Source organism: Planctopirus limnophila DSM 3776 (assembly GCF_000092105.1).
Classification (GTDB): Bacteria; Planctomycetota; Planctomycetia; order Planctomycetales; family Planctomycetaceae; genus Planctopirus; species Planctopirus limnophila.
The window spans coordinates 4,948,159-5,409,531 of the sequence record NC_014148.1 but is presented as its reverse complement, the minus strand read 5'-3'; the positions used below and the strand labels follow the sequence as shown (position 1 = coordinate 5,409,531).

The following is a 461,373-nucleotide window of genomic DNA, read 5'->3' as shown; positions in this document are numbered from 1 at the left end:
GAAGCATTGTCCTGCTGAATGCCGCCGGGACGGCTTACAACGGTCACGGTTGGACGTGGCATGCCAGCCTGCTGCCGTTCATTGATCAGGCACCCATGTACAACGAAGTCCAGGGTGTGAATGGTATGGGGACTGAAGGTGGTGGCGTAGGCGATTCCAAGCAGGATCTGGTGGGTAAAGCACCATTAACGGTCTTCTGGTGTCCTTCGCAGCCCGATGTCACGCTGGGTGTTCAAAAGAATGGCTACGCACCATCCAACTACAATGCCAACATGGGAACATTGATTGGAAACGATGGCGACGACTGCCTGAGTGGTGGTCGCACATTCGCCACGATGACACAGGCCGGTGGCTGCATGAATTGCGATGGGATTTTCTTCATCAGCAGCAGCATTCGCTTCCGGGATGTCACCGATGGACTTTCCAACACGATCTTCATCAGTGAAGTGGTCGATTCGGGGGGAGATGCCGACAGGCTGGGCGGTGGTGGCAGTGACCGCAAGCATGGTTTTTCGGGTGGTGCCGACAGCAATCCTCCCACAGAAATGTCGGAATATCTGATTGCCGCCGAAGGTAACGACCCCATCAATTCCTACACCGAAGAAGCTGCCGGAAGTTATCACACCGGTGGTGCCCACTTTCTGATGGGTGATGGCAGTGTCCGTTTCCTTTCTGAAAACATGCACATGCCCACCTATCAGGCCATCAGCACCCGCGGCAAAAACGAAACTGTGGGTGAATTCTAAAGCCCAAGACGAAATGTGCCGGGGCTGATTTCTCTATCTCACAAAGGGAATCAGCCCCGACTCTTCGATGATCGATTCTTCGACTCGACGATCATCATGTGGCCCCTCAGAGATCCATCTGCACCTGTTTTGTGGGAGTTGAGAAGATGAGCTTCTTTGCCACTGGTCGCAAGCTCCTGTTGTGTTTGTGCCTAATCGCTTCTGCTGCGAATACGGGTTGCCTGGGTGTATCTGATGCTCCCGCTCTGGGACTCGTTTCTGGCACGATTCTCATGGAAGGCGAACCCGTCAGTGGTGTTCGAGTCACCTTTCATCCGGATCAGGGGCGACCGGCATTTGGAATCACCAATGCCAGTGGCCAGTACGAACTCACCTACATTCGGGAAACCCGTGGTTGTAAAGTGGGCCATTGCCGAGTGGTGCTAGGGTCAGGAGAAGAGGGGCTGGATAACACGGCTGCCGAAGGAGATGGCACAGCTCAGTTTGAAACAGCCGCCGATGAAAAAGGGTTACCGGCCAAGTACACCACGGCATCAACACTCGAGGCCGAAGTCAAACCCGGCAAGAACGTCATCAATTTTAATCTGACGAAATAGCTGCATTTTGCGTCCTTTTGCCGTACGACGCCTTTGGGTAGTTTGGATCGGATACCTGCATCTGCGACATGTTTTCCTGACTTGCGAGCATGCTCGCCATAAGCGATCGGAGTCCAATGAACTGGGGGCAAACGAGGACGTTTGACCCCAGCCACCCCCGCCTGAATCATTGAGACCGTCCTGTGAAGCGCCCGCATTCTTGTCATGCAGTGAAAGATGGTGCATTCCGTCGGAACTTCATGACACCCTGCAAAACTGGGCTGAGCATGAATTCCTCTCATGACCCATCATCTCCCTCCTGTATGCTGTATCGATTCACAAATGATTGAATCCATACGATAAATCGAGGGAGGCATCTCAATGTCCGATCGCCAGCAATTCACGACAACATCTCCGGCATGTGAACTCGCCTCAAACAAATCCGTTCTGGCGGAATCGCTGCTGGCGAAAAAATGCCTCCCCTGTGAAGGAGGCATTCCTCGACTGGAACCTGCTGAGATTGCCACCCATTTGCTGCTTGTACCGGGCTGGCAGGTCTCGGGTGACAACAAGCTGATCAGTCGCTCGTGGCGAGCCCGCAACTTTGTCTCGGCGATGGAGCAACTGAATGCGCTGGCCGAATTGGCCGAGGCTGAGCAACATCACCCTGATCTGCACCTGACGAGCTATCGTCACATCCGTGTCGATCTCTGGACGCATGCGATTGATGGGCTTTCCGAGAACGACTTTATTCTGGCAGCAAAAATCAATCAGTGGCTGCAGAAGCAATCGATCACCTAAACCAAAACCCGATCATGCTCGCTTCGATCCTGCCTGTCTGCTGCTGGATCATCACCAGGCGTTCATCTCATACTCTGCCAGGTAAGATCGCAGCAGATTCTCCATCACAGCGATTAATGGGAGTGGCCGTTCGACTTCCAGAGTGATCGCTCGGGGTGAACGCACAATGGTCGCTCGCCCCGGTTGGACATAAGGCAGAATTGCCGCTGCGGAGGGAAAATCAATCGCCTGGATCCGACTGGACTCTTCTTCCCCAAATCCATCATTCACCAGACCGCTGTAATCAAGCCAGGTGGACCATAACGAAATCATGGGAGTTAAGATGGTCGCACTGTCCATCCACACGTAACCCAGCACCTGCCCTTCCTTAGACAACGACTTTTTTCCTGTCATCGTCGTATTGAAACCTGGTTGGCCACTTTGCAGAAAGCGCAGATACGCCTTGATCGCTTGAGGATGCGAGGCCACGACCAGATGTCGATCGGTCAGGCACAGCGACCACGTGGTGCGCAGAATCGAGTAACTTGGCGTCTCGATGGTATAGATGGTGCGATCCATGAACTCGGTCTGCTGGACTTTGGCACCATCTTCAACGCTCACACTATTCGCTACAACTTTCATGATCTCGGCAAAGGCAGCAACCGCTGTGCGCGGATCACGCACTTCCCAGCTACCAATCAGACCACCGTCGAGCATGGCCCCCTGCTCACTCGAAGCAAAGAGTATCCATGTGTCGCCGAAAGCCGAAAAGATATCTTCTTCAACCATGACGCCCAGTTCGGTATTCATCTGCTGAATCGTTTCATCCAGCAAAGCCTGACTCCCGGGGACGGATTCCTTCATTGTTTTACGGAAAGTTTTGAGCCACTGAGCCGGGCTGAGTTTGAGTGCCGCCACGAGTTCAGCTTTGGCAGGCACACGTTCAAAGTCTTTTTCTGTGAGTGCCGGCGTATCGAGCATGTGCCACAGGCCTTGGGGTTCCTGATTGAACACGATCTGGCCGCGCATGGTGAGTGTTCCTTGAGAAACACCCGTGGCACTGGCACAGCTTTGTACGGAACTGAAACCCGCGAGATCCGCCAGTAAAAGCTGTGCTTGAACCGCAGGATCGGGGATCTTTCGCAGCAGGTCACGCAGACCCTCGACATCTACGAAATGAGTCGCACCGATCCGGCTGATCCCCATTCGGGAAATGGCCTGCTCGTATCGAATCGCCTTTTCTGCCTTGATCTCTGGTGACTGGCGAGTGCGCTCGAGGGCTTGTCTCAGTGCCGATTCGCCAATCGCCACCCAGAGATCGTTCTCCTGGCGATGCATGATGACAGGGACAGCCATCAGATTCGCATGGCGGAATTCGTGGGCCTGGTTGCCGGTGGCCTCTTCGAGACCCAGGCAAAGTTCGAGCACCTTCTGAACTCGATCGGCCTCATCGCCTGCCCGAATCAGCAGGATCATCGAGCTCACTCGCCAGAAAGGAGGGATAGCCTCCAGAGTTCCCGGAAATGAGGCGTCACCATTCTCGTTGGCATCGCTACCTTCCAGTTTTTTCTGCGCTCGGGCAATGACGGCTTCGTCAAAGGCAGGTGTCGGCTCAATCCAGAGGCTGCCGGCATGGCGAACCAGGACATGCTTCAGAAATTTCATACGGAAGAGATTCGCTTCGGCATGATCCCAATCGGCGAGCGTCACGCCAAAGTCGTGATCCAGCTCATTAGAAAAATCACGATGAGCACGATCGAGCGCCTGCCGGAAATTGCTGATTTCGACGTCGGCAAAAAAGCCATCAATCCCCGGGGCACCGGGGTCACCTTGGCCCGGTGCCGTCCAGTCACTGCGATAGACCGCCGTGGCAGGTGCTGCTCGCTGGACAACAAGATCGGGTTCCCCGGGAGGTAACCCCGCCTGATCGACGCCAAAGAGCATCAGCAGGAGTTGCAGCAAATGCATCGTTGTCGATTGTGCTTCCATTGGCCTGCTTCCCCTGGTGAAAACGATTTTTCCATATTGCATGCTAATCATGCAGGAGCTGGCTTACCAATTCAGTGGAGTTTCTGGCGTGTTTCTCAGTCAACAACTGATTGCAGCCAACTCAGTTAAAGCCTACCTTCAATGAGAATCGTGGATCAGCCAGCGCGACCTGCTGACTTATACAGAATCAGCTCAATTCAGAAGCAGCACCATTTGAGACGGAGTCAGGCAACATGTTGAAAGAATGGCACAGAAAGATTTGCTGCGGGCTCCCTCTGGTGTTACTTAATGCCATGATGTTTGTGGCTTTAGGACATGTGAAATCGGCCCTGGCCGCCGATGCGATTGATTTTTCCAAAACACCCGCAGCAGGGGAACAGGTCGCGCAGAAGCTGGTTCTTGAAAATCTGCCAGCACAGGCCATTCAATATTGGATTTATCTGCCCAAGAATTACACCGCCAGCGACACTTCGAAAAAGTGGCCCGTGATGCTGTTCTTGCATGGCGCTGGGGAAAGTGGTTCTGATCTGGAGAAGGTCAAAAAGCATGGCCCCCCCAAGCTCGTGGGAACCTTGCCTGAACTCGAACAATTCATCGTGGTTTCACCTCAAGCCACGGAAACACAGCGGCCTGTGTTTGAGCGATGGGATGCTGGTGAATTGCTGGCTTTGGTTGAGCACATTCTCAAGACCACACATTCAGACAAAGATCGCGTTTATCTCACAGGGCTGAGCATGGGTGGTTTTGGTTCATGGCGACTGGCAGCAAAACAACCGACGCTGTTTGCAGCCGTCGTGCCTATTTGTGGAGGTGGGAAGGCCGAGTATGCAGAATCATTGAAATCGCTTCCCATCTGGACGTTTCATGGTGATGCAGATTCCGTCGTACCACTCAAAGCAACCACAGAGATGGTGGAGGCGATTCGTGCTGCCGGTGGCCAGCCAAAGTTGACCGTCTATCCAGGTGTCGGCCATGACAGCTGGACGACCACTTACAACAACCCTGAACTTTACAAGTGGCTCCTCGAACAGCACCGCTGAAGATTTTCACGCTGATCGCTTTCATTCTGAGACTGAGTCAAAGCCAGGCCAATTCGAAAGTCATCTCGAATCTCAGGAACTCATCCTCACCAGAAGATGACCACTGGTCAAAGGTTCGAAACAAGGAACGTAACTGATGAATGGACTCGGTGCACGGGCGTTAGAACTGGCGATGCAACTGATTCGCATCCCGACGGTCAGCCGAGACAGTAATCATGCCGCGACGTTGTTTCTAGAAAACTGGTTGAAAGAGCATGGCTTTATCACGGAAGTTCTCACATACCACGATTTTAAAGGTGTTTTGAAATCGAGTGTGATCGGACGAAGAGGCCCCGCAAAATCGACGGGTGGCGTGGCCTACTTCTGCCACACCGATGTGGTTCCTGCCGAAGGATGGGTGGGCCTTAAAGAGAGTGATTCTCTACAGGGCCCGACTCAACCACAACAACCTTTTACACCCGTCGTCATGGGTGACCGCCTGTATGGGCGTGGTGCCTGTGATATGAAAGGTTCAGCCGCCGCTTTTCTCGCAGCGATTGAGCAATGCCCTGTCGAGGAACAGGCAGCACCGATTTATGTGGTCGCCACAGCTGATGAAGAAGTGGGATTCTATGGAGCCGCCGATGTGGCTGCTCGATCACAACTTTATCGACAACTCGTGGACGAAAAAGTGGCTGGCATTATTGGTGAACCCACCGAGCTGAGTGTGGTTCACGCACATAAGGGGATGTACGTTCTCAAGGCAACCTCTTCAGGCAGAGCCGCCCATTCGAGCACACGCGAAGGTCTCAATGCCAATCTGGCGATGATCGATTTTCTGTATGAAATGAAGCGATTGCATGACCAGACACTGACTGATCCAGCCTGGCTCGATGCACGCTTCGATCCACCCTGGATCAGTTGGAACATAGGGATTAACGACTTCACGCATGTGGTGAATATGACGCCCGCACAAAGTGTCTGTACGGTCTCGTTTCGTCCCATGCCGGATCAGCAGCCGGATGAACTGGTGGCGCAGGTCGAACAGATTGCGGCTGCCTGTGGACTGACGTTTGAAGTCATTCGCCGCGGACAACCACTCTATCTCGACCCGGAATCGCCCTTTGTCAAAACGATGTGCGAGCTTTCGGGGTCAGGATCATCGCAGACAGTCAGTTACGGTACTGATGGCACGATGTTTACAGAAATCGAACAGATGATCGTCCTGGGCCCGGGTTCGATTCGACAGGCACATACTGCCGATGAATTTATCACTTTAGAGCAACTACAAAGCGGGGCCGAACTTTACAGCCGAATTATCCGGCAACTGGTCTCAAACCAGAGTGAGTGATTCACTCAGACCAAAGCTGGATGGGCAAGAACTTACTGATCGTAAGGTTGCAGAGCAGCCGGTGGCGACACTCCGGGAACTGGTGGAATGGCTGGCTGCGCAGGACTCACTGATTGAGCTGGTGAAGGTGGGACTGGCATTGGGGTCACACCACCGGCTGGCGGCACTTCCTGCCACTGCGTCCGCTGCAAGGCGTCATTCGGGTAAACGTAGGGATAAGCCTGCGGGTATGGGTGACAGCGGCAAGGAGGTGTATAAGAACCTTCTTCCTGGCACCGCTCTTTGCAGCCGCCGCAAACCACGCACTTTGTCCCGCACCAGTCGGCTTTACCAATGCGAGTCAGATCCCAACGGGGAGACCAGAAGACCTGGGCATTTCCTTCGTGATCGGAAACATCGTCAATCACATCGGCATAAGGGTTATACAGACGGCAGCACTGGCAACCACTCAGCCCGAATAAAATCAGGCTGCTCATGGCAGGCAACAGCATGACGCTGAACACAGTGTGACGCACTTTGAACCCCCGTACGGAAACATCTCCAGAAGTGGTTATCGGCGGCAACGAGTTTCAACCTTGACGAATTTGCCGAATCTGACGGCTTTGCCACCATGGCCGAAATCTGGTGAGTCTTAAGCTCGCTGAACGACTGGATCACACGCGAAGGGACGCAAGGCGTCGATTATGTCGGATTACGCCCGTCAATCTGTAACGGTTGTAATGATTGTAGTGCCGCACAGGGGGTATCCTCGCTGGATTCTTCGGCAGGGCCGGTTGTTGCGGCTGATTCCACACAAGCGTCATAACCGATACCCCAAGTGATGGTGCCGGAGAAGGCGTCCATCGCTGAGAAAGAACTGCCGGGTCAGAAGAGTCATTAACGGCTCTTGCACAACTCACCCGGCGAATTTGATCTCGCGAATGCAGGTTGAACTTAGAAATTCCAGCGGCAAATGAATGGCTGTTTCTCTGCCAAACCCGGTTGAGAGCAGTTGCCAGATCATTTGTCGGTCAATGAATGTTGGGCCAACTCATCAAGGACAGCCGGAGAGCATTGAACAACTTTTCTGGCTCAACACTTCAGTAGGCGGGCTTCACAACGGAAGGTGAAGAAACATGGTTAAGTGGTATCTTCTGCGAAATGTTTTGCTCGCCGCTGTATTGGCCAGTGTGGGATCGGGCTGTGCTCGTTCGAGTCAGACGTTGACAGGCTGGTTCGACCGGGAACCCAAAGTTGATGCTCAAGGGAAGCCGCTTTCGAAGGAGGAAGCTGGTAAAGAATCCCTCGCCTCCAAAGAGAATGCTTCCAAGAAGTCGACGGCTGAAAAAGAACAGCTTGCCGACGCTGACGAAGCGGGTGAAGGGGTAAAGAAAGCCAGTTGGTTCTCGTGGGGTAAGGACGACGACAAAGTGTCGTCTTCATCAAAAGACGATAAGAACAAGTCCCCCGTGGCTTCTCAAGAATCCAAAGAGAAGTCCACCACTTCGAAGTCATCGGCAGATAAACAAGTCGCCAAGAACGATTCCAAAGCCGGCACAGCGGCGAAGAGTCCTGCTTCGACAGACAGCAATCCGACCAAACCCACCAAGGGTCTCTCCAGCACAAAGGCCTTTGAAGGGACAGCACTGGCCGACACCAAGTCTGACAGCACTTTGAAAGATACCTCCAGTAGCGAAAAGAAAGCGGTCAAGCCGACACGCGGGCCTTCTCGTGATTTGATTCCTGCGGATGAAGATCCCTTCCTGGCGGAAGCGTTGGCAGATATTGCCGCCGGTCGTGGTAACGGGCCGGAGCGTGTGCAGAACAAAGCTGAATCCGGGCAGGTCGCCAAATCAGATCCTGCCAAGGCTGCCTCCGCGAAATCTGCCACATCAAAGGAAACGACAGCGAGTAAGCCGGCCGCAGATCTCGTGGCAGGTAAATCTCCAGAGAAAGAGAAAGCCGCTCCAGCCGGCACACAGACTCAAGTTTCTTCCAAGCCAACTTCGGAAGTGACTGGTGACGAAGATTTTGCGGCCTGGATCTCGAAGATCGAAGGGCGAAGCGAGGCCGAAGCTAAGCTGGAAAAGCCCTCCCAGGAGACCACATCCAAGTCTGAACAGCTTGTGGCCGCTGTGAAATCGGGTGGAAAGATTCCAGAAGCTAAAGCGACGAAGCAACCGACCAAAACTTTCGATTGGGCGACGGAGACTCCTGAACCTCAGGTGGCTCAGGCTGCATCGAAAAAGGGAGAGACGTTTGCCGAGTTGCAAACAGATTCTGCCAAAAAGATCGAAAGCCTGAGCCGCTCTCTGAAAAGCACGGCCAGCAATGCTCGCGACAAAGCCGCCGATGAGTTGATGGAATCGAAGGCCATCGCCAGCACCGAATGGGCCAATACCACAAACTCTCTGCGAGACAAGGGAGAGAATCTTTCCAGCGAATTGCGGAAGGAAGTCAAAGATCAGGCGGTTCAATTTGCTGATCTCGCCACGGAAACTTCCGAAGCTGCTGCCGATATGGCCTGGGCTCAGGTCGAAAATGAGAAGAGCCGACTGGTCGCTTCGACAGCCAATGCCACAACTGAGGCTGCGAATCGAATTCAGGATGCCTTTGATTGGGAAAAAGAGACGACTGTCACCCCCACAGCTATTGCCAAAAAGACGGGGGCAACTGCTCCTGTCATCAAAGGGCTGATTGAGAAGTGTGGTGCGATCAGTGAAGAAGTTAAACCCCTGGTGCAGGGGCTGGAAACCAGCAGTGTTGATGCGATTCGTCATAACGTTCATCGGTTAGGTCAAATGGATGCAAAAGGCCAGGAAGCTGTTCCTGCCCTGAATGCTCTGCTCGACCACGAAGATCCTTATGTGAAGGTTCACTCAGCTCTCGCTTTGAGCCGCCTGGGAGCAGAATCGCCCAAGGTTCTGAAGACATTGGTCGGTGGACTGAAATCGCAGGATGCGGGAGTACGCAGCTTTTCGGCGGCTGTGATCGGCGAACTGGGTCCGCTGGGGGCAGAGGCTTTGCCAGCCTTGGCCACGTCGCTCGATGATCCCGACGGTTACGTTCGTCTGCATGCGGCTGAAGTTCTGGTGCGGAATGATCGCTTTGCCGGTCGGGCTCTCGATACGTTACAGAACTGCCTGAAGGATTCAGATGAGAACATCCGCTGGCTGGCCACATACTCACTGGCTGAGCTGGCACCACAAAGACCCGACACAGTGCTGTGCCTGATGAAGGTTCTGAATGATCCTGCAAAGCGAGTCCGTGTGGGAGCGATCTATGCACTGGGTGAGATTGGTGCCTTGTCGCGAGTAGCGATTCCAGAACTCGAACAGGCCGCCACTGATCCTGATCAAGAGTTGCGGGCTGCTGCTCAGTACGCCTTGCAGCAGATCAAATCCTGAGTGACCTGCGGATCATTCGTAGAGACTTTGTGATGTATTCAATTACGAACCTCACTCGCCTGTCGCGTGTGAGGTTCGTACTTTTCGATTCTAGGGATTCCAATAATCAACTGGGCTCCTCGGAATGGGGTGCCTGGGGTTGAGCGTCCTCACGAACCCCAGTTCGTGCCGAAGATAGCTGGGGGTTCGAAGACTCAACCCCAGCCACACGCCGCGCAGTTATTCATGGGACTCCAAATCATAATGCGCGCCAGGAATTGGACGCGATGGGCTGTTGGGGCAGGGAATGATCGGCGAGGGAATACGTCCACGCCCACGTCCAGGAGTGTTCCTCAAGATTGAGCCGATCCTGTGGTGCGACTTTGATAATCGTACGGTGGTACATGGCATAGGCACCATTTGCCAGAGCGGGATAACCAGGAAACTCTTCCACAGGATCGAGAACCGGCCAGTCATGGGCTGGATCTTGCAGCTCAAAGAGCTCGCCCGGAATTTTTTGCTCCGGCGTGATCGATGATCTTTGTCTCTCCGACGATGAGGTTGCAGGGAGGATCATTGCGGGGAATGTTCCCAGATTGACGAGGCTGCCGCTTGTGATGCGTGGGCCCACCAACCGGCTGCCCACCTCTTTCAGAAAGGGATGGCGACATTCGCCCTGCATTAACGTGCCGTAAACAAAGAGCTGCCTGATGAGTGAGGGAGGAGTTTTGCCTGCAGCGACTTGATCAAGGACATCACTGGCGGTTGGGCCCACGAGACCATCGTTCAAGGCAAAGCGATCATATCCTTGTCGAACAATGGCGACATAATCAGGGTGAGGTTCGACATAGGCTTGTTTGAAGGTCGGTTTGGCGGTGTAGGTTTCAACCTGTTGAGGCACTCCGGCAGCATTGATGACGAATGTTGGGTACCTCTGATAGCCACTTTTTGTAGCATGCAGCCCCTCTTTGCGATCCATCGCGTCCCAGGCTGTTTCGTCCATCTGGAAGATTACGCCCGGGACGACATGGCCTGACGCTGGTTCGACATCGAGCACACCTCCGTGGCGGCGCTTGGAGTGAAGGCTGAAGACCAGTCGATGATCTGGCAGCCACGCCCGGCCCAAAGGAGTCATGGCTCCCAAAGAAACATTTTGTTCGAGAGCCCACTCCTCTTGGTCAGTCTGGTTTAGATTGGAGCCATACGCGAAGTAAAGTTTTGAGGACATGGTCACAACGAGAAACCTGATGTTGGGGCGAAGAGAGTGTGCGAAAATTTCTGTTGATCAACGATTGAACCGCAAACGATTCACCGGTGTCCAGAATCTGCAGAGAGAGTTTTTGTGATTGTTCAAGCAGGCAATCCCTCACAAGACCTGACGTAACAGTCTGATATGAAACGAGTTGCCTCCAGATCCATGGAAACAGCCCGGAGACGGCATGCAGAATTCATGAAAATTGTCGCTGCCTTGCGAGCAGGGAGGGAATTGGAATAACATTCGCAAAGTTGTGGTGCGAAATCATTCTGATTTCTCATTGCGGCGAGATCTTGGCGATGTAGCTCAGTCGGTTAGAGCAGCGGCTTCATAAGCCGTGTGTCGTGGGTTCGAGTCCCTCCATCGCCATTGGAGTTTTTTGCTATCTGTTCTCAGCTGGCTGCAAAACTCGCGACTGAATAACACAGGCCCGACCATGAATCATGGTCGGGCCTGTTGTGTTTAGTGCGGTCTCAAGGCTTGCCTGTCACCGGATGACAGCCAAGCACTTCGTGATGAGTATCCATCCGGAGAATTAGTTCTTCGCTGCTGGGCCCACATACTTGGCGCTTCCAAAGCCCAAGAGGGGGATAAAGATGAATGGCAGGAGAACTAAACCAATCCCCCATGCCACATCTTTGCCAAAGGACTTCGCGAGGTCAATGTAAATGATGACGGCAAAGATAATGCCTACGCACGGGACAAGGAGCAGGAGAAACCACCAAATGGGGCGCCCAACGATCTCCAGGAGCACAATCATATTGTAGATCGGAATAATGGCTGCCCAACCGGGCTTACCAGCTTTGGTGAACACCTTCCAAAGGCCAGCAATCAATAGAACGATCAGCGCTAGTTCGATGACCAGGATGACCATCGCGATGCCACCGGCAGCCGCTGCTCCTGCATCACCGCCGAAGTCATCTTGTGCCAGCATTGCGAAACGAAACAGATCCATTGCGTTCTCCCCACCTGAATGTTGTGTGAACAAATCCCCATTAGGGCGGCAGACTAATGTTCAGACATTTGCAGGTCAAATGCGAACTTTGAAGATTTGCCTGACCAACACAAAATTCTTTTCCGTTGGCTGCAAATGGTGCCCTCGTTGACCACCACAGTCATGGCAATCAAAGTTCATGAGGGATTGGCAGGGAGAGCACGGGGATTCGTTAAACCCTCGGGACGCAGAGTCTCTGATAAGGTTTTGACCGGCTCGCGCATTTCCTTCTCACCTGCCTTCATTTCCTGAAAGAACATGAAATGCGGATAGGAATCGAGCTTGAGTTTGTCCTGCAAGGCGGGGAACAGATAATCGCGCGAGCAATAGATCATCCGCCGCAAAGCCTCTCGCTGACTTGATGCAATCGTCTCCAGTTCAGCAGTGATTTTCTCAAGCTGTTGCCGGGATCTGGTCAGATGTTGATCCCAGTCTTGATCACGCGGGTTGGCGTCGAGCAGCTGTCGGCTCTCGCGGTAAATCCCCAGCAGTTGATCGTGATAATGATGATCGAGATTTCTGCGGGGCCAGTACCACCAGGCAGCCCCCAGGCAACCCAGCAGGACTACTGGAAAGCTGCGCCTCCCAAACTGCACCAGGTGAGCGGAAAACGGGCGACTGGCAATGGTCGAGAGGGCCTTATTCCGCGACGGAAATACTTCCCAGATCGAATCGACTTTCATGATCCGCAGCACATCCAGCATTTCGGTTGAGGGATTGGCCAAGGCCACGCGGCCCCCCTGACTCTTCACTTTCTGGCTGAATACAATCAATTGCCCAAGGATCTGCGAACCGAAGTATCTCGCCCTGCTCAGGTCAAACACGAGGTGCTTTAACTCAGATTTGTCAAAATAGTCGGTGGCAGCAGCCATCTCGGCATGCACATGGGGCAGATGAAATCCAGCAGCATCACCAGTGGGTGTAATGATCAGGGTATCGCCATACTCTTCCAGCGGAAAAATCTGATGCAGATGTGTCCGATCCGAGCGCGACATGGCAACTGGCCTTTGACGTGAGCCTGTGAATCTCGATATGGCAGTCCGCAAGAGACTTCAGCAGCAGCGTAAGACAAGCCGGGAGTCTTCGCCAGTACTGATGGTTCACAGGCGACGCCGTGCTTGGATGCGAATGATTAATGAGCTCTGGGAGTGGTCGCGGGTCCAAGTCGGCGGCGATTGGGTTCCTGTTTTTTGGCGGCCGCGTTACCGACCTCGAGATCCTGAGGGGTTGCCGACTCTGCGACCGTGATTGTCAGGGGAGATTCCGTCGACAGGAACAACGGACCAAAACCGACTTTGGGGCCTTCGCCGTGTCCTGCATCCGGGGTGTGCCCTGCTGAAATCGAAACAAAGTGCCTCCCCAGGGGGGCTTGTCCTTCGAAGGTTCCTTCTTTGGAAACAGGGATCGTGACGGCCGCCGATTGATCAGCGGGCATTAGCACCAAAGCGACTCCTTCGACCTGAATGGGTTTGCCATCAACGAGGACGCGACCGGTGACAGGTCCTTTGGCGCGCGAATCGACAGCCACTCTGCTGCCGCAACCTGCGACAAAGATTGCCAGTAAAAAAACACAAATCCATGGTGTAAAACTCAAAGCGAGATCGTGGGGAAGCCGCGTGGAGATCGCAGCAGGTGGTGTGGCTTTGTTTCGATGGGGTTTGACTCTGAGACACATAGGAAATCTTTCAAAAATTGGTGGAAACACCATAGAGAGGGGTAGTTTTGGAGGTGACATTCCCGATGATATCAGTATACTTTAATACGATCGTGGAAATCCAGACAAACCTGAAGAGTTTGTCCAGAATACATCGGGTTGGCTGGCTGATCACGCTCATCACCGTAAAGCTGCAAGTTCCTATCGATAAAAAACTCAATTCACTGATAAGAATCTCAATATCTCTGCCAGTGACTTTTCGGCTGGCTTCATGAAACTGCATGTCGTACTGGTTGATTTCGCTCTGACTCAATATGTCTAATTTCAGGTTCTTCGGGCCTTTGCTACCTAATCTTGTTTGCATGTCTTGAGCCACATTCTGTGGCATTCACTTCCTGCCAGTTCTGGCAATGTTCTTTTTGGAGCTCTTTATGTACCGCTTGACTCTTCCCACTGCACGTCCTGGGCGAGTTGCTCGTCGTCCGGGATTCACACTGATCGAGCTGCTGGTGGTCATTGCGATCATCGCTATTTTGATTGCCCTGCTGCTCCCGGCTGTGCAGCAGGCGCGCGAGGCGGCCCGGCGGACTCAGTGCCGCAATAACCTCAAGCAATTGGGGATTGCGATGCACAATTACCACGACACGTTCCGCGTCTTTCCGCCAGCGGGTGTCGATGGGATGAAAGGGACATCGGGCCGTCGGTATTCCTTCGCGATCAGCATTCTGCCGTATGTCGATCAGACACCACTGTATAACACGATCATGGCCAATACCGGGGCGGGAATGGCTGATCCCTGGAATCGACCCGCTTACTTTACCGTCGATGTTCCCGGCTTCATCTGCCCCTCCGATGTACCACCCGGCAATCGAAATGAAAGCCCCAGCCTGCTCAACTATCGCGTGAGTGTGGGAGATACTCTCAACGACAACAACGGCACCAATACTCGCGGCATGTTCGCCTACCGCAGCAATACAGGCATGCGTGATGTGACAGACGGTACCAGCAATACCATCATGATGGCCGAAGCTGTCATGGGTGGTGTCGATACCACCGCGATCCTGGGTGGTGTGGCTGTGGGTGTGACAACCAGCACTCCTCAGGCCTGTCTCAGCCTGATTGATCCTGCCACCCGTACTTTGACTGGTGCTGTGCGGACAGATTTCCGACCACCGGGGGGACGTGCCTGGGATGGACGGCCATACTTCGCCTTTGTGGCCACTGCTGTTCGGCCCAACGGTCCTTCCTGCCAAAGCTCAACGGTCGATGGTGGCTGGGGCCACGCCACGGCTTCCAGTCGGCATACAGGGGGCATTCATGCGTTGATGGGTGATGGCGCTGTGCGATTCATCAGCGAAAACATCAGTGCCGGTGATCCCAATGCGACCTCGCCTGGCAGCGGCCCATCTCCTTATGGTGTGTGGGGTGCAATAGGAACTCGTGCCTCGGGAGAGACGGTCAACGAGTTCTAACAAGACCCTCTGTTTCTTGCTCCACTTCAACGTCACAGGCAGTACGGGAACTTCTTCTCGTGCTGCCTGTGTCGCTTTGAATCAGAGTTGTTCCGGATGTCGAGATGTCGTGTTATTCCTGCCTTTCAGCCCTTAAAAACGGGTGTTTTTCCCATGTCGTGGACAGGAAGGAATGGTTGGTTCCGGGATGTGGTTTTCTCGCAACAGCAAAAACGGATCACCCTCCGATTTTCGACTGGCGAATGCTCTTTTTCTGCGGCAAGCTCTACTACCTGCGAATGATGATCTGAGATGTCGATCGATGATTCATGGCCGACGATGAGGTAGAGCGAAGCTTGAATTCCACCGGGTATCGAGAATTGCTGGGGTCATTATTCCGCTGGACGCTGTTGCCATCAGCTCAGCGCCGGCTGATGACTGACAATATCTGGCTGCCACTGAAGCAGGCTCAGAAAACCCTGGGTACGGAGCTGGTGCGCACGACAGCCAGTGAGCATACTTTGAGCCAGTACGCGTCAGCAGCTCATCTCCCCACGACTGACCTGCTGATGCACGTGCTGATGTTGGATGGCATCATGCGTGTCTGGTCATCCATCACGGTGGCCGATCATCAATCAGTGTTGAGTGATGATCTGATTGCTGTCGAGCGACTCGTCCTCTCGTTATCTCAGTCACAACAGCAACTGATGGTCTGGGCCTACCGGACCTTACAAAAAGAGGATCGAACCTCTGGTTTTTCCGAGATCAATCTCTTCCGGAAACGCTATGAGCGATGGGTCGATATTCTGATTTCCTGCACCTGTTCCAAGCATGAAACCGCTTTGGAATGGGGTTACGACAGCGACAGTGTGGCCGACTTTCTCGACAGCTTTGCTGCCAGGCCACATCCTCTGGCGACGGTTCTGAGTGCCGGCTGGGAAAATTTCCTGGAGAGTGTAGAGAAGCTGACCCCCACTTTGATGGCTCCGTTGCCTCGTCTCGCGACGGCATTTTCAGGGATTTCGCAGGAAATGTCCCGACCGAGAAGCAGTCTGCTCAGCAGCGCTCTGCACAGAATCTACAACTCGTCAAATCGTTCGTGAGCCGACCATACCACAGGCTGTGAATTTTCGGGTACTGCCTCTCTAATGGTCAATGCCTGCAAGTCGAGCTTTGTCGGACAGAAATATCCATCGACTTCTTACGGAATTCATGAATTCACATTCCGTTTGCCCCTCTATTGACTACGATAACTGATGTAGGTGAACTAAGCCGTCTGATGCGTGAGCAGGATGACTTGACTTCATTGGGATTCGATGGCTTAGCTGGTCCTGCCTCTCTAGTGCTCTTTTGATCACATCTCCTGGGCAGGTTTGCTCTGTCATCAGCCTTCAGAATTGGATTAAGATACAAATCTGTCGATTTTAGTAATGCATTGGCATGGCAAACGCTGTGTGATAGATAAGTCTCTCAAATTATTGATGCTTTATAACTGTGCCAAGGCAGGCTTTTGAATTGTGGATATGGAATCCGGCAGGATCGTTTTGTTCAAAGACAATTTTGAAGAGATCCCTCGGAAGGTGGATCGTTGAATCAAATTGTCCTGTCCGCAGTGACAAGGTAATGCCATGCCAGCTTTCCTGATTCCTCTCGATGCCGGTGGTACAGTGATTCCACTGGAGAAGTCGATTGTCCTTGTGGGACGTCAGGCTGATTGTGATGTCGTGCTGACTCACAGTCGCAAAGTCTCCCGCAAGCATTGCTGCTTCGCTCAGGTGAATGATCGCTGGGTGATTCGCGATCTGGGAAGCACTAACGGTGTTTCCATTAACGGAGCCCGTATCCGTAAAGAACATCGGCTGCGACTGGGCGATGAGATTCTGATCGGGGATATTGGTTTCAAACTGCACAACAAGCCACAGCTTGTCGACAACAAGATTGTGGAGACGGCAGGCTTCACACCAGCGCTGAGAGCCTCTGCCACATCTCCAGTCAGCTCTGAACTGCCACTGGCGATTGCTGATAGTGATGCGGATATACCAGGCTATTCACTTCCATCCACAGCATTTCCGGGAAACGGCTCCCCAGCCAGTGAGAGTGGGATTTCTCGTCGGAAATTCAGTGAACACTCCTCGGTCAATGAGCCACCGCGCGGATCGCAGCCTTTGAACGATTCGCCTCGTTTTGACGACCTGTTTTCGGCCCCTAATGATGATTCCGGGGTCGATCTCAATGGTCATCACGGAAAACGCCGCGATGACAGTCACGAGATGCTCGCCGTTGGTTCTGACAGCTTTGGTTAATCGTGTCAGATCACTCACAAGGGAGTGAGTATCGTGATCAGGTGCATCTTCGACTTTTGTCATGCATCGACTGCGTGCGAGCAGCCTGACCAGTCGATTTCCATGACCTGATAATGGGTTTTGCACCATCCCAGAGTCTGATAGACCTGTTTTGCCGACTGATTGTCGCCATCGACGTACAGCCTCAGACCTGTGCATAAGCTGTCTTGCCTGGCGGCTTGTTCCACATGCTGCATGAGCTGGCGAAAAACTCCCTGCCGGCGATCTTCAGGCCGCACGTAGACACTCTGAATCCACCAGAACTCACCGGCTCTCCAGTCACTCCACTCCCGGGTGATCAATAACTGGCCAACGAGCTGTTTTGTCGCGCATTCTTCTACCACAAAATAGGCTCCACGCTGCTCATCAGCCAGCAACATTTGCACACCACGCAGGAGCGTCGGCCCGTCCAGTTGTCGCCCTTCGGTCTCCAGCGCCATGGCCGCATTAAAGGCGGCAAGAACGTCAGCATCAGCAGAATTCCCCCGCCTGATGCTGTATCGACCAAAGGCCTGCGTCATGGCTAACTCCTTATTCAGCGACAATTTGGAAAAGACGAGCCCCGATCATACGCCATCGCCTCCTCGTAGACTCATCGCAGCTTTTGGGATGGTTGTAATTGTTAATCTTTGAGCAGGCTGCCCAAACCATCAACCGAGCGGCGAAAAGTGCCGATAGAACTCACAGCAAAAAGATTGGCTGTGGATTGGCAGATGCTCCCAGTTGCAGCCCCAACATCAAATGATCGGAGAAATCATTGTGTATATGTCGGAACAGGGAAAACTCAGAGCGATGGAACAACAGATTCAGGATCAGCAGCGTTTGGCCTGGGCCATGCTGATTGTGGGAGTGGCAGCCGGTCTGTTAGGGATGCACTTTCTTGTCGCTCGGCCTATGAATGCCGAGATTGCCTCACTGAGGCAGAATTTGAAGACAGTCAATTCGCAGGTTGAAGTGCTGATTCAGGAATCTGTGGACAGTGGCTATACCACCAGCCTGCTTTCGGAACTCAGGTCGCAACGCGAACACCTGACAGAAGCCAAAGTCGCTTTGCGTCAGTGGGAAAATCTCAACAAGGCGATGCTGGTCGAATCGAATCAGACAGCTCAGTTGGCTCAAAGCCTCACAAAATTGCAGAAGTTGACGAAAGATCTCGTGGCAATCTCTCCTGCTGCTGAGCAGGCTCAGGTGGCTTATGACCGGCTCGATCAAATGCAATCCGAACTGATTGAACTCGGAAAAACGACCGCTTCGGCTCAGCAGGCTTTAGAGCAATCACAGTCCCTGCAGCGTACCGCCATTGCTCAGAAACCTTTGATTGCCTCTGCCCGGGAAATTCTTGCTCAACAGGAAAATCTGTATCAATCGCTTTCTGGTCAGACAGAAATGCTGCATGTCGCCAGGGGAACTGTCGGTCAGTTTGCTCAATTGAACAAGTCGCTCATCGATGCCGCCAGCCAGCTGGATGTGGCTCAGCGGGTCAGTGACGTGCTCGTGCAGATCGAGCAGACCTTGCATGATCGTCCTGTGTCGGCTGAAGCGACACTTGAAGAAGCTCAGCAACTGGTGGCCGTCTCGAAAAAGCTGCATGAGATGCAACAACTTCCTCTCGCTGAAGCCAATGTTGATCGAGCCGCCCGATTGGTTGGCGATCTGGCTGGGCGAACCGATTCACTGGCCGATGCTGCTGAGAATCTGGAGTTGATCGTCGATTTCCAGCAGGAACTTGGCAGTCAGATCCGTAGTCTCACAAGCCTTCGCGAGCAGTTCTTCCAGTTATCTCTGCTGGAGAAGTCGATTGGGAACACCGTCCAAATTCTTCAGCCACTCTTTGAACTGACGAATCTCAAGCGGCTCGATGGTGAAGAGCTGCGCACAGCGGCCCGTTCGATTCTCGAACAGCGTTCTCACCAGGATCGCACTCAACTGGTTGACCAGAGCCGGCAAGCGATCCATGGAGTCACCATTTCGACGGGAACTGAAAACAAAATCGATGGACAGAAAAACGACTCGGTCCCACAGCCACTCGACTAGTTCGAGCAGGTGAGCGACTTGGCAAAGCGATTGTGTCAGATGCTCTGACCATCTAGCTGTGGCTTGCAGGCACACACATATCAACACCCGGATTCGACATCGAGTCCGGGTATTGATGTTTTTGAGGCATACACAATGTTGATTGGGATGCATTGATCTGGTCTTCAAGCAGCCTTCGAAGATCTTGTGGAGCTGTGACCAGACCATTGATCCGTGTCAGAGAATTTGTGAACCAGATCTGGTTGTGCGACAACATTGTAGACGCGAAGAAAATCTTCCTCGGTGATGTTGTTCAGGATGGGCTTGAGCTTGGAGTAGAGATAACTTCCATCATGCACCAGACGCGGATACTTGATCAAAGTGACCGGAATATTGGCATCAGCGAGGGCCAGAACTAACTGGTAGAGATGAGCGAGCAGCACCTGCTCCTGGGCCCCTGCCTTCAGACTGCTCGAATTCCACAATCCTCCTGCCAACTCTCGCGAGTGAAAAAACCGCTTGGCACGTTTGAGGAGTGGCATTTTCGCGACAGCCGATCGAGTCACATGCCGACGGCTTTCTGCCGCAGCAGCCAGATCTCGCATGGGGATGAAGACATGCTCGATGACAATGTTCGCATCGGCAAGAACGTCGGCAGCATACTCGGCAAACTTGGGATTCTTGACCAAGTAAGGCGCGGAGGGTTCACGGATGTCATATTCCAGACCGGCCCGGGCGACGTCGTTCTTCAGTCGAGAAAGGTCTTCCGGGCGAAACCCCGTATTGATTCCCAGATGAGTCAAAAGCTCGATAAGAAAGGTCGTCCCGGTGCGTCCTGTACCGGTAATGACCACATGGTGACGGGGGGCCATACGCCATCCTTTGTCCTTGAATTCCGTTTCCATCTTTAGACCATTCCATTGGTCACTGATTCGTCATTGTCAATCAGCGAAGGAACCGATGGCTGTCGTGCGGGCCCGCAGGCACGGCAGACTTCAGCTCAAACCTTGCCAATCAACCTGACGACTTCGTACCTTCTGAACTTTCATCAAGCCACATCGACGCGCGCACACACTTGGAGACGGATCAATCTCGCCTCACTCTGGTCTGCCCACGCACTGATAATGTTTCTCGATGAGTTCAAGAGGTTACGATCATCGCCTGAATTTCTGGTGAAGCCCTTTTGCGGAACTGAGACGCGAAGTCCGCAAGCCATCAACAATGTTCATTAATGATCGTAAGCGCTACATACGATTTGCGAGTCTGGCTGACAAGGGCGATGTTCTTCAGGTCTGTTGGTTGTATGGGCATGATTTGCCGGTCGCTTGATCCTTGGCCGGCGATCAAACATCTATCGATGCCAAGGCCTCACAAATCACCAGGCACAGAACAGCAATCTGTTTGACAATTTGCGTTGACACCGGCAGATTGAATTTGACGAGAAACATCACCTGATATCGGAAAGACGATGAACCACCGCTCGATCACCCACCATGTTCTTTCACACAAAGCTGCTTTGTTGGTGGGCAACTCCCTGCGAGCCCTGGCCGTCATGGGTGCCGCTGGCTTGATGATGGCAGTCTGTGCGGGAAACAGCCTGGCGAGTGATCCGATTGCACCTGCGGCTGTTGCAACTCCCCCTCTCTCGGCAGAACAACCGAGCCCAGCTGACATGGCCAAGGCTGCCGGAGTGAAATTGCCTTCACTCCCTTGGCATACCGCCAATATCTGGTGGGAACTGGCCAGTGAAACCGAGAATTTCGAAATGCTGGAACAGACCGTCACCATTGATCGTGATGTTCCCTCCACCATGAATCTGTATATCGCCCCCATGGGAATCGCCATGATCAGCGGCATGCAGTGTTATGGTGGCATTCAAACCAATATCAATGGCTGGGCAAACAAAGAGAGTCGCGAGCGGGTCTTTCGTGGAAAGGGTGCCATCTTCTCCCGCTGGTCGAATGACAAAAAGACCCCCATCGGCCTCGATCATGTACTCACTGCAGGCGAAGACTGCCTCGTTGAAAGTGCCGGCTACGAGGGAGAATTTGCCAGCGTCCGCAGACCTTTCGAATGGACGAAAGGGACCTACACTTATCGGATCCGCAAAGACAAAACCGAACAGATCGATGGCCAGCCTCATACCTGGTTTACCTGTGAGGTCGAAACCAAAGACTGCTGCCAGATCACCGTCGGCAGCCTGCGCTTTGAAGGTGAAACATTCAAATTCTGGCCGAAACAATCCGCCTTTGTTGAAGTCTACAGCACCCGGCAGATTCCCCGTTCCCACATACCGGCTGTCGAAGTCACCTTTGGCTGGCCAAAGATTAATGGGCAACCTGTTAAACTCAAAAGAGCACATGCCTACTATCCTGACAAATCCACACAGGCAAGTCCTGATTGTGCTGTGGTCACTGCGGAAGGAAGCAACTGTGTGGTGAAAGTGGGGCCCATCTTCGTGCGCGACGAAGCCACCCGCCGACATGAACTTCTCATTGTTCCTCCAGCGGAATGAGGCATGAATAAGCAGCCGCTGTGAGGATCAAAGAGATCGTCTGGCTCATCGAATGTTATGTGCATAGGTGCTGATTTGAGGTGTGGCTGGAGACTGGGTCGTTGAGGTCGAACGACCTCTTTTGCCCCCAGGCTTTTTGACTCTCATAGCTGACGGCGAACACGCTCTTAAGTCAGGAAAACATGCCGCGGATGCATTTGTGCCGGCAGCTCCATGGAACTGGGGGCGGATGAAGACACCGGACTCCAACCTTCCTGCAGAACATGAAGTGTGAGGTCGAAGTGCGTAAAGACCACGCCCTTCCGCAAAGCCTTCAGGGGCGTGCCACCCTGCGGGGATGATGACATCAAAGTGATGTTCCATTTTAGCGGCACCGAGCAAGCATGCTTAACGGCCTCCAGCATCAAGACCTCAGAAACCGGGTCAGATTGATTTCTGGAGGAAGGGGTTGGCCTGCCATCGCGTCGAGTAACCAGTCGGCCAGCAGTGGAGCCCATAGAGCACCACGTGAACCCAGTCCGTTGATCACCCCGCAGTTCTTTTCCCGTGGCCAGGTTACCTCTGAGATTCTCCCGAGAATGGATTCTGGCAGGCTCCAGCCAATCGCTGGCATCTGACCAGGGAGAGCGGGCCTGATGGCGGCGTGCTGAGAGCAGATTTTTGGATTTCTGATTCCCCACTGTGCGAGACCCAGGCTTAACTCCAGACGAGCCTCAGATGTGATTTCCTGATCCAGATGCAATGGGTCGTAGGTTGCGCCGACCAGCCAGCGATCCTGCTCTTGTGGTGTCATCCAGATCCCTCCATGCCAGGAATAATCCTGGCGAGCCCCCGGAAGGTCGATTTCCATTAACTCCCCTTTGGCAGCGAGAAATGGCAGCCGGATCAATTGTGGAGTGTAGCCAGTGCAAAAGACGATGTGCCGGGCGGTCATCGATCTCCATTTCCAATGACGCGCCACGTCATCCCAGATCAGATCGAGAGGCTTGAATTCCGCTCGTGAAAGACAGGATGTTTCCGTCAGCCACCTCTTTGTTGCCTCCAGAAAGACAGGCATGAGCACCCGGGCCGCCTCTGGCATGACATAAGGTTTTGAACCAGCTGGCCCATGGATGCCATGTTCTCGCGAAGTGACGAGATCCGGTTCGACGGGTTGGAGATAGTTGGCTGATGCGGGAAACTTCTGGCAGCGCGATAACCACAGTTCTTCGTCGGCGATCGTCAACCAGCGCAGGGCGGGTCGATTTCGCCAGCAGTCTCGTTTGGTCTCGTGGGCCACAAAACGATAAAGATCCAAAGCCGACGATCGAAATTCTGCAAAACGCCAGGCCAGTGCTAACCTGGAGCCGGTGATCGGTGTGATCAGTCCTGCTCCCACTTGAGAGGCCGAAGGTGGCCATTCAGTCGGTGAACTGATGACATGAATTTTCAGATGGCGACGCAGTGCCTGCCAGGCGAGAGCCGATCCTGCGACACCTTGACCAACAATCAGCAGATCAACGGTCGTTTCACTCACACTCTTCACACTCTGGCACGAGAACACATTTTCGATCAGGTGAGCTATGTGAACCTGAAAACCCCCTATCCACGAAGAGGGATTACTCTCGAAGTTCAACAGCGGGGGAACTCTTCGCTTGACCGGAGTTTACTTCGCTGGCCCATCGTTGCGGGGTGGTCGTTGACCTGGGCCACGTTCACCGGAATTTCTCTCATTGGTGTTTCTCTCACCGGGAGGTCGATCACCAGGTGGGCCATTTCCTGGCGGGCCACCATTCCCCATACCACCTGAGCCACCTCCCGGGCCAAACCCGCCCAATGGAAAGCCCAGATCGCGACGCATTTCAAAGAGAGACTTCAGTTCGGGAGATTTTTCCTGAATGAAAAGATACGTCAGCCGTTTACGGGCATCCTCAGGTGGCAGACGCATCAGTTCATCTCGGCGAGTGCTGTCCATCTCGCTGAAGAATGTCTGCAGATCCTGCTCGGCGGGTAAATTGCGCTCAATCTCGGCTCCGACCAGATTTCCCAATCCGCGGTAGAACATGCTCAGAAATGAGATCCGCTGCTCGGTCCCTTTTTTGGACTCCAACTGCTTCTTCAATTCGGGATCCTGAATCGCATCAATGAGCCGCACCAGCTGTGGTTCAGCAGGCCAGCGCAAACGGCCACCCGCCTGCCGGAAAGACGATTCCAGAATCCGCCGTGAGCGGGAAAGTCCCGTTTGTGTCTGAGCATCCCGCTGAAGATCCACGGGCAAATCTTTGAAGCAAATTTCTATTAGTCCCTGCAGATCCTGGGATGATAAGGCCGGCCCGCGACTGGCGGATCGATTGCGACGTTCATTCCACGACCCCACATACATCGCCTGCGCTTCGTTGCGGGCATCCTGCTCTTCTTTGAATTTCTTGACGAGTTGCATCTTCTTGAGGGCATCGGTCTCGCGACGAAGATCGTCTCGCTGTCCAGGAGTCAGCGTCTTCAGCCACATGCTGTAAGTTTCCATGATGGCATGCAGGTCTCCACCGCTTTTCGTATCGGCCTGCAATTCATTGTTCAGTTGCCGCAAATGCTGGCGGCGTTCCTCAGGAAGAGCTTCAAAATTCTCGAAGTTGCGTTCGATTCGATCACGTTCGATGGCATTCATACCGGCGACCTTCTGATAGGCACGCTCGATATCTGCTTCAGCCGCAAACGTGGCCAAACACCCCACGCAACACGACCATGTGATGCTGGCAATACGCAAAAGTAGAGTCTGGTGAGCGGTCATTCGCTGCCCCCCTGAGCTGCGGGTGCATTGGGTTTACCGCCAGCCGACGAATTGCCACTCGTTCCTGCATCAAATAACCCGCTGGCTCGAAGCTCCTTCAGAAACTGGATCGAATCGACTTCAATCAGTTCATCGTAATCCTGCACCAGTGGTAATTCAGAAAGCAGTCGTCGCGAACGATCCGGCACCCAGTCATGAGCCGCCAGATAGCCTACAGCGGCGGTCACCACCACCAGCACTCCGCTGGCGACCCAGGGTAAGGATTGCATCAGCTTCTGCTGACCGAGCATGAGCCACGGAGTCAGCTTGGGTTGCTCTGCCAATCGAATATGTGTGATGGTCTTTTCAGAAAAATCCGCAGACGCTTTTGTCGCGGGGAGCAGATCCAGTAATTCCCAGGTTCGGGCCAGGACCTCGACCTCGTGACGAGCTGTCTCATTGTGCGATAGCAAAGTATCCACGTTCTGGGCGGCTTCTTCCTCGAGTTCACCATCGAGATAAGCCACCAGATCTTCACGCACTTCAGAGGTCAATCGTGTCGGACGATTCATGATTTATGCCAGAACAAACGCAGTTTTCGGAATTGCCGCATGATCCTTGACGGGCTGTTCCTCGTTTGCAAGTTTAACTGTCGGTAAGTCGAACTCATGATGCTCAAAAGTAATCAGCAGATTGAAGGTGCAGTGTACCAGAACTCATGAAGCAAGAGTTGAAGACTTTCATTTCCACTTTAGGGAAGGCTCTCTTTGAACCCCACTGAAGTCGTACAGGGTTCGCACGAACCCGAAAAGTCTACCAAAAGTTCTGCTCAACCTGCGGGACATGATCCTTCACTTCCACCAACCAATCCAACCACGACAATTTTTTCAGGAACGACATCTTCCGCGTTTTCAGATTCGGACAAACACACACAACCGCTTATCAGCCAGCGGGTTATGTCGTCAACCAAAGTGAAAAACAGTGGCTCCATCCCGGATTACCGGAGTCTGGCTGCCCATCGAATTGTCGAAACGGCCGAACGCCTGGAACGTCGAATTCAGGAGCGATTTGGACAGATCGGGTTATCCAGAGTTGCTCACGAGGTGACGCTCCTCAGTCGGGAAGCGATGGCTAAGGGCGCCCGCATGGCGCGACCAAATCTGCTGCTCCGGCTCGGGATCTGGCTGACTCTGGGAGTGATCGCGTTTCCCATTGTGAGATTAATGCAATCCACGCGTTACCATGTCGATGGGCTCGAATTCACCGAAATGGTGCAGATCTTTGATTCCTCCTCGCAGAGCCTGATCTTTCTCGCTCTGGCGGGGGCATTTCTTTTCAGTCTCGAAACCCGGTTCAAGCGCAGAAAACTGCTGACAGCCCTGCACGAATTGCGTTCGCTGGCTCACATTGTCGATATGCACCAGTTGACCAAAGACCCGGAAGCTGTCATTCGCGGCGGAGACAAAACGCTCTCCTCACCCGAGCGAATTCTCGACAGATTCAAGCTGGGCCGATATCTCGATTATTGCAGCGAGCTGCTCTCTCTCATCAGCAAAATCGGGGCGATCTATGTCCAGCATTTCCCCGACTCAGTGGCTCTGGCCGCAGCCGATCAACTTTCCGGATTGACAAATGATCTCTCTCGAAATGTCTGGCAGAAGATCATGATTCTCGATCAGGTCGCCTCCCGGGAAGATCCCGTCGAAGAACCACCAGGAACCAGCCAGACTGGCCATTAACTGCTGAACGGCTAGGATCTTTTCGATAGACTCGATCGTCTGGATCCCACTCAACTGTCTATATTTCACTCACTGCCTCTCGGAAAGGTTTGTGCTCATGTCTGCTGTTCCTGAAGTCGGGAGTAAAGCCCCTGCCTTTGATCTCCCTGCATTTCCCAAAGGCCGATACAAGCTCAGCGGCCTCAAAGGGAAGTATGTCGTGCTCTACTTCTACCCTCGCGACAACACGCCCGGCTGCACCACCGAAGCCTGTGATTTCCGTGATCGGCATGAGGCTATAGCAGCAGCGAATACGGTGGTTCTAGGTGTCAGTACCGATAGTGTTGATTCCCATCAGAAGTTTATTGAGAAGTTTGAACTTCCCTTTCCGCTTCTGGCCGACGAAGACCATGCCCTTGCCGAGAAGTACGGCGTGTGGGTCGAAAAAAACATGTATGGCAAGAAGAGTATGGGAATACAGCGGGCTACATTTCTGATCGATCCAGCCGGAAAAATTGCGGCTGTCTGGCCTAAGGTCAAAGTGGATGGCCATGCCGAGGCTGTGATGGCGAAGATACAGGAACTCCAGGCCGCCGGCTGATTGTGGTTGGAATTCAGGATTTCACAGCGCGGGGTGTTCCACTGCTGGCTCGCCAGCAGTGTTTTTCCCACGATGGACTCGATTTCAACCTTCGTGGCCTTCGTGACCTTCGTGACCTTCGTGGTGAACTCAAATTTCGTGCAACAGCAAGTGCCCTTCTATAACCTTCGCTTGTTCGCGTAAGAGAGGGCCGAGCATCCAGAACACCCCACGATGGGGTCGTTCATTCATTGTTTGCCCAATACGTTCGAGTTCGCCCTCATCCCGGCCTTCTCCCGTCGGAACGGGAGAAGGAGAAATACCCTCGCCTAATTCTTCATAGCATCACTTAGCAGGCTGCGACTTGTTGAGGACTTCGAGAGCCCGTGCATTCTTGGCATCAAGTGCCAGGGCGGTTTCGGCCTTTTGGCGGGCTTCTTGTACCTGGCCGCGCGTTTGCAGCAGAACCGCCCAGCCGGCCCACGCTTCGGCCAGTTCATCATCGAGTTTGCAGGCGATCGAAAACTCTTCGAGAGCTTCCTCCGGCTTGACGCCAGATAACCCTTCGGCCAGCAGCCAATGAGCTTTCGGTTCTGTCACATCGATTTCCAGCACCATGGCGGCATACCGGGCCACGTTCGGCAAATCGCTCTCTTTCCAGGCAATTTCTGCTCGCTGGAGCCGGTACTCAGATTCATCATTCTCATACATAGACAGCTTTTCGAGAACAGCTTTATATCTGGGCAGATCCATGAAATGTGGCAGAATTTCAGCCAGCGCTACCGTTGATGAAATGTCACTCGGAAACGTTGTCTCCGCCAGAGACGCATACTTGAGGGCTTCGTCCCATCGCTTGGTTTGAATCAATAATGGGAGAAGTCGCTGCAGGAGCTGATGATCTGGCTGAGTGTTATCCAGAGCCGACGCGAGCTTCTGAATGGCTTTCTCGGGTGCTTCTCCGCGAAGATCCAGTTCTGCCAGGGCGATGGCGGCTGTCGCACAATGTGGATCGATCTCCAAAGCTTCGCGAGCCAGCTTACGGGCTTCATCCCGGCGACGATCCTTGGCTTTCAACATCGCGGCCCGGCCCAGCCACTCGGCATTCCGAGGTTCTTTCTCTAAAGCCGCCTCCACCTCACTTTTTGAATATTCAATACTTGCCTCAGCCTGCCCCGGAAGCTGTGCCACGATCCTGTCGAGGTAATCCAGGTATCCCGCTTCAAAGTCTTTGATGTCGGTCTGAAACAGTTCCTTCAGAGCCACCTCAGTCGTTTTGCCGGCTCGATAGGCCAACAAAAGTTTCTCCAGTGCAGGCTCACCAAACCGCTCGACGAGATAGTTCGCATAGAGATCGCTCTGGCAATACGCAAAATTCCAGTCATCGCCATTTTTGGCACTGATGAACCCCAGGTTCAGATTGGAAAGATTCCGCAGATCCCGCCGGGGAACTCGCTTGCGAAGCATGTCATTCCATTCGGCTGGACGAGGATAACCTTCGTTCCTCACTGCCAGAGCCTCGGTATACCAGTGGGGGATGTTGAACTGTGTCTGCTGCAATGTCAGCACATGCACATACTCATGCCGAATGACGCGTGACCAGTTATAGGGTTCATTCAGCCCGTTCGGTGAAGCCAGGGCAATCATCATCCCCGTGGAGGCACCAATCGTCTGTACCCAGGGCAAACCGACCATCCGGGCACTGAACCATTCATGAGCCGTCTGACCATTCCCTTTGCTGTAAATCTCGATGGTGGTTCGTGTGGATGGTTCGTATCCGAACTGTTTCACCAGTTGCGGATAGACTTCGTTTTCCAGAAACTTCGACATATAGCGTGCGAGCAACTCGTCCTGCGCGTTGTCATAGCGAATTACAAAGTGATCAGTCGAAAGTGTCGCGTAGCCATCCAGTTGACGAATGACCTTACGCATATTGCTCACACGCATGTGGTACGGATCGCTCTTGAATGCCTGATCGAGCATGGTGCGGGCTTCATCCACCCGCGCCATCTGCAGCGTCAGCATCCCCAGGTTATTCCTGGCAGCAGTGAGTTGAGGCATGACGGCGAGTGCCGCCCGATAAAACTTTTCGGCCAGTTCAAACTTGCGATGCATTTCGAGAGCTTCGCCCGTTGTGGCTAAAACTTCACCGCAGGCACTGTTGATCTTCGCTGCGGCAATCAACGTGGTCTCGTAGGCCTCGGGAGCATCTGCCGCTGCCGGAAGATCAGCAATATGATCAATTGATTCGAGAAGTAGCTGCAGGCGGGGCAATGAACGAATGCCGTCACGTTGAATCTGGGCCGCGACAATCAGGCCCGTCGTGGTGGGATCGGTCGGACAGATCGCTTTTGCCAGTTGCAGCTGTTCGAGAGCTGCCTCGGGCTGATTCGAGAACAGCAAGGATCTTGCCAGAAGCGTATGTGCCAGGGGTTCGCCAGGGGCATTTTTCAGCACTTCTTTGGCCAGTCGATTCGATTCATCCCAGTCGTAATCCTGGGCCGCAGCTTGTGCCCTGCCCAGCAACACAGTCACAGCCCGCGGGTTAATCGCGAGAGCAGCCTGGAACTCCTGTTGAGCCTGCGGCTTGTTGTACTTCTCCAGCAAGAGCCGGCCACTCAATTCATGAGCCTGCCAGAAAAGTGGATCGGCTTTGAGAGCATCGATGCACAGCGTATTCAGCACGAAATCAAAAATCTGTTTCCCGGTATGCCAGCGGGCATACGCCAACGAACCTTCAGCAGCAAGCAACAGCTCTTCCGCTTTTTCTGGCTGAACGCGATTGTAATACCTCACGAAATACCGCCAGCCTTCGTCCGCCTGCTTTAATCGACCGGTCGCCTGATAAACTTCTGCCAGCGTTCGACGTGCCCAGAGTTCATCCGCTTCTATCCGAATGGCTTCTTGTGCGCTTGTTTCTGCGACATCCAGTTTGCCATTCAAAAAGGCATACCACGCGAGCAACCCGAGAATCCGCGGTTGTTCGGAATGCAATTTCTTGAGTGCTTCCAACCGCTCGTAGGCCCGGGCTCGATGTCCGGTTTCGAGATCAATGCGCGCCAGCGCGATCTCGGCATACTGTGGCCCTGTGAGTGGATGTGGGCTATTGGCGAATTCGCCGGGGAGATCATCCTTTGTGGCCGACTGCTTTTTCAGGAACTCATACGCTTCTTCGACCTCTTCGTAGCGACCTTTCTGAAGATGCTCGTAGGCCTCGCGCCATGTGACAGTCGGGGATGGTTCATCGGCCGCGCACAGATTCCGACTGGCAACTCCTCCCACACAGAAAAGAGCCAGTAGAAGACAGAAGAAAAACTTCGCGGAGATCAACCCGACATCCAAGACAACACGCATCACTCAGCACCTGACCAGCAGAACCGGAAATAGGCCAGCGAGCAGCATGACTTCTCATGAAGTCATCACTGCTCGCCGCGCAAAGACGCTGATTCCAGTCTGTTCGTTACGATGTGCGAATGCTATGGGAAAACGGGCCGAAAAACGGCTGCTCAACGGATCGAAGCTGAGTCTGGCTGCGGATGTGCGATGAACACGGCGTTCTTGGAGAATCTGTTAGAGCAGGCTTTCCAGCAGCATGCGCATCTTCCGGAGTTCCAGCGAACGATCTGAATCGGTAATCAATTCCGGATACATCTCGACGGAAAGAGCCCTCGTGTAGTTGCAGCGCTGCAACTGACTGATGATCCGGTTGTAATCGACTTCCCCCAGACCGACGGGAATCTGCAATTGTGTGGGAGAGGTATCCCTCAAATGCGTGTGATAAGTGTAAGGAAAGACGGGATCAATCGATTGATTCGAGAATGGCCCACAGATGACGGCACTCGGATCGAGAGTAATCCCCAATCCTTGAACTGACTGACAAAGCTCGACAGCCGTTCGTGGATCTTCTGTCAGTGTCGAAGTCTTCATCTTTAAGGAGAGACGAATTCCCGAGGTGCTGGCAATCGCCTGGCGACTACGCAGGCGATCAATCTCTTCATTAAAAGGTGTACCCAAAGCACCCGCTGGAATCGTGATCTGGGTGATCTTGAGGATCTTGGCCAGTTTACAAATGGATTCAAATGGGCCGGGCGGAAGATCTTGCTCGAGGCTGATCGCCACAGGTGTCAACCGGGTCGCTTCCCGATACTGCTTGACGAATCGCTCGGGATTTTCGGCCACATAAGACGACTTCAAATGTTCCGAGGCGTCGTCCATCCACAATTCGAGCTTGTCGTAATGCAGATCTGCGATCTGCGAGCAGGCTTCTGCGAACGAAACATCCGAAAAACATCGAGAAGAAATTGCAACGAACATCAGCCCCTCCCTGACAATCACATCCTGATCAAACCCGTCTTCGAATGACCGGATCAACCGGTACCGATCAGGGGCAAGGTGTATCCATCGAAAGCTAAATCAATATCTGAGATAGACTTCTGTCGATAATGAGTCCTGGATCCCTCCAGTTGACAGTCTGTGAATTTATCCGGATTAGGCTGACCCTGCAAGGCGTTCCGTCCGCGCGGATCATGCCGAAAAGACTTGGCACACCAATTGTTCGTGTTTTGCTGCGAAATGGTCGATAACCCTTTTGAGAGCCTGGAGAAGTCTTCTCTGGCATGGGGCATCGTATTGACGGTGGGGGAATGGCGAGAATGAACTCGACATCAACGCTCGGAATCCTGGCACTTGGAATTGCAGCTTTGTTTTCAGGCTGTTCCGTGACTGATCAGACAGTTCGCGGACAGTCTCCTTACGTTCTGGCCGATGGTTCACCTGTTGATCAGGCCGCCATTCTGAATCAGGAACGCACACAGGCTCCACTGATGGGTTCTGCACCCGGATATGGCCAGCACGCGAAAGCACACGCCAAACACCACGATTACACGTTGGTGCCCGGGGCTCGTAATCACAATTACGGCTTTGAGGGTGGCTACTACGCCGGGAATGAAGGTTACTTCACCGGCAACCAGGGCCAGGTTTACACCAACCATCCCACCTACGGTCAAGGCTTAGGCCAAGGTCGTGGAGATGGCTGCCCACATTGTCAGTATGGCAATGCCTGCCCACCGGATGGCTGCAAACGCTGCGGCAAAGGTTGCGGCTACCCACACAGTCACCACACTTACCGGCATGTCTGGCCGCAAAACCTCAGCTATCCCACCGGCCCAGTCCCGGCTGGCATGGTGCAGTACCCCTATTACACACACCGCGGCCCAACAGATTTCTTCATGAAGTAGTTGATGGTTGGCTCAACTCCGCTCAAAGCGTGATAAACCCCATAGCGATATGGGGTTTTTTCGTTTTTCCAGTGGTCCCCATGACTCAATTCGAGTCAGCCCAGATAATTGCCGGCGTGAACCTTCTTCACTGGAAATTCCTCTATGGCCGGGACGGACAAATTTTCCCGGTTCTTGTAAGCTGTGAAGGGATGTCGAGAGGTCTTCAACCTGCCCAGAAAGCGACTCGCCCGGCGGGAAGAACTTCTCAGAATAATCAGACTCGATCGCGAGTCGTATTTTTCAAGTCAGACTGGTGTTGAGCGACAGCAACCTTCCGGCGGAGTCGGCCGGGGAGAGCGTCTGTCGTCAGGCTGGTCAGGATGCATTTCAACATGATTGCTTCAGGTTCTGCCCCCTCTGTTGTCCAAATTCAGTTGCCCGATGGATCGGTCAAAGAATTCCCGGGTGATGTCACTCCGCTGGCGATTGCCGAATCGATCAGCCCTCGATTGGCGCAAGCCGCCATTGCCGCCCGCGTGGGCGAGAAGGTCACCGACCTCAAGCGGCCCGTGAGTGAAACCACAGACGTTCAACCTGTTCCCGTGCAGATCCTCACCGAGAAGGACGCCGCGTCGCTGGGCGTGCTGCGGCATTCGTGCGCCCATCTCATGGCGCGGGCCATCATGCGCGTCTTCCCCGGCGTGCAGCTCGCCTTCGGCCCTGTCAAAGACCAAGGCTACTACTACGACCTCGACCTGCCCCACAAGCTGAGCGAGGACGACTTCGCCCGCATTGAAGCTGAAATGCAGAAGCTCGTCGAAATGGCCGAGCCGTTCGAGCGTTTTATCACCAATCGCGATGAAGCTCTGGCCATGCTCGAAGGGATGGGCCAGAAGCTCAAGTGCGAACACATTCAGATAGGTCTCGCCAGCGAAGCGACTGTCAGCTTCTACCGGCAAGGGGAGTTCGTTGATTTGTGCCGGGGGCCGCACATTCCCGACGCCGGGCGGATCAAAGCCTTCCGGCTGCTCAGCGTGGCGGGGGCTTACTGGAAAGGCGATGCCAGCGGGCAACAGCTCCAGCGCGTCTATGGAACCGCGTGGTTCTCGCAGAAGGATCTCGATGCCCACCTCGAACAGGTGAACGAAGCCAAGCGGCGTGATCACCGCGTGCTGGGGAAGCAGCTCAACCTCTTTTCGATCAGCCCCGAAGTCGGGGCCGGCCTCTGTTTGTGGCTCCCCAAGGGGGCCACTGTGCGGGCACTCCTCGAAGAGTTCATCAAGGGAGAACTGCTCAAGCGCGGCTACCAGCCGGTCTACACCCCGCATATCGGCCGGGTGGAACTCTACGAAACCAGCGGCCACTTCCCCTACTACCGCGATTCGCAATTCACCCCGCTCTATGGCCACGACGGCGGGCAACTCATCGACTTCTGGATCCGCAAACTACAAGACAACGCGATCAGTGAAGCCGACGAAAAGTCGCTCCTCGCTTCGGCAAAGATTCTGGGGGTCGAGATTCCCGAATACGCTGCCGCCAGCGGCAATCCAGCGAAGATCGAAGTGCTGCGCACCTGGGAGAAGCAGCAGGAACGATATCTACTCAAGCCGATGAACTGCCCGCACCACGCCCAAATCTACAAGTCGATGCAGCGCAGCTATCGCGATCTGCCCGTCCGGTTGGCCGAGTTCGGCACCGTTTATCGCCACGAACAATCGGGCGAGCTCAACGGAATGCTCCGCGTCCGGGGCCTGACCCAGGACGACGCGCACCTCTTCTGCACACCCGAACAAGTCGAAGAGGAGTTCCGCGCGACCTTGCAGCTGGTGCAGTTTGTGCTGGCAAGCGTGGGGCTGGAGGATTACCGCGTCCAGCTTTCGCTGCGCGACCCCAAGAGCGACAAGTATGTCGGGAGCGAAGAGAACTGGCAGCGGGCCGAAGCGAGCCTGCGAGGCGTCCTCACCGAACTCAACCTGCCGTTCACCGCCCGCGAGGGGGAAGCCGCGTTCTACGGCCCGAAAGCCGACTTCATGGTCAAGGATTGCATTGGCCGCGAGTGGCAATTGGGAACCGTGCAGCTCGATTACAACCTGCCCGAGCGTTTTCAGTTGGAATATGTGGGAGCGGATAATCAGGCCCACCGGCCAGTGATGATTCACCGCGCACCGTTCGGTTCGATGGAGCGATTCACCGGCATGCTGATCGAGCACTTCGCGGGTGCGTTCCCGTTATGGCTGGCCCCGGAACAGGTGCGCGTGCTGTCGATCAGCGATAAGTTCGAAGGCTATGCCCGCGAAGTGGAGCGCGAGTTCCGGGCCGCGGGCTTCCGCGTGACCACCGATCTGCGGGGGGCGAAAATCAACGGCAAGATCCGCGATGCGCAGATCGAGCTGATCCCGTACATGCTGGTGGTGGGGGGGAAGGATCAGGAGAATCGCACCGTTTCGATTCGTGATCGGATCGAGGGAGATCTCGGTGCGGTCCCCCTGGCCGAAGCCATCACCCGCCTGCAGCAGGAAGTGACTGAAAAACGCATCCGCAGTATCGCCAAACCCGCACCTGCTCCCGCAACGAGCAATGAGGGAGAGAACTACGCGGATTGATTGGGGAGGCGATGGTTGTGGATTGTGGGAAGCGAATTGCCACTTGGCTTCTCCTCGCCATGATGGGGTCAGGGTGCGGTGCGATGATCGATCGCATGCTGGCACCCGCTCCCCCATCGCAGTCCACGACAATCTACTACAAGCCGCGAGACTGAATTTCGCCCTGGTCACATGAAGAAAACTTCCAGACCTTGCCGGTGGATCTGGAAATCTGTTCGATCCTTCATCGCGGTCGGGCGGAAGATGCCCTGCCAATCATTGAAGAGACGCTCGGTGCAGCGGACATCAATGCCGATCAGCGGCAGAGACTGTTGTTTCTCAAAGCGATCGCTTTGGCAGAAACTCATGAGACAAAAGGTGCTATTCAGATTCTTGATCAATTGATTGCAAGTACTCCCGATCAATGGGAGTTCTACTTCCACCGCTGGCAATTGCGCCTGATGGCGTTAGATAAACAGGGGGCAAAGGAAGATCGTGAGACTGGTATGAAGCTGAATCCGAAGCAGTTCTCACAGGATTTTTCGCCAACAAGTGGCGTCTTCTGATGGGATTTCCGAGCTGAACTGCTTGTTGAGAGATCTTTAAAGCATGCTTGCTCCGAGCCGCAAGCATGGCACTTAGCCATCAACAAAGAGGTTCGACGCGGCCATTGTGGTTGTCGCTAGGGCAAGACCACGCCCTTTCGCAATGCCTTCAGGGTCGTGCCACCCAAGGCCGAGTGAAAGGTTGTGGCAGGGAACACGCATGGAGCGGCAGCTTGTCGTCGCGCGAAGTATGACAACCCGGCCATAAGTTGGCCGGGTCGTCTATTACCAAGCGAGTGTGTGTCACCTGGCGATTGGTCTCAGTTCCCGGGCAACCAGAGTCCACCACCGCTTGAACTGGCCGTGGTTTGTGGCTGATCGGGAGTCCAGAGGCCGCCGGATGTGGCCGTGTCGGTCTGTGTGACAATCCCTGAAGCCGAGATGCCAGGAAGTGGTTTGCGCGAGATGGCTGAGACGGACTCCAGAAACTCGAGGAGTTGCGGCAGCTTGGGAAGATAGTAGTTGACGAATTTTTGAATCAGTTCGTCGTAGCCGGTAACTTCCGGTGCCATGGCGCGCAGATTCAACTCGTACATATCGTGCTGGAGCGTGAACGAAAACTCGGTGGTGCCTTGAGGAGCCGGGAGTTTGCGTTCTTCGCCAATCCAGTGAAGTGCACCCTGGAAGTTGTTCCGCAGAAGTTCCATTTCACCCAGAGAGCGATAGAGCTTGACCTTATCGACCTTGTCGAGAGGCTCGGGTCGGCGGGTGATTTCAATTTCGACGTCATAGAGGAACTGCGGATGCTGAATGAGCAGTGCACGATTGAACGCCAGCTTGAGCTGCTCATCAGAGAGTTGAGAGACGGGCAATCGCTGGAAATCGATCACCGATAGATTGGCCAGGGGTGTCTCGGGGGTCACTTCCAGCAGTGGGAGTGGTTCCACTTGAAGCTGCTGGAAAATCTTCCGGATATCGAGCAGTTTGCGAACCTGAGCAGCAAACGAATCGAGAACGAAAATCGCTGCTGTGACGGCGATGTTCATCGCAGGATCTTTGGCAGCTTCCTCTGGCGATTTGCCTGCCAACCCGGCGGCAGGTGTCTTGGCCCACTTCTCATTGAGCTTCCAGTTAAAGAGCTGGTCTTCCAGCTCGCGAATCTGCGAAGGTGTCAATCGGGAAGGGAAATAATGCTGCCTTTGCAACTCGATCCACTGCTCGGGAACACCCGCGATGGGCTGATTCGTTTCGCTGGTATCGCCCAATAGGTCGCCGGCGGCTTCTTTGAGAAGAGCAATCGCGGTTTCCATTTCATTACCGGCGTAAGCCACCAGGCCAGCCAGTGCCTGTGCTGAGCCATCCGGCGCTGCATCGAAGATATGCACTTCACCCAAGGACGAAGGGAGCTGATCTGGCGCAGGGAGACCTTCACCAAGGACCAGGTCTTTCAGGCTGCGATCATAAATCTGGTAAACGGCCACCGGAGCGACTGGCAACCGCGAGAAGTCGCGCTCTTCGCGGTTGAGACGATCGTGCTGATCGAAAGCTGTGAGCAGACGCGAGACTGAAGAGACCGAAAACTCGTGACGAACGAGATTCGGCTCATCGGAGCTGGCACTGATCTGCAGGAGTTGAGCCAGCGTCTCGCATTCGACGGCCTTCGATCGATCGGTGTAGAGACGAGCGGCCTGATGGAAGCCAGCGGCGGCTTCGGCTTCGTTTCCATCCCAGGCCCGGCACAAAGCGGCCGCATGGGCGACAGCGGGAGCATCCGGAAGCTGGCGGGACAGCGCTGCAAAAGTATCGGCAGCCGCTTCGAAGCAGCCGATCTGCACAAACTTCTGACCCTTTTTGAATTCCTTCTCGTGCTCTTCGCTCCCGGTGAACTCGGGGAGATGATGCGCTCCGCGCAGTGGCCAGGGAATCTGCGGATTGTTATCGACCTGCAGCAGCCGGAGGAAGACATCCTGACGTTCGTCTTCTGCGGCAAAGCGAAGTGCGAGTGACATCGCTTCGCGAGTGGCCATCCAGGCATTGCGCGACATCATGACGGTTGCGATACCAATGGCCAGATGACTGCACATGGCGGGGTATTTGCGGGTGCAGCGGAAGAATGCCTTCTGGATGATTTTGCGAGACGGTTCGTAGCTGTCTGTCGCGAGCGAAGCCATCGCATAGAGGCAGAAAGCGTAGTCGTTGTCGGTATGAGTCTCGAGCAGTTTTTTGAGCAGATCGCGAGCGAGATCTGGCCGTTCCATCTGCAAATGGACGGTGGATGTCGTGGTCACAATCCAGGCATGGCTGGACGTATCGGGAGTCACTTTGCGGTCGAGAGCTTCGAGGGCCGTTAATGCAGGGCGTAACTGGCCATCTGCGATCAACCGGTCGACACGCGACATTTCGTCGGAGATCGGTGCACAGCAGAATTTGAGTTTCTTCCCACTGCCACACGGGCAGGGCTGGTAAAGATCGACGGCCATTCCTGTTTCCTTCCCTGTCGGCCGCGATGACCTGAGGTCGTCACCGGCACTGGAGTCTATCGTTTGTCGAATGTGGATCTGACAGACTGAATGATTGACAACCTCATCCAATCCAACAGCTTATCTATCGAAGAAAAACTAATCCTCTGGCGGCGATCTTCACGAGACATCGCCTCAGAGTGAGTCACGCCTGATGGATGGTTGGCAGCGACCCGATGAATGTGCAAACTGTGAAATGACTTTAGTTTAGAGTAAATGCTGTCGAGTCTGGCAAGCACAGCATCCGACATTTGACGGATTGCATGACGCCCTACCACAACCTGCAAATTTAACACGATCTGCCCAAAGTTCCTATGCAAAGAAGGGTTGAATCAACCCCTCGTCCCCCGGGAATTCTGATCAATCATCGAAAGTCGATCGATTTCCACACGCCCGGATGTGCTCTCCTGTTCATGCTGGAATGATGAGAAAAAGCGACATTTAGGAAAATTGGGTAAAATAATTAAAAAGAGATCTATTGCGAGAATAGGCAAATCTGATATTCTCTGAATGGACTCAGGTCTCATCACATTGGACGCCCTCAAAACAACACGCGCCACAAGTTGTGTTTGAGTTGCTCGTCTTCGATTCATTGGGCTAATGAAGAGAAGGACGAAGGACATGTTCTATCCGTCAGATAATCAACCTGCCGAAGGTTCGCCTTTCGGCGACGATGAAGTGGCGCGCTCCGGCAACGATTCCACCAATCGCCACGGCCAGAACGATCACGATCATGGTGGTCTGAATGAGAGCGAGTCGATTGAATCCGAGAGCTGGATTCACGGAGTTCTCGACGACATCTCCCAGTCGATTCTGCAGGGTCAACTGGATGATGCCGACCTGCTGTTAAATCGTCTTTGCGATGCTGAAGTGGCGCCACGCGAATGCCTGGAGTTGTTTACGATTCTCTCCCTCCGGCGTGGTCATCTGCGTGATGCCATGGGTTATGCCTGTCAACTTCAAGATTTTGCCAGCGAATTGGGCTGTCGCCAGACGCAATCGCGAGCGTCATCGATGATTGCCCGGGTGTACCGCCAGATTGGCGACTTCACGAGTGCCCGGCGCTTTCAGCAACTGGCCCTTTATTCCAGTGAATCGTCAGACGCTTTCGATCTTTCAAATCTCGCACTCGATGCCTTGATGGCTTCACGAGTGACTTTAGCCGATCAACTTGCGCAGGCTGCTTTAAGCCTGGAATGTGACGACGAGAGTGCTGAGTTCTCCGAGTTACCCGATCAATCGGGTGCTGATTGGGGAACTTTGGCTCTCGTCGCGATGCTCAATGGCGATGCGGATGAAACCTTCTCCCGGCTCCGTCTGGCATGGCGACATCATCGTCAAGCGGGTGACCAACTGGGGATGGGGCTCGATCAACTGCATGTGGCCCAGCTGTGCGAAGTGCATGGTGAATACAAACGGGCGGGCAGACGTTTGAAAAAAGCCATCTCGCATTTCGAGAAAGCTCAGGCTCAGCCGCAACTTGAGGAAGCCCAACAGCGGATGTCACGGCTCCAGCGCATCATCGGCCGGCTGGAACATCCCGTGGAATGGAACTGATCGTCGCCAGTTCCAGAATGAACTAGCTGCGCATGGCTTCTGCCATGTTGACCAATCGTGTCTGGGGCATCTGCGGCGGCTGCCAGACCTGTTGTGGTAGCTCCCCCGGATTCACTTCGATTTTGTCGAAGTTCAGGACCATATTCATTTGTGCCAAGGGCCAGTCGAGTGTCATCTGGCGAGGGAGAACTGCCCCGGAGTGCTGGTCACGAAAATGATTTTTGAGCCGACCTTGAGCCACTACTCGTCCCTTTGGATCGTAGAGGCCATGCTCCAGCACCAGGCCATGACAGGCATCGACAGTGATGACCTTGCGAATGGGGATTCCGGCAGGAGAAAGGTGCGAACTGGTTAAAGCCACCGTGCGACCATCACCCGCTCGATTGAGTGTCATCGTACTGGCATCGAAAGGCGCCACACCCAGCGCTTCCATCAACCAGCCCGGCTCAAAAGGAATGGGCATATTCTGTTGAACTTCGGCCATTTCCTCATGGCGCACAAACATCAGATCGGGGGGATCATTTCGCTTGGCCCAGAACCAGAAAATCTCTTCGTTCGATCCCAGATCGACTTCCTGACCCAGTGCGCTGGTCACGGAAATTCTCAGCAACTGCGATTTCTGCACCGCAATTTCCGCTGTGAGTGGAATATGGTTGGCGCGAATATGGACACGCCCGGCACGCCAGCCTTCGATCCGATCCACATTCTGATTGAGATGCGCGACGTAATCATCAGCCGTGGCGGCATTGCCTAACGGACAGTTGGATCGCTTGGCAAACTCATCGGTTTTTTGCCAGTTTCGAAGTGAATTACACCCCTGCAAACTGCCAAAAGCCAGCATTCCCAGGGCAGCTCGTCTGCTGCAAACAGGTTCTGCCCGATCCTTTGTTGAAGTATTGGCTGCTGGTATGGAGCTCATCATGTCGAGACCTCCGTCGCCAGACGTTGTTTCAGCTTCTGAATGATCGCATGGATCTCTTCATCTTTCAGTCGCAGATTGACCAGTTCAAATGGGCCTTCTCCCCGGCTGCCCAACAGCCGCAAGGTTTCGACACCTTGGCGCGAGACCGCGTCGTCGAGTTTGAGTTTTCTTCTTTGGAGCAGGAACAGAGCCGCCACATAACGAATGGCTTCGGCTTCTGAGTATCCCGCTAGTTCCTGCTGATCGTGCTGTGATTCGTGCAGATCATCGGAAAACTCAGGGACTGGTTCTTCGAGTAACTCCAGCAGTCGATCCGAGTCAAGATGCACAGCATCCGGATTGAGTGGTGGAGGAACGACTGTCTTCCAGACAGCGAGTTGATTCGGGACAGGTCCGGGCCAGGCATCGTGTCGATAATCGAGACGAAGAGTCTGCCCATTCTGCTCAACAAGAACGCACCGACAGACAGTTCCCGGAGACAGCGGAGATCCTGTCGCCGCACAGATCTTGCCGAGCGGTTTGAGCGAGTATTCCAAGGCGTCCCTGCCCCATCGAACGTATCGCGAGAAGAGTTCATTCATCCACAGGTATGAACCTCTGAATTCACCAGGCGATGAACCTGAAGAGCGTCTTGTAGTTCAAATGGCCGTTTGTCGGCAAGATCAGCCGAAGTACGCTGGCGGGCCACAAACCGACGATTGGTCTATATTGTAAAATAATACAAATAAACGACTTATGACCCGCGAGTTGCGCCAAATCAAACACAGCGCGCATTTGCCCGGGTGGTGCAGTATGATGAGGGTATGTCCCGCGACGATCTTTCATTGTTGATGGTCTCTTCGAACTTCCAGTTTCGGGGGAGTTCGGTCTACACCCTCAGGCTGGCCGAACGATTGCCTGAATACGGGTTTGTTCAGAGTATTGTCTGCCCCGGTGCCTCGACGGTTGATCTGGCGCGTCGCAAGGCGTTGGGCATTGAAGTGCTCCCTTATCTTGAAGCACCCGCCTGGAAGTGGGTTGTGCTGGAGCTTTATTGCCGCAAACTTCTGGCCCATCCCCCTGATCTGATTCATATTCAATCACGCACAGCGATGTGGCATGGTGAATGGATTGCCCGCCGGCTCAATCGACCTTATGTGCTCACAGTTCACGATTACATGCAGAGTCATGAATTTCTGCAGCCTGATCTCGCTTTATGCCGGCGGATAATCACTGTGAGTGAATCGGTCAAAGCGGCACTTGTCGAGCGATCGGGGCTGCCGGAAGATCTCTTTGTGGTCATTCCCTGTGGTGTGCCTCGGGCCAGTGATGAAGATAAATCGCTGGTCTTGAAATCAGGGAAAGTTCCCGTGGTTGGTACGGCAGGCCCCCTGGAGGCTGTCAAAGGGTTTCCGTTTTTTCTCGCTGCGGCAGCCCACGTGCTCGGGACACATCGCGACGTCGAATTTTTGATTGCGGGGGCCGGGCCGGAAGAGACCAGTTTACGCAAGTTAGCCCGCACGCTGGGTATTCATGAACATGTGACATTTGTGCCAAATCTGCTCGATTTTTCTGATGCGTTAAGTGCCATGGATATCTTTTGCCTCCCTTCGCTGCAGCAGGGGATTGGCACCATCATGCTCGAAGCGATGGCCATGGGCCGTCCGGTGATTGCGACGAGTGTGGGAGGCGTCTTCAACGTCGTTCGCGACAATCAGACAGGGCTGCTGGTCCCTCCATCAGACAGTGTCCGTCTGGCCGAAAGAATCATTGAACTGCTTACCAATCCCGAATTAGCCCGCAGAATTGGTGCTGCTGCCATGCTCGAAGCCGAGACCGAGTTCAATGTTGAACATATGGTGGAAGCGACAGTCGAGGTCTACCGTGAAGTTCTCGACGAGCGCATGGCGGGTTTGACCACCGTTGCCATCCCCCAGCTCTCGAAACGATAGACTGACTTTGAAGTCTTGTGAGAACCTGAAAGAGGTTGGGCGAGCACGCGCATGGCGCGTGCATCTTGCTGTCGTGGTGATGCACGACAATCCGGCTACAAGTTGGCCGGGCCACCCCAGGGTGATAGTTTTGTGGCGAAGACGAGTTGTTGAGGCATACTTGCTACGTATTCTCAGAAGACAAGCTGCGAGCCAGGCGCACACATCACAGTTGAATTCTGATACCCGACTTCATGCTCGAGTTCGGGCTGACATTCATTGATTGTCGAACCTCGCGCCTTTTATGGTTTCAACTTCCATGATTTAACTTTCAGTCGTTGTCTCGTGACTGAAGCCGCGTCGGGATGTGTTTTCTGTCACATTGACTGGCACCATGAACTGTGGCAGGTAATCTGGCCCGCCCGTTTTGCTGCCAATCCCGGAGAGTTTGAAGCCACCGAAAGGTTGCCGGGCGACGAGACCGGTCGTGACCGGAGTATTCAGATAGAGATTTCCTGCCAGAAATTGCTGTTTGGCCCGTTTAAGATTCGCCGGGCTGCGACTATACAAACCACCTGCCAGAGCATAAGGCACGCTGTTGGCCATCCCCAAGGCTTCCGAAAGATCGGCGGCTTTGTAGACGAGGAGAATCGGGCCGCAGATCTCTTCTTTATTTAGGCGTGACTCACTCGGAATATTCGCAAAGATGTGCGGGCCGACGAAGTATCCCTTCTTAGCCAGTGAGCCCGTTTCCATCGCAAGAATCACTTCGCAGGTCTGCTTAGCATCTTCGATGAGTGCCAGAAGTCGCTTGCAAGATTCTTCATCAATCACGGGCCCTATCTGGCAGGCGGGATCTTCTGCACGGGCCAGCTTCAAATCAGAAGTGGCGGCCACGAGTCGTTTGATGAACTCGTCGTAGATTTCACCAATCACAACGACTCGCGAGCACGATGAGCACTTCTGCCCGGCATAACTGAAGGCACTTTCAATCACACCCGTGACGGCATCATCCAGGTCGGCATCGGCATCGACGATGATAGCATTGTGACCACTCAAGGTCGTAATGACCCGCTTGATCGATTGTGCAGCCGCATGGACCTGTGCTGCCGACTGATTCACTGTCAGTCCGACTTCCGTGGAACCGGTAAAGGCCACAAGATCGACATCAGGGCTCCCAGCGAGAACCGGGCCAATCTCTTCCCCAATACCGGGCAGGAAGGTGATGACACCATCCGGAATACCACAGGCCTGGAGGATTTCCATCAGTTTCGCAGCCGTGACCGAAGCCTGTTCAGCAGGCTTGATGATGACGGTGTTTCCAGCCACCAGGGCAGCAGCGACCATCCCGGTCAGGACAGCCATGGGGAAATTCCAGGGAGAGATCACCACCACCACACCACGCGGACGGTAGAAGTAAGCGTTCTCTTCGTCGGCAATATCGAACCTTTGGGGTTCCGCTAGTTCGCGCATCTGCATCGCGTAGTAATTGCAGAAGTCGATGGCTTCGGCCACGTCAGCATCGGCTTCCGCCCAGGGCTTGCCACATTCAAAGATCTGCCAGGCAGCCAGTTCAAATCGGCGCTGCCTGAGTTCACGCGCAATCAGTTCGAGATATTCAGCTCGATAACTGGCTTCAATCACTGACCACCGCACGAAAGCCCGTCGGGCCGAATCAATGGCTGCCAGAGCCTGCTCCGGACTTGCTGAAGCGACCAGTCCCAGCACTTTCGACTTATCGGAAGGGGAACGAACTGTCAGATTCTGCCGAGTATCTTCCCGGCGACCATTGATGATCAACGAGTAGGTTTGCCCGAATTGATGTTCGACCTTTTCAATTGCCCCCTGCATCGCTTCACGGTGAGCAGGCATTGAAAAATCAGTCACTGGTTCATTCACGAAGCCCTGGGGTGGAACGGTCCACATCTTCGAGGTTTTTCGGACCCGGGCCGTCTGGCCGGCGACGGTGGGATTCATAAGCAGATCCTCGATGGAGACTTCGGCGGAATAGCCTTGCCTGAGAAACGAATCATTCGCAGAGTTTTCCAGGAAGTGACGCGCCAGGCGGGCCATTCCTTTCACATGATGACCGACCGGCGTATCAATGCGGACCCGGCAACCCAGTTCGGCAAATGCCTGGGCCTGCTCATCGGCCAAACCGTATCGCAATTGCAGTTCAACTCGGGAGCGGGGCAAATTGCGGGCCTGTGCATAGGCCAGAACGTAACAGAGGCTTCTTAAACTCTGGCCTGCAAATACGGGCTTGAATAACTCCGGCTGATCGATCAAAGCTCGGGAGAGTTTTTCGTAGTTCTCGTCGATCTGCCATTCTTCTTCAAAAACAGCCACTGGCCAGCTTTTTGACTGAGCCAGAGCGATTTCCTGATTCCAATACTCTCCCTTGGTCAGGCAGATGCGAATCGGTGTACCGCGTTTTTGAACCCAGGTTGCCAGTGCCGTCAGATCGCTTTCCGCAGTTTTTAGATAGGCCGGCAAAGTGATGCCGCAATCGGCCCAGCTCTGGAATTCTTTTTCCGAGAGAACCTGCTGAACAATATCGAGAATCAATCGATTCGTCGTCGAATGCTCCAGCTCGATCTGCACAATCGCCTGCTGCTCGATGGCCAGACGGAGAATGGGCCGCAATCGCTCCAGCACCACACGCATGGTCCCTTGGGCATCGAGTGGGCGAAAGTCGCTGGTTAACGACGACAGTTTGAGCGAAAGCTGCAGTTGAGGAATCTCCGCAGTCGCAGCTGACTTACCCTCGACCGCAGCAGCATGGGCATATGACGTATGGGCTGGCCAGTTGCTGACCTCCGCGCCCAATGACGAAAGCATGTCGAGATATCGCTGCTGGTACTGATCTGCCTCGGCCTGACTGACAACTTTCGAGCTCAGGTAATTGAGCGAGAAGAGATAGCCTTGTCGATAAAGTTTATGAATCGTCTTGAGAACATCATCGGTCGATTCACCACCCATCAGACGCTTGGCAATCCGTTGAGCGTTATTCCGGGCATTAAATGCGAGTGTTCGGGATAAAATCGAATTAGGAGCGACCTGCTCCACACCAAATCCGACCAGTTGGATCGCCCACGGAAGATGCTCACGAATCTCGTCAAAGTATTCCTGAAGATGACGCGTCATCGATTGATGCGTTTTCAGTCGCGGCAACACATCCACAAACCGGAACATCTGCACCTTGAGAGATTCATCATTCATGGCGGCTGCCAGAATGCGATCATCCCACCAGCGCTGTTCAAAGAATGATGGTTGTCTGGCAGCGAGTCGTCGCCAGATCAATTCACCCAGTTGAGTTGTTTCCGCTTCAATTCGAGCATCATCAACCCCAGGGATTGGTTGTGGTTGAGCAAGAGTGGAGGCAGATTTACGTTTGGCCATGCACAGCAGTCCTTTTGGCCTATTGTGACTGAGTGCGTCGTTATGAACAAGTTAGCGGGCGAAGCGACGATTTTTCCTGTGGCGGCTGCAGGAGAGGCCGCACTTGATCCCAGACTCGTCATGCCAGTTTCGTCGCAGAGTGCCTATTTCGTAGCGGATTTGCTTGAAGCCGCCAGATGAATCAGCAGACGGAACTCGGCATCTTCGCGAATTGGATCAAAATCCGTTTCCTCAGGAACGAGCTTCAAAAGTTCACGATTCATCCGCAAAGCCCGGCCCAGCCAGCTCAAAGCCTGTTCACGCTGCCCTACCAGTGCGTAATAGCACGAAAGATTGTAAAGGACGACTGGTTCTTCCGCATGCGAGGCGTATGCCGAATGCATCGTGTCAATCGCCCGCAGTAACTGGCTGGTGCGTTTGAAGCACCAGGCCATCCCCATGAGGACATCGAGATCGCTGGGATGCAGATGGTGGGCTTCTTCAAACTCGCTTAACGCTTCCTCGTGTCGTTTTAGAGCACGGAAGCATTCGCCTTTCAGCAGATGGAATTCAAACTTCTGCGGGCCGGGATCTTGAATTTGTGCCAGCTCGGCAAGGGCTGGCTGAGGCATTTCCAGCAACAGATACCCTCGGGCTGCATCGAGCCTGCGTTCTCGAATTCGTCGCGGGTTGTAGACCATATCCTCCCCCGAAATACGTCTGAGCTCCCGTTTTTAGCATGAAAAGCTGGCAGGTTCCAGCATCTCACAATTGTCATCGTTCGTCAGCAGTCAACTCCAGAGTCAGCTCACGCAATCGCACGAGTTGATGGATGACCCCCGGCAGATCGGCGAGAGCCACCTGATTGGGCCCATCACTTAAGGCGCGATCAGGATCAGGATGCGTTTCAAGGAAAACGGCATCAACCCCACAGGCCACAGCAGCTCGCGCCAGGAAAGGAACCAGCGCGCGATTGCCACCAGTCGTACTTCCCCCTGGCATCTGCACACTGTGCGTGGCGTCGAACATCACCGGGACACCAAAGCCGTGCATGACCGGCACACAGCGAAAATCGTTGACCAGCCGTCCGTAGCCGAACATCGTGCCGCGATCTGTCAGAATCACTTTGTGGCAACCGACCGATTTGCACTTTTTGACTGCATGCACCATATCTTCGGGTGCCACGAACTGAGGCTTTTTAACGTTGATCACCCGGCCAAACTTGGCGGCCGCCTGAGCAGAGGCTTCGACCAGATCAGTCTGCCGGGCCAGAAAAGCGGGGATCTGCAGAATATCACACACCTTGGCGACAGGTTCGGCCTGAGACGGCTCATGCAGATCGGTTGTAATCGGCAAACCTGTGGCTTCGCGGGCTCTGGCCAGAATTTCGAGCCCTCGCTCCATCCCTGGCCCGCGAAAACTATCGCCACTGGTGCGATTCGCTTTATCGAAGCTCGATTTGAAGACAATCTGCAGATTCTTCTTAGCGGCCAGTTCGGCCAGTTCACCAGAAACTTTCGTAATCAAATCATGTGATTCAATCACACAAGGGCCGATTACAAACAGCAGTGGTTGTCCCTTTCCACAGCGGTAAGAGCCGATTTCGATCGGGTTATCAAGACTTGGCAACATCGCGTGCATCCCTGCGAAAATGATTCAGTAAACAGTCAGTCGATCGTCAGTCAAAAGGCCTCTTCGAACCAGAAAATCACTATAGCGAAGTGTCAGACAGGATTGCAGGGACTGATAAGCTTGCAATCTCCGGAAGTTTTTCCGCATGTGTGTGTACCCGGCTGTGCCGTGCTGCGATTGACGGGCATCGCAGCCACACTTTTGGAACTCTGGGCCGAACGAGTATCGATCAGCTTTAACCCGCGTGGAGAAATCGTCAAATGCATGGGTGTCTCTCCGGCTGGGTCTCCATCGACCTCGAAAGGAATGGTTGCATCCCGCGAAGAAGTGATGATCAACTCGGTTGCCTGCAGCCTGACTCCTGAAGTTTTTCCCAAAAACATCCAGCCCAGCACCCACAGCAGTGCCCCGATATGGCTGATCGAAATCAGTTCGACTTCCAGCAGACCATCGGCTTCATCGCCACCCCGACCAACCGGCAGTTGCATGGCGTAACGAGGGACATTGCTGACAAACAATTGCGTAGCGGAATGTTTCTCCACTCCCCGCGAAGAGTGCACGGTCACGTCCATAACGGGAAAACGATACGAGAACAGATGTCTGAGAAACGAGAAAAAATAGCTCCAGCGGTTCGCATGCCCCGAGCGGCGGGAGTGCACGTCGCGCACAATCGACGCATCAAAACCCGCGCTGGCCACAGTGCAGAACAGACGCCCATTCGCCCGGGCCAGATCCATTTCCCGCACATGGCCCAGGGCGATGATCTTTGCCAGCCAACTTCCGTCAAGCCGAAACCCCAGATAGCGAGCCAGCAGATTCTCGGTTCCTAAAGGAAGTATGGCCAATGGTAACTCGGGATGTCTGTTGAGCAGATCATCAACTGTCCCATCACCACCAGCCGCCACCATCGCCACCAAATCTCCGGCTGTTTGATGGCGCAGGACAAACTCATCGAGCCGAGATCGATTGGAAAATAGTCGCGGCTTAAGCCCCGCTCTTTTCAACCCGGCGATCAGATCCAGAAGAACATGCGAGCGGCGATGCGTTCCCGAATGAGGATTTCGCTGAATCACAACGTACCCGCTCACACAAGCCTCTCTTGATCAACTGGCCATGCTTCAGGAATCAGTCACTCATCAATAAGTTTTCACCAATGGCCCGGTCTGCTGATTGTGCCAAGGCGTGGTGGACTTCGCTATTGTCGGCCGGAATTGCCCATCCGGGATTCAGCCGTTCTTCAGATAGCTCTGGCAGAAGCCCCCGTCGTGCTGAGGATTTTTTTACTCAGCCAACGATTTGTTTCTGTGAGAGTTCATGTCCATCGAGATCCCCCTGGTCAATTTCAGGCTGGCGATTTTCACTCTGGCTAATCGGGAGTGATCTCAGGCACAATCCAGTCGATGACCAGAATCCACTCATCAGAGCGGCTCGAATCTGACAGGGCGGCTTGAAAAGAACTTTTGCAGGGAAACGCATGTCTTCTTCCTCAATTGATGTGGCTGCTGCATCTATACCGGCAAATTCACGTAAGGGGGAAATTCGCAGACGCTGGTTTCGCCGGCGGACGGCGGTCGGGCTTCAGCCGGGGACGATTACACCTCACGAGCAGCGGCCCGCCCGCATGGAACTCATTTCCTATTCCCTTAGCGATTATCGCGAAGCCGCTGATTTCTCGATCGAACAGCTTCCCAGCCTGCTGATTCCTGATCGCGTACACTGGCTGAATATCGATGGTTATGGCGATGCCGAACTCCTCAAATCGCTCGCTAACGATTTCAAAATCCACCCGCTCGCCATGGAAGATGTGGTCAATACCCATCAGCGAGCAAAGGTCGATAACTACGACGACCAGTTATTCATTGTCGCCCGGCGAGTGCTGGGGCCACCCTTTCGAAGTGAGCAGATCAGCTTTGTCCTGGTGGGGAGTATCCTGCTCACATTTCAGGAGGATCTCGAAGGCGACTGTTTCGACAATGTGCGCGAACGCCTGAAATCAGGCCGTGGACGCACGCGGACACTCGGCGTCGATTATCTGCTTTACGAACTTCTCGATGCGGTCATTGACAGCTACTTTCCGGTGATCGAAGGGATGGGTGAAGATCTCGACCGGATCGAAGAGGCGGTTCAAGGTCAGCCCAATCCTGAATCTTTGCGTCGCATTCACGATCATCGGATCGACCTCCTGCAATTGCGCAGGGCGGCCTGGCCCTTGCGGGAAGCGATTCAACATCTCTTACGCGGAGAATTCCAGCAGATTGGTCGGGAAACCTTGCTGTACTTGCGTGATGGCTATGACCACGTGGTGCAGATCATGGATATTCTTGACATCTACCGCGAAACGTGTGGTGATCTCCGCGACTACTACTACAACATTGTCAGCAGCCGCACGAATGACGTGATGCGAACGCTCACGATTATTTCGACATTGTTTCTTCCGGTCACTTTCGTGGCGGGTGTGTATGGGATGAATTTCGAGCACATGCCGGAAGTGAAAGATCCCTGGGGGTACCCGCTCTGCCTGTTGGCGATGGCTCTGATTGCAGGTGGATTTTTAGTCTTTTTCTGGCGGAAAGGCTGGCTGAGAAGCTTTGATAAGCAAGGCGGCAGTCGCCACGCAGAATGAGGCAGCATGGGTGAGTTCGTTTGTCGTCTCCGACATCCCGTTCACGGCCCGGATCTGTCTATTTGAGCATATTTTGAACTGATCGCGCGCGAAGCCGTAGTTTCCGAACAGTCGATTCTTTTTCTGAGACGAGAATAGTGGTTTTCTAGGAAACGCTCCATCTCCCAGAGATCGAAATAATTGTAAAAATATACACAGTAATCAGTTACATGATTTTTTGCCGTCTCAGGCGAGGCCTCTCGCGGGCAGGAGTCGCCAAAATATCGACGCTACAATCGGAAAAGACAACTTAAGGTTCGCTATCGTATGCAAATTATCCTTGTTGCCTAGACCATCGAAAACTCCATCTGCCGAAAAAATGGAGGGTTTTACCGAAACTTCACTCCCCTGGCGAAGGTTTGAATCAGTATGGGGCGGCAGTCTGAGTGATCCGGCCTTCCCGCGTTTTGACTATTAAATAGTATTTGTTTAGTAATTTTTGAGACCGCTCTGGTGATTCTCTGGCTGCGTTCTTGCAAGAAAAGAACGAGCTCGTTCTGCAGAGGATGCCCGGGCAAAGGATGTGGCATGGACGGGAAGTGCTCCCTGAAATCTTCTGAGCAGTCATCAATCACCTCTTATGGAGTTTTTGGGACACTCGGATTTATGGCGGCTTGCCGACTGGTTGCGGGCTGTGTGCTGACGGCATTTCTTCCTGCGCTGCTAACCAGTGCCGATGATGTCGGTCGAGCCGTTCCTCTCACTGCCCTGCCATGGTCAGTGGCAGCTTTCGCTCAGGAAACGGCCAGTCCCGCTCCAACAGGGACAGCAGTCACCGAAACCAGCGACGATCAACCGAAAAGTTCCACAGAGTCCACGCAGCCAGGCAAGCTCGAACCGCAGGGGACTGAGGCTGCTTCTTCGGCACCCTCAACTCCCGCTGCTGAAGCCACGAAACCGGCTGCAACCCCTGGAGCACCTACTGCATCTGGAGCACCCACGACATCCGGATCACAATCGCCAACAGGTCCATCGACCACGCCCGCAACCGGCACTGCTCCTGCAGCAACTCCGACAGCACCCACAACGCCGGCAGCACCCAATGCCCTGCCCAAGCCGGTCATTGCTCCCAAGATCGAAGCCAGCTTCAATCCTCAGCCCGCCTCGATCTCACCGGCTGTCGACCCCGAGCGGCCATTCTCATTCAGCTTTCGTTATGCCCCCTGGGCCGATGTCTTGCAGTTGTTCGCCACGAAGGCCGGGCTTACTCTTGATCTCACAGAGATTCCGCCGGGCACATTCAACTATCTCGACGGTCGTCGCTACACGCCGATCGAAGCTCTCGACATCCTCAATGGCTATTTGCTCCCCAAGGGCTTTGTGCTGGTGCGTCGCGATCAGTTTCTTGTGGTGGCCAACATCTCGTCTGGTATTCCACCCAATCTGGTTCCCGATGTGCTTCCTGAAGAACTCGATAACCGGGGCAAAAACGAACTGATGTCCGTTGTAATTCCCCTCTCCGGGCTCGATGCCGAAGTGGCTGCTAACGAAATTCGCGAACTGGTGGGCCCGCAGGGGAAAGTCTCGGCTCTCAAAAACACCAACTCGGTGGTCGTCACTGATATTGGTTCGAATCTTCGTCGTATCTATCGCTTACTTACCAGCGATGGAGCCACTGGCAACCGCGACCTGACCTTCAAATCGATTGCCCTGAAGCACATTTCTTCGCAGGAAGCGGAACGAACTGTCCGCAGACTCTTTGGCCTCCCCACGAACTCTGCCACCACAACGACTTCATCATCGTCTTCTTCCAGCGATCGCAGCCGATGGGATGATCGCGGCCGGGATGACCGCAGTCGCGATCCTCGTGAACAACAGCCGCCACCCCGCACGACGTCGACCACGAACAGTCTCGCCGCGAAACTGCAGGTCACTGCCGATCCTCGGACCAACTCGCTTCTGGTGGCTGCTCCTGCCACGTTACTGCCCACGGTCGAAGATCTCATCAAGTCGATTGATGTGGACCGTGGTGCTGATGGCCGCCCCCTGGCCGAAGATTCTCCTGTCTCGTTGCGGGTCTATCAGGTGACCTCGAGTGATCTGGCACAGGTGGTGAAAACCATCAGCACACTTATGCCCGGCACCGTAGTGGGCGAAGATACCCGCTACGGGAAAATCTTCATTCAGGCCAACGAAAACGAGCATGGCGAAATTGACCGTCTGGTGAAGCAACTGGCGGGTAATGCCTCGTCTTCGGTGGCGGTGGTTAACCTTGTGAAACTTGATCCAGTCGCTGCCTCGAACACACTCCGTTCGCTCTTCTCGAACGAAGGCCGTGAAGCCCCCAGTATTGAACCCGATGCTTATGGCAATCGCCTGATGATTCGTGGCACCCCCGAGCAATTGTCTCAGGTGAAGTCGCTTCTTTCAGAACTGGGCGAAGATGGGACTGGGCAAGCCAAACGGGCCACCGGCCAGGGCATGGTTCGATCACTCACTTTGGGTGGCCGCGATCCTGAAGAAGTGATGCAGATGATGCAGAAGGTCTGGGCCGCTTCTGAAGAAAGCCCCATTCGTGTCGTTGTGCCTTCGGCTCGAAACCCTGTGCGTGAACTGAAGACACCTGGTGCCCGCCGGATTGAACCCACGTCCGTTCCAGAAAGTCCACCAGTCGAGCGTTCACCCGTCACACGGGAACTCCCCGTCACACAGCAGATTCAGCCTTCCCGCGAGATCGCTTCGACAGTCCCACAAAATCGCTTACTCACCGTTTCCCGCACTTCCACACTGCAGGATGCTACTCAGCAGGAAGCTGAGGCTGTCGTTCTCGAAGAAGAGTCTGCCAGCAATCAGCAAAGCAAAAATACGCCCGCGCTATCAGCTGAAATTCCCTCTGCTAAAGACTCGAATTCCCAGCCAGCCACGAAAGCGTCACCGGGCGTTTCCATGACTGTGAATGGCGATGAAATCATCATGACTTCGCCCGATACAAATGCACTCGATCGACTCGAAGAACTCTTTAGTGCACTCTCCGAAACCATTCCCGCCCGTACCCGTTGGACGATCTTTTATCTCCGCTCAGCCGATGCCACCGAAACCGCCACCATGCTCGAAAGGCTCTTCCCTCAAAGCAGTGTGACCGCTTCCTCTGCGGCTGATTCTGGTGGAATGTTCGGCGGCTTTACCAGCGGGTTTTCATCGATGAGCCGGGGGATGCTCAGTGCGACGGGTCTGGATTCGCTGGGTTCTGCGTCGCAGCCAGTGCGGATCATTACCGATACCCGGGCCAATGCCCTGTTTGTCTCTGGCCCCGCCGATAAAGTGCGAGAAATCGAGCAGATGCTGGAGATTCTCGATGCTGAAGAGCTTCCGCAAAACGCCCGCGATCGCCTGCCTCGCTCGATCCCGGTCAACTATGCCGATGTGGAAGAAGTCGCCTCGATCGTGAACGAAGTCTTTAAAGATAAGCTCGAATCACCGCAGGCCATGCCAGGTGGTGGACGAAGTGGCCGCGGCGGTGGAGACTTCAACCCGCTGGCCATGCTGATGGGGCAACAAGGTGGTCAGCAGGGACGTGGTGCCCAGCGTGGGCCGGAAATGACGATTGGTGTCGATACCCGCACCAGTCATCTCATCGTTTCGGCCAATGACACCCTCTTTCAACAGGTTTCGGAACTGGTTCTCGATCTCGATCAGCGTGCTAAAGACGCCCGGCAAACGATTCGTGTCATCACACTTGATAAGGCTGACCCCACGATTCTTTCACAGTCGATTTCATCGCTCATGCCTAAAGTCAGTGTCAGTGGTTCATCGAGGAGCCGACCTTCGCGCAGTGGTTCCAGTTCGACAGGGAATAACAACAATCAGAATCCACCTCAGCCCGAACAGCAGCAACCCAATCAGGATGACATCCGTCGGATCATGGAGCAGCGGATGCGGGAACGCATGGGGAGTGGTGGTAGCAGCAGTGGCTTTGGTGGCTTCGGCGGCGGAAGCAATAGTAGTGGTGGTCGCCCGAGTGGAGGATTTGGCAGTGGAGGCTTTGGCGGCAGTGGTCGCGGGAGCGGTTCAGGACGTGGTGGCCGCTGATGAATGTTTCTGCGGGCTTCAAGAAACCCTGTGAATCCTGCGGAGAACTCTTTTCACAGCCCTGTCCCATCGGGAAGATGATGATAGGTATAAGTATTCCTGACTGATCAGAGCCCAACTCTCTGCGCTTCCAACCTGCGATACGACTGAAATGAGATTATGAACATCGGGGCGACACTGGTCCGTAAAGGAGTCATTACTCCTGATCAGCTCAAAGAACTGGGTGTCCCCAGCGGTGCGCGCGTTGATCGACTGGTGATCGACAAAGGCTGGGCCGACGAAGGTCAAGTTCTGCAGACCATTGCCCAGGAACTGGGGATGCGCTTCGTCGATATCAAGCACGAAGCAATTGATCGCGATCTGCTGATGCAGTTCCCCACGAACGCTGTCTTCCGGCACTCTCTGCTGCCCATTGGTCGAAACAACGGCAGTGTCATTGTCGCCACATCAGACCCGTTCAACCTCGAAGCGCTCGAAGAGCTTTCCAGCGTCAGTGGCTTTCATCTCGAGCCAGTTCTGGCGCGCAAGCTCGACGTGATTGAGATGATTAAGGATCATCTCGGTGTCGGGGGCGATACACTCAACCAACTGGTGGCCCAAAGGGCTGCTGATGGTGTCGAACTTCTCAGTGAACCACTCGAACAGACTGGTGATCTCGAAGATGCCGCTGAAGCGGCCTCGGTCATCAAGCTGGTCAACGAGTTGCTGGTCGAAGCTCTCGAAATGCAGGCCAGTGATGTGCATATCGAGCCACAGGAAAATGGCCTGATCATCCGCTTCCGCGTCGATGGTTTGCTGCGTGTTCAGCCATTGCCTCCTTCGATCAATCAGTTCCAGCAGGCCATTGTCACCCGGCTCAAGATCATGTCCCGGCTGAATATTGCTGAGAAACGATTGCCACAGGACGGCCGCATCAAGCTCAAGATTAAGGGCCGCGAGATCGACGTACGCGTATCGATTATCCCGATGCTGTATGGCGAAGGGGTCGTGATGCGTCTGTTGGATAAAGGCCGTATGGTCTTTAATCTGAAAAACGTGGGCATGCCGCCCATGGTCGATGTCCCCTTCCGCCAGTTGATCACACTCCCCCACGGAATTGTGCTGGTCACTGGCCCGACTGGTAGTGGTAAAACGTCGACGCTGTACAGTGCCCTCCACGAGATCAAAGACCCGTCGGTCAAAATCATCACGGTCGAAGATCCTGTTGAATACCAGATGCCGGGCATCAGCCAGATTCAGGTCCATTCGAAAATCGGCCTGACGTTTGCCGCCGGTTTGCGCAGTATTCTACGTCATGACCCGGATGTGATTCTCATCGGGGAAATTCGCGATAGCGAGACGGCTGAAGCCGCCATTCAGGCTTCGCTCACGGGTCACCTGGTCTTCAGTACGTTGCACACCAACGATGCCCCGTCGGCTTTTGCACGACTGGTCGATATGGGTGTGGAACCTTATCTCGTTTCGAGTACGGTGGCGGGTGTGCTGGCTCAGCGACTGGTCCGCCGACTTTGCAAACATTGCAAGGTGCCTGTCCAGGTGAAGCCCGGAATGCTTCCGGACGATTTTCCCGATCCGGATTGTGAATTCATCTACGAACCGGGAAGTTGCCGGGAATGTCGCAATACGGGGTACACGGGTCGTCAGGCAATCTTTGAACTGCTGCTGACCGATGCTGAAATTGGCCGGCTATGTATTCGCCGGGCCGCTGCGACAGAAATCCGCTCTTACGCGCTCACTGCCGGTATGGTCACATTACGAGAATCAGGACTTTTGCGCGTCGCCGACGGCACAACCACTCTCGAAGAAGTTGATCGTCTCGCCAAACGAGAATAATCGCTCTTACTTTGAGTTCCTGTCAAAGCGAGAGAGTTGTCTTTACCGGCCCGATCTTCATCAGTATGCAGTCGAGTGACTCGATAACCGGGTGGCTGGGGTCAAACGTCCTCGTTTGCCCCCAGATCGAATGACGTGAATTCCTCATGGCAATTCTGCTGGGGAGTTATGAGGAAGTTTACAGATGCACTTGTACTGGTGAACTCGATTGATCTGGGGGCGGATGCAGACATCCGACCCCAGCCACCCGCTGCCAAACGGGAATAATCGCTCTTGCTTTGAGTTCCTGTCAAAGCGAAAGAGTGTCTTTAATGGCCTGATTTCATCTCGTCCGATGTTTATTTCTGTGTTCTATTTCTGGGCGGATTTCTCAAAGACGATGACATGCTGCCGGGGCAGGTCTTTATGAGTGGCCTTCCATTTGAGGCCAAACTCAGGTTGCTCCGCTTCTTTGCGAACCTGCGCTTCAGACATCTTGTGAATCAGCTTGATCGGGACTTCCGGATCTTCCCGGCGGTACTCGACAAAGACGAGTCGACCACCAGGTTTGAGTGAGGCTGCCATTTCCTTCATCATCTCGTAAGGAAATTCCAGCTCGTGATAAACGTCGACCATCAATGCCAGGTCGAGTGTGCCCGGTGCGATTTTCGGTGATTTCTCTGTCCCCAGTACCAGATCGACATTGAGCAGATTACGGCGGTTCAGTTTATCGGCCAGCAGATCGAGCATTTCCTGCTGAATATCAACAGCGAGCACCTTCCCTTTGGGCCCGACTTGATCGGCCATCATCATCGTGATCACTCCTGAGCCGGCACCAATATCAGCCGCTACCTGATTGGGCTTCAGATCGAGGAGTTGTACCAGTTTCGAGAGCCGCTCTTCTTCTTCACGCTCGGGTCGTTCCAGCCAGGGTGCTCCGTGAAAACTCATCACCAGAGCAATCTCACGTCCCATGTAGAACTTGCCAGTTCCGTTGGGGTCATGATCTTCGCGAAAGGTATAGCGAGGTGCCGGTTCGAGTGCGACTGGCGGCTCATTTGCCATTCCCGGCGAGCCAGCAGCAGCGAAAAGTATCACGAATCCCACAGACCACACGGACAGCCGGCGCGATGATTTTTTGCTTGCTTCCGCGTGAGTGAAAATCGCTCGCAATGCCGCAGGACAAAACTGATTGATGATATGCCGCATTGCCTCACCTGATTTCGATTTGGGCAGACGCAGAGAAATTGAACTTCACGACGTTCAATCTGTGAGTTCATTCACGATTCAGATACACAAATCCCGCATTTAGATACGTCGCATATCCCACCCATGCCAGATAGGGCAGCAATAGGTTCGCCGCCAGTGGGGAATTTCGGCGAAAGATCAGCAGCATGGCCAGAATCGAGAGCCATAAGAACCCGATATTGATCAGTGCCAGACCAATCCAGTGCCAGCCAAAAAAGAGCTGGCTCCACAACGCATTGGCGACCAGTTGCGCCACAAAGACCGCCGCACCAAGTCGAAAAATCTGTTTGGAAGTGGGTGGCTTTGCATCAGCCTGTTCCCAGAACCACCAGAAGGAAATGGCCAGTAGCGCATACAGCACAGACCACACGGGAGGAAAGATCCAGTTCGGTGGCGTCCCTACCGGGGATTGTAACGTGCGATACCATGGGCCAGGTGTGAAGCTCGATGCATAACCAGCGGCGGCAAAGACCACCACCGCACAGACAGCAAACCGCAGCATCGATGTGGCAGGACTGGGCTGTGAAACTTCCTGTGAGAGATTCACTTCAGCTCTGGAAAGTCCGGACATTGCGTTCCCCTGACCAGGCCAAAGGTACCATCGATCAATAATTGGTATTCCACGAATGGTCATTAGGACATATTGAGCCGAAAAGTACCACTCCCAAACATTGCGCGAATGGAAAACCTCACTTCAGCAATTGTTCCAAAGATTTCCTGGCTTCTTCCGCACAACCTTCATCTTCATCCTGAGTAGCCGCTTTCAGCGCCTCCACAATTTCTGCCGCTTGCGAGCCAATCAAAGCCAGACTATGAGCGGCACGCTCGCGCACAAAAGGGTCTTCATCGTCCAGCAGCTTCAAAAGAATGCTGGCAAAAGGCCTGCCTTCCGACCCCAATAAGCCAATCGATTCCGCCACCGCTTCTCGAAGATCTTCCTTTTCATGATCCGCCAGCAGCTTGAAAGAGACCTTTAGTTGATCGACAGGCCCGTGGGCCTTGGCAAAAGTCTTCAAAACCGGGCCCAGCATCAGTGGCTGTGTTTCCGAATCATTTAACAACTCATGCAGTAGCCGATGCACAACGCGTGCATCGAAAGGAAAATGAACCCACGCCCTGGCCGCTTCAAACTTGACATCCGGATCCTCATGCTGGAGGCATGCTTCCAGTCGCCCCTTCAGTTCTGCGGCCTGCTCCTCAGAAAACACACTTGATCTGCGAGCGACCTGCTTACAGGCATAAGCCACCAGTGAAGCGTCAGCATCCCCCATCGCCTCGAGCAGATCTGCATGAGCAGCTTCCTGATCCAGCAGTGCACACAACCCGACCATGGCCCGAAACCTCGTCTCAGGAGTTGTCGTTGTCTTCATCCGGTCTCGAAGCTCATCAACCGTCATGCCGTCAAATCGATCCAGTTGTGTCATGAGCCTTCCTCCCCGCTGCGAATTGACAAAGCGATCTCTCAGGGATCAACTTTGAAGCAGCATACCGCCGTTCTGCCACCGGAGAAATATGATGTCACGTTTAGGTTTGATCAATTCTGCCTGGGGACAGGCTGGCCGCGAAACCGTCTGGGGCCTTCAGAAAACGAAAGAGATCGGGTTTGACACGGTCGATCTGCTCGTCGATCCCCTCGACCTGCCCGTGACAGAAAAGCGCGCGATCCAGCGGGAACTCGATCGACTCGAATTGCCGCTGGTCTCCATCTGCTGCGTTTCAGCAGGCTTGATCGATCCGTTCCCCAGCGTCCGCAAGTTTCATCTTGATCGAGCCGTCCAACATCTCGACCTGGTCTACGAACTGGGAGGCGAAAATCTGCTGCTGGTTCTGGGCGAATATATCTGGAATCAGGAAGTCATTCCCCCCGAAGAACAGTGGCAGAGTGCCGTCGAGGCCTGTCAGGCACTCGGGGCTTATGCCGGTGAACTCGGCCTCAAAATCGCCCTCGAACTGGAACCCTTCCACCTTTCGCTGCTCAATAGCGTCGATGCCATGGATCGCTTCTTGAACGATGTGGGCGAGCCAGCCGTCGGTGCCAACATCGATATCTCGCATCTCTGCTTAGCCCATGTTCCCGCCGAAGAGCTTAAAAAACTCAAAGGCCGGGCCTTCCATGTTCATATCAGCGATTGCGACGGAAAAATTCACGGCGATCTTCCGCCAGGTCGCGGCGTCGTCCAATTCGCCCCGTATCTGGAAGCCATTCGCGAGATGGAAATCCCCGGTGCCATTTCCATTGAACTCGAATACAGCCCCGACCCCGATGCCATTGAAGCCTGGGTCAAAGAAGCCTATCAATCGACCAGAAAACTCCTGCAACAATCCGGCCTGTCGTGAGCATCCACCAGCCAAGGTGATTACGTTATGACCGATCTCAGTCCAGAGATTGTTTTCAATCCCGATGCATCTGGCAAAAGCCAGCAGCATTCAAACTCTGTGTTCGCATCAGCCAACGATGATTTTGTTGTTGAAGACGAATACTGGAAGCTCATCGCCCGCATGACACCGGCTGAGAAAGTCGAACGCTCCATACGCATGCTGATCTGGGCCCGACAGATGGCCGCCAGAAATCTGCTTGCTGAAAGGCCTGACCTCACCACCGAAGAACTCAAATGGGAAGTCGCCCTCCAGCACTACGGCGACAACCCGATCCTCCGCGAAATCATCGAAAGGAATCTCTCTCGTGTTCGCTCCTGAAGAATACCGCGACACACTTTTGAAAATCTCCCAGTTACTGAACCATCTGAATATTCGTTTTCACCTGACAGGCGGAATCATTTCGGCAGCCTACCTCGATCCAAGGATGACACAAGATGTCGATCTGGTGCTCGATCGGCAGCAACTCATCCACTCATGTGAAGACTTCATCAACCAATTAGCATCCACTTCGTTTCAACACTCTCCAAAATCAATTCGTGACGCGATTTCGCACAATAAACCATTCCAGCTACTCGATAGCCATGCCATTGTGAAACTCGACCTTTACCCTCGCGAACTCATTGAAGGCGAACTGAACCGATCTATCATGTTCGAGATGATTACCGATCTGTCGTTACCGATTGTGAGTCGTCCCGATTTCACACTGGCAAAACTTGTCTGGATCTCCAAAGGGAGCCACAAAAGCCGGCGTGACCTTCGCAAGCTCTATCAGGGTTTGAAGGAAAGCGAAATCACGGTTGTCGAACAGAAAGCCGTTCAACTTCAACTGAATGAACTACTGATCGAGGTGCTTTGCGAATCTGATGAAATCATCTAGCAGTAGTTGTAGTAGTTAATCTATCGATATTTATTTAGATGCTTCTTATGTTCGGTCGCGCTCGATCTTGGAGGTTCAGGATGTGAAAGGATGCCAGGATGGCACAGTCGAATCAGAATATTGAAGTGGTTTTCGAGGACGACCAGCGAACAGAGTTAGTTCGCCTGGTTCGTTCGGGGACAGCATCTGCGTGCCATCCGTACAAACCATCAATTTCTATGCTCGCATCAGCACGCGATGATTTTGTCGTTGAAGACGAATACTGGAAGCTTATCGCCAATCAACGTTGCTGAACTTTGCGTCCTGAACAATCGCAGAGAGAATTCCGCCGGCTGATCTCAGGTCGCTGAATCGGCCTTACAATGTCGATACCTCCTGTTCAAAATCCTCGTCTGACATCCAGCGACCGAGTTTGTGATGGAAGGTACTATAGAAGTCTCGCAAAAAGTCGCGGCCGGTCTGTTCGCGGTCGTAAATCATCTGGCCGAGTTCTCCGAAAGTGCGGCGATGATGCGTCATCTGGCGCAGTGTCTGTTCGCGAATCTGCTGCGGGGGGATCTTCTCCTTTGCCAGTTCGAGCGTCGCACGGGCGATGCTGTCTGGATCGGTCGCGACGATCCGGCAGAAGTCAGCGTGCAGCCATTCGTTTCGTCCGCCTTGATTCGCTGTCGAGACGATCGGGCGGCCGCATAGCAGATACTCCACAGCCGCGTACATCGCCCCTTCGACCTGCGACAGACACAACCCCACTGCTGCACTCGAAACGGCCCGGGCAACTTGCCGCTCGTTCAACCACCGACCAAAGCGATCTTCAGAAAAGACTGCATGCGACAGTTCCTGCTTGACACGAGCGGCGTAAGCGGCGTCATCCCCCTCCGCCACGATTGTTCCCAACAACAGCAAACGTGGGATACTCCGTGCTAAAACATGCCGCTTGAATGGCGCGAAACGGGCGTTATAAACCGCGTCGAACTCGATGTTGGCTTCCGGAACAATATGGAACAGTTCCTCGTCAAGAAAGGCATTGTGGGGCAGGTAGCACGAAGGGATGCCAGCCGACCAGAGTGCCCCGTGCAGCGATTGCTCGTTGCAGCAGTGGATGATCGCGTCGCCAGGCCGCCAGGTTGTCAGTTGCTCGTTTTGCCTTGCGGCGTCTTCAAGTGTCGTCAACCATGCTTGTTTGATGAAATGGGTGATTCTTTCCTTCGGCAAGAGCGACGCCTGCCGCTCTGACAAGGGCGTGTGGTACAAAATGTGGGGATGACGGCTGATCCAGCCGCAGAAAATACTCATCGCTGATCCTCCCGGCGTTCTTGAAAGTAGGTCTTCACGGCCACTGCGAGGGGACTGTCAGGAGTCGTCCATTCCCAGCATTCGTCGATGTTTTGTACGAGTTCTGCGGCGGGATCGAAGTTATGCTCGCGAAGGATCTGTTCCCGCACTGCGTAGGCTCTCTTTCGAAGCGAGCCATGCCAGAGATGCCTTACAATGCCGGAGATATCACCGATGCGTCCCCTCACATCGTCATAAAATGGTTCGGCCCACTTCAGATAATCACGGCGCATCCCAGAGGGAAATTGGGCCACAAGGGGATGCCCCCACGAACCGGTCATCGCCAGCACCATCAGAGTGTCGTTGCTCCCTAAAGGATGCCGGTCGTAGAGCCCATGCCGAGCGAGGATCTCACGACGAGCACCCCACGCAAAACCTGGATGTGCCCAGCCGAAGTCCTCGGATCGCGCAGGGTGCGACCTTCGCGCATGCGCGATGCTCACCATCGCCTTGGTTTCATGTGAGGTTGTATTGGCCTCCAACTCACCGGCGTCACAGGCCAGGTGCATCGCTTCGCGGAACGGTTGAATCACCGGAAACTCGTCCAGCGCTGCTGCTCCTCGCATCAGCCAGGTCGAATCGTCGAATAACAAATCAGCATCAACCCAGAACACCTTCTCGATCGAGGGAGGCAACTCTTCGATGAGGCGGTTCAACAGCCGTTCCTTATGCCAGAGCACACTCTGCGAGCGAACCTGACGCACGCGTTGGCCAGGGGGAGCTTCCGCTTCGCCACTGGCGACCAGCTCAATCGTCCAGACAGGCAGTGCATCCTGTTCCATCCGCTGCAGGAACCGCTGGAGATTCCGCACCGGCGCCCGGTAAGCACAAGGGTTGAAGTGGCACGTCACGACGGCGACATTCGCCAGTGAATTGTCACCAGCCAATACAGGCGGCCAGATATCACCAGGCCGCCAGACATCACCTGGTGACAAAAACAAAGGTTCTATTGGCGGGGGATCAACAATCAGCGGCATGGCATTCCCTGGCGAAAGACGATGGCGGCGTGCGGGCTGCTCCACTTTCGCGCAGCCCTCTATCCGAACGGAATCTGGTGCGCTGTAAGCTTCGCCGTTTTATAGACGCCAACCGCCAGCCTCCTTTCAGGTTCTTGACATTCGCTGCCTCACCCCCGCGCAACAACTCCTGCTGAGATGAGGGGACGCATTGCGGCCCCATGATGTCCTTCGTCTCAGGAATTGCCCCATGCGTTTCTCGATCTGTATCGCCGCCCACAATGAAGCCCACCTGTTGAGCCGAACATTCCATGCCGTCCGCACTTCGCTGCTCGCCACGAGCCTCTCCAGTCCCGCGTTCCCCGGCGATACCAACAGCGAGAGAGCGAATCCCGGTGACGCCTTATGCGAGATCATTGTCGTCGATGACGCCTCGACCGATGGCTCCATCGCCGCCGCTCTTGCCAACTTCCCGAACTCGGCGGAACTCCCTCTCCGGGTCGAACGCTTCGAAACCCGCCAGGGGGCTTCCCCAGCCAAGCATCGCGCTGCCGAGTTAGCGCGGGGAGGCGTACTGGTCTTCCTCGATGCCCACGTCTTGCCCGAACCTGGAGCTCTGGAGCGGCTGGTGGCCGGTGTCGAGGCATCTCAGGGCCGCGATCTTCTCACCCCCGCCCTCCCCGCGCTGGATGAATCGACCTTCACTGTGATCCCCGGCCGCACGGGACTGGGCTATGGCCTCGATCTTGCCGACCTTTCCTGCCGCTGGCTCCCGCTGTCCAATCTGCAGCTCGACGAGGAAACCCGCCTCTATCATCAGCCCGCTCTCATTGGCTGTGTCCTGGCCGTCTCTCGGGAAACCTACTTCGCACTGGGTGGCTTCGATACGGGGATGAAGGTCTGGGGCGTCGAAGATATCGACTTCGGACTCAAGGCCTGGAGTCTGGGCTATGGCCTCAAGCTGGATGTCCTCTCCCGCGTTGCCCACCGTTTCCAGCGGGCCTTCGACCATTATGAAGTCCCCGCTCCCCACGTCCTCCACAACAAACTGCGCCTGGCGGCCAAACACTTCTCCCCCCACCATCTCCAGCGGTGGCTCGCCAGAAACACCCCCCTCACACTCGAACAGCTTCTTGCTCCCGCGCCCGACCTGCCGGGAGAACCCCTTCTTACTCCCTCGCCCGGTCTGCCGGGAGAGGGCCGGGGTGAGGGTGTATTCCTCCCTTCACCCGCATCCACCGATCACCTCCCTCCCCTCTGGCGTGCTGCCCTCGATCTCTTCCACGAGCACCTCGCCAGTCTCCAGGCAGAGCGTACGCTGGTTCAAAGCCGCCGCCTGCGGGATGAACTCGACTATGCCCACACCTTCCAGCTTGACTGGCCCGGCCACGAATCAAATCCACCCCAACTCATGGCCCTGGCCATGACCCTCCCCACCAGCGAAGCAACCGGCTCTGAACCCAGCCCCTGGCCCAGCCCAGAACCATCCCCGGAACCATCCCCGGAACCGTCTCCCGCACCCTGCCAGTGTGCTGTCAGCGGCATCTCCGCCCCCGAAACCTGCTTCGTGGGCGATGAAGACGACATCACCATCACCGGCACCTGTCTGGACGGTCTCTCCATCAACATCCCCGGCGGCGAATTCATCCCTCTATCATCGGAAAAGAACGCCGCAGGCCACATCGTCGCCATCAAACTCCGCGTCCAATGGATCACCCCAGGCGAACACACCCTCTCCGCCACCTGCGGCCAGTCCTCCGCCACGACCACGGTCAAAGTCTATAAAGTCCAGATCTTCGCCAATAGCCAGGATGTGACTGGTGGATCGGTCGCGACAGTCGTCGGCAGACCCATCGCACTGGAATGCCGCGTGACCCCCAAGATGGAATTCACGAACGAGTGGGTAATTCCAGGTATTTACGTCAAGAAATACAGCATATTATACAAACCAACTGGTGAACAAGATCGGTTTGGCAGGCTCTACACATCCGTGAATACAAGCGGTGTTGTCGAGACGTTTCAGGAAAAAAATGAGACCTGCTTGCCCGCGATCCGACTGTATTGGATTAAGCCGCTATTTCGAGGTGAAATCAGCGTAATGGTAACTATTGCTGGTCGGAGTAAATCGGCGAGTGCCAAACCAGAAATCAGCGCGCCGATTGTTAACATCGTCCCGCAAACGACTACTGACGTACCTCCAGTTTTTGTTGACGAAAATGTTCTGAAGTTTGGTAAAATCTCGAAAGGTATCACTGTCTCGGCATTATGTGCAACGGGTTCTGACGGAGCCGGCGAATTTCGATTTCTGCAAAGAGTTACGTTTGATCGAACTGTGACACGTCGGCAAGAGTTTGCAACTCAAATCAGAGATTCGACGGAGAGGACGCGAACGACCGAGCGGGTGTTGGATCGGAAAGATGAAATCCAGGACGCCTGGCATTTCCAGAATCGATCCTTGCATCTCAACAACATCGATGCAGGAGGGATCACCATGACCGATTCACCCGAGATCACGACATTAAGAACCGCTATCTCAGCATCCGTTGCGGATGAAACATTCGATCTTCGTCTAATGTATCGCCCCGATGGCGAGGATAGCATTTGGGTTTCCCTCAAGACCATCACATGGGGCTGGTCGGCAATGGCCTCAGGGGTTCCGGCATTTTCACTCGCCATCATCGGAAATCCCGTCATCAAGTCAATCAATGTCGAAGATTCAGTGGACTTACCAATTTGGTCAATGCGAGCATTGGACGTACCGTTGGAACGAAGCACAGTCACAACATCGAGATAATTATGTCCAGCCAAACCGGAACTCGACAAAGAAGATTTCTCCGCAAAACATCACTTTTCGCGACCCTTGCCACCATCTTTTTGCTTGGAAGTACCGTTACTGGCTATTTCATCTGGCAAACGTTAGAGCCTTCATTTGTTGCGGCTAGGGCCGATCAATTCCTGAGCGACTCCCATCAACTCGAATCCCATCTGATTGGTGGTCGATATGGTTCCCAATTACAGATGACGACAACGCCGTTCCATCTGAGGTTGCTCGAACGTGTGGGCTTGCGGGCCAGTCGAGAAGATTTTTCAAATCATTGTGTTCAAGAACTTGTGCTCAACTATGATCCCACACTGATCCTACCAGGACCGTGCCCAGCGTTGGTCAGATTGCCAGGTTACGATACCGTCAGCCGTATCGTCGGGGGTTATCCGGCCAAATCAAAGGTCAAGACTGTCCATATAGAATCTATGGCATGTCACCCTCCCTATCGAGATATGGCAGAGTTGTTGACATGGCCTGGACTTAAGAATTTCGAATTGCATGCGCCTTCAATCCCAAGGATTAAACTATCCGAACCCGACTTCTTGGTATTGAGAAATCTCTTACTGACTTTGATTGACGAATCGGACGCAACCAAGGCAGAGCAAGCTCGTTCGGAACTTCGCTCATTTCTTGCAAAGCATTCGGCTCTCGAAGGAGAAAAATAATCAATGAATAAGTCGGCTGTGTACTCTTAAATAGGAGGAGGCGAAGCCGTGTTGAAATCCACTCATTAAATAATCGAAGGCCACATCGTGGCCATCAAGCTCCGCGTCAAGTGGACCACTCCCGGCGAACACACTCTCTCCGCCACCTGCGGCCAGTCCTCCGACGAAAAGAAAATCAAAGTCTACAAAGTCCAGATCTTCGCTAACGACCAGGATGTCACAGGTGGTTCCTTCTCGACCGTCGTGGGCAAACGCGTCAAACTCGAATGCCGGGTGACTCCCGAAGTCGAGTTTACCAATGAATGGGATCTGCCTAGTGCATTCGTACGGGATTACAAAATCACCTATAATCCGACAAATACTCAACACCCGCATAATTCGAGTTATAATGTTGTTGACACAGTAGCTGTGGTTCATCTCTTTTTTGACTCAGATTTTCAAACAGCGGCGATCTCGCCATGCTGGATCCGAAAAGTCGTGAATGGACGGTTGACTGCCGAGGTCACAATTGCTGACAGAACGCACAATTCATCCGCCTCGATCACGGTAGAAGCGCCCGACGTTGTTATCACCGCGAATTCAACGACAGACAATCCGAAGATTACACTTACCAATGTCGAAGTAACTTTAGGCAAGAACTCCAAAGGGATCACTATCGCAGCGTCTTGTGAAACCGCTGCCGGGCAGGCGGGAACATTCCAGTTCCTACAAAAAACACGATTCGATCGATCGACGACAACGCAACAAAGCTTTTCTGGTGTCACACGACTAACAACAACACGAACGCATTCCGGAGGACTGTTTGTTCTCGATCGAAAACCGGAGACTCCGAATGCATGGAATTTTCAAGACAAATCACTTCATCTAAATGACAACGACTGCGGGAACCTGACAATTACCGATTCGCCCGGACTCCTGATCAGTGGTATCACCCTTGATCTCTCTGCCTTGAATGAACAATTCACAACTCACTTAATGTATCAACCTGATGGCGCTGATAGCATCTGGGTGTCACTTGAGGTTGTCCACTGGGGATGGCATGCTCGTGTGGCCAAGAATCCGTCGGGCGTGTACTTTTTCGCGGAGCCCGAGCGGGTGGATTCACCTCGAATCTCCGCTCCAATAGCATTACCACTCTGGAATGGTCGGGCCTTGGACGCTGTCGTGGAGAAAAACACCACAATTATCCCCGATTGAGATACATCTAGCTAGGAACCTACCGACCATGCTTGGATCTAAACGCCTCAGTCGGAAAACTAGAATTCTCCTCACAGTCGCGACGATCCTCGTGTTGACACTGGTCATTATCGGGTGGGTGACTGTTCGCGAGACTTTCGCCCGTCTGCGTGTGGCGCGGCATTGCGCCACCAACCAGTCGACGGATCCCCACATCTGTTTAATTTACGATGCGCGCAAGTTGTTACCCCAGAAAAGGACACGGATCGGCCAGTTCCAGGATACCACGCTGGCGATCTTGGGTGATACTCGTATGTGTGACGAACTATTAATCTCGTATGCAGATATTTCGCCATCGCAATCAAGTTTGACAAGCAGCTATGCATTTCCGGGGTATCAACAGCCCAGTCATTCGATTCACAACTTCCCGGAAAAGTCGCTTGTGACGCATGTGGAGATCGCGTTTCCGACCGGCAATCTGCCCTACGCCGACATCGTGGAGGTATTGGGTTGGCCCAATCTCGAATCATTCCGGTGCAATGCACTTTTTTTCCCAGGAGAGAACCTTTCCCGCGAACATTTCCCCGGCCTCAGGGAGCGCCTGCTGAATGTCATGAATTCAAAAGCCTCTAACGACTCCTTAGCCGAAGCACATCGAGAGGTGAGAAGATACATCGAATTAAACTCTCCCCCAGCGAGAACTGAGTTCTAACCGAGAGGACAATCGCAGGCAGCTTGTCGATTTACAAGATTATCCAAGCTTCTTAATGGATTCTAAATACTGTGCAGATCAAAAGACTTTTGCCTTGAGCCATTGCTTTATTCAAGAAAACACAGGTGTGCGATGTCAGGGAATCGGAAACGATGGATATGGATCACTCTGGCATCGCTTGCCTGTCTCCTGCTGTTGTCGTTCTGCTATTCCGTCATTGATTCCTACGGCCGCTACCGAATGACCAGAGAGTATCTCAAGCAATGGTCGTTCAGCTCGCGAACTAAAACTGAGGACTCGCCATGACGACTTCCCGTGATCATATCATGCGGTACGTGGTGACAGGACTGTTTCTGGTGGCACTTGTCTTGATCGTCAAGCAAACGTATGAACGGGCTGTCCTATGGAGATACATTCACACGTCTCGCCAAAATGGTTTACATGTCACCACTAAACAGGGGAGCTATCTGCCAGCCGCACTGCGGCAGCAACTTCCCTTACAATTCGTGGCATGGTTCGACACCAATCCAACCGAAGTGGATTTCTTCGTCGAACCGGAGTTGCCCTACACGGGGATTGAACGGGTGGTACGGGTTCTGCCAATCATCGACAGCTTCCCTCTGAAAAATGGCGTGACTCACACTGTGTTGTCTGGATCTGTCGAACAGTCCGAGATCCCCGCCGTCTTTTTCCATCTGACCAAATGGCCGCACAACAAGGTCACGATCGAAAGCGACGGATGTTTGCAAAATGTTCCTGGCGAGGAGTTTGAACGCGTGATTTCTATTTTGTTTTCGATTGAACAGGCACAGATAAACGAAAGGCATGGCCGTAATCTTAAAAAGTATGTCGAGCTGCTTTGGCAAGAACTTGGAACTATCGCGAAGAAGCGAAAAGATCCTTTGTCAATGTGAGCCTTGTTTATTGAACGCGGAGTATTGCCGCGTCCCCGGGCCGACTGCCCCTCCCAACCGAATGGATCGGTCTCCCCCGCGCTGGCCATGACGCCCGATGTGCCCGAGTGGTCTGGACGAATTCTTGATATTGTGGAAACGGAAGAAGTCCTACCTTGATGGATTCTTTACTTTCAAAAAGGCAGGTGTGCGATGTCACGAAATCGGAAACGATGGATATGGATTACTCTGGCATCGCTTGCCTGTCTCCTGCTGTTGTCGTTCAGCTATTCCGTCATCGATTCCTACGGCCGCTACCGGATGACCAGAGAGTATCTCAAGCAATGGTCGTTCAGCTCGATCAATGGTGATGTGGACTGGCCATTGATCGACAGCAAGGCATGGCGGAGCCCCATTCAACAACTGTCAGGGTCTCGCATCGAACGACTAACTCTCTATTACGATCGAACAGGAGATAGTTCGAAGCCGGGTTGCCTTGAGCCCAGCCAACTGATCCAGAATTTTCCCAACAAGGACAGAGTGCTGCGCGTCTATATGCTTTCAGACTCCTGTAGCTACATCCCATATGCGGATCTTCTGGAAGTGATGACATGGCCCGCCGTCGAATGGGTCAGCTTTGAATCATCGGCATATCATAGACATCGAACGCTTCTTGAGGGAATGCTTCGAGAGCGGTTTCCAGAGGTGAGGGAGCAGATCCTGATTCTCCAGAAGACAGAGGGTGATAAGGCGGAAAGCGCTCAACTCGCCCGAAAAAAATGCCTGGAAGGAGTTGGAAAGACTCCATCAATTCAAGGTTGATTTGGTGGTCACGCGGTCACCCACATCCCTATTGCCCAGTGAAACGAAATATGAGCCGTTAGACGAGTAAAGGCGGTTTTCTTTTCAAAATGTTTGCCAAGTAAGTTTCTGCATTGAAGAATTTCAGGAATGATGATCGGAGATTGAACCCACGAAGGTGACAGCCATGCGGATGTTCGTCGCGATGATATTACTTGCCTTGATCGGTTCCATTCGTGCTCAAGCCCAATCCAATCAAGTAGCCGCGCCTGCCCCAGAATGGATCGCCACGGAGAATGGATACGAGATCCACATCGCTTCTCCGAAAAGAGGCCGGGAGTATCTCGCTGGCGAACCGGTTAAGGTCACAATTCATTATCGCCGCACACCTCAAGCCAAAGCCATTCAAGGCCAATGGCAACATCAGCTCTTCCGATTCACCGTAAAGGGGGAGAATGGCACGTCGATTCCTCATGTTGCGCTCCACGATTTTCTCATATCAAACGTGTGGAATCCCAAGTTAGGAATCCGCGATTTCGAGTTCGCCGACACCTTCGACCCGCACCTCAAGGCCTTCACAAGAACCGCCCTGTTGAACGAGCGCCATGATTTGACCGCCAGCGGAAAGTACTCGGTCGACATCGATTGCGGCACCAGGATTGTCAATATCCCTTTCACGATCGTAGAAACGCGTCCGGCTGAGGAGACGCAGCCCTCCGAATCGGCAGTCTCCTGGAAGACAGGCAATCTCGATCTGGAGATCACCGGGAATATTGCTACTTCCACCGGCGAGACGGAGACCCCACCAGACTTCGCCACGCGGATCTCCATCGAAAACAAGTCGGCCCAACCGATACAGTTCAAGATCACCTCACTCCAGGTCGTGACGGCGTTCCCGAACGGATCACTTGCCTATACCCCCGAGAAGGAACTCCACGCGGTGGTGAAAACCCGCTTCGGGAAAAGCCTAAAGGACGAAGCGGGCTTAACGACGATCCTCATCCCCGCCAAGACCACGCATCGTCTGACGTTGCCCCTCGGCAGGATCTTCGATTGCAGCCGACCTATAGCCTATCGAATGATCCTTGCGGGCGAATACGGAATCGACGGGGGCCGCCAAGACAAGAGGATCGCCTCCACGTGCGAATTCCAGTGGAGGTTGCCCGTCGAGAAGGCGGAATTGAAGCGGGAGCAGTTGTTACTGGAAAATTACCTAAATGAGCTGAAGCATTAATTATATGTAATCAGAGATAAACGATCATTCGATGTGTGGTATGACAATAATGTTCACTGACATCCACCCAACGATTCTACTGGCAGCCTATTAAGGAACATTCCATGAATACTTGGAACATCTTGAGATCCATGGATATCCGCTGTTTTCTGATCATGTGTCTGGTGCTGTTGCCATGCGGGTGTTCCATCGAGACGGACAGAACGGATCTTTGGAAGGTCTCCTATCAGGAAGCAGTGAAACACCCCTGTTATCAGAAGATACTCCAGATCACCCGGAATGTCGGAGTGCCGACATCAGCCACGGAAATCTCTTTCCACACCTATGGCTTCCAGGATGTGGACAAATTCCTCATTTTCAAGGCGGAGAAAGCTGATATCGAAAAGTTCGGAGATCTCATGGAATTTCATCCCGATATGAATATGAAGTATAAGAACTGGCCGTCCAAACCCACCAGCCCTCCACCCTCAACCATGTCGATAACTGCGAGAAAGTCGACAAAAGCATTCGGCAGGCTCCTGCAGAGTGTCGATCAAATCAAGAACGGCAAATACTACGAGGATCACACTGGACTTCAGATCGCCGTTGATATCGACAAAAACATCGTCTATCTCATGCATCTCTGATAGTGGCATGCTTCTGTTCTTCAAGTAACAGCTCAAGATAGCCCCCGACCAGGCCCGAAACAGGGAGTGTCGCGGGCTATCTGTGTTTCCACAAAGATCAATTGAACCCAGCCCCGAGCCCAGTCCCGAACCGTCTCCAGAACCCTGCCAGTGTGCTGTCAGCGGCATCTCCGCCCCCGAGACCTGCTTCGTGGGCGATGAAGACGACATCACCATCACCGGCTCCTGCCTGGAACATCTCTCACCTCCGGTCATCCCCTTCAGCGTCAAACTCCACTCAACAAAAGGTGCTGGGTAACAAAACCGGGTAGAGCCTTTCCGCCGATGATCGAACCAGATAAAATTCATTCATGCGAGATCGGGGCGGTAGCTCAGTTGGGAGAGCGCAGCGTTCGCAATGCTGAGGTCGGGGGTTCGACTCCCCTCCGCTCCATTCAAATTGTTCCTGAAAATTAAGGCCGGCTCATGCCCGGCCTTCAGTAAGTTCACGCCTGAATTCAACAGGAAATGTTCTCGCTGATTGTCAGCTGCTGCTGCGAACCCAAGGCGCGAGTCGTTTGTCATTCGGTGGCCACCATCTGTGGTAATCTCTCAGAGTCTGAATTTCTGAGAAGTTTCCGAGGCAGTAACACCTGGTTGCCAAATCATGCTTGCCCAGAGCTGCAAGCATGGCACATTGATGTTTTTCAAAGTCTGAAACTCGTCAGGCCAGTTTTCTGTTAACGACCGGTCGGTAAGTTCTGGCCAGCGCGTGGCGCTCGGGAGCAGATCTGTTACGATGCCGATGAAATCAGAACTTACCGGTCGAGTGAGCTGAACCGGTCTTGAGAACTAATCAGAATGTTTCGCCAATGTCGCGATGTTCGCCAGGAGTGCGCTGCAGCGGCTCTGGCAAGGAATTGGGGTTATGGGTTTCTTCGACAAGCTAAAAGCCGGGCTGAAAAAGACATCTCAGCTACTGCGGACAGATATTCGCGATCTCTTCAAATCGGGAGAGATTCTGTCTGAGAAACATCTTGAGCAGTTCGAAGCCCGACTGATTCAGACCGATATGGGGGTGGCTGCCACTACGCGGATTGTGAGTGATCTGAGGCAGGAGCATCTGGGCCGCACGATGAAAGTCGATGAACTGTGGGCCACAGTGCGAGCGACCGTCAAATCGATACTCAAGGGGACTTCTACAACAACTTACGATCCGGAACAGCCACTTTCGCCGCTGAATTTTTCAGAAAGCCGACCAACGGTCATTCTTGTAGCCGGTGTGAATGGAACCGGGAAGACAACCACCATTGCCAAACTGGCCCGGCTGCTAACTTCGCAAGGGAAAACCGTGTTACTGGCCGCAGGAGACACTTTTCGAGCAGCCGCCGTCGAGCAGTTGACACTCTGGAGCCAGAGGCTGGGCTGTGACATTGTCACCAAACCAGCCGGAACAGATCCAGCGGCTGTGGCCTTTGCCGGTTGTGAAGCCGCCGTCAAAGCGGGTGTCGATGTCCTGATTATCGATACAGCAGGACGACTGCACAATCAGCAGAACCTGATGCAGGAACTGGAGAAGATTCGCCGGGTGATTGCCAAACAGATTCCTGATGCGCCACATGAATCCCTCCTGGTGATCGATGCGACGACAGGTCAAAATGGACTCAATCAGGCCCAGGCCTTCTCGAAAGCTGTCAGCACGACGGGCCTTATTCTCAGCAAACTCGACGGGACAGCCCGTGGTGGTGTGGCTGTCGCCATTCGACAGCAGATGGGTATTCCCGTTAAATATGTGGGAGTCGGTGAAGCAATTGATGATCTGGAAGTTTTTGATCCCGATCAGTTCGCGGAAGCGTTGTTTGCAGAATAGGTGCCTGGTGTTGGCAAAGGTTCGATACGTTTTCACCCCAGAACACTCTGAAGTGAAGACGTTGGTGCTGGCGAGTATTGAAGCCAGGTCAGGTTAAGTCAGATGGCTGCAAAATCAAAACCAGAAGACGATAAGCCGAACAATATCTCGGTCTGCCGGAATCGTCGTGCGCGGCATGAATACGAACTGATGGATCAGTTGGATTGCGGCATCGTTTTAATGGGAAGTGAAGTTAAAAGTATTCGTGCCGGGAAGGTATCGATTGAAGAAGCCTGGGTGCGAGTCCAGGACGGCGAGTTGTATCTGGTCGGCTGCGATATCAACGAATACCCTCAGGCTTCATGGCTGAATCATGAAACGAAGCGAACGCGAAAGCTGCTGGCACACCGGCGGGAACTGAAGAAGTTTTGCGGCAGAACCAGCGAACGATCCATTACGATTGTGCCGCTGGAAATGTATCTGCAAAGAGGGTTCGTCAAAATCAAAATTGCACTCGCCAAAGGGCGCAAGCTGCACGACAAGCGGGAGAAGCTTAAGGCACAGGATGCTCGTCGAGAGATCCGGCAGGTGACTCGGCGGGGCTGAGATTCTGTGATGAGACTGGTAGCGAGATCGCCTTCCCAGCCTCTAAATCCATCGAACCTGTGATGTCGTCTGCTACCAATGCTTCTGGTGACATCGCTTCGGGATTCACGACCACTTCATAGGTTGTGCGTCCACCGAATGAGACCAGATCGCCAACTTCCAGCAAGGCGGCATGGCAAGCCTCTCCATTCACATGCACTGGGGCCAGATGGTTCAGTGAGACAATTCCCAATGCCGACGCATCCCGAATGATCAGGGCTTGCCACGGACTCAGAAAATGAGCCATGGGCGTCGTTCGAGCAGAGCAAGGGAGCTGCCAGTCGCACTGTGGATCACTCCCGACAATCGTCAGGTGTTTGTTGATAACGAAAGTGTCGGCGTGCGATGTCGATGAATTGTCGTTTTGAGAACCGGGGCTGGTTGAACTCGCTGGATTCATACGGGAGTTGCAAAGCACGAATGCGAGTCTGGGGCCACTCTTGAGGAACGAACGATCCACAGAGGTTTTTATGGCCTTGATGTCAAGAGAATTCAATGCGGGAACAGGGACTGATTTTTTCAGGAATGGGAACAGCAATTCCATGCGGCCACACGGGTGGCTGGCCCGAGTTTGCCACCAGCGGGGTGACAACCAATGCTGTGTCAGTGTGGGAGCCGATTGATCAAGACCTTTTGAAGGCTGTGGGCGAAATTCGAAAAGTGCCACACCGGCGGATGTCCAGACAATCAGGTTCTCAAAGTGAGCACGAGCTTCATCGACGAGTCGAATATCCGATTGAACCGAAGTGCCGATCCAGGCAAACGGTCTCTCGATCATGACATCGATCGAGGCATCGCAGGCGAAAGAGTCTCGACCACGAATAGTGAGAGTGACCGAACCTGGCCAGTTGGGATGCCAGTAAGCGCCTGAAATCCGTGCCCGTGAAACGACTTTCTGGGGTCTTTCAACGGACGACCTGAAGTTCTTGAGCAGGCGGGATGAACGCACCTGAAGCCTGTTTTCAATCTGCAGGCGATGCCAACCCCTCAACAGAAAATGACGGCGGCGATTCCTCCGCTCCGTAACCATCTTCAATTCCCGCCCGTCCCGAAGTTTATCCCTGGTCAACCCATCGTCGGTCAACCGGTCGTCAGCGCAATCTCGCCTTGCCGGTATTCCAGGAAATGATCTTCCACCACGGAACAAGCCGAAGTCAAACAGGAATTCGCTGATCAACAGAGAACTTTCGCCTCTGAACAGGCTTTAAGCCGCTTTGCGAGTGGGCTGGCTGATGTGCTCGGAAGATGTCCCCTCATCAATTGCCACGAACTCAGCCGTGATCTCACGCAAAGTCGCAGCGGCAGCTTCCCGGGAAAGTTCGACGGCTGACTGCAGACGAGCGAGAGCTTCCTTCACCAGACGAGGTGAAATCGGAGCCCGGTGGGCCATGAAAATCTTTTCGTGGATCTTCTCGGCCGAGACTTCGGATTCATAGAAGAGTTCTTCGTAGAGCTTTTCGCCGGGTCTAAGACCAGTAAAGACAATGTCGATATCGTCCGGGTACTTGAGCCCGGAAAGATAGATCATATCGCGGGCCAGATCGAGAATTTTCACCGGGTCGCCCATATCCAGAATCATGACGCCGCCGGTTTGTCCGATGGCCCCTGCCTGCAGCACGAGTTGAACGGCTTCAGGAATCGTCATGAAGAACCGCACCATCTCGGGATGCGTGACAGTGATCGGGCCACCTTCGAGAATCTGTCGGCGGAATGTCGGTACCACACTGCCAGCCGAGTTGAGCACATTCCCGAAGCGAACCGTCATGAATTCGGTTTTGGATTTCTGGGCAGTCGCCTGCAGATATTTCTCGGCAAAGAGTTTTGTAGAGCCCATGATGTTGGTGGGACGCACAGCTTTATCGGTCGAAATCAACACAAAGCGATCCACGCCAAATTGATCAGCAGCATCGACCAGTGCCTTTGTACCGAAGATGTTGTTACGGATCGCTTCCTGCGGATTGGCTTCCATAAGAGGAACATGCTTATATGCCGCTGCATGGAAAACCAGTTGGGGCTTGTAGGTATCGAAGATCTGTTCGAGCGTGGGTTGATCGCGCATATCGGCGATCTCGTAAACCAGTCGAGTGCCACCCGTCGTACGCGTCTGGAACTCCTGTTCCATGGCAAAAATGCCAGGCTCGGATTGATCGAGCAGAATCAGACTTTCCGGATTCAGAGCCAGAATTTGTCGGCACAGCTCTGAGCCAATACTTCCCGCAGCTCCCGTGACCAGCACACGGCGACGAGAGATGTAACTCCGCATACTTTCAAAATCGAGCTTTGTCGGTTCGCGGCGTAACAGGTCGGAGATGGTCACTTCCCGCGTCGCCAGCCGAATGCGTCCATTGACGATTTCATCGACACCCGGGATCACATGGGCCAGAAGATGTTGGTCATCACATTGCACGAGTAACTCTCGCACGATTCGCCCGGGCGTCGATGCCGGTATGAGCAACATTTCCGCTCGGACTTTTTTAGCGATTTTTGCAAGATCGATCTGGCCACTGAAGACTTCGGCTTCGCCAATAATGCTCGACTGAGAGAAACCTTCAGGATCGATAAAACCACAGATGCGATACTCTTCGTTGCCGCTTTTGAGTGCGCGGAAAATTGCCACTGCACTGGCATCTGCACCGTAGATCAAAGCCCGGCGTGGAGTCAGTTGCGACATACCACCCAGCCTGCGGTGGAGCTTAGGATGAATCACCTCACAATAGCTGCGAATCATCGAACGCAGGCCGGCAATTGCCAGAACTGTGAGCATCAGATCGATCAACACAATCGATCGCGGAATCACGATTCCCGAGGGCAGAAAGGCATTGATGGCCAAAAGTAATGTCGCTGCAAAAAAGGCATCTCCGGTGACGTAGATGACATCAACCAGCGAGGTGTAACGGTGCTTCCTGCGCCATTGACGAGTCAATAGATTCACCAGCGACTTGGTGGCAATCACCAGTGGAAAAGTGGCTAGAAATCTCCCCCAGACCTCACTGGGAACTTCGAAATCGAAGCGCAGAGAGTAGGCCAGAAGATATGTGAATCCGTACAGGATAATGTAGATCGGTGGAATGATCAGTTGTCGAAATGGCATACGAACGGTTCCTCACGATGTCTGTCGCCTGATGGCTTCAGACAGCATCCATGCTGTGTTCGTGGGGTGAAATCTGGACATTTCTGCCGGTGGTTCATCATGAAACCGGCTTGACGAGCGGAAGTGTTAGTTGATTGTGAACAGCCTGTCGAGACTGTTTCGTTACACGAGGCAACGATCCTGTGCTCAAGTGAATAGATCGACTCAGGAAATGCCGTTAAGCCGTAAAAAACTGAGCAGTCCACACAACGCGGGGCATTATCGTGAAACAATCGCTCGATTGGGTCTTCAGGCAGATTCAGGGAGCGTGGCGACAAGATCGTTTCCCAGACGAACAATCTGCTCGATCCCGAGTTCCAGCGGTTGTCGCGAACGGGATTGCCCCGGAACAGCCTCGTATCGACCGAGAATAAAACGTCCTTGGCCGAGTGTTGTCAGTCGAATCTCGTAGTATCGCTTGGCCGAAGTGAGCGAACTGGGAGGGATTGATCGAATCAGGACTTCCTGACCATCCTGATCGAATTCCAGAGGCCCCAGACTTTCGAGCAGATAGGTCACTTTCTGGCAGAGAGCATTGGCCCATTTCTTCAACACGTCCATCGAGGCATTGGTGAGATGACTGGCCTGAAGTTCGATTTCTTCCAGCGCGCAGCCAAAAGGCTGAGAGGCAATCACCTGGGCTGTGATGGAAATGTCACGGGGTGGAGTTGCCGGGGTGGAGTTTTGGCTGACATCCGGGATTGTCCACGAGATCGAGATTGGTATCGCGGGAGAGTAGGGCCCACCCTGCTGCAGCAACAGTTCCTGTTTCAGCAATTCTCCCGGAGAAGTGATGGAGGAACTGCTCGTCGGATGTGTTGCTGAACTTGGGGGTAAAGCTCCGGAAGACATTTTTGACCGATCCTTCGTCAACTGCCTGTGTTCCCCGGGCAAAGTCGGGGCGAGCGATCAGAAACGAGGATGGCAGGATCACTGCCAGAAATATCTGCGTTTCTGGTGACAGTTGAATTTTAGTCGTCTGACGCGGTTTGCGTCATGACGAGTTTGCTCCCCATGAAGAAGTTCTGCAGATTTGTGGCAGAAAATCTGACGGGTACAAAGCGGTGGAGGATGCGCTTCAGCCCGATAACGCGTGGATCTGGAAGGCAGCCCCGCTGCTACTTGTGAAGAATCAACTTTCCGTTTCGTGTGATTCGGAGGCGGTAAATTTCGCCCAGATGATTGATAAGGAGCTCTTTTTGCCCCTTCATCAAACTGGATGAGTCGACGGCAGAAGTCGTACCGGAAGTGAAATTGGTGCGAGTTTCGAGACTCTCGCCCGCTGCATTCTGGTGGCTAGGTTCCGAGGATGGGTTTAGCTCAGGCATTTCCCGACTCAATGGTCCAGTGAAGTACGTCTCCACAAGTATAATGCTGACATTGAGACTCAGTGTCAATTACGAGAAGAGGTTTCTTGCCAATTTGTAGAACAATCAACGGCATTAAACTCTGTAAAAGACTACTGAGGAAGGAGTTCTGGATTCCTTTGCAACACGGATCGCAACACCTGATCCAGCGACATATCGGTCGAAATCGGGAAGAAATCGATCTTCATTTCATGGCAGGCCGAGTTCAACTGCTGCTGGAATGACTGGTACTCCGCCAGATAGCCTTCGCGAATCGATGGCGCATTGGTCGTGCGATCGGGCCACTCTTCCAGTCCGATAAACTGCGTCCAACCCGTCATCGGAAAGGTTCTCTCCCAGCGATCCATCACTTGCAGCAGGAGGACATCGTGCCGGCCATAGCGCAATTGACGCAGGCCGGAGATCAATTCCTGAAGATCACTCAGCCCATCGGTCACAATCACCATGACGGCTCGACGTCGATTCTGATTCCCCAGCGAAATGAGGCATTGACCAGGGTTCCCCTTCCCCTCGGGTTGAATCTGTTCAATTTCGGCCAGCATCTGGCGATACGCGGGCCAACTCCTGGCAAAGCCGCCCGCTTGTGCGGCAGACTCAGCCAGCACATGGAGTTTCACATGATCCTGCTGCTGGAGAATCACCAATCCCAGCGAAGCACCCAGGAGCCGAGCATATTCAAACTTACTGCACGGCACTGCCGGAGAACGAAAAGCCATCGATTCACTGGAATCGATCAGAATCTGACAGCCAAAGCTGGTTTCATCATCAAATTGTTTGACATACAGCCGGTCGGACTTGCCAAAGACTTTCCAATCCACATACCGCAGATCATCGCCGGGCGTATATTCGCGATACTGGGCGAATTCGATGGAAAATCCGCGAGAGGAACTCGCATGCCTCCCCTGAGCCAGGCTGTCAACCACAGCACGCACTTGCAGTTCGAGTGTACCAAGCCGTTCAACGACCGAGAGATCGAGCACGCACTGAACTCCTTCTGCCAAACCGGGAAAACACGTTCACTTCAGCCTGACAATACCGCTTTCGTTCGGCAATGCTTAAACTGAGGTTTCAGACATCAGCAGGTGATTGTCGCCTGCCGGAACACCTTGCCTCAACTGGGATTTCTCTCCCGAGTTGAAGCAGGTGATCTGCCCAGTTCAACGAAACCCATTCACAACGCTGTTTTCAGCCGAATGGGAAAAGAATCTGTTACGGAGCATCGGCAATGCCCAGTTGTGTGCTGGCTTATTCGGGTGGATTAGATACATCGGTCATCCTCGGCTGGTTGCAGGATGAAGGTTATGACGTACATTGCGTCTACGTCGATGTGGGGCAACCTTGCGAAGACCGCGAAGCCATTCTGAAGAAGGCTCACGATTGCGGGGCCAAGTCGGCTCGGATTGTCGACGCCCAGGAAGAGATGTGCCGCGACTTCGCCTTCCCCGTCCTCCAGTGGCAGGCCAAGTACGAGAACATTTACCTGCTGGGCACCTCCATCGCCCGGCCATTGATCAGCAAGGTCTGCCTCCAGGTTTGCCGCGAAGTCGGTGCCGATGCCTACGCTCACGGTGCGACCGGCAAGGGGAACGACCAGTGCCGGTTCCAATTGGCTGCGGAAGCACTCAACCCGGATATCAAGATCATCGCTCCCTGGCGAATCGAAAAGTTCCGCAAGGCGTTCCCTGGCCGTACAGAACTGATCGCTTATTGCGAACAGAAGGGCATTCCCGTCAAAGCGTCCGCTGCCAAGCCCTACAGCTCTGACGAGAACTGCCTCCATATCAGTTACGAAGCGGGCAAGCTGGAAGATCCCAACGTTTGCGGCGTCGATATTGTCGATTTCGGCATGACGGTTTCGCCGCAAGCCGCCCCTGATGCTGTGGAATCGGTTTCGATTCAATTCGAAAAGGGGATTCCTGTCGGAGTGAACGGCAAGAAGCTCTCGCCACTGCAGATTGTGCTGGAACTCAACAAGATTGCCGGCCGCAATGGTGTCGGCCGGATTGATATTGTCGAGAACCGTTTTGTCGGCATGAAGAGCCGGGGCGTGTATGAAGCACCAGCCATGACTGTGCTGTACCATGCTCATCAAACGCTGGAACAACTCACCCTCGACCGCGATCTGGTCAACTTGCGCGATCGGCTCTCGCCAGAAGTCGCTCAGATGGTCTATTACGGCTTCTGGTACGTCTCCAAGATGGATGCCTTGCTCGCGTTCATCAAGGAAGCTCAACAGCCTGTGACAGGTGAAGTGGTGCTGGGCCTCTACAAGGGAAACATCATCAATCAGGGCCGCACCAGCCCGAACAGCCTCTACGACGAAGCGATTGCCAGCATGGAAGGTGGCGGTTCGTACAACCAGACCGATGCCGAAGGCTTCCTGCGAATCATGGGCCTCCCCAGCCGCGTCCAGGCCCGCGCTCGCGCCAGAAAGTATTAAAGTAGGGCAGGCTCCCGCCTGCCGATTCAGCGAACCGATCGCGACAATTATCAAAATGAAGGACACGCCAAGTCATGGAAGTGTCCTTCATTTTTACCTTATATAGATAATACTGGTGCATTCCGAGGACTCCATGCACCCTACCTGAATCACGCACCCCACCCAACAACTGTGCGATAAAGCTGGCTCCGTATGCATACAATGCACTTCATCACTCGATTGATTGTCGGCGGTGCGCAGGAGAATACCGTTTCGAATGTCGAGGATCAGGTGCAGCTTTTCGGCGACGAGGTCACACTTGTCACCGGGCCGGGCCTGGGGCCGGAAGGTTCGCTCGAAGAGCGGGCGGCGAAATCGGGTGCCCGCTTGATTGTCATGCCCGAACTGCATCGTGCCATTCGCCCCTGGCAAGACTGGCGAGCGTACCAGGAACTCAGGCGGCTCATTCGCACCTTGAAGCCCGACGTGATTCATACCCATGCCTCGAAGGCGGGGATCATCGGCAGGCAGGCAGGGTTTGTGGAAGGTGTCCCCGTTGTGCATACCATTCATGGAGCCTCGTTTCATTACGGGCAGTCAGCTCCCGCCTATCGTCTCTATCGTTTTCTCGAACAACGGGCAGGCCGGCAGACGGCTCACTTTATCAGCGTTTCCGATGCGATGACCGAGCAATACGTGGCTGCTCGAGTGGCCCCGCGAGAGAAATTCACGACCATCCGCAGCGGCTTCGATGTCCAACCCTATTTGTCGCCAGTCAAGAGTCGGGCCGAAATCCGCGCTCAACTCGGCCTGAGCGAGAGCGATCTTGTCGTCGGCAAGATCGCCCGGCTGTTCCACCTCAAAGGGCATCAGTACCTCATTGCCGCCGCTCCCGAAATCGTCCGGCAACAACCTCAGGTGAAGTTTCTTCTCGTTGGTGATGGTATTCTCCGGGAGCAGTATCAGGCGGAGATCGCGAGGCTCGGTCTGACGGATCACTTCGTCTTCACCGGCCTCGTGCCACCCAGCCAGATCCCGGAGCTCATTCATGCGATGGATGTCGTGGTCCATTGCAGCGAATGGGAAGGGTTAGCCCGCGTCTTGCCGCAGGGCTTGCTGGCAGGCAAGCCCGTCATCAGCTACGACATCGACGGTGCCAGCGAGATCGTCCGCCCGGGTGAAACTGGCTATCTGTTGCCGCGAGGTGATGTGCCAGGGTTGGCTAAAGCGACCATCGAGTTGCTGGCAAATCCGCTCCTTCGCCAGCAATACGGCCAGCGGGGGCGAGAATTATTTCAGGACGTCTTTCGTCATGAGTATATGACTCAGAAAATTCGTGAGATCTACGCGACAGTCGCTCATCCTGCGAAAGCCATCCAGGCCCTGCAATGAACATCCGATTGCCTTACTCCATGGTGCAAACAGGTCAATCGACATTCTTTAGCCATTACTCCAGGTGGTAAACCCTTGGAAAAGTGATACCTGTTCGCCAAGCGATCTTCCAGGCAGGCGATTCATGGAAAGTTCTGCCGACGGATCGGCAACCAAATCGAGATTTTACTTGTCTTCAAAAACAAACAGTTGAGGTAAATACCTCACAATGGCGGCACGAGCAACCTTCGCCCGCAGCGCGACTGGATGAATACCACCAATGAGCACGCGTTAATCCCCTGGTAGAGCTGGCTGGCATTCGTGCCTGCGCCATCAACGCCGGCGTGTCTCTCTGACAACGGGAGCCCGGGCCAGAGTAAAAATCACAATCTCTTCACCAGTCTTGGTGCTGATATCGTGATGCAGGCTGATTGACGCCACTCCAGTGGTTTGTTCAACCATCTCTTCCAACTGCGACCGAGCTGTCTCAATCAGTTGAGTGCGCACTTCTTTAAGCAGATCACGACCTTTTCCCGGGGGTAAGGTCTTGATCAATTGTTGTTCCGCAGCTGTCAAAACACCCTGGAGTCGAACAATCAGCAGATCCCCCACCAGATGCGCATGGATGTCTTTAGGTCCGCGGCCCATGAAATCCTGCTCAAAACGGGCCATGGCAATACATACGGAAGAAGCAATCTCTCCCGCGGTTTTTGGCTCAATGATTGGTTTGGTCATCTGAACTCACCTTGCATATCCATTCAAATCATTCACAAGCAACGTGTCATCTATTGCTGTACGGAAGGGGATCTATTGTCAGAACACTCATCCTTCATAACCTAAAGAAATGAAAAAAGGAATGAATCGATTTTCCACAATCTCAGAAAATGTGACCATTGTCCCTGTTCATCATCATGCCACAGGGTACCATGAAGCATGACTTGGCTGAAGAATTCATAGTACCTATATTTTTCACGGCCAGTCATTATCGCAGAACGGTCTCGTCTATCAGCGACATTGAAAATATCCCTCGGAAGACAAGAGAAAATGCAGGCCGGGTCATCCCGGAAGGCATGATCATCTGTAAGCCGACATAAAGAGTTCCCTGCCCGGGATCTTTTTATGTCGGTTTTTGTTTTTCAGGTATTAGATACCGACGCTTGATGATCTTAAGTTGCATGCACGATGTCATATGACGTCATCGTGGATCTCATCATACGAACTGAGGGAATCCACTTAGTGACATCGATCACAGCTATTTCTCCGTCATCACGCGATAAGCCACATCCTGAGAGTTTCACCATCTATTGATAGCAGAATGGAAATATCAATGAATCGGCAGTCCGAATGCCAGAGCGAGAGAGCGATAGCGTCAATGGTACCCATCGACCTCCCGGAGTTGACTGATCTTGTCACTCGCAGACTTTACGGAAGTGTTCGCGGCATTCGAGTGCTGCGTTCGTCAACACACTTACTGATCCATGGACGAACGGATTCGTATTACATCAAACAATTAGCACAATCAGTGCTGCTGGAGTACGCCGACGGCGTACCTGTAATTAACAAGATTCGAGTGTTTTAGATCCGGTTCACTGTTGGCATGCCTGCGCTTGTGCAATGTTTGCTCACAGGAGCACCAGGATTCCTCCGCTCGGGCATAAGCCTTTCAAAAAACAGCCTGCGGCGAACCCCCAGAGAAGAATGGCAAGGATATCGTTATGCCCCCAAAAACCAAGTCGATGGAGCAACAAGTCAAGGATGTCATCACCAGGTTTCAATTGGAAATGTCGGGACATGCGCCAACCAAAGTCACAGTCACGCTTGATCAGGCGACATTAATCGTGACTCTCATCGATGCGTTGTCACCCGTCGAGGTGACATTATCGCAGACTGAAACGGGCGCTGCTCAGGTTCAAGAATACCACAACCGACTCTTCATGTGCTCTCTTCCCGCCTTGAGAGAGGAACTTCAGCGTGTAACAGGCGTAGCGATTCAAGATGCCGCTGTGGAGTTTGAGACCGACAATGGTGTCGTAACTCATACATTTGTTAATGGAACAGTGATTCAACTCTTCCGACTAGCAAGTGGAATTCCAGCCTCCAAATGGACCGGCGAGATCTCTTCCAGTTAGAGAGACGTGGCAGCGCTTATTGCCTGCTTGCAGCCACATCACACTATGGAACAACCTCGTGTTCCAAGACTGAGCTTTCCTTATTGATAGAAAGGAGTCTCTGCATGCTGACAACTGTACTGATTGTATTGCTCATACTCATGATGATCGGTGCGATGCCCACCTGGGGTTATAGTCGCAACTGGGGGGCGTATCCAAGCGGAGGGATTGGGCTCATTGTCGTGATCCTGATCGTTCTCCTTCTGATGCAACGCATCTGAGATGTGAATCTGGCCGCATTTGCAGCCAACTGTATGAATCCAAGGATTAAGAAAGTATCAATCATGTGCTCTTTATGGAAGTATGTCTTGGGAACCATGATTACGGGTTTTACCCTGTTTATGGGATGTCCTGACGCAGAAGCGCAGCTGTTTCGGGTGGGTTATGGAAACGCATCCAATCGATACTATGGAAATCAGTACTACGGAAACGGATGGAATGGTGGCTACCGCCAGCAGGCGGTTTACGGATATGGTAGCGGATACAACCAACCCGGATGGTCTGGCTATCGGTATCAGAATGGTTATACCTATGGGCCGAACACCTACGATCGTGGACGGCGTGGAAGATACTATCGACCGCAAGTGCAATATAGTTGTGTCGCTTATCAGCAACCTGTCGCCGCCTGCCAGACAATAGGAGTTGTTATGGCTGGCTATACGACACAAGTCGCAGCCTGTTGCGTTCCACAACCTTCCTGTTGCACCACCACTTCGACAGCAGCAGTCGTTTCGGCAATCCCTGGGCAGGCAAGTGAGCCTACTCTGGCCACACTGCCAGCGGACGACTCACAGACAGTGCGCAGGGATGATGAACAGGTCAGTGATCGGTAACTGTCATCTGTATCCAGAAGCTCTCGTACTTTTCGTGAGATGATCCGTTTTCTTCATTTTGCAGAATGTCCGGCGAACCAGATGGATCGCCGGACATTTTTCTTAACGTTACGCTCAGATTTCATATTCCTGTGGCAGCCAATTTATGAATTGTTTGCTCAATAAAATACTGGTTATTACGCCGCCACGACCAAATAACCTGGGAAGTCGGTCCTTGAATCCAATCCAATATCTGGGCATGTAGCATACGATGTGAATTCGAGAGAGATTCTACAGGCCTTAACGAATGTCTATTTCTTGCCTCGAAATGGAAGGCAATGCTTTTTCAGGCTGCTGCAAAGGAGAATCGTTATCGGCTGGAAGATCAGCAGGGGGCATGGGTAACTTCCAATTCATCATGCTCAATGGAGAAGGTCGGTCGCCATCGGAGAAGGGACGGTGGCTCTTCATCTCGATTGGATTCTTGCTGTTCCACAGTTGGAACTGTCGATGCCAGATCTTTTCGTGAGTCAATCTGGATCGCATGATAAGTCTGGGTCGTATGAAGTCGGCACATGCAGACTTCTCCGGTACTTTGAATCGTGAATTCAAAGGGGCCGCTTTTGTTGACCGAATGCCCTTCCGGAGTTTCCATCCAGCATCGACCGGGGATTTTTGCTCCCTGGTGAAAAAGGAAACTTTGGATGACAAGGATTATTGAAGGCTCTCCTTCCGAGTTAACAACAGAAATCTGATCCACGAGCATGGATTCAATGCGTGCCATGGAATTCTCCGAAAATCAATGATGTCATGGGAGCGTGGAGTGAATGAGTTTGTTGCGAAATGAGAACTGTTCCTGATGACAAGTCTCTCTCATGCCAACTTGTTTGCTTGATGCGATTCCGGATCTCTGTGGTGCCGGTTAAGCAACGGTTTTTGCCAATGTGGGCTTCTAAATACGCCCCAAGGTTCCGCTGTTGTGGAAGTTGAACGAGAATCCGGCATGAATTCAGACAGATTCTCAATCACCACAAACGAAAAAGGCCGACGCAGACCAGCCCATGAAGAGAGCTGTTCTGCGTCGGCCTTCAGTGAAGCTTGCTTTCCGGCAAATACCGGACTGCACTCTTTCCTATCTGCCGTTATAACTGTTTACTGTTTTTCTGATGTCAAATGCGTTACTGGCTCAAGAACCTTGGCAGATGGAAGTTCAGTCTCCTGCCAACCGCGCAGTGATAATACTTCGAAGACTCTCATTGAACAGGAGGAATCAGCAACCTTTCGAAAACTTAACCAAGTTTTTTCTGAAGTGGACAGTGAGCTCGATCCCACCCAAAGCTGTCGATTCGAAGGAAACAGTCAGAGATGGCTGCACACATCGGGATGGATCCTTGTCAGGCATCGCCGACCTCTGACTTCTAAACGGCTGATTGCTTCTGCCAATCGAGAGATGAGGTTCATCAGCCCAGATACGGCGTTAAGCGGGCGACGGCGTCGGAAGAACCAAGCTCGTCTTTGCCAAAGCCATAGGCTGCACCAATCGCGACGGCTTCCTGCTGGTACTCAGGATAGTTCGTAATCAGCATCACCGGGATCTTCTGGAACCGCTCATCAGATTTCATCTGGCGGATAATATCCATGCCGTCGGTGTAGTCGGCATCGAGCTTGCGATTGATCAGTACCAAGTCATAGCTCGACTTACCCAGGAGATCGATTGTCTCCGGAGCAGTGGCTGAAGGAATGATCTCCACATCGAAGCTCGACTTCAGAAAATTCGTAATCTTTATCGTATCCGGCACACACTGGCCGACATTCAGTACGCGACGTGTCATAGGTCAAATCTTTAAGTGTTTGATGTTGGGTATTTGTGAAATACTGGCCAAGCTCATCTGGATTTTGAGAGTCAGCACAGAACAGACTCAGGATTGATACGGATCGTAGGGAGCACCGGCTAGACCTTCATCAGCACGAGGGTCTACCGAACCGGGAGGTCGCGGGCCAATGTACTGATAATACTGGCACTGAATGCGGCCATTATAGAGCTTCCGACGACGATCTGCCCGGCGGCGGAAAAAGCGTTCAAAGCCCACATCGGCAGTTAAGACATAGATCGACCACGTCTTCAGCGGTGAAAAGGCATCGGCCATATCATCGTAAATGGCTTCTGCTGATTCTCGATCACCCAAACGCTCGCCATAAGGGGGGTTGGTGACAATTACGCCGTAATCCCGGGAATCTTTCAGTTCGAGCACATCCATTTGTGTGACATGCAGCATGCCCGCCACACCGGCCGCCCGGGCATGATCTTCTGTCAATTGGACAGCCTGGGGACTGATATCCGAGGCAAACAGCGGGTATGTCGTCGGTTTGGAAATCTGCAGATCGCGCGCTTCCTCACGGGCTTTGAGCCAGTTTTCGACGGGCAGACGTTCCCAGCGTTCCGCCTGGAAGTTTCGATCCAATCCCGGGGCCCGGTTTTTGGCAATCAATGCTGCTTCGATAGGAATCGTTCCACTGCCACAAAAAGGATCGAGAAAAGGGCGTTCGCGATTCCAGAAACTGAGCTGTACCAGTGCCGCTGCCAGAGTTTCCTTGAGAGGAGCTGCGCCCCCTTGCTTGCGATAGCCTCGCTTGTGCAGACCAGGGCCTGAAGTATCAATGGTCAACGTGACAACATCGCGCAGGATCGAGACATCGATGGGATATTCAAAGCCGGTTTCTTGAAACCAGTGCCGCTGACTGTTTTGCTTGCGGCTTTCCACAATCGCCTTTTTGACGAGACTTTGAACCGCTGGTGGATTGTGCAACAGCGATCGCACACAACTCCCTGTGACAGGAAAGGCAGCATCTTCCGGGAGCCATTCGCTCCAGGGGAGTTCTTTGGTCTGATCGAAGAGTTCGTCGAAATCCTTGGCGACGAACTTTCCGATTTGTAGCAGAACGCGATCTGCAGAGCGCAGCCAGAGGTTGGTTCGCGCCACAGCGAGCGCATCACCTTTGAAGGTAATTTTTCCATCTTCAATTTGCTGCTCGTGGTAGCCCATGGCAGCCAGTTCTCGCGAGACAACAGCTTCGAGTCCGAAAGCCGTCGTGGCGATTAAATCCAGCGAATTCATAAAACTCTCAAAGAACATGTGTCAAAAAGTCGGGGGCCATGATCGACCCAAACAGCCAGTCTAGCAGATGAAGTCGGAGATGGGAATTTTGGGGAGTGTGGGATTTGATATTGGGTGTTGGGTATTGGGTGTTGGGTGTTTGGTGTTTGGTGTTTGGGAGTTGGGAGTTGCGTCAAAACTGCTGGTGAAAGGCTCTTCTTCCTCAAATACCAAATACCCAAAACCAAATACCCAATCCATCACTCCACATCCTGCTCAATCACCACCTCATACTCCCCCGAATTATTGGCGAGATCGTAGAAATGGTCGTTGATGCGCAGAAAGAGCACTGCCTCGCGAGGGGCGGTCAGTCGGGCGATTTGACCTGCGGGAATGACTTCTGTGAATTCCGCACCGTGGGCTGTGAGTGGCAGGTCAGGAATCCCCCACCAGGCCATGAGCCGTCCCAGTTTCTGGCCATTCGCATAATCCACCGAGATCCCTTGTGGTTGCGAAATCCACGGGCGAGTGGTGCGATTCAGCTCGACTTGTCCTTTGGCACGCAGACGAATCGTGGTGCCTTGAGGAACCAGCAGGCCCGTCGATTGCCAGCCCGCCTTCGCTGCAATCGAGCGTGTGACCGGTTGAACCGCCAGGGGTTCCATGGGGCGATGTAACGTCGCAGCCAAAGCGGTATCATAACCAAAACAAATATCTGTCGAGAGCCGTAACCAATCGCTGGAAAGCCATGTCGTCGATGTCTGATCAGCTCGGCGGGCCGATTGGAGGAATTCCTCCAATGTTCGAGATGTTCGTAGCTTGGCGAAATCCGGCCCATAGGTGGGATGCTGGCTGCAGAACTGAATCCAGAGCCAGGCCCAGGCATAGTCGTCGTTCGTAGAAAATTCGTGGGCGTCAATTGTCAGTAAATCAGCAAACGAACGTCCTTTTCCTGTAGCAAGATCTTCCTGAATCAGGCCAATCCGCCCCCAGCCAGCGAAATCTTCGGGCCTGCCGGGAAGCACTCCAAAATAGGGCTTGCCCGCTTCGTCTATAAAGTTTGTGGCGTACCACTCGGCAATCCCTTCCTTAAATCCCACAGGCAAATCTTCACGCACTCCAATCAAAGTCACCACGTGAGTAAGCTCATGCAGGAATAGATGCCTCAAGTAGTAAGGCGTGGCCTGCATTTTCATCCAGAACTCACTCCCCCGATGTCGACCATGCAGAAAGCCCGGCAAATCTTCTGGCAACAGCCCTGTCTCGCGGAAGCTCGTCATGTCAGACATGACATAGCCCGTCAATTGCTGATTCTCGGGCCACTTGATGTGGAAATCGCTCTGCAGTCGCTGGAGCAGCGCTTCCCCCAGTTCGGGAAGTTTGGCAACTTCGGCTAGTGGAAGATCGGTCACGATGACGATGTGCGGCGAAGTGATCACCCGAAACCCCAGCGCTTCGAGTTCTGCTGGAGTTTTCGCTGGAGCGGGAAGAGTGGCCAGTTCTGGCCCGGCAGGCCGTGCAGCCATTTGCGCACGGGGGTTCGATTCTCCGCCCGTCTGCGATGAAGCAAACGCCTGAGGATCCGCATCCGGGACGACCATCTCCGGCTCATCCTGCATATTGCTGGCAATCTCTGCCACTCGTCGCTGGGCGGCTTGACTCGTTCTGGAAGTCGTTGAGTCCTGGCTGTTTGAAGTTACCTGTGATGACGCAGGGCTGGCCACCTGACGATCTGCATTTTGATCGCCCGCAGGTTGACTGACGGCTGGCCGATCGCCGCAGCCCGAAATCATCAGTGAACAGCCTGCCAGCAAAAACAACAGATACCGGGAGGGCCGACCAAATCGAAGCCATAAGCCAGCTGAAAAAACATCGGCACGACTAGACATGGTGGATTTCCATCGGCAGCGCGCTGGATGTATCAGCAGTGTTCATGTCGGCGTTCATCTCGTCACAATTCATGTCACTTGAGTCGAACCATTCGTCGGCTGGGTCAAAAGGGGGTGAAACGATATTGATGATCGTGGCCTCACCCACAATTCGATGCCTCACCAGGGGCGGAATGGAAATCGCCAGCAGTTTCGTCAAAGGATAGCTCTGGCCATTCAGTTCAATCGTGGCGTGAGCCGCATGGTCGAGGACAACATAAATCTCCTGGTGTTCTCGATGGTAATGCGTACGGGCAGCTTTGGTGATTTGTGTGTAATGCACACTGACGCTGGTTCCTGCATCATGGCCAAAGGCCCTTTGGGCCCAGCCGCACGGACAGGCGACAGCTTCGATTTCACTCAGCGAAATCATCTGAGGCATGGCGGCTGATGGTGAATCCTTTGTTGATTCAGTCATGCCCGTACTTTCTTCGTTTGGGAAGTTGTGGAGCCCCTGGCGAAGTTTCCTGACTGGCATTGCGACCATGACTTGCCGGCACCCAGCGGGCAAACGTTTCTTTCGCTTCCCGTAAAGCTTCGGCAGTGGGAGGCTGCCTCGGCCCGGTGGATTCCGGAGTGATGCGATGCATCTTTTTCAACTCGTAAGTGACTTTGGCTTTTTGCGAACGATAAATCCACAACGATGACAACATCCGCTCACTCACCGGACGATCCGTCGCCACCACAAACCGATAACACATCCAGCCGATCAGCGAAAAGACAAACAAACAGATCCCCAGCGGAATCAGTACTTGATCGGAAGAGGTGAGCACAATGGTCGAACAGGCGACCAATCCACAGATGATGACAAAAGTGACGGCCAGCAAAGAGACCGCACTTCGTGCCGCCGACGAATCACGCTGGATCGGTTTCATAGGTAGTCACTTTCTGCAGGCACATCCCACGTGAGAGACCAATGAATTCGACCGAAATTACAGGACAAATACCAGAGGAAGTTCACCACAGACCAGAATCTGTGATCTGGTGCTCATTGGAGCAACGTATGAAACGAGCTCACTCGATTCAGATTGTATCGTTCAAACCGTCCATGTTCGAGGCCTGCTAACGACCACGCTTGAGGGTGTAGAGCGGGCCATAGCCAAAAGGTTTCTGACACTTGGGGCACTTGGCGGATTTGATCGACGCCGGCGTTTTGTCGCCAATTTTCTCTTTTTTGCGACCATTCTCCGAGACGACCAGACCACAACTCTGGCAGCGGTAGCCCGAGAGTTCGAGAGTGAAGTTTTTGTCGGTCTGATAATACGCCAGGTGCTGAAGTTCAAAGACCGGCGTCTCGAGATAATGGCACGCCAAAGTGGACTGTTCACTCTGGAGAGGAATGCCAGATCCTTCGGCAAAGTTCGTCCAACTAGTCCCTTCCCTTATCGCCTTAGCCAGAGTGCGAAACTGACTTAATGAAAACGAGAGAAACTTTTGCGGCGTACCTTCTTCACCCGAGATCAGTTCGAGGGCAATGCGTCCTTCACCAAAGACAGCCAAACTCTGGAGCGATTCATTTCCTCCGGCAATCGTGGGTTGGACAATCGCCATCGACTCAGCAGCAACGGGCACGATGGTGATCGTGGCAGGGCTGAGATCGGTCTCGTCTTTTTTGGCCATCAGTCGAGATTTGAGAGCTGCTCGAAACTCGGGGATCTTCTTCGCTGTTGGCTTGAGCAAAGTCCCCTTGGGCCATTCCAGGAGCACCAGTGCCTGTGGATCAATCGCCAGATCAATCAGCGAAAAGTCTTTGGCATGTGCGGCTGCTTTGAGCTTCAGTTTCCCCTTGGCAATCGTGTGCAGTGCCACATCCTGAATGATGTGGACGAACTTGCCCACTGCTTCCAGATTGATGGGCGGATCAAGCGGAATTTCTTCTTCAGCACCGGCATTCGTCGTTTTGCGTAAGGGAACAACCAGCTTCGCACCGCATTTGGGGCACTTGCCAACTTTGCCGCGATGATGATCCATCACACGGACTTTACAGCCAGCCTCACAAGTGGTCAGGAAACCTTTCTTGCGCGGTTTGAGTGCCAGTTCCTGCTCTTCCTTCTCTTCAGAAAGAGCAATGTGCAGGAGGAGATCATCTTCGGACATCTCTTCAGCGGGATGACTGGCATCGCTCACTTCGGGCGTTCCAATCAGTTCTTCCTGTGGAGAAGTTTCAGCCCCACTCCCATCGAGTGACATCATGGGAATCGTTTCGATCGACTCTTCCATCGTCGATCCATCGACCGATTCCGGCTCCAGGCGCGGAATTTCGCTCAGTGCAAAAGTATCCCCTGAGGTCTCATTCACCTGGGGGAAAGCCATTGGTGGCGGCTCAATGGCCATCGTGGCTTCAGTGAGGAAAATATCCCCAGAAAGTTCGAAATCGTCCTCTTCATCCTCGGCACTCTGATCCACCCCGCTGGCTTCTACGAGGGGTTGATCCGAAATGAGTGGACTGGCTCCGGGCTCTAAGCCATGCCCATTCCTTTGAGCGTAGTAAGCTGCTAACTGAGCGTTTTTATCGATCTCGGAAAGCGAAGCCGGCGTGTGAGGTTCGGCCTTCAGCATGGAGCGTGACTGCGGATTACGATCCGTTGGCGTTGCCGGCGAGCGTTGATCGCTCTGTCGTTCATCAAAGGCGGCTTGAATATCCGCTCGCAGGAAGACTCCACAATTCCAGCACCGCACCAGGCCACTACGAACCGCTTCACCGCAATTGTGGCAACTCCCCAGATCTTCAATCACAGCCTCGTCGGTCGGCAAAGGCTGAATCGCCAGCTCTTCAGCCCGCTCTCGATCAAACACATGATGGCAGCGATGGCACTCAACGGTGTCATCGAGCAGCAATGTGCCACAGCCGGGACAGGGAGAAATTCCAATCGACATAAGCGACTCGCAGATCTTGCGTGCCAAGTAGATTGACAGGCAATCGACCCAGAGAGGGAACTGAAAGGTGAACACATCAATATGCGTACAATAAGCGATGCACAAATCCCCAAAATACCCGCAATGTGCTTCGCTTCCCACTCCAGATTATCGAGTGCAGCGGCTTTTTCGGGTTTTTCAGGCAGGTTAAGCAGTCCATTCCGGAGATGACGAAATGGATTCGCATTTACCGAAAATGTCGTTCTCGCCACGAAATTGAGATTGATGGCAGAAAGAATCTGGCAGCACGCCCTTCAGTCAAAAAGATAACTGACAGATTCATTTCTATGAATTCGGCGAATGGCTTCACCCAGCAGTGGTGCCACAGAAACCTGCCTGAGATTCGGGAGCTTCTGCTCAGGGGTCAGCGGCAGGCTGTTCGTAACGACAATTTCTTTGATCGGTGCTTCGACCAGCCTCTGAGCGGCCTGACCGCACATAATCGCATGTGTCGCTCCCACATAGATCTCGGCGGCCTCATGCTGGGCCACAACCTTCACGGCGCCCACCATCGAGCCAGCCGTGGTAATCATATCGTCGAAAATAATGCAGGTTTTCCCGGCAATCGGGCCACCAATCAGGTTCTCCTGACGAGTTTCAAAGGCGTTCGAGCGACGCTTATCCACAATCGCAAACGAGCCACCCAGGTGCTCGACATGCTGCAAAGACCGCTTAATGCTCCCCTCGTCCGGGCTCACGATCACCAGATTCGACTTCGGTAAATTCAGTGAACGAAAGTATTCATCAAGAATCGGTGCTGCGTAAAGGTGATCGACGGGGCAGTCGAAGAATCCCTGAATCTGAGCCGCATGGAGATCCATGGTCAGAACACGATCAGCCCCGGCTTTCGTAATGAGATTGGCGACCAGTTTTGCCGTAATGGGAACACGCCCCATATCTTTGCGGTCTTGCCGGGCATAGCCAAAATAAGGGATCACAGCCGTCACACGGGCAGCACTCGCCCGTTTGCAGGTGTCAATCAGAACGAGCAGTTCCATGAGATTGTCATTGACTGCGGGCCCCGTGGGCTGGACGAGAAAGACATCCGCCCCGCGGACGTTCTGGTACAGCCGGCAAGAGATTTCACCATCCGGAAAGTTACTGAGCTCGACAGCCCCCAGGTTGATTCCCAGATAGCTGGCGATTTCGTGGCCGAGTTTCGGGTGAGCTCTGCCACTGAGCAGGCAGAGTTGGTCGTACATCGCCACAGATCAGTCCTCGGTGAAGCCTCGGGATGGAACAACTCAGATTTCAACGTTCGTCAGCACTGGTTGCAAGTGGACGACCACCAGCCTGCCCGCCTAAGAGACTTCAAAATTTGCCTCGTCTCTTTTCGAGACACCTTACTCAGCATTTTCTGCAGATGAATCGACAGGAGCCGGCGCGATGGGAGCCTCTGCTTCAGACGATGTTTTCCTGGCAAGGTAAGCCGCTTCCGCCTCTGCGTCTTCCTCAGCCTGTTTCAGACGATCAAGAATCTCGATGATCTGTTTGGTCAGTACGGGAAGTCCTTTACCTGTCATCGCTGAAATCTGCAGGACGGGTTTGCCAATCCGCTCTTCAAGCAGCTCTTTAGCAGCATCGGCATCCAGCAGTTCCGACTTGCTGATGACGACAATTTCAGGTCTTTGGGCCAGATCGTCATCGTAAAGCCGCAACTCTTCGCGGATCTGCAGATAGTTCTCGATCGGGTCCGTCTGGTCATCCGGATTGGGTTCAACGAGATGTACGAGCACGCGAGTCCGCTCGACGTGCCTTAAAAATTCATGACCTAGCCCCACTCCCGCATGGGCTCCTTCAATCAGCCCGGGAATATCAGCCATCACGAATTGCCGCTCGTAACCGACGCGGACAATCCCGAGATTCGGGTGTTTCGTCGTGAACGGGTAGTTGGCAATTTCCGGAGTCGCCCGTGTCATCCGCGAAAGAAGCGTCGATTTACCGGCATTGGGTTTTCCAATCAGTCCCACATCGGCGACGACTTTCAACTCCAGCAGCAGCTCACGTTTTTCACCAGGTTCACCCGGCCCGAATTCGCGCGGGGCGCGGTTCGTCGATGACATGAAACGCGTGTTGCCATAGCCCCCTTCGCCCCCTTTGGCGACGATCACCGTATCGCCATGATCTGTCAGATCACGCAGGACGAAGCCACGCTGAGAATCACGCAGAATGGTTCCCATCGGCACACGAATGACGAGATCTTCGCCATCTTTACCCGTCTTGAGCGAACTGGTCCCGGGATTCCCATTGCTGGCAAACCAATGACGAATCCCGACCAGGTGCACGAGGCTGTCAACATTTTCATCAGCGATAATGACGACGTGCCCGCCGCGACCACCATCACCACCATCGGGGCCGCCTCGAGGGACGTGCGCTTCCCGCCGGAAGCTGGAACATCCGGGGCCACCATCGCCCCCTTTGCAGGTAATTTCAATTTGATCGACAAACATGAGAGAAAACTGCCATTCTGGACGCGGAAGCGAATTCGATTAGAGGTCACCAGCGGGATATTGGGTAACGAGTTGAAATTTAAGGATGATTTTCAAAGATCAGTTCGCGAGCTTCGAAGACGGGCCCTTCGACACAAGTGCGTCGGTAATCCCAGCTTTCCTCACCCGAAGGAGTCGTTTCCCGGATTTTGGCGACACAACTGAAGCAGGCTCCAAAGCCGCACGCCATTGGGGTTTCTAACGATAACCAGCAGGTGACGTTGTACGACAGTGCCAGTTTCTGCACAGCTTTGAGCATCGGTTCTGGCCCGCAGGCATAGATGGTCACGGGCTCACCGGGAGCCTTGAGATGTTCTTCCAGTAATTGAGTGACATAGCTATGGTGCCCCAGTGAACCATCATCGGTGGCCAGTTCAACCTTCAGGCCGGGAACACTTTGGAAGTCTTCGACACCCGCCAGAAACTCAGCATTCCTCGCTCCGTAACAAAGTGTGACGGAACTGGGCGTAACCACTTTTCGCGGATTCTGCTGGGGATAACTCTGTACTCCAAGAGCTTCGCGGGCGAGTGCCAGAAAGGGCGTTTGCCCAATCCCACCAGCGACGAAAACCAGCCGCCCGCCCGGTGATGCCGGAAAGCCGTTGCCAAGTGGCCCCCAGATTTCCACTTCATCTCCCGCCTGAAGCTGAGCCAGGCGACCGGTCATTTTACCCACGACAACGTAGCCGAACTCCAGCCCGGCAACACGTCCTTCTTCATCCCTGCAGATATCAAACAGCGCAAACGGTCGGCCCAGAAGCGGATCGTTCTCTCCCGGGATTTTCACCATGAAGAACTGCCCCGGAGTGATCTTGGTCGCCAGCTCAACACAATCGAGCCGCAGGCGAAATGTATTTTTCGCCATGGCCTCGTGCAGCAGCACGCGTGCCTTCTGCTGGACGGCAGACATCACCTGTCCAGGCAGCCCAAGGGAAGGGATGTGACAAGCCGAAGCAGAGGTTTCAGTAGGGCTGGAGGGCATGCTCGGGACGTCTGATTTCTAGGGCTTCTGAATGATTGAAAAACTCAAGATGCTGCGGGTGAGTATTGGCCACGGCTCGCGTTTGCTCCACGCACGCTCCCCGCCTAATCACTCCGCTTGCGACTCGATGAACTCGACGACTTCTTGTTTCGAGCGCTGGTTGATGAGCGCCCCGCCGTTGTCGCTTTTCGAGATCCTGGAAACTTGGCAGAGGTCTTCTTGCGAACAACTTTTTCGGGAGTCGCTTCAGCAGCGGTCTCTTTATTGGCCGATCGATGTGCGATGACGTGATCCTTCGTCCGCGGGACTCGTCGGCCACTCTTCAGCAGGCTCAGTGGTGGTGAATTGAGAGCTTCGTCTCCATCGGCAGCGTCGTTGCCCCGTACATTCTGCGGGAAGTTCAGGCGCGGTGCTGCCCCTCTGAGCTTTTTGCTCGAAATCACCGAACCTTCACCATCCAGCACACGCCGCTTCAATCGCGTGCTGCCATCGTCCATCACTGGCGGATTGTCGTTAAGGGCCAGATTGCGATCCGTCGTCCTGCTGCCCGGACGGCCCTTGGAAAAGCCTCCCGAAGTGCGCGAGGCGGGCTTCTGCCGAGCTTCCGGAGCCATTGAGCCTTTCCCGGTACGACGCGCTGGTGATCCTTCTGAAGAACGAGATCCACCGGACGAGCGGGAATCTTCGCGACGCTTGGGGTTAGCCTCAGGTGAGTTCAATACCTGTGATTTCAACGCTTTTGAGCTTCCCAGGCGTTTGAGTTTCGAGCCCGGAATGGTCAGTGGTTCCAGTCCCGTCGCTGGTAATGCCGTGCGCTCCAGCCTGGCGCGAGGCGTGGCACCTGCACTTCCTGCACGAGACGACGAGGCTCTGGTTACCCCTCCCGCTGAAGTCGCTTTACCAGCATCGCGGGTACGCTGCGGCTTGCGGGGAGCCGGTTCCTTCCACTTGCCCGTGATAACATCCTGCAGTTTGCTGAGTTCTTCTTCCGAGAGTTTGCGATGAGCTCCGCGTTCGAGATCACCCAGTTTGATCGGGCCAAAATGAGTCCGCTTGAGCTTCATCACTTTATGCCCCACGCGAGCCAGCAACCGGCGGATTTCCCGGTTCTGTCCTTCCCGCATGGTAATTTCGAGCACAGTCGCAGACCCCTGCGACTTCACTCGATTAACGCTCGACATGCGGAAGCGGCCTTCCGCGAAGTACAGCCCTTCAAGAAGCTGATTGATTGCCTCCGTCGAAGGATTACCCGCCACGACAGCACGATAAATCCGCGGAATACCAAACTTGGGATGTGTAAGTCTCTCGGCAAGATCGCCATCGTTGGTCACGATCAGCAAACCTTCAGTCCCATCGTCCAACCGGCCCACCGTAAAGAGCCGACCGACATTCGGCGGGAAGCAATCGATCACACGAGTTCGACCCGCAGGATCAGAATTTGTGCACAGCACACCTGCTGGCTTATGAAAGAGAAAGTAACGCTTTTCTTCCACACGCAGCTTTTCGCCATCGACAGCGACCTTCTGGCGGGAAAGATCAACACGCACCCCCAATTCCTTCGCCACCACACCATCAATCGTCACGCGGCCCATTTCGATGTATTCTTCACAGGCTCGGCGTGATCCATACCCGGCACTTGCCAGAACCTTCTGCAGACGTTCGCCCGCAGAGGCCTCGCCCGGTTGATCCGGATGGGCTGATTTGGAACCCTGATTTCGTGAAGAAGTGACCAGAGATGTTGTGCGGCGGGGAGGTCGAGAACGTTTCATTTGGTATCTGCCAGTATTGAGAAGTCCCCCAGTTTAGCAGACGACATCGCGAAAGAGTAACCAGTTTCTCGATTGTTCCCGCCCATCACTGCTCCAGTCCATGGCGATCACACAACCCGCCAGACAATCGCTGGAGCGATCGGGAACCTCACAAGGCCAGCAAAAACAGGATTCAGTGGTGCAAAACTTTGTGGTGGCTAGACTTTTGAGAAGTTCAAGCCGAAGCGTGTTATGCTCTCGTGGCTGATTCGTCTCATGTCATCCGCCGAAGGATGTGAGCCGGAGCATCCCACAGGCTGGGTCTTCCCTAGCCTCCATACGACCGACTGAACTTCGCTGATTAATCTGCCATAACACATTATTTGCATAAGGTTTAAGTAAATGGAAGCCGTTGACATCCTCTCCCGCTGGACACATATCGGAACTGCCGTCGTGATTATCGGGGGGAGTGTCTTTTTGCGATTTGTGATCTATCCCGTGGTGAGCAAGCTGCCTGAAGATCAGCATCTCGCCTTACGATCCGCCATTATTTCCCGATGGAAGATGTTTGTACACATCGGGATTGTGCTCTTCCTGGTGAGTGGTTTTTATAACTACTTCCAGGCGATGCCCAAACATAAAGGACAGCCGATCTATCATGCCCTGATTGGCACCAAGATGCTGCTGGCCTTTGGCCTGTTCTTCCTCTCGTCGCTGCTCGTGGGACGCTCTGGACTGGCCGAAAAAGTACGCACGCGCATGGCTTACTGGCAGACAGTGGGCATCGTTCTGGGGGCCATCATCATTGGCATTTCGGGCTATGTGAAAGTCGCCGTCCCTGCCAAACTACCAGCCCCAACACCCAGCACAGCCGAAGTTCAAGCCACCAAGTCGAATGCAGTGGATGCCCAGCCCGCAACCATCCCTGCCACTCCCATTGAACCAACCAAGTCAGAATAATTCCGATTCAAGGATTTCCAAGTTTCAGTGCGCCTCATCCCATGCGTGCTGTGTACTCCCAACTCCCAACTCCCAACTTCCAACTCCCGTTAAAAGATTCGAAAATTTGCAATGATCTGAGATCGTGGACTTCTCGTTCCAGAGGGCAGGTTCGATAAAGAGCTTCCCCAAATTCTGGAAATGGCGATGTCCACGACTCAACCTTCAAGTCGATATTCAGAACCTTCTGCCGAAACCGCTGGCATGATGGAACTGGGGCTGATCATTGCAGCCTCGGTCATCTTTCCGCCCATTCTGCTCTTCGGGTTCATCATTGTGGGCCCGCGCGAAGAAGTCGTGGTCTTGCGGTTTGGCAAATATCTGACGACGCTGCGCAGCGAAGGGATCCGCTGGATTCATCCCGTGGGCCGATCACTCCAGAGAATCTCCACCCGTGATACGACCTACAATCTGACGACCGAAACCGTGGTGGAAAAAAATGGCAACCCGGTGCTGATCAGTGCGGTGGTCGTTTATCGTGTCGAAGACACCATCAAGGCCGCTCTGCATGTGACCGATTACCACCGCTTTCTGGGAGATCAGGCCGGGGCCGTAGTCAAGCGGGTCAGTTCGCTCTTCCCTTACGAATCGAGCGATCCCGCCATCCCGTGCCTCAAAAAAGAGAGCGAAATTGTCAGTCAGGCTTTTGTGGCCGAACTGCAGGATGCCGTAAATCCAGCGGGAATTCGCGTGCTGATGGTGCGACTCAACGATCTGACTTACGCTCCCGAAATTGCTCAATCGATGCTGATGCGTCAGCAGGCCATGGCTCTGATCGATGCCCGCAAGACGATTGTCGAAGGGGCCGTCGAAATTGTTAAAGATGCCGTAACAAGACTGCGAGACAGCGGCTTCGAACTCTCGGAATCCGACCGGGATCAGCTCATCTCGAACCTACTGGTCGTGCTTTGCAGTGGCGAGCGAACTCAACCCGTACTCGCTGTGCATGCCGGCGGCAGAAAACATGCTCCCGGCACAGGCTCCTCCACCACCGAGTCGTGATAACAACAGAACTCCCGTATTACATGGTGGCCCGGTCTCAGGTGGCACGTCCCAGGGGTGGCACGACCCTGGAGGCTCTGCGGAAGGGCGTGGTCTTTACCGGGGTGGTTGGGGTCGGATGTCTTCATCCGCCCCCAGTTCCAGGACGCTGCCGGCACAAATGCATCCGCGATATGCATTCACGACTTGAGCACATCCTCCATAAACAATCAGATTCAAACAATCTGGGGGCAAACGAGGACGTTTGACCCCAGCCAGACGTCAAACATGCAACTTCGAGCCAGCATGCTTTTCTGAACTTTCAACGTGCTGTTGATTTCTGATTAGCGTAGAATTCTTTTTAGCCTGCAGGTTTTGGACTCGTTCCAGCCCGCACGATCTCGTGGCGATACCATTCGCCATGCTGGCTATCGACTTCCTGTGAAATGATCCCTGACGATGAATCAACCACTCCCGAAATCTGATGGGCCTAACCTCAGTGCGATGGCTCGCCGCCAGTGGCTGGCCCAGGCTGGGAATGGATGCGGAAGTCTGGCCCTGGCTCATCTACTGACAGGCTCGACATCAGGTTTATCGTTTGGGGCAGAACCCACTGCAACACGTCAGCCACATTTCGCCCCCAAAGCCAAACGAGTCATTTACCTGTTTCAAAGTGGTGGGCCTTCGCAACTGGAAACCTTCGACTATAAGCCCCTCCTCAACGATCGCTTTGGAGAAGCCTTGCCAGATTCTGTCCGACAAGGCCAGCGATTGACCGGGATGTCGGCCAATCAATCCTCTTTGATCATGGTGGGATCGAAGTTTGGTTTTCAGCAGCATGGTGCCGCACAGGCGTGGGTCAGCGATTTACTGCCACATACGGCCAAAATCGTCGATGACCTCTGCATCGTCCGCTCCATCTACACAGAAGCGATCAACCATGATCCAGCCATTACGTTCCTGCAGACCGGTTCTCAGATTGCCGGTAGACCCAGTATTGGTGCCTGGCTCAACTATGGTTTAGGAAGTGATAACGAGAATCTCCCCGCGTTCGTGGTGTTGATTACTCGTGGAAAAACCGATCAGCCGCTCTATTCTCGCTTGTGGGGCTCTGGCTTTCTTCCATCGCAGCATCAGGGAGTTCAGTTCCGCTCGGGTAAAGATGCGGTTCTTTATCTGAACAATCCGCCGGGAGTCAGTCGCGAGCAAAGACGTGCTGCTCTCGAAACATTGGCACAACTGCAGAAAGAGCGTGAAGTCGAGACGCACGACCCTGAGTTATCTCAGCGGATTGCCCAGTATGAAATGGCATTTCGTATGCAGGCCAGCGTGCCAGAAGCCACCGATCTTTCGGGCGAGACCGAAGCCACTTTCGAGATGTATGGGCCCGACAGCCGCAAGCCCGGCACATTTGCCGCCAATTGTCTCTTGGCAAGACGCCTGGCAGAGCGTGGTGTCAAGTTTATCCAGTTGTATCACCAGGGCTGGGATCAACATGGCGGCTTACCGGGAGGAATTTCGACGCAGTGCCGGGAGACCGATCAGCCTTCCGCTGCCCTGGTGGCTGATCTGAAACAGCGTGGTTTGCTGGAGGACACCCTGGTCGTGTGGGGTGGAGAGTTTGGCCGGACAAGTTATTCGCAGGGCCGCCCGTCACCGCAGAACTACGGCCGGGATCACCATCCCCGGTGTTTCTCGATGTGGTTTGCGGGTGGTGGGATCAAGCCCGCGACGGTGGTCGGCCGGACCTGCGATTTTGGTTACAACATTGAAGATCGTCCAGTGCACGTCCACGATCTGCATGCCACCATGCTGCATCTACTGGGTATGGATCACGAACGCCTGACCTACCGCTTCCAGGGCCGCGACTTCCGCCTAACCGACGTCCACGGGCACGTGATTCCGGAAATGCTGGCTTGAAACAATGCGATTGGCTCCACTTTTTTGTAGCATTCGCCAGTTGTGGGGAATTCAACTTTTATTTGCGGCGATATGCTCCTCGGAGAGGTGTTCAACACACTGAAAGTGAGTTTGCTTTATCCCATGGAAACGTCATCGACGTGGCTTCTGTTTTATAAGGAGGGGCACCGGCAGCTCTTCATTCTAGTTACTAGTCAGCCAGAGAAGTTTCCAGGAATGCCCCGAGCAGCTTCGCAAACATAATTCCCATAAACATTAAGCAAGGGGCTGCAAAAAGACAGGCAACCCATGTGTAGCGAACATATCTGGAGCGAAGCTGACCCTCTAATGTATAAACTTCATGAATCAGATATGCCGTATAAAACTGCAACGGGATAAACAGCAAACCTATGGTTGCAGACCTCAACGCGTAACCCGCCTTTTGCTCACGCAATGAAAGAGTTTCTTCATATCGACGGGCAGCATCGTCGGAGAGTTGATACCTATCGGGCAGCTCATCCTCATCCCAGTTTGATTCATGGTCATCAGCCTTGTCTGGATTGCCAGAGCCATTCTCTTCGGTTCGTGCCTGTAAGGTGTCGGCATCTTCGCTGACAGCAAGTTCGAGAAGTTCTTCCGATCTTTCCACATCTTGTTCAGCGACTTGAAGACGAATCCCTCCAATAGCGTTGGCGAGAGTCCAATCCATCGACGCAATTTCGCCACCACTCAGATAGACCTTGATGTTTTCTCTTCGTAAGATTGACGCCGCGATGTTGGCCTCGACTTCGTTCCAGAAAACGCGCAGCGTCACGAGATCGTGGCTCATTCCTGCAATTCCATAAAGTGATGAGTTTCTGAGAAGACCTTAACGAATCACTGGCTTTCTTTGAAACATTGTATCACAGGTGATGTGCTCAACAGATGGACTTGATAAAGCGGATTCGTTTTGTACGTTCATTTGTACTATATAAATGAGCGGGTTCTTAAAAAAATCCGTATAGATAATTGTTATCGTGCAGGTTCATCCGTGACAATGTCGCCAATCAGCAGGATGGAGCCCACGATCCACTTGTGGTCGGCATACTTTTCGGGGTGGTCATCGTAATCTTTGCGGTTGTGTTCGAAGAGAATCTCCCGCTTATTGAGCTTTTCCGGCGTGAGTTCAATCCGCACGTGATGTCGCCCTGCGGGCCGCTCGCTGGCAATCGCCGTCTTTCCCATGCGGTGATAAGTACAATACGGGTCAATCCGGTTCTGATAAGTTGGCGGCAGATCATCCCACATGATCTTTAACCGCCCACCGTCCGGCCCCAGCAGGTCAAAGATCGCCAGTGTGGAACCTTCAATCGTGAATTCGAGTGCACCGCCTGGAGCTTCCGCTTCATAAAGCTCGGGCATGTTCCGGGCAAATCGCCGCGACAGCGTGTGATCAGCAGGCAGCTTTTTCCAGGTCCCTTTGAGCATGTTTGCCGTGATCGGAATCTGCTGGGCCCGCTCGAAGTTATCGGTCCGTAATGGCTGATCGAGTGCATGGTCAGCCGGCTTCCCACTGGCCTCCATAATGGCCGGCCAGCAGCGGGCAATCGTGGCGGCATAGACTTCGTGGCCTGTCTCCACATGGGGATGGACACCATCCGTCGAAAAGACAAGTGGCCTCGCCTCGCGAATGTCGGCTGGTCGGGGAGCTTTGAAAACCAGCTCACCATCTTTCTCCAGTTGAACGACTTTTACACCCAAATGAATCGAAGGAATCTTGTAGTGTTCAGCAACATCTTCCATCGTACTGGCTGATCGCTGCATCTTGCCATTGCGAAGCTGTTCCAGAAATGGCTCGCTGACCGTGTAGACGAAGACAATGTCGGTCGTGGGGTTCGCCCTCCAGGTCTGGCGGACAATTCCTTCCATCGCCTTATGAATCTGTTCCGGGGGAGCACCCCCATCGTTCACAGCAAACTCAACAAAAAGCAGATCGGGCCCGTGACGGAGAACATCATTCTTCAGCCGGAATACCCCCAGATCGGAACCCGTGCCACCAATGGCGGCATCAATCTGCTCGAATGGAACGCCCGGGTATTGCTTCGTCAGCCATTCACGGGAAAGCACACGCCAGCCGGCTGCAGCCGTAATGCTGCCCCCCAGATAGGCAACCTTCACAGGCTGTCCAGCTTCGATCTTCGCTCGAACATTGGGCAAACCTCCTCGCGGATGGCATTCCACCGCCTCTTTGAAGGCCGGAGCGTCCGCTGCGATGATCGCAACACTGGCAAGTTGCCAGGCCAGCCAAGTCATCACGAGCAGCAAGAAAGCAGAGATTTGGCGAATGGGCCGGGATGGCGGCATCGTGCGACAACTCATGGAAAGCCTCTCTCAGGGAGGGATCGGGGCAAGTGGCCAGTCATGGCATGAGTCTATCGATGGGAAAGTCGCAATCACACTTTAAGGACGATCCCAAGCGAACTGTCGCTGGAAATCACGGACCGGTCGGCGAACTGATCACCAGCGCTTCATAATCTCGGTGGTCGTATCCTGACGACAGCAGGAAGCCGCATGTTTCGCGTGTGCTGCCGCTATTCTTTTCACGCGTTGTGTGGCACGAACCTGATGGCCCGGAAAACTGAACAGTGCGGAAGGGCGTGGTCATCAGCCACAATGACGATCAGCCGTTGGCAGAGGCTTTGGCGGCGGCAGCAGCAGCGACAGCCAGCACATCGCAGCGCTCATTCTCCGCATGACCGGCATGCCCCTTGATCAGCTTAAACTGCACCTGATGCCTTGCGAGTAGTTGATCAAGAGCTTGCCAGTATTCAACGTTTTTGACCGGCTTGAAGGATTTGCCCTCTTTGCGTTGCCAGCCATTACGCTTCCAACCGGGCAACCACTCGCAGGACCCTTTGGCGACGTAGCTGCTATCGGTCACCACTTCCACCCGAGAACGGCTTTTGAGGGCTTTAAGACCTTCAATAACAGCCTGCAGTTCCATCTGGTTGTTGGTGGTCTCAGCCAGGCCACCACTGGCCTCTTTCTCTTTGCCAGAGGCGGGATGCCGGAGAATGTAACCCCAACCACCCGGGCCAGGATTGCCACTGCATGCCCCGTCTGTAAAGAGCTGCACAAAAGGAAGTGCAGACTGTTCCTGATCCACAACGCTGGCAGAGGTAGCAGTTGACCCGGCCTGATGAGCTGACATGGTCTGGCAAACCTCTGGATGAACCAGTCGTAAAATTTGGAACGAGACGTTCACTCACACTCAGGCGAACATCTCCAGCCCTGGGGATGAAAACCGCCCGGGCTGAGAGCGAACGCCACATCGCTGAAGGTGAGCGGATCTCCGCTCAGCAGCATGATTTGCACAGGTAACCTGCGCATGCGATACCTTGCGCATTGACAGCGATGGCCAGCACAGGGCAGACCGCGATCTGTTAACGCTCGCGGAAGATAATTCGCCCACGATTGAGATCGTAAGGACTCACTTCCACCTTCACTTTGTCACCCGGCACAATACGGATGAAGTGTTTACGCATTTTTCCCGCGACGTGAGCTAGAACTTCATGTCCATTCGAGAGCAATACTCGAAATTGCGTGTTGGCCAGAGCCTCCACGACGTCGCCATCCACTTCGATGGCTTCTTCTTTCGCCATAACTCGTTGCCTGTTCTTTCGTTGAAAAGGATAAATCTGCTACGTTGTTGATACAGACTCTCCCGGATTCTAACGAGTTGTCCAGAACTCTGCCACCACCTGATTCGGAACGAGTTCCCGGGAATTTCGCCAAGCAGACTGAAATCTCATCGTAGTAGAATCCAGCGGACTGACATCAGTATTCAGCACCACTTGCTTTTCACAACTGCCTTATAAATAACGATTTGTGTTGTTCTTTGATTGCTCGCGTCGTCTGCTATGCCTTCGTCCCGACCTGGAGAATCCTCAGGATGTCGCGATTGATCTACCGCTATGGCCCAGGGTTACTCTTCGTACTCCCCCTGATCGGTGCGATGATCGCTGGCATTCTCGACTGGATCTGGCGACCACTCCTCAGTGCTTTCACAGGCTATACCTCAGTCCTGGCTCTCCTGTGCTGGTCATTCGCTTTACTGCTGCTCCGCCAATGGATCCTGAGTAAAAAACTCTTTCCTCACCCGCCGATCGTCATGCCCACAGGAGTCTCCCGGCAGGATCAAGCAGCCTACGAGATTGTCCAGAAAGCCGAGCTCGAGCTCGAACACCAGCTACAACAAACACCCGCGCCTCAGGCTCGATTTCAACTTCTCGTCGATGCACTGGGGAGCATGGCCCGTACGATTGCGCAGATTTACCGGCCCGGTGTCGCTCAACCCTACAGCGATCGCACTGTGATTGAACTGGTCGCCATGGCAAGTCTGGCTGCCCGATCACTCCGCCATTGGCTGACAAGTGCCATTCCCGGGATCGAAATCATCTCCGCACGTGAAGGCCTGCTCCTCATGGGAGCTTCCAATATCTATCGGAGGCGCCAGATTCAGATTGATCGCATTGCAGCAGGCGTCGGTGGTCTCCTGCTACTGATCTCTGCCCTCGCCGCGACCGTTTTTGAATCGGAAACCGGCTTGGTACTCGCTCGTGGGATGATAAGTTTTTTACTGCTGGTGATCATTCCCCGATTGATCTGGAGGCGTTGTCAGGACGGGCTTTCCCGAGAGTTTCTCCAGGCGGCTTTACTACAGATCGCTGGTGAAGCCGGAACATTGATGATCTCGTTATCGAATGGAGCCTTGCGCAAGGGAAGCAAGGCATACACCGAACTCGAACGAAAACTGGCAAAGACTACCCCGGCTGTTCGCCGCCCGATACTTCCCATCACCTGGCGTGTCTGGCTGATTTACACCTTGCTGCTGATCCCTTATCTCTGGCTGGCGCTGATTGGCATTTACGCAATGATTGTGGATGAATGGTGGCTGCCACTGGGAATCGTCACAGCCCTCTGCTGGAGCCTCTCCTTCTACTGGTGGTCTTCCCAGAAAAGAGCCCCCATCAGCCAGTCCACACGCATGGCGATCGATGAAACCATCGGCTCGTTTGCCAAAGAGCGACCCTGGCCTCCCGCTCAAACATTCGATCCTTACCGCAAGGATCTTCAGTTGTTGATGAGCAAGATCGGGAACTCACTTGGTGCTCGCGGTCGATTGCATCTGGAAGATCTCACTGTCCCCGAAGGCTTGATGGTTGTGGAATCTCTGGCGATCGATCTTGAGCCCATGATGGCTGCCTGGCCCCTTTCCACAGTACTAACCATCGGACAGGTCGAAACCTGGCTACAGCGAGCCACTCAGGCCAGAGAGACTTATGAGCAAACGAGGCCCATGCTCGACACCCTTGGCAAAACATGGAATCTGACACGCTGGATTCGCGCCTTAACACCGGCAGAGATCGTCAAGAATATCGGCTGGACCATTGCTGCCGAACTGGCAGGTAATCTCGTCTCCATCTCCAAAGATCAGTTCAACGACTGGTTACGCAACGAGTACTCCCGCTGCTGGAGGCTGGCGGGAATTCGTCTGGCCGATGCCCAAATGAAAAGCTGGCATCCCGCTCCACTGATCATCGACGAAAACTTCTCTCTGGCAGCCGCCACCCCTGTAGCGTCTTCACACAAATCCGATTCTCAACCTGAGGTTCCCGTTGAACGTGAGGCCGAAGACTCATTAAGCCCGCTGGTCAAACTGGCCGTTGTCGGGCAGGTAAAAGCAGGAAAATCGAGCCTGATCAATGCCATCCTCAGGCAGCAGGCCGCCTTTGTCGATGTCCTCCCCGCCACTTCAGGTGTGGCGGAATATCACTGCCTCCTGCCCATGTCCGCAGGCGAAGTGGTTCTCCTCGATACTCCCGGCTACACCGATGCCACACTCTCTCCCAGGCAGTTTGCAGCGATTCTTGAAGCAGCCCGGCAAGCCGAAGTCGTCCTGCTCGTCATGGCTGCCAACAATCCCGCTAAAGATCCAGATGTGCAATTGATGCATCGACTGCAGGAATACTTCCAGCAGCATCCCCAGGAGCGACCGCCACTTCTCGTGGGTGTCATTTCCAAAGTCGATCTGCTGAGACCGACTCTCGAATGGTCACCCCCTTATCAATTCCTCAATCCAGCAGCGACAAGCGCCAAAGAAGTGTCCGTTCGCGAAGTCGTTCAATACCATCAGGAGGTCTTTCACTCGACGATCAGGCACTGGGTGCCGGTCGCCACTCGACTGGAAGCACGTACCACAACTCTTGAATCGGGCACACCAGAGACACCTAACAGGCTCTATGGAATCGATGAATACCTGATCCCCCTGCTCATTGCCCAGCTTCCTGAGGCCCAGGGATTGCTATTACTCAATGCACATCACGCGCGTCAGGATCACTGGGAAGCGTGGTGGCAAACCGCAAGAGACGAAGGCCGCAAACTCCTCAAGATGATTGAAGGGACGTTGAAGTGATCGTAAATCATCGCTAACAATGCTTCTGCCGTGAACCTGTCAATCATATACTGCCTATAATGCGTACATAGAAATTGGTAACAGCAACAGAGAATAGAACCATAATCCTTCTCTCGCTCATCGCAATTCAATATCTCATTCACTATTGTTCCATCTGTGTGTAGTATCCATCCAGAACTTGTACAGATCATATTTATTCTGCGTCACTGACAGACAACATCAGTCGAGTTCACTGCGTTATGTCTCAGGCAATCCGCAAGAATGCCATCTCACTGATATGCCAATATCCCTGCAACCTGGTTGTGATTCTGTTGCTGCTGGGACTTTCGGCTCTTGCGGGATTCCGTTTGCGAGATGAAGTGCTCGCAGATCGGATTTCATTGCAAATGGTCGTCAAAATCCCAGACGACTTGCCAGAAACATTCGTTTGGCAAACCATTGGTAACCAAACGGTCGAATGGAATCTAAAGCGTGACTATCCGGGTTGTTATCAACAAGGGTGGTCTGAGTGCCTTGTAGAGTTTCTTCGGTCACATCGATTGTTCGCAGAATCACCGATGAATCCTTTTGACCAGAGCCTCGGGCCTTCCCTGAAGCAACTTCCCGGCTTGTACACGGATTGTCAAAAAGATGGTTGGGGAGATTGCCAGAAGCAGTTAGCAGGCTTTTCGGAAATGTATGGCACCTCAACGGTTCGTCGCATACTTCGTCGCAAGTACGGTGTCACAAGAGGGGAAGTGCGTGACAACATCAACAGGCTTCACGGAACCAAATTCTCCGTTCGTAGTGAAGACGATTCTTAGTAAGGTGCATGAAGTCCTCGGAATGCACCATTTTTGATCGACATAACATTCATGCCGGCTGAGGAATTAGCAGATATCCCTGAATTCGTGATGGATCTAAAAAATCCCGTAAACAGTCTGTAATCTCCGAGCCACCACCGTGTATTCACTTTGGTCGCCAGAGATCTGCCAGCATTAAATTGGCACCACCAGATTCGCATCTCGCGCCAGTTGCCACTCTCCAAACATAGACCTGCGAAAGATCGACATCGCATGGCCGGCCAGTTCGCGCACTGCACCTCCGCTGCGCGGTGTCACCTTGATGTGCAGATGCGTCCGCGTGTAGGCCATTGGCTCGACAATCACGATTTCCTCAAAGGTCGCCGACGCTTCAATGATCACCCGCTGGTCGTTCTGCTCGCAAGCCGCCAGAAACTCTTCCTTTCCGAAAGGCAGGCGCCCTGGCGTGAGGAACACCACGTCATCTGTCATGAGCGAACTGAGCACCTGCCGATCGAACTTCCTCGTCGCTTCCAGCCAGCGATACTGGACCGTCCGAATGGCCAGCTCATCGGCATGACGACCAGCGCCCACATTTCCTGACATGGCGTTGGCTTTCTGCTGGAACTTCCGTTCGCATGAATAAATAAATGGATGAATGAAGTGCGACCTGCCGAACCTCCTCTGGAAATCGCACAGAAGGTCCGGCAGCGTCCTAAGGCCAAACAGCCAGAGCTAAACCCCGACTGCTGAGGAAAGTGTGCTGATCATCCAGTGATCGACATCGCGGAGCATTCGCTGAGTCAGTTTTCGAGCGGTGGGCTGATAATAGCACGAACGGACATCAAGTCCGAGATGTTCCAGATGACGATCAAACTCGACGAGGTCAATCAGATGAGTCGGGCTGCCACTCAGTTGAGAAGCGACCAGCACTTTGCGCCCGCGGGCCAGGCGTGTCATTTCTGCGGGAAGTGACAGTGACTTCATCAGTGGGCAAAGGACAGCCGCTCCACAGTAAGTGGCCGGGCTGGCCAGGAGGAGTTGCAGTGCCAGATTCGCTCCCGATTCATACCCACCAATAAAGATGCGATCTGTATGAATGCGATGCTGGACAGACAGACTCAAGATCAGCGCATCGATAAAGCTCGCCAGAGCCAGCGGATCAGCATTCCAGGCATAGCCCCCGCGAACGGTGGTATCGCCACGCAGTGCAATGCCAATCATGTTCTGGTCACTGGCGCGATGAATGGCCGCAATCCCGTCTGCTTCATTCTGGCCATCACCATGCAACCAGATGAGAACAGGGTACGCATAGGCGGGCTCGTGCTTCTCAGGCAGCACAACTTCTGCTTGCCAGACGTGATTTGTTCCCGAACCTTTCGAGAACTCACCCTGATCGGGTTTGGCATCGATCTCGGGATAAACCGGATAGTGCACCGGTTGATGCCGATCATGAGTAAAAAACTGATCGTCGGAGGAATGCGACTGTGAATTGCCGTTCATTGCGAATTGCTTCCCTTCGTGCGACGGGGAGTCGCTGCCGCAGTTTTTCCGGGCGGTGTGGCATGCGGTGGCTCGGCATCAGGCTGGCCTTCATGACCAATCCCGAGACCCTTCTTGACAACATCCATAGGAAAGTAGCGACCAGGGCATTCCGTAGCCCTGACCGTCCCATGGCCAATAATGCAGGAACTCTCGATCACGAACTCATTAGCTAAATCAGAAACGAGGCGTTTGGTAGCGCTGACTTGAGCTTCTGTGGGTGGTTTTTTCGCAAAGTTTCCGACCAGCACGATGCCAATCCCGCAGTCGTTAAACTCTTTGTTTCCGGCATGGGCTCCCGGCAGTTGCTGATGCCACCGAAAAGTCGGGGCAATCTCACCATCGGGCATGCCATCACCATTGCCAATCACAAAGTGATAACCAATCCCCAGCCAGCGATTGCCCGATCGATCTTTGTTCTTCAAGTGACTCTGATGAATGCTCTCGACATCTCCCGATGTCGTTGCCGTGTGATGCAGCACAAGGTATTTCCACGGCTTGAGCGGGCTTTTCGCCGGCTGATGAATGAATGGCAAAGACTTGACCACCGATCCGTTGGCAGCCTGTTCTCGTGGTGAGTCGATCTCAGGTTGAATGGCAAAGAGTGCCTGCGCCAGCCGCATCGATTCGTGGGCGGTTGATTCGTGTCTCACCTGAATGACGAGACCTGTCGAGCCAGGTGTTTCATCGAGATGGCGGACATCATCGATCACAGGTTTGGCCGCTTGATGAGCCATTCGTTGTGGCTCTTGAGCGTCTAAAGTTGCAGCACTGTTCGAGGCGTTGGCTGACTCGATGTGGGAAACGTCAATCATCTCGCTGGAACTCTCGCCAATCACGATCACGACAGGCTCAGGCCAGGGGCCCAGTTGATGATCTTCAGTGCCAGACCACAGGCCATCAGCACAGCCGCTAAGCATCAGGAAACAGCTCGACGCAAGCCACAGCACCGGGCAATGAAGGCTCTTCAGGATGTGGCTGATCGTCGACACGCGACGCCTCCTTGCCCAAACACTGCAAACCACCCAAAGGCCGGAATCCTGCCCGGCGAGGTCGTCGGGAGTGTAAAAATGGCCTCCGAAAGTGTCAACGCAAAGTCTGTCGTGACCAGCAGTTGACGCCGATCCTGAGCGACGATGATTGGTGACTTCGGCATTCTGCATGGAGTTTGCGGGCATAAACGTACTCCTGAAAGATCACGCAGATTATGCAGAATACCCACAACTCGCCTTGCATCCCTTTTCATGAGTTTTACGAGGGAATCTGAATTCTCATTGAAGTGGGATGAATCACACAACGCTCACCGAGAATACCGATCACGACACCTGGTGCGATCATGCGGGAAATCGGAGCAACAAGTGCCCGTGATGGGATGCGTGATGTTTCATTCAGGCAACAGTGAGATGGCACTTTCTCCAGTGCCGCGCCGCAGAGATTGTGAGTCGAACATCCCGTCATCACACCTCTGAAGGTTTCGAGGCCTGAGCCTTGGCAAGTCCAGCCTATGTTATTCGATCCCATTTTGTTTTACCGTGTCGCTGGATTCGAAAACCTGGTCGGCCGCAGAGGGCATGGCAGATGAGACTTCCTTTTGTGATGACTTTTTGGCTGAGCTTCGCAACAGTCGCGGCCGGACAAACACCGGCCAACCCGCCCGAAAATGGTACACCCTTTCGATCCGCCTCGACTGTCAGTACAGCTTTCGGCGGACAAGCTGAAACCCCGTCTCACATTCGTCCGGCAGCACCACTTAGCAGGGTCCAACTGAGATTGCGGCCGTTTCGCGAAACGGTCGTCCATGCGGTCCATTCCGGATGCGTGGATTCCGTTTCGGTGAAGCCGGGGGCGCGTGCGGCCGCCTTTGTGACGCTTGTGTCGTTGGATGATCGTCATCAGCGACTTCTGGTCGAGAAGGCGCGGGCGGTCGAGAGGGAGTATGAAATCCTGCGGGATTCAGCCCCGGACGATCTTGAGCGAGCCATCCGCACAGAGCGATACGAAGGCGCCAGACTGGCGCGAATCGCTGCCGAGGCGGAGTGGGCTGAGATGACGTACCGGGCTCCGTTTTCCGGCCAGATCGCCCGCCTGCATGTTTCAGACGGTCAATATGTCCGCGCGGGCGAAACACTCCTGACAATTGTGGATGATTCGCGGTTTCTGTTTGCGTTTCCGTTCGCCAAAAACCTGGTTCAGACGGGGACTCGCGTCTCGGTGTCGATTGCCGGCGAGAGCCATATCGCCCGGGTTCTGACGACTAGACCATTGGCAGAAGCTTTGCCGTTATTGGAGAAGCTTTTGCCCGGCGGAGGGCTGGCTTACGCGGTCGTGTCCAATCCGCAACGCAGCATTCAAGTAGGGGATCGGGTTGCGATACCCGCCAGTCCGCCTCTGACCGACACCGGGACTGTGCAAACGCTCGCGGAGGCCAACAGCCGATCGGAAAAAGTTCCCGAAGCGCATCGCCCGACAACAGGTGGAGAACGAGATGCTGCTGTCGCGATTTCGCCTGCGGCGAATGCTCAGCCCGTCGCGTCTGACGGCGTTCCGCCGACGAATGGCAGCCCGACGACGGGGGCGGAAACTTCGCCGAACTTGGGTGGAACTGGCGGGAGTTCGGCGACAGCCACTGGGGACACGTCGGGGATCAACGCCGCACCTCTTCCACTGGACTCTGAAATCCAGCGGCTGCTTGCGGCAGCTGACATGACTCCAGAAGACATGCAAGCGGCTTTAGACAATCTGGAGGTCCAACTCCCACCGGAGGCCGCATCGCAACTTGGTGCCGTTCCCGAGGGCTTGTTGCAAACTCTGAAGATTGAAGGTTTTCCTCTCGATGAGCTGCTGGCGGCTCAGGGGGCGCTGGGGATTACACCCGAGCAATTGGGGGAGATCGAAGCTCTGCTGACCTCCTATCGTGAGGAACTGGAACGTGAAGGCCTCTTGGATTTCGCGTCGCTGGGTGAACTCGCCGATGAAGCGCTGCTGAAGGATCTGGCCGAAATCGAAGGCATGTCCGAGTATCTGGCGTTCGCGGCTGCCTGCCGGTCCATCAGCGAGCACTTCCAGACGGACGTGCAGTCGATTCTTGATGAACGTCAGTTGGCTCAGGTGCAAACACTCGTGAGCGAAGTTTCAGGCAGTGAACCGGGAGCGATTAACCCGCTGGCACGTATGTCGCTGAGTGAAGAACAGCGGCAGGAACTGGCGAAGACACTGAAGTCGAATTTGTCTGAGGCGAGTAGCGTCTTGAAGGATTTGGCACTCAAGTCGATTAAGGGAGATACTGGCAAAAAACTCCTTCGAAAGATCCGCGATCAGCACCGTGAGCGTGTTTATGCGGCTTTGCCGCCGGATGTGCGGGACGAACTGGCAAAAACCACCCGCCTGCCCAGACGAGCAACGCCGGAGCCAACGAAAGAGGCATCGACATCGGCCATTGAAGAAAAGACACCACCGCGAAAGCCGCCAACGCGTCCCGCGGCTCCTCCTCCACTACCGCCGGAACCGATTGGTCTGCCCATCTGGATCGCAGGAGGCGTGGCTGTGGTTGTAGTCGCTGGGGGTGGAGTGTGGTTTCTGCGACGTCGGGGATCACCAGAGACAGTGGTGAAGCCCTCAAAGGAGAAGGCGAAACCATCTTTGGCATTGAGTGTCGGGCCGGAACAACAACACACGACGATCTCTTCAGCAATCACGCTGGCCGGTGAACGACTCCGGCAGACTTACGCGGATCAGTTGAAATCCACTGAAGTGACAATCGAAGTTGCCGAGGGAACTTACGTCGAGGAACTTCTGATTGACGAGACATTCGCGGGTAAGCTGACGATTCGCGCTGCCGCCGATGCGCTGGTGGTCATTCGCCCGCGCGGAAAACTCCCTGCATTGACAGTCCGCAGCCCGGGAAAAATCCAGCTGGAGCGGCTGTTTTTTGATGCAGCCGCCCAGGCGACCTGCCTGTCATTGGGGTTGGTCGGCCGTTCCGTGGAATTGATTGGTTTGAGATGTTCGGGATTTCAGCGATCGGGATTGGAAGTTCTGGGTGCTGTCACGAACGAGCCGGCGAAACTCCAACTGGAGAATTGCGTGTTTCAAGCGAACCGGCGATTGACGACGGCAGTGTCAGTGGGGGCAACCGGTGGAGAGGCGATGTCGCGGTTGGAACTCACAATATCCCGTTGCGACTTCCCGGGACCAATGCAGCAGGGGATCGACCTGCGTGTTGCTGTCGCAGAACTGTCGGTGAAGGGCTCTGTTTTCAACGATACGAGGTTGCCGGTTCGCATCACCGGCCCCGCCACGGTTTGGAACAAGATCGAGGTCATCAACAACACATTCCAGGCAAGCGAGGCGGGCATTTCGTTCGTCGAGGTCGGTCAATGTGATCGCCGACGCCGTATCTGCGTCTATCAGAACCTGTTCATCTCCCCGACGGGACCTGAGTGTCACGTCGACCCTGCGGTCGGCGCGGCGAACTTTGGTCCAATGTCCGACGCCATGTGCAACAACTGGAGCACACGTCCGGCCGACTTCCGAGTCCCGGGAGAGTACTTTATTTTCCAGGACGGCATGCGGGGTGTGGGCGACCTCGAGTTCGAATCCGGGTTGCCCGGAGAACCAGGGTACTTTGTCCCCCTAGAGGGCAGTTCGCCCACCAGATCGTGGCGCTATCGCGAATCTGAAGCATGGATCGGTGCTCGCGGCCCCCTGTCGTCCCCTGATCATCCAGCGGGAGGGCGATGAGCAAGAAGACTCTGGATTTTTGCCATCGCACCCGTTGCGTCCATGTTTCTGTCATACTTCAGGAGCGTGGGTTTCCCAAAGGCAGTGTAGCCCAGCGAAGGATGAGAGATCTGAGTTCGCCAATAAACCCTGGTTGAATCGAGACCCCTTGAGACGCTCGCTTGCCCGAAGGTGACTGTAGCGATTGGTGTGTGGCGTCAGTGATTACGCGGCGTCAGTGGATGTGCGGCAATCACACGGTACATGGGCTTGCCCGTCTTATCACGTTGATTGGGGTCCACCACACCCTCGACCTGCACCAAAGAACGGTCTGAGAGTTTCGTCGTGTTCGGATCCACCACGAGAGCCACACTGCCACCCAGGTCGTCATCTTTGCCCGGGGTCAGGTTGTAGATGATGTGCCACGTCTGATCCGAAGGATCAAAATCGACAACACCTCTCAGCCAGGCATAATTGCTGCGGTCGTAGTCGTAAGGATTGGGGCGGGTCGGATCGACCACTGGTTGCGGGATCGATCGCGTATTACTGGTGGCCCGCATAGCCGAATCTGTCGTGCTGGCCAGCGCAGGAGTTTCCCGGCGAGTTTCAATCAACGGGTCGAGCGTGACCGGAGGGTTCGCTGGTGGAAAAGGATCCGATGGTCGATTCAAACCTGTTTTCGGGAATGGATCCTTATTCGCCCCAGGCGAGACATCAAAGGGAGTATCCAGTGGATTCGGAACCGTCCGATCATTCGGGGGGGCACCGAATGTTGAGGGTGGGTTGTTGTTGAAGGGCTGTGCACTGCCACCCGAATTCGGGTCTGGTCGCCAATTGGGAGATGTCGGGTTGTTCGGTGTCGGTGTGGGAGTCAACAGCGTCGGGCCATTGCTGGGAACGGTCCCTTCCGGCACGTATGTTCCTCCTTGAGGTACATAAGTACCACCAGGAGGCGCATAGGTGCCACCGGGTGCACCATAGGTTGTGCCAGGCTGCACAAAACCCGAAGAGGGCGACCCCATACCGGGGCTGCCGAAGTATTGCGGCTGACCGTAATAGGGAGAGGAGTGACAGCCCACCAGCAGTGTGAGGCACCCCCCGGCGATCATGCAGAGTGTTTTTTGCATAGGTGGTCTGGTCCAGGAAAGCGAAGTCAGCTTCCGGACAGGACCGGCCGCGACTCAAGGAGACATCGCCACCAACAGGGCGACTCGCGGCGGATTCTTAATGAAGTCGCAAAATGTGTCCAGCCCGATTTCTCCACATCTCCTATTTCCGATAAGAGCCTGATTTTCGACTCATTTCTGGCAGAATTTGCGAGTCAAACCAGGCTCCCGCCACCCGTCAAACTTTACGTTCGCGATAAACCGCGTAGTTTTTGGCCGTTTCCCACAGTCCTACTTGAATGACAGGTAATCCCACTTCCACTGTCTTCTCATAAATCAACTTGGCAATATTTTCGGCAGTCGGGTTTTCAGGAATCAGATACAAAGGTTCGCCAGCATCGCGAAGAATTTTGACCATCGGGTCACGTTCGCAGAGTACCATCCGATGATCCAAATGATCATCAATCCACTGGGAAACCGTCCGCTTCAGATCGCCAAAGTCCACCAGCATGCCTCGTTCATCCAGGCTTTCACCAGCCAGTGTGATAATGGCCTTCCCATTATGCCCATGGAGATGCCGGCATTTTCCACTGTAATTCAGCAGCCGATGTCCATAGCAGAACTGGATTTCGGAAGAAACTTCAAACATCAGTGTGCATTCCCAAAGATGGATCTCACTTCGACAACCTATGAATTTTAGACAGGATGACGGTCAAATTCATCCCGCTCGTCGAACGACAGCCTGCGCATCCCAAGCCACATCACAGCTTCAGGAATGACGTTTCGCCGCAACTCCCGAACCCAGAACGCTGCAGCTCTCATTCCGATCCAGATCCTCATGAACTCTGGAAACTATGGACATTGTGTTCGCCAAGCAGCATTACTCAGCATTTTGAAGAAGCCGGGCATGTGATGTGCACTCATGCATGACCCATCATCTGAATTCCTGGAAAGTTACTCATCAGCCGCAATGACCCACAAAATCACAACCTCAGCTTCGTGACAAATTTTACCCAGTCATCTCAGCTCACTTGTTTTCCGCCGAGTGCGTAACTGAATGATTGGGGATGAACGATCTATTAAGGATTAACGATCCATGACTTTGAGAAAGAGGCTCCCCTCTCAAACTGCCGATTCTCTTTTCATGAACAAAAGGGTAGTCTTTGATGAGAGACGATTTGGGGTGTTTCTACGGGCCTTGAAAACCTGACTCCGGGAACTAAGAAACCCGGGCCATCATTTCAACGGGCAGGCGGACGTTCATGCACCGGCCGCCGGAAAACACCCAGATGACTTTCGAATCACCTCTCTGAGATTTGCTGCAAAGTGCTTCGCTTCGAAGTGTTTTGCTTCAGGGAACTTTGTTTCGGGCCAGCTTCACATCGGGTTCAATGCGAGTTTCTAAACCGCTGGAAGAGATTCCCACTATGGAACTGCCATCGAATTTCAGACCGTTGAATTCACAAGCATCCCGACTGGCAAAACTCTGCTCGAGTTCACTTCTACGCCGTGTGACGACACAGAGCTTAGTGGGTGTATTACTTTTCGGAGCAGCGACCACTTCTGCCGAAGCAGCCGGGCCCAGAGCAGAGGCTCGCCGGCAGGCCAGATTAGCCAACCAACAGGCCTGGAATGCCCCCGCGCCCTGGGGCACACCAGTTCCTCAATACATTGATCCCTACACCGGTTTGCCAATTCCATACATCACACAACCCTTGCCATACCCTGGGAGCGGTACGCCCGTCTTCAACCCTGGCCTATCAAATCCCGGTGGATATCCCGGCACACCATCAATTGGCAGCCAGCCAGCAGGGTCTGGCCCATCGCCAGGGATCTCTTCCTATCAACCCCAGCCAGCGAATCAACCCCAGCCACTAAATCAACCTCTGGCAGTACCGGGTTATCCATTTCCTCCGCAGTACGGCATACCGAGTTATCAAGCACCCGTGGTGATTGATCCTTACACCGGGCTCCCCATTTCCAATCAGGTTATTCCGGTCCAGAATCAGGTACCAGCCCCCCGGACACCAGCGACCAGTGGCTCGAATAACACTCCTGCCAATAACAAACCCAGTGGCCTCGGAGGCACCATCCCCGCCATCCCACCGGGCAGTGGCTCCCCTGTCACTGTCTATTCAGGCCCCGGCTCTGCCTCAACGGCGAATCCTTCTCCAGGGAATCCACCCAATTCAGGGGCCGCCAACACTCCTAACAATCGCTCTCTCACCCCTGCACAAAGACGCCGGTTGGAGCGGTCTGGCAATGGCAGTACTGCCGACATTGCCTCTCGTTCACGTAGCGATCAACCCCCGTCCCTGGGTAACGATCCAGGGCTCAACCCGAATCTCTCGGGAGGCAACAGCGCGTTTGATGGGCCAGAACTCCCTGGAATGAAGGCCGAATTTGCCCCTTCATCAACAGGCGATGCTTTACCTCCGCTCACACCCATTCCCGCCACAGGCTCGATTCCATCGCCTGGCTCGAATCCGGGCCAGGGGCCCATGTTCGCACCCTTGCCAGATGGTGTTCAGGATGTCAACGTCCCCCTGGGCCCATCGGTGGCAGCTCCATTTCAGATCTACGTCACCTCTCAGGAAAAATTCATCAATCGTTTCGTGGCCACGACTCGCCGCGAACCAGGCGAAGTGCGGGATTTTGTTCTCGGCGCCAATGTAGTTGGCGAGCGCGATACCACCTCTCATGCGTGGCTGAATCTGCTTCCTTCGACCGATACTGCCCGAGGACAATTTGTCCTCGAAGGACGCGGCCAGACTCGCACAACGGGCTACACCTCTCAGGCCGCGATCAACACACAAGGGATTCAAGAATTCCGTGGCACCAAAGACGTCCTTTTTGATGGCTTCAAGCTCGCCACCAGGGCGGCTGTCATTCAGGCCCGCGCTCAGAACACACCCGTCAGTGCCCAAACAGTTTACTCCGGACGTCCCTTCATCGGGCCGATTGCCGAACGCATTGCCATGAGTGTCGCCCAGAGGCAACAACCTCAGGCCGAAATCATTGCCCGTGACCGTGTGGCAGAAACTGTCTTTGCGAGCTTCAATCGGGAAGTCGATCGCGAGCTCGGCAATGCCAACGTCGATCTCAAGCGTCTCCAGGAACAGTTGGAAGATCTGACACTGATGCCATCCGTTCAAAGATGGTCATCCACACATGCCCATCTGCAGTTTGCCGGTCAGTTTGGAGCCGACGCTCCCATTCTGCAGCCCATGCCTGCCGAAGCCAGACAAGATCATGCCGTCACGTTATTTCTGCACGAGACGGTTTTGAATCGAGCCGCAGATCGTGCCAATCTGCGCGGCAAAGTCACCAGCGACCGAGAACTCAAAGAACTCTCGAATTGGCTCAAAGGGCTTGTCCCGGGGGCTGGCGAAGTCCCCGCACCAGCCGGAGCCGCATTCAAAGTCCCGAATATCGAAACGAAAATTGTCTTTGACGATGTTGAACCATTGAGGTTCCGCATTGATGGAGACGAACTGCTGATCATTCTCAAGGCTCAGTTCCAGCCCGGAGGTCAAGCCGTCCTCCCGCAAATGGAAGTCACGATCCCCGCAAAACTGGTGATCGATCAGCAGACCGTCCATCTCACCTTCGATAACATTCGTGTCAAATCCTTGACCGATGACCGCACAGCTACTCTTGGCATGGCCGAAGGGATTGTACGGCAATCGATTCAAGCAAACTTCCCCCGGCTGTCACTTCCGCGCCAACTCCCACAAGAGCTCTGGAACCGCGAAGGCCAACCCCCCGTCTTCAATTACGCCCGCGCTGCCGACGGCTGGCTGGGCGTCGGCATCGACTGATCACCCATCTGCAACCCTCGCCCGCGTCTTCGTGAGAGAGGGAAGGGTGAGGGTCTTCTTTTCGCATTTCTCCCGACGTCTTGACGTATGGCGCAAGAATTTCTTTCGGATGGCACCACCTCCCCTTGCCCGCAAAATCCCTGCAATCACTTCAACCGGCCACGTTGCTCGTTGCGTCATCCGCGATGAAACAATCTCTGCTCTTCATCCACACCCACTCACATTTTCTGACGTAGCGTTTTCAGACTGAGTGTTTTCAAAGTGTGTCTGGCCATCAATTCCCCATGATTGCCTGTCATTCATCACTTTCTCGGTTGTCGAGTGAAAACCTCCCTTGAGTTCTTCGATCAGGTCAGCACATCGACGTGATCGAGCCGAGCGTCTGTAATGATTGGGGAACAGCACGTGAAGACGAGATTGCGCCATTCATCGGGGCGCCGCTCCAGCCGACTCGGCGCTGCCACGGTCGAATTGGCCATCTGCCTCCCCATCATCATTCTGGTGGTCTTCGGCTCGATTGAATCCGCCAACGCGATCTTTCTCAAAACCACACTCACACAAGCCAGTTATGAAGCGGCCCGCACCGTCACTTCAACAGGCGGCACCATGGCTGCGGCCCGCGCTCGCGGAGAAGAAGTTCTGGCGAGCCGCAATGTCTCCGGAGCCACAATCACCTTCACTCCCAACGTGACTGCCAACACGCCCACAGGGACACTCGTCACTGTGGAAGTCAGTTCGCCCGCCACGAGCCTTTCGGGAATCTTCGACTGGTTTACCCGTCTGTCAAACATCAAAGCCAGTACCTCGATGGTACGCACTTGAGCAACGCTCCTCATAAGTTATTTACTATGCAGCACGTTCAGCCATCTCCCAATCGTTCATTACTCAAGGAGGCTCTTTTGCCTGCCTTGCAGCTCGGTCATCAACCACATCGCCAGGGGGCCATGCTGGTCCTGGTCGCCGTTGTGATTGTGGCACTTCTGGCCATGACGATGTTCACCGTCGATGTGGCCTACATGCAATTGGTGCGTACTGAACTCCGTGCTGCGACCGATGCCTCTGCCAAAGCCGGGATGGAAGCGCTGCGTCGTACTCAGGATACCGAAGCAGCCATTGACGCTGCCATTGCCACTGCTGCTGCTAACAAAGTCGGTGGACGATCTTTGACCCTCACTGCCGATCAGATCGAGTTTGGACTGGCTTTTCGAAATGTGGATAACTCCGTTTCATTCAATGCGGGGCAGTTGCCATATACTGCTGTCCGCGTGAACTCAGCGATGACTGAATCCTCTGCCGCCGGGGCTGTCCCCCTGTTTTTTGGCAGTATTTTCGGGACGGGCCAGTTCGAGCCGACTCGATCCGCCGTCTCAGCGAGTACTGAAGTTGAAATCTGCTTTGCGATCGACCGGTCACACTCAATGTGTTTCGACCTGACGGGTGTCGATTGGTCTTATCCTCCCGGGACTCCACGCAATCCAGATCCCGTCGCATTTCCTCCGCATCCCACACTCAGTCGCTGGGCCTCACTCTCTCGAGCCATGCAGACATTTGTGAGCATTACCGCTTCTCAGGAACCAAAACCGCGTGTGGCAATGGTGACCTGGGCCTCCAAAATCACTCAGTCGAACTACGAAGGCAAACTCACCAAAACCAACAGTCCGGAAGTTTTTGTTGATGTTCCTCTTACAACCAATCTGGCCGACCTCAATCAGGCCATCAAAGGGCGCTCGGAAAAGGTCATGCTCGGTGCCACCAATATGGCTGCCGGAATCGACGAAGCTCGCAAAATCCTCAATGCGACAAAAAGTACGCGCCCTTATGCTCATCGGATCATCATTCTCATGACCGATGGTCTCTGGAATCAGGGGCGTAATCCGCTACTGGCCGCACAGGATGCCGCTAACGAAGGAATTGTGATTCATTCCGTCAGTCTGTTGCCGCGAAGTGGAGATATCACACCACAGGTCTCCAGCACCACCGGTGGTGTCAATTACCCTGCTACCAACAGTGCCGCTCTCGAAGCCGCCTTCGCTGATATTGCTCGAACTTTGCCCATTGTTCTCACGGAATAACATCGTCCTGCCCTTGGGCCGCTCTATTCGTCCAAACAAATCCAGGCACTTCGAATCGTCTGTCTACAGAGAGAACTTTCGAGACCATGCAGGCCAGATCCATCCAGCACAATCCTTCACGATGGCATCATCGATCCACTTCCCGCCGGGGTGCGCTATCGGTCGAACTTTCACTGACGATCCCGGTGCTGTTTGCGATCTTCTTCGGCGCTGTCGAAGTGACTCGTCTGAATATGCTCAGGCATACCATTGAAAATGCCGCCTACGAAGGGGCCCGGCAAGGAATCATTCCCGGCGCCACGGCAGATTCCGCACGAAATGCGGCTCTGGCAGCTTTGAATGCCGTCGATGTGCGGGATGCCGTCGTGCGCGTCTCCCCGACTGTCATCGTGCCATCCACGTCCCGGGTCTCGGTCGAAATCGAAGTCCCCGTCGCCAGTAACAGTTGGGGAACCTCCTCATTTGTGGGTCTCGACAACTTAACCCGCTCTTGCACACTCACCCGCGAACTTCTGGCTTTTTGAGATTACAAGAATCAAAGCACCGTGCCATGCTTGCGGCTCTGAGCAAGCATGTTCTTGTATTCTTCAACGCGATATTTCATGTTGCGATTCGTATCACTCTTCAAGTAACGATTCCTGTCGGAAACACCAACGCAAACACCCGGAGGATGCGTCTCGCCAAAGAGCATGCTCCGGGTGCTGTTGTTGGGTCTCATACCAATCGAAGTGAGTACCTGCGACAGGGTAATCCACGTCATTTGATCGGTACTGGGACAAGTCGGTCACGCGTCATCGCTATCACGCAACTTGGCGAGAATCGAGAGATCTTCCAGAGTCGTCGTGTCCTGAACCGACTCCCGCCCAGCCGCAATATCTCGCAGGAGCCTGCGCATGATCTTGCCACTGCGAGTTTTCGGAAGTGCTGCCGTGTAGCGGATCTTGTCAGGTGTCGCGAGAGCACCAATCTGCTTGCGGACATGCTGAATCAGATCTGCAGTGAGTGAGTCTGAACCCTCGGAATCAGCTGTCTTCAACGTCACAAAACAGCAGATCCCTTCCCCTTTAATTTCATGCGGGAAGCCCACGACAGCCGCCTCAGCCACTGCCGGATGAGCCACCAGTGAACTTTCCACTTCCATGGTACTCAAGCGATGCCCCGAAACATTGAGCACATCGTCCACTCGGCCCATCACCCAGATGTCGCCATCAGCATCACGTCGGGCCCCATCACCGGCAAAGTAAGCTCCTTCAATCGTGCTGAAGTAAGTCTGCTTGAATCGCTCATGATCCCCATAGAGCGTGCGCAGCATACTGGGCCACGGTTGCTTCATCACCAGCAGACCACCTTCGTTGGCTTCCAGTGGCGTTCCCTCTTTACTGACAATCTCTGGCACCACACCAGGTAGCGGTCGAGTACAGCTACCGGGTTTGGTTGCCGAGATACCTGGCAGCGGGCTGATCATGATCGCTCCGGTTTCGGTCTGCCACCAGGTATCGACAATCGGGCAGCGTTCCTGACCTATCATGCGGTGATACCACATCCAGGCTTCCGGATTGATGGGCTCACCCACCGAACCCAGCAGTCTCAAACTCGAAAGATCCCGGCTTTGCGGCCAATGATCGCCCCACTTGATAAAGGCTCGAATGGCAGTGGGTGCGGTGTAGAAGATACTGACTCGGTACTTCTCGATAATTTCCCAGAAGCGGCCCTCATCCGGCCAGTTCGGAGCTCCTTCGTACATCACGACTGTCGAGCCATTCGAGAGCGGCCCGTAGACCACATAGCTATGCCCCGTAATCCAGCCAATATCGGCAGTACACCAGTAAGTGTCTTCTTCCTTCAGGTCAAAGACCCAGCGGCTGGTCATGGTGGTACCCAGCAGATAACCCGCTGTCGTATGCATTACACCTTTGGGTTTGCCAGTACTGCCTGAGGTATACAGAATAAATAGCGGATGCTCACTGTCGAGTGGTACCACATCGCAATGCGGATCCACATCACTCATCAGATCATGCCACCAGTAGTCGCGGTCGGTCTGCATATGAACCTGCTGACCCGTCCGCCGGACGACCACCACCTTCTGCACGGTGTGGCTCTTGGTCAGACTTTCGTCAACGGCCGACTTCAGTGGAACTTCCTTGCCACGCCGCCAGCCACCATCTGCCGTCACGATAATTTTGGCTTGAGCATCGTTGTTTCGATCAGCGACCGCATCGGCACTGAAGCCACCAAAGATAATCGAGTGAGTCGCGCCAATTCTGGCGCAGGCCAGCATCGCAATGGCCAGTTCGGGAATCATGGGCATGTAGAGCGTGACTCGATCACCCGTATTGACACCCAGTTTTTTGAGCACATTCGCGAACTTGCTCACTTCCCGGTGCAGATCGTTGTACGTCAGCACGCGCGTGTCGCCTGGTTCGCCTTCCCACAGAATCGCTGCCTTATTGCGCCGCCAACTGGTGAGATGTCGATCAACACAGTTTTCGCAGGCGTTGATCTGCCCTCCCGTGAACCAGCGTGTTTCGGGCATTTCTCCCGAAATGACTTCCGTCCACGGTTTGATCCACTGCAATTCCTGTGAAAGCTCTCCCCAGAAACCGGCTGGGTCGTCTTTGGCCTTCTGCCACATCGACTGATATTGCTCTTCACTCGAAATGTGTGCCTGTGCCGAGAATTCACTCGCAGGCAGAAACTTTCGCGTTTCCTGGAGCGTACTTTGAATACTGCCAGAGTTCGTCATGCGGTCGCTCCGTGATGTCTGTCGAGAAGTGAGTGCTTGCGATTGGAGTTTTTTCTGTCTCAGCAAAATGACCGGTTCAAACTCAATTCTGATGAAAAGTGAGACCGGGACTTTGGTCGAGATGGCTGATCAGAATATTCACATATAAACCACTGGCCCAGAGTTTAGGTCGATTTTTGACGCAGTGTCAATCGCCGCCATTTCGGTAAGTCGGTCTTCAGACAAAACAGCGGCTAAGGAAGCGACCACACGATCTTGCGAGCCGCCGCGTTGACCTCTGTTCTGGGTTGAGCATCCGCAGGAATTCCTGTGGCCGATGTTCTCAATTTGCCAAGCTTCTCGGCAAAGTCAGCCAGATCATTCACCGGGCCAATCTCCACAATCGTCTGACCTCCCAGAGTACTGGTCACATATTCAGTTTCATTGGGTTTCGGGCAGATCGAAACCATCTGATCCAGTACCTGAGTTAACTGCTCTCCTCCCAATGGCCGATTGATCAGAATCGTCACTTTTTGAGGCGGGCCCACTTGTGGTAGCGACCGGGCCGATTCCGGGCTCAGCCTCTCAGCGATCCTGGCCAACTCTTCCCCAATCGAACCCAACGCCGGGAGCATACCACTGGCATCGGTCGCTGCATCAATCCGCAGAATTTGTGCTTCGATTGCCGCCAGGTTCGCCATGACATCAGGCCTCAATTCTTCCCAGTCAATCCGGCCAAACTGTCGCCCCCATTCTCGAGTCTCCTCCAGAAAATCGGGCCAGGCTTGCGCCATCGATCGCGGCACAAAAGCATCTTCCACCTGAACAAACTCAATGCGCTGTGATTGCCCCGTCAGAGGATCCTTGAGCACCACAATCGAAACGCCTTCTTCCTGAGAAGTTTCCGTGCTGGTTTCCAACCGGCACAGAAGCTCAAAAGGCGTCTCTCCACGCAGTTCGGCTTCATAAGCCATGCGGCCCATCACCCGCCGACCGGATTCGCGGAGAATCTCTTCAACAGTTCCTCGACGCAATTGATCGAGTTCTGTCACTCTCGAAAACGCCAGAAGATTGATCACTTCAATCAACTCCTGAAAGTTTTGTTCAATCATCAAAGGGGCTGATTTCCCATCGCTTGCGGAACGGGATGGAAGATTCCCAGAAACGCTTCCATCAGTTTTTTCTGTTTGCTGGCGTTCCAATTCAGTAGCAAATGTGTTGAGCGAATCCTTCATGAGCGGGAACTTTGCCTTCATCGTAAGGCCAAACCGCCCCAACACATAAAACGATCGACTCCAGATCATGGTATCCATCGACCAGGCGGCTTCATGCATCGCTTCGTTCAGATCGTTTCGCCACGACTTCGGAAGAAACAGTACAAATCGCTCGGGTTGCCGCTTTCTGATGCCTTCGAGGAGAAAATCAACCGTCTCTTTGGCGTTGGTTCGAGGCGGTTCCGCCGGTGGTTCTGTCAGGTCGGCACTGATCGTCGGATCGGGCTGAGGTCTCGGTGGCCTGACAAACTTCTTGAAACTGTGTGTGGGAAGATCTTTCTGCTCTTCGAGGTACTCTTCCGCTTCGCTCTGGCAACCCGCCAGGCACAACAGGCTGCACCACAACATGCTGCCCATCCACACGTTCCACATGACGCCAGTCCAATCAAGCAGCGTTCGCTTCTCACCAGGTCGCTTAGTACTTGACCAACGCATCACGACTCTGCTGCCAGGCTCTGATGTTCGAGAATCGCAGATCGACAGATTCATGCCGGACATCCTGCACAGAAGTTTGAAACCGCCAGAAGACAACGCGATGAGCGCTAAAAAACGACAACTTGAGCTTACTCATTCCGGGGCGAGGTTTCGAACTCTGTTTCGATCAACTCCTGTTCAACTGGCATTTCATCACTATTGATGGCATCGCTTGTTGGCGGGCCTGAGCCGGATAAGCGACTCCCCAAAACTAGTAGGCTTCGACGGGAACTGGTTGATCTTTCCGGGCCGAGAGCAGGCAGGCTTCGAGAACCAGTTGCGTCTTCAGGGCCATCTCTGGCCAGTAACTATCGAGCCTATTCGTCAATACGTTGTTCGAGAAAGTGCGGAACATATTCGTCTCTTGCGCCGTTGACCCACCTGTCGCGATTTCATCGACGGCATGATATCGCTCATGGTTTTCCATCCGCATGAAGCAGCCTTCCGCCACGACCTGTGCCTGATGAGATGACCACCGACTGGCAGTTCCAAACCAGGGGAGCACAAAATCATCCAGACAGACATATCCCTTCTCACCACTGAAGTGGGCCCACTGCTGGGTTTCCGTATGGAATGAACAATAAAAACTGGCGGTTGTGCCTCCCTCAAAATCAAGTTCCGCCGAGAATTCGGTCGGCACGCCATTCCCGGTTGTTTGCAGACATCGGGCGCGAGCCGTATGCGGCATCTGACCGTGCAAACCACAAAGTGTCATACGAATGTTGTACCAGCCAAGATCACCCAGGCAGCCCAGTGGTTCGAGCTCATCACTGGCACGAATATTCTCCTTGAAGAAACTCTCCGGGGCATGGAAAGAAAAGTGAGAGCAGATTCGCCGCACACGCCCCACTCGCTCGCTATCCATGATCTGCGCCACCATCGGTTCCAGCCGGGCACTGTGCATGAACATCACCCCATCCATAAACTGGAGGTTTGCCTTTCGGGCAGCAGCCACAATCTCCCGGAGATCACGAACGGAAACTGTCACCGGCTTCTCTGATAAGACATGCTTCCCCGCAGCAATCGCTCGAAGAATCCACTCTTTCCGCACTCCCGTCGGCAAAGGAATGTAAACCGCATCCACCTCGGGATGTGCCAGCAATTCTTCATAGCTTCCCAGGGCCTCAACCTCATGAGGTTGAGGCACACTCCCCTGGCACTCTCGAATAAAACTCTGGCTGCGTTCCAGGCTCCGGCTGGCGACGGCGATTAAACGCGAATTCTCGGCCCAGCGCAACCCCTGCCAGTTCTTTCGCGCAATGGCAGCAGCACCCATGATCCCCCAGCGACAGGGCTTGCCCGCAATCGAGGCCGACGATGCTTGAACGGACATGATGACGACCTTCTCAGTGCATATTCAAAAGGAGTGAATTGTATTCTCAGAGAGCCGACACAAAGACCGGCTTTTCGCGAACGCGAACGATTGGAAACATGACAGACTTTCCTGTTGTTCTAGCGGCCACAAGCCCGTATCGACAAGCGCACAAACCACAGGCTCGTCAACGATCTCAGTTTCCAGCCAAACAATCTCAGTGATTCGCTGATCAATACGATCGATCTCTGCAAATGTTCTCAGCGGTTCATACCTCAGGAATTTTCAAAAAGCTCTGTCAGTGAAGAAATCTGTGAGGGGAGGAGATCCACCTGAGCAGGATCACGGCAGATCTGGATGGCGCTGAATCCTGCTCTTCTGGCAGCTTCAACATCATGCTCATAGTCATCGCCCACCATGAAAATTTGTGCCGGGCTGATCGATGGGCTCTTCGTTCCCGCGGCTTCAAAGACGGCACGATAAAATTCTGCTGCAGGTTTTCGCCAACCCACCTGGCTCGAAATCAAGAGTTCGTCAAATCGATCAAGCAGCGAAAACCCCCTGAGAATCTCGATCAGTCGATCATCGAAATTACTGGCCAGCAGAACCTTGATCCCAGAGGCTTTCAACGCATCGAGTGCGGGAACCACATCCGGGAAGAGTCGCCAGGAGCCCAGGTCAGCAAACTTATGCCAGAGCTCGTCAAAGCAGTCGTCGATCTTTTGTGGTGGCAATTCCTGGAAAACATTTGCCACAACTTCGCGCCAGAATCTGATCTCTTCACCGTGAGATGTTTGTGTTCCTGTCTGCCGGGATCGATAGGCCATTCGAAATCGCGAACCGACCTCGACTTCCGAAAGTGTGCTTCCCCTTTGAAGACCTGCTCGATGATAAATGGTGACAATCGATTCGCCGGGCGTGATGATCGTTCCAAAAGCATCCAAGGCCACACAACGAATCGATCTGTCTCTCAGAAATCGATGAGTCATGACGACTTACCGCCAGGTGTTGTTCGATCGACTTCGCCCACACGTTAACAGGAAACCCAGTCTCAATCTCGACTCCGGATTAAACTTGCGTCATCGCGCGGAATCGAACATATCCCGCCGTGAAAAACGCGAGCGAAAAACCCAGAAGCACGGCACAACTCTGCAAAACCACAGGGGTATCAACGACTCGACGAGTCAGGATCACATCGAATCCAATCAGTGACCACGCATGCGGAGTCGCGAGACTGATCGTCTGCATGACAGGTGGCAGCCAATCGCGCGGCATAAAACAACCACTGATCGAGGCCAACAGAATCACGAGTGAAGTTCCATAGGCAGCCACCTGCTGATCAGTCTGCACAATCGTCGCCAGCAGCAACCCCAGTGATGTCGCTGCCAGTGAAGTACAGATCATCATCGGGATCAGCCAGACAGGATCCGGGCCCCACGACATCTGAAAGAACAACTTACCCGCCACAAACAACAGACAAACCTGCGTGAGCGACACCAGAAAGAATGGCAACGTCTTGCCAATCAGAATCCCCGATGCCGGAATCGGAGCAATCCGCAGTCGGTCCAATGTCCCCCGGTCGCGCTCCGCCAGAAAAGAACGGGCCATGATATTGACCACGAAAAAAACGAACATCACCGTGAAGCCCGGCACCAGAATCAGATAAACATTGGCAGCGGCATTTTCCTTTGGCTTAGCAACCACTGGTTGAGCCGCAGTCGGTATCGCTGAATCAACAGCGCCACTGGCAGTCGATTCCACTTTTTTACGTGTGGCATCGGCAGGCGATGTCTCGTTAGTAGGAGCTTCCGTGGAAGATGGCGCCTCGTTGTCGACATCCTCGGGAGTCGTGGCGCTGTCAATGAAGAATCGACGCGTCAAGGCATTGCGGCGGCCCACGATCGGTGCAATGACTTTGAGAAGATCCGAGAGCAGCGCCGCTCGGAACATCTCGGCATCGACCAGCCCGGGACGCAAATCGAGCGACAGATCAATGGCACTTAATCCCCCCGAAAGCTGACCATGATCGGGATCGAGCACATCCCGTAATCCCAGTTCATCAACTTTCGCAGTGAACTCCGGGCCAATCATCAACGCTCCATCCACCCGGCCCAGATCGACGAGGCTTTGAGCTTGCCCCGCATTCGTCGCAATCTGAACATCGAGATTAGGACGGCTCTGATACCTCTCGACCAGCATATTGCCATACTCGCTGGTATCGGCATTGGAAATCGCCAGTCGCGGCGCCTTGCGAGTATCTCCGCCCGTGAGAAGCTGGCCTGTGGACATCCCCACAATCGCAATGAAAACCATTGGCAGCACCAATAGCGTCACCAGTGGCCGGCGATCTTTGAGAAGAAGTTTCAGATCCTTGATGGTCATCAGCAGGAACAATCCGAAGCTCCTTGTCCACATCGATTCAAACTGAAAATGTTCATCCATTGCCGTTCATCACCAATCGAGGTTTCCCCCGCATCGTTTTTTGAACGACTCAGGTGCTCACTCGACTGGCTTCACCATCCACTTTTCCGCGTCTGTGTCTACAATGAAGAGATTCACTGTTCTACGGAATCTCCAGTAATGTCCGAAAACTCAGAAAGTTCTGATAATCCCGAGTTTGACGAGGGTGCACCCTTGGCAGCAATGCCCGAGGATCGTCTTTTTTCCGGTGAACGACCTTTACCACGTGAGAAAGTGAAAACTTTCCCTACGACACCCGGCGTCTATCTCATGAAAGATGCTCGCGGTCGCGTGATCTATGTCGGAAAAGCGGTCAACCTAAGAAGTCGCGCTGGAAGTTATTTTACCAAGCAGGCTGCCATCGACCGGCGGACGGCAGACCTCATCCCGGAAATTCACGATATCGACTTCCTCCATGCCGATTCAGAAGTCGATGCCCTGCTGCTGGAATCGCGATTGATTAAGGATATTCAGCCGCGATTCAATTCCGATTTAAAAGACGACAAGACATTCCCTTATCTGCAGATCACCACGCGCGAGCCCTTTCCACGAATTGAGTTCACCCGCAGGCCGAAATCTCGCGGGGTGAAACTCTTCGGGCCATTTACCAGTGCTCGAAAACTTCGCGGAGCCATCGCGGTTCTGCAAAAGATTTTCCGCTTTCGCAATTGCTCGCTCGATATCGACCCGAATGAAGAGAAATGGCGCTGGTTTCGCCCTTGTCTGCTGGCCAGTCTCGGACAATGCACCGCTCCCTGCAATCTCAGGATCTCCAAAGAAGATTACCGGCGGGATGTGCGCCGGTTGATCATGTTCCTCGAAGGAAAGAAAGAGCGTTTGCTCAAGGTGATGAACCGCGAGATGCTGGAGGCTTCGAAGGAACTCAAGTTCGAGAAAGCTGCCCGGCTGCGTGATCAGATCAAAGCTTTGATGACCTTGCAGGAACGCGGCGATCTGGCATCCCACGCACAACCCGAAGCATTCTACGTCGATCCCAAAAAAGGACTCCTGGGGCTCAAGAAGGTCTTTGGTCTCTCAACTTTGCCACGCAGAATTGAAGGTGTCGATATTGCTCATCTGCAAGGTGGGGAGACCGTCGCCAGCCTGGTGCAGTTTATTGATGGAGTCCCCTTCAAGCAGGGATACAAACGATTTAAGATTCGCACTGTCGATGGTGTCGATGACTTTGCTTCGATGAGAGAAGTTGTGAGCCGCCGCTTTCGCAGGCTCGATCAGGAAGGGGAGAATTTCCCGGATATTCTGCTGATCGATGGAGGCAAGGGCCAACTGGGTGCAGCCATGGAAGCGCTCAAATCCATCGAAGTCAAACTTCCACTGGTGATCTCGTTGGCCAAACGCGAAGAAGAGATTTTCCTGCCAGGCGAGAGCGAGCCGAAGGTTCTAAGTCGCCACTCGTATGCACTGCGGCTATTGCAATCCGTCCGCGATGAATCGCACCGCTTCGCCCAGCAGTACCATCATCTTCTCAGACGAAAGTCCACCTTTGGAGAAGAGTAACCACGAGAAGAGAAACCCCGTTCTCAATATCATTTTGGGGCATACTGTCGAGGAGAGACACTGTTCCATCCAAATTCACTGTTCTCACGCCACTCAGAATCAGAGCCTGTACTCCCGGCGAATTGGGTGAAGTAAGTCGTCTGTGCTGCTTTTGGTGAATTGATGCACTTCGGATCTTTAAGTGGTTTGGGGTTCCTGTGGTGTCTTACTGTCGCGAATCATCGGCAATTATCGCCGATGAAGAAAATCGTGTCGGCAGAGTGCGATGTGAACTTGAGGGAAAATCTTTCCGGGTTGACCAATTTTTCAGCATGACCTATATCGGACGCTGAGAAGGCAGGATGCCATCTCGAATTGAATCGCCGCGCTATCATTTGCCGCAATGGAACTGCGACATGAGGCCCCCACAAACACCACGGATGAAACCTCCACAACCAACGGTGGTGATGTTCTGTGTATTGCTGTTTGGCGCCCTCGGATATTCCGGTTGCAGCTCTCCCAACCATTTCTCTACGCGAACATTGCCCCCGCAACTGGTCGCCAAAAAAGCGGAGAATGCCCAGACTCTTGACCTCTCCAAGTTAGCCACACAGTACCCCAGTAATGAATTGATCGGCACTGGCGACGTCGTCGAAGTCACCATTGCGGCTGGCCTGGGAGCCACTGAAGCCGTAATTTTTCCCACACGCGTCGGTGAAGATGGCACTGCCAATATTCCCGTCGTTGGCCCGGTGGAACTCGCCGGGATGGAGCTTTCGGATGCTGAAGGGGCCATTGCTTCCGTTGCCGTCAGTCGTGGTTTGTATCGCCAGCCCCATGTGACCGTAACGATGAAACGCCGCCGCTTGAACAGAATTACGGTTCTGGGTGCCGTCAACAAACCGGGTGTCGTCGAATTGCCTCGCGATGCCAGCGATCTCCTCGCTGCGATTGTGGCTGCTGGAAATCTTTCACCCACTGCCGGCACCCATGTTGAAATTCGCAACCCGGATAAAGGGGCTCCCTCACCCACGCGGAACAGTGACCCCATTGCCCGGGTCAGTGGTCAGACCGAGACAGGTAACCCCAATGACATCAAGGCCGGCGTGGGAGCGAAGAAAACCTTACAGATCGATCTCGTCTCCGCTGTGAAAGAAGGGCGAGGTACGGAATATCGACTGGAAGATGGTGCCGTCATCAACGTGGAAAGGCACGATTACCAGCCATTGCAAGTCATTGGTCTGGTGACCAAGCCCGGAAAGTTCGACTTCCCCGTAGGAAAAGACATTCACGTTCTCGACGCCATTGCGATCGCAGGTGGTGTCTCTTCCAAAGCGGCCAATAAGATCTACGTCATCCGCCAGCGAACAGACAGCAGCGATCCCGCCGTCGTCACCGTAAGTATGCAGAAGGCCAAGTCCAACGGACAGGAAAATCTCTTACTGCAACCAGGCGATGTCGTTTCGGTCGAACAGACCGCCGCCACCGTCATGCTCGACACGATCACCCAGGTGATTCGCTTCACCATCGGTGGCAGTGCCGCCATTTTCTAAGGCCAGACAAGTTCACTTAAAGCCCTGATTGACCAGAAATTCAGCCAACCTGAAGTCGTGATTCAACTCCCAATGAAGTAGCGAGAAAGTCTTTCGCCAATGTCTGTATCGCCCGAATATGAATCCGGTTTGCCAGGGTCAAGTACCCTGATGATGCCGGAGGCGAACACCATGCAAACGCTCATGCGTTTCTGGCGAAGCGTACAGTATCGCAAAGGGCTGATTATTCTCGCCGTCCTGGCAGCCAGTGCTCTAGGTGCTGCTTACTACATCGTTTCGACTAGATACTACGAGTCGAAAGCCGAACTTCTCATCCTGCAGACAGGTAGCAAAGTCCTGGATGGTGCTCCCGAAGGAGCTGCCATGAAAGACCTCATGCCCACTTATGAACGCATCATGCAGGGCGATATCGTTCTGGCAGATGCGGCTCAAAAGCTGCCAGTGAAATACCGCACCGATTTTCGAGGAGTCGCCCCTGCCGACTGGCCGGGCGTCCTCAAGAAAATGGTAACTGTCCGCTCTGCCCGGCAGACCAACGTGCTCGAACTGACTTGCCGCTCGCGGGATCCCAAAGCCGCCGCTGCCATTTTGTATGCCGTTCTCAGTGCCTCCATCGATTTTCTCAATAAGAACCACCAGGGAACTTCGCAGGAAATCCTGCAGATCCTCTCGAAAGAAAAAGTCGAACTCGAACAGAAACTGGCCACTAGAGAGGCCGAACTCATCGAGCTGCGCGGGCGCTCATTGACCTTCGTCAGCAACGGTACAGATAACGCCACAAACGTGGCCGTGGCGCGTGTCGTCAGACTCAACGAAGAGTTCATGAAGGCCAAAGAAGAAACTTTGCGAGCGACGGCTCAACTGGCAGCTCTCGAACAGGCCATTTCCCGCGGTGAAGACGTCCTGCAGTTTGCTATGGCCAGTCTCGATGTCGTGGGCAAACAGTTCATGATGGGAGAACTGGGCCTCGATTCCCAGGAAGGCATGGCCATCAGTCGTATGACGGAACAACTGCTGCAAGAGCAGGCCAAAATGCGGACGGCTCTCGAAAGCTATGGCCCCAATCATCCCAAAGTCATGGAACTTCGCGATGCCATTCAGGCCAAAGAGCAGTGGATGGCCAGCCGCAGGCAAGTCACCATCGACCGGCTCAAACAACTCCGCATGGAAGAACTCACGCCGCGTCTGCTGCAAATGGCCAGACAACGCGTGCAGCATTCCCAGCAGCACGAGGCCTCTGTCAGTGCTCAATTCGATATTGAAAGGCAGAATGCACTTTCACTCAACGGTGAACTCGCCAAGCTCGAAATTCTGCAGATGGATACCAAGCGTTTGCGCGCTTTTTACGATCTCGTCCTTGAGCGAATTCGTGGCATTGATCTTGGTAAAGACAAAGGCATTCGTACGGCTGTCGTCGGAGAACCCAAGGTCAATCCAAGGCCCGTGCATCCCAAATTGTCACTGACAGTCGCTGTCTCTTTGATGGCCGGGATTTCTCTGGGCCTGGCATTGGTGTATCTCGCCGATCTCCTGGATGATCGTTTTCGCTCGCCAGAAGAGACCAGCTTGCAACTGGGGGCTCCCGTCCTTTCGTTTATCCCATCGCTTCCTACATACGATGGGAACGGCCTCGACTCTGTCCATGCCTTTGTCGCTCCTCACGAATCTTCGACAGAAGCTTTCCGCACCTTACGTACGGCGATTCAGTTTGCCGGAGACGATATCCGCCGTCTGGTCATCACGAGTACCGAACCTGGCGATGGTAAGACCACTGTCTCGACAAACCTGGCTGTGGCTTATGCTCAATCCGGCCGACGTACGATCATCATCGACTGCGATATGCGCCGCCCGGGCCTTTCCAAAACCATGAAGCTGCGCGGATCGTATGGCCTCTCGACAATCCTGCGAAACGACGATTCGATTGAGAATTCTCTACGCAACAATGTGGTGGTTTCTGATCTCGCAGGACTCGATATCATCCCAGCCGGGCCCAGGCCGGCGAATCCTCTTGAACTCCTTTCCTCAACCCGCTTCAGTGAACTTCTAGCCTATGTGGAATCTCAATACGACCAGGTTCTGATCGACGCTCCTCCCATTCTGGCAGTCAGCGATGCTGGCGTGTTAGGACGCATGGTCGATGGCGTGGTGCTCGTTGTCAGACCCGATAAAAATCAGCGGCGGTCAGTCATCCGTGCTGCCGAAACACTGCGGATGTGGGGCAATAACCTGCTCGGTCTGGCCCTCAATAACATGTCCAGCGATCGGGCTGGTGGGTATGGCTACGGCTACGGTTATGGCTATGGCTACGGTCATACCGATACCGATGGTGATCACGATGACTTGCTCGATGATCATGCTTCGTCACATTCGAGTTATTCTTCCAGGACGGCCGCCTGATGGACGCGACGCATGCCGAACATCGCTCGCACCGTTCCTCGAGGCGATCCTCCAGCCGCCATCGCGAGAGTCATGCTCGCACCGCACTTAATGAGCACTCTTCAGTCAGGCATTGGACGCTGCTCGATGTGGCACTGGTGCTCCTGGCTTTCGCGATTCCTTTCATCATGGGCGGTCGCGAGCCTTATGGCTGGATTGCCCTGGCCATACTGGGCCCGCTGGCCGCTGGGTTGTGGTGTTTACGCCAGATCGTGACCGATGAACCCACGCCTCTGGTCTGGTCGTGGATGTATCTACCAATGGCGTTTGTGGCCGGTGTCATGTTTCTACAACTGACACCCCTTCCCGAAGCCACTTTGAAATCGATCTCGCCTCAACTGACCACTCTGGTATCACTTTCACCGGGCACAGGAGCCGCCTCGACGTGGAAGCTGCTCACGGTTGCTCCCCACGAATCGCAGCAGGGATTGATTCTCTTCCTCTCGACCGCGCTGGTCTTTGCCATGACTTATCAGCATCAGAGGCAAACCAGCGATGCCTGGCGTGTCCTGGGGATTATCGCCTGTGCGATCATCGCCATGGCTTTGTTTGCCCTGTTGCAGTTTTTTGCAGGCACTAATCTGTTTTTTGGCTTCTACGAACATCACTTTGGCACAGCAAAAGATGTCGTCAAAGGGGCCTTCACCAATCGTAATAACTTCGCCCATTTTATGGCCATCGGGATCGGCCCTGTCCTGGCCTGGATGTGCTACTGGCACATGCAGCATCAACAACCAGCAGATCAACCGTCGACGGGCGGATTCTCTTCACCAGGCTTTGGCAAAACTTCGGGAATCTCGATCGCCCTGATAATGGCCGGATTATTAGCTGTCAGTGCAATTGTCATCAGTTTTGCTTCGTTGCGATCACTCTCCCGCATGGGCTCCATTGTGACGATCCTGGCCATTCTGACCTTCATGATTTCTGGCAGCTTCGCCAGATTAATCTCCTTTCGAATGCTCATGGGTGGTCTGCTGGCCTGTGCTCTCGTGGCTGGTGGCCTGGTCATTTTCAAGCCGGAATTTATGAGTCTGGATGAAAAAGTCGAAGTCGCCATCAGTGGTGGCATTGAAGAAATGGATGGAGAAGACGGTCGGCGAAAACTGTGGCAGGCCCTCACAGTGATGATCAAAGACTTCCCTCTCGTCGGTAGTGGCCTGGGAAGTCATCGCGAAATTTATCCGGTCTATCTCCCTAAAAAAGATGGTGAGACCGAATACACCCATGCAGAAAATGGCTATCTGCAGATTGCCGTCGAACTGGGGCTCCCGGCACTCGCCTGTGCGATCCTCGCTCTGGTCATCGTCTTTGCAGCATCGATCCGGCTGCACCTGGCCAAAGATCAGGAGCTTCGGCTCATTGGTGTCGCCATTCTCTCTGCGGCTGTGGCGACGACCATACATTCCGTGACGGATTTTGCATGGTATGCACCGGGAAACACCGTCATTCTGGCCATGCTCGCAGCTGTCGCCTGCCGTTGTGATGCATTTGCCCGCTTGCAACCCAAAGGGACTTCCTCAGAAGTTTCATCCGCAGTCCCAGCTTTGCCCGGGCTGCAGTTACCACAATGGTTTTATGCAGCCCCACTGGCACTGACAATTCTCGCGGGAACCTGGTGGACTCTCGAACTCACACCCGTGGTGAAGGCCTACACACAATTCCGTCAGTTTCAACTCCTCGTTTTTCGACCGCGCCCCGATATCGAACCTCAAGAGATCAATACTCTCAAACTGAAGCATATTCTGGCAGCCACCAAACTCGATCCGGCTGATGGACGCTACGCCATTCTGGCCTCTTTGCAGCTCAAGAACTTCTTTATCGAACTGCAGGAACGCGATCCCGAAAATGCCATTCCTCTGGCTCAATTGCAGCAGACAGCAGGCTCGGGTGGATTTGAATCGAACGCCCAACTCCGCGAATGGTTGCAACGGGTGGTTGGCCCATCATTGAAATACATCGATGCCTCCCATCAACTCGCCCGCCGATCGGTTCGTTCGCTGCCATTAACAGGAACCGCTTACCTGCAGATGTATGAACTCGGGTTTCTGCAAGGTTCATCAGCAGAACAATCCCGCAATATGCTCGAACAGGGACTCGTTGTCAGACCGTATGCCTCGAACCTCTTGCTGGCGAAGGGAACCGCACTGATTACCTCAGGGGAAGCAGAAGCGGGGATGGCATTGTGGAAGCAGGTCTTTGTCGATTACTCAAGTGCCAGACGACAGATTATCAATCTCCTTGCACCATCGATTCCTGCTCAGGAATTGATCGCTCAGTTCGAACCCGACAGCAAAGCGGCCAGTGATATTCTCGCTGCCTACACCAAACTCAAAAAGGAAGCAGACGTCGTTCTCGCTGCCGATGCACTCGGGAAAATTCTCACCAGAGAATCCGATCAGGCAGCACCAGAAATTGCCCGCGGCAAGCTGATCTCAGCGGCCTATCAGTTCTGGAATGCGAAAAATCTGGCGGCTCTCCGTGAGACTCTGGCAAAGGTCGAAGAACTCCATCCCGAAACCGTAGCTCAACATCGCGATCTGGGTGGTTTATACATGCGACTTCAAGAGTGGGATTCTGCCGAAAGGCATTTGAAGCGTTGTGTCGATCTGCAGCCCGCAAATCCCGCTTACGCCAAAATGTACGAATCTGTGCTCCGCTCCAGACAATCCGCTCAACGTTCACTTTCTCCCCGCACATCACTCGTGATACCGGCTGGTCATCAGACTTCGCCATCATTATCTCCCCTCCGATAAACCTCCCTGATCAACCCTTCCTCGAATCTCATTCCCTTCCCTTCATCGAATTCGCTTAGTCACTTTTTGCGAGGCGAATTCTTTCTCAAGTTCAACGCGGAATCATCGCCATGAACAGTTCCCAATATCGCGACTTCAGTCAGTCTTCAGTTCGAGCGACCCATTCAAAGCACGCACCGCGAAAGCCCGGCATGTTCATCGTCCCGGGTGCGTGGGTGATTGTGCTGATCATCACATGCACGCTGGGTTGTGAATCGATCACCAAACTCAATATCCCCGGTATGCAGTATTATCGGCACGATGCCGAGTTCGAAGCGAAGAAGGCGAAACATCAGGCCAACTGGCGCGAGCATCAGAGTGCCGAATCTCTCACCTGGCTCCTGCGCAATACCATCGATAACGGCATGTCTGTCAACGAGGTTAACCAGGCAATCTCCACCGAAGCTGAGCCTGCGGGTGATCGAGCCGAAAGTTACAAGACCGGTGCCAATTACCTGGTGACCGATGACGGCTATCGCTGGGGCCCCGATTCCAATGGCCGGGTGATTGTGCTCTTCTTCCGCAACAATCAGCTGGTCAATTTTGATCCTCATGAAATTCAGTGAACGACGATCTATCGAAGGATTATTCTGCCCCGGAGGCATGACCATCTGGATGAAGGATTTCGATGCCGTAGCTGGGGGCAATTTCGATCAACTTCTGAATATCCTCCAAAGTTGCCGGCACGGGAATTGTCGAACCTTCTTCCAAGGGATGCCCGACGGCAAAGAACATCTCTTCAAGTCCTGCCGGCGCCAGAGTGATCAGCAGGCGGGCGGGTGCATCACTTTCATTGCGGAAGCAATGCTTCACGCCGCGTGGAACATTCGCAAACATCCCCGGCCCTGCAACAATCGTCTCGTCATTGATCTGGAACGTCACTTCCCCTTCAATCACGAAAAAGCCTTCCTCCTCACGACTATGAATATGCAGTGGCGGTCCTCCCCCAGGTGGAACAGTGGCTTCAAACTGGGTGTAAGTTCCGCCCGTCTCCTGTGCAGTGACCAGGAAGCGGTAGACATCGCCGACGACACTGATGGTGCGGCCTTCCCAGACATGTTTGCGTGTTGGTTCTCGATGCATGATCAGTCTCTGTATGGGTGAAGGAGCAAAAGTTTGATTGTTCGAGTCGCAGACCGTGAGCTGCCATAGAGTGATCATGTCACCGCATCGGCACGACGTACCCACCAGCGGTAATGTGGGACTTTCCCTTTTTCGATCACAAAGCCAGGAGAGCGGGAGAATGTTTCAAACACTTTCGCAGCTTTCTCAGGCTGATGATTTCCCGTGTGAGCGTGCAGCAGATAGCGGAGCTTGAGTGGCTGAGCCTGGGTAATGAGGCGCGGGCCAGCGAAGCAGAGCGAGGCACCCATCCAGCCATCATTACGCACATGCCAATGCGTTGGATGATCGGGATTGGAAGGGTGATCGAAAAACGTAATCCCTTCTTCCAGATCGGGCTGTGTGGCATCAGGAGCAGGCATGATCGGCCCGGAATAATCCATCCAGCGGGCTTTCTTCCCGAAGATGTTTTTTTCGTTTTCAAGACCTTCGCTGCTGCTCAGTCGGCCACCGCCAAACACCGCGGAAATGCTTTTCGCCACCCGCACCGCCATCAGGCCGAAGTTGGTTTTTCCCAGTTCAAGCTGCTCGGAGACAGGCGTGAGTTTTGTTTCCACTTCAACCAGAGTTTCCCCCACTGGCAATTGATTCGGATCTTCACTTTCCGCAGCGTCATGCGGACGCACGGAGACAATCAGTTCCTGCTCGAGCAAAGGAGCCGGGTTGTGGCCATCGAACCAGTCGAGTCGTACAGCCATGATCGCTTCGTCATCACTGTCGATATAAGCCAGCCATTCTCTCTGGCGAACAAACGGACCTTTGCCATTCAGCCAGAAGTCGAGGCCAGTCACATTCATATGTGAGAACCAGATCGACTGATGATGATCGTGATCAGGTGCTCCCGGATGCCCCATGCGTGTGAGGCTCAGGCCTGAAGGGCCAATCAGCGGATCCAGATAGGGCCTGGGGTAATCCGTCCCGTAATGCCACGACAATCGATGCCAGCCATCCACGACAAACTTGACTTCGTACCCACTGACGGGAATGGCCTGACAACGCGGAAAGAGTTTCGACATGGCAGCCTCATGCAGTCATCTCAATGGTGATCTTGATCTGCATGCAGCGTACCAGATCAAGATCCTCCCCTGACTCAGAAAATCAGGCAGAGACCATCAAACTCCCGAGGAGATTCAAAAAGATAAGCCAGCGAATCCATCAATCCTGTGGCTGAGTGAGAGCACGGTTCTCGCGGTCAACGAGAATCACCTTGGGCTTCAATTCCTGACCGGCGGCTGTTTCCATCTGGACGTATGAGCAGATGATAATCAGATCCCCGGGCTGTACCAGCCGGGCACCTGCTCCATTGACGCAGATCACTCCCGAATTGGGCGGGCCTTCAATCGCGTAAGTAATGAATCGCTCACCGTTAGTAATATTGTAAATGTGAACCTGCTCGTGCACGAGGATATCGGCCAGTTCGAGCAGAACTCGATCCACCGTAATGCTTCCCTCATAGTGCAGAAGAGCTTCGGTAATCGTCGCCCGGTGAATCTTCGATTTCAGGAATGTGCGTTGCATCAATCTCAGCCCCAATGGCTCGCCAGGAACCAGGCACGCAAAAGTTGAGTCGTCCGACCGAGTGGCTTCGAATCGAGAACGTTTATCGACAGTCCACCAGCATCTCAAATGCCATTCTCGCGAGTGGACTCCCCATCGAAAAGGGAGGCAGGCAAAAAACTTCCAGCGTCTCACTCGGAAAATGGAAGTATCAACAACAGTTGGTGCGTGCGGCAAAAATCGAGAACTGATCTGGACTTCTGCAAAAACCAAGACATTTCCGGTCGGTCTTTTGATCTTTTCCTCGCCAGATCACGTATTTTTCAAATGAGCGCGAAATTTGCAGTCATGGGTTCAAAGACCATGGTGACTGCAATTTTTGCAGTCGAACTGGTCGGGAATCGGGCAGACCAAGGCCCTGTGGACCTTGCTGGAAAGGAAAAGGAGAGTAAGAACATGCTGGGTTTCGATCCGGTTTATTTTGTGTTTGTGATCCCTGCGTTTCTGTTGTCGATGTGGGCTCAGTACCGCGTAAAGGCGGCCTATGCCGCCGGTATGCAGGAACCTTCCACGATTTCTGGCGCGACAGCTGCCCGGCAGATGCTCGATGACGCCGGTCTTTCAGATGTCGTCATCGAAGAAACACCCGGCGAGCTTTCCGATCACTACGACCCCTCCACGAGGGTCGTGAGGTTAAGCACCGATGTGTACCGCTCCAGAACACTGGCCGCTGTCGGAATTGCTGCCCACGAAGTCGGGCACGCCATTCAACATGCTCGCCACTACGCTCCGCTGGTCATTCGCAATGCAGCAGTGCCGGCAGCGACCGTAGGCCCCATGTTGTCGTTTGGACTGCTGATGCTGGGAGCTTTGTTTGCTGCTCAAGGATCGCCTTTGGGCAAACTGATGATCATCGGCGGGATTGCGGCCTTTGGTGGCATTGTCTTCTTCCAACTGGTCAACCTGCCCGTTGAATTCGATGCCTCCAACCGTGCCAAGCAGTACCTGAATCAGATGGGTGTGGTCGATCAACAGGGGGCCGTTGTCGTGAGGCAGGTTCTCGATGCTGCGGCTCTCACTTATGTGGCAGCGACGCTGCAATCGGTGCTGACACTGGCCTACTACATCTTCCGCTTCAGTGGTTTCTTGAGATCCAACGACGAATAGTCACGCCGACATACTTTGAACATTTCAGCCACACCAGCAGCGGCTTTCCTCTGCTGGTGTTTTCGTTGGCTCGCCCCTAGCAAGTGACAGACAGAGCAGGTGACACTGCACTTTGGCCTGATCACCCCAAAATCAAGAATCACCTGTTAACGTTGTCCCAGTTTATCGCTGACCCAGTGCCGGCCTGACAACGCCTGCTTCTTCCCCATAGACCACGATTCGATCTCGCTGAGAAACGACCAGCCGGCCATTGACCAGTGCCAGATGCCCTCCAGCGCATTCGCTGCCACTGATCTGCCAGTGGTGAATTCTGGTGGGTGTCCCACTCTCTGGATCGATTTCAAACAGAGCTTCGCGCGCAGGCCACAAAATCGACTCACCAGCAAATAAACCCTGTCCAAAACTCATCCACTCAGGATCACTTTGTTCAAACTGCCATTCGGTCTTTCCACTGTTCAGTTCCAGCGCCCAGAGTGATTTCCCACCGGCAAACAGGCTCCCCTCGCGAATACCCAGCCATTGGGAAAGTTTTTCCGGCTGCGGCCGCGACCACAACATGGCCCCCGTGGCCAGATCCAATGCCAGTAACTCATCCGCACCGGCTGGAGCTGCTATTACCACGTCGTGTTCAACCAGGCAGGGCAACACGACATATGGCCAGCGCGGGTCTTCCCCGGGAACGACTTTCGACGCGTTACCCCAGAGGGATCGACCTGTTTTTCCATCAATACAAATCACTCCTCCCGGCTCAACCGAAACAATCACGAACCCCTCTTGAACAGTCGCCAGAGCCAACCCCAGTTGATTGACATTCGGCAGTTGTGTGGTGCGACTATAACCCAGTCTGGTCAGCCAGCGGAGATTTCCAGTCTCCGCATCCTGGCACATCAGAGCCCATTCGATGACCGCTCGCGAACGAGTCAAAATGGTGTAGACCGCACCGTTACGAACCACCGGTGTCCCGGCGAACTCCCAGCTTTCATCCTCTTCAAAGAGGTCGGCAGGCAAGACGCTCCAATGCAGCTTGCCCTGCTCTTTCCCTACGTCGAGGCAGATTAACTGGCCACCCACATCTCGCGTTTCATTCTCTGCTTTCAGGGTCACTGGCCAGCCCAGCCGGGCATATAGACGCTCATCAGCTACTGTCAGCGAATAAGCGGGTCTTCCGCGCGATGGAAGAATGGGAGGAACCAAAGATTCACCACCATTGGGGGGATAGATCGAAGCGTTTGCATCGAGAGCGGTTTTCCACGCGGGACGACCGCTGATAACATCCCACGCCATGATCTGATTGGCGGTTGGGAGCAGCACCAGATTGTTCCAGATCAGTGGATAAGAGGCTGGTACATCCGCCAGTAACCGCTGCTCTGTCGGCTTATACAGCGAGAGCTTTTCCTGCGGAATGTCTGCTGACCAGACAGGTGCCCCCAGATCAAAAGCCGGCCCGATGTTCCCTGTTCTCGACGGGATTCCTCCCCAGGTGCGAGGAAGTGTCAGATCCTCGATTTGTTTCGCCCACCCGCGACTGGAAAAAGTCACCGGAGATTCGGCAATCGCTGTTTTCCGGGCATCATGTGCGAGATTCGCTGCAGAAGAATTTTTCTGTGTGTTCTGCCTGACACCTGGATCAATCTGCCTGATACCTCGCTCAATCAGTGCAGCCCGAACCTGATCAATCAACTCAAACCATTTCCCTTCCTGGTCTCCCAGCTTTCCCTTGGCTTCAGGGAATTCTTTCGCCAGCAACTCGATCCCGGCAGCCGTCCCTGGTTCATCACCACTGAAGAGTCGGCACAGCACAATACGGGCCACGACATCGGCTGCAGGCAAGTCGCTATCCGGGTAAGTCGCCTCTGGTTGGACTTGAACCATTGAGAAACCCCTGAGCTTCATCCGCAACTCAGGCTGGAGAAGCGATTGCCACAGAAGCCTTGCCGTGATGTATTCCCGCTGCCGAAATGCGTGGTGCGCCAGTTCATTGACGGCGAGATCTCCATCGCTCGCCAGCCACGCCCGTTGCACGATCCGTTCCAGAAACGTCACGTCACCAGTCGATTGATATTCGCCCCACCAGCGGCGGGCTTTGGGATCAAACTTCTCGCGATAAACTTTGCGACCTTCTTCGGGCCATCCGGAGAGTATCTGCCGAACAGTGAGCTCGACGTTCAACACTCGCTGACCGGAAGAACTCCTTCTGGAAAGGTGCGGCCCTGAAATGACTTTCTCAAGGTTATTCTGACCAGCCCATGCAGCGGTCTGAGCTTCGCCAATCCAAGCCAGTTGATTGAGTGCCACCAGTTCATGAGCGGACGACTCCAGCACTGACTCGACCATCTCGACAGCCTCTGACCATTGGCCAGCCTCCATGTTCTCCCGAACGGCATCGAGCTGCCGCAAAGCAGGCTCCGAGAGATTGAACGTCCACGCTTCCCGCAGTCCGGGAGGTTCCTGAGAAATCGCAATCTGCGGCCCGTCACCTGATGTGAACAGCCAAAGAGGAATCACGAAGAGATAGCAGAGTTGCTGACAACCACAGCGGCTCTGCCACCAGCCACGGTCGTTATTATGTGATCTTGCGTTCATATATTGTCGAGAATCATGCATAGATTGAGTTTTGCCAGTCAGCTCTGACAGTTCCTGGGAATCATGTCGTTTTTTCGAAAAACGATCCTGCATTTTGCCATCTTTTGTCAAAGCCCCGGTTTTGCCAACAAACTGATGCTCTCTTGCCCCGGCAGATCAACTCCATCTTGCTCAATCTGAAAAATGCGAGCTATGTTCTTCGCAGAGACAGATTGTATTTGCATCACTTATCTGCCGTGAGTCTTTTTTATTCGAAAGACAGTTATGTCTGGTCAACAGCTCGCCGAGAAACTGGGCAATCAAACAGCGGTCATTGGCGTCATTGGTTTGGGTTATGTCGGTTTGCCATTGATCCGTGCTTTTACATCTGCTGGTTTCCGGTGTATGGGCTTCGACGTGGATCAATCCAAAGTCGATAAGCTCAATGCCGGCCAGAGCTACATCAAGCATATTGATCCCAGCCTGATCAAAGCACTCATTACCGAAAAGAAATTTGAACCCACCAGCGATATGAGCCGCCTGCGTGAAGCAGACTGCGTCATTATCTGTGTCCCCACACCACTGAACGAGAGCCGCGATCCTGACCTGAGTTATATCGAAGGGACAGCCCATTCGATTGCCAAGGCTCTACGCCCTGGTCAACTCGTCGTTCTCGAAAGTACCACACATCCCACCACCACGCGGGTCAATGTGCTTCCAGTTCTCGAAGCGACCGGACTCAAAGCGGGTTCCGATTTCTTCCTGGCATTCAGTCCTGAACGCGAAGACCCGGGCAACCCGACCTTCAGTGCCGAAGGGATTCCCAAAGTCGTGGGTGGCTACGATCCCGTCAGTACCGAACTGGCCTGCACGATGTACAGCAAGGCTGTGGTACGCGTGGTACCGGTTTCCAGCATGGAAATCGCCGAAGCCTGCAAGATTCTCGAAAACACTTATCGTGCCGTGAACATTGCCCTCGTCAATGAACTCAAGATGCTCTACGACAAAATGGGCATTGATGTCTGGGAAGTCATCGACGCTGCCAAGACCAAGCCCTTCGGCTTCCAGGCCTTCTATCCTGGCCCCGGCTTAGGTGGTCACTGCATTCCCATCGATCCGTTCTATCTCACCTGGCTCGCTCGCAAGCATGGCGAACAGACGCGCTTTATCGAGCTGGCTGGCGAGATCAACGTGCACATGCCGTCGTATGTCATTACTCGATTGGCCGAGTTCCTCAACGACGCCGGTAAGCCGATCAAGGGCAGCAAAATCTGCATTCTGGGCGCTGCGTACAAGAAGGACGTGGATGATCCCCGCGAAAGCCCTTCCTTCGAACTCATGAAGATTCTCATCTCGCGCAAGGCCGATCTCAGCTACAACGACCCCCACGTCCCGGTGCTCCCGAAAATGCGGCACTACCCCGACCTGCCTCACATGGAAAGTCAGGAACTCACTCCCGAATTCCTGGCTTCACAAGACTGTGTGCTCATCTCGACCGATCACTCGGCCTACGACTATCAGTACATCGTCAAGCACTCGAAGTTCGTGCTCGATACCCGTAACGCCACGAAGAACGTCGTCGAAGGACGCGAAAAGATCCGCAAGGCGTAAACTCAACTCTTCGAATCGGGTTGCGCCGTTCGATCAAAAGATCAGATTCGCCCGCAAGGCGACGTTCACCGAGGTGTCGAACGTCGAAATTCCGGGCGTAATGATCTGCAGATCTGGCGTCAGCTGGAATGTCGGTGTGACCTGATAGTTGTAGAAGAGTTCGACACCGTGCTCATCGCGGAGTGGTGTGCGAATGGGCCCAATCTGCCTCAGTTCACTGCTCACACCCAGGTAGTAATATCCCACGCCGAACTTGTCATTCGGGCGTGAAACCAGGGGGCTGGAGCCACCAATGCCGATATCCGATCCCCAGCGGATGGGATTCGGATTGCCGTCGGCAATCCCCAGGCTGCCAAACAGGCCCCAGCTTCGCTTGGAGTCTGTGGCATCTACCCACAAGGCCTGGCTGAAAGAATACTCAAATGCCCACGAACCCGTTTCCTGTGGTGCAGGGACATTCAGGCCGCGAATTCTTTCGATGATGTAGTTGAGCCCGGGGTCTGTTGCTCGATAAGTTCCACTGCTGTAAGCCCCCGAAAGTGAGTGCAGTCCTTCCATGCCAAAAAAGCTGGTCGGGATGCGCCCCTCGATATACAGCGATGCGCCATTATTAAAGAACTCATCAAACCCACTGGTGGTGGGAGTGCTGTTGGTATCGAACACATTGATCGACAGGATCGGCTGCATTTCCCTCAAAAAGACCACACCACCGCCATAAGTGGAGTAAGGAATCACGCGGCCCAGCACTGTGGGAAAGAGAAATGCACCGTTCATAAAGCCGTCGATCCCGTGCGAATTCCCACGGTAGGGCCGGATAAAGCCGTCAAGTGTGTTGATCTTTCCCAGATAGACCAGCATCGATTCCGAAAGAAACTGCGTTACACTCACATTGGAAAGTGCGACAGAGGGAGCATCGCCCGTGGGAAATACTTGTGGGAAGCTGATCGGCAGAAGTGCTCCTGTCGAGCGATTGACCGAATCGCCGTAGTTCATTTCTCCGTGCAACGTAATCAGCAAGCCTTCCTGCAGACCCGCTTTCCCGCCATCCACTTTCAGAAAGAGATCGCCGCGTCCACCGAAGGCAAATTCATTATTGTTTCCGCCAGAGGCGACACCTTGATAGATGTTCGTCGATGAAGCTTCGATGGTCACTCCGCTTTCGGCCAGTGCATCGCGATAGCCACCCCAGTTGCCAGTCAGCTGGGTGCGATCACGCCAGGAGTCGGCATTGAGTGCTGCCGAGACGGGATCGATCGAGAAGCTGTCTGCACTCGAAAAAGAAGCCAGGCGATAGTCATCAGTTTCGATAACCGATGGAGAAAACGACTCACCACTGAGCGGTGAATCGACGTCGACAGAGCGCGATGTTGAAGTCCCGCGCAGAAACCAACTGTCAGAAAACAGTGATTCTTCCGCCAGACCCTCGACGGCCATGGAAGAAGCGAGGAGCAGAGACCCCAGACGCCAGCCAGCATGAGCCCAACTTCGCCACGACTTCGTCGCCATTCCAAGGCCTCCCTGCCCGGTCAACAACTGTAAGCTCTTCAATGCACCGTCCATTTCATGCCCCACTGGGGGCACAAAGAGAATTCGACGGCACATTCGATTGCTCGTCTTGTATCGATCTGTGTGGAAAATCGAACTGCGTCAATCCAGACCACACGATACGCCCTTAAGGCAAATGCCCGTTCCTCACCGGTAAAGTCGTTTCAAACGGCAAGGCATCTCTTCCTGCCTGAGCTCACTTGAATCACACGAATTCACAAACAATCGGATGAGCGGCAATTTCTGCCGACGACTTGTTCATCCATTTTTCGCTGGTATATGTTCGTTAAGCCGCTCATCATCAGTAGTGCTATGTGAGATCCCACTTTATCTGGCAACTTATGGACGAATTGACACGCCTGCTGGCCGCGATCGATACCGGCCAGGAACATGCGACAGATGATCTGCTCCCACTTGTCTATGCGGAGCTTCGCAAACTGGCAGCGGCTCGCCTGGCATTAGAACCGGCCGGGCAGACACTTCAGCCCACAGCTCTTGTCCATGAAGCCTATTTGCGATTGATGCATGGCCATTCACCAGACGAGCAGTCCAACGGCAGCGACTCTTCCAGGATTCATGAGAGCGAAGTTCCATTCGAAGAAGATCAATCCGGGATTCCGCAACGCGGGCCACAATGGAAAAGCCGGGCACAGTTCTTTGCTGCAGCCGCCATCACCATTCGCCGCATTCTCATTGATCATGCCCGCCGCAAAAAGAGTCTCAAGCATGGTGGAGAATTTGTCCGGCATAACATCGACGACTTCCCTCCCTGCCTTGTCGAGCCACAGGAAGATCTACTGGCCCTTGATGAAGCCTTGACCAAGCTCGCTGACATCAAACCTCAAGGAGCCGAACTCGTGCAGCTTCTGTACTTTGGGGGATTAACGCTCGCAGAAGCAGCAGAAACGTTGGACATTTCTGTCCGCACTGCGAGCCGCTTATGGGCTTATTCGCGTGCGTGGCTGCGCAGAGAACTCGCCGACAACACGACCTCGGTGACAGATTAATCACAGCGGCTTAGTCGGGCCTGGCATTCAAGACCAGCCGAACGGATCTTGATGAGTCATCGTCAAAGATTTTCGGGCCAGGGCTTGCCACATCGCAGATCGAGCACAGAGGGATTGAAAAGTCCCAAAGGATCGAGTTGCTGCTTGAGTGTCAGACTCCAGCGTGATGATGACGCATCATGAGAGCGGTTGGCAGGTGGCGGGATCGAATTGTCCGGCCAGCGTGTCCATTCCCATGTCGCTTCCTGAGGATGACCAGCCAGCGATGCCGACTCGATCAGACTCGCCAACCCTGCGGCCAGCTCGTGGGGCGCCGGCGGTTCATTCCATGAGAGCAGCAGCGTTCCATCCAATCCCCGGCCCATGATGCGGGTGGTCTCAGGGAATTGTTCGGCCAGTGCGACCAGTTTTGAACTCGTTAATGATACCATCAGTTCGTAAGGCTGCTGCCGTTGACTGCCCAAAAGGCGTGTCATCAAACGATCAGCATGGGCTGTCTGCCGATCCTCTGAGACCACCAAGAGTTCCGTTGGCCCGAGGTTCGAGAGCTCTTTACGAATCGTCTGCACTTCCCAGTCGAGTGAGACCTGCGATCCCTCCAGCAGAATGGCCAGCGTCAGTTCATTCCCGACAGGTGGCAATGCGGCTCTCTGCAGCACATCCACAGCCACTGGTCGGGTATCTGAGAAGAGCAGTCGCTCGAGTGCCGGTTCAAGATCTTCCCAGGTCTCCCACGTGGTGAGCACCCAGGACCACTGGACAGGCTGTGGCTTCAACTTGAATGTGCATTGCGTGAGCAGGGCGAGAGTTCCTCGCGAACCGCACATGAGCTTCGCCAGATCGTAACCAGCCACATTTTTGACGACTCGCCCACCCGCCTGAAACAGCAGTCCGTCCGCCGTAAAACCACTGAAACCGAGCAGATAATCGCGGATCGTGCCATAACCATATTGCCTGGGGCCGCAGAAGCCAGCAGCGACCAGGCCACCGATCGTCGCTTCGCCTTCGAGAACATCGAGTGGTAACTGCTGACCTTCGACATCAAGAAGCGCACACAATTCCCGCCAGGTCATGCCCGCTTCGACGGTGATCGTCATATCGCGGGCAGGATAATCGATCAATCGATTCCACCTGGTCGTCTCGAATGTCACCCGGGCTTGTGGGGATCGATACAAACGCTGGCTCGAAAGCTTTGCTCCCGTAGGAGCAATCGTGGCCTGTGCTTCGCGAAAATTGGTTTCGAGCCACACCCGCCCTTCGTCAACACTTTCGGGCCGCATGGTGTGAACTGTGACTGTATGATCTATCACTTTGCGAACTTCCTCTGTGAGAGATTCCTTGGCACAAAACTCTCCAGAAGGATGAGACATCGCATGCGAGTCGGACATATTGCAGTTCGATCTGCTGGGGAACTCTCACGAACAGCCACGGAGGTTGACCTTGTAACGATGCTGGAAATCAAGGCTTGGGGGCTGTCAGGCCTTCGATCTTCAACTCGGTGGCAGCTTTCGTTTTCAAATCGACCTTCAGGACGCGATGGTTATTCGTGTCGGCAATGAACAGAACTCCGCCATAAGTTGCCAACCCCGCAGGTTCCGATAGCTGGACCGGAGCAAGTGCAGCCCCCGGCTTTCCATTCCCCAGCCAGCTCTCGCATGTTCTTTTGATCGGATCGATCACTTTAATCTTATGGTTGTAACTGTCGGCGACAAACAGCTTCCCCTCGTGAAAGACAATCCCCAGCGGATGCTGCAGACGAACTGCTGATCCCTTGCCATCAATATCGCCAAACTCAAACAGGCTCGCACCTCGCGGCAGATCCGAAGCTCCCACCACTGTGGTGACTTTGCCCTCCGGGTCTTCCAGTTTGTCTGCTTCGCTAGTAGTGATTTTGCGAATGGATGAACCTTCGCTATCGACCACATACAGCGACTCGCCATCACTGGTGATTCCCGAAGGTTGCGCCAGTGCCGATTGAGCCAGGCTTCCATTGGTAATATCTTCCCGTCCAGAGCCCGCATAGTTCTGAATCGTCTTACTTCCCAGTGCATGCGACCAGAGCTGATGCGGCCCAGCCATCGCGACGTACAGCACGCCCTGTTGGATGTAAAGATCCCACGGGCTGTTCAGCGCTGTGGTTCGCAACTCCCCCCCACGATCGCGGCCGCGGGCCTGTTCACCAGTCCCTGCGAGTGTCGAAACTTCCCATGTGGTCAGGTTCACCGTCCGCAGCAGATGATTTTCCGTATCGGCCACATAGAGCGTATTCCCGTCCAGTGCCATTCCTTGCGGATGGTCAAACTGTGCCGATTCAGCCGGGCCATCTTTGGCGCCAATTTTTCCACTTCCAATCACCTTGAGGAGTTGACCGGCCAGCGATGCCACGACGATGCGATTATGATTGCTGTCTGAAATAAAGACTCTCTCATGGGCCGGATCAACGAGCAGCTTGCCAGGGAATCGCAAAGGAGTGGCTGCTTCTTTGCCGCTTTCGAGATCGAAAGCCATCGGCTTTTCGTTCAGCGTCCCCTTCGCCCTATGATAATCGATGACTTTGGCAATCACTTGATCCAGCAGTTCGCGATTTCCCTCGCCGGAAGCGACACCACAAAACTGCCCCTCAGGATCAATCAACACGAGAGAAGGCCACGACCGAATACTGAACTTCCGCCAGATGGTCATCTCCGCATCGTTGACGACGGGATGCTCAATCTCGTAACGCAAGATGGCTTTGCGAATGTTCCCGGACTCTTTCTCGTTATCAAACTTGGCGGAGTGAACACCGATGACCACCAGCTCTTTGCCATACTTCTTTTCGAGATACTTCAGATCAGGCAGCACATGAATGCAGTTGATGCAGCAGTACGTCCAGAAGTCGAGCACCACCACTTTCCCGCGCAGATCCTTCAGTGACAGGGGCTGGCTGGTGTTGAGCCACTCGATTCCCCCATCGAGCGAAGGGGCAGGAATGCGATTCGGAAACGGATTTTCTGGCTTGCCGGCTTCTGGTGCTGGCTTAGGCGTACTCGCTGCCGGTGATTGCCCGTCAGACGTTTCCTGAGCAACCGCAGGCACGAAAAATAGACACAGTAAGATCGCAGCCAGGCACCCTACCAGAGCATTCCCATCCCATCGCCAGACTCCGCATCTTTGCGGCCAACTCTCAAAATGTCGAAACCAGGCTCGGTTAGAACAAGTCATCATCAAGAACCTGCCTTTCGGAAGCGGCTCATCAGGGAGATCACAAACTCTTGGAGATTCGATCATCATTCACAGGTGACAAAGTTCAAGCACACTTTTCCCCAATCACCTGCTGAACACTCTCACATAGTAAGGCTTTTATACGAGAGATCGTAGCCTCAAAGTCTTCCCCCATCGACAATCGAGTCTCAATTCGTGATGCGACACCGTCATTCTCTAGCTGTTGCATCGAGCATCTATCGGTAACTCCTGCCCAACAGAATTCTTCTCCGGCCATTTGCGAGTCGTGCAGCAATCGGCTAATTTTTCAATTCCGACCAGTTTGGTGATCTTTGTCATTTCTCTCTACTGTCTCATCATGGAATTCGCCACATGACTCACGCCTATCGCCCCGAGACACTTTGCCTGCATGCCGGCCAGTCTGTCGATCCGACGACGGGTTCCCGAGCAGTCCCGCTCTATCAGACCACGTCTTACGTGTTTAACAGTACCGATCATGCCGCCCGCCTCTTCGCGCTGCAGGAGTTCGGCAACATCTACACCCGGCTCATGAACCCGACCACCGACGTTCTCGAAAAACGTCTGGCAGCGCTCGAAGGGGGTAGTGGTGCCCTCTGCGTCGCCTCCGGTCAGGCGGCCGAATCGATTGCTCTTCTGAACCTGTGCGAAGCGGGCGACAACTTCGTTTCGGGCACCAGCCTCTATGGTGGTACCTACAACCTGTTCCATTACACCTTCCCCAAAATGGGCATTCACGGGAAGTTTGTTGATCAGAGCAAACCCGAAAACTTTGCCCGCGCGATTGATGACAAGACAAAGGCCATCTACCTCGAAACCATTGGCAATCCTCGCGTCGATGTCCCCGATTTCGAAGCAATTGCAGATATCGCTCACAAAGCGGGTGTGCCACTGATTGTTGACAACACACTGGCCTCACCGGTGCTGTGCCGACCATTCGATTTTGGTGCCGATATTCTCGTCGAATCATGCACCAAGTTTATTGGCGGCCACGGAACATCGATTGGCGGGGTGATTATCGAGAAGGGGGGCTTCCCCTGGAATAATGGGCGGTTCCCATCATTCACCGAGCCCGACCCCAGCTATCACGGCATGAAGATTTTCGACACCTTCGGCCCCATGAATCTCGCCTACATTATCAAGTGCCGCGTTCAAGGCCTGCGCGATCTCGGTCCTGCCATGAGCCCGTTCAATGCGTTCATGTTCCTTCAAGGGCTGGAAACATTGCATCTGCGCATGGAACGCCACAGTTCGAACGCTTTGGCAGTCGCTAAATTCCTCGAAGCTCATCCCAAGGTGAGCTGGGTCAACTACACCGGCCTCGAATCGCATCCTTCCTACCATCTGGGTAAGAAGTACCTTGCCAAAGGTTGCGGCGCCATCATGGGCTTTGGCATCAAGGGAGCCACTCCGAAACAGCAGCAGGAGAATGGCATCAAGCTCATCAACAACGTGAAGCTCTTCTCCCACCTGGCGAATGTGGGCGATTCGAAGTCGCTGATCATTCACCCATCGAGCACGACTCACCAGCAACTCACTCCTGAAGAGCAAGTCTCGACAGGTGTGACGCCCGACTTCATTCGCCTTTCGATTGGTACCGAAGCGATTGAAGACATCATTGCCGATCTCTCGCAGGCACTCGATGCTGTGTAGTACGGATTCCAATGAACAACTGCGCGGCGGGTGGCTGGGGTTGAGTCTTCGAACCCCCAGCGATTTTCGGCACGAACTGGGGGTTCGCAAAGACGTTTGGCCCCAGCCACCCCATGCCAAGGAGCGCAGTTGAATCCGTATAACAATGGCCATTGTGTTTAATGACGTCACAAAATAGACAACAGCCCGGCTCTCAAACTTCGAGGCCGGGCTGTTGCTTTTAACTTTTGTCGAGATTCCAAGTCTCGTTCCGAGACTTGAGCACCTGCTACTTGGCTTTGGCTTTCTTCTTGCCTGGCGTGGGCAGGTTGGCCTTCTGCTCATCAGTCAGCATGGCAACAACCTGTTCGCGAGTCGCCTTCTGCAGGTCAGCCAGCTCTTTCTCGGCCTTGGCCAACGATGCCTTCTGCTCGTCGGAAAGCTTGAGAGCTTCATTGACTGCCTCTTTCAGTTCCTTCCCTTTCTTACCGGCAGCTTTGGCGGTATCTGAGGCTGTCTTACGAGTCTTCTTTTGATCCTTGGTCAGTACGTCATCGACCTTTTTAACGGCGGCTTCGAGCTTCGGAGTCGCTTCTTTCTTAAGGGCTTCCAGCTTCTTGGTCTGCTCATCTGTCAGCTTGATGCTGTCTGGCAGATTGAATGGCTGTGCAACACCCTGGGCTGGTTTCTTTGCAGGTTTAGCATCTTCCTGTGCATCGACTGGCAAAGAGACAATCACTCCGCAGACAATCGCCACCACTAACGACAATCGGCAAGTCGTCATAATCATTGATTTGAGCATCGATCCACGTCCCTCAAAGTGAAGTCATTTGTGATTTAACGCCAACATCGACGTAAACCCATTCCATCAAACACAGGTCGCAGGTCACCCAAGAATCTCGGATAAATCATTCTCAGGCAAACAGTGAAGGAATAATGTTCCCGTCACGCACAATCATCAGTGGCCGCCCGGTGTTGGTCTGATATTCTTTCTTGGGATCAATCCCGAGATTGTGATAGAACGAAGCGGCCACATCATCAGGTGTAATGGCCTGGCTCGCTGGTGCCATGGCTTTTTCATCGCTGGCACCAATCACCTGACCCGCACGCACGCCACCACCTGCCATAATCATGAACATATTGCGGGCAAAGTGATCCCGACCAGCGCGGCCATTGATCTTGGGTGTTCGACCAAACTCACCTGTCACAAAGACAGCGGTCGAATCGAGCAAGCCCTTCTGAGCCAGACCTGCCAGCAAGGCCGCCAGACCTTCATCAAACGGAGGCAACTGCTTTTCTTTCAGCCGCGTCCAGTTGTCATCATGAGTATCCCATCCGCCGTACGAAATCGTGACAAACCTCACTCCCGATTCGATCAGCCTCGTTGCCAGCAGGCAGCTGGTTCCAAAGGGTGTCTCACCGAATGGCTCGGCAAACTTGGGAGATTCCTGGCTGATATCAAACGCTTTGCGGGCGGCTGGTGAAGTGATCATCGAGTAGGCCTGCTCGGCAAACTGATCCATCCCTTCCAGCAACTGGTTCTGCTTTTCGTAACCAGCAAACGTCCGATCAAGATCGTTGAGCAGATTCTTGCGACGATCCACTTCCTGCACTGTCAATCCATTCTGCAGTGAAACCCCACGCACCGAATAAGGCATACCGGCCTTGGGTGTGTTCCCCGTGGCCAGTGGTGCGTACTTCACTCCCAGATAACCCGACTTTGAACTCGTTCGTGGAATGGCCACATAGGCGGGCAGGTTATCCGGGCCACCCAACTCCTTGGCAACCACCGAGCCATATCCCGGGAATTCCAGCGAAGGGATAGGCCGGTTGCCGCAGTTGACATATTGCGTGCCCAGTTCATGAGCCGCCAGAGTGTGCGAGACACCACGAATGAGGGCGAACTTGTCGGCCTGTTTCGCCAGATGGGGCAAGTGCTCACAGATCTCGATCCCGGCGACGTTCGTTTTAATGGGATTGAATTCCCCGCGATACTCAGCCGGTGCATTGGGCTTCATATCGAAGGTGTCCATGTGGCTGGGGCCACCCCCCAGGTTGATATAGATCGCAGCTTTGGCCTTGGCCTTGGAGGAAACTTCCCCTGCATGGCTGAGCTTCAAAAAGTTAGAAAGCGATAAGCCTCCCACTCCCAGCAGCCCTGCTTTCAGTGCATCGCGTCGTTGAATGCCATCACATGTATAACTGGTCGCCATGGTATTACCTTGATTCAAATGTGATTAATCGAAGAAGCAAACTGGATTCAGATGGTGATCACGTCGGCGTGTTTTTTACGACAGCGATCAAAAGGCGTGTCGAGAGTTAATGATTGACCATGAATTCCTTGGTGTTCAGCAGGGCCCATAAGAGATCTCTGCTGCCGACGCGGACATCTTTCGCCTCATGGAAGTAAGCCACTGACCGGCGAGTTTCTTCGTTCGATGGATATCGCGATAACGTTCGCAGATAAGCCGTTTTGACAATCTCTTGCAGAATCCGATCACTGGGCAGAACTCCCGCCTTATAGCCCTGATTGACAGGTTTGGCGGTTGTTTTGGCCTGGGCCTGGATTTTCTCCAGAACTTTCTGCCGAGTTTGCTGCAGTTCGGCCAGTTGCTGCTTGTCCTTTTGTTGACGGGCCTTTTCGATACGTTTGTCGACGCGGGCCAGAACCTCTTTCAAATCCCGATCGTTGGACGAATCTTCGGTTGCCGACTCAAGTTTCTTTTTGCCTTTACCCTTTTCGTCGGTGAGATCAGGCACGACCGCTGCTGCTGGTGTGATGGCATTTTTGTCACTCACCACAGGATGAGGGCCCACTTTGACAATCTGGTCGACCCAGCCACCCTTGCGCTCAATGGCAGCCAGCAACTCCTGATCGTTCTGCAGATAAACCGTCTGCAGCAGACTTGGCTCCATCGATCGATCGCAATCGCAGTTACTCTCGCGGATCGATCGCCCGAAGATATTCAATGCATACACCTGAGCCCGGCCATTCTTCGCACCGGCCCCCACATCTTCAATCGCCCGGGAATTGAGCTGGTCATTCCACTTGGCCATTTCAAAATCACTGGCAGTCGCCTGACGGATAATGTCATACGCCACTTCGGCAGGAAGACGGCGCGGCACAGCCCGGGCAAAGTTCCGCTCGTCAAGCTTGTTGGTTTCATTGGGCTGCCAGCTCAACTGATAAGTGCGGCTGTTGGCAATCGTCCTGTGCAGCCACTTCATATCGTAGCCATGAGCCACGAACTCCCGTGTCAGTTCATCCAGCAACGCTTCATTCGAAGGAGGATTCGCCAGACTCAAATCATCGGGTGGCTCAACAATCCCCACATGGAAGTAGCCCGCCCAGACACGATTCACAAAAGCTCTGGCAAAGTACGGGTTCTCTTCGGCACGCAACCAATCCATGAGTGCTGTTCGCGGATCATCAAGTTCTTCGATGACAATCTCATCGCCACCCAGCACCTTGGCTGTTCGGCCAGCCACAACCTGCGGTCTTTTCGCATTGGGCTTGGCCTTGGGATTGACTGGTCTTGGCTTGACTGGAGGAGTCACAAAGACTTCCTGAACCGGCACCACTTTGCCCGAAGCGAGATAGTCCTTCAGAGCCCGATCCAGCATGTTCCCCTTGAGGTCCTTGTCCACACCCAGCTTGGCCAGCATGGCGGCTTTTTCGTCTTTGTTACCCGGGATATCGCCGTAACGAATGCGGGCAAAAAAGTTCTTGAAACGATCGAAATCGTCCTTTGTCCATTGATCGAAAGGATGCTTATGACACTGGGCACATTGCACTCGAATGCCCAGGAACGTGTAGGCAAATCCGAGAGCCCGCTCTTCGACCGTGCGGAAGTTTCTCCTCGCCCAGTAATGCGTCATCGCAGGCTGTTCAGCAAAACTCCCTTTGCTGTCCTTCGCATAGTAGCCACTCACACGTTCGCAATACTGTTCGTAGCTTTCCCCCTCCCGGCGACTCGTCGCCAGAATGATGTTCTCGGCCAATTCATCATAAGGGACGTTTCTTTGAACTCGGTCATGAATCCACTCATACCAGTCGCGAGCAGCCTGAGCAGAATTGTTCCCCACCACCGCGTTCTGCAAATACTCGGGATTGTTCCCGGTGTAGTCGCAAATCTTGGTCGCCTGCCAGGCGGCATAAGCTGGTCGCTCCAACAATTCATCAATCTTTTTCGAACGCTTGGCGACATCCTTCGAACGCACAAACGTCTCGACTTCCTCAGGTGTCGGCAAAGTTCCCGTGATATCCAGCGAAACCCGGCGGAGGAACTCTTCATCGCCACACAGATCCGACTGCACGACGCCCACCTTCTTGAGCTTCTGCACAACCAGTTCATCAATACGAGTCGGTGTGGGAGTGGAAGGATATTGATCACCTGTGAAGTTCGACACAGGCAGAATCACAGGGACAGGCACCACGCCATTGTCATAGAACGCGACGACATGTGAATCTCCGGGGCCGGTGATCGTCACCATGCCTTCCTGGGTCACTTTGGCGATCTGATCATTATTCGACTGGAAGCGGGACAAAGGTGTTACATCTTCGCGGGTTCCATCCGACCAGACAGCGATGCACTTGAGCTTCCACGACTGGCCCACCTTCGAGCCCACCATCTCAGGACGTTCGCCTGCTGCCGGGTTTTTCCCATCCGGCAACACATCCAGTCTTACAAATTCCGGTGTCTTATCGGTGACAGGCTTGGCTCCTTGAGAAATCCATTTATCGAGAACTCGATATTCCCATGTCCCCTGCTTGAGAGCCTCGCCCCCTTCATGAGGAACCTGTTCGGTGGGCTTCATGAGGATCAGGCTCTTCGAGCGATCCATCAGATTCACGCGAGGCTTATCACCCAGCACGAGATTCTCATGGTCGGCCTTGAAGTCGTAACCAAACAGCGACAGGCGGAAGCCTCCCTGACCCTGGAACGATCCATGGCAGGCACGTCCGTTACAGCCGAGTTTGCCCAGCAGTGGCACCACATGCTTGCGGAAATCGGGCCCATCCACATTCTTGACCTTCAGGTCATATCGCTCATTGATCCCGGGGATGACTGCCGATTCGACGACTGCTGATGACTTCAGTTCCTCAGCAGGCAGAATCTGTGCAGCAGGCTTGCTGTTATCTGCAGGCTTTGCCTCTGCCGCCCAGACCTGGGGAAGCTGAGATAAGCCCGGTTGACACAGTCCCAACCAACCGGTGATCGCCAGGCAGACCCAATAACAGCAGCGATGACCTAAGGCAGGCCAGCGGCGATGTTCCAGGACAGCCGGATCATGAAAATTAGCAAGCTCTTGCATAGTGGTTCGATCCTTACAGCACTCTATGGCAAACAGTGCAGGTGTTCTCAGGAGAAGTATGGGAATGACGACAGACATTCAGAGCCGGTCGTTATGGTTTCTGGTTGTTCTTGGCCGGCTTTTCAGCAGGCTTGACGGTTGAATCGGACTGAGGAGCATTCGATGAAGAACGCTGCCTGGTATTCTGTGAAGACTTCTCTTTTTGTGCGGCCTTTTGGCGTGTCTTCGCCTGGGAAGCATTGGCTTCGAGTCGATCCAGTTCGCGTTCAATGTTCTGGCGCTCGCGTTCGGAAAGTTCACTCAATTGCCGATTCACCTTCTCGAGGCGATCCTGCAATCGCTGACGTTCAGCAGTGAGTGACGACTTCCGAAGTTCGGCTCGTTCGATCAGTAGTTTACGAATTTCCTGTTTGATCGCACTGGAAGACGCTTCCGGGTTCTCGACAGGAAGAGCATCAGCCATGGCCAGTCGGGCAGCCAGCAGCCGGATTCGTGATGTCAGTTTCCAGTCCTCCAACTCAACTCGACCACGCTCGGTATTCTTTTCACTCAGCTTTTCCAGGCGATCCATCGTTCGCAGCAATTCCTGAATGGCCTCGACAAACGAAGGTTCGTCATAGCTTTCCAGTCGGCCCAGCAGTTCACCCAGTTCTGGATGATGAGTGGCTGCAAACTCTTTGGCTCGCTGAATCTGCACAGGTGTCGGGCTCTGCTCCCTTGGAGAACTTGCTGAGGAGCTTGCGCGAGTGCTGTTTGCCTGGGTCTTACCGCTCGATTTCGCACAGGATTGATCGCTGAGTTTTGTGCTATCGGTATTCGTCTCAGCTTTTGAAACCGAGCTTTCCTGAGCCCGAATCATTCCGCCTGCCAGCGGCCAACACAGGACAGTCCACAACAGCAGCATCGATCGCACACGAACTGGAGTGCCCCATCGAGAATGCTCGTGTGAAAGCGGCGGCTGCATTGTCTGACCTGTCGTTTCCATCATCCCCAACCTTCAGGATCCCCAGCTTTCATCCATCCTTGAACAGCACCAACCGCTTGAAGATCCGCTAAATCATTGAATCATCTGACCAGGAGCAGGAGCGACGTTATGGGGTGCAGTCGCTGGCCTCGCATTTGTTTCGCCCTCCGATGGATCAGCCAGAAGTGCGGCAATCATCCAGTCGGGAATCGAATTTTCGTCAATGCTTTCAGCAGCTTCTTCGTGATCGCGGTTCGTCTCGCGATCATTCCCCGTTTCGCGGTGAATCATCGTCAACCCGGTCTCGGTCATGTCGACATCAATTGTTCGCCAGCCTCCCAGCAGGTTCGCAGCCAGACGGGCTTCTTCGCCTCTTAAACGACCGGAATCACTGGTTCCTGATGAATTCTCGAGGGCCACGCGCTGGTCACCCCAGGGGTTCCATTCAAACTGTAGTCCCACTGCCAGAAGCACAAGAGCCGCCGTCATCAGACTGATAACCCACCAGCCAGGGCGCTGTTCCGAACGATTGGCAGGTGTGGATCGCACTGTCTTCGCTGCGACATCGACCTTCGTACTGACCGCAACCTTGGCTGTGACCGCGACTGGAGCGACGATCACCTGCTCACGCACATCGGCAGGCTCAGGCAGGTTGACAGCGACATCTGTGAGAAGACGAGTCGCTTGCACGACCGCCTCGCAAGCCCACAGATCCACCTGCAGTCTCTCTTCAAATGCGAACGCCTCGTCGGCAGACAATTCACCCAGCACGTAGCGAGTGGCCAGCCAATCGAGATCAGTCATGGCATTTTCTGTCATGGATGGATGTTCGTGTTCAGCAGCCATAATTCATGAACTCGCACGGAGTCAAAACTTGATCCCAATCCTGTGGCGTTCGATGAACGCCTTTTATCTCGATTCCTTTGACTTTGATTCACCGAGGCTTTTCTTGAGCCTCGCCAGTGCCAGCCGCATGCGTGTCAAAACAGTTCCCAAGGGGACTTGCAACTCATTGGCAATCTGCTGAAACGTCTGTTCGCCTTCCAATCGTTTTTGAAGCACGATTTTCTGTTCGAGAGAAAGATCATCAATCGCTTTTCGCAAAGCCTCGTATTCTTCGCCTCGGACCAACGACTCTTCCGCAGCAGGCAGATCCACAAATTCGACATTGGAAGATATTCGTCTTGACAATCCTTCCGAAGCCCCCTCACTGGTGAAAACACCCTGAGTCTTCTTCCAGGAACACCACTCCGAGAGCTTGCGTGTCTGCAATTGCTGAGATCGGCGTAACTGCAGCGCTTCCCGGAAGCCCACTTGAAACAGCCAACTGCGAATCTTTTCAGGTTCGACAGCAGCACCACTCTCCCACAACTTCACCCAGGTTCTCTGAAGTGCCTCTTCAGCGGCTTCGGGATCCTTGAGAACCCCGCATAGAAACACTCTCAGATCACTCCCAAACTGGTGGTGCCAGCTTGCGAACTGCTCTTCGTTGAGTTTCGGAACTTGACGGCGGGTTGCATCACTCACGGATCACGGAGCCTGTTGAACGCACACTCCTCACAAGGAGATGCGCCAGTGTTTACAGTTATTTTCTGTCGTTTCCATTAGGAATGAATTTTCTGGGGAATTTCTTTCCCCCGGGTTTTTTATGAATGGGGTCATTCGACTTAAACCCTTGACCGGAAAGCTACTGGAATACAGCCAGACGAGACGTTACCCTCACTGTTCAGGGAAAGAGGTACGGTTGTAGACCCATCAAACAACGTGGCTGAAGGAGTTTAATCCTAAGTTTTTACAGTCTCTCAGACTGGCAAGAATTTCCGGCATGAGCTCCTGAAAGAAATTTCGAACATCTCGCGATTGCAGTCACCAGGCTGTCCGCGATCTTCAGGGATGCAAACCACTCATCATGATGTGTCCATACTGCCGCCACGGCGAAACCAAGGTCATCGATTCGCGGACAAGTCAGGATTTCGTGATTCGCCGTCGGCGGGAATGTCTGGCGTGTGCCCGCCGCTTTACCACCTATGAAAAAATCGAGGAATCCCCCATTCGCGTCATCAAGAAAGATGGCAGCCGGGTCCCTTTTGATCGAGATAAAATCGCACAAGGCCTCGAAAAAGCCTGCTACAAACGACCGATCTCCCCGGAGCGCATCGAGGAGATTATCTCAGCCATCGAACGGGAACTTTACGAAAACTTCGATCGGGAAGTTCCCTCTCGAGAGATCGGCGAGCGAGTCATGGAGCAATTGCGAACACTCGATCATGTCGCCTTCGTCCGCTTTGCTTCCGTCTATCGCGAATTCAAAGATGTCAACGACTTTGTCGAAGAGTTGCAGCCCATACTTCGTGGTGAAAATCGGCGCAGCTAAATCCTCTGATGCAAAGTCTTCACCTCCAGCGGTGCGAGTCGCGTTTGATCACACTCACACCCGCCGGCAGGAAGTCTCAAATAGAAGTTAACCACACAGCTTGGCGGTGATTTTGGCCACATGCTCGCCTTGAAATCGGGCCATTGCCAGTTCACGAGCCGAAGGCTGGCGCGATCCATCCGCACCCGCAATCGTCGCTGCACCATATGGAGAGCCACCCTTCAATTCCGAGATATCCGCCAGATCCGGACAGGAATACGGCAACCCCACGTAGATCATTCCATGGTGCAGCAGCGTGGGGATAAATGTCAGAATCGTCGATTCATTTCCGCCACCAGTCCCTGTACTGGCAAAGACACTGGCGACCTTGCCCACCAGTGCCCCTTTCACCCACAGCCCACCTGTCTGATCGAGAAAGTTCCGCATCTGCGAGGCCATATTCCCGAACCGGGTGGGGGTTCCAAAAATGATGCCGTCGTAGTTGCCTAACTCCTTGGGATCAGCCAAAGGAGCCGCCTGATCGAGTTTGGCACCCGCTCTGGCAGCCGCTTCGGGTGGCATGAGTTCCGGCACTCTCTTGATGGTGACTTCGACTCCCGGGATTTTCCCAGCCCCTTCAGCAATAGCCCCCGCCATCGATTCCACATGTCCGTAAGTCGAGTAATACAGAACCAGTAGTTTCGCCATCTGTCTCCCCTTGGCATTCATTTTCATTGTGGCCCCATGCACTCTGCACAAGTCGCCACATCTTTCCGAATTTCTGCTGCGCAAACTCCTACAGCCGCTACAACCTGCCAAACCTGACCACCCACAAGCAACCCTTCAGCCAGAATCCCACCTTGGATTGGCCTCGTCACATCTTCCCATGTGAGATGCGAGGCCCTATCCAAAACCAAACCGAACGAACAACCCTGCCTACACCTGCAGAGAATTCCATCTGAATTCTCTGGCCGTCCTCCCGAGATCAATTCATGTGCCATAATACTTTTACATTTCCGCATATTGGAAACATTGAATAAACACCAGCTCTCCATCTCGTGAACATCTGTCTGAACGAGCTCCTATTGGGTCATCCATGAGCATTCTTGAACCTTATCATCTGCATGAATTCAGTCATTTTGAGTTTCCACCGGCCAGCCGGGTTCTCGATGTGGGTTGTGGGCCGGGAGAACAGATGCTGGAGCTGCTGAGAAGAGGTCACGAGCCAGTCGGCATCGATCCCGATCCCGCCTGTGTCGAAACAGTCCGCTCGTATGAACTGGAAGCCGTCCAGGGGTTTGCCGAACATCTCCCTTTTCCCGACAGCAGCTTTGACGGCGTGATTTCGAAAGTCGTTTTGCCCTACACGCGTTCTGCCATCGCCATGAAAGAGATGGCTCGTGTGCTTAAGCCCGGTGGCATGGCTCGCTTTTCCTTTCATGGGGCGGGCTACTTTTTGCTCTATGCCGCCAAGCATCCCAACTGGAAAACCCGCATCTACGGCTTGAGATCGTTAGTCAATGGCTGGAGTTACGCAGCGACCGGCAAGCGCTTGCCTGGTTTTCTCGGTGACACCATCTATCAATCGCGTACACGCCTGAACCGATATTACCGCCGACTCGGCCTCGAATTGCTCGAAGATCCACAGGCACCAACCTTCATGGGTTTCCCCGTCTTCATCTATCAGGCAGTTCGTAAACGACCGCTGGCTCGACTCTCGATCTACAGGCCACAAGTGGGCTCCTCACAAGGCCAGAAGCTCACCAGCAAACCTCAAACTTCTGACAAATTACATGAATTCACCGTGAAAGATGAATTCGCCATGAAGTAAGTGGCGGTTGCATCGCCCATCAAGACGCAGCCGTTGTGTGGTGACTCTCCGTTCGAAAGGGTTCCTGCACGCCCGTCGCATCTCTTACCACGAAGACAGATCCATACACCTCGATGGATTGATGGCAGTTAAATTCCGGGAGTCTCGCGACTTCTGGCAATCACCCATTGCATTTTCCTACTCCTTAGAAGACGCTTGGCAGGCATGAAACGGCCGATGGCCCAGGGGATGGAAGAGAACTCTCAGTGCTGGTATGGCAGACCGGCCTGAATAGGGAGCGAACAGGGTGGAATGGGGACTTTTCGGCGAGCTGGCTCTCATCCTCTTGCTGATTCTGTTCAACGGATTCTTCGCCGGTGCGGAGATCGCGATTCTGACTGCCAAACGCGGGCGGCTGGAACAGCTTTCACAGGAAGGCGATCGTGGTGCCAAAGCGGCTCTCAAGCTCTCCAGTGACGCCGATCGGTTTTTACCCACTGTTCAAGTTGGGATCACACTCGTCGGTACGTTTGCCGCCGCCTTTGGTGGTGCCAGCTTCATCAGCGAGGTCTCGCATCTCATTGGACAAATCCCTGTTTCCTGGATTCAGCAGCGTAGTGAAACGATTTCTCTGGGTGTCATTTCGGTCGGGATTGCCTTCTTTTCGCTGATTCTGGGCGAACTCGTTCCCAAGCGAGTCGCGTTGCAGAATGCTGAGTTCATGGCCCGCTGGGTGGCCTTGCCCATGGTACTTCTCCAGACCATTGCCCAGCCATTTGTCTGGTTCCTGCGCGTCTGTACCAAATCCGTGTTGCTCATTCTGGGCCAGAAAACCGAGATCCGCGACAGTGTCTCGGTCGAAGACATTCAGCACCTGATTGATGCCGGTCATGAAGCCGGAATTCTGCACGAGGCCGAACAGCAGATGGCCCAGCAGGCTTTAAAAATGCGCGAGCGGACAGCCGCCGAAATTCTCAGGCCACGAATCGATATTGATGCGATCGACGTCGATACACCCCCCGAAGAAGTCCTGGGAGCCATGGCCATGTCGGGCTTCTCCCGGGTACCTGTTTGCGAAGGGAGCATCGATCGGATTGTCGGCTTCATTTACATCAAAGACGTCTTTCTCGAAAACTATCTGGGCAGGTCTCTCGATATCCGCCGGGTGATGCGCGCCCCGCTCTTTATTCCCAAAACGCTGACCATCTCGAAACTGCTCGAACTCTTCCAGAAAGAGCGGACTCAACTCGCGATCGTGCTCGACGAATATGGTGGTACCGAAGGGATGGTCACCCTCGAAGATGTCATGGAAATCCTCGTCGGCTCAATTCATGACGAGCATCGCCGCGATGACGAGCAACTGATTGTCCGACGTGCTGATGGCAGTCTGCTGGCAGATGCTGCTCTGAACCTGCATGAACTGCAGGAAGCGTTGGAATTCAGCAAATGGCCTGAACCTCCTCCTCGAGGCATTGCCACCATCTCGGGACTGGTCGTCGCCCTGCTTAAGCGACCTCCCAAAATTGGAGATATCATCCAATGGAGCCAACTCCGCGTCGAAGTGGTCGATATGGATGGCCCGCGGATCGACCGGCTGCTTGTGAGTCGCATCGTTCCTGAATCCTCGAACGAAGCCGAGGCCAAACCACAGGAAGAAACGCAAAGCTAGTCTCAGTATTATGTTACAGTGATTTCGATACCCTCGCCTTAGACTTCGCTATGATGTCCCATCCATGGGAATTCGCTGATTCGTAGCTGGTGGAAGATTCCAATCCACATGCACGCGGATAAACTATTGAGTTTCAGTCGAGCAAAAATGATGCGATCACTCCGTCGTCAGGGTGCCCAAGCAGATATTTATGTCCCGCCCGTTGGTTTCAACCCACCATCGATGCCAGATTGCGAGTGAACGTTTCGTTTCATTCTGTCTAGTCGTATGGGGTGCCGGTCAAAAAATGATCCGGGAACTGGCCACTGGCGACTGGCGAAGAAAACTCACTGGCGTCCTGCTCATTGTCTCTTATTGCATCGGCGCATGGGGATTCTCGACCAACTCGCTGAGTCTCATGTCCGGCGGCGCATTCCCTTGCGCAGGTCACAAATGTGGCTGTGCCTCGGCGACGCAATGCTGGAAAAACTGCTGTTGCTATACACCCGTGGAACGACAACTCTGGGCGAAGCTCAATGGCATGCACCTCCCGGAAGCTCTCGTGGAGAAGCCAACTCCACCAGTTCCCTCCCAGGCTTCCTCATGCTGTTCTATGGGAAAAACCAGATCGTCCCAATTGCAAAACACTGCCGAAAAAACATCTGCCCACGGATCGCAAATTTCGACTTCCTTACGCGAACTCCGCATGCAGGCGGCTCGCGGAGACGATGGCACTCTCTGCTCACGCAGATCTTCCGTCGAATTGACTCCCCCGAAGACTGCGAAAACAATTCTTGTAGAAACTAAGAACACATCCTCTTCAAGCTGTTGCTCGGTCACTCAGAAAGGCACCAAAACAGAGCCCGTTCCTGTTGCCAGCAAGCCTGCCTGCTGTGCTCCCTCCTCACCCGCAAATCCATCAGCAAGTCAATTGCAGGCCCAGAAGTCGTCGCTGTCTGAGCCAGAATCGGCACCAACTTCATCGGTACCGTGGCTAGATACTCTGAAGTGTCAAGGTGCCGGCTCCATGTGGACCATGCTCACAGAGCCCCTGACCACGCCACCGATCGCCATGTCGTGGCAACCGTGGTCACCACATCAGTCAACCTTCGCTCCTTCGCAGGGAATTCCCTGTGAAGTCTTCTACAACCGGCTCTCTCCTCCCGGTTGAACGCTCTCTCACGATCTCATTCCGTGTGCCTTACTGCGCCGAAGATCCTCAATCGATTTCGCGTTCCAGCGAAGATAAGTGCCATGCTTGCGGCTCTGAGCAAGCCTGCCTTATCCGCAATGTAACGCCATCGTTGAATCTCGACCTGGTGCGCAGTTTCGGCTCTGCTGGCACTCGCTGCGCTCTCAATTGAGCTTCACACGAGACGAGATCGTCCATGCGTTGATGGGCAATGAATAGCCCATCAACCGCCCCATTCTGGATGCCCCGGGCAGACGCTCTGATGGCTTGAACCGCACTCGCTTTGTGCGTGTTGGTCGTTTTCTGCCCCGAGAGTCTCAGTTCACGAATGGTCTTGCTCTGCATGGCCTGAGAGTTCGTTCAATTTCACTGACATCTCAATACCCGAGGAGGGTTGTATGCTGGCTTCGTTAATGATGATCAATCATAAGGCAAGTGCGACTTCGATTCTGGCACATGCCATTCTGGCTTTAAGCGTGGCGGCTATCAGTACCATCGCTAGCGCTCACGATACCTGGGTTCAGACCAATGTCGCCCAGGTAGCTCCCGGCGAAGTGGTTCATATCGATCTCATGCTCGGTAATCACGGCAACGAACACCGCGATTTCAAACTCGCCAGCAAGATCGGCATTGAAAAGGTCAGCTTTGACCTGATCTCACCCGATGGAAACCAGCAGGATCTCAAGTCGCGCGTGGCCGATATTGGTAATGCCGCAAAAGAAGGCTTCTGGTCGGTGCGGCAGGTCGCCCATCAGCCGGGCCTCTATGTCGCTGCTCAGTCTCTCGATACGATCCACGGCACCACGCGCGCTTATCGCAACGCGAAATGCTACTTCCAGGTCGGTGAAAAGGCTGGAGGTGTCGATCCTTTGAAGCCGCTGGGCCAGCCCATCGAACTGGTACCGCAGAGCAATCCGGCCACAGCCAAGGCGGGCGAGCCGATCACAGTTCAGGTGCTTCTCAAGGGGAAACCGCTGGCCGATGCGACCATGTCGTTTATCCCCCGCGGTGCAGAGCTCGCCGCCGATTTTGACCCAAACTTTGAACGCAAGACCGATGCCTCTGGCAAGGCCACGTTCACACCGGCGGAAGCCAACTACTACCTGGTCGTCGTCCATCATGCCGCTGATGACGAAACCGGTGAGAAGTACGAACGCTCTCACTACGCCGCCACACTCACGCTGAACATCGCCCGCTGATGATTGCAGGCTGAGTTTGGCATGTATCGTTCATACCGTCACTCCGGCCGCAGGGTAGAAACCTACTCACTCAAAGTGCGCCGGTCGTCAAGTGACTATCTATACAACATTGATCCCGAGAAAGACCTCTTTATGAAAGTTCCTGATACTCCTCGTCACCGAGGCTTCACACTCATTGAACTCCTGGTGGTGATCGCGATCATCGCCATTTTGATTGCTCTGCTGCTTCCCGCCGTTCAACAGGCTCGGGAAGCAGCCCGGCGAACGCAGTGCCGTAACAATCTCAAGCAGATTGGCCTCGCTCTGCACAACTATGAATCGACATTCGGCCGCTTTCCCTGCGGCTGGAACGGACACAACAACGTCGCACAAAGCACCACGATGCGCTGGAGTTTCCTGGCGTATATCCTCCCTTACGTCGATCAGGCCAACACGCTCAATCAGTTGGATCTGAACTGGTCCCTCTATCCGCCCGGAGGTGGCCAGCCGCCACGTGCCATGCACGTCAATACGATCATGACAAAGATTCCGACCTATCTTTGTCCGAGTGATCGCTCGGACTATGTTTCTAGTCCCACAGGGGTGATTGACTCTGCTCCTTCCAACTATATGGCCTGCATGGGTTCTGGGATAAACAATGTGGCCGATATCAGTGATGATGGTCAGAGCGACGACCGTGCCGATGGTCTATTCAGTTCCATCTCCTGGCGAAGGATTGCCGATTGTACGGATGGCTTATCGAACACGGTTCTTTGCTCCGAAAGTCTATTAGGGATTGGTGGTGCCGACCCGGCTTCTACTGAGAGTCCTGATGCACAGACGCATATGGCATTGGTCAGCCCTCCCACGAGTGTGACAATTGCCAATTGTGATCAGGCGAGGCCCGCGAGTATCGCCCGCTTCGTGGCCAGTCGAAATCGAGTCTGGGCGGGTCAGGCGTACGAGAACACCGCTTACAACCACTACTTCACACCGAACAGCCGGCGCTACGACTGCTACTTCTGGGTGGCGCAAGGCTTCAAGGCCGCCCGCAGTCGGCATACAGGCGGTGTCCATACCCTCATGGGCGATGGGGGAGTTCGATTCACCAGTGAAAACATCGACGCCACGATCTGGCGGAACATTGCCACACGTTCTGGTAGTGAAGTCGTCAGCGAATTCTAAGTCAACATTACGATTCAAATCTTTACAGGAAACGTTTCATGTCAATGCGATCCTCACAAATTCGAAAAGCCTTTACACTCATTGAGCTCCTGGTGGTGATCGCGATCATCGCCATCCTGATTGCTTTGCTGTTGCCAGCCGTTCAGCAGGCGCGAGAAGCGGCGCGACGAACGCAATGTCGTAATAACCTCAAGCAGTTCGGCCTCGCACTGCATAACTATGAGAGCACCTTTACAATGCTCCCCATGGTGAATGCCCAGAATTACCTGCCAAATACCCAGGGGTTCTCGCCACAAGCCCGTTTACTCCCTTACTTTGATCAGGCTGTCCTCCAGAATACTCTGGACTTTACTCAACCAGCATTTACCGGGCCATTTAGTAGCCTGGTGCCCAACCCAAACTTTGCTGCCGCATTTGCAACTCCTCTCGCCATGTTGCTCTGCCCCAGTGATCCTGCGCCAACCCAGAATACTGGTGCCGGCGGTGCGATCTATGCCGGTACGAACTATTTCGTCAGTTATGGTAGCGGCACAGGCACCAACTACGACCTTCGCTGGAAGACAGACGGCATCGTCTATGAAAACAGCAATGTCCGCATGCGCGATGTCACTGATGGAACGTCGAACACCGTTTTCATGAGTGAGTCGGTTCGTAGTACCGGAAGTGATGTCACATTCCCGGCGGGTACCCTACCCCCCTTTCCTTATCAGCTCACGATGAATGGTTCTACAGGTGTAGGTACGACACTCGGGACGTCTCAAGGGATGCCTCCCACGGGTGGGGCCTGGTCATCGTTTGCCAATGCCCAGGGCTTTATCGCAAACCCGGATCTGAATGCGGTATGGCCTACCATGACAAACTGGCGAGGAGCCGCCAGTCTGGCTCTGCGAGGCCGTGGGACCTCCTGGGCACATTCAGGAGCGATCAGTACGCTCACAAATGGCTATAGCACACCGAATAGCCGTATTCCTGATGTGGTGACTCACTTTACCGGCTATTTTGGGCCGCGCAGCTACCACGTGGGCGGGGCGCATGCACTCATGGGCGATGGCACAGTACGTTTCCTGGGTGACAACATTGACACCCGAATTCATCGTGGACTTCACAGTACCAACGGTGGTGAGGTTCTGGGTGAGTTCTAGTCACTGAACAGGGCTTGCTGATGGTGCTGTTCTCTACATAACCAGATGTAGAGAACAGCACCCTTTCTCATAGACTTTTTCAAGTATATGAGCAAGGCCTATGCCTCATCCTGGTGCATGCCGTTGTACACAGTTTTTTTGCGTGGGAAGGCCGGGCTGAGATCTGCTTTCCGAAGAGAGGTCGATTAAGAAGATGTCTACCAGCGAATTCTTCAGATATGCATTGCCTGCCTATCGCACTGTCTGGCGATGGCACTTCTATGCAGGGCTTTTCACGGTCCCGTTTGTCATCATTCTGTCACTCTCGGGAATCGTCTATCTCTTCAAAGCCGAGATCGAAGACTGGCTCGATCAGCCATACAACCATCTGGTGCTGACTGGTCAGCCAGCAAGTCTGTCAGAGCAAGTTCAAGCGGCTCTCGCGTCAAAGCCAGAGAGTCGTTTTGTTTCTTATGAGCTTCCCGTCTTACCCCATCATGCCAGTCGAATTGTCGTCAGCGATGCCGGCAAGAACTGGCGGATCTATGTACATCCACAGACGCTGGCCATTTTGCATGCAGTTCCCGAACAGGATCGACTCATGCGCCAGATATTCCGGTTGCATGGTGAACTGATGCTTGGAGAGGACGGTTCTCATCTGGTTGAGCTCGCTGCATCCTGGACAATCATCATGATTCTTACGGGACTCTATCTCTGGTGGCCCCGTCATCTGCGTGGCTTCGGCGGGATTCTCTACCCTCGTTTCACAAGTGGAAGGCAGCGTTTTCTCCGCGATCTGCATGGAGTCACGGGATTCTGGATCTCCGCCTTTGCACTCATTCTGCTGGTTTCCGGTTTGCCATGGTCTCACTTCTGGGGTGATTACTTCCGTGAGATCCGCAAGCTCACGGGCACGTCCGTCGCACAGCAGGATTGGTCGAATCGCTCGGAGAACCCTCAGACACGACCCGTTACTTCCGGGGCCAAACAGGCATCACCCACCGTTCCCACAACTGCTGATGGCGAACATGCCGGGCATGCCTCACGAGAATCCAGCTCGAACGCCGGAGAATCTCCCACAAAGTCGGATCGCTCGAACAGAAGACGAAATGCCGCCCCGGTCTCGCCCGAAACGTTGGCGCAGTTGCCACTCGTTGTACAAGTCGTGGAGCCGCTCCAGTTGCCACATCCCGTGATCTTGACTCCACCCGCTTCTGAGCGACAGCCCTGGACCGTGAAATCAATGACTGCGAATCGTCCCTGGCGGGAGACTCTGAAAATCGACGCCATGCAAGGTTCGATTCTCTCTCGCGAAACTTTCTCTGATCGTCACTGGATTGATCGCGTTGTCAGTATTGGAATTGCCCTCCATGAAGGACGACTGTTTGGTTGGCCCAATCAACTTCTCGGCTTACTTACGGCTCTTGGCCTGATCCTGTTGTCCTGTACGGGGCCACTGATGTGGTGGCGACGACGAGCGCCAAGCACGTTAGGTGCCCCTGCCGAATCAAAAATCGCGATGCGTCATGAAGTCCTTTTTGCCCTACCCTTCATGCTTTTCGTGATCCTTTTGGGGATTCTGCTCCCCATGTTCGGAGTCTCGCTGCTGGCTGTCCTGCTGATTGAACGAGTCATTCTGAGAAGAATTCCACCACTACGAAACTGGCTGGGGCTGGCTTCTTAGTTCGTTCAATCCACACATGCTGAAAACGAAACCCACAAACCGCCAGCCCTCTTTGAGAATGGCCGCACAATGCAATGCCATGAGTATTCATCCCCATCCAAGAAGAATTGACATGTATTCGACAGTCACGATTTCAAACCTCAGGAAGATTGCCGTTTGTCTTGTCCTGATGATGGCCACAGTTTTCCACGGTTGTGGCCCCCAGCCGATTAGCGGCGGTACCGAAGGTGTTCTCCGTCTGGATGGGCAAACAGTCAGTGAAATTCAAATCTCGCTCTACCAGAAAGAGGGCAGCAGTTTCCGACTTTGCGGGTTTGGCACCACCCGCGACGATGGCTGGTTTGCACTGGTTCAGCCGAAAGCGGTGGGCCCCTTAAGCCTTCCCCCGGGAGAATACCAGTGCACCATCGAGTCGGCGGGAGCCCCTGTGCGAATTCGAAAGGAATTTCTTAAGCCCGAAACCTCGACGATTATGCTGAACTGGAAGCCCACAGATCGAGTGATTGATCTCGATATCAATACTCAAACGAAGTAATTACGACCTGGCTGGAAGCGATCGATTACGAATTTTCTCCGAGCTCTGTTCATTCATTTGCTGAAACTGTCATGCTGAAGAATGATCATTGTCATTCATCAACTGGCTACACCCAGGGAAACGTTTTATGTCTACGATTGACACTCCTGACTCAGCCTCAAATACGGCACTTCTACGACAGCAGCAAACCCGTTTTCGTCGGAGGGTGTTTCTTGTCATTGCAGCGGTGATCGTGAGCTTCTATGGGGTGATCTTTACCTATCATCTGCTCACTCCGACCCCTTCTCAAAGCGCATCTCTCCAGGTGCTGGAGCAGTGCCGGGAGATTTGTCTCAAGTATGGGTTGATCCCCACGGGGAACATCAAACAGGATGCTGAGGCTTACCTGGAGGCGGTCAAGAAGCCCAGGCTCTCCGAACCTTTGCGTGAACTGCTGGCTGATGGACAGTTCATTGTGGCCGAATCGCGTCCCCATCCTTTGCTGAAGCAGCCGGCCCCAGATTTCCAGTTAAAGAACCACGAAGGGCAGCTGGTCTCCTTGCAGGAAACGCTCGCTCAAGGCCCGGTCGTTCTTGTCTTTTACTATGGTTACGACTGCAGTCATTGTGTCGCACAACTCTTTGGACTTCAGGAAGACCTGAAGTACTTTCAGGAACTGGGTGCCCGGATCGTGGCGATCAGTGCCGATCCCCCCGAAGAGACCAAAGCCCGCTTTGAGGAATACGGCGCATTCAACTTTACCGTCTTGTCAGATCCTGAGAACAAGATTGCCCAGCAGTATGGAGTCTTTATCCCGGAAACGGCTGAACGTCCGTCCGATCTGAAACATGGAACCTTCCTCATCAATCCCGCCGGGAAGGTCTTCTTTTCGACCTTCGGCTACAAGCCGTTCCTCGACAACAAATCGCTGCTCTTCATGCTCAACGAATTCTCGCAGCAGTCATCTCCAGAACATAAGTCGCCCAACGAGACCTGATTCCAGTTTGCCCCAAGGCTCGCTGCTTTACTTGAATACCCTTAAGAGATTCTCAGGCAATGAATTAGGTGCTGCAAGACACCGCATGACGGGTGTCATTACAACCCGCAAATTCGACATTTTGGTGAGGGGACAAGTCGTTTAGCAGCTTGATCAGCAACGGGATTCTCAGACGAATGGACAAAACGTCGATATTCCCACTGTGTTTTCGGCATGAATCGCCGAGAAGAGATCGATGGATCGAACTAAGGAATCAATTCAATGCTTCGCACTGCTTTTGCTGCTCTGGTCATGTCCGCCAGCCTCGTTCTGGGTGGCCAGATTGAAGCGGCCGACGCCCGCATGGAAGTTGTCAACAACCGTACCACCCGTACAGGATTCTTTGCCCGCCTGATGGAACTCGAACGCCGCAAAAACGAGCGGATCCGCGAGTGGTTCCGTGGCAGCCGCTAATCGTCAGGATTTGACAAAATCCTGAGTGATCAGCACTCGTACTCCCAAAGTGGGTCTGTCAATTCGTTGCCAGGCCCACTTTTTATTGTGGGTCACGTAAAGACATCTTGCCATCGATCGGCATAAATCGCTGGAAAATCAGAGCTTATCTCACACTGGCGAGTTTCTTGAGAACTCGACTTGGCAAAATCCGCCGATTCTCTTACATCTTGCTCTACCAGATCGGTCATTTTGGCCGCTGGCCTCGAAAATTGACTCAAGTTAATGCCTTTCACCCTCCTCATCTCTCGTCTTCTTGCTTCCGAATTCTCTTCTGCTTACGCCTTCACCTTTCCTGTTCATCAAACCTGTTCATCATCGAAAGCTATCCGCCATCTCTGGCTGTAGTTTCATTTCTTTCTCGCCTTCTGCTCTCACTTTGATCCCTGCCTGTATTCCTCAATTCCTGTCCAACCTTTCGCCTTCCATCCATTGGTAAACCTGTTCCGGAAAATCAGCCTTCTGTCTGACTGAAGACTGCCGGGATCTTGAGTTTGTCGTCTCAGGAGTCCTTCCATGGGCCCGTATTTACGTTGCTTCGTTCTCGCCATTCTTTGCCTCGTTGTCGCGATGCAGAGCGGCTGTCACTGCCGTGAAAAGAGGATGCTGCGCCAGAGCCAGCTGCACTCCCGTCAGCTCTACCAGCAGTACCAGGGACTGGCGATGGAACGCAATCAGTTCCAGGGCAATCTGTCTCAACTCATGGCTGAAAAGGTACAGCTCGAACAGCAAAACGCGACACTTCGCAATGGACTCGAACTCGCCAATCAGCGGGTGGATAACATGCTGGCAGCCAACTCGAGTCTGGAAGACAAAGTCAAGAACATGCTGACCAGCAGTTCGAAAAACCCACTCTCGACAGATGCCAATCAACGCATGGAAGAGCTTCGCCGCAAATACCCCGATTTCGAATTTGATCCTCAGACGGGTGTCAGCAAGTTCCAGGAGAATCTGCTCTTTGCCTCAGGAAGTGATGAGATTCGACCCGAAGCCTACGCCCTGTTGCAGGAATTTGCCCGCATTATGAACAGTGCTGATTCCAAACATTTGAAGGTGCTGGTTGTCGGGCATACTGACGACAAACCCATCTCGCGGAAGGCGGTGGCTGATAAACATCCCACCAACTGGCATCTCTCGACCGATCGCGCAAACTCGGTGGTGCTGGCACTCAAAAAATCGGGTTTAGCTGAACAGCGGATGGGTGCTGCAGGGTATAGCCTGTTCCAACCGCTGGCACCTAATTCCGACGACAAGAATCGCCAGAAGAATCGCCGCGTCGAGATCTTCGTCCTCGCTCCTGATGCAGTCGTTGCTGGCTGGGAATCAGGTGGTGCGAACAATTGATCGGGAAGATAGAACCGGTCAACGTCTCCAGGAACTCAGCACGAACGCCTTGAAATACAAAGAACTGCATCATTAACCGATTTGTGTTGATAAGGCTTCAGCTGCGGGCTTCTTCTGGCTTTGGTTCTTCGGACTTTTGTTCGTTTGGTTTGGGTTCCGTCGCCGGTGGTTCGGTGGCCTTGTCTGCTGCTGGTTCTGTTTTTGCTGCGGCTGGTTTTGTTTCAACAGGCTGACTGTCGGCAGGCTTAACCGCCGCCGGTTGACCTTCGCCTGCTGGAGCTTTGGATTCCGCCTCATTCGCGGCAGGCAGCGAGTTCTTGATCAATGTCACCAAGGTGCGATAAGGATCCTGCGAAATCGGCAGATCGAGAGCGTTTCTCGCTCCCTTAAGGTCGCCCAGTTCGAGCATGCCATCGACCAACGCGACTCTGGCAACTGATCGCCATCGTCCTCTGGTGCGGTATCGATTGATGTATTCCGTCAGCAAAGCCACGCCACCCTTGATGTCTCCATCTTCAATTTTGCTGATGGCACTGAAGAAAAAGGCATCTTCGGCTGCAATCAAATGCACTCGCTCAATATTCGGTGGATAGGCACCAGGTATTGCCGAAAGTTGCCGGATTGTCACATAAGCAGAGATCGCCTGGGAGTATTCTCCCCCCAACTGCAAAATTCGTGTGCGGAACTGGCGAAAAAGCGAGGAACCCACTGACATCTGCTTTGTTTTCGGATCGACCACCATTTCGACGGGTGCTTCAAAGGGTCGGAAAGAATCTTGCAGCAGTTGTGCCATCGTGGGTGTCATTTTGCCCATTTTCTGCAGCCGATTTTCAGGATATGGCCAGGCAACAGGTGGTAACTCTTTCCAACGGGAGTGGCTGCCAGATACTCGATCCCACAATCCCGGCTCGCCTTCGCCACCAAAGAGCGCCTGTGCGACCAGCGAAGAGTTATTTCCTGTCAGTGATTCCTGCAGAAACAACATTCTCCGGGCCGACCAGCGGGGATCTGTCACAACCATCGGTTTAAGCTTGGCCACACTTTCTGTGCTGAGACGATAAGGCTGATCTTTACGTGGCGAGAGGAGAGCCAACCACTCGGGATGAGCTTCCAGTTCTGCCAATGTCGCCACAGGTTGGTTCACCAGCAGTGAAGGCGATTTGCCAGGTGGAATCGGCAAGCCAATGATCGGGTCATAGACCAGTACTTTTCCATCGACCAGCACACCGATCAACCACTCTTCGCCCAGAGCATCGACTGGTTTTTCTGCGAGCACGAACGCATCAATGCGTAGTTGCCGCATAATTTCAAAAAACACACTGGCCCGGGCTAACGCCGTTCCACGTCCCAGAAACAAACTGTCGTAAGCGCCCAGTGGCAGCTCTTCTTCACTTTCGCTCAGCAGGCTGACGTTTCTCAGACAGTAGAAAAATACGCGGTTCACACGCTCGGTATCGCTGCTGGCACCTGTGGTGACATGTCCTGCGACTTCGTCAAAGAGAATCGAGTCGCGAATGTGAGTGCCGTCGGCATTATCAAAGATGACCGATTCCAGTATCTCTTTCTGAGCTTCACCGAAGAACGCTAACGTCTTTTCAGAAACGGTCGGCAAAGCTTCTGATTCCTTGCGGATCTTGATCCACGTATTGAGCACAGGGATAGCTGTCTTCAAATCGGAATCAATGCCCAGATTTTCAGGCCGTAACTGATGGAGGGCTCCGTCCAGAATTTTGGCGGTCTGCCGGGCAGTACCAACCGATTTGTCGGCCTGGGCCGATGGTTCGCTCTCTTTGTTGACAGGGGTTTTGGCAGGGCACCCACTCAATACGATCAGGCAAAGAATCGCGAAACTCCAGACACTGACCATGTGGGCCAACTGAACCGAACTGCCCCAGAATCTATTGCTGGACGCTGCATGAGAAGACCATGCGGAATGAAAAGCATCTGACGACTGCCGAGGGAAAGTTTCATTCTGACGATGGGAGTGAGAATAAAATGTACCGCGGTGAGCGAAGTTCGAACCGTGAACCACAGCATTGACTTTCACTGAAAAATCGGGCGAGGGCAATAAAAGCACCTTCTATCGTGCCCGCCATCCCTAAGACAGGCAACAGTCCCGAGTTCAATGCCGGGAATTTTCACTCGAAACTCGTCATTCGATGCCAATCAGCCAAAGAAAAGTCCCAATTTCTGCAAGAGAACGCCCATCGCAATGCTCATCACGGCTTCGAATGTCTAAAACTCACCGATAGTCTCACCGCCACTGCGTGTGCCTAATCTTACCAGCACCAGTCGATCCATGTTCTCAGACAGAAATCGAACGGAGCCATCGCATAACGCCGCATGACAACCCCCGGTGTGCTGACTTCCCAGGGCCCCGACACGTTTTGGATCCCAGTCGTTGACAAACGTCGTCTGATCGGCCGCACCAGCCTGCCCGAAAGCAACGGGAATTGAATAATTGACAGGTGCAAGTGTACTGAGAGTGACATCACTCAATCCAAACATACCGCCGGAAGGGGCCCACCAGCCGTACTGTCCCATCGGTTCGAGAGCCCAGGTGGAACCTTGAGCCGCATACGTATCGTAGTTGCGATCGACATGATTACGTTCGCCAAAGAGCAGTGTTGCTGTCGTACCGTCAGTAATGTCTTTGATTCGTACCAGCGGGAAAGTCGGCGTTGAAGAACCGCTGGATGCGAACACGCCATCTCCTCGAATGGCCGCGGGTGGGTGTGTCTGAGAACCACCATTCCCACCGTAACTGCTGATGGCATAGTACCGCGTCGATGAAACCACCGGATTTTGAGGAATGATATCTGAAGGGCAGAGTAACATCGGCAAGATGGTGGCTGTTCGTGAACTCGCTCCCCCATTCGCATTGGCTAGGGGATCAGCAAAATCCCACGAATTGTACAGCGGCGCCTGGTCAAACTGAGGCAACAACTGCACAAACAACGACCAGCCGCGCACGCGTGGCGATGTGGCAAAATCGATCCGAATCTGTCCGGGAGGCAAACACCCGAACGAAGATTCATAATTGTGAACGGCCAGGCCCAATTGTTTGAGTTGATTGCGGCACTGCGTCCTGCGGGCCGCTTCGCGAGCTTGTTGTACCGCAGGCAGCAACAAAGCAATTAACACGGCAATAATGGCTATGACCACGAGCAGTTCAATCAGTGTAAATGCCTTGCGCGACATTCCCATACTCCACAGCTTGCGATGGTTTCGCTTAAGGAACCAATGACCTGAATGGCAATTGCAGTTACGGTTTTGGAGCAGGCTGAGGAATGACTGAGATCTGGCGGGAACTCGTCACTCGGATATATGGCCGCTCGTCTTCGAGAATGAGAAAACCTGTGACTCGAATCGCTTTGCCACGGAAGTGATCTGCTGGTGACTCGATTTTCTCGACATCCTTGAGGAGGAAGATCCCCTGCTCATCAATGGCAATTCCCAGATTCGTTTCGAGATGGAAGTTTGCTTCGGAATCGAGATAGACCGTCTTCCGTTTCTCCGAGTATTTGGCGGCTTTGACCAGGAACGTCACTTCCACGTTCTGCCCGATAAACTTCCGGGCCTCTTGCGGCTGAATCTTGACCGGCGGAGTTTTGTCAATTGATGGTTCATCTGCCGCACCAACTTTTCCGTGTGCCAATAAAAATCCCAGACAGCACAACATCCAGGTCAGCCAGTGCGTTGTGATCTCGCGACGACGCTTTTGAGCATTTAGGGCGATAAAGTTTGAACTTTGTGACAGCATGGCGGGTACCACTGATAAGATCATTCCCAGTTCAGTCATTATACTGACATCTTATGGCACGATCATGACATACCCGATATCGGCGAATCAAGTCCGCAAATTCCGGCTTCTGGCAGGACTGACACAACAGCAGCTCGCGGAGCAGTCGGGAATTTCTCGTACTGCCGTGACTGCGATTGAAGGTGCCAAACTGGTTCCATCTGTTGCAGCCGCTCTGGCGTTATCACGAACTTTGGGGGCCAGCGTTGAAGATCTGTTTGACAGTTCCCCAATCAACATGCCGCCAAAACGACCCGTCTGGGCCTGGCAACCGCCTTCCTTCTGGCAGACATCGACAGACGAAACACCTCATTTTCTGGCAGAAGTCGGCGGGGAGTTGATTCAATACCCCGCCTCCGCACGACCCGTCACCACACCCTGGCCGGTTATTGGCACTCAGGAGACGAACCACGATCCATCCCGGACACTTGTTCTCGCAGGGTGCGATCCCGCAGCAGGCCTGCTTGCAGAAAAATTTGCTCTCGATACCGGAATGCATCTCCTGGTCATTCCACGATCCAGTCGGGCTGCTCTCGATCTGGTCGCGCAGGGCAAAGCTCATCTGGCAGGCCTGCATTTTTCGTCGCCTGAGACACCGGATGGAAATGTCCAACTCGCCCGGGAATCGCTCGACAAAGGATTCGCCCTGTTAAGACTTGCGAACTGGGACGAGGGGGTTGCTGTTCAACCTGCTGCAAAACTAAAAACTCTGGTAAGTATTCAGAAGAGCCGTCTGACATGGGTCGGGCGCGAACAAGGTTCGGGAGCCCGCCGCTGTTTCGATCAGTTGTTCCATGGCAAGAAAAAACCCGCCCACGAAGTCCATAACCATCGTGCGGTCGCCGAAGCGATTCGATCAGGTTTTGTGAATGCGGGGATCTGTCACAAACTGGCGAGTGCAGAAGCAGGTCTCGACTTTCTTCCCGTGCAGCAGGAAGCTTATGACCTTTGTATTCCGGAGGCTTACTTTGATGATGATCGAGTACAATGCCTGATTCGCGTAGTGCAATCGACCTCGTACCGCAAGGTGATGGCACAGCTTCCGGGTTATGACACTTCAGAAACTGGTGGAATCTCTCACTACATGGTGACTCATCGCTAATTTCGTGGGCAGCCCTATTCTGATCGGATGAACTGACTTTTTGTTCAGTATCCTTGCAGATGGTTTATCTTCCCAACCTGAACAAATTCCGGTAGATTCTGCCGCTCAGGTCAACATGGAACGTTGGCCTAATTGTAAATTTCCGGGCAAAGGCTGCGCCTTTTGCCTTGTGGCATTGATTGAAATCAACCAAAGGTCAGGCATGGACGCCAAACCCATACAGCCTCAAAGTCGTGGCTTTTCTTCATCCAATCCACGGGTTGACAGGTATCGGCTCGCAAACCTGTCGAGGCAGATTTTTGGCAGCTTAATCCACTTCTTGAGATCCCTCTGGAGTCGTATCGATCGTGGGGAATTCCTCACACTCTGGGGCTTAGGCACCGGTGGTCTGTTAATGCTGCAGGCGGCGATTGCCACCTGGGGCGTACTCGAACCCTGGCGATCCTGCGCGCTTGTGGCAATTTGCCTGGGTGCTGGCCTGGGGAGTCTGGCCCGTGTTCAACCTCGACGTGCTGCTTCATCTCTGGAGCAAACCTCTTCCCCAGAAAAACCTCTCTGGAAAGCCCTGCTCGCAGGCTCGCCACCTCTGGGAGCAATCCTCCTGGCCACCTGCGTCTGGTTCTGGCTGGGCCCGCTTTGGTACAGCGTACCCGCGATGCTGCCGGGTCTGTTTTCTGTGGAAGTTCTGTCTCAACGATGGGGCTTTATCCCGGTGGCGTTCCTGGTGGCTATCTCCACACTGGGTCTCACCAGTGCCCTGTGTGTCTGGTCATTGCGAGAACTGGCACAGCTTCGGTCCATGGTCTTTCCAGAACTCAGTTCCGTAAATTTCAATGTCACAGGTGAGGAATCGAAATCTTTCCCTCGGCAATCTCTGCTCTCCCCGGCGTGGATAGCTTGTGGCATAAGCCTTGGCATGGGCATCAGTGCTGCCCTCCTCGCTTATGGCGCGTCTCCGTCTATTCTGCTGGGATTGGCAGGGCTGGCAACTGGCATGCCTGCCATTCGTTATTGGATGAGCCTTGAAGCAGAGGTTATTGGATCAGCTCATGTACAACGTCATACCAGCCGCCGAACCACAGATAATCTGCTGGAGACAAGCTGGATCAATCACAGCCTCTTACTGATGGCTGCTATTCTTGCGGGAAGTATCGCCTGGGGAATGGAAAGACTGGTGAACGACCGCATCCCCACCGGCACGTTCGTCATGACCGGGTTGGCCCTGGGGGGAATCTGTGGCTGGGCACTTTCGGCTTTGATGAACTCTCGCCGAAAGCGAATAGCAGATCAGGCAGATTTCGGGATGGCTGGTCAAGATCTCAAATCAATCGACATCTCGACCAGTGCCATGATCTGGATAGGTGTGATCGCGATTGCCCTGAATTTGGTATTACTGCCAGCACTGACAGAACTGCTCCTGTGGACAAATGCAACAGTGAGCTGGTCGCCCGGTGTCTGGTTGATTCGCATGTCGTTTGTGATGATCATGGTTTGGCCTGTCGGCTGGCTCATGGGTTGTGCCACCACACGGCGTTTGGGTTCCATGACGCTGCTCTGCCTCATGTTGTCTGCCACTGGCTGGCTGACAGCTCAATGGATCGGTCGCTTCGTGTTGACTCCAGCCAGCTTGCTCCTGGTCTGCAGTTGGGCCCTGGCGGCTGTCTCTGTGATGCCTCTGGTATTCAATCCTCGCATGCTGCGTGGCTGGATGTCGCCACTGATTGGGAATAGGTGTGCTGAAGACGAGGTCACCTCAAGCAGCCACCAAACGCAAGCTGTGTCGCCTTCATCTTTCGCGATGCAATCGGGTCATCTGGCCTTATCGACACGCATGGCTTCGCTGTTTTCGATCGTGGTGGGTGCAGGCCTGTTGGCCACGCTCCCCTGGTCTGTCAGTCGCGAATCATCAGCATGGAACTCCCGCGCCCTCTTCTCGACATCGGCTTCAGTGGCCTGGCATGCCGGCTTTTCTTCGGACATGCTCACAGCGCTCGATGACAGTCGTCTGGTCGAGGTCGAGCATGCCGAGAATGGGACGATGGTCCGCTGGCGTACCAAATTTCTGGAAGAAGTCACGCGTGTTAATGGGCTGCCGCTGCCACCTGTAAGCCGCGATCCAGGTGTCGTTCCACAGGCTGTTCCCGAACTGATACTGACAACCTTACCTCTGGCACTGCATCACGAAGCCCGGCACGTCCTGCTTCTGGGAGCAGGGTCTGGTTTGCCACTGGTCACGCTATCTGACCTGCCGGTTTTGCAGGTGACATGTCTGGAAGGAGATGCCAGTGGTCTTCAGGCTGTGCAATCCAACGTATTACGCACTCTGGGTGCAGAGATTGACGAGCGATTCGAAATTCACGGTGTTGACCCGGTCTGGGGTGTGTCGAGCCTGCAGGATCGCTTCGACGTCGTGATTTCGGCTCCGCTGCTCTCATCGACCGATCGTGGTTCCGCCAGTCTGACACGCGAGCATTATCTGCAATGCGCTGACCGACTCACAGATGATGGCATCTTCTGCCAGCGTTTCGAATGTGTGGATTATGGACCGCAGGTGCTGGTGGATGTTTCCCGCACGCTGCGATCGGTCTTCCGCGAAGTGACTCTCGTTCAGACCGGCATCCCCGGAGAGGCTGTCTGGATCGCCACAAATTCTTCCAAAGGATTGGTACGCGAGGGGCTGCTCTCGCGGATCAAATCGCCACAAATGCGGCGAATTCTGGCTCAGGCGGGCTGGGACTGGTCCATGCTGGCTGGACTTTCCCTCGTCGATGATGCGGCTCTGGGTGAACTCGATGGCACGGATTCCAAAATTCATCTCCGGCATGCCCAGGCAAACACGATCCGTTCCAATCATCTGGCCTGGCAGACACCCATCGAAACGATGCGCTGGGGAGCCAAGCTGCAACAGACACAGGCTCTGTTAAGTGCTCCGCGTTCCACGGAACCGGTTTATCCCCCTTTACCAATCCCTGTGGATCCCGATTCGGGTGAAGAGCCTCCGCCTGTCGTCTATCGAAGGCTGAGCCTGCTGATGGAAGGAATGGGGTTTGATGGTGAAGATCCCGATCTGGTTCGTCGACTCGAAGAGATCGTCGCTCAGAGGCATCTCATCAACGATCATCCGGAAGCGTGGTGGTGGGAATATCGCAAAGTCATCAAGGAACGCCTGGGTAAGCCACCAGTCGCCACCGTGCGTCTGGCTACGGCTCAGGCTCTAAAAGGGGGGATGCTCCCCGATTATGCCCGCCGGAAAGATTACTTCGAACATCTGGGAGAGGCGATTCGTTCGCCCAATCCTGCGGCTGAAGTCCCCGAACTGTTGAAGTTTGAAGAGGCCTACGATCCCCTCCTGTCGCCATTCATTCATCAGGAAGTAGCCGAGTTATTGCATCGCAGCGGGAAAGAGGCCCGGGCCGAAGAACTGCGTCATCGACTCCATCTGGTCTACTTTGCACCGGGCTTTGACAGCTCTGTGCGAAATGTGCAAGTGGCCCTGGAAATGGTACTCGATCATCCCGAGACGATTGTGGATGACGCAGCACGCTATGACCTGATCCTGAGCCTGATGCACACGATGCGCAATCGATGGAACCTGCGGACATCCCAGACACTCAAGTCAATCCGGCTCACATTGCGGGATATCGATGCCTGCCTGCTCGTCGCCCGGCGAGGGAAAGAAACGCTGGATCAACTGGCTCTGGCTGGGGCTGCCGATCATGCCGATTGCGAAAAACGCCTGCAGGGGCTGGATCGTATGTTGTTGCAACCACTGGAGACGTATCGCAACAACCTGCGCAGTGCGACTCCCGAGTTCAAGGATCCTTCGGCAGTAAAACCTGCTTCAAAATAAGTGTCGATGCTCGATCAACGCACAGAGCTGTTCATCGTCGAGAGCTTCAAGTTCCAGGAGTGCTGCAAACGGATCGCCAGGCAACGTATCGCTGGGTAATTGCAGGCCATGGGCAAACGCAGGTTCTGTTTTCAGACCTGCCTGTTTGAGCTCGATGATTCGTAAACGCAATGATTCGCCAGCCAGTTTTAGTAACCTCGCTTCGATGAGCAGGTGGCGATAGCCCCATTGCTCAGGAACAGGGACTGGCTGAGCGAAGATTTCCAGTTCAAAGTTTTCAAATCGGCCACTGGCGACGAACGACGGGATGCCGCGAAGTACCAGCTGACGTTCGCGGTAGTCCGTCAGTCTGGGAGCCAGACTCTGGCATTGTTTTGCAAAGAATCCTAAATCGGGTGCAAAGCAGAGAATATCGAGATCACTTTCCGGGAGATCGATCGCGAGGGGAATCGTCCCTGCCAGAACGGGTGTGAAATCTTTGAAAAGCCGAGCGAGCTCGAGCGTTGCTAACGTTCGGGCCGCTTCGAGCTGGCGAGGTAATGGGCCAAATGATTCTGGTTCGTCGAGAGAGAATCGCAAGTTCACGGCTGTAACCTCTTATTGACCGATTCAGGAATCCCGATTACACCACCATGGCAGCAGGATCGGCAGATCCTGCCGGAAGTCCTACTTCAGGCCAGTTGACCTGTCCAGTTGGGCTTCGACAGTCCATGAATGATAACTCAGCCTTTGTTCGCGAAAAGGATGTCCGAACACCGTGTCTGACGATATGAGCGATCTCCTCAGCCCCGAAGAAATTGAAGCCCTGATGCAGGCGGCTCGCGGGGAAGGTGCGGGAGGTGCGTCAGCCGGTCTCTTTGGCCCACCCGGCGGTGCTGCTTCTCCTGCAGGAGCCAGTCCACGCCAGGCTCATCAACCAGCCTCAAGAAACACATCGGCCGAACAATCGCTCAGGCAAGCCGAGCAGCAACTGGCGGCAGCACTTTCGGAGGAGTTGCCTCCCCGCAATATGCGAGGTTTACCTCCGGGCGAAGCACCGGCTCGCTTCGAATTCGAAGAATTTGGTACACCGTTTCCCACACGTGCTGCAGCACCCGTCTTTCCACTCGATGCGCTGCAGGATGTCGAACTCGATATCCGCATTGAACTGGGCCGGACAGAACTTCTTATCGATGAAGTGATGCAACTGCGAGAAGGCGCTGTGGTTCCTTTGGATAAACTCGCAGGCGATCCTGTCGATATTCTTGTGAATGGCAAGTTGCTGGCCCGCGGCGAAGTCCTCGTGCTGAATGATAACTTCTGTGTACGTATTGCCGAAATTCTGACACAGGATGGCTGATCCTTTCCCGGGAGACGCCATGCGTCCAACACTTTCCTTCAATCGCTCTCAGACGTGGCAGCACCTGCTTCTGGTGCTGCCCTGCAGATGTATTCTCGTGGCGATATTGTCTCTTTTGTCGATGACCCCCTCTCTTTTGCTGGCTCAAGAACAGCGGCATGATCTCCCCTCCTGGGCCTTTGATGCGGCTGTCCCTTTGGGCGAACCGCAGCGAGCTTCACCCCCACCGAAGCCCGGCGAAGGAGTTGAACCAGCCACATTCCGGCCAGCACCTGGAACGTCAGGCCAAGTTGCCACGGCAGATGCGGAGTCAGGGCTCTCACTCTCCGGGAAGGCGTTGCCCTCGCGTGGAAACGCCAAAACTGGCACTGGTCAGTCGCATCGGCAGGTATCATCCAGTTCGTTATGGTGGACAGTGGGCGTTCTCGTGGTGGTCCTCGCGACGGCTGGAGCCACACTTCCATGGCTAAAGCGGCATATCCCGGGAGCCGTGCAGCCCTTGCCCGAATCTGCCGTGCAGGTGCTGGGAAGGCGTCCACTCGACCCGCGAACGTCATTGCAGTTGATTCGTGTCGGGACGCGAGTGCTGGTGGTGGGCTTGGGTCCGGATGGTGCGCGAACACTGGCCGAAATCACAGAACCAATTGAAGTCGATGTCCTCGTCGGTGCCTGCAAGACCAATCGACCAGAAGTTCAGGTCACAAAATCGTTCCAGCAGTTCTTCGAGCGAAAGGTCAGCTCATGAAACTGCACCAACTGGCATTGTCACTGGTGGCTCTCGGCACTTGCTGGCTGGGAATGCTGATTTCTCCAGGCATGGCTCAGGCTGTACTGAAGGAAGATGCACCTGGCGTCATCCGTTCCAACCGACCCACTGCGACAAATGAGCTCCGTCCAGCTGTTGCGCCAGTGCAACTGTCGAGCCCGGCACTCGTAAGAACTGGTGCCGAAGGTAACGCACCTGCCGATTTCAACAGTGGTGAAAACAGCACGCTCGCATTTCCTCCAGGCTTGGCTGCACCAGCCCTACCAACCGGACTGGACGCCTCGAATCTGACTTCTCGGAGCGGGTTGTCGAACACACTCAAAATTATGTTCCTGCTGACCGTGCTCACTCTGGCACCCAGCATTCTCATGATGACAACCTGCTTCATTCGCTTTGTGATTGTGCTCGGATTGTTGCGGCAGGCACTGGGAACACAACAGTTGCCTCCCAATCAGGTGATTACTTCGCTCTGTCTGTTTCTCACATTTCTCGTGATGGCACCTATCTGGCAGGAAGCTTATGAAGCGGGCATCAGGCCGTACACCGCACCTCGTGCGGGTGAAGCAGCGATTGATGAGTGGACAGCGTTCAATCGCACTTTAGTTCCAATCCGCCGCTTTATGGCCGAACAGATTGACCGCACGGGGAGCAGTGATTCGGTCTGGATGTTTATCGACTTCATGCGGCCACCCCAAGACAGCCCGGCTCTGAGCACATGGAAAGAACCCACCACCTACGAAGACGTGCCACTGGTGGCATTGTTACCCGCCTATGTTCTCAGTGAGTTGAAAGTCAGCTTTCTCATTGCGTTCCAGATCTATCTGCCGTTTCTGATTATCGACATGGTCATTTCCTCCATTCTGATCAGCATGGGGATGATGATGCTCCCCCCTGTGCTGATTTCTCTCCCGTTCAAGCTGCTGCTGTTTGTGATGATTGACGGCTGGTTCCTGACGGTTGGCATGCTGCTAGAAAGTGTCAGACCCTCCGGATAGCGCACACGTTGCATCACCAGTTCATTCCCACCCTACTTCAACCTGTATGAACGCCTGACTCCCATGACTTCTGATACTGCTCTTGAACTCTGCCGGAATGCGGTCGTCGTCGCGCTGATGGTCTGCTTACCCAGCCTGATGTCGGCGATGCTGGTCGGCTTGATCATCAGTCTGGCACAGGCTGTGACACAGCTTCAGGAACAGACGCTGAGCTTTGTTCCCAAGCTGGTGATCATGCTGCTGGTGGCCTTATTAACGCTGCCCTGGTCGATGAGCCTCATGGACAGTTATGCCCTCGATTTGTACTCCAGCATTCCAGAACGTCTGGCGAATGAATGAAAACCAGGCCATTGGAATCTTCCTGACAACCTCCAACGCACCTTGCCGAAAGTAGATTTCGCTCCATGCCGGCCTTGCCCTGGACAGAATGGCTGCTGACCGAAGCCACTTTTCAGTTCCAGATCTTTCTGCTGGTGCTGGTCAGGCTCTCAGGCCTCGCATTGACTGGCCCGATCTTCGGTGCCCCTGCCGTGCCCACGAATATCCGCGTACTGCTGATTTTTGTACTGGCACTTCTCGTGACACCGTCCATCGGCCATCAGGCGGCTCAAGGGTTTTCGCTGCGAGATGGCAACCAGGATCAGCGATTAACCAGCGACGAAATTCCCCCGGCACTCGCTGAGCGATTTCTCGCAGAGTCATCAAACACACCGGCATCTGCCGAGCTTTCGACGCCTGATGATCGAGTCATGACAGCCGCGGAATACTCAGCACTTCCCACACCTCCAGAAAACCTGGGGCAACTCGTGCTCGTGCTTCTGGGAGAACTGGTGATCGGGTTGTTCTTAGGGTTGGGTGTGCAGATGGTGCTGGCTGGTCTGCAGATGGCAGGGCAGATCATTGATCAGCAGGGAGGGTTCGGACTGGGTGAAGTCTTTAACCCAGACTTGCAAATGAATGCCTCGCAAAGTGGGCAACTCCTCTTCTGGCTGGGGACAGTCATCTTTCTGGTGCTCGAACCTCTGGGCGGGCATCTCGTCATGTTGAAATCAATGGTCGAGAGTTTTCAGTCGATCCCGGTGGGACGGGCCTTCTGGGAGCCGGGAACTGTGGAACTGTTAAACAATCTGATGCAGGCCTCGTTCTCGCTGGCCATACGCTTTGCCGCACCCATCATGCTCGTGATGTGCCTGGTCGATGCCGCCATTGGTTTTTTGAGCCACACCGTTCCGCAAATCAATATTCAGGCCGTCGGGTTCTCACTCAAGGCCATGGTGAGCCTGCTCCTGCTGATCACACTTTTCAGTACCTCGCCGGCTGTCATCGTGAATGCGTTTCAGGAAACCTTTTTCGTCTTAAGGCAAGGACTCTCCCTGCCTGAAGTCATCACGATTCCACCCTCCGGTTAACGGGACAGGTGGCATCCATCGCTGTACCAAATACAGACACTTCGAATCCTCGATTCCACTATTAGCCAAAACTTGTGATGCGGAATTCACTTCAATCTCAGTGGCTGGAGCCGGAGGCTCCCACATATGGCTGGCTGGATCATCCCGGCCAGCGGCTGAGAGTGTTGCTACTGATCTTCCTGCTCCCCTCACTGGCAATTGGCTATCGCCTCGTGCAGTTGCAGGTCTATCGTCAGGCAGAGTTCACTCACGTTTTTGAGGCTACTACCACTCGGATCGTCGAGATTCCGGCTCGCAATGGTCGTATTCTCGCCTCAGATGGCTCGTTACTGGCTGTCGATGAAGAGAACTTCGAACTCTGGGTGCACTACCGATGGCTGGAAGAACCGCCTCATCCGGACTGGCTCAAGCGGCAGGCGAATAGTCGGTTATCCCGGCGGCAACGACGTGATGACAAGCAAGTCGCTACGATGACCACCACGCTCCTCAACGAACGCCGTCAATTGTGGGAACGTATTGCCCATGTCACGGGTGTGACGCCGGAAGAACTCGATCAAGCACGCCAGAGTGTGCAGACCCGGATCGAACGAATGAAGCAGGCTGTGCTCGAGAAACAGATTCAGCAGCAGCCAGTGACCGAACAGCCAACACGATCAATACAGCCAACACGATCAATTGCGGAAGAATCTTCACCACATGCTGTGACGGCGTGGCTCGATTGGGGCCAAAAGTTATGGCAGGAGTTTCAGCATGAGTTAACCACGCCGCCACCTCGTGCAGAAAACGGGCCTTTGATATTGGCCGAAGAACTTGAACCACAGCGAGTGCTCGATACGCTCCCCAAAGCGGCAGCCGATGAGATTCTGGCACACCCGGAGTTATACCCCGGGCTCGAAGTTCGCGTCCGCCATCACCGCACTTATCCAGCCCGGCAGGTGGCCAGCCATTTGCTCGGTGTGCGGACTCCTTTGCGCGAAGAAGAAGCACTGGAACGTACCAAACAGTGGCCACAAGGTGATCCCCTCGATTATCGCACGGGAGATGCCATAGGCCGCAGTGGCCTCGAACTGGCTTATGACGCTCAGTTGCGCGGCTTGAGGGGCTTGAAACGGCTGACACTCGATCGACGCGGGCAGATTGTTGAAGAAGTCATGACGCGCGAAGTGAGGCACGGAGCCGACCTGTATCTGTCACTTGATGTCGAAGTCCAGCGCACTGCCGAAGCTCTGCTGGAACAAGCCCTCTTGCCCGATGTGATCGATGCGCCAGGCGACTCATCAACGAATGATGTGGACAATCCCCAAAAGCCAACCCGATTGACATCACCTCAGGGCGGAAGTGTCGTCGTGATCGATGTCCGCACTGGCCAGGTGATTGCCGCAGCGAGTGCTCCGGGCTATGACGCGAATGTCCTGACGAACCCCTCAGCCACGGAGTGGGCTCAGTTAACAGGCGATGTCCGGCGGCCACTCTATCAACGCGTCACACGCATGGCACTGGCACCGGGTTCGACCTTTAAGCCTCTCACGGCAATTGCCGGTCTGGAGGCTGGCATGAAGGCGCAGTCGGCCATCGAGTGTGCCGGGTATCTGGATCAACCACAGCGCGATCGCTGCCTCATCTTCCGGCATTATGGCGTCGGCCATGGTTCGACAGATCTCTCAGATGCACTTTGCCAGTCATGCAACGTTTACTTTTTCAAGCTGGCCCGCATGCTGGGGCCCAGCCCACTGGTCGAACAAGCCCGGCAATTCGGCTTTGGCCAACTCACAGGAATTGACCTCCCTTTTGAACAGGCTGGTCATCTGCCATCGCCTCAAACGAATTCGGCCCGCGAACCGTGGTATCCCGGCGATACATTAGGCCTGGCCATTGGTCAATCGCGGCTGCAGGTGACGCCATTGCAAATGGCTCGCTTTATGGCGGCCATTGCCAATGGTGGAGAACTCCTCACTCCCCGGCTCAAGACCGATCAAGGCCCCCTGCTGGTGACATCATTCGCGGAGACTTCTGGAGAAACCACTCGCACGAACGTGCGAAAGCCTTCACTCGCTCCTCAGACGCTGAAAGAGGTTCGTCACGGGTTGTATCGAGTGGTGAATGATGCTCAAGGAACCGCCTATAAGACCGTGCGTCTGAAAGAAGTCGAGATCTGCGGCAAGACCGGGACTGCCGAGGCAGGAAGTGGTGTCGCCGATCATGCGTGGTTTGCAGGCTATGCTCCTGCCTCTCCGCCGCGCTATGCCATTGTGGTGGTGCTGGAACATGGAGGAAGCGGCGGAAAAGAGGCTGGCCCCATGGCACGGGAAGTCATCCGCCGTATGCATCAACTGGGCCTGATCCCCTCAGGCAGCCTGGCGAAGAACGAAGACTAGCTCTTGTTTCAGGTGCCAAGCCCATCGTTGACGAAAGACAGGATTTAAATATCCACATTCACCACCAGCTCAGTAGCACTTCCAACTGATGTCTACTCCGTCCTTCGTGCTCTTCGTGTCCTTCGTGGTGAACTCCATCTCCGCCACAATGCACGCCGCCAGACCGCAACCTTCACTTTATCTATATAAAACCACCACGTGCGATCGGCAGCCTTGCGACCTTCTATTTATCTCGGTTCCGTCGTTCGCGAATGTCGCGAGGAACGTAGGGACGATCGCCCAGTTCCCAGGGAGTATCAGGACGCTGGGTCGCCATCGGATCAGGACGAAGTTCCTCCCGGCCACGCAGCAGCTTCCAGCGTTCATTCTCGACGAGCGGCACCTGAATCACACTTCCATCGGCTAAAAGCACAAAGGTCTCACCCGGAAAGCAATTCCCGAAAGACTGCGGGCCGGTATTGCGTGCCAATTCCGGATCGCGCCAATTGGTCGTTGAACCAAAGACTTCATAAGGTTCAGCAGCATCAGCGATGAGCATGGTATGTGCAGAATCGCCGATCTTTTCGAAATTGACGCTGCTGTTACGATGCAAGATCCACGAGTTGCCTGCCATGTGACATATCGTCATCGGCCCACGAAGCCTTGTTTTTGCGGGGCAAGTATAGTCATGCACTGGATAATTACTATACATGTAGTAGCCCAATGTTTCGGGGTCATCCCATGGTTTACTAAATCTTGTCACTTCAGAATAGAATGGCGAAGCATCTAAAAATGGAGCAATCGAAAACATCCAACCTTGAAACGGAGTGCCATCAGCTCGAAAGACACCGCCTGGGGGGAACATGTTAAATGTGTCATGATAATTATGAAGGGCCAGACCGGCCATTTTATAGTTATTTCTCCATTGCGTCTTACGAGCCAACTCACGCAGTGACAGCATCCACGGGAGACCAACGGCGGCAACCAGCGTCAGCAGTAATGACATGACGGCAAATGGCAGGAGCCTGCTGAAACGAAACATACTGCACCTCTTATGCGGATTCCAATAAAGAACTGCTGGGCGGGTGGCTGGGGTTGAGTCTTCGAACCCCCAGCGATTTTCGGCACGAGCTGGGGGTTCGCGAAGACGTTTGGCCCCAGCCACCCCATACCAAATAGCGCAGTTGAATACTGCAATCCGTATCAGATCCCGTGGAAACACTTTCACAAACTCCAGCAGAACACGCAGCACGCAGTTTCTCAAGAATCATGTCCTGTAAAACTGTATCTCCCCAGTCCCACGCCCTGCTCCATCAATGACAGACAACAAAGCCTGTGTGGATGTCCCACCACAATCTGGAGTCAAACATCCTCGTTGGCCCCCAGGTCATCGGACGTGATGGCTTGCTATCAAACAGGATGACCCGGTTAGCGCCTGCCACGCTGGATTGCTCAGTACGATACGCCAAGTGCTTGAGTCTTCCGGCATTCGCAGTTTATTCCAAAAGTCGTGGTTCGCTGAGGCAGCCAATGGCTTGCGACCAAAGCGACGGCTCTTTGGACGTCAATTTTCGTTTTTGGGGATTACGGCGTCGTATGGACGGCAATTGCGGTGTAACGTGAATACAAGGTCGGCGATCCGTCGCAAATCATTTGCCAGCCTAAAGCGTCAGTTTTTACAAGTCCGTGCCACACCCCGTAGTACGGTAATACACTTCTGCACTTCGGTGGTCGAATACCTGTTAGGCATCACGATGATTTCCATCGATCGACTTGCCCAAAATTTGATTGCGAATAAACGTGTGGAATTCTCATTCCATCTGCAGTCAGACAATCACGAGCTTGCTCTCATTTGTGTTAAGGAATGCGAGGAATACGACCTCGCCGAATATGACGTGGAGTATCAACGTGGAGAATTTTTTCAAATCGGCCCAGCGAAACAGTCAGAAGAGGTTGTACCGTCTGAACTTTGCTTTCCCGATCTTCAAGCGGCGGGTGACGCTATCCTTAAGCGTCGTGCGGAAATACTGAACATCCCCTGGGGCGAAGATGCCGAAAACGACGTTCAACTTTGACGTTCCGTCTTTGAGCCACTTCTCACACAATCGATCTATAACTCTTGTCTCTTTCACGGCGCCGCTTTGGCAACGCCTGTTAACTCCATCTTTCGCCGCCTTAATCTACGGGGAACAGACATGGTCATGATGCCGAGATCATTGCGTGATTCTCTACCGGCACTTCTTGTCGCCGATGCCGACAAATGGTGGGTAAGTCTTAAGGAAGATGACCGGGCTGAACTCGTGCGGCTGTGTGACTCTCGCAAAGAAATCTTCCTGTTCGAGACGTTTGATCCGTCTAATGACAACGCGAAAATCTCTGGCGGCAAGTTCCTTCCGCACGACGATGGACTCGGGTTACAAGAATGGGGCGAGGATTGGTTTGACTCGTTATCGTCAAATCCCGAACTCATGATTGTCTACGATCCCCAAGTTCGAACATTCCATGTTGGATGTAATCGGCACACCCTTGCTCGCAACTGTTTTCGGCATGGTAGAATCAATGGCGACTTTCAGTGCCCTCTTTTGGATGCTACATGCCTGATGGATCAAATCCGCAAGAACCGAGTAACCGTTGAGCTGCGCCTCATCAAAGCCATACATAACTGCAACGAACTGAGCAATCCACCCAAGTCGGCGGGCAACCGTGATTTTCAATCATAGTTTTTGGCGGCGACTGAGTGATGGCCGCTGTTCATGACTCAACCATATGTACAATGACACAAAAGTCTTAAGCGGCCTGCGCGAGATCGAATTCGAAATGCAAAGTATGCTGAATGGACAAACTTCAGTCTATGATGTTGCGTCGAGGATCTGGGGCAAGGCAATGTCCCTAGCGACGGAATCACCCGATCTTATGCTTCCATTATGGTTGATATGGGGTTCACTCACCGATTGGGTTGAAAGTCGTCCGGGAGAAAGTCGCGAAGCTGAATTGAAAATGCGTCAGGCCGCCAAGGAGTGGCTTGAACTCAATCGTGACGATGTCGCCAGTGTGAAAGCGTACTGCAACCGATGGGTCCATGATGAGATGGGGTATGCACGTGAGCAACATTGACCGGCACGCTTGGCCAATTTTCCACCAATGACTCCACGAACCAAAGAAGCACCTACCGGGTGAGCATTTCCCAAATCGATGATGGTTGGCCTCGCCTGAGTTAACCGGCGAGTTAGGTTGGAGAAGTTCGTGACTGACGACATCGCAAAGAATTGCAGTAGGTGTTTGGGCTGTGATTTCGCAATTTTCAATGATGGTAACGTCTTTGAAAATTTTGCCAGCCAACTTGGAATCAATGGCGACTGGACGATTCCAGCAGAGGCACCAAGCTTCGATTCTAAGGGTGTCGCTCGCAGTTCTGGTCGTCGGGGCTGTTGGCTACTTAGTAGCAAAAGTCGTGTTGCAACGAAAGACGTCAATGAACATTTACGTTTCCTGCTGGGCGTCCTTTTGCCGCATCGAGAGGTGATCATCAAAGCAGCTACGGGCGGAGATACAGTGTTTACTGTTCACTGGTCCGGTCAAGCCTATCCATATGCAAGCGGACCTGCACTTGCCGTCGATTGCGTAGCCGGGATTGCCAAATTAAATGCAGAACTTGTTTTTACAGTTCACCAAACGCAGTAAACTAATTCCTAAAATTTCCGTGAATCCGAACAGACGATCCGGCGTATTTAAACCGGAAGGCGTACTACCACGTTCTTGGTTACTACATAACATTACAATTCTGCCACTTTCCTCGGCTCCCACGCAACCCGATTCGCCTCATTTAGCCACCCGTCCTGTCTGACATGGTAGTTTCTGGAAACACTCATGGAGGAGTCATGAGGTACGTTGAACCGACACTCGGGCTGAATATCTCCTGAATCGCCCTGCTGGCATTCGATTCATCCTTTATCCGCTGAAAGCTCACTGCGCAGGCGGGCGAGTTCCTGCCAGGCGGCTTCGGGACTCATTCCATGCACATCGAGCTGGCGGATCTTTTCTAAAATCGGGTGTTCAGCCAGTTCAAAGAGTGTGAGTTGCTGCTCGCGTGAGCGGCGGGTTTTTCTCGCTGGCAGTCGCGATTTCCCCGGATCCTGCGAGAGATGATCCGTCTGCTCGGCTTCCAGCACTTTCAGAATTTCACGCGCACGGTCGAGCACCACACCCGGCAGGCCGGCGAGCCGACCTACATGAATGCCATAACTTTTATCAGCCGCCCCAGGCACGATCTGATGCATGAAAACCACATCGTCATTATGTTCGCGAACTGCCACGTTCCAGTTCATCACCGACTTTAGTGAAGCACTCAGTTGGGTCAATTCGTGGTAATGCGTCGCAAAGAACGTCCGGCAGCCGACGGCATCATGCAGGAACTCGGTAATGGCCCAGGCCAGCGAAATCCCGTCATAAGTACTGGTGCCACGGCCAATCTCGTCGAGAATCACGAGGCTCGATGCGGTGGCCGAATGCAGAATCCGGGCTGTCTCAGTCATCTCGACCATGAATGTCGATTGCCCCCGGCCCAGTTCATCGCTGGCACCGACACGGGCAAAAATCCGATCCGCCAGACCAATCCGGGCGGATTCTGCCGGGACAAACGAACCAATCTGTGTGAGGATTGTTAATAAAGCTGCCTGACGGATATATGTACTCTTACCTGCCATATTGGGGCCGGTAATGAGTTGGATCAAACCATTCGAGCCACCCAGGCGAATATCATTCGGGACAAATCCACCTGTCGGCAAAAGTTGATCAAGAACCGGGTGACGCCCCTGTCGTATCTCCAGCACTGGTTCACTCGCGATCTCCGGGCGGACATACTGCCGCCGCGTGGCGAGTATGGCAAAACTGCAGAGAACATCGAGCACAGCCAATGATTCTGCCGTTACTCGCAATTCTGCAGCGCGAGAGCTGACCTTTTGCCGCAAGTCACTGAAGAGTTGCTGTTCGAGAGCAATCGACCGGCTTTCGGCCTGCAGAACTTTATCTTCATACTCTTTTAAAGCGGGGGTGATATAGCGTTCGTAGTTCTTTAGAGTTTGTTTACGGATATACTCGGGAGGAACTTTATCTGCCTGGCTGGCACTACATTCTAAATAGAAACCAAAAACGCGGTTAAAGCCCACTTTCAGATTCGCGATCCCTGTCCGGCGGACCTCTTCGGCTTGATAGGCTGCCATCCATTCTTTACCACCACGCGCCAGATCGCGCCATTCGTCAAGTTGAGGATCAAAGCCGGGCCGAATGGCACCACCTTCCGTCAGATTGAGGGGCGGTTCATCGACCAGTGCCGCTTCGATGGCTTCTCGCAAGTCCTGATGGAGATCGATCTTCGCTTCGAGTTCATTCAGCAGGGTCGATCGTCGGCCAGCCAGACGGGCCTTGATCTGCGGCAAAAGACTGAGCGTGCGCGTCAGGCTGACCAGATCGCGCGGCGTGGCACGGCCTGTCCCGATGCGGGCTGTAAGCCGCTGGATGTCGTAACCCGTTTTGAGGATCTCCTGCAGCGATTGTGTCGTCCGCAGGTCAACCACCAGTTCACTCACAGCGTTCAGCCGGGCTTCGATGGCAGTGCGCTCTTTGAGTGGATTCGAGAGCCATTCGAGGAGCAGCCGGGCACCCATGGGTGTGACCGTTTGATCGATGGCCCACAGGAGACTCCCTTCCCGCTGATTGGATCTCAATGTCCGCGTCAGTTCGAGGCTGCGGCGTGTCGATTCATCAATCAACAGATGCTGCGATGGCTCGTAAGGCTCCAGCCGGGAAAGATGAATGAGTTGCGACTTCTGAGTTTCCCGCACGTATTCGAGCAAAGCCCCGGCGGCAATGATCCCGGGCTCGATGGTGGCCTGTGTGGTCGATGAACTGTTGCCGGAAAAACCAAAGCCTTCGAGGGTGGCCACACCAAATTGATCAAGGAGCAGGCGGTGAGCCTCTTCAGGCCTGTAGGCCCAGGGCGGACGTTCGGTCACAGCCCAGGCACCCAGGCGAATGCGGGCAATCGTCAGATCTTCACGCGATCGTTCGGGCGTCAGAACTTCGGCTGGCTGCAGTCGCGCGAGTTCATCATGTATCTGACTCGCAGGAAGTGTGGCACAGATGAACCGGCCCGTGGAAAGTTCGAGCCAGGCCAGGCCACTGTGGCTTTTTCCGGGAAGGATGGCGGCCAGCAGATTGGTTTCACGCGGGTCGAGCAGCGAGTCGTCGGTGAGTGTGCCGGGAGTGACGATTTGTGTCACTTCCCGTTTGACCATCCCCTTGGCCGCTTTGGGATCTTCGACCTGCTCACAGATGGCGACGCGGTGTCCCGCACGGATCATCTTCTGCAGATAACCCGTGAGAGCATGGTACGGAAAACCTGCCATCGGGACTGGGTTTTCCGAGTTCTTATCGCGGCTGGTGAGTGTCAGCCCCAGAATGCGGGCAGCGACTTTCGCGTCCTCGTAAAAGAGTTCGTAAAAGTCGCCCATCCGAAAGAACAGAATAGCCGCAGGATGCTGGTCTTTGACCTCGAGATACCGCTGCATCATCGGCGTCAGCCCCGCGCGATCCACCGGGAACGGAGGATCGGCGGGCAACGTTTCCGCTGGAGAAACATCGCCAGGGCTGGCTACATGCTCCCCCATCACTGCATCAGGGACAGACGCATCGGGAGAGTGATCATCGGCAGGCATCATGCGGGAACGTTCACTGGAGAGAGAGCTGGTTCAAATCGACCCAGTCCAATCCTAATCAGGAATCTGCTCCGGGGGAAACGAAAGCTCTCGCACCAGCAGGAACCGTTACTAACGGGCGGCCCACACTCCCTCGTTACCACATCACCATGCGGCGGTAAGCAGGTCGTACACGGACCGAATACCCACCGAGAATGGGCCGTCGGCGTGAATAGACCACATTCATGGGCTCGTAAACCACTCTCGGGCTGCGTGAAACCCGCACTGGCTCTTGCGAAACCGGCACAAAATATGTCGGTGTTGAAACCCGCACAGGATACCTTGGATTCACGCGCACAGGTCGATAACCCCACTGAGCTTCCGCCACAGCACCCATCCCCGAAAACATAAGAGCCGTCACTGCCAACATCGCGAAGAATTTCATGACCTATCCCCCGTAGAAAATCACCCGATCGTATGCCCAACCGGCAACGTTAAACTCCGCCCATCCTCCAGAAACCACCAGAAAGACTATCCTCCACGATCACCCGCCTGTCAACCAGCCAAGCGACTCTGAAATCGAGCAGAGCAGTTGCAGAATTCGCGAGAGCGGATCAAGCGGTGCAGCAGACGACAGCGCGATTGACCACAACGTGGCAGTGTGAAGTCGCTTTGATGGAATAGAAGCCTTAGTCCTCCTCGTAGAAATCGCCTACTCGCCTTGTTGGTTGAATGGCTTGAAGAAAGACCTTGCAGCCGCAGTATTAGATCAGCGACACGAGGCACGCCCTGCGGAAAAGTTGGTGCACACAACACATAACCCCCAAAAATGAAAAGCCTGAGGCAGATCTTGACTCACAACCTCGACTGGAAATGATTCAGAAGTCGCTGTAAACGATATCGAAACACACAGGCGACGCGCAGCGGGTTGTTTGAGATTGATCTCCAGGCAATCGAACCAGAGATATTGACTGCTTTTCAGACAAATGAAGAAATTAAAAGCTAATTCTTGCATGTAGCCAACATAACGATTGAGTTATAATGGCTACAACCGTCGTGCGGCTGATGGTCATAATTTGCCTCCCGCGATAAATGGAAATGACTTCGATTGCAAAGCTCATACGATTTTCTGATCGCAGAAAATTAATGAAAAAGAGCCGCAGGGAGTAAGAAAACGCGACGATTATCTTTCTTCGTGCCCTTAGAATTGTATAAGTATTCGAATCATAATAAAAAGTGTTATTATAAATATGGACGGCCAGCCGATTTACTTGTAAAATCGCGACTGACTCTTATTTTGTCTTTTGTTTTATATTGGTGGGCCATCGACATGGACTTGAAGGCGCACTCCTATCGCGTTGGCAGTCACGAGTTTGTGGAGGATGCCCTCCCGACTGGTGCGGAATACGAAACGTTTGTCAGTACAGCACGGCGATGCATTGAGCCTTGGTTGTCGGCAGTATTTCAGGCGGAGCATCTGAATCTGTTGCTTGGCAGCGGTTTCACGAACGCCGTTTCGTATATTGCCGACAGCCCTGCTACCGGCATGTCGATGGTGGAGTTTGGCACAAAATACGATGCCCAGATTGACGCCCATGCAGCGAAGACTGCTAATGCGATGCATCGCGGAAACCCAAATATTGAGGATCAGTTTCGCAGCGCAGTTGCACTCCTTGAGGGTCTGGAGGTGATCAGCGATCCAAACTGGGGGGCTCTCAGGGCGGCGATGGATAAAGAGCTCCTAAAGTTTCTAAAATCGCTGCTTGCAACAGAACGGGGAATTTCTGCAGCGCCGGACATCGACAAGAGGCTGGAATCGCAGAACATACTGCAGTCATTTCTTTTGAGCTTCGCGAGCCGCGCCGCTTCTCGCGAGCGGTTGCATATCTTTACAACAAATTATGACAGATTGATCGAATATGGCTGCGATTTAGCCGGGCTCCGGTTGATTGACCGCTTTGTAGGAACGCTGAATCCAATCTTCCGTGCTTCTCGTGTAGAGGTTGATCTTCATTACAACCCGCCGGGTATTCGCGGCGAACCACGGTTTATGGAAGGTGTGATTCGTGTCACTAAGCTGCACGGGTCACTGGATTGGACATTCGACAAGAGTGATCGCCGTATTCATAGGAAGGGAATTCCGTTCGGCGCGCCAGACACTCACACGGACGTTCCGGCGAATCCGCTGGATACAGTCATGATCTACCCAAACCCGGCGAAGGATATCGAGACGACCAATTATCCATATGCGGAACTTTTCCGTGACTTCGCGGCCTCAATTTGTCGCCCAAATGCGGTGGTCGTGACCTATGGGTACGGTTTCGGGGACGACCACATCAACCGTATCCTGTTGGACATGCTTTCGATTCCATCTACGCACCTTGTGGTGATCGCATATAGCGCAGACGAGCGGCTTAAGTACTTCTGCGAACAGACGCGCACCGCTCAGGTATCGCTGTTGATTGGGGAACATTTCGCGAACATCTCGACGCTGGTCGAAAACTATTTGCCGAAACCCGCCCTCGATTATATTACGAGCCGGATGACAGAGCTTCTAAAGCACCGACCTGTGGCTGCCACTCTGGTTGACTCAGCTTCAGGGGAGGTGTAGTGGCAACTTCACCAGTCGAACATCTCTCTGGCCTCGTAGTCGGTGTCGTAGAGTCAGTTGCTCCTGATCAAGTGCGGGTGATGCTTGAACTCGACACTCCGCACACGACGGCATTGAACACTGGGTCGCCTGTCGCGTTTCCGCGCCTGAACGGTTATGTGCTGATTCCCCATGAAGCGGGGGCGACGGTTGCTTACATTTCCTGGATAGGAATTGAGCGTTCACCATTCCCGAAACGATCTGGCCTCAAGGACTTTGGCTTGATCGACCTTCCATTTCCGTTGCGAAAAATGGCAGTTTCACCAGTCGCAACGCTGACATGCAAACGCGACAAGACCTCGCGCACCCAGTATGTGCTCTCCCGTGGCGTTGTCGCCTTTCCCTCTGTCGGGGATCAGGTGTTGATTCCCACTGCCGAACAAATTGAAGCAATCGTTGGGGCGAAGGATACGGATAGGCGCGTCAAGATCGGCGTGTCGCCCCTCGGGGCAAGTACGAAAATCATGGTCGACCCAGACAAGCTGTTCGGGCGGCACCTCGCGGTGCTGGGGAATACCGGTAGCGGGAAGTCATGCACGGTTGCCGGATTGATTCGCTGGTCGATGGATGCAGCCAAAAAGCAGATGTCCGAAACCGGCAAGACGGGACGTCCCAATGCCCGCTTTATCGTTCTCGATCCTAACGCTGAATACTCGAATGCTTTTCGGGACGACCCTCAAAATGTCCGTCTTTTTAAAGTTCCGCCAGTCTCCGGAGATGATCGTGCTTTGCAGGTGCCAGCCTGGATGTGGTGCGGACATGAATGGACGGCCATTTCCAACGCTCAACCCGGTGCCCAACGGCCTTTGTTGATGCAAGGGTTAAGAGATTTGAAGAGTGGCTCTGTTTCGCGGGGATCGCGTGAAGCAATATTACGACGCTATGTGATCTCTTACATGGTGCGAGTTTCGGAGATGTTGAGCCGTGGGACCATAGCGTTTGCTGGTTCTCCTCGACCTCGTTTTGAATGCGCTGGTTTGCTGAATGGGATAGCGAAGGACTGTCAAGCATGGTCGGGTGATCTTGAAGGTCAAGCACAAACGTTAATGCAGAACGCTGCTTCGGCTGCATTACAAATCGAGCAATCTAGGAAATCGGGCCAATACTACAACGACTTCCTCGTATCAGACTTGGAGAGTATTCGATCTTCGCTAGAGGATTGTGCAAAAGTATTGCCCGATGTTGCTCCGGAAGGGCCTATCAGCGAAGACTCGCCAAGCTACTTCGACGTGAATATTCTCGCTGACCATCTTGAACGTATAGCCGTTGAGCAAGGTGCCGGTGTGGCGGGCTTCGTTGCGACTCTCGGTTTGCGTATTCGAGCAATGTTGGCGGATCAGCATCTCGGGGCTGTCGTCAATGGAAATCCTACGTTTGAGGCGTGGCTTGAAGAGTATGTGGGGGCAGATAATGCGTCGAATGGAAATGTGGCGATCATTGATCTTTCTCTCATCCCAAGTGAAGTTGTCCATATCGTAGTCGCCGTGTTGGGCCGACTTGTGTTTGAGTCACTTCAGCGTTATCGGCGCGATAATGCCGCCGGTGAGTCACTTCCGACCGTCCTAGTACTTGAAGAGGCGCATACATTCGTGCGTAAAGGGCATGAAGAATCCTCCGGCACGGCAACAGCTACTGCACTATGTCGGGAGACATTTGAGAAAATTGCCCGCGAAGGACGCAAGTTCGGACTCGGACTCGTTGTGTCGTCACAAAGGCCCTCAGAATTGTCAGCTACCGTCCTGGCGCAGTGCAACACATTCATTTTGCATCGCATCGTAAATGATGCTGACCAGCACCTCGTTGGCAAGCTTGTGCCTGACAATGTCGCAGGATTGTTGGCCGAGCTTCCAAGTCTGCCCTCGCGTCAAGCGATTTTGCTTGGCTGGGCAACACCAATTCCGATTCTTGTAGAAATTGACGAGTTGCGCGCGGATCAGCGGCCACATTCATCTGACCCTGATTTCTGGGATGTATGGACGCACGAAAAGCCTCGCGATTTGGATTGGAAAGAAGTGGTTGGGGACTGGGTAGGACAGGTCAAAGTCGATGAAACTGAAGATGGAGAGTTGCTAGAAAATGTAGGCGAGTGAATTCAAAGTATTTCCCTACATGTATTCGTTCTCTTTCCTACTGCGGCAAATAAGATTTTGAGAGCTTTAAACAAACAATCAGGAAACTGTTGCGAGCATTTGATATAAGTTCCCCTCACTTTAAGCGCGAGCGGAGGGTTATCTTGCTCCGCTCGCTTATGTGGATAATTATTTCCCGAGCACCTTCACCTTAATATCCTTATACCGCACATACTGATCCACGAAGTTGCCGCCGCCGTGGACTTGGAGCGCGATGCCGCCTTTTTCGGGGTGGCGGAGTTCGGTTTCGGTCCATTTCATGAACTTCACGCCGTTAATCCAGGTGGTAATGGTCGGTGGGTTGCCTTCAATCCGGGCGCGGAGTTCGTTCCATTCGCCGTGCTTCCAGAACTCGGGCCATTCTTCCGCCGAGACCGGTGCGGCGACCGGGGCGTCCTTGGTCTTGATCTTTGTAACAGCATCGAGGAAGTCGTAGTTCCTTAAGTGAGGCTTGCCCCCTAAGCCTTCGCCATAGATACCGGCGACATTCCCGCCATTATGATAGTCGATCATATACTGCCAGGCCTTACCATCTTCGGTACTGCGCAGGAAGAGGCCGCTATCGGGGCCGTAGTCGTTCTTCATTTTGAGGACGACTTCGAAGTCGCCGTACTGCTTGTCGGTGATGATGATGCCGCCATTGGCAGGGATATCCTGGGAGCCGGTAATCGCGCCATCTTCCACCACCCATTTCCCACCCGTGGTGTTCTTACTCGCCCGGCTGTGCCCCGTCTTGGTGCTGACATGCCAGCCATCGAGTGTTTTGCCGTCGAAGATCGATTCGAAGCCGGTGTCGTCGAAGGTTTCGCGAACGATTTCTGCAGCTTGAAGAGCGGGCGAGGTCATCGCAGCGACACTCAGCATCAGTGCTGCGAGCCTGGTCAGGGAAGAGAAGCGGAAGGTGGGCATAGGGCGAGCTTTCATCAGGGAGGTCTGTTCGGGCTGCGGCAGAATGGAAGATCAACGTCCCATCCGCAGGACGCTTTCTGCACACAACTATCGAAACAAATCCCTACAGCAAACGCCACAGGCAATCGGGAAAAGTAGGGCAGGCTCCTGCCTGCCTTCCTCGCTGCACCCAAACCATGATCGATTCAAACGAATACGAGAGATTCGTCGTCGGGGGGCTGGTACAGTGAAGAAGAAAATACTACCAGGGCCATGTACTCGCCGGTCGTTGGGCATTTCCAGTTGATGTTACCCAAAGAAAAGAGGCAGGCAGGCGGGAGCCTGCCCTACACCGCTTCGACCGCTTCGGCGTCGAGGCAGGCCATGAGATGGTATAACTGTTGCGATTCGCACCGTGTGATGTAATCGGCCGGCATACTGGACAATGTCTCGGCATCCCACTCGATGACATATTTCTCGGCGGGAGCTTTGCCAGTCACTTCGACGACGGTGCCAGTCCATCCAGCCAGCAGAATCTCGGGAAACTCGGGTGAGGTCACTTCGGCCTTCACACGCACTTTACGGCCTGTGGCATCATTGGCAGATTTCTTTTTAGCCATCGTGTCCGTCACAACCTGCTGCAGATTCTGTGAGATCCTTCTCAGGACAAAGGCCTGTCGAAGGCTGCCACTGCCGGGCATGAAAATCTTCCCGACAACTCCTGAAAACCTATCGTGGTCAGTTTCGCGAAATCAAGCGCCAGATGCCAGTCCGCGCGGGAAGTTCATCCTGTGGTCACAAAACAAAGATGTGAAGCAGTCCGCTGACCAATTATCTCTTCAAGAGCCCCGCAGCACTGGTGAAGAGTGGTTTTCGCTGGAAAAGTGGGAAAATCTCACGAGATTGCCTCCGGCAGAGTGGCCTCTCAAAAGGTTTTTGGGGAGCATCTTGGCATGATTGGAAGTGAAAGTTCATCCTGAAAAAGGGTGACAGAGATTCCATTCTTTTACCGGATCTCAGGAGAGAAGCCTGGCTCATGCGGGAAACTGGAACTTCCCCATGAACTGTCGGATATGGACCCTGGGCTTGAATGCCAGATTGAAAGAGGAGTGAGCAAACGTGGGCGAGGCGGTGATATCTCCCATCGTTGTGGCTGTCATGCCTGCCTACAACGCGGCAGCGACTTTGGAGCGAACCGTGGCCGACATCCCGGCGGGCAGTGTGCAGCACATTGTTCTGGTCGATGATTGCAGCAAAGATCAAACGGTCGAAGTCGCCCGCAAGCTGGGCCTCGAAGTGATTCAGCACGAGACCAACCAGGGTTACGGCGGCAATCAGAAAACCTGCTACGCCCGGGCACTCGAACTGGGTGCTGATTACGTCGTGATGATTCATCCCGATTATCAGTACGACAGCCGGGTCATCCCGGCAGCGATTGAGTTTTTGAAGCTGGGCATCTGCGATGTCGTGCTGGGTTCCCGCATTCGCACCCGGCAGGAAGCACTTGCAGGGGGCATGCCCGTTTATAAGTACCTCTTCAACCGCATGCTGACACTGATTGAGAATATCTCGCTCGGGCAGAACCTGGGCGATTTTCACTCGGGCTTTCGTGCTTACCGCAGAGAAGTCCTGGAAACGATTCCTTACAAGAACAACTCAAACGATTTCGTTTTTGACAGTCAGTTCCTGGCGCAGGCGGTCTGGTATGGCTTTAAGCTGGGTGATATCCCCGTCCCCGTGCGCTATTTCGATGAAGCCTCAAGTATCAACTTCCGCCGCAGCGTGGTTTACGGCTTGAGAACACTCCAGGTACTCGTTCTTTACGCCGCCTGCCGATGCAAAGTGTGGCGCTCACCGCTGTTTGGTAAGCGATGATCTGGCAGTGTTGAGTTCCTGCGGTTTAGTACGAGAGGCCACTTCGCGAACATCGTCGGGCGTTTTCAAATGAGTATCTTCTGAAGCATTTCTGGGAGGTGAGTTGCCTCTCATTAAATTGTGAGCGTTCGATGATCATTTAAGAGATCAGGGCATGCGGCTTTCCCGGTACCACCTGATTGCCTTTGTCTCGTTCGCAGCGATTGCAGCGATAATCGCTGTACGTGCTTGTCTCATCTACAACGAATTCGCAGGAACGGATAAGACTCCACGACACATTGCAGCCATCGCACTTGGCGTGGTCATGGGCCCGATGACAGGCCCCTTTGCAAATTCGGGAGAGATTGGCGGCCCCCCGATGCTCGTCCTCTGGACCGTTGTCTTGTTTGTTGGGCTGCTCGCTAGTCTATCGCCCTTTGCGTTCATCAAGAGCCGGGTGTCGCCCGGCGTGCATGTTCTGGCATGGTGCGGGTATCTTCTGGCCTGTCTGGCATGGTTTGGCTCATCGATCATCTCCCTTGGCCACTACCTGAGTTGATATTCGAAATCACAAACAAGGCGAGTGCCGTATATACCCAATTCCGCATGCTTGAACTGGAAGTCGTAAGCCAACCTGCAAGACTTGGCGAGATTCAAGGACTCGATCGATGCATATTGACAAACTGGATCATCTGGTGCTCACTGTCGCCAATATCTCGACGACATGCGATTTCTACTCCAGAGTCTTAGGGATGAGTGTCGTCACTTTCGGTTCAGGTCGAAAAGCGCTGTGCTTTGGAGATCAGAAGATCAATCTTCACGAAACCGGTCAAGAACTCGAGCCCAGGGCGGCTCTTCCAACACCTGGTTCGGGTGATATCTGCCTCATCACCTCTGTACCACTCAACGAAGTCATCGATCACTTAATCGCCTGCAATGTACCCATTATTGAAGGCCCAGTCGCCCGCACAGGTGCAACCGGGCCGATCATGTCGGTCTACTTGAGAGATCCAGACTCGAACCTCATCGAAGTCTCAACATACGCTGACGCCCAGCCTATGGTGCCAGAAGTTCCGAAGAAGAGTTGGCTATGACGACCCGGAAGCTTGCTCACTTCGTCGCGTATTTCAGTGCCATCAGTGCGTAGGCTGTCGCGAGGTTCGGGTCGCCTTCCATCCAGCGGGAATTTTTGTTTACCCAGCTGCCGTTGGCCTGCTGTTTGCCAATCAGTGCGTTCGCGAGATCTTCCCGCCAGCGGTGCTCTTTGCCCTGGGCATCGATGAGAACTTCTTCTCCCAGTGCGTTCAAAGCTTTGGCAAAGGCCTGGTGATAGTAGTAGATCCCTTGATCACCCAGGCCAGGATTTTCATCCACTGTATAAAACTTGCGAATCCATTCGGTCGCAGCTTTTACACGGGGATCGTCTTTGCTAAGCCCCGCGTAAATCATGCTCTTAAGGCCCGCGTAGGTCATGCTGCCGTACGAACGCAAGCCTCCTTCAGGAGTCGTACCCGCCTGAGACTGGCCACCCAGAGCGGGGGTGTAGTAAAAGCCACCGTCATTGATCTTGGCGGCTGCCGGTGTGGTGTTGTACTCAGATTCCAGATTCTGGCAGCGTGACAGGAACACCAGTGCGTTCTGCACGGCCTGATCATCCGATTTCACACCCGCTGTCTGCAGGGCTTCGAGGAAGAACGCTGTATTCGAAAGGTCGGGCCGATCGTTGGTTTTCCCATAACCTGCACCACCCCAGCGCACATCCGAGGATTCAATCTTTTCGGACTGATCCCATTGCACACCGCGAATATAGGCTTCGGCTTTCTTGATGAGATCGTTGTATTTGCCATCGGAGTTCGCTGCCGAAAAAGCCAGAAGGGAAATGGCCGTTTCGTAATTCCCATGATGAGCCTTGGGGCTGTAAATTCCGCCGTCGGGCTGGCGATATGACTCCAGATACTTGAGGCCTTTGACAATCATCGGGTCGTCTGCGGCGGCACCGGCACTCAGTGCACCGTAGAGGACAAGCCCTGTAATGCCGGGAGTCTGATTGGTTGTCCAGCTTCCATCTTCGGCCTGGGATGTCTTGAGAAACGCAATGGCTTTCTGCCGGGAAGCGGCGATCTCGGCAGGGGTGGCAGCTTCAGAAATCTGAGCCACCAGACATACTCCGGCAATAAGAGCGAGACCTAAACAGCGGAGGGAAGTGCAAACCATCAGAAGACCCCATCACGTCAAGTTGAACAACGGGCAATCCCGTCCAAAGCTGGCAAATGAGAACGTTACCCAGGACGACGGACCGTTTCACCATCAGTCAATCACGGCATACAAACAGTCAGAAATCACTCGACACACGACCGTCAATTTTAAGCGGGCCAACACCGAATCAACAGCCTGAGACGCAGAATCCGGGTGGAATCAGGTTAGAACTCGCCGACGGTGGTTTCGTTGCTGCCACCATTGCGGGTTCCTAAGGCCCGCCAGATCCCATTGTCGATGTTTTCACTCACCGTACGCACTGAGCCATCGACCATACAGACATTCACGATCCCCTCGTGCCAACTGCGTGAGACGATGACTGCATAACTTGGTGAACCTGTGCTTCCATTGCGACCTTCCTGCCACGAGTTGAAATCGCAATCGTTATAGGTCACTCCATCGGTATGCGTTGTTGAAAGATTCGTATTGGGATTCATGCAGGTGGTGAAACCAGCATGATGGACTCGACCATCTGGCCATTCGGTGTGCCCTGTTGCAGGGTTGTATTTGGGATCAGTTCCCTGGCTTAGTAGAGCTGCCGCAGCCGAGGCATTGGTCGGTGGAGTCGTCGACGAAAAACTCGAAGCATTGCGGTTGTAAGGAGTCCAAGCCTTCACTTCCGCTGCGAGCAGCGTATTGCTGGTACCATCGGTAAAAGAGTTGAAACTCAGTTTACTATTGGGAAAGAACGCTCCATCCCCACCCTGACCAGTGGTGGGGTTGAAGACAAAGTAAGTGCCGTAGTTAAAGCCATAGGTGGTGGGATAAAGCAGTGCCCGTCCGCCACCGGGATCGCGTACTGTATCCGACTTGGGGTCACTTGGGCAGGCGTAGCTGGGAATCTTCAATCCGCTGATCGCGAGTTGATTATCCCACGCAATGCTCAAGTCCACTTTGGAATACAGGTTGCCCTGTTCCAGATAAGGGAGAATTCTCCCATGAATCGACCACGACCCATTGTTTCCCGTGGTTGTCACCGACGTATTGATCGTCGCCGAGGGTGGAAACGCATTGAGAGCCGATTCGTAGTTGTGAACTGCCAGCCCCAGTTGTTTGAGATTGTTCTTACATTGCGTTCGCCGGGCCGCTTCGCGTGCCTGCTGGACTGCAGGAAGGAGCAGGGCAATCAGAATGGCAATGATGGCGATGACCACCAGCAATTCAATCAAAGTGAAGCCGGCATGAAGGCGGCGACGTGACAGCGATGATTCGTTCATCATTTCCATCTTCTGACAAAACTTACGAACTCAGGACGGTACAAAGCCGCCACTCGACATTTGTCAGTCTCAAGTAGCAGCTTTGATGCCACGGATATCCAAAATCACTAACCAATTGCACATCATGAGGTTGTGTCAAACGGCATCCCCGCGGCATGATCTTCAAAGCGACATGGATTAAGTCTTTGCATCAAACTGTCGCGCGGCGCAACAGTTTGATGCAGCTGAGTGATTGGGTCCGCGAGTTTGCTACCAACGCATCAATTTTCGGAAATCTGTATTGAAGCGGCAAAATCTCTGGAGTTTTGTCAGCTGATCCGCGCGTCACAGATGCACGCACGCAGCGAATGCCTGCTTGGCGTATGACATCAACCTGATCAAAAATGACGCAAAGTACTATAAAATTGTCTGTTACGTCTGAAACACTCACTTCATGAAGTGCCCTTCGGCACCCGTTCACGCGAGACGCATCGATCAGCCGGTACAGCGGCCAAAGAATTTCTGCCCCAGTCGTCTTTGCGATTGTGAGACAAACCATGTTCCGCAATGTGTGTAATCGCTATCTTTGACATCAATGCCACCAGTGGCGCAAACAGCGTATTTCCCTTAATTGACCCATCCATAAGCTTTTCCTCACAGGAGAAGCTGTTGATTTCGCAGAAAGTCTGCCATGCGCTCCTCCTCGCCATTGACTGTTATTCGTCTGATGATGGCTTTGCTGGCCTTGGCCCTGTCACCAGCCACAATGGTATTCGCCCAGGAGGAGAGCACCACGCGGCCACCAGCCGCCTCACCTGCCAATCAGGAACTGGTTCAGCGGTGGATCTACATCCCTTATCAAAACCTCAAGCAGGTCTTCGGGAAAAATGACGCCACGATTGCATTACCACTTTCAGAATATCTCGAACTCTGGAACAAAGCTCATCAGCAGAGTTTGAAGCCAGGCGAAAAGCCACCTGTCCCGGCAGTCATCTCCGAAGCTCGATACACCGCCAAAGTCGAGAAAGAAGCCGTCCGACTGAATGTGCAATTGAAGGTGCTCTCTCTGAATCAGGGCTGGGCCGTTTTGCCGATTTCATTCGGCGATGCAGCGGTCGGCAAAGTCTCATCCAGCACCAATCGAGTTCTCCTTCAAGGTTTGGGCCAGGGCAAACTCGCGCTGCTCATGCCGGAAGCCGGCGAACATGTGGTGCAATTCGAAGTCGTCACCAAAGTGAGTGTCTCGCCCGACGGACGACGATTTGAAATGCAACTTCCAAATGCCGGGATCAGCAGTCTCGAACTGACGATTCCCGAAGCCGACCAGGTCGTCGAGCTGGCACCAGCCGCCGCACTCGAATTGCTCCCCACCGCTCCTGGTTCCAAAGAAACGCGTATTCGAGCAGATCTTGGAACTGTCGAACAACTGAAGGTCAACTGGCATCCACGAGTCGGTTCCCGGCCCGATATGGAACTGCTGGCCAGTGTCACCAACCTTACCAGCGTGCAGGTTCAAGATGGGCTTATCCACACGCACGCCCAGCTCAAATACGACATTCTTCGCGGACAACTGGCGTCTTTACGAATCGCGGTTCCTGCAGATCATCGGGTTCTCGATGTCACCTCCGACGTGCGCCTTCGCGAATGGAAACTCTCCAAAGAAGGCGAACAACAGATCATCTCGGTCGAACTGCTGGGTCGAGTCGATAAGCCAGCCACGATCCAGGTGCATACCGAGCGATCCGTCCCTGCCGAAAACTTCTTTGTTGCCGGGATCGTCGATCAACAATCCCGCGGCATTCATGCTCTGAGTGTCTTACGCGAAAGTGGTCAGTTGGCGCTGCATGCCGGGCCCGATGTCAACCTGACGGTCGAACTGCAGCGTGGTCTGCAACGGACCGATGAAGCCGGGGCTGCTCCCTCGATTCGAACGCCAGGAGCCACTTATTTCCGCTATTTCTCACCCGAATTTGAACTCGAATTGCGCGCCCGGCCTGTCGAACCTCGACTGGTCGTGAATCATAACTCCCAGTTAATCTTCCGCGATGATCAGCTCCGTTTGAATGCCTCGCTCGACTATCTGGTCGAGCGTGCCGGTGTCTTTGAATTGCGATTCGGTTTGCCCGAAGGACTGACTGTCGAAAACGTCGTCGCGACGGGGATGAAGCAGTTCGATGTCAACGAGACCACCCGTGAACTCGTTGTCCAGTTCACTGAAAAGCGGCTCGGACAGATCAATCTCACCATCAATGGTTTTGTCCCCTGGGCCTCCGCTTCAGCTGCCCGGAATCTCCCCCTGATCGAGCCGCGTGGTGCTGAAGTTGAAAATGGACAGGTGGTCGTTTTTGCCCCCGAAGCGATGGAAGTGATTACAGAAACCGAGAAGGTCATCTCGGCACAGCCAGATCCTGCGGTTGCTCCGTCACAAACTGGCAACGCCCGCCTCGTTTCTGCCTGGCGCTATCAGCAGAGGCCCGTTGTCATTCCTGTTTCTACAGTTCGTAAACCTTCTCGATTAACGGCTCAAGTCACCACTCGTCTCGATGTCCGCCAGGGGCAAGTCAGTTCACAAACCACCATTGGCTATCTCGTGGAATTTGCAGGGCTCTCGACCTTCCGTTTTCAGGTTCCCGAAAGTGTTGCCAGCAGTGTGCAGATTACTTCCACGGCTGATGCGCCGATCAAACAACAAAGCCGGGAAGAAAAAGCAGTCGATGGCTGGGTCACCTGGACGGTCGTCCTACAGCGTGAAGTTCTGGGCCGCCAGACCTTTGTTGTCACCTTTGATGTGACTCCCCAGGCAGGAACTCCTCCGGAAGAATCCGCGACTCTGGGGCTCGTCCGGTTGATCGATTCCCCACTCCCTGAATCGGGCAGAAATGCCTCGTCAGAATCTGGCAAGAACAGTCCTGCGCAAGCAGAAGCTGCCAAAACCGAAGAAGTCGGGAACAAACCTGCCTCGCCTGTTGTCGCGACGACAGTTCCACTCACGCGGATTGTGGGTGAAGTTGTCGTGACGAAAGACCGGGCTCTGGCAGTCGATGCCGTCGCCAGCGGTGGCGATGTCGAAAGCATCGACACTCGCGAATTGACGACGCCTGTTCCCGAAGGCTTTGCTGCTTTTCGGTACTTCCGCCAGCCTGTGGAAGTCAGTTTGAAAGCCAGCAAACTCGATGTGCAGGGTGTGGTTCAAACGGTCATCTCTCGCAGCCTGGTCGAAATCGTCGTGGATAAAGCCGGTGTCGTCACGGGCCGGGCCCGTTACGCTATAAAAAGCAGTGAACGTCAGCGACTGCGGATCGATTTACCAGGCGATGCCCAGCCTCTGGGAGCAGCCATGGGTGATCGGCCTGTCGCTCTCGAAAAAACACCAGGTGCCAGCGACAAAGGACCTTACACGACTCACTTTATCAACGTGGCACGCGCCAGCGGTGCCGATGAACTGTTTCATGTGACGATTCTCTACCGCTTACCACTCTCACCGGCACCATTCGGCAGCAATGGAGGTAAACTCCTCTTGAGAATGCCTGTCTGGGGAGGCCTCGATGCCCAGGGAATTGTTACTCAGCAATCGCGAGTCGCTGTCTGGGTGCCACAGGAGTTTTCACTCGTCAGCTCACCCACAGGCTACACACTCGAAACACGCAGGAAATTCAACGATCTGATCCTGGCCTCGCCACTAAACTCACGAGGTCTGGAAGGGCTGGATGAATGGATTGGACAGACCGCCAGTGGCATGTTCGATTTTCCACGCGAAGGTCGCGGCACACTTTACAGTCGACTCGGTAGCGGAAACGAAATCACCGTTGTCTGGTGGCGACTACCCTTCTACACCTGGATCGCCACCATCGTGCTGATTGTGGTCGCTTTGCTCCTCAGGCGAACGCCGCTGGAAAACAAACTGACCGTGCTCCTTCTGGCGGCCACCATTGCTGCTGCCAGTGCCATTGCCGATGCCGATCTGGTCTTACACATCGTCGCGGCCATGTTCTTCGGCCTCGTGGCCATGGTGCTGATCTGGCTGGTCGCCAGCATTGTCAACTGCTGTCGTCCTGGAAAGCCAAAACCGGTCGAGGTTCCACTTGAGCAACCTGTTGTAAAGACCAAAGTCGAAGAGCCACTCGCCGTGTCCACTGGAGATGCCTCATCCGCGACTTCCAGCAAGCCGGAGGAGCCACCTTCACAGAATCCAACGGGCGAAAATCAGAGTTAATTCCTCAGTTCATATCGCTCTCCGAGGTTCAGAATCGTTCTTCATCGAATGCCGTGAACGAAAGAGAGCAGTTTCCGCTGGGCAGAGAACTCCGAGTGACCAGCGATAATCGATACCGATGCTTCCAGAGATGTTGTTGATTCTGCGAAATGACTGAGCCAGATTCTGGCAGGAATAAACTGATGTCACTCATCACCTTCAATCTCCGCACGAAGACTTCGCCTGTTGAGCAGGGTCGATACTTCTTCATGAACGATATCTGTCGGCTCATGGCTGCTCTGCTGTGCATGGTGTGCGGCTTGAGTTCACCACAGCGGGCACAGGCACAGCCCCCCACCAATCGACCAGTACAGAACGTTTCTGTCGAAAGTGGTGAATCACCCAGCATCCGACGAGAAGTATTTGTCCCTCTGGCAGATCTGCAGGCCGTGCTTGAATCTCAAAAGCGAGGTGTCCTGCTCTCACGCGATGACTACGAAGCACTGCTCAAAAGAGCACAGATCAAAAACAACTCCCCCACTCCGCCGGTCCATCAGGTGATCACCAGTGGCACGGCCGTGGCCACCATCGAAGGGACTGTCCTCGTCATCAACCTGAAGCTCGAACTCGAACAACTCACCCCCGGCTGGGCTGAATGGAAGATTCCCCGGGCTTGAACGTCTTTCCATCGACTCCGCTCGGCTGGATGGAGAACCGGCACCACTCTATCGGCCTGCGTTCGAAATCCAGCCCATGGTCAAAACTCAACAAAAATCGGTTCGACTGCCCGCTCCACCTCTGCAGCTCCTGACCAATGAAGTCGGCACTCATCATTTAGAACTGCAATTAACGACACCTCTGGTCAATGCAGGAAGTGATCAGGTCGCGGCCTTTGTGCTGCCACCTGTCCCTGCCGGGGAGATCGTGGTGACTGTTCCACCGAAGAAACAACTCGTTTCTTCTGGCATGACCCTGGATCGCCTGAAACCACTCGCCGAAGCGAATGAGTATCGCCTCCCCTTTGGCGGGCAGGGCCGCTTTCAATGGCGTCTTACCGAACGAGCAGAAGCCAAAGCGACCGACGCTCTGCTCTTTGCCAGCACAGCCTATGGTCTTGTCAGCAGTCCCGGTGAAGTCTCCTGGCAGGCCTTGACCAGCCTGCAGGTTTTTGGCCGCTCGATTGATCGACTCGAATTGTCTGTCCCATCAAAGCTTGAAGTCGCTGCCATCGAATCGACAGGCCTCGAAGCGTGGACACTCTCCGATGACCCGGCGAATCCCGAGCGCACAAAAATGTCACTGGTCTTCTCGCAACCATTTGAAGGTCAGCGCACGTTGACAGTTCGTGGCGTCATGCCCACACAAGTGGGTGAAGCCTGGTCGGTACCACCACTTAAGATCGATGGAGCCACCAGTCATATCGGGCAACTCATCGTGCGTCATCCGCAGGAAGTCCGCTTACGAACATTAGAAGAAAACGGAGTGCGCCGCTCGGAAGGTCTTTCTGTCACTCCCAAAAACCCCGCTCCTGCTGCCAATAACTCACCAGGCGATAACAACTCATTTTCTTCCATCGAGTTTGAAGTCTGGCGGGAAGATTTTGACTTAAACCTCATGACTGAACCCAAAGCCCGCGAACTCAACACAGCGGTCGCTATGGTTGTCGAAATCACTTCCCGTGGGATTGAACTCACGGCCAGTACGATGGTTGAAACCCGGTATGTCTCGCTGTTTGATCTCGAATTCGATCTTCCTGCTGAATGGAAATTGCTGCAGGCCAGCACTGCCGAAGGTCAGGGGTTAACCTGGCAGACGATCCCTGGTGATGCAGGGATCAATCGCATTCGTGTGGCCCTCGATAAACCATTACTTCCGGGTGAGCGAAGATCGATCCGATTCTCAGCCAGGCAGCTTGTCGAAAACTGGCCGGTCGAAGAAAACGCTCCCGTCTCGCTGGTCTTACCTTCGTTACCAATCGCCGACGCCACTCTCACAGAGACGGCTGTCGTAGTTCGTGCGGATGAAGATCTTGATGTCACTGCTCGCGATCTCGTGGCGATTGATCTGGCACCACTCAAAGCGGAAGACGAGCGACTCAGGCTGCAGTCACAGGTTAATAACTGGAAGGCTGGCTTGAACATTTCGAGGCAGCCTTCCCGCTGGATCACGAAAGGTCTCACCGGCTGGAGACTCGATCAGCAGTCGATCTCCTCATTTGTTTCGGTGCGAGTTGAAGTTCAAGGTGGTGGTGTTCGCGGACTGATGCTGACATTGCCGGAAAGTGTCGGAACTGATCTGCGCTTCTCACTGGCAGGTGCTGGCGGACGGATCGTCCAGCAACAGGACGGCCCGGTTGTTAAAGGTCGCAGATTGTGGATCCTGCGGTTCGCGGAACGTGCCCGGGGAGCTTTGACGCTCTGGGCGACGATTGAGCAACCCAGACCTGAGGTCGAGAAGTTTGAAGTTCCCGAACTTCTGGTGCTCGATTCTCAACTCCATAGCGGGTTTATCGCTCTCGAAGCCAGCCCGGATCAGAAGTTATCGATTGATGCCCTGGCGGCTGATGGATCGCCTCTCAAAGAGGCGGACCTGCTGGAACTCCCTTCATCCAAGTGGGTCCCTCGCGAGCGACTGGTGGCTTTGTTCGAAACTTTGGCCGAAGGAGCCAGGGTTGTTGTGAGTGAGCAACGATTTGACCGCTCGGCACTTCCCAGCGCGATCTGCCGCCGCTTGAAAGTCGATACGCACTTGCCTCTGGTCGGTGCTGCGCAGCATCGGGCCGAATTCCTGTTGCAGGTCGCCAATGTGCAGAATCTCAGTGTTCAATTGCCCGGAGATCAAGGTCAGCCTGGTCAGGGGAGCCGCTTGTGGGCGGTGATGGTTGATGGCCGGGCTGTAGAAGCCAGGCTCGCCTCACGAGGCTTTCTGGTTCCTCTCAGCAGTCGAAGTGAGGGGGCGAACAATACATCGCAAGGTTCAGCTGTCGGCGGCACTGAACGGTCGGTGGTCGTTTATTACGAGACAGATCATGCGACGGCTGGTCGAGCGGCACAGGCCAGCCAATTTGAGGGGACAACACCTGTGCTGAATGTCGTCACGTCATCGAGCGATCTTGAAATCGTGGAAGTGCTCGAGCAGACGTGGGAAGTCCATTATCCCGAGAAACTGTTACTTGTCAGGCAGAATGGTTTACTGGAGGCGACCGCGCCACTTGATCAGCCGGGAGAACTGGCGAGGTTAAAAGAACTCTTCCAACAACCCAGTTGGGATCGCCTGATTCCCTTATTGCTGGTCGCCGGGCTCATGATTCTGTTCACTGCGGGAGCCTGTTATCTCCGGTTCAAGGCTGGCTTCTGGGGTTGTGCCGGTGCCGGTGGACTGCTTGCTTTGGGGTTGGTGCTGGTCGTCTGCGTAGGACCCTGGTTTTTCCTGGGTGGGCTGGCTGAACGACGAATGGTCGCTTCCCGCACGGCTGCTCCTGCAACCTCCTTTTATATCGACAATGCTGTCGAAGGTTTCGCTGTTGAACCTGTCGAGAAATCGATGCAGCGTCTCGAAGAGAGTAACGGTAAACCTATGTCGGATATTGATGCTCTAGTCCCGGCTTTTGACGCTCCAGCACAGGCTGGCGAGAAGATCGCAGAATCTCGCAAGATGCTGCGGGCGGGTGCCAAACCTGCCGCGCCTCCGAGCGGTCCTGCTCCCACTGCTGAAACACCTTTACCCGCACTTACAGAACCTTTCGGCACCGTAACCGATCCTGCCGTGGCTTTGAACCAGCCGCAGCCGGTTGCTGCCGGCATGCCGGTTCCTGCAGAAGCAGGCAATCAAACGTCAGACAGCAAGACTCCAGCAACTCCCACTCCTGATGCACGTCCTGCGACTGCTGGCGAAGGAGCCGAAACATTGACAGGTCGTGCTGATCAATCCTGGGGGGTAAAGTCGGGTACATCCCGGCTCTCTCTGGCTCTGAACTGGCAGGCACCCGCCGGTACCCGCAGTCGAGAGTTTCGTTATGTCGGAACGGGTGAAAGCCTCGATGGCGGAGAAGTCGCCTCATTGAAACTGACCTATCTTGACCGTCAGGAGATCACACTCTGGGGACGCTGGCTCTTCTGCATGGGAGCACTCATCGCGTGGTTCTGCCGTAAACTTCCTGCCACACGCAAATGGCTGATTCTCGGGATTGGTCTTCCCCTCGTGATTGGCCTAAGTGGCGTGCTTCCCGCCAGTGCACAGCTTTGGCTCGATGGTTTGTTTGCCGCCATGATCGGGGGACTGATGGTGTGGCTGGGTGTCGCGCTGTACTCGCTGATCGATCTCTGCCTGACAAGTTGCCTCTCACGTTGCTGCAAAACTCGATGGTCTGGCCCTGGTCAACTGGCGAGCCTTGTGGTCGGGCTATGTCTCTGGTCAGCCTGTGTCACTCCGCTTTTAGCACAGGAAGAAGTTCAAAAAATCGACCAGGAAGCTCAAAAGGCCATGGCTCCTCTTCCCCCATCGCCTCCTGTGAATCAGACAGTCATTCCGGTGGCGAATGGTGATCTCACCGACCCCGCGATTCTCGAAGGGAGTCAGCAGGTCTTCATCCCTTACGAAAAGTACCTCGAACTGTATTTGAAGGCCAACCCCGACAAACGACCCAAGGCCGCAGCCCCTCATGCCGGCGGGCTGGCCGAAACAACATTAGTGGTCGATCTCATACCTAAACCACAGGTCAAATCCGCACCCGATACCACACAAGCAGCACAACCAGCTCCTGCAGACGAAAAAGCCACACCCGCCCAGAGCCAGTGGACACACGATGTCCGCTTGAAGGCCAGGCTGGTCTATCTGTCGAGAACCAGCGCTCCTCAATTGATGGCTTTACCGCTCAAACAATTGGCCTGGAACCGGGCGGAACTGGATGGCAAAGCGGCCCCGCTGGTTTCGAAAGATTCGCAGCAGCAAATCCTGATCACTGGAGAAGGACTGCATGTCCTCGATCTGGAAACAATTATTGATCGCAATTCTTCCCCCTCGGCTGGCCAGTTCCAAATTCTTCTGGAACCTTCAACGGGTGGGAAACTGATCTGGAATCTTCCCAAAGAGGGTCTGCTCGTCCGGCTCAATGGCGCCACCACAGGCTTCCGGCAGACGCCCGCCCGTAACGACCAGCCACGAAAGGTCGAAGTCTCACTCAGCTCTTACAACGAGGTTTCAATCTCCTGGCAGCCCGAAGGTGAACTCAATGTGGCCAATCGCACGGTCTCGCTCAATTCACTGACCGCTCTCTCGTTTGATGACAGCGGCCTGAAAGTGAGCACCGGGCTTGAGTATCTGATCCGGCAGGGAAGTGTCATTGAACTCGATCTTCAGGTTCCACCAGCACTCAAAATTCAATCGGTCACAGGCCCCGATGTCGGCAGTTGGGAACTCTCTGGCGAAGACCCCGCGCGAAAGCTGAAGGTCTATCTGCGACGAAATGTCGATGACACCACTCGCCTCACGATCGATGCCTATTTCGAACTTCCTGTCTCGCAAGAACCCACCGTTTTGAAAGCACCACAGTTGATCCCTGTCGGTGTGACGCATGAAACGGGAACCTTAGGTGTCTTCGCGGCTCGGCAGTTCAACGTGCGAGTCAATAAAACCGAGTTACTGACACAAATTGATACTTCTCGCTTCAGTGGCTCAGTCCCTGTCAGTCGCCCGGCTGCCGCTCCACAGTTCGCCTATCGATTCTCGGCCAGGCCTTATGCACTCGAGTTGCGGGTTCAAAGGCAACTGTCCCGCATCACCGCCCAGGCTCAGCATGGCGTGCTCATGACTCCCACACGCCAGCAGCAAACCACGCGGCTCATCGCCCAGGTCTCGGGTGTGCCTCGCGCGACATTGACGTTGCGACTTCCTAAAGATTGGCAGCCACTCAGGGTCGAAAGTGCAGGCTTACAGGACTGGTACGAAACCCGCACAGAAGGCCAGCACCTGTTGACTCTCGAATGGAAATCGCCGCGTGAAGGGACTCTGGAAATTCTTCTGGCTGGGGCAGTCCCCTTCAGCCGCAATGGTCAGAACCGCTGGTCCATGGCTCTGGAACTTCCCGAGTTAACCGATGTGGATCGATTGAGTTCACAAGTCGGTCTCTGGACAGATTCCGCCATTACCGCGAATTTTTCCAACCTGGAAGGCTGGAGATCCATCGATCCCGCCACCCTCTCTCCCGGGTTGACTCAACTTAAAAATGGTCAGGCTCCTCAACTCGCGTTTTCTTCAGAAAGTCAGACCACCCGTCCCATTTCGCTTTCTCTGTCGAGACTCGAGCCACAGCTGGCAGCTGAATCGTTATCGATCGTGAGTGTGACTGATGGTGCGATTGCTCATTCACTCCTTTTGAACTGGCAGATTGCTCGTGCTGCTGCCGATGTGGTTGAGGTTTCTGCGAGCCCTGAGTTTGCTGGCAAACTCGAATTTTCAGGTTCTGAAATCCGGTCGATTGCTACTTCCAAAGGGAAAGATGGTCGCCCTCACTGGACGATTTCTTTGCGAACACCCGTACTGGGCAGCCTTTCGCTGGCCGCTGTCGCGACGACGGAGTTTCGTGACCTCCAGGTGCATTCGCCCGGCTTACGCTTTGAAACGATTGAGGCGGATCGCATCAACGCAGGATCAGTCGAATCGATTCCACAAGCTCATTATGTCCTCTTGCTGAATCCTTCACGCAGCGTGCTGACTCGCGAAGCTCCCGAACAAGCCGATGCCGTCACTCGCGATGACCTGCGTATTGCACTGAATGATGATCTCATCAAACGGGCTGCCGAACTTCTGCGGGTGAAAACCTCAGGTGTCAGTTTGAAGTGGAAAGCGGTAGCGTTAACGCAGGCTCGACTGGCCGCTGCCAGTGTGAATCTCGCCGATCTGGTGACGATTCTCTCTCGCGATGGGACTTATCGAACCAGTGCCACTTACCTGATTAAAAATCGCTCGCGTCAGTTCCTGCCACTGGTCATTCCTGCGGAAGCCAGACTCCTCACGGTCTTGATCGATGGTGCCCCTTCACGAGCGGTGCAATCTTCGAAAGACGGCCAGATCATGCAACTGGTGGCCTTACCCCGCACAAGTGCTGCCGACCTTTCGATTACCGTGCAGATCACCATTGCCGGTAAGCTGAATGGACGATTGCCAACCCGTGGCGGATGGACAACACGCCAACTTGATATTCCGGCCCCACAAGTCATCAGCCCTGAAAAAGATGAAGCTCTCGGGATTCCGGTTTCCCGCACACGCTGGGCGGTTTCTATTCCCGACGATCTGCAGGCGACTGGGCTGGCCGACCTCACGCGCAACAATCTGAATACCGCCTCATTGGTCCAATCCGAGTTATCACTGCAACAGGCTCGCCTGCAGGAGCTGTCTTATCTGATTTCGATTGCCGACAATTCGACCAATTTCTCACTTCAGGCACAGGCCCTGGGAAATGGCATCGCACTGAAGTCGTTGCTTTCCGATAGTTCCAGCTACCGCAGTCGAGCTTCAGGCAAAGATTTAGCCGCTGTCGATGAGTATGAAACCAGTTTGAATGCCACACAAAAACAACTTCAGGAATTACAACGCAAGGTCGAGCAAAAAGGTGAAAAGCTGAACCTTCAAAACCAGTCACTGACTGTCTCAGGGCTGGCAGTCAACGGCATCATCCTGGGGCAACCTTCCGAAGGTGCTCTCGAGGCGCAGTCGAATGCTCTCCAGATTCTGACCGATAATCGCAGCCAGTCTCAGGCGGATCATTTCTCTCAAGGAGGAGCCTTCTGGTTTAAGTCCGAACTCAAGGAAAACGAGTTTGTTCAAGAGTCCGCTCCATCGAAGAAAGATCGTCAGGAAGCGCGGGAACAACTCGATGCCCGCCGTCAGTACCAGGCCTTCAACGATCAGCAACTCGATTCTTTGAACAGTGCCGTGCGAAACCGTATGGAAGAATCACAGCAGCGCCAGCAGTTGGATCTGGCAAAATCCAAATCGGGCGAATCGCTGGAACGCTATTTGTCATCGTCAGAAGATTCCGCAGCTCGAAAACAAGAGTTTGATCGAGGAAGTCAAGCTGTGGAACTTGGTCGAGCCGTGAGACGCAACGCGGCCGATTCGATTGCACTGCAGCAGCGTGCTCTGGGAGAAAACAAAGCTCAGTCAACGTCATCTCAGTGGGAAGAAGATGGCCTGCAGAGAGCAAAGCTCGGCGTGGATAAAGCCCGCGACGCGTCTGCACGCGACGATTTCTTCGTCCTCTCTGAAATGGCTGCCAGTTCTGGCGGGACGAGTGTTGCCACTGGCGGCTTAGGTGGTGGCCTGGGAGGCATGGTCGATTTTGAATTACCTGCCAATCGAGGTGCCGTTTCACAAGGACTTTCCGTCGTGGCAGAGCTTCCTCAAAGTGGCCAGACCGTGCGATTCTCGAAAGCCGGTGGCGATGCCCGCCTGGCACTCGAATTTGTCCCCTCCGGCAGAAAGGGATCACTCTGGGGATGGTTATGGCTGCTGGCTTCCATCATTCTGGCAGCGTGGATGGTGGCAATTGTGACCCCGGACAAGAAGCAGCGCTGGCTCCAGCTCACCACACTCCTGTTGATTATCATCCTCACGATTGCAGCACTGACTCTCCCACCTCTATTTGCCATTCTGGCTGGCCTCGGTGTGGCAGGTCTGTGTACTTTGCTGGTGGTACTGGCGACTCAGGCCAGGTGGAACAGTTCAGCAATTGGGTAACAATCGCCTTTCGAGACAAATTCAAGAATCCGTCAGGCTCTCCAACGCACTGATTGACAGCATCATGAGAGTGGATTCATCAGCTTCCACCCAGCTTTTCAAGAAACGGAATGTTCTGCCTGAGGAGTGGCAGGAGCAGGTAGACTCCGTAAATCGCACCGGCAATCAATCCCAACCAGATCAGCAGACTGACCCAGCCCAAGGCACCTGAAAGGGCCGCTCGAATCTTGCGGGTGAACTTGCGCCAGCGCTCCTGCCGATCAATCTGGGCATACAGCGACTTCATATCCCGGCCTTTTTTCTCGGCTTCCTGCCGAACAATAAGTGCCTGGATGGCATCTTCAAACTCTGGAAGTTGAGCAATCGGAATGGCGGATGTCGCGCCCGGTTTTTTGACTTTCGCCCGCTGGTCAATGATGCCGGCTTTGATCCCTTTGATAATCGCGGGAGCCGTCATCTTGGCAGCAGATGGTTTCCCTTGAGCATCGATGAACTGAATCGCATAGGTGATCTCTTTGGCTGCCGCCTGCTTCTGCTGAGCGGCATCTTCAGCGGAAGACTTCGGTACTGCAGGTAGACTTCGCGTGGCGGCAGCAGGACTTTTGACAGTGGCCGTATTGGCTGTCGCCACCACTTTATCGGGAGCCTGAATAAAGCTGAGTGAAGGGCTTTCGAGGCCCAGCATCGCCAGATAACGAATCACTTCGCCAAAATCCTTGAATCGCTGTTCGGGTGAGACAGCCACCATTTTATCGATGATCAGATCCAGTTTTTCCGGGATCTCGGGATTCGCCTTTCGGGCGGGTGGAAACTTTCCCTGCTCTTTGTTCATGATCAGTTCGACGGTGGTATTGCCAGTAAATGGCAGCTTCCCCGTAAGAAAGTGATAGAGCGTCACCCCCAGGGCATAGATATCGCATCGGCCATCCACATGTTTGGCGTTGCGCGCCTGCTCGGGAGCCATATAGTACGGTGTTCCCAGACCGGTCCCGCTCTGTGTGAGCGAGTTGTCTTCATCGTCAATGGCTTTGGCGAGGCCAAAATCTGCTACCTTTACCTGCCCGCGCGCAGTGAGCATGATGTTGTCAGGTTTAATATCGCGATGCACCATGTTCATGGCATGGGCATGCTGCAAGGCCTCCGCGCATCGCAATGTCACATGCACGGCATCACCAACAGAGAGTCGGCCCAGAGTCTCGATCCAATGCTGCATGCTCTTGCCGTCGATGAATTCCATCGCCACAAAGTGCACACCATGATCCTGATCAACGGCATAAACGCGCACGGCATTCGGATGATCGATCTTCGCCATCGCCCGCGCTTCTCGATAGAACCGTTTGACAAAGTCGTCTTTGCCAGCAAGTTTTTTGGAGAGAACTTTAATCGCTGCTTTCCGATCAAGACTGTCCTGATGTGCCAGGAACACCTCTCCCATGCCCCCTTCACCAAGCTTGCGAATTAATCGGAAGTCGCCCAACTGAGAAATCCGCTGCGGGGCAGCAGGAGATGAACCCTTCCCTGTCCCTTCTCCAGCATCTGTTGACCCAGTCAGAACAGTGTCAGGCGCAATGTTCGTAGCTGCCATAGCACCATCAGAGACATCCGATGCGATGAATGTCTTCTCGGAATCAGCAGTGGGATCTTGGGGCGTGCCTGCAGAACTCATGGGAGCCAACCTGTCGGATAGACCTGCGAAATGCTTTCTCGCATCAACGCTCGATGTCAGACAAAGGCCACTTCAAAGCCTTCATCAACTCGGCCCATTATGCTCAAGATGTTCAACAGTTCTCTACAGGGAGTTTCTGCACTGGCTGACTTTATCGATTTTTCATCATCGCCTGACTGCCAGTCATCGATGTGATTGGGTCGCCGAAAACCCGATGAGCAAGGTCAATGGCCATCAGTCCAGAATCAGGCTACTGGGCTTCTCAGGAGGTGGCCCTAAGCGATTGACCTTCACGCCAAAATGCTCGCCAATTTTGACGGCTTCACCCTGAGCGTACTGCCGATTTCCAATATAGATATCGAGCAGGTCTTCACAAGGTTTACTAAACGTCACCAGAGCCCCGGGTGACAATTGCAATAAAGCAGCCAGGGGCATGCGTTTTTCTGCGAGGCGCACACTCAATTGAACCCGCACTCCAGAGAGCCTTTGCAGCATCAATTGGCTCGTGACCGATTGCTGAGGCATCGTCTCTTGAGCCAATGGTGCCGCAGATTCCATTGGATCTTGAGCGGCCAGTCCCTCATAGTTCGAAAGCAGATCATCAACCGGGCTATCGACTGGCGCTACTGCAGTCTGTGAATCGGGCAGTTGTCGCTCGGCACTGGAATTCTGACGACGTTCGGTCTCGAGGTTTGCTGAGGCCTCTTCCCATTCATCCTCGAAGTTCTGGGGAGTGACTCCCGTCATTCCTGTCTGGCTGGATCCTGATGCAGCATCGGCACTCGACCCCGATGGCTGACCATCTTTTGCTGATAGAGGAAATGGCCCCAACACGATGATCGCGGGTGTTTCACCTTCTTCCGGCGGATTCTCGAGAGTCGTCACCTCCAGAGCATAAGCCAGCAAACGGGCATGCATTGGCAGGTTTTCGACATGACCCGCGATGCGCGAGATAGTAATCGTTTTTGAGGCACCTATCTCGATTGACTCAGGCAGCAGAAGAATGCTCCATTCCTGTGCCAAAGTTTGCAGTCGTGATTCCTGACTGGCATCCGGCGTCGTATACCAGCCGGGCAGGCCAATGATTTCAGGCAATAACGCCACAAAAAATGTCTCATCACAGGCAAGTTCGACAACCAGACCTGCCGCTTCACCAGCAGGCCACGGCTCATGTTGAACTGCTAAATGCTGTGTCACCCATTCGGCAGAAAGTTCCTTCACCCGAAACTGAGTGGCTAGATCCGTGGCCTGTTGAAACGACGTGACCAGAGCATCGATATTCTCTGTCAGGTGGCTCAGCCACGTCGATTTGAGCTTCTCGAACTGCTCGATGCCGGCAGAAGTGAGCTGTTCTCCTCCAGCAGAACTTTCGGGAGAACTGGGTGAAAGATCTGTTGTGGGGTTGGGTTCTGCAGATTCAGACATGAGTATTCTCGATAGCAGGGAACCACACCACCGAATGGAGTCGCATCAGAGGTCGCAAGTTTTGATTCAACCCCTGAGGCGAAGCAACATTTCTACGAAACTCCTATCGGCGCAATAGTCATCGCTGCTGGATGATTCTCTGTCATCGAAAAAGTCGATCACGATCCAGCGGCAAAAGCGGCCATTCAGAGCACGCACCTCGATTTCAGCGGCAATCTTTGCCGGGGCATTTCTACTGAATCTGCTACACGCAGAGTCCCTAAGACATCTGGCGATTCCTGCCGAAACTCGGCTCCAACCACACCTTGACGATCTAGCCCTCCTGTGGGAAGACCCTTCCTTGGTTTTACCTGAACTTACCGGCTTGAGCATCAACCTTCCCACACCGCCGCCATAGATGTCCGGAACCGGATCGATGAACGAAAGGATGAGCACCAACATGCAACGCAGGTTCTGGCTGGCACTTTGGGTCTTGGCTGTCTTCGGTGGGATCAGCGGTTGTGCCTTCTTCCACGATCTGCAGCCCCATCGGCTGCATCGCCTCAATCGACAACCCGCTCCGGCACTCGATCCCGAGTTCACGGTCGTTGATCACTCGTTCGCCCGCGAACTCTCGTAGGTGCGCTTCAACCAATCGCAACTCGAGATAAGGCGACAACGTATCCACTCTGTTCGACCAAAACAGATCTGCAGAAAGTGCAAACCTGCACGCCGCGTGGAGTCGTCGTTCGACCTTTCAATAGGTTTGCGAAATGTGAAGAGAGCCGCTTGTTCCTTAACATGGTGGACCGTAAGCATTCAATTGTTTGTACATTTGACTTGGTCAGATGGTTAAAACCTGCAATTTATGGAATCCCTGAGAACTTTCATCAGCATTAACTTGCTTGCTGATGGTCAATAGAGTGATTTAGAGATCGGCCATTCTCTACTTCACGATGTTCTCTCAGGATATTCCAGATGCTTCACGTTGATCTTCCCTCTCGAGATGATATTGCCACCCTGATGAATTCACGGGGTGAGATCAAGGTCAGCATTTATCTTCCCACGACGCCATTTTCTCAGCAGGCCCAGCAGGATCGGATTGTCCTCAAAAATCTGACAAAAACTGCGATTGATCAACTGGCAGAGCGTCCGAAAAAAGATGTCGAAGCCATTGAAGGACTGCTTCTTGATCTGGTAGATGATGGATCGTTCTGGGAATACCAGGCACATGGCCTCGCTATTTTTGTGACACCCACACAGATTCATACTTTAAGACTTCCCTACAGCGTTCAAGAGCTGGTGGAAGTCAGTGATCGATTCCACGTCAAGCCATTGCTGCATCCAATGGCGGCTTCTTCAACAGGCTTTGTCCTGGTGCTTGGTCAGAATAATGTCAAGCTGCTGCAGATCTGCTCCGACCTGCCCGCAGTGACATTGAACATCGACGGCTTGCCGAAGGATGCAGCAAGTTCTGTTGGCAAGTCGTCCATTCAGGATCGCTCACCCAGCGGACGAATTCAGGGAGACGAAGGGAAGAAAGTTCGTCTCACACAATATGCACGCCTGGTTGATCAGGCACTCCGGCCGGTTCTCAATGGACGCAGTGAACCTCTGATTCTGGCAGCAACAGAACCCTTGCTTTCCATTTACCGTCAGTTGGCAACGTATCCATTTCTTGCTGCCGAAGAAATTCGCCACAGCCCGGATGCGATTTCCGATGTCGAGATTGTGGCTGCCGCCCGCACCATCTTCCAGAACCTCGCCAGTGCCCGCATTCAATCGGCACTCGAGACCTTCGAGCAGCGAAAAACACAAAATCGCACAACTACTAATCTCGAAGAAATCTCCGTCGCTGCCACACAAGGCGCAGTGCAATCCTTAATTGTCGATGTCGCCCGAGTCACCCCCGGGACCATCGATGAGCACGGCAAAATTACGCCAGGTGCCGCCAATTGCCCGGTCAGTTACGATGTCGTCGGTGAAATCTGTGCTCGCGTCATGATGACCGGAGGGACTGTCCTCGCAGCCGGAGGCGAACAGGTTCCCGGTACATGTGGGCTGGCAGCTACTCTTCGTTATGCTCCACAGTAGCCACAGATCATCATTTACTGGAAATCAAAGCAGCATGGCATGGGCTGGCTGTATAGCTATGCACTGGGGGTGACAATCTCACCCCCAGATTCTTTCCAGCCACGGAAGCCACCATCCACCGAGATCACATGCATGTAGCCCATTTTCTGCAGCGTGTCGGCTGCCAGAGCTGAGCGAAAGCCACCGCCGCAATACAGGTAAATTTCGGTTTCCGGATCAGGGATCAACGTTTCAATATCCCGTTCGATAATGCCCCGGCCCAGATGCTTCGCTGTCGGAATATGGCCATTGACCCATTCGTGATCTTCACGCACGTCAAAGAGCAGGACGGGCGATTTCTTTTCGAGCAGTAATTTCAGGTCGGCAATACTGCATTCCCGGATATTGGTACGAACCGATTCCACCAGTTGCAAAAATCGCGGGTTGTGCTGCATGTTCGTCAGTGACCTTCAAAGGGATGATGAGAATAGATTACCAGCCAATGTCTTTTGTCAGTGCCTGTTGCGCTTCGACCAGTTTGGCGTAATGCCCGCCGGAGAGTTTCAACAACTCTTCATGAGTTCCCGATTCGACCAGTCGACCATGATCGAGAACCACAATTCGATTGGCACGGCGTAGCGTACTGAGACGGTGAGCAATTGCGATCGTCGTTCGGCCCTTGACCAGATTCTGCAACGCTTCCTGAATCTGCCGCTCGGTCTCGGTATCGACGGCACTGGTCGCTTCATCAAGAATGAGCAGTCTGGGGTTAATCAGCAGCGCTCTCGCAATCGAAATGCGCTGCCTCTCACCACCCGAGAGCGATTGTCCCCGCTCACCGACCAGCGAATCGTATCCATCCGGCAACTGCAGAATGAACTCATGAGCACGTGCTGCCCGGGCCGCTTCAATGATTTCATCGCGCGAAGCCCCTGGCTTCCCGTACGCAATATTTTCTGCAATGGTTCCAAAGAAGAGGAAAGGATCCTGCAGCACGATCCCGACATTCTTGCGCCAATCTTCGACTCGGAACGAGCGAATGTCTGTGCCATCCGCATAGATGGCTCCTTCGGCCACATCAAAAAAGCGACACACCAGATTGATCAGCGTGCTTTTTCCAGCACCGGTCTGGCCCACGAGCCCGATCATTTCGCCAGCGGCAATTTTCAGATTCACACCATCCAGCACTTTACGGTTCCCATATCGGAAACCAATCGACTTCAGTTCGATCTCACCTTTGAAGTCTTTGAGCGGGACTGGTTGAGCCGGCTCGGGAACACTCGAGACCCGGTCGAGAATTTCAAAGATCCGATGAGCACTGGCAGCCGCCCGCTGCGATGAATTCACCATGCGGCTCATCGATTCCAGCCGACCATAAAACCTCGCGATATACGCCAGGAATGCGGTCAGCACACCGACGGTAATCATCTGCTCATGAACCCGGTAAATCCCATAGCCCCACACCACCAGCACACCCAGTTGATTGAGGAAAATGATCATGGGCCAGAAGAACGTCCAGACTCGATTCACTTTGTCGTTGGCCGAAAGAACTTCTCGATTGGCCTGTTCAAACCGCTGAATCTCACGCGTTTCCTGGGCAAAGGCTTTGACAACCCGAATCCCGGGGATGGTATCCGCGAGGACACTTGTCATGTGGGCCCAGGCTCGTCCACCTTTTTGAAAGCCCGATTGCAGACGGTCGCGCGAGACATACATCAGCCAGATCACCAAAGGAAATGGCACCAGCGAAACCATGGCCAGCCACGGATCGATCCAGAAGAGCACGACGGCTGTCCCGACAATCAGAAAACAGTCGGCAGCAAAATCGACCACACCATCCGAGAGGAACTGGCAAAGGCGATCCGAATCCGTACTGACACGCGACATGAGGTCGCCCGTCCGTTTTCCACCAAAGTACTCGAGAGACAGCCTTTGCAAATGGGCATACGAGGCATTGCGAAGATCGGCCGCAATCCGCTCGCTGACGCGAGCCAGCAGTGCCCCCTGCAGCCAGCCCAGAATCCAGGCGGCCACAGCCGCCAGCAGCAAACCCGCCAGGTACATCCCCGCCAGTGACATCGAAAAGTCGACCGCGGGTGGAATCGGCTGACCTGTCTCGCGCGAAAGAGACGCCGCTGTCTGATACGGGATGAGAATGTCATCCAGCAATGGAACAGTCAGATAGGGCGGGATGAGCCCGGCAATCATCGCCAGGAAAGACAGGAGAAAACCTGCTGCAATTGCAGCAGCATGGGGTCGGGCAAATCGGGCAAGCCGCCAGAGTGCTTTGGTGGTTGGCGGAGTCGTGGTCGATTCGGCTTCCGGAGCCTGCACTGGCTCTTCCAGCGAAATCGACTTCCTGCCCAGCGAGGCCATTTGAAAAGCTTCGATCAGCAGCAGAATGGCAGGGCCCAGATCCAGCGTGTAATGCCAGATCGCCAGGCGACGATCCATCGATTGCGCTTCGAGAGTTCCCAGCCCGGCTCGGTCACTGGTCGTCAGATTCTCAATTTGACTGAGAGGCCACTGCGAAATCTGGGGAGACTCAGGGGAGCCTGCAAAAGCCATCAGATTCTGACTGGTTAGGACCAATAACGTTTTTTGAAAATGTCGCGAGGCATCGATATTTGACCAGGCCCATTGCAGGACAGGTTGTTGCGAACTCACGAACTTGCCGACAACAGCCTGCCAGGGCTCTGGCAAAGCAGGAGAATTGGAGGGATGCTGGTCGACAGATGTCGCCACGTCGATATTCCGATCGTAGGGCTGCGGTTTGATGAAACTCATCGCCGCTGGTTGAGGAACGTTAAAGACCCGCAGGTGGCTTCCGGATCAACAATCTTTTGAATTCCAGTTCCTGCCAGGTTAGCTGCAGATCATCTCACGAGCCGTGCAGAAGCGAAAGAGTAGAACGACCGAACTCACTTTCCAAACCATAACCTGGCAGCCGCAGGGCAGATTCGATTGTTAAGGGAACTCTGCGTATCAGGCGGCGCCAGAACTTTCTTCATCCCCAAACACCCGCCAGATATCAGAGTAGTTACTTATTTACATGTGTTCCGCTGATCAATGATCCCGCTGAGAATTTTTGGCGAAACGCTGATGATATCGTATTTCTCCGTTGAATACGGGTGCAGAGTTCTTAGGAACCGGCCAGATGCCATTTGCTCATTTTCGGCGCAATTGCTGAACAGATTCTGTTCAGAACAAGATCGCTCTCTGGTTGACCAGAAACCCTCGATGATCAATCGGTTTGACATAAGGCACGGGAAAACGGCGGACAAAGATGTGTTTTCAGTTCATTTTCAATATTTAATTTTGGTAACAGCGCAGGGAATGGCAGAATTCTCAAAATTTCGATCGCGGCAGTTGACTCGGCACATCCCTTGCATTGAGGTTAAAAAGTGTCCTACCTCCCCTAAGCCCATTCGGCCCCGTAATCATGATGTCCACCGCGGTTCAATCAACAATCGCACCGCGAGGTTACTGGTCGGACCTGGAGTATCTGCTGCTGGGCGACCTGCGTCAGGTGCTGGATGAACCTTCAACTTTGTTGAGAGATCGCTGGCTCGTCAGTTTGCTGGATGTCCTGCTGGCAGGGAATCGGCATGAGTCAGCACAGAGTTACACTATTGGGGGTTCCGCTATTGGGAACTCTGTTGCAGGAAACAGCGGCGCAGTGAGTTCTGACAGCATCCATTCAGAACCCACGATGTCTGATCGAGAATCATTATCACAGCGACTCTCGGCCTGTCTCACGACCGCTCCATCCACATATTCGGTTCAGTCCTCGTACGCCTCTGCCAGCATCCGGAATGATTTTCTGACTGGGGAACGAGAACAACTTTACAGCAAATTGCAGCGTCTGAGGGATCGGGTGGCTCATCGAACACCTGCGAGTCTCCTCTCCAATGAAATCCGATGCGACCTGCAGGATCTCTTGCCAGTGTAAACGCCACGCTTGCCCAGAGAGACGTAAGCTCGCTTCCTGATCTCCAAGCACCATTGGAGCGTTCAGCCGAGTTAGCTGGCCTTCATGGTTTCCAGCCGATCACGCAGATCGCGAAGTGTTACAGGCTGCGGCATGACCTGGCTGTAGCGAGAAGCCGGCAGTTGCGGCAACAGATCGGCTCGTTTTGCTGATAATGCCAGCACCAGAGGAGTCTCAGTACGATCGGCGTGCTTTTTCAATTGCCCATATCGCCCGACCACATCATCGGCCAACGCTTCACAGGTCACGAGAATCCCTGACACGGCCATGCTTTCGAGGCGCTGCAGTGCTCGATCGGTATCACTGAGCATTAGCACTCGATATCCATGCTTGGAAAGATATTCGCGGAGACGATCCTGTTGAGTCGCACGACCTTCAATACACAGGATGGTCGAGGTGCGATTCGCCGTGGAGGCACTGGCTGAAGGTTCGCCCTCAGAACTCTTGATTGCTGGCATGGGCCCGCTGGTGCTTCCTAAACCTTCGCTGCTGGTTGTTGTTGAGCTGAAACTGGGTTGAAGTTTCCGCAGATCTCGCAACAGTTCTGTCGGTGATTGATACCGCTCATGGGGGTTACTGCGCAGCAACTGATCGATAATGTCCACCAGCGGCCTCGAAAGACCCGGGCATACAGAAGTGATGGGCCGGATGTTGCGGTACCTGCTGATTTGCCGCCGCTCGTTAATATCTTTTGTGGGTGGATAAGGGGGTTGGCCCGAGACCATTTCGTAGAGCATCACCCCCAAAAAGAACAAATCGCTGCGCGGGTCACCATCAGGAGCTCCCGTGAATTTTTCCAGCGTGCCGTATTCCACTGCACGGTCGGCGTCATCAGCCACACCGGAGGCTTCGCCTCCCGCCAGACCAAAGTCAACCAGCTTCGCGACCCGTTGTGCGGAAAGCAGGGCGTTCGAGAGCTTCAGATCGCGATGAGTAAAACCCATCGACAATGCATATTCGAGCCCTTCCGCCAGATCGATGATGTATTTGACCGCTTCTTCGGGAGTGAACTTGCCCCGAATTTTCAGGATATCCTTGAGATTGCCACCTTCGACGAACTCCATCGTCAGGTAATGCTGACCACCGTCGCTTCCCACTTCGTAAATGGGCACGATGTTCTTGTGCTTGAGACGCCGCCCCAGTTCGCCTTCCCGCTTGAAGAGATTGACAGCGCGCGGATCACTGGCATAACGCTGCCGCAGTACCTTCAGGCCAATCATCTCTCCAGTCAACACAGAGCAGCCACGGAAGACCCGGGCAAAACTCCCTGAAGCATTGCGGTAGAGCAATTTGTAATTGCCAACTCGCAAACCCTCGATCTCGTGCTTCAGCAGAATCCCCGACTGATAACCCGTCAGCTCCATCCGGCGTTCCAGTTCGCGGATCAACTCTTTGATGGCCGACGAATCATTGCCCCGAATATGTCGGGCCGCCTCCGCCAAAGCACGCGGCGACACCAACTGCTGCTGAACCAGATAATCTTCAAATGAAGCAAGCGACGAGAAAGTCATGCCAGTCCCAGAGCCAGGGGATTTGAGAAATGGCAGCATAACTGACCTTCCACACCATTCACGAGTGATGCCGTCGATTTGTTGACCACGACGGCAAGAAAAATTCAAACCTCAGTAGAAATCCCGATGACATCCCTACTGGATTCAAAAAGTTGGATACGAGACTCTCTCCCCCCAACCATTTACGAAAATTCAGCCACCACCGTTTCAAACTTTTCCTAAAGAAATGCACAGGCCATGCCAATCCCTCAAGAGACTCGCGGCTTTACAAAAATCGAGCCAAACCCCACCGAACAACACACCACTATCTGGTCGTAGCGAAGCAAATTGCTCCACCCGTTGCAGGTTGCTGCATGCAGTTGGCTACCAGGATGCGCACTTTGAATAGATCGAACATCATCGACATGAGATAGGGATATGCACTAACGTGCACATCCCGTTGGCGATCGTGCTCTAAAGTCTGGCGGCTTTCTGAACTCAATCCTCACGAGATGAGTGAGTGACTGCCGGCAGTGGTGGGCTGGCTTCTTGAGTAGCACGCGGCTCGTTGGCAGCTTGCGAAGTAGCAGCGGACTCATGCTTTTCAGCTTTGGCAGCCGGGTCGTTAAAGATGAAATAAACGGCCCCCAGCATGCAGCAACCCGCCCAGAGAAAATTCCAGGACAAAGGCCGGTTCATGTAATAAATGGCAAAGGGGACGAATACGGCCAACGTAATCACTTCCTGCAAAATCTTCAGTTGAGCCAGACTGATGTGATGGTCATTCCCAAATCGATTGGCAGGAACCTGCACCAGGTATTCAAAAAACGCCACCCCCCAACTCACGAGGACCGCAATCCACAACGGCTGATGAGCATGATCCTTCAAGTGCCCATACCAGGCATACGTCATGAACAGATTGCTGATCGTCAGCAGGACGGCAACAACAAGAATTGGTGGCATGGAGGGAATCGTTGATCCAGAGAAATATGTGAACGACATCGCAGGCAAGTGAAGCAAGACTGGGCCATGAATGCAAATCCCCCGGCTCTTAATGAGAAGGCCGGGGGACATTAATTTTTGCATGACAGCATCGGCCTGCCTGTCGGCTCAGACCGATTGATTTCTCAAGCGAAAAGTTATGGCTTCAGGTCATAGCAGAGGATCGAGTCCTGCTCACGCAGATAGAGCTTGCCGTCAGTTATGACAGGATGCGACCAACTGGGGCGATCACCACTGCCAGGAATCTGGAAAGAGCTGATTTCGGTGTATTTCTCTGGCCCAGTCTCCGAAAGGACCATCATCCCGTCACTGAATCGCCAATAGGCTTTCCCATCAGCACCCACCACAGAGACAGAACCTTTCCCGGCGCCGCGACCTTGCCACTTGACTTCGCCTGTCATGAGATCGGCACAGTAAGGAATCCCCGCATCGTCCGAGTCTCCATAAAGATAGTCACCCATCAGGATGATCCCGCCATGCTTGTTGGCCAGGCGTGGATTGAGAGGATAAACCTCCTCGATCTTCACTGTTTCGTTCTCACCAGGAACCTGCTTCAGCAGAGCCCCACCCCGCTTGTAACCAGCAGCGAAGAAAACGAGATCATTCTTAACGATGGGAGTCGGAATCACGGCTGTCGTCTTTTCAATGGGGTATGACCAGAGCAACTGGCCATCGTTGGCACGCACGCCCAGAGGGCCGGAACCTGTGGTCTGCACATAAACCTTCACGCCACCCACAGTCACAGGGACAATCGAAGCATGCCCTGCTCCACGGTCATCCTCACGGACAGTCGTCCAGATCGTGGCACCGGTCGCACGGTTGAGTGCTGCCATTGTGGTCTTGGGACCGCCGGGTGTCACAATCACACGGTCGCCATCGACCAGGACTGATTCACTATAGCCCCATGAGTCAGCCTTCTTGCCACTAAACTCAGCTTTGAGATCTTTCCGCCAGATTTCCTTGCCAGTAGCGGCTTCACAAGCGACCAGCACTCCCTGTGGAGAGAGCACGAACACATCGTCACCAGCGACTGTGGGGGTACTGCGGGAACTCTGCCACGACTCCTTCCCCTCATTCCAGGCGGGGCCAGTCTTGGTTTTCCACAACAGCTTGCCATCAGCCCGGTTGAAGGCCAGCAGATACTCATCCTTGTCTTCTGCGACTGATGGAGCATCACCAAGAGTGAACACCTTGTCGCCAGCGACTGCCAGGCTCGAATAGCCACGACCGGCACCTTCTGCTTTCCACAGCAGCTTCGGGCCTTCCTTGGGCCACTCTTTCAAGAGGCCTGTATCAGGTGCGACAGCCGTACGATCGGCACCCCGGAATGTCGGCCAGTCAGCCTGTGCCGAGATTGTCGGAATGAGCAGCAGCCCGGAAAGTATCGCAGCCGTTGTCGAAGACAACGCACTCCATGATGACAAACTCAGCATGTTAGGAAACCTTTTTGCAGACCAACTGGAAATCACGACGATCGCTCAACAATCAGACAAAATAACACAGCCACATTGAACAAATCATCGTGGCAGGCCCTGATATGTTAATCCCAAATCATCAATAAAGGAATTGCCTTCCTTCACCAGAGCGTAAATTCAGGAAGCGACAATGGATCTCGCTCTCTCAATGAATTGCCTGCATAGTGCGAGATCCTTCACCCCCGGGGAATCCTCGACACCACTGGCAGTATCGACTCCAGTCGGATGAACGGTTCGCATCGCTTCCTCGACATTGGCAGGGGTCAAACCACCCGCCAGGTAAAGTGGCGTCTGCCTCAAGATTTCCCGCCAGCCGATCAGCAATGGCCACGGGGCCTGGTGTCCACTTCCTCCATAGATCGTTTCACCGGCTTTGTTTTGGTTCGAAGAATGGGTTGTAACCCTGGCATCAATCAACACACCATCGTACTCGAAGCCCAATTGCGACAACTCTTCCAGATGTTTCGACACATCCACCAGACCTTCCTCACCCACACGAAAGGCGCGGTAAATTCCCGGTTGAGGCAATCCTTGCGATCGAGCTTCCTCTCGAATTTGAGTGACAACATGAGCCGGTTCGTCTCCATGAAGCTGGATCACATCCAGTTGGGCCTTCTGGAAGATCGTGAGCATGGACTCCACAGTTTCGTTCACAAACACACCCACGGCCAGCACTCCGGGTGTCATGGCAGCACGAATCTCGCGGGCCTGCTCTAACGTCACGCATCGAGGTGATCGGCTGTAAAAATTCAAACCCAGAGCCGTCGGGCCAAGCTGCGAAATGGCAGCCGCCTGTGCGGGAGTCGTCACACCACAAATTTTGACAAACGTCTTCATGTCAGGCATGGCAGATCGAGACTTCTTTCCCGGGAGGATCTCTTGCAGGTTGGAAACCACATTCCATTGGATTCCACAGCGAAGAATTCTATCTGGCGATCACTTTGAACATCAGGAGTTTGATGGAGCTTTTCCGGCAATCCCGTCAGAATTCTCAGCCGGCAGGCTGATTTCTACAGTAAGAATCTGCCTTCATTCACCCCCTGATCTTCATCATCAAGGCCCCACTTGCTCGAAATGACCGTTTGTGCTTGGATCGTAGCACAATTCATGAGCCGTTCTGGCCAATCCCAGATCGAACACTCAAACTCCATGATCCGACGATTTTCTACCTCAGGTGAAACATGAGCGATTACGAAAAGCTGGGAGTGTTCTACTTAGGTCGCGAATACAACCTGGCAAGTGGTCAGCTCAGCGATACTCCCGTCCTGTACGACTCCAAGGATCTCACCACCCATGCCCTCTGCGTGGGGATGACAGGGAGCGGCAAAACGGGCCTGTGCCTGTCACTTCTGGAAGAAGCGGCCATCGATGGCCTCCCTGCCATCTGTATTGATCCCAAAGGCGATCTGGGGAATCTCCTCCTGACGTTTCCATCTCTTAAACCGGCCGATTTCAAACCCTGGATCGATCCCGGCGAAGCGACTCGCAAAGGGCTCACGGTCGATGAACTTGCAGCCAAAACCGCCACACAGTGGAAAGAGGGCCTCGCAGCCTGGGATCAGCCTCCCGAGCGAATTGCCCGTTTCCGCGAATCGGCCGATGTCTGCATCTACACTCCCGGCAGCACTGTCGGGGTCCCACTGACAATTCTCAAATCCCTCTCGGCTCCGCCTCCCGTCATTCGCGATAACGCCGAGGCCTTTCGCGAAAGGATTGGAAGTGCAGTTTCAGGACTGCTCGCTCTCTTGGGTGTCGATGCTGATCCACTCCGCAGCAGAGAACACATTCTCCTTTCAACACTTGTCGAACGATCATGGCGCGAGGGGCAGAATCTCGAATTGGGCCGCCTGATTCGCGATATCCAGCAGCCCCCCTTTGATCGAGTTGGCTTTCTCGATCTGGAAAGTTTCTTCCCCGCCAAAGACCGATTCTCGTTTGCGATGTCGCTCAACAACCTACTCGCTTCGCCCGGGTTTCAAGCCTGGATGACTGGCGAACCACTCGATATCCAAAGACTGCTCTATACACCAGAAGGCAAACCCCGCATTGCGATCCTGTCGATCGCTCATTTGAGTGATGCCGAGCGCATGTTCTTCGTCACGATCCTGCTCGGTGAAGTCATCAGCTGGATGCGTGCTCAATCGGGAACGACAGCACTTCGAGCGTTGCTCTACATGGATGAAATCTTCGGCTACTTCCCGCCCAGTGCCAACCCACCCAGCAAACAGCCCATGCTCACGCTACTCAAGCAGGCTCGCGCCTTTGGTCTGGGTTGTGTCCTGGCAACGCAGAATCCTGTCGATCTCGATTACAAGGGCCTCTCCAATTGTGGGACCTGGCTGATCGGTCGTTTACAAACCGAGCGCGATAAACTCCGTGTGCTCGATGGTCTCGAAGGAGCCTCGACAGCCACTGGCCATGCCTTTGATCGCAGTTCGATGGAGAAACTCCTGTCTTCGCTCGGCAGCCGGGTGTTTCTCATGAACAATGTCCACGATGATCAGCCCACAGTCTTCCAGTCGCGCTGGGCCCTTTCCTACCTGCGGGGGCCACTCAGTCGAGAGCAGATTCAACTGCTGATGGACGAACGCAAATCGCAAATGCCCGAGGATCACACCGCTTCGACCTGGCATGCGGATGCTGCGACAGGAACCAGACCTGTCCTTCCGCCCGAAGTTTCGGAAGTCTTCATCGAGCGGTCGGGGGCTCTCTCGACGGGCGAGAACCTGATCTATCATCCCGCGCTCTACGCCACAGCCCGTATGCACTTTACACAGACAACAGGTGGGATCGACGAATGGCAGACAGTTTCTCTCCTGTTGCCAGCCCACGAAGGTGAGGCTCTCAACTGGGAAGCGGCCGAAGAACTCGAAGGGGAGTTAACCCTTGCCAGCAGCCCTGACGCCAATGCCACCTTTACTCAGCCTCCTGCTGAACTCTTTCGAGCGAAGACGTACACTTCTCAGGCGACAGCTCTGAAAGATTGCCTTTATCGATCCCGTAAACTTTCCCTCTTCAAATGTGCTGATCCCAAAGGGATCTCGCTGCCGGGCGAATCAGAAGGCGATTTCCGCCAGAGACTGGATCAGGGACATCGCGATCAAAGGGAACTGGCCAAGGCCAAAATTCAGGCCAAATATCAGTCCAAGCTGCAGACCCTCGAAGATCGACTGCGACGAGCCGAGCAGACGGCTGAAAAGCAGAAAAGTCAGGCGAACTCCCAGACACTTTCCGCTGTCATCAGTTTTGGAACATCACTGTTAGGGGCCTTTACCAGCCGGAAAAAGATCTCGACGACGAACCTTTCCAGAGCAGCGACATCAGCCCGTGCTGCCTCTCGGGTTCTGGAAGAACGGGGTGATGTCGGCCGAGCCGAAGAAACCGTCGGGGCCGTCCGTTCACAGATTCAGAAGCTGCAGGACGACTTCCAGCACGAGATTGATGAAATCGTCGGACTCGACCCTTCTCGATATGTGCTGGAAGAAACGCAACTCACGCCCAAGAAGACCGATATGAAGGTCGAGCGGATGATCCTCGCCTGGGTCCCCTTCAAGCAGGATCGCTCTGGCAAAGTGATCCCCATCTGGTGATCAAAACCGCTCTTCGATGAAGCAGAAACTCAGCGATTTTCTATTCGTCTGAGTCTGCCAAAGCATCGCTCTCGTCTGTGAAGTCTTCCATGAGGCCTTCCGGCAAGTGCGTAGACTTCGTCACGGGAGCTTCATCGAACCAATACCAGTTCACCTTCAAATAGAGCGATTCCGGGCAGCGCACATGCACGGGATGATCGGGCCCGGCACCCGTCTGCTCGCACAGTCGGGCCGATCGACCGGCATTGTCGATCGCATAGCCCGTGACACGTGTAAAATCGGCAGAAGATAACAACCCCGAACAACTGCAGGTAATCAACATACCACCTGGCGACACAAGACTGGCGGCCAGTCGATTCATATCGAAATACTTCTTGCGACCATCTTCATAATCATCACGTGTGCGAATGAGTTTCGGCGGGTCGAGAACCACGATATCCCACTGCTGGCCCTGTTTCTGAGCTTCACGCATCCAGGCGAAAATGTCGGCATGCGCCCATTCAATCTGGACTTTGTTGAGCTTGGCATTCTTTTTGGCCACAGCAATGGCCGCTTCATCCAGATCAACGCCGTGTACGCTTTTCGCACCGGAAACAGCCGCCGAGAGCGCAAATCCGCCCGAGTAGCAACATAAATCCAGCACACGCTGCCCGGCTGCCAACTCAGCCACTCGCGCGCGATTCTGCCGCTGATCACAGAAAAAGCCCGTCTTGTGGCCATCTTCAAACTGAACTTCGTACTTCACGCCATTCTCGACCACCTGCACACTCTCAGGAGCATTCTCCGAGCCAAACGGGTCAGCATCAAAGCCTTCCAGTTGAGCGGCATAAGCGCCGGGCCTCAAAATGCCATGCTTCGCTCCGGTGCATGCCGCCAGCAGATCCAGAATACTTTCGGCCCGCTGATACATCCCCAGGTTGAAGGCCTCGACGGAAAGAACATCGCCATAACGATCAACCATCAGTCCCGGCAATCCATCTCCTTCGGCATGCACCAGTCGATAGACATTGCCCTGCTGTTCGAGTCCCAAGGTCTCTGTACGGAATTTGACGGCCGCCTCGAGCTTGGATTTCCACCACGCTTCATCAGGAATCTGATCACCCCGCGTCAGCATGCGGACAGTCATCTCGGCCCGCGGATTGTAGAGCCCGTAGCCGAGTGTCTGCTGCGATTCTTCTAACACGACCTTCACGAGATCGCCTGGCTGAGCGGCCTTAATCCCGCTGACGAGCATTTTGCGAAAGTAGTAAGGATGCCTGCTGGGGCTGCGCGCCACAATGACCGGAATCTTGTCTGCGGTCAGTGGACGCGGGCTCAACATCTCGGGCGAGTACAACGCCAGTCGGCGCTGAACTTCACTTCCCGAATCGATCTGTGCCCGACGCTGGCGGACAGATTTGGCATTGCTGGTTTCATGAGTTTGAAACTCGCCCGTCGCAGGATTTCGCGGTGCAGGCCCGCGCGATCGCGCATCCGGCCCACGAGATGGGGTGCCATAGCGACGGCCACCTGCTGCGCGATTGTCGCCCTGCGGAGTATTGTCTCCACGACGATTGCGTGCGGATTCTCCCCTCGTCTCCGAACCTTCACCTCCCGCTGGCGGTCGATTTGTCGCAGGACGACGGGAAGACTTCGGGTAGGACTGGCCCTGAGCAGGGCGTTTGGCGGCAGATCGGCGTGGGTTGGGTGAATTCTCCATTCCGCCAAGTATAGCAACTCATCAGGATCGTGCCCGTTTCGGACAGCACGATCCCCTGGAATTCGCAAGTTGTGTTCACCCAACTGCTGTCAGTAACGTCTGCAAGGCCACATTCTCGGATTCTCAGCCAGCGGCAGGAGTGATCTCGCTGACTGGTGCAACATTTGGACGATCATTCATGCACGTTTGCCACTGATCAAATGGACGTTCCCGGGCAAATTCAGTCACAAGCACCGGGATCTCCTCTCGAATTGAAAATTCGAGCCGGCAATCAGCATTGCTGCACAGCAGGAACTCTGGCACAGAACTGACAGCCTCGGTGTTCGTCTGGTTGGCCTGATTCGTTTCGTCTGTCTGGGCCGCTGGTGCAAATTGTCTGAGTACCAATCCCTGACGACAGCGCGCACATTTCAGATAACGAAGCACTTCTGGATTGCGAAAAGACATGACAGACCGGGCCTTCAGCAAGCGTGAGAATCGACCATAGCCAGAGCATCGGCTCGTGGTGGTTGAGAGTCTTCAATCCACGCACCGCAGATCACTCGTTCCAGCGAATCATAGAGCACGACCGCTTGCCCGGGTGCTACTCCCGATTGAGGCTCGCAAAAACGAAGATGCAATGTTCCATCCGCATCCACCTGTGCCCATGCTGCCGCCGCCCGATGCATCGATCGAATCTGAGCAGTGCAGGAAAAAACTTCGCTCGTGGGAGCCGATAGCCAGTTGGTGCGTGCTGCCACTAGTGAGGACGAACCCAGCTCTTCGGCGGTTCCGAGTGTGACATTCCTCGATTCCGCATCGATCTTGATTACAAACCGGGGCTCACCCAGGGCAATTCCCAGCCCACGGCGTTGACCAATCGTGAACTGCTCAAACCCACTGTGCTGCCCCAGGATCTTCCCTTGTGGATCCACGAAATTCCCGGAAGTGTCACTCACGTCGCGATATCGCCGGAGAAACCCGCGATAATCGTTGTCAGGAATGAAGCAGATCTCCTGGCTGTCGGGTTTACCAGCAACTCGCAGATTGGCCTGTGCTGCAATCTCACGAATTTCGGCTTTGGGTTGATGACCGACAGGGAAGAGAATCTTGGAAAGAATGTCCGGGCGAATCCCGAAGAGCACATACGATTGATCTTTGGAAAGATCAGCTCCCCGCATCAACCGGGTCTGCCCGAATTCATCTTGAATGATGCGGGCATAATGCCCCGTAGCAATACGCGTCGCACCGACCTGCTGGGCAAACTCCCACAACCGGCCAAACTTCAGCCAGACATTGCACATGACACACGGGTTGGGCGTGCGGCCCTTGAGATATTCATCCGCAAAGTACGATTTGATCTGATCGAACGAATCACGAAAATTGAGGGCATGGAAGGGAATATCCAGCAGATCGGCCACACGCTGGGCGTCCGCTGCATCAGCCGCACTGCAACATCCCTGCTTATGAGATTTTCGCTCAATAACAGGCAGCAGGCCACTGGGAGGGAGTGAGCAGGCGCTGGCACTGGCTTCACCAGAACGCATGAAGAGGCCGATGACCTCGTAGCCTTGCTGCTGCAGCAGAACGGCAGCCACAGAGCTATCCACTCCGCCACTCATCGCGAGGACTACACGCTCTTTCGACATGCCGTATCCCAATTGATTCCGACTAAGGTAATGAATACGAATCCAAACGTTTAGAAGCGATTTGTGTGCCATGCTTGCAGCTCTGGGCAAGCATGTCTTAGCGACCAACAACGCGCAGTTGTTTCCTTGGAACCGTGTATGAAACACATTTTGGAGACTGCGGAAATTTCCACTACGACTTCACGTCGATTTTAGCCATCATCTCTCTCTCGGATAGTCTCAAAAAGAATCTTCCTCACCAACGGTTTTCAGAATGTTGAGCCTTCAGGAATACTCAATTCATCAGGCCCGCTTGAGCGACTGCAGAAACTTCTCATCAAGATAGACATCCTGATGGAACTCGATACCGGGTGAGAGTTTACCGGCCAAAGTCTCCAGGTCGCGGGCCACCAGCGGGCTGATTTCCACTTTCACACCTGGGGAAACCTTCGCACCCGCCTGCAGCAGCCAGCTTCGATGGAGGTCGAGTAAGGCTTGCCTCACAGAAGCGGGTGAATCTGCCCCATCGCGATTCTTGACTGGCAGAAACTCGCGAGACCGATCGGCTTCCACCACGAGTGAACTCTTCGCCAACGGCAGTGTATCGAAAATGAATCGCTCAAATTTCCAGGCATTCGGCTCGGCTGTCGAAATCATCTGTCGGCTCTCGATATCAAAACAGCCAACAGGCTTGTGGGCCACATGCAGTGGCAAAGCACGATCGCCATCCAGACCTTTCAGAAAGGCCAGGTCGAATAGATGGATGGCCGTATTTCCGGCCCATAACTGCAACTGTCCGCGGGCATCCACTCGCTGGGCCAGTTCGGCCGGCATATCGCTGTATTCGATGATCTGTGTGGCACCATCAATCGAGACCACCACACCCATCCGCTCACTGGCACTGGTCTTAGCCACCACTTTAGTCGAGACTTGTGAGTCATATCGGGCATGCCAACCCAGAAACGCCGGTTCAGCCAGAATCGCTGCAGGATTGTCGATCTGATGATAGTAAAGCGTGGTACGACCTTCCGAGAGGAACTTGTCGAGCAGCCCACTTTCCCGGAAGGCACGCAACATGCCGCCGTGCCCATCCGGACTCATCGCCAGTGAATCCGCAGTCGCCAATAGCGGTTCACCAGTCCGGCTATCGAGTGCCGGAAGATTCCCCTGCTTAAAGAAATGCACCTGTTCCTTCGACAAACCAAAAAACTCATTGGTCTCAAAAAAACGCATCGTCGCTTCGTGCGTCGAATCACTGGTCATCAGGCAATAGGGCAAAACAACCCCGACTTCTTTCTCGAGTGCTCGAATCTGCTCGCAGAAAATCTGAAAAAGCGAGGCCTGGCTGACAGGACCAATCGGATACTGCCCCTTCGGATGCGAAAAGCCCAGTCGTGTGCCTTGTCCACCAGCCACCACCATCAGCACAACCTGCCCCTTTTTGAGCAGGTCGCGGCCACGTTCCGCAGCAGTGCGCCAAGCCGAAAAATCGTTCGAGTCCTTCGGCTGGCGGATCAATTGCTCCGGCGCGACAGCTCGCGAGGCTGGAGAATTCGCTCCATTCGCAGGGGCCGTTGTGATTTGCTTTGCAGCCACAGCATGTTTGAGTAGTGGCCAGTCAATGGCCACGATTTCTCTGGCAAGCTTCGACCGGCTGAGAGCAGGCAACGTCTGGAGCCAACCCGCGAGTTTGCCGTACCCCGCCTCGACCAGCAAACCGCGCGCTTGTTCAATCTCTTTGTGTTCTGCATCAGCAGGGAAAGGCCGAGTCATCTGTTATTCCGTCAAGGCAATTCGAGGGCAAAAGTAACGATGAAATTCATCGCTGCTATCGAGGTTCCAGAACCTGAGCTGGCCGCTACGCCATGTTCTGTCTGGGCTTGGTTCACCATCAATCTGGTTGATGATTCGATTCGATCTGCCTGGCTCAGCGAGCAGATCCCCTTCCAAGGTTAACCATCCACCGTACTCAATAAGGATAAACTCCGGCACCCGGAATTCCGAGTCTGCAACGCTCTTCATCTTGAGTTCATCAATTTGCATGCATTCTGTCCGTAACCTTCCCCTCGATAACGCTTTGAAGATCGGTGCGTCAGTGATCCTGGAAGTGGAACGTCTGACGGACACCCTCGGGCAACAAAGCACAGTTCTTTCGCAGGATGCAACGAAAAAACCCTTGTCATGCCTGCGTCTTGAACGCAGTTGACAAGGGCAACAGGTTGGAACTGTGGATTACCGATGACTATCGGACATAAATCCCGAAACCAGGTGTATTGATGCCGAACCCGCTCCGGTAGCCGTAACGTGGGCCATACCAGTTCTGGTAGTAGCCACCGCGATAACCATATCCCGGATTTCCATAACCTCGATATCCATAACCTGGATTGCCGTACCAGCCGTAGCGAGGTGGTGCGTAGACATTGCGGTAGACAGGTCTTGCTACCGGCCGCACAACCACCCTGGGCTGCGGTCCCACTCGCACTCTCACACCGGCATCCGCAGTTTGAGAAGTCCCCCACATGGTAGCGCCTGCGACAACTGCGCTCAGAACTAAACTACGAAACATGATGTATCTCCTGATCAGGAACTCTGGCAAATCGCGCCGGCCACACACCCTGGGAGCCAATCAAGACACGATTTTTTTCGTTTCGCTCATGATGATCTGATGGGGAGATAGCTATCGCAGTCGCCGTGCCAAACGGGGCAAAAGAGGAACGCTCACTGACGTAACAGATTACACATCAACAACTTGAGAGTCATATTGGCAATTACGTGGTCAATTCGGATCGGCATTTCTGGCCGCTGGGCGATCAACTTGACTTCAGTTCTGCCTCACCTCAGCGTCAGGCTTTAACGATTACGGCGAATCTGGCGAACGTAATGATTGATGTTGTGCTTCATAGACAATGTGGCAAAAAAGCGACATGTGGCAGCAGTTTTAGTGGACTTCCCATCATCCTAAGGTGAGGATACGGAACCCCCCAAGAGAGGATAAATCAGCATGCAACGCCGTGCGGAAGCACTGGAAATTCTGCATAAACTTCGAGAGAGTCTCGCAGATCGTATGTCCGAACGAATCATCGACTCTGTCGACGATCTCATCGATGACGCTCTGGGCGAATCCTATCGCGGGGAAATTGATCTGCTGTATGAGCAGTACGGCGCCAAACTGGTTTTGATTAATCAGATCATCGGGAATTTCCCGGTCGACAATATTCCTCAGCCGCCACCTCATTTCGATGCCGAAGAATTTCGCTCGGAAGATCTGATTTCCTCCAAAGATTTCGCATCTTATAAGTCTCTGGAGGTGCATTATGATCTACCGGAGAGCGCGAATCCTTCAGGGACAACCCCTCCGAAACAAACTTCTCTTCGAGATCAACGAGAGTTTTCCAATCTTCAGGCGTCAGACTTTGAATCGACCTGGGGGCAGTTTCTAAGGCAGATTCGCTCACGGGATATTCTGGCAGCAGGTGAGGCATTTGCCTTGATGAGTGCTCTTCCTATGGAACGGGCCGAACTCGCTGCCTCACATTTTCTGGCGCGATGCGATCAGGATGCAGGGTTTTTCGATCATGCCCGGCAACTTGTCGAAGATGTCAGGCTGGCCAGCGTTAACGACGCTCTCGAAATCCTCTACGGCTCATTCGGGCTCGAAGGAAACGATGCACTCGCCACCTTAGTCTCGTTTCGACCCTTCCTGGCCCGTGAACTCAGCACGTCGCAGGATATGTGGGAATAAGACTGAATTCTTTCCGTCGATTTGTGTGGCCGAGGAACAGGAAGATCCCGAACATGCAAGAGGTTCGTGAGTCCCATGCCTGGGTGTGGGATCAACTCTGGATCCGACTGCTGGCAGCCGTCGAAAATCGACAGTCACCGTGGCGAACACCCGTACTGGCGACACTGGATGGGGCGACACTGGATGGGGCCACACTGGATGGGGCGACTTTGGATGGTCACTGGCCAGCGGCTCGAACTGTGATCCTCAGAGACGTGATGCCCCAAAGTCGTCAACTCGTGGCCCATGTCGATCGGCGATCTCCCAAGATCAACCAGTTGCAGTGGAATCCTCACGCATCCTGGACGTTCTACGACCCTGCCGCTGCGATTCAATTACGCATCATGTCCCAGATCTCTCTGCATACAGAAGACGAACTGGCGAGTTCCCAATGGTCGAAAACGCCTGCTTCCAGCCGCAAAAGCTATCTTTCGACCGAGGCTCCCGGTGCTCCACTTCCCGGGCCTATCAGCACCTTGCCGGCTGAACTTCGAGGCCGAGAACTGACAGAGCAAGAACTACTCGCTGGCCGACCAAACTTTTGTGTGCTACTCGCTCAAGTGTTGGAAGTCGACTGGTATGACCTGCATCCCGCAGGACACCTGCGACTCAAGTTCGACTGCCGGGCTGAACAGGTCGATCATCAGTGGATCGCGACGTGAACTGCTTCTCGAAACGATTTCTGCGGATGATGGGAGCTTGTGATCGAACTGAACAAAGACTTGATTTCTACCAAGGCACCAACTGACGATAAGGAACCTTCCACTTCGAGAAATCTCCACAGCCACGAAGAGTCTCCATCATGTTGCATCGTCGCCAGTTTCTCAAACAGTCGGCAGCACTCACCTTATTGACCGCGGGATGGAATCGAAGAGGCTGGTGCAGCGACACTCTGGCGGAAGAACTCCCTCCTGTTCGTGCCATCACACGTGCGCCGGGCCACCACTGGTTTGGGTATTACGACAAGCTGCAATTCGATCCCGCCAATACCAAAGTGCTGGGGATGAAAACAAACTTCGAGCATCGCTCCCCGAAGCCCGATGACGAAATCGAGATTGGCTATGTCGATCTGTCCAACAACGATCAGTGGGTCCGCTTAGGTGCGACGACCGCCTGGTGCTGGCAGCAGGGATGTATGCTGCAGTGGCTCCCTGGTTCGAACTCCAAAGTGATCTGGAATGAACGCGGTTCCCACCACTATCAATCGCGAATCTATGATCTCTCGACAGGCGATAGTCAACTGCTCGATTCGGCTATTTATACTCTGGCACCCGATGGGAAGTCGGCCATCACGACCGACTTCCGCCGCCTGAATGATGTTCGCCCAGGATACGGCTATGCCGGTCTGGCCGACCCTTTCAAAGATGAGTTGATACCCCAAGCCTCCGGCATCTGGAACATTAACCTGCAGACAGGAACATCCGAACTTCTTATTTCGATTGCTCAGGTCGCGGCACTCGGCCCTTCACTCCCCGATATGCAGGGGGCCAAGCACTGGTTCAACCATCTGTTGATCAATCCGGATGGCAGTCGCTTCACATTCCTGCATCGCTGGAAACCAGTCAATTCGCGAGTGGCGTTTCGAACTCGCATGCTCACAGCCAGGCGTGATGGCAGCGATCTGTTCGTGATCGATCCTTCGGGAGAAACCTCTCACTTTGTCTGGCGCGATCCCGAAACCATTACCGCCTGGACGAAGCCACAAGGAAAGCCGTTTGGCTTCTATGATCTGCGCGATCGCACCGCAGAGGTCGAAGCAGTCGGCACCGCCGTGATGACCGTGAATGGTCATAACACGTATCTCACCGGTCTCGAAGCAGCACCGACGGCATGGATTCTAAATGATACGTACCCCGATCAGGCACGGATGCAGCATCCTTACCTGTTTCATGTCCCAACAGGTCAGAGATATCCATTGGGACACTTTCATTCACCGCCGGCTTACAAGGGCGAATGGCGTTGCGACAATCATCCTCGCAGCAGCCCCAATGGACGACTCGCCTGCATCGATTCACCTCATGAGGGAAATGGTCGCCAGTTGTATCTCATCGATCTCGAGCCAGTTCTGCAGCTTTATCACGATCCTGCCTGAATTTTTCTGTGTGGCATGCTTGCGGCTCGGAGCAAGAAAACGTGATTGCCCCGCATCAGTTCAGGAACTGGAGCGGATGGCCCAGCGAAGTTTTGCAGGGATCGAGCGGGGATTATCGTGCCGCTCCTGAGGAGTCGCTCGCATCACTTCGCTCGAAATCTCCCGATAAACTCCGCTCGCCAAGCCTGCCTGAAACGCTTTCTTCACCCGGCGGTCTTCACCCGAGTGGAACGTCAGGATCGCAATCCGGCCACCCGGCTTCACACATTGCGGGATCGATTTCAGCAGAATATCCAACGTGGAAAACTCATCGTTCACAGCAATTCGTATGGCTTGAAACACCCGACGAATGGTCGAGGACACGTCTTCCTCATCAAGTGAACCAATTGTCGCCAGCACCCGGCGCACAGCTTCGGCCAATTGTCCCGTCGTAATAAATGCCGATATCTGCTGCGCCGTGATCAGACCTCTGGCCAAAGGTTCGGCACACGGTTCATCAGCAGCATCCTCCAGCAGCTTTGCCAACCCTCTCTCATCGATCTTCGCGAGAAACTCAGCAGCACTGGGCCCTCGCGATGGATTCATCCGCATATCCAGCGGGGCATCGACTTTGAAGGTAAATCCCCGTGCCGGATCGTCAATCTGCATGGAAGATAAACCCAGATCTGCCATCAAAAAATCAGCACCACCTGGCAAAAAAGCAGGGATCAAGCCTGGCAAAGCAGCAAAGTTGGTTCGCTGCACCATCAGCGTCTCGGCAGGAAAGCCAGCACTCCGTAATCTGGCTTCGGTCTTCGGGAGTTCAATGGGGTCTGCATCAATTCCCAGCAGGCATCCATCCGGCTGGATTGCTCTTAAAAGTTGCTGTGCGTGACCACCAAAGCCCAAGGTGCAGTCAATACCCCGCTCACCCGCTTGAGGAGCGAGAACCTGCAAAATCTCATCGACCATAATCGGCCGATGGGTTCCTGCAGGAGTCTTGCCACTCTTCAGGATTTTCTCAACATCTGCCGCATAGCGATCTCTCGCCAGTTCCTTGTATTTCTCGTGGAACTTTCGGGGATGTGTCCCCGCATAACGCACTCTTCGGGCAGGACGCTTCCCCGGATCCTGCTCTGGCACGGGTATTGGTACATGAGGCTCAACGGGAGAAGACTCCGGAGCTTTATCAGGAAATGGCTGGTCTGACTCGGTCATGGTCTTCCCATCATACCAACCCGCTGGGCACAATCATCCCACACCAATCGACTCATTTGAGACGGCGAGGATCATGGCCAATATCCCCGGCAGTGCCAGCACGATCGTCACATAGATCAGCCTGCGGTGAGGACATTTTGGCCAAAGGGCCGGGATGAGAAAGATCGCCAAACTCAAAGGCATGATGCCCGCAGCAAAGAATGTCAGTAGTGGTAGTTCACTGTAGGTGTTGGTTGCAGCCCCCAGCGTTAACGCAGGAAAAAACACAGCAGGCCCCGTCCAGCAACCGATCGAAGACCCTAAGGCGAAAACTTTCTCACGGAACGATCCGTGAGCCTCTCCACCCAGGTCGCAATTCTCGCTCGATTTTTTTACCTGGAATGCCGGAACAATCCCCGCAGCAAACAAGCCACAGCTCATGGCAATCGCAAGATCGGTAAAGACCAGCGAATGCGCGTGAATCATCACTGTGACACTGGCCAGCCCCCACAGGAACGCCAGCCATATCCACGCCTTTGATCCGGCAGCTGCTTGCCAGACCATCGTCAGTAAACAAGCGATAGCAATCATGGTGATACCCAGAATGCCAGCTGCGACTGGCTGTGGAATCAGCGTTTGATTCCACTTCAAATCGCCTGGTGCGAGCCACCAGCCCGCAAACACCATTGCGGCAACATTCAAGCCCAATGCCACCCTGCCCATGATCGCTCTGGCGGAAGACCTTTCCGCAAAGAATGTGGTCAATGCCCCCACAATGAGACACAGAGCGGTGGCCGGGAACAGGCTGTACCAACTGTGCTCGAACAATAACCACTGACCCGATTGATCCAACCACCAGTTCAGCCGTTGTTCAAAAAGGTTGGGTAACGCGAAACCAGTCAAAATGCCAACAGGCAGAGCGGCTCTGGCAAGCCTTGGCCACCTAATGCTCGCCAGCGGGATCAGGAAACCTCCCAGAAGTGCTGGCAGAATCAGATAGACAATCTTGTCTTGAATCACTTCGAATGGAGGGAGTGGTGGCATCGCGAAAATCCCAATTGATTCCGACGAATCCTCATGCTGTTGAAGTACAGACGCTTCGCATTTCAGGCATTGTCATCAGCGAACCGACGAGTCCTGCTGAGAGAATTCAACTTGGTTGGATGCGAGGAATTACTGCCGGTAACAAAAAAACTTACAGCAAATCCTCAGCGTGACCCGCTCAAGGAAGTTCATAAATGCGGTAAGAGTCATTCTGGTAGACGGGCTCTGATTCAAACGGCCCGAGTCGATCGGTAATCAACAGCTGCAAACCCGTCTGTTCGTGCAGATCTTTCAATCCCGCTTTGGTGATCAAAGCTGGTTTCGCATCTGAACCATTGCCCCATTGTGTCTGCAGCCAGTTGGTAATGATCAGCAGGCGGTTGTTCCATTCGACAATTCCAGCCGCATCTTGCGGGCAATCCTTGAATGAAACATATTCCGGCCGCTCGGCATACCACTTGAGTGAAGTGTGCCCCGTCGGTGCGAAGCACAAAGTCTTTCGAGGCGTGTTCTGGAAAATCCAATCACAGGTGGCTTTCCAATCATGGTGCTGCTTGATGGCCACTGAGATCGCCTCCCAGGAACCATGCCTGCTGACAGCAAAACTCATCAGTACAGCCAGCATCATGGCCGGTACCACTAATGCGAATCTGTTCAACGGCCAGGGAGTCACATTTTCTCGTCGCTTCTTTCGACATACAGCCATCATCGACAACTGGCCGAGTGAAAACGATAGCAGCAAGGGGACGAGCACATCGGCCATACGGAAGAAGTAGAACTTCAGGAGCAGCATGCGCCAGGCATAACCCGCCATTTTCTCAGCCGGACGCGGGCCAAAGCCGATGAGAAATCCAGCGATGGAAAGTAAAATCGCCAGGAGAGCCGACCACCCCAGCAGTTGCCACGCCCTGCGCCGGGTGAATGAAGCACTCTTCAAGAACACACTGTGAGTTAGCACCACCCAGGCAGCAAAAGTTAATCCCGCTGCCGAGATCCCGCGCAGCCATGCGGTTGTGGGTATAGCCATCGGGTCGAGATGATGGGCCAGACGATAGTACACCTGCAGATAGTTGGCCTGAAACCGAACGGTTTCATCGGCTCCACTCATCAGGCTGACCTGCAGAGCCGCTGCTATCGACCATAAGGCGGCCAGCCAGCCGGCCAATAGCAACAGGTTTGCCAGCAGACCACTTGATCGTGTTCCGGCACTCGTCCCAAGAGCTGCACTTCGAAACAGTCGATCTTTGTTCAACATCGATAGCAGTATCAGGCTGCCGAGAATGATCAGTGCCCCCCACAATCCGACAATCGGATGCCACGCCACGGACCACGCCAGCAACGATGAACTGGCCCATACTTTCGTCAGGAACGGCTCATTATCACTCAGGAAGGCCATGGCCCAGAACAAAAAACCGTAGGCAAAAACTTTGGACTCGGCTCCACCAACGATCCACTCGCCAGAGACATTGATCGTCGCCACCAGGACCGGCCATAACCACAGCCCGGCAAGATAACTGCCACCAGACAACCCCAGCACCTGACTCAGGCGATAAGTTCCATAAGCCAGCACCAAAAGGCCTGCAGCTCGCACCAGTAGGGCAGTGGCTGTCATGCCGAAAAATGGCGGCAGCCAGCCGGTGCTTGCAAAAAACACAACGTGCACGCTGGGAGAATTCAGGAAGAAATCGTTCTCGCACCAGGCGGGATTCGCAAAGTGTCGAGCTTTGCCCAGGTAATGCGTTTCATTCACCGCAGGTATCGGGGCCAGTATCAGACTCGCAAGGACTAATCCCAGCCAGCCCACCACCCAGGTTTTCCACGATGAAGTCATGATGATTGCGATTTCAGCATCAGAGCTCGCTATGCGATTTGCCGGTTCAAAAGCCAAGGGAAACCTCCGGCAACCACTTACAACAAGGCTTACTGATCTGCTGCACGCGATTAATCGCGTCGTGGCTCTTTGTGCCATGATTGCAGCTTTGGGCAAGCATGTTTTTGTGAGCCACAACGCGCGATTTCAAGTGGCAATTCGTATTACTTCGCGGCCTTCTTCGTCGCTTTTTTCACAGCTTTCTTGGGGGCAGCCTTCTTTGCCGCGGCTTTGACAGCAGCCTTTTTGACAGCCTTGGCGGCAATAGGTTTTGCTTCAGCCACTGGCTTGGCAGCAGCTTTCTTAGTGGCAGGCTTCTTGGCACCACCAAAAATACGGTCATAGTTCTCGGAAAACTTCGGGCTGGCACCGCTGCGAATAATTGGACCACTCATGTCAAAACGCCTTCTCTTCCTGAGTTCTACCAGATGATTCAAATCGACTGATCTTATCAGCCTCAGACAATAGGACTTGCCTGCTGTGAAGATCCATCGACTCACTCATGGTCAACGCATTCCAGCAGATCAAGGATGATTGCGCGGCGATTGTTCTCTTGATGGACCCAAGTGTCAAGCGGCAAAGGGTTTCAAATCACTGCACCAGTCTCGCCATCCCCCTTCTATTTCAGATTCTGCACCAGTCACTTTATGATAGTTCAACTCGCAAACAGAGAAATTCATCCAGCACGGAAAGTGTCTCGTCACCAAACCTGCCCTATTGAAACCTTGAGCGAAACCAGGAGTTCGATTGTTCGAATCATGCTTCAACAGGTAATCTGCTGAATTGTGCGGCCAGTTTCCTCAGGATAAACCTGACATCAACAAAATGTGGCTCAATCCACCCACTTCGGCTAGAAAGTTCTTCGCTCATGAAAGCGGTCGCTGTTTACCCTGGCAAACCTCACAGCATTCATCTGCGGGAGATCGAACCCCCGCAACTCGATTCGATTCCCGGTGGCCGGGGAGTTCTGGTCAGGTCGCTGGAAATTGGTGTCGATGCGACCGATCGCGAAATCAACGAAGCCCTCTATGGCAATGCCCCCACTGGATTCGACTATCTGGTGCTGGGCCATGAAAGCTTTGGCATCGTCGAGGCGGTCGGCCCAAACGTGAAAGATCTGCAGCCGGGCGATTATGTCTCCTGTACAGTTCGCAGGCCCGGTGGCTCGATCTACGACCAGATTGGCCGCAACGATATCACCAGCGAAGAAACCTATTACGAACGCGGCATCAACCTCAGGCATGGCTTTCTCACCGAGCGCTGGGTCGATGACTGTGAATTCATGGTCAAAGTTCCCAAACAACTCAAACACCTGGGTGTTCTCAGTGAACCGGCCAGTGTCTGCGCCAAAGCGATCGAACAGGCTTATCTGGCACAGCAGCGCCTGCAGGTCTGGAAGCCGGAAGTCGCCTACGTGATGGGTTCCGGCCAGATTGGCCTGCTTTCCACCATGATGTTACGCCTCAAAGGTCTCGAAGTTTATACGGTGGCCCGCTCCAAAAAAGCTGGTAACAAAAAAGCCGAAATCGCCGAAGCCTACGGTGCCACCTATGTCAGCACTGCCGAAACGCCACTCGATCAACTGGTCAAGCAAACCGGTAAGCCTCAGTTGATTGTCGAAGCCACGGGATCGAGTCAACTTGCCTTCCAGGCGATGGAAGTCTTATCTCACAACGGTGCTCTCGTGTGGACGAGCATTACTGGCGGGCAAGGGACAGCCACCGTCCCTTCCGACAAAATCAACCTCGAATGGGTCTTGGGAAACAAACTCCTCGTGGGCTCCGTCAATGGCAACCGCCGCCATTTCGAGTTGGGCATCCAGGCACTGGCTCATGGGGAACTGGCTTTCCCGGGCGTGACCGAAAAGCTGCTCACCACCCGGGTCGATGGGCTGGAAAACTATGCTGAACTGATCCGCCGTCTCGTCGAAGACAAAGAGGCCATCAAGGTCTACCTGCGAGTGACCAGCGTATAGCCGCCAACAACACATTAACCAGCGCTGCCAGTCGAGATGACAGACTTCACCTCGACTGGCAATCTGCTTTGTTTTCTATTCCTGCATGGGGAGACGCAGTGTGAGGGTTCGTCCACCTCGCTTGACCTGCACTGGAATCACTTGCCGTGGCCTGGTCTCTTTGAGTCCATACGCAATCAGATCAGCTTCTCGAAGAAGGTTGGTCTGGTTGTCGTAAGCGACGATCACATCCCCTTTTTCAAAACCTGCGGACTTGGCGGCTGCATGCGGCCCATATTGGCCAACATATTTGGCACGCAAGGCCATTTTCCCATCTTCAAGTTGCAGTTCTTGTCGCTCGGCACTCGTCAGTTCTTCAAGCACCATCCCGCCGGTCGTCATCCGCCGCAATCCCCATGTGGAACTTCGCCAGGTGAGATCCCCAGATTGTCGCCAGCCGGCGGGCAACATCAATGAGACCTTCTTTACTGATCCATTGCGGAGTATTTCCAAAGAGATGGTCCCCCCGGCAGTGTCAGTCTGATGCAGCACCCATTGCACATCAGCCATCGAAAGCAGTGGCTGCCCATTCATCGTTTGCAACTGATCACCAGCCTGCAAGCCCGCCTTCTGTCCCCACGAACCAGCGACCACCTCCTTGATGGTGGCACATTCATGAGGATCAAGAATCAAACCGATCGATGCCGGATGCGGATAGGGAAAAATCAACTCCTCAGGGAATGGCTCGGATCGCGATCGCTGCAGAGTCCGCCTGGCATCGCCAATCTGGTGGCAATGAATACAGCTTTTGACCACATTCCCCGAGTAATCCAGCTTGGGGCCATACTGAGTTTTCAGGGCAGGAAACTGTTCCGGTGTGGCAAACTCGGGAGTGGCCCCACGCTTGGCAGCCAACGACGACTTCACATTCTTAAAATCAGCATGCAGGCTTAATGTTTTCTGCAGTGCTTTGGCGAGCCCCTTGAGTGAAACATCACCTACCCATTCTGTGCGATGCGAGCGGGTGCCAAACCGTCCGTAGATGGTTTGATCTGCATTCAGAAAAAATACGGCAAACGATTGATCTGTATCGAACTGAAACAGCGAAAGATCCAGTCCGTTCGTTCCCACAATGCGCACGCAGACGAATTGATCGAGCAGTGGCCGGACGATCGGATCTTTTTCCATAAGGTCGTCGTCGAGTTTGACACATTCTTCACAAGGAATGCAGCGGAGCACAACCACCAGTGGCTTGCCTGTCTTTTTGGCCTGTTCCAATCCTCGCGCGAGGTCGTTGTAAATCCAGAAACCTTCCGATTCGACCTTCGCTTTATCAGCCCGCACCTTCTCTTCGCGAGTCGGCTTCGACTGGCCATAAACCGCAGGTAAGCCCACATTGAGCACCAGACACGACAACAGCAGGATTTGAACGACACACTTCATGATGACCCTTTCTGCTAGGAAGCTGCTCAACGCCTGAGCGATCGAGATGGCCATGCCTGTTCGCACTTGCCTGTATCGTTCGCTGGCACAGTTGGCCACGTTCCAAGAGCTATCGAGTCACTCGCAGAAAAGCAAAACCTTCCTGCCGCTGATCCGCAAAGATGAGGAATTGCAGGTAATCATCGCTTACGACGGTGTGGCGGTCTTGTTGAGAATCTGACGGATTACCGCTTTGGAACGCTCTCTCTGGCCTTCCCGCATCACGCCCTTGAGCACAATACGATGGGCCAGCACTGGCCCTGCGAGGGCCTTCACATCATCGGGGATGGCGTAATCACGCCCACTCAAAAAGGCCTGACTCTGCACTGCCCTGTACAGCGTAATCGCCCCGCGCGTACTGACACCTAATTGCAGTTCTTCATGAGTCCGCGTGGCCGTCACCAGATCGAGAATGTAGTCGTTGATCGAGTCATCCACTTTGACTTCGCGTGTGGCCAGTTGCAGCTGCCGTAACTCGTCACCGCTGATAACAGGCCCAATGCGATCGACCGGTTGACCACTCCTATGATTAACCAGCACCTCTTTCTCGACTTCGCGAGCGGGGTAACCGATCTCTATGCAGATCATGAAGCGGTCGAGTTGGTTCTCAGGCAGCGGATACGTCCCTTCGAACTCGAACGGATTTTGTGTGGCCAGTACAAAGAACGGCGCCTCCAGAGCGTAAGTCGTCCCTTCGATCGAGACCTGTCCTTCGCTCATCGCCTCCAGCAGGGCACTTTGCGTGCGCGGAGTCGTGCGATTGATTTCGTCGGCCAGCAGAACGTTGGTAAAGATCGGTCCTTTACGAAACTCAAAGTTTCCCAGGTTCGGCAGATAGACACTCGACCCGAGAATATCGCTGGGAAGCATATCGGGCGTGAACTGCAGGCGGGTAAAGTGGCAATCGAGGCTTTTCGATATCGCTTTCGCCAGCGAAGTCTTACCCACGCCTGGCGCATCTTCTACCAGAAGATGCCCTTCAGCAAGCAATGCCACCAGCGATTGACGGACAGGCTCGGGCTTACCCAGAAGTGCCAGACCGATATTCTGCTCCAGCCTGGCAACAAGTGCATGTAGATCAGCCACCCGTGGTTCCTATCTGCTGGTCAAGAAAAAATCATTTCCCATCCGACGCCATATCTTAGCGCGGAATGCGGACAAGCTGCCACCAAAGAAGACCATCTTCTGATGAAGATTTCGTGTGAATTGCCACGCCAGGAGTGCCCCCGAGTTTTTCGACACCACCAGGAAACGCAAAAATCAGCTTGAATCTGCGCGATTTCTCCGCCACTTTGACAATAACTTCAATTCCACCGACATAAGCAAACTCGCCAGCCTTCCCCATTGATCCGGCAAATCATCTGCCACGAGAACCTTCTATGAATACTCCATCCTCTCCTCTGGATCGTCGAGATTTTCTCGCCACAACCTCGCTGGGCCTGCTCGCTGCCAATAGCATCACCCACCCGACCAGTGCTCAGGAGAAACCCCCGGCTCAATCCGCAACTGCCACCGGCCAAACCAACCCGAAATCATCAGACCGCGTTCGTATTGGTGTCATGGGGCTGGGACGAGGGATGGCTCATGTGCAGTCGGCTCTGGCGACTCCCGGCGTCGAACTGGCATGGATTTGCGATGTCGATGAAAAACGGCTCAATAGTGGTCTCAAAGCCATCGCTGCCAAACAGGCCCAGGCCTCCGCCACAGCAGTTCTCCCTCAGACGACCGACGATTTTCGCCGCATTCTCGATGATCGGACCGTCGATGCACTCGTCATTGCGGCTCCCAACTTCTGGCAGGCCCCGGCCACCATTCTCGCTTGTGCCGCCGGCAAACATGTTTATGTCGAAAAGCCGGGGAGTCACGATCCCCAGGAAGCGATCTGGATGGTCGCAGCGGCCCGCAAACACCAACGCCACGTTCAAATGGGCAACCAGAGGCGCAGTTGGCCCGCCATTCAGGAAGCGATCAGCAAGCTGCATGAGGGGATCATTGGCCGACTCACTTATGCCCGCTGCTGGTACAACAATTTGAGAAAGCCGGTGGGCCCGCAATCTCCAGCCGCCATTCCTGCCGGGTTGAATTTTGATCTCTGGCAAGGGCCTGTCCCTCGCCGGGATTACGTCGAGAACCTCGTGCATTACCAGTGGCACTGGTTCTGGGATTACGGCAACGGCGAACTGGGAAACAACGGCATTCATGCTCTCGATCTGGCTCGCTGGGGGTTAGGTGGAAAGCAAGGTGAACGAGATCAACTGCAGGCCGTCAGCTATCTGGGTGGGCATTACCATCTGGGAAAAACGCAAGAATCCCCCGATACCGGCGGCTGCCTCTTTGATTACGGGACACATGGCATTCTCTGGGAAGGGAGCAGTTCTCATGCACGCAGGCCCGATAAGCTCCCCTTTGTTGAGTTCTATGGCGAGCAGGGTTCCCTCTCGATCGAAGGCTCAGGCTATCGCGCGTTCGATATGGATGGTGCCGAGATCGCGAAAAACACGGGGACTGGTGGCGATCTGATTCACTTCGAGAATTTCATTGAAGCGATTCGCGGCAACCAACCTCTCCAGGCCGAGATTGAAGAAGGCCAGAAAAGCACCATGCTCTGCCACCTGGGAAACATCTCCTGGCGAACAGGTCAAACCCTGCATGCGCGAAAAATCACTCCTCCTTCAGCACAGCCAGCCGACGAATCCAGTCCTTTCGTCAACTCGTCAACCAGTTCCTTGAGTCGTGCCGACGCCCTCTGGAACTCCACACCTGACATCAACAATCTTTGGACCCGACCCCACTACGCCCCCGGCTTTGCACCACAGGTGTAAAGCTTCCGTTCTTACCCTTCTTCATCGTGTGCCACTGCTGGCTCGCCAGCAGTGCTCCGACCTCACTTTCACACATGCTCCAGGATCGAGCCTGGCGATTTTGCACGTGCTTCCGTCGAAGCCATGAGGTGTCAATCAACAGGCGCCAGCTCACCACCCCCTGAACCAGAGTGAAACGCACATTTCCCTCGTGTGGCACGCCCCTGAAGGCTCTGCGAAAGGACGTGGGCTTCTAGCGTTGAATCCTCAAGGTGGGGAAGCCTGCTACAGATTCAAGACCTTCTGAGTAAGCCCACCAGCATTCAGAATCCTGTATACGCAGGGTATAGGGTAATCAGTAACGCCGTTTGACATCCTGTGTGGTCACGAAATCCCGCAACGCCTCTTCGGAAACCTGTGGAGCAGTTCCAAGTGGCACCGACGCCAGCATCATCGAGTTGATCACCCGGCGGTGATGCGGCAGCGGCGACGGGATGGTGGCGGTGTGAAGCACCCCTTGCAAACTTCCGCTCCCGAGAGCCGCAACGCTGTTGTTGATCACCACGATCTGCGGTCTGGCGGGATCGAACGATGTGAGGGCTGTTGTGTAAGGCGAGAGTTTTTCTTCACCCGGCATGAACATCGGGTTGAATCGCTCCAGCACTTCGGCGGGAGTTATCCCCAGGTCGACGGCACATTTGGAGAAGTCGGCCATGGCCAGTTGCGACCGGACTTCACTTGGTTCATAGCCAAGCACCAACAGGCTCTCATTTGGCCCGCCGTCGCGATGCAATTTCGTCGATTCCTGCTGATCGAAGCGGCCAGCCGACCAACACACAAAGTCTTTTGCGACACGCTCCCGATGAATTCTGGCCAACTGATTCTTGAGGATGACTTGAAAACCTCTCAGTGCTTGCGATTCGATGTCGGATCCCAAGTGAATGACACAAAATCCAGGCTCACCATGATCGATCCGGCATACCTTGCGATACACAGTTTCTTCGAGTTCCACCCCAACCACTTGGCTGGAAGGCGAAGGGACTTGTGAAACCTCGATTGTATAGTTGGCTGACTCCCACATCACGAGTTTATCCACTGTTTATCTATGAATCGCACGGCACAGATTGTCGCTGCTCGACAATCCGGCAGTCGTTGGACATCTTCACGAAGTTGTTGGTTCACTCCACGTTTAAGGAAACTTGCCTTTCAAAATCATCTCGCTGGTCACTTTGCCTCAGTGGTCACTTGGGTGGAACGGCATCTTTCATCACCTGCCCCTTCAACTTGGCCATTTCCGCTTCTTCGATCTCTCGAAGCTCCTGAATCTCGTGAGGAAAGTAGCCCACGCGAATTCTCCCGCGACCAATTCGCGAGATCGAAGTCTTTATTTCCGGAGGTGTCGAGTCAAAAAATTTCCAATTGTTAGAGTAGGCTGCTGTCATTTTTCCATCCACCATCCAGACCGAAGCGCGGTCCTTACCGAGATCGCTGTCGAAGTTGTAGTAAATCACGCAGCGGCCGAACTCTTGCCGTGATCGCGGAGTGGCAACGGCAAGCAACTCCTCGATTGACGAGCCTTGACGCAGAATTCCCTGATCCAAAGCCAGCTTCAAAGGCGAGGCATCTTTTCTCATTGCAAGATACGCATTGAGATCTCCAGATGAATAAATATCCTTACTGATGCAGAAAGAAATCCCGATCACGCATATGGCAAACAGAGAAAACCCTATTGCGGATACAATTCGCCAAAGCATGTTCATGTCGTAGTCCCCAAAGCGAGTGCCACTTCTGGCTCTCCAGCAGTGCTCCGATGAATCAATCACTGACACCCTCCTCAAAAAGTACCCACCAGTTTCACCCTTCTCCACTCTTCTTCCCACTTCCAACTTCCCACTTCCAACTGCCGGAAAGATCGCAGACATCCTCGTGTTCCCGACTGGTCTTGTCTTGACACAGACGAGAGAAGCTCTATATTGTATCTGAGGGAATTACATTTGTGCTGAAGCGGTGCTGATTTGATGGATACGCGGTTTACTGTTGCGGCTCATGTGCTGGGGTATCTGGCCTGGCAGGGTGAGCAAGGTGTGGAGTGGGTCTCTTCGGATGAGTTGGGGCGAAGTATCAATACCCATTCGGTGGTTGTCCGCCGGTTGCTGACCCAGTTGCAGAAAGCGGGGTTGATTGAAACTCGTCGCGGGGCGAGCGGTGGCTCGCGTTTGGCCCGGCCCGCCAGTGCGATTCATCTGGGAGAAGTCTTTGATGCCGTGGTGGAATCTGGCACATCGCTGATCAGTTTTCCACGCGAAGTCGAGCGGGATGAATGCTTGGTCGGAGAACATATTGAAGCTGTGTTGCGAGAGGTGATTGCTGAGGCCGAAGCGGTCTTCCGCCGGAATCTGGGACGCACCAGCGTGGCAGAATTCTCGCAGATGGTTGTCAATCGCATGATCAAACTGGGAATCTGCTGCCCCTCGGAGGAAGAACGCCAACCAGCGGCTGCCAAAAAACACTCCCAAACCATTCGGCTGGTTGAAAAGACCAAAGCCGTATCGGGTTCACGAAAAGGCAAAACCACACGCTGATCGCGAGCAGGACAGCTGACACAAACGACTTTGAAACGACATTCTTCGTCACAAGAAATGTAACTTTTAGGACTACGAATATGACGACGACTTCATCAACCAGTCCTTCGGAACCGGCAAGCCATCCGGAAGGGGCATCGACTCCTGCGGTTCAGCCGAGCACATTACGCTGGTGGCCGGCGGCATTCCTCGTGGTGCTGATGTTTCTACTCCGCATGATACCTGCCGTGGTGGAGGCACCCTCTTTACCTGTAATTTTTGCGAGTTTTCTGGGCCCTGCCGTCGCAGGTGTGTTGATTCTGCTGTGGTGGGTCACATTCAGTCGCTCCACGATTCGCGAACGGCTGCTGGGTGCCCTGCTCACCATCGCCTTGATCGGAATTTCCATCACGCTTCTGCATCCGAGTTTGGCCAACATGAATGCCATCATGTATGTCGTGCCTTATGGCGTGGGCGCTTTTGCTGTGAGTTTATGTCTTCTGGCAGCTCAGCCGAAATGGCGATTGCCAGTGGCACTGGGAGCAGTGGCTCTCACCTTAGGATACTGGGATTCGTTGCAATCGGCTGGGGTGGACGGAACCTTTCAACCCGAACTCTCCTGGCGGTGGATCCCGACTGCTGAAGAGCGGTATCTGCAAACAGTCGCCAGTCAGGCTGCTGAGACTCCCAGCCCTGCTCCATCGGAGAAGATTCTGCTGGCAGATGCCGCTTGGCCGGCGTTTCGAGGGGCGGCTCGTGATGGACGTCAACCGGGGATTGTCCTGAAGTCGAACTGGGAGGAGACACCTCCGAAATCGCTCTGGAAGAAACCGATTGGCCCCGGTTGGTCATCATTTTCTGTCGCAGGAAATCGGCTCTTCACTCAGGAACAGCGCGGCGAAGACGAAGCTGTGGTCTGCTTGAATACGACCACCGGTGAGACGATCTGGGCCACAACATATCCCAGCCGCTTCTGGGAAGCTGTGGCGGGAGCCGGTCCGCGGGCAACGCCCACCATTGCCGATGAAGGTCTCTTTGCCCTCGGAGCCAATGGAGTGCTCCTGGCAATGGACCCAGTCACGGGAGCCAAGCGCTGGACGCGCGATCTCCAGGTGGATGCCGGGAGAAAACCACCCATGTGGGGTTTTGCCTCATCACCATTAGTGGTGCAGGGATTGGTGATTGTGCATGCCGGTGGCGCGGAAAATAAAGGTGTGCTGGCATATCGGGCGGCTGATGGCGAACTGGCGTGGTCAGTCCCTTCGGGAGATCACAGCTACAGTTCAGCTCAACTGGCGTCATTTGATGGTGTGAGCGGGTTGCTCATGAGTACGAATGCCGGTCTGCAATTTCTGGATGTCACAGATGGTCACACAATCTGGGAACATCGCTGGGCTGGCGACAATTATCGGGCCTTGCAGCCACTGGTGGTAGGAAACTCGGCGTTCATAGCCACGAGCTTAGGGTTGGGAACTCGCAAGGTGACAGCACGCCAAAAGGGTGATCAGTGGGAAGTGACTGAAGACTGGACTTCTCGCGATTTGAAGCCGGATTTCAATGACTTCGTTGAATATCAGAACTACCTCTATGGCTTTGATGGCAACATCTTTTCCTGTGTTTCGTTAGAAACCGGCAAACGTGCGTGGAAGCGGGGTCGCTACGGGAATGGCCAGGTTTTGCTGCTGCCCGATGCGGGTCAACTCCTGGTCACCAGTGAAACAGGCGAAGTGGTGTTATTGAAGGCTGATCCTGCGAAGCCTGTTGAGCTGGCCCGGTTCCCCGCCATCGAAGGCAAGACCTGGAATCATCCCGTGGTCATTGGTTCCAAACTTTATCTGCGCAATGCCGAAATGGCGGCGTGTTATGAACTGGCATTGGATCATCTTCCAGAGCAGCAGTCTCAGAGTGTGGTACAACAGGGAAATTGAAGCTGAGCGAAAGCGAAATTGCCGAACGATTCCCGTGATGTCAGCTTCTTACTGATCACAGAGCGTGGAGACACAAGGCTCGCAGCGATAAACTGTTGAATCCAGCTGGCAGAACGACGTTTTGGAACTTGAACACGAGGCACTCAGGTTGAGCGGATCAAATCATCGTGAAAATTCCGCTCGACTGTGGTGGCCTCTGGCGATGGTCGGTGCTCTGGGGCTCTTCATCTTCTGGAGCTGGATCCAGCAACCAGCTGCGACATCACTCGTTGTGTTCTGTGCGCATGATGCCGTCTATGCCGAGCCGATTCTCCGCCGGTTCACGGAAAAGACGGGAATCCCGGTGGTTGTGCGATATGACACAGAGGCCACGAAATCCCTGGGTCTCGTCGATCAATTGATCAGTGAAGGTGCCACGACAGAATGCGACCTCTTCTGGAACAACGAGCTTTTAGGCATGGTCGCACTCGCCGAGAAAGACCGGCTGATCGCATATCAGGGGCCTGGCTGGAAAGCTCGATCGCCTGGAGATCGTGATGCTCTGGGCCGCTGGACGGGTTTTGCCGCGCGGGCGCGTGTCTGGATTGCGACGGATGAATTCGCCGCACAGTTGATAAAAGAACAGCCTGACCGAGCACCGGCCGAGTTGTTTGCCGAGTATTTCGAGAAGCAGGAGGATCTTTCGCGTGTTGCCATTGCCCGGCCACTGTACGGGACAACGTTGACTCAAGTGAGCCTGATGATTCAGGAAGAGGGCTTGGAGACGGTTCAGAAGTCCCTGCGGGAGGCCGTGAGTCAGCGGCATTTGCGAGTGGTGGCCGGAAATGGTGCAGTCAAAAACCTCGTCGCTAAAAATGCAGCGGCATTGGGTTGGACCGATACCGATGATGCGTTCTCGGCGATTGACGAAGGGGCGGCTGTTTCCATGTTTCCGCTTCTTTATGGAAATCGACCAATACTCATCCCGAATACCGCGGCATTGATTGCCAAGAACCGACTCGCGGGAAATCAGCCGAGGCCGGAAGCCATCCAACTCATCGAGTATCTCCTTTCACCGGAAGTCGAACTGGCGCTGGCTCAATCGGGAGCCCGGCAGATACCACTGGGAACAGTTGCTGAAGAGCAGCTTCCCGAAGAAGTGAAACCATGGATGACTCTTCGCCAGCAAGCGTGGCCACTCGCCACCATGGTCGGAAATGGAGAGTTGACCAAGGCCCGCGAACAGGCCGTCAACTGGTTAAGGCAAGAGGATGTCGTTCGATGAGAATGACAGAGTCGGTCATCCTCACATTACTGCGAGCGATTCTCGTCACGAGTCTCGCATGGCCATTGGCGTGGTCGATGGCCTCGTTCTGGCGAACTGAGACCAGATTTTCTGTTTTCGTCAGACCCTGGATCGCAGTCCTCGCTGTTATCGTGTGGATGGTCCCCCCCCTGCTCCTGACATACGCCTGGAATCGCACCGGGCTTTCCATTATCGAAGGCGAACTGGTCTATCAGGGGCTACTGCTGATGCGGATGACACCTCTGGCCCTGCTGCTGATTTTGTGCGGACCTCGGCAAGAAAGCTCATCGTCTGCAGAGTGGTTGGGCCGGGAATTGGCCCGGCAGCATCGCCCCTTACCTCTATGGCCTCGGTTTCGCGGCTCTTGGTCGCGCTGGAAATGGGCTCTCGCTCTCGTGCTGCTGTTCACTTTTCAGGAGTTTGAACTGAGTGCACTCCTGGGGGTGAGAACATGGACCGATGATCTCTTTGTCGATCATGCGGGAGGTTTACCGCTGAACCAGACCTTAAAACTGGTGATTTTTCCAGCCGTGATCGCGTTACTGCTGGCACTCGCTGGTCAAACTCAGCACAGCTTTTTCGTCACAGGCAATCTTCAGCCACATCAAAATTCGGCTGAAAATCGACCATCGAAGCTGGAAAGATGGAGTGTTGTCGGAGGAGGCCTGTGGCTGGTACTGCTGGGTGTGATGTTCTCGCCCCTCGTCTGGCTGATCATGCAAGACGCCTGGGGGATGGGACAGTACCTGTGGCAAGGTGGCCGACAGCGCGTGATTTTGTTGAATGAAGTGGTGACCAGCCTGCTGCTTGCGACCACAGCCACCATGATCGCCCTGGGATTGGCTCAATACACGACCAGGAGTCTGACACATTCTGCAGGACGCATACAGTTTGAATTCGCCAGATGGTTAGGGTATGGGCTGTTGACGCTGGGCCTATTGGGAGCATTGACCATCGGGCTGACGCTTCGTGGTCTGAGTGTCACTCTTGCAGATGCCACAGGCTGGCGCATGAGCCTGCCTCTCTGGCTGCTCGCTGGTGTGGTGATCAAGATCTTTCCTCTGGCATGGCTGGTGGAGTCGATGCTGCAATCCAGGCGGCCGGTCGCTGCTCTCTCGCTCGCAGATCAAGTGCTCAGGCTGCACGGCCAGTGGAGATTGCGTCGAGTGGCCCATACAGAAATGGGATTCGATCAAACGATTTCCCAAGGATTCCACACAGGTTCAACTTTTCAAAAACTGGCGAATTGGCGGTTTCAAGTGGCCCTCAAGCCCAGGTTATGGCTCGGAGTGCTGATCGCGACGTTCGCTTGTGCGGATGTGCTGCTGACTGCGTTACTGGCACCCACCGGAATGGCTACTGGCACAGTCAGGCTCTACAACTTTATGCATTACGGTCATTCGGCGGCATTGACAGCAGAAGCCCTGCTGCTGGCGATCGTGCCGTTCGCCCTGCTCTCAGTGCTGGCGATGCTGATCTCTATCTGCATGCGATCCTCGGGCATACGTCCCAGGTCATACGATTCCCGGCACACAATCCCCGGGCCGTCGATGGTGATTGCCCGGCAGACTCGAAATTCTTAGGCTGAAGGGTGTTGCTTGCATCAACTGTCGTGGAGTGCATGACTTCGTTTCATGCCGCCTGTGTGAATTGAGGATTTTCTTTGTCAGCTCCTTCTGGTCTTTGCCAGCTTGATCACGTTTCGGCCCTGGCGAGAACTGTTCGGCCCAGTGCCCGTCGTGAGCGGCTGGAGACGATCACCACGACCATACCCTGTGGTCTGACAGCCGTCATGGGGCCATCGGGAGCTGGGAAGACGACGCTATTGAATCTGCTGGCTGGCTTCGAAGAGCCGAGTTCCGGGAAGCTCCAGTGGAACCATACGGCTTACAATCAAGCAATCCATGAACCCTTGACTTTGCCCATCGCCTGGATGCCTGCCGATTTCGGCCTCTGGCCCGATCTGACGATTGCCGAGCATTTGCAGGCCACAGCCCCAGTTGGTTCAAGCCAGGCACAGGTGGAAGACTGGATTTCATTGTTTGAACTGCACCCCGCACATCGGTTGCCCAGCCAGCTCTCGCAAGGCGAACAATCCCGGCTGAGCCTGGCGCGAGCCGTCATTTCGAATGCACCGGTGCTTGTCCTCGATGAGCCTTGCGTTCATCTGCAGGCAAGTTTGACGCAAACACTCTGGAAGAGTTTGACTCGTTACTGGAAGGAGCAACAGACGAACGTGATCTACAGCACTCACCAGCCGGAACTCGTGCTGGGATGTGCCAATCATCTATTGATCCTCGAAGATGGAAAACTGGTGGCCAGTGGTCGGCCTGTCGATCTTTATCGATCACCCGAGACACAGGAAGTGGCGTGGATTCTCGGGGCGACCAATTGGTTTTTGACGAACGAGCAAGCACTCTGGTGGGGTGAAGAGTTGCCGCATGCGAATGTGCGTCCCGAACAGGTGGAGGTACTGGCTGCGAGCGAGTCTTCGATCGTGATGGAGAGTCTGGAGACCGTCGGGCCGCTCTCTGTACTGGAACTGCGTGCTCTTCGAGAGCAGGCAGCCCAACCTGATGCCCGCGAAATGGAAGTTGGCCCAAAAACATCACGAACTCTGTGGGTTGCCGGGCAGCGAAGTTTTCCACCGGTTGGGAGCCGTGTGAGATTGCGGTGGCTGCCACTGCTGCTCTTCATTGCGCTGCTGCTCAACTTATCCGGTTGCTGGAAAGCTGATGAACCCCGGGTGGCCATCGCAGAGGAAACGCGCTGGATGCTCCCGGCTGATGGGCCACTTGTCCCGGCACCGCGCGGATTGTGTGTTTCTCCCGCTGGTGAATTGCTGGTGCTCGACACCGCTGGCCGTGTGCTCATTTATGACCGCGAGCATCAGCTCGTGCGGAAGTGGCATATGCCTGAGTATTCCATCGGGAAAGCCGAAGGGATCTGTGTGCTGAATGACGGGCGGATTGCCGTCGCCGATACACATTATCATCGCGTGGTGATTTTTCATCCCGATGGGACGATCAGCCATATCTTTGGGCAGGAAGGAAAAGGGCCAGCAGAGTTCATTTATCCGGTCGCGATTACACAAGACCCGGAAGGCTTTCTCTATGTTTGCGAGTATGGCTCGAATGATCGCTGCCAGAAGCTGACGACCGATGGTCAGATGGTGCTGGAAATGGGGCGATTTGGTCTGGGGCCGGGAGAATTTCAAAGGCCCAGCGGTGTCGTCTGGTCGGAGGGCCGACTCTACATTGTCGATGCTTTCAACAGCCGGGTGCAGGTTTTTGATGCACAGACGGGGAAGCTCTTGCAAAATGATTTCAACCAGGCCGAACTGGCTTATCCTTATGACATTGCATCAGGTTCAACGGAGGCAGGAAAAGCGATTGATTTCTGGATTGTCGAGTATGCGAGCGGGCAGGTGACGAGGCTTTCCGCGAATGGTGAACTTATGGGACGAGGTTTTGCTGCCGAACCACTGCGGACTCCCTGGGGAGTGTGTTACGATCCTGAGGGAAGGCTGTATGTGGCCGATACGGGGAATCGCCGGATTGTCTGCTGGAAAATTTCTCGTTGAAAGCCAGAGATTCAGGGTATTCACCAAGCCCTTTTCATGGCACGATTCGGCAGATTTGTTTTTCCTTGAATGGTCAAGATTTTTCTAAGTGATGTGGCAACAAGCACAGTACCTGCTGATGCGACTTTTTCCACCGGCTCGCAAGCCAGTGACGCCCTGGACTGTTGCGCCATTACTCATCTCGATGGTCTTGACCGTGGGCATTGCCTTCTGGCTGGAGGCCAGTCGGGTGTTACTGTTGACCCGGCCATGGTTACTCTCGCTGGTGGTCTTGAGTGTGTGGGTCTGGTGGCTGCACATGGCGGGGATGCCGGGCTTACCGTGGCTGCGATCCTGGATGGCACTGTGGGTTCGTCTGGCGATGGTCGGAATCCTCGCATTTCTGCTGGCTGAACCCCGCGCTGTTCGTGAGAACGACCGACAATCACTGATGTATGTGCTGGATACGTCCGATTCGATCGGCCGCTCAGCCAAGGATCAGGTGCTGCGCTATATTGCAGAAACTGTCACGAAAAAACCGGCTCGCGATGAAGCCGGGCTGTCAGTCTTCGGGCGTAACGCGGCTGTGGAATTACCACCTCGTACCACGTTTCTGGCCGAGGCACTCAATACCGATATTCGTGGTGATGCCACCAATATCGAGCAGGCACTTTCCCTTTCCAGCGCCATGCTGCCGGATGATCAGGCGGGGAAGATTGTGCTGTTTTCCGATGGATCTCAGACTGAAGGGAGTCTCGACCGTATTCTCGATGAACTGAAATCCCGTAAGATCTCTGTCGATGTGGTGCCTATTGAATATGACTACGAACATGAGGTCTGGGTCGAGCGAATTGATCTTCCGAGCAACGTCAAGATTGGCGAGACCTATGAAGCGGCGGTGATCGTCTCGGCCTTGTCGGCTGGTCAGGGCAAGCTGGTTGTTCGCGAGAACGGCCAGCCGATTGTGGAAGAAACGATTTCGTATCGCGAAGGGAAGACACGCCTGGCAGTCCCGCTCGCCTTACGCCGGCCCGGATACTATGAATATACCGCCACCATTGAACCCGAGGCAGAAGCTGACAGCCTGGCGCAAAACAATATGGCCATGGGTGGGATTGTCGTCGAAGGGGAGGGGAAAATCCTCGTTGTTTACGATCCCACGGGGAATCCACTCGATTGGGAACCACTGGTCGAGTCTCTCAATAAGGCCAAAAAACAAGTTGATGTGATGGCCGGAGTCGACTTTCCGCGAGACCCTTCCTCACTGATTCCTTACGACTCGATTTTGTTTGTGAATGTCCCTGCCAATGAGTTCGATGGCGTTCAATTGCAGGCACTCAAAGACAGTGTTTTCGATCTGGGAACTGGCTTTCTGATGGTCGGTGGGCCGGGGAGCTTTGGCCCCGGGGGATATCACCGGACGGCTGTCGAAGAGATTCTTCCCGTCACGATGGATATCACACAGAAGAAGGTGCTTCCTAAGGGAGCACTGGCCATCATTCTGCATACCTGTGAATTCCCGGAGGGCAATACCTGGGGCAAGCGAATCACCAAGCAGGCCATTAAGGTTCTGGGCGAACAGGATGAAGTGGGCGTTCTGGCCTATGACTACAACGATGGTGAGAAATGGATTTTTGAACTCACACCCGCAGGAAAGTACGAAGAGCTGTCGTTACTGATTAACTCAGCTGAGATTGGGGATATGCCCAGTTTTCAGCAGACGATGCAGATGGGTATCGATGGACTCGAAGCGAGCGATGCTTCGTCGAAACATATGATCATCATTTCCGATGGAGATCCTTCACCAGCCTCGCCCGATCTCTTGAAGCGATTTATTGACGCGAAGGTGACCATCAGCACGGTCGCTGTCTTTCCACACGGAGATGTGGATACGCCGACGATGACATCGATCGCACAGATTACTGGCGGGCGTTATTACAAGCCGACCAATCCGAATCAGCTACCAGCGATCTTCATCAAAGAATCGAAGACACTCCGCCGGTCGATGCTTCAAAACCGCGATTTCTTCCCGGAAGTTGCTTCGAGTTCGCCAGTTTTGAAAGGCATCAGTTCATTACCGGAGTTGAAAGGGTATGTACTCACGACCGCCAAGCCCGATGCTCAGGTTGTGCTCAAAGTTCCGCCCGGTTCGAAAGAGGAAGAGTCGCAGCTGGATCCACTTCTGGCGATTCGCCAGCACGGGTTAGGGAAGACGGCGGCTTTCACTTCGGAACTTGGCAAGAACTGGGGAAAGGACTGGGTGGCATGGGGCAAGTATGAGGATTTCCTCAATCAGCTCACCACGGATATCGCCCGCATCCGCAAAGACACACAACTCCGCTTGAGCACGTATGTCGAAGGAGCGCAGGGAGTCGTTATTGTCGAAGATTTTGCCCCGGAAGAGGGCTTTCTGGAAATCTCCGGACGCGTCGGTGGCCCGAACGATCGTTCGGAAAGCCTCACTTTCCGGCAGGTGGGGCCGCGTCGCTATCAGGCGCTGGTTCCGCTGTGGGGGCAAGGCCGCTACTACGTTTCGGTGGCAGGTGCGGGAACAAAAATCGGCGTGGACGGTCAACCGGCTGAGCGGAAGGAATCGACGTTTGGCGGATTCGTGCTGGCCTACTCGCCGGAATATCTGCGGTTTGGATCGAACCGGCAGTTACTCGAAGAGATTGCCCAAAGGACAGGTGGGCGCGTCTTGACGGGTGATCCAGAAAGTGACGAACTCTTCCCGAAAGAGCGCGAACCCCGCCAGAGTTCACGTCCGATTTTTGACTGGTTTCTTGTGGCGCTGGCCTGTCTTGTCCCTCTCGATGTCGGTTTGAGGCGCATTCAGTGGGATTGGTCTGTCGTGGCAGGCTGGTTCAGACCCCGCCGGGAAGTCACCTCGACAATGTCAACTTTGCTCGATCAGAAAAAGTCCGGTTCGCAGCAGACAACCACTGAGACCGGCAAACCTGCCGCTGAGGCATCGTCATCGCGGAAAACACCACCACAACGGCCACCCGTCATTCGCAAGCCACCGATGACTCTACCGCCATCACCATCTGCAAAGACTCCCCCCACTTCAGAAAAAACGCAAACCGAAAAGCCGGCACCAGGTGCTGCCAAATCGACTTATGAAAAACTGCTGGAGATCAAGCGACAACAGCAGAAGAAAGACGAACCACCCGCGAAAGATTAATCCCTCCCCGCAAAACTGTTCCATCAAGGGAGTCTCCTCAACCAGTGTGAAATCTTTCCGTCCAGTTGCAGGGATGATGTCTGCAGTTGAAACTAGGCGGATGAGATCATTTGCCAGGTGGTTGATCGTCTGAAGCCACTCCGTTGATCACAATAGGAAATGAAGCAATAACAACCTTGAAGACATGCTTGCTCAGAGCCGCAAGCATGGCACCCAGTCACCACTTGCCAACAGTCACCACTTGCCAGATGCCATCGAGCCATGCTGCTTGATAACAAAAGCCTGAGAAATCTATGACCACTCCCCCTGCCAATTCACCTGTGAATACCGCCCCATCCCATGCCACATCGCCTGTCTCTGCCAGGAATTTCGGCAGCTTCTGGAGCGATATGAAAATCCTCTGGCACATGATTGTGCGGCAAGGTCGCGGGCAGACACACGAAGAGCGGCTCGAAGATTTTTATAAAGGTCAGGCCTCTGGCTACGACTCTTTCCGCAAACGATTGCTGCACGGCAAAAAGGATCTGTTCGACCAGTTACCGGCACCTCCAGGTGGTGTGTGGGTCGATCTGGGCGCAGGAACGGGAGAAAACGCAGAGAACTGGGGCGAGCGGCTTCAAGAGTTTTCGAACGTCTACCTGGTCGATCTCTCCAGTTCGTTGCTCAAAGTCGCTCAGGCACGCATTGAGCAGCGCGGCTGGCAGAACGTCAAGGCGATTCATCACGACGCCACAACCTTTTTGCCACCAGAAGGTACAGCTGATGTGGTGACGTTTTCGTACTCGCTGACGATGATCCCGGATTGGCATAAAGCGGTCGACCAGGCCATTCGGATGCTGAAGCCAGGGGGTGTGCTGGGAATTGTCGATTTCTATGTCAGCCGTAAATATCCGCCCGAAGGCAATGTGCGTCATGCGTGGTCGACCCGTCACTTCTGGCAGATCTGGTTTGCGACAGACAATGTCTTTCTTTCGGGCGATCATTTGCCCTACCTGCAAAGCCATCTGGAGACAGTCGTCCTCAGCGAGCGGCGTGGCAAAGTGCCTTACATGCCGTTTGTCAGAGCACCGCATTATGTCTATGTCGGTCGTAAGCCGTTGGTCTGAATCGTGCCGTCATCAGCAGAGGCAACACGACCAGTCATTCTACCGGGGATCAGGACGATGAACTTCTGGTGGTGGCTGAGAACGTTGGTACTGGCTGTCGCAGCGATTGTTTTGGGTGTGATCGTGACATATCAGGCGTGGTACTTTACACGGAATTATGTCCTTACTTTGGTGCGAGTGAACTGGGATCCATCCGTCTGGTATAGCTGGATTGTTGACGTCACGATTTTGGGCTTGATTCCATCGGCTGCCGGAGGATTAGTCAGCACGATCCTGGCCGCGTGGTCTCTTTCGTGGCGAACGTTGATGTTGGGCTTGCTGATCACCATTCTGACGGGAGGGATGGCAAGAATTTACATGTTGTGGGAACTCAGTCGCCATACGATGGGAGTACAAGGACTAGCGTGGTGGATGCTCTTGCCACTTTTTTTGCCTGCCATCAGTGGAACCTTATTTGGATTCATAATGCGTTATGCGAATGCTAAACAACAGTTCGCATGACAAACTGAGCTGAAGTGGCAGTAGTTGTGAAATTTCGTAGCGAGTATTGGCATGTCCACAATTCCTTCGCTTTCATCCGATGAAGAAGCTCAACTGGCGGAAGTGGCTGATCAACTCGTCCGGCGGTTGCAGGAAGGGGGATCGGTCGATCTGGAGGTTGTTTGTCGCCAGTATCCGCGCTTAGCCGGCGAATTGAGAATGCTCTGGGGAACAATCCTGATGACGGAGGGCCTGGCGGCCAGTTCTCATGCAAGCTTTGCTGGTGAATCTGGCGTTGAAAGCAGCGAAAGGAATTCTCGTACCGTCGAGAAAGTCAGGACTGACTCCACATGGCGACATCTCTGGAAGGATACTCCTGATGTCGAGCGAGGTGATGCCCCTCTCCGTTCGCGTGAAGTCGATGATTATGTGCTTCTCGACGAATTAGGCCGGGGTGGCATGGGTGTGGTCTACCGGGCGAGGCAGAAGTCGCTCGACCGGATTGTGGCACTGAAGATGATTCTGCAGGGGCGATTAGCCTCGAGCATCGATATTGCCCGCTTTCGCTCAGAGGCCGAATCGGCAGCCCGTCTCGATCATCCGCATATCGTCCCGGTTTATGAAGTGGGTACGTTCGAGAACCGCCCTTATTTCAGTATGAAGCTGATTGAAGGCACAACGCTGGCCAGACGGATAATCGATGGCCCGATCCCGAATCGGGAAGCCGCCGAGATCATGCTGCCTATCTGCCGCGCGATTGGTGATGCTCATCGACGAGGTGTTCTGCACCGCGATTTGAAACCTTCGAATATTCTCATTGAAGTCGATGGGACACCTTATGTGAGTGATTTCGGGCTGGCCAAACGATTCTCCATGGAAAGTGATGATCCCAAAGCGTCGGCCACATTGACGCAAAGTGGTGCCATTTTAGGAACTCCCGGGTATATGGCTCCGGAGCAGGCTGCTGGCCAGCGTGGTGAAGTGAGTACATTGACCGATGTTTACAGTCTGGGGGCTGTCCTCTATGCGCTGCTTACTGGCAGGCCGCCATTTCAGGCTTCTTCGCCTGTGGACACGATCCTGCTGGTGCTGGAACAAGACCCGGTACCGCCGCGGATGCTGAACCCGAAGGCGGATTCCGATCTGGAAATGATTGCCCTCAAATGCCTGCAGAAGCCGGCCGATCTGCGGTATGCCACTCCCGATGCGATGGCAGATGATCTCGAGGCCTACCTGCATAATGAACCGATTGCAGCGAGGTCTTCGCATTTTACGCAGGTCATTACCCGCGCGTTTCGCGAAACGCATCATGCCCAGGTGCTGGAGAACTGGGGTCTGCTCTGGATGTGGCACAGCTTTGTGGTGTTGCAATTGTGCCTGATCACGAACTTGATGCACTGGCAAGGCGTGGTTTCGCGATTGCCTTATGTCGCTTTGTGGTCTGTGGGTGTGGGAATCTGGGCCTTCATCTTCTGGGAATTGCGCCGACGCTCCGGGCCGATCACGTTTGTCGAGCGGCAGATTGCGCATGTCTGGGCGGCGAGCACGATCTGCAGTACGCTCTTGTTCTTCATCGAATGGATGATGAACCTCCCAGTGCTGACCCTTTCGCCGGTGCTGGCACTTTTGGCAGGTGCGGTCTTTCTGATTAAAGCCGGGGTGCTCTCGGGCAAGTTCTATGTGCAGGCACTGGTGCTTTACGCCACCGCCTTTGTGATGGCGGGTATGAAAGCCTGGACAGACTGGGATCTTGACTTAACGATTTACGGCATCGTCGTCGCCTGGAGCTTCTTCGCCCCCGGCCTGAAGTACTACCGCCAGCGGCATGCGGTTTAATTGCCTGACAAGAGACCTGCTTTGGTTCGGATCGGTCAACACCGCAAATCGCTGTGTGTTTTGTCTATCCCATTGATACACAACCACATTGGCTGTAGTTTTTTTGTGATCAGGCGTTGATTCTCAACCGTAATGTTTCATGGAACAAACCAGGGCCGCTTAAAAAGACTGCAGAGAACTGATGAGAAGATCTTCCATTATGAGACTGTGGTTGGTGCTGATTCTGGCGTTTCAATTCACCAGTCAACTGGCTTTGGCTCAGAGGGCCACAACAGAAACAACCAGCGAACGTCGCCCCAACATTTTATTGATACTCTCTGATGACTGCGGACATGCCGAGTTTTCGATTCAAGGTCATCCCCGTTACAAGACCCCGCACATTGATTCGATTGGCAAGAACGGTGTCCATTTTCGACAGGGATATGTCTCGGGATGTGTCTGCAGTCCATCGCGAGCGGGGTTATTGGCAGGACGGTATCAACAGCGATTTGGGCATGAGTTCAATATCCCACCAGCATATAGCGAGACAAACGGCCTCCCACGATCAGAAACTTTGCTCCCTCAACTTCTCAAGGAAGATGGCTATCGAACGATTGCACTCGGGAAATGGCACCTGGGCTATGCCCCACAGTTTCATCCCATGGAACGGGGCTTTACTGATTACTACGGATTTCTGCAGGGCTCGCGAAGCTATTTCCCTCTCAAGAAACCAACTCGTTTGAATCAGATGCTGCGCGATCGGACTGCGATCCCTGAGGAACAATTCGGCTACATGACAGATCATCTGGCCGATGAGGCCATTGCCTATATCAAACAGTGGCAGTCTCAACCGTGGATGATGTACCTGGCATTCAATGCGACTCATAGCCCCAACGATGCCACGGCAGTCGATTTGCAGGCGGCTGATGGCAACAAGATTTATGCGATGACCATCGCTCTCGATCGCGCTGTCGGAAAAGTTCTGGATGCCCTGAAGGAGTGCGGCCTGTCGAAAGATACTCTGGTGATCTTTATCAACGATAATGGCGGAGCAGGCGGGCACGACAATGGTTCGCTACACGGGAAAAAAGGCTCAACCTGGGAAGGAGGCACAAGAATTCCTTTTCTCGTTCAATACCCTGCGAAGATTCCTTCCGGTCAAGTGATCGATGAGCCTGTGATTGCTCTCGATCTCTTTCCCACCATCCTCGATGTGGCTGGTCTTGGTGATGCTGAACTGAAGAAGATCCCGTTCGATCCTGAGAAGCTGGATGGCATCAGCCTGATTCCCAGAATGACGGGCAAAACCCAACGACTGGTCGATCGACCACTGTATTGGAAGTCTGGAAAACGATGGGCGATTCGACAGGGAAACTTGAAAGCCGTCTCGGGCAACGATGACCAGGGTGATCAAGTTGAGTTATTTGATCTCTCAAGTGATCCTGACGAGCAGCGAAACCTGGCTGCGACACACCCCGACGAACTTCAACAGCTCGAAGCACTCTACCGCAAGTGGGAATCCACTCTCGAGAAACCCCGCTGGGGGTCATCGCCTGGTAAAAAAAGTGGCAGCGGTACCGACGAGAGTTCTTCCGATAATCCTTGAACCGCAGAGCCTTTCGAAGAGCCAGTTCTTCTCACTGAGAGCCTGCGTGAATTGCGAGTTGTTCTTCGACTTCCAGATCGGGCAGGACCGATCCTGCAGGTTGATTAAGCACTGCACGAGCATTGGAGTAGAGCCGGCCGATCAGCGTGCCATTTCCTGCCGATTGTGGGATAAGTTCTAATCCAATCACAGCAGCTTCTCCCGCATCGACTGTGGCGGAAGGGAAGAGCAGCAATTCACCGGCTTTTGATCGCACCTGCCAGTTCCTGCCAGCTTTAGGATCGGTGACACTGGCGAGCTTCCAGCCTGCCGGAAGTTGCATCCCGACGACGGGCTGACAGGGATCAAACCCGTGATTGCGAACCACAACGATCACCGAACGCTGGCTTTCGACCGATGAAGGTTCCTGACGATCCAGAATATCGAGAGTGACAGGCAATCGGTCATCCGCGAGCGAGACAGGATGATCAAGTTGATCCAGCGGGATTTCGTTGCGACTGAGAGTTGCCCGCAAGCAGCTTTCCTGGGATGGACGACGGCCTGTGAATTCCATAGGCAACCAGGCCACTTCACCCGGTTGGAGAGCTTCAATCTGCCATTCGATCAGGCCAGGTTCGACGACTGTGGCCGCCCCGAGACGAGTGGCTTCGAGGGCATCGTCAAAAGCGAGTCGGACGGCCACTTTCGAGATGGGCTGCGAAGTCACATTCTTGACGCGAATGGTACTTCCCAATGGAGAATTGATCTGGCGATGATAGCTGGCCACCAGCTCAAATTCGAGATGACGGGGAATAATCCGCACGGTACTGGAGACTTCATCAAGTGCCTGTTGACCAGCCATCACCCGGCAACGAACAACATGATCTCCTAGAGTTTTCGCCGTCATTGGAATGGCGATCTCTCTCGATTCCCCAAATGCCAATTGATTCACAGGGACATGAAAACTGCGACTGTTTTGAGAAGTCAGCCGATATGCTGCCAGATGATTATCGGTCCCTTCCTGATGGCCAAGGGGTAAGGCCGATGTTGATTCCAATTCCAGTGTCAGGCCTGTGGCTGCAGCCACGCCTGTATTCCGCACCTGCACGAGTAAAGTTCCCTGACTCCCCAGTTGACTGATGACGGGCTGCACTTGCAGCGCTGCCTGGGGAAAGGCTAACTCAGGATTCGCTGGTTCTTGCGGCTCAGACGAAGGCTTGCCAAAAGGTGACAGTGATCCAGCCGGTCGGGAATGAGTCCTGGGATCAAGTTCCCGCATCGACTTGGGTGTCAACGTCGCTCCGGCTGCAGCCGGTTGACTGGGCAGATCACGATTGGAAGATTGGCCAGGCCCCAGTAATCCAGCCGAGCCCGGCGTGTTTCTTCGATCAGCAGGCGGATGAACGTAGGCCCCCGGTGGAGTGTTGCCCGGCCCATAGGAGTTCTGTGGGTAGCCACCCATTTGATAGCCACCTGGTTGACGTGAATTCGCTCCTGAGGAGTGCTGATTGAAGGGTGGCTGGTTTGATGATCTATCCACCGGAGGGGGTTGGATCTGATACAGACCCCGTTGAGGTGCTGTGGGATTTCCCTGCGGAGGCATCGCAGGGGCAGACTGTCGATAAGGCCACGCCTGATAAGAATATCCCGCCGCTGGAGGTCGAGCAGAAGGGTTACCCCTCGACGGGCCAGTTCCGTATTGAGCTGCGTGATGGGGACCAGCACCTTTGGCAGGAGGACCCATTTCATACTGAGCCAGACTGGTGTTCGACAGACCCAGACAAACCAGCGGCGTGACAAGCCCCCAGAGAGTCTGTCTGTGCAGGAATCGCCGATGGACAAGGGACTGGAGTTCCATCATCGCCTGCTGAATGAGTGATGTCAGAAACTCGTCGTATGGCATAGCCTCACCGATTCCTCAATCGATTGATCATCCGAATCTCATGAACAGGAACGAGACAGAACCACTCACTGCTCATTGTGACTCAAAACCGAAGACAGCATCTGCGTGCCTGGTCACATTCAAAAATTTAACCTCAGAAGTAACTCGTCATGAGAAAGACTTGAAACAACCTGATGAATTCTCGAAGAGACTTTTCATTGACTGACCAACACGCGAACAAGGCAAGTTTGGCCCAACAGGTAAAGCTTGCGGGTTGGGAAGACTTTCCTGAAGGAAGTGCTGTGCCACATCGTCAGTGTCCTGGGGGAGCTGGTTCGACAGGTGTACGAGAAGATGACAACTTGGAATTGAGCGGAGAATGGTTCAGAATCGAGTCTCTGGGGAAGATCTAATGACTGGGGAGAAGCTGCCTCCCATCAGAAACGATTAACAGACATCGATTTCCGGGATCGACATGGGTTTGGAACTTCAACCGCTGAGCGAGAAGCTGAGAGTCTTTGCGATTCAACTGGAAACAGTGGCAGAGGCCGCTCGCGAACGGCTGGAAACGGACGACCAGTATCAACAATCGGAATGGTATGGGCTGTTGAGCAATAAACTATTGCCACAATTGACCGGCGAACCATTTTTGGTGGTGTCGATTGTGGGAGGGACGAATACCGGCAAAACCACCATTTTCAATCATCTGGCGGGCGAAGCGATTGGCGAAGCAAATCCTCATGCGGGATTTACGCGGTATCCGGTCTGCCTGGTGCCGACTCATTTTGCTAAGTCGGCTTCGTTGAACGCCATCTTTCCTGGCTTCCTGGTGGCCGCTCTTCCTGAGAATCGGATGGTGCAACAAGAGCGGCTGACAGTCAGTACCGCCCAGTCCAACCCACAGCGGTTCGGCGATGCGGACAATCTGCTGTTCACAACGATTGGCAATCACCTTCCCGCTAATCTTCTGCTGCTCGATACGCCGGATATCGACAGCGTGGTGACGGAGAATCTGCATCGGGCTTCGATGATCTGTCAAGCGAGCGATGTCTTGATTGGTGTCCTGACCGATCAGAAGTACAACGACGCAGCCGTCAAAATGTTTTTTCGAGAAGCAGCCCGCCAGAAGAAAAGCGTGATTGTGGTCTTCAGCAAGCTCGACTGGCCTGATCCTGAGAAGACCTGGGAGCAATGGCTCAAAACGTTTATCGCAGAGACCGAAGTAAATCCTTTGGCTGTCTTTGCTGTCCCGCGCGATAGTTCGAAAGAGAAGCGGCAGTTGCGCGAACTGAAGCTGGAGTTTATCCCACTGGCCGGCGAACTTTCTAAGCAGGCGATGGGCCACGGGCGTGAGATTGAGGTCGGTCGAAGTGAAAGCAATCAGCTGGTTCGTCTTTTAAGCGATTTGCATTTCAGTGAACTGAAGCTGCGTGCGACTCGCGGAGCTCTGGAGAGTGTGGTACTGGGGAGCAGTCAGTGGCTGGCGGGGTTTCGCAATAAAGCCGAATCACTGCGGGATCTGGCCTCAATTCTGGAAAACTCTCTGAATGGACAGCGGTTGAATTGGCCGGCGGCTCCCAGGCCAATCGTCATCGAGACCCTGTGGAAGATCTGGTCTCAGGAGCGGGCTCCTTTGATTCAAAGGATTCATTGGGGTTACGGTAAAGTGGGCGAAGTACTGCTCGCACCCGCCAAATGGCTTACGTCATCCTCGGCCAAACCTGCCTCGCCAGTGGAACAATATCGAAGAGACGAATGGCAGGTGATGTCGTTGGCGACAGCCAGGCTGTTTGAAGAAATGGATCGAGCCACGGCTCTGGTTTCCGAACGGGCAGAACTCAAGGAATTCCAGCATCTACTCAAAGCCGTCCTATCGAGTGCAGGCCGCGAGAAAGTGCTGAAAGAGTTGCAGGAATCGCATCAGCAATGTGACCTGCACCAGGAAATTCAAGAGCTGGTTGAAAAAGACTTTCATGCGTTTTTAGCAGCACAGCCCGGCTTGAAGCTGACTTTGCAGGTGTTGGATCAGGTAGCCGCTTTTGGCCGCGTGGGAGTGACCTTTGCTTCGATCATGTTGGTTCCCGGATTGGTGGATGTCGCCACACAGGGAGTGATGCATCTGACAGTGGATGCTGCGGCCACGGCGGGGGTGGCGGGAGGAGCGGATGTCGCGGCCCGATTTGTCTCTGGTCAGTCGATCGAACAGCTTCAGCGATGGCTGCTGCAGGTCGATCAAAAATTTGTGGAACGACGAATTCGCTGGTATGAAGCGGCACTGGCGAAAACTGAACTGGGCCAGCTCAACGAGCGACTGGGGCAAGCGAGCCAATTGGCTCATGCCAAGCCATGGATCGACTTTTCGCAGACAATTGCCAGTCTCGATGAGCTGTTACATCGTCTGTAGTCTGGTGCACGGATTTTGTGGCGATCAGCACTCGATCAGTGAGAACAGAGCCGACACTCAATGGCGGCGCAAAAGCCTTAACTTCTTCTCGGAAGCAAGGCTCTTAATCTGCTTCCAACTTGAGCCCAATGGCCGGAGATAAACTTCGATCAAACCCACGCTCAACAAAATCAGCTGCTTCTTGGATGACTCCAGGTTTCAAGCCATGATCAGCCCGTGGTGATCTCTGAATTTTTGAGACCAAGGGACTGGAGAATCTGGCTGGTGGCATGGGCTTTATTGAGCACATAAAAGTGCAGGCCCGGGACGCCATGATCGATCAGATCCTGACATTGCTGCACGGAATACTCGATCCCGATTTCCAGTTGGGCGGCTTTGTCATCGCGGAGATGTGCAGCTTCCAGCTGTTCAAGCAGTTCAGCAGGAACTTTGGTGCCGCTGATTTCGACAATACGCTTCACCCGGGAATACTCAGTGATCGGCATGACTCCCGGGATGATCGGTGCATCAATGCCCTGCTTGAGGCACATTTCCCAGTAGCGATAGAAAGTTTCATTGTCGTAAAACAGCTGCGTAAAAACGGCATGACCACCGACGGTAATCTTTTCTTTCAGGAAGGCGATATCTGTTTCCAGCGAGACGGCTTCAGGATGTTTTTCGGGATAGCCGGCTACGCCAATTCCCATCTCGGGAAACTCTTTTCGAATGAGTTCCACAAGCTGGCGGGCGTGGCTGAATCCTCCTTCCACAGCCTTGAATTCAGTTTCGCCTTGAGGAACATCTCCACGCAAAGCCATGATGTTCCGCACGCCCAGTTGCCATGCCTGACCGAGCCAGTCAATCAGTTCGTCACTGTTGCTTCCCACACAGGTAAAGTGAGCCGTCGGTGCTACACCCACCCGATCGATAATCTCACGGCACCAGTCGAGTGTCCGGCTTCGAGTCGAACCACCGGCTCCGTAAGTACACGAAACAAAAGCCGGGTTGTAAGTGGAAAACTCCTGCAGTGCCTGCCTGAGAGCAGCATCACCTTCAGCCGTTTTCGGCGGAAAGATCTCGATCGACAGGGCAAACTGTCCGCTGGCGTATAAAGAACGCAGATTGGTCGACGGCAGAGCGTTTGGAGTCGTCAAAACGGTCATCCTGGCTATCCTTGCACAAACTTGTTGACGCGTTCAATCGCTTCCAGCACATTGGCCCGGCTGTTAAAGGCACTTAGGCGGAAGTAACCTTCACCGGAGGCACCAAAGCCAGAGCCCGGCGTACCGACCAGATGTGCCTTCGACAACAATTGATCGAAGAAGTCCCAACTGCTGAGTCCATTCGGTGTTTTCAACCAGACGTAAGGGGCATTCACACCGCCATAAACGGTCAGCCCGGCCTGCTTAAGACCAGCACACATGAGACGGGCATTTTCGAGATAGAACTCGACAAGCTGCCGCACCTGCGATTGTCCCTCAGGAGTATAGACAGCTTCGGCACCCCGCTGAACAATGTACGAGACACCATTGAATTTTGTGGTGTGGCGGCGATTCCAGAGGCCGTGGAGTTCCACCTTTTCACCAGTCGATGTGCGGGCCGTTAAACCTTTGGGAACGACGGTAAAGGCACAACGGGTTCCGGTGAAACCGGCCGTCTTACTGAAGCTGCGAAACTCGATGGCACATTCGCGAGCTCCTTCGATCTCGAAAATCGAGTGAGGCACATCGGCTTCGGTGATAAATGCTTCATAAGCGGCATCAAAGAAGATAATGGCTTCGTTCTTGCGGGCGTAATCGACCCACTTCTCCAGTGCTGATCGCGAAGCAGCCATACCCGTCGGATTATTCGGCGAGCACAGGTAGACAATATCGACCTTCTGCTCAGGAAGGGCCGGTACGAACTGATTGGCCTCAGTCATCGGCAGATAAACCAGACCGGCATAACGACCACCAGCATCTGCTTCGCCTGTATGGCCTGCCATGACGTTGGTATCGACATAGACCGGATAAACAGGATCGGTCACGGCAATCACATTCGACTTGCCAAGAATGTCGAGAATGTTGCCCGTATCACACTTCGAACCATCAGAAACAAAAACTTCGTCGGCCTGAACCTGGGCACCACGTGACTGAAAGTCATGTTTAGCAATCGCTTCTCGCAGGAAATCAAAGCCTTGTTCGGGGCCGTACCCTCGAAATGTTTCCCGGCTCGCCATTTCATCAACAGCTTTGTGCATGGCGGAGATACAGGCGGCGGGCAATGGCTCGGTGACATCGCCGATTCCCATACGAATGACCTTTGCCTGAGGATTTTCCTTGGCAAATTTGGAGACACGACGGCCAATCTCGGGAAACAGGTAACCAGCCTTGAGCTTCAGATAATTGTCGTTGACGTAAGCCATAATCCCGTAATTCTCAATCACTCAATGAGGTTTTCAGTCGCTGGTTCTCAAATGGACTGTCACGATGAGACCGGCATTTATCAGATTTTAGAAGAGTGATGCCCAACATGCACATCACTTTGACTTTGTTGCAGGCATGATTCCTTGAACGTCTTGCAAGGCCAATGAGAGATCATCGGTTGAGAATGACTCATCTGCCTCATTTGAGATTCTTGAAAAAGGCTTACAGTTTACCGAAGCGATCCTCAGCAGGGGTTTTGCCTGGCTGCCGGACGATTCCACGTGAAGGATTGGCCGCAAGATGTCGCAGGATGCCATAAATCGATTCGACATCTGAGGCATTCGCCAGCTTGGCCACTTCATCGGCGGTGAGTGAAGCTTTATTGCTGACAACCACTTCGACCGCCTGACTCTGCAGGGCTAGAATCTGGGCAGCAGCTTTCTTGCCAGCTTCGACACCTGGCTGATGATAGGCGTTGATATTCACCAGTTCGGCATACAGGCCTACAGCCCGCTCATACAAAGCGATCAACGCTCCGACCGAGTGCGCATTGACCTCGTTGACAGTAATCGTGATCGAATCACGTCCACTTTCATACAAAGCTTTGCGGGTTCCGGCATAGAACCCGTAGAGGTAATCTCCCGAGGTAACACCCGCATCGACTTCGATCGAATCTCCCTGGCGATCTTTGAGAACCTCAATAAACGTTGCGAAGAAGTTATTCAGGCCATCTCGCAACTGCTGCACGTAAGCGTGCTGATCGGTTGAGCCTTTGTTGCCGTAAACGGCAATGCCTTGGTTGACCTTCTGGCCTTTTCGATCGAGTTCTTTGCCGAGAGACTCCATGACGAGCTGCTGCAGATACTTGCTGAAAAGTGCCAGCCGGTCTTTATAGGGGAGGAGCACCATGTCTTTGCTCCCTCGGCCCTGTCCGCAGTGATACCAGGCCATCGCCAGATGTGCGGCGGGATTCTCTTTGACCTGCGGAACTCGTGTGAGTGAATCCATCTGCCCGGCACCTTCGAGAAGGCTGTCGATATCGAGCCCCTGGAGTGCAGCGGGAACCAGCCCCACAGTGGACATGACAGACGTTCGTCCGCCCACCCAGTCCCACATGGGGAAGGTCTTCAGCCAGCCTTCGCTTTGTGCCGTCTGATCGAGTTTGCTTCCGGCCTGGGTGATTGCCACAGCCTGGGGCGCAAAGGGAATTCCAGCCGCTTGGAAAGCCGCCTGGGCTTCCAGCATCCCATTGCGAGTTTCAGGTGTTCCCCCGGATTTGGAAACGACCACCACCAGCGTGGTCGCCAGGCAGCTGGCCAGTGACGACAGCACCAGATCAATGCCATCAGGATCCGTGTTATCAAAGAAAGACATGTGGAGTTTGTCGTGACTGCTGGCAAGGGCTGTCGCAATGAATTGTGGCCCCAGGGCTGACCCGCCAATTCCAATCAGCAGCACATTGGTAAATTTGCCACCACTGCCAGTAACTTCGCCCGCATGCACAGCCTGGCAGAAGGCGTTCACATCGAAAATGGCCTGGAGAATATCTGCTTCCAACTCGGGAGTTGGAGCCAGTTGCGGGGCACGCAGCCAGTAGTGGCCCACCATGCGGCCCTCGTCTTTGTTGGCAATTGACCCCGCTTCAAGTTGTGCCATGGCGCTGAATGCCATGGGGAACATTTCGGCAATCGCCGACTGCTCGGAAGGACTCATATTGACTCGACTGAGATCGAGCGAGAATCCCAACTCTTCGTTGCGATACAGGCCTGCACTGTACCTGGCCCACAATTCCGCCTGAGGTGTGATCGACAATTCTGCTGACATCGCCTGTCCCTGCATGAGAACGTGTACCAAGAACATTAAACTGATGGGCACGACAGCAGCTGGAAGATTCGAACCGGTGTGCCACTCGCATGAAAATGCTAACAGGCAGAAACAGAAATCAGTAGAGTGCACCTTTCTGAAAAACTCGCTCTTCCACACTGAGGCAAGGCGAGGCGATCAGGTGGTCATGAGGAACATGATCAGCATGGCAATCCACACCACATCGAGAAAATGCCAATAAACAGCAGTCATTTTCACACTGCTGTAGTACTCATGATCGAAGCGTCCTTTGAGGCTGTAGTAGATCACGGCGTACAGCACACCCAGACCCGCCACAAAATGGACGGCATGCAACAGGATGAGCAGGAATAGAAACCCCCAGATGCGGGTTTCCTTCAGTACCTGCCAGTGGATTTCAAGCAATTGCCAGAGGCTGATGGTTTGTGAGATGAGAAACAGTGTGCCCATAACCCCAGCCGCGATGAGCCACTGCCGAAAGGGCTTTTGTCTCTCGCGTTTGACGGCCGAAAGTGCTTTCTGAATCGAAACACTCCCTGCCAGTAGAAACGCCGTCGAGATCCACAGCCCGATGGGAAAATCGCCAGAATCGGTGGCAGTTTCAGGCAGGCGATTGCGAACGATCACAAATGCCGCAATCCCACTGATAAAGAAGATCGCCAAAGAGGCAATCATCAGGTAGACACCAATCTCTACCTGCACTATGACACGTCGGGCAGGCATGGCAGGCTCTCAACCCTTTCGGCTGATCATGGAAGAATGATCGTCGCCGCTTGGACAATCAACTGATAATTTCCATCACTACAGATTCTATAACTTGAAGCCACTGTCGTCCTGCGATCCGTCTACAGCACTGACAATAAATCAAAAGAGCCTATGACTTTAACCAGCCATAGGCTCTTTTCGTGAACGAAGATCACTCCCGTGGGACTTATTTGGCCTTGTCCAGCATTTCCACATAAGTGCGGGCCGCAATGTTGGGATAATATTCCATCGAGTCAAAGAGGAGCAGACCGATGAAGAGAGCCACGAAGACCAGTGAGAAGGTGCAGATCAACACGTTCAAAGGTTTATCGTGCCGCATATGCATGAAGTAAACCGCGACGAGAAGTGCCTTGATGGTGGCAATCCCCATCGAGACGAAGATTTCTGCGGTCCCCAGGGCAACTCCCGATAGCGCGACAGTGAGAGCTGTCAGAGCGATCAGGGAGGCGAAGACGGCAAACAGAATCCACAGCGGCATGATGTGCGAGTAACTGGGCACACCTGGGTAGTGCCCGTGCCCATGATGCGCGTCCCCATGATGCGCGTGGCCGTCATGACCGTGTGCGTCATGCCCGTGTCCTGTATGGTCCATCGTTGCAGCTGTCATCACAAAACCTTCCAGGAGAACCGACGTAGAAACTTCAATATCTTCGAGCGATCAAGTCTTGATCAACCGCCCATTACAGAAGCAAACCTGTGATTAGTGAATCAGGTAAAGGAGTGGGAACAGGTAGATCCAGATCAAGTCGACCAAGTGCCAGTAAAGTCCCACGTATTCCACCGGCCCGAAATATAACGGGGTGAAATGCCCTTTGATCGAACGCACGAGAATCCAGGAAATGGCTGCAATCCCCGCGATAATGTGAATCCCGTGCAGACCGGTGAGGCAATAGTAAATGCTGAAAAAGAGACCTGCATTGGGCGGCACCTTCACAGAATCGACCATCGCCTGTTCAGCAGCTGTCAAACCGTTTTTGTTGACCTCTTCGTGCGAGTGATCACCGGCCTTAGCGTCATGGCCGTGCGATGTGTCAGCTGCATGTTCATCATGAGCACCATCTCCGGCCGCATGTCCCGCAGCACCGTGAGACTGAGCATCGTGAATCATGTGAGCCGCATGCAGGAGGGCTTCCGGGGTCGGGGCAAAGTACCGGGCAGGAAATAGACCTTCGCGGAACTTGGTGGTGTACTCCACATACTTGATCCCCATGAAGACAAAAGCACAGGCAATCGTCACAACGAGCATCGAAATCAGAACCTGACGCTGTCCTAACTGAGCGGCCCGTACTGCCAGAGCCATGGTCAGACTGCTGACCAGGAGCACGACAGTGTTGATGGCTCCCAGTTCCTTATTCAGGAACAGGTGGCCGAATGCGAAGAGCTCAGGATAGAGCACTCGGAAGACGACATAAGCACAGAAGAGACCGCTGAAAAACAGGACTTCGGTCACCAGGAATAACCAGATTCCAAGCTTACCAGCATCGAACTGCTGCTCGTAGGACTCGAAGTGGTGAGCCAGGTGTGGTTGATGACCATGTCCATGATCATGCCCGTCACCAGAGTGAGCGTGATGCTCTCCCGGTGCTGTTACAGGGGACACAACGTCTGCTGTCGACATGAATTCATCTCTCCCGGGCACACAAAGGCAAACTTCAGATTCATTGCAGAGTGACCGTCAATCTGCGAGCAACAGAACTACTCGCAGATCAAACGACTAATGATCTTTCGATGGCACGTAGCTGGGGTTTTTCACATACCCACGCTCGCTGTCACTCCACTTCACAGATTCGACGGCATAAGGATCACCCACTTCTGGGGTCGTTGCAAAGTTATCATGAGGAGGTGGCGAAGAACACTGCCATTCCAGAGTGGCAGAACCCCAGGGATTGGCAGGAGCCTTGGGGCCAGTCCACAATGATCTCACGAGAATGCCGACAGCAGCCACCAGTGCGACACCCAGCACAAAAGCACCGATCGTCGAAAGCTGATGGTAGAACTCATACTCCGGCAGATAATCGGCATAGCGGCGAGGCATCCCACGGGCACCCATCACGAACTGTGGGAAGAACGTGAGATTGAACCCGATGAAGACACCAATGGCGGCCATCTGGCTGCTGAATTCATCGTACATCCGGCCTGTCATCTTCGGCCACCAGTAAGTCAGCCCACCGAGGAAGGCAATCAACGTGCCCCCCATCATCACATAGTGGAAGTGGGCCACGACGAAGTAGGTATCGTGCAGGTGAATATCGACCGAAAGTGCACCCAGGAACAACCCGGTAAGGCCGCCGATACTGAAGAGGAAGATAAACGACAGAGCGTAGACCATTGGCGTCGCAAAGCTGATCGACCCCTTGTACATCGTGGCCAGCCAGTTAAAAACCTTGATGGCCGATGGGATTGACACACTAAACGTCAGGAAGCTGAACATGGTCGCGGAAACTGCGGACTGACCGCTGGTAAACATGTGGTGTCCCCACACCAGGAAGCCCAAGAGAGCAATGGCGATCGAGCTGTAGGCGATGAAACGATAGCCGAAAATGTGCTTGCGGCTGAAGGTTGAGATCAATTCGCTGATCACACCCATGGCCGGCAGAATCATGATGTACACGGCCGGATGCGAGTAGAACCAGAAAAAGTGCTGGAAGAGCACGGGATCACCACCCAATTCTGGCTGGAAAATTCCGATGCCGACAGCACGTTCAGCAATCAGCAATAGCAGCGTGATTCCCAGCACTGGCGTCGCCAGCACCTGGATAATCGCGGTGGCGTAAGTGGCCCAGAGGAAGAGCGGCATGCGGAACCAGGTCATGCCCGGCGGACGCATCGTGTGGATGGTGACGATGAAGTTCAGTCCGGTGAAGATCGAGCTGAAGCCCAGAATGAAAACACCTGTGGTAGCGAGAATCACACTGGTGTTTGTCGTTGTGCTGTAGGGGGTGTAGAACGTCCACCCGGTGTCGAGTCCGCCGAAAATGATGGCCGCCACAAGGTAAATGGCCCCGAAGACCCAGAGATAGAAGCTGCCCAGGTTCATCCGCGGGAAGGCGACATCTTTGGCACCGAGCATGATGGGGAGGACAAAGTTGCCTTGAGCCGCGGGAATGCCCGGGATGATGAAGAGGAAGGTCATCACAGCGCCGTGCAGCGTGAACATGTGGTTATACATGTCTGGGCTGAGGAACTGCTTCCCGGGAAAGAACAGCTCGGATCGCAGGAGCAAAGCCATGACCCCGCCGACGAAAAACGCACCGAGCGTGGCGCACAGGTACATCACGCCAATGCGTTTATGGTCGAGAGTGAAGGCCCAGCTCTTCCAGCCTCTGGTAAAGGTCAGATAGTTATCGACCACGGGCTCAGCACCGGGGCTGCCGCCGGTCAAACTTGGATTCTCAACTATGGTGGCCACGAATGCCCTCCTGACTGACTCAGACTTTGATTATGTATTTGGCGGTGTTATCTGCGATAAAAACGACGAACGATTATTTGGAACTGCTGTTCTTGAGCGACTTGATGTAGGCAATCAAACCCTCGATCTGCTTCTCACGCAACTGGCCTTTGTAAGAAGGCATCTGGGGATTGTAGCCAGCAGCAATCTTGGCCATGGGTTCGAGAATCGATTCTCGAATGTAATTCTCATCGACGGTGATCTTTTCACCGGTCGTAATGTCGTGTGTTGTGCCGAACAAACCCAGGAAACTGGGGCCAACCTTTTTGCTGCCGTCAATTGAGTGACACTGCATACAACCCGATTTCGTGAAAGTGATTTTGCCCAATTCGGCCGGGTCCATTTTATCCATGGTTTCCTGAATTTCGGCCAGCTTCTTTTCGACGCCACCTTCTTCGTAAACAAAGACCTTGCGATTCATGCCCGAATGTTCTCTGCCACAATACTCGGTGCAGAAGAGGACATTCTCACCAGTCTTGGTCGGATGGAACCAGAGCTTGTTGTATCGACCTGGGACCACATCCATCTTGGCGCGGAAAGCGGGAATAAAGAGGCTGTGAATCACATCATCTGAGGTCATCGTCAGGATTGTCGGCTGATCGACGGGAAGATGCAGATCTGAATCCTGCAATCCACCAGGGTAGGTGAAGTTCCACGCCCACTTTTTCGCATTGACCTGCACTTCGTAAGCATTTTCCGGAGGAGTCCGCATATCAACGAAGCCCACAAAGCCCCACCCGAAAATAACGAAAATGAGAGCAGTGGGAATGAGTGACCACGTCGCTTCCAGGGCTGTGTTATGGCTGGACGAAGGCACGACCACTTCCGTCGTTCCCACCCGGCGGTACTTGAGTGCGAAGTAAGTACCCAGGCCCACGATCAGCACGAAGAAGAAGACACTGAGCCAGAAGATGAACATAAAGAGGCCATCAACCTCTGGTGCAAAGGTCGAGTTCGGCTCAGGCAGCCAGTAGCTGCTGGTCAGTTGTGCCGGCACGAAAGAAACAGCGAACTTCGACAACCACATAACCCACACTCCACAGCATCCAATGACACCCTGAATCGGTCACTGATTCAAGATGAATTGCTTCTCAATCAACCGCAGCCGCCAACCATAGACTCAATTTGAAAACCAACTTCGTACGACAAGAAGAATCACAATAATTACGTAAACGCTTTCCGGATATCACAACAGGCCAGTCGTCGCTGATGCGGCAGCGGGATTGGCACTGCCTGTTGGTGAACTTGGTTTGGAATGTCGCCAGTGCCATGTCAGCCAGATGGCCAGCACAGCGGTCATGAACAACCCACCCAACTTCATCATATTCATGGCTGCAGGCCCATATCGCCCTGCTTTGGCATCGTAGTGAAAACAGTACAGGAGAATCCGCTCGAAAGGTGCCCCCACTTTACCTTCAGAGGCTTCGACCAGTGAGAGCTTAAGGGTTCGGGGATCCTGTTCGATTCCGTACAGATATCGAACAATTCGACCTTCGGGGCTGCACAGGACAGCGACAGCCGTATGTGCATACTCTTTGCGGTCGGGAACATAATGGTACTTGAAACCGATCGAGCGCGTGATGCGATCGATCGCGTTCTGATTCCCTGTCAGAAAGAAGAGACCATCAACGCCTGCGGGACGGCCATATTCCTGCAGATACTTTTGCCGGGTCTCGGCCGCTTTCTCGGGTGATTCTCGGGGATCGATACTGATGGAAACCACGCGAAACTGATTGCCGATCTCCCAGTCAACTTTCGAAAGACCTTTCATCAGCCCGGTCAGTTGCAGGTTGCAGAGCATGGGGCAACCGCTGTAGTTCAGCGAAAGAATCACCGGGCGGTCGCCGCGAAAGATTTCCTTCAGCTTCAACATGTCGCCATTGGAGGCCAGAAAGTTGAGGTCGAGTGGAATCTGGTCACCCAGATGTTCATCCACACCGACATCATCCAGGGCTTTCGGCTGACGATCATTCAGAACCGAACGCACCTCGCCGCCAGTTGCCAGACCACCAGAGACGACATCTCTGGCTGAGACGCTCTGGGAATAGATCAACGACAATGTCACGAGGGCCATTGTGAAACAGATGACTGAACAATCGTTGCGGGACATGACAGACCCACATGTCGCGAAGGCAGACACAAAGCGCCGAGCAACGGGTAAAGCCAGTGGCCTTACAGTCGGTCGAGAACGCTGTGCTGACTTGTGACAGTTACCGAACATCCGCTGTTTCCGCCTTTACGTTTTTGGCTGCTTGTTCTTTCACGACGATCTGCATCGCTTCCTCAATAGGAATCGCGACAATCTGCTTCTCTTTATCAATCCAGCCATACTCTTGGAGTCTGGTCTTCTGCTCCACAATGATCGAGTCGTAAGTGGCATTGCGGGAGTCGATGATCTTTTTCACATCTTCGCGATTGCGGTAATCGAAGAAGAGGGCTTGAGCCCCCACAATGCAGACAAAGACGATGATTACCGAGGCGACACCCGCGACGGCAATGTCCTTCACATTCAAATCGTCATACTTGGCCATGGTGCCTGCGATTCCTTGAAACGACCTGATCGACTCAGGTTGTCATTGAATTGTATCGATTTGCTTTCGCCCGACTGGCGAGACTCTCATTTCCCGAGCAAATTCCAGAACTTTAGAAACTCACTGAACAAACCTATCGCCTCATATCTGTCACGGCATCCCCAACACTGACGGATCACTTCTTAGATATTGTGGAACTTGAGTGACTCATCGAGTCGCGGATCATTCAGTGGCAGCAGGCTGTGCTGTCCTGCTGCCTTAACCAGAGCTGCCACAAACAGTCCCACCAGTCCGACCAATGCTCCGATCTCAACCAGACCAAAGACGGGTGATGGTGCAAACTGTGGATAAATCAGCCAGTACAGATCGACGTAGTGCATGACCAGCAGCCAGACCGATACGAAAGCCAATTGGCTTTTGCTGCGTTTGAATTGTCTGCGGAGCAGCAGGAGTGCAGGAATGAAAAAGTGGCCGAAGATCAGTACCAGAGAGACATATTCCCAGCCACCATTCTGACGGGCCTGGAACCAGAGAGTTTCTTCCGGGATATTCGCATACCAGATCAGCATGTACTGCGAGAAACCGATATAGGCCCAGAAGCAGGTAAAGCCGAACATGAGCTTGCCGGTGTCATGCCGATGCTCCACCGAGATGGGTGAAAGCAGGCCGGCAGGCTTCTGCAGCAGAATAATCAGCAGATTCAACAGGGCAAAAGAACCCACCATGGAACCTGCGAAGTAGTAGACACCAAAAATCGTGCTGTACCACTCCGGTGCAAGAGACATCATCCAGTCAATGGCAGCGAAGGTGCAGGAGAGAGCGAAGAGGAAAATCAGCGGGCCGCTGCGTTCTTCCAGCTTAATAGTGATCGAAGGATCGGGAGTCTGATCCTGCTTGAGAGAGTTCCTCAGGAGGAACCGGGTGATGAAAATCCAGATCGCAAAATAGGCCACAGCTCTGACTGTAAACCAGCCGGAATTCAGATAGCTGGCTTTGGCCTGGACCAGGGGATGATCAGCCACAAAGGCAGGATTATTCCACGGGTAAACTTCGCCATTCCCCATCAGGACAGCCACCAGGATTGGCAGAAAAAGGATCGAAAGGGGCAAGACGGCTGAAGCAATCAGTTCCTGCATCCGGCGAATCACCACACCCCAGCCGGCTCTCGTCAGATGCTGGACGAGGACGAAGAGCATCGAGCCCAGCGTAAAACTGAGGACATACATGAAAGCCGTCAGATAGGCGAAGAGGAACTGCCTCAAACCACCAGTAAAGGCAGCAGCGCCAGCAGCCACAACCAGCCCCGCCACTCCTGTGATGAGAGCAGGGAGCCAGATCTTGCCGGCAAGAGCTCCCAGCGTCTGATGCTCCTTCCAGGAACCTGCCTGAGCGTGGCTGCCAGTCGTTGAGTGTTCAGGAGTCAAGGCGTGAGACATGCCATTCACCGTACGCGTTCGAGATCGATGGACTGTTTATTCGACTTGGCCAATGTGTTCGGATTTGGCGTTTGTCAGCGATTCAATCGTTGATGGAGCAACATTCTTAAGAGACCCCTGTGGATCAGGGAGCGACGTCTGTCAGTTGATTCACCTTTTCTGGTGGAACATCGGACAGAGGAGCATATTTACTCTTCTGCAGCGCCCGGACATACAGCAGGATCGCCCAGCGGTCACGTTCCGGAATTTGATCACCATAGCCAGGCATCTTGCGGACACCGTTGCTGATCGAGTGGAACATGCGCCCGATGGGTTGTTTACGTAAACCTTCGGAATGGAAGGTGACGGGCGGAACCCAGGTCCCTTCGGCCAGTTCAATCGCGCGGATTGTGACCAGTCCATTACCTACGCCACCCAGGCCGTGACATGTCGCGCAGTAAATGTTGTAACGCTCCTGACCACGTTTCATCAGCTCGGGTGTGACTTCCAGAGGGAAGTTCTCAATCCAGGGCAACTTGTCGAGAGGATCAGGAGGTGTCGCGGGAGCGCCTGGTGTGGCTGCTGCTGCAGCACCGTCCTGATTGGCAACCAGATTGGTCATCGAGACGGTCGTGGCCGCCACTGCATTGAGACCGCCTGGTTTCAAGCCGCGGTAGAAAGCATCATCAGCCTTCAGCTCACCTTTAGCGATGGTTCCTTCCACCCACGGACGCATGGCCCGACCATCCTGCCACAATGTCGAGGTGGTCTGTGTTTTCTTCTTGGGCTGCGAAACCATATCGAAGATCACACGAATGCGTGGTTCACGCGAATAGGTCGAACGCTTCCAGGCGACCATCGAAACAGGGACCATGGCGAGCAGCAGGCCCAGAAAGACGGCTGTACGGAATGCCCACGGCAGTGGGGCGGAAGCTTCTTTATGGCAAGTCTCGACGTATTCAGCACCCAGGCCAGTCAGCAGTTGAATCGTCTTTTCGCTTTTGTACTTCGGATCGCGAGCGTCAATGCTGAGGAAGAACTTATCGTTGGTCACACGCTGGAAGCGAGTGCTCTGAAACAGCGGATGAGTGAAAAGCGGGAGGCGATTGAGTGCCAGCATGCCGAGCAATGTCGTGATGGCTGCAAAGAGCACCATCAATTCGAACATCACAGGTGCAGCAGACGGAATCGAAAAGAGCGGCTTACCGCTGATCAGGTAAGGGTACCACTCTTTGTTCGTGTAATAGATCAGCAGGGTGGCGGTGATAATCCCCAGGCCACCGGCAACGAAGGTAAACCAGGGCAGGCGAGTGAACTTGATCCCCATGGCGTCGTCGATCCCGTGAATCGGGAAGGGCGAGTGGGCATCGAACTTCGTGTAGCCCTGCTGATAGACCTGACGGGCAGCTTTCACCAGTGCTTCTGGTGTCGAATATTCGGCCAGGACATAGGCGACGGGTTGTTTGGGATCAGCCGCCGGTGCCACACCCCGAACCGCTGCTTCACCCGTACCGGGAGAAGCTTCGTCATGGGGAGTAGATGTCACTGGGTTTGTTTCAGAGTGTGAATGGTCGGCCATAGCCTGCTTTACTTCAAATTTCGAGGAGATTCCGTTTGGTTCGATCCGGAAGAACCGTTCCAACTTCGCTCTTAACCAGCACTGGAAGAAACCATAAAACTCAAATCGACTGAGACACGTTCATCAGTGAGCCGCATCGTGCTCGTGATGACCTACGGCATGATTGTGCTGATGCACCACACCCTTCACTTCGGCCATGGCCACGATGGGCAGGAACCGGCAGAAGAGCAGGAACAATGTGGTGAACAGCCCGAAACTGCCAATCAACGTGAGAATATCGACCCAGGTCGGGCTGTAGTAACCCCAGCTGGAAGGGAGGTAATCACGGCTCAACGAGATCACCACAATCACAAAGCGTTCGAACCACATCCCGATGTTCACGAAGATCGAAACGATCCACATGACCAGCGGTGATGTTCGACACTTCTTAAACCAGAAGACCTGCGGGCTGATCACGTTACAGGCAATCATCGTCCAATAGGCCCAGGCATAGGGGCCGAACATACGGTTGGTGAAGGCAAACTGTTCGTAAGGGTTACCGCCGTACCAGGCAATGAAGAATTCCATCGCATAGGCATAACCCACGATGGTGCCCGTCGCGAGGATCACCTTGTTCATGTTCTCCATGTGACGGAGAGTAATCAGGTGTTCCAGGCCGAAGAGTGCGCGGGCGGGAACCAGCAATGTGACCACCATCCCGAAACCGCCGAAGATTGCACCTGCGACGAAGTAGGGGGGGAAGATCGTGGTGTGCCAGCCGGGAATTTGTGAGGTCGCGAAGTCGAATGACACCACCGTATGCACAGAGAGCACCAGCGGCGTGGCCAGAGCGGCCAGGAGCAGATAAGCCCGCTCATAGCGATGCCAGTGGCGGGCAGAACCTGTCCAGCCGAGTGACAGCAGGCCGTAAAGATTGTACTTCCAGCGGGTTGTGGCTCGATCCCGGAAAGTGGCAAGATCGGGGATCATCCCCATGTACCAGAAGAGCAGCGAAACGGTGGCATAAGTCGAAACCGCGAAGACGTCCCACAGAAGTGGACTGCGGAATTGCGGCCAGATCGCATGCTGGTTCGGGCCATAAGGGATGAGGTAGTAAATCACCCAGATACGCCCGACGTGAATCGTCGGGAACATCCCGGCACACACCACAGCAAAGATCGTCATCGCTTCGGCAGCACGGTTGATACTCGTACGCCAGTTCTGCCGGAAGAGGAACAGAATGGCTGAAATCAGCGTTCCAGCGTGCCCAATACCGACCCAGAACACGAAGTTGACAATATCCCACGCCCAGAAGACAGGCGAGTTGTTACCCCACACACCAATACCGGTGAAGAGGAGGTAAGTCACCATCAGCCCCAGCATCATCGTCAGCGAAGTCGAGATGGCAAACGCCACATACCACGCCAGCGGTGGGTGGGGTGACTCGGCAGCGTAGCAGACCGAATCGGTAATCTCGGCATAACTGCTGTTCCGAGTCACCAGCTCAGAACGCCGACCCGGTGTCTCGATTGTGTTGTCGATATCAACAACATCGAGCATCGTGGGAGAAATTGCTGCCATAGTATCTCACGCTCAGTGCGGGGAAATAAGTCAGTGTGTTGGTATCAGTTCGAATCAGTGCAAAATCAGCGGCTCTATCAATTCAACAGCTTTCAGTCATCCTGAAGCTGCCAGCTCAATTTCAGCTGTCAGCTCAACATAGTCCCCTTCAGGATGTCCTGGAGAGTGGCCTTACGGGCCGCAGCTTCTTTCTTGGCTTCTTCGGGCTTTTTCGTGGCTGGCTTTTCGGGATGGTCATGATCGTCGTGCCCATCCTTGCCGTGCGCATGATCGCCGTGCTTGGCTTCACCGTGACCATGATCATCGTGGCCATGACTGCCGTGCCCACCATGAGCGTGCTCAGAAGGTGGAGCGAGTTCCGGGTGGAGGTTGCGAATACGGGCCAGATACTTGGTGCGAGGTCTGGTATTGAGCTCTGCAAGAATCGCATAGGCTCGTGGCGAGTTGTGATTCTTGCTGACATTCCATTCGGGTTCACGAAGATCGCCGAACTCAATGGCTCTGGCGGGGCAGGCCTGCTGGCAGGCTGTCACAATCTCACCATCGCGAATTTCGCGCTGTTCGTTCTTGGCGACAATCTTGACGTGCTGAATCCGCTGGACGCAGTAGGTGCATTTTTCCATCACACCACGTTCGCGAACGGTGACTTCCGGATTGAGAATGAGGAGTGTCAGGTCCTGACCATCGGCCTGAGCTGTCTCGTACTTCTTGTTGTAATCGAGGAAGTTAAAGCGGCGAACCTTGTAGGGGCAGTTGTTCGCACAGTAGCGCGTACCGACACAGCGGTTGTACGCCATGTCATTGAGCCCTTCGGGGCTGTGAGCCGTCGCTGCCACAGGGCAAACCTGCTCGCAGGGAGCGTTTTCACACTGCTGACAGGTGAGTGGCTGCATGACCATCTGCGGGTCGCTGTCGGGACCTTTGAAATAGCGGTCAATCCGCAACCAGTGCATTTCGCGACCGCGGGCCACCTGATCGCGACCGACAATCGGCACGTTGTTTTCCGACTGGCAGGCAATCGTGCAGGCATTGCAGCCCACGCACTTCGAGAGATCAATCGACATCCCCCAGGCGCGGTTTTCCTTAGATAACTGCCAGGGTTGATCGGGCCAGAGCGAATCCAGCGGTGGAATGTGAACCACATGCTGGGCAAAGTCGGGATGAGCCTTATAGTCTTCGAGTGTCCCTTCCCGCACCAGTTTGCCCACTGTTTGAGCCACTTGTTTCATGCCACCCACATCAATGTTGTGGTGATCCTGAGTGGTGGCGAGCTTGTAGGTACGGCCCGTTTTGGCAACCTTGGCACCCACGACGAGGTTGGCACCGGCTGGCTTGATCGAGGCGGTATCGACGCCCACAGGATCAACGTCAGCCGAGATCAGCCCACCGACATGACCGGCGGCTGTGCGACCATACCCGATGGCCACACCAATCGAATTGAGAGCCTGACCTGGCAGCAAGTAGACTGGCAGATCGATCGAGTCTTTACCCATGGCCAGCGAAATCACTTCGCCGTAGCCAACTTTGAGTTCTTTGGCAGTCTCAGGGCTGATGACGGCTGCGTTATCCCACGTGATCTTGGTGAGAGGATCGGGGGCCTCCTGCAACCAGCCATTGTTGGCAAACCGGCCATCAAACGTGCTGGTGGAAGGGACGAAGACCACTTCGATCTCATTGCTGGCACTGGCAGCTGGCTCTGGAAGCTCCAGACCTTCCTTGAGAGCGACTTCGACAACGGAAATCTCTTCTTCCTTGCGGAAGCCATCATGAGCCAGCCGACGGAATTCTTCGGTAAAGCCAGCAGCCGGAAGAATGTTCTTCAGCGTGGCCCGCACAATATCCAGCGATACAACATCGGCTTCGCCAGCGGTTTCAGCCAGCACTTCCAGATCGGACTTGGTGCTGAAAATCGGCGAGATCAGCGGCTGACGCAGCATCAACCGGCCATCCCACGACTTCAGGTCAGCCCACGATTCCAACTGGTGCGAACGAGCCAGGTGCCAGGTACTGGCAAGTGAGGTCTCATCGACATACTCACTCAAATGAATCCGGTGCTTCACCTTGGCGTAAGCTTCGGCAAAGCCAATTTCTTTCGGAGCGGCATAGACGGGGTTACCACCCAGCACCAGTGCGATATCAACCTGACCAGCGGCCATCTCAGCCGTCAGGGCCTTCAGCTGCTCAGCTGATGAAGGAGCGGCCTGATCGCCCGTTGATGTGGGATCGGCGATAAAGCGAACGGTCTTGCCGATGTTGCCCAAAGTACTGTTGAGGCGGTGAGCACGGGCCTGGACATCTTCGCCGTGGAGCAGGCCGACAACGACCAGCGATTTCCCTTTGCTGGCCACAAGATCGCCAGCGGCAGCATGAATCCAGCGCTGCTCTGGCTCACCCTCTTTAGCACTGAGTGTTTTTCCAGAGAGAACATCGCCAACGGCCTTTTCCAGTTTGGCCAGGAGGCTGGCCATATCGGCACTCCGCACAGCCAGTCGATGATCCGCAGCGCCGCCTGCGCTGGAGAGCTGACTTTCGGCCACATACATGCGGTTCATGGGGCCAGCTTCGGGGTCACGCCGGAGAGCCCACTGCCGTAGATTGGCTGTAGCCTGGGGATGACTGCCAAACAGGTCGGCATCGAGAGCGATAATCGTGTCGGCTTCGGTGAGATCGATCACTGTGCGAAGTGGCTTACCAAAGGCTTTGACTGTACCGAGACGGTCGTTGTCGAAACTCACAGACTCATATTCGTACCACTTGGCTTCCGGGAACTTGGCCAGAAATGCTTCTTTGAGGCGGGCTCGCGATGCAGACGAACTGATTTCAGCGAGAACTCGCAGACCTTTGCCGCCAGATGTCGCAGCGGCAGGAAAGAGCTTGCTGGCGAACGAGTTGTAACTATCCCAACTGGAAGGAGAGGCTTTGCCTGCCTTGATTTCTGCTACATCGCGGGAACGATCGGGATCGTACAGATGAAGGAGCATCGCCTGGGTGTAGCCGTCGCTGCCGCCGCCATTTAAAGGATGCTCAGGATTACCATCGACCTTGATCGGACGACCATCGAAGGCGGTCACTTCCAGAGGACGGACAACACCACCAATTTCGAAGGCAGTGGCAAACTTTTGAGGTTCGCCAGGAATACGATCCGAGGGGCGATTAACGAAAGGAGCGATGATTTCGCGCTCCCAGCGGCAACCACTGACACCGGCTAAAGCCAGCGAAGCACCCATGATCTGCAGCCACCGACGGCGGCTGACCCCTGTTGGGAATTCAGAAGCCGCGACTGGAAATTCGCGATGCAGAAATTCGACGAACTCAGGGGTCTGCTCCAATTCATCGAGACTTCGCCAATATTCATTGGGAATGAACGACTGGCTCCGCAGACCGGGAACATCGGCACTTTTCGACGGCGAATTAGCGGCAATCGACATGGTCGTATGGATCTCTTCAGCGGGCAATTGGCTGGCAACCGGGCGTTTGAAAATTGCTGTCGGATCACTTTTGAAAGCTGCGAACTGATTTCAGTCGGCAGGGCTCAACACAGCTCATCCAGATCAGCGGCTCCTCGCAAACGGATCATTTCAACAGACAAATCAAGAAACAGTCAGAGTCAAAGGTCAAAATTGTCAGGACTATCGGTGGCAGGTCGAGCAGTTTTCCTTGGTCTGGATGTGGAGATTCTTTTTAATCTCAGCTCCAATCGCCTCGGCCGACTGACCTTCTGGGGGAGCCCAGTCCATTTGTGTGACCAGTTCTGGTGGCCTCAAGTTTGGCTCTGGATTGCGATGACACTCCAGACACCACGCCATCGAGAGGGGCTTTTTCTGCTGGACTTCTTCCATTTTGTCGATGCGGCCGTGACAAGAAACACAAGCCACACCTCGGCGAACGTGAGCACTGTGATTGAAGTAGGCATAGTCGGGCAGATCGTGGATCTTCACCCACAAGACTGAGTTGCCCGAGGCATAGCTCTCACGGACGGGGAGCAGTTTGGGGCTCTTCGAACGCACTGCTGTGGTGGTGATCGTGCCATTTTCATCAGCACCGCGGTGGCATTTGATGCAGGTGGCGGTTGATGGCACTGCAGCAAAGGCAGCGCGATCGACCGTGTTATGGCAGTACCGGCAATCCATCTTCAGCTTGCCGGCATGCAAGGCATGGCTGAAGGGAACAGGTTGAGTCGGCTGGTAACCAACATCGATGGTCCAGGGACTTGCCCCGACAAACAGCATTCCACCCACATACAACGCACCGAATGCCAGGAGCCCCCCAACGACAGGGAGAAGACGATCCAGCCATGTAGGAAAGCGAAACTTCTGCATTACTTCGCACCGGCCAATAGGTTCGATTGGATCAACTCGCGCGGCCGAAAGTCTCAAAGTTGACATGGGCATTGTCAGACACGTCGACTCGCACAATCGTCGAGAAGTGTGAAATCTGACAATATCCACGGCTCTGGAGCACTTCGGCACGCTAGGGATGTTAGAAGTCTGCACTCGTAAGAGCAATCACGAGAGGCGACATTCACTGCGATTTCCCGAAGTCGAAAACACCTTCGATTTCTCGCATCAACTTGAGCGAAAAATGAAACACCAGCAAAGTTTGACACACGTTCTAACTTATAAAACAGCAATAACTTACAGCCACCACTTGCCGCACCAACAACAGATCTTGAGAATCGGTGCACCCATGGCCCAGAATGACGACTTCGCGACTTTCTCAATTGTGAGAACGAAATTGGGGTTGTCTTCCTTTGGCGACTTCGTCTGATCACACAGATCCTCTGCCAGACCTGCGAGTGGAAGATGATTTCACCAACTCAGCATTCTGTGAATCTGTGGGATTTTTCGCTTTAATGCCCTCGTCTTGGACCGGACTTTATTTTGCCAGTCACAACCCTCCTGAAGTTCCGCCAGGCGATGACAGCCCCTGCCACTTCCGAAAACATCGCTCCCAAAAGAATCCTGCGAATGCTGGGCCTGTTTGTGATGATGTCGGCTTTCATCGCGTTCGCCGCATGCCCCTTGTCTTCGACCCTTGCCAGCGATCAACCGATCGTCATACATCCGTCAACGAAGTCATTTCGCCAGACCCATCCCGATCTCTGGGTCGGCATCGATGGATTGGGACGGCAAGTTGTTCCCGCTCCAGGCACAGCGGAACATTCGGTGCCGCCAGCTCGATCAGGACGATTTGTCGGAATGTTCTACTTTGTATGGCTGACCCCGCAGAGCAGAGCTGAGCCTTTTTTGATTGAAGAGATTGTACAGAAGCCTCCCCATCAGCGGGAATGGGGGCCAGTGCATGCCTTTCACTGGTGGGGCAAACCTTGGTTCGGTTTTTACCGCAGTGATGACCGCTGGGTGATGCGTCAGCATGCGTTTCTGCTGAATGATCTGGGGGTGGATGTCATTCTGATTGATGTGACCAATGCACTGACATACGACGAGCAGGTTCAGGCACTTTTTGAAACCTGGAGTGAACTGCGACAAGCAGGGCAGAAGACACCACAGATCGCATTTCTGGCAAATTCGCACGCGCAAAAGACCGTGCAGCACCTGCTGGAGAAGTGGTACTTACCTCAAAAGTTCCCGGAACTCTGGTTTCGCTGGCATGAAAAGCCACTGCTGCTGATGCCACTCGACGAAGCAACCCCCGAAATGCGACAGCGTTTTGAAATTCGCCATTCATGGGCATGGACCAAGGGGCAAAAGTGGTTTGGAGATGGACAATATCGCTGGCCGTGGCTGGACCATACTCCACAGGGTTTTGGCTGGAGTACGGCCCCCCAAAAACCTGAGCAGATCAGCGTTTCTGTTGCAGAACATCCCGTTTCGAATATCGGTCGCAGTTTTTCGAAAGGGCATCAACCGGCTGAACAGGAGTTGAAAACGGTCGAGGGGCTTCACTTCCGCGAACAATGGCAACGGGCTCATGAAGTGGATCCGGAATTTATTCTGATTACGGGCTGGAATGAGTGGATCGCCCAGCGATTCATCAGTCCGGGAGGGCAGCCGTTCCTGGGGCGTCCCACACAGAAGGGAGAGACGTTCTTCGTCGATCAGTTCTCAGCAGAATTCAGTCGGGATATCGAACCGGCAGCCGGCCCGCTGGCAGATCATTACTACTACCAGACCATGGCCGAGATCCGGCGATTCAAAGGGACGGGAGTTCCGTTTGCCGCTTCGATCCCGCATCAAATCATTGATCCGACGAGTCTGGCAGACTGGCAGAAGTCCAACGTCTGTTATCTCGATGATCTCAATGACAGCCCGGCCCGCAGCTCTGCCTCGTGGGTCTATGGGGCACCACGAATCGAGCAACCTGCCGCTGCGTGCGATCTGGAAAGCTCAGCTGTCGGGTTTGATGGAACGAGCTATTGGGTTCAAACAAAGTTCAGGCAACAGGACGAAAAGTCTTTTGTCCTGGAACTCTGGCTGGATCTGGATGGCAAGTTTGAAACCGGGCCATGCGGATTTGAGACGATGGCACGCATTGATACAGGGAACCGAAATTCGGGGCGCACCACTTTTCACCAGCTGGTTGATGCCACCCCACCTGCTGAGCATTCAACCATCGAGAAGTCATCCGAAGCGACAAAGATGGTCGTGTCCAGAGATTTTGCCGCTATTCAACTGAGTACTGAACGAATCCACCGAAATTCAGCAGGTTTGGCGCAGTTCCGCTGGAAGTGGTACTCCCCGCCGGACCACAGTTCACTTGATCAGAGTTCAGAATCTGCAATTCCCGGCCATCACCCGTTCATTGCAGGAGATTCTGCTCCCAATGGACGATTAGGATATCTCTACCGGGAAGAGAGAATTCCATGAGGATGAACTCTCTGGAAGAAATCCTGGCAACGCCGAGAGATCCGATGACTTCTGAAAAGAGTTATTCTGTATAACTTTTTGCTCATTTCCATGTTCTCAAGATCATTTTGTAAGGCCATGAACGATGCGAGTCTGGGCAGGTCGACCTTATCCACTGGGAGCTAACTGGGATGGTGCGGGAGTTAACTTTGCGCTCTTCTCCGAGAATGCCACCAAGGTGGAACTCTGCCTGTTCGATTCCGGAGATTCTCTGAGTGAATCCAGCCGCATTGAACTTCCTGAACAGACAGATCAGGTCTGGCATGGCTATTTTCCAGAACTTCGCCCGGGCCAGCTTTATGGCTACCGTGTGTACGGCCCCTACGACCCTGCACATGGCATGCGGTTTAATTCGAATAAACTCTTGCTCGATCCTTATGCAAAAGCGATTGGACGCGATCTTTACTGGCATGACTCCGTCTTTGGTTATGAGGTCGGCAGTAGAAATGAAGATCTCAGTTTCGATGCTCGCGACAGCGCTCCTTATGCTCCTTTAGCTCTTGTGGTGGAAGAGGCATATACCTGGGGTGATGACCGTTCACCTCGCACGCCATGGCATAACACGATTATCTACGAACTGCACGTTAAGGGTTTTACTCAACTGATGCCGGGAGTTCCTGATAAGCTGCGGGGAACTTATGCAGGGCTGGCTTCTGCCGCTGCGATTGATCATTTAAAAAAGCTGGGAGTCACAGCCGTTGAGCTGATGCCGATCCATCATCATGTCGATGAGCATGGATTGCATTTGCGTGGCAAGACTAACTACTGGGGATACAATACACTCGCTTATTTCGCCCCTAGTGTTCGATTCAGTTCAGTCAGGCACCCGTTGTTTGCCGCTCATGAATTCAAGTCGATGGTGCGGACGCTGCATGCCTCCGGGATCGAAGTGATTCTCGACGTCGTCTACAACCATACGGCTGAAGGCAATCAGCTCGGGCCGACACTCTCTTTACGCGGGATTGATAACACCGCTTATTATCGATTAATGGGAGATAACGGCCGCTACTATATGGATTTCTCCGGTTGTGGTAATACTCTAAATATGCGTCATCCCCGCGTGCTGCAACTGGTCATGGACAGCCTGCGCTACTGGGTGACAGAAATGCATGTCGATGGTTTTCGCTTTGACCTGGCGAGTGCTTTAGCCCGTGAACTCTACGAAGTCGATAAGCTGGGAGCCTTCTTTGATATCATTCATCAGGATCCCGTGCTTTCCCGGGTGAAATTGATTGCTGAGCCCTGGGATGTTGGCCCGGGCGGATATCAGGTCGGCAACTTCCCGACTGGCTGGACCGAGTGGAACGGGAAGTACCGCGATTGCATGCGACGTTTCTGGCGTGGCGATGGTGGTACGATTGGTGAGACAGCCACCCGGCTCACCGGGTCAAGCGATCTGTATGCCCACAGTGGACGCAGACCCTATGCCAGCGTGAATTTTATCACCTGTCACGATGGCTTCACCCTACACGACCTTGTTTCGTATGAACACAAACATAACGAGGCCAATGGCGAAGATAATCGTGACGGTGCGAACGATAATCACAGTTCTGGTTACGGCGCTGAAGGCGAGACGACCGATCCTGCCATCAATCGCGTTCGTATGCGGCAAATGAGAAATTTGTTGGGGACGCTACTGTTATCGCAAGGCGTTCCCATGATCTACTCCGGCGACGAAATCGGTCAGACCCAAAGAGGAAACAACAACGCTTATTGTCATGACAATTCGCTTTCGTGGGTTGATTGGAGTTTGCTGGAGAAGGAGAAAGACTGGTTCGAGTTTGTTCGCAAACTCATCAAGATTCGAAAATCTCAGCCCGCACTCAGACGCCGGCGATTCTTCTCGGGGCAAGGGATTCGTGGCGAGAATGTGAAAGATGTTTACTGGCTCTCGAGCGAAGGCCACGAAATCTCGGGGGATTACTGGAACCACGACTCTGTGAGATGTTTTGGCATGCTGATGGCGGGCGATGTGGAAGAGTTCGACGAAGTGGGGAATGCCATTCGAGGCGATAATTTACTGGTGCTATTCAATGCCGGGACGACGCCTGTTTCCTTCCAGTATCCTGTGGCAGGGCCGGCAGGCCCGAGTATGGATCTCATGATTGATACGGCCCGCCCACATGCAGTCCATGTCGCTTTTGATGCGGTTCATCCTTATCCGCTGGAAGATCGATCGCTGGCTCTGTTCCGCTGGAAACCCGCCACGCCAGAGATTTCGTAGCGACTAACGCCGAGATATCTATATCGATGTAACCCTTATCCGGGCCTTCTCCCAACGGAATGGGAAAGAAATAGAAGATGGTGCAATCCGTAGGAACTTCTTGCACCCTACCTAATGCATAGATGCCAACTCAATAAGAATTGGCTTGAAGTTGCAGGCGATTTGATGATTAAGCGGCGTGGGGCAGGTAGAGGACGCTGCGTTTTGAGAAGCCGACGGGGGCCCAGGCTCCTACAGTGCGGAAACACCAGGCAATCTTTTGAGCTGTCCAGCGGGGAACGTTCCATGCCAGGGCGAGTTCTGCTGTTGTAAACGGTGCGACAGGGAAGGGAGGTACAAGTTGTTCCAGATCGGCTGGAGTCCTCAGGAGGCAGCGCTCACGAATCTGTAGCAGGCGGCGGTCATCAACGACATGATCGGCTCGCCGGAATCGATGTCGGGCTTTGCGCGTACGGTCTTCTTCAATATCTACGAGAAGCAGTTCAATCTTCAATTGAGGATGTGGAAAGACGCGAAAGAGATGCATGAGTTCGTCGAACGCATCGAGCCATGAGCCGCGATAAGGACTTTTGCGAGGGGCGGCGTATTCACTCTGAGCGTTCTGTCGAGTTCTCAGCATGCGTGTCGCCACGATGGGTTTAACGACCAGAACGCGGTGATCCTGGAGAAGTGTTTGAATTTTGTGGCGAATGGCGGAGAGACCGGATTGCTGGATCTCGATGAGAGTGCCGCGAGAAATGGCATCGACACGGTAATCGCCCACACGTACTTCGCGCCGCTCTGCCGATTTGGCGTAGAGCAGTTTGAGTTGCTGGTGGAGCGTGGATTCGCGTCTCATGGCAGGTGTCTTGAAGTATGTGGACTGCTAATCAATCTGCCAGAGTTTTGAATCACTGCGATTGATGCCATCAGGCGGCGTGACGCTCGGAACCTGATATCTGAAGCTGTGGGGAGGCTGAACATGCTGTTTGTTCAGCCTCTATTTTCGAAGACTTCGCTGTCGTCGTAGAAGCTTCGAGTTCCGCATGGAGTTGATCCATGGCCTGCTGCAGATGATTGGTCCAATAAGTGATATCTTCTCGTGAAAGTTCCGGGGGGATAGAGATCGCTTCGCCTGAGACAATAATGATTTTCGAGAAGGGCTTGGGGATGACTATATCTGTCCACGAGCCTTTAATCCGCCAGACTCTGGAAGCCCAGTAAGCTGTGGGGACAATCCGCCTTTGCAGGTTAGAAGCCATGAAAATGGCTCCCTGTTTCATCTGACGACGTGGCCCCATCGGGCCATCGGGCGTAATCAGAATGTGATAGCCATCCGTCTGGGTGAGCATCTGCTTGAGAGCCGACGTTGCTCCTTTACGGCTCGAGCCACGAATGGCCTTGCCGCCGAGCATTTCAATGGCGGTGGAAAGAAATGAAGCGCCATCATGCCGGCTGACAAGACCGCAGCAGAGGTCGCTCCGACGGGCGGTGAAGGTCGGGAACAAGAGCAAGTCGTGCCAGACAGGGACGACATACCTCTCGGGTACATCAGGGCCAAAAGGACAATCGAGTCGTGTTTTGGGATCTGGCGAGCGATACTCGAGACGGCAGGTGGAGATAATCAGTCGCATGGTGCTGATGGCGAACCATGCACCACAGCGAATCAAAAATGGGCTTTGGATCTTCATGGCTGAGAGCTTACAGAAATCTCGAATGGAACGACGATGATCGGCATCTGAGAGATTTGTTATTGCCCGTAAGGCCAGGGGGGCGGCCCGCTGGTGGAATTGTTGGAAGTGCCCGAACGACCATCCACATTCAAGGAAGCAGTGGGCCGAACATTGGGTCGATTGGTACTTGCGGCAGGGCCATAGGGCCATGGCTCAGGTGAATTTCCATTGGAGCGGGACATGTTTCCGGTCGCCGAGCCCTGGCCAGAAGTTGAACTGCGCGGATCAGCTTCCTGTTGGAAGCCGGCGGGTTGAATTTGCGACGAGAGTTCATTTCCGGACTGAGTGACTGAGCCTTGAGTCGTTGAATTCCAGGGAGTTGAGTGAGGAGAGGCCCATTGGACTGAGGGGAACAGTGGTGGTTTTTCTGTGTCAGCCATACTTTGCTGATCAAAAGTTGAACTGCTCGAAGGGCCGGCCTGGATCTGAGGCATCGATGGCGGGGCCTGATTCATGGCGCCGTTCGCTTGAGGCCTATTGGCGAGTTGAGATGAGTCTCCCCAACTGGAGGCGGATGGTTGATTGCTGGTGGGGGAGTTCCACGGAACACTGGTGGTGGGCCAGACGCCTGCTGCGGCACTCGTGCCAGGCGGGTTCATGTTTCTCGTATCACCAGGCATCCCGGCAGGAGCCGTCGGACTGACTGTCGCTGGAGGATTGCCACCCCTGGAGAGGTTATTGCCTGAGAGGTTATTGCCTGCGGCCGGATCACGATATTCCCCAGGAGCTTGAGGCCAGGCCGTTTGCTGCGTCATTACGGGAAGTTGTGGTACCGATGGGCCACCTTGCTGTGCTGACGATGCCGCCGGAGTTCCATAATTGGAACTTGTGGGAAAAAGATTGCCCCAGCCCGAGTTCATGGCAAGTTCAGCAGCCAGAGCGGCTGAGTTCGTTTGCATGGGTGTTCCCAAAGAACGAGCTGCCATTGATTCTGGTGAATTGAACGATCCATTGGCAGTCGGCATGCCCTGAGCAGGTGGCGAAATGTTGGCCATTTGTGTTCGAGGCGCCAGACCTGTGGAGGGGACACTCGAAGAGCGGGGCGGGAAATCAGGGCTGGCTGTGTTTGTGGCAGCATTGCCTTGCCAGAAATCATTGCCAGATGGCTGAGAGTTCGACGAATTAGCGTTAGCGACTCCGGCGTTGGCAGGAGAACTGTTCATCCCATTCGATGCCATACCTGGAGATGACATTCCTGGAGATGACATTCCTGGAGATGACAGTGCCCAGGCATCGCTGGCAGTGGGGTTGCCTGCCGGTGGAATCATGGAGTTTGTGGATGTTGAACCTGCAGGTTGAGAGCCAGCGGGAGTGTTGGCCCATTCGGGCATCAGGTCATTTCGAGGCGTTCGACCTGCGGGAACTGCAGCCGCATTTCGATGGCTGGCCAGTTGAGTATCCTGTCCTGCAGGTGGGCCATCCGGAAAGAGTGTCGCCATATTCCGCTGGACTTCTTCTTCCGAGGCGACAGCCTGAAACATCGCCAGCGATTCGTCATAGCGGTTCTGTTTTCCGTAAACGAGACCGAGATTCAAATGGGCCACTCGGTGTTTGTTATCGGATTCGATGGCCTGCTTCAGATAGCCTTCGGCCCGGTCGAGTTCGCCGCGGAGAAAGTGAGAATAACCGACGTCGCTGAGGAGATTGGCATCTGTGGGCTTTCGTTGCATCGCCACGCGATAGTGTTGATCAGCCAGACGGTAATCTTCTCGACGGTCGGCGATCACAGCCAGACGATGATGAGCTTCTGCGTGTTGAGGCTCACTTAAGAGGACACTTTCGTAAGCGTCGACGGCCTGATCCCACTTCTGTTGCGATTCGTACTTGGCCCCATCTCTCATGAGATCACGAATCGATCGATTGGATGACAGGCGTGTGTTATCTCCAAACGGTTGATCCGGGTTTTCGAGCCGAGTGTCTTTTTTCTTTGAAGGAGAAGTTCCAGAACCACCGCGAAAGGCGACGGGAGTCTCTTTGCGAGAGCCCAGCAGATCTTCCAGCTCTTCCTGCTTGGGAGATTTCTTCCCGTCTGATTTGGAACTGGCAATTTTCGAGTTTGTGCTATCGGTGGATTTGGATTTCGAGCCGAAGAGACTCCCCTTCGAGGATGCGCACCCGGAGAAGGCGATCAGAACCGCCAGGGCCATGCCGATGATTTGTGGTCGCATACCCACCATCCTTGGTGTGCTACATTGAAGGCTCATCCTTGAGCCTGCTGGAAATTCTTCCCGGATTTGTAATGCCAGGAGAGATCTTCCGTGTCGACAAACTCCACGATTTGACGAACGAAAAAACAGGCGATCCTTGCCGATTTTTTTCGTTTCAGGCGGAACGTATTCGTTTCGACAAATCTTGTCGAGAGGAAGTCCGGGAGTGAGTGCACAGAAAATAATCGCTCAGCTCAAGAACGCTGATTCCAGTGTCATATCCTGGTGAGCCATGTAATTCAGGACTTCTTCCGCTTACTGGAAGCTGAAGAGTCGGAGTTTTGGGAAGGCTGGTTAAACTGGAGGTAGGATTTCTGTCGAGCGGCGGCATCGTGCCCAACTGGCGGCTGGGGTGGCGTAAAATCTGGCCATGAGAAACCAAAGTTGTAGCCACTATGGGGAGTCGCCCCATAGTGTGGCGACTGAGCAATGGAGGGATCGACCATGCCATCCTGTGGCGAAGTCCCTGTTTGAGACTGACTGCCAGAGGGGGAATCAACCGGGAGATGCATGCCCGGCGGTGGAGTTCCCGGAACCACAGTCGCGTGGCCGGGTGTCCCCATGGCGGTATGCTGGTGGAATTGCAGCGCTTTGTAATAGGTACTGCTGAACCCGCCCGGCTGATGGTAATCGGGCATCATGAAGCAGGAAGAACTGCTCGCACTCAACGATATCCACAGCATTCCTGCAATTGCACGCCTGGGCGTGAATTTTACCAGCAGCCAGCTTTGCTGATCATGTGCAAGCATGGCAGGTTCACATTCCTTGGGTGATCAGATTCACCAGCCGTTCAAGAGCCCGTTTCGATATCGAGATTATCGACAAAGAGAGGCGGGAGACTTCGCCGGAATACGGGATGATCTCAATCCGTGCCAATGATCGGCAATCTTGGCCGATAAACCGTCCCTTGAGCGACACCGTGGCGATGTGCAGCGACGTTTTGACGAGGTTCATTGAAAGTTTTCGCGAAGGCACCAGCAGTCTTAAAGTGAGAATTCATTCAGGGCGAGCGATGTGAGCGCAATTGCGGCTGTCTCTGTCCTCAATACAAATTGCCCCAGTCGCACAGGGCGCGCACCAGAGGTCATCAATTGCGATTCTTCTTCAGAAGTCCAGCCCCCTTCCGGGCCAATCAGAATCGCTAACGATGTATTTTCTAATGGCATGCGGGAATTTGCAGAGGCGATCGGCTGTGAATCGTTGGAGGCTTTTCGAGCGACAAGCGGAGCTTGCAAACTGCCGAACCATTGGGTCGGATGGTCTTTCCTGTTCAACCAGTCGGTCAAGCGCGCTGGTTCTTCGATCTCCATCAGCCAGTCGCGATGGGATTGTTTACAGGCACTGATCACGGTTTGCCGGAGTCTTTCCAGTTTGCTTTCTCGCGGATCGACGACCGATCTTTGAGTGATCAGCGGAACAAATCTCGATACGCCCAGTTCTGTCAGCTTTTCAACCATCCAATCGAGCCGATCCCCTTTGGGAGTCGCGACCAGCAGTGTCAATTGCAGAGCGGGTGGTGATGAGTGCTGGATGCCACTCACGATTCTGAGACCGACATCTTTGCGACCGGGACGGATGACTTCGGCTGTAGCCGAGTTTCCGTGCCCATCAAAGAGCACAATTTGCTGACCTGTTTTAACACGCAGCACATGGAGTGCGTGATGCGCTTCCGATCCTTCCAGGAGGAGTTCTCCAGAATCGAGAGGCTTCAGCAATTCGGGATGAAAAAATCGAGACATGACAGCCGCCAGCAATCGACAGTTCAAACTGCCAAAGTAAGTTCAGAAATCAGCCATTCAGGATCTTTTCTGCAGTTTCAGCACTCGCGGCAGTTGTGAAAGATCTTTGACAACCTGCACCAGCGACCAGTCAGGCTGGGCTTGTGCGTAATTCATCAGGGCTGGTGCCTGCTCGGAAGTGAATTCGAGAAGCATCCATCCCCCGGGAAGCAAATGTTTCGCTCCTTCAGCAATGAGAGGTCGCAGCAGATCCATGCCATCGGCCCCTCCGTCCAGTGCCAGCCTTGGCTCATGCCGGCGAACATCTTCCTCGAGTGATTCGATATCCGCAGTGGGAATGTAAGGGGGATTCGAAACAATCAGGTCAAAGGGTGGTTCGTTCTCCAGTGGTTCCAGTAGCGAGCCTTGCCGCAATTCCACGCGGTCGGCCAATGAATGACGTGCGAGATTTTGCCTCGCCACCGCCAGAGCTTTATCGGATAGATCCGTCGCAATCAGTTGGGCTGTGGGAAGCTGCCGGGCCAGAGTAATGGCCAGGCATCCTGAACCTGTACACAGATCGACAATCCGCCAAGAGCGAGATGCGACAGAAGCGGTGTCATCTGCGGGTGTGGGTTTGAGGCAGGAAATCGCTTCGACGATCAGTGTTTCTGAATCAGGTCGTGGAATGAGGACATCGGCATTCACAGAAAAAGAGAGACTGAAGAATTCGCGTTCACCCACCAGATAAGCGACAGGCTCTTGCCTGGCTCGCCTTTGGACGAGGTCGCGCATGCTGGCGCGAACTTCTTCCGTGAGTTCTTCATCATAGTGAGTGTAAAGCTGAATGCGATGACACTGACGGGCATGTGCCAGAAGAACTTCGGCATCCAGGCGCGGAGTGGCTGAGCCATGCTTTTTCAGATGAGCCGTCGTCCATTCCAGAACCTTGCGGATGGTCCATTGGCCGGAGTTTGCGGAAGCCTGAGAATCTGCAGTCACATTATCTCACTGGTAAAACAGACGCTGTTCGATCAAATTCCTCCCCAAGCGAGCAGCACCAGAGCTTATGACACCCAGATTCTGAAGCACGGGATTCAATGTCTATTGAACCAGCATTGGAGGAACTTTCCTACTGAAGGGGAGTGGAACTGGAAAGGGGGCAAGAGATTCTGGCGAACCGCCGCCAACGCGCATTCCCTGATTTCACTCAACAGCGTATGCGACACTTCCGTCTTTCGTGCCTTGCTTACGGCACGCTTTTGATTGACAAGAAGCTCCAGGCGTTGCACCGCCTATTGACGATTCCTTACGATAGAACAATCCCCATAAATACAGAGTCTTATTTAGATTTTTTCGATACAGGTGAACCCTTGAGTTCGAAATGGCTTTGCGTTGAATGATTGGATTTGTTCAGCACGGGTGAGTAATCCGTAACGGCAATCGTGCCATCCGTCTGGAATTCGAGCAATCTTAACCAGCCGTCACCGCCATGGGGCCTCACCTGGTAATTTACCAGCATCTGATGCACATCTCTGCCATCTGGTGTCTGGCTGGTGAGCCGCCCGAGGCCATCGTTCAGGACATGGCCATTGAGTGTGAGAATAAAGTTCTCATGCTGACTGACCAGCTGTTCCCACAGCTCGGCTCCATCGGTCACGTCGTCTCCAGTATTCTTTGCCACGGCGTAAGCATGCGGATTCCAGTTCTGCTTAGTCCCCAGGTTTTTCCAGTCATAGCGAGTATCATCATAGTACATATAGGCATGGGTAATCAGTATGACTTCATGAGCAGGATGGGCTTTGGCCACTTCGTTCGCCCAGCGGACCACATCCTTGCGTGGGCCAAATTCGAGGCATAGCACCAGAAACTTGCGTCCAGCGGTTTCAAAGTGATGATAGCTGTTCTCCATCCGCCCAGGCTCTTTGTCGTAGATTCCACCGAACGTGGGGAGATCTTGGAAACTGGCCAGTGGAAAGTATTCTGAAAAAAGTGTCTTGCGATCAGTGGCGCTTCCACCGGCACTGTAATCGTGATTCCCTGGCACCATAAAGTAGGGCACCTGCCCATCCAGTTGTTGCATAGCCGCCCGAGCAAGTTCCCATTCGATTTTTGAACTGGTGTTCGTGATATCTCCCAGATGCAAGACGGCCGCAATGTTTCGAGAGGCTTTTTGCTCGACAATCCAGCGAGTCTGGGCCAGAAAGGTTTCTGGAAATTTCTGGCTGTAGTTTTGCGTATCCGGGAGAACGGCAATCGTAAAGCTGCCAGGTTGAATCGCTGCTGGTGGGCCATCCACGAGCTTAGCGTCCTGGTAAGGATCGTTTTCGACGGCAACAGCCAGTTGCTGAATGGAGGGGAGAATCATTCCCGAGGCGGCGAGTTGAAGAATGGTGCGACGGCTGATTTCCGACATCGGATTCGATTCCTGAAGCAGGTTCTATCGTTGAAGCGAGTGCCTGATGGTCTGCGCTACTCATGAATAGAGACCTTAACTTGCGAGAGATTTCAAGTCTTCGCCGGACCACAAAAGCTCATCAAAATTTGATCTTCTCCCGGCAAGAATCTTTCTTTAGGCAACGATCCAACTCCAGGCGAAGATCCTGCTTTAAGCAAAGATTTCGGAGACAACGTGACCGAGCGCTGCAGCGAGTGGTCGATTGCCGCGATCTCGAAGTTCTGTCTCTGGTGGAACTCCGATCGCAGAGAACATCGTCGCTGCGAGATCGTCCAAAGCCACAGGATCTTTCTCAGGGAAAGCACCGGTCTTATCGGATGTGCCATGGACGTAGCCTTTTTTCGTCCCTCCACCCGCCAGCAGCACACTATAGCACTGCGGCCAGTGATCCCGGCTGATATTGGCATTGAGCCGGGGCGTGCGACCAAATTCGCCCATCCAGACAATGAGCGTCTGGTCGAGCAGGCCGCGTTCTTCCAGATCGAGAATCAATGTCGGTAATGTCTGATCCAGTAAGGGGAGGTGATAATCTTTGAGAATGGGATACATGCGGGTGTTATCAAATCCGTGGGTATCCCAGCCCTCTTCTTTACGTCGGCCACCAATACTCTTCGAGTAGTAGACACTGACAAACTTGACGCCGCGCTCGACGAGACGGCGTGCCAGGAGACAGCCTTGGCCATACTCCGTGCGACCATAGCGATCTCTAACGCTTGCTGACTCTTCATCAATCGCAAATGCCTGGCGGATTTTTGGCGAGTTCAGCATTGATACAGCACGGGAGTAATAATCTTCGAGGCCGCGTGCAGCGACTGCTGCATCGCCGAGTTTGGCCTGAGCGTTGATCATCTGCTGCAGTTGCCGACGATTTTCGAGCCGTGCCGTCGAAACGCCGGCTGGCAGGCTGAGTTCCGGCAAGCCGAAGCCTGGGGCATTTGGGTCAGCGGTGACGAGAAGAGGATCGTGCACTTTCCCCAGAAAGCTCGCGTGCTGGCCGGGGGTCACTTCGCCATCGCGAATGACGTGTGGGTAAGCCACAAATGTCGGCATGCCATTGGTATTGGGTGCATATCGATCCACCACAGAACCATAAGCCGGGAAGAGATCGAGCGTGTCGCGCAGGCGGATATCATCGACAGCGGGTGGATGGCCGGTGAGTGCATAGTAGGAGGCACTGTTGTGGTTCTTCATGGTGTGCCACACTGTGCGGAGCAATGTAACGCGATTCATGACCTCTGCCATTCGGGGCAGGTGCTCGCAGATTGACAGTCCTGGGACGGATGTCGAGATCGTTTCAAACTGGCTGCGGGTGCCATCCGGTGCCAGTGGCTTCATGTCGAAGGTATCAACATGGCTTGGCCCACCAAACTGGTAAAGAAAGATGACAGACTTCGCCGTCGACATGGCGGCCGGTAACTCAGCAGCCGCTTGATCCTGAGCGGCCAGCCACCGAGGTAAGGTCAACCCAAAACCAGCCATGCCACCGGCCGTTAATAACTGACGGCGAGGAAGTTTCTGACTCAACAATTTCTGTAGATGATGATTCATATTGCTACCACTCACTATCGCTTGCAAAAACCATCACTACAGAAACATAAGATGAATCGGCGGGCCAACTCTCAAGTAACGGGCGCTAATGCCTCAATAAAAATTCATCACTATTGAGCAAGGCCCATAGAATGTCTTCAAAGCCCTCACGAGGCGTGGGTGACTTCTCGATGTATTTCCTATGCGTTTCCGCTTCCAGGGAAGTGGGTGCTCGACTGATTGTGCGCCAGTAAAGTTCTTCAATGGCCGAGGGATCAGTCTCGCGATGATCTGTAGCGAGTGTTTTCAGAATGTTATCTGGATTGGTCACCCACTCCTGAATGAGTTTGCCGCCAATCAATTGAAATGTCTGGGTCAGTGTCGTTTCGGTGGTTCGCTCGCAATCGCACGATTGCAATCGTTGTGGCCGACCAAATTCTCGTAGAAATCGATCTGCCAAAGTGGTCTTTCCTCGCCGGAAAGCCATGGCCTGGACCCCTGGCAAGGCCTGAGCCCGCTGGATCTGCGGATGATCAGCAAAGTTTGGCCTTACGTCCGTCGCCTGACTGATGGCGTCGAGTAACTGCTCGGCACTTAATCGTTTGACGTAGCTATGCGAAAAGAAAACTTCGTCTCGCGAATTGCTGGGATTTGTTGTCGAACTCGATTGATAGACGGCTGAATTCGCAATCGTGTTCACCAGCCACTTCAGATCGCAATTGTGATGAACGAACTCGTCACTCAGCCAGCTGAGGAGTTCCGGGTGAGCGGCGGGGTTCGTGGCGCGAAAATCATCCACAGGCTCGACAATCCCTCGCCCCAGCATTTGCTGCCAGACACGATTGACGAAGACTTCGACAAACCGGCGATTATTCCTGCTCGCCAGCCACTGGGCCATGGGGAGCAATCGATCTTCCTCGGCATTCAAGGGCGGTAACTGATGATCAAGCAGACTCGGCTGCCTGGGCTGCCCTGTGCGAGGATCAGGAAACTGCTCTTTCATTTTCAGCAGAATAATCTGTTCGCCTTTGAACTCGTGCGCGTCATTAGTATCACCCCGCTGGTTTTCGACGATCTGGTAATCGATCTGCGAGAAAACATTCGACCAGGCGTAATAATCGTTCTGGCTCCATTGGTCGAAGGGATGATTATGGCATTTCGCGCATTGCAGCCGGGCACCGAGAAAAATCTGGGCAGTCGCTTCTGCTCGAGTCGCAGGGTCTCTCAATGCTCGATAATAGTTGGTTGCGGGGACGGTATAAGAACTTCCGCGGGCCGAAATCAGTTCTTGTACGAACTCATCGACGGGCTGATTTCTGGCAATCGCGTCTCGAATCCAGCCATGAAAAGCCGCCACCCCTTTGGCATCAAGAGTTTTCTCTTCGACACGCAAGAGGTCGCACCATTTGAGGGCCCACCAATCGGCGAACTCGGCACGAGCCAACAGGCTTTCAATCCACTTCTGCCGCTTCTGGGGATCTCCATTGTTGACGAAGTCGCGGGCTTCCTGAGGAGTGGGCAAGAGGCCAATCATGTCGAGTGTTGTGCGGCGGATAAACGTCTGGTCGTCGCACAAAGCCGAGGGTTCAATCTGCAATTCTCTTAACCGGCGGAAGACAATCTCATCCATAGGTGAGTGAGGTCGTCGCTCGACCGCAGCAGCATGAGCATGGGGTGGAAAAACGGCCAGACGAACAGTGACCTGCTGGTCGAGATACCTGGCCACAATCGCGTAGGCTCCAAACTCCTGCACACTCACCGATCCTTCGGGATCGATCTCGACGACTGGCTGTGAAGGTTCAAAGACGGTGAGCCGGGTGACGTTTTTTGTCGTACCATCAGAAAACCTGGCCAGCACTTCGAGACGAAAGGTCGCTTCGGCGGCGCTTGGCACAATCAGATCTCGCTGGCGTGGTGAGACTTCTATGCTTACCAGTTGCGGTGTCGAAGGTGGATCTTCTGGAGCACCGGCGGCAATCCAGCGGGAAAGAATCTCATGCTCGATGGTCCCTGCCGTTAATCGGCGCCCTCCTTCGTGCGGTACGAGCATCAACGGCTTTTCTAGTAGCAGACTTTTCTCAGCCTGGAAGGTGTCAATCCGGCGGCCCTGCCACTCATGCACAATGGCCTGGTAGTCGGCCGCAGGTTCCTGCCCTCGCAGGGAAAGCTGAAAGCCTCCCTTGCCGCGTGCATTCCCGTGACACGCTCCCTGATTGCACCCCGCCTTCGAAAGGACGGCCATCACTTCGTTGCGAAAGCTGGGGGCAGTTTCAGCCCGCACAGTTTCACAAACCATCAGAAACAAACCGAGCGCGACCACTCGGAGCCCATGGTTCCGGCAGCAGGAGGCAATGCCAATCTTCAAACTTGAGGCGGGGGCGGGCATGGCGTGGAACTCCGGCAAGAACGCATCAATGTGCGTTAATGAATACGATACCATCCTCGACGATCAGAACCAAGGTTTTGCCGCCCCATTTTCCGTTTTGGCGCCAGGACGCGGGAATCACCAGCTCGCTCCCGCTGAATCCAACCTATTCGTCAAACTTGCCAGCCGTTTTGGGACTGTTCGCCGTACTCTCATCGAAATCTTGCAGTCTTGGACAACCCGCGGATTTGCCAAACGACCCGGTTCATGGAGAACATAGGTGAGGATGCCGATTGGAGCCTGACTAGGCGTTCAACATCCTGGCCATTAGCGAGCAAAAAGGATTGTATGACTGTCACACCCCCACCCGGCCTTGTCGTTCGGCTGATGGATGCCCGCGATCTCCAGCGCGGGTTTCTCGAAACGCTCTCGGCACTCAAGCCAACGGAACTTTCCCATGAAGCCGCCGTCTCGGTCTTTCAACGACGCCTGCGGAGCAAAGTTCACACGTATGTGGCTTTGCTCGAAAATCAGGTGATCGGGACGGCATCACTCATGATTGAGCCCAAGTTTCTGCATGGTGGCAGTGCAGTGGGGCATATTGAAGATGTGGCAGTCCGCCAGAGTGAGCAGCATCACGGCATTGGGCTGGCACTGATGAAGCACCTCTTTGAAGTCTGTCAGCAGGCGGGTTGCTACAAGGTGATTCTCGATTGTGCCCCCGATGTGGCCCCCTTTTACGAAAAGCTCGGCTTCCACCAATGGGCTCTCGGCTATCGCGTCGATCTGCAAATCCAGCCCACAGCCTGAAAAACTCGACCCCCGCAGGAACTGCCTGGCCACCATCACTTCCAGGCATGCCATTTCAACTGCTCAGGATCCCGCCCGCCATTGGCATAGTAGACGGCCATGCGAATGACGTAGAGATAGTTCTTGCTGGTTTTATGGTCAACCGCCTGATTGGCGAGTGCCAACTGATGAAAAAGCAGCTCGGGATCTTTCTGCACCAGTTGATCGATGGAATGAATCCCAATCCGCGCAAAATCCCGGACAAAAGTCTTACCAATCCCCGGAATCTGCAAAAGATCAGACGCAGCCATGCATGGGTTCCTCGGGAATATTGGTGGAGGATGACGGGGCTTTTGCTGTGGGGCGATCGGTAGGGCAAAGGGACAGAGAATGAGTTCGCAGAAGATCTGGTGGGTTGCGCAAAGCCTTAACCGCACCCTACAGGACTTGGCAACCTCGCACGTGCTTTTGAACGCTATGCCTTATGCAGGGACTCCAGACCTGAGAAAGAAGATCATCGACCAGATACGATCGCTTTCCCCGCGGTCGATGACTTCGATGGGTTTCAATCCGTCAAAAGCCCCGTTCGGGGTTTGTAACCACCAGCCGAGCGAATCCTTTTTGATGACTTCCGCAAGTGCGTTGGTTAAGCGGTGGATTTCGACAAGCTTACGGGCGACAGCTTCGGATGGAGGCGCCCCACCTTCTAATGTGGCGAGAGATCTCACTGAAACCGGAAGTAGCCGAGCAAAGTCTGCCTGCTTGAGTTGCAGTCGATGACGAAGCTCCAAAACCATACCAGCCTTGAAGGATGTGCGGTTGATCCTGGGCTTTGCCTGCCCCTTGGTCGGAACATGTTTTGGGACTGCTGATTTCTTGCGATTTATGACTGACATATCCCACCCCTGCAATTCTCTTCGCGATGGCAATAACCATCCCAACTCTATGATCTGGCATTTCCTCTCTGCGATTCAAGCAGAATGACATGCAAAATTGCATGTATTCAGTCGGGCAAGCGATCAGCATTCATAACCAGAAGTCGGCTGCCGGGAGCCTGCCCTAGGGTCTCAACACTTTCAGCCTTATCGCTCTCACAGTCCTTCGACGATTAAGCCGCGGTAGATGGCGCCGTTGTGTCGGTGCTGGGCGGCTTGCTGGTAGGCGGGGCTTTCGTACCAGTCGCTGGCTTCAGCGAATGTCGGGAACTCGGCGATGACGACCCCTTCCACAGCCGGGCCCTCCAACGTCAGATGCTTCCCATAGGCGGCCAGCACTTTCAACTGATGGCCATCCAGCGTCCCTTTTACCTTTTCCCAATAGGTTTCCAACTCGGACGGATCGAGCGTCTTTTCACGCATGAAGACAATATAGGCGGGCATGAGGTTCTCCTGCAGACGTTTGGAAAGATGAGGCCTAGCGCAATCCACCTGAGGCGAGGATGACTTCGCCCGTCAACCAACCCGAATCATCCGAGGCGAGAAACGCCACCACCTTCGCAATGTCCTGTGGTGTCCCCATGCGGCCCAGAGGAGTCATGGAGACGAGAAGTTTCTCAAAGTCACTCTCGACGCCATACAATCCGGCCGCCTTCGTCCCTTCACTCAGCGTCGCGCCGGGATTGACCGAATTAACGCGAATTTTTCGCGGGGCGAGTTCTTTGGCCAGCACACCTGTCACGGCATCCAGACCCGCTTTGCTCGCAGAATAGATGGCGAAGCCGGGTGGATGCGACTTTGAAGCACCAGAGCCGATATTGATGATACTCCCCCCTTCCGGCCCGAAGTGCAGGAGCGATTCGCGGATCACCAACAGTGGCCCGAGCAGGTTGATATTGATCTCGCGGTGGAACTCGGCCTCTGTCAGTTCTGCGACTGGCATGGTCTGATAGACGCCGGCATTGTTGACCAGAATATCGAGAGAGCCGAAGGCCGCCTGCGTGCGCTCGAACAGCGCTGCAACATCGGCGGCTTTCGCAACATCCCCCCTAAGCGCCAGGGCCTGGCCACCTGCGGCCTTGATCGCAGCCACAACAGATTCTGCACCGGCTCGGTCGCTCGCGTAGTTCACCACCACAGCCGCACCGGCTGCGGCAAGTTCCCCGGCGATTCCCGCTCCGATCCCTTTAGATGCTCCCGTAACGAGAGCCACTTTGTTTTGCAATTTCGACATGAATTGTCCTCCTTACTCCCATAGACACGAGAGGAAGGGGACTGTGACAGGCGATTCCAGAATTATTTAATTGAGATCGAGGGCAGTCCCGAAATCCCCCTTGTCGAGCAGTCGCCGGAGCCAGTCGAGCTGGTGCCTGGGTTCGAGAAAAGGATGCTCGCGGAAGATCGTCTGGTCATGTTCATCCACGGTCTGCTCGATGGTGAGTACCAGAGCTTCGGCTGCTGCCGAGATACGCCGCACGTGCCGGGGGACAAATTGCAGATGGTTGGGATCGACATGCCCCGCCTCGATGAAACCTCTGGTTTTCTTGGCACAGCGGCAGGGGTTATCGGGATTGACCAGACCACATTGGCCGTGCATGAACTGGTGAAGATCACGGCGGGCGCGTGAGAGGCACTGGCGGAAGTTGTCGGCGGAGATCTCGAGGATGTCGCTGCCGACCTTGTCGGTGACTCCGAGGATTTCGCCGAGCGTGAAGATCAGCCGCTGCTGGCGGTCGAGGCAGAGCAACATCCCCATCGTGCAGGAGATTTTCGCCTCTTCAACGAGGAGCGGCACTTCGACGGGAACCGACTTCGGGTCGGGCAGATCGAGATCCGGCGTCGCGTTGATCGCGCTGGCGTAGCTGGAGAACGTATGAACCTCCCGCTCGGCACCGCGACGTCTCATATTCAAAACATGGTTGGCTGTGATGCGGTAGAGCCATGTGCGAAACTGGCTTTCCCCCTGGAACGTGCTGAGGCGGGTGATGACCTTGATCAGCACTTCCTGGGTGACTTCCTCGGCATCCTGAGGGTGAAAGACCATGCGGATGGCGATGTTGTAGATCCACGCCTGATGCCTGAGCACCAGTTTCTCCAGCGCCTCACGACTCCCTTGCCGGGCCTCTTCGATGAGGTCGGCATCGGTCGATTCATCGGGGACTTCGGTGAAGGGATTTTGCATCGCGAAATTCCTCGCTCAGGATCTAGGAGTCAATTGAGCATGTGATCCACTCCTTGGACACACAAGGGAAAGCCCTGTGACAGTCGCTGCAAAAAAAGGCAGTTTCTTCGCGAAAACGGAATCGATGGGGATGGTTGTGTTGGCAAAAGAGGGTGGGGTTTGAGTCTACACTTCTAGCCGGAGTGACAGGACTCTATCAGGAATTTTCGAGGAAGGCATTCGGACTATGCGGACAGCTAACGATTACGCTCCTCCAAGGGAACTCGGCGGACATTGTTCGCTCGGCGAATGCGCTGATAAAGGTGGATTTTGCAATGACGCTAATGGCATGCCGTGCAGACTGGGATGGTTTCACATCCTAGTTAGTGTGGAATCAACGGCATTTTGTCAGCGTGTAGCTTCGACCATGTAAAGAATGGCAGAAGCAGTTGAATTGAGGCAGTATCGAGCCATTTCTTCGGTAACAACACGCTGGGAAGTCCCGCCTCCGTGGGCGGCACTCAATTTGTTTCGGATGCTCCCGATCAGCTTGAACGGTTCTGTCAAAAAAGAATCGAGATTCCCATTCTTGACGACAATCTCGACCAGTTTGCTGCAAGTATCCTTATTCGGGTCGAATGCCCACCCTTTCCGAGTGCAAATAACTTTGAGTGTACTCTCGAAGGCAGAGCATGATTTCACTGCACAGTCGTCATAATCACCCTTCTTGTAATCCTCGAACGCAATGACAAACTCAGAATTTGCTGTTGAGTAGAGTGGATCAGTTAACAACGACAGAGAGGGAAGAATTGACGACTGGTGGAGAAGAGTCGAGTCAATACGAATAATCTTCTTAGCGTCAATATTAAACTCATAACCGATACCATTTTCACGGAACCGATAGTTTAGGGTGGCAATTTCAGTGGACGATTTTAGTTTCAGGAACTCATATTGTCTGTCGAAGTGCAGGAAGGCAATGCATAGCCACTCCACAGCATCCAAAACAATTCCGACCTCACCTTCTCGCCAAATACAGTTTCTAAGTTGCTCAATGGGCGAATTTGCTCTACCTGAGACTGGAACGAACGAATCATCTAGGGAATTCAGCCCATGTTCCTCGCCAATGCGGGCAACAAGATGGCGGATAGTCCCCTGCACCTCACCGCCAATGTTAAGATTCTCGGCTAATCGGAAAATGGTTCTGTCAAAGAGAATGACAAGCTGATTGCGTAGCTTGTCAGGTAGTACGTCGTATTCAAAGACTTCAGGTAGCTTCACAATACGTTTTGAGAAGACATCAAATGGACGGTTCACAAATGGCCTCCTTAGTTGGTGTTGAACAAGTCAAAAGATTTATCATACGTATGAACCTCACGTCGATCCACCTACCCAGCTACTTTGAAAAACTCTCCCCATCCACTGTTGTCCTTGCCGGTCGGCGTGATCGCACAGCGAGAACGAGCCGCTGGCGTCAGCCCAAATTCAATCAGCAACCTTCGACAGGTTTCGAGGTTTTTGTTCATCACCGTGGAGTATGGAGAAATCATCGGGTACTTGTTCACGGGGCTGATGATCGCTTCCCCGAAATTCTTCACCATTTCTTCGACTTTGCGGTATCGAGAGTACGCCGCACAGTACAGTTCCAGGGCATCAGAATCCGCCGAGGAAAGCAGTCCCATTTGATCAAGAAGTGTGGTAATCTCTGTCCACTTGTCCCGTGCCACATCGTTCAAGTGTTCGGGACAAGTGGTATGATCTTTGAGAGGCACAGGCTCAGCCTGATGACGACGCCGTTTATGCGTGTCAACCTTGAGATCGTTCAGTTGTTTGGGTTTGGGGATTCTTCCACGAGCCATGCAAGTAGATATGCTTTGGTTGGATCAGAAATGACGGATCAAATATCACCTGAAACCAAGTTGTCGCAAATTATCGGCACACCTGTTGCCGTATGGGCTGTTTTTTCATTGGCCGTGCTTTCAAGCATGCTTCTTGCAAAGGAGCTTGTTGAAAATCTCCCTAGCCCAACACTTCGATGGCCTGCATATCTGGTTCTATCCGCTCTGGCATTATTCAATTATGTGAACACCAGAAACGATTTCGAATGGAAATTTGAATCATGGCGTCAAATGAGAAGCCTATGCTTAGTTTGCATCCCACTTGTAATGCTTGCGGTTGACATTGTCGTCTATCAAAATCAACCAATCATAAATATCGCTAGGATAAAATTTAACTGCCAGCCTGCACCTGTATTCGTTTCAAAGGAAGACCAAGAATTTATCAAATCGTTTGCAGATGGTTACTCGCTAAACATGGGTAAACAGCCAATTGATGGGCCAATTAGTCCGAATGTTGACGATGACAAGCCAAATTTTACTTTTCAAATCCAAAAGAGAAAAGATTTTCAAGACGTTGTGGTTTTCGATTGTGTGATCCGTGTCACAAAGTTTGAGCCACGACATATCATGGGGTATAGACCGCCTGGGGCAATGCCTCAAAGTGCTACGTTCTTCTACTTTGACCTACAGGGCAAAGAGGGCGAGTACAGGCCACATACTGTTGAATGGCCTGATTCAAATGGCCGTCGCTCTATCTCATGGGGAGAAAGGTTTGTTTCGCTTGATGATAACAAATGGAGCAAATTCATCTTTGTCGTGAATCCCCTTGCCCCAGGAATCTACGACTTATCTGCGGACATCGTCATCTCCACAGACCTGAGAAGAAATCAAACAGTTTCCCTTGGAAAGAACATCAAACTTGTTGACATAGACACCAAGCTTTCTTGGACGACGCCTACGGACGACGGCATGACTGTTGAGAGGCATGCAAACATGCCCTTGGTATTGATGAACGGAAATGTCGAAGAACGACCAATAGGAGTACACAGCTTATATCTTCCCCGCCTGCAATCCGTGAGTGACAAAGAAACATCAAGAGATGAAACCCCCAACCCCTAATTCGGCACAAAAAACCTGAACATAGGGCTGCGTATTTGCGTCTTCAAGGTCGGTGAAAAATATCCTGTCTTTCCCTTCAGTCATTAGGAAATGGTTCAGCATAGAACATGAGCCGAGCACCAGCTTCATATACAAATGGAATCAACAGGTCTTTTGTTCTGACCGAGAAGGACATTAAGGCATTTTGTGAAATCATTAAGTCATACAGCGAAGATGTTGAAGTTCTAATTGAATGTGAAGACGGTGTTGATCGTGAACCGACTGTCAAGCAATTGCTGGAATACCAGAATTCTGCATCCAAGCAGATTAACCTGCTGAGATTATCTTCCAAGGGCGATCAAGAAAAGCATGTGTCGCTGTCCTTCAGAAGAAAGACATGGATGGGATTGATGTCTCCGATAAGCATTCAGATACGTGGTAGCGATGAAGTTTTAACTCGTTATCGTGAGCGAATTGAAGAATCGCTGGATGGCCTTAGGCCGTGGTACGACCGTCTAACAAGAATTGATGCGGTTTCGATACTCTGTGCAACATTTGTTCTGTTTATATTGACATGTTTCGTTCTGGTTGCTGGGTTCATGCCAGATAGAAAACCAGTCGAATCCACGAAAATGCAGGCGTTTGCAAACTTATTGGCTATCGCCTTGATTGTGACTCCATTTCTTGCTGGCTTTCTCCTGAATCATTTGCGTGATTTATGGTTTCCGCCGGGAGTTTTCGCAATCAATGATGGACTCAAACGACATCAAACAGCAGACAATTGGCGATGGATTTTGATTTCGAGTGTGGTGATCCCAATTGTGTTCGGGATCGTTTCGCTTATTTGGTCTGTTTTTCTTTGAGTGGCGTCAATTCTGGTGCAGGAAAACCCCACGACCAGCACCAAGCCAGTCGTGGGGTTTCCAAATTTTGCAACCTTATACGGCCTTCGTTCCTGCTCCCGCATCCAGTCGTGCTGACAGTTTGTCGAGGAGTCCCTTCAACCCAACAACGAAACAACTCCTTATCCGTCTCGGCCATCACCCTTGGAAGTTCTTCCACTACCTAACTTTCGTTTGGTAGTGTCGAGCGTGTCGATGATCATCGAGGGGACGACGCAGAATATAGACCAGCAACGGGAACTCGGCTCGATCCTGGGCATCAGCTTTCGACTTCTTGGAAAGCTCTCAGTCTGCTGGCAGATTGCGTCGGCCTTCTGATAAACGAGCAGTTTTTCAAAGGCAAATGTCATGCACGCAATCCAAGAAGGAGAGTAGAAAGTAGTGAGTAGACCGAGTCGAGTGCGACCCTTCTCATTCTACTCTCCACTTTCTACCCTCGACTCTCTATTCGCCGCAGGCGAATCGGGCTGGCGGGATTTGAACCCACGACCTCTTGCACCCCAAGCAAGCGCGCTAGCCAGGCTGCGCTACAGCCCGATGTCTTTGGCAAAGCCTGCCAGGCCATCACTTTCATGATGTCTGCGGGCTTTGGAGACTCATGGGTTATCGCAGCCGGGGGGGAATTTTGCAAGTCCGGCGGAGGATTGCCAGCCTGCCGGACTGGGCCTCCGTGCGTCTGAACCTTTTACCGGGTGCCAAATTCTGATGGGCGTGAGGTTTGCGGCATAACTGCACCTGGTTCTGCCAGAAAACTGGCAGGGGTGACGAAATCGGCCCGGCGGCCTAACACCAGCCATTGTTTCTGCGGAAATTCGGGAGTCGGAGCGACCGGCTGGCGTGAGATGAGCTTCCATGAAAAGGGGAGTCGCCGGCTTTGGTGTTCGCTTTCCATGAAGCAGAAGACGTGATGCCGGAGATCGAGTGTCTCGTGGTCTTCGGGCCAGGGCTGCCGGGGCAGAAGCTGGTTGAACTTGAGCAGGACGTCAGCTCGGATGGAACCCAGGCTGATCTCCGGCATCTGGCCCGCGAGTGGCCTGGGAATGACAAGTGGTGGGGCGGTGGCTAAGGGTGCCGGCACCAGACTGGCGCGGATGGGTGGTGCAATCGAGAGAGTCATCAGGAGTGCGGTGGCTCCCATGGCCCATAATCCCTGATGAGGATGCCGACCGAGTGACCGCATGATGACGATCGAGAGACATACCATGGCGATGGTTGACCAGACGAGTGTTTCCCACGGGATATGGGCCGTTTTTTCGGGGAGGACTCCTCGAAGTGCCATGGCGAGTCCCATGCCGACGAAGCTGACGATGACTGTTCCCTGCAGGAATGTGGGCCAGATGAACTGCCAGTCACTCGTGGGAAAACATTCGACCGATCGCTGCACAACGATGGCGGTCAATACTGTGATTCCAGGGAGAAGGAGGAGTGCTGCGGAGGGTGTGCAGCGGGGATCAACCCACATGAGTGCCCCGGGGATCAGCAGGCAGACACTGATGAACTGGACGGCGGGGCGGGCGTCGCCCAGATGGCGGCGGAAGTCGGCAAAGAGATAGACCACGAGTAACAGACCCCATGGCAACAAGATGGTGCAGGCCACCAGGAGCGGGAATGTCACGAGGTGCTCGACCAGCGACCATAACGGGTTGGCAGTTCCCAAGGGAGAAGCCCCCGCCCACCAGGGATTAATGCCTGTGATTGAAAGGTAGGTCAGCACCCAGGAAGCTGTCAGCCCGATGCAGCCCAGGAGACCAGCCAGATGCCCGAATGTGAGGGCGTACTCTTCTTTGCGGCGGAGAATCAGGTAGCAGGTCAGGCTGCTGGCAAAGACGAGAGCGGGGAACAATCCACTGGATAGAATTGCCAGTGTGAGAGCGAAGTAGGGAACGACCCATTGAATCAGATCGGGCCAGTCGTGCAGCCAGCCAATGTGCCAGCTGAAGAGTGCCAGCGCCAGGAAAAACGCAGCGATGGGCAATGCGGTGCCACTGCCGAGTTGCATTTGAACGCCGACGGTGGTGAGGAACATCAGGCCGGCACCCAGACTGCCGACTGTTCCCATGAACTGGCGGCAATAGGCGTAAAGTAACTGGCCAGTCAGCCAGAAGGCGATCAGTGAAGGAAGTCTGATCGACCAGGCATCGACATGGCCCTGAACGGTGGAAATCAGGGCGACCAGCCAGACTTGAAGTGGCGCCAGTTGGGGAACGGGAACATCCTGACAACGAGGAACGACCCATTCCTGGGAGAGCAGCATTTCGAGGGCAGCTCGGCCTACGGTCGCTTCGGCCATTGATAACGGTGTGACCAGGGGAGCGAGACACAACATCGCCAGTGAAAGAATCCCTAAAGACCAGCATTCCACTTCGAGCCACCAGGGAGTCTTCCGGGCCGAGAGAAATGCCCACGGAGGAACTTCAAGTTCGAGGGGAAGTTGACCTATGGCCATGGTACGCATCCTTGCGAATCAAATCTTTTTCGAGGAGACCACAGGGGTGGCCTGTGAGTGTTTTTCGTTTGGGGGCTGGCCCTTCACGATGGAGCTTGTACGTTTCCCTGGAAATAGCAGCGATGTGCTGGCTGAGAAGACATGCTTGCCCAGAGCTGCAAGCATGGCACGTTACACAATAAACAGAGCGCGACTAGGCCCCAAGAGACGTACTGTAGCGAATTTACCGAATTTGAGGCAAAAGTTTCTCTCGTGAACCGGTGGCCAGGTCGGTCAATTGCCACAAATCGAGAGAGATCGATAAGAGTCGTTTGCTGGTTGTCGATCTCGACGTAGTCTTTGAGCAACAGCGAGCACATCCAGAATTCGGGCAGAGTTCTCTGCCTCATGACTCGGCTTCATCACGTAGCAACAGTGACACGGAGATCGTGTTCACTGGAGGATTAATCAAGTGCTCGAGGTGTCAGTTATTTCCCCAAATGCTGGTAGAAGCCCACCGGCTACAAAGTTTTAGCGGTACTCACCATGACGAAGAATCTCCGTGGGAATCTGGAAGTCTCCCGAGTGACCAAATCACTCTTCAGGCTGAAATCACTAACAGAAAGGCTGCCTGCTGTTGACCAGTTGAACAAGGGGATTGAATCGCGATTGCAGGCGGCCAGTTCTCATTCTGTTGCGCTTCAAAAGGGCCGGGAAGAAGGTGTTCCAGAGATGACAGGGGCACCTGAGAATATGCCTCCGGCTGATGCCCGGAGACTCGAACAGTTGCAGGGGATTGGATCGATTTCTGCTGCTTCGCCCGTGGAATTCAACCCATTTCCGTCTCAGAGCGATCCTTTTGCGGCCTCTCATTTTGCTCCACCACAGGATGATGAGAGCGAAAGACGACAGGATTGGCGGATTAACCTTTCGATCAAGGTTTCGGTGCTTCGAGTGAGTAAAGAGAGGCTGCCTTTACCACAGATTCTGGATGATATGCTGACGCATCATGGTTCGCCAGGTGAGGCACTCGATGTGAGTTTTAGTGGCTGCGCGGTCGCTGTTCCGATCCGCTGGCTCCCTGGAGAACGACTCGTCATTCGGTTAATGGCTGCACAAACAGCCATGGGAGCGATTGATGCTGTCGCGATTGTGGTGAGAGCCACCGATCTGGGGCGCGGAAGGTTCAAGCTGGTCTGCCGGTTTCAGGCACCGATGACGGCCTCTCAGCTCGAGCGACTCTCGTGGTCGGCACAAGATCCGTGGTCGCTACCTACTGCCGAAGAATCGGCCTGGCAGACCTGCGATGCTCATGAAATCCAGAATGTCTGGGCCTCGACCTTTGATGAGCTGATGCGGCACGACCAAATGCCGGTCTCATGCGAAGTTTAGCCCTGAAGGTGAATGCGAGAGAATTCTTAAATGACAAAAGCCATTCCCAAGGTCGGTGACCAGTGGGAATGGCTTTGCTATTTCAAACAGTCATTACCAGGACGTTATGGTGTCTTGGGAGCGTCGTTGTTGTTGGCTTCGTTCAAAGCCACGGCACCCAGAGTTGTACCAGTCGCACCAAGAATGATGGCGGTGGTGTTGACGGGGTTAAACAGGGAACCTCCTTGAGCACGGACAGTGCTGGGGGAAGAGACCATGACAATGCCGTTCTTGGATGAAGGAGGAGCTGTCCGCTCTGTCCAGACGCGGTAGGTGCCTTCGCTGTTGCCAGCAGAGACCTGATAGACGCCACCCTTGAGGCCATTAACGCTGAACTGACCGTTCTTGTCGCTGTTTGTGCGAGCGACTTCCTGGCCGTTCTGCTTAATCACGACCTGAGCGCCGTTCAGGGAAACACCCTGGGCATCGACCACGCGACCGTTGAGCTGACCACTCACCAGAGTGATGTCGCTGACTGGAGCCACTGGCTTGACAGCTGGAGCAACTTCACCGGCTGAAACGATTCCGGCAGGCGACAACACGCCGGCACAGACAGCGGCCACAGCCAGGCTCTTTACCAATCCGAAACTCTTCATTTTGACAAGTCCCTTTGCTAGGAGTTTCCAACGCGGGCGAAACTCCTGCCCCAAAGAGTGGACAGTCATTCCCCACGATCACCAAGAACGAATCGAAACCAGTCGTATGGTTTCGTCTGAGCTGATTCCGCGAATCGTGGCTCAGTCCATGCGCCCGCAATGGAATTGGTGTATTCGTTCATCATTTGGCATCGGACGATTTGTGCCGGTGCATCATACGAAAATGGCTTGTTTTTATTTTTTTCCGATATTCCACTAAAAACTTGAGCGTAAATTCACGACATGTCATTTTTCTGTGTGAAACAACGCGTTCTATAGTGTTTGAATCGTGAAAAGATCGGCAGAAATTGCCATCTGCAGGTTTTGGCAGTTATCTCGCTGATAGGGGAAACGAATCGCCGTGAAGATCTACGGTAGTATCGTTTGAGATCACAATTTATTGATCGCTATGTCGTGGATGTTTGCGCAGATATCCTCGAATGCGGCGTAAGCATGATAGAAGTAGAACACCTATCAACCACCCCACAACAGCGCCAGAAAGATCGGCAACCCAATCCCAGAAATCTGCCTGACGGCGGAAGTAGGGTTGTGTCAGTTCATCAAGGGCGGCGTAGGACGCGATGATGAGCATGGCGATGGCAAAACGCTGCCAGGTCACGCGTCTGAGAACCTGATGTCTGACACCAAAGAGAAATCCCAGACAGGCGTAACCCGTAAAGTGCAGTACATAATCGGGGAGTCGCGGTACAATTTTCGGTACGACGGGCCGGTGTGTGAGGAAGAACATCAGCGGCCAATAGAGAAGCAGCAGAATCAGAGTAATTGTCGAAATTGTCGTGACCAACCGCTTCACAAGGCGATGCTCCTGATGCGAGATTTCGGAAACTCTCTGGAATCCGGTAGCTATTGAGAAAACTGTAAACCACTCATTATGAATGCAGTACTAAAGCTGCATGTTTTGAATTTCGCGATAGGCCTCAATCAGTTTATTGCGAATTTGCAAAGTCAGTTTCAATGCCAGATCGGCTTCCCGAGCTGCTGAAAAGGTTTCCACCATCGACAAGTCAGAGCCTGTCAAACTTCCGGCAATCTGGGAATGCATCTGTTGTTGCTGGCCGTTGGTGGCATCCAACGACTGGCTCAATAAATCCGCGAAAGAGACCGTGGGTTGAGTGTTTGGAACCGATTCTGGAAGTGCCAGTGGCTGCGACCAGGCCGTAAATGGGACGGCCTGCCCGGGAGCAGGAAAAAACGCCGGCTGTGAGATCATGTTTGACATAGACGTTTACCTACAATTCATTTCACCAATATCCAAAACGGCCTGTTGGGTGCATGGAGTTCTTACGGAATGCACCAGTTTAAATTCATGCAAATTGGTGCATTAGCATGCACCCTACAAAATGCAATGCAGGTCTATCTATTAACCTAATAATCGAAAGGTGTTCTGGATCATATCTTTGGTGACTTCCATCGTCGTGACGTTGGCTTCATAAGCGCGGCTGGCTTCCATGGCGTTTACGAATTCTGTCACGACGTTGATGTTCGGATAAAGGACTTTTCCCTCCGCATTGGCATGGGGATGACCTGGTTCATAGGCCATCCGCGGCGGCGAGACGGTATCAATCTCGACCGTTGATGCCACTCCCTGGCTGCCAGTGGGGCTGGTCGCTCCAACGGAGGCTGGTTGCATCATAACGAGCCGTCTTTGAAAAGGAGCAATTTTCCCCTCTTCATTCTGTGTCGTATTCACGTTAGCGATATTGCCAGCAATCGTATCCATCCGAGTTCGCTGGGCAATTAAACCACTGGTACTGATATCAAGAGTATGGAACATGATATATTAGACCTGTTCGCTGATGACTGATTGAAGCTGGTTATACTGCAGATTCAATAATTCAGTCGCAAAACTTTGCAACATCGAGTTCTTGGAGATCTGTGTCATCTGCTGTTCGATGCTGCGATTGTTCGCATCCTGAAAGGTAATACCCGGCTGGGTTTTCTTTTCGCTGGCCTGGAAGAGAGACTCAGGAAAGAAGTTTGTCGTGTGAACTGATGTGGCTGAAGGTGAGATGAGATCGGTTAAAGGATTTTCAGGATTTGCTAAAGGCGGATGCAGACTGGCTGGCTGTGCTGTCTGTGATTCATAAGCTTTTTTGAGTGCATTCTGAAAGTCGGCTACAGGCAGGTCGCGCATGCGATAGCCGGGAGTATCGATATTGGCCACGTTTCCTGCGAGGACATCCTGCCTGAGTTCTGCAAACTTGGCTGTTTGTTTGAGCAGGTTTGACGTTTGTGATGTGAGCAGGTGATTGAACATGGAACTTGCCTCAGTATGAAGCTGAGAAGGGAGAGTTCAAAAAGGGGGGAAGGGAAAAAGGGGGAGAAGGGTAGAAGCCGGAGAGGAAATTCAACCACCATCAAAACACCAATACGCCATACCCGGCGAACGGGTATGGCGTATGGTGAAGTCTGTATCAGGCAGCACGGGTTTCGAACGTGCTGATCATCGGCTCGACAGTTTCGACTGTCTCTGCCGGTGCTGCAATGCGGTTTGAGCCGGGCCCTCCTCGTGGTGGGTAGCCATACTCGCGGAGCTTGCCTGAGAGTGTGCGAATGCCGATCTGGAGAGCACGAGCTGTCTTTTCGCGATTTCCTTCAAAGCGGGTGAAGGTCGATTCGATGAGCTTGCGTTCCATTTCGGCCAGAGTCAGGCCGGGCACGATATCTTCTTCTTCCTGGGCCAGTGGTTTTTGAATCCAGGGCTCGATCATTTCAGCAGTGAGCTTGTGGCTGCAGTCGATTGAACAGGCTCGGTCAATCACGTTTTCGAGTTCACGGATGTTGCCGGGCCACTTCCACTGACGCAATCGATCGAGAGCTTCGACAGTCAGCATGCGTGGGGGACGGCCTTCGCGAACCGAAACACGATGCAGGAAGTGTTCAGCGAGTGTGGCAATATCTTCGGGTCGTTCACGCAGAGCGGGAACTTCGACAACATAATCCTGCAGAGCTTCCGCCAGATCAGCCCGGAAGAGATTGCGGCTGACGAGTTGTGTCAACCGGATGGAAGTCGAGGCCATGATCCGCACATCGGCCCGAATGGGTTCGCCAGTGATCGGGTGCTCGCGTCTTTGCTGGCGTACGAGGTTCAGCAATCGTCGCTGAGCAGGTATGGCAAGGTTATCAATCCCGTCGAGGTAAATTGTCCCGCCTTCGGCCTGATGAATGCGGCCCGGCAGGTGCTGGCGACCATCTTCTTGTGGTGGGCAGGGTGCACCGAAGAGTTCCACTTCGAGAGCTTCGACGGAAAGGACATGGCAATCGACACGAATGAAGGGGCGGGAACCACGACGGCTGGCTTCATGAATCGATTGAGCAGCAATCGTTGCACCGGCACCAGGTTCAGCCACAATCAGTACTGAACCCGCCTGCTCGGCGGCATGCTGAATCTGCTGGCGGAAGGTCTGCATGGCAGGGCTGTGGCCCACCATATCCCGCAGATTTCGATTGGAGATCTGACGCTTCAACCGGCGGTTTTCTGAACTGAGGCGGCCACGCTGGGCAGCACCCGAAACAAGCTGATAGAAGACTGTCGAGTTGACAGGCCAGGTCAGGTGTTCAACACCAGCGACTGTGGAGTGCTGTGCAAACTCGCCGGGGTGAGAAGCCACCTGGAGCAACTGAGTTGCCCAGCCTCGCTGAGAGATCTGGCCAGCCAGTTGGGCAACAGAATCCTGAAGGCCAAGTGGTCCGACGATACAGATGTCCGAAGGGACAGTCGACAGAATCTGCACGGCTGCATCGACGGTCGCACAGCGCTTCAGGTGGAAGCCTGCTGTTTGAACGTCGGCCGCGAGACGGTCGCCGATCGAAGGATCATTCGTTACGACCAGCACGCTGATCGAGCTGTCGACAGGAGCAGCCACACGTCGTGGGAATGGAATGATGTCGGGATTCATACAGTGATCTTCGACAGGAGGGAGGGGGGGCGGGAATTAAACGGCAGGAGGGGAAAGGCAGGCTCGGGAAGAGCCTTTATCGATCAACAGTGAGGACTGAGAGATCTCAGACTGACTGTCTAGCGAGGCGAATTCAAAGACGGGGAAAGCAAAAAATCGTGGGAGATTCAGCGAAAGGAAGCAGGGGCAGATTCACAAGGCGAGAAGATTTTTGAGCGATTCATCCATTGATCGGAGCTCGATTGAGCAACATGGCCAGTGGCTGAATTTCTAAGAGATGCGAAAGGAATACCGAAAACTTGGAGAGGGGAGTAAGGCAGGTTTTTTGTGAGGCGAAACTGACATGAACGTCAGCGGTGCGTGGTATGTAACTAACTTTCCCAAACGACGCGAGCCCTATTTTCCGCAAAATTTGCAGAATCGTAGGCGGAGGCCGCTGCCTGAGCGGAAGAAGCGGCAGAAAGTGCTGCTTGCACCTCATTTTTGCGGGCAGAAAGTGCTGTGGAAGCCCTGGATTCGACGGCCAGCAACTCTTCGGTGAGTGATGTGATCTCGCGAATACGGGCTGAAAAGAGTTCTTGAGCTGTGGCTGGGAGTGATTGGCCCTGGGTGCGAATCAATTCCCAGACATCGCGATAAGCCTTGCGGTGTTCGGCCATGGAATCGAGCAGTTGCTGTTTGTGAGTCAATAAAGCGATGAGATCGGCGTAGTTTTCCTGCTCGATGAGCTGGGCCTGATCAGCAGAGAGCGTTTTCAAAGCCTGCATGTAGCTTTTCCACAGTTCCAGAGCCTGCAGGGGTGATAATTGGGAAGTCATCAGAACGTACTCGATCAGGGACGCTGGCTGAAATTTCGCACAAATCGATCATTGAAAAACAAACCTCTCCTGTCGAGTTCAGAAATTGAACCCGTGCAGGAGAGGAACTGTATCCATCGATCTGGTGGCTATGCTGAGGGAATTTTGTCATTTCCCGCAGTTGATCAGCTATTTCGATTCGCTTCGGGAAGCTGTTTGGCACGTTTGGAAACATCAATTTCCAGTGGGCCAAAAGCCTGCTCGAATCGCTGCAAAGAGGCACCCAAAGCCGCCCACAGCCGCTTGGCGGTGTAATAGTTCATGACGACTCGCTCGGAGATTTTGATCTGACGAGCCGAATTTGAAAACGGCATGGGATCCAGCCCGAAATCGACGACAACTTCTTCGGGTGTCCCTGCGACACGTGCGAAATTTGAGTAGAGCGGTTTGAGATCGGCAGGTTCCTGAATTTGCGGCTGTGCCACGTTCAGAGTGCTGTTTCCATTCGAACCAGTCGCAGATTGTCCATCGGCCATGAGGCATCCTTCCTTGCAGGCAAGCAAACAACTATCCTTAATTCACACGTCTGTTTCACTAGACAAGCTCAAGTGTGAATTATTTGAGTCTGCCCAGATCATCCGACGATTCCCGATGTGGGTCAATTCTGTTTCTACGAAAGATCGTTCGAGAATTTGTTATGACGCAGACCTGGTCTCTGGCGATTGACTCGGGAAACAGCCGGGTTAAATTTGGGCTCTTTCGCGATCAAAGCCATGCTCAATTCGAAGAACCGATCGAATTTCTGGCGCTCGATCTGCAATCTCCCCTGCCGGTCGAGATCCTGAAACAATGGTGCCGGAGGGCTTTGGCCTCGGGTGCCAATAAGCTGCAATCGATTGCTGGTGGATCCAATCCAAGAGCACTCGATTGTTTGCTGGCTGCCTGGCCAGAAGTTGCCATGAGTTCTGATGATGCAGCGGAACAGAGCTTCTGGCCACGCCCCCACGTGCTGAGGAGTGGCCTGGATTTGCCGATCGTGATTGATGTGGATGCCCCCGAACGTGTGGGTCTGGATCGACTTTTTAACGCAGTGGCGGGGAATACGATTCGCTTACCCGATCAACCGGCCATTCTGGTCGATGCAGGGACAGCGACCACGATTGACTGGGTCGATGCGACGGGCCGGTTCTGTGGAGGTGCGATACTTCCCGGGATTGAGCTGGGGGCCCGCGCTCTGCATCAATACACGGCGTTACTGCCACTGATCAGCCGGCAGGAACTGAGTGCTCCTCATCCTCATGTGATTGGCCGGAATACCCGTGCCGCCATGTCAAGCGGACTCTTCTGGGGGCATGTGGGAGCGATCCGCGAGATTTCGACCCGACTATCGGCCCACACTCAGCCCCCCGTCCTGCTGTTGACCGGTGGAAGTGCAGGAATTCTGGCGGGTGAATTCCCACAAGCGCGCCTGGTTCCTGCCTTAGGACTCTGGGGCATGATCCTTTCGATGCCCGTAGAGTCGTGAGCTTTTCCCACAGGGGGATAGTACATGGAAAACTATACCATTTACGGAAAGCTGCGTTAGTACGTTTCCAATATTCAACCGCGCTCCTTGGTATGGGGTGGCTGAGGCCAAACGTCTTCGCGAACCCCCAGATCGTGCCGAAGAATTCTGGGGGTTCGAAGACTCAACCCCAGCCACCCGCCGCGCAATTCTTTATCGGAATCCGTACTAAGTGGCGGAACCGGCTGCGGCTTTCTTCTTGGCGCCTTTTTTGTTTCCTGCCTTCTTGGCGTTATTGGGCTGGTCAACAACTTTGGGAGCAGCCTGTTCGTGACTCCATTGATCCCATAGTGCCTGCAATTCTTTGACCTTGGCGGGGTTTTCTGAAGCGAGATTTTTCGACTCGGCAATATCACTCGCCAGATCGTAGAGTTCGGGCTGTCCACTCCCTCCGCGGGCGACAACCAGCTTCCAATCGCCCTGGCGAACAGCCCATTGCTCACCAAATCGCCAGTACAAGGTTTCGTGGGGCTTGTTTGCGATGGAACTTGTAAAATAAGGCACCAGATCAACACCATCCAGCTTCCAGGCGGGATCGATTTTGCTCCCTGCTGCGGTGAGCACGGTCGGCAGAACATCCAGGTTGATGACAGGATTGTCGTAAGTTTTTCCAGCGGGGAGCTTACCTTTCCATTGAACGAGGAACGGCACGCGTGTTCCCCCTTCGAAGGTGGTCATTTTGAAGCCGCGCAAGGGGCCATTCTGAGATGTCGTGCCTTGGGTCGGGCCCCCATTGTCGGAAATGAAGAAGACCAGTGTGTTTTCTTCCTGCCCGAGTTCTCGCACCTTGCCCAGCACCTGACCAATGGCGTCATCCATGGCGGACATCATGGCTGCGAAGAGCTTACGCTTGGGATCTGCGATCGATTCAAAGCGATCCAGATACTTCTGTGGAGCCTGCAGTGGAGCATGCTGTGCATTGAACGGAAGATACAAAAACCAGGGAGACTGCTGTTGCTGTCCAATCCACTCCACTGAGCGTTTGGCGTATTCGTCTGTGGTGTAAAAGTTTTCGTCGGAGACTTCTGCGACATCATTCGAGACTCGGGAATCGACAAACTTGGTGGGATGAAAAAACGGGGTGTTCGCGAGTGTGCCGAAGAACTCGTCAAAACCTCGTTTTGTTGGTCGATATTCCGGGCCGTCTCCCAGGTGCCATTTGCCGACACAGGCAGTTTTGTAGCCTAAGCCATGCAGGCGATCAGCCAGAGTTGTTTCCTGAAGATCGAGGCCAGAGACATTGGCAATCCGATTAAACTCATGGCCGAAGCGTGTGGGATAGCGGCCGGTCAACAAGCCGGCTCGCGAAGGACTGCAGTAGGTCGCTGCGACAAAGCCTTGAGTGCATCGCACCCCATTTTTGGCGATTGAATCGATGTGAGGCGTGGGAATCTGTGGATTTCCTTGAATCCCGGTTTCTCCCCATCCGAGGTCATCCGCGTAGAAGATGATGACATTCGGCTTCCGGGAGGTCTGAGTTGGCTCAGCCCCTTGTGCCAGATCGCAGATCGAAGAAATTCCTGCCAGGCAGATCCCCACGAGACAGATCGAAGAGAAATGGAAGCCGTTACGCAGAACCATGATGCCTACTTTCCGAGAATTCAGAGACAACCAAGAGATGACAGGCTGGTTGCCTTACTCAAAAACATGTTTACCTGGCCAGGAGCTTATCTATCACCACTTTGATAGTCAATTATTTTGTACGGGATTCTGGCTGGGGCCAGGGATCTGTTCTGTCACAAAGTCAATGAACAGGCGTGCGACTTCGTGTTGCCGCCAGACGCGCAGTGTTTCAGAAATTTCCGCTGGAACTTGAGACGGTAAATGCCAGCAAGTGCTTTTCGAGAGATGATTTGAGTCTCGAAAAACGATCGCTGCATGGACTTCACCATCCTGTGGGATTGGTGCATGGGGCCCCAGATGACCTGTAATGGCGGCAGCGATATCCGCGTGAGGGGTCAACTGCAGCACACCAGCAGCCATCTCTTGAGCCACTTCACGACTGACGGCTGTGTACTGGGCCAGAGTTGCTGCCGAGACTCCCAGCCAGGTGGTTTTGGTCTGTTCCTGATAAACGACGGCAGATCCACAGAGCCAGGTACTGATGCCGGGAGTCTGTGCCAAGGTGGCGCTGACCAATCCAGCCGTACAGCTTTCGGCAAGGATTAACCTCTGTTTGCTATCGGCCAGTTTGCCCGCCAGCCTGGCTGCTGCCTGTTCGAGAGGTGTGGGCATGACGAGCCTCTGAATGAATCTCTGGCAGAACTCAATCGCGCGGTCGCAGTGACCAAGCGACGTGCTTTATCGACTACTTGGTCTTGCGATAACTGACCGTAAACTCTTCCAGAGTGAGTGATTTTGTGAGATCAGCCCCCACTTTTTCGAACAGTGGCTTCAGACGTTTACTGACACTCCACTCATCGGGATCGACGGAGCCATTTTTGTTGGTGTCGAGCCTGTCAAAGTAGCCTTTGGCTTCGACGGCAATGGCGTCTTCACCTGATGAACTTCCGGCCTGAGGAGGGCCTCCTCGTCCGCCTCGATCACGAGAACCACGGTCGCGCCCCTCACTTCCGGGTGTCGCTCCTGAACTTGCCGATGTGGCCGAGAGATTGCTCGCGACGGTTGATCCGCCGATAGTGCCACCGATGATTCGGGCAGCCATCGCTTCGCTGACAATTTCGTCTGCGGTTTTCGTTACAAAGGCGGGAAGGCGAATCTCGGCAGGAGTGATGTACCCATCGCCGTTATGGTCATAGGAAGCGAAATCTGCCCTGCGGGAGCGGGGCCACTCGGCAAACGAAATCTGATTATCTGCGTTGAGATCGAGAGGCTTGTAATCATCGGGCAAAGTGCGGGGAAAATCGTACTTGGGAACTTCCGTTTTCTTGCCGCGATCACTTCCACGATCTCTGTCGCGACCACCTTCACTGCGATCATCACCGCCGCGGCTACCAAAACTGCCACGACCGCCAAAGCCTTCTCCGCCGAATCCGCCGGGTGGGGGGCCGCCGAATCCACCACCGGATTCTTCGCGTTGCCGACGGAGTTGATCCATGACTCCTGAAAAGTCTTCCCGACTGACAGGACGTGAAAGATCAACGCCACTTTCTTCGAGGCGACCACGCAGAAAGCCGGGCACTCGATCGAGTTCCTCGCCAGAGAGCACACCATCCCCATCGCGATCCATCATGCCCCAGAACCGGGCCGAGCGGTCTTCGCCATCCTGTGCCGCAGCGATGTTTCCCCAGGAAATCGAGGCCACAAAGAATAGACAGCAGCCCCATCGAAGGCCGTTTTCAGCAACTCTGGTCATTGTGGTGGAACCGGGCATTGGCTTGCTCCAGGCTGGCCATGGCAGTGATTCAGGAAAATTCATGCGTAGCACCGCAGGTTCGAGATGTGCCTACGCACTGTTTTAACCCTCAGTTCCGGGGAGAGTATCGCACTTGTCAGCCTTGTCTTGGCTGAATCGTGGAAAGAGGGCCAAAAGTTCCACAGGCACTGATGTTGAGGCGATTGGCCACAATACAGATGCCAATCATCAACTACCCTCCTTGTTTTGGGAAGACTGCGGTTGAGCATTTAAGCGAACTCCAGGTCGTGCCGTAGGTCGCTGGGGGTTCGAAGACTCAACCCCAGCCACCCGCTCTCTGCCACAACATGTGTAACAACAACAGGTTATCTTCGGCAGCGTGCCGGACGACGATGTTTTGTGGGAGGACAACAGGGCGTGGTCGAAACACAGGCGTTGGGCGTAGCAACGACTGGTAAACATGTGGGCACTGGCGGAGTTGTGCTGGCCTGCAGCACCTGGGGTGACAATTCCACCAACCAGAGATTGCGGAATTCAACGGGGTTTCCGTGATTCTGGAACAGAATCGGCAGTGCTTCAGGCCCTTCTTTGGTGCCGCCCCCGGTTTTGTTTTCCAGAGAAACGTGATTCTGGACCACGATGCCGTTGTGCCAGACAGTCAGTCGCCCATTCTGAATTTTGGTTCCCTGTTCATCGAACAGAGGTGCCTGGAACTGGATGTCATAGGTCTGCCAGGAAAGTGGCGGGAACGACATGTTCAAGTCGGGCATTTTGTTGCGATAGATGGCAGCTGCATCGTTGAATTGTGGAATCAACCCAAACGAATCCAGCACCTGCACCTCGTACCGCTTCTGTAGATAAAAGCCGCTGTTGGCCCGTGCCTGACCTTTAGCGAACGGCATAAAGGGCGTTTTGAACTCTGCATGCAAATGGAAGTTCTGCCAGGCCCCTTTGGTTTCGGAACCAATCTGCATGAGACCTTCGGGCGAAATTTTCAAGTTTTTCAACTGGCCGTTGTCTGTCCCATCGAACAGCACCACGGCATTGGCTGGCGGTTGTGCTCCTTCACGTTGGCTCTTCCTTGACCACTTGACGGCCTGGGAAATCAAGGCACCATCACCTTTGAAGAGTTGGCCGGTCTGCCCATCTTTCGTGACGAATTTTCGTCCTTCGGAAGGTTGATTGAAGGTGATCAGCAAACCTTCCGGAGTCGCTTTGCCACTCCCTTGCCACAGCGTTGGCAGTAACTCCGAATCGGCTTTGATTTGCGGAGTTCCAATGGGCATGGTGGCGCGCGCAGCGACTCCGTTGCCGGGTAATCCGCCGGGATAAGCAAGCGCTTCAAACGTCCCGTCTCCCGTGGCGACGACTTGAATTCCCAACCAGTGCCAACCTTTTTCAGCGGACCAATCCCAGGCCATATATTCGCCTTGAAGTGCGAAATCGGGCCCGGCATCCTCGACACGGATGGCCCCCTTTTTCAGATCCACGCCTGTCGGTGACAGAAAGGGTTTATCGACTGGTTTGGGTGGTGCGGCTGGTTTGGTCGGAGCCGGCTTGGGAGGCGCTGGCTTTTTCGCTGGCTCAGATTTTTTGGATTCCGCCGGTTGATCTGCACTCTGTGGTTTTGGCTCAGGCTGCTTTGGAGGCTGTTTCGCGTCCGATGCTTTCGCGACGGTTTGATCTGGTGCAGGAGAAGTAGGCGTAGGTGAAGTGGGTGTCTCTTGGGGCACTGCTGGTGGGACGACTTCGTCGACCATCATCACGGGTGAATTCGGTGCGGGGGGCATGGGCTTTTCGACGGGTGGATTCGCACTCGTCTCCTGACCAGCTGCGCCCGAGTTCATCGGATTCATGGCCGATGCTGGCTGAGCATCCTCAGCGAGAACTTGAAGAGTTGCGGGAGCCCACGTCTGGCTGACAAAAAAGGGAACACCAGCCGCCAAAATGCGCATCGACAACGACCGAAACCACGGATGCTTGATCATGGGCCACACACTCAACGAGAGAATTGGTCTGGGATTGGCAAAAACGGTGAAGAAATACCTACAAAAGGACAATTCGACATATCTTGCCTGCTCACCCCAGCGTGACACAAGCGAGTGTTGATTTGTTTTCCACGGTTTGCGAGTGACTGATGCGGTTACCCGAATTTTTCCTGGAATTCCGCCCCGTCGAGATTCCCTCATGTCACTCGATCACCGTGAAAATTGGCGGTCTTGCCATGGGCAGATTTCAGGGGGAATGTGAAGAAAATCGAGCGATTCCCCGCAGAATTGAGGTGCAATTCTGGTTCATGAAGATGACAATTCACCCGGCGAAGTTCTGCGAGGATGCACGAACGCCTGCCGATACCTAATGGAACAGCCTGAAAGTCATCACATGCTTCGATCCCGAATCCGCTGGTCAATGACGCAAAATTCAACGCACCAGCCATCGATGTCCCGAAATGTCTGCACCTGGCCAGTGGTGGCTGGGAAGTTTGTATTTGCGATCGCGCTGATGACTGGCAGCCAGTTTTCGGCCATGGCACAGGAAGCCGGAGCCCCCCCTGCTGCCGCTGCCAAGCCTGCACCGCAAGACCCACTGAAGCAGGAAGAAGTCAGCGACGCCTTGTATGCCATCCCCAAGGGATCGGCAGATGATATTCTCGAATTCCTTGAAGATCTGCAGCAGAAGCGTCCGCGACTCAAGAGTCGTCAGCAGGCGATTGAACACGCCATTCGAGTTCAAAAAACGATTATCGAAGGGACTGGGCAAGTTCTGGCCATGCCTAAGGTGGAGCTGGATACAGCCGTCGAAGCGGCAGAAATGCATCTCCAGGCACACACTTTGTTAGCAAGCGCGCAGATTGATGGTGCTCAGGAAGCTGCCCTGGCTGCAGCGACCAAACTGAAGGCGGATACTCGCAAAGAAATCTCGGAACTGGCGAATCAGCAGCTCCTCATGTTACGCGTGCTTTCGGCACCGACATTGACTGCTCAGGAACGAGCCACACTCTCGGCCGATATTCTCAAAGCCATCGAGACGACCAAGTACTCGGAAGAGAGTATTGGCATGGGGATGCAATTGGCGATGGTGCTCGAATCGATGCCCGAAACTGGCCCTGCGGTGGATTTCCTCGGTGATCTTGCCAACCTGCTGGACAAGGCGGACAAGAAAGAAATCAAGCAGGCGGCAGAACAGGTGCGAGGAATGGCCCGCCGCATCAACCTGCCGGGCAATACGATGGTTCTGAAGGGGACGACTGTCGATGGCAAGCCCTTTGATCTGGCCAGCCTGAAGGGGAAAGTCGTGCTGGTCGATTTCTGGGCGACATGGTGCGGCCCCTGCATTGCTGAAATGCCCAACCTCAAGAAAGCTTACGAGGCCTATCACGATAAGGGCTTTGAAGTTGTCGGCGTGAGCCTGGATGACAGCAAGGAAGATCTCATGGGCTTCCTTAAAGAGAAGAATGTTCCCTGGACAACTCTCTTCCATGAGGGGACTGAAGAGGCACCCGGTGGCTGGTCCAGCCCACAGGCTGCCTACTATGGCATCAGTGGCATCCCCACCTGCATCCTCATTAATGCCGAAGGCAAGGTGATCTCTCTGGAAGCACGCGGCGAGAACCTGACCAATGAACTCGCCAAATTGCTGGGGCCAGTCAAGGAAGAGCCGAAAGACGAGACCACAGACGACGCTCCTGCCAAGAAGAAGTAACGCCGAAAAGAAGTCAGTCCACTGGCGATCGGGCGGCATGTTCGATAGGCAGAGCTAATCCACACAATCGATCCGGTATCCAGAGCAGCCCTTCCTTGTGAAGGGCTGTTTTGCTTCCTGTTCAACCTGAAATTGCGGGAACTGGGACGATTCCAGAGTTCTCCAACTTTCTTCGTGCATTTTGCGAATCGGATTGATACAACGCAGGTACGCTCACTGAAGATTTCCCTGGAGAGAATTCTTCATTTCCAGAGATTCCAGGTCTGTGGAACTCGTTCTGGATCATCTTGAAAACCGTCCATTTTCTATCTTTGAGGGCTTCGGTTATGCGTCAGATCAATGAACATTGGTTTTCCCGGATTTCGTGGGCGAGTGTGGGCAAAAAGTGGGCGGCACTGGCTGTCGTGGCCATGACGAGCAGTGTCTGCCTGGCTCAGGAAAAACCAGCGACAGTACCTGCGGCACAAATCACCACGGGGAACTCGGAAGCGAAGCCGACAGACGACAAGCAGGCGTCCGATGAAGCCAAGGCCAAAGCTGCCAAAATTCGTGCTGCCGCCATGCAGGGGCTGCTTCCGGAAGATCTCGATCTGAAGCTCCCCGAAGATATCTTCCAACTTCCCGAAAGTGGCATTCCTGAATTGCTGGCCTCGGCCCGACGACTCTCCTCGCCGATGGCTCTTTCGAAGCAGAAGGTCAGCTCTTTCGAAGAGATGAATGCCCTCAGACTCAAAGCCAATAACCTCGTCACCACAGCCACTGAAAAAGTTCTGGCTGATCCAGCCGCCAATGAAAAGCAGGCTTTGCAGGCTGCCGGTCTACTCCTCAATGCGCAGTCGATGCTCTTGAGAGTCGAAGCACCTGGATCGGCACAGTCGGCACTTGCGATTGCCAATCGCCTGGCAACAGATTCCCGCCCAGCCATTGCCAAGATGGCCTCAGAGAAAATCGATGGCTTGCGGATTCTGACGATTCCTCAACTGGAACCGGCAGCGGTGGATACGCTGCTCGCTGAGACACTCAACCGTGTCAAAGTGGCTGATTTCTCGACAGAGAGCATCAAACTCGCCTCAGAGGCAGGTCGCACACTCGAATATGGCAAAGACCCTGCTCTCGCTGCCAGCTATATGTCTCGCCTGGCCGACCTGCTGGAATCGACTGATAAGGAAACTGTCACGCCGATTGCGGAAAGAGTTCGCGGCATTTCGCGGCGTCTGGGACTGGTTGGTAACTCCATGGAAGTTGTCGGCACCACTGTAGAAGGCAAGGATTTCGACCTCGCTTCCCTCAAAGGCAAAGTGGTTCTCGTGGACTTCTGGGCTACCTGGTGCGGCCCCTGCATTGCCGAGATTCCACGCGTCAAGAAGCTCCATGAGGCTTATCACGACAAAGGCTTTGAAGTCGTCGGGATCAGCCTGGATAACAGTATTGAGCCCCTAAAGGAATTCATCGAAAAGCGGGAAATTCCCTGGGTCAACCTGTACCCGGCGAACACCTCGGAAACCAAGGCTGCAGGCTGGAGCAACCCGATTGCCAAGTTCTATGGTGTGAATGCAATTCCGACCTGCATTCTGATTGGTGCCGATGGAAAAGTGATTACCGTCAAGGCCCGCGGGCAGGTTCTCGAAGATGCACTGGCCAAGATTTATGGTCCGCTCCCAGAAGTTGAAGAAAAGGCTGGCGGCCAGAAGTAAGTGGATCAGCTCTCAGGACTTTTGCCTTATGTTCAACAAGGGCAATGTTCTCAAATCCTTTGATCACGAAGCATCACCTGGTTTGCATTCCCAGACAGGTGATGCTTTGAATACTTGGTGATCATTGAGCCGGAAGACGGTCTGCAGGATTCGCTCATTTCCTGCCAGATTCAAACAGCAATGTCCCCGCCTGGGGATATACTTTTTTCATCGGCCTGATTCTGTCGATTTTTCAGAATCGCCGAATTGATGACACCTCTTGATTTCCCCGCCATTCCCGGAAGCGATCCATGTCGCATACTTCCCACCTGCTGCACCATTCACGTTCCCCTTTTCGTTTCGGCGTCACGGTCACATGTCTGGCTGCTGCTTTCTGGGTAACCCCTCGATGGGAAGCATGGGTTGCTGATACTTCGGTTTCTTTGAACGCTGCCGAAATTCCGGCCAGTGCTGTAGCGCCAGAGAATGCTGTTGTTGCAGGGCATTCCTACCATGGCGATGCCTTCGATCAGGGCCCCAGGCAAGCTGCGTACCTGATGGGAACGACGGGGCAGATCCACTTTCCTGTGACGAGTCAGCACAGCCAGGTACAGGCATGGATCAATCAGGGTGTCGGCCAACTTCATGGCTTCTGGTATTTTGAAGCCGAACGATCCTTCCGGCAGGCTGCTCAACTTGATCCCGATTGTGCGATTGCCTATTGGGGCATGGCGATGGCCAATACCAATAATGAAACCCGTGCCAGGAAGTTCATTGAAGAGGCCGTGAAACGCAAAGAGCAGGCCAGCCCTCGCGAAAAGCTGTATATCGATGCCCTTGCGAACTGGTATGCCTTTGATACCAAAGGCGAAGGTGACAAAAAGCGAGAACGGGCTCAAAAGAGCATCAAAGACTACGAAAAGATCGTCTATGAGAACCCTGCTGATCTCGAAGCCAAGGCCTTCCTGGCATTGCAGACCTGGCAGGTGCGGAATGATCTGCCAATTACCAATCATCTGGCCATGAGTGCTTTGCTGGATTCGATTCTCGCCAAAAATCCGCAGCATCCCTGCCATCATTTCGTCATCCATTTGTGGGATTACGAACGTCGCGAACAGGCATTGGCTTCGGCGGCGCAGTGTGGTCAGGTCGCCCCCGGGATTGCCCATATGTGGCATATGCCGGGGCACATCTATTCGGGGCTGAAACGATATGCCGATGCCGCCTTCCAACAGGAGGCTTCAGCGAGGGTGGATCATGCTTACATGATGCGTGACATGGTGATGCCCGACCAGATTCATAATTTTGCCCACAACAACGAGTGGCTGTGCCGAAATCTGATCTTTCTGGGGCGGATGCACGACGTCATTAATGTCGCCAGCAATATGGCCTCGATGCCTATGCACCCCAAATACAACCGCTTTCCCAGCAATGGCAGCCAGCATTTCGGGCGTTTGCGACTGTGGGAGGCGTACTCCCAGTTTGAACTCTGGGAAAAGCTGATTGAATCGGCCCATCAATCGGTTCTTTCGCCGACAGGTCATACTCCGGAACAGATCAAGCGATTGAGAGCCCTGGCCCGCGCTTACGATGCGACAGATCATCTCGCGAAATTCAACGAAACCAGTGCCATCATTCGCGGCTGGCGTGAGCGACTGGCTGAGGATCGCGAACTGGAGATGACGCGGGCAGAAGCCAGGGTTCTGGCTAAAGAGCCGGGCAAACCTCGCGATGAAAAAGCGATCGAATCGGCTCGCAAGTCGGCCGTTCGATCCACGGATGAAACACTAAGGCAACTTGATCGGGCCATTGATGAAATCACGGCAATCGAACTGGCACGAAAAGGGGAGTACGCCGAAGCCATTCGCAAGTTGAACACAGCCGGAGGTGCCAGTGCGCGAGAACTGGCCCGGTTGAGGCTGGCAGCAGGACAGAAAGAAGAAGCCCGGAAGGAACTCGAAAAGTATGTCAGTCAGCATGCCGAAGAAGTCTTGCCGCTGGCGTGGCTGGTGGAGTTACTGATCGATCTCAATGATGAAGCGGCCGCCAGGACTCGTTTTGAAGAGCTTCGTGCGGTGGCGCATAGTGCTGATCTCGACGCTCCCGCCCTGCAGCGAATTTCGAACAAGGCGCGAGCCTGGGGCTTTGCCGACGACTGGCGAATTTCCCGTATTCTGCCGACAGATATCGGTGCCCGTCCGACACTCGCCTCGTTAGGGCCCATCCAGTGGGTTCCTCCTGCGAGTGCCGCCTGGCAGCTTCCCGGCCATCTCCCAGGTTCCACTGAAATCAGTACGGTTTCCAGTCGCGATTATCGTGGCAAACCGACCATCGTTATCTTTTATCTGGGGGCCGGCTGCCTGCACTGTGTCGAGCAGATCCAGAAATTTCTCCCGAAGGTCAATGATTTTCAAGCTGCTGGAATCTCAGTGGTGGCCATCAGTACGGACGATCTGAGTGACCTCAAAAAGTCGATTGATCGCTTTGGCTCACAGATCTCGATGCCCCTCCTGAGCGACGACAGCCTGGAAGTTTTCAAACGGTTCAAAGCGTACGATGACTTCGAAAACCAGCCCATCCATGGCACGTTCCTGATCGATGGACAAGGCCTGATCCGCTGGCATGATCTGGGCGCAGATCCATTTATGGATGTCGATTTTCTCCTGGAGGAATCTCAGCGATTGCTGCATCCCACTTCAGTGAAAAGTGTGACCTATCCTCAACCACGTCCTGCGGGCACACCTGCCTCGGCTCTGGAGCCACTCAATCAGCCTGCAAAAGATCAGCCACAAAGAGATCAACGGCGAAAAGATCGAGGCTCATCGGATCCTTCCGAAAAAGGAAAATCGACTTCGCCAGCCAACTCACCGGCAGCGGCCCAGCAGCCACTGGCGCCGCCGACTGCCATCAAGGCCGATGTCTCCTGAATGTCGCGACTTCAGGTCGACCAGAGACGAGAGCTTTCAGGCTCACGGACTACGTACCAGGTTCTAAACTGTCTTCACGTCTAAACTGTCTCAATTTCTGATATTGGAGAAATTGGCGATTCGCTGTATGAAGTCCCGCTTCAGCATGAAGACGGACTTCAGCCTGCTGTCGTCGTCACGATGACAGAAATGCCCAACCACGTTGAGACTACGGAAACTGCGATGTCCCATCTGGCAGCGCCATTGACGGATATGCCACCCTTGACGGGTGTCGCTGGTACTGACCCTTATATTGAACTGCTGAAAAATGTGCTCACCGGGGCTGTCTACGAAGAAAGTGCCTGGCGCCGTGAAGATGGTTATCACCGCGATAAGTTCCGTCCTCTGAAATCTCTAAGACAGTTCTTCCTCAAGAGCTGGGCGAAACGCGGCTATCTGGTCGTGAAAGCCCAGCACTTCGATGCCAAAAAACGAGAACTGGGAACAGACTGGCCTCTGTTTGGCTACTCCATGGTCGGAAAACGACGGCTCGATCAACTCGAAGTCGCCATCCGCACCATTGCGGCCGAACAGATCCCTGGGAATATTCTCGAAGCGGGCGTCTGGCGTGGCGGTGCCAGCATGTTCATGAAGGCTCTACTGAATCATCTGGGCGAAGGCCATCGTCAATTATGGCTGGCTGACTCTTTTGAAGGGTTGCCCAAACCGCGATTGGCCCCGGATACCAAAGATAAGCGGCACGATCTTTCCGAATGCGACTTCCTCAAGGTCTCGATTGAAACGGTCTCCGCGAACTTCGAACGATTTGGCCTGCTCGACGAGAACGTCAGGTTTCTTAAAGGCTGGTTCTGTGATTCACTCCCACATGCCAACCCGGGGAAACTGGCGTTACTGCGGCTGGACGGCGATTTGTACGAATCGACCATGGATGTTCTTAAGCCGCTCTATCAGAACGTCGTCCCTGGCGGGTTCGTCGTTGTGGATGACTATCTGGCCTGGAGTGGTTGCCGGGAAGCGATTGACGAGTTCCGCGAACTCCACAAGATCAATGCCCCGATGTTCAACATTGATGGGACCGGCGTCTACTGGCGAGTCCCGCAGGCTCAGCCTTCAGTTGCAGCGGCCTGATTTTCAGCCGGTTGATCTTCTGTCGGGAAGACCATGATGGAGGGCAACAATCGAGGTTGTCCTCCATCAGTCATTAATTCAGCGGGCTTCTGGCATTCCCAGGCAGCGACCCACGCATCCCATTCAAGAGTCTGATCCTGATAAAGGACTTCATCACGGCGAATGGATTCCAGGCCATTCGCTTTCGCCAGGGTGCGAGGACGCGGGTGAATTATGGGCTGATCACTCAGTGAATAGATCACTTCTTCGCAATAGCTGGGATCAGGCCACAAAATGATCCCTTCCGTACCAATATCGTAACGTCGATTGTGATCGCACAGCCTGGCTTCAATCTGTTCGCGGATGACAGTCACAGTGCCGGATTTGTAAAAGCCCAACAGAGCCAGTCGTAAGACTTGGCGCTCTGCCTCGGGAAGATGTTGAATCCAGCCCGATTTTCTCCAGCCAGCCACAATCAGCCCGGATTGTTCGGCAAATTCCAGTTCGGCATCTTCATCGAGAGATTCAGAATCACTGAGTTGACGATCACTAGGTTGAGGATCACTGAGCTGAATAACGATTCGATTGGTCGCAATCGACATCGATCTGATTTCTGGCGCCGGTCGTGTCCAGAGCTCGGAAGCCTCCAGAAACCGCAAGAGGTCGCGCTCAATAAAGTGCTGGAGCGACTCGATCAGTTGCTCGAGTTGAGTTTCTGTACGAGCCAGCTTGCGCAGGCGATCTTCCGGTTTATCGAGCCGGGCGGCTTTGCGACGGCGTGCAAAAAGCTTGGGGATTGTTCCGGAGTGAAAGCCGGGCTTGAGCAGCCGGAGCATGGTCTCGCCATGATGTCCGATAATGGCTGGCCCGACATCCTTCCTGCGATTGGCTTTGTAGAGTCGCCAGTTCTCTTTGAGTTCCCAGACCAGAAAGCCAAACATACCCGGGATGCAGGTGATGATGATGGTCCCCATCGCGTTGGCCAGCCAATGACCGAATCGATGACCGATAAACGCTGAAAAAATGGGCGATAACAGCGGAGCACTCCACTTCGTCAGGGGAATAGCGAGTGGCAACAGCAGCTTGTGAGAAACCGTCACCACAGGAAAGTGCTTGATGGGGTTGACCTGTGGCTCAATCAAAAGGGTAACGCAGAACCTGACGACAGAAGCGACAATTCCCCAGAAGGCTCCCAATACGGCCTTGAAGCTCAGCGAAATGGCTGATTCTCCCGAGCGGAATCGCAGCCATTCATCGACGGTGTAGAGCACACGTTCGATCAGATCCATCAGACGACGAAACATATCGAGAATAAATGAAAACAGCGCCACGACCACGCGAACACGGAACTGATGCCAGATCTCGGAAGCCCATTCGGTCACGAGTTCTTCGGTGTCGCGTCCCATTCGCGAGTTGAGCAGCAACAGGCTCAGCACGAATGTCCCCATGGCCATCCAGTTCCATCGCTGAGGCAATTGGCCACTGGCCCATACAGCCAGCCAGATGGCCATCGTCACCAGGGCTGGAGTCCACAGGTACCGGCGGATGATCTTCACTGGTAAGCTGCGTAAGAAAGCCTGCACGAGCTTCTGCTTCAGCAGCCAATGGGGAATGTCATAAGCCACGGCTCGCAGAAATTTCCAGGTCGATTCGGTCAGGCTCCACAGTTTCTGTCGAAAGGTCGGGACATGAATCAGTGCCAGGAGAAACGTGCCGCAGACAACCACACTTTCCAGCGTCGCCAGATGCAGGTGATGTTCCGTCAGCCATTCGACAATCGGCCCGATGAGATGCTGCAAGCCTTCGAGGATCACGTACGCACCGCCATACGGAAGCGCGACAAATTTGGTAAAGATCCGGCCAGCAGGTAAACCAAAAGCGAGTGAACTCAACCGCTGAAAGCCTCGCAGATACAGCGGCCCGCGCTGATAAACACCTGCCAGTGGCTTTTCCAGTGCGCGATCGGTCTTCAGCAAGGCGTCTCCGCCCAGGAACTCTTTGACACTTGAAAGATCAGATAGCTTCAAGGCGTTCCGCGAGAGTGCATCACGCACATGTCCCAGTCCAAAGAAGCCTTGTTCAACGACGTGATCAAGCAGTTCATCGACGACTCTGCCAAAGGCCATTGTTTCTACAAAGTTCGTGCTGACCAGGCCCGAACTGCGCAGAGCTTCTTCGATCAAGGGCTTCAATTGCCGGCGTGCCAGTTTCTCGGCAGCATGGGCCGCATCTTCCAGCAAAAGATAAAGTTCTTCGCGATGCCGGGGAGCAATCTGTGCGGCTCCGATGCGTGAAATGGCCAATCGCAAGTGGCGGGTAATGAGCACGAGCTTCTGATTGGGAAGTGGCGTTTTGAGTGGTTTTCGACCGAAGGAAAACAGCCATTGCCAGGTATCGATCTGATAGGTTTCCCGCTCGGAATCGATACAGACTTTCTGCAGGTCGTACACCAGTCGCGAGGCGTTATTCCAGAACCCATACTGGGCAGCTTCTGTCAGAGAGGCCAGAACTTCCTTCCAGCGAGGATGGGTCGATTCTTCCAGCTCGAGAGCATGGATCAGGCGTGTTGCGAGATGATCGAGGTGTGTTTCGAACTGGGACTGAATTTCCCGAGTCATCTCCGTGGGTGCCGCTTCGAGCGCGCTGGCCAGAAGAATTGCCGCACGAGCATCGTTACCTCTCGCGGCGGGTTTGCTCGCTGCTCGAACAAACCGTCTGGCTCTGACTGCTGATCGTTTCTGTCTTTTGCGATGGCCAGATTCAGGCGTTGCCTCCGTAGGGATGACCTGATCTTCCTGAACTTCGGTGGTCTTCAGCTCCAGTGGGCATGTTTCCCGGAAGATTTCTTCGACAGCAATCCCCTCGCGCAGCATGGCTTCAAGTGCAGCGTTGATGCCTAGGGAAGGGAAATAATATGTCAGCAGGTCTGGCTCAAAAAACTTCAATTCGAAGAACAAAGCTGCGAACTCGGCGTAAATCTGCCGGGGGTTTTCTGGATCGAGCAGCAGACCTTCACTTTTTAAGACCCCTTTGATCTCATCGAATTCTGTTTGGCCAATCTGGTCGATTCTGGAACGCAGTTCCGCGAGGGGAAAACTACCGGGCTCGACTTTTTGATACATGGCCAGATCGAGCCGGGCATGAAAGAGCGCCCGCCAGTACAGCCTCAGCAATTGAGGCTTGTTCTCAATGGGTGAACCCGCGAATCGATCTTCGCGTGCAATGAGAATGATCGTATCGGGTAAACTTTCGCCGATCTCGATTCCCAGCTCATCACGAGCCACAAACCAGACCAGTCTGTCCCGAGGAATCACATAGGTTCTTGAGTGGGGCACACTCAGCCAGATGCTCGACAGCTCCAGTTCACTGCGAATCACCCGTCGCAGGACACGCGGCATCACCACAAAGGCCCGGTGATCCAGTTGATGGATTTCCGCTTCTACATCAATGGTCCAGTCAGCCGCTGCGAGAGGATTGGTTCCTCCTCCTGCGAATCCTGCCTGACCATTTTCAATTGGCGAACCCATCGTCGAGACTTTCTGCTTCAGGTTCGTTTCCACCGCGCCTGGTAATCCAGATCATCAAACATTGTGCAGGTTCTGACAGGCTTCGTCTCAGGAAATCAATCCTTCTCCAAAGGCCTCATCATCTGGCTGTGGCATTTTAGCAGGCTTCGTCTCGGATCGTTTTTTATCGTCGGCAGGCTGATGAGCCGGTGTTTGTGGGCGACTCTGATGGACCGGGCGAGAACTTGTCTGAGGGGAATCTGAAGTCTCGGAGAGATCAAGCCCGGCTGCAAAATCATCGTTCGATTCTGGGGCACTACTAACACGACTGGCACTTGCCGGGCGAGAAATTGTCGGGCTTAAACCTGTGGAACTGCGAGGCTCTTGATGGGGAGATTTTCGCCTGGCTTCCCGTGCCGCGGATGCCGTTTTGATCTCAGGAACATCGGGAGGAAGAGCAGGCTGCGGTTCTGACTCATGATGGAGATCAGGTTCCAACAGCTCCTGATTCTGACTGCCGGGGATTTCCTCTACACCTCGACGCTTTTGAGATGATCGGCTCTCGTGGGCACGCCTGTCCGCAGACCTGTCTGCTGCCGGTTGCTGAGGATTTACCTCGGGCACATTCTCATCTTCGTGTGTTTCTCGAAGACCAGCGGCATTCCGAGAGGGCGTTTGGTCTTCGGACTTCGCGGCAGGTGCGGGTGCTTGAGGAGCGACAGGAGCTGATGGCTGGCGAGAACTGGCACCAGTTCCCTGGTAAGGAGGCTTTGGCCCTTTAGGAACTGTGCGAGGTTGCACGACACCGGGCTGAGAAATGCGATGGGGATCAGCATCCTCCAGAAACTGAGGGCCGCGTGGCGCGTGAGGATCGAACTCGACGATCGGACGCAGCTTCCTGAGGCTGGCTTCTTCGAGAATCATCCACCGGGGCGAATCGTGAGAACCCTGACCAGAACTTCCGCGATTCGAACCTTCACGTCCAGAACATTGGCAAACGACCGAAGTGATCGTGGCTGGCAATAATCGCTGTGCACCGCATGCCGGGCATTTCCAGACGCGGCGGCAATCGGTCTGTATGCGTCCCCAAGGCCCTTTCATTGTCCCGCACTTTCCTGAATTCAGAACCTGACCCAGCCAAAACCAGTCTCTGAAGAATATCGCTTAGATCGCAATAACGCCATGCATGGAATGAAGTTATGCCATTCTTTCCGGGCAGGAAATTCGGCTCTGGCTGCACTCGCTTGGCAAAGGGAAAGGACTCGATTACACTCTTTTCTCCTTGCTTACCAAGGAAAAATTTCTGTAGTTCGTCTAGTGCTTTCTCAAAAGTAGCCCAACATGGCCAAGAACACACGCAAACTGAAGCCCGCCAATCATGGTACACGTCCTGCCAGTTCGAAGGCCCGGAAGGCCAAGCGAGCAAAGGTTCGTACGTAATTTTGAACTGAAGAAGCGCCACTTCCAGTCGACAGCCACATCTGGTTCGCCAGGGTATTGCGCTGTAACGTGACTGTTGATGAAAAACATTCAAGCCAAGAGCCTGTTGGATTGCCGTCCAACAGGCTCTTGGCTTTTGGGTGTCTCTGAATCTGCGATCAACGGTGCGCGGAGTCGTTTAAGAGGCGATTCATCAAGTTTTTCAGCCAGCCTTATGGGCGTTCGCCGGAGAAGTCGCCATTCGGGACGATGTTGCAGTAGTTATCGCAGAAGTCTTGACGATCACTGTACTTAGAGCCGTAGGTACCACCCATGTGGCCATCGAGTCCACCGACCTTGTAGGACTGATTGATGTTGCCGAACGCTGCACCCACGTCTTCGAGTTCGTTGTTGATATTGAGGGCGACTTCGGACAGCCCGACGATCATGGCCAGGACAGCAATGGTCGAGACGAGGACGAGTTCGGCCGAAACGATGAAACCAGCTTCGTCGTTGATCAGTTGGTTGAGCAGGTGAGCCATGATTCGAGTTCTTTCTGATGGATGTTCTGTAATTGCTGTTAAGCGTTACCAGCAGTGTTGAGTCGTTGCCGGGTGATGACAGAATGTAAAGCACCTTGAATGCCAAACGGGATCCACCGTTCCACCAACTGAACACTTTCGAGGCAGGCTGATCACTGCAACTCGTTTGCATCCATAATGTTACGGCTCGACATTTGTTTTATGAGCCCATCTCCTTTCGAATTCATTTCCACTTGATCACGTTGCCAGAAGGCCACATGGGATGACACTTTAGCCGCTCTGATTTCGACATAAAGCGTTTCATGGAAGAAGCTTGCGAATTATGTATTCCACAAAAGCCACTGTGGGAAATTGGCAACAGGGCTTTGAGGTGAAAAAGAAACACTCGTGGTGAAAGCTCCCTGCCTGTGGCCAAAAGTCACCGGGGAGTTCAGCGATCTGAACAAGCTCGATCTAACCCGGGAGGATCCGCGGGAGCCACGGGGTGCTGTATGGGCCTGCTGAAAAATCTGATAGGCCGTGGAGTTGAAGGACAGCGGCTAATCTGCGAAACTGCCCGGTTCGTTCGCGGATTTAAGTCCCGGCATTGTGTTGTTTTATTGCCGACCCTGATCTGCGAATTCTGTTCATATTGAAATGGTTGAACTGAACTGGCTCTTGCCAGATCCCGACAAAAGATTCTCACAGACATCAGCCCAGGCCAAATAAATTCAACTCTGCCTTTGTCGTAGGTCTTTGCAGAAGTTGAAGCTGTATCGAAAGGTTTTTTTCCATGCCACTCAGCCGTGAAGTTCTCGAACGTCAGCTTTCCTCCGCCCGCAAAGCACTGGCTCAGCAGGCTGAAACACTGGGCAAGGCTGGTGTTGAGCAGTCGAAGTTCTCGAAGTACCCAGCCTACCGCGAGCTTTCTGCCAACTGCCTGAAGATTTCCCGCCGGCTGAATGCCGTCGCCGTGATTGAAAAGAACAACGAGCTGGTCGCTGCCCGCAAGGCCGGCACTGAAGCCGCCGAATAATAGGACAGCTGAGAAATATTCGAGCCATAGGTCTCCTGGCGAGTTGATACATCGCCGGAGCTTTGGCTGAGACAAGAATGGCTGAGGCCATTCCTTCTGGAGAGGTGGCAGAGCGGTCGATTGTGCAGCACTGGAAATGCTGTGTACTCGAAAGGGTACCGAGGGTTCGAATCCCTCCCTCTCCGCTTGGATGTAACACAGAGGCTCTTCGATAACTGATCGAAGAGCCTTTTCGCTTTTCGAGTGGGCGTAGATCCTCGATATTGAGTTCCAGCCGCCTTACGTCAGCCGATTGGTGTTGGTGCAGGAACCACAATTCGGTCTACTGCGGTCGATTGATGTTCGAGCACGACACCTGCTCGAAGTCTCTTGAAGGAACGTGGTGATAATCCAAAACATCGCATGAACCGGATGCGGCTTGGTATCTGCTGCAACGATAAGCATCACTCGCCGCATTCGGTACAATGTGTTGCCAGGAGCCTGTTACGCGTAATGAATATCACCCTGAATCTCGTCGTCTTGAGGTCGCCGGACATAACGCGTGCTGCGGCATTCTACTCACGCCTTGGTTTGCACTTCAGCAAGCATAGGCATGGTGCGGGACCTGAGCACTACGCCGCAGAGTTGCCGGGGGGCGTTGTGTTCGAGCTTTATCCAGAGTCCGACGGTGCATCCACACTGGGCACTCACATTGGCTTTCGGGTCCTATCGGTTGATGAGGCAATAGTCGCATTGAGCGATTTTCCAGACGCAGTCGCCAGCGCACCTCGTGACTCTGAATGGGGCCGTCGAGCAGTTGTTATCGACCCGGACGGACACAAAGTGGAACTGATTCAGGCATGATTACGCCCTCTAACCGTTTGCTGCAGGGAACCCAGCTTGAGCGTCGAGCGGGCAGACTGCGCGTCCCGTCTGCCGTGTTGCAAAGTTTGGGTTACTCGTTGGCACGGGGAGGAAACACATGACATTTCTCTCAGAATTCGAAGATCTGACTTCACGCGAGCTCATTGAGCGGCTGTCGACTCGAATTTACGAGCCTGCGTTCTGCAAAGCTCGCGACCAGATATTCGCCGTTCCGTCCTCGCTTCGTGTGGTCATACTCGTGCTTGACTTCGACACGGAGGTCAACATGCAGGGAATGCTTGGCTTTCTGGAGAACTCGACGGGCCGCTATATCTCTGAGACAATCGAGTCCTTCCATCAAATCGGAGCACATGCGACAGCTAAAGTCCTGCAAAACATCCATGGGATTCTCGAAACGCACGGCATATCGACTTCGCAATTGCGATCCGACTTTGATAGGACTACGCTTTATCAGGTAACGAGCTTCAACGAGCTACACGGCGACCTAGGATCACTTCCGAAAGAAGTTGAACGTGAATCGCAGCGACTTTACGTCTATGCGGAGTCCGGGTGTAGCGAGGACGTGTGGTCATTGCTCGACTCATTCGTTGACGCCAACCGTCCTGGCATACTTGCGGAGCTCGCGCGGGTTAGTGACGCATAGTCTACAAATCATCGCACCCACCGGAACGCGGTTCGGGGCATGTGGTACCCGTTCGTGGCGGCCGGCGTCCCGCTTTGGGCCGAGGAACGTCGATCCAGGGGCTGCACTTGGTACCAGCATCATGTAGGTTTCCGGAATGATCACGCCAGGCGATCTTGCTCAGGAGAGAGTGATGAATTTCAAAAGTCGCCTTTTCACACGTCCTTTACTGTTTATGGCGGCTGTTGTTTCTATCGTTCTCGCTGGGTTATTAGTCCAGAATATACTCAATCATCGCAAGGCGATTGATAATACATATCGAAGAGGTATGATCGCGCAGATTCGATTTGCTTTAATGCGATACAGAGATGTTTATGGGGTGTTGCCTCCCCTGAGTACTAACCCAAAAGATGGAGGGGAAGGGCTGAGTTGGCGAGTTCTGATTCTTCCGTTTTTAGGGGAGCGGGAACTGTATTCGCAGTTTGACCTTTCTCACTCGTGGGACAGCCAGATTAATCGTGCCCTTGTCGATAAAATGCCAGAGCGTCTTTTCAAGTTTGTAAAGCAAGATGGTGGAGGCAAGACTCGTTACGCTGCCTTGTCACGCAACGGCGACTGGGGAGTAGATCCTACGTGGGACGGCAGATCAAGGCCCTCTCCCAATCCGATTTTTCTAGTTGAGTCAGCGGAGCCGATCATCTGGACTCGGCCGCAAGACATTACTGTGCCCACCAGCGGGGTAGAAAAGGAAAAATCTATTGTTCGCTCAATTTCAGGTGATCCGCCGTTTGGGGTTGGTCCATGGGGAGGCATTGTAAAACTCAAGGTTGGAGACTGTTTCGAGTAAAATATCTGGCAAAGAATGAGGCATAAGTACCAGTGTGCGTTTTCATCTTCTACTGGTTTCTAGCACTGCGGGTTCACAAAGGTTGCTTCCCTTTGACATGCCTCTGAACTTCTACCAATTCGTTTCATCTCATGGCTGTCGCGTGGGCGCTGCGGATGTGGATTATTAGACAGGAAGGTGAGAAGGGGCCAGGTGGTCCTGGTAGAGATTCTGATTTTCCCCGGAGTTGTGATTGAGACAGGCAGGCGGAGGCCTGCCCTGTGGGAACAGACAGCGCTTGCTAGACTGTGGCAATATCGAGTGCGGTTTTCAGGCACGCTCACCCCAGTTGCGGACTTCGTAAAGGCGGCAGTTCGAAGTCAGGGAGTCGTCGAGGCGATGAATCAGATCGAACCTCACCCCATTTGGATCGGCCACGCAGGAGACGGGCAAGCGTTTCGGGCGATCTTCGACGCCGGTATCAGGGCGATCGTACAACTATCCGTCGAGGAACCGCCTATTCAGCCGCCCCGGGAATTAATCTACCAGCGGTATCCACTCCTCGATGGGGAGGGAAATGACCGTACCATGCTACGCCTCGCCATTGATGCGGTCAAAGGGCTGATTATGGCGGGCATACCCACGCTCGTCTGCTGCGGGGCGGGAATGAGCAGATCACCGATTATCTCCGCTGCTGCCTTATCCGTTGCGTACCAGATCGACTTTGAGGACGCTCTCCAAAAGGTCCTGGAGCATCGCCCCGCCGATATCTCACCTGCCCTTTTGCACGAGATCAGAGCGACTTTGATAGGCGAGCATTGAGATAGCTGGGGACGGGTAGGCAGCAGTAACCCACCCATCAAGAACCCTTTACGACCTCATCGAGCGTCGTGAATCTGGCTTACGCGCCCTGACCGGCACCTGCTACGGGGAGTGTGTGCCAGGAGTTGAGTTGATAGCCTTTAATATTGAACTTCTGCGATTCGGGCTGTGAGTTTCCCGCACGATCAAAGGCGCGGACAGTGACTGTCTTCACTCCCTCAGCCGGGATTGTCGCTGACCATAATGACCAGGTGTTTTTCCCGGGAGCGGTGATGATCCGGGCCGGCTGCCAGCTCTTGCCGCGATCGGTGCTGATTTCAACGCGTTCAATCGCGTTGCCCAGGCTCCCTTGAGCGAGTGCGAAGCCGCGAATGCGCAGGTTGTTATCGAAGCGGCGAATTTCGGTGATGGCCGAGTTCAGGATAAACTCCATAATCGGAGCGGCATTCGCTGTTGATTCGGGTTTGTCGTCGTAAACAACCTTGTACACATCCTGCACAAAGAAATTGGGCGAGGGTTTGTCACTCACAACAATTTTGGCCAGCCATTTCACACTGCGGGCACCAATGTAGCCTGGGACGACATTACGCAGCGGGAAGCCATGCTCGGGAAGCAGGGGGTCACCATTCATCCCCCAGGCGAGCAAAGTTTCTTCTCCCGCCTGATCCTGCATTGCCTTTTCGAGGGGAATGGAGGCCCCGAAAGGAAAGGGATCTCCGTGGCCTTCGACGGCATCCAGTCCTTCAAACCAGATATGCTTGGCCTCGGCTTTGACGCCGCAATGCTTAAGAACTTGAGCGAGTGAAACGCCTTGCCAGTCACACGTTCCAATCGCACCGACATCCCAGGGGACACCCGGCGCTTTGCGTCCGCCGAGTGCGAATTCATTGCGCCGATTACCGGCACAAACCATGGTGGCGAGAGTCGAAGTGGCGGGGAAGCGTTCTTGAAGTTCCGGCAAAGTGAACGTGACGGGACGCTCGACAAGACCACTGATGCTGAGCCGGAAACTCTTTTCGTCAATCCGGGGAATCTTCCCATGGCTGCGAACATACAGGCTGCGGGTGGGTGTGAGCCATTGCGAAGTCAGTTCTGGAGCGGGTGGCTCGGCATTATAAGGGGTGGCCTGCCTGGTAATGAGCCGCTTGATATCAGCACTGATCAGGTCGAGAGCCGGTTCGTCGGCACGCAGTGGGCGTTCGAGTTGCCCGAAGTTGGTATTCCACAGACCCATTGCAGCCAGAAGCCCTGCCGATTGACCCATAAAGTGACGGCGGCTGGAGGGGTGAGGGATGTGCAGCATTGGTGAAGCCCTTGATGATTCTCGGGGAGTTCGTCGATACCGGGTGCTGATCGTTACGGGGTGAATTTGCGGAGATTCCCGAGTGGAGAATGGACTCGCATGTTCACTGGTTTCAAGAATCGCGTGGTGTGATCTCTGTTCAACTGCTGGAATGTTGAATAATTGAGTTTAGCTGGAAATGGGTTGGCATGACAGATCGAACCGGGGGCACTCCATCAATCGTGGCGAAGCGGGCCGACCGCTACTGTCTTTGAAACACAACTTTGCAGGCGTGCTGATCTGAGGTGTGGCAGTAGAATGAGTGGCTGGGGTCAAACGTCCTCGTTTGCCCCCAGGTCATGGGAGGTTGACTGTTCATAGCAAACAGTTGAAAACTCAGAAAAGCATGTTTCGGATGCATTTGTGCTGGTGAATTCGATTGACCAGGGGGCGGATGAAGACATCCGCCCCCTGCCACCCGGGAAAGAACCACGCCCTTTCGCACTGTTTTGATTTTTGGGCTTCAGGGTCGTGCCACCCAAGGCTGCGTGAAAGGTTGTGTGCCAAGGACGTCCGACCGCTGGCGAGATGGGAGATTTCTTGTCAAACTGGCGTGATGTCGCTGATTCGTCCTGTTGATCGTCCCCCGGTTCATTTACGCCTGGCGCGAGATTTATCGCGTTCCATTCGGAGGGGGCATCCGTGGGTTTATGCAGAGTCTCTGCGCGAGATTCCGAAAGTTCCCGCGGGATCAAGAGCTGTCTTGCTCGATTACAAGCACAATCGCGAGATTGCCAAAGGGTATGTCGATCCGAACAGTCCGATTGCCTTCCGCGCCTGTACGAGCGACGAAAAAGATCGACTTGATGATCGCTGGGCGAGGCGGCAGTTTGACCGGGCGTATCGTTTGAGAAAGGCGCTGTTTCGCAATCCGTTTTCGCGAGATGGTTCTGCCCGAGATCAGATCGAAGGTGCGGCCCCCGTCGATGACATAGCGGGACGCCCGAATCTGACGACAGGTTTTCGACTGTTCCATGGCGAAGGAGATGGCCTGCCGGGATTGGTCGTCGATGTTTACGGGGATGTGGCTGTCATAAAGCTTGATGGGCCCGCAGCCACCACCTTCTGGCAGGCCGAAGGGATTGCGGAGTGGCTGATGCAGGCTACCCGAGTGAAAGCTGTGGTGCAGCGGGAACGCGATCGAGGGAAAGAAGCCCGCGTGATTGCGGGTGAACTGACAGAGGCGGCTGTCCCCTTTCTCGAGTACGGGCTGAAGTTCACTGCGGATGTGCTGCATGGCCAGAAGACCGGGTTCTTTCTCGATCAGCGCGAGAATCGGGCACTGATCCGGAAGCTGTCTTACAATCGCCGTGTGCTGAATCTCTTCAGTTATACCGGTGGATTCTCGATTGCTGCAGGCGTGGGTGGTGCTCAGCATGTGACGAGCGTCGATGTGGCAGAACCGGCGATTGAAGTGGCTCGGCAGCATTGGGAACTCAACGAACTTCCGGCCAGTCAGCACGAGGCGATTGCAGCTGATGTCTTTGATTTTCTCGCAGAGGCCAAGAAGGCTGGCCATCGGTGGGAAGTGATGGTTGTTGATCCACCCTCATTTGCGCCGTCGCAGGAATCGCTGACCCGGGCGATTGCGAGCTACGAGCGGCTGTTTGGCATGGCGGCAGAACTGGTGAGTGCATCCGGTCTGCTGGCCGTCGCCTCCTGTTCGAGTCATTTGCGTGATCAGCAGTTTTTAGAGATCTGCGAAGAATCGTTGAGTGCAGCCCGCCGGCGCGGACGGATTCTCACGTTCAACGGCCCCCCGGCCGATCATCCCGCTCCTTTGGCCCTGCGAGAATTCCGCTATTTGAAATTCGCCTTGATGCAACTGGATTAGCGGAGGGCGAATTCGTAGGGCAGGCTCCCGGGCCTCTGAAACAGAGAAGGTGGGGCTGTCATTTGTGGTTCCCTTTGCGTTACAACAAATGTTCTTCAGTTGATGGGTTGTCGCTCACTCGACTGCTGATGAGCTAACGACAGCAGAGGTTGCTTCCATGCGTTTCCACATATTGACTTTATTGATTGGTGTCTCGTTGTGGACATCCGCCACTGCAGCCGAGTTCCCGAAGTTTCGGCGACAGGTGATTGACCCTGAGATCGGCAAAGTCTGTTATGCCGTCAGTACGGCTGATGTGAATGGCGATGGCAAGCCGGATGTGGTGGCGGTGAGTGAGAACCGCATTCAGTGGTATGAAAATCCTACCTGGCAAAAGCATGTGATTCTCGAGGATCAGACCGAACGCGATAACGTTTGTCTGGCGGCTCACGATATCGATGGTGATGGTCAGATCGACTTCGCAGTGGGCGCCGGCTGGACGAAGATTGGCACGTTGCAGTGGATCAGCAGGCAGGCCGATCCCAAGGCGCTCTGGAAGGTGAACTTGATTGGTCAAGAACTCAGCACGCACCGGATGTCGTTTGCGGATGTGCAGGGGAAGGGAAAGCCGCAACTGGTGGTCTCACCGCTCAATCGCTCCGTGGCGGAAGGAGCCAGGCTGCTGGCCTTTGAGATTCCAAAGAACCCAGTGACTGATCGCTGGCAGGCTATTCCTCTCGACTCGACTCTCAACCGATTGCACGCGCATACGCATATCGACTGGAATCCGGGGCGCGATATGGAAACGTTGACCGCATCACAGGAAGGTGTGCACTTAATCGACTTGAAACGGCCTGCTGCTTTTGCAAAGCGTAAGCTGGTCGAAGGTGCCAGTGGGACATCGCCGGAGCAAAAAGGGGCTGGTGAAGTCAAGTCTGGTCAGTTGAGTTGGAATGCCAAGGGGGGCTCGATTCTCTCCAGCAGACAATATCTGGCAACGATCGAACCGATGCATGGGACAGATGCCGTGGTCTACGTTTCGGAAAATGATGAAAGAACCCAGTGGAAGCGGGTGGTTCTGGAAACGGGCCTGAAGCAGGGGCATGCATTGTGGACGGTTGATCTCAATCATGATGGTTACGATGAAGTCGTGGTGGGATTTCGAGAGAAAGGGACGGCTCTGACCAAGGGGCCGGGCTTGATGGTTTTTGAGTGTGTTGACGCCAAAAGTTCCGATGGCCCAACAGGATCAACGTGGAAAAAGCATGTGATTGACGATGGTGGATGCGCTGTGGAAGACGCTTTGGCAGCCGACCTCAACGGCGATGGCCAACCTGATCTGATAGCCGGCGGCCGCGCCACGCATAACGTGGTAATTTATTGGAATGAGTTTTCAAATTGACCCGACATGAATCAACCTCCTTTGAAAGGCATCTCTGATGAACTTGCGGCTTACGCTCCACCGCTGGTCTCTCTTCACCTGCACCATGGCAGCCACTCTCGCGATGGGTGTGGTCTCTGTGGCACAGGCTCAGAACACCACCAACTTTCCGATTCTGGGTGAAGTGATTCGCGTCTCACCAGAACTCGATGAAGTGCTGGCGCCCGATGCGAAGATCGAAGTGATCTCCAGTGGTTTCGAATGGGCCGAAGGGCCTGTCTGGAATCGCGAAGGGAAGTATCTGCTCTTTTCCGATATTCCCCGCAATAGCGTGATGAAGTGGGAACTGGGCAAAGGGTCATCATTATTTCTCAAACCTTCTGGCTTCACCGGTCCCACCGGTTATGGCAATGAACCTGGCTGCAATGGCTTGATCTTTGACAGCAAAGGCCAGCTCGTTTCTGCCGAACATGGCGACCGCCGCCTTTCGGTTCTGACGCATCAGGGCGGCAAGCGAACTCTCGTCGATAATTACGAGGGTAAGCGGCTCAACAGTCCCAATGATGTCTGCATGAAATCCAACGGCGACTACTACTTCACGGATCCACCTTACGGGCTCCCCAAAGGTGCTGAAGACCCATTGCGAGAACTTGACTTCTGCGGTGTTTACAGGTTGGCGTTGAAAGCCGATGGTCGCCATCAGCTCACGTTGCTCACCAAGGAAATGACTCGACCAAATGGGATTGCGTTCTCGCCTGATGAAAAGTTCTTGTATGTCGCCCAGTCCGATCCGAAGGCTGCCATCATCAAGAAATTTCCCGTGAAGGAGGACGGCACGCTTGGGGAAGGGACGACTTTGGTCGATGTCACCAGTATGGTAGGGAAGCACAAAGGCTTACCCGATGGTCTGAAAGTCGATGTGCAAGGTCGGCTTTGGGCCACAGGGCCTGGGGGTGTGCATGTTTATTCTCCCGCAGGAAAACTTCTGGGCAGAATTGATACGAAAGAAGCCACAGCGAACTGTGCCTGGGGCGATGACGGTTCGACGCTGTATATTACGGCAGATATGTACTTGTGCCGGATTCCAACCAAGACCAAGGGAGCAGGCTGGTAATGGCCATTCGAGTGATTGCTGTTGATCGGACCGATATTGCCGCGTGCGTCATGCCGGATCGCTTCCGGCATGACGTGACCTACTTTGCCTCTCCTGCGGGGACGGGCGACGCCCCCGCACAATTATCGCCCCGGGAGTATTGGATCAATGCAGCCGATGCCAAGGTCACGCTGGAGGATGGTGTGCTGACGATCGTTTCGCCACTCGACAGCAGCAGCCGGACGGAACTGGAGATTACCGAAGACCAGGAGCGCTGGCTCGAATGGCTGGTCAAGCACAACATTCAGCACATCCGGCTGGAAGTGGGTGGTTAGGGCACAACCCGAGGAGAATCTGTTCATGTCGTCGCAGGAGCCCGTTTCCCGCCATTGGTCACCCATCGAAGATCTGCCGGAAGACTGGCGCGAAACGCTGGTTGACAAGGCAGTTCAAGCTGCGATGCAGGCATGGATTGACCGGGCAGAAGAACTGAGGCAGAGCGACGCTTATAAGGAGTTTACCGAGAGGTTGCACCGCCGCTGGTCGATTGAAACAGGAATCATCGAAGATGCTTACACGGTCTCAAGGTCTGCGACAGAGACATTGATTCAGCATGGACTCGATGCCGCTTTGATTTCTCATGAAGACGTGGGCAATGAAGAGCCCATCGAGGTACTACGGAAGATTGAGGATCATCAGAGAGCTATTCAAGGACTCTACTCGTTTGTGTCGGATCAGCGTCCGCTGGGAGTCAGTTTTATTCGCGAACTGCATCAGGTACTGATGGCTCACCAGCAGACATACCTCGCGGTTGATCAATTTGGAAATCGTGGCCCCCGGCAATTGAAACTGGGTGACTGGAAGACGTGGCCCAATCATGTCGATCTTCCCGGAGGAGGCCGGTTTGAATATTGCCCACCTGAGCAAGTCGCCTCGGAGTTGGATCAACTTGTGGAGTGGCACAGACAGCACCTGGACGCTGGTGTTCCTCCCGATATTGAAGCTGCCTGGCTGCATCACCGCTTTACTTTGATCCATCCGTTTGAAGATGGTAACGGACGTGTGGCGAGGACGCTGGCAACGATGGTTCTGCTCAAAGGCCGCTGGCTGCCGATGGTGATCGATCGAAAGGAAAAGCCGCAATACATCGACGCGATTCGCAAGGCTGATAATGGCGATCTACAGCCGCTTATCAAATTGATTGGTGCTCACCAACTTAAGGAGTTACGAGCGGCAGTAAGTTACGCGGATCAGCTGGTTCAAACAGAAGCAACGGTTTCGAGCCAGATCTTGTCCATTGCAGCACGGCTTCAGCAAAGAGTTGCCAGTGCCGACAATAGCAGGCAACAGGCAATAGCACTTTCAATCGAGCTTTGGCGAACAACATCACAGCAGTTAAAAGAGACGGTTAATAACCTTAATATAGTTTTCCAAAGCTCTACCGAGTACCGCGCTTATTTCGATTGCGCTGACTTTGAATCTGAAAGGTCGTATTTTTTTGCAGGTCAAATTATTGAAGCTGCGAAGAAGCTTAATTACTTCGCAGATAGGAATATCTATCAATCATGGTGCCGACTTACTATCCAAGGGGTAGATCGCTTTGAGTTCTTAGTGGCATTTCATGGTATAGGTAGAAGTCAAATAGGTTACCTAGGCTGTGTTCCAATGACCTATCGGCGCAATGTGGGCGATTATCAAAATTCTCCGGAACAGAATATTCGATGGGGGGAAGTCGTGCCATTATCAGATAGCCCATTCGAGTTCTCCTATTCCGAGAGATCAGGGGACGTTCTGGAAAGATTCGATCCATGGCTCGAGGCTCGTATTTCTGAGGCTTTGGCGATTTGGGAGCGGGATCTATAACACTTTGAGTGCACGTTGTTCACGGTTCAACCTTACACTCGCCTTTCAAGGAAATTCTTTTGCTGCTGTTTTTGCTGTCATTGGCGAGTCTGTTTCTGGCTGGTGGGCCGGCGTTAATGTTTGTCATTAACTGGATGAGATATCGCACGCCGTCACTTTCGATGGAGCCGTTACCACCAGTTTCGATCCTCATTCCGGCACGGAACGAAGAGCGATCGATTGGCCGGGTGCTGGAAAGTGCTCTGCAGACCAGGGGTATCGAATTCGAAGTCATTGTCCTGGATGATGCCTCGACCGATCGGACCGCTGAAATTGTGCGGGAATTCAGCCAGCAGGATCCCCGGGTCCGGCTGGAGTCGGCACCCCCTTTACCTTCAGGCTGGTGTGGCAAACAGCACGCCTGCTGGGCACTTTCTCAACGTGCCCGCTATGACCTGTTTCTGTTCATCGATGCGGATGTCTCGCTCGAACCCACAGGTGCTGCTCGGTCAGTGAGCTTTCTGCAGCAGACGCAGGTTGATCTGGTGAGTGGTGTACCGCGGCAGGAGTTTTCGGGGTTTCTCGATCGGCTGCTGATTCCCCTCATCCATTTTGTGCTGCTGGGCTTTCTGCCGATGGGTCGCATGCGGAAGACGACTGACCCGTCTGTGGGAGCCGCCTGTGGCCAGTTGATCCTTTCGACCAGATCGGGTTACGAGAAAACATCTGGTCATGAGCAGGTGAAACAGTCCTTGCATGATGGACTCGAATTACCCCGGCTGTACCGTCGTCATGGCTTGAGAACCGATCTCTTCGATGCGACATCGACAGCGGTGTGCCGCATGTACCACTCGGAATACGAGACCTGGAAGGGATTGGAAAAGAACGCCACGGCGGGTCTGGGGTCTCCGGCTTTGATTGTGCCGACGACGATCATCTTGAGTATGGGACAGATTCTGCCTTCGCTGTGGGTGATTCTCGCCATGCAATGTGACTGCACCTGGACGCTCGTGGTCGCGGCAGCGAGTCTCTTCTGTGCCTGGCTTCCGCGCACACTGGCACTGGTGAGCTATCGTCAAAGTCTTCTGGGTTGGGTACTGCATCCGCTCTCCGTGCTGATCTTCCTGGCTATTCAATGGTCGGCCATGGTGCGAAAACTGCGCGGGCTCCCTTCGGTCTGGAAGTCACGAGACTACGTCCAGGGTGCGATGGTGAAGTAGCGGATCCGTTGACGTGATCCCTGTTCACAGATGGTGACTCGCCCACAGATGCCCTCGTGGTGACGAATCCCGTCATGAAAAGAACAGGCTGTCATCTCATCAACAGATTTGCATATACTGCAAAGTCATGAATCCGCACCCTGGGAGATTGAGAGTCATGTCCGAGCGAAGCCAGCCTTCTCGTCGATCGTTCCTGCAATCCAGTACTGCGGCGATTGCAGCAGCGACAATTCTGCCGGCCCATGTGCTGGGGCGTGAACAGACGACGGCTCCCAGTGAGAAGATCACGCTGGGTGTGATCGGGATTGGCCCACGTTGTACTTATGATCTGAAGGCGATGCTGCAGTTCCCTGATGTCCAGTGCGTGGCTATTGCCGATGTGCAGGCGAGAAGACGGGATGCCGGCAAAAAGCTGGTCGATGAACATTACAAGAACAGCGACTGTCGTCTCTACAACGACTTCCGCGAACTCATCGATCGCAAAGATATTGACGCGGTGATTGTCGCGACGGGGGATCGCTGGCATGCCGCTGCTTCGATCCTCGCTGCCAAAGCAGGAAAAGATGTCTACAGCGAGAAGCCTTGCGGCATCACCATCGAAGCCTGTCAGCAATTGGCCGACACCATGCACAGCCAGCAGCGTGTCTTTCAGGCAGGGACACAGCGGCGCAGTGTTCCCAACTTCCAGAAAGCGGTCGAACTGGCTCATACGGGGAAGCTCGGCAAGCTGCACACCATGCATGCCTCGGTCTATATTCCTGTGCTGGATAACACGTGGTTGCCAGCTCAGAAGACACCTTCCAAGCAGGAAGTGGATTGGAACTTATGGCTGGGGCCAGCGGCGTGGCGACCATTCAATCAGAAGTATGTCGATGGTGGCTGGCGTGGCCAATGGGACTTTGATTCCGGAGCCCGACTGCTCGACTGGGGTGCTCACACGATTGATCTGTGTCAGTGGGCCAATCAGGCGGATAACACCATGCCGATCAGTTATGAGCCGCAGGAGAAAACCATCGTCTGTACTTATGCCAATGGTGTGAAGCTGATTGTTGATTTCCTCGAAACTCCTTTTGGAGAACGCTCGCCACAATATATTACCCGTTTAGGGACCTGCCCGGTGCGCTTTATCGGCGATGAAGGCTGGGTCGAAACGGGCGATAGTGGAGAGTTGGTTGTTCAGCCAGAAGCGCTGGCCAAAGATCAACCACCTGCGGAAAAGCGGGTGAAGGGGCTGGATGTTTCGGTGCATGCCCGAGACTTCTTCGACTGCATTCGCACTCGCGGCAAGACAGCCTCGAATCCGGATGTCATGCGGCGGTCTCACATTGCCAGCCATGCGGCAGCGATTGCCTGGATTCTGGGGCGTAAGCTGACTTTTGACCCCGTGAGCGAGAGCTTCGTGAATGATCCCGAAGCCAATCTGCTCTGCTCACGGCCAGAGCGACACTGGGCTTGATGATTGAACTTCCGGAGTGTGTCGAATATCGACCATGGCTGGTTGGGTGCCTCCCGCAGGTTGGAACGCTAAACTCTCCGTGAGGGAGAAACTATCGGCTTTAGCGAGCCATCTCCCTGAGATCAGAATTCGGGGAGAGAAATCATGCAGGCGATGCAGATCGCGGTCGAGAGCCTGAATATGAGTTCCATGGTACTGAAAACGTACCTGGATGATTTGAGCGAAGAAGAGTTTCTATTACCCGCAGGGCCGGGTTGCCATTGCGCTGCGTGGCAACTCGGGCATCTGATCAGTTCAGCCAATCACATGCTGGAAGGCCTTAAACCCGGGAGTGGTATGGAACTCCCTGAGGGCTTCTCGAAGGCCTATTCCAAAGCAGCTCTTGAAAGCGGCGTCACACCGGCTTATCTCGCCAAGGCAGATTACTTCGTGTTGTTTGATCGTGTGAATGAGGCTGCCAGAAAACTCTTTCTGTCGATGACAGAAGCAGATCTCGATCAACCGGGGCCATCCGGATTTCCTCCCATGTTTTCCACTGTCGGATCGATTGTGGTGCTCATCGCCAATCATCCTCTGATGCATGCGGGTCAATTTGTGCCGCTGCGTCGTGAACTGGGCAAACCCATCCGCATCTGACGCTAACCGGCATGAGCGACTAACAGATCGCGAGACGGGACTTCGGCTCGACGATCCATGAGATTTTTATTCGAGGAAACGGATTTCAATGGCACATCAATTTGCCGTCGGCATTGATCTGGGAACAACCAACAGTGTGGTTTCCTACGTTCGTCTGAGTGATGAAAAGCCAGATGTCGGGCTGCTGCCGATTCCACAACTCGTCGCGCCTCAGACAACGGAAGCACGCACTTCACTGCCGTCGTTTCTGTACTGTGCGGGGCCACATGATGCTCCTGGTTCGCTCGATGTTCCCTGGAGTAAAGATCGCGATTTCAGTGTGGGCGAACTGGCTCGCCGGCAGTCGGCCGATTACCCCGAGCGAACGGTCATGGCCGCCAAAAGCTGGCTGGGACATAGCAAGGTGGATCGTCATCAAGCCCTGCTGCCGGTCGGAAGCGAAGAGAGCACGACGGGGAATGTCACGAAGATTTCGCCGGTCACCGCTTCCCGGAGATACCTTGAGCATCTGGTGAGTGCCTGGAAGCAGGCGTTTCCCGATGCGCCGATCAGCGAACAACTGGTCGTGCTGACTGTCCCCGCTTCGTTTGATGCCAGTGCTCGAGAATTGACTCGTGAAGCGGCTTTTGCCGCGGGTTTACCTGATTCGCTGATTCTTCTTGAAGAACCACAGGCTGCTGTCTATGCCTGGCTGACGAGCCAGGGAGAGAAATGGCGCAAGCAACTCAAGGTGGGGGAAACACTTCTCGTCTGTGACGTGGGTGGCGGTACCACAGATTTAACCATTGTGCAGGTGCTTGAAGAAGGTGGAGAGCTTTCTCTTCAGCGGATGGCCGTGGGAAACCATCTGCTGGTCGGCGGCGATAACATGGATCTGGCACTGGCCTTTCATGTGGCGGAATTGTTTCAGTCCAAGGGGGTACAACTCGATCCGTGGCAATCGATTTCTCTCTGGCATACCTGCCGGCAGGCTAAAGAAGTGCTGCTGGCCCCTGATGGCCCCAAAACGCACACCATCTCGATCAAAGGACGGGGCAGCAAGCTGATTGGCGGTGCCGTGAGTGTCGAGGTGGATCGAGCCGCTGTGGCACAGCTATTGACGGATGGGTTCTTCCCGGAATGTTCGCTGGATAGCCTGCCGCAAAAACGTCGGCAATCGGGTTTTCAGGAACTGGGATTGCCCTATGAAACCGATACCGGCATTACCCGGCATGTGACGGCTTTTCTGGCGACACATGCTGCCGGTGTTTCGACGGGGCCCACTCATCTGCTGCTGAATGGTGGTGTCTTCAAAGCTCCTGCGCTGGCTCAGCGATTGGCTCAGGTTCTCGGAAGCTGGTATCCGGCCACCCCGGTAAAACCTTTGGCAGGGGAACCAGATCTTGATCATGCAGTCGCTCGCGGTGCGGCCTATTACGGCTGGGCCAAGCAGCATGGGGGGGTTCGCATTCGTGGTGGGACAGCCCGCTCGTACTATGTGGGAATTGAAACAGCAGGGCTGGCTGTTCCCGGGGCTCCCAGGCCTTTGCGCGCGTTATGCGTTGTGCCATTTGGGATGGAAGAAGGGACTGAGGTGGATGTCCCTTCCGACCCCATTGGCTTGATTGTGGGCCAGCCCGCACAGTTCCGCTTCTTCAGTTCATCGGTCCGCAAGGATGATCGTGCGGGAAGTCGACTGACAGCGTGGTCGCCCGATGATCTTTCAGAAACCGACTCACTGGAAACGATGCTTTCAGCAGGGGATTCGGCCGAGGAGCACTATGTCCCCGTCAAGTTCCACTCCAAGATCACCGAACTTGGAGTGTTAGAACTCTGGTGTGTCAGCACACGCAGCGAAGGGAAGTGGAAACTCGAATTCAGCGTACGAGATGAGGATTGATGAATCGCTGACTATTGTCCTGATCAGGTCGCCGAGCGGATTGGATTTTCGTTGCATCGAAGGGCTTTGTCGCGTATGACAAATGATCCCTGCCGAGCCTCCACTGCTGCCGAGATGTGACATGCCCCAGCCTCTTCCCACCACCTGCCAATTCGCCTGGTGTTTCAAGTCAATTGTGATCTTCGGCGTGTCGCTCGCATGGCTCTATGGCAGCCCGGCGACAAGCGCTGGTGAGGCACCCACTTTTCCGCAAGAGCAGATCGAGTTTTTCGAAAAGAAGATCCGCCCCATCCTGGTCGAGAACTGCCACAGTTGCCATGGAGCCAGTCAGCAGAAAGCTGGCTTGAGGCTCGATTCTCGCGACGCGATCTTGCGAGGCGGTGAATCGGGGGCTTCCGCAGTCGCTCAAAAGCCCACGGAAAGCCTGCTCATCGAGGCCATTCAATACGAAGCCGATGGTTATCAGATGCCTCCCAAAGGGAAGCTTCCCGCAGAAGCCATTGCCGATCTGACTCGCTGGGTGGAGCTGGGAATGCCGTGGCCCGCTGGCGATGTTCCTGCCGAAAAAGGCACGGCAGCCGAGTTCAATTTTGAAGAGCGAGCGAAGCACTGGTCGTTCCAACCAATCACCAGACCGCAAGTCCCTCAGGTTCAAGAGGCTGGCTGGGCTCACAATCCCATCGATCAGTTTGTGCTCTCCAAGCTGGAATCGGCCCAGTTGTCACATGCTCCTCAGGCCGCACCGCTGGCTCGTTTGAGGCGTTTGGCCATCGATCTCACGGGGCTGCCACCCACTGCCCAGGAAATCGCCGAGTTCCAGGCCGACGTTCGCCCGGATGCCTGGCAGCATTGGGTGAATCATTATCTGAATTCACCTCACTACGGCGAACGCTTTGCCCGGCACTGGATGGATCTGACACGTTATGCCGAGACGCACGGCCACGAGTTCGACTACGAAATCCCCTATGCCTGGCCTTATCGTGATTATCTGATTCGAGCCTTCAATACCGATGTCCCTTACAACCAGTTTGTCGCCGAACATGTTGCGGGCGACCTTCTGCCGCAACCACGACTTGATCCCGCCACAGGTTTGAATGAATCCATCTGCGGAACGGCCTTCTGGTGGTTGTCTCAAGGCAAGCATTCGCCGGTCGATATCCGTTCGGAAGAGTGCGATACGGTCGACAATCAACTCGATGTCTTCAGCAAGACATTTCTGGGAATGACGGTGGCCTGTGCACGCTGCCATGATCACAAGTTTGACCCTATCCGGATTCGCGATTACTACGCACTCGCGGGGTATCTGCAAAGCAGCCGGCGGGATGTCGCGAATCGAGTTCCGGTCAGCACTTATGAGGCGATGATCACTGATGCCGCCCGGCATCACGATGGACGATGGAAAGCGATCCTGGAGATTCAGCCGGAATTGTTCAATCAGCCGGCCAGGTGGTTGAGCGCGATGACGACTCGCCATCAGAAGCGGATAATGGCCCATCCGACGGACTGGCTCTCGGCCTGGCTGCAGCTGGGATTTCTTACGAACAAAGACGAATTTGCCGCAAAAAAACAGAGCATGGCCCGTACCCTCAAAATTCAACAAGAGCAGGCGGAGGCGGCTCGTAAAGCTGCCACAATTCTGGCTGATTTTGAGCCGGGAACTTACAACGACTGGATCACAACCGGAGCAGCGTTTTCGTTGAATGAAAACTCACTCCTGATTGATGACGGGCGGCCCGGTGAAGGGGAAGTTTCGCTTCAGGAGGCAGGGACGGCTCACTCCGGTGCAGTTTCTCGAAAGCTGATTGGGTCACTCAGTTCACCCACTTTTGAACTTAAGCATCGTTATCTGGATCTTCGAGTCGCCCGGCTGGGCGGGCCGCCACAACCCGGCAGGCAGATCAAAAATGGGCAAGTCCATGTCATTATGGATGGCTTTCAACTCATTAAAGACCCGCTCTATGGATCGTTCACCTTGAATGTTCCCAACGACGGTCAATGGCGGTGGTTTCGGCTGGATCTCTCCCGGGCGATGGGGAGCAAGATCTATCTCGAAATTGTCGATGAAGCTGCCGATGGCTGGATCGCTGTTGATGAAGTCCGAGTGACTGATGGCCCGCGAGCTGTTGACGATGTACCGGCCATGATGTTGGATTGGCTCAATGATCCAGCGATTGTCGAACCCGAGCAACTGGCGGCTAAATATGCCGCATGGTGGCAAAGTGGTGGTGGTCAAGAGAAAGACGAATTTCCTTCGATCCCATTCGCGCAGGCTTTGCGTGATCTCTGGCAAGCGGGCGTCCAGAATGAGCAACTCTTTCCAGAAGGATCTGCCTGGAAATTGAAGCGGCAGCAAGTCGAGCAGCAGCAGGCCCGCTGGCAGGCGGCGATGAGCCAACTTCCCGAGCCCGAGTTTGTTCTCGCTATGGCCGATGGTACCGCAGAAGATGATCATGTCCTGCTGCGGGGAAATCACAAGAAGCCCGGCCCTGTCGAGCCTCGTCGACCACTGGAAGTTCTGGGTGGACTGAAGATCAAGGCACCTGATCACGGGAGTGGGCGGCTCGAACTCGTTGAGAATCTGGTGAGCCCTGACAACCCGCTGGTGGCGCGAGTCATCGTGAATCGACTGTGGCATTACCACTTCGGGCGAGGATTGGTTCCGACGCCGGATGACTTCGGCAAGATGGGGCAACCCCCTTCGCATCCTGAACTGCTCGATTGGCTCGCCAGTGAACTGATTCAGTCGGGCTGGTCACTGAAGCATATTCACCGCCTGATTCTGAATTCGGCGACATGGCAGCAATCGAGCGATCTGGCCATCGGTGAAGTCGAGGCGAAAGATCCACAGAACATTCTGCTGCATCGGATGAATCCCCGGCGACTCGAAGCGGAAGCTGTGCGGGATTCGATTCTGGCTTTTTCAGGCCGCCTCAACAGGACGATGTATGGCCCACCCATCCCGCTTCATTTGACCCCATTTATGGAAGGTCGGGGGCGTCCAGGGCAATCTGGCCCACTCGATGGCGATGGTCGGCGAAGTTTGTATTTGAGTGTGCGGCGAAACTTTTTGAACCCGGTCTTTCTGGCTTTCGATTTCCCGACGCCATTCACCACCATGGGAAGACGCTCCACCAGTAATGTTCCTGCTCAGGCACTCGTGCTGCTCAATAATCCTTTGATTCTTGCTGAAGCCGATCGAGCGGCCCAGCAGACGAAAACACTTGAGCCCGCCTCAAGGGTCGAAGCCTTGTGGCTCGCCGCCTATGGTCGCCCGCCAACCTCAGCCGAATCCCGCGAGGCAATCGAATTCGTCGATGAACAGACGAAAGAGTACGGCGGCAACGACCCATCCCCCGCCTGGCGCGACCTCGCCCATGTGCTGCTCAACAGTAAAGAGTTTTCGTTTGTGCCGTAGCGATTGCGGACCTAGATTTTAAGCAGGAAGACAATTCTTTTTTGTTTTAAATGATTTAATCTTCCATATGACAATGGGTAACGCTTCGAAACATCACTTGCTTCAGGATGTTCTCCTGTAATTTCATAGGCCAAGAGGATGTAACGATCGCCACGGAGCAAATTGTTCCGAGAGTTTCTGCAGAAGTGCTGAATCGAATGAGAATCCATCTGCACCTCCATCATACGGAATAAACACGTTGTCATTCGTTTCTGAAAGAAACGCTATGTGTTCTTCCTCGTCTTCTGCAATCGCTAAAAGTAGTTTTCGGAGAGCCTGCGAATTCCAAGTTATGTAACCCCTGAAGCAATCCCAGTGATATGCCTCGTCTTCTATGACTCGATGAATCGGCGTCCACTCTATTTCTGGTATGAACGCCTCTCTGCTTTGGAACCCATTCAACCTTGATCGGATGATCATGCACCGGGCATCTTCACCGAGCAACTCTGTACCGAAACTTGAATATCGCTCAAATACTATCTGCCTCTCGATATCATTCTCTGGATATCGCTTGGACTCCGGCAATGAATGAATTCGCAGCCAATATTCCGGAAATTCCGCTCGCATCAGATGTGCGATAGGAAATACTCTGCAGAATGGTTGATCAAACCAGCGGCTCTTCATAGATACCTGTCATTGTTATGGCTTATGCACTCAACAGAAAAGATTAAATCAGAGTTCACACGATCCGTGATGCCTGTCTGATCTGCCTGTCGTTCACATATCTCCTGTCATCAGGAAGAGCTGTTTTTCTTGGCTGCCGCTATCGAGAAGATCGCCTGTGCAACGGCAGCGAGGGAATCCAGCGAACGTGATCGGACTGTAAACATTGAACTTTCCGAGTCGAACTCTAATTGCTCCAGTGTGCCTGGTGCCGTTTTGCGAAGCTGCTGTTGAATGGCTTTTTGCAGACCTAATCCCGAGTTCGCGGGACGCTGCAAGCCACCAAATGAGGTGACGACGATTGAATGGACTCCGTCGTCGAATGTGATAAAGCGCGGGGCCACAGTTCCCGGACGATCTTCCGGTGGCTCTTCTTTGACCTTGACGACGAGTGGCTGGTCAACATCGTCAGCCTCCAGAAGACGTTGCACACAGGCCGCCAGATACTTGTCGAGGGCTATGCCAAGATTAGCGGGGTACTTCGCCTTCGCTCGATCACATGCGAGATCGAAAGCCTCTCGAGTTGGAAATCGAACGGGATGCACATAGCGCGTGCGGAGTTGTTCCCAGGGAGTCTCTGACAGGATATCTGCCTTCTCACGAATTAAGGCAAAGTCCGCTTCCGCCTTACTTCTGAACTCGTCCCGCACGGGCTCGGCAAAGTGTCGTTTGACGGACTCACACCACTTGAAAAACACCTCCTTCCAGTAGTCCACCTCCTTCTCTGATACGGGCAGACTACGACGTGAAGCTTCCTTCGCCAGTAGAGCCAGGCCATGAATAGCACCCGATGCAAGCATATCGGCTTTGCGACTGCCGTTGAGTTCATCGATAAGCTCTCGTGCACACTGAGTCGCCACCTGTAATTGCTTCCTGAAGCCATTACTGCCACCGGGAGTTCGATGCAGATCAGAGGTCTCAATACTGGCCATAACCACAATTCCCGCGAATGACATCATTGGAAGGAAACAGTCTGAAACCGGGCACTACAATGCGTTGAGTTTAAGCAGATTCGATGGGAAAGCGATCTCATCCCTGAACACTACTGAACCAGATTTATCTTTTCATTACTGAGAACCATCGGCAATCATCAGAGAGACTGTATTAGAAATCAACGCTCCCCTGCTCCAGAATAGGCAACACGGAAAATTGCCGGGCGGGAAACTGAATCAATGATTTCTCAATGGATTCGCATTAATATATTTCTACATTTAAAATGTAGATTTTCTGAACAGGATATAGAGTACGTGTGACTGAAGACTGACTTGTTTTGAACCTCCCCGTGACATGGAGTTCATTCGGTAAAACAGGGATTTTTGCCGGGCAACCCGGCGTTTCTATGATTGATCTTCCGATTACAGAAGGGAGATTACTTCACGAGTTCGATCTCGCCGGGGCGCCAGGTTTTGTCGAACCACGGCTCGAGCGGGCCGTAGAGTCGCAGGATCATGAACCAGCCTTTGCCGGGGATCGTCTGCACCCAATTGTTCTCGAAGCCAGCCGGGGCCTTGGGGCCGAAGAAGACATCGACTGAACCGTCGGGGTTCTTCTTCAATTCCTTGTCCTGGCTGCTGACGCTCGGTGCTTTTTGATCTGTCTGGATCATGGAGCGCGTCTGGTTGTCATAAACAATCACGGACCAGAAGTCCTTCACAGGCACGTTGGGCGGAAGGCGCATCCTGTAATTCTTGCCACCATCAAAGGGGTTGCCATTCGAATCCTGCACAGACCACGGATACTGCGAGCCTTTGCCGACCATCTTCATTTCCATGGCCGGGGTGACGCCGGTTGCGAAGTAGTAATAGAAGATGTAGCCGTCCATGTTCGTGACACCGGGCGCACTCTCGAACTTGTAACCGCCGAAGAATGGCAGTCGCCACGTGCTGTCGGGGAAGTAGTAGGCGTCCTTGTCGCGGATCTTGAAAGCGATGGTCCGTGCGGTCACTGCCCCGATGTTTGCGGCATCTGTCAGGATCTTCTTCATCCGTTCATCGGGTGCGAATGGTTGGCCCTTCACGATGCCGATCGAAGCGAAGAGGCCGAGCGTCGTCGGGTCGCTGCCGCCGGCGGGTTCTTCCTGAATGACCTGATTGAGCATCTCCCAGAAGGTGTAGTCGCCGGGGGCGACAAAGTTCGCGGGAACACCCGACCCGTCGACGAATTTCATCGCCGGCGGGTTTGCGGCTTCGGAGAGATGATAAATCTTGAGGTGTTTCTTGACCGACTCCACGCCGGGCTTGGTGGAGCCATCGACAACGAATGCACGAAAAACGAACCAGTTGCCGTAGGTGCTCGGCCGCAGTACGAAATACCCCGGTGGCACTTCGCCTTTATAGTCCGGTGGAAGAACGAGATACTTGCCACCCTTGCCGCGATCCTCGCCCGTAATGCCGACATCGCCGACCCAGCGATACCAGAAGTCATTCACCAGCCCGAGCACCTCGGGAGGGACTTCGAGAACCAGCGGGCCTTTCTTCGTATCAATCCACATGAAGTTGTAGATCGTATTGTCGTTGGCGGTGAGTTCGACAGTACGCGGATCGACGAGGTTTTCCCAGATGACGTCGGTTTGGTTGGCCGGGCCGAACTTGCTCAACGAGTCGCGCATACCCGCCTGATTCACGATGGGAATCGCCATGAGGTAGGCCTGCAGGGCGCGGGAGCGATCGAGGTTGTCGTAGATCTTCTCGACCGTATCGGCCGACGGATAGCCGTAGCTGAGATTGAGTGTTCCGATGGAACTCTCGATCTTGTCGGGCAGCGCCACCCCCGGCGCGATGGGCGTCGAATACTTGAGCTTTGGATCGGCGGGGATGGAATAGCGTTCCTGTGCGAACAGGCTGATGGGGATCGCGAGAGCTGTGCCAAGCACGGCGGCTAGAATGGTCCGTTGGTTGTCAGCTTTCATTGGCAGAAGTCTTTCGTTTCAAGTTGGTAAAGGAAGATGACGCTAGTCAGTCCTTGTTTGGCCTTGTGGTTGCTCAACAGAGCGGGGCAAGGGAAGAGTCACTGCTGCTTTCTCGATCGTGAGGATCGAATTCATGGGAATCCAGAATACTGAATGGCGAAACTCGGTGTCGCCTGAATTCAGCTTGTAGCGACTGTCGAGGAAAAGTCCGTCATGGTGGACAGCCACAAGTTTTCCGTCGAGCGACAGCCTTGTGTTATTCAGCCAGGTGGAGGTTGGTGCGATGGGACTGCCCGCCGCCCCGAGCAGATCTCTGTTGAAGTTGACCGTGACTTCAGTACCTACCCACTGTTCGAGAGGATGGACTTGTGCCTGATGTGTTTCCTCGCAGCCTGTCAGCCACAGGAGAGCGAACAATGTCAGGGCGTGTTTCATGGATTCCTGGCCTAACGATCAGATTTACCGGTTTGTCGCCAAGTGGCTTCGATTTCAGATAGCGCCCGGTCGGCAACTCCGGTGCATGTTATTGTTCAGCGTCTTTGAAATTCCGACTCAAGATGACCCATTCGATCCCGTCGCCGTCGCCACCGATGTCCTCATGACACGCGATGTTGATGCCCAAAGACACACAGTCGAGGCCATCTCCCAGCCACCTTGTCTTCCGAAGCGGGTGGTTCTCTGACTTGAGGAACCGTCGGACTCCTTTTAACGTGGCCTGATCATACAGTTCAACGCCTTTGTAACGCAGTTGGCCCGAAAGGAATTCAATGTCGCGAACGGTGTCGTCCTGATAACGCACGCGAATGAATGTGGCGCCGTCCACGGTGATGAAGTCATCCTCGTCGGGATATTCGGCGTTCGGTACGAGCGGACTGAATACGGACGCTGCGAGCTTCCTCAAGAGTTGGCGAGGCTGCCCGAGTGTGATGGCAAGCTGCTTACTCGTGATGCCTTCAAATGGCACGAATTCCCATTCCACTTCGACAGCCTCACTCTTCCATCGCTGAACAGGTATTCGACCGCCAAAGTGCAGTGGAATACTACCGCACTTTGGCGGTGTGGCAGGGACTTGTCAACATTTCGTTGGGCGGCACCGATGCCAGCCATCGGACGAGCAACGTGTGGTGGAGGCTTTCATGGGGTCGCGTACCATGTTCGACTTCGTAGCTCTCGAATGAGTTTTTCGATCGACGGATGGCTTGCATCAAACCTCCTGTGGCATTCCCACCACGGTAGAAATCGGAATTTCAACCGGGGCCACCCTGCGATCTAGTCCCTAAACACTTAATTAATCAGATTCATCTTTTCGTTATTGAGAACCATCGGTAATCATCAGAGAGACCGTATTGGAAATCATTGTTCCTCTCCAGATGGGTGTGACGGCAGCGAAACGGGACCGTTTGGCTAAAAAATCATACCAGTCTCTTTCACCTTCAAAATGATATACAAATCGAACAGAATAATTACCGCTGGGCAATTCAATACTCCATAGCGCTTTCGTTGAAGGTTCAGAGTTTATTGAAGCAAAGAGATCGAATGCTATTCTTGATCCCGGTGCGAGTACGAAGTCATCAAGCGGACCTGAAGTCAAAAAACGAGTCCCCCATTCTGCTGCAATATTTTCCGAGGGATCAAGAAACTGTAGATCATAGACTTGTGGATACTGGAGCAAACAACGATCCTCTGCTCCAGAATAGGCAACACGGAAGATTGCCGGACGGGAAACTGCATCAACAACTTCTAAATTGATCTGCACGGCAATACCTCTACATTGAAGAAAATCTTTTCATAGACAGAACTGGGCCTCCATCAGTATATGAGTGGTGTATAAAAACATATTATTGACTTTATGGTCGCGTTGGTCGGCTGCGGCCATTTGTTTTGGACTGTTCGAGAAGTGTCTTTAACCTGGATGTGACTTCTGGTCGGGCGTGGTAGAGATTTGTTGATTCTCCCGGATCCGTCGAAAGGTTATAGAGCTGACCAGGAGCGTCGGGGGCGGCATCAGGGAGGATGAAAGGCTTGAGGCTGGGATCATTTTCGTAGCGGTTGCCTCCTGAACCAGTGTGGTCGAGATATTTCCACTCGCCCTGCCGGATCGCGAGAGTGCGCGATCCGCCGAAGGATTGTGTCAGCAGGTAGGGCCGAATCGGCGGCGCACTTTCATCAAGCCATGCCGGGAGCATGTTGAAGCTGTCTTCAGCGGCATGGTCGGGGAGTTGAGTATCCACAATCGCGGCCACTGTCGCCATCACATCGGTCAGACTCGTCAGTTGCGAATTAGTAGTGCCAGGTCTGACTTTACCTGGCCACCGCACGATGAATGGGACGCGATGTCCTCCTTCCCAGGCGTCTCGCTTCATTCCCCGCCAGGGGCGCGCACCATCATGACCATGGTCGCTTCGCATGTGAATAACGCTCGTCACTTCGGGGCCGTTGTCACTCGTGAAGATGACCAGTGTATTCTCAGCGATGTGAAGCTCTTCCAAGGACTTCATGAGTTCGCCAACGATGTAGTCGAGTTCGAGGAGAAAGTCGCCATGTGGCCCGGCCTCTGACTTCCCCTGAAACTGTTTGGCAGCAAATGAGGGAAGATGAACCGCCTGTGTTGAATGGAAGAGGAAGAATGGTTTGCCGGGATTTTGGCGAACATGCTGATTGAGAAACTGACGACTCTTCTCCAGAAAGATCAGATCGATCTCTTCCATGGCGAAGTCTGATGCGATGAGTCCGGGCCGGCAGTCATGGGCATAAGGGTGTTTGGGAAGTGCTGACTTTTCGAGTGATGCGGTGGGGGGCACAGGGACGCGATCATTCTCGATGAAGGCATATAACCAGTCGGTCGTGGGACAACAGGCTGTGCCAAAGAATGAATCAAAGCCATGATCGACCGGGCCGCCGTCGATCCGGCGACTGAAATCGACCTGCCTGACGGCTTCAAGGGCATTACTGTGAATGGGCCGACCTTCACGGTCGAAGAATGTCAGCCCGATATGCCACTTGCCGACACACGCTGTTGAGTAGCCCCGCTCGCGGAGCATCATCGGCAACGTCAGTCGGCCCGGAGCAATCAGCGACGGCCCGCCAACTCCGGTGAAGACTGTGCCGCCGCTGGGTGCTCGAAATGGCATCTGTCCCGTCATCAATCCATAGCGAGTCGGAGTGCAGACTGTGCTGGGGCTATGCGCATCAGTGAACCTCATCCCTTCGCGGGCAAGCCGGTCTATATGTGATGTCGATACTTTCGACTGGCTGTTGTAGCAGCGAAGATCGCCATAGCCGAGATCGTCGGCCAGAATCAGCAGGATGTTCGGTTGCTCAGCGGCAACGATCGATTGATCAGTATTTAACAGCACCAGCGTGCAGAGACTTGCCAGACAAGAACAGAACCAGCCTCTTGTTGTGCGATGGCTCATGGGTTGTCGTCCTTATGGATGTGTGGCTGGTCGCGGGCCTGCCGGAAGATTCTGCATCAGATATCTCAGAATCAGCATCCGGACGTGCACTTGCGTACCATCTCCCTCACGCAGTCCATGATCACGGTTAGGATAGACCATGTAGTCGAAGGGCTTCCCCAGCGCAATGAGCCGATCGACCAATCCTTCGATGATCTGAATGTGAGTATTCGTTTCACCAGAGCCTGTGATGATCAGGAGCTTTCCCTTGAGACCATCGGCGTAATTGATGGCAGCGGCTTTCTGATAGCCATCGGGATTTACTTCACGGGTGCGCATGAAGATTTCCTGGAACCAGGCGTTGTACAGATGCGGTTGTGGCTTGGGGACGACAGCAATCCCGACGTGGTATGAATCGGGCTTACGAAAGAGAGCATTGAGTGTATTGGAGCCACCACCGCTCCAACCCCAGATGCCGACGCGGGATGTATCAATAAAGGGATGTCCCTTGGCCAGGGCCTTTAAGCCAGCTTCCTGCTCTTCTGTGGAAAGTAATCCCAGGCAGCCGAACACAGTGCGTCGCCAGGCGGCTCCTTTCGGAGCAGGCGTCCCACGATTATCGATTGATACTACGATGTAGCCGAGATCAGCGACCACGCGGTGGAAGTCGATCTGTGCGGCACCCCATTCGTTTAAGACTGTCTGTAAATGCGGCTCACCATAAACGTAGATGAACAAGGGATACTTTTTTGAGGGATCAAAGTCCCTGGGTTTGAGCATCCAGGCATCGAAGACAAGCCCCTCGCCGATGTCGAGTTTAAGAAACTCAGCCGGTCGTGAACCGATCAACTTCATCCGTTCACGGAGATCGTCATGGCTTTCGAGAGAGCTGACCACGCGGTGTCCCTCGACTTCGATGAGTTCATGCGTTGGAGGTGAATCCAGCGTGGAATACGTATGAATGGCCCAGGTTGCATCGGGTGAGAATTGATAGCTATGTGTGCCGATCTGATCTGGCGGTGTCATTCGCTGAAGCTGGCCCGAGCCATCCAGCGGGACGCGATAGAGATACTTTTGTGTCGCGTCATCGGGCGAGGCGTAGAAATAGTACCAATTCCGTTTTTCGTCGATGACAGCACGATCGATGAGGTCGTAGTTTCCTGAGGTCAACAGTGTTACTTCATTACCATCGCGTGAGCAGCGATAGGCGTGCCGCCAGCCATCTTTTTCGGTGATTACGACAAATGCCTGGCCTTCTTGAATCCATACCAGTCCGGAATTTTTCCCTTGGCTCGACTCGACCCAGGCTTCGTTTGATTCCGAGAAAATCGTTTTGATCTGCTCAGTGGTGGTGGCGAGCAGGAATTCACGCTGATCACGGAAGCGACTGAACTTTTCGACGAGGATTTCTTGAGAGTTGCCCGCCCATTCGACCTGACCGAGGTAGATGCCTTCACTGGGGCTCTCAATGGGGAGCCAGACAAGTTGCTGGCCATCAGCATTCACGACGCCAACTCTTAGTTGTTCGATGGGGCCGCCCACTCTGGCAAAGCGATGTTTCTCAACCCCCGGGTAACTGGAATCACCCGGCACGAGGACTGATCGTTGCCGCACGTCAGTGAAGTCGGCTTCGATGAAGAGGACGCGTGAACCATCAGGACTCCAGACGGGATCGCGATAGGCAACGAATCGATCTGGAGCAGGTGCTGCCAGCAGAATCTCCTGCTGGTTGGCCTGATTGATCGAAAGCAGTTTTTTATCGCGAACGACGAGTCGATGAGTTCCTGCGGGTGAAAGTCTTTCACTTTCGGGGGCGGGCATTTTTTCATCAGATGGCCATGCTCGCTTTTGACCTGAGGATGCTTCATGTAAGAATCGAGTGGCCTGTTTTGTCTTTGGATCGATCTCCTCGATGATGAAGCCTGAACTGTCGGGGAGCCACGTGGGTCGGTAATTCTTCGCGCGAAATTCGCCACGGTCGTAGATCGCCTTCAAGCGAGTTTCCGCGTGGCTTTGCCAGTCTGGTGCATCGGTGATTTGAGCAGCCAATTCATGCGTAAAGACGAGGAGATAAACCGATATCGCCCCGCACAATAAAGTTCGTACGGAGAGTCGTATGAAAACGTCGCTATGGCTCATGAATCGCTGGTCCCGGGTTCAAACCTGAAATGGACTTATCAAGTGGCAAGTTCTTTTCGCGTGAACTACTTGACCTGCTCCACGGCGGCTGTGTTAGAAATGGTATGAATTTTCAATTCACCTGGTTTTGCTAATGGCCCAAAGCAACATGATGTTTTCCAACTGAGAACAGGCCGAATCGCATCACCTGAATAGTTTGATAATCACTCGACGGATGTCTCAGACAGTTCGTTGAGTAACTCGCCCTCGTGCTCTTGGAAATACTTTTTGTAGTCTGGCATTCTTTGTTGTAATTTACGCGATTCCTTGATCAATGAAATCTTCTCACTAATCCAGGCAGGTGTGGTATCAAAAAAGTCCCAATGCCAGGTACAGCTACCAGCACTGGCGGCAGTCAATTTCTGATTGAATGTAACAACAGCCATCCCATCATAGCTTCCTTTAGGGGTATAGTGGTAAATCACATATTTGCCATACTCCTCCTGCCAGACATAAGGTTCGATTTCCAACAGTTCTTCCACTGAACTTCCCGGTCGAAGGCGGCCTGAATCGAGTGCGATCATCACCGGCGAAGCAGAAGATCTCATGGCCAGATAGCGATCAAGATCGCTGCGAGACGAGATCCCTTTGGAAACACAAAAGGTCGTTGGCACCGTGATCAGTGTCACGATGATCAAAACAACAATCGTAAGGATCGCATGTCGATTGGCTCTCATGCCTTCTCTTGCCGGATCAAACATCATTCAGAATTGTTGACCCCAGGGCAGGCTCACACCTGCCTGTTGAGCGTTGCACTCATGCAACATGGTCTTTTCAGGTCACACACAATCGGCAGGCGGGAGCCTGCCCTGCGGTTCTGGCTGCTACACACAGCGCTTATAAGCTGGTGAAGCCGGGCATGGGATTGAGTTCCAGCAGTGATTGAGTTCTGACGATGCCGCAATGGGCGGGGAAGGAATGGAAGGAGTGGACCGAGATCGCGTGGCCAGTCACTTCGAGCATCAGGAGACTGAGTGGTGCCGGACTTAAGCGGTTGCGGGTGGGAAAGACGTGGCTGATGGTCGCCCGGTGCAGATCGCTGAGCAGATCTTCGTGAGCACCGAGGAACTGATCGGGCTCGAGAAGTTCGAGTTGACTGCTGACAGAGTATTCCCAGTTCCCAGTCGCTGGTCGGACAATGTGTGTCTTGCAGCCGCGAATTTTCTGCAGCAGGCAGGAGCGAGTGGCTGTTGAGGCCAGGGATTGTTCGGCAATCAGTTCGCAGAGGACACTGGATTGACGCTTCCAGATGACGGCATGGCCCATGGGTGTCAAAGCCACTTCAGCCGTTACATCGTGGGTGCGAAAGACATCCTTTTCCACAGACTTGAGAAGTTCCGGGTGAGGAGCTTTCTGACTGACCTGAAGGATCAGCGATGTCACGTCGGGCCGGATGGAATCGACGCGCATGTTGAACTTTCTGCTGAAGGGTGTGGAGTTCATGACCATCTGACAGATGAGACCATTACTCCCGGACATCTTTCACACTAACGAAGTGGCCAAGCAGATTTCCAGAGAGGAACAGGGCTCTTGAGCAAGCTTGAGAAAGTTTCTCAAAATGGGAGGTATCTGCTTGAAATTGATTTTCGGAGTGTCCTTGCGTGGCTTGATCACCCCGTGATCGGAACTGTTGGACCGATATTCCTGCATTCGATTCAAGTTCATCGGCATTTTCTGCCGATCAACGATTGATAAGCAGTTTTGTATCGAGCCTGGTATTTAATCGTTCTGTCTTCCAGCAAGGTGGCTGGCTCTCATCACTCCGGTCGTCAAGGTTTCTCAATGAGGAGAAGCTTTTGCCCATAGACTCGATCTGATGATGGAGTGGCTCTGATGATGACTCCAGCCAGCGAGGGAAATTCGATCTGGATGCGATTGTTCCGCCCTCGTGTGCTGTTTGTGCTGGCTCTATCGCTGGCGGCTGTGGCCATGCTCCCTACCTGGCTGAAGCGGTTGCCTCGCCTGGAGACTCGGACTGATTATCGAGTGACATGGTCGCAGATTGAGCTGCCTCCCGGCCCGAAAGAACTGCCTGTCAATCTTCCTCAACAACTCGAGCAGATGACGGGTGTGGAAAGTCTTTCGCTGTTCGATGAACGGGCTGCTGAGAAGATCGCCTGGGCACTTTCCAAACATCCGTGGGTGCAGCGGGTTGATGAAGTCAGACTGGCATTCCCTGCAAAGGCCACTGTTCGATTGACCTATCGAGAACCGGTGGCGATTGTCGAGAGGCCACAAGGGATGTACCCCATCGCTCATGATGGAGTGCTGCTTCCGGCAGAAGACTTTCGCACATCCAGCGTGAAGACTTATCCGCAGATTCGAGGCATCCATTCATCTCCGCAGGGTGCCGCGGGAACCGTCTGGGGAGACCCTGTGGTCGAAAGTGCGGCACGACTGGCGGAACTTCTGGCGGCTGACTGGGAGCGATTGGGGCTGAAGGCCATTGTACCGGCAACAACTGCCGAAGATGCCGCCCATGTGCGTTCGTGGGGCGAGGTTTCGCGTTCGGAACGACGACGTGAAGTCGATGGATTTCGTGGCCCGGCTGTGCTGAACGATCCAGTTGCACCAGGCGATTATCCTGCAGAAAAAGATCATCCTGCGGAGTTTGTCATTTTCACACATTCCGGTTCTCAGATTGAGTGGGGACGCGCACCGGGAGACGATCAACCTGGTGAGCCGACTGCGGCACAGAAGTTGGGGCGACTGAATCGTTATGTGAGCGAGATTGGCGAACTGGGCTCGGGTTATGCGATTGATTTAAGGCATTGGCACGAGATCAGTCGCCGGCCGATGACAGCGGGCCGAGGAGTTCCCCAGCGCCGCTAGAGTTTGCGAGTTTGATGGGTTCTGGGGAAGTGAAGCGTTGTTTTGACTTTGGATTTGAGTCCTGAGATCCCGATAACCTCAGAAAACAGCGTCACAAATCGAAGTTGGCGCAAGAGGAGAGGTTCTGTGGCGCATTCTCACCTGGTGATTCAGCATTTGCTTAAACAAATCGAGGGGCAATCGCAGGTTCGCAAAGACAAGCGGCCAAAATGGCTGATTGCTGCTGCTGATCGCTTTGCCGATGCCTTTGATCCCCTGGGCGAAGTGGGCCGGGTGGGCTACGAATGTGAGTGGACCGACTGGGGCTGGGAACTGCGGATGTACCTGGGCATGACCGAAGTGGTCGGTGGCAAGTACGATGGTGACTGGCAGGGTGCGAGCTTTGAGCTCGATGTGGCAAGGCTGGTGGCGGTCTTCGATGAACCTCCCGCCATTGCCTGGAGCGTGAGTGCTTCGAAACCCGAATCGAGCCGTTCGTTCCTGACGATTACCGGCACCAGCCATAACGAGCCCTTGCGGTTGAAGGTCTATTCGCTGCCCCCACGCGAATCGTCACCTGTCCTCACACGTCGGCCGGATGGGAGCATCGAGCCGAAAGAATGAGGCCATCTGATATCGAGCCGAAGGAATGAGGCCGATTGACCAAGTTGCCGAAGGAATGAGGCCGAAGAGGTGGCTGTGGTCAAACGTCCTCGTTTGACTACAGCCACCTCGTTGAAAGCACCTTAAAACTCACCAACAGCTTCGCTACTGGCTCGAGTCCCAATTGCTGTGCGGATCGTCGAGTCGATGTTTTCGCTGATGAAGCGGACGGAACCATCACCCATCAGCATATGGCAACCCCCTTCATGAGTGCTGCCAAACGAGACTTCTTTCTGTACATCAGTGGCTGTCACGGAGTCCCACAGGTTGATTCCCACGCCCAGTGAACCGAAAAACTCAGAGGCATCTGTCCTCGTACCACCCGTATCCATGCCATCACCACCCATAATCCAGTGATCATAGCGCTGGCCAGTGGCTGTGCCATCAACAGGTTCCGTTGGTGATGAAAGATTTTCGGTCTGTGGCCTGGTTTCGCCAATCAGAACAGTATTCGAGAGGCCATCGGTAATATCTCGAAAGTTATGCGTTGGAGTTCGCGAAATGGTTCCACCGGCCGGTGTGACCTTATCACGCACAGGGAGCATGCCATTATCGTCCAGGAATCGATTGGCATCGGTGACAGCAGTTCCTGAGGCACAGGCAATATAAGTCGCAATGAACCGGTCACTCACATACCAGCCATCCGTGCTGATATCGAGCACATTCGTCGGGCCCGGCAATGAAGGACAACGGAAGGCAGGAATGACGGCTCGACAGGCACGGATGTTTCGATCGGTCACACTCGTACCACTGGCCGCGTAAGTCGCTGAGCCATTTCCCCAATTATTCCCTTCAGTGTAGTTCGTAAACAGGGTGGCCGTATCAAGGGTGTTGTAAAGTGGGGCCTGATCCAACATGGGCAATAGTGCTGCTGACCAGACTTCACCCAGTCCGGTATTGGCAGCCGGCGGCAGATTTCCAAACTGATCGTGGAAGTTATGCACTGCCAGTCCCAATTGCTTCAAATTGTTCCGGCACTGTGTCCGGCGAGCCGCTTCCCGTGCCTGCTGGACAGCCGGAAGCAGCAAAGCAATCAAAATCGCAATAATTGCGATCACGACTAAAAGCTCAATCAGGGTAAACCCTTTGCGAATGCGCATTTTCATTGTACACTACCTGAAAAATGAAGAGATCTTGAGGGGGAATGAGAAGGATTCCCCAAGAAAAGATGCGTTGCTCACCTCCTCCCATCTCTTAGGAAGTGAATTCAACGACAGGTAGTGTGTACTTCACCTCGATTCGCTCCAATGAGTATTTACGCAATTCTTTTGATAGTTTCCCCGTGTTTATGAAGTTTGACTCACAATCTCCCGGAGTTCGTCAGGAAATGATGAGCGCCGGTACTTAAAGTCACATCTTTCCACTCCAGATCGAGGTCGTATGTCGCAAGAAGCCCCCGCTTCCCAGGATTCGTCCGAAATTTCTCCGCGTCCAGCGACATTGCCGGTATCGGCCATGCCACCCACCATGCATCGCAGTGTGGCACTCATCGTCCATACCTCATCTGACTGGACGAGGCAGGTCTTGCGCGGGATTGCCCAGTATGCCAGCGAGCACGGCTTCTGGGATTTCTTCATCGAGCCACGCGGTCACGACGAAAAACTGCTGATTCCCAAGGGCTGGAGTGGTGATGGCATTATTGCCCGCCTCACTCACCCCGCACTCGAAAAGCAGATCCTCAAAAGCAACCTGCCCTGCGTCAACGTCTCCTGGATGGGACAGCACTCCCTCCGGATCCCCAAAGTCGTCTCCGATGAAGCGGCTTGCGGAAGGCTCGCTGCCGAACATTTCCTCGAACAATCCTTCCGCAGCTTCGCCTACATCGGGCCGATTCATCGTGCGGGATATGACGATCTGCTGGGGAAAAACTACATCAATACGCTATTGCAAGCCGGTCATCAGACCAGCATTTATCAGCCCACAGTTCCCATTCCTGTCCCTGACCTTTTAACTCAACGAAAAGGTTTTCTGCAGTGGCTGAAAATGCTCCCCAAGCCAACGGCAATCTTCACCTGGAGTGGTGAAGTGGGCCGCGAGTTAATGACCTGTGCCCGCCTCAGCCGCTTTCGGATTCCCGACGATATCGCCCTGCTCGTTGGTGAAAACGATCCACTGTTGTCAGCTCTGGCACCAGTCCCGCTTTCCAATATCGACCAGGCTCCTGTCCGTGTCGGTTACGAAGCAGCGACTTTGCTCGACAAACTCATGAATGGCGAACCAGCACCGGAAGAGCCGATTCTTGTCCCCCCTGTCGGTGTGGTGCAGCGCCGATCCACGGAAACATCGGCTGTCGATGATCCTCTGGTCGATATGGCCGTTCGTTTTATGCGCGACCATTTGAGCGAACCGATTCAGATTGCGGATGTGGAGAAAGCTCTCAATGTCTCCCGCCGGGTGCTGGAACACCGCTTCCATAAAGTGCTCGACGATACCCCAGCCAATGTCCTTCGCAGGATGAGATTGCAGAACGTCAAACGCCTCCTGGGAGAAACCACTCTTCCACTGGCCCGCATTGCCCAGCTCACTGGCTTTAATCACGTGGAAGTTCTGGTGCGTACCTTCCGCCGTGAGCTGGGGGTCACTCCCGGCGAATACCGGCGTCGCCACTAATCGACTCTCGACATCTCGACAGGTCAGAATCAAGTTCAGCAGAGCCAATTCCTCGCCAGTTCACGAGGGATGATATGAATTTGCGACCGAATGTCTGGCTGGGGTGATCGCGTGGCGAAATTGTACTAGAATCGAAAGACGCAGATTCACTTTCGCGAACAGTGTTTCTGTCTACTCTCTCGCCGCGTGCTCGACTGCTCCTGCCTTCAAAGCGAAATGACTGATGGTTTACCTGAATCGAATTTACACCAAGTCGGGCGACTCGGGATTAACCAGCCTTGGCAACGGAGACCGCGTTTCGAAAACCAGTCCCCGAATTGTTGCGTATGGTGGGGTCGATGAACTCAATGCCACCCTGGGCGTGGCTTTACATGCCCAACTCACTGAGGAAATTCGACAACTGCTCACTTCGATCCAGCACGATCTGTTTGATCTGGGGGCCGATCTGTGCATCCCTCAGAAAGAGAACGAAGCGCCCGGAGAAGCCCTGCGGATGACGGCGGCTCAAATTGAACGACTGGAAAAGGCGATTGATGAGGCCGTCGATCAGTTGTCTCCTCTGACCAGCTTCGTATTGCCCGGCGGTACAGAAGCTGCCGCTGCTTTACATGTCGCGCGAACCGTTTGCCGCCGCGTGGAAATTGGTGTCATCGCTCTCAGTGAGCAGGAACCAATCAGCCCTCATTGTGTGATCTACCTCAATCGGCTCTCCGATCTCCTCTTCTGCCTGGCCAGACTCTGCAACGATGGCGGGAAAGCCGATGTGCTCTGGATTCCCGGCAAGAATCGCCCCGCATAATCGCCACTGTTTGCGTTGTCATTCGTTACTACGAAGCCGTAACGTTGTGTGTGCCATGCTTACAGCCTGTTTTGAGTTGATACCGGGCAAGCCTGTCTTCACAACCCGCCAGAGGGCTGTCATCCTCCACTAAGGGTCGCCCGGCCAACTTGTAGCTGGGTTGTTGAGCGAAGGCACGACAACAAGAAGCCGTGCGCATACCTGAAAAACCTTCTCCCACGCAGACGTGGGCGAGGGGTTTTTGCTCCTTCTCCCGTTCTGACGGGAGAAGGTTGGGATGAGCGGAACTCGAAGCGTATGTGGCGTTCTATCAACAACCAGCCTCATTGCGGGATACTCATGATCAATCGCCATTGGCAAACAATCGGTGCCCTGATTTCGCTTGTGAGGATGAATTCAATGGCTCAGCGGGTGTCAGTCGAGGGTGCGTTGGTTCCTGTGGCCGCTGTCTCCAGAGGCACCAGTTCGCGTAGACTTTTGCCGAGTTCGAGGCGCTGCCTTTGGCCGTTCACCAGCAGAATGATCTGCTGAGGTGTGGCTTCTTCAATCACGAACTCCAGGTCGCCTATCACTTGCGGGGTGCCCGGAAGCATCACGAGTTTACGGCTCTGGAGGCGATCAAAGAACCAGACTTCCATCCCGGCAGAAGAGTTGGAACTGTTGGCTGGGGTGGTGTTGGCAGGGGTGGTTTCTGAGGAGACCGGCCCTTCGATGACAGCGATCAGATAAGTGTACTGCGGGAGATCTTCGGAGAGCTCGAAGTTGAACACGTGCGTGGCTGCCAGAGGCGGGTTCGAATCGTCTGTGACACGCAATTCCACCGATTTGGCACCTGGTTCGGCAGAGATCGAAGGGATCCATTCGATCCTGCCGGTTTTGGAGTCGAACGACATCCCTTCGATCAATGAAACTGCCGACCATTTGAGTTTGTCGCGAGACGTTTCTCGATCCGTCGCCTGAGGTTCGAGCTTCCACACACGGCCGGCAACGGCTGGTAACAGTTTGGTGACGGCAGCGATTTCGGGGGGTGTGTTCGGGTCTTTGATCGTAAAGCGAATGGAACGTTCGACAGTCGGGAAGGCGTCTTTCTCGGGAAGGACATCGAACGTCAAGGTGAGTTCATTTTTTGAGGTTTCTGCCGATGCTGATCCTTTCGGGAGTTCGCCGGTAATGCGACGAGATTGAGCATCGAACGAGAGACCGGCAGGCCAGGTGCCGGTGGGTTTGAGAGTGGGAGTGGAACCGGCAGTCCCTTTCAATTCGATGGTCTGGCGCAGCGGGGTTCCCGTCAGAAGCACGGCTTCGCCTTGAGCTTCGAGGCGTGGATCGTATTTGGCGGGCGGGACGGGCTTGAGGAATCTCCAGCCACTCTGAATCTGACTGGCAAGAGCGGTAATCATCGCTTCGGGAGGTGCAGAAGGGACCTGCACGATCGTCCCCGCAGGAAAAGCTTTGTTGGAAGGAGATTTTTGCAGTTTCCAGACGCCCGTCGTCGTGTTGATCGCCTGCACCTGGCGGCGTTCATCGCCGACGAGAATCTCGAAGGGAGTGGGGAGGCGTATGGCGAGTGGATCGGCAACCGTTAACTCGGTACTGCCAGCAGCCATGGCCTCTTTGAGAGATGTTTCAGGGAAGAGGGTGTTGCGAGGGCGTGATTCGGGGAAGACGATCCCTTCGAGTTCGAGATCGATCTTGAAGGGGGGATTTCCGGTGACATCTGTCGATTCGATGCGGACGCGATTCACGCGGTGTAGCAGTGGTGCCAGTTCGAGCCGGGCGAGGAAATCGGAGATTTGTGCGGCAGTCCCTTCACCCGTCAAAGAGATGGCCACGCTGATATACAGGTTGGGTTTGGTTTGACGACGTTCGGGTGCTGTTTTTACCCGTTGAAGACGACTTTTTTCTGCGATGGACCCCAGCCAGTTGAGATAGAGCCTTTGGGCGTTGAGTGCATCAGGTCGTTTGGTGGTGGGAGGATCGGCTGGTAACGAGACAGCTTTCCATTGGCCGAGTTGTTTACGTTTTTGTAGAAGCTGAAGGATTTCGGCATCGCTTTTGTCGACCTTCTCGGTCACTTCAGCGAGCTTGTTCTGCCGATCGGTAATGGGTGCCATGACAGCCGGATAAAGATAGCTGTAAGCCACGTAGAGGATGGCTGCTCCACCCAGTCCGATGAGGAGATTGCGTTCGCGGGTGTTCATACTTCACCCCCATCGGTTGCCGAGCCAAACGAGTCGAGAGTGGACTTCACAGAGGTGGTCGCTGTTTCTTTGGCCTGTTGTTCTTTGGAGGCTGGGAGCTTGTTATCAGCCTTGGGTGCCGTTTGCGGCTGCAGGGGCAGGTTCGCATCTTTTGCCGGTGCTGCTGATTTGGGTGGCGGGGCTGGTGGTAACAACGTGGCGTCGATTTCAAAACGTTGTTTGTAATCGGGATCTTTGCTGATTCCTGCCAGTTCGCGGGGGACGATGCGGTATTCTTTGGTTTCCGCCATGCGATTGCCCAGATCGGTCACATCGCTGTTCGTGCGGGCCAGACCTGAAGCCTGCATCCGGCCATAAACTTCGCCCGCGCCAGCCGTGATTGACCAGTTGGTCCACAAAAGGCGTTCAGTGTTAGGGAGAACTTTGGCTTGCCGACCGAGTTCGACTGTGATTTTTGGGGCGTGGCGTTGCCAGTCATCGACAGCCACGAAGACTTTCTGATCGCCTTCGCCATTTTTCAACGTGGTCTTGGTATCGACATTGCGAACATTCATGGCCAGCAGCTGCTCATCGAGAGAGGCAATGACCGAAGCTTGCCAGGCGACTCCCAGGGCTGTGAGCATGAGTGCGGCTGTGGCTGCAGTAACAAGTTTCACCCGGCGGTAATCGGGCTTGGGAGCCGGTTTTCGGGGGTGGAGAAAATCGAGGCGACACTGATCGGGAAGAGGTGTGACGAACCCCAGGCAGCCAATCCAGTTGGCGAGCGCCTGTGCCGAGATCTCTGGAGAGGAATGACCTGCAGAGTCTGCAACCAGCTTGCTGGCGGCACCCGCCAATGGTGTGCGGGAAACCAGTTCTTGAGCTTCTTCGACCCGGCATTCAAACTGTGAAGCCAGAGCCTCTTTCAAATCGGCATCGATTCCGGAGGCTGAGGCAATGATCAACCGGCGGGGATGAAACTCGGGAGCGATGCGCCGAGCGGCAAACAATCCGCGGGAAATTTCGGCACCCACAGCGAGTGGTGTCGGTCGTCCCTGCTCATTGCGGGCTCCGTGAGGGACACGCGCTGAATGGGCGAAAAGGAGCTGGCCATCGGCAAAGGCCGTGGTTTCGACTCGGCCATCCCGCTCGACGACAAAGGCCGCCTGATCGGCAGGATCGAGGGCTTGTCGCAAAAGCGTGGCATAGCCACAACTCGAGAGTGCCACATGGACGACGCTTAATCCGACCGAATCGAGAAGCTGCTGGATGTTCCGCACAAAACTGGAAGAAATGGTGGCAACGAGCACATGGAGTGTGCTGCTGGGAAGAGATTGTGCAGCCGCTTCTTCCGGAGAGATGGTGCGCATGTGACCACTGGGAGTCAGTTCGTCGGCCAGTGGGAGTTTGACATTGAGAGGGAGGTAATCGAGCAGCACCTGATCGAGTGCGACCGATGACCGCATGGTGGTCTGCAACGTGACAACATCGAGCACTTCGTCTTCGGGAGTGGGAGGAAGTTCGAGATGCCTGAGAATGGCGTCTTCACGAGGGATGACGAGTGTGACTTTGCTTTCTTTGCCCAGGAATTCGGCAAGTTCACCTTTCAGCCAGGACGAATGTCCAGCATCGGTTTCCACGATCCGCTCGCCGTTGGGCCAGGCGAGAACCTTGGAAATGCGAGTGTCACTGGTGAGGGCCGTCAGTTGTGACTTGTCCCATTCAAGAATCAGCACGGCTCAGGCAACCTTTTCTGGAATCGAAGGTTTGTCGCAGGACAAGATCTCGTAAGAGAAACTCTATGGATTGTTCAGCGTGAGTGTATACGTAGCAAGGGGTTATGTCTGTTGGGGATCGTTTTCGCTGGTGTTTTGCGGGAGTTTAGAAAATGAACAACAGCATTCCCTGGCAGGAATGTAAACCCCACTCTGGTGAGAGTTGTACCGGAGGGACTGTGAGAAACTGGGAATTCGGCGTGAGTTTGTGGGGCACTTCGGGAGAGATTCCGGGTTTAAGGGATGTGGCGATTGTGTGTGCATTTCGCGGGGTGATCGATGCGACAGGGCCTCTTTTGCTGTGGGGCAAGTTGCGGTTGTGATCATTGCGGTTGTACCGGGAGGTTGAAGACCAGATGTTCGAGCCATCTCGGGTGGTGAGAGACAGGTGGGCAGGCCGCGATCCAATCGGAAATGTCTGCGTGCAGGGCCTTGAATCTGCTGTTCGAGAAATGCGTGCGATGGAAAAGTCGCATCGTCGGAGGCTGTTGGAGGAGGAATCGACCGCGTATGCTTTGTAGAAGCGTCAAATCTAAAAGGCCTGCCCGAATCTGAACGTTGATCCTGCCGGTTGCAGTTATTGCACAGGATGAGGTGTCATCGGGAGGAGCTGGGAAAGCTTGAAACTGTCAAAAGCCTACCTCTTCGAGAAAGCGTTAGCTGTGCGTGCTCAGATTGCTTTGTTGCCTGGCGATGGAATTGGTGTGGAAGTCGTGGCGGAAGCAGAAAAGCTGCTTCAGGCTGTGGCGAAGAAGTTTGGCCACGAATTTTCGTTCGTGCGGGGTCTGATTGGCGGCTGTGCCATCGACGCGACGGGTGAAGCTCTTCCCGATGAGACGTTATCGATCTGCCGGGCGAGCCAGGCGATTCTGCTGGGGGCTGTGGGTGGGCCGAAGTGGGATAACCCGAGTGCCAAGACCAGGCCCGAAGCGGGTCTGCTCAAGATTCGTAAAGAGCTGGGATTGTTCGCAAATGTGCGCCCCATCAAGGCTTCGCCGTATCTGGTGCAGGCCTCGCCTTTGAAGACCGAGATTGTTGCGGGAGTGGATATCCTGTTCTTCCGCGAGTTGACCGGCGGGTTGTACTTTGGGGAATCGGGCCGCAAGACCAATCCGGATGGCAGCGAGACCGCTTTCAACACGATGATCTACAGCACTTACGAGATCGAGCGGATTGTCCGTCTCGCGGGACAGGCAGCGCGTGGGCGTCGCAAGAAAGTGACCAGCGTGGATAAGGCCAACGTACTCGAAGTTTCGCGATTGTGGCGCCAGACGTTTGATCGTGTCATGCAGGCTGAGTTCCCGGATGTGCAGACGGAGCATGTGTTGATCGATGCCATGGCCATGCACCTGATTTCGAAGCCCAAGAACTTCGACGTCGTGGTGACTGAGAATCTCTTCGGTGACATCCTCACCGATGAAGGCTCAATGCTCCCCGGCTCGATGGGGCTGTTGCCTTCGGCTTCTCTGGGTGCAGATGGCCCAGGGTTGTACGAGCCGATTCATGGATCCGCACCGGATATTGCCGGTAAGGGAATTGCAAACCCGCTGGCTACTATTCTCGCAGCGGCCATGCTGCTGCGTCATTCGCTGCATCTGGAAACGGAAGCGGTGGCCATTGAGAAGGCGGTCGATCACGTTTTGTCTCGTGGACACAGGACAGCTGACATTGCGGGGGGTGGCCCGGCTGTTTCGACCGTACGCATGGGCGAACTGGTGCTGGAAGCATTTCTGGCCGTTTGAGAAAAATGGCGGAGTCGTGAGAGCTCTTTGAGTTATGATTCTGGCTGCCAATCGATCTCTTTGCAGAGGTCGCCATCGAAACCTTGCGTGAATTGTTGAAGAGAGTCTGTACCGCAGGAACATCTGTCAGGACGGAATGGATATGAAGAGTTTGTGCGTCTCTGGGCTGAATATGTCGATGGTGCTTTCGGGGTTGTGGGCATTGCTGGCGGTGGTGTGCTCACCTGCTGAGGGAGTGGCAGCCGAAGCGACAAAGCTGGCGGAGTCGAAAGTTCGCATTCAGCAGGATGTGGGCGTACTGGCCAGTGATGAGATGGAAGGCCGGGGCGTTGGTACTGAAGGTTTGAATAAAGCGGCAGAGTTCATTCGCCAGGAGTTCCAGAAGGCGGGTCTTGATGTCACGCGCGTGAATGGGGGTGCCTTTCAGACATTCTCGCTGCCGACAGGGACAAAGCTGGGTGAGCCGAATTCACTCAAGCTGTTTTCACCCAAAGGTGAAGAACTGGTGCTCGAAAAGGGACGCGACTTCGAGGTAGGTGCCTTTGGGACGAGTGGAAAATTCGAAGGGGAAGTTGCGTTTATTGGCTATGGACTCGAAGACAAAGAGGCCAAGTACGACGACTATGCCGGGATCGATGTAGCGGGAAAGGTTGTCGTTTGTTTTCGCAGAACTCCCGGGCAAGGCCAGAAGGATGGGCCATTTTCGCCGTCTAAAGGTGGCGGTCGGCAAGGTGATCTGCGGAGCAAGATTGTCGCTGCCATGGCTCACAAAGCGGTCGCCATTCTGTTTGTGAATGATCCTTATACGCTGGCCGACAAAGAACGGATTCGCGAAGCAGCGATCAAGAAAGCCGAAGGCAAAGTCGTGACCAGTGCCGAGCAACTGGCCGACGCCAGTCATGAGGATCAATCGGCCAAGCTGACGGCTTTGAAGGATGCTGTCACGCAATTCCGCCGCTCGCGGGATGCAGCAACGAGTCCTGTGGATGAACTCATGCCTTTTGGTTATGCGGCTGCGAATGATGGCGAGAGTCTCCCCGCGTTTCATTTGCGAATCGATTTTCTCAACCAGATGCTGCGCAGTGTGGGTTCGGCCAATGCTGTGGAACTCGCCGAAGAGATTGATGCGACGATGACACCACGCAGCAGGGTTCTCACGGGCTGGAAGGCCCAGGGAGAAGCCACAGTCATCCGCCAGAGTGCCGATGTGCATAACGTGATTGGAGTGCTGGAAGGCGAAGGGCCTTTGGCGAATGAAACGGTGGTGATCGGTGCGCACTACGATCATGTGGGGCGTGGTGGTTCCGGTTCGCTGGCACCGGGCTCGACAGATATTCACAACGGGGCTGATGACAATGCTTCCGGAACAGCCGTTCTGATCGAAGTGGCCCGGTTACTGGCTGCTCAGCCGAAAAAACCTGCCCGTCGTGTGGTGTTTATGGCATTTACCGGTGAAGAGCTGGGGCTGTTGGGTTCGGCACGATATTGCAAAGAGCCGATCTTCCCGCTGGATGAGACCGTGGCCATGCTCAATATGGATATGGTCGGGCGGCTGCAGGAGAACAAGCTGACTGTGTTTGGTGTGAAGACCGCGAAGCAGTTCGAAGAGTGGCTGCGCGAGGGCAATAAGACAACAGGTTTTGAACTCATCGAGAAGCCCGAAGGTTTTGGCCCGAGTGATCATTCATCGTTCTACACGAAGAAGATCCCGGTGCTGCACTTCTTCACCGGGTTACATCCCGATTATCACCGCCCCTCGGACGATACGGATAAGCTTGATGTCGATGGCATGACGCGCGTGGCGACTCTCGTCAATGAGATCGCTCAAGTCGTTATTAACACTCCTGCCCGGCCTGAGTATGTCGAAGTGAAAGGCTCGGCCAATGTGGGACGTTCAGGGAACAGGCCTTATGTCGGGACGATCCCGGATTTTGGCGTTCAGGAACCGGGCTATGCGATCAGTGGGACAGCACCAGGTTCACCAGCCGACAAGGCCGGGCTGAAGCCTGGCGATCTCGTGATTGAAGTGGGTGGCAATAAAGTGACCAACCTGGATGACTTCGACTTAGCACTGCGGAAGTTCAAGGCCGGCGACAAGGTCGATTTCACCGTGAAACGCAAGACCGAGACCCTCAAGCTTCCCCTGGAACTGGCACCACCCCGGTAATGGGTCGAAAAGCTGTTCGGTGATCAAAATAACCATGAAAACAAGGTAGCCATCAGAAGGTTTTGATCTTTTGATGATGGATAGTTTGTCACCAAAGTTCCATCGCTCTGTTTCTCTCGATCTGCGAAGATATTGGGACGTTCAACCCTTAATGGGCTGATTCGGATTCTTCGCGAACTTAAAGGCAGATCAATGTCGGTGGTGACGATGGCTTCCGGGCAACAGAGCGCTCCGAGAAAAGTACCTGCAGTCGAAGCTGTCTGCTTTGACCTGGATGGGACGATGTTCAATACCGAGCATCTATTTTTTGAAGCCGGCGATACAGTGCTTCAAAAATTTGAGCGGCGGATGACCCGCGAAGTGATGGATGTGATCATTGGTCGCCGCCCGATGGAGTCGTTCACCCGGCTGGTCGAGTATCTGGCGATTGATGTCGATCCTGCTCATCTTTTAGAGATTTCTCGCGAGGCTCATCATGAGCTGATCCGTGAGAAGCTCGCACCCATGCCCGGAGTGGTCGAGCTTCTGGGTGCTTTATCGAAGCGAGGAATTCCGTGTGCAGTCACGACATCTTCACCACGGGATTATGCGCAGAGTCTTGTGGAACAGGCAGGGCTGATGAGCCACTTTCAGTTTTTTCTCACCTCGGCAGATGTCTCTCAAGGGAAGCCTCACCCGGAGATCTATCTGAAGGCGGCCAGCACCTTTGGAGTTCGTCCTGAGCAGATGGCGGTGTTTGAAGACAGCGCCGCAGGGACGCGGGCGGCTGTGCTGGCCCGGGCAAGAACCATTGCGGTTCCTCATGAGTTCACTGCCAGCCATGACTTTACGGGGGCCGAGTTACGGGTCGAAACGTTGACCGACCGGCAGGTCTACGAGCTGCTGGCGGTCTGAAAAGCACTATTTCTTGAGCCGTGGGACGCCTGGCGATTGTGAATGCAGGATCGCGTCGAAGATCGCCAGTTCAACGGGTCGGTTCGAAGACGAACGTTTTTGGCCGTTGGACTCGGAATCGTTATTCGTCAGATCATCGGACGAATCGTCCAGAAGGGCGTTTTGCTGGCGGCCGACCCATTCCTTGAGCCGACGATGCGCTTGTACCCAGCGGCTGCGGAGGAGCTTGGGGAAGTCGAATTCCACAGGTTGCCGAACCGACCACGGAGCCAGTCGGTTGGCCACTTCCTCGGCGGTGGCTGGTCGATCATCCACATTTTTTGCCAGCATGGCGACCAGTGTTTCCTGCACAGAAGCGGGTAGTTCGGGAAGGAGTTCGCGAAGCGGAGGAGGCGCCTCCTGACGATGAGCGCGGACTTTCTCGGAAACCGTTTTTCGACTGAAAAGAGGCTGGCCAGTCAGCAGGAAGTAGAGCACACAACCCAGGCTGTAGACATCGGCCCGGCCATCGATTTGACTGCTGTCGCGTGTCTGTTCGGGCGAGATGTAGTCGGCAGTCCCCAGGATTTGACTCTTGCCATCGACTCGCTCATGCGAAAGATCTTCGCCTTGTAAGAGGGCGAGTCCGAAGTCGATGATTTTCAAATTGCCATCGTACGCGACAAGCAGATTGCCCGGCTTCAGATCGCGATGAACAATACCGGCTCCATGCAGGTAATGGGCACCCAGAGCGGCTTGTCGAATCAAATGACACGCCAGTTGCCAGGGGAGCGGGCCGTGAAGTTCTACAAGTTCTGACAGGCTCGCCCCTTCAAAAAGTTCGAGCACAATAAACCAGTGGTTCTGCCACGAGACGATCCGTTCCGTACGAATGATCTGCGGATGAACGAGACCGACCCCCACTTTGGCCTCACGCTGGAAATGATCGAACATCCGCTGCGAATACCTGCTGGGCAGGAGTTTGATGGCCCGTTTGTAACCTGAGGTGGCATGCCGGGAGCCAAACAACCAGCTCATACCGCCTGAACCCAGAAGTTCGACGAGGAGATAATCTTCGAGCTTCCAGCCGGGCGGGGCAGGATCGGCAAGGTTGGATTCGACAATCAGTTCGAATCCGCCGACTTGCAGATGGTCTCCGCCGCGCAGCCACATCTCGCGAATGGGCTGACCATTGAGCAGAGTCCCCGTTGAGCTTCCGAGGTCGCGAACCATGAGTCCGTGCGGATCGCGGAAAATCAGGCAATGTTGTGGGGCAACATCATTCGACCTCAATCGCAGATTGCAGCCATGGGCGGAACCAACCAGCAGAGAACCTCGTAAGAGATCGCGTTGGAGTTTCGTCCCCTGGTGGTCAATAAAGACAACCCTTCCGTAGGGTTCATCATCCGACGACCGCGCTTCGTCTGTGGGTCGCTCGGTGGATTGTGGAAGAATTGTCATGTTGAAGAGAAGTGCTTTGGAACCGACTGTCTAGAATGTTCGTCAATGCATGAACTACGAAGATTTGAACGAACTGGCATATCAGCTTTTCCATGAAGATGCCAGAAGCCAAAAATTCATGAACTTAACATGAACTCACCGGGATCCAGAGTTGTGAGAGGCTCCAGACTACCGTTCCCTGCGCAGTACCTATGCGTGAGTACACCTCGAAATGACGACTCTAAGCATGGGCTGGCCATGGTTTACAGAGCCTCAATTTCCGATCTTGGGCATGAGTTCAATTCGGTAAGCTGGAATAATCGTGATATCCCGCTGCTCGAATACGCGAAAATGCTCTTCCAGAACAAACGCACACTGGTTGATAGTGGGGGTGGAAGATTAACAGTGGACAAATTCTTGAAGATGATTTTCAGCAGGCCATCTCCCTGCCGGAAGCGCTCATCCAGGGAATTCGATTTTTGCCCGGCTTACGTCGTTATTCGTACAGGTGCTCCCGCTTGACGAGGCATAGCCGGTCAGTTTGATCATCCGACACACTTTCGAGAACGAATGTCTTCATCGCGCGTTCAGGCCGCCCGAGGAAGCTGGGGTTGTACCTATGGGGGCAGCGCGCCTTCCTCGACTACTCAGGCTGATTCAGGCACTGCAATCTGGCAGACTGTGCAATTCTGTCCAATTGGCAGAGGAGTGCGGTGTCAGCCGCCGAACAATCTTCCGGGACATCAGCATCCTGCAGGAAGCCGGCATTCATGTCCTTTACGACGAAGAGCGGCAAGGCTACTGCATGCCTCTGCGGTTGACGATACCTGCCAGTCAGCTCAGTTTAAGTGAGGCGATCTCGCTGTTGCTGTTTTGCAGTGAACTTTCCGATTCGACCACAGGTATCCCTTTTCAACAGGATGCCCGGCAAGCGGCCATGAAGATTCTCGAAGGCTTGCCGCGCAGTGTGCGGGAGACAGTGGCTGAAATTACCGAATCGATGTCGATCCGTATCGATTCGCGAAATCAGTTGATTGGCAGCCAGTCGCTGTACGAAGTGCTGCTTTCGGCACTGATCCGTCGGGAGCAGATTCGTGTGCGGTATCACAGCCTCACGGAAGCATCGCCTCTATCGACGTTGCTGAGCCCTTATCGACTCCTTTTCAGCCGGCGAAGCTGGTACGTGATTGGGCGATCAAGCTGGCATCGCACCGTGCGGACATTCAATGTCGGCAGGCTGGAACAGCTGGAGCTGGCGGGGACGTTCTACAAAATTCCACCGCGCTTCAGCCTCGATCGTTATCTGGGAAATGCGTGGCATTTGATTCGGGGAACACCGACAGGCCAGACGGTCAAAGTGCAATTCGACAAGCAGGTGGCCATGAATGTGGCCGAAGTGCGGTGGCATAAAACACAGACAGCCGAGTGGCTTGAAGATGGCTCCGTGGTCTTGAGTTTTAAAGTCGATGGTTTGAGCGAAATCGTCTGGTGGATTCTCGGCTATGGCCGCTATGCCCGGGTGCTGGAACCCGTGACACTCAAGGCCATGATTCATGAACATGCACAGCAGATGCTGGCGACGTAAGGAGCATCAATCATCGATCGATGACGATTCATGATCCGTGATGAGGTTCTTCGCTTTGGCTGAAGTTCCTGCTCAACAGTAGCTCAATGATTTTTGTGTTGGCCGAAGGGAATTTGAGCTGGGCAAGATCTGCGATGGGCACCCAGTGAAAAGCACCCGCCAAAGAAGATGTGAGTAAGGAAGATTCAAGTAAGGAAGATTCGAGTAAGTTGTTTGAGAGGCTCACAGGTCGGCACTGCCAGAACTCGATCCGAAAAATCTCTTCAATGCCATCATCGGCGACTCGTATGCTTTGCCAGGCATCCAGCAGGCGTTCAGCAGCCACCGCCAGCCCGGTCTCTTCAAGGCACTCGCGACAGGCCGCCGCTGCGAAGTCTTCTCCAGACTCAACTTTTCCGCCCGGAAACTCAGCCAGCCCCGCGAACGATTGACCCGGTTGTCGCTGACCCACGATCACATGGCCCCAGGCAATCACCAGTGCAACGCCGATTTTTTTAAATCGCGGTTCTTGTAGTGAGGGGTTCATCAATGTTTCATCCCGGGCTGGTCAATCCACAAAAAGTGTGGTCAGTCCGTTGGTCAGATTCTCTTTGTCCCGCTCATCTCAAGCATGAGGAGATTGAACAAAGGGTGCCCGCCATCAATAAAGCAGGCACCCCATGTTGAAAATCTGGCTCAACAAAATGTCTAGCTGGATGATTTCGCAGGGAAGGCGTCGAGAGGTGGAGCACCCATCACATGATAGCCCGAATCAACGTGCAGCGTTTCGCCTGTCACACCGGTCGAGAGATCACTGAGCAGGTAGACAGCCGATTTGCCCACGTCTTCAGCTGTGACGTTCTGCCGCATGGGCGACATGGTGTCGTACATCGCCAGCATGAGGTCGATCCCCTTGACGGCTGATGAACTCAATGTGCGAATCGGCCCCGCACTGATGGCATTCACGCGGATCTTGCGCTGGCCCAGTTCGGCTGCCAGATATTCCACAGCCGATTCCAGAGCCGACTTGCACAGGCCCATGATGTTGTAGCCAGGGATTACCTTTTCACCACCGAGGTAGGTGAGAGTGATGATACTCCCCCCGTCGTTCATGATTTTCTGAGCGCGATGCACAACGGCCAGCAGGCTGTAGACGCTGATATCCATCGACACCTTGAAGCCTTCACGGCTGCACGCGTGGACATCGCCTTTGAGATCGTCAATCGGGGCATAAGCAATCGAATGCACGACAAAATCGATATTGCCCAGCCCTTCATGAATGGCAGCAAAGGCTTTATCGAGGTCTTCGTCTTTTTGAACGTCACAGGGAATGATGTGCTTGGCACCCAGTGGCTCAACCAGTTTGCGAACCCGGCGTTCCATTTTGGGATTGGCAGGATCTTTGTCGGGCAGGAAGGTGAAAGCCAGTTCGGCACCTTCAGCGTGGAGCTTTTCAGTGATCCCCCAGGCAATCGAATAATCATTCACCAGCCCGAGAATTACCCCTTTTTTGCCCGTGAGCAAACCCATCATCGCATCCTTTGGACAGAAGATATAAACAGTGACATTCCGTGAATCTTGCGGCCACAGCCATCCGCCTCGCAGGCTAAGTCGCTATCGCCCGTCACCTTTTCACTCCTTACCTTATCGGCCGCCGGAAAATCGGGCAACTACCAGTCCATTTCATCTCTCGCGAACCGCAGCTCGGTAAAGTCCACTTCTCCGGCAAAGTTTAACGTTAAGCGAGGCGACTCACTGGGTGGCCGCCGATCAAATCCGCCCGCAAAGTCTTCCAGGCTTCACTGATCCGATGATGATTCGGTGGAAGTTCGCACGCCGGACGACATTCTCCCAGCATGTGAACGGGACTGGGGTAAATTACCAAGCAGGATGGAGCCATGCCTTGCGGCACGGTGTGTGGGTGCCTGTGCAGTATCAAAGCGTGCAGTACCAAACCACTGCCAAAACCACGGCATCGATTGAATCTGGTTGATGTGAGGACACCCGTGTTTTGTCAGAGATTTTGCAAACACCGGCCCGCTGACTGGTGGCGAAAGCTCGCTTCAAAGCCCGGCTGGCCTGTCGAGAATTGTCAGGTGTTGGCAATTAACGCTGCCGTAGCAAATCGTGTCGCACTCCCTTTAGTGATCTGGCTGGGTGTCATGATCGTCCCCGGATTGGCCCAGAACTCACTGCTCGGGCTATTCACTGGCGAGGGGACAGCTCAAAGCCCTGTGTCGACATCTTTCGGGCCACTGAATGACCCGGCCCAGCCCAGAGCCGGGACACAGTTTGCTCAATTGCCGCCAGGTCAGGTTACACCAGTTCCTGCTCAGCCAGCTCCTGCAGCAGGGGTGTTTGTGAATCCACCGCAGGCCATCCAGCCATTCGATCCCGTGAAGGCCCGTTCAACCGCCGTCGCGCTCAACTACAGCAGAGCCTCGCTGCATCGCATCCGCAAGAATCCTTCCGTGCGGGTGACACACGAAGAGCAGACGAAAATTCTCAACCATCTCGACTTCAACGGCGTGGCCGACGAAGAGGTGGTCAAGCTGTATTCGTCGATTCTCGATGAAGTGGGTCAGCAGCGTCTGGCCGATCAGGAACGAACTGTACTGACAGATAAATATCAGGGGGCGATTGCTCAAAGTGTGACTCTCAGTGCGTTCACTGTGGCCGCCCAATTAGCCACTGCCAGCTATCCCGAAGCGATTCGCACGGGAGCAGCCAGTTGGTGGGATTACCGCACGACGACACTCAATCGTGATCTCGATTTGTGGCGCGTCGAAAAAGCCCGGCTGCAGGCCATCAATCAGAAGTCGATTCAGTTTCTCGAAACCAGTTGGCGCCTTGCTCGCACCCGGCAGATTCCCGATACCTGGCTCGTTCGCAGCGACGATCTCGATCAACTCGAACTCGCATGGGCTGAACCTGATCTGGAAACCAGATTGCGGCGTCTTAAGCGCACCGAGCCCTTCATGGAAGCCTGGCCACCTTACCATTACTACGTGGCGCGAACAGAGCAGGGGTTGGGCCGCCTCGCCGAGGCCAATGAAACCTACGAAAAGCTCGCCAAGCTGCAACAGGGACATTTCCGCAAAGACGAAATGCTGGCTGCATCATTGGCCAATCAGTCGGCCATACAAACCGTGCTGGGCCTGCCCGAAGCTCCCGCCACCGCGCGGAAAGCACTGGCCGCTTCGAATGAATCATGGGAGTCTCATCTTCTTGCAGCAGCCGTCCTGCAGCGAGCCGGTGAGTTCGACGTCGCCGAAGAAGCGATTCTCAGAAATCTCGACAGCAAAGCCTTCGTATTGCCCAGTCAGGTCGCTTTGCTATCACTCTACTGCTCAAGTGGAGCGACGGAAAAGCTGCAGGCCAGATTAGCAGATGCCACGCTCCTCAAGCAGGTTCCTGTCCCGGTGCTTGTCGCGTGCAGTTCAGTGCTCGCCGATCAGACACCCCCCGGATTGCGGCGGCAACTCATGGCGTCGATTCAAGGCATGCCCAAGCTCAACTTTGGAGCAGACGATTACGTGATCGCTGCTCAACCCAACTGGAATCTCGAAGGTGCAAAGATTTCCCTCGAAGTGAATGGCCACCGTTACGGTAAGCCGCAGGTCGCCATGCAACAGGGGTACGTAACAGCCAGCTTTGGTGGAGTAGCCGAATGGGGACATCCCCTTTCCGGGACAACCGAACGTTTGAACCGAGCGACGATTGTACTCGAATATCCGCAGTTGCCACCCATTCGTCTGGCTCTCGATCCTCAACCGGCGGCTGACAATGCGATTGTCGCACAGCGCGGCCCGCGCTGGCAGTTGGCTCATATCGGGGCCGATGACTCCCTCGTAACGAAGTTTGCACCTCGCACCGAATCGATGCTCGCTAAGCGACGAGGCAATCCCGTGCAACTGGGTACCCCAGCCGGAGAAGAATCGATTGCCAGCTCTCAGCCGGCGATTGAGATCGTGGATATCATCGAGGATCGCTCGCGCGGGCCCATCAATCCCTTCGAAGATGACCCCGCACCAGCAGTAGCGGACGATGCCGCCAGCGTGGCCTCTTCGAGTCAGCGCATTGGCTCGCAGCCTGTCTCTCAGTCACAGGCTGTCGGACAATCACAAGCTGTCTCGCAATCGCAACCGGTCTCTCAGACGGTCACCAAGCCGCCACTCATCCGCAAGCTCCCCGACTGGCCACATGCCCCAGCCAAGAGCGGTACGCCGTAGCGCCGATCCTGTAGGGTGCAAGAAGTTCTTACGGATTGCACCATCTTCAACTGTTTCTCGCCAGGCAAATAGCGCTAAGCCAGCATGGCTTTCTCTGACCCCTTCGTGCTCTTCGCGACCTTCGTGGTCAACTTCCGTCTCTTCTTTGGTAGGGTGCCATGAAGTCCCGACGGAATGCACCAGCCTTCGCCCCCAGAGCTGAATACACCACCGTTCACGATTCACATCAGGCGGTGACTCATACGCTTTCCATGAAATCGGAGCGCTCTGTGTGCCATGCTTGCAGCTCTGGGCAAGCATGTTTTCACAACCAACAACTCACTGTTATTTTCTGGGAAACGTATCAGCCCGATGTTAAGCCCCTAAGTTACGGTTCGACGACAGCCTTGGGCAACACGCCAAGAGGTGCGCGCACGCAATCGAAGGGCCGAAGGCCCGTTCCACAGTCGAATGTTCACCCGCGTTCGTTTCACACGCCGGCAGGTTGCTTCAGGTCGTGGAGTGTCCAGAAATCGTCGATCGATTCGAGCGGCTCAGCTTCGTACTGGCCGGGAATCAGCGGAATCTCGCGCCCGGTCTGCTCAGCCAGAAACTCCTCGATATCGGCCCGCGAGATCTCCTTCTTAGGGAACAGTTTGCTCAGCAGACGACGGGCTGGTAAGTGCCGTTTCCGCGAGGACTGCGCAGGGACACTCGCCGCCTCTGGCAGATAGATCGCCCCTGTGCTGAAGTCGACTGCAAACGCAATCACCCCCGGTATGAAAAAGAACAGCAGCCCCACCGCATTGAGCGCCACCACACCCCAGTCAAACCGGCCACTCCTCTGCCCCCGGCGTTCAGGATAAAGGATCGTCCCGCAACCAGTGGCTGAAGGTGATATCACAGCGACAAAACCCACAAACAACCATTCACGGCGAGTCACAGAGGGCATGACGGTCTTCCAGAGATCTCATCACACGAGGACAAGCCCAGCCCCAGGCAATGAAAGGCATTTCGATAAGTGGTGATTGTTGAGAGGAGCACAATACGGGAAGAGAAAATCTGCAGAGAAAAAGATGATCTGTCGGCAGAAACTGAAGCAGAAGTGAATGAATCAACTCAATTCAGCGACGGCAGGTGTAGGCGAAAACATCAATAGACTCAAGACGAATTGCCTCCCCCGTGTGCCACTGCTGGCTCGCCAGCAGTGCTCCTCCCATCATTCCCTCCGCATCAAACCTCATCGCTCTCCCCACCCCACAAAAACCTCCTCCCTGATTCTCTTCCCCGACCTTCGTGCCCTTCGCGACCTTCGTGGTGAACCCGCATTTCGTGCCATGCTTGCAGCTCTGGGCAAGCATGCTCTTCCAACCCCCAACCCCCAACCCCCAAACACCAACTCCCAACCACCAAAAAAACAACCCCCAACGACTCTCACAAGTCGTCAGGGGTCATCCGTATTCCAGCCTCAATCACAGCCCATCCTGGACAGCCACGACCAACGAAGTCACCTTCGCCCGTCATGACTGCCAGCTAGCCCGATTTCTCAATCGTCTTGTATTGAAGCTTCATTCGCTGTCGATTTTTGTTCGCATGAAGCTCATGACCAGTTACCGTTCAGTTCCATACAGAGTCAGTTCATCACTGACTCCATTTCCCACTGACCGTTGCACTCGAATTCGAGGGGAAGCACCCACAAGCGGCACTCCCACCACTGACACCAAAAGTGTCACTGGCACAGGATGGGCTCTGATCGAGCCACGGGAGAAACTTCGGTCCGGAATCACAAGCGGGAAGATCCCACCGGCAAGGTGCACCCTGATGAAGCCTCTCTACCCAATCCCGCTCTGTTGCGCGGACATGCCCAACAAATATGCATTTTGTAAACATAGAAGCGCTCTGTGTGCCATGCTTGCGGCTCTGAGCAAGCATGTTTTCGCCACCAACACAGCGATGTTATTCCCTGAGAGACAATCAGTTCAAAGCCACCTCTGGAACCCTCGCCCACGTCTTCGTGGGAGACACCAGACCAGTCGGACTCGGCAACTAGACACTATGGTGGAACAACTCTGCCAGACCGTGAATTCTGCTGACTTGCGACGGAGGCTTCTGTTCGCAAAGTCGCTGCAGCACGGCCAGTTGCTTGAGCACCAGTGCCGATTGAAACTGGCAGCCCGCCAGAAGTTTTCCACCCAGAGGTTGCACCCAGATCACTTCGACAAACACACTCACAGGCGGAAGGTCTTCATCGCGCAGTTCGATCAGCAGTTGTTCGCTCACTCGCACCGGAAGCTGCTCATCCATAAATGGAAGTTCCAGCCGCACGCCTTCATGCGAGCAATCGACAATCTTGCCGGGAACAGGCCCAGGCACAGCACCACTTAACTTCAAAATCCGCAAAGCGGCATAAATCCGTTTTCTTAATGATCGTCGACGATCACCCAATCGCCGCCCTGCGGACAATAGCGAACCACAATTTGCAGTTCGATATCGGGCACGCCGTTCTGTTTCTCGCCGACGATCCATTTCAGGCACCTCTTGGGCAGGAATGTGGTTCACACCACTTAATTCCTACCTCAAAAGAAGCACCCGTGAGACGAAAACTTCGCAAACATTAAAAAATTGTCACACCTAATAAATCTGCCTATAGATCAATCACACTGGATTCAGCCAACTGAACAAGAGTTCTAACACCATAACCTGTCGCACCCGCCTCGCGCCACGCTTTCGCACTCGACTGAAAGGCCGGCCCTGCAATATCCAGGTGCACCCAGGGCTTCCCTCCCACAAACCGCTGCAGAAACTTGGCAGCAGTAATCGCTCCACCCCAGCGACCACCCGTATTCTTGATATCGCCCACATCCCCCTTAATCAGATCGTCATACAGATCCCAGGTCGGCAGAGGCCACATGTCTTCGCCCACAGTTTTCGCCGCACTGATGACCTGCCCGCTCCATTCGTCATGATTGCTGAACACCCCAGCCACTTCCTCACCCAAAGCCACCACACAGGCCCCGGTGAGTGTCGCCAGATCGACAATCTTTTCGGCCCCCTGATCGACGGCATAGCACAGAACATCCGCCAGCACTAACCGCCCTTCGGCATCGGTGTTCAGCACCTCAATCGTCACTCCATTGCGAGCCGTCAGAATGTCTCCCAGCTTGTAGCTGGTACCGCTCACCATGTTTTCCACCAGCCCCAGATAAGCCGTCACGTTCACAGGGAGTTTGAGTCGGGCAATGGCCACAATCGCCCCCAGCACAGTCGCTGCACCGGCCATATCGCACTTCATCGTCAGCATGCCGTCCGTCGGTTTCAGCGAAAGTCCACCCGAATCAAACGTCACACCTTTACCAACCAGCGCCACATGGCTCGAACTCTCTTTCGCACCGCGATAATCGAGTTTGACCATCCGTGCAGGAACCGCACTTCCTTTAGCCACCGCCAGCATCGAATGCATGCGTTCGGCTTCCAGCCGGGGCACATCAAAAATTTCGCACGTCAGACCATACTCGACGGCCAAGGCCGAGCATCGATCAGCCACTGTGACCGGATTCACTTCCTGAGCAGGTCGATTGACCAGCTCTCGAGTCAGGTTCATCGCTTCGCCCAGAATCGCTCCGCGTTCAATCGCACTGGCCATGTTTTCACTCGAAATGACATGCAGCGCAGCGAGAGGATGACGGGCACGCTCTGTTCGATACAGATCCTGCCCCACCGAACCCAAATTCGCCGCCGTCACTGCTGCCGAAACAAACTCTAAGGGAGTCTTACTTCCCAGAATGGCGGCAGGTGGCACCACGACACCTACATCGAGATTCGGTTTGTCGGTCAGGCTGCGGAACGCTGCGGTCAGCGCACGATCCAGACTTTGTGTCGATAAAACCTCAGGAGCACCCAGACCCACCAGCAGCAACCGGGAAGCTCCCAATCCCGTGACCCCTTTGACATGCAGCAGACTGCCAGCTTTGGTGGGCAGATCACCCGCTTCGCGCAATCTCGTCAGCAGCCCGCCCGATTCCTGATCCAACGCTTCCAGATGACTATTGAGCAGTGGGTTTTCACTGATCGGGACCATCAGCCAGTGACCCATCCAGTTGGCAGCCGGTGCAGACGATGCTTTGACGTTCATGAGCAATTTCAACTTTCGATTGGCAAAAAATAAACAGCTTGAATCCATTTGATCGTCGCGGGAACTCCAGAACAACTGACGACTCATCACATATCAGCAAGATTCGATTTCGCTTTCCCGCCAGACCAACCCTTTCTTTCGTCAAATCCGCCATATCCAGCAGAAACTTCGTGGCCGTAAGCCTGCCCTGCACCATCCCCCCGCAATCGTGACCTATGTTTCCCAAAGTCAGCGCCTGCAGTTTTTCTCCTTCACTCATCCCACATCGCACGGGTCTGAGTTCTGCACCGGCTGTAACAGTGTCTCGAAAAGCATCGTGAACTTGATCATTCAGGACATCACCTAACGTGGCAAAGGTGGGCACACGAGTTCAGGAACCTGCGTTTCTGCTGCTTCTCGCAGTGACGGCGACGCTGTTTCTACGCCCAGCCGAACTCTTCCAGGCGCTCGATGGCCTGCCCATTTACGAAGCGCTGATTGGTGGCTGTCTCCTCTTTTCGATTCCAGCACTCCAGGCCCGCTGCAGTTGGAAGACCTTGAAATTCCAGCCGGTCATTCTTTGCGTCCTCGCTTTGCTTCTCGCCATCGGACTCTCCCATGCGTCCCATGCGTATATCGGTGGTCTCGTCGAAGCAGCCACCAGCTTCGGGAAAGTCCTTGTTTACTTTGCACTCCTGGTCGTGAATCTCAACAGTCCACCCCGGCTGCGTGCCTTCCTTCTGACGGTCACGACCTGCTCGGTCATTGCCATCACCATGTGTGTTGTCGATTTTCATGGACTCATCGACTTTCAATGTGTCGAACATCTGGCCGACTTTGACAGCGTCGATGACGAAGGCGAAGTCTCCCATATCCTGCGCATGCGCGGCCTGGGGATCTTTCAGGACCCCAATGACCTCGCCATGCTCATTGTGGCCGCAGGTGTTCTCTGCACCTACTTCCTCATGGATAAGGCTCAGGGCATCCTTCGCTTCGCCTGGATCATCCCCATCATCACCCTCTGGATCGGACTCTTCGATACCAGATCTCGCGGCGGCTTATTAGCAGCAGGTGCTGCGATGATGACACTTGCCGTCTTCTGGGGTGGCTTCAAAATGGCCATTCTCTGTGGCGTCCTGGGTGTGTGTGCACTGGCCGTCATGGGTGGCAGACAAGCCAATCTCGATCTGAATGACAGCACGGGCGGCGAACGCGTGCAGCTCTGGCGCGATGGATTCGACGCCCTGAAATCCAGCGATATCCTTTTTGGCATCGGATATGGCGGCTATCCCGATGTCGCAGGCCTCGTGGCCCACAATTCATTCATCCATGCCTACGTCGAGCTGGGAATCTTCGGCGGTACCCTCTTCTTCGGCGCATTCTTCTTTGCCTTCGTCCAACTCTACCAGATGGGTTTTCGCAGCTATCCGAACTTTGATCGCGAAGCTCTCCGCTTTCGCCCCTATCTGGGAGCTTTATTGGCAGGCTGGTGTACTTCAATGCTCTCCCTCTCGCGCTGCTATGTCGTCCCGACGTACATGGTGCTTGGTCTGGCGGCGGCTTACCTCCACATGGCTGCCAGATCGTCTGCCAGACCCGCTCCACTCGCGACCTGGAATACTCCTCAAGCCCTCCGGCTCACGTTCGCCAGCGGGGCTTTATTCGTTGGTCTGTATCTGTTCACCGTGATGTTTGCCTGAAACTTCCATCTCGTTCTCCGGAAACCTGCTCGATGCTCACTGGCATCTCCATCACCGATCCTAAAAACTTCAGCTCGACAACGAGTGCTGAACAGCAGGCATTGGCCCATGCCAGGCCTCGCATGAACATTACCTGGCACAGGCGACCCACCTTCGATCAGGCTTTTGCACAATGGCGAGCCCTCGAACAACGCCTCAATTGGCAGGCACTCACGTCCACCACCCGCTGGACACAAACGTGGCTCAAGCACTACGGCGATCTGGTCTCTCCCGAGATTGTCATTGCCGAAGTCAACCACATTCCCGTTGCCGCTGTACTGGTCATCACTAGCGAACAGCAGTTCGAAGGCCCCATTCGCCTGCGCACCGTTCACCTGGGAACTGCTGGCGAATTGGACGCCGACAGCGCCGTCGTCGAGTACAACACGGTCTGTGCCGAACACTCCTATCAAGAATTGTTTCTTGAAAATGTCATGCAGGTCCTCGCGAACCGTACGACATGGGATGAAATTCGCCTCGATGGTTTCGAACCCCGCGACATCCAGCCGCTGCTCGACAACTATCCGCAGTTCACCTTGCGTCAACGTCCCTGCTACTGCACGAACTTCCCTCCGCACGCCACGCCCGACAACATTCTCGAACAACTGACTTCGCAAGCACGCCGCGCCATTCGCCGCAATCTGCGAAGTTACGAAGGAGCCGTCGTCGAATGGGGTGATCACGTCGAACTCGCCGAAGACATCTTCGACGACCTCATCCGGTTGCATCAGGCCCGGTGGAATGCCGAAGGCAAACCCGGCGCTTATGCCAGTGCTCCCTTTCTCTCTTTTCACAAACACTTGCTCAAAGAACTCGTTGCTCATGGCCAGGCAGTGCTGGTGCGTGTCCGCGGAGGCGATGAAGTCATCGGCTGCAGTCACTTACTGATCGATCGCCAACGCGGGCTGCTCTACCAAAGCGGCCATGCACCCCACGAATCCCAGCGCAGCCCCGGCTTGTTAACCGACTGGCTCACCTTGCTGGCTTGCCATCAACACGGCCTCACAGCCTTCGACTTCATGGCCGGCGAAACCTACCACAAACGCCGATTGACTCTCGACACCAACGAACTTCTCTGGGCGCGCTGGATTCGTCCCTCGTGGAAACGAACCGTCATCGATCGCTTGCGAGACTTCAAAAGGCTTTCACATCGACTGATCTCTGGCTCGTCACGTTCCACCAGTCCAACCAATCCATCAGCGAATGAGCCAGATCACTCCCAACCAGGCACAGCAGCCGAAGGGGCTTTGTCATGACCACCATCACCACCGACCATCGGCTTGACCAAATGAGTTCATCCACATCGACATCCACCGTCCTGCCCACCCTGCGACCTGTTGGTCAACGGTCATTGGCATCACTGGCTGGCCATGCTCCTCACACTTCCACTGTCAGCCACAACCCATCCATCGTCAGTCATACAGACAATCCGCACATCGAGGAAACTCCCTCCAGGCCACTCAAGGTCTGTCATGTCAGTCTGACACTGAAGACGGGCGGCCTGGAACGACTCCTCGTCGATTTTGCCCGCAGACATGATCACGACCGGGCCGAGCTCACCTTCCTCGCCATGCGCGAAATCGGCCCCTTTGCCGAATACATCCGCGAAACAGGCTGTGAAGTCCATCAATTGAAAACTCGCAGCAGGCTTGCCCAGTTTCAAGAAATGTCAGCCTTCTTTAAAGCTCATCAGTTCGATGTGATTCACACCCACAATACCTATCCCCATTTGTATGCGACTCTCGCGGCCCGCTGGAGTGGTGTGCCTGTCATCGTCAACACCCGCCACGGACAACGCCTCGGCCATAACTGGCGTGCCAATCTCCAGTATCGCATCACCACCCGGCTCGTCGATCGCATTGTCGCTGTCTCCGATGATGCCGCCCGCCTTTGTCTGAATGAAGATCGACTCCCCGCCAGTGTCGTCGCACGCATCTGGAACGGCATCGATCCCGCCCAGTTTGCCTGGCGAGGTTCGTCCCAGGAACTCTCCGCCATCACGGTCTGTCGCCTCTCTGCAGAAAAAGATATCGGCACGCTTCTTAAAGCGGTCGATCGTGTTCGGCGGGTGCATCCCACCTTTAAACTGATCATTGTGGGCGATGGTGCCGAACGTCCCCATCTCGAACAACTCGCTGCGCAACTCGATCTCGCCAATCACGTCAGCTTTCTTGGCGAGCGGCACGATATCCCGGAACTGCTGGCTCAGGCCGGTTTCTTCGTCAGCTCCTCATTAAGCGAAGGGATCTCGCTCACTCTGCTGGAAGCGATGGCTGTCGGCTTACCTGTCGTCGCCACAGCCGTCGGTGGCAATCCCGAGATCATTCTGCCAGGTGTCACCGGACAACTGGCACCGGCTGCAGATCCCGAACAACTTGCCAGCGCCATGCTCGAAATCTGCCAGCATCGAAACGACTGGCTGGCCATGGGGGCTGCAGGACGCGAACGGGTTCAGGAGTTCTTCCATATCGACCGCATGATCGATGACTACACACGCCTGTATGAAACCTTATTGGCCGAAAAATCCAAGCGTCGCTGAACACCCGTTGGCACTCGCAGCACAGTCATCCCGAAAACATCCGCAATTATCTGACAAGGCCTGGCATGTACGAGACCTTATATCGAAATATCCTGCTCCCCATGTTCGACGGCACCATCAAGGGCCGCCAGACCATGAAGCACTGGCAACGGGCCGAAGCCACCCAGTGGCATTCCCGCTCTGAGCTGGAACTGCAGCAACTCGTCGACCTGCGCCGGCTCGTCGCTCATGCCGCCGCGCATTCGCTCTACTATAAAAATCTGTTCCTTGAGCATGCGATTGATCCTGCCACCATCTCTTCATTCGATGATTTTCGCAGCATCCCACTGCTCCAACGGGAAACCATCGCCAGAAATCGTCTACAGCTCAGCACATCTCTTCCCATGAAAAGGATCAGCAAAAGCACGGGAGGTTCCAGCGGCGAACCACTGCACTTTGAGATCAGTGCCGAGAGCAACGACCGCCGTGTCGCCATGACTCATCGTGGTTACGGCTGGGCTCATGCCGGCCCAGGCACCAGACAGCTCTACATCTGGGGCACTCCGCCATCTCGTCTGGCCGCCTGGAAACGCTGGAAAATGTCCCTGCATCACGCCTTTGATCATCATCTGGTACTGAGCTGTTTCGAGTTCACTCCCGAGATGATGCACAGGCAGCTTCGCCGCATGAATGCCTGGCGACCTCAAGTGATTGTGGCCTACACCAATGCCGCCTACGAGTTTGCCCGCTTCATTGAAAGCGAAGGTCTCCACGTCTGGCAGCCAAAGTCGATTGTCGTGGGTGCTGAAAAACTGCATGACTTCCAACGGATTGTCCTCGAACGAGTCTTTAAGGCACCCGTTTTCGAAACGTATGGTTCTCGGGAATTCATGCTGATTGGCGCCGAATGCGAGCAGCATTCAGGTCTACATCTCAGCATGGAAAACCTCTTCGTGGAAATTCTCGATGATGCAGGTCAGCCCACACCCGCTGGCGAAGAAGGCAACGTCGTCATCACCGATCTCTTCAACGATGCGATGCCCTTTATTCGTTACGTCAACGGAGACCGGGCGATTGCTGGCTTCGAAAACTGTCCCTGTGGTCGCGGGTTGCCACTCCTCCGCAAAGTCACCGGACGGCAGCTCGATGTCCTGACCACCCCCGATGGTCGCAAAATCCCCGGCGAATTCTTCCCCCATCTCATCAAAGATTATCGCTCGATCCGCCGGTTTCAGGTCATCCAGAATGAACCACACGAGATCATCGTCCGCATGGTCACCAGCGGCGGGCTCACTCTCGCCGATCTGCATCATCTCGAAAAAGATCTGCGCGAAGGCATCGGGCCCATCGTCACCCTCAAACTCGAACAGGTGGACGACATTCCTTTAACTCGAGCCGGCAAACTGAAAGTGGTGGTCAACAATCTGCAGACCTCGCAATCCTCCGGCAGACTTCCGGAACATTCAGCCCTTGCAGCAGGCCATGACAATCAACCCGCAGCCCAAGGAGCGATGGTATGCCAGCACTGATTGAAAACCCGCCGTCTGAAAGTCACGCAGCGGGACTGCAGAAAACCATCGCCTCGTTCACATCTCATCACTCGCAGCCTGAGGTCGGGAAGCTCGTCGTTCGCCAACTGCCACTTGAGCAGGTGTTGGCCGATGCTCAGCTTCAAGCCCGCTGGATCGATCTGTTGCGCAGAGCCGAAAATGGTTACGCCGTGCTGCATCCCGAACATGTCGCCACCGAGTGGAAGTTCTGGAGCTACCGGCCTGATAGCTCGTTGTGGCAACCCCAAGTCATTTTTCAAGAAAATCATGGCCCAGAAAACCATGGACAGTGGGAAAGCCTGGCCGTCCTGCTCCCCCGCCAGATGGCCGCTCGTCGCCTGACTCATCTTCCTTTGCCCGTTCAACTCCAGGGCTGGCATCTGGTGGGCGGACAGATCCTCCGCACATCGACCAATACGGCATGCTTCGAGCCGGCATCCAGCAGCACCCGAGCCATCTTTTCAGCCATCAAACAGCATGTCGAACTGTCACGAGGCGACTTTTTACAGATCGAAGACCTCGACGTCGACGATCCACTCTACGGAGCGGTTCAATCTCTCTCTGGCACCGCGTTCGAGGTGCATGTTCCTTATGGCTACCGCGCCCGTTGGAGAATCGATCTGCGCGGAGGCTCGGCTAGCTACTGGAGCAAATTCTCCAGCAAAACCCGCAATGGCTTCAAACGCAAACAGAAGAAATGCCCCTCCCGCCAATTGGAATGCATCACTCATCCGCAGGATGTTCCCCGCTTTCTCGAAGCAGCCAGCGAAATCTCGAAACACACCTGGCAGACCCACGAACTCGGCTTGCGGATCAAAAACGATCCCCGCGATCAGGCCATCTATGGTGCCCTTGCCGAAGCAGGTTTGTTCCGCTCATACCTCTGGTCCATCGATGGCCAGCCCGTCGCCTTTCTTGTCGGCAATCAGGCGGCAGAAACATTCCATTACGAAGAGGTCGGCTTCCACGAAGACTTTGCCGACTACTCACCTGGCCTGCTCATGCTGATCGATGTGCTCAACGACATGCTCGTTGTGAACACACCCCGCTGGTTCGACTTTGGCGGCGGCGATGCCGAATACAAACGCATCTTCGGGAATGATCAAAGTTCCAGTGGCACCACCTGGCTTGTACGCCGCCATGGCTTGGCATCCGGCATGTTTCACCTGGCACTCGCCGTCAACACGATTCGCCAGCAGGGAGCCCGCCTGCGAGACTACTGCAAAGAGCGTAAGCGTTTACAGAAAAACAACTTACAAAAAGATACCACCCCGGGGACGAATCTGCCGACCGGGGATGAAAATCCAAGCTAACTTTTAAGGGAGAGCCTGTCATTTTCCATCGCGATCGCCATGTTTTTTCCACTGGCAAAACCGCTGAGTGACGGGTTTCCACCTGTAGCAAGATCTTCCTGGCTGCGGGCCGTAGCAAGGATCATTACGGCATGCGAGTTTTGTTTTTCTCACATAACTTTCCCAATCCGTGGAATCCCGGATTAGGCACCTTCAACCGCACCATGCTCGCCGGTCTGGCAGCTTCGTCGCGTTTGACGGATACCCATGCCACGTCGGATGATAGTGCCGCACAACCTTCGCACAAAGTCCGCATCGTTTCCCCGATCCCCTGGAATCAGTGGTATTCGAGTCTCATTCCCGGCTGCAAACCCAAGGCCAGCTTCGACACCTTCGAAGCCATACCGGGAGTGCCAGCCACTTACTTCCCGTTCTACTATCCACCCAAAATTCTCCGCTCTCAATATCACCGCTGCCTCGCCTGGTCGAGCCAGTCCATTCTTCCGCAGATCCTGCGAGAAGAGCAGCCCGATGTCGTCCTCTCCTACTGGTCGCATCCCGATGGTGCCGTCGCCACGAAAATGGCTCATGCCGCTGGTATTCCCTCCGTCGTCATGACCGGTGGCAGCGATGTCCTTTTGCTGGCACGCTCCGGGAGCCGCCGCCGGGCAATTCTCGAAGCGCTCCATGCCGCCGATCTCGTCATCACCGTGAGTGAAAATCTTTCCCGCGTACTCATTGAAGATGGCCTGCCACCCGAAAAACTCGCCGTTGTCCGCCGGGGGGTCGATACCACCATCTTTCAGCCAGGTTCAAAACGAGCTGCCCGAGAAAAACTCAAACAGCCCCAAGATGTCGCCTTGCTGGTCGCACCCGGTCGTCTCGCACCTGTCAAAGGTTGGGAGTACCTCTTGCGGGCCTGCCGTTCGCTGGCAGATCGCGGCCTGAGATTCCGCTGTGTCTTTGTGGGCCACGGCTCTTTGCAACAGCGTCTGCAAGCCCAGGCCGACGAACTACAGATTACGAACATGATTCATTTTGCTGGTTCCTGCCCTCAGCCAGAGCTGGTCGACTGGTATCGCGCAGCCAGTGTCATTGTGTTACCCAGCATCTCCGAAGGCGTGCCCAACGTCCTCATGGAAGCCATGGCCAGTGGTGCAAATTTCGTAGCCAGTGAAGTGGGGGGCATTCCAGAAATTGCCGATCCTTATTTTGATCGGCTCGTTCCCCCTGCACAGCCTCTCTCTCTGGCCAATGCCATTGAGGACTTGCTGAATTATTCGCCAGACAACGATACCGAATCAGGCATGGTGCGTCGCTGGCGCCCCAGCTCACTGGAAGAATCGACCAATCATCTCATCCAGGCACTGACCACCTGTGTTCACCGTTTTCACGATCAGGGGGGTTACATCCGTGGTCTGGGAGATCGCGAGTATCGTCAGCTCATTGAAACCAACGAATCGTCCATGGCAGACGAATACGCTTATCTCTCTTCGAGCCTTGTGGGAGGAACTCCATGAATCCTCTCAAGCAGTTTGCCAAACTTCTGATCACGCAGCTTTCGCCCAAAGAAGACTGGCTGATTCAGGCACGCACTCAGAAAAAGATCTTCTCGTGGACCTTCGATGATGGTCCGGATCCTATCCATACACCTTTCGTGCTGGATGCTCTCCATCAAGTTGGTGCTCGGGCCACGTTCTTTGTCGTGGGTGAACGAGCCGCTCGTTATCCCGATCTGATTCGACGCATTGTGGCCGAAGGGCACGAGCTGGGCAACCATACCTGGACTCACAGCGAGCCGGCCAACACATCGACGGCCGCTTTTCTCGATGAAGTGGATCGCACGCAGGATTACCTCGAAGTTCTCACCAGAATTCGGCCACGCTGGTTTCGCCCGCCCAAAGGGGAACTGACCTTTGGCAAATGGCGCGGCCTCGTCCAGAGGAAGCTCGCCATTGCTCTCTGGTCGCAAGATCCCAAAGACTGGCGGATGAAATCGGCAGATGAACTCGTTGCCTGGTGCAACAGCACACAGCCCACGCCGGGAGAAGTGATTCTCCTGCACGATGTCCATCGCTTTGGAGGGATTGCCGTCCGTCTCTGGGCGCGCGAGCCCTGGTATCGCGACTGGCAGAGCGTCACTCTCAGCCAGCTTGTCCCTCGCAAAAATGCCCATGGCCAACTGATTCAGCCCACCGCGAGCTCTGATTCAACAGCCACTACAGGACGCCAAGTTCCGTTCATCCCAGTCCCGACAGACAACCTCGTGATGCAAGCCATTCCCTCCGAATTGCCAGCACCACAGCCCATGCCGATTCCTGCCAAAGGAGCTTCACAGCAACGGCAGGTGGAAGAACAGATTGCCATCGACATGTTCGAGTTTTAACGCCCCCTGAAGAGATTTGTTCTAGAGAAAATTTCCCGCGTGCCGGGGAGAGATAACTGTGATCACTGCCAAACGTCCTATGCCCCCCTGGCTGCAAGCGATTGCTGAACCTGCCCCTTCGTTTCGTTTTTCAGCCCCTCCGCCACGACCTATAGAACCACCAGCTCGCAAACGAGTTTTACTGGTGGCTTACAGCTTTCCACCCGTCGGCGGCGCCGGTGTTCAACGACCTGCCAAATGGGTGAAGTACCTGCAGCAGTTCGGCTGGGATGTCACCGTTCTCACAGTCGAAAACCCATCGGTACCACTCCTGGATGAAAGTCTGCTCCAGGAGATTCCCGCTTCAGTGCCGATCATCAAGGCCCGCACGCTCGAACCCGGCTATCGCCTCAAACAGGCAATGATTGGCTCCACCAGTCCAGCGACGAACGCCACAGCATCTCAATCTCAGCCCACCAGCCATAAGCCTGGCATCTTCCAACGCATGGTCGGCAGGCTTTTGAGCTTTGCCAAACGCTGCGCGAAACAATGCGCGACCACTCTCCTGCAACCCGATGCTCAGCGCCTCTGGTTACCCGGAGCCTGGAAAGTCGCTTGCCAGGCACTGGAAGAAACTCCTCACGATGCGTTGCTCGTCACAGCCCCCCCTTACTCCAGTTTTCTCTTAGGCCAGAGGCTCGCCAAAAAGTATCACCTGCCCCTCATTCTCGATTACCGCGACGAATGGGATCTCAGCAGCAAGTACCTCGAAAACTCACCTGGCGGCTGGTATGCCCGCTTCACACAGCAGCGGATGCAGCAGGCCGTTCTCAAAAGTGCCAGTGCCGTCATTGCCACCACGAACGCCAGCAGTGCAGCCCTGCGCGGCCAGTTGCAATCCCTGGGTCTCCAGACACCTGTCGAAACCATCTACAACGGTTTTGATACCACCGATTTTGAATCCGCTTCCACATACGAAGCTTCTTCGTCAACGACGGACCGTCCACCCGCTCTTCCCCCGGCATCCGCAGATCGATACCGACTCGTCTATACCGGCACATTATGGAATCTGACCGATATCCAACCCGTCGTCCGGGCTCTCGAGCTGGTGTGCAGCCAATCGCCCGAACTCGCATCAAACATCGAACTGACTGTCATTGGCCGCAAAACACCCGAACAATCCCAGCTCCTGACACGCTTGGCTGGCTTGCCATGCCAGATCATTTCGCGTGATTACTGCCCGCATGCCGAAGTTCTTGGTTATCAGTCACAAGCCGACAGCCTCCTGTTATTACTCAGCGATGTGCCCGGTGCTGAACGTGTCGTGCCCGCCAAACTCTTTGAATATCTCGCCACGCGCAAACAGATTCTGGCAGTCGTCCCCCCAGGCGAAACCGCTGAGATCGTGCAAACTTTCCACGCCCGGAGCCATTTTCCTCCCGGCGATCCACAGGCCATCGCCAATTGGCTCATCGAACAGGTGCGTTTGAAAACCACCTCATCATCATCAGCGGCATCCAGCTTCCCCGAAGAAGAACTGCTGGCTTACAGCCGGTCTCGTCAAACCGCTCAACTGGCAAAACTGCTGTCGGATGTCTGCGTCCTGCAGGGATCGCAAGGCTTGCAGAGAGCACGAGGTGCCGTATGACCGTCAGTCTCCCGTTATTGCTGATGGCACTCTTCTGGCTGTCGATTCTCCTCCTGGGATACATCTACGTCGGGTATCCCCTCGTCATAGCTTTCCTCGCACGCTTCACCTGGCAACCACCCGCTTTGCAGGATCAACCGGCTCCACCTGCCAATCCTCGAACCATCAGCGTGCTGCTGTCCGCTCATCACGAACCACTCACTTTACCCCGAAAGATCGAGAATCTGCTCACCTCGAGTGCTGCTCACCAGATCCAGCAGATCCTCGTCGGTCTCGATGGAGCCGATGAAGAAACGCTCGCAGCTCTCCGCCAGATCGAGCATCCAGTTCTGAAGGTTGTGTCGTTCCCGAACAGACGCGGTAAACCCTCCGTCCTCAACGATCTGGCGGCACTCGCCACGGGCGAAATTCTGCTCTTCGTCGATGCGCGCCAAACCTTCGAACCCGATACCATCGAGAAACTTCTCCAGCGCTTTGACGACCCGCACATCACTGTCGTTTCCGGCGAACTCAAATTCCTCACTTCAGCCCACGAAACCACAGCCAGCGAAGGGGTTGGCTTCTATTGGAAGTACGAGAAGTTCATCCGCAAACAGGAAAGTCGCTTCCGCGGTGTGCCAGGCGCGACAGGAGCCTGCTACGCCTTACGAAAAAGTGCTTTCCAGCCCATCCCTGCTCAAACGATTCTCGATGATGTGTTAATCCCCATGCAGGCTGTCATGCAGGGTGGAAAATGTGTTTTCGAAGCCCACGCCACCATCTGGGATACACCCGCCAAAACCACCCAGCACGAATCCACCCGTAAGCGGCGAACCATTGCGGGCGTCGTGCAACTGGTCCTCTTGAAACCTGCGTTGATCCTCCCCTGGAAAAACCCACTCTGGTTCGAGTTTGTCTCCCATAAACTCCTCAGGCTGGCCAGCCCCTGGCTGTTACTATCAGCACTGGTGACAAATCTCCTGCTTTTGCCCATTTCACCTGTGTATCCCTGGCTCCTCGGTGCACAAGCTCTCGCCTGGTTTCTGGCAATCGCAGGAGCCATTGTGCAATCCACAGGCGGACAGCTTCGCTACTGCGCCCCATTCTTAATGTTCGCCACACTCAACTGGACCACCTTACTCGCCGAGTGGGATGCCCTCTGGAATCGATATCAAGTGACATGGAAGCGTGCCGGTTAAGTTCAGGCGATTTCAAACCTTTGTTGCCAATTCTCGGGTCTTAACGCCAATGGCCGGCCACCTGCCACTTGATTTCGAGCTATAGATCCGATGACGACTTGTTTCGAAAACAGGTTGAACTGCCGCGCATTTATCGAATGACCGGGTGGCTGGGGTCGGATGTCTTCATCCGCCCCCAGGTCAACTACCATTCACGATCAGATTCAAAATCATCTGGGGGCAAACGAGGACGTTTGACCCCAGCCACACATCCAACCCGCTGACTCCTCAACGACCGAGCTCGATCTTATGCCACTGGACACCTTCACCTCTGCAGGAATCGCACTCTCTGCGACGGCCGCTCTCACTTCGGCAGGCATGGTGGCTGCTTATCGTCATGCGCAAAAAATCGGCCTGACCAACTGGCTCCCTGCCTATCTGAAAAGTCCACGCCCGGCAGCGATCAACGAGAGCGAACCCATCGATCTGTTTCTGGCAGTCTGCGATCATTACGAACCACAGTGGGGCCGCCCGCAGCCAGCCGACGCCTTAGCTCGCGTCAACGCCTGGGTCGAAAACTATCCCCGGCTCTTCAGTCAGTTTTCCGATGCCGATGGAGTGGCCCCGCAGCACACATTTTTCTTTCCGCAGGATGAGTATCGCCCCGAATACCTCGATGCTCTGGCCCCACTATGCCGCCAGGGGTTTGGGGATGTCGATATCCACCTGCATCATCATCACGACACAGAATCGGGACTGCGCGAAAAGCTCTCCACCTTCCGAGATACACTCTTCGATCGACATGGGCTCCTCCGCACAGATCCCGAGACAGGCCAAGTCGTCTATGGCTTCATCCATGGCAACTGGTGCCTGAACAACAGCCGGCGAGACGGCCAGTGGTGCGGCGTCGATCACGAAACGCCCATCCTGCTCAAAACCGGCTGCTATGCCGACTTCACCATGCCCAGTGCCCCCAGCGATACACAAACCACAACCATCAACAGCATCTATCATGCAGTCGATCGACCAGGGAAGAATTCACACAATACGGGCACTCCGGCTCAGGCAGGTCACGCACCGCCACCCGCAAGCCTCCTCATGATCCAGGGGCCACTCGTGCCCGATTTTTCTCGTGCCAAATGGGGGCTCATTCCCAAGGTAGAAAATGGCGATCTTCTCGCCAGCCATCCCCCGGCTCGCCGCAGGTTGCCACAGTGGCTCAAGGCCGCTGTCACCATCCACGGAAAGCCAAACTGGCGATTCATCAAGCTGCACACACACGGCTGCAAACCCGTCAACCAGCAGATGTGGCTTGGTGATCAGGTGGTGAACTTTCATCGCGATCTGGCCCGTTTCTGTGCCCAGCAGCCCCAGTACCGATTGCACTACGTCACCGCCTGGGAAATGGCACTTCTGGTTCGTCTGGCTCAAAAGTTTCCACAGTTCTCAACCAACGAACAGATTCACCTCATGCGTCAAATCGCTCGCGGTGGGCCATGGCCTATCCCAGCTTCTCTGGCCAGTGATCAATCATCAGGCAGTGATCAACAACCAGCCACCTCTCCATCACCCTCAGAATTCATCAGGGAAGCGGCGTTGCAACTGAGTGCGAGTTGTTCCTGAATCATTTTCCATCTGGGCAAGATTGCGAAAGCTGAGCGATAACAACGGATTCAGCAGTTATTGCGATCCCACCGGAGGCTGACGAAGGTACATCCAGTGAAACATTGCCAAAGATATTGAAGCCAAGGTTCGTTCGGGTCGAAGTTCTGCAATCCCTGCCGATCGCAGGCAGTTTCAGTGCAGTCCCATCACCGTCGATCCGAACCAACCGAAGAATCACGAATCTCAAGATAACAGGGGGGCCATCAACCCGGCCCCAAAAAAATCCCGGCATGAGCCGGTGCCAGTTCCCATGGACGGGGAATTCATCCTCCGCTAGTGGTCACTGCGAGTGAGCCAGTCATTGCATGAATCTGCTGCACGCACGGGTCGCCCGACATCTCCAGGCGCCCTGGGCGGTCGTGTCTCTCGACAAAGCCACCGAGCTTCGCCCACCTGGGGCACACGGATTGTGGCCCTGCTGGCGATGGCCAATCTGGCCATGGTCATGTTCACCAGCTGGCTCGTCTGGAGTGTCTCCGAACGCTGGTGGTTAGGTTCTGTCGCCACCTACGCGCCGCGAGAATTGCTGCTCGTTTCCACAGGGTTGCTGGCACTGGTCAGCCTGCTCTGGCATCGTCCCTCACTCTTGTTTCATCTGTTTGCGGGGCTGTGGGTCATTCTGGGAGTAGTCGACTGGTCACTCGCTCCTCTAATGGAACCAGAACATGCCAGTCGTTTCATCGAAGAAACGTTCGACGATGATAACGATCCTGCACCCGAGCCGATGACGGGCCGACTCCGTATCGCTTCCTGCAACGTTCAGGATTATCAACCCGCCTTCGGAGATGTCCTGCGAGACCTCGAAGAATTACCACCCGATGTCGTCGCATTCCAGGAATCTCGCTCCATCAATCCCTTATGCGAAGACTACTTTGCCGACTGGCACAAGGTGCAGGTCGAGTACTTCTTCGTCGCTTCCAAATGGCCTCTCGAAGTCCTTGGCCATTGCGACGATTCGCCATTCGAACGCTCTTCGGGGCTCGTCGTCAAAGTCGCTCATCCTGAGCATCCCTTTGCACTGGCCAACATTCACCTGATGACCGCCAGACCCGGCCTTCGTGAACTCACCCCCGGCTCAATTCTTCGCGGCGATGGCCCTGCCGAACTGGCAGCGCTGACACTCATGCGCTCCGAAGAAATGCAGCAACTCCGCCACTTCATCGAAAATGCTCGCAATGGACTCCCTCTCATCGTCGTGGGTGATTTCAACACTCCCGCAAGCAGCCACGTCTTTCAGGAAGCCTGGGGAGATCTCACCGGTGGTTTCGAAACTGCTGCGATCGGGCCTTCCCATACCGCCCCCTGCCGACCCATCAGCTTCTGGCCGGGAACCTGGCCCTGGTCGCGAATTGACCACATCCGCGTCACCCCCGAATGGAAATTCCATCAATTCGTGACGGGCGATCGCAATGGTTCCGATCATCGTCTCGTGGCCTGTGAACTCGAACTTCTACCCTTCGATTGACGTGCCCTGCTCGAGATGAAGGCCGTGCCCTTTCATAAAGGGCCCATTGACACACCGCCTTGAGAACTACGCGACTCGGAACGAATCCGAATCCATATCAGGATGAATTATGCGTCAGACACCCCAGGATTCCGAATTGGCATCATCCTTCGAAACCGAAGGCGAAGGAGGCCTTTCGATTGACTGGATGAATCTGGTCTTCCGCTACCGCTGGTGGCTGTGTGCAGGTGTCGTGTTGGGTCTCGGTTTAGGGATCGCTGCCTACATCAAATTGGGGCCGGAGTACATGGCCATTGGCCAGGTGATGGTTTCCCGCCGCAATGCCGTCCCGCTCAAAGAACAAAGTGCGATTGGCGACTGGGGTGAACGCAGCGAGCATATCGCCTTGATCATGAGTCCCATGATTGCCAGCGAAGCCGTGCGTCTTGGTCAGCTCGACAAGCTCAAAACGTTTGCCGGTGAAAGCGACCCCACACAGATGGTGCTCGATGACCTCAAGGTCAAACGTGTGGCCGGTCAGGATCGTTCCTACCTCAACGTTCTCGATGTCACCTTTCAAAGTGCCAGTGCCGACGATGCCCGTCACGTCGTCAAAGCCGTGATCGATGCCTATGCCAGTTATCTCAATGAATCCCGCAGTGAGAAAACCACAGAAGTTTTCAAAACCGCGCAGGAGGCTCACGATACTCTCCAGAAATCCCTGCGCGAGAAAGAAGAGGCGTATCTCAAGTTTCGCGAGTCGGCTCCTTTACAGTGGAGGGCTCCCATCGGTGCCATCGCCGCCGATGGCACATCCGGCGCCACCAACGTCCATCAGGAACGTGTCATCGCTGTCGAGGAGCAGCGTCGGCTGAATCTGTTGCGACGGACAGAAATCAATTCACGCATGCAGGCGTTACAGAAAGCCCAGGATCAAGGCGAATCCACCTCCACGATGGAAATGCTCATCCGCCGCTTCATTGCCAACGATGGCTCAGGAGCTGAACTTCAACAGCAGCAACAGGAAATCTCCGCCTTCGAGAATCGTTTACTCCCTCTCATTCTCGAAGAAGAAAAGTTACTGCGAGATTTCGGGCCCGATCATCCCGAAGTCAAAGCCGTTCGCAAATCGATCGATACCACGCTCGATTTCTATCGCAAACATGGTCTCCGCATGCCCGATGACATGACGCCCGGCCCCGATGGTAAGCCGCTCATTAAAGAACGTGCGAACCTCGTCCAGAACTACATGGAGACTTTGCGACAGCAGCTCAAAGAACTCGACATCCGCGAACAGCAACTCAATGTCCTCTTTGAACTCGAATCCAACAAAGCCAAAGAATACGCCCGCTTTCAGGCCGAAGATCAGGCCATGACGGCTGAACTTAACCGCCTGCGCAGTCTCTGGGGTCAACTCGTCGATCGTATGAGTCAACTCACCATCGACAAAGAATCCAGCGGCTACACACTCCGCCAGACAGGCCCGATCAAAGACGAATGGGTCCTCAAACGACTGCTCAAAATCGTTGGAGCAGGCATGGTGGCCGGCATGGGCCTGATCATCTCTTTGATTGCCCTCAAGGAGTTCCTGAGCAATCAGGTGCGTACGGTTCGAGAAGTGCGCCAATTGCTCCCCGAAGCCTATCTGGGGGCTGTGACCTCTTTCGATCCCGAGCAAAGCCGCCTCGACCCGGTACAGAATGTTCATCCTTCACTCAGATATCTAAGGTCGCCCGCCTCCATCGAAGCCGAGAATTACCGCACCATCCGCACTTCGTTGCTCGTCACTGCCGAAGCTCTGAACGCGCAAGTGATTCAGGTCGGCAGTCCCGAGCCAGGCGACGGAAAGACCACGCTCGTCTCGAATCTGGCACTCGCACTGGCCAGCTCCGGCAAACGAGTCCTGCTCATCGATGCCGATCTCAGACGCCCGATGGCCACTCGACTGTTTGGCTTAAGGCCCGATCCGGGACTTGTCGACGTTCTCCAGGGAGAAATTGCCCTCGAAAATGCCATTGTCGAAACTGTTGTCGAAGGCTTAACCATCCTCCCCTCCGGCAGACCGCCGCATAACCCGGCAGAACTGCTCGAAGGTGGGCCGCTGCGTCAGTTGATTGCCAAGGCTCGAACTTTGGCCGATATCGTGCTGATCGATGCCCCACCCGTCCTCGCAGTGAGCGATGCCTGCATCATCGGCCAACACGTCGATGGCTATCTGCTCACTGTCCGCTTAGGGAAAAACCGTCGCCCCATGCTCAGGCGTTCGCGCGATCTCCTCCTGGCACATCACATCCCGATTCTGGGTGTGGTTGCCAATGGCGTCGAACCCAGCGACCGCGAGGAAATGGGCTACTACGCCGACTACAACCGCAATGAAGCCTTCTTTCCTCAAGACCAGTCATCGCCGGAGAAATCATCGACTCATCGAGATTTGACCATATCGGCCAGTCCCGTGAGGCAGCCGTGATTCCTCGTGATGGACCAACAGGAAATCCGTCCTTCCCGAATTTCAAAACCATCGGCATCACACGCCATCCCGAGAGTCAATCACTCAGAAATCTCTCGGAAACATCAACTGGCGACGGCTTCGACACAGAATGCGAGCTATTCATTCAGTGTGGCCATAAAGGATTCTTTTTCCTGATCGTTGATAGTCACTATGAATTGGACGGATTTACGGCAGTCACTCATTGGGAAAGTTCCCCCAGTGGTTCTGCCGCCATCACTGAAACTGCCAGTCCTCCCCACCGCCGTGATTGAATTCAATCGCAAGGCCGACGACCCGAATGCGGGAGCTCACGAGCTCGCGAAAATCGTCGAAGCGGATGCCGGACTGACGTGTGAACTCTTGAAGCACGCCAACTCAGCTTCCATGGGTTTACGCACCAGAGTCAATGGTGCCAAGCAGGCACTTTCTGTCCTGGGCATACGCAACGTCAAAATGCTCCTGATTTCGTTTGGCGTTGAAAGAGCCCTCAAAGCCTCGCAATCCAAACTGGTCAACTTTCAGGTTTTTGCCGCAGGTAATCTGGAGCGGGCACTCTTTGCACGCGAATTGAGTCGCCGGACGGGTGCCGATAGCGAACTTTCTTTTGCCGCTTCGATGCTCACAGACTTCCTGCTCCCCGCCTTAGGGAATGAACTACTCGAAACTTATCTGAGTTTCTTAAGTCTGCCCGATTCCACCCGGCCCGCACTGGTCCAGTTCGAGCGGAAGGCCTTCGGCTGGGATCATGCACTCGCCATGGGGCAGATGATGCATTCCTGGAACTTCCCCGACGACCTCGTCTGCTCGGTACTGCTCCATCATGCCGGGCTGACACTCCTCAAACATCCGCAGATGAAATCCACCAGTTGTGCAGTTGTGGCTTGTGCCTCACTCATCCCCGATCCACTCAAGCAGTCACCCGATGGACTGAAGCAGTTACTCGAACTCGAAGCGATGATCCCGAACTTATCACTGCAAGAAATGGCCGAGAACGTCCAAAAGTCATTTCAGGAATTAGGCCAGGGGCTGAAAAACCCTTTCCCACTGGTCAGACGATTGGAAAAACTGCTGGTCTCAGCGAGTCCTCCAGGCCAACTGACCACTGCCAGTTCCGGTCCATGAGAGAGGTCAACATGTCCAACATTGACTGGAGCGCAATTCGCGAAAAGGCGATGGGGCCTTTTCAATTGTCGGTTCTGCCTCCCACTCTCGAATTGCCGGCATTGCCGCATGCGGTCGCAGCATTTCTGGATCGTTCACGAGACGAACAGACCGAAATGCGGGAACTCTCTTCGATCATCGAGACCGACTCTGGTTTGACAGTCGAACTGCTGCGCTATGCCAACTCGTCGTTCATTGGTCTGCGAACGAAAGTGCGGACCGTCCTCCAGGCTCTGTCGATCCTCGGTTTTCGCCAGAGTAAACTTTTCGTGCTGACCAGTGGTGCTCAGGCAGCGATTCGCTCCCGAAAATCAAAGCTCATCCATCAGGCGAGCTTCTGGAATACCAGCCTGCAGCGAGCCCTCTTCGCCCGGGAAGTCGCCAGGCTGTTAGGTGCCGACGAAGATGGTGCCTTCGCCGGAGCCGTCATGCAGGATTTTCTACTCCCCGTCCTGACCAATGATCTCTTCGACCGCTATGCACCCTTCACCAGCGACCGCGTGGCACAACCCGATGGGCTCGACGAATACGAACAGCGGGAGTTCGGCTGGGATCACGCACTGATTGCGGCTGGTCTGGCCACCCGCTGGAAACTTCCCGACGATCTGATCTGTGGCATTCTCATGCATCACAAAGGCTTGAGACTCCTGGCAGATCCGATCCTGAGACGCACCTCTGTAGCTGCCATTGCCATTTCGTCATTACTCCCCGATGGTCTCAGGCAGCAGTACTCGGGTCTCGATCAACTGGTGTTGCTCGAAACCAAGTGGAGTGCCTTCAAACTCGCCGAGATCATTCAGAAGGTCGACACCGCTCACCAGGCCCTGGGCCTCGGCGTGCGTAACGACTACCCCCTGTCGCGGATCTGCCGTACGGCCCTGGAACATTCGGTCGTTCCCGAACTCTCACAACAGGTCGCCAGCCAGCTCCCCGCCTGAAGTATTTTTGCATCCCATCAAGCGGCGAGAACCCTCGCCCGCGTGGGAGAGGGAGAGGGAAAGGGTGGCACGAAGTGCCGGGTGAGGGTCTTTCCAAGCGATGTGCAAAAGTCACCACGACTTCCGCAGGAGCGCCAATTGTCTGGCAGTAGCCAGACCGCCAGAGCATGCTGCGAAGAGGCTGCTCGCTGATAGAACGCCCAATACGTTCGAGTTCCGCTCATCACGGCCTTCTCCCGTCGGAACGGGAGAAGGAGCAACACCCTCGCCTTCCCCTCTTCCCGGCAGACTGGACAAGGGTTCCAGTGCGGACGCATGGCGCGGCTTCTTGTCATTGTATGGAACACAACGGAGTTGGCCAGACCACCCTCCCCAGGAATGAAACGCTTTACGCACCCCAGGAATCGAAGACGCGGACACGCTTCCAGGTGGGTTTGTGCTCTTCAATAAACTGCAGGTGGCTGGGGGCGGTCTGGTAAACGTCGTGATCGGCTTTTGTAGCGAAAGCGACACAGAGGGCCACTTGAAAGTCGCGCTGGTTCACAGGTCTGGCCAGCTCGTCCACCAGGCCGCCAGCGGCAAAGTACACCACACCCGGGTGATCTTTGAGATATTTATGGCAGGCTTCGGTCAGCTTGCGTGTGTTCTCAGGAGTGGGTTCGTGCAACTCGAAGTACACGACATGAACCAGTGGAGCCATGCTACGTCTCGAAACTGAAGGACCGGGGTATTCTGTTTTTGCAGCCGCTATGAAGCTTCTGCAAGGTAAAAGTGATAACTAACTGCTGCGGACGGTCTGCACCATGGTCCAGAGCCAGGTTGGCACAAAAAAGAGTGTGATCACCATAGCCGTACAGGCGACAGAAGCGATGATGGGGGCCGGCGCGTGTGAGCCATGATGCTCGTCAAGTGGCTCACGCAGATACATAGCTCCGACAACCCGCAGATAGTACCACGAACCCATGGCGGCGTTGATGACCATGAAGAGAGCCAGCCAGCGATTGGAAACATCTCCCTGTGCCCAGGCCGCAAAGAAGAGATTCAATTTGGCCAGAAACCCTGCGGTTGGAGGCATCCCCGCGAGGCTGAACATGAAGACCATCAGCATCAGAGCCAGACCTGGCCTGACACGGTGGAGTCCGGCGAGTTGATCCAACGTTTCGAGCGGTTTGTTATCTCGTTCGGCTGCAATCAGCACGGCGAAAGCACCGATGGTCATCAAGCCATAGACTGCGAGATAAAAGAGCAGGGCTTCAATACCATCCGGAACCGATGTCGTGTGATGCCCGACATTGAGACCAACCAGCATGTAACCCACATGAGCAACACCCGAATAGGCGAGCATCCGGCGCAGATCGTTTTGCAGAATCCCCAGGAAGTTCCCGACAAACATCGTGATCACCGAGAGCCACCAGAGCATCGGGAGCATGACATCAGCCAGCAGCAGGCCCGGAGCAGCATCGACAACAGGTTCCAACAGGCGAATCAGTGCGATAAACCCGGCGAGCTTCGGGACAAACGAGAGCAGGGCAGCACCACTGGCAGCGGAACCTTGGAACACATCGGGTGCGTAAAAGTGGAAGGGGACGGCTGTCAGACGGAAGGCCAATCCCGCGACCACGAAGACCATCCCCAGGATGGCCAGCACTGGTGTTTGATTACTGTTGGCGAGCGCTGTTTGGATGGTCGGCAGATCGGTTGTTCCGGCCATGCCGTAAATCAGGCTGAAGCCATAAAGCATAATGGCTGATGAGAAGACACTGAGCAGGAAGTATTTGACACCCGCCTCCTGTGTAGCAGCATCTTTTCGAGGCAAAAACAAGAACAGATAAGTCGGAATACTGATCAGTTCGAGTGCCAGAAATAACGTGGTGAGATCGTTGGCCAGTGCCACGAGGTTGACACCCGCAGTGATGGCCAGCAGGCAGGCATGGCTCTCGGCAGCTTTACCATCTTCAATCTGAGACCAGTTGACCAGCACCAGCAGCAGGGCGGCAATCAGCATGACGCCCCGCACATACCAGACAATGTTATCGACGCGAAAAGGCCCGGTGGTGACGACTTCTGTTGAGCCTGTCCACCAGAGATAAAGGGCTGTGCAAATCGCTGCGATGGCAATACCACCCCAGCGATGCCTGAGCCCTGGAAGAGCGCGACCACTGGGTGTCACCAGAAACGGGCCCACCAGAAAATTGATGCAGACCGTCCCCAGCAACACCAGTTCAGGAATAACCTTTCCCGCAGCACTGGTCACTGAAGAAATCATTGCGGCATCTGGCTGGCTCATCGCCGCTCTCCTGTCTGAATCGAAGAAATTGTCTCGACAGCATGGTCAGACGTCACGATCGATGTGGCACTCGTCATGGCGAATGAGGGCTGTATAGCAGCTGTTTTCTGAACGATGACCTCATCTGGCTCCTGGTAAATCACGGCGAGGGCTTTGACATCCGGCTCGATAAGGTTGAGCAGTGTCTGAGGGAAGAGTCCTAATCCGAGGCAGGCCAGAGCCAGAGGCCAGATTGCCAGACCTTCGCGAACTGTCAGATCAGATACATGTGAGTGATCACCGGCGGGTTCGCGGAGTGGACCGAACAACCCGACTTGAACCATTCGCAGCAGATACCAGGCACTCAAGACGACACCCGTGGTGCCAATGACGGCATAGACGGCACTGACCTGGAACATCCCCAGCAGTGAGAGGATTTCGCCAATAAAGCCATTGAGGCCGGGCAATCCGATACTGGCAAACGAGATGAAAACAAGAAGTGCGGACAGCACGGGAATGCGACTTGCCAGACCACCCAGATCGGTCAGCGATCTCGTGTGATATCGCTCATGAATCATGCCGACGAGCGAGAAGAGAGCACCCGTCGCCAGACCATGATTGATCATCATGCAGATCCCGCCACTCAAGCCTTCGGCATTCAGGGCAAACAACCCGAGCATGCAGACCCCGAGGTGAGCAATCGAGCTGTAGGCCACCATCCGCTTGATATCTGTCTGGTGATAAGCACAGAGCGAGCCATAGACCACGCCGATCACTGCCAGTATCGCCACCAGTGGTTGACCGACGGTGAGACTGGCGTCGGGAAGCATAGGGATCGCAATTCGCAAAAAGCCGTAGCAACCCAGCTTCAGCAGCACACCAGCCAGATCGACAGATCCAGCCGTGGGAGCTTCCACATGCACCAGTGGTAACCAGGTGTGGAAGGGGAACATGGGAACTTTGATCAGGAAGCCGGTGGCAATCAGCAGGAACAGAATGGTTTGTGTCTCGACAGGCAAAGGCTGATCCTGCAGAGCCCGCGCCATATCGGGCATGGAGAATGGTGTGGAGATGCCTGTCAGGCTCTGAGTTTCGACCACCAGAGAGACCAGCCCCAGGAGCATGACAAGGCTGCCAGCCAGGGTGTAGATAAAGAACTTGCCAGCCGCATAACGTCGTTTGGGGCCACCCCAGACACCAATGGTGAGGAAGAGTGGCAGCAGGGTGAACTCGAAGAAGGCATAGAACAGAATGAGGTCATAGGCGAGAAAGACGCCAATCAGACCGGCTTCGAGAATGAGAATCCCTGCATAGAATTCAGCGGATCGCTCTCGAATTTCACTCCAGGAGACGAGGATGGCAGACACACAGAGGCCTGTGGTCAGCAGGATCATCGCCATCCCGAGGCCATCCAGCCCGAGATAAAATTCGAGATTGATGAAGTCGCCACTCGGAGAGCGGGCTGTGGAAGGATCTTGAGGCTTCGAAGTGCTCGCTGGATTCTTCGACTCTTCTGGCGATTGCCCGCGAACCACATTTTGCGAAAGAGCTTCGTTAGAGACGACAGTGGGGGCAGGTGCGGGACTGGCTAAAGTCAGCCAGGTGTGCCGCCATTCCCAGCGTGTGGTGACCGGGCCTGCCTGCTGAGAAGTCGCCGGCAACTGATAGGCCACACTCCACGAAAGAATCAGCGTGGCGACAGTTGCCACCAGAGCAAAACCCCGTGCCCGCGCTGCTGTGGCTTTGGCATCGAGCACCAGCATCAACACGGCGGCTATAGCTGGTAGCAGCAACATGGCAAAGACCAGCGTTGTCATAGTTTTCCAACCTTCACTCGAACTACTGGCTCATTCACTCTGATCGATCAGAACCCGATTCGATTCGCTTGATGCGACTAAAAATTTCCAATATCAGGTCACACTGGCGATGGCTCTTAAAACACTGGCCAATGCCACAATCACACCCAGCAGCATGACGGCTGCATACGAACTGACGAGTCCATTTTGTAATGGCCGAATCATCCCCCCCGCAATGATCGGGATGAGCCCGACGGCATCCACAATCTTGTCGAGGATCATGCGATCAACAAACTCACACACAGCCGACAAAGTCGCCATAGGCCGGACGATCAAGGCTCCATAGAGCTGATCCAGGTACAGCCCGTTGAGGGAAACATTTTCCCAAAGGCTGAGTGGTCGAGCATCTGAGTATTCGGGACGAGTGGCTTTGCCATAGATGGTATATGCCAATCCGATGCCACCCAGCGCCAGGACTGTGCTCAAAACCATCATGCCCACATTCATGCCAGCGGGTGCAGCCGTCGGGAAATTGGGGGTCATTTCAATGTAGTGAGCATAGATGTGTGTCGGGCCAAGAATCAGACCAGCAACGACAGCCAGTGCCGCCAGGATGTAGAGCGGAATGGCCATGGCCGGTGAGGCATCGTGAGGATGATGACCCGCTTCTTCTGGAAATCGTTCCGGGCCATGGAAAGTGAGATAGTAAGCTCGGAATGTATAGAACGCGGTGAGAAGACTTGTCAGCAGACCGACACCCAGGATCAGGTAGAAGTACGTTTTGTAATCGCCGGTTTGAGTCGCTTCCCAGACAACTGCGAGAATCTCGTCTTTGCTCCAGAAGCCCGAGAGGAGCGGGAAGCCCGCCAGTGCCAATGCCCCGCAGAGGAAGGTGATATGTGTGATGGGGAGTGCTTTCCTTAATCCACTGAAGCGTCGCATGTCGATGACATCCCCCATGGCATGCATCACGCTCCCTGCTGCCAGGAAGAGGACAGCTTTGAAAAACGCATGAGTCAGCAGGTGAAACATCGCAAATGTTTCTGCATGAGCCGCCAGGGCAGGACTCGCTGCTGCGGCTCCTAAAGCCATGAACATGTAACCGAGCTGACTGACTGTGGAGTAAGCCAGCACGCGTTTAAGGTCGTACTGGCAAAGTGCTGTGATCGCCGCCACCAGAGCAGTGATTGCCCCCACACCGGCCACGACGAGCTGTGCGGTTGGCGAATGGACAAAAATCGGCGTGGTGCGGGCAATGAGATAAACACCGGCAGTCACCATCGTGGCGGCATGGATCAGCGCACTGACGGGAGTGGGGCCTTCCATCGCATCGGGAAGCCAGACATGCAAAGGGAACTGTGCCGACTTACCAATCGCCCCCAGGAGGAGCAGCAAGGCAATCGTGGTGACTAAGCCGGGCTGAGCAGCAGCGAGTTCGGCCAGCCTGGCAGGATCGAGAACGGTTTCAAAATCTACTGAGCCAAAGGTGCGGTAAATCAGGAAAATGGCAGTCATCAGACCAAAGTCGCCAATTCGATTCACCACAAAGGCCTTGCGGGCGGCGGCGGCGGCGGAAGGTTTATGATACCAGTGGCCAATGAGCAGATAAGAGCACAGCCCGACAGCTTCCCAGAAGATAAAGACTTCAATGAAGTTCCCCGCCAGTACAAGCATGTTCATGGAGAAGACGAACAGAGCCATCGCTCCAAAGAAGCGGGGATAGCCTTTGTCGCCATGCATGTAGCTCGATGCAAAAATCGCCACCAGCAGACTGACAAAGTTGACCATCACGAGCATGAGGGCTGTCATCGCGTCGGCTCGGAGCACGATATCGACAGTCAACCCGCCCACAGACATCCAGCGATAGACTTCAAAAATGTAAGCCTTATGGGCTGGCCCATGATGTTCGCCGGTTGCTGAAGCAGGGGTTGCGGAAGCTATCAACGAGACAGGCTTCACCAGGCTTTCGCCAGAGCTCTCGATGGGAGTTATCTGGCTGTGAGCGGCGGGTGAATCGACGACTGAACCGGGAACGACGACGAAGAGGACATAGGCAGCCGCTACCAATGAAAGTGCCAGGGCGAGCACAACGGGCCGGTGGGCTGTTGTGCGCCGGACAACCTGAGCGACTGTGCCGCACCAGATGGCGGCAGCCAGAGGTGCAGCGGGAATCGTCGCCAGGGCGATGTCAGACCAGTTTGCCACAGCCTTACTTCCTTTATTTTTCGACTCGAAACCAGGCTTCGAGAGGACTCTGCAATCTGCTTTTCAATCGGGTTTTATGAACACTGCCTGTGAATCGAGGCCCACTCTGTGGGTTATACTCATCAGGCTCTATCTTGAGGTTAAACCCATCGGACTCATCTCAGTCGGGTCGATCGCTATGGACGACATAATGACCTGTGACCAGACAGACGCTTGGATTCGAATCTGTTCAGGCTTTGGCCCCCTTGCCACTCACCTGTGAATTTGACAATACGGGGGTCACGACATGGCCATCGGCACCAATCATTGGCCGCCGGCCGGCGGGAACAAGTTTGGGAAGTGGTTCTGCAGGAGGTTCAATTTCACGCGATGCTGAATCGGCCATCGGTGGCATGAGTTCCTCTTCGCCCAAAGTCGTCCACAGCCGAATATCGAGCGAGCGGGTTCGCTGGTAGAGAGCCAGAATAATCGCGAGTGATAAACCAGCTTCACATGCCGCAATGGTCAGGACGAAAATTGTCAGCGCCTGACCGTCATGCTGGCCATGATACTGGCTGAACGCCGTCAGGTTGACGGAGACACCGTGGAGCATCAGTTCCGATGAGAGCATCATCAGGATCAGATTTCGGCGTGTGAGAAAGCCGATTGCACCCAGGCCGAAGAGCAAGGCACCCACGACAAGGTAATGGGAAGGATCAGGACTCATAAACTCCCCTGTGGACGGCGAGGTGCAATCGCAATGGCACCAATGGTAGCCACGAGTAGAACTGTTCCAGCGAGTTCGACTGCAAACAAGTAATCGGTGAAGAGCGACCGGCCCACGCCACCTGGCGAACCGAGATCATTTTCAACGGGCAGTGAAGAAACGTGAAGTGCCGTTCGATCGACTGAAAGCCGGGAAGACTCTGGCCCGAAAGTTTTTTCGATCCCCAGGAGCATCGTCCCCACAAGCAGGCAGCCAAGCACAGTGGCGAGGAAAGGTTGTTGCGGAATGCGATCGTAGCCTGATCCCTGCTCCTGCTGAGCCAGCATGATCACGAAGACGAACGTGACGACGATGGCACCGGCATAGACGATGATCGTGACAGCCGCCAGGAATGGGGCTGAGTTGATAACAAACAGACCACAGACTCCCAGTGTGGCCACGGCAAACCACAGGGCGGCATAGACCGGATTCCGCTGTGTCGTCATCAGCAGGCCACCCAGGACAGCCGTCCCGGCAGCCATGTAAAACAGGAGATCACGAACAAGATCACCTGTCGGCTGCAAAAACACCCAGCCTAGACCAGCCAATGTGACTGGCAGCAGGAGAAAGCCCGGAATCCCTGACTTGCGGCCAGTCGATGGAAACAACAGGAGAATGTTCGCCCCCAGCAGGACGAGCGTTCCGATTAATGCGATGTTCTCAGAAACCCAGTTCATAGACTGCATTCAAAGAGAAAGAGAAGTTCCGTCATTAAAACTGTGATTCAAGCATGAGCAAAGTTCTGCAAAGCGTTCCGGGAGTCCGACAGGCAAGGGACTTAGATCGAATTCTATGCCCCAGAGTATGTTCCTCCCGCTGCTCCCTCAAGTCATCCAAGGCAATTCATTCGCCAAATGAGAAGTTGATTCGAGAAATCAAAGGCGACTTGGCCACATTCAGCCCTGCTTAATCACATCGGTGGATACGGGTTCGGAGGCCTTGTCACCTTGGGGAATCTGGGTGGCAGGGCCCACTTGAGGTAAGGAGGTGAAGTCTGAAGCAGGGCCCAGGATACCACGATGAGTGCGGATGGGGTCTCGGGGGTTATCTTTGGTTTGATCAAAGACTTCGAGCAGCTTTTCTTTATTGAACTTCATTTCCTGACGGGTCATCCCCGTCAGATCGTAGATGTGGGTCAATTCGATCGAATCGACAGGACAGGCCTCTTCGCACATCCCGCAGTAAATGCACTTGAGTTCGTCGATGACGAAAGATTTGGGACGCTTGTCGCGGTCGGCCCAGAGAGGATCATCTTTGGGAGCTTCTTCGGCCACAATCTCAATGCAACGTGCAGGACAGGCGGTCGAGCACATCATGCAGGCGACGCATTTCACCCGGCCTTTGTCGTCGCGATTCAGGCGATGAACACCACGGTAATTCAGTGGCAGATCGGGCTTTTCCTCGGGGTATTGCTGTGTGACGGGTTTGAAATCGGTCACATGCCGCAAAGAATTCTTGAGGCCACTGAAAATGGCTGGCAGAAATGTCGATTCCCAGAATCCCATTTCTGGCTCTTCCATCCAGACGACATCGTCATTCGAGATCGGTGTGAGTTGATCAGCCATGGGGCACCTGAAAAATGTCTGCCTGTGGTTATGAGCAGGTTGATGTCAAAAAAAGATGACTGCGGAAATTGAAAATTTGCCATCAGGAGTGAACGTGGACATACCCTTCGGGTGATTCACTGAAATCGACCGTCTGATCGCTGACAACGAATTTTCCACTGGTGCCAATCAGACCTGCGGCCACGAAGATCGCCAGCGAACCTAACGGCAGTGTCCAGATGGGCCAGTCGAACTGTTTGGCAGTCATGACCACCAGAATGTTCATAGCAGCCATCGGAATCAGGCCCAGCCACGCCAGATTCATCAGTTGATCGAAGCGGAAGCGGGGAATTGTCCAGCGGATAAACATGATCAGCAGAATGATCATCAGAACCTTGGTCAGCAGCACGACCACTTTGACCAGAGTTGCTCCCAGATACGCACTGTCGGCTTCCGCGATCAAAGGGAACTGCCAACCACCGAAGAAGAGAATGGCAGTCAGGAAGCAGACAGTAATGATGTGTGCGTATTCCCCCAGGAAGTAGAGGGCGAATTTCATCGAGCTGTATTCGGTATGAAAACCGCCGACAAGTTCCTGCTCACATTCAGAAAGGTCGAAGGGGAGGCGATTGGTTTCGGCCAGAGCGGAGACGAAGAAGATCAGCAGCGCGAGTGGCTGTGTCCAGACATTCCAGCCCAGTACGCCCTGATTCGCCTGATGCATGAGAATATCGTTGAGACTCAAAGAGCTGGTCATCAGCACGACACCAATGATCGACATCCCCAGGGGAATTTCATAACTTACGACCTGAGCACTGGCCCGCATGGAGCCTAACGAACTGTACTTGTTGTTCGATGCCCAGCCGCCGAGAATCACTCCATAAACACCCAGGCTGCCCACACAAAAAATGTAGATCATCCCGATGTTGACATCGGGAGCGATGACAAACCGCATCCACGAAGGAGCCTGATCGACAGGTCCGAAGGGGACGATGGCAAAGCCGGCCATGGCAGTAAATACGGCGATGCTGGGGCCCAGGATGTAGAGCGTTTTGTTAACGTAACCGGGGATCACGTCTTCCTTGAGCAGGAATTTGGCACCATCAGCAATGGGCTGCAGCAGACCGGCCCAGCCGACACGGTTCGGGCCATAGCGGTCCTGAATAAAGGCGGCCAGACGTCGCTCGACCAGGATCAGATAGGCAATTGTGCCCATCAATCCCCCGAAGGCCACACCAATCGTTATCAACGTGACGAGGAAGAATTCCCAACTCACGATCGGCTACCTCCTGTAACAGGAACCTGTGTTTCAGAACCGGCTGCAGAGGCCGTCTCACCTGCCGATTTCAGGAAAATCCCTTCATCGCCCAGGTCACCCACAATCAGTGCGGCCAGTGCAGGAATCTCACCCGCAATTTCCTGACGGATGGTGGGAGCGTGGAATATACCTGTCCGACCTGCCAGCTCAAAACAGATCCGCCCATCGGGCCAGGCATCGCCCGGCGAACGTAAGCCGCGATGAATGGCTTGTGCCAGACCTGCGTGATTGACGAATGTGCCATCACGCTCGGCCCACGAAGTGCCAGGCAACACAAATGTCGCCCAGGGAAGAGCGGGGGAATCGAGCAGATCCTGCACAATCACCAGTTTCGCCTTGGCCAGTGATTTGGCCTGCTCATCGGTGATCCAGCCTTCAGGGGATCCTGCAGTCAGATAGACCGCTTCGAGAGTTCCCTGAGAGACCTGCGCTAACACCCCGTCGAGCGACTCGACTGTTCCTCCAAAGTGATGGAGTACCAGCTCGACACCAGTACGGTTCGGGGCTTTTTCGGCTCGAATGGTGAATTTGGGTTGAGGAGCGGCCTGCCCGCGCAGATCTTTCGGATACGAATCATCTGCACCCACAACGGGAGCGGGTGTCATCAACAACCTGGCAGCAGGTGAGAGAGACTTCACATACTTGCAGAGTAGGTAAGCCTCTTCGACCGTCATGAAGGGGGTCAGCACGACAGCCAGTTTTTCAGGAGCTCTTTTGGCAGCTTCTGTCAGGGCCTGTCGCAGAGCAGGAAGAATTTGTGGCCAGGAAACGGGGGTGATCCCTGCAGGGAGTTTCTGCATGGGGAACTTCAGGCGATGCTCGGAATGAATGTACTTCCAGCCGAAGCGACCTTCGTCGCACATGAACTCGCCCTGTGCGAGCGGGTTTGAGCGTGGCTTGAGTCGGTAGACGACATCTTTGTTCTGATCGACGCGAATGCTGCAACCTGTGCTGCAACCGGCGCAGACCGAGTTCTTCCCTTTCAGCCACCACACACGCTGCTCATAGAGAAAATCTTTGCTGCACAGTGCACCGACAGGGCAGAGATCGACGACGTTGCCAGCCAGTTTGTTATTGCAGGGCTTGCCGGGGAAGATATCGATTTCTTCGCCCGAGCCACGGCTGACAACCTGAAGCTCAGCGGTGCCGGAGATTTCTCTGGTGAACCGCACGCAGCGGGTACACATGATACAGCGATCAGTGAAGAGAGTGATCTGATCGCCAATATAAGGCTTGTCTTTTTTCTGGTTTTTGGGCTCTGCCAGACGACTGTATGCCCGGCCGTACTTGAAGCTGAAATCCTGTAGACCACATTCGCCAGCCTGATCACAAACGGGGCAGTCGAGAGGATGATTCAGCAGCAGGTATTCGAGTGTCCCTCGCTGGGCGGCCTGCACCTTGGGGGAATTGGTCACGATGACAGTGCCATCTTTGACGGGAGTCTGGCAGCCGGGGACGACCTTGGGAACCATGGCGACGGTTCCATCAGGCTTTTTGTCGCCAACTTCCACCAGGCACATACGGCAACTGGCGACAACTGACAAGCTGGGATGCCAGCAGTAGTGCGGGATTTCCACACCCGCTTTCTGAGCTGCCTGAATACAGTTCAGCCGTTCGTCTGGCTTCAGTTCGACAGGCTGATCGTTGACATAAACTGTGGGCATAGTTCTGACTTGTCGAAAGGAAAATAATATTCAGACAAAGTTCTCTACTGAATTTCAGTAGTTAAATGTGTGACTTACAATTTGTGGTTGTTAGCTCTTCTCAGTGTGCCCCGATCAGTTCACATGGTTTAATCGTCGAGCGGCCGCTCTGGATGTACTCTTCGAATTCACTGCGAAATTTGCGGATGGCATTTTTCACAGGCCATCCGGCACCATCGGCCAGACCGCAAATCGTTGTACCGGGCATCATCCCGATTCCACCAGAAACTTCCAACAACAGGTCGAGATCTTCCATCCGGCCCTGACCGCTGCGAATCCGATGCAGAATTCGCTGCATCCAGTTGGTTCCTTCCCGGCAGGGCGTGCACTGCCCGCACGATTCGTGAGCAAAGAAGCGGGCCGTGTTATAGACCACATCGACCATACTGGTCTGATCATCAATCACCACGACGGCAGCGGTTCCAAGACCCAGGCAACCGACCTTTCCTGGACCGTTGAAATCCAGTGGAGTGTCGAGTTCGGAGGGAGCAAGAAAACCCATGCTGATCCCACCCGGGACGACGGCTTTAATCCCGCGCCCACCGGGAACACCCCCACCATACTCTTCAATCAACTGACGAGCAGTGATCCCCAGCGGAACTTCATAACAGCCCGGCTTATTGACGTGGCCTGAGAGGCAGTAAAGCTTCGGGCCATAGCTGCCGGCATCGCGAGGATTGTTCGGGTCAGGCGGTACGCCAATCGATTTGAACCAGTCGATGCCACGCTTCAGAATTTGTGTCACGCAAGCCATGGTTTCGATATTGTTGACGATGGTTGGCTTGCGGAAGAGGCCTTCGATGGCTGGGAAAGGCGGCTTGATGCGTGGCCAGGCGCGTTTGCCTTCGAGGCTTTCGATGAGTCCGGTTTCTTCGCCGCAGATGTAGGCTGCGGCACCACGGTGCAGGCGGACATCCAGATCGAAGCCCGAGCCGAAGACGTTCTTACCGAAGATCCCTCTTTCATAGCATTCAGCAACAGCTTTTTGCAGGGCTCGCCAGGCAGCTCCGTATTCGTAGCGAAGGTAAAGGTATGCCGTGTTAGAGCGAATGGCGTAGCAACTGATCGCGATCCCTTCGAGAACCTGGTGAGGGTCTTTTTCGAGCAGAATGCGATTGTTAAATGTGCCGGGTTCGCTTTCGTCGCCGTTGACAGCGAGATAGATCGGGCCGGGATGATCTTTGGGGAGGAATGTCCATTTCAGGCCAGTGGGAAAGCCTGCACCACCGCGACCACGCAGGCCGGAATCTTTGACCAGAGTGGTGACTTCGACAGGCGTCATACCGAGCGCCTTTTTGAAGCTTTCGTACCCCCCATCGGCCAGATAGCTGTCGAGAGTATGACTCTGCTCTTTGTGGATGCGAGCCAGAAGGACAGGTTCATAGGTGGACATGGGAAAGCATCCGTGTATCGATAAAGGACAATATTTATTGAAGCGACTGGCGTTGATTACTCGTGCGGAAGGTTCTGGATAGCGAGTTCTCGTTTCACCTGATTAGCAATCAATTCGTAGCAAGGCAGGTTTTTGATCTCTTCGTCTGAGGGCCAGACATACACAATCTTTCCCTCTTGCCAGGTACTGGCTGGAATTCCGTGCAACCAGTTCTCGCGAACTGCTTCTCGAACTGCTTCAAAGACAACCTCATCAAAAATGTCGTGGGTATTTTCAGGGTAACGCTCAATCAAATCGATGTGATCTTGCATTGAAAAACTCTCGCCAGAGATGAGGTTCAAAAACTTCGATTTGTTGAACTTGGATCCGCGCTATCAGTTTTTGAATACCAATGTTCCGGTTGTCATGAATTCGCCAAACACCACACATTTCAGTTGATCTGGCGGAACCATCACTTGTTCCCTTGACGATGTTTTCTGTAGCTATGCCTTCAATTCACTAATCAGTTTATCTGCCATTTCATGAGTGACGTTGTGGACACAGTCTTCATCGACCAGAACACAGGGAGCCCCATCGCAGACGCCGAGGCATTCCGCGAACTCGAGTGTGATCTTGCCATCCTCTGTAGTGCCGCCTGGCGTGACGTGGAGTTTCTCGCACATGTGAGCGAGAAGTTCTTCGCCGCCGCGCAGACCACAACTGATACTCCGACAAACCCACACGCGATGCTTGCCCAATGGATTTTCTTCCGTACGGAAGAATTGGTAGAACGTCATCGTGTCATGAACTTCGGAGGGGTGCAGTTCGAGAAGTTCTGCAATTTCTTCGATCGCACCCGTCGAAACATGGCGGAGTTCATCATGCACTAAATGCAGCGCTGGGAGAGTGACCGCCCGCTTGTTCGGGTATTTCGGAAACTCCGCAACAATGCGTGCCCGTAAATCATCCGAAAGTACCGTCATCGATCCAACTCCGCAGCAATGATATTCAAACTACCCAGAATGGCTGGCACATCGCTGAGCATATAGCCCGGCATCAGGTGCTGGAATGTCGCAAAGTGGATGAACGAGGGTGGCCGGCATCGAGCCCGATAGGCACGCGGTTCTCCATCGGCGACTATATAAAAACCCAATTCCCCATTGGGAGATTCCGTACAGGCGTAAAGCTCTTCCACCGGAACTTTGAAGCCGCGATTGGGCATAATCATTTCAAAGTGGTGGATCAAACCTTCAATACTTCGATAGACAGCGGGTTTGGAAGGAAGAACGGACTTCCCCTCCAACTCGACATTCACCGGGCCTGCGGGGATGTTTTCAATCGCCTGGTTAATAATTTTGATGCTCTCGAGCATTTCCTGCATACGGACTAAATAGCGGGCATAGCAATCGCCATTTTTAGAGGCAGCGATCTTGAAATCGAGATCAGCATACGCCAGGTAGGGTTCATCTTTTCGCAGGTCCCGCACCACACCAGAGGCGCGGGCAATAGGGCCAGTACAGCCCATGTTGATGGCGTCTTCGCGGGAAAGAACACCCACACCTTTGACTCGATCCACAAAAATGCGATTCTTCGTCAGCAGACGATCCACTTCGCTGTGAATCTTGGGGAAGTTCTTCGCGAATGAGCGAACCTTATCGGCCCATAAGTTATTCACGTCGAAAAGCACACCACCGACACGGGTGTAGCTTGTGTGAAATCGCTGGCCTGAGGCATATTCCACAATGTCGTAAATCAATTCCCGCTGCTGGAAGAAATACAGAAAGGCAGTAAATGCTCCCAGGTCGAGGGCCACAGCGCCCACACACAACAGGTGGTCATGCAGACGCATCAGCTCGGCAAGGATTGTCCGCAGATAAGTACAGCGGGGAGTGATCTCGATACCGAGCAGTTTTTCGACGGTATGGTGCCAGGCAATTTCATTCGCCAGTGGCGAGATGTAATTCATGCGGTCAACAATGGTGACATACTGATTGAAATCGAGTGATTCCCCCAGTTTTTCAAAACCACTGTGGAGATAACCAATATCGGGTTCGGCCTTAACGACCTTTTCCCCATCGAGCGTCAGAACCAGTCGGAGCGTGGTGTGAGTGGCTGGATGCTGAGGCCCGAAGTTCAGCGTCCATAAATATTCAGAATTCGCCGCTTCGGCATGTGATGAGGCCGGCCCGCCAGCCGCATTGCGGGACGTCGCCGGGTGGAGCGAAGAGGCAACAACGGGCATGGTCAACCTTCAATGAGTGAAGTTTCGCGAATCAGGGATGAAACAGGTTTTATGGCTTTGATCAATATCACCGGCAAGTCGTCAGGTGGCTGGCAGCGGGTGGTTAACTTTCGGCTCTGGTGATCACCGGGAAGTTATGTCGTTCTCCACGCCCTTTAAGCGGGTAATCTTTGCGGAGTGCGTGGCTTTCAAACTCAGGGGGGCAAAGGATTCGCTGCAGATTCGGGTGGCCGGCGAAGTGAATGCCAAACAGGTCATAAACTTCGCGTTCCGTCCAGTCTGCAGTTTTCCAGTGGCGGTACATGGAGGGCAAAGTGGGCGATGGATCATTCACGAAAGTTTTGACGACAAGCCGCTCTCGAGTCTTGGTGTTCACCACGACATAGATGACGCCATAGCGATCTGTGGCACCGGGGTACTCCAGGTAATCACAGCAGGTGACATCACTGAGCATGTCGAACCCCAGGTGATGTTTGAGGTGAGACATGAGATCATCGAGTTGAGCTGCCGGGACGATCAGGCGTGTGTTGTCTCGGAAAGATTCCGATTTCAGGACACCGCCCAAATGCTCATTGAGTGCTGCGAAGTCCACCGAAACCTACCCTTCTCAATGACGACTTTCCGAACAACTGTCGAGATTCATTTGGATTTGAAACTTCAGCGCCTGCTTTAATTTCAGATAGACGCTACTGTGCTGAACAGAAAACCAATCTGCTCGATTTCTTTGGATTAAGCAGACCCCTCAAGAGCTGGATTCCCCCTTTTCAACGATGCGGGGAGCTCCAGTGGAGTGAGCTGCATCTGACCTTCTCGAATCCGGATAATCTCATCGGCATCGAACGGAGCGGGGCCCGTTGGTCGAGTTCGATACTGGAATTCCGTCCCCTGCATGGTTCCCGTCTTCTGCACCAGATCCTGAATCTGCATGATTCCGGCAATCAACTGTTCCGGGCGTGGTGGGCAGCCAGGAACATAAAGATCGACCGGAATAAAGCGGTCAATTCCCTGCACGACAGCATAAGTATCGAAAACTCCACCCGTACAGGCACAGGCGCCCATCGAGATGCACCACTTGGGTTCGGGCATTTGCAGCCAGATGCGTTGCAGAACAGGCATCATCTTCATGGCGACGCGACCAGCGACAATCATCAGGTCGCACTGGCGGGGCGAAAATCGCATGACTTCAGCACCGAAGCGAGCCAGGTCATGCCGGGATGAGGCAGTGGCCATCAGCTCGATCCCACAACAGGCTGTGGCAAAAGGCATCGGCCAAAGGCTGTTCTTTCTTGCCCAGCTTGAGGCGGCATTGAGCGTGGTGAGAAAGACGTTATCAGGCAGGCCCTTTTGCGGATTCACGAAAGGGGCTGAGGAACCTGGTGTTGCCGAGGCTCCACCTGATCCTGGGGGTTGAGCTATCGCCATTTGAACACACCCTTTCGCCAGGCGTAGATGTAGGCAATTGCCAGAGTACCAAAGAAGACGAGCATGACGCCGTAAACTGTCGAGGAAAGTTCCGCAGGAACTCCGCCATCACCCTTGTAAGCAGCCACCGCCCAGGGGTACATGAACAAAAGCTCAACATCGAAGATCAGAAACAGAATCGCGACCAGATAAAACTTCACATCGAAGGGCTGGCGGGCATCGCCCACAGGATCCATGCCCGATTCGTAAGGCATCTGCTTAACGGCCGTCTTTTTGGACGGCCCGATTATATGAGTCAGAATCAGATTCGTGATCACGAACCCGACCAGCACTCCGGTATAGATCAGAACTGCGAATAAGCCGTCCATTTCCATCCATTCTGAAGACCGTGAATTGATCCATTCCGAGGTCAATAGTACAGAGAAATCGAGAATGCCAAGCCGTGTTTTTGAAATCCTCGATTCAACTGCAGAGATTCATTCGATCAAGGTCTTGCGTGTCATTAACCTGTTAATTTGCAGTGAGTTCGCACAATCTCAGTGAGCTTCAAGTTGTCAGGCGGATTCTAGTTGGAATCTCCAGTAACTTCAACCACCTGTGAGCGTAGCGTCTGAGAGGACGTGCCAGAAGATCAATCATTTTCAGGCATTTGCATGCGTCAATGGACAGATTCCTGTCGAATTTGTTGGCCAATCGCAGCTCTGTTGCTCAAATTGAGCGAGTCGTTTCCGGCTTTGCATATGGAACCACGATTCCCCTCAGGAGCACGGTTGGAGAGTTCCATTTGTGATCAACAGCTCGTGGAATCAACGCCTGAGCGGGAAATCTTGGTGGCGGAAGCCTTTGACCGCGGTTTCGATTGCAGTTGAATTGGTGTTCAGCCAGACTGTTCGTGAGAAGACCTGCCCGGTGGTGGGTGACAAATGGTTCCGTTGAAATTCCTGCAGATGGTGGATGACCCACGCCATGATATCACCCCGCGTTTGTGTCTTGCGTGCCCCGGGAACAAATTGCGATCAGGAAACGGCCCACGCGTTTAAGATTTGCGGTGGCGAGCCAGAAGTGCTGCACCTCAATCGAATTCTGGAAAACCCGGGGCGACTTAAGGATTACCAGATCCTCTGCATTCCCGGTGGATTCAGTTATGGCGATGACATTGGCTCGGGAGTGATTTTTGCCAGCCAGCTCAAAACCGCTCTCCGCGAAGAAATCGGAGAATTTCTGGCCGGTGACAAGTTGGCACTGGGAATCTGCAATGGCTTTCAAACACTTTTGAAAGCGGGCGTACTTCCCGATGGTGACGCAGGCTGGAATCAGCCAGATTTCGTCAATCAGCCTGCCAAAGCAACACTCACCTGGAATGAAAATGGTCGCTATACCGCCCGCTGGGTGAGGCTCAAAGTGACCTCCACAAATTCGATCTTCCTGCGCGGCCTAGATGAAATCGACCTGCCGATGGCACATGCCGAGGGTCGGATTGCCGTTCGGGATGCAGCAGTGCTGACTGAGTGGGAATCGCGTCAGCAAATGGCACTGGCTTACATTCCCTGGCGAAAGTACCACAACCCGGATCAGGTGACTGTACTCACCGCTCAGGCTGGTGGCGCGATCGAAACCCGGCGGGGAACTTCGGCTTTGATGGAACAGGCCAACCCGAATGGTTCAATCGCGGATCTGGCTGGGCTCTGTGATCCCACTGGGCGTGTGCTGGGATTAATGCCGCACCCCGAGCGATTTCTCTTCGCGACTCAGCATCCGAACTGGACTCGCATGAATCTCGCAGGGGATGGAGCTGGCAAGCAGATCTTCCAGAACGCGATCGATTACTTTGCATAGTCGTCTTCCCGGCGATCGTTCGGGTGTCGAGAGCTGTTCAGAGGCCGCCCGTCGCAGACGCAGGCGAGGGTTTTTCTCCTTCTCCCGTTCCGACGGGAGAAGGCCGGGATGAGGGTGAGCTCGAACGTATTAGGCATGCAATCAACGTGCGGCCTCATCGCAGAATGCACTCCCATACAGTCGCTGATGACGGTTTCAAAAGAGGCACGCGTGGGTCGGGATATGTCTCGCATATCCTATTTCTCCGACTTCATGGTACATAACCTGCACGAAGTTGTTCTGAGGTCATTTTTTAATTGGTAATTGCCGAACAATCGCTGTGTCGTGGAGAGTAAAGACTGTCAGAAACGTGAGGCTCAGGTGCAGAAATGAGCATGTTCTCGACAATCACTGCCCGGCAATCAGGCATCAAACGCCTCGAACCTGCGTTCGTTCTGTCGGCGTTTTTCCCGTCTGTGATGGTGGGCTTGGTGCTGTTGTTCAATTTGAGCTGCTCGCCCGCAACATCATGGGCTCAAGAGAACCAACCCGCCGTACAGCCGGGCGAACTTTCTAATGACAATATGACGGTTAGCTCCGCACCAGAAAGTTCTCTTCAAGCGACGCTGGCCCGGCAGCTTCGCCCGGAGATCTCACCAGCCACCACACGTCAGTTGCGAGAACTGACCAATGCTCTGCGCACTGGAAATCGAGAGCTGTCGATTGTGATTGCCGACCGGGTACTGGCCATCGATCCCAAAGCAGTCACGACAATTTCCGAAAACAGCTCGACTTTTCACGCCGTCTGGCGCCTCCGGCGGGAGTGGTACCATCAGTTGTTGCCGTATCAACAGCAGAAGTTGTTGAAAGATTTCCAACTCGCGGCTGATCTGGCTTATCGCGAGTTGCCTGTGGATGAATCGCGGGGAGAACGACTGCTGCAATTCTGTATGCAGTTTGACTTATCGGCCGCTGGGATCAAGGCATGGGAAGAACTGGCTGCCAGGGCTCGTGATCGTGGTCAGGCTGAGCTGGCAGCTTCGATTTACTTTGACTTGTCACAGCATCCACTATTGAAGGTCGAGAATGTGGCCCGGCGAACGCAACTGATGCGAGCCAGTGGAGTGCTGAATGAACAGCCGAGTTTTGCAACTCGATCAGGGCAGCGAGAACGTCGAGGCCATGGGCTAAGGCTCTTGAAAGAGCGTCTCAGCGACGAGATCTGGCCTGTACAAAAATCTGAGCAGATAGTTCCCTCGCGCATCGAGACAGTTCCCGACCAGCGTGCGGTCATGAGCAGGAGAGTGATTGACGACGGTTCTCAGCAGCCTCATTTATGGGAAAATCGAACGGCTCAGGTCCGGCATTATCTGCGATCCCGCGGGATCGCTACAGTTTCGATTTTGCAGCCCCTGATCACGGAAGATCTGGTGATCACACGCGATCCACTCAAGTTTGTGGCAATAGATCGACGGACTGAAAAAATTGTCTGGACTCTGCCGGCACCATTGATCCGGAATGAAACCTGGGAACGCGGAGCGTTATCACTCCAGGACTGGCAAGCAATCGTGGGGCTGGAAAACTCGCAGACGATCTATGCCCAGATGACTCCGGATGATGATCGACTCTATCTGATTGACCGCATTCCTTCACGCACAGATGGTCGCCCTGCTCATCGACTGCTCAGTGCAGTGGAGATGACGACTGGGAAAGTCCTCTGGCGTCTGGGGAGCCAGAGCAGTGGCTCGACCTATCCGTTCAGCGAGACCATGTTTTTGGGCCCTCCACTGCTGATTGACGATCAGCTCCTCTTTCTGACGGAGAAAGACCAGAATCTCGGGTTGTATGCGGTGGATCGGGAGCATGGGCGGTTGGAGTGGTCGCTGGGTTTAGGTCAACTTTCCCAATCGCCGGCTGTTCATCCCGTGCTGCAAAGAAGTGCTGTCGCGATGGTCTGGGATGGCACGAACTGCATTGTCACCACCGGCGTGGGCGAAGTGATCTCGATTCATCTGGCTTCGCGATCGATCGACTGGCGAGCTTCACTGCCGATTCATACTCCGACCAGCCCATTTCAGCGGGCCGATCTTCCGCCGGGATATCTACCAGATGAATGGTGGCGAAGTTGGCGCGAAGCCAGGCTGCTCATCTCGAACAATGTGTTGATTGGTACTTCACCAGAATCCAATCAACTGTCGGCCTGGTCGCTGACTGGTCGGCAGCTCTGGTCAAAGACGGTTCCCGATGGAGTTCTCGTGGCTGGTACGACGAAAACCGGGCCGCTGAATCAACAGTGTGTGATCGTGGTGACATCGCAGGGAATCAGGGCTTATCGGCTCCATAACGGAGAGCTGATGTGGAATCGCTCCTCGCTGCTGGCCACACATCCGGTAGCAGACGGCTGGTGGCTTTCCGGTCGCCCTGTCCTGCTGCAGGAAGCTGATCAACAGGCATGGCTTCTGGCACCACTGACGAACGGTCAGAAACTTCTGATATCGGCCACAACAGGAGAAGTTCGTGCTGTTTTTCCCGCAGAAAACCACGAGGAATCAGCCGCAGCGCTTTTCATTAAAGATCAGGAGCTGTGGTCGATCAGCCCGCAAGGATTGACTGTCGAACCTCGACCTGACTTAGTATTCACTGCCAAAGAAAGCAGAGCCACTCAATGGTCGCGAGCTGTCGCTCAAGGTGACTTTCAAACAGGGTGGGAGATTCTTCAGCAACTGGCCGATGAAGACTTGCCTTCCCAACTGGGGCCATTGGCTCGGAAAAAGGCCATTGAACTTTTGCAACAGAAATTGTGCTGGGGAGATTTTTCCTTCCATCCACAAGAATTCAGAGAGGTTACCCGCAGACTCAGCGAACTGCTGGCGACGGCACCTGATCAGCATCTTGCGCTGCGGATTGAACTGGCCGGGTACTGGCTGGCATGTGATCTTCCTCAAGAGGCTCTCGCGACTTTAAAGTCGATCTCACTCCTGCAACTTCGTGAGGCTGATGCTCTGGAATCTTCCGGAGCGATGACGGAAAAATCTTTCCCGGGCCAACCACCCGCTATGAAAAATCCTTGGGGGCCTGTGATTTCAGGCAACGGGCCAGTGTTATCCGGCGATAGGCCAGTGTTATCCGGCGATAGGCCAGTGCAGGGCATCATCGATGGTGATGGGCGACGCGGGTTCATCGATGAGCGTGGGCAGAAGAGTCTTCTTTCGTCAGCTCTGCAGGTTAGGCCTTCCCACAGGGCCTTGGCAGTGGCCATGCGAGCTTATCACCAGACCACCAGAGATCGAGAAGCCAATTCAATTCGTGGTGAGCCCATCGATTGGCCGGGATGGACTCACACGTTTGCCGATTGGTGCCAGTGCGATTCGTTCGATGCAGCCGACTTCTGGGTGGGGACAGCACTGGGAAGCTATCTGCAAAACCACCGGCTGACTTCAGATAATTTTCTCGCTGAAGCACAAGCTTTGGCGGACGTTGATCACCTGCGGCGAGAACTGGCTGCTCTGGCCATGATTGAGCGATTGCAGGTGACTCCCGCAATCTCGGCCAAGTTGGCGGAAGCACCGCTGACTTCGGTCTGGAACCAGCTTGTCGAAGACTGGAGAAAGCGCGGCCTGCTGGAGGATGCCAATGCCGCAGAGATGTTGAAGCACCGATCATTAGCACGTCTGGCGACGAAAAGTTCTCGTGAGCATGACTTAACTTTGCCCAGGAAAGTTGAGCCTGTCTTGGGTGTTCCTCAAGTCACTCGTGAAGGTTTTGTGCTCCCTTCGATTCGAGAGCGGAATGAAGAGGTCTATCAGTTTCCCATACCGGCAACCTCGTGGCCGGGACTGGTTGCTGACCGTCTCGATATTTCGTTAGCCCGCCCGGGGACGGCCATTCGCTTTGCTGGAGAGCATGTGGAATCGCCCTGGATCTTTGGTCTGAAGCAACAGGAAGAGGATGAAATTCCGCTTTTGAGGCAGGCATGGACACTCCATCAGGCGACGGGAGTGGGTCGTCTGTTGATTTTGCAGGTGGGTGCCGAAGTGATGGCCATTCAACCGCTGAATGCCACCGGTGAGCCTCAGCCGCGCAAGTTATGGTCATACGAACTGGCGAGTGAGAGTCGGCATCCACTCGATCAGTGGGTGCCGGCAGCACAGGCGCGTCGTCATCTGGCAGATCCGATTTCGTTTGGTGTGGCCGATCCCTACGGGAATCTGATTGGTCAGGCAAAACTGATCACCCCGGAATTGACCGCCTGGATTCGCGGTGCAGTGCTGGAAGTGATCGATACAGCGACCGGTTTACCACGCTGGTCGCGTGACGACATTCCTGCCCTGTCATTACTGGCGGGGGATTCTGACACCATTGTGCTGATTGATGTCGCTCGCGAATGGATTTATCGACTCGATGCACTGGATGGCACAGTACTGGAGAAACAGGCGATGCCAGGCCGTTTTCCTGCACAGGCGACGCCGAAGAGGCGTCAATTGAGCAGCCCAACGATTGTCGGAGAAGTTCCCCGGGGCTGGTGGATCGAAGGCCGCTATCTCTTTGAAGAACGGGTGGAAGCCCTTCAGCAACCCATACCTGAACAACCCATACCTGAAGGAGCAATGGCTCAGTCTTTGCCGGCCATACGCTATCAATTGATCTGCCATGATCTGGTGACGGGAGAGAATGTCTGGGTGCATGCAGCCTCACAGATCTGCTATGCGTTTCCGCTCGATGCATGGACGATGGGTTTGATCCGCCGCACAGATTTATCGGGAGGAGGTGAACTGTTATTGCTCGATCAGCAGACAGGGATGGCGATGGCACCTGCGATAGCCATCAGCTTGCCGGAGAAAGTGAGCCGGATAGTGGCCACTTTCGACAAGGATCGATTTTATGTCGGGGCTTCAAATGGCAGCCAGATGCGGCTGGAAGCTCCTTCGCTGCAGCTTAGGAATGGTTATCGACAACCTTATCTGGCGGGTGAGATGACTGCGATTGATCGAAAAACAGGCCGGGTCATGTGGCGGGTGGAAGTCGATCAGGAGCCCTGGCCATTGGATGTATCGCGGGCTTACCCGGTGATTGTCCGCTGCTGGACAACTCCCGAAACAGCGGGGAGTCGCGGGGCTGTGGGACACCAGAGAATTCACTGGGCGACGACAGGCGAGATGGCAGCGGCTGATGATGCGCTGTTTCTCAATGGTTATGTCACCATCGAGGCTGGCGAAGGAGATGAGCTGATTCTTCGTCGCGAGTTCTATTCGACGCGGATCCTTCCCCCCGGAACAAAGTGACCAGCGGCTGGCTATGGCGAGTTCCGATTGCGTAAGGATTCCATCCCCAAGAGATTGTGGTATCCTGCGCAGGCCTCTGGTACGAATGACGAGTTGACATCATGCGTTGAACGTCATTTGAGAATCCTTGACCAGATCCATTGGCCAAGGGCTGAATTGTACTGGTGTGAATGTTGATCGCGTGGCTGGGGTCAAACGTCCTCGTTTGCCCCCAGGACATGTGACCTGGGTTTTTCATAGCGAAGTTCGTGGTCAAACTTGGGAATCATTACAGTTGCAATGAACGAATAAAGCGCTGCTGGACTGGGGGCGGATGAAGACAGCCGACCCCAGCCACCCCGTTACGACAAGCTGTTCGGCACGCAAGCGTTGTTTCGCATGGCAAGGCGTATAAGTTCCTGAGAATGGAGGCATGCCATTGATTCTGCTCCTGTGAAGAATGAGAACCTCCTCTGGGTGAAAAGTGTGGCAAAGCGTCTGCTTCAACCTCTTGGCCCTTTGGCGGGAATTGTACTGGCTGGCTTGTTGTTTGCGATGAGTGCCACCTGGAGAGAATGCCTCGCTTATGTGCAGGTGTGGGTGGCTCCGCTGTTGTGGTTGGGGCTGACAATTGTCGTCTGGTGGTCGATTCGGCGAATTGACCCGTGGAATACAATTCGTGGCGCGAAATCACATCTTGGGCAGCATGAAGACATGCTTGCCCAGGGCTGCAAGCATGGCACGCAGCAAAGCACGCAAGGGTCGCTTGCGGCATGGCAAAGAATTGTCGTCGCGTGGGCCATGTCCATGCTGGTCCCTGCCATCGTGACGACCATCCTTTTAGTCCCTCTGGCCGAAGCGTGGGTAAGACCGTCGCCTCATGGCAGTCTGATTGGTGGCATCCTGCCGTGGAGTGATGCTTCGGGCTATTACCAGGGGGCCGTCGAGTTTCTTCAGGGAGAAAAGATCAGCTCGTGGCCGAGCCGAAGGCCTCTGAATTCAGTCTGGCTGGCTGTGCGCTATTCATTAGGCGGTTCGTGGGAAAGTGCGATCCTGATGCAAACCATGTTGCTGGCGATGAGCTGGTGTGTCATGGATCGAACGTTTCAGCTGGCGGGATTCCATTTCAGTGTGCGCTATGCCAGTTTTGTGATGATCGAACGTTTTGCATTTGAATCGACTCCCACCATGCTGTCGGAGCCGCTGGGGTTAGTGCTGGGAATGCTGGCCATCCCGTGGATTGTGCCCGCTGTGCAAGCGGGATTGAAACCCGGTGCGATGGGCGTCTGTTATGCCATCGGGAGTGGCATCCTGGCACTGGGATTGTCGGCCCGTCCCGGGGCAATGTTTGTTCTGGTTGGTCAGGCCTTGTGGCCGCTGGTCCTGCTTTTTCCGGGATGGTCGTGGTTGAGAAGCCGACTGAAAGTGGGCGTGGGGAAGCACACCCTGCATCGTCATGAGGCGGGGCTCTCTGTGCCGCATGGGGCGCATCCTGCCATGGTGACTCATGAGAGTTCGAAACCAGGAGCATTGGTGATGATTGGCACCAGTGCGGGAGCCTTGCTGGCGATGCTGATTGCGTTATCGATTCAACCCATGCTCAATGGCTGGTATGGGCCCGGTTATTCGGTTGGTCAGGGAAGTTTTGCACATACATGGTATGGGCTGGTGACTGGTCAGCCGGGATGGAATCGAGTCCTGATCGAGCATCCTGAAATCCGGGAACTGCCGGATGATCGTGCGCAGGTGGCGAGAATCTATCAACTGGCAGATGACGCTTTTCGCGAGCAGCCCTGGGGGCTCTTGATTGGCTATCTGAGAGGTTTGCAGATTTCGGGCAAATGGATCGTCTTTTCGATGATTCACTGGATGAAGCTCCCTTCGCGATGGCTGGGTTTAATGATCGTGCTGGGTGTTGGCCTGTGGTTGATGTGGAAAGCAAGAATCCGGCCACTCGACAAACTCTCGATCTACCTGTTGCTGCAAACCGCTGCCACGATCGCTTCGTTGCCATTCTTTCTGCCCGATACGGGGATCCGCGGTCTGGCAGCAACATGGCCTCTTTGCCTACTGATCGCGTTCCAGGGGCTGCTTCCGAGCCGTCTGGCGCTGAAAGCGATTCATGCGGATAAGGGCGAGGGACCTGTGGTCGCTCAGATTAGCGAACATCGCCACCCGCAATTCACAGGGCCCTGGCTGGTTTCGAGCGGGTTCGTGATTTTCATCTCTGCCAGTTCGTTGATCTGGCCGCGCTTCTGGAGTGACGGGCAGGAGGGGACGAAGACTGTGGTGTCAGTCCAAGTGTTTGATCCGGAGCGATTGCCTGAGTTTATTTCGGGCGGTGTGTTAAAGGCGGAATTCAGTCCCCTCTGGATCACTTCTCAGCAACTGGTGGACACATGGCCTGACCCCGTCCCTGATGAACTGATTGATGCCTTACTGCTGCATCCTGTCTGGGAATTGAACGTTCAACTGGCCAGAGAGGCGACTGATCCTGCCCGAACTGAACCACGACTTGAGTGGGAACTCACCCCTATTGCGCTTGTAAATGTGGGAGGATCAACGCAGTACGGGACGCGAAAAATTCGCTCGCGCGAAGAGCAGCGAGTTATGGTGCGGGGGTTGAATCATGCACTTCTGGTACGACTGCCCGACGAGGGCTGACGAGTGCGAAAATGACCGCTCCGACGGCTTCTCCCAGAAAGCTGACGAGTCTGGCCAGAATGGTGATGACAGCAATCTGTGAGGAACTCAGACTGCCCGGTTGAGAAAAGACTTCGATCATGAGCCATTCGCGCGGGCCCAGGCCAGCGGGTGCAAAGAAGACGAGAAAGCCGCCGACATTCGCAATAGTGGCCGCTGCCAGACAGGTGGGCATGTTCGGGAGATCTGCCCCTGCCGAGCTGACACCCACCCATAAACAGGCCAGGGCGATGGCTTTGATAAACCAGGCGATGCTCAACTGTGCGAGAAGTGCGAGAAGCTGCCACGGTCCGATGGTTAATGGCGGCGTATCGGTGATCTGTGAGGCCATTTTTCGTGAAAGCTGGTTCATGAGCTGCGCAACAACCGGCAGTGAGATGAGCAGCAAAGTGACTATCAAGAGAGGCCACAGCCACCAGAACCAGTCGGGGATCTGCCATTCATTCAGGAGACGTTTCATACCGACGGGAAGAAAGATCATCGCCCAAAAGGAACCAGCGGCCATAAAGGCAATGGCTTCGTAGCCTGCGGTCAAGACACCAATACGCATGGGAACACCGGCTTCATCGCGCGCGAGCCAGCCGCGAATAGCCAGTGCCATGGCTTTGCCGGGAACATACTTGCCAAAGTGACCGATGTAAAAGGCTTTGGCAATCACCGTCAAGTCGGCCTCCTGATGACACGAGCGGAGGAGTTTGCGCCAGACAAAGATCGAAGGTGTCCAACTGAGTGTGAAGAGCCCGATCGCAATGACGACATAACCCCAATGCACCGTGATGGTATGTGCCTGGCCATCGCGCCACATTTGCCAGAGATGCCGACTGACATAAACCAGCACGACTGCAAAAAGCACCCACTTGAGGATCTTTTGCCATAAAGGCTTCGCGACTGGAGCCGCTTTTTCAGGAAGTGAGGCTGGAGCAGTCGTATCCGACACGAAGTATTCCCTGACATGAAGGGCCAATCGTTGAGGTTCACTGGAAAACCTGAGGTTGAAGACCTTCACCGAATTGTACGTTGATTCTTACCAGAATTTGTTAACTCAAAGCTGCTGTTTGATATCCACCACACAGCACGATTCACCCAATGGTTGTTCTGCGTCAAACGTCACCTGGGGGTGGCTGGGGTCGGATGTCTTCATCCGCCCCCAGTTCCATGGCGCTGCCAGCACAAATGCATCCTTAATATGTTTTTCTGACGTTCAAGCATGTTTGCCATTAACAATCAAAGTCAAATGAACTGGGGGCAAACGAGGACGTTTGACCCCAGCCACGCATTTGGTCATCCAGCATGAACTATCACAGAAGTGGGTATCAGAGCTTGCGGGGTGGTTTCATGCAAGCTCTTCTGCTGGTAACTCGCCCACTTCGATCCCTGCAGGTCGCTGGCCAATCGATTGAATGGCGTCACTCGTGAGAAACACCGTGAATGTGGAACCCGATGAACTGGATGCCGTTAGTTCAATACGACCATACAACTGCTGTTCGATAATGTTCCGGCAAACGAACAACCCCAGGCCAGTCCCTGTCGATTTGGTGGTGAAGTAAGGCTGAAAAATTCGCGAGCGGGCGGCAGGTTCAATCCCATGCCCATCATCGCGGATATCGATCCTCAACCAGCCGTCGGCAATCGAGGTCGAAATATGGATCTGGCCCCCTTCTTCTGTGGCGTCCAGCGCGTTAAGAATCAGGTTCAGGAAAACCTGCACCAGTTGATCGCGGACAGCGCGAACCCGGGGAATGTTCTCGGCAAAAGCCGTGACAATTCGCTTACCCTTTTTCCGTTTGTAATACTTGGCAATACTGAGAGCGGCCCCCAGGACTTCGTGAATGTCGCAATTGGTTTCAACGTTCGTGGCAGGGCGGCTGAAATCGACCAGTTCGCGTAATGTTCGCTGAATGCGCCGCAATTGATCGTCAACGAGATGCAGCTTTTCCCGCGTGTGCGCATCGATATCCCGGCGATTGAGCAGTTGCACAAGCGAACTGATGGCAGCCAGAGGATTGCCAACCTCATGGGCGATGCCTGCAGCCAGCAACCCGAATGCGGCCTGTTTTTCGTGCTGCACCAGCATGGCCTGCGATTCCTGCAATTGCCTGGTGCGCTCGTTAATCCGCTGTTCGAGTTCGCCCTGGTTTTGCCTGAGAACATCATTAAGCATGGCCAGCCTGCGCCCGGCCCGCATTAACAGGTCGGAAAGTGAGACCGTCGCCCATGTCACCCAGAGCATCAGCACGAGCATAAACACCAGCGCCAGCATCCGCTCATTGGTGAGGGTGACACTGAAAGTTAAAGCGGCATAGCTGGCTGTGTGAAACAGAAGTGAGATGTAGGTCATCCAGGCGGGATGACGCAGCGCACAAACCAAAAGTGATAAAAAATAGTAAAATCGAAAGGGACTGAGCAGGCCCTCATCAAAGTAACAGAGCAATCCGATAAAGACGGCTTCCATCATCGAGATCAGTAGTGGTGCGGCATCGAGAAAGACCAGTCCTCGCAAGCTGTACCAGGTGTCGACAATCGCGTAGATCGCACCAAGAGTGAGAATGGCATTGAGGATGAACTGGTTCTCACCACTGCCCACGAAGTTCACCAGCACGAACCCCACGAGAACACCGAACCAGCGAATGCGAACAGTGATACTTTCGGCAGCGAGATCCCAATTGAATTCCTGATCGCGAAGAGCCAGATTCTGCGGAGTTAAAGGATTAAAGAGCGCCTTGGTGGAATCCGGGCGGGTTCCTGGAGTTGGTACGCTGGGTGATGAGCCATCTTGAGCCGACATGGGCAGTTCTTTCCACCGACTCCGTGCATGAGCAGGGTGAGGCCTTCACAAAGACTCATCTACAAACAAAGGATTGTTTTATGAGTGTGTCTGACTTCATGAAAAAGTGCTTCCTGTGAGTCGTTCGTAGGCTTCGACGTACTTGGCCCTGGTTTGGAGTACGACATCTTCCGGGAGTGGAGGAGGTGGGGAGTTTTTGTCCCACGGCTGGGTTTCGAGCCAGTCGCGAACAAACTGCTTATCGAACGAAGGCTGGCCATGGCCGGGCCGATATTGATCGAGAGGCCAGAAGCGCGAACTGTCGGGCGTGAGGACTTCATCGATGAGGATGATTTCTTCGCCCAATAGACCGAACTCGAATTTGGTATCGGCCAGCACGATTCCCTTTTTCAAGGCGTAATCGGCTGCCTGCCGGTAGATGGAGAGGCTGAGGTCGCGAAGCTTTTCGGCGAGCTGTGGATCGATATCCCGCTGCATCTGTTCAAAGGAGATGTTCTCGTCGTGGCCACTTTCGGCTTTCGTAGCGGGGGTGAAGATTGGCACGGGGAGTTTGTCACATTCGACAAGTCCCGGTGGGAGTGAAATTCCACAGATTGTCTGTGAAGCGCGATATTCCTTCCAGCCACTTCCGGCCAGATAGCCACGCACGACACACTCGATGGGAATGACTCTGGTTTTCTGTACGACGAGGCTGCGACCTTCGAGCAAGGAAAGGTCTGTACCGGCGGGTAAGGGCAATGTGGCCGGGTTGGTGGAGACCAGATGATGGCGAACCTTCAGCAGATCGAACCAGAAGCAACTCATCTGCGTGAGGAGTTTTCCTTTATCGGGAATGCCTGTGGGGAGGATCCAGTCAAAGGCACTGATGCGATCCGTGGCGACGAACAGGAGCTGATTGCCAAAGTCGTAAACATCTCGAACCTTGCCCTGGCGGGGTGTCATGCCAGGGAGATGGCTTTGGGTGACCGCCGGGCGAGAGGGGGAGTTGAAAGGCTGGGAATTGTTGGTCATACAACCGGCTTAATCGATGAATGATGATCAGATCATGGACGACATGGGGGCAGTACCGAGCGAAAATATGTTCGAACTGCCAGTGAGAGTTCTCTCTTCAGCATGGTCACAGCTTGAACCAACTGCCAGTGAGGACTAGACTTTCGCAATATGTTGCGAGGATTTCAATTGCCAGTGATCTGGCTCAAACAGCACTGGTCAACAATTTTTAGGTGTTGATTCATTTCCACACGAAAAGTTTTGCCACTTTCGAGATCGACTGCAGAAAACACAGCGAGCGGCCCGTTGACCGACTTCTGCCTCACGAAAAGAGAATGCTCATTCGAGACTCAGCCAGCGAGGATGATTGATGGGGCTCCTGAGGTTTGTGGTTGATTCCGAAGAGATCCTCAAAGACTGGCCAGAAGTCTACCACGGTTATCTGGCTGGCCCGGATGGTCGCATTTTCCCTTCCCGCATGGAAGTGGAAGGAAATGTGCTTGGGTGCCGCAGGAATACTTCTGAAAGCGGTAAGTTTCATATTGCCTGGCCTGTGCCGGGGCACGGTCGTCTGCTGCTTTGTACAGGATCGTTACCGGAACGGCAGGAACCTTATGTTCTGGCCTTGGAACTGGCTCGCGGCAAGATCGTACTGTTGCGCGATCAGGCATCTCAGTGGGAGTTATCCGGGCTGCGAATTCCTGTCAATTATTATGATCTGCTGAAGCAGGCTCAGGCTCATTTTCGGCAAGCAGTGTTAGAAGACGACCTGGGCCGCATGTGTGAGCTGGCTTCTCAAGCAATTGTGAACGCCTGTGATGCTGCGAAGGAGTTGGGCCAGGCATATTCACGACAGGCACTGGCCA

At 54.2% G+C, this 461,373-nt stretch carries 361 protein-coding genes, 4 tRNA genes and 1 pseudogene (2 of these 366 cut by a window edge); 170 read left to right on the top strand and 196 right to left on the bottom strand.

What is annotated here, in order from left to right:
- From PLIM_RS21745 to PLIM_RS21735, 3 genes are all read left to right on the top strand, one after another.
- On the top strand, positions 1-746 hold the 3' portion of the coding sequence (locus PLIM_RS21745) for a DUF1559 domain-containing protein (RefSeq protein ID WP_013112473.1). The gene continues 196 nt to the left of window position 1, outside the view; only the last 746 of its 942 coding nucleotides appear in the window; its start codon lies off the left edge, out of view; it ends in the stop codon at positions 744-746.
- A 146-nt stretch (positions 747-892) separates the two neighbouring features.
- Positions 893-1,342: a transthyretin-like family protein gene (locus PLIM_RS23445; protein WP_013112472.1), complete on the top strand. Its 450-nt coding sequence runs from the start codon at positions 893-895 to the stop codon at positions 1,340-1,342.
- A 360-nt stretch (positions 1,343-1,702) separates the two neighbouring features.
- Positions 1,703-2,122, top strand: a complete 420-nt coding sequence (locus tag PLIM_RS21735) for a 4a-hydroxytetrahydrobiopterin dehydratase (protein ID WP_013112471.1) — start codon at positions 1,703-1,705, stop codon at positions 2,120-2,122.
- A 51-nt stretch (positions 2,123-2,173) separates the two neighbouring features.
- Here PLIM_RS21735 and PLIM_RS21730 read toward each other — a convergent pair whose 3' ends face one another.
- Positions 2,174-4,090 (bottom strand): hypothetical protein, encoded by a 1,917-nt coding sequence (locus PLIM_RS21730; RefSeq protein ID WP_013112470.1) that lies wholly within the window; start codon positions 4,088-4,090, stop codon positions 2,174-2,176.
- Positions 4,091-4,323: 233 nt separating this feature from the next.
- Here PLIM_RS21730 and PLIM_RS21725 point away from each other — a divergent pair, with 233 nt between their 5' ends.
- Together PLIM_RS21725 and PLIM_RS21720 are read left to right on the top strand one after the other, a co-directional pair.
- Positions 4,324-5,130, top strand: coding sequence for a carboxylesterase family protein (locus tag PLIM_RS21725; RefSeq protein ID WP_013112469.1), 807 nt, complete (start codon positions 4,324-4,326; stop codon positions 5,128-5,130).
- Between the two features lie 136 nt (positions 5,131-5,266).
- Entirely contained in the window at positions 5,267-6,460 is a 1,194-nt protein-coding gene (locus tag PLIM_RS21720; protein ID WP_013112468.1) for a M20/M25/M40 family metallo-hydrolase, read from the top strand.
- 32 nt (positions 6,461-6,492) lie between these two features.
- Here PLIM_RS21720 and PLIM_RS21715 read toward each other — a convergent pair whose 3' ends face one another.
- Positions 6,493-6,975, bottom strand: a complete 483-nt coding sequence (locus PLIM_RS21715; protein WP_148227231.1) for a hypothetical protein — start codon at positions 6,973-6,975, stop codon at positions 6,493-6,495.
- 600 nt (positions 6,976-7,575) lie between these two features.
- Here PLIM_RS21715 and PLIM_RS21710 point away from each other — a divergent pair.
- On the top strand, positions 7,576-9,846 hold the full coding sequence (locus PLIM_RS21710; protein ID WP_013112466.1) for a HEAT repeat domain-containing protein: 2,271 nt from the start codon (positions 7,576-7,578) through the stop codon (positions 9,844-9,846).
- 238 nt (positions 9,847-10,084) lie between these two features.
- Here PLIM_RS21710 and PLIM_RS21705 read toward each other — a convergent pair whose 3' ends face one another.
- Positions 10,085-11,053: a gamma-glutamylcyclotransferase gene (locus tag PLIM_RS21705; protein ID WP_041402491.1), complete on the bottom strand. Its 969-nt coding sequence runs from the start codon at positions 11,051-11,053 to the stop codon at positions 10,085-10,087.
- Positions 11,054-11,375: 322 nt separating this feature from the next.
- Between PLIM_RS21705 and PLIM_RS21700 the strand changes: the two genes are divergently transcribed.
- Positions 11,376-11,449: transfer RNA gene (locus tag PLIM_RS21700), tRNA-Met, on the top strand.
- A 166-nt stretch (positions 11,450-11,615) separates the two neighbouring features.
- On the opposite strand, the gene PLIM_RS21695 is transcribed toward PLIM_RS21700, so the two are convergent.
- From PLIM_RS21695 to PLIM_RS21680, 4 genes are all read right to left on the bottom strand, one after another.
- Complete coding sequence (locus PLIM_RS21695) at positions 11,616-12,035, bottom strand: DUF5684 domain-containing protein (protein WP_013112464.1); 420 nt, start codon at positions 12,033-12,035, stop codon at positions 11,616-11,618.
- A gap of 176 nt (positions 12,036-12,211) precedes the next feature.
- Complete coding sequence (locus tag PLIM_RS21690; protein ID WP_013112463.1) at positions 12,212-13,069, bottom strand: STAS domain-containing protein; 858 nt, start codon at positions 13,067-13,069, stop codon at positions 12,212-12,214.
- Positions 13,070-13,206: 137 nt separating this feature from the next.
- A complete protein-coding gene (locus PLIM_RS21685) occupies positions 13,207-13,749 on the bottom strand; it encodes a hypothetical protein (protein ID WP_013112462.1) in 543 nt (180 codons plus the stop codon).
- A 10-nt stretch (positions 13,750-13,759) separates the two neighbouring features.
- Positions 13,760-14,116 (bottom strand): hypothetical protein, encoded by a 357-nt coding sequence (locus tag PLIM_RS21680; RefSeq protein ID WP_013112461.1) that lies wholly within the window; start codon positions 14,114-14,116, stop codon positions 13,760-13,762.
- Positions 14,117-14,159: 43 nt separating this feature from the next.
- Here PLIM_RS21680 and PLIM_RS21675 point away from each other — a divergent pair, with 43 nt between their 5' ends.
- The 3 genes from PLIM_RS21675 (at position 14,160) to PLIM_RS23440 (ending at position 17,482) form a co-directional block, all read left to right on the top strand.
- Positions 14,160-15,200 carry a DUF1559 domain-containing protein gene (locus PLIM_RS21675; protein ID WP_013112460.1) on the top strand — a complete coding sequence of 347 codons (1,041 nt, stop codon included), beginning with the start codon at positions 14,160-14,162 and terminating at the stop codon, positions 15,198-15,200.
- Between the two features lie 308 nt (positions 15,201-15,508).
- Positions 15,509-16,282 carry a hypothetical protein gene (locus tag PLIM_RS21670; RefSeq protein ID WP_013112459.1) on the top strand — a complete coding sequence of 258 codons (774 nt, stop codon included), beginning with the start codon at positions 15,509-15,511 and terminating at the stop codon, positions 16,280-16,282.
- Between the two features lie 525 nt (positions 16,283-16,807).
- Positions 16,808-17,482, top strand: a complete 675-nt coding sequence (locus PLIM_RS23440; RefSeq protein ID WP_013112458.1) for an FHA domain-containing protein — start codon at positions 16,808-16,810, stop codon at positions 17,480-17,482.
- 59 nt (positions 17,483-17,541) lie between these two features.
- Here PLIM_RS23440 and PLIM_RS21660 read toward each other — a convergent pair whose 3' ends face one another.
- Complete coding sequence (locus tag PLIM_RS21660; protein ID WP_013112457.1) at positions 17,542-18,042, bottom strand: GNAT family N-acetyltransferase; 501 nt, start codon at positions 18,040-18,042, stop codon at positions 17,542-17,544.
- A gap of 271 nt (positions 18,043-18,313) precedes the next feature.
- Between PLIM_RS21660 and PLIM_RS21655 the strand changes: the two genes are divergently transcribed.
- Positions 18,314-19,555, top strand: a complete 1,242-nt coding sequence (locus PLIM_RS21655; protein WP_148227229.1) for a hypothetical protein — start codon at positions 18,314-18,316, stop codon at positions 19,553-19,555.
- Between the two features lie 164 nt (positions 19,556-19,719).
- Here PLIM_RS21655 and PLIM_RS23435 read toward each other — a convergent pair whose 3' ends face one another.
- Positions 19,720-20,406: a hypothetical protein gene (locus PLIM_RS23435; protein ID WP_013112455.1), complete on the bottom strand. Its 687-nt coding sequence runs from the start codon at positions 20,404-20,406 to the stop codon at positions 19,720-19,722.
- A 596-nt stretch (positions 20,407-21,002) separates the two neighbouring features.
- Between PLIM_RS23435 and PLIM_RS21640 the strand changes: the two genes are divergently transcribed.
- Positions 21,003-22,049, top strand: coding sequence for a DUF3472 domain-containing protein (locus PLIM_RS21640; protein ID WP_013112454.1), 1,047 nt, complete (start codon positions 21,003-21,005; stop codon positions 22,047-22,049).
- Positions 22,050-22,216: 167 nt separating this feature from the next.
- Here PLIM_RS21640 and PLIM_RS21635 read toward each other — a convergent pair whose 3' ends face one another.
- The 4 genes from PLIM_RS21635 to PLIM_RS21620 form a co-directional block, all read right to left on the bottom strand.
- Entirely contained in the window at positions 22,217-22,396 is a 180-nt protein-coding gene (locus PLIM_RS21635; RefSeq protein ID WP_148227226.1) for a hypothetical protein, read from the bottom strand.
- A gap of 56 nt (positions 22,397-22,452) precedes the next feature.
- Positions 22,453-23,565, bottom strand: a complete 1,113-nt coding sequence (locus PLIM_RS21630; protein ID WP_013112452.1) for an NAD(P)/FAD-dependent oxidoreductase — start codon at positions 23,563-23,565, stop codon at positions 22,453-22,455.
- A 129-nt stretch (positions 23,566-23,694) separates the two neighbouring features.
- The gene (locus PLIM_RS21625; protein WP_013112451.1) at positions 23,695-24,816 is read right to left on the bottom strand and encodes a hypothetical protein; all 1,122 of its coding nucleotides are present in this window, start codon (positions 24,814-24,816) and stop codon (positions 23,695-23,697) included.
- On the bottom strand, positions 24,813-25,367 hold the full coding sequence (locus PLIM_RS21620; protein WP_013112450.1) for an anti-sigma factor family protein: 555 nt from the start codon (positions 25,365-25,367) through the stop codon (positions 24,813-24,815). Before PLIM_RS21620 ends, PLIM_RS21625 begins: the two co-directional genes overlap by 4 nt.
- Positions 25,368-25,751: 384 nt before the next feature.
- Here PLIM_RS21620 and PLIM_RS21615 point away from each other — a divergent pair, with 384 nt between their 5' ends.
- Positions 25,752-26,534, top strand: coding sequence for a hypothetical protein (locus PLIM_RS21615; protein WP_013112449.1), 783 nt, complete (start codon positions 25,752-25,754; stop codon positions 26,532-26,534).
- Between the two features lie 97 nt (positions 26,535-26,631).
- Entirely contained in the window at positions 26,632-27,114 is a 483-nt protein-coding gene (gene bcp / locus PLIM_RS21610) for a thioredoxin-dependent thiol peroxidase (protein ID WP_013112448.1), read from the top strand.
- Positions 27,115-27,438: 324 nt separating this feature from the next.
- On the opposite strand, the gene PLIM_RS21605 is transcribed toward bcp, so the two are convergent.
- Positions 27,439-30,444, bottom strand: a complete 3,006-nt coding sequence (locus tag PLIM_RS21605; protein WP_013112447.1) for a tetratricopeptide repeat protein — start codon at positions 30,442-30,444, stop codon at positions 27,439-27,441.
- Positions 30,445-30,660: 216 nt separating this feature from the next.
- A complete protein-coding gene (locus PLIM_RS21600; RefSeq protein WP_013112445.1) occupies positions 30,661-31,404 on the bottom strand; it encodes a sugar phosphate isomerase/epimerase family protein in 744 nt (247 codons plus the stop codon).
- A gap of 338 nt (positions 31,405-31,742) precedes the next feature.
- On the opposite strand from PLIM_RS21600, the gene PLIM_RS21595 reads away from it, so the two are divergent.
- The 3 genes from PLIM_RS21595 to PLIM_RS21585 all read left to right on the top strand — a co-directional run bounded on the left by PLIM_RS21595 (position 31,743) and on the right by PLIM_RS21585 (position 35,457).
- The gene (locus PLIM_RS21595) at positions 31,743-32,327 is read left to right on the top strand and encodes a hypothetical protein (protein WP_013112444.1); all 585 of its coding nucleotides are present in this window, start codon (positions 31,743-31,745) and stop codon (positions 32,325-32,327) included.
- Between the two features lie 374 nt (positions 32,328-32,701).
- On the top strand, positions 32,702-34,912 hold the full coding sequence (thrS, locus tag PLIM_RS21590) for a threonine--tRNA ligase (protein ID WP_013112443.1): 2,211 nt from the start codon (positions 32,702-32,704) through the stop codon (positions 34,910-34,912).
- 191 nt (positions 34,913-35,103) lie between these two features.
- Entirely contained in the window at positions 35,104-35,457 is a 354-nt protein-coding gene (locus tag PLIM_RS21585) for a hypothetical protein (RefSeq protein ID WP_148227224.1), read from the top strand.
- 299 nt (positions 35,458-35,756) lie between these two features.
- Here PLIM_RS21585 and PLIM_RS21580 read toward each other — a convergent pair whose 3' ends face one another.
- Entirely contained in the window at positions 35,757-37,916 is a 2,160-nt protein-coding gene (locus PLIM_RS21580) for an SEC-C domain-containing protein (protein ID WP_013112441.1), read from the bottom strand.
- Between the two features lie 660 nt (positions 37,917-38,576).
- On the opposite strand from PLIM_RS21580, the gene PLIM_RS21575 reads away from it, so the two are divergent.
- A complete protein-coding gene (locus tag PLIM_RS21575) occupies positions 38,577-39,512 on the top strand; it encodes a tetratricopeptide repeat protein (RefSeq protein WP_013112439.1) in 936 nt (311 codons plus the stop codon).
- A 22-nt stretch (positions 39,513-39,534) separates the two neighbouring features.
- On the opposite strand, the gene PLIM_RS21570 is transcribed toward PLIM_RS21575, so the two are convergent.
- Both PLIM_RS21570 and PLIM_RS21565 read right to left on the bottom strand, forming a co-directional pair.
- Positions 39,535-40,434, bottom strand: a complete 900-nt coding sequence (locus PLIM_RS21570; RefSeq protein WP_013112438.1) for a hypothetical protein — start codon at positions 40,432-40,434, stop codon at positions 39,535-39,537.
- Positions 40,431-41,015, bottom strand: a complete 585-nt coding sequence (locus PLIM_RS21565; protein ID WP_013112437.1) for a hypothetical protein — start codon at positions 41,013-41,015, stop codon at positions 40,431-40,433. The genes PLIM_RS21570 and PLIM_RS21565 overlap by 4 nt, the downstream gene beginning before the upstream one ends.
- A gap of 222 nt (positions 41,016-41,237) precedes the next feature.
- Here PLIM_RS21565 and PLIM_RS21560 point away from each other — a divergent pair, with 222 nt between their 5' ends.
- Positions 41,238-42,365: a glycosyltransferase family 4 protein gene (locus tag PLIM_RS21560; RefSeq protein WP_041402482.1), complete on the top strand. Its 1,128-nt coding sequence runs from the start codon at positions 41,238-41,240 to the stop codon at positions 42,363-42,365.
- A 303-nt stretch (positions 42,366-42,668) separates the two neighbouring features.
- On the opposite strand, the gene PLIM_RS21555 is transcribed toward PLIM_RS21560, so the two are convergent.
- The 5 genes from PLIM_RS21555 to PLIM_RS21535 form a co-directional block, all read right to left on the bottom strand.
- Positions 42,669-45,746: a proline dehydrogenase family protein gene (locus PLIM_RS21555; protein WP_013112434.1), complete on the bottom strand. Its 3,078-nt coding sequence runs from the start codon at positions 45,744-45,746 to the stop codon at positions 42,669-42,671.
- Between the two features lie 143 nt (positions 45,747-45,889).
- On the bottom strand, positions 45,890-46,426 hold the full coding sequence (locus tag PLIM_RS21550) for a tetratricopeptide repeat protein (protein WP_013112433.1): 537 nt from the start codon (positions 46,424-46,426) through the stop codon (positions 45,890-45,892).
- Positions 46,427-46,499: 73 nt separating this feature from the next.
- Complete coding sequence (kdsA, locus tag PLIM_RS21545; protein WP_013112432.1) at positions 46,500-47,357, bottom strand: 3-deoxy-8-phosphooctulonate synthase; 858 nt, start codon at positions 47,355-47,357, stop codon at positions 46,500-46,502.
- 92 nt (positions 47,358-47,449) lie between these two features.
- Positions 47,450-48,445, bottom strand: a complete 996-nt coding sequence (locus tag PLIM_RS21540) for a diacylglycerol/lipid kinase family protein (RefSeq protein WP_013112431.1) — start codon at positions 48,443-48,445, stop codon at positions 47,450-47,452.
- Between the two features lie 196 nt (positions 48,446-48,641).
- Complete coding sequence (locus tag PLIM_RS21535) at positions 48,642-48,833, bottom strand: hypothetical protein (protein ID WP_041402478.1); 192 nt, start codon at positions 48,831-48,833, stop codon at positions 48,642-48,644.
- Here PLIM_RS21535 and corA point away from each other — a divergent pair.
- The 3 genes from corA to PLIM_RS21520 all read left to right on the top strand — a co-directional run bounded on the left by corA (position 48,832) and on the right by PLIM_RS21520 (position 55,881).
- Positions 48,832-49,980, top strand: a complete 1,149-nt coding sequence (gene corA, locus PLIM_RS21530; protein ID WP_013112430.1) for a magnesium/cobalt transporter CorA — start codon at positions 48,832-48,834, stop codon at positions 49,978-49,980. The genes PLIM_RS21535 and corA overlap by 2 nt on opposite strands.
- A gap of 567 nt (positions 49,981-50,547) precedes the next feature.
- Positions 50,548-54,048 carry a secretin N-terminal domain-containing protein gene (locus PLIM_RS21525; RefSeq protein ID WP_013112429.1) on the top strand — a complete coding sequence of 1,167 codons (3,501 nt, stop codon included), beginning with the start codon at positions 50,548-50,550 and terminating at the stop codon, positions 54,046-54,048.
- A gap of 159 nt (positions 54,049-54,207) precedes the next feature.
- Positions 54,208-55,881, top strand: coding sequence for a GspE/PulE family protein (locus PLIM_RS21520; protein ID WP_013112428.1), 1,674 nt, complete (start codon positions 54,208-54,210; stop codon positions 55,879-55,881).
- 351 nt (positions 55,882-56,232) lie between these two features.
- On the opposite strand, the gene PLIM_RS21515 is transcribed toward PLIM_RS21520, so the two are convergent.
- The 3 genes from PLIM_RS21515 to PLIM_RS21505 all read right to left on the bottom strand — a co-directional run bounded on the left by PLIM_RS21515 (position 56,233) and on the right by PLIM_RS21505 (position 58,532).
- On the bottom strand, positions 56,233-57,069 hold the full coding sequence (locus tag PLIM_RS21515) for a class I SAM-dependent methyltransferase (RefSeq protein WP_013112427.1): 837 nt from the start codon (positions 57,067-57,069) through the stop codon (positions 56,233-56,235).
- 67 nt (positions 57,070-57,136) lie between these two features.
- Positions 57,137-57,679, bottom strand: a complete 543-nt coding sequence (locus PLIM_RS21510) for a TspO/MBR family protein (protein ID WP_013112426.1) — start codon at positions 57,677-57,679, stop codon at positions 57,137-57,139.
- A 118-nt stretch (positions 57,680-57,797) separates the two neighbouring features.
- On the bottom strand, positions 57,798-58,532 hold the full coding sequence (locus tag PLIM_RS21505) for a HEAT repeat domain-containing protein (RefSeq protein WP_041402476.1): 735 nt from the start codon (positions 58,530-58,532) through the stop codon (positions 57,798-57,800).
- 91 nt (positions 58,533-58,623) lie between these two features.
- Between PLIM_RS21505 and PLIM_RS21500 the strand changes: the two genes are divergently transcribed.
- The 4 genes from PLIM_RS21500 (at position 58,624) to PLIM_RS21485 (ending at position 60,657) form a co-directional block, all read left to right on the top strand.
- The gene (locus PLIM_RS21500; RefSeq protein WP_013112425.1) at positions 58,624-59,445 is read left to right on the top strand and encodes a sugar phosphate isomerase/epimerase family protein; all 822 of its coding nucleotides are present in this window, start codon (positions 58,624-58,626) and stop codon (positions 59,443-59,445) included.
- 27 nt (positions 59,446-59,472) lie between these two features.
- The gene (locus tag PLIM_RS24630) at positions 59,473-59,805 is read left to right on the top strand and encodes a hypothetical protein (RefSeq protein ID WP_013112424.1); all 333 of its coding nucleotides are present in this window, start codon (positions 59,473-59,475) and stop codon (positions 59,803-59,805) included.
- Positions 59,792-60,364, top strand: a complete 573-nt coding sequence (locus PLIM_RS21490; protein WP_013112423.1) for a nucleotidyl transferase AbiEii/AbiGii toxin family protein — start codon at positions 59,792-59,794, stop codon at positions 60,362-60,364. The genes PLIM_RS24630 and PLIM_RS21490 overlap by 14 nt, the downstream gene beginning before the upstream one ends.
- 98 nt (positions 60,365-60,462) lie before the next feature.
- Complete coding sequence (locus tag PLIM_RS21485) at positions 60,463-60,657, top strand: hypothetical protein (RefSeq protein WP_013112422.1); 195 nt, start codon at positions 60,463-60,465, stop codon at positions 60,655-60,657.
- Between the two features lie 64 nt (positions 60,658-60,721).
- On the opposite strand, the gene PLIM_RS23430 is transcribed toward PLIM_RS21485, so the two are convergent.
- Both PLIM_RS23430 and PLIM_RS21475 read right to left on the bottom strand, forming a co-directional pair.
- Entirely contained in the window at positions 60,722-61,657 is a 936-nt protein-coding gene (locus PLIM_RS23430; RefSeq protein WP_013112421.1) for a glycosyltransferase, read from the bottom strand.
- Positions 61,654-62,673, bottom strand: coding sequence for a hypothetical protein (locus tag PLIM_RS21475; protein ID WP_013112420.1), 1,020 nt, complete (start codon positions 62,671-62,673; stop codon positions 61,654-61,656). Before PLIM_RS21475 ends, PLIM_RS23430 begins: the two co-directional genes overlap by 4 nt.
- Positions 62,674-62,902: 229 nt before the next feature.
- Between PLIM_RS21475 and PLIM_RS23425 the strand changes: the two genes are divergently transcribed.
- From PLIM_RS23425 to smpB, 11 genes are all read left to right on the top strand, one after another.
- Positions 62,903-65,446, top strand: coding sequence for a glycosyltransferase (locus PLIM_RS23425; RefSeq protein ID WP_013112419.1), 2,544 nt, complete (start codon positions 62,903-62,905; stop codon positions 65,444-65,446).
- 2 nt (positions 65,447-65,448) lie between these two features.
- Positions 65,449-66,141, top strand: a complete 693-nt coding sequence (locus PLIM_RS21460; protein WP_013112418.1) for a hypothetical protein — start codon at positions 65,449-65,451, stop codon at positions 66,139-66,141.
- Between the two features lie 87 nt (positions 66,142-66,228).
- Positions 66,229-67,338 carry a hypothetical protein gene (locus tag PLIM_RS21455; protein ID WP_013112417.1) on the top strand — a complete coding sequence of 370 codons (1,110 nt, stop codon included), beginning with the start codon at positions 66,229-66,231 and terminating at the stop codon, positions 67,336-67,338.
- A gap of 91 nt (positions 67,339-67,429) precedes the next feature.
- Positions 67,430-68,029, top strand: coding sequence for a hypothetical protein (locus PLIM_RS21450; RefSeq protein ID WP_148227219.1), 600 nt, complete (start codon positions 67,430-67,432; stop codon positions 68,027-68,029).
- A 302-nt stretch (positions 68,030-68,331) separates the two neighbouring features.
- Positions 68,332-68,943, top strand: a complete 612-nt coding sequence (locus PLIM_RS21445) for a hypothetical protein (RefSeq protein WP_013112415.1) — start codon at positions 68,332-68,334, stop codon at positions 68,941-68,943.
- 192 nt (positions 68,944-69,135) lie between these two features.
- On the top strand, positions 69,136-69,744 hold the full coding sequence (locus PLIM_RS21440) for a hypothetical protein (protein WP_013112414.1): 609 nt from the start codon (positions 69,136-69,138) through the stop codon (positions 69,742-69,744).
- Positions 69,745-69,910: 166 nt separating this feature from the next.
- Entirely contained in the window at positions 69,911-70,957 is a 1,047-nt protein-coding gene (locus PLIM_RS21435; RefSeq protein ID WP_013112413.1) for a hypothetical protein, read from the top strand.
- A gap of 104 nt (positions 70,958-71,061) precedes the next feature.
- Complete coding sequence (locus tag PLIM_RS21430; RefSeq protein ID WP_013112412.1) at positions 71,062-71,583, top strand: hypothetical protein; 522 nt, start codon at positions 71,062-71,064, stop codon at positions 71,581-71,583.
- Positions 71,584-71,943: 360 nt separating this feature from the next.
- Positions 71,944-72,016 (top strand) — tRNA-Ala (locus PLIM_RS21425).
- 474 nt (positions 72,017-72,490) lie between these two features.
- Entirely contained in the window at positions 72,491-73,432 is a 942-nt protein-coding gene (ftsY, locus tag PLIM_RS21415; protein ID WP_013112411.1) for a signal recognition particle-docking protein FtsY, read from the top strand.
- Positions 73,433-73,534: 102 nt separating this feature from the next.
- Positions 73,535-74,017 (top strand): SsrA-binding protein SmpB, encoded by a 483-nt coding sequence (gene smpB / locus PLIM_RS21410; protein ID WP_013112410.1) that lies wholly within the window; start codon positions 73,535-73,537, stop codon positions 74,015-74,017.
- Here the strand turns inward: smpB and PLIM_RS21405 are convergent.
- The 5 genes from PLIM_RS21405 to PLIM_RS21385 form a co-directional block, all read right to left on the bottom strand.
- Positions 73,965-75,086 (bottom strand): FHA domain-containing protein, encoded by a 1,122-nt coding sequence (locus PLIM_RS21405; RefSeq protein ID WP_013112409.1) that lies wholly within the window; start codon positions 75,084-75,086, stop codon positions 73,965-73,967. The two genes, smpB and PLIM_RS21405, sit on opposite strands and share 53 nt — an antisense overlap.
- Before the next feature lie 174 nt (positions 75,087-75,260).
- Positions 75,261-77,147, bottom strand: coding sequence for a polysaccharide biosynthesis protein (locus PLIM_RS21400; RefSeq protein WP_013112408.1), 1,887 nt, complete (start codon positions 77,145-77,147; stop codon positions 75,261-75,263).
- Positions 77,148-77,435: 288 nt separating this feature from the next.
- Complete coding sequence (locus tag PLIM_RS21395) at positions 77,436-78,038, bottom strand: hypothetical protein (protein WP_013112407.1); 603 nt, start codon at positions 78,036-78,038, stop codon at positions 77,436-77,438.
- Between the two features lie 266 nt (positions 78,039-78,304).
- A complete protein-coding gene (gene hemP / locus PLIM_RS24910) occupies positions 78,305-78,514 on the bottom strand; it encodes a hemin uptake protein HemP (protein WP_013112406.1) in 210 nt (69 codons plus the stop codon).
- 131 nt (positions 78,515-78,645) lie between these two features.
- Positions 78,646-79,533: a DUF58 domain-containing protein gene (locus tag PLIM_RS21385; protein ID WP_013112405.1), complete on the bottom strand. Its 888-nt coding sequence runs from the start codon at positions 79,531-79,533 to the stop codon at positions 78,646-78,648.
- 245 nt (positions 79,534-79,778) lie between these two features.
- Between PLIM_RS21385 and PLIM_RS21380 the strand changes: the two genes are divergently transcribed.
- Positions 79,779-80,993 carry an argininosuccinate synthase gene (locus PLIM_RS21380; protein ID WP_013112404.1) on the top strand — a complete coding sequence of 405 codons (1,215 nt, stop codon included), beginning with the start codon at positions 79,779-79,781 and terminating at the stop codon, positions 80,991-80,993.
- A 192-nt stretch (positions 80,994-81,185) separates the two neighbouring features.
- The gene (locus PLIM_RS21375; protein WP_013112402.1) at positions 81,186-82,364 is read left to right on the top strand and encodes a glycosyltransferase family 4 protein; all 1,179 of its coding nucleotides are present in this window, start codon (positions 81,186-81,188) and stop codon (positions 82,362-82,364) included.
- A gap of 312 nt (positions 82,365-82,676) precedes the next feature.
- Here PLIM_RS21375 and PLIM_RS21370 read toward each other — a convergent pair whose 3' ends face one another.
- Positions 82,677-83,078, bottom strand: a complete 402-nt coding sequence (locus PLIM_RS21370; RefSeq protein ID WP_013112400.1) for a DUF2294 domain-containing protein — start codon at positions 83,076-83,078, stop codon at positions 82,677-82,679.
- A 592-nt stretch (positions 83,079-83,670) separates the two neighbouring features.
- On the opposite strand from PLIM_RS21370, the gene PLIM_RS24295 reads away from it, so the two are divergent.
- From PLIM_RS24295 to PLIM_RS24290, 4 genes are all read left to right on the top strand, one after another.
- Positions 83,671-83,922: a hypothetical protein gene (locus tag PLIM_RS24295; RefSeq protein ID WP_013112399.1), complete on the top strand. Its 252-nt coding sequence runs from the start codon at positions 83,671-83,673 to the stop codon at positions 83,920-83,922.
- 136 nt (positions 83,923-84,058) lie between these two features.
- Positions 84,059-84,472 (top strand): DUF2294 domain-containing protein, encoded by a 414-nt coding sequence (locus PLIM_RS21365; protein ID WP_013112398.1) that lies wholly within the window; start codon positions 84,059-84,061, stop codon positions 84,470-84,472.
- A gap of 104 nt (positions 84,473-84,576) precedes the next feature.
- Positions 84,577-84,732, top strand: a complete 156-nt coding sequence (locus PLIM_RS23790; RefSeq protein WP_013112397.1) for a DUF3309 family protein — start codon at positions 84,577-84,579, stop codon at positions 84,730-84,732.
- A gap of 63 nt (positions 84,733-84,795) precedes the next feature.
- On the top strand, positions 84,796-85,344 hold the full coding sequence (locus PLIM_RS24290; RefSeq protein ID WP_013112396.1) for a hypothetical protein: 549 nt from the start codon (positions 84,796-84,798) through the stop codon (positions 85,342-85,344).
- Between the two features lie 1,439 nt (positions 85,345-86,783).
- Here PLIM_RS24290 and PLIM_RS21345 read toward each other — a convergent pair.
- The 10 genes from PLIM_RS21345 to PLIM_RS21300 form a co-directional block, all read right to left on the bottom strand.
- The gene (locus tag PLIM_RS21345; RefSeq protein WP_013112394.1) at positions 86,784-87,155 is read right to left on the bottom strand and encodes a PleD family two-component system response regulator; all 372 of its coding nucleotides are present in this window, start codon (positions 87,153-87,155) and stop codon (positions 86,784-86,786) included.
- 87 nt (positions 87,156-87,242) lie between these two features.
- A complete protein-coding gene (locus PLIM_RS21340; protein WP_013112393.1) occupies positions 87,243-88,439 on the bottom strand; it encodes a THUMP domain-containing class I SAM-dependent RNA methyltransferase in 1,197 nt (398 codons plus the stop codon).
- Positions 88,440-88,678: 239 nt separating this feature from the next.
- Positions 88,679-90,307: a hypothetical protein gene (locus PLIM_RS21335; protein ID WP_013112391.1), complete on the bottom strand. Its 1,629-nt coding sequence runs from the start codon at positions 90,305-90,307 to the stop codon at positions 88,679-88,681.
- A complete protein-coding gene (locus PLIM_RS21330; protein ID WP_013112390.1) occupies positions 90,300-90,764 on the bottom strand; it encodes a cupin domain-containing protein in 465 nt (154 codons plus the stop codon). Before PLIM_RS21330 ends, PLIM_RS21335 begins: the two co-directional genes overlap by 8 nt.
- On the bottom strand, positions 90,757-91,221 hold the full coding sequence (locus tag PLIM_RS21325; protein ID WP_013112389.1) for a hypothetical protein: 465 nt from the start codon (positions 91,219-91,221) through the stop codon (positions 90,757-90,759). The genes PLIM_RS21330 and PLIM_RS21325 overlap by 8 nt, the downstream gene beginning before the upstream one ends.
- Before the next feature lie 187 nt (positions 91,222-91,408).
- A complete protein-coding gene (locus PLIM_RS21320) occupies positions 91,409-93,223 on the bottom strand; it encodes a hypothetical protein (protein ID WP_013112388.1) in 1,815 nt (604 codons plus the stop codon).
- Between the two features lie 293 nt (positions 93,224-93,516).
- The gene (locus PLIM_RS21315; RefSeq protein WP_041402456.1) at positions 93,517-94,464 is read right to left on the bottom strand and encodes a ribose-phosphate diphosphokinase; all 948 of its coding nucleotides are present in this window, start codon (positions 94,462-94,464) and stop codon (positions 93,517-93,519) included.
- A gap of 141 nt (positions 94,465-94,605) precedes the next feature.
- Positions 94,606-95,712 carry a GTPase ObgE gene (gene obgE, locus PLIM_RS21310; RefSeq protein ID WP_013112386.1) on the bottom strand — a complete coding sequence of 369 codons (1,107 nt, stop codon included), beginning with the start codon at positions 95,710-95,712 and terminating at the stop codon, positions 94,606-94,608.
- Between the two features lie 79 nt (positions 95,713-95,791).
- Complete coding sequence (locus PLIM_RS21305; RefSeq protein ID WP_013112385.1) at positions 95,792-96,661, bottom strand: dihydroorotate dehydrogenase electron transfer subunit; 870 nt, start codon at positions 96,659-96,661, stop codon at positions 95,792-95,794.
- Positions 96,662-96,837: 176 nt separating this feature from the next.
- Positions 96,838-98,502, bottom strand: a complete 1,665-nt coding sequence (locus PLIM_RS21300; RefSeq protein WP_013112383.1) for a pseudouridine synthase — start codon at positions 98,500-98,502, stop codon at positions 96,838-96,840.
- A gap of 381 nt (positions 98,503-98,883) precedes the next feature.
- Here PLIM_RS21300 and PLIM_RS21295 point away from each other — a divergent pair, with 381 nt between their 5' ends.
- The 3 genes from PLIM_RS21295 (at position 98,884) to PLIM_RS21285 (ending at position 102,381) form a co-directional block, all read left to right on the top strand.
- Positions 98,884-99,441, top strand: coding sequence for a hypothetical protein (locus tag PLIM_RS21295; protein WP_013112382.1), 558 nt, complete (start codon positions 98,884-98,886; stop codon positions 99,439-99,441).
- A gap of 186 nt (positions 99,442-99,627) precedes the next feature.
- Positions 99,628-100,482 carry an SPFH domain-containing protein gene (locus tag PLIM_RS21290; RefSeq protein ID WP_013112381.1) on the top strand — a complete coding sequence of 285 codons (855 nt, stop codon included), beginning with the start codon at positions 99,628-99,630 and terminating at the stop codon, positions 100,480-100,482.
- Between the two features lie 438 nt (positions 100,483-100,920).
- Positions 100,921-102,381, top strand: coding sequence for a DUF1501 domain-containing protein (locus tag PLIM_RS21285; protein WP_013112380.1), 1,461 nt, complete (start codon positions 100,921-100,923; stop codon positions 102,379-102,381).
- A gap of 190 nt (positions 102,382-102,571) precedes the next feature.
- Here PLIM_RS21285 and PLIM_RS21280 read toward each other — a convergent pair whose 3' ends face one another.
- The 4 genes from PLIM_RS21280 to infA form a co-directional block, all read right to left on the bottom strand.
- Positions 102,572-103,189 carry a putative signal transducing protein gene (locus PLIM_RS21280; RefSeq protein WP_013112379.1) on the bottom strand — a complete coding sequence of 206 codons (618 nt, stop codon included), beginning with the start codon at positions 103,187-103,189 and terminating at the stop codon, positions 102,572-102,574.
- A 182-nt stretch (positions 103,190-103,371) separates the two neighbouring features.
- A complete protein-coding gene (locus PLIM_RS21275) occupies positions 103,372-104,718 on the bottom strand; it encodes an SGNH/GDSL hydrolase family protein (protein ID WP_013112378.1) in 1,347 nt (448 codons plus the stop codon).
- A gap of 301 nt (positions 104,719-105,019) precedes the next feature.
- Entirely contained in the window at positions 105,020-105,550 is a 531-nt protein-coding gene (gene rnhA, locus PLIM_RS21265) for a ribonuclease HI (protein WP_013112377.1), read from the bottom strand.
- 232 nt (positions 105,551-105,782) lie between these two features.
- On the bottom strand, positions 105,783-106,001 hold the full coding sequence (gene infA / locus PLIM_RS21260) for a translation initiation factor IF-1 (protein ID WP_013112376.1): 219 nt from the start codon (positions 105,999-106,001) through the stop codon (positions 105,783-105,785).
- Between the two features lie 290 nt (positions 106,002-106,291).
- Between infA and PLIM_RS21255 the strand changes: the two genes are divergently transcribed.
- Both PLIM_RS21255 and PLIM_RS21250 read left to right on the top strand, forming a co-directional pair.
- A complete protein-coding gene (locus tag PLIM_RS21255; RefSeq protein ID WP_013112375.1) occupies positions 106,292-108,814 on the top strand; it encodes a GTPase family protein in 2,523 nt (840 codons plus the stop codon).
- Between the two features lie 302 nt (positions 108,815-109,116).
- Complete coding sequence (locus PLIM_RS21250; protein ID WP_148227218.1) at positions 109,117-109,617, top strand: hypothetical protein; 501 nt, start codon at positions 109,117-109,119, stop codon at positions 109,615-109,617.
- Positions 109,618-109,791: 174 nt separating this feature from the next.
- On the opposite strand, the gene PLIM_RS21245 is transcribed toward PLIM_RS21250, so the two are convergent.
- The 3 genes from PLIM_RS21245 to PLIM_RS24850 all read right to left on the bottom strand — a co-directional run bounded on the left by PLIM_RS21245 (position 109,792) and on the right by PLIM_RS24850 (position 112,130).
- A complete protein-coding gene (locus PLIM_RS21245; protein ID WP_013112373.1) occupies positions 109,792-110,202 on the bottom strand; it encodes a nuclear transport factor 2 family protein in 411 nt (136 codons plus the stop codon).
- 129 nt (positions 110,203-110,331) lie between these two features.
- Entirely contained in the window at positions 110,332-111,099 is a 768-nt protein-coding gene (locus PLIM_RS21240) for an alpha/beta hydrolase (protein ID WP_013112372.1), read from the bottom strand.
- Positions 111,096-112,130 (bottom strand): peptidoglycan recognition protein family protein, encoded by a 1,035-nt coding sequence (locus tag PLIM_RS24850; RefSeq protein ID WP_230849361.1) that lies wholly within the window; start codon positions 112,128-112,130, stop codon positions 111,096-111,098. The genes PLIM_RS21240 and PLIM_RS24850 overlap by 4 nt, the downstream gene beginning before the upstream one ends.
- 586 nt (positions 112,131-112,716) lie before the next feature.
- On the opposite strand from PLIM_RS24850, the gene PLIM_RS21220 reads away from it, so the two are divergent.
- A complete protein-coding gene (locus PLIM_RS21220; RefSeq protein ID WP_013112369.1) occupies positions 112,717-115,878 on the top strand; it encodes an HlyD family efflux transporter periplasmic adaptor subunit in 3,162 nt (1,053 codons plus the stop codon).
- Between the two features lie 197 nt (positions 115,879-116,075).
- On the opposite strand, the gene PLIM_RS21215 is transcribed toward PLIM_RS21220, so the two are convergent.
- The 3 genes from PLIM_RS21215 to PLIM_RS24905 all read right to left on the bottom strand — a co-directional run bounded on the left by PLIM_RS21215 (position 116,076) and on the right by PLIM_RS24905 (position 117,785).
- A complete protein-coding gene (locus PLIM_RS21215; RefSeq protein WP_013112368.1) occupies positions 116,076-116,984 on the bottom strand; it encodes a hypothetical protein in 909 nt (302 codons plus the stop codon).
- Positions 116,985-117,201: 217 nt separating this feature from the next.
- The gene (locus PLIM_RS21210) at positions 117,202-117,612 is read right to left on the bottom strand and encodes a 6-pyruvoyl trahydropterin synthase family protein (protein WP_013112367.1); all 411 of its coding nucleotides are present in this window, start codon (positions 117,610-117,612) and stop codon (positions 117,202-117,204) included.
- 47 nt (positions 117,613-117,659) lie between these two features.
- Positions 117,660-117,785, bottom strand: coding sequence for a P-loop NTPase family protein (locus PLIM_RS24905; RefSeq protein ID WP_013112366.1), 126 nt, complete (start codon positions 117,783-117,785; stop codon positions 117,660-117,662).
- Between the two features lie 605 nt (positions 117,786-118,390).
- On the opposite strand from PLIM_RS24905, the gene PLIM_RS21190 reads away from it, so the two are divergent.
- The 4 genes from PLIM_RS21190 (at position 118,391) to PLIM_RS23410 (ending at position 123,380) form a co-directional block, all read left to right on the top strand.
- Positions 118,391-120,784 carry a hypothetical protein gene (locus tag PLIM_RS21190; RefSeq protein WP_013112365.1) on the top strand — a complete coding sequence of 798 codons (2,394 nt, stop codon included), beginning with the start codon at positions 118,391-118,393 and terminating at the stop codon, positions 120,782-120,784.
- Positions 120,785-121,189: 405 nt separating this feature from the next.
- A complete protein-coding gene (locus tag PLIM_RS23415) occupies positions 121,190-121,606 on the top strand; it encodes a TadE family protein (protein ID WP_230849360.1) in 417 nt (138 codons plus the stop codon).
- Positions 121,607-121,683: 77 nt separating this feature from the next.
- Positions 121,684-122,856 (top strand): vWA domain-containing protein, encoded by a 1,173-nt coding sequence (locus PLIM_RS21180; RefSeq protein WP_013112363.1) that lies wholly within the window; start codon positions 121,684-121,686, stop codon positions 122,854-122,856.
- A gap of 86 nt (positions 122,857-122,942) precedes the next feature.
- Positions 122,943-123,380, top strand: a complete 438-nt coding sequence (locus PLIM_RS23410) for a TadE/TadG family type IV pilus assembly protein (RefSeq protein WP_013112362.1) — start codon at positions 122,943-122,945, stop codon at positions 123,378-123,380.
- Positions 123,381-123,640: 260 nt separating this feature from the next.
- On the opposite strand, the gene acs is transcribed toward PLIM_RS23410, so the two are convergent.
- The 5 genes from acs to PLIM_RS23405 all read right to left on the bottom strand — a co-directional run bounded on the left by acs (position 123,641) and on the right by PLIM_RS23405 (position 131,032).
- A complete protein-coding gene (gene acs, locus PLIM_RS21170) occupies positions 123,641-125,599 on the bottom strand; it encodes an acetate--CoA ligase (protein ID WP_013112360.1) in 1,959 nt (652 codons plus the stop codon).
- A 233-nt stretch (positions 125,600-125,832) separates the two neighbouring features.
- Positions 125,833-127,200, bottom strand: a complete 1,368-nt coding sequence (locus PLIM_RS21165; protein ID WP_148227217.1) for a hypothetical protein — start codon at positions 127,198-127,200, stop codon at positions 125,833-125,835.
- A gap of 337 nt (positions 127,201-127,537) precedes the next feature.
- Complete coding sequence (locus PLIM_RS21160) at positions 127,538-128,659, bottom strand: Gfo/Idh/MocA family protein (protein ID WP_013112358.1); 1,122 nt, start codon at positions 128,657-128,659, stop codon at positions 127,538-127,540.
- A gap of 254 nt (positions 128,660-128,913) precedes the next feature.
- On the bottom strand, positions 128,914-129,627 hold the full coding sequence (locus tag PLIM_RS21155; RefSeq protein ID WP_013112357.1) for an HAD family hydrolase: 714 nt from the start codon (positions 129,625-129,627) through the stop codon (positions 128,914-128,916).
- Between the two features lie 79 nt (positions 129,628-129,706).
- Positions 129,707-131,032 carry an ABC transporter permease gene (locus PLIM_RS23405; protein ID WP_196349499.1) on the bottom strand — a complete coding sequence of 442 codons (1,326 nt, stop codon included), beginning with the start codon at positions 131,030-131,032 and terminating at the stop codon, positions 129,707-129,709.
- 249 nt (positions 131,033-131,281) lie between these two features.
- On the opposite strand from PLIM_RS23405, the gene PLIM_RS21145 reads away from it, so the two are divergent.
- The 5 genes from PLIM_RS21145 (at position 131,282) to PLIM_RS21125 (ending at position 139,942) form a co-directional block, all read left to right on the top strand.
- Positions 131,282-132,616 carry an excinuclease ABC subunit UvrC gene (locus PLIM_RS21145; protein WP_081440365.1) on the top strand — a complete coding sequence of 445 codons (1,335 nt, stop codon included), beginning with the start codon at positions 131,282-131,284 and terminating at the stop codon, positions 132,614-132,616.
- 341 nt (positions 132,617-132,957) lie between these two features.
- Entirely contained in the window at positions 132,958-134,148 is a 1,191-nt protein-coding gene (locus PLIM_RS21140) for a polysaccharide biosynthesis/export family protein (RefSeq protein WP_041402438.1), read from the top strand.
- A gap of 171 nt (positions 134,149-134,319) precedes the next feature.
- A complete protein-coding gene (locus PLIM_RS21135; protein WP_013112353.1) occupies positions 134,320-136,545 on the top strand; it encodes a GumC family protein in 2,226 nt (741 codons plus the stop codon).
- On the top strand, positions 136,545-139,337 hold the full coding sequence (locus PLIM_RS21130; RefSeq protein ID WP_013112352.1) for an O-antigen ligase family protein: 2,793 nt from the start codon (positions 136,545-136,547) through the stop codon (positions 139,335-139,337). Before PLIM_RS21135 ends, PLIM_RS21130 begins: the two co-directional genes overlap by 1 nt.
- Before the next feature lie 110 nt (positions 139,338-139,447).
- Positions 139,448-139,942 carry a hypothetical protein gene (locus tag PLIM_RS21125; RefSeq protein ID WP_013112351.1) on the top strand — a complete coding sequence of 165 codons (495 nt, stop codon included), beginning with the start codon at positions 139,448-139,450 and terminating at the stop codon, positions 139,940-139,942.
- 19 nt (positions 139,943-139,961) lie between these two features.
- Here PLIM_RS21125 and PLIM_RS21120 read toward each other — a convergent pair whose 3' ends face one another.
- The 3 genes from PLIM_RS21120 to panD form a co-directional block, all read right to left on the bottom strand.
- A complete protein-coding gene (locus PLIM_RS21120; RefSeq protein ID WP_013112350.1) occupies positions 139,962-140,459 on the bottom strand; it encodes a quercetin 2,3-dioxygenase in 498 nt (165 codons plus the stop codon).
- 74 nt (positions 140,460-140,533) lie between these two features.
- Positions 140,534-141,514, bottom strand: a complete 981-nt coding sequence (locus PLIM_RS21115) for a DUF6807 domain-containing protein (RefSeq protein ID WP_013112349.1) — start codon at positions 141,512-141,514, stop codon at positions 140,534-140,536.
- A gap of 139 nt (positions 141,515-141,653) precedes the next feature.
- Complete coding sequence (gene panD / locus PLIM_RS21110) at positions 141,654-142,016, bottom strand: aspartate 1-decarboxylase (protein ID WP_013112348.1); 363 nt, start codon at positions 142,014-142,016, stop codon at positions 141,654-141,656.
- A 435-nt stretch (positions 142,017-142,451) separates the two neighbouring features.
- On the opposite strand from panD, the gene PLIM_RS21100 reads away from it, so the two are divergent.
- Entirely contained in the window at positions 142,452-143,162 is a 711-nt protein-coding gene (locus tag PLIM_RS21100; protein WP_013112347.1) for a zinc metallopeptidase, read from the top strand.
- Positions 143,163-143,324: 162 nt separating this feature from the next.
- On the opposite strand, the gene PLIM_RS21095 is transcribed toward PLIM_RS21100, so the two are convergent.
- Positions 143,325-145,745, bottom strand: coding sequence for an outer membrane protein assembly factor BamB family protein (locus PLIM_RS21095; protein ID WP_196349498.1), 2,421 nt, complete (start codon positions 145,743-145,745; stop codon positions 143,325-143,327).
- A 264-nt stretch (positions 145,746-146,009) separates the two neighbouring features.
- On the opposite strand from PLIM_RS21095, the gene PLIM_RS21090 reads away from it, so the two are divergent.
- Entirely contained in the window at positions 146,010-147,335 is a 1,326-nt protein-coding gene (locus PLIM_RS21090; RefSeq protein WP_013112345.1) for a nucleotide sugar dehydrogenase, read from the top strand.
- 33 nt (positions 147,336-147,368) lie between these two features.
- On the opposite strand, the gene PLIM_RS21085 is transcribed toward PLIM_RS21090, so the two are convergent.
- Positions 147,369-148,841, bottom strand: a complete 1,473-nt coding sequence (locus tag PLIM_RS21085; protein WP_196349497.1) for a carbohydrate porin — start codon at positions 148,839-148,841, stop codon at positions 147,369-147,371.
- Between the two features lie 380 nt (positions 148,842-149,221).
- Here PLIM_RS21085 and PLIM_RS21080 point away from each other — a divergent pair, with 380 nt between their 5' ends.
- Complete coding sequence (locus tag PLIM_RS21080) at positions 149,222-149,887, top strand: sigma-70 family RNA polymerase sigma factor (RefSeq protein WP_013112343.1); 666 nt, start codon at positions 149,222-149,224, stop codon at positions 149,885-149,887.
- A 62-nt stretch (positions 149,888-149,949) separates the two neighbouring features.
- Here PLIM_RS21080 and PLIM_RS23400 read toward each other — a convergent pair whose 3' ends face one another.
- Positions 149,950-151,257 carry an FAD-binding oxidoreductase gene (locus PLIM_RS23400; RefSeq protein WP_196349496.1) on the bottom strand — a complete coding sequence of 436 codons (1,308 nt, stop codon included), beginning with the start codon at positions 151,255-151,257 and terminating at the stop codon, positions 149,950-149,952.
- Positions 151,258-151,345: 88 nt separating this feature from the next.
- The gene (locus PLIM_RS21070; protein ID WP_230849359.1) at positions 151,346-152,962 is read right to left on the bottom strand and encodes a thioredoxin-like domain-containing protein; all 1,617 of its coding nucleotides are present in this window, start codon (positions 152,960-152,962) and stop codon (positions 151,346-151,348) included.
- Positions 152,963-153,460: 498 nt separating this feature from the next.
- Between PLIM_RS21070 and PLIM_RS21060 the strand changes: the two genes are divergently transcribed.
- Entirely contained in the window at positions 153,461-154,759 is a 1,299-nt protein-coding gene (locus PLIM_RS21060) for an O-acetylhomoserine aminocarboxypropyltransferase/cysteine synthase family protein (RefSeq protein WP_013112340.1), read from the top strand.
- 268 nt (positions 154,760-155,027) lie between these two features.
- On the opposite strand, the gene PLIM_RS21055 is transcribed toward PLIM_RS21060, so the two are convergent.
- From PLIM_RS21055 to PLIM_RS23395, 6 genes are all read right to left on the bottom strand, one after another.
- Entirely contained in the window at positions 155,028-155,540 is a 513-nt protein-coding gene (locus PLIM_RS21055; protein ID WP_013112338.1) for a hypothetical protein, read from the bottom strand.
- Between the two features lie 112 nt (positions 155,541-155,652).
- Positions 155,653-156,951 (bottom strand): DUF1501 domain-containing protein, encoded by a 1,299-nt coding sequence (locus tag PLIM_RS21050; protein WP_013112337.1) that lies wholly within the window; start codon positions 156,949-156,951, stop codon positions 155,653-155,655.
- Positions 156,952-157,057: 106 nt separating this feature from the next.
- Positions 157,058-160,054, bottom strand: a complete 2,997-nt coding sequence (locus tag PLIM_RS21045) for a DUF1549 domain-containing protein (RefSeq protein ID WP_013112336.1) — start codon at positions 160,052-160,054, stop codon at positions 157,058-157,060.
- A 91-nt stretch (positions 160,055-160,145) separates the two neighbouring features.
- Positions 160,146-161,042: a hypothetical protein gene (locus tag PLIM_RS21040; RefSeq protein WP_013112335.1), complete on the bottom strand. Its 897-nt coding sequence runs from the start codon at positions 161,040-161,042 to the stop codon at positions 160,146-160,148.
- 69 nt (positions 161,043-161,111) lie between these two features.
- The gene (locus tag PLIM_RS21035) at positions 161,112-161,822 is read right to left on the bottom strand and encodes a hypothetical protein (RefSeq protein ID WP_148227215.1); all 711 of its coding nucleotides are present in this window, start codon (positions 161,820-161,822) and stop codon (positions 161,112-161,114) included.
- Positions 161,823-161,927: 105 nt separating this feature from the next.
- Positions 161,928-162,545, bottom strand: a complete 618-nt coding sequence (locus PLIM_RS23395) for an RNA polymerase sigma factor (RefSeq protein WP_052301650.1) — start codon at positions 162,543-162,545, stop codon at positions 161,928-161,930.
- A 382-nt stretch (positions 162,546-162,927) separates the two neighbouring features.
- Between PLIM_RS23395 and nrdR the strand changes: the two genes are divergently transcribed.
- The gene (nrdR, locus tag PLIM_RS21025) at positions 162,928-163,392 is read left to right on the top strand and encodes a transcriptional regulator NrdR (RefSeq protein ID WP_013112332.1); all 465 of its coding nucleotides are present in this window, start codon (positions 162,928-162,930) and stop codon (positions 163,390-163,392) included.
- A gap of 87 nt (positions 163,393-163,479) precedes the next feature.
- Here the strand turns inward: nrdR and wrbA are convergent, their stop codons facing one another.
- The gene (gene wrbA / locus PLIM_RS21020; protein WP_013112331.1) at positions 163,480-164,079 is read right to left on the bottom strand and encodes an NAD(P)H:quinone oxidoreductase; all 600 of its coding nucleotides are present in this window, start codon (positions 164,077-164,079) and stop codon (positions 163,480-163,482) included.
- A 388-nt stretch (positions 164,080-164,467) separates the two neighbouring features.
- Here wrbA and PLIM_RS23390 point away from each other — a divergent pair, with 388 nt between their 5' ends.
- From PLIM_RS23390 to PLIM_RS20955, 11 genes are all read left to right on the top strand, one after another.
- Positions 164,468-165,202: a class I SAM-dependent methyltransferase gene (locus PLIM_RS23390; RefSeq protein ID WP_013112330.1), complete on the top strand. Its 735-nt coding sequence runs from the start codon at positions 164,468-164,470 to the stop codon at positions 165,200-165,202.
- A 286-nt stretch (positions 165,203-165,488) separates the two neighbouring features.
- Positions 165,489-166,850, top strand: coding sequence for a hemolysin family protein (locus PLIM_RS21010; protein ID WP_013112329.1), 1,362 nt, complete (start codon positions 165,489-165,491; stop codon positions 166,848-166,850).
- 286 nt (positions 166,851-167,136) lie between these two features.
- Positions 167,137-168,000 carry a hypothetical protein gene (locus PLIM_RS21005; protein ID WP_041402425.1) on the top strand — a complete coding sequence of 288 codons (864 nt, stop codon included), beginning with the start codon at positions 167,137-167,139 and terminating at the stop codon, positions 167,998-168,000.
- A gap of 419 nt (positions 168,001-168,419) precedes the next feature.
- Positions 168,420-169,220: a DUF4198 domain-containing protein gene (locus PLIM_RS20995; RefSeq protein WP_013112327.1), complete on the top strand. Its 801-nt coding sequence runs from the start codon at positions 168,420-168,422 to the stop codon at positions 169,218-169,220.
- A 21-nt stretch (positions 169,221-169,241) separates the two neighbouring features.
- Entirely contained in the window at positions 169,242-170,384 is a 1,143-nt protein-coding gene (locus tag PLIM_RS20990) for a DUF1559 family PulG-like putative transporter (protein WP_013112326.1), read from the top strand.
- Positions 170,385-170,422: 38 nt separating this feature from the next.
- A complete protein-coding gene (locus PLIM_RS20985) occupies positions 170,423-171,526 on the top strand; it encodes a DUF1559 domain-containing protein (protein WP_013112325.1) in 1,104 nt (367 codons plus the stop codon).
- A 193-nt stretch (positions 171,527-171,719) separates the two neighbouring features.
- Entirely contained in the window at positions 171,720-173,189 is a 1,470-nt protein-coding gene (locus PLIM_RS20980) for a PepSY-associated TM helix domain-containing protein (protein WP_013112324.1), read from the top strand.
- Between the two features lie 112 nt (positions 173,190-173,301).
- Positions 173,302-173,724 (top strand): hypothetical protein, encoded by a 423-nt coding sequence (locus tag PLIM_RS20975; protein ID WP_013112323.1) that lies wholly within the window; start codon positions 173,302-173,304, stop codon positions 173,722-173,724.
- Between the two features lie 127 nt (positions 173,725-173,851).
- Positions 173,852-174,700, top strand: a complete 849-nt coding sequence (locus PLIM_RS23385) for a peroxiredoxin family protein (RefSeq protein ID WP_013112322.1) — start codon at positions 173,852-173,854, stop codon at positions 174,698-174,700.
- Between the two features lie 261 nt (positions 174,701-174,961).
- Positions 174,962-175,153 (top strand): hypothetical protein, encoded by a 192-nt coding sequence (locus PLIM_RS20965; RefSeq protein WP_013112321.1) that lies wholly within the window; start codon positions 174,962-174,964, stop codon positions 175,151-175,153.
- A gap of 555 nt (positions 175,154-175,708) precedes the next feature.
- Entirely contained in the window at positions 175,709-176,536 is an 828-nt protein-coding gene (locus tag PLIM_RS20955; RefSeq protein ID WP_013112319.1) for an OmpA/MotB family protein, read from the top strand.
- A 97-nt stretch (positions 176,537-176,633) separates the two neighbouring features.
- Here the strand turns inward: PLIM_RS20955 and PLIM_RS20950 are convergent, their stop codons facing one another.
- The 3 genes from PLIM_RS20950 to PLIM_RS20940 all read right to left on the bottom strand — a co-directional run bounded on the left by PLIM_RS20950 (position 176,634) and on the right by PLIM_RS20940 (position 180,338).
- The gene (locus PLIM_RS20950; protein ID WP_148227214.1) at positions 176,634-178,412 is read right to left on the bottom strand and encodes a hypothetical protein; all 1,779 of its coding nucleotides are present in this window, start codon (positions 178,410-178,412) and stop codon (positions 176,634-176,636) included.
- Between the two features lie 359 nt (positions 178,413-178,771).
- Entirely contained in the window at positions 178,772-179,737 is a 966-nt protein-coding gene (locus PLIM_RS20945) for a DUF1559 domain-containing protein (RefSeq protein WP_013112316.1), read from the bottom strand.
- 64 nt (positions 179,738-179,801) lie between these two features.
- Entirely contained in the window at positions 179,802-180,338 is a 537-nt protein-coding gene (locus tag PLIM_RS20940) for a hypothetical protein (RefSeq protein ID WP_196349495.1), read from the bottom strand.
- A 25-nt stretch (positions 180,339-180,363) separates the two neighbouring features.
- Here PLIM_RS20940 and PLIM_RS20935 point away from each other — a divergent pair, with 25 nt between their 5' ends.
- The gene (locus PLIM_RS20935) at positions 180,364-181,440 is read left to right on the top strand and encodes a substrate-binding domain-containing protein (protein ID WP_041404022.1); all 1,077 of its coding nucleotides are present in this window, start codon (positions 180,364-180,366) and stop codon (positions 181,438-181,440) included.
- Between the two features lie 202 nt (positions 181,441-181,642).
- Positions 181,643-185,290 (top strand): spermidine synthase, encoded by a 3,648-nt coding sequence (locus PLIM_RS20930; protein ID WP_041402413.1) that lies wholly within the window; start codon positions 181,643-181,645, stop codon positions 185,288-185,290.
- Here the strand turns inward: PLIM_RS20930 and PLIM_RS20925 are convergent.
- The gene (locus tag PLIM_RS20925) at positions 185,282-185,875 is read right to left on the bottom strand and encodes a DUF4269 domain-containing protein (RefSeq protein WP_013112312.1); all 594 of its coding nucleotides are present in this window, start codon (positions 185,873-185,875) and stop codon (positions 185,282-185,284) included. The genes PLIM_RS20930 and PLIM_RS20925 overlap by 9 nt on opposite strands.
- Positions 185,876-186,047: 172 nt before the next feature.
- Between PLIM_RS20925 and fliN the strand changes: the two genes are divergently transcribed.
- From fliN to PLIM_RS20895, 6 genes are all read left to right on the top strand, one after another.
- Positions 186,048-186,629 (top strand): flagellar motor switch protein FliN, encoded by a 582-nt coding sequence (fliN, locus tag PLIM_RS24845; RefSeq protein WP_230849358.1) that lies wholly within the window; start codon positions 186,048-186,050, stop codon positions 186,627-186,629.
- A 19-nt stretch (positions 186,630-186,648) separates the two neighbouring features.
- Positions 186,649-187,374: a FliO/MopB family protein gene (locus PLIM_RS23380; protein ID WP_013112310.1), complete on the top strand. Its 726-nt coding sequence runs from the start codon at positions 186,649-186,651 to the stop codon at positions 187,372-187,374.
- The gene (fliP, locus tag PLIM_RS20910) at positions 187,371-188,390 is read left to right on the top strand and encodes a flagellar type III secretion system pore protein FliP (protein ID WP_013112309.1); all 1,020 of its coding nucleotides are present in this window, start codon (positions 187,371-187,373) and stop codon (positions 188,388-188,390) included. Before PLIM_RS23380 ends, fliP begins: the two co-directional genes overlap by 4 nt.
- A gap of 63 nt (positions 188,391-188,453) precedes the next feature.
- Positions 188,454-188,729 (top strand): flagellar biosynthesis protein FliQ, encoded by a 276-nt coding sequence (fliQ, locus tag PLIM_RS20905; RefSeq protein WP_013112308.1) that lies wholly within the window; start codon positions 188,454-188,456, stop codon positions 188,727-188,729.
- 65 nt (positions 188,730-188,794) lie between these two features.
- A complete protein-coding gene (locus tag PLIM_RS20900; RefSeq protein WP_013112307.1) occupies positions 188,795-189,799 on the top strand; it encodes a flagellar biosynthetic protein FliR in 1,005 nt (334 codons plus the stop codon).
- Between the two features lie 77 nt (positions 189,800-189,876).
- The gene (locus PLIM_RS20895) at positions 189,877-192,174 is read left to right on the top strand and encodes a peptidoglycan D,D-transpeptidase FtsI family protein (RefSeq protein ID WP_013112306.1); all 2,298 of its coding nucleotides are present in this window, start codon (positions 189,877-189,879) and stop codon (positions 192,172-192,174) included.
- A gap of 223 nt (positions 192,175-192,397) precedes the next feature.
- Here the strand turns inward: PLIM_RS20895 and PLIM_RS20890 are convergent, their stop codons facing one another.
- A complete protein-coding gene (locus PLIM_RS20890) occupies positions 192,398-193,195 on the bottom strand; it encodes a DUF1559 family PulG-like putative transporter (protein WP_148227212.1) in 798 nt (265 codons plus the stop codon).
- 712 nt (positions 193,196-193,907) lie between these two features.
- Between PLIM_RS20890 and PLIM_RS20885 the strand changes: the two genes are divergently transcribed.
- From PLIM_RS20885 to PLIM_RS20870, 4 genes are all read left to right on the top strand, one after another.
- Positions 193,908-194,228 carry a hypothetical protein gene (locus PLIM_RS20885; protein WP_013112304.1) on the top strand — a complete coding sequence of 107 codons (321 nt, stop codon included), beginning with the start codon at positions 193,908-193,910 and terminating at the stop codon, positions 194,226-194,228.
- A gap of 120 nt (positions 194,229-194,348) precedes the next feature.
- On the top strand, positions 194,349-194,873 hold the full coding sequence (locus PLIM_RS20880) for a hypothetical protein (protein ID WP_013112303.1): 525 nt from the start codon (positions 194,349-194,351) through the stop codon (positions 194,871-194,873).
- Between the two features lie 46 nt (positions 194,874-194,919).
- Positions 194,920-195,267, top strand: coding sequence for a hypothetical protein (locus PLIM_RS23375; protein WP_013112302.1), 348 nt, complete (start codon positions 194,920-194,922; stop codon positions 195,265-195,267).
- 129 nt (positions 195,268-195,396) lie between these two features.
- The gene (locus PLIM_RS20870) at positions 195,397-195,834 is read left to right on the top strand and encodes a hypothetical protein (RefSeq protein WP_013112301.1); all 438 of its coding nucleotides are present in this window, start codon (positions 195,397-195,399) and stop codon (positions 195,832-195,834) included.
- A 260-nt stretch (positions 195,835-196,094) separates the two neighbouring features.
- On the opposite strand, the gene mutS is transcribed toward PLIM_RS20870, so the two are convergent.
- Together mutS and PLIM_RS20860 are read right to left on the bottom strand one after the other, a co-directional pair.
- Positions 196,095-198,722 carry a DNA mismatch repair protein MutS gene (gene mutS, locus PLIM_RS20865; protein ID WP_052301716.1) on the bottom strand — a complete coding sequence of 876 codons (2,628 nt, stop codon included), beginning with the start codon at positions 198,720-198,722 and terminating at the stop codon, positions 196,095-196,097.
- 280 nt (positions 198,723-199,002) lie between these two features.
- Positions 199,003-199,290, bottom strand: a complete 288-nt coding sequence (locus tag PLIM_RS20860; RefSeq protein ID WP_013112298.1) for a hypothetical protein — start codon at positions 199,288-199,290, stop codon at positions 199,003-199,005.
- Positions 199,291-200,175: 885 nt separating this feature from the next.
- Between PLIM_RS20860 and PLIM_RS20855 the strand changes: the two genes are divergently transcribed.
- Together PLIM_RS20855 and PLIM_RS20850 are read left to right on the top strand one after the other, a co-directional pair.
- Positions 200,176-201,456, top strand: coding sequence for an SIR2 family protein (locus tag PLIM_RS20855; protein WP_052301715.1), 1,281 nt, complete (start codon positions 200,176-200,178; stop codon positions 201,454-201,456).
- An 80-nt stretch (positions 201,457-201,536) separates the two neighbouring features.
- Entirely contained in the window at positions 201,537-203,585 is a 2,049-nt protein-coding gene (locus tag PLIM_RS20850) for an ATP-binding protein (protein WP_148227211.1), read from the top strand.
- 168 nt (positions 203,586-203,753) lie between these two features.
- On the opposite strand, the gene PLIM_RS20845 is transcribed toward PLIM_RS20850, so the two are convergent.
- Both PLIM_RS20845 and PLIM_RS20840 read right to left on the bottom strand, forming a co-directional pair.
- The gene (locus tag PLIM_RS20845) at positions 203,754-204,533 is read right to left on the bottom strand and encodes a 3-keto-disaccharide hydrolase (RefSeq protein ID WP_230849355.1); all 780 of its coding nucleotides are present in this window, start codon (positions 204,531-204,533) and stop codon (positions 203,754-203,756) included.
- 326 nt (positions 204,534-204,859) lie between these two features.
- The gene (locus PLIM_RS20840; protein WP_013112294.1) at positions 204,860-205,213 is read right to left on the bottom strand and encodes a hypothetical protein; all 354 of its coding nucleotides are present in this window, start codon (positions 205,211-205,213) and stop codon (positions 204,860-204,862) included.
- 418 nt (positions 205,214-205,631) lie between these two features.
- Between PLIM_RS20840 and PLIM_RS20830 the strand changes: the two genes are divergently transcribed.
- The 3 genes from PLIM_RS20830 (at position 205,632) to PLIM_RS20820 (ending at position 207,460) form a co-directional block, all read left to right on the top strand.
- Positions 205,632-206,387: a glycosyltransferase family 2 protein gene (locus PLIM_RS20830; protein ID WP_013112293.1), complete on the top strand. Its 756-nt coding sequence runs from the start codon at positions 205,632-205,634 to the stop codon at positions 206,385-206,387.
- 154 nt (positions 206,388-206,541) lie between these two features.
- On the top strand, positions 206,542-206,925 hold the full coding sequence (locus tag PLIM_RS20825) for a hypothetical protein (protein ID WP_013112292.1): 384 nt from the start codon (positions 206,542-206,544) through the stop codon (positions 206,923-206,925).
- Between the two features lie 109 nt (positions 206,926-207,034).
- Positions 207,035-207,460 (top strand): VOC family protein, encoded by a 426-nt coding sequence (locus PLIM_RS20820; RefSeq protein WP_013112291.1) that lies wholly within the window; start codon positions 207,035-207,037, stop codon positions 207,458-207,460.
- A 16-nt stretch (positions 207,461-207,476) separates the two neighbouring features.
- Here PLIM_RS20820 and PLIM_RS20815 read toward each other — a convergent pair whose 3' ends face one another.
- Together PLIM_RS20815 and PLIM_RS20810 are read right to left on the bottom strand one after the other, a co-directional pair.
- Positions 207,477-208,523, bottom strand: a complete 1,047-nt coding sequence (locus PLIM_RS20815) for a prenyltransferase/squalene oxidase repeat-containing protein (RefSeq protein WP_013112290.1) — start codon at positions 208,521-208,523, stop codon at positions 207,477-207,479.
- Between the two features lie 263 nt (positions 208,524-208,786).
- Positions 208,787-209,842 carry a DUF1559 domain-containing protein gene (locus PLIM_RS20810; RefSeq protein ID WP_013112289.1) on the bottom strand — a complete coding sequence of 352 codons (1,056 nt, stop codon included), beginning with the start codon at positions 209,840-209,842 and terminating at the stop codon, positions 208,787-208,789.
- Between the two features lie 667 nt (positions 209,843-210,509).
- On the opposite strand from PLIM_RS20810, the gene PLIM_RS20805 reads away from it, so the two are divergent.
- From PLIM_RS20805 to PLIM_RS20795, 3 genes are all read left to right on the top strand, one after another.
- Positions 210,510-214,031: a hypothetical protein gene (locus PLIM_RS20805; RefSeq protein WP_013112287.1), complete on the top strand. Its 3,522-nt coding sequence runs from the start codon at positions 210,510-210,512 to the stop codon at positions 214,029-214,031.
- 182 nt (positions 214,032-214,213) lie between these two features.
- Positions 214,214-214,687, top strand: coding sequence for a hypothetical protein (locus PLIM_RS20800; RefSeq protein WP_013112286.1), 474 nt, complete (start codon positions 214,214-214,216; stop codon positions 214,685-214,687).
- 76 nt (positions 214,688-214,763) lie between these two features.
- The gene (locus PLIM_RS20795) at positions 214,764-222,746 is read left to right on the top strand and encodes a hypothetical protein (RefSeq protein ID WP_013112285.1); all 7,983 of its coding nucleotides are present in this window, start codon (positions 214,764-214,766) and stop codon (positions 222,744-222,746) included.
- Positions 222,747-222,825: 79 nt separating this feature from the next.
- Here PLIM_RS20795 and PLIM_RS23370 read toward each other — a convergent pair whose 3' ends face one another.
- Together PLIM_RS23370 and PLIM_RS20785 are read right to left on the bottom strand one after the other, a co-directional pair.
- On the bottom strand, positions 222,826-224,412 hold the full coding sequence (locus tag PLIM_RS23370) for a serine/threonine-protein kinase (protein WP_013112284.1): 1,587 nt from the start codon (positions 224,410-224,412) through the stop codon (positions 222,826-222,828).
- 234 nt (positions 224,413-224,646) lie between these two features.
- Positions 224,647-225,837: a FliM/FliN family flagellar motor switch protein gene (locus tag PLIM_RS20785; protein WP_013112283.1), complete on the bottom strand. Its 1,191-nt coding sequence runs from the start codon at positions 225,835-225,837 to the stop codon at positions 224,647-224,649.
- Positions 225,838-226,276: 439 nt separating this feature from the next.
- On the opposite strand from PLIM_RS20785, the gene PLIM_RS20780 reads away from it, so the two are divergent.
- Positions 226,277-226,456 carry a hypothetical protein gene (locus tag PLIM_RS20780; RefSeq protein ID WP_148227210.1) on the top strand — a complete coding sequence of 60 codons (180 nt, stop codon included), beginning with the start codon at positions 226,277-226,279 and terminating at the stop codon, positions 226,454-226,456.
- A 338-nt stretch (positions 226,457-226,794) separates the two neighbouring features.
- A complete protein-coding gene (locus tag PLIM_RS20775; protein WP_013112281.1) occupies positions 226,795-227,910 on the top strand; it encodes a baeRF11 domain-containing protein in 1,116 nt (371 codons plus the stop codon).
- Positions 227,911-227,966: 56 nt separating this feature from the next.
- Here the strand turns inward: PLIM_RS20775 and PLIM_RS20770 are convergent, their stop codons facing one another.
- Both PLIM_RS20770 and PLIM_RS20765 read right to left on the bottom strand, forming a co-directional pair.
- Positions 227,967-228,344: a rhodanese-like domain-containing protein gene (locus PLIM_RS20770; RefSeq protein WP_013112280.1), complete on the bottom strand. Its 378-nt coding sequence runs from the start codon at positions 228,342-228,344 to the stop codon at positions 227,967-227,969.
- Between the two features lie 37 nt (positions 228,345-228,381).
- Positions 228,382-230,676 carry a cyanophycin metabolism-associated ABC transporter gene (locus tag PLIM_RS20765; RefSeq protein WP_013112279.1) on the bottom strand — a complete coding sequence of 765 codons (2,295 nt, stop codon included), beginning with the start codon at positions 230,674-230,676 and terminating at the stop codon, positions 228,382-228,384.
- A gap of 655 nt (positions 230,677-231,331) precedes the next feature.
- Between PLIM_RS20765 and PLIM_RS20755 the strand changes: the two genes are divergently transcribed.
- Complete coding sequence (locus PLIM_RS20755; protein WP_013112278.1) at positions 231,332-231,841, top strand: hypothetical protein; 510 nt, start codon at positions 231,332-231,334, stop codon at positions 231,839-231,841.
- Positions 231,842-231,912: 71 nt separating this feature from the next.
- Here the strand turns inward: PLIM_RS20755 and PLIM_RS20750 are convergent, their stop codons facing one another.
- From PLIM_RS20750 to PLIM_RS20735, 4 genes and pseudogenes are all read right to left on the bottom strand, one after another.
- Positions 231,913-233,391 (bottom strand): serine/threonine-protein kinase, encoded by a 1,479-nt coding sequence (locus PLIM_RS20750; protein ID WP_081440362.1) that lies wholly within the window; start codon positions 233,389-233,391, stop codon positions 231,913-231,915.
- A gap of 606 nt (positions 233,392-233,997) precedes the next feature.
- Positions 233,998-234,333 (bottom strand): annotated as a pseudogene (locus tag PLIM_RS20745) (DMT family protein); the annotation flags it as partial.
- A 176-nt stretch (positions 234,334-234,509) separates the two neighbouring features.
- The gene (locus tag PLIM_RS20740; RefSeq protein ID WP_013112275.1) at positions 234,510-235,805 is read right to left on the bottom strand and encodes a PQQ-binding-like beta-propeller repeat protein; all 1,296 of its coding nucleotides are present in this window, start codon (positions 235,803-235,805) and stop codon (positions 234,510-234,512) included.
- 159 nt (positions 235,806-235,964) lie between these two features.
- On the bottom strand, positions 235,965-236,693 hold the full coding sequence (locus tag PLIM_RS20735) for a phosphoribosylanthranilate isomerase (protein ID WP_013112274.1): 729 nt from the start codon (positions 236,691-236,693) through the stop codon (positions 235,965-235,967).
- 335 nt (positions 236,694-237,028) lie between these two features.
- Here PLIM_RS20735 and PLIM_RS20730 point away from each other — a divergent pair, with 335 nt between their 5' ends.
- On the top strand, positions 237,029-239,437 hold the full coding sequence (locus tag PLIM_RS20730) for an ATP-binding protein (protein WP_013112273.1): 2,409 nt from the start codon (positions 237,029-237,031) through the stop codon (positions 239,435-239,437).
- A gap of 40 nt (positions 239,438-239,477) precedes the next feature.
- Here the strand turns inward: PLIM_RS20730 and PLIM_RS20725 are convergent, their stop codons facing one another.
- From PLIM_RS20725 to PLIM_RS24280, 6 genes are all read right to left on the bottom strand, one after another.
- On the bottom strand, positions 239,478-241,136 hold the full coding sequence (locus PLIM_RS20725) for a class I SAM-dependent methyltransferase (RefSeq protein ID WP_013112272.1): 1,659 nt from the start codon (positions 241,134-241,136) through the stop codon (positions 239,478-239,480).
- A 123-nt stretch (positions 241,137-241,259) separates the two neighbouring features.
- A complete protein-coding gene (locus PLIM_RS20720) occupies positions 241,260-241,583 on the bottom strand; it encodes a hypothetical protein (RefSeq protein WP_013112271.1) in 324 nt (107 codons plus the stop codon).
- A gap of 14 nt (positions 241,584-241,597) precedes the next feature.
- Entirely contained in the window at positions 241,598-242,764 is a 1,167-nt protein-coding gene (gene mnmA, locus PLIM_RS20715) for a tRNA 2-thiouridine(34) synthase MnmA (protein WP_041402393.1), read from the bottom strand.
- A gap of 282 nt (positions 242,765-243,046) precedes the next feature.
- Positions 243,047-244,516, bottom strand: a complete 1,470-nt coding sequence (locus tag PLIM_RS20710) for a UTP--glucose-1-phosphate uridylyltransferase (RefSeq protein ID WP_013112269.1) — start codon at positions 244,514-244,516, stop codon at positions 243,047-243,049.
- Between the two features lie 3 nt (positions 244,517-244,519).
- A complete protein-coding gene (locus PLIM_RS20705) occupies positions 244,520-244,786 on the bottom strand; it encodes a hypothetical protein (RefSeq protein WP_013112268.1) in 267 nt (88 codons plus the stop codon).
- Positions 244,787-244,985: 199 nt separating this feature from the next.
- Complete coding sequence (locus PLIM_RS24280; protein ID WP_013112267.1) at positions 244,986-245,309, bottom strand: hypothetical protein; 324 nt, start codon at positions 245,307-245,309, stop codon at positions 244,986-244,988.
- A gap of 435 nt (positions 245,310-245,744) precedes the next feature.
- On the opposite strand from PLIM_RS24280, the gene PLIM_RS20695 reads away from it, so the two are divergent.
- The 3 genes from PLIM_RS20695 (at position 245,745) to PLIM_RS20685 (ending at position 248,616) form a co-directional block, all read left to right on the top strand.
- Complete coding sequence (locus tag PLIM_RS20695; protein ID WP_013112266.1) at positions 245,745-246,485, top strand: hypothetical protein; 741 nt, start codon at positions 245,745-245,747, stop codon at positions 246,483-246,485.
- Positions 246,486-246,538: 53 nt separating this feature from the next.
- The gene (locus tag PLIM_RS20690; RefSeq protein ID WP_013112265.1) at positions 246,539-247,186 is read left to right on the top strand and encodes a PNPOx family protein; all 648 of its coding nucleotides are present in this window, start codon (positions 246,539-246,541) and stop codon (positions 247,184-247,186) included.
- A gap of 140 nt (positions 247,187-247,326) precedes the next feature.
- Positions 247,327-248,616 carry a hypothetical protein gene (locus PLIM_RS20685; RefSeq protein WP_013112264.1) on the top strand — a complete coding sequence of 430 codons (1,290 nt, stop codon included), beginning with the start codon at positions 247,327-247,329 and terminating at the stop codon, positions 248,614-248,616.
- 60 nt (positions 248,617-248,676) lie between these two features.
- On the opposite strand, the gene rsmH is transcribed toward PLIM_RS20685, so the two are convergent.
- The 4 genes from rsmH to PLIM_RS20660 all read right to left on the bottom strand — a co-directional run bounded on the left by rsmH (position 248,677) and on the right by PLIM_RS20660 (position 253,101).
- Positions 248,677-249,813 (bottom strand): 16S rRNA (cytosine(1402)-N(4))-methyltransferase RsmH, encoded by a 1,137-nt coding sequence (gene rsmH / locus PLIM_RS20680; protein WP_013112263.1) that lies wholly within the window; start codon positions 249,811-249,813, stop codon positions 248,677-248,679.
- 33 nt (positions 249,814-249,846) lie between these two features.
- The gene (locus PLIM_RS20675; protein ID WP_013112262.1) at positions 249,847-250,836 is read right to left on the bottom strand and encodes a hypothetical protein; all 990 of its coding nucleotides are present in this window, start codon (positions 250,834-250,836) and stop codon (positions 249,847-249,849) included.
- Between the two features lie 178 nt (positions 250,837-251,014).
- The gene (locus tag PLIM_RS20665; RefSeq protein WP_041402387.1) at positions 251,015-252,667 is read right to left on the bottom strand and encodes a DUF6798 domain-containing protein; all 1,653 of its coding nucleotides are present in this window, start codon (positions 252,665-252,667) and stop codon (positions 251,015-251,017) included.
- Between the two features lie 203 nt (positions 252,668-252,870).
- Entirely contained in the window at positions 252,871-253,101 is a 231-nt protein-coding gene (locus PLIM_RS20660) for a hypothetical protein (protein ID WP_013112260.1), read from the bottom strand.
- Between the two features lie 473 nt (positions 253,102-253,574).
- On the opposite strand from PLIM_RS20660, the gene PLIM_RS20650 reads away from it, so the two are divergent.
- The gene (locus PLIM_RS20650) at positions 253,575-254,681 is read left to right on the top strand and encodes a glucose 1-dehydrogenase (RefSeq protein WP_013112259.1); all 1,107 of its coding nucleotides are present in this window, start codon (positions 253,575-253,577) and stop codon (positions 254,679-254,681) included.
- A 75-nt stretch (positions 254,682-254,756) separates the two neighbouring features.
- Here PLIM_RS20650 and PLIM_RS20645 read toward each other — a convergent pair whose 3' ends face one another.
- The 3 genes from PLIM_RS20645 to PLIM_RS20635 form a co-directional block, all read right to left on the bottom strand.
- Positions 254,757-256,103, bottom strand: coding sequence for a Trx7/PDZ domain-containing (seleno)protein (locus PLIM_RS20645; RefSeq protein ID WP_013112258.1), 1,347 nt, complete (start codon positions 256,101-256,103; stop codon positions 254,757-254,759).
- Between the two features lie 186 nt (positions 256,104-256,289).
- The gene (locus PLIM_RS20640) at positions 256,290-257,228 is read right to left on the bottom strand and encodes an AAA family ATPase (protein WP_013112256.1); all 939 of its coding nucleotides are present in this window, start codon (positions 257,226-257,228) and stop codon (positions 256,290-256,292) included.
- Positions 257,229-257,283: 55 nt separating this feature from the next.
- Positions 257,284-257,487, bottom strand: a complete 204-nt coding sequence (locus PLIM_RS20635; RefSeq protein WP_013112255.1) for a hypothetical protein — start codon at positions 257,485-257,487, stop codon at positions 257,284-257,286.
- A 34-nt stretch (positions 257,488-257,521) separates the two neighbouring features.
- Between PLIM_RS20635 and PLIM_RS20630 the strand changes: the two genes are divergently transcribed.
- Positions 257,522-258,964, top strand: coding sequence for a Gfo/Idh/MocA family protein (locus PLIM_RS20630; protein WP_013112254.1), 1,443 nt, complete (start codon positions 257,522-257,524; stop codon positions 258,962-258,964).
- Positions 258,965-259,298: 334 nt separating this feature from the next.
- Here PLIM_RS20630 and PLIM_RS20625 read toward each other — a convergent pair whose 3' ends face one another.
- On the bottom strand, positions 259,299-260,027 hold the full coding sequence (locus PLIM_RS20625) for a hypothetical protein (RefSeq protein WP_148227207.1): 729 nt from the start codon (positions 260,025-260,027) through the stop codon (positions 259,299-259,301).
- Between the two features lie 157 nt (positions 260,028-260,184).
- Positions 260,185-260,577 (bottom strand): hypothetical protein, encoded by a 393-nt coding sequence (locus PLIM_RS24275; RefSeq protein ID WP_148227206.1) that lies wholly within the window; start codon positions 260,575-260,577, stop codon positions 260,185-260,187.
- 384 nt (positions 260,578-260,961) lie between these two features.
- Here PLIM_RS24275 and PLIM_RS23365 point away from each other — a divergent pair, with 384 nt between their 5' ends.
- The 10 genes from PLIM_RS23365 to PLIM_RS20570 all read left to right on the top strand — a co-directional run bounded on the left by PLIM_RS23365 (position 260,962) and on the right by PLIM_RS20570 (position 276,470).
- Positions 260,962-261,525, top strand: coding sequence for an Rrf2 family transcriptional regulator (locus PLIM_RS23365; protein WP_013112250.1), 564 nt, complete (start codon positions 260,962-260,964; stop codon positions 261,523-261,525).
- An 80-nt stretch (positions 261,526-261,605) separates the two neighbouring features.
- A complete protein-coding gene (locus tag PLIM_RS20610) occupies positions 261,606-263,432 on the top strand; it encodes an outer membrane protein assembly factor BamB family protein (RefSeq protein WP_013112249.1) in 1,827 nt (608 codons plus the stop codon).
- Positions 263,433-263,580: 148 nt separating this feature from the next.
- On the top strand, positions 263,581-264,696 hold the full coding sequence (locus PLIM_RS20605) for an ABC transporter substrate-binding protein (RefSeq protein ID WP_148227205.1): 1,116 nt from the start codon (positions 263,581-263,583) through the stop codon (positions 264,694-264,696).
- Positions 264,693-266,300 carry a hypothetical protein gene (locus PLIM_RS20600; protein WP_013112247.1) on the top strand — a complete coding sequence of 536 codons (1,608 nt, stop codon included), beginning with the start codon at positions 264,693-264,695 and terminating at the stop codon, positions 266,298-266,300. The genes PLIM_RS20605 and PLIM_RS20600 overlap by 4 nt, the downstream gene beginning before the upstream one ends.
- An 80-nt stretch (positions 266,301-266,380) precedes the next feature.
- Positions 266,381-268,300 carry an ATP-binding cassette domain-containing protein gene (locus PLIM_RS20595; RefSeq protein WP_013112246.1) on the top strand — a complete coding sequence of 640 codons (1,920 nt, stop codon included), beginning with the start codon at positions 266,381-266,383 and terminating at the stop codon, positions 268,298-268,300.
- 91 nt (positions 268,301-268,391) lie between these two features.
- Positions 268,392-271,463 carry a VWA domain-containing protein gene (locus PLIM_RS20590; protein WP_013112245.1) on the top strand — a complete coding sequence of 1,024 codons (3,072 nt, stop codon included), beginning with the start codon at positions 268,392-268,394 and terminating at the stop codon, positions 271,461-271,463.
- Positions 271,464-271,852: 389 nt separating this feature from the next.
- Positions 271,853-272,569, top strand: coding sequence for a class I SAM-dependent methyltransferase (locus PLIM_RS20585; protein ID WP_013112244.1), 717 nt, complete (start codon positions 271,853-271,855; stop codon positions 272,567-272,569).
- 57 nt (positions 272,570-272,626) lie between these two features.
- Entirely contained in the window at positions 272,627-273,070 is a 444-nt protein-coding gene (locus PLIM_RS20580) for a hypothetical protein (protein ID WP_013112243.1), read from the top strand.
- A 51-nt stretch (positions 273,071-273,121) separates the two neighbouring features.
- On the top strand, positions 273,122-274,885 hold the full coding sequence (locus tag PLIM_RS20575; RefSeq protein ID WP_013112242.1) for a serine/threonine-protein kinase: 1,764 nt from the start codon (positions 273,122-273,124) through the stop codon (positions 274,883-274,885).
- 199 nt (positions 274,886-275,084) lie between these two features.
- A complete protein-coding gene (locus PLIM_RS20570) occupies positions 275,085-276,470 on the top strand; it encodes a sulfatase family protein (protein ID WP_052301645.1) in 1,386 nt (461 codons plus the stop codon).
- Positions 276,471-276,501: 31 nt separating this feature from the next.
- On the opposite strand, the gene PLIM_RS20565 is transcribed toward PLIM_RS20570, so the two are convergent.
- Positions 276,502-278,352, bottom strand: a complete 1,851-nt coding sequence (locus PLIM_RS20565; protein ID WP_013112240.1) for a COG1361 family protein — start codon at positions 278,350-278,352, stop codon at positions 276,502-276,504.
- A 454-nt stretch (positions 278,353-278,806) separates the two neighbouring features.
- On the opposite strand from PLIM_RS20565, the gene PLIM_RS20555 reads away from it, so the two are divergent.
- On the top strand, positions 278,807-280,735 hold the full coding sequence (locus PLIM_RS20555) for a GTPase domain-containing protein (protein WP_013112239.1): 1,929 nt from the start codon (positions 278,807-278,809) through the stop codon (positions 280,733-280,735).
- 209 nt (positions 280,736-280,944) lie between these two features.
- Here the strand turns inward: PLIM_RS20555 and metF are convergent, their stop codons facing one another.
- The 15 genes from metF to PLIM_RS20480 all read right to left on the bottom strand — a co-directional run bounded on the left by metF (position 280,945) and on the right by PLIM_RS20480 (position 300,578).
- Positions 280,945-281,877 carry a methylenetetrahydrofolate reductase [NAD(P)H] gene (metF, locus tag PLIM_RS20550; RefSeq protein WP_013112238.1) on the bottom strand — a complete coding sequence of 311 codons (933 nt, stop codon included), beginning with the start codon at positions 281,875-281,877 and terminating at the stop codon, positions 280,945-280,947.
- Positions 281,878-281,882: 5 nt separating this feature from the next.
- On the bottom strand, positions 281,883-283,118 hold the full coding sequence (locus tag PLIM_RS20545) for an LL-diaminopimelate aminotransferase (RefSeq protein WP_013112237.1): 1,236 nt from the start codon (positions 283,116-283,118) through the stop codon (positions 281,883-281,885).
- Positions 283,119-283,341: 223 nt separating this feature from the next.
- A complete protein-coding gene (locus PLIM_RS20540; protein ID WP_013112236.1) occupies positions 283,342-284,943 on the bottom strand; it encodes a glucose-6-phosphate isomerase in 1,602 nt (533 codons plus the stop codon).
- Positions 284,944-285,120: 177 nt separating this feature from the next.
- On the bottom strand, positions 285,121-285,684 hold the full coding sequence (locus PLIM_RS20535; RefSeq protein WP_013112235.1) for a cytochrome c oxidase subunit 3: 564 nt from the start codon (positions 285,682-285,684) through the stop codon (positions 285,121-285,123).
- Between the two features lie 208 nt (positions 285,685-285,892).
- The gene (locus tag PLIM_RS20530; protein WP_013112234.1) at positions 285,893-286,333 is read right to left on the bottom strand and encodes a cytochrome C oxidase subunit IV family protein; all 441 of its coding nucleotides are present in this window, start codon (positions 286,331-286,333) and stop codon (positions 285,893-285,895) included.
- A 93-nt stretch (positions 286,334-286,426) separates the two neighbouring features.
- Positions 286,427-287,344, bottom strand: coding sequence for a cytochrome c oxidase subunit 3 (locus PLIM_RS20525; protein WP_013112233.1), 918 nt, complete (start codon positions 287,342-287,344; stop codon positions 286,427-286,429).
- A gap of 96 nt (positions 287,345-287,440) precedes the next feature.
- A complete protein-coding gene (ctaD, locus tag PLIM_RS20520) occupies positions 287,441-289,135 on the bottom strand; it encodes a cytochrome c oxidase subunit I (RefSeq protein ID WP_013112232.1) in 1,695 nt (564 codons plus the stop codon).
- A gap of 73 nt (positions 289,136-289,208) precedes the next feature.
- Complete coding sequence (gene coxB / locus PLIM_RS20515; protein ID WP_013112231.1) at positions 289,209-290,201, bottom strand: cytochrome c oxidase subunit II; 993 nt, start codon at positions 290,199-290,201, stop codon at positions 289,209-289,211.
- 159 nt (positions 290,202-290,360) lie between these two features.
- On the bottom strand, positions 290,361-291,284 hold the full coding sequence (locus tag PLIM_RS20510; RefSeq protein WP_196349494.1) for an SCO family protein: 924 nt from the start codon (positions 291,282-291,284) through the stop codon (positions 290,361-290,363).
- A gap of 100 nt (positions 291,285-291,384) precedes the next feature.
- Positions 291,385-291,705 carry a hypothetical protein gene (locus PLIM_RS20505; protein WP_013112229.1) on the bottom strand — a complete coding sequence of 107 codons (321 nt, stop codon included), beginning with the start codon at positions 291,703-291,705 and terminating at the stop codon, positions 291,385-291,387.
- A 182-nt stretch (positions 291,706-291,887) separates the two neighbouring features.
- Positions 291,888-293,141 (bottom strand): hypothetical protein, encoded by a 1,254-nt coding sequence (locus PLIM_RS20500; RefSeq protein ID WP_013112228.1) that lies wholly within the window; start codon positions 293,139-293,141, stop codon positions 291,888-291,890.
- A gap of 124 nt (positions 293,142-293,265) precedes the next feature.
- On the bottom strand, positions 293,266-294,666 hold the full coding sequence (locus PLIM_RS20495; protein ID WP_196349493.1) for a quinol:electron acceptor oxidoreductase subunit ActD: 1,401 nt from the start codon (positions 294,664-294,666) through the stop codon (positions 293,266-293,268).
- Between the two features lie 156 nt (positions 294,667-294,822).
- Entirely contained in the window at positions 294,823-296,259 is a 1,437-nt protein-coding gene (gene nrfD / locus PLIM_RS20490; RefSeq protein ID WP_013112226.1) for an NrfD/PsrC family molybdoenzyme membrane anchor subunit, read from the bottom strand.
- A 128-nt stretch (positions 296,260-296,387) separates the two neighbouring features.
- Positions 296,388-299,687: a TAT-variant-translocated molybdopterin oxidoreductase gene (locus PLIM_RS20485; protein WP_013112225.1), complete on the bottom strand. Its 3,300-nt coding sequence runs from the start codon at positions 299,685-299,687 to the stop codon at positions 296,388-296,390.
- Between the two features lie 201 nt (positions 299,688-299,888).
- Complete coding sequence (locus PLIM_RS20480) at positions 299,889-300,578, bottom strand: cytochrome c3 family protein (RefSeq protein WP_041402376.1); 690 nt, start codon at positions 300,576-300,578, stop codon at positions 299,889-299,891.
- A 561-nt stretch (positions 300,579-301,139) separates the two neighbouring features.
- Between PLIM_RS20480 and PLIM_RS20470 the strand changes: the two genes are divergently transcribed.
- On the top strand, positions 301,140-303,086 hold the full coding sequence (locus PLIM_RS20470; RefSeq protein WP_013112223.1) for a hypothetical protein: 1,947 nt from the start codon (positions 301,140-301,142) through the stop codon (positions 303,084-303,086).
- A 124-nt stretch (positions 303,087-303,210) separates the two neighbouring features.
- Positions 303,211-305,349, top strand: coding sequence for a glycogen debranching protein GlgX (gene glgX / locus PLIM_RS20465; RefSeq protein ID WP_013112222.1), 2,139 nt, complete (start codon positions 303,211-303,213; stop codon positions 305,347-305,349).
- A 169-nt stretch (positions 305,350-305,518) separates the two neighbouring features.
- Here the strand turns inward: glgX and PLIM_RS20460 are convergent, their stop codons facing one another.
- From PLIM_RS20460 to PLIM_RS20415, 10 genes are all read right to left on the bottom strand, one after another.
- Positions 305,519-306,187: a hypothetical protein gene (locus PLIM_RS20460; RefSeq protein ID WP_013112221.1), complete on the bottom strand. Its 669-nt coding sequence runs from the start codon at positions 306,185-306,187 to the stop codon at positions 305,519-305,521.
- A 70-nt stretch (positions 306,188-306,257) separates the two neighbouring features.
- The gene (locus PLIM_RS20455) at positions 306,258-307,019 is read right to left on the bottom strand and encodes a lysophospholipid acyltransferase family protein (RefSeq protein WP_013112220.1); all 762 of its coding nucleotides are present in this window, start codon (positions 307,017-307,019) and stop codon (positions 306,258-306,260) included.
- A 59-nt stretch (positions 307,020-307,078) separates the two neighbouring features.
- Complete coding sequence (locus PLIM_RS20450; protein WP_013112219.1) at positions 307,079-309,229, bottom strand: tetratricopeptide repeat protein; 2,151 nt, start codon at positions 309,227-309,229, stop codon at positions 307,079-307,081.
- 278 nt (positions 309,230-309,507) lie between these two features.
- On the bottom strand, positions 309,508-310,017 hold the full coding sequence (locus PLIM_RS20445) for a hypothetical protein (RefSeq protein ID WP_013112218.1): 510 nt from the start codon (positions 310,015-310,017) through the stop codon (positions 309,508-309,510).
- A 7-nt stretch (positions 310,018-310,024) separates the two neighbouring features.
- Complete coding sequence (locus PLIM_RS20440) at positions 310,025-310,222, bottom strand: hypothetical protein (RefSeq protein WP_041402368.1); 198 nt, start codon at positions 310,220-310,222, stop codon at positions 310,025-310,027.
- Positions 310,223-310,251: 29 nt separating this feature from the next.
- Complete coding sequence (locus PLIM_RS20435; protein WP_013112217.1) at positions 310,252-311,007, bottom strand: RsmE family RNA methyltransferase; 756 nt, start codon at positions 311,005-311,007, stop codon at positions 310,252-310,254.
- 57 nt (positions 311,008-311,064) lie between these two features.
- Entirely contained in the window at positions 311,065-311,988 is a 924-nt protein-coding gene (gene prmC / locus PLIM_RS20430) for a peptide chain release factor N(5)-glutamine methyltransferase (protein WP_013112216.1), read from the bottom strand.
- A 340-nt stretch (positions 311,989-312,328) separates the two neighbouring features.
- Positions 312,329-313,402, bottom strand: a complete 1,074-nt coding sequence (locus PLIM_RS20425; RefSeq protein WP_013112215.1) for a metallophosphoesterase — start codon at positions 313,400-313,402, stop codon at positions 312,329-312,331.
- A gap of 192 nt (positions 313,403-313,594) precedes the next feature.
- Complete coding sequence (locus PLIM_RS20420; protein ID WP_013112214.1) at positions 313,595-314,992, bottom strand: DUF1501 domain-containing protein; 1,398 nt, start codon at positions 314,990-314,992, stop codon at positions 313,595-313,597.
- 85 nt (positions 314,993-315,077) lie between these two features.
- Positions 315,078-317,357 (bottom strand): DUF1549 and DUF1553 domain-containing protein, encoded by a 2,280-nt coding sequence (locus PLIM_RS20415; protein WP_013112213.1) that lies wholly within the window; start codon positions 317,355-317,357, stop codon positions 315,078-315,080.
- Positions 317,358-317,684: 327 nt separating this feature from the next.
- Here PLIM_RS20415 and PLIM_RS20405 point away from each other — a divergent pair, with 327 nt between their 5' ends.
- A complete protein-coding gene (locus PLIM_RS20405; RefSeq protein WP_013112211.1) occupies positions 317,685-318,146 on the top strand; it encodes a GNAT family N-acetyltransferase in 462 nt (153 codons plus the stop codon).
- Positions 318,147-318,181: 35 nt separating this feature from the next.
- On the opposite strand, the gene PLIM_RS20400 is transcribed toward PLIM_RS20405, so the two are convergent.
- The 7 genes from PLIM_RS20400 to PLIM_RS25115 form a co-directional block, all read right to left on the bottom strand.
- The gene (locus tag PLIM_RS20400) at positions 318,182-318,436 is read right to left on the bottom strand and encodes a helix-hairpin-helix domain-containing protein (RefSeq protein ID WP_013112210.1); all 255 of its coding nucleotides are present in this window, start codon (positions 318,434-318,436) and stop codon (positions 318,182-318,184) included.
- A gap of 171 nt (positions 318,437-318,607) precedes the next feature.
- Complete coding sequence (locus PLIM_RS20395) at positions 318,608-319,021, bottom strand: antitoxin Xre/MbcA/ParS toxin-binding domain-containing protein (RefSeq protein ID WP_013112209.1); 414 nt, start codon at positions 319,019-319,021, stop codon at positions 318,608-318,610.
- Positions 319,022-319,216: 195 nt separating this feature from the next.
- The gene (locus tag PLIM_RS20390) at positions 319,217-319,504 is read right to left on the bottom strand and encodes a DUF1330 domain-containing protein (protein WP_013112208.1); all 288 of its coding nucleotides are present in this window, start codon (positions 319,502-319,504) and stop codon (positions 319,217-319,219) included.
- A 34-nt stretch (positions 319,505-319,538) separates the two neighbouring features.
- Entirely contained in the window at positions 319,539-320,294 is a 756-nt protein-coding gene (locus tag PLIM_RS20385) for a glucose 1-dehydrogenase (protein ID WP_013112207.1), read from the bottom strand.
- Between the two features lie 66 nt (positions 320,295-320,360).
- Entirely contained in the window at positions 320,361-321,242 is an 882-nt protein-coding gene (locus PLIM_RS20380; protein ID WP_013112206.1) for an RNA polymerase sigma factor, read from the bottom strand.
- A gap of 387 nt (positions 321,243-321,629) precedes the next feature.
- Positions 321,630-322,535: an STM4504/CBY_0614 family protein gene (locus PLIM_RS20370; RefSeq protein ID WP_013112205.1), complete on the bottom strand. Its 906-nt coding sequence runs from the start codon at positions 322,533-322,535 to the stop codon at positions 321,630-321,632.
- A gap of 71 nt (positions 322,536-322,606) precedes the next feature.
- Complete coding sequence (locus PLIM_RS25115) at positions 322,607-323,077, bottom strand: phage terminase small subunit P27 family (protein WP_052301643.1); 471 nt, start codon at positions 323,075-323,077, stop codon at positions 322,607-322,609.
- 30 nt (positions 323,078-323,107) lie between these two features.
- Here PLIM_RS25115 and PLIM_RS25110 point away from each other — a divergent pair, with 30 nt between their 5' ends.
- Together PLIM_RS25110 and PLIM_RS20355 are read left to right on the top strand one after the other, a co-directional pair.
- Positions 323,108-324,175: a hypothetical protein gene (locus PLIM_RS25110; protein WP_148227203.1), complete on the top strand. Its 1,068-nt coding sequence runs from the start codon at positions 323,108-323,110 to the stop codon at positions 324,173-324,175.
- Between the two features lie 107 nt (positions 324,176-324,282).
- Positions 324,283-325,017, top strand: a complete 735-nt coding sequence (locus tag PLIM_RS20355) for a hypothetical protein (RefSeq protein WP_013112203.1) — start codon at positions 324,283-324,285, stop codon at positions 325,015-325,017.
- 501 nt (positions 325,018-325,518) lie between these two features.
- Here PLIM_RS20355 and PLIM_RS20350 read toward each other — a convergent pair.
- Together PLIM_RS20350 and PLIM_RS20345 are read right to left on the bottom strand one after the other, a co-directional pair.
- Positions 325,519-325,593, bottom strand: a tRNA-Pro gene (locus PLIM_RS20350).
- A 148-nt stretch (positions 325,594-325,741) separates the two neighbouring features.
- Positions 325,742-327,502 (bottom strand): ArnT family glycosyltransferase, encoded by a 1,761-nt coding sequence (locus PLIM_RS20345; protein WP_013112202.1) that lies wholly within the window; start codon positions 327,500-327,502, stop codon positions 325,742-325,744.
- 525 nt (positions 327,503-328,027) lie between these two features.
- Here PLIM_RS20345 and PLIM_RS20335 point away from each other — a divergent pair.
- Positions 328,028-328,873, top strand: coding sequence for a PilZ domain-containing protein (locus tag PLIM_RS20335; protein ID WP_013112201.1), 846 nt, complete (start codon positions 328,028-328,030; stop codon positions 328,871-328,873).
- A gap of 104 nt (positions 328,874-328,977) precedes the next feature.
- Here PLIM_RS20335 and PLIM_RS20330 read toward each other — a convergent pair whose 3' ends face one another.
- The 8 genes from PLIM_RS20330 to PLIM_RS20295 all read right to left on the bottom strand — a co-directional run bounded on the left by PLIM_RS20330 (position 328,978) and on the right by PLIM_RS20295 (position 334,800).
- Positions 328,978-329,508 (bottom strand): carboxypeptidase-like regulatory domain-containing protein, encoded by a 531-nt coding sequence (locus PLIM_RS20330; RefSeq protein ID WP_013112200.1) that lies wholly within the window; start codon positions 329,506-329,508, stop codon positions 328,978-328,980.
- A gap of 436 nt (positions 329,509-329,944) precedes the next feature.
- Entirely contained in the window at positions 329,945-330,445 is a 501-nt protein-coding gene (locus PLIM_RS23360; protein ID WP_081440324.1) for a VanZ family protein, read from the bottom strand.
- A 6-nt stretch (positions 330,446-330,451) separates the two neighbouring features.
- Complete coding sequence (fliE, locus tag PLIM_RS20320) at positions 330,452-330,787, bottom strand: flagellar hook-basal body complex protein FliE (RefSeq protein ID WP_013112198.1); 336 nt, start codon at positions 330,785-330,787, stop codon at positions 330,452-330,454.
- A 141-nt stretch (positions 330,788-330,928) separates the two neighbouring features.
- Positions 330,929-331,342, bottom strand: coding sequence for a flagellar basal body rod protein FlgC (gene flgC / locus PLIM_RS20315; RefSeq protein ID WP_013112197.1), 414 nt, complete (start codon positions 331,340-331,342; stop codon positions 330,929-330,931).
- Between the two features lie 6 nt (positions 331,343-331,348).
- Positions 331,349-331,825, bottom strand: coding sequence for a flagellar basal body rod protein FlgB (gene flgB, locus PLIM_RS20310; protein WP_013112196.1), 477 nt, complete (start codon positions 331,823-331,825; stop codon positions 331,349-331,351).
- A 157-nt stretch (positions 331,826-331,982) separates the two neighbouring features.
- Entirely contained in the window at positions 331,983-333,467 is a 1,485-nt protein-coding gene (locus PLIM_RS20305; RefSeq protein ID WP_013112195.1) for a sigma-54-dependent transcriptional regulator, read from the bottom strand.
- A 371-nt stretch (positions 333,468-333,838) separates the two neighbouring features.
- Positions 333,839-334,285: a hypothetical protein gene (locus PLIM_RS20300; RefSeq protein ID WP_013112194.1), complete on the bottom strand. Its 447-nt coding sequence runs from the start codon at positions 334,283-334,285 to the stop codon at positions 333,839-333,841.
- Between the two features lie 164 nt (positions 334,286-334,449).
- Positions 334,450-334,800, bottom strand: coding sequence for a DUF3467 domain-containing protein (locus tag PLIM_RS20295; RefSeq protein WP_013112193.1), 351 nt, complete (start codon positions 334,798-334,800; stop codon positions 334,450-334,452).
- Between the two features lie 161 nt (positions 334,801-334,961).
- Here PLIM_RS20295 and PLIM_RS23355 point away from each other — a divergent pair, with 161 nt between their 5' ends.
- Positions 334,962-335,789 carry a type III pantothenate kinase gene (locus PLIM_RS23355; protein WP_013112192.1) on the top strand — a complete coding sequence of 276 codons (828 nt, stop codon included), beginning with the start codon at positions 334,962-334,964 and terminating at the stop codon, positions 335,787-335,789.
- 207 nt (positions 335,790-335,996) lie between these two features.
- On the opposite strand, the gene PLIM_RS20285 is transcribed toward PLIM_RS23355, so the two are convergent.
- The 4 genes from PLIM_RS20285 to PLIM_RS23350 all read right to left on the bottom strand — a co-directional run bounded on the left by PLIM_RS20285 (position 335,997) and on the right by PLIM_RS23350 (position 341,099).
- Positions 335,997-337,409, bottom strand: a complete 1,413-nt coding sequence (locus tag PLIM_RS20285) for a sulfatase (RefSeq protein ID WP_013112191.1) — start codon at positions 337,407-337,409, stop codon at positions 335,997-335,999.
- A gap of 108 nt (positions 337,410-337,517) precedes the next feature.
- Positions 337,518-338,063, bottom strand: a complete 546-nt coding sequence (locus PLIM_RS20280; protein ID WP_013112190.1) for a CinA family protein — start codon at positions 338,061-338,063, stop codon at positions 337,518-337,520.
- A gap of 73 nt (positions 338,064-338,136) precedes the next feature.
- The gene (locus tag PLIM_RS20275) at positions 338,137-339,162 is read right to left on the bottom strand and encodes an EF-hand domain-containing protein (RefSeq protein WP_013112189.1); all 1,026 of its coding nucleotides are present in this window, start codon (positions 339,160-339,162) and stop codon (positions 338,137-338,139) included.
- A 347-nt stretch (positions 339,163-339,509) separates the two neighbouring features.
- Positions 339,510-341,099 carry a 3-keto-disaccharide hydrolase gene (locus tag PLIM_RS23350; RefSeq protein WP_230849468.1) on the bottom strand — a complete coding sequence of 530 codons (1,590 nt, stop codon included), beginning with the start codon at positions 341,097-341,099 and terminating at the stop codon, positions 339,510-339,512.
- A gap of 427 nt (positions 341,100-341,526) precedes the next feature.
- Between PLIM_RS23350 and PLIM_RS23345 the strand changes: the two genes are divergently transcribed.
- From PLIM_RS23345 to PLIM_RS20245, 4 genes are all read left to right on the top strand, one after another.
- Positions 341,527-342,846, top strand: a complete 1,320-nt coding sequence (locus PLIM_RS23345) for a TlpA family protein disulfide reductase (protein ID WP_196349489.1) — start codon at positions 341,527-341,529, stop codon at positions 342,844-342,846.
- Positions 342,847-343,172: 326 nt separating this feature from the next.
- Complete coding sequence (locus PLIM_RS23340; RefSeq protein ID WP_013112184.1) at positions 343,173-344,540, top strand: TlpA family protein disulfide reductase; 1,368 nt, start codon at positions 343,173-343,175, stop codon at positions 344,538-344,540.
- 290 nt (positions 344,541-344,830) lie between these two features.
- A complete protein-coding gene (locus tag PLIM_RS20250) occupies positions 344,831-347,446 on the top strand; it encodes a redoxin domain-containing protein (protein ID WP_013112183.1) in 2,616 nt (871 codons plus the stop codon).
- Between the two features lie 222 nt (positions 347,447-347,668).
- Positions 347,669-348,574, top strand: a complete 906-nt coding sequence (locus PLIM_RS20245) for a TylF/MycF family methyltransferase (RefSeq protein ID WP_013112182.1) — start codon at positions 347,669-347,671, stop codon at positions 348,572-348,574.
- On the opposite strand, the gene PLIM_RS20240 is transcribed toward PLIM_RS20245, so the two are convergent.
- On the bottom strand, positions 348,550-352,080 hold the full coding sequence (locus tag PLIM_RS20240) for a hypothetical protein (protein WP_148227202.1): 3,531 nt from the start codon (positions 352,078-352,080) through the stop codon (positions 348,550-348,552). The genes PLIM_RS20245 and PLIM_RS20240 overlap by 25 nt on opposite strands.
- 87 nt (positions 352,081-352,167) lie before the next feature.
- The gene (locus tag PLIM_RS20235; protein ID WP_013112180.1) at positions 352,168-353,160 is read right to left on the bottom strand and encodes a hypothetical protein; all 993 of its coding nucleotides are present in this window, start codon (positions 353,158-353,160) and stop codon (positions 352,168-352,170) included.
- 240 nt (positions 353,161-353,400) lie between these two features.
- On the opposite strand from PLIM_RS20235, the gene PLIM_RS25105 reads away from it, so the two are divergent.
- A complete protein-coding gene (locus PLIM_RS25105; RefSeq protein ID WP_369299131.1) occupies positions 353,401-353,499 on the top strand; it encodes a 50S ribosomal protein bL37 in 99 nt (32 codons plus the stop codon).
- A 212-nt stretch (positions 353,500-353,711) separates the two neighbouring features.
- Here the strand turns inward: PLIM_RS25105 and PLIM_RS20230 are convergent, their stop codons facing one another.
- Entirely contained in the window at positions 353,712-354,020 is a 309-nt protein-coding gene (locus tag PLIM_RS20230; RefSeq protein ID WP_013112179.1) for a hypothetical protein, read from the bottom strand.
- A gap of 772 nt (positions 354,021-354,792) precedes the next feature.
- Between PLIM_RS20230 and PLIM_RS20225 the strand changes: the two genes are divergently transcribed.
- From PLIM_RS20225 to PLIM_RS20200, 6 genes are all read left to right on the top strand, one after another.
- Positions 354,793-355,035: a hypothetical protein gene (locus tag PLIM_RS20225; protein WP_013112178.1), complete on the top strand. Its 243-nt coding sequence runs from the start codon at positions 354,793-354,795 to the stop codon at positions 355,033-355,035.
- A gap of 98 nt (positions 355,036-355,133) precedes the next feature.
- A tRNA-Ser gene (locus tag PLIM_RS20220) sits at positions 355,134-355,220 on the top strand.
- 217 nt (positions 355,221-355,437) lie between these two features.
- The gene (locus PLIM_RS25100; protein ID WP_390416249.1) at positions 355,438-355,878 is read left to right on the top strand and encodes a VOC family protein; all 441 of its coding nucleotides are present in this window, start codon (positions 355,438-355,440) and stop codon (positions 355,876-355,878) included.
- Between the two features lie 118 nt (positions 355,879-355,996).
- On the top strand, positions 355,997-356,542 hold the full coding sequence (locus PLIM_RS20210; RefSeq protein WP_013112176.1) for a DMP19 family protein: 546 nt from the start codon (positions 355,997-355,999) through the stop codon (positions 356,540-356,542).
- Positions 356,543-356,714: 172 nt separating this feature from the next.
- A complete protein-coding gene (locus PLIM_RS23335) occupies positions 356,715-357,368 on the top strand; it encodes a DUF1559 family PulG-like putative transporter (protein ID WP_013112175.1) in 654 nt (217 codons plus the stop codon).
- A gap of 378 nt (positions 357,369-357,746) precedes the next feature.
- Positions 357,747-358,169, top strand: a complete 423-nt coding sequence (locus PLIM_RS20200) for a protein-tyrosine phosphatase family protein (RefSeq protein WP_041403980.1) — start codon at positions 357,747-357,749, stop codon at positions 358,167-358,169.
- 79 nt (positions 358,170-358,248) lie between these two features.
- Here the strand turns inward: PLIM_RS20200 and PLIM_RS20195 are convergent, their stop codons facing one another.
- Positions 358,249-359,472 (bottom strand): sulfite oxidase, encoded by a 1,224-nt coding sequence (locus PLIM_RS20195; protein WP_013112173.1) that lies wholly within the window; start codon positions 359,470-359,472, stop codon positions 358,249-358,251.
- A 595-nt stretch (positions 359,473-360,067) separates the two neighbouring features.
- On the opposite strand from PLIM_RS20195, the gene PLIM_RS20190 reads away from it, so the two are divergent.
- The 10 genes from PLIM_RS20190 (at position 360,068) to PLIM_RS20145 (ending at position 374,246) form a co-directional block, all read left to right on the top strand.
- Entirely contained in the window at positions 360,068-361,345 is a 1,278-nt protein-coding gene (locus PLIM_RS20190; protein WP_148227201.1) for a class I SAM-dependent rRNA methyltransferase, read from the top strand.
- A gap of 157 nt (positions 361,346-361,502) precedes the next feature.
- Entirely contained in the window at positions 361,503-362,726 is a 1,224-nt protein-coding gene (locus PLIM_RS20185; protein WP_013112171.1) for an FG-GAP repeat domain-containing protein, read from the top strand.
- A 37-nt stretch (positions 362,727-362,763) separates the two neighbouring features.
- Positions 362,764-363,819 (top strand): SMP-30/gluconolactonase/LRE family protein, encoded by a 1,056-nt coding sequence (locus PLIM_RS20180; RefSeq protein WP_013112170.1) that lies wholly within the window; start codon positions 362,764-362,766, stop codon positions 363,817-363,819.
- Positions 363,819-364,133, top strand: a complete 315-nt coding sequence (locus PLIM_RS20175) for a hypothetical protein (RefSeq protein ID WP_013112169.1) — start codon at positions 363,819-363,821, stop codon at positions 364,131-364,133. Before PLIM_RS20180 ends, PLIM_RS20175 begins: the two co-directional genes overlap by 1 nt.
- 25 nt (positions 364,134-364,158) lie before the next feature.
- Positions 364,159-365,661 (top strand): Fic family protein, encoded by a 1,503-nt coding sequence (locus PLIM_RS20170; protein ID WP_013112168.1) that lies wholly within the window; start codon positions 364,159-364,161, stop codon positions 365,659-365,661.
- Between the two features lie 59 nt (positions 365,662-365,720).
- Entirely contained in the window at positions 365,721-366,860 is a 1,140-nt protein-coding gene (locus PLIM_RS20165) for a glycosyltransferase family 2 protein (protein ID WP_013112167.1), read from the top strand.
- Positions 366,861-367,017: 157 nt separating this feature from the next.
- Positions 367,018-368,316 carry a Gfo/Idh/MocA family protein gene (locus tag PLIM_RS20160; RefSeq protein ID WP_013112166.1) on the top strand — a complete coding sequence of 433 codons (1,299 nt, stop codon included), beginning with the start codon at positions 367,018-367,020 and terminating at the stop codon, positions 368,314-368,316.
- A gap of 144 nt (positions 368,317-368,460) precedes the next feature.
- Positions 368,461-368,952: a DinB family protein gene (locus tag PLIM_RS20155; RefSeq protein WP_013112165.1), complete on the top strand. Its 492-nt coding sequence runs from the start codon at positions 368,461-368,463 to the stop codon at positions 368,950-368,952.
- A gap of 88 nt (positions 368,953-369,040) precedes the next feature.
- The gene (locus PLIM_RS20150) at positions 369,041-370,831 is read left to right on the top strand and encodes an Hsp70 family protein (RefSeq protein ID WP_013112164.1); all 1,791 of its coding nucleotides are present in this window, start codon (positions 369,041-369,043) and stop codon (positions 370,829-370,831) included.
- Positions 370,832-370,952: 121 nt separating this feature from the next.
- Positions 370,953-374,246, top strand: coding sequence for a PSD1 and planctomycete cytochrome C domain-containing protein (locus PLIM_RS20145; protein ID WP_013112163.1), 3,294 nt, complete (start codon positions 370,953-370,955; stop codon positions 374,244-374,246).
- Positions 374,247-374,369: 123 nt separating this feature from the next.
- Here the strand turns inward: PLIM_RS20145 and PLIM_RS25145 are convergent, their stop codons facing one another.
- The 10 genes from PLIM_RS25145 to PLIM_RS20095 form a co-directional block, all read right to left on the bottom strand.
- Entirely contained in the window at positions 374,370-374,852 is a 483-nt protein-coding gene (locus PLIM_RS25145) for a DUF3885 domain-containing protein (protein WP_449300703.1), read from the bottom strand.
- A gap of 167 nt (positions 374,853-375,019) precedes the next feature.
- Entirely contained in the window at positions 375,020-375,880 is an 861-nt protein-coding gene (locus tag PLIM_RS20135) for a hypothetical protein (protein ID WP_013112161.1), read from the bottom strand.
- A gap of 437 nt (positions 375,881-376,317) precedes the next feature.
- A complete protein-coding gene (locus PLIM_RS20130) occupies positions 376,318-377,856 on the bottom strand; it encodes a DUF1254 domain-containing protein (RefSeq protein WP_013112160.1) in 1,539 nt (512 codons plus the stop codon).
- 42 nt (positions 377,857-377,898) lie between these two features.
- The gene (locus PLIM_RS20125) at positions 377,899-378,291 is read right to left on the bottom strand and encodes a hypothetical protein (protein ID WP_013112159.1); all 393 of its coding nucleotides are present in this window, start codon (positions 378,289-378,291) and stop codon (positions 377,899-377,901) included.
- An 88-nt stretch (positions 378,292-378,379) separates the two neighbouring features.
- Positions 378,380-378,835 carry a hypothetical protein gene (locus PLIM_RS20120; RefSeq protein WP_013112158.1) on the bottom strand — a complete coding sequence of 152 codons (456 nt, stop codon included), beginning with the start codon at positions 378,833-378,835 and terminating at the stop codon, positions 378,380-378,382.
- A 330-nt stretch (positions 378,836-379,165) separates the two neighbouring features.
- The gene (locus tag PLIM_RS20115) at positions 379,166-379,612 is read right to left on the bottom strand and encodes a hypothetical protein (protein ID WP_013112156.1); all 447 of its coding nucleotides are present in this window, start codon (positions 379,610-379,612) and stop codon (positions 379,166-379,168) included.
- A gap of 91 nt (positions 379,613-379,703) precedes the next feature.
- Entirely contained in the window at positions 379,704-381,272 is a 1,569-nt protein-coding gene (locus PLIM_RS20110; RefSeq protein ID WP_013112155.1) for a sulfatase family protein, read from the bottom strand.
- A gap of 12 nt (positions 381,273-381,284) precedes the next feature.
- Positions 381,285-383,390 carry a S9 family peptidase gene (locus PLIM_RS20105; RefSeq protein WP_013112154.1) on the bottom strand — a complete coding sequence of 702 codons (2,106 nt, stop codon included), beginning with the start codon at positions 383,388-383,390 and terminating at the stop codon, positions 381,285-381,287.
- 203 nt (positions 383,391-383,593) lie between these two features.
- Complete coding sequence (locus PLIM_RS20100; protein ID WP_013112153.1) at positions 383,594-384,106, bottom strand: hypothetical protein; 513 nt, start codon at positions 384,104-384,106, stop codon at positions 383,594-383,596.
- A 160-nt stretch (positions 384,107-384,266) separates the two neighbouring features.
- On the bottom strand, positions 384,267-384,839 hold the full coding sequence (locus PLIM_RS20095) for a DUF2617 family protein (RefSeq protein WP_013112152.1): 573 nt from the start codon (positions 384,837-384,839) through the stop codon (positions 384,267-384,269).
- Positions 384,840-385,262: 423 nt separating this feature from the next.
- On the opposite strand from PLIM_RS20095, the gene PLIM_RS20085 reads away from it, so the two are divergent.
- On the top strand, positions 385,263-386,261 hold the full coding sequence (locus PLIM_RS20085) for a cell division protein FtsQ/DivIB (protein WP_013112151.1): 999 nt from the start codon (positions 385,263-385,265) through the stop codon (positions 386,259-386,261).
- Between the two features lie 126 nt (positions 386,262-386,387).
- Positions 386,388-386,864, top strand: a complete 477-nt coding sequence (locus tag PLIM_RS20080; protein ID WP_013112150.1) for a hypothetical protein — start codon at positions 386,388-386,390, stop codon at positions 386,862-386,864.
- A gap of 122 nt (positions 386,865-386,986) precedes the next feature.
- On the opposite strand, the gene PLIM_RS20075 is transcribed toward PLIM_RS20080, so the two are convergent.
- Complete coding sequence (locus PLIM_RS20075; RefSeq protein WP_013112149.1) at positions 386,987-388,009, bottom strand: DUF1559 domain-containing protein; 1,023 nt, start codon at positions 388,007-388,009, stop codon at positions 386,987-386,989.
- 274 nt (positions 388,010-388,283) lie between these two features.
- On the opposite strand from PLIM_RS20075, the gene PLIM_RS20070 reads away from it, so the two are divergent.
- Both PLIM_RS20070 and PLIM_RS20065 read left to right on the top strand, forming a co-directional pair.
- Complete coding sequence (locus PLIM_RS20070) at positions 388,284-389,513, top strand: AraC family transcriptional regulator (protein WP_013112148.1); 1,230 nt, start codon at positions 388,284-388,286, stop codon at positions 389,511-389,513.
- A 223-nt stretch (positions 389,514-389,736) separates the two neighbouring features.
- Complete coding sequence (locus tag PLIM_RS20065) at positions 389,737-390,312, top strand: cob(I)yrinic acid a,c-diamide adenosyltransferase (RefSeq protein ID WP_013112147.1); 576 nt, start codon at positions 389,737-389,739, stop codon at positions 390,310-390,312.
- 404 nt (positions 390,313-390,716) lie between these two features.
- Here PLIM_RS20065 and PLIM_RS20060 read toward each other — a convergent pair whose 3' ends face one another.
- Together PLIM_RS20060 and PLIM_RS20055 are read right to left on the bottom strand one after the other, a co-directional pair.
- Entirely contained in the window at positions 390,717-392,513 is a 1,797-nt protein-coding gene (locus tag PLIM_RS20060) for a putative Ig domain-containing protein (RefSeq protein ID WP_013112145.1), read from the bottom strand.
- Entirely contained in the window at positions 392,510-394,228 is a 1,719-nt protein-coding gene (locus tag PLIM_RS20055; RefSeq protein WP_013112144.1) for a hypothetical protein, read from the bottom strand. Before PLIM_RS20055 ends, PLIM_RS20060 begins: the two co-directional genes overlap by 4 nt.
- 152 nt (positions 394,229-394,380) lie before the next feature.
- Between PLIM_RS20055 and PLIM_RS24265 the strand changes: the two genes are divergently transcribed.
- The 4 genes from PLIM_RS24265 to PLIM_RS20040 all read left to right on the top strand — a co-directional run bounded on the left by PLIM_RS24265 (position 394,381) and on the right by PLIM_RS20040 (position 399,070).
- A complete protein-coding gene (locus PLIM_RS24265) occupies positions 394,381-394,590 on the top strand; it encodes a hypothetical protein (protein WP_013112143.1) in 210 nt (69 codons plus the stop codon).
- 339 nt (positions 394,591-394,929) lie between these two features.
- A complete protein-coding gene (gene leuB, locus PLIM_RS20050) occupies positions 394,930-396,009 on the top strand; it encodes a 3-isopropylmalate dehydrogenase (protein WP_041403972.1) in 1,080 nt (359 codons plus the stop codon).
- Between the two features lie 142 nt (positions 396,010-396,151).
- Entirely contained in the window at positions 396,152-398,176 is a 2,025-nt protein-coding gene (locus PLIM_RS20045) for a M28 family peptidase (protein WP_013112141.1), read from the top strand.
- A 192-nt stretch (positions 398,177-398,368) separates the two neighbouring features.
- Positions 398,369-399,070 carry an HAD family hydrolase gene (locus PLIM_RS20040; RefSeq protein WP_013112140.1) on the top strand — a complete coding sequence of 234 codons (702 nt, stop codon included), beginning with the start codon at positions 398,369-398,371 and terminating at the stop codon, positions 399,068-399,070.
- A 6-nt stretch (positions 399,071-399,076) separates the two neighbouring features.
- Here PLIM_RS20040 and PLIM_RS23325 read toward each other — a convergent pair whose 3' ends face one another.
- On the bottom strand, positions 399,077-400,510 hold the full coding sequence (locus tag PLIM_RS23325) for an FHA domain-containing serine/threonine-protein kinase (RefSeq protein ID WP_013112139.1): 1,434 nt from the start codon (positions 400,508-400,510) through the stop codon (positions 399,077-399,079).
- Between the two features lie 598 nt (positions 400,511-401,108).
- Between PLIM_RS23325 and PLIM_RS20025 the strand changes: the two genes are divergently transcribed.
- A complete protein-coding gene (locus PLIM_RS20025) occupies positions 401,109-402,074 on the top strand; it encodes a helix-turn-helix transcriptional regulator (protein WP_013112138.1) in 966 nt (321 codons plus the stop codon).
- A 28-nt stretch (positions 402,075-402,102) separates the two neighbouring features.
- On the opposite strand, the gene PLIM_RS20020 is transcribed toward PLIM_RS20025, so the two are convergent.
- Together PLIM_RS20020 and PLIM_RS20015 are read right to left on the bottom strand one after the other, a co-directional pair.
- Positions 402,103-402,600 carry an NUDIX domain-containing protein gene (locus PLIM_RS20020; protein ID WP_013112137.1) on the bottom strand — a complete coding sequence of 166 codons (498 nt, stop codon included), beginning with the start codon at positions 402,598-402,600 and terminating at the stop codon, positions 402,103-402,105.
- A 161-nt stretch (positions 402,601-402,761) separates the two neighbouring features.
- Complete coding sequence (locus tag PLIM_RS20015; protein ID WP_013112135.1) at positions 402,762-403,583, bottom strand: enoyl-ACP reductase FabI; 822 nt, start codon at positions 403,581-403,583, stop codon at positions 402,762-402,764.
- A gap of 566 nt (positions 403,584-404,149) precedes the next feature.
- Here PLIM_RS20015 and PLIM_RS20005 point away from each other — a divergent pair.
- On the top strand, positions 404,150-406,285 hold the full coding sequence (locus PLIM_RS20005; RefSeq protein ID WP_041402342.1) for a tetratricopeptide repeat protein: 2,136 nt from the start codon (positions 404,150-404,152) through the stop codon (positions 406,283-406,285).
- Positions 406,286-406,754: 469 nt separating this feature from the next.
- Here PLIM_RS20005 and PLIM_RS24830 read toward each other — a convergent pair whose 3' ends face one another.
- The 3 genes from PLIM_RS24830 to PLIM_RS19985 form a co-directional block, all read right to left on the bottom strand.
- Positions 406,755-407,216: a hypothetical protein gene (locus PLIM_RS24830; protein WP_013112133.1), complete on the bottom strand. Its 462-nt coding sequence runs from the start codon at positions 407,214-407,216 to the stop codon at positions 406,755-406,757.
- A 1,094-nt stretch (positions 407,217-408,310) separates the two neighbouring features.
- Positions 408,311-408,790, bottom strand: a complete 480-nt coding sequence (locus PLIM_RS19990) for a PilZ domain-containing protein (RefSeq protein ID WP_013112130.1) — start codon at positions 408,788-408,790, stop codon at positions 408,311-408,313.
- 118 nt (positions 408,791-408,908) lie between these two features.
- Positions 408,909-410,396, bottom strand: a complete 1,488-nt coding sequence (locus PLIM_RS19985; RefSeq protein WP_041403967.1) for a leucyl aminopeptidase — start codon at positions 410,394-410,396, stop codon at positions 408,909-408,911.
- Positions 410,397-410,743: 347 nt separating this feature from the next.
- Between PLIM_RS19985 and PLIM_RS19980 the strand changes: the two genes are divergently transcribed.
- From PLIM_RS19980 to PLIM_RS19905, 14 genes are all read left to right on the top strand, one after another.
- Positions 410,744-412,075, top strand: coding sequence for an O-antigen ligase family protein (locus tag PLIM_RS19980; RefSeq protein ID WP_013112128.1), 1,332 nt, complete (start codon positions 410,744-410,746; stop codon positions 412,073-412,075).
- Between the two features lie 32 nt (positions 412,076-412,107).
- On the top strand, positions 412,108-413,370 hold the full coding sequence (locus tag PLIM_RS19975) for a GNAT family N-acetyltransferase (protein WP_013112127.1): 1,263 nt from the start codon (positions 412,108-412,110) through the stop codon (positions 413,368-413,370).
- Positions 413,367-414,653: a glycosyltransferase gene (locus PLIM_RS19970; RefSeq protein ID WP_230849352.1), complete on the top strand. Its 1,287-nt coding sequence runs from the start codon at positions 413,367-413,369 to the stop codon at positions 414,651-414,653. The genes PLIM_RS19975 and PLIM_RS19970 overlap by 4 nt, the downstream gene beginning before the upstream one ends.
- Positions 414,654-414,718: 65 nt before the next feature.
- Positions 414,719-416,161, top strand: coding sequence for a phenylacetate--CoA ligase family protein (locus tag PLIM_RS19965; RefSeq protein WP_013112125.1), 1,443 nt, complete (start codon positions 414,719-414,721; stop codon positions 416,159-416,161).
- Complete coding sequence (locus PLIM_RS19960) at positions 416,149-417,495, top strand: GNAT family N-acetyltransferase (protein WP_013112124.1); 1,347 nt, start codon at positions 416,149-416,151, stop codon at positions 417,493-417,495. Before PLIM_RS19965 ends, PLIM_RS19960 begins: the two co-directional genes overlap by 13 nt.
- Before the next feature lie 131 nt (positions 417,496-417,626).
- Positions 417,627-418,994 carry a glycosyltransferase gene (locus tag PLIM_RS23315; protein WP_013112123.1) on the top strand — a complete coding sequence of 456 codons (1,368 nt, stop codon included), beginning with the start codon at positions 417,627-417,629 and terminating at the stop codon, positions 418,992-418,994.
- Positions 418,991-419,860, top strand: coding sequence for a polysaccharide deacetylase family protein (locus tag PLIM_RS23310; RefSeq protein ID WP_013112122.1), 870 nt, complete (start codon positions 418,991-418,993; stop codon positions 419,858-419,860). Before PLIM_RS23315 ends, PLIM_RS23310 begins: the two co-directional genes overlap by 4 nt.
- Positions 419,861-419,918: 58 nt before the next feature.
- The gene (locus PLIM_RS19945; RefSeq protein WP_013112121.1) at positions 419,919-421,487 is read left to right on the top strand and encodes a glycosyltransferase family protein; all 1,569 of its coding nucleotides are present in this window, start codon (positions 419,919-419,921) and stop codon (positions 421,485-421,487) included.
- The gene (locus PLIM_RS19940) at positions 421,484-422,665 is read left to right on the top strand and encodes a glycosyltransferase (protein ID WP_013112120.1); all 1,182 of its coding nucleotides are present in this window, start codon (positions 421,484-421,486) and stop codon (positions 422,663-422,665) included. The genes PLIM_RS19945 and PLIM_RS19940 overlap by 4 nt, the downstream gene beginning before the upstream one ends.
- 288 nt (positions 422,666-422,953) lie before the next feature.
- Complete coding sequence (locus PLIM_RS19930; RefSeq protein ID WP_013112119.1) at positions 422,954-424,267, top strand: hypothetical protein; 1,314 nt, start codon at positions 422,954-422,956, stop codon at positions 424,265-424,267.
- A gap of 331 nt (positions 424,268-424,598) precedes the next feature.
- On the top strand, positions 424,599-425,774 hold the full coding sequence (locus tag PLIM_RS19920; protein ID WP_041402330.1) for an endonuclease/exonuclease/phosphatase family protein: 1,176 nt from the start codon (positions 424,599-424,601) through the stop codon (positions 425,772-425,774).
- A 109-nt stretch (positions 425,775-425,883) separates the two neighbouring features.
- Positions 425,884-428,220 carry a polysaccharide biosynthesis tyrosine autokinase gene (locus PLIM_RS19915; protein WP_013112117.1) on the top strand — a complete coding sequence of 779 codons (2,337 nt, stop codon included), beginning with the start codon at positions 425,884-425,886 and terminating at the stop codon, positions 428,218-428,220.
- Between the two features lie 192 nt (positions 428,221-428,412).
- Positions 428,413-429,363, top strand: a complete 951-nt coding sequence (locus PLIM_RS19910; protein ID WP_013112116.1) for an HDOD domain-containing protein — start codon at positions 428,413-428,415, stop codon at positions 429,361-429,363.
- Between the two features lie 11 nt (positions 429,364-429,374).
- Positions 429,375-430,340, top strand: coding sequence for an HDOD domain-containing protein (locus PLIM_RS19905; RefSeq protein WP_013112115.1), 966 nt, complete (start codon positions 429,375-429,377; stop codon positions 430,338-430,340).
- Positions 430,341-430,728: 388 nt separating this feature from the next.
- Here the strand turns inward: PLIM_RS19905 and PLIM_RS19900 are convergent, their stop codons facing one another.
- From PLIM_RS19900 to PLIM_RS19825, 16 genes are all read right to left on the bottom strand, one after another.
- Positions 430,729-431,040, bottom strand: coding sequence for a Dabb family protein (locus PLIM_RS19900; protein WP_013112114.1), 312 nt, complete (start codon positions 431,038-431,040; stop codon positions 430,729-430,731).
- A gap of 78 nt (positions 431,041-431,118) precedes the next feature.
- Entirely contained in the window at positions 431,119-432,627 is a 1,509-nt protein-coding gene (locus PLIM_RS19895; RefSeq protein ID WP_013112113.1) for an NADH-quinone oxidoreductase subunit N, read from the bottom strand.
- On the bottom strand, positions 432,624-434,423 hold the full coding sequence (locus PLIM_RS19890; protein ID WP_013112112.1) for a complex I subunit 4 family protein: 1,800 nt from the start codon (positions 434,421-434,423) through the stop codon (positions 432,624-432,626). The genes PLIM_RS19895 and PLIM_RS19890 overlap by 4 nt, the downstream gene beginning before the upstream one ends.
- Before the next feature lie 93 nt (positions 434,424-434,516).
- A complete protein-coding gene (gene nuoL / locus PLIM_RS19885; protein WP_013112111.1) occupies positions 434,517-436,607 on the bottom strand; it encodes an NADH-quinone oxidoreductase subunit L in 2,091 nt (696 codons plus the stop codon).
- A gap of 229 nt (positions 436,608-436,836) precedes the next feature.
- Positions 436,837-437,313, bottom strand: a complete 477-nt coding sequence (nuoK, locus tag PLIM_RS19880) for an NADH-quinone oxidoreductase subunit NuoK (RefSeq protein ID WP_013112110.1) — start codon at positions 437,311-437,313, stop codon at positions 436,837-436,839.
- The gene (locus PLIM_RS19875; RefSeq protein ID WP_013112109.1) at positions 437,310-438,029 is read right to left on the bottom strand and encodes an NADH-quinone oxidoreductase subunit J family protein; all 720 of its coding nucleotides are present in this window, start codon (positions 438,027-438,029) and stop codon (positions 437,310-437,312) included. Before PLIM_RS19875 ends, nuoK begins: the two co-directional genes overlap by 4 nt.
- 219 nt (positions 438,030-438,248) lie before the next feature.
- Positions 438,249-438,917 (bottom strand): NuoI/complex I 23 kDa subunit family protein, encoded by a 669-nt coding sequence (locus PLIM_RS19870; RefSeq protein WP_013112108.1) that lies wholly within the window; start codon positions 438,915-438,917, stop codon positions 438,249-438,251.
- An 82-nt stretch (positions 438,918-438,999) separates the two neighbouring features.
- Positions 439,000-440,172, bottom strand: a complete 1,173-nt coding sequence (gene nuoH / locus PLIM_RS19865; protein WP_013112107.1) for an NADH-quinone oxidoreductase subunit NuoH — start codon at positions 440,170-440,172, stop codon at positions 439,000-439,002.
- On the bottom strand, positions 440,169-441,878 hold the full coding sequence (locus PLIM_RS19860; RefSeq protein WP_013112106.1) for a molybdopterin-dependent oxidoreductase: 1,710 nt from the start codon (positions 441,876-441,878) through the stop codon (positions 440,169-440,171). The genes nuoH and PLIM_RS19860 overlap by 4 nt, the downstream gene beginning before the upstream one ends.
- A 100-nt stretch (positions 441,879-441,978) precedes the next feature.
- Complete coding sequence (nuoF, locus tag PLIM_RS19855) at positions 441,979-443,310, bottom strand: NADH-quinone oxidoreductase subunit NuoF (protein WP_013112105.1); 1,332 nt, start codon at positions 443,308-443,310, stop codon at positions 441,979-441,981.
- Positions 443,311-443,366: 56 nt separating this feature from the next.
- Entirely contained in the window at positions 443,367-443,621 is a 255-nt protein-coding gene (locus tag PLIM_RS19850) for a hypothetical protein (protein ID WP_013112104.1), read from the bottom strand.
- A 171-nt stretch (positions 443,622-443,792) separates the two neighbouring features.
- Entirely contained in the window at positions 443,793-444,272 is a 480-nt protein-coding gene (locus PLIM_RS19845; protein ID WP_013112103.1) for an NADH-quinone oxidoreductase subunit NuoE family protein, read from the bottom strand.
- Positions 444,269-445,531, bottom strand: a complete 1,263-nt coding sequence (gene nuoD / locus PLIM_RS19840; protein ID WP_013112102.1) for an NADH dehydrogenase (quinone) subunit D — start codon at positions 445,529-445,531, stop codon at positions 444,269-444,271. The genes PLIM_RS19845 and nuoD overlap by 4 nt, the downstream gene beginning before the upstream one ends.
- A 103-nt stretch (positions 445,532-445,634) precedes the next feature.
- A complete protein-coding gene (locus tag PLIM_RS19835) occupies positions 445,635-446,123 on the bottom strand; it encodes an NADH-quinone oxidoreductase subunit C (RefSeq protein WP_013112101.1) in 489 nt (162 codons plus the stop codon).
- Positions 446,124-446,260: 137 nt separating this feature from the next.
- Positions 446,261-446,953 (bottom strand): NADH-quinone oxidoreductase subunit B, encoded by a 693-nt coding sequence (locus PLIM_RS19830; protein WP_013112100.1) that lies wholly within the window; start codon positions 446,951-446,953, stop codon positions 446,261-446,263.
- Positions 446,944-447,321, bottom strand: a complete 378-nt coding sequence (locus PLIM_RS19825) for an NADH-quinone oxidoreductase subunit A (protein ID WP_013112099.1) — start codon at positions 447,319-447,321, stop codon at positions 446,944-446,946. Before PLIM_RS19825 ends, PLIM_RS19830 begins: the two co-directional genes overlap by 10 nt.
- Positions 447,322-447,919: 598 nt before the next feature.
- Between PLIM_RS19825 and PLIM_RS19815 the strand changes: the two genes are divergently transcribed.
- From PLIM_RS19815 to PLIM_RS19805, 3 genes are all read left to right on the top strand, one after another.
- On the top strand, positions 447,920-448,789 hold the full coding sequence (locus PLIM_RS19815; protein ID WP_013112097.1) for a phosphoribosylformylglycinamidine synthase subunit PurQ: 870 nt from the start codon (positions 447,920-447,922) through the stop codon (positions 448,787-448,789).
- 374 nt (positions 448,790-449,163) lie between these two features.
- Entirely contained in the window at positions 449,164-454,050 is a 4,887-nt protein-coding gene (locus PLIM_RS19810) for an outer membrane protein assembly factor BamB family protein (RefSeq protein ID WP_041402325.1), read from the top strand.
- 465 nt (positions 454,051-454,515) lie between these two features.
- Positions 454,516-456,693 carry a hypothetical protein gene (locus tag PLIM_RS19805; protein ID WP_148227199.1) on the top strand — a complete coding sequence of 726 codons (2,178 nt, stop codon included), beginning with the start codon at positions 454,516-454,518 and terminating at the stop codon, positions 456,691-456,693.
- Here PLIM_RS19805 and PLIM_RS19800 read toward each other — a convergent pair.
- The 3 genes from PLIM_RS19800 to PLIM_RS19790 form a co-directional block, all read right to left on the bottom strand.
- Positions 456,638-457,669 carry a lysylphosphatidylglycerol synthase transmembrane domain-containing protein gene (locus PLIM_RS19800; RefSeq protein WP_013112093.1) on the bottom strand — a complete coding sequence of 344 codons (1,032 nt, stop codon included), beginning with the start codon at positions 457,667-457,669 and terminating at the stop codon, positions 456,638-456,640. The two genes, PLIM_RS19805 and PLIM_RS19800, sit on opposite strands and share 56 nt — an antisense overlap.
- A gap of 396 nt (positions 457,670-458,065) precedes the next feature.
- Entirely contained in the window at positions 458,066-459,517 is a 1,452-nt protein-coding gene (locus PLIM_RS19795) for a sensor histidine kinase (RefSeq protein WP_013112092.1), read from the bottom strand.
- A 96-nt stretch (positions 459,518-459,613) separates the two neighbouring features.
- Positions 459,614-460,528, bottom strand: coding sequence for a phosphoribosylaminoimidazolesuccinocarboxamide synthase (locus tag PLIM_RS19790; RefSeq protein ID WP_013112091.1), 915 nt, complete (start codon positions 460,526-460,528; stop codon positions 459,614-459,616).
- 349 nt (positions 460,529-460,877) lie between these two features.
- On the opposite strand from PLIM_RS19790, the gene PLIM_RS19785 reads away from it, so the two are divergent.
- Positions 460,878-461,373 carry the start of an endo-1,4-beta-xylanase gene (locus PLIM_RS19785; protein ID WP_013112090.1) on the top strand. Its footprint extends 977 nt past the window's final position, so only the first 496 of its 1,473 coding nucleotides appear in the window; the start codon lies at positions 460,878-460,880; the stop codon falls past the right edge of the window.

What these genes read in the sequence shown, in the direction of transcription:
- PLIM_RS23445 (WP_013112472.1), top strand. Translation starts at nt 893, where the DNA reads ATGAGCTTCTTTGCCACTGGTCGCAAGCTCCTGTTGTGTTTGTGCCTA.
- PLIM_RS21735 (WP_013112471.1), top strand. Translation starts at nt 1,703, where the DNA reads ATGTCCGATCGCCAGCAATTCACGACAACATCTCCGGCATGTGAACTC.
- PLIM_RS21730 (WP_013112470.1), bottom strand. Translation starts at nt 4,090, where the DNA reads ATGGAAGCACAATCGACAACGATGCATTTGCTGCAACTCCTGCTGATG.
- PLIM_RS21725 (WP_013112469.1), top strand. Translation starts at nt 4,324, where the DNA reads ATGTTGAAAGAATGGCACAGAAAGATTTGCTGCGGGCTCCCTCTGGTG.
- PLIM_RS21720 (WP_013112468.1), top strand. Translation starts at nt 5,267, where the DNA reads ATGAATGGACTCGGTGCACGGGCGTTAGAACTGGCGATGCAACTGATT.
- PLIM_RS21710 (WP_013112466.1), top strand. Translation starts at nt 7,576, where the DNA reads ATGGTTAAGTGGTATCTTCTGCGAAATGTTTTGCTCGCCGCTGTATTG.
- PLIM_RS21705 (WP_041402491.1), bottom strand. Translation starts at nt 11,053, where the DNA reads ATGTCCTCAAAACTTTACTTCGCGTATGGCTCCAATCTAAACCAGACT.
- PLIM_RS21695 (WP_013112464.1), bottom strand. Translation starts at nt 12,035, where the DNA reads ATGGATCTGTTTCGTTTCGCAATGCTGGCACAAGATGACTTCGGCGGT.
- PLIM_RS21690 (WP_013112463.1), bottom strand. Translation starts at nt 13,069, where the DNA reads ATGTCGCGCTCGGATCGGACACATCTGCATCAGATTTTTCCGCTGGAA.
- PLIM_RS21685 (WP_013112462.1), bottom strand. Translation starts at nt 13,749, where the DNA reads ATGTGTCTCAGAGTCAAACCCCATCGAAACAAAGCCACACCACCTGCT.
- PLIM_RS21680 (WP_013112461.1), bottom strand. Translation starts at nt 14,116, where the DNA reads ATGCCACAGAATGTGGCTCAAGACATGCAAACAAGATTAGGTAGCAAA.
- PLIM_RS21675 (WP_013112460.1), top strand. Translation starts at nt 14,160, where the DNA reads ATGTACCGCTTGACTCTTCCCACTGCACGTCCTGGGCGAGTTGCTCGT.
- PLIM_RS21670 (WP_013112459.1), top strand. Translation starts at nt 15,509, where the DNA reads ATGGCCGACGATGAGGTAGAGCGAAGCTTGAATTCCACCGGGTATCGA.
- PLIM_RS23440 (WP_013112458.1), top strand. Translation starts at nt 16,808, where the DNA reads ATGCCAGCTTTCCTGATTCCTCTCGATGCCGGTGGTACAGTGATTCCA.
- PLIM_RS21660 (WP_013112457.1), bottom strand. Translation starts at nt 18,042, where the DNA reads ATGACGCAGGCCTTTGGTCGATACAGCATCAGGCGGGGGAATTCTGCT.
- PLIM_RS21655 (WP_148227229.1), top strand. Translation starts at nt 18,314, where the DNA reads ATGGAACAACAGATTCAGGATCAGCAGCGTTTGGCCTGGGCCATGCTG.
- PLIM_RS23435 (WP_013112455.1), bottom strand. Translation starts at nt 20,406, where the DNA reads ATGGCCCCCCGTCACCATGTGGTCATTACCGGTACAGGACGCACCGGG.
- PLIM_RS21640 (WP_013112454.1), top strand. Translation starts at nt 21,003, where the DNA reads ATGAACCACCGCTCGATCACCCACCATGTTCTTTCACACAAAGCTGCT.
- PLIM_RS21635 (WP_148227226.1), bottom strand. Translation starts at nt 22,396, where the DNA reads ATGTCATCATCCCCGCAGGGTGGCACGCCCCTGAAGGCTTTGCGGAAG.
- PLIM_RS21625 (WP_013112451.1), bottom strand. Translation starts at nt 24,816, where the DNA reads ATGACCGCTCACCAGACTCTACTTTTGCGTATTGCCAGCATCACATGG.
- PLIM_RS21620 (WP_013112450.1), bottom strand. Translation starts at nt 25,367, where the DNA reads ATGAATCGTCCGACACGATTGACCTCTGAAGTGCGTGAAGATCTGGTG.
- PLIM_RS21615 (WP_013112449.1), top strand. Translation starts at nt 25,752, where the DNA reads ATGTCGTCAACCAAAGTGAAAAACAGTGGCTCCATCCCGGATTACCGG.
- bcp (WP_013112448.1), top strand. Translation starts at nt 26,632, where the DNA reads ATGTCTGCTGTTCCTGAAGTCGGGAGTAAAGCCCCTGCCTTTGATCTC.
- PLIM_RS21605 (WP_013112447.1), bottom strand. Translation starts at nt 30,444, where the DNA reads ATGCGTGTTGTCTTGGATGTCGGGTTGATCTCCGCGAAGTTTTTCTTC.
- PLIM_RS21600 (WP_013112445.1), bottom strand. Translation starts at nt 31,404, where the DNA reads ATGTTCGTTGCAATTTCTTCTCGATGTTTTTCGGATGTTTCGTTCGCA.
- PLIM_RS21595 (WP_013112444.1), top strand. Translation starts at nt 31,743, where the DNA reads ATGAACTCGACATCAACGCTCGGAATCCTGGCACTTGGAATTGCAGCT.
- thrS (WP_013112443.1), top strand. Translation starts at nt 32,702, where the DNA reads ATGATTGCTTCAGGTTCTGCCCCCTCTGTTGTCCAAATTCAGTTGCCC.
- PLIM_RS21580 (WP_013112441.1), bottom strand. Translation starts at nt 37,916, where the DNA reads ATGGCCGTCGATCTTTACCAGCCCTGCCCGTGTGGCAGTGGGAAGAAA.
- PLIM_RS21575 (WP_013112439.1), top strand. Translation starts at nt 38,577, where the DNA reads ATGTTCTATCCGTCAGATAATCAACCTGCCGAAGGTTCGCCTTTCGGC.
- PLIM_RS21570 (WP_013112438.1), bottom strand. Translation starts at nt 40,434, where the DNA reads ATGATGAGCTCCATACCAGCAGCCAATACTTCAACAAAGGATCGGGCA.
- PLIM_RS21565 (WP_013112437.1), bottom strand. Translation starts at nt 41,015, where the DNA reads ATGAATGAACTCTTCTCGCGATACGTTCGATGGGGCAGGGACGCCTTG.
- PLIM_RS21560 (WP_041402482.1), top strand. Translation starts at nt 41,238, where the DNA reads ATGTCCCGCGACGATCTTTCATTGTTGATGGTCTCTTCGAACTTCCAG.
- PLIM_RS21555 (WP_013112434.1), bottom strand. Translation starts at nt 45,746, where the DNA reads ATGGCCAAACGTAAATCTGCCTCCACTCTTGCTCAACCACAACCAATC.
- PLIM_RS21550 (WP_013112433.1), bottom strand. Translation starts at nt 46,426, where the DNA reads ATGGTCTACAACCCGCGACGAATTCGAGAACGCAGGCTCGATGCAGCC.
- kdsA (WP_013112432.1), bottom strand. Translation starts at nt 47,357, where the DNA reads ATGTTGCCAAGTCTTGATAACCCGATCGAAATCGGCTCTTACCGCTGT.
- corA (WP_013112430.1), top strand. Translation starts at nt 48,832, where the DNA reads ATGTCTTCTTCCTCAATTGATGTGGCTGCTGCATCTATACCGGCAAAT.
- PLIM_RS21535 (WP_041402478.1), bottom strand. Translation starts at nt 48,833, where the DNA reads ATGCGTTTCCCTGCAAAAGTTCTTTTCAAGCCGCCCTGTCAGATTCGA.
- PLIM_RS21525 (WP_013112429.1), top strand. Translation starts at nt 50,548, where the DNA reads ATGGACGGGAAGTGCTCCCTGAAATCTTCTGAGCAGTCATCAATCACC.
- PLIM_RS21520 (WP_013112428.1), top strand. Translation starts at nt 54,208, where the DNA reads ATGAACATCGGGGCGACACTGGTCCGTAAAGGAGTCATTACTCCTGAT.
- PLIM_RS21515 (WP_013112427.1), bottom strand. Translation starts at nt 57,069, where the DNA reads ATGCGGCATATCATCAATCAGTTTTGTCCTGCGGCATTGCGAGCGATT.
- PLIM_RS21510 (WP_013112426.1), bottom strand. Translation starts at nt 57,679, where the DNA reads ATGTCCGGACTTTCCAGAGCTGAAGTGAATCTCTCACAGGAAGTTTCA.
- PLIM_RS21505 (WP_041402476.1), bottom strand. Translation starts at nt 58,532, where the DNA reads ATGACACAACTGGATCGATTTGACGGCATGACGGTTGATGAGCTTCGA.
- PLIM_RS21500 (WP_013112425.1), top strand. Translation starts at nt 58,624, where the DNA reads ATGTCACGTTTAGGTTTGATCAATTCTGCCTGGGGACAGGCTGGCCGC.
- PLIM_RS24630 (WP_013112424.1), top strand. Translation starts at nt 59,473, where the DNA reads ATGACCGATCTCAGTCCAGAGATTGTTTTCAATCCCGATGCATCTGGC.
- PLIM_RS21485 (WP_013112422.1), top strand. Translation starts at nt 60,463, where the DNA reads ATGGCACAGTCGAATCAGAATATTGAAGTGGTTTTCGAGGACGACCAG.
- PLIM_RS23430 (WP_013112421.1), bottom strand. Translation starts at nt 61,657, where the DNA reads ATGAGTATTTTCTGCGGCTGGATCAGCCGTCATCCCCACATTTTGTAC.
- PLIM_RS21475 (WP_013112420.1), bottom strand. Translation starts at nt 62,673, where the DNA reads ATGCCGCTGATTGTTGATCCCCCGCCAATAGAACCTTTGTTTTTGTCA.
- PLIM_RS23425 (WP_013112419.1), top strand. Translation starts at nt 62,903, where the DNA reads ATGCGTTTCTCGATCTGTATCGCCGCCCACAATGAAGCCCACCTGTTG.
- PLIM_RS21460 (WP_013112418.1), top strand. Translation starts at nt 65,449, where the DNA reads ATGTCCAGCCAAACCGGAACTCGACAAAGAAGATTTCTCCGCAAAACA.
- PLIM_RS21445 (WP_013112415.1), top strand. Translation starts at nt 68,332, where the DNA reads ATGACGACTTCCCGTGATCATATCATGCGGTACGTGGTGACAGGACTG.
- PLIM_RS21440 (WP_013112414.1), top strand. Translation starts at nt 69,136, where the DNA reads ATGTCACGAAATCGGAAACGATGGATATGGATTACTCTGGCATCGCTT.
- PLIM_RS21435 (WP_013112413.1), top strand. Translation starts at nt 69,911, where the DNA reads ATGCGGATGTTCGTCGCGATGATATTACTTGCCTTGATCGGTTCCATT.
- PLIM_RS21430 (WP_013112412.1), top strand. Translation starts at nt 71,062, where the DNA reads ATGAATACTTGGAACATCTTGAGATCCATGGATATCCGCTGTTTTCTG.
- ftsY (WP_013112411.1), top strand. Translation starts at nt 72,491, where the DNA reads ATGGGTTTCTTCGACAAGCTAAAAGCCGGGCTGAAAAAGACATCTCAG.
- smpB (WP_013112410.1), top strand. Translation starts at nt 73,535, where the DNA reads ATGGCTGCAAAATCAAAACCAGAAGACGATAAGCCGAACAATATCTCG.
- PLIM_RS21405 (WP_013112409.1), bottom strand. Translation starts at nt 75,086, where the DNA reads ATGGTTACGGAGCGGAGGAATCGCCGCCGTCATTTTCTGTTGAGGGGT.
- PLIM_RS21400 (WP_013112408.1), bottom strand. Translation starts at nt 77,147, where the DNA reads ATGCCATTTCGACAACTGATCATTCCACCGATCTACATTATCCTGTAC.
- PLIM_RS21395 (WP_013112407.1), bottom strand. Translation starts at nt 78,038, where the DNA reads ATGTCTTCCGGAGCTTTACCCCCAAGTTCAGCAACACATCCGACGAGC.
- hemP (WP_013112406.1), bottom strand. Translation starts at nt 78,514, where the DNA reads ATGCCTGAGCTAAACCCATCCTCGGAACCTAGCCACCAGAATGCAGCG.
- PLIM_RS21380 (WP_013112404.1), top strand. Translation starts at nt 79,779, where the DNA reads ATGCCCAGTTGTGTGCTGGCTTATTCGGGTGGATTAGATACATCGGTC.
- PLIM_RS21375 (WP_013112402.1), top strand. Translation starts at nt 81,186, where the DNA reads ATGCATACAATGCACTTCATCACTCGATTGATTGTCGGCGGTGCGCAG.
- PLIM_RS21370 (WP_013112400.1), bottom strand. Translation starts at nt 83,078, where the DNA reads ATGACCAAACCAATCATTGAGCCAAAAACCGCGGGAGAGATTGCTTCT.
- PLIM_RS24295 (WP_013112399.1), top strand. Translation starts at nt 83,671, where the DNA reads ATGAATCGGCAGTCCGAATGCCAGAGCGAGAGAGCGATAGCGTCAATG.
- PLIM_RS21365 (WP_013112398.1), top strand. Translation starts at nt 84,059, where the DNA reads ATGCCCCCAAAAACCAAGTCGATGGAGCAACAAGTCAAGGATGTCATC.
- PLIM_RS23790 (WP_013112397.1), top strand. Translation starts at nt 84,577, where the DNA reads ATGCTGACAACTGTACTGATTGTATTGCTCATACTCATGATGATCGGT.
- PLIM_RS24290 (WP_013112396.1), top strand. Translation starts at nt 84,796, where the DNA reads ATGTGCTCTTTATGGAAGTATGTCTTGGGAACCATGATTACGGGTTTT.
- PLIM_RS21345 (WP_013112394.1), bottom strand. Translation starts at nt 87,155, where the DNA reads ATGACACGTCGCGTACTGAATGTCGGCCAGTGTGTGCCGGATACGATA.
- PLIM_RS21340 (WP_013112393.1), bottom strand. Translation starts at nt 88,439, where the DNA reads ATGAATTCGCTGGATTTAATCGCCACGACGGCTTTCGGACTCGAAGCT.
- PLIM_RS21335 (WP_013112391.1), bottom strand. Translation starts at nt 90,307, where the DNA reads ATGTCTAGTCGTGCCGATGTTTTTTCAGCTGGCTTATGGCTTCGATTT.
- PLIM_RS21330 (WP_013112390.1), bottom strand. Translation starts at nt 90,764, where the DNA reads ATGACTGAATCAACAAAGGATTCACCATCAGCCGCCATGCCTCAGATG.
- PLIM_RS21325 (WP_013112389.1), bottom strand. Translation starts at nt 91,221, where the DNA reads ATGAAACCGATCCAGCGTGATTCGTCGGCGGCACGAAGTGCGGTCTCT.
- PLIM_RS21320 (WP_013112388.1), bottom strand. Translation starts at nt 93,223, where the DNA reads ATGTCGATTGGAATTTCTCCCTGTCCCGGCTGTGGCACATTGCTGCTC.
- PLIM_RS21315 (WP_041402456.1), bottom strand. Translation starts at nt 94,464, where the DNA reads ATGTACGACCAACTCTGCCTGCTCAGTGGCAGAGCTCACCCGAAACTC.
- obgE (WP_013112386.1), bottom strand. Translation starts at nt 95,712, where the DNA reads ATGTTTGTCGATCAAATTGAAATTACCTGCAAAGGGGGCGATGGTGGC.
- PLIM_RS21305 (WP_013112385.1), bottom strand. Translation starts at nt 96,661, where the DNA reads ATGTCTGCCGTCCAGCAGAAGGCACGCGTGCTGCTGCACGAGGCCATG.
- PLIM_RS21300 (WP_013112383.1), bottom strand. Translation starts at nt 98,502, where the DNA reads ATGAAACGTTCTCGACCTCCCCGCCGCACAACATCTCTGGTCACTTCT.
- PLIM_RS21295 (WP_013112382.1), top strand. Translation starts at nt 98,884, where the DNA reads ATGGAAGCCGTTGACATCCTCTCCCGCTGGACACATATCGGAACTGCC.
- PLIM_RS21290 (WP_013112381.1), top strand. Translation starts at nt 99,628, where the DNA reads ATGTCCACGACTCAACCTTCAAGTCGATATTCAGAACCTTCTGCCGAA.
- PLIM_RS21285 (WP_013112380.1), top strand. Translation starts at nt 100,921, where the DNA reads ATGAATCAACCACTCCCGAAATCTGATGGGCCTAACCTCAGTGCGATG.
- PLIM_RS21280 (WP_013112379.1), bottom strand. Translation starts at nt 103,189, where the DNA reads ATGAGCCACGATCTCGTGACGCTGCGCGTTTTCTGGAACGAAGTCGAG.
- PLIM_RS21275 (WP_013112378.1), bottom strand. Translation starts at nt 104,718, where the DNA reads ATGAGTTGTCGCACGATGCCGCCATCCCGGCCCATTCGCCAAATCTCT.
- rnhA (WP_013112377.1), bottom strand. Translation starts at nt 105,550, where the DNA reads ATGTCAGCTCATCAGGCCGGGTCAACTGCTACCTCTGCCAGCGTTGTG.
- infA (WP_013112376.1), bottom strand. Translation starts at nt 106,001, where the DNA reads ATGGCGAAAGAAGAAGCCATCGAAGTGGATGGCGACGTCGTGGAGGCT.
- PLIM_RS21255 (WP_013112375.1), top strand. Translation starts at nt 106,292, where the DNA reads ATGTCGCGATTGATCTACCGCTATGGCCCAGGGTTACTCTTCGTACTC.
- PLIM_RS21245 (WP_013112373.1), bottom strand. Translation starts at nt 110,202, where the DNA reads ATGTCAGGAAATGTGGGCGCTGGTCGTCATGCCGATGAGCTGGCCATT.
- PLIM_RS21240 (WP_013112372.1), bottom strand. Translation starts at nt 111,099, where the DNA reads ATGAACGGCAATTCACAGTCGCATTCCTCCGACGATCAGTTTTTTACT.
- PLIM_RS21220 (WP_013112369.1), top strand. Translation starts at nt 112,717, where the DNA reads ATGAGACTTCCTTTTGTGATGACTTTTTGGCTGAGCTTCGCAACAGTC.
- PLIM_RS21215 (WP_013112368.1), bottom strand. Translation starts at nt 116,984, where the DNA reads ATGCAAAAAACACTCTGCATGATCGCCGGGGGGTGCCTCACACTGCTG.
- PLIM_RS21210 (WP_013112367.1), bottom strand. Translation starts at nt 117,612, where the DNA reads ATGTTTGAAGTTTCTTCCGAAATCCAGTTCTGCTATGGACATCGGCTG.
- PLIM_RS24905 (WP_013112366.1), bottom strand. Translation starts at nt 117,785, where the DNA reads ATGAGAGCTGCAGCGTTCTGGGTTCGGGAGTTGCGGCGAAACGTCATT.
- PLIM_RS21190 (WP_013112365.1), top strand. Translation starts at nt 118,391, where the DNA reads ATGGAACTGCCATCGAATTTCAGACCGTTGAATTCACAAGCATCCCGA.
- PLIM_RS23410 (WP_013112362.1), top strand. Translation starts at nt 122,943, where the DNA reads ATGCAGGCCAGATCCATCCAGCACAATCCTTCACGATGGCATCATCGA.
- acs (WP_013112360.1), bottom strand. Translation starts at nt 125,599, where the DNA reads ATGACGAACTCTGGCAGTATTCAAAGTACGCTCCAGGAAACGCGAAAG.
- PLIM_RS21165 (WP_148227217.1), bottom strand. Translation starts at nt 127,200, where the DNA reads ATGTTGTGGTGCAGCCTGTTGTGCCTGGCGGGTTGCCAGAGCGAAGCG.
- PLIM_RS21160 (WP_013112358.1), bottom strand. Translation starts at nt 128,659, where the DNA reads ATGTCCGTTCAAGCATCGTCGGCCTCGATTGCGGGCAAGCCCTGTCGC.
- PLIM_RS21155 (WP_013112357.1), bottom strand. Translation starts at nt 129,627, where the DNA reads ATGACTCATCGATTTCTGAGAGACAGATCGATTCGTTGTGTGGCCTTG.
- PLIM_RS21145 (WP_081440365.1), top strand. Translation starts at nt 131,282, where the DNA reads ATGCCCGAGGATCGTCTTTTTTCCGGTGAACGACCTTTACCACGTGAG.
- PLIM_RS21140 (WP_041402438.1), top strand. Translation starts at nt 132,958, where the DNA reads ATGCCATCTCGAATTGAATCGCCGCGCTATCATTTGCCGCAATGGAAC.
- PLIM_RS21135 (WP_013112353.1), top strand. Translation starts at nt 134,320, where the DNA reads ATGCAAACGCTCATGCGTTTCTGGCGAAGCGTACAGTATCGCAAAGGG.
- PLIM_RS21130 (WP_013112352.1), top strand. Translation starts at nt 136,545, where the DNA reads ATGGACGCGACGCATGCCGAACATCGCTCGCACCGTTCCTCGAGGCGA.
- PLIM_RS21125 (WP_013112351.1), top strand. Translation starts at nt 139,448, where the DNA reads ATGAACAGTTCCCAATATCGCGACTTCAGTCAGTCTTCAGTTCGAGCG.
- PLIM_RS21120 (WP_013112350.1), bottom strand. Translation starts at nt 140,459, where the DNA reads ATGCATCGAGAACCAACACGCAAACATGTCTGGGAAGGCCGCACCATC.
- PLIM_RS21115 (WP_013112349.1), bottom strand. Translation starts at nt 141,514, where the DNA reads ATGTCGAAACTCTTTCCGCGTTGTCAGGCCATTCCCGTCAGTGGGTAC.
- panD (WP_013112348.1), bottom strand. Translation starts at nt 142,016, where the DNA reads ATGCAACGCACATTCCTGAAATCGAAGATTCACCGGGCGACGATTACC.
- PLIM_RS21100 (WP_013112347.1), top strand. Translation starts at nt 142,452, where the DNA reads ATGCTGGGTTTCGATCCGGTTTATTTTGTGTTTGTGATCCCTGCGTTT.
- PLIM_RS21095 (WP_196349498.1), bottom strand. Translation starts at nt 145,745, where the DNA reads ATGAACGCAAGATCACATAATAACGACCGTGGCTGGTGGCAGAGCCGC.
- PLIM_RS21090 (WP_013112345.1), top strand. Translation starts at nt 146,010, where the DNA reads ATGTCTGGTCAACAGCTCGCCGAGAAACTGGGCAATCAAACAGCGGTC.
- PLIM_RS21085 (WP_196349497.1), bottom strand. Translation starts at nt 148,841, where the DNA reads ATGGCGACGAAGTCGTGGCGAAGTTGGGCTCATGCTGGCTGGCGTCTG.
- PLIM_RS21080 (WP_013112343.1), top strand. Translation starts at nt 149,222, where the DNA reads ATGGACGAATTGACACGCCTGCTGGCCGCGATCGATACCGGCCAGGAA.
- PLIM_RS23400 (WP_196349496.1), bottom strand. Translation starts at nt 151,257, where the DNA reads ATGTCTCATCCTTCTGGAGAGTTTTGTGCCAAGGAATCTCTCACAGAG.
- PLIM_RS21060 (WP_013112340.1), top strand. Translation starts at nt 153,461, where the DNA reads ATGACTCACGCCTATCGCCCCGAGACACTTTGCCTGCATGCCGGCCAG.
- PLIM_RS21055 (WP_013112338.1), bottom strand. Translation starts at nt 155,540, where the DNA reads ATGCTCAAATCAATGATTATGACGACTTGCCGATTGTCGTTAGTGGTG.
- PLIM_RS21050 (WP_013112337.1), bottom strand. Translation starts at nt 156,951, where the DNA reads ATGGCGACCAGTTATACATGTGATGGCATTCAACGACGCGATGCACTG.
- PLIM_RS21045 (WP_013112336.1), bottom strand. Translation starts at nt 160,054, where the DNA reads ATGCAAGAGCTTGCTAATTTTCATGATCCGGCTGTCCTGGAACATCGC.
- PLIM_RS21040 (WP_013112335.1), bottom strand. Translation starts at nt 161,042, where the DNA reads ATGATGGAAACGACAGGTCAGACAATGCAGCCGCCGCTTTCACACGAG.
- PLIM_RS21035 (WP_148227215.1), bottom strand. Translation starts at nt 161,822, where the DNA reads ATGACTGATCTCGATTGGCTGGCCACTCGCTACGTGCTGGGTGAATTG.
- nrdR (WP_013112332.1), top strand. Translation starts at nt 162,928, where the DNA reads ATGATGTGTCCATACTGCCGCCACGGCGAAACCAAGGTCATCGATTCG.
- wrbA (WP_013112331.1), bottom strand. Translation starts at nt 164,079, where the DNA reads ATGGCGAAACTACTGGTTCTGTATTACTCGACTTACGGACATGTGGAA.
- PLIM_RS23390 (WP_013112330.1), top strand. Translation starts at nt 164,468, where the DNA reads ATGAGCATTCTTGAACCTTATCATCTGCATGAATTCAGTCATTTTGAG.
- PLIM_RS21005 (WP_041402425.1), top strand. Translation starts at nt 167,137, where the DNA reads ATGATCCGGGAACTGGCCACTGGCGACTGGCGAAGAAAACTCACTGGC.
- PLIM_RS20995 (WP_013112327.1), top strand. Translation starts at nt 168,420, where the DNA reads ATGCTGGCTTCGTTAATGATGATCAATCATAAGGCAAGTGCGACTTCG.
- PLIM_RS20990 (WP_013112326.1), top strand. Translation starts at nt 169,242, where the DNA reads ATGTATCGTTCATACCGTCACTCCGGCCGCAGGGTAGAAACCTACTCA.
- PLIM_RS20985 (WP_013112325.1), top strand. Translation starts at nt 170,423, where the DNA reads ATGTCAATGCGATCCTCACAAATTCGAAAAGCCTTTACACTCATTGAG.
- PLIM_RS20980 (WP_013112324.1), top strand. Translation starts at nt 171,720, where the DNA reads ATGTCTACCAGCGAATTCTTCAGATATGCATTGCCTGCCTATCGCACT.
- PLIM_RS20975 (WP_013112323.1), top strand. Translation starts at nt 173,302, where the DNA reads ATGTATTCGACAGTCACGATTTCAAACCTCAGGAAGATTGCCGTTTGT.
- PLIM_RS23385 (WP_013112322.1), top strand. Translation starts at nt 173,852, where the DNA reads ATGTCTACGATTGACACTCCTGACTCAGCCTCAAATACGGCACTTCTA.
- PLIM_RS20965 (WP_013112321.1), top strand. Translation starts at nt 174,962, where the DNA reads ATGCTTCGCACTGCTTTTGCTGCTCTGGTCATGTCCGCCAGCCTCGTT.
- PLIM_RS20955 (WP_013112319.1), top strand. Translation starts at nt 175,709, where the DNA reads ATGGGCCCGTATTTACGTTGCTTCGTTCTCGCCATTCTTTGCCTCGTT.
- PLIM_RS20945 (WP_013112316.1), bottom strand. Translation starts at nt 179,737, where the DNA reads ATGTCGCGCAAGGCATTTACACTGATTGAACTGCTCGTGGTCATAGCC.
- PLIM_RS20940 (WP_196349495.1), bottom strand. Translation starts at nt 180,338, where the DNA reads ATGACTGAACTGGGAATGATCTTATCAGTGGTACCCGCCATGCTGTCA.
- PLIM_RS20935 (WP_041404022.1), top strand. Translation starts at nt 180,364, where the DNA reads ATGACATACCCGATATCGGCGAATCAAGTCCGCAAATTCCGGCTTCTG.
- PLIM_RS20930 (WP_041402413.1), top strand. Translation starts at nt 181,643, where the DNA reads ATGGACGCCAAACCCATACAGCCTCAAAGTCGTGGCTTTTCTTCATCC.
- PLIM_RS23380 (WP_013112310.1), top strand. Translation starts at nt 186,649, where the DNA reads ATGCGTCCAACACTTTCCTTCAATCGCTCTCAGACGTGGCAGCACCTG.
- fliP (WP_013112309.1), top strand. Translation starts at nt 187,371, where the DNA reads ATGAAACTGCACCAACTGGCATTGTCACTGGTGGCTCTCGGCACTTGC.
- fliQ (WP_013112308.1), top strand. Translation starts at nt 188,454, where the DNA reads ATGACTTCTGATACTGCTCTTGAACTCTGCCGGAATGCGGTCGTCGTC.
- PLIM_RS20900 (WP_013112307.1), top strand. Translation starts at nt 188,795, where the DNA reads ATGCCGGCCTTGCCCTGGACAGAATGGCTGCTGACCGAAGCCACTTTT.
- PLIM_RS20895 (WP_013112306.1), top strand. Translation starts at nt 189,877, where the DNA reads ATGCGGAATTCACTTCAATCTCAGTGGCTGGAGCCGGAGGCTCCCACA.
- PLIM_RS20890 (WP_148227212.1), bottom strand. Translation starts at nt 193,195, where the DNA reads ATGTTTCGTTTCAGCAGGCTCCTGCCATTTGCCGTCATGTCATTACTG.
- PLIM_RS20885 (WP_013112304.1), top strand. Translation starts at nt 193,908, where the DNA reads ATGATTTCCATCGATCGACTTGCCCAAAATTTGATTGCGAATAAACGT.
- PLIM_RS20880 (WP_013112303.1), top strand. Translation starts at nt 194,349, where the DNA reads ATGGTCATGATGCCGAGATCATTGCGTGATTCTCTACCGGCACTTCTT.
- PLIM_RS23375 (WP_013112302.1), top strand. Translation starts at nt 194,920, where the DNA reads ATGTACAATGACACAAAAGTCTTAAGCGGCCTGCGCGAGATCGAATTC.
- mutS (WP_052301716.1), bottom strand. Translation starts at nt 198,722, where the DNA reads ATGATGCAGCGGTATCTCGAGGTCAAAGACCAGCATCCTGCGGCTATT.
- PLIM_RS20860 (WP_013112298.1), bottom strand. Translation starts at nt 199,290, where the DNA reads ATGAAATTCTTCGCGATGTTGGCAGTGACGGCTCTTATGTTTTCGGGG.
- PLIM_RS20855 (WP_052301715.1), top strand. Translation starts at nt 200,176, where the DNA reads ATGGACTTGAAGGCGCACTCCTATCGCGTTGGCAGTCACGAGTTTGTG.
- PLIM_RS20850 (WP_148227211.1), top strand. Translation starts at nt 201,537, where the DNA reads ATGCTTGAACTCGACACTCCGCACACGACGGCATTGAACACTGGGTCG.
- PLIM_RS20845 (WP_230849355.1), bottom strand. Translation starts at nt 204,533, where the DNA reads ATGCCCACCTTCCGCTTCTCTTCCCTGACCAGGCTCGCAGCACTGATG.
- PLIM_RS20840 (WP_013112294.1), bottom strand. Translation starts at nt 205,213, where the DNA reads ATGCCCGGCAGTGGCAGCCTTCGACAGGCCTTTGTCCTGAGAAGGATC.
- PLIM_RS20825 (WP_013112292.1), top strand. Translation starts at nt 206,542, where the DNA reads ATGCGGCTTTCCCGGTACCACCTGATTGCCTTTGTCTCGTTCGCAGCG.
- PLIM_RS20820 (WP_013112291.1), top strand. Translation starts at nt 207,035, where the DNA reads ATGCATATTGACAAACTGGATCATCTGGTGCTCACTGTCGCCAATATC.
- PLIM_RS20810 (WP_013112289.1), bottom strand. Translation starts at nt 209,842, where the DNA reads ATGATGAACGAATCATCGCTGTCACGTCGCCGCCTTCATGCCGGCTTC.
- PLIM_RS20805 (WP_013112287.1), top strand. Translation starts at nt 210,510, where the DNA reads ATGCGCTCCTCCTCGCCATTGACTGTTATTCGTCTGATGATGGCTTTG.
- PLIM_RS20800 (WP_013112286.1), top strand. Translation starts at nt 214,214, where the DNA reads ATGTCACTCATCACCTTCAATCTCCGCACGAAGACTTCGCCTGTTGAG.
- PLIM_RS20795 (WP_013112285.1), top strand. Translation starts at nt 214,764, where the DNA reads ATGGTCAAAACTCAACAAAAATCGGTTCGACTGCCCGCTCCACCTCTG.
- PLIM_RS23370 (WP_013112284.1), bottom strand. Translation starts at nt 224,412, where the DNA reads ATGAGTTCTGCAGGCACGCCCCAAGATCCCACTGCTGATTCCGAGAAG.
- PLIM_RS20785 (WP_013112283.1), bottom strand. Translation starts at nt 225,837, where the DNA reads ATGTCTGAATCTGCAGAACCCAACCCCACAACAGATCTTTCACCCAGT.
- PLIM_RS20780 (WP_148227210.1), top strand. Translation starts at nt 226,277, where the DNA reads ATGCAACGCAGGTTCTGGCTGGCACTTTGGGTCTTGGCTGTCTTCGGT.
- PLIM_RS20775 (WP_013112281.1), top strand. Translation starts at nt 226,795, where the DNA reads ATGCTTCACGTTGATCTTCCCTCTCGAGATGATATTGCCACCCTGATG.
- PLIM_RS20770 (WP_013112280.1), bottom strand. Translation starts at nt 228,344, where the DNA reads ATGCAGCACAACCCGCGATTTTTGCAACTGGTGGAATCGGTTCGTACC.
- PLIM_RS20765 (WP_013112279.1), bottom strand. Translation starts at nt 230,676, where the DNA reads ATGAGTTTCATCAAACCGCAGCCCTACGATCGGAATATCGACGTGGCG.
- PLIM_RS20755 (WP_013112278.1), top strand. Translation starts at nt 231,332, where the DNA reads ATGATGTCCACCGCGGTTCAATCAACAATCGCACCGCGAGGTTACTGG.
- PLIM_RS20750 (WP_081440362.1), bottom strand. Translation starts at nt 233,391, where the DNA reads ATGACTTTCTCGTCGCTTGCTTCATTTGAAGATTATCTGGTTCAGCAG.
- PLIM_RS20740 (WP_013112275.1), bottom strand. Translation starts at nt 235,805, where the DNA reads ATGCTGAGTTTGTCATCATGGAGTGCGTTGTCTTCGACAACGGCTGCG.
- PLIM_RS20735 (WP_013112274.1), bottom strand. Translation starts at nt 236,693, where the DNA reads ATGCCTGACATGAAGACGTTTGTCAAAATTTGTGGTGTGACGACTCCC.
- PLIM_RS20730 (WP_013112273.1), top strand. Translation starts at nt 237,029, where the DNA reads ATGAGCGATTACGAAAAGCTGGGAGTGTTCTACTTAGGTCGCGAATAC.
- PLIM_RS20725 (WP_013112272.1), bottom strand. Translation starts at nt 241,136, where the DNA reads ATGGAGAATTCACCCAACCCACGCCGATCTGCCGCCAAACGCCCTGCT.
- PLIM_RS20720 (WP_013112271.1), bottom strand. Translation starts at nt 241,583, where the DNA reads ATGTCTTTTCGCAATCCAGAAGTGCTTCGTTATCTGAAATGTGCGCGC.
- mnmA (WP_041402393.1), bottom strand. Translation starts at nt 242,764, where the DNA reads ATGTCGAAAGAGCGTGTAGTCCTCGCGATGAGTGGCGGAGTGGATAGC.
- PLIM_RS20710 (WP_013112269.1), bottom strand. Translation starts at nt 244,516, where the DNA reads ATGACTCGGCCTTTCCCTGCTGATGCAGAACACAAAGAGATTGAACAA.
- PLIM_RS20705 (WP_013112268.1), bottom strand. Translation starts at nt 244,786, where the DNA reads ATGCAAATTGATGAACTCAAGATGAAGAGCGTTGCAGACTCGGAATTC.
- PLIM_RS24280 (WP_013112267.1), bottom strand. Translation starts at nt 245,309, where the DNA reads ATGTTTCGTAGTTTAGTTCTGAGCGCAGTTGTCGCAGGCGCTACCATG.
- PLIM_RS20695 (WP_013112266.1), top strand. Translation starts at nt 245,745, where the DNA reads ATGCAACGCCGTGCGGAAGCACTGGAAATTCTGCATAAACTTCGAGAG.
- PLIM_RS20690 (WP_013112265.1), top strand. Translation starts at nt 246,539, where the DNA reads ATGCAAGAGGTTCGTGAGTCCCATGCCTGGGTGTGGGATCAACTCTGG.
- PLIM_RS20685 (WP_013112264.1), top strand. Translation starts at nt 247,327, where the DNA reads ATGTTGCATCGTCGCCAGTTTCTCAAACAGTCGGCAGCACTCACCTTA.
- rsmH (WP_013112263.1), bottom strand. Translation starts at nt 249,813, where the DNA reads ATGACCGAGTCAGACCAGCCATTTCCTGATAAAGCTCCGGAGTCTTCT.
- PLIM_RS20675 (WP_013112262.1), bottom strand. Translation starts at nt 250,836, where the DNA reads ATGCCACCACTCCCTCCATTCGAAGTGATTCAAGACAAGATTGTCTAT.
- PLIM_RS20665 (WP_041402387.1), bottom strand. Translation starts at nt 252,667, where the DNA reads ATGACTTCATCGTGGAAAACCTGGGTGGTGGGCTGGCTGGGATTAGTC.
- PLIM_RS20660 (WP_013112260.1), bottom strand. Translation starts at nt 253,101, where the DNA reads ATGAGTGGTCCAATTATTCGCAGCGGTGCCAGCCCGAAGTTTTCCGAG.
- PLIM_RS20650 (WP_013112259.1), top strand. Translation starts at nt 253,575, where the DNA reads ATGAAAGCGGTCGCTGTTTACCCTGGCAAACCTCACAGCATTCATCTG.
- PLIM_RS20645 (WP_013112258.1), bottom strand. Translation starts at nt 256,103, where the DNA reads ATGAAGTGTGTCGTTCAAATCCTGCTGTTGTCGTGTCTGGTGCTCAAT.
- PLIM_RS20635 (WP_013112255.1), bottom strand. Translation starts at nt 257,487, where the DNA reads ATGGGGAAGGCTGGCGAGTTTGCTTATGTCGGTGGAATTGAAGTTATT.
- PLIM_RS20630 (WP_013112254.1), top strand. Translation starts at nt 257,522, where the DNA reads ATGAATACTCCATCCTCTCCTCTGGATCGTCGAGATTTTCTCGCCACA.
- PLIM_RS24275 (WP_148227206.1), bottom strand. Translation starts at nt 260,577, where the DNA reads ATGAGAAAAGATGCCTCGCCTTTGAAGCTGGCTTTGGATCAGGGAATT.
- PLIM_RS23365 (WP_013112250.1), top strand. Translation starts at nt 260,962, where the DNA reads ATGGATACGCGGTTTACTGTTGCGGCTCATGTGCTGGGGTATCTGGCC.
- PLIM_RS20610 (WP_013112249.1), top strand. Translation starts at nt 261,606, where the DNA reads ATGACGACGACTTCATCAACCAGTCCTTCGGAACCGGCAAGCCATCCG.
- PLIM_RS20600 (WP_013112247.1), top strand. Translation starts at nt 264,693, where the DNA reads ATGAGAATGACAGAGTCGGTCATCCTCACATTACTGCGAGCGATTCTC.
- PLIM_RS20590 (WP_013112245.1), top strand. Translation starts at nt 268,392, where the DNA reads ATGTGGCAACAAGCACAGTACCTGCTGATGCGACTTTTTCCACCGGCT.
- PLIM_RS20585 (WP_013112244.1), top strand. Translation starts at nt 271,853, where the DNA reads ATGAAAATCCTCTGGCACATGATTGTGCGGCAAGGTCGCGGGCAGACA.
- PLIM_RS20580 (WP_013112243.1), top strand. Translation starts at nt 272,627, where the DNA reads ATGAACTTCTGGTGGTGGCTGAGAACGTTGGTACTGGCTGTCGCAGCG.
- PLIM_RS20575 (WP_013112242.1), top strand. Translation starts at nt 273,122, where the DNA reads ATGTCCACAATTCCTTCGCTTTCATCCGATGAAGAAGCTCAACTGGCG.
- PLIM_RS20570 (WP_052301645.1), top strand. Translation starts at nt 275,085, where the DNA reads ATGAGACTGTGGTTGGTGCTGATTCTGGCGTTTCAATTCACCAGTCAA.
- PLIM_RS20565 (WP_013112240.1), bottom strand. Translation starts at nt 278,352, where the DNA reads ATGCCATACGACGAGTTTCTGACATCACTCATTCAGCAGGCGATGATG.
- PLIM_RS20555 (WP_013112239.1), top strand. Translation starts at nt 278,807, where the DNA reads ATGGGTTTGGAACTTCAACCGCTGAGCGAGAAGCTGAGAGTCTTTGCG.
- metF (WP_013112238.1), bottom strand. Translation starts at nt 281,877, where the DNA reads ATGACCGTTTTGACGACTCCAAACGCTCTGCCGTCGACCAATCTGCGT.
- PLIM_RS20545 (WP_013112237.1), bottom strand. Translation starts at nt 283,118, where the DNA reads ATGGCTTACGTCAACGACAATTATCTGAAGCTCAAGGCTGGTTACCTG.
- PLIM_RS20540 (WP_013112236.1), bottom strand. Translation starts at nt 284,943, where the DNA reads ATGTCAGCAGAATTGTCGATCACACCTCAGGCGGAATTGTGGGCCAGG.
- PLIM_RS20535 (WP_013112235.1), bottom strand. Translation starts at nt 285,684, where the DNA reads ATGCCTGCCCGACGTGTCATAGTGCAGGTAGAGATTGGTGTCTACCTG.
- PLIM_RS20530 (WP_013112234.1), bottom strand. Translation starts at nt 286,333, where the DNA reads ATGACAGCTGCAACGATGGACCATACAGGACACGGGCATGACGCACAC.
- PLIM_RS20525 (WP_013112233.1), bottom strand. Translation starts at nt 287,344, where the DNA reads ATGTCGACAGCAGACGTTGTGTCCCCTGTAACAGCACCGGGAGAGCAT.
- coxB (WP_013112231.1), bottom strand. Translation starts at nt 290,201, where the DNA reads ATGTGGTTGTCGAAGTTCGCTGTTTCTTTCGTGCCGGCACAACTGACC.
- PLIM_RS20510 (WP_196349494.1), bottom strand. Translation starts at nt 291,284, where the DNA reads ATGTCCCGCAACGATTGTTCAGTCATCTGTTTCACAATGGCCCTCGTG.
- PLIM_RS20505 (WP_013112229.1), bottom strand. Translation starts at nt 291,705, where the DNA reads ATGGCCAAGTATGACGATTTGAATGTGAAGGACATTGCCGTCGCGGGT.
- PLIM_RS20500 (WP_013112228.1), bottom strand. Translation starts at nt 293,141, where the DNA reads ATGTCTCACGCCTTGACTCCTGAACACTCAACGACTGGCAGCCACGCT.
- nrfD (WP_013112226.1), bottom strand. Translation starts at nt 296,259, where the DNA reads ATGGCAGCAATTTCTCCCACGATGCTCGATGTTGTTGATATCGACAAC.
- PLIM_RS20485 (WP_013112225.1), bottom strand. Translation starts at nt 299,687, where the DNA reads ATGTCGATTGCCGCTAATTCGCCGTCGAAAAGTGCCGATGTTCCCGGT.
- PLIM_RS20480 (WP_041402376.1), bottom strand. Translation starts at nt 300,578, where the DNA reads ATGCAGAAGTTTCGCTTTCCTACATGGCTGGATCGTCTTCTCCCTGTC.
- glgX (WP_013112222.1), top strand. Translation starts at nt 303,211, where the DNA reads ATGCGAGTCTGGGCAGGTCGACCTTATCCACTGGGAGCTAACTGGGAT.
- PLIM_RS20460 (WP_013112221.1), bottom strand. Translation starts at nt 306,187, where the DNA reads ATGAGACGCGAATCCACGCTCCACCAGCAACTCAAACTGCTCTACGCC.
- PLIM_RS20455 (WP_013112220.1), bottom strand. Translation starts at nt 307,019, where the DNA reads ATGAAGATCCAAAGCCCATTTTTGATTCGCTGTGGTGCATGGTTCGCC.
- PLIM_RS20450 (WP_013112219.1), bottom strand. Translation starts at nt 309,229, where the DNA reads ATGCGACCACAAATCATCGGCATGGCCCTGGCGGTTCTGATCGCCTTC.
- PLIM_RS20445 (WP_013112218.1), bottom strand. Translation starts at nt 310,017, where the DNA reads ATGCTTGCACATGATCAGCAAAGCTGGCTGCTGGTAAAATTCACGCCC.
- PLIM_RS20440 (WP_041402368.1), bottom strand. Translation starts at nt 310,222, where the DNA reads ATGAACCTCGTCAAAACGTCGCTGCACATCGCCACGGTGTCGCTCAAG.
- PLIM_RS20435 (WP_013112217.1), bottom strand. Translation starts at nt 311,007, where the DNA reads ATGTCTCGATTTTTTCATCCCGAATTGCTGAAGCCTCTCGATTCTGGA.
- PLIM_RS20425 (WP_013112215.1), bottom strand. Translation starts at nt 313,402, where the DNA reads ATGTCGGAAATCAGCCGTCGCACCATTCTTCAACTCGCCGCCTCGGGA.
- PLIM_RS20420 (WP_013112214.1), bottom strand. Translation starts at nt 314,992, where the DNA reads ATGAATCATCATCTACAGAAATTGTTGAGTCAGAAACTTCCTCGCCGT.
- PLIM_RS20415 (WP_013112213.1), bottom strand. Translation starts at nt 317,357, where the DNA reads ATGCCCGCCCCCGCCTCAAGTTTGAAGATTGGCATTGCCTCCTGCTGC.
- PLIM_RS20405 (WP_013112211.1), top strand. Translation starts at nt 317,685, where the DNA reads ATGACTGTCACACCCCCACCCGGCCTTGTCGTTCGGCTGATGGATGCC.
- PLIM_RS20400 (WP_013112210.1), bottom strand. Translation starts at nt 318,436, where the DNA reads ATGGCTGCGTCTGATCTTTTGCAGATTCCGGGGATTGGTAAGACTTTT.
- PLIM_RS20395 (WP_013112209.1), bottom strand. Translation starts at nt 319,021, where the DNA reads ATGTCAGTCATAAATCGCAAGAAATCAGCAGTCCCAAAACATGTTCCG.
- PLIM_RS20390 (WP_013112208.1), bottom strand. Translation starts at nt 319,504, where the DNA reads ATGCCCGCCTATATTGTCTTCATGCGTGAAAAGACGCTCGATCCGTCC.
- PLIM_RS20385 (WP_013112207.1), bottom strand. Translation starts at nt 320,294, where the DNA reads ATGTCGAAATTGCAAAACAAAGTGGCTCTCGTTACGGGAGCATCTAAA.
- PLIM_RS20380 (WP_013112206.1), bottom strand. Translation starts at nt 321,242, where the DNA reads ATGCAAAATCCCTTCACCGAAGTCCCCGATGAATCGACCGATGCCGAC.
- PLIM_RS25115 (WP_052301643.1), bottom strand. Translation starts at nt 323,077, where the DNA reads ATGGCTCGTGGAAGAATCCCCAAACCCAAACAACTGAACGATCTCAAG.
- PLIM_RS25110 (WP_148227203.1), top strand. Translation starts at nt 323,108, where the DNA reads ATGACGGATCAAATATCACCTGAAACCAAGTTGTCGCAAATTATCGGC.
- PLIM_RS20355 (WP_013112203.1), top strand. Translation starts at nt 324,283, where the DNA reads ATGAGCCGAGCACCAGCTTCATATACAAATGGAATCAACAGGTCTTTT.
- PLIM_RS20345 (WP_013112202.1), bottom strand. Translation starts at nt 327,502, where the DNA reads ATGGCCATAGGTCAACTTCCCCTCGAACTTGAAGTTCCTCCGTGGGCA.
- PLIM_RS20335 (WP_013112201.1), top strand. Translation starts at nt 328,028, where the DNA reads ATGACGAAGAATCTCCGTGGGAATCTGGAAGTCTCCCGAGTGACCAAA.
- PLIM_RS20330 (WP_013112200.1), bottom strand. Translation starts at nt 329,508, where the DNA reads ATGAAGAGTTTCGGATTGGTAAAGAGCCTGGCTGTGGCCGCTGTCTGT.
- fliE (WP_013112198.1), bottom strand. Translation starts at nt 330,787, where the DNA reads ATGTCAAACATGATCTCACAGCCGGCGTTTTTTCCTGCTCCCGGGCAG.
- flgC (WP_013112197.1), bottom strand. Translation starts at nt 331,342, where the DNA reads ATGTTCCATACTCTTGATATCAGTACCAGTGGTTTAATTGCCCAGCGA.
- flgB (WP_013112196.1), bottom strand. Translation starts at nt 331,825, where the DNA reads ATGTTCAATCACCTGCTCACATCACAAACGTCAAACCTGCTCAAACAA.
- PLIM_RS20305 (WP_013112195.1), bottom strand. Translation starts at nt 333,467, where the DNA reads ATGAATCCCGACATCATTCCATTCCCACGACGTGTGGCTGCTCCTGTC.
- PLIM_RS20300 (WP_013112194.1), bottom strand. Translation starts at nt 334,285, where the DNA reads ATGACTTCCCAATTATCACCCCTGCAGGCTCTGGAACTGTGGAAAAGC.
- PLIM_RS20295 (WP_013112193.1), bottom strand. Translation starts at nt 334,800, where the DNA reads ATGGCCGATGGACAATCTGCGACTGGTTCGAATGGAAACAGCACTCTG.
- PLIM_RS23355 (WP_013112192.1), top strand. Translation starts at nt 334,962, where the DNA reads ATGACGCAGACCTGGTCTCTGGCGATTGACTCGGGAAACAGCCGGGTT.
- PLIM_RS20285 (WP_013112191.1), bottom strand. Translation starts at nt 337,409, where the DNA reads ATGGTTCTGCGTAACGGCTTCCATTTCTCTTCGATCTGTCTCGTGGGG.
- PLIM_RS20280 (WP_013112190.1), bottom strand. Translation starts at nt 338,063, where the DNA reads ATGCCCACACCTCTCGAACAGGCAGCAGCCAGGCTGGCGGGCAAACTG.
- PLIM_RS20275 (WP_013112189.1), bottom strand. Translation starts at nt 339,162, where the DNA reads ATGCCCGGTTCCACCACAATGACCAGAGTTGCTGAAAACGGCCTTCGA.
- PLIM_RS23350 (WP_230849468.1), bottom strand. Translation starts at nt 341,099, where the DNA reads ATGCGCATTTTGGCGGCTGGTGTTCCCTTTTTTGTCAGCCAGACGTGG.
- PLIM_RS23345 (WP_196349489.1), top strand. Translation starts at nt 341,527, where the DNA reads ATGCTTCGATCCCGAATCCGCTGGTCAATGACGCAAAATTCAACGCAC.
- PLIM_RS23340 (WP_013112184.1), top strand. Translation starts at nt 343,173, where the DNA reads ATGCGTCAGATCAATGAACATTGGTTTTCCCGGATTTCGTGGGCGAGT.
- PLIM_RS20250 (WP_013112183.1), top strand. Translation starts at nt 344,831, where the DNA reads ATGTCGCATACTTCCCACCTGCTGCACCATTCACGTTCCCCTTTTCGT.
- PLIM_RS20245 (WP_013112182.1), top strand. Translation starts at nt 347,669, where the DNA reads ATGTCCCATCTGGCAGCGCCATTGACGGATATGCCACCCTTGACGGGT.
- PLIM_RS20240 (WP_148227202.1), bottom strand. Translation starts at nt 352,080, where the DNA reads ATGGGTTCGCCAATTGAAAATGGTCAGGCAGGATTCGCAGGAGGAGGA.
- PLIM_RS20235 (WP_013112180.1), bottom strand. Translation starts at nt 353,160, where the DNA reads ATGAAAGGGCCTTGGGGACGCATACAGACCGATTGCCGCCGCGTCTGG.
- PLIM_RS25105 (WP_369299131.1), top strand. Translation starts at nt 353,401, where the DNA reads ATGGCCAAGAACACACGCAAACTGAAGCCCGCCAATCATGGTACACGT.
- PLIM_RS20230 (WP_013112179.1), bottom strand. Translation starts at nt 354,020, where the DNA reads ATGGCTCACCTGCTCAACCAACTGATCAACGACGAAGCTGGTTTCATC.
- PLIM_RS20225 (WP_013112178.1), top strand. Translation starts at nt 354,793, where the DNA reads ATGCCACTCAGCCGTGAAGTTCTCGAACGTCAGCTTTCCTCCGCCCGC.
- PLIM_RS25100 (WP_390416249.1), top strand. Translation starts at nt 355,438, where the DNA reads ATGAACCGGATGCGGCTTGGTATCTGCTGCAACGATAAGCATCACTCG.
- PLIM_RS20210 (WP_013112176.1), top strand. Translation starts at nt 355,997, where the DNA reads ATGACATTTCTCTCAGAATTCGAAGATCTGACTTCACGCGAGCTCATT.
- PLIM_RS23335 (WP_013112175.1), top strand. Translation starts at nt 356,715, where the DNA reads ATGAATTTCAAAAGTCGCCTTTTCACACGTCCTTTACTGTTTATGGCG.
- PLIM_RS20200 (WP_041403980.1), top strand. Translation starts at nt 357,747, where the DNA reads ATGAATCAGATCGAACCTCACCCCATTTGGATCGGCCACGCAGGAGAC.
- PLIM_RS20195 (WP_013112173.1), bottom strand. Translation starts at nt 359,472, where the DNA reads ATGCTGCACATCCCTCACCCCTCCAGCCGCCGTCACTTTATGGGTCAA.
- PLIM_RS20190 (WP_148227201.1), top strand. Translation starts at nt 360,068, where the DNA reads ATGTCGCTGATTCGTCCTGTTGATCGTCCCCCGGTTCATTTACGCCTG.
- PLIM_RS20185 (WP_013112171.1), top strand. Translation starts at nt 361,503, where the DNA reads ATGCGTTTCCACATATTGACTTTATTGATTGGTGTCTCGTTGTGGACA.
- PLIM_RS20180 (WP_013112170.1), top strand. Translation starts at nt 362,764, where the DNA reads ATGAACTTGCGGCTTACGCTCCACCGCTGGTCTCTCTTCACCTGCACC.
- PLIM_RS20175 (WP_013112169.1), top strand. Translation starts at nt 363,819, where the DNA reads ATGGCCATTCGAGTGATTGCTGTTGATCGGACCGATATTGCCGCGTGC.
- PLIM_RS20170 (WP_013112168.1), top strand. Translation starts at nt 364,159, where the DNA reads ATGTCGTCGCAGGAGCCCGTTTCCCGCCATTGGTCACCCATCGAAGAT.
- PLIM_RS20160 (WP_013112166.1), top strand. Translation starts at nt 367,018, where the DNA reads ATGTCCGAGCGAAGCCAGCCTTCTCGTCGATCGTTCCTGCAATCCAGT.
- PLIM_RS20155 (WP_013112165.1), top strand. Translation starts at nt 368,461, where the DNA reads ATGCAGGCGATGCAGATCGCGGTCGAGAGCCTGAATATGAGTTCCATG.
- PLIM_RS20150 (WP_013112164.1), top strand. Translation starts at nt 369,041, where the DNA reads ATGGCACATCAATTTGCCGTCGGCATTGATCTGGGAACAACCAACAGT.
- PLIM_RS20145 (WP_013112163.1), top strand. Translation starts at nt 370,953, where the DNA reads ATGCCCCAGCCTCTTCCCACCACCTGCCAATTCGCCTGGTGTTTCAAG.
- PLIM_RS25145 (WP_449300703.1), bottom strand. Translation starts at nt 374,852, where the DNA reads ATGCGAGCGGAATTTCCGGAATATTGGCTGCGAATTCATTCATTGCCG.
- PLIM_RS20135 (WP_013112161.1), bottom strand. Translation starts at nt 375,880, where the DNA reads ATGGCCAGTATTGAGACCTCTGATCTGCATCGAACTCCCGGTGGCAGT.
- PLIM_RS20130 (WP_013112160.1), bottom strand. Translation starts at nt 377,856, where the DNA reads ATGAAAGCTGACAACCAACGGACCATTCTAGCCGCCGTGCTTGGCACA.
- PLIM_RS20125 (WP_013112159.1), bottom strand. Translation starts at nt 378,291, where the DNA reads ATGAAACACGCCCTGACATTGTTCGCTCTCCTGTGGCTGACAGGCTGC.
- PLIM_RS20110 (WP_013112155.1), bottom strand. Translation starts at nt 381,272, where the DNA reads ATGAGCCATCGCACAACAAGAGGCTGGTTCTGTTCTTGTCTGGCAAGT.
- PLIM_RS20105 (WP_013112154.1), bottom strand. Translation starts at nt 383,390, where the DNA reads ATGAGCCATAGCGACGTTTTCATACGACTCTCCGTACGAACTTTATTG.
- PLIM_RS20100 (WP_013112153.1), bottom strand. Translation starts at nt 384,106, where the DNA reads ATGAGAGCCAATCGACATGCGATCCTTACGATTGTTGTTTTGATCATC.
- PLIM_RS20095 (WP_013112152.1), bottom strand. Translation starts at nt 384,839, where the DNA reads ATGCGCGTCGATTCCATCCGGCCCGACGTGACATCGCTGATCCTTCAG.
- PLIM_RS20085 (WP_013112151.1), top strand. Translation starts at nt 385,263, where the DNA reads ATGATGACTCCAGCCAGCGAGGGAAATTCGATCTGGATGCGATTGTTC.
- PLIM_RS20075 (WP_013112149.1), bottom strand. Translation starts at nt 388,009, where the DNA reads ATGAAAATGCGCATTCGCAAAGGGTTTACCCTGATTGAGCTTTTAGTC.
- PLIM_RS20070 (WP_013112148.1), top strand. Translation starts at nt 388,284, where the DNA reads ATGTCGCAAGAAGCCCCCGCTTCCCAGGATTCGTCCGAAATTTCTCCG.
- PLIM_RS20065 (WP_013112147.1), top strand. Translation starts at nt 389,737, where the DNA reads ATGGTTTACCTGAATCGAATTTACACCAAGTCGGGCGACTCGGGATTA.
- PLIM_RS20060 (WP_013112145.1), bottom strand. Translation starts at nt 392,513, where the DNA reads ATGAACACCCGCGAACGCAATCTCCTCATCGGACTGGGTGGAGCAGCC.
- PLIM_RS24265 (WP_013112143.1), top strand. Translation starts at nt 394,381, where the DNA reads ATGAACAACAGCATTCCCTGGCAGGAATGTAAACCCCACTCTGGTGAG.
- PLIM_RS20045 (WP_013112141.1), top strand. Translation starts at nt 396,152, where the DNA reads ATGAAGAGTTTGTGCGTCTCTGGGCTGAATATGTCGATGGTGCTTTCG.
- PLIM_RS20040 (WP_013112140.1), top strand. Translation starts at nt 398,369, where the DNA reads ATGTCGGTGGTGACGATGGCTTCCGGGCAACAGAGCGCTCCGAGAAAA.
- PLIM_RS23325 (WP_013112139.1), bottom strand. Translation starts at nt 400,510, where the DNA reads ATGACAATTCTTCCACAATCCACCGAGCGACCCACAGACGAAGCGCGG.
- PLIM_RS20025 (WP_013112138.1), top strand. Translation starts at nt 401,109, where the DNA reads ATGGGGGCAGCGCGCCTTCCTCGACTACTCAGGCTGATTCAGGCACTG.
- PLIM_RS20020 (WP_013112137.1), bottom strand. Translation starts at nt 402,600, where the DNA reads ATGAACCCCTCACTACAAGAACCGCGATTTAAAAAAATCGGCGTTGCA.
- PLIM_RS20015 (WP_013112135.1), bottom strand. Translation starts at nt 403,583, where the DNA reads ATGGGTTTGCTCACGGGCAAAAAAGGGGTAATTCTCGGGCTGGTGAAT.
- PLIM_RS24830 (WP_013112133.1), bottom strand. Translation starts at nt 407,216, where the DNA reads ATGCCCTCTGTGACTCGCCGTGAATGGTTGTTTGTGGGTTTTGTCGCT.
- PLIM_RS19990 (WP_013112130.1), bottom strand. Translation starts at nt 408,790, where the DNA reads ATGGATCGTCGGCGAGAAACAGAACGGCGTGCCCGATATCGAACTGCA.
- PLIM_RS19985 (WP_041403967.1), bottom strand. Translation starts at nt 410,396, where the DNA reads ATGAACGTCAAAGCATCGTCTGCACCGGCTGCCAACTGGATGGGTCAC.
- PLIM_RS19975 (WP_013112127.1), top strand. Translation starts at nt 412,108, where the DNA reads ATGCTCACTGGCATCTCCATCACCGATCCTAAAAACTTCAGCTCGACA.
- PLIM_RS19970 (WP_230849352.1), top strand. Translation starts at nt 413,367, where the DNA reads ATGACCACCATCACCACCGACCATCGGCTTGACCAAATGAGTTCATCC.
- PLIM_RS19965 (WP_013112125.1), top strand. Translation starts at nt 414,719, where the DNA reads ATGTACGAGACCTTATATCGAAATATCCTGCTCCCCATGTTCGACGGC.
- PLIM_RS19960 (WP_013112124.1), top strand. Translation starts at nt 416,149, where the DNA reads ATGCCAGCACTGATTGAAAACCCGCCGTCTGAAAGTCACGCAGCGGGA.
- PLIM_RS23315 (WP_013112123.1), top strand. Translation starts at nt 417,627, where the DNA reads ATGCGAGTTTTGTTTTTCTCACATAACTTTCCCAATCCGTGGAATCCC.
- PLIM_RS23310 (WP_013112122.1), top strand. Translation starts at nt 418,991, where the DNA reads ATGAATCCTCTCAAGCAGTTTGCCAAACTTCTGATCACGCAGCTTTCG.
- PLIM_RS19940 (WP_013112120.1), top strand. Translation starts at nt 421,484, where the DNA reads ATGACCGTCAGTCTCCCGTTATTGCTGATGGCACTCTTCTGGCTGTCG.
- PLIM_RS19930 (WP_013112119.1), top strand. Translation starts at nt 422,954, where the DNA reads ATGCCACTGGACACCTTCACCTCTGCAGGAATCGCACTCTCTGCGACG.
- PLIM_RS19915 (WP_013112117.1), top strand. Translation starts at nt 425,884, where the DNA reads ATGCGTCAGACACCCCAGGATTCCGAATTGGCATCATCCTTCGAAACC.
- PLIM_RS19910 (WP_013112116.1), top strand. Translation starts at nt 428,413, where the DNA reads ATGAATTGGACGGATTTACGGCAGTCACTCATTGGGAAAGTTCCCCCA.
- PLIM_RS19905 (WP_013112115.1), top strand. Translation starts at nt 429,375, where the DNA reads ATGTCCAACATTGACTGGAGCGCAATTCGCGAAAAGGCGATGGGGCCT.
- PLIM_RS19900 (WP_013112114.1), bottom strand. Translation starts at nt 431,040, where the DNA reads ATGGCTCCACTGGTTCATGTCGTGTACTTCGAGTTGCACGAACCCACT.
- PLIM_RS19895 (WP_013112113.1), bottom strand. Translation starts at nt 432,627, where the DNA reads ATGAGCCAGCCAGATGCCGCAATGATTTCTTCAGTGACCAGTGCTGCG.
- PLIM_RS19890 (WP_013112112.1), bottom strand. Translation starts at nt 434,423, where the DNA reads ATGACAACGCTGGTCTTTGCCATGTTGCTGCTACCAGCTATAGCCGCC.
- nuoK (WP_013112110.1), bottom strand. Translation starts at nt 437,313, where the DNA reads ATGAGTCCTGATCCTTCCCATTACCTTGTCGTGGGTGCCTTGCTCTTC.
- PLIM_RS19875 (WP_013112109.1), bottom strand. Translation starts at nt 438,029, where the DNA reads ATGAACTGGGTTTCTGAGAACATCGCATTAATCGGAACGCTCGTCCTG.
- PLIM_RS19870 (WP_013112108.1), bottom strand. Translation starts at nt 438,917, where the DNA reads ATGGCTGATCAACTCACACCGATCTCGAATGACGATGTCGTCTGGATG.
- PLIM_RS19860 (WP_013112106.1), bottom strand. Translation starts at nt 441,878, where the DNA reads ATGCCCACAGTTTATGTCAACGATCAGCCTGTCGAACTGAAGCCAGAC.
- nuoF (WP_013112105.1), bottom strand. Translation starts at nt 443,310, where the DNA reads ATGTCCACCTATGAACCTGTCCTTCTGGCTCGCATCCACAAAGAGCAG.
- PLIM_RS19850 (WP_013112104.1), bottom strand. Translation starts at nt 443,621, where the DNA reads ATGCAAGATCACATCGATTTGATTGAGCGTTACCCTGAAAATACCCAC.
- PLIM_RS19845 (WP_013112103.1), bottom strand. Translation starts at nt 444,272, where the DNA reads ATGACGGTACTTTCGGATGATTTACGGGCACGCATTGTTGCGGAGTTT.
- nuoD (WP_013112102.1), bottom strand. Translation starts at nt 445,531, where the DNA reads ATGCCCGTTGTTGCCTCTTCGCTCCACCCGGCGACGTCCCGCAATGCG.
- PLIM_RS19830 (WP_013112100.1), bottom strand. Translation starts at nt 446,953, where the DNA reads ATGGCGATAGCTCAACCCCCAGGATCAGGTGGAGCCTCGGCAACACCA.
- PLIM_RS19825 (WP_013112099.1), bottom strand. Translation starts at nt 447,321, where the DNA reads ATGGACGGCTTATTCGCAGTTCTGATCTATACCGGAGTGCTGGTCGGG.
- PLIM_RS19815 (WP_013112097.1), top strand. Translation starts at nt 447,920, where the DNA reads ATGATATCACCCCGCGTTTGTGTCTTGCGTGCCCCGGGAACAAATTGC.
- PLIM_RS19810 (WP_041402325.1), top strand. Translation starts at nt 449,164, where the DNA reads ATGTTCTCGACAATCACTGCCCGGCAATCAGGCATCAAACGCCTCGAA.
- PLIM_RS19795 (WP_013112092.1), bottom strand. Translation starts at nt 459,517, where the DNA reads ATGTCGGCTCAAGATGGCTCATCACCCAGCGTACCAACTCCAGGAACC.
- PLIM_RS19790 (WP_013112091.1), bottom strand. Translation starts at nt 460,528, where the DNA reads ATGACCAACAATTCCCAGCCTTTCAACTCCCCCTCTCGCCCGGCGGTC.